General features: G+C 42.7%; 408 protein-coding genes and 9 pseudogenes (2 of these 417 running past the window's edge). 126 read left to right on the plus strand and 291 right to left on the minus strand.

What is annotated here, in order from left to right; genetic code table 11:
• Positions 1-1,771 carry the 5' portion of a preprotein translocase subunit SecA gene (secA, locus tag FED51_RS18345; protein ID WP_053430283.1) on the minus strand. It extends 746 nt beyond the left edge of the window, so 1,771 of the gene's 2,517 nt are visible here — the first part of the coding sequence; the start codon lies at positions 1,769-1,771; its stop codon lies beyond the left edge, outside the window.
• Positions 1,772-2,124: 353 nt separating this feature from the next.
• Between secA and FED51_RS18350 the strand changes: the two genes are divergently transcribed.
• Complete coding sequence (locus FED51_RS18350) at positions 2,125-2,376, plus strand: SunI/YnzG family protein (protein ID WP_053430282.1); 252 nt, start codon at positions 2,125-2,127, stop codon at positions 2,374-2,376.
• A gap of 144 nt (positions 2,377-2,520) precedes the next feature.
• On the opposite strand, the gene hpf is transcribed toward FED51_RS18350, so the two are convergent.
• A complete protein-coding gene (gene hpf / locus FED51_RS18355) occupies positions 2,521-3,084 on the minus strand; it encodes a ribosome hibernation-promoting factor, HPF/YfiA family (RefSeq protein ID WP_010899736.1) in 564 nt (187 codons plus the stop codon).
• A gap of 536 nt (positions 3,085-3,620) precedes the next feature.
• On the opposite strand from hpf, the pseudogene FED51_RS18360 reads away from it, so the two are divergent.
• A pseudogene (locus FED51_RS18360) lies at positions 3,621-3,878 on the plus strand (transposase); the annotation flags it as partial.
• Between the two features lie 174 nt (positions 3,879-4,052).
• Here FED51_RS18360 and FED51_RS18365 read toward each other — a convergent pair.
• Positions 4,053-4,250: a cold shock domain-containing protein gene (locus FED51_RS18365; RefSeq protein ID WP_010899738.1), complete on the minus strand. Its 198-nt coding sequence runs from the start codon at positions 4,248-4,250 to the stop codon at positions 4,053-4,055.
• Between the two features lie 802 nt (positions 4,251-5,052).
• Between FED51_RS18365 and FED51_RS18370 the strand changes: the two genes are divergently transcribed.
• Both FED51_RS18370 and FED51_RS18375 read left to right on the plus strand, forming a co-directional pair.
• Positions 5,053-5,988, plus strand: a complete 936-nt coding sequence (locus tag FED51_RS18370; RefSeq protein WP_053430280.1) for a DUF6612 family protein — start codon at positions 5,053-5,055, stop codon at positions 5,986-5,988.
• Between the two features lie 182 nt (positions 5,989-6,170).
• Positions 6,171-7,808 carry an IS1182 family transposase gene (locus FED51_RS18375; protein WP_138091072.1) on the plus strand — a complete coding sequence of 546 codons (1,638 nt, stop codon included), beginning with the start codon at positions 6,171-6,173 and terminating at the stop codon, positions 7,806-7,808.
• 25 nt (positions 7,809-7,833) lie between these two features.
• On the opposite strand, the gene fliT is transcribed toward FED51_RS18375, so the two are convergent.
• From fliT to FED51_RS18465, 18 genes are all read right to left on the minus strand, one after another.
• Positions 7,834-8,193 (minus strand): flagella biosynthesis regulatory protein FliT, encoded by a 360-nt coding sequence (gene fliT / locus FED51_RS18380; RefSeq protein ID WP_053430279.1) that lies wholly within the window; start codon positions 8,191-8,193, stop codon positions 7,834-7,836.
• On the minus strand, positions 8,193-8,594 hold the full coding sequence (fliS, locus tag FED51_RS18385; RefSeq protein WP_053430278.1) for a flagellar export chaperone FliS: 402 nt from the start codon (positions 8,592-8,594) through the stop codon (positions 8,193-8,195). Before fliS ends, fliT begins: the two co-directional genes overlap by 1 nt.
• A gap of 45 nt (positions 8,595-8,639) precedes the next feature.
• Entirely contained in the window at positions 8,640-10,238 is a 1,599-nt protein-coding gene (gene fliD / locus FED51_RS18390; protein WP_053430277.1) for a flagellar filament capping protein FliD, read from the minus strand.
• 19 nt (positions 10,239-10,257) lie between these two features.
• Positions 10,258-10,590, minus strand: a complete 333-nt coding sequence (flaG, locus tag FED51_RS18395) for a flagellar protein FlaG (RefSeq protein ID WP_053430276.1) — start codon at positions 10,588-10,590, stop codon at positions 10,258-10,260.
• Between the two features lie 145 nt (positions 10,591-10,735).
• On the minus strand, positions 10,736-11,545 hold the full coding sequence (locus FED51_RS18400; RefSeq protein WP_053430275.1) for a flagellin N-terminal helical domain-containing protein: 810 nt from the start codon (positions 11,543-11,545) through the stop codon (positions 10,736-10,738).
• Positions 11,546-11,803: 258 nt separating this feature from the next.
• Entirely contained in the window at positions 11,804-12,031 is a 228-nt protein-coding gene (gene csrA, locus FED51_RS18405) for a carbon storage regulator CsrA (RefSeq protein WP_053430274.1), read from the minus strand.
• Entirely contained in the window at positions 12,032-12,487 is a 456-nt protein-coding gene (gene fliW / locus FED51_RS18410) for a flagellar assembly protein FliW (protein WP_053430273.1), read from the minus strand.
• A gap of 74 nt (positions 12,488-12,561) precedes the next feature.
• Entirely contained in the window at positions 12,562-13,149 is a 588-nt protein-coding gene (locus FED51_RS18415) for a DUF6470 family protein (RefSeq protein WP_010899747.1), read from the minus strand.
• A 24-nt stretch (positions 13,150-13,173) separates the two neighbouring features.
• Positions 13,174-14,361 carry a flagellar hook-associated protein FlgL gene (gene flgL / locus FED51_RS18420; protein WP_010899748.1) on the minus strand — a complete coding sequence of 396 codons (1,188 nt, stop codon included), beginning with the start codon at positions 14,359-14,361 and terminating at the stop codon, positions 13,174-13,176.
• Between the two features lie 19 nt (positions 14,362-14,380).
• The gene (flgK, locus tag FED51_RS18425; RefSeq protein ID WP_053430272.1) at positions 14,381-16,051 is read right to left on the minus strand and encodes a flagellar hook-associated protein FlgK; all 1,671 of its coding nucleotides are present in this window, start codon (positions 16,049-16,051) and stop codon (positions 14,381-14,383) included.
• 32 nt (positions 16,052-16,083) lie between these two features.
• Entirely contained in the window at positions 16,084-16,581 is a 498-nt protein-coding gene (locus FED51_RS18430) for a flagellar protein FlgN (protein WP_053430271.1), read from the minus strand.
• 16 nt (positions 16,582-16,597) lie between these two features.
• Positions 16,598-16,858, minus strand: a complete 261-nt coding sequence (gene flgM, locus FED51_RS18435; protein ID WP_010899751.1) for a flagellar biosynthesis anti-sigma factor FlgM — start codon at positions 16,856-16,858, stop codon at positions 16,598-16,600.
• Positions 16,859-17,324: 466 nt separating this feature from the next.
• Positions 17,325-17,765 (minus strand): TIGR03826 family flagellar region protein, encoded by a 441-nt coding sequence (locus tag FED51_RS18440; protein WP_010899752.1) that lies wholly within the window; start codon positions 17,763-17,765, stop codon positions 17,325-17,327.
• Positions 17,766-17,824: 59 nt separating this feature from the next.
• Positions 17,825-18,511, minus strand: a complete 687-nt coding sequence (locus tag FED51_RS18445) for a ComFC family protein (protein ID WP_053430270.1) — start codon at positions 18,509-18,511, stop codon at positions 17,825-17,827.
• 1 nt (position 18,512) lies between these two features.
• Entirely contained in the window at positions 18,513-19,841 is a 1,329-nt protein-coding gene (locus FED51_RS18450; RefSeq protein WP_053430269.1) for an ATP-dependent helicase ComFA, read from the minus strand.
• A gap of 91 nt (positions 19,842-19,932) precedes the next feature.
• On the minus strand, positions 19,933-20,784 hold the full coding sequence (locus tag FED51_RS18455) for a DegV family protein (protein WP_053430268.1): 852 nt from the start codon (positions 20,782-20,784) through the stop codon (positions 19,933-19,935).
• A 130-nt stretch (positions 20,785-20,914) separates the two neighbouring features.
• Positions 20,915-21,625, minus strand: coding sequence for a response regulator (locus FED51_RS18460; protein WP_083445448.1), 711 nt, complete (start codon positions 21,623-21,625; stop codon positions 20,915-20,917).
• Positions 21,626-21,659: 34 nt separating this feature from the next.
• The gene (locus FED51_RS18465) at positions 21,660-22,793 is read right to left on the minus strand and encodes a sensor histidine kinase (RefSeq protein WP_010899757.1); all 1,134 of its coding nucleotides are present in this window, start codon (positions 22,791-22,793) and stop codon (positions 21,660-21,662) included.
• A 366-nt stretch (positions 22,794-23,159) separates the two neighbouring features.
• On the opposite strand from FED51_RS18465, the gene FED51_RS18470 reads away from it, so the two are divergent.
• Positions 23,160-23,801, plus strand: a complete 642-nt coding sequence (locus tag FED51_RS18470) for a YigZ family protein (protein WP_053430267.1) — start codon at positions 23,160-23,162, stop codon at positions 23,799-23,801.
• Between the two features lie 178 nt (positions 23,802-23,979).
• Here FED51_RS18470 and FED51_RS18475 read toward each other — a convergent pair whose 3' ends face one another.
• The 16 genes from FED51_RS18475 to FED51_RS18550 all read right to left on the minus strand — a co-directional run bounded on the left by FED51_RS18475 (position 23,980) and on the right by FED51_RS18550 (position 41,276).
• Complete coding sequence (locus FED51_RS18475; RefSeq protein ID WP_338035668.1) at positions 23,980-24,504, minus strand: pyroglutamyl-peptidase I; 525 nt, start codon at positions 24,502-24,504, stop codon at positions 23,980-23,982.
• 3 nt (positions 24,505-24,507) lie between these two features.
• Positions 24,508-25,464 (minus strand): RNA polymerase sigma factor, encoded by a 957-nt coding sequence (locus FED51_RS18480; protein WP_053430266.1) that lies wholly within the window; start codon positions 25,462-25,464, stop codon positions 24,508-24,510.
• A gap of 96 nt (positions 25,465-25,560) precedes the next feature.
• Entirely contained in the window at positions 25,561-26,040 is a 480-nt protein-coding gene (locus FED51_RS18485) for a GyrI-like domain-containing protein (RefSeq protein WP_053430265.1), read from the minus strand.
• 64 nt (positions 26,041-26,104) lie between these two features.
• Complete coding sequence (locus FED51_RS18490) at positions 26,105-27,007, minus strand: AraC family transcriptional regulator (protein WP_053430264.1); 903 nt, start codon at positions 27,005-27,007, stop codon at positions 26,105-26,107.
• 180 nt (positions 27,008-27,187) lie between these two features.
• Positions 27,188-28,405, minus strand: coding sequence for an ISL3-like element IS651 family transposase (locus FED51_RS18495; protein ID WP_138090941.1), 1,218 nt, complete (start codon positions 28,403-28,405; stop codon positions 27,188-27,190).
• A 187-nt stretch (positions 28,406-28,592) separates the two neighbouring features.
• Entirely contained in the window at positions 28,593-30,425 is a 1,833-nt protein-coding gene (opp4A, locus tag FED51_RS18500) for an oligopeptide ABC transporter substrate-binding protein (RefSeq protein WP_138090944.1), read from the minus strand.
• Positions 30,426-30,443: 18 nt separating this feature from the next.
• The gene (locus FED51_RS18505) at positions 30,444-31,352 is read right to left on the minus strand and encodes an ABC transporter permease (protein WP_053430262.1); all 909 of its coding nucleotides are present in this window, start codon (positions 31,350-31,352) and stop codon (positions 30,444-30,446) included.
• A gap of 22 nt (positions 31,353-31,374) precedes the next feature.
• The gene (opp4B, locus tag FED51_RS18510; protein ID WP_010899765.1) at positions 31,375-32,343 is read right to left on the minus strand and encodes an oligopeptide ABC transporter permease; all 969 of its coding nucleotides are present in this window, start codon (positions 32,341-32,343) and stop codon (positions 31,375-31,377) included.
• Between the two features lie 15 nt (positions 32,344-32,358).
• Positions 32,359-33,285: an ABC transporter ATP-binding protein gene (locus tag FED51_RS18515; RefSeq protein WP_053430261.1), complete on the minus strand. Its 927-nt coding sequence runs from the start codon at positions 33,283-33,285 to the stop codon at positions 32,359-32,361.
• Complete coding sequence (locus FED51_RS18520; RefSeq protein ID WP_053430260.1) at positions 33,272-34,294, minus strand: ABC transporter ATP-binding protein; 1,023 nt, start codon at positions 34,292-34,294, stop codon at positions 33,272-33,274. Before FED51_RS18520 ends, FED51_RS18515 begins: the two co-directional genes overlap by 14 nt.
• A 181-nt stretch (positions 34,295-34,475) precedes the next feature.
• The gene (locus tag FED51_RS18525; RefSeq protein WP_010899768.1) at positions 34,476-34,934 is read right to left on the minus strand and encodes an Lrp/AsnC family transcriptional regulator; all 459 of its coding nucleotides are present in this window, start codon (positions 34,932-34,934) and stop codon (positions 34,476-34,478) included.
• A gap of 665 nt (positions 34,935-35,599) precedes the next feature.
• Positions 35,600-36,520: an ABC transporter permease gene (locus FED51_RS18530; RefSeq protein ID WP_010899769.1), complete on the minus strand. Its 921-nt coding sequence runs from the start codon at positions 36,518-36,520 to the stop codon at positions 35,600-35,602.
• 13 nt (positions 36,521-36,533) lie between these two features.
• Positions 36,534-37,535 (minus strand): ABC transporter permease, encoded by a 1,002-nt coding sequence (locus tag FED51_RS18535; RefSeq protein ID WP_134230024.1) that lies wholly within the window; start codon positions 37,533-37,535, stop codon positions 36,534-36,536.
• A gap of 65 nt (positions 37,536-37,600) precedes the next feature.
• Positions 37,601-39,274 (minus strand): ABC transporter substrate-binding protein, encoded by a 1,674-nt coding sequence (locus tag FED51_RS18540; protein WP_053430259.1) that lies wholly within the window; start codon positions 39,272-39,274, stop codon positions 37,601-37,603.
• 51 nt (positions 39,275-39,325) lie between these two features.
• A complete protein-coding gene (locus FED51_RS18545; protein ID WP_053430258.1) occupies positions 39,326-40,294 on the minus strand; it encodes an ABC transporter ATP-binding protein in 969 nt (322 codons plus the stop codon).
• The gene (locus FED51_RS18550; protein WP_053430257.1) at positions 40,287-41,276 is read right to left on the minus strand and encodes an ABC transporter ATP-binding protein; all 990 of its coding nucleotides are present in this window, start codon (positions 41,274-41,276) and stop codon (positions 40,287-40,289) included. The genes FED51_RS18545 and FED51_RS18550 overlap by 8 nt, the downstream gene beginning before the upstream one ends.
• Before the next feature lie 250 nt (positions 41,277-41,526).
• Here FED51_RS18550 and FED51_RS18555 point away from each other — a divergent pair, with 250 nt between their 5' ends.
• Entirely contained in the window at positions 41,527-42,615 is a 1,089-nt protein-coding gene (locus tag FED51_RS18555; RefSeq protein ID WP_233422063.1) for an LCP family glycopolymer transferase, read from the plus strand.
• A gap of 41 nt (positions 42,616-42,656) precedes the next feature.
• On the opposite strand, the gene FED51_RS18560 is transcribed toward FED51_RS18555, so the two are convergent.
• From FED51_RS18560 to FED51_RS18635, 16 genes are all read right to left on the minus strand, one after another.
• Positions 42,657-45,983, minus strand: coding sequence for a peptidoglycan-binding protein (locus FED51_RS18560; RefSeq protein WP_053430256.1), 3,327 nt, complete (start codon positions 45,981-45,983; stop codon positions 42,657-42,659).
• A gap of 215 nt (positions 45,984-46,198) precedes the next feature.
• A complete protein-coding gene (locus FED51_RS18565; RefSeq protein ID WP_053430255.1) occupies positions 46,199-47,134 on the minus strand; it encodes an NAD-dependent epimerase/dehydratase family protein in 936 nt (311 codons plus the stop codon).
• Between the two features lie 29 nt (positions 47,135-47,163).
• Positions 47,164-48,546: a sugar transferase gene (locus tag FED51_RS18570; RefSeq protein WP_053430254.1), complete on the minus strand. Its 1,383-nt coding sequence runs from the start codon at positions 48,544-48,546 to the stop codon at positions 47,164-47,166.
• Between the two features lie 321 nt (positions 48,547-48,867).
• Positions 48,868-49,761: a UTP--glucose-1-phosphate uridylyltransferase GalU gene (gene galU, locus FED51_RS18575; RefSeq protein WP_053430253.1), complete on the minus strand. Its 894-nt coding sequence runs from the start codon at positions 49,759-49,761 to the stop codon at positions 48,868-48,870.
• Between the two features lie 199 nt (positions 49,762-49,960).
• Complete coding sequence (locus tag FED51_RS18580; RefSeq protein ID WP_053430252.1) at positions 49,961-51,631, minus strand: ATP-binding protein; 1,671 nt, start codon at positions 51,629-51,631, stop codon at positions 49,961-49,963.
• 83 nt (positions 51,632-51,714) lie between these two features.
• Positions 51,715-52,773, minus strand: coding sequence for a CapA family protein (locus FED51_RS18585; RefSeq protein ID WP_233443850.1), 1,059 nt, complete (start codon positions 52,771-52,773; stop codon positions 51,715-51,717).
• A 191-nt stretch (positions 52,774-52,964) separates the two neighbouring features.
• Positions 52,965-54,623 carry an acylphosphatase gene (locus FED51_RS18590; protein ID WP_053430250.1) on the minus strand — a complete coding sequence of 553 codons (1,659 nt, stop codon included), beginning with the start codon at positions 54,621-54,623 and terminating at the stop codon, positions 52,965-52,967.
• A 74-nt stretch (positions 54,624-54,697) separates the two neighbouring features.
• Positions 54,698-56,341 (minus strand): acylphosphatase, encoded by a 1,644-nt coding sequence (locus FED51_RS18595; protein ID WP_053430249.1) that lies wholly within the window; start codon positions 56,339-56,341, stop codon positions 54,698-54,700.
• 22 nt (positions 56,342-56,363) lie between these two features.
• A complete protein-coding gene (gene tupA, locus FED51_RS18600; protein WP_053430248.1) occupies positions 56,364-57,833 on the minus strand; it encodes a teichuronopeptide biosynthesis enzyme TupA in 1,470 nt (489 codons plus the stop codon).
• 22 nt (positions 57,834-57,855) lie between these two features.
• Positions 57,856-60,531: a glycosyltransferase gene (locus FED51_RS18605; protein WP_233443851.1), complete on the minus strand. Its 2,676-nt coding sequence runs from the start codon at positions 60,529-60,531 to the stop codon at positions 57,856-57,858.
• A complete protein-coding gene (locus tag FED51_RS18610) occupies positions 60,506-63,052 on the minus strand; it encodes a glycosyltransferase (RefSeq protein WP_053430247.1) in 2,547 nt (848 codons plus the stop codon). The genes FED51_RS18605 and FED51_RS18610 overlap by 26 nt, the downstream gene beginning before the upstream one ends.
• A gap of 16 nt (positions 63,053-63,068) precedes the next feature.
• Complete coding sequence (locus tag FED51_RS18615; protein ID WP_053430246.1) at positions 63,069-64,673, minus strand: ABC transporter ATP-binding protein; 1,605 nt, start codon at positions 64,671-64,673, stop codon at positions 63,069-63,071.
• A gap of 15 nt (positions 64,674-64,688) precedes the next feature.
• Positions 64,689-65,459: an ABC transporter permease gene (locus FED51_RS18620; protein WP_053430245.1), complete on the minus strand. Its 771-nt coding sequence runs from the start codon at positions 65,457-65,459 to the stop codon at positions 64,689-64,691.
• A 217-nt stretch (positions 65,460-65,676) separates the two neighbouring features.
• A complete protein-coding gene (locus tag FED51_RS18625) occupies positions 65,677-66,450 on the minus strand; it encodes a glycosyltransferase family 2 protein (RefSeq protein WP_053430244.1) in 774 nt (257 codons plus the stop codon).
• An 11-nt stretch (positions 66,451-66,461) separates the two neighbouring features.
• Positions 66,462-67,607, minus strand: a complete 1,146-nt coding sequence (locus FED51_RS18630; RefSeq protein ID WP_053430243.1) for a glycosyltransferase — start codon at positions 67,605-67,607, stop codon at positions 66,462-66,464.
• A gap of 31 nt (positions 67,608-67,638) precedes the next feature.
• Entirely contained in the window at positions 67,639-68,760 is a 1,122-nt protein-coding gene (locus FED51_RS18635) for a glycosyltransferase (RefSeq protein WP_053430242.1), read from the minus strand.
• A 230-nt stretch (positions 68,761-68,990) separates the two neighbouring features.
• On the opposite strand from FED51_RS18635, the gene FED51_RS18640 reads away from it, so the two are divergent.
• A complete protein-coding gene (locus tag FED51_RS18640) occupies positions 68,991-70,757 on the plus strand; it encodes an N-acetylmuramoyl-L-alanine amidase (RefSeq protein WP_053430241.1) in 1,767 nt (588 codons plus the stop codon).
• A 229-nt stretch (positions 70,758-70,986) separates the two neighbouring features.
• Entirely contained in the window at positions 70,987-71,784 is a 798-nt protein-coding gene (locus FED51_RS18645) for an SGNH/GDSL hydrolase family protein (protein WP_053430240.1), read from the plus strand.
• A 255-nt stretch (positions 71,785-72,039) separates the two neighbouring features.
• On the opposite strand, the gene FED51_RS21455 is transcribed toward FED51_RS18645, so the two are convergent.
• The 5 genes from FED51_RS21455 to FED51_RS18665 form a co-directional block, all read right to left on the minus strand.
• Positions 72,040-72,270, minus strand: coding sequence for a DUF4368 domain-containing protein (locus FED51_RS21455; protein WP_338035678.1), 231 nt, complete (start codon positions 72,268-72,270; stop codon positions 72,040-72,042).
• A gap of 6 nt (positions 72,271-72,276) precedes the next feature.
• Positions 72,277-73,692 carry a recombinase family protein gene (locus FED51_RS18650; RefSeq protein ID WP_233443853.1) on the minus strand — a complete coding sequence of 472 codons (1,416 nt, stop codon included), beginning with the start codon at positions 73,690-73,692 and terminating at the stop codon, positions 72,277-72,279.
• Positions 73,693-73,749: 57 nt separating this feature from the next.
• Positions 73,750-73,953, minus strand: coding sequence for a transposon-encoded TnpW family protein (locus FED51_RS18655; protein WP_053430239.1), 204 nt, complete (start codon positions 73,951-73,953; stop codon positions 73,750-73,752).
• 75 nt (positions 73,954-74,028) lie between these two features.
• Positions 74,029-74,928 (minus strand): phage major capsid protein, encoded by a 900-nt coding sequence (locus tag FED51_RS18660; protein WP_053430238.1) that lies wholly within the window; start codon positions 74,926-74,928, stop codon positions 74,029-74,031.
• 274 nt (positions 74,929-75,202) lie between these two features.
• Complete coding sequence (locus tag FED51_RS18665; protein ID WP_053430237.1) at positions 75,203-77,506, minus strand: phage/plasmid primase, P4 family; 2,304 nt, start codon at positions 77,504-77,506, stop codon at positions 75,203-75,205.
• An 821-nt stretch (positions 77,507-78,327) separates the two neighbouring features.
• Here FED51_RS18665 and FED51_RS18670 point away from each other — a divergent pair.
• The 5 genes from FED51_RS18670 (at position 78,328) to FED51_RS18690 (ending at position 85,381) form a co-directional block, all read left to right on the plus strand.
• A complete protein-coding gene (locus FED51_RS18670) occupies positions 78,328-78,528 on the plus strand; it encodes a type II toxin-antitoxin system prevent-host-death family antitoxin (protein ID WP_053430236.1) in 201 nt (66 codons plus the stop codon).
• Between the two features lie 76 nt (positions 78,529-78,604).
• Positions 78,605-80,164, plus strand: a complete 1,560-nt coding sequence (locus FED51_RS18675; RefSeq protein WP_053430235.1) for a type I restriction-modification system subunit M — start codon at positions 78,605-78,607, stop codon at positions 80,162-80,164.
• Positions 80,165-80,167: 3 nt separating this feature from the next.
• Positions 80,168-81,397: a restriction endonuclease subunit S gene (locus FED51_RS18680; RefSeq protein WP_053430234.1), complete on the plus strand. Its 1,230-nt coding sequence runs from the start codon at positions 80,168-80,170 to the stop codon at positions 81,395-81,397.
• A complete protein-coding gene (locus FED51_RS18685; RefSeq protein WP_053430233.1) occupies positions 81,394-82,284 on the plus strand; it encodes an FRG domain-containing protein in 891 nt (296 codons plus the stop codon). Before FED51_RS18680 ends, FED51_RS18685 begins: the two co-directional genes overlap by 4 nt.
• A gap of 1 nt (position 82,285) precedes the next feature.
• Positions 82,286-85,381, plus strand: coding sequence for a type I restriction endonuclease subunit R (locus FED51_RS18690; RefSeq protein ID WP_138090948.1), 3,096 nt, complete (start codon positions 82,286-82,288; stop codon positions 85,379-85,381).
• A 150-nt stretch (positions 85,382-85,531) separates the two neighbouring features.
• On the opposite strand, the gene FED51_RS18695 is transcribed toward FED51_RS18690, so the two are convergent.
• The 3 genes from FED51_RS18695 to FED51_RS18705 are packed head-to-tail and all read right to left on the minus strand — an operon-like array spanning position 85,532 to position 87,755.
• The gene (locus FED51_RS18695) at positions 85,532-86,299 is read right to left on the minus strand and encodes a tyrosine-protein phosphatase (protein WP_053430231.1); all 768 of its coding nucleotides are present in this window, start codon (positions 86,297-86,299) and stop codon (positions 85,532-85,534) included.
• 27 nt (positions 86,300-86,326) lie between these two features.
• Positions 86,327-87,034: a CpsD/CapB family tyrosine-protein kinase gene (locus tag FED51_RS18700; protein WP_053430230.1), complete on the minus strand. Its 708-nt coding sequence runs from the start codon at positions 87,032-87,034 to the stop codon at positions 86,327-86,329.
• A gap of 22 nt (positions 87,035-87,056) precedes the next feature.
• Positions 87,057-87,755 (minus strand): YveK family protein, encoded by a 699-nt coding sequence (locus FED51_RS18705; protein WP_053430229.1) that lies wholly within the window; start codon positions 87,753-87,755, stop codon positions 87,057-87,059.
• Positions 87,756-87,937: 182 nt separating this feature from the next.
• Between FED51_RS18705 and FED51_RS18710 the strand changes: the two genes are divergently transcribed.
• Positions 87,938-88,852, plus strand: a complete 915-nt coding sequence (locus FED51_RS18710) for an LCP family glycopolymer transferase (protein WP_053430228.1) — start codon at positions 87,938-87,940, stop codon at positions 88,850-88,852.
• A gap of 65 nt (positions 88,853-88,917) precedes the next feature.
• Here the strand turns inward: FED51_RS18710 and FED51_RS18715 are convergent, their stop codons facing one another.
• Both FED51_RS18715 and FED51_RS18720 read right to left on the minus strand, forming a co-directional pair.
• Positions 88,918-90,135: an ISL3-like element IS651 family transposase gene (locus tag FED51_RS18715; RefSeq protein WP_138090144.1), complete on the minus strand. Its 1,218-nt coding sequence runs from the start codon at positions 90,133-90,135 to the stop codon at positions 88,918-88,920.
• 205 nt (positions 90,136-90,340) lie between these two features.
• On the minus strand, positions 90,341-91,591 hold the full coding sequence (locus FED51_RS18720) for a C40 family peptidase (RefSeq protein WP_083445447.1): 1,251 nt from the start codon (positions 91,589-91,591) through the stop codon (positions 90,341-90,343).
• Between the two features lie 292 nt (positions 91,592-91,883).
• Between FED51_RS18720 and FED51_RS18725 the strand changes: the two genes are divergently transcribed.
• The 3 genes from FED51_RS18725 to FED51_RS18735 are packed head-to-tail and all read left to right on the plus strand — an operon-like array spanning position 91,884 to position 94,984.
• Entirely contained in the window at positions 91,884-93,083 is a 1,200-nt protein-coding gene (locus FED51_RS18725; protein ID WP_010899798.1) for an efflux RND transporter periplasmic adaptor subunit, read from the plus strand.
• On the plus strand, positions 93,067-93,750 hold the full coding sequence (locus tag FED51_RS18730) for an ABC transporter ATP-binding protein (RefSeq protein WP_083445607.1): 684 nt from the start codon (positions 93,067-93,069) through the stop codon (positions 93,748-93,750). The genes FED51_RS18725 and FED51_RS18730 overlap by 17 nt, the downstream gene beginning before the upstream one ends.
• Positions 93,743-94,984: an ABC transporter permease gene (locus FED51_RS18735; protein WP_053430226.1), complete on the plus strand. Its 1,242-nt coding sequence runs from the start codon at positions 93,743-93,745 to the stop codon at positions 94,982-94,984. Before FED51_RS18730 ends, FED51_RS18735 begins: the two co-directional genes overlap by 8 nt.
• A gap of 33 nt (positions 94,985-95,017) precedes the next feature.
• Here FED51_RS18735 and FED51_RS18740 read toward each other — a convergent pair whose 3' ends face one another.
• The 4 genes from FED51_RS18740 to FED51_RS18755 all read right to left on the minus strand — a co-directional run bounded on the left by FED51_RS18740 (position 95,018) and on the right by FED51_RS18755 (position 98,731).
• The gene (locus FED51_RS18740; RefSeq protein WP_053430225.1) at positions 95,018-95,776 is read right to left on the minus strand and encodes a TioE family transcriptional regulator; all 759 of its coding nucleotides are present in this window, start codon (positions 95,774-95,776) and stop codon (positions 95,018-95,020) included.
• 136 nt (positions 95,777-95,912) lie between these two features.
• Positions 95,913-96,527: a hypothetical protein gene (locus tag FED51_RS18745; protein WP_053430224.1), complete on the minus strand. Its 615-nt coding sequence runs from the start codon at positions 96,525-96,527 to the stop codon at positions 95,913-95,915.
• Positions 96,528-96,791, minus strand: coding sequence for an isopeptide-forming domain-containing fimbrial protein (locus FED51_RS18750; RefSeq protein ID WP_053430223.1), 264 nt, complete (start codon positions 96,789-96,791; stop codon positions 96,528-96,530).
• A 656-nt stretch (positions 96,792-97,447) separates the two neighbouring features.
• Positions 97,448-98,731 carry an IS110 family RNA-guided transposase gene (locus tag FED51_RS18755; protein WP_053430222.1) on the minus strand — a complete coding sequence of 428 codons (1,284 nt, stop codon included), beginning with the start codon at positions 98,729-98,731 and terminating at the stop codon, positions 97,448-97,450.
• Between the two features lie 473 nt (positions 98,732-99,204).
• Here FED51_RS18755 and FED51_RS18760 point away from each other — a divergent pair, with 473 nt between their 5' ends.
• From FED51_RS18760 to FED51_RS18820, 13 genes are all read left to right on the plus strand, one after another.
• A complete protein-coding gene (locus FED51_RS18760; RefSeq protein ID WP_053430221.1) occupies positions 99,205-100,257 on the plus strand; it encodes a flavin-containing monooxygenase in 1,053 nt (350 codons plus the stop codon).
• A 510-nt stretch (positions 100,258-100,767) separates the two neighbouring features.
• Positions 100,768-102,585, plus strand: a complete 1,818-nt coding sequence (locus FED51_RS18765; protein WP_053430220.1) for a cache domain-containing sensor histidine kinase — start codon at positions 100,768-100,770, stop codon at positions 102,583-102,585.
• Positions 102,554-103,327 carry a response regulator transcription factor gene (locus FED51_RS18770; protein WP_053430219.1) on the plus strand — a complete coding sequence of 258 codons (774 nt, stop codon included), beginning with the start codon at positions 102,554-102,556 and terminating at the stop codon, positions 103,325-103,327. The genes FED51_RS18765 and FED51_RS18770 overlap by 32 nt, the downstream gene beginning before the upstream one ends.
• A gap of 105 nt (positions 103,328-103,432) precedes the next feature.
• Positions 103,433-104,749 (plus strand): extracellular solute-binding protein, encoded by a 1,317-nt coding sequence (locus FED51_RS18775; protein WP_010899806.1) that lies wholly within the window; start codon positions 103,433-103,435, stop codon positions 104,747-104,749.
• Between the two features lie 74 nt (positions 104,750-104,823).
• Positions 104,824-105,705: a carbohydrate ABC transporter permease gene (locus FED51_RS18780; protein WP_010899807.1), complete on the plus strand. Its 882-nt coding sequence runs from the start codon at positions 104,824-104,826 to the stop codon at positions 105,703-105,705.
• A gap of 14 nt (positions 105,706-105,719) precedes the next feature.
• Entirely contained in the window at positions 105,720-106,601 is an 882-nt protein-coding gene (locus FED51_RS18785; protein WP_053430218.1) for a carbohydrate ABC transporter permease, read from the plus strand.
• Positions 106,602-106,626: 25 nt separating this feature from the next.
• Positions 106,627-108,213, plus strand: coding sequence for a glycoside hydrolase family 43 protein (locus FED51_RS18790; RefSeq protein ID WP_053430217.1), 1,587 nt, complete (start codon positions 106,627-106,629; stop codon positions 108,211-108,213).
• A gap of 28 nt (positions 108,214-108,241) precedes the next feature.
• Positions 108,242-108,865 (plus strand): YesL family protein, encoded by a 624-nt coding sequence (locus tag FED51_RS18795; protein ID WP_053430216.1) that lies wholly within the window; start codon positions 108,242-108,244, stop codon positions 108,863-108,865.
• Between the two features lie 266 nt (positions 108,866-109,131).
• Positions 109,132-109,647 (plus strand): DinB family protein, encoded by a 516-nt coding sequence (locus FED51_RS18800; protein WP_338035669.1) that lies wholly within the window; start codon positions 109,132-109,134, stop codon positions 109,645-109,647.
• A 63-nt stretch (positions 109,648-109,710) separates the two neighbouring features.
• Positions 109,711-110,199 (plus strand): GNAT family N-acetyltransferase, encoded by a 489-nt coding sequence (locus tag FED51_RS18805; RefSeq protein WP_053430214.1) that lies wholly within the window; start codon positions 109,711-109,713, stop codon positions 110,197-110,199.
• A 34-nt stretch (positions 110,200-110,233) separates the two neighbouring features.
• A complete protein-coding gene (locus tag FED51_RS18810; protein WP_053430213.1) occupies positions 110,234-110,800 on the plus strand; it encodes a hypothetical protein in 567 nt (188 codons plus the stop codon).
• Positions 110,801-110,888: 88 nt separating this feature from the next.
• Positions 110,889-111,479 carry a gluconokinase gene (locus FED51_RS18815; RefSeq protein WP_053430212.1) on the plus strand — a complete coding sequence of 197 codons (591 nt, stop codon included), beginning with the start codon at positions 110,889-110,891 and terminating at the stop codon, positions 111,477-111,479.
• Positions 111,454-111,822, plus strand: a complete 369-nt coding sequence (locus FED51_RS18820) for a hypothetical protein (protein ID WP_053430211.1) — start codon at positions 111,454-111,456, stop codon at positions 111,820-111,822. Before FED51_RS18815 ends, FED51_RS18820 begins: the two co-directional genes overlap by 26 nt.
• Positions 111,823-111,922: 100 nt before the next feature.
• Here FED51_RS18820 and FED51_RS18825 read toward each other — a convergent pair.
• The 4 genes and pseudogenes from FED51_RS18825 to FED51_RS18840 all read right to left on the minus strand — a co-directional run.
• A pseudogene (locus FED51_RS18825) lies at positions 111,923-112,186 on the minus strand (EamA family transporter); the annotation flags it as partial.
• A pseudogene (locus tag FED51_RS18830) lies at positions 112,135-113,769 on the minus strand (amylo-alpha-1,6-glucosidase); the annotation flags it as partial. The pseudogenes FED51_RS18830 and FED51_RS18825, both read right to left, overlap by 52 nt.
• Positions 113,770-113,940: 171 nt before the next feature.
• A complete protein-coding gene (locus FED51_RS18835) occupies positions 113,941-114,954 on the minus strand; it encodes a LacI family DNA-binding transcriptional regulator (RefSeq protein ID WP_053431912.1) in 1,014 nt (337 codons plus the stop codon).
• 506 nt (positions 114,955-115,460) lie between these two features.
• Positions 115,461-116,678, minus strand: a complete 1,218-nt coding sequence (locus FED51_RS18840) for a DUF418 domain-containing protein (RefSeq protein WP_053430209.1) — start codon at positions 116,676-116,678, stop codon at positions 115,461-115,463.
• 244 nt (positions 116,679-116,922) lie between these two features.
• Here FED51_RS18840 and FED51_RS18845 point away from each other — a divergent pair, with 244 nt between their 5' ends.
• Positions 116,923-117,102: a hypothetical protein gene (locus tag FED51_RS18845; RefSeq protein ID WP_010899820.1), complete on the plus strand. Its 180-nt coding sequence runs from the start codon at positions 116,923-116,925 to the stop codon at positions 117,100-117,102.
• A 494-nt stretch (positions 117,103-117,596) separates the two neighbouring features.
• On the opposite strand, the gene FED51_RS18850 is transcribed toward FED51_RS18845, so the two are convergent.
• Positions 117,597-118,712 carry a response regulator aspartate phosphatase gene (locus tag FED51_RS18850; RefSeq protein ID WP_233443854.1) on the minus strand — a complete coding sequence of 372 codons (1,116 nt, stop codon included), beginning with the start codon at positions 118,710-118,712 and terminating at the stop codon, positions 117,597-117,599.
• Between the two features lie 624 nt (positions 118,713-119,336).
• Between FED51_RS18850 and FED51_RS18855 the strand changes: the two genes are divergently transcribed.
• Complete coding sequence (locus FED51_RS18855) at positions 119,337-122,555, plus strand: pullulanase (protein WP_138090951.1); 3,219 nt, start codon at positions 119,337-119,339, stop codon at positions 122,553-122,555.
• A gap of 271 nt (positions 122,556-122,826) precedes the next feature.
• On the opposite strand, the gene FED51_RS18860 is transcribed toward FED51_RS18855, so the two are convergent.
• Positions 122,827-123,871 (minus strand): IS630 family transposase gene (locus FED51_RS18860; RefSeq protein ID WP_138090594.1). Its coding sequence is split into 2 segments (ribosomal slippage): positions 122,827-123,372 and positions 123,374-123,871, totalling 1,044 coding nucleotides; the frame shifts between segments, so codons are not numbered across the junction.
• A 105-nt stretch (positions 123,872-123,976) separates the two neighbouring features.
• Here FED51_RS18860 and FED51_RS18865 point away from each other — a divergent pair.
• Positions 123,977-125,212 carry an IS256 family transposase gene (locus tag FED51_RS18865; protein WP_053430206.1) on the plus strand — a complete coding sequence of 412 codons (1,236 nt, stop codon included), beginning with the start codon at positions 123,977-123,979 and terminating at the stop codon, positions 125,210-125,212.
• On the opposite strand, the gene FED51_RS18870 is transcribed toward FED51_RS18865, so the two are convergent.
• From FED51_RS18870 to FED51_RS18890, 5 genes are all read right to left on the minus strand, one after another.
• The gene (locus FED51_RS18870) at positions 125,209-125,427 is read right to left on the minus strand and encodes a DUF6366 family protein (RefSeq protein WP_053430205.1); all 219 of its coding nucleotides are present in this window, start codon (positions 125,425-125,427) and stop codon (positions 125,209-125,211) included. The genes FED51_RS18865 and FED51_RS18870 overlap by 4 nt on opposite strands.
• Before the next feature lie 36 nt (positions 125,428-125,463).
• The gene (locus FED51_RS18875; protein WP_053430204.1) at positions 125,464-125,904 is read right to left on the minus strand and encodes a hypothetical protein; all 441 of its coding nucleotides are present in this window, start codon (positions 125,902-125,904) and stop codon (positions 125,464-125,466) included.
• Positions 125,905-125,998: 94 nt separating this feature from the next.
• A complete protein-coding gene (locus FED51_RS18880; protein ID WP_053430203.1) occupies positions 125,999-126,271 on the minus strand; it encodes a hypothetical protein in 273 nt (90 codons plus the stop codon).
• An 80-nt stretch (positions 126,272-126,351) separates the two neighbouring features.
• Positions 126,352-127,206: a glycerophosphodiester phosphodiesterase gene (locus FED51_RS18885; protein ID WP_138090954.1), complete on the minus strand. Its 855-nt coding sequence runs from the start codon at positions 127,204-127,206 to the stop codon at positions 126,352-126,354.
• Positions 127,207-127,478: 272 nt separating this feature from the next.
• Positions 127,479-129,497, minus strand: coding sequence for a beta-galactosidase (locus FED51_RS18890; RefSeq protein ID WP_053430202.1), 2,019 nt, complete (start codon positions 129,495-129,497; stop codon positions 127,479-127,481).
• 134 nt (positions 129,498-129,631) lie between these two features.
• Between FED51_RS18890 and FED51_RS18895 the strand changes: the two genes are divergently transcribed.
• Positions 129,632-130,471 carry an AraC family transcriptional regulator gene (locus FED51_RS18895; protein WP_053430201.1) on the plus strand — a complete coding sequence of 280 codons (840 nt, stop codon included), beginning with the start codon at positions 129,632-129,634 and terminating at the stop codon, positions 130,469-130,471.
• 629 nt (positions 130,472-131,100) lie between these two features.
• Here the strand turns inward: FED51_RS18895 and FED51_RS18900 are convergent.
• The 5 genes from FED51_RS18900 to FED51_RS18915 form a co-directional block, all read right to left on the minus strand.
• Positions 131,101-132,318 carry an ISL3-like element IS651 family transposase gene (locus FED51_RS18900; protein WP_138090957.1) on the minus strand — a complete coding sequence of 406 codons (1,218 nt, stop codon included), beginning with the start codon at positions 132,316-132,318 and terminating at the stop codon, positions 131,101-131,103.
• A gap of 331 nt (positions 132,319-132,649) precedes the next feature.
• Positions 132,650-133,159 (minus strand): antitoxin YezG family protein, encoded by a 510-nt coding sequence (locus FED51_RS18905; RefSeq protein WP_010899829.1) that lies wholly within the window; start codon positions 133,157-133,159, stop codon positions 132,650-132,652.
• Between the two features lie 11 nt (positions 133,160-133,170).
• Positions 133,171-134,859 (minus strand): ribonuclease YeeF family protein, encoded by a 1,689-nt coding sequence (locus FED51_RS18910; protein ID WP_233443855.1) that lies wholly within the window; start codon positions 134,857-134,859, stop codon positions 133,171-133,173.
• A 735-nt stretch (positions 134,860-135,594) separates the two neighbouring features.
• Positions 135,595-135,729, minus strand: coding sequence for a hypothetical protein (locus FED51_RS21640; protein WP_276403785.1), 135 nt, complete (start codon positions 135,727-135,729; stop codon positions 135,595-135,597).
• A complete protein-coding gene (locus FED51_RS18915) occupies positions 135,726-136,841 on the minus strand; it encodes a response regulator aspartate phosphatase (RefSeq protein ID WP_053430199.1) in 1,116 nt (371 codons plus the stop codon). The genes FED51_RS21640 and FED51_RS18915 overlap by 4 nt, the downstream gene beginning before the upstream one ends.
• A 142-nt stretch (positions 136,842-136,983) precedes the next feature.
• On the opposite strand from FED51_RS18915, the gene istA (FED51_RS18920) reads away from it, so the two are divergent.
• Both istA (FED51_RS18920) and istB (FED51_RS18925) read left to right on the plus strand, forming a co-directional pair.
• A complete protein-coding gene (istA, locus tag FED51_RS18920; RefSeq protein ID WP_138090960.1) occupies positions 136,984-138,528 on the plus strand; it encodes an IS21-like element IS643 family transposase in 1,545 nt (514 codons plus the stop codon).
• Entirely contained in the window at positions 138,528-139,292 is a 765-nt protein-coding gene (gene istB, locus FED51_RS18925) for an IS21-like element IS643 family helper ATPase IstB (RefSeq protein WP_010900090.1), read from the plus strand. The genes istA (FED51_RS18920) and istB (FED51_RS18925) overlap by 1 nt, the downstream gene beginning before the upstream one ends.
• Before the next feature lie 359 nt (positions 139,293-139,651).
• Here the strand turns inward: istB (FED51_RS18925) and FED51_RS18930 are convergent, their stop codons facing one another.
• Positions 139,652-139,846, minus strand: a complete 195-nt coding sequence (locus tag FED51_RS18930; protein ID WP_175414360.1) for a VanZ family protein — start codon at positions 139,844-139,846, stop codon at positions 139,652-139,654.
• A 154-nt stretch (positions 139,847-140,000) separates the two neighbouring features.
• On the opposite strand from FED51_RS18930, the gene istA (FED51_RS18935) reads away from it, so the two are divergent.
• Both istA (FED51_RS18935) and istB (FED51_RS18940) read left to right on the plus strand, forming a co-directional pair.
• Positions 140,001-141,509 (plus strand): IS21 family transposase, encoded by a 1,509-nt coding sequence (istA, locus tag FED51_RS18935; protein ID WP_134230280.1) that lies wholly within the window; start codon positions 140,001-140,003, stop codon positions 141,507-141,509.
• Complete coding sequence (gene istB / locus FED51_RS18940; protein WP_134229558.1) at positions 141,509-142,234, plus strand: IS21-like element helper ATPase IstB; 726 nt, start codon at positions 141,509-141,511, stop codon at positions 142,232-142,234. Before istA (FED51_RS18935) ends, istB (FED51_RS18940) begins: the two co-directional genes overlap by 1 nt.
• Here the strand turns inward: istB (FED51_RS18940) and FED51_RS18945 are convergent.
• The 16 genes from FED51_RS18945 to FED51_RS19025 all read right to left on the minus strand — a co-directional run bounded on the left by FED51_RS18945 (position 142,211) and on the right by FED51_RS19025 (position 161,403).
• On the minus strand, positions 142,211-142,564 hold the full coding sequence (locus tag FED51_RS18945) for a VanZ family protein (protein WP_233443856.1): 354 nt from the start codon (positions 142,562-142,564) through the stop codon (positions 142,211-142,213). The genes istB (FED51_RS18940) and FED51_RS18945 overlap by 24 nt on opposite strands.
• 71 nt (positions 142,565-142,635) lie before the next feature.
• Positions 142,636-143,802 (minus strand): nucleotide sugar dehydrogenase, encoded by a 1,167-nt coding sequence (locus FED51_RS18950; protein ID WP_053430198.1) that lies wholly within the window; start codon positions 143,800-143,802, stop codon positions 142,636-142,638.
• Positions 143,803-144,137: 335 nt separating this feature from the next.
• The gene (locus tag FED51_RS18960) at positions 144,138-145,550 is read right to left on the minus strand and encodes a Coenzyme F420 hydrogenase/dehydrogenase, beta subunit C-terminal domain (RefSeq protein ID WP_053430197.1); all 1,413 of its coding nucleotides are present in this window, start codon (positions 145,548-145,550) and stop codon (positions 144,138-144,140) included.
• Between the two features lie 34 nt (positions 145,551-145,584).
• Positions 145,585-147,132 carry an oligosaccharide flippase family protein gene (locus FED51_RS18965; protein WP_053430196.1) on the minus strand — a complete coding sequence of 516 codons (1,548 nt, stop codon included), beginning with the start codon at positions 147,130-147,132 and terminating at the stop codon, positions 145,585-145,587.
• Positions 147,133-147,222: 90 nt separating this feature from the next.
• Positions 147,223-148,368: a polysaccharide pyruvyl transferase family protein gene (locus tag FED51_RS18970; protein ID WP_053430195.1), complete on the minus strand. Its 1,146-nt coding sequence runs from the start codon at positions 148,366-148,368 to the stop codon at positions 147,223-147,225.
• A gap of 31 nt (positions 148,369-148,399) precedes the next feature.
• Positions 148,400-149,734, minus strand: a complete 1,335-nt coding sequence (locus FED51_RS18975; RefSeq protein WP_053430194.1) for an O-antigen ligase family protein — start codon at positions 149,732-149,734, stop codon at positions 148,400-148,402.
• A gap of 163 nt (positions 149,735-149,897) precedes the next feature.
• Complete coding sequence (locus FED51_RS18980) at positions 149,898-150,971, minus strand: glycosyltransferase family 2 protein (protein WP_053430193.1); 1,074 nt, start codon at positions 150,969-150,971, stop codon at positions 149,898-149,900.
• A gap of 22 nt (positions 150,972-150,993) precedes the next feature.
• Positions 150,994-152,139, minus strand: coding sequence for a glycosyltransferase family 4 protein (locus FED51_RS18985; protein ID WP_053430192.1), 1,146 nt, complete (start codon positions 152,137-152,139; stop codon positions 150,994-150,996).
• Positions 152,140-152,157: 18 nt separating this feature from the next.
• A complete protein-coding gene (locus FED51_RS18990; RefSeq protein WP_053430191.1) occupies positions 152,158-153,090 on the minus strand; it encodes an NAD-dependent epimerase/dehydratase family protein in 933 nt (310 codons plus the stop codon).
• The gene (locus tag FED51_RS18995) at positions 153,084-154,379 is read right to left on the minus strand and encodes an ATP-binding protein (RefSeq protein WP_218973203.1); all 1,296 of its coding nucleotides are present in this window, start codon (positions 154,377-154,379) and stop codon (positions 153,084-153,086) included. The genes FED51_RS18990 and FED51_RS18995 overlap by 7 nt, the downstream gene beginning before the upstream one ends.
• 65 nt (positions 154,380-154,444) lie before the next feature.
• Complete coding sequence (locus FED51_RS19000; protein ID WP_053430189.1) at positions 154,445-155,431, minus strand: GNAT family N-acetyltransferase; 987 nt, start codon at positions 155,429-155,431, stop codon at positions 154,445-154,447.
• Positions 155,432-155,492: 61 nt separating this feature from the next.
• Positions 155,493-156,599 carry an aspartate aminotransferase family protein gene (locus FED51_RS19005; RefSeq protein ID WP_053430188.1) on the minus strand — a complete coding sequence of 369 codons (1,107 nt, stop codon included), beginning with the start codon at positions 156,597-156,599 and terminating at the stop codon, positions 155,493-155,495.
• A gap of 96 nt (positions 156,600-156,695) precedes the next feature.
• The gene (locus FED51_RS19010; protein WP_083445440.1) at positions 156,696-157,304 is read right to left on the minus strand and encodes a sugar transferase; all 609 of its coding nucleotides are present in this window, start codon (positions 157,302-157,304) and stop codon (positions 156,696-156,698) included.
• Positions 157,305-157,383: 79 nt separating this feature from the next.
• Positions 157,384-158,514 carry a DegT/DnrJ/EryC1/StrS family aminotransferase gene (locus tag FED51_RS19015; RefSeq protein WP_053430186.1) on the minus strand — a complete coding sequence of 377 codons (1,131 nt, stop codon included), beginning with the start codon at positions 158,512-158,514 and terminating at the stop codon, positions 157,384-157,386.
• 165 nt (positions 158,515-158,679) lie between these two features.
• A complete protein-coding gene (gene galU / locus FED51_RS19020; protein WP_053430185.1) occupies positions 158,680-159,561 on the minus strand; it encodes a UTP--glucose-1-phosphate uridylyltransferase GalU in 882 nt (293 codons plus the stop codon).
• Positions 159,562-159,576: 15 nt separating this feature from the next.
• Positions 159,577-161,403, minus strand: a complete 1,827-nt coding sequence (locus FED51_RS19025; RefSeq protein WP_053430184.1) for a polysaccharide biosynthesis protein — start codon at positions 161,401-161,403, stop codon at positions 159,577-159,579.
• 1,078 nt (positions 161,404-162,481) lie between these two features.
• Between FED51_RS19025 and FED51_RS19030 the strand changes: the two genes are divergently transcribed.
• The 3 genes from FED51_RS19030 to FED51_RS21235 all read left to right on the plus strand — a co-directional run bounded on the left by FED51_RS19030 (position 162,482) and on the right by FED51_RS21235 (position 163,943).
• Complete coding sequence (locus FED51_RS19030) at positions 162,482-162,751, plus strand: AbrB/MazE/SpoVT family DNA-binding domain-containing protein (RefSeq protein WP_041820955.1); 270 nt, start codon at positions 162,482-162,484, stop codon at positions 162,749-162,751.
• Positions 162,752-163,081: a type II toxin-antitoxin system PemK/MazF family toxin gene (locus FED51_RS19035; RefSeq protein ID WP_010899846.1), complete on the plus strand. Its 330-nt coding sequence runs from the start codon at positions 162,752-162,754 to the stop codon at positions 163,079-163,081.
• A gap of 721 nt (positions 163,082-163,802) precedes the next feature.
• Positions 163,803-163,943 carry a hypothetical protein gene (locus FED51_RS21235; RefSeq protein WP_010899847.1) on the plus strand — a complete coding sequence of 47 codons (141 nt, stop codon included), beginning with the start codon at positions 163,803-163,805 and terminating at the stop codon, positions 163,941-163,943.
• A gap of 253 nt (positions 163,944-164,196) precedes the next feature.
• Here FED51_RS21235 and FED51_RS19040 read toward each other — a convergent pair whose 3' ends face one another.
• From FED51_RS19040 to FED51_RS19055, 4 genes are all read right to left on the minus strand, one after another.
• Positions 164,197-164,841 carry a bifunctional 4-hydroxy-2-oxoglutarate aldolase/2-dehydro-3-deoxy-phosphogluconate aldolase gene (locus FED51_RS19040; protein ID WP_053430183.1) on the minus strand — a complete coding sequence of 215 codons (645 nt, stop codon included), beginning with the start codon at positions 164,839-164,841 and terminating at the stop codon, positions 164,197-164,199.
• 10 nt (positions 164,842-164,851) lie between these two features.
• A complete protein-coding gene (locus tag FED51_RS19045) occupies positions 164,852-165,805 on the minus strand; it encodes a sugar kinase (RefSeq protein WP_053430182.1) in 954 nt (317 codons plus the stop codon).
• 66 nt (positions 165,806-165,871) lie between these two features.
• Positions 165,872-166,627 (minus strand): IclR family transcriptional regulator, encoded by a 756-nt coding sequence (locus FED51_RS19050; protein WP_053430181.1) that lies wholly within the window; start codon positions 166,625-166,627, stop codon positions 165,872-165,874.
• Between the two features lie 256 nt (positions 166,628-166,883).
• Positions 166,884-167,342 carry an NUDIX hydrolase gene (locus FED51_RS19055; protein WP_053430180.1) on the minus strand — a complete coding sequence of 153 codons (459 nt, stop codon included), beginning with the start codon at positions 167,340-167,342 and terminating at the stop codon, positions 166,884-166,886.
• Between the two features lie 495 nt (positions 167,343-167,837).
• Here FED51_RS19055 and FED51_RS19060 point away from each other — a divergent pair, with 495 nt between their 5' ends.
• From FED51_RS19060 to rbsB, 6 genes are read left to right on the plus strand one after another with little or no spacing between them, the layout of a single operon-like run.
• Positions 167,838-168,833, plus strand: a complete 996-nt coding sequence (locus FED51_RS19060) for a LacI family DNA-binding transcriptional regulator (protein ID WP_010899852.1) — start codon at positions 167,838-167,840, stop codon at positions 168,831-168,833.
• Positions 168,820-169,704: a ribokinase gene (gene rbsK / locus FED51_RS19065; protein ID WP_053430179.1), complete on the plus strand. Its 885-nt coding sequence runs from the start codon at positions 168,820-168,822 to the stop codon at positions 169,702-169,704. The genes FED51_RS19060 and rbsK overlap by 14 nt, the downstream gene beginning before the upstream one ends.
• A gap of 1 nt (position 169,705) precedes the next feature.
• The gene (rbsD, locus tag FED51_RS19070; protein ID WP_053430178.1) at positions 169,706-170,095 is read left to right on the plus strand and encodes a D-ribose pyranase; all 390 of its coding nucleotides are present in this window, start codon (positions 169,706-169,708) and stop codon (positions 170,093-170,095) included.
• A 13-nt stretch (positions 170,096-170,108) separates the two neighbouring features.
• Positions 170,109-171,608 (plus strand): sugar ABC transporter ATP-binding protein, encoded by a 1,500-nt coding sequence (locus FED51_RS19075; protein ID WP_010899855.1) that lies wholly within the window; start codon positions 170,109-170,111, stop codon positions 171,606-171,608.
• A complete protein-coding gene (locus FED51_RS19080) occupies positions 171,595-172,539 on the plus strand; it encodes an ABC transporter permease subunit (protein ID WP_010899856.1) in 945 nt (314 codons plus the stop codon). Before FED51_RS19075 ends, FED51_RS19080 begins: the two co-directional genes overlap by 14 nt.
• 13 nt (positions 172,540-172,552) lie before the next feature.
• Complete coding sequence (gene rbsB, locus FED51_RS19085) at positions 172,553-173,488, plus strand: ribose ABC transporter substrate-binding protein RbsB (RefSeq protein ID WP_010899857.1); 936 nt, start codon at positions 172,553-172,555, stop codon at positions 173,486-173,488.
• Positions 173,489-173,798: 310 nt separating this feature from the next.
• On the opposite strand, the gene FED51_RS19090 is transcribed toward rbsB, so the two are convergent.
• The 42 genes from FED51_RS19090 to prfA form a co-directional block, all read right to left on the minus strand.
• The gene (locus FED51_RS19090) at positions 173,799-174,401 is read right to left on the minus strand and encodes a TetR/AcrR family transcriptional regulator (RefSeq protein ID WP_053430177.1); all 603 of its coding nucleotides are present in this window, start codon (positions 174,399-174,401) and stop codon (positions 173,799-173,801) included.
• Between the two features lie 171 nt (positions 174,402-174,572).
• Entirely contained in the window at positions 174,573-174,854 is a 282-nt protein-coding gene (locus FED51_RS19095; protein ID WP_053430176.1) for a hypothetical protein, read from the minus strand.
• A gap of 310 nt (positions 174,855-175,164) precedes the next feature.
• On the minus strand, positions 175,165-175,587 hold the full coding sequence (gene fabZ, locus FED51_RS19100) for a 3-hydroxyacyl-ACP dehydratase FabZ (protein ID WP_010899860.1): 423 nt from the start codon (positions 175,585-175,587) through the stop codon (positions 175,165-175,167).
• A gap of 110 nt (positions 175,588-175,697) precedes the next feature.
• The gene (locus FED51_RS19105; protein WP_010899861.1) at positions 175,698-176,000 is read right to left on the minus strand and encodes a DNA-directed RNA polymerase subunit beta; all 303 of its coding nucleotides are present in this window, start codon (positions 175,998-176,000) and stop codon (positions 175,698-175,700) included.
• 147 nt (positions 176,001-176,147) lie between these two features.
• Positions 176,148-176,990, minus strand: coding sequence for a flagellar hook-basal body protein (locus FED51_RS19110; RefSeq protein WP_053430175.1), 843 nt, complete (start codon positions 176,988-176,990; stop codon positions 176,148-176,150).
• A gap of 39 nt (positions 176,991-177,029) precedes the next feature.
• The gene (locus FED51_RS19115; RefSeq protein ID WP_053430174.1) at positions 177,030-177,854 is read right to left on the minus strand and encodes a flagellar hook-basal body protein; all 825 of its coding nucleotides are present in this window, start codon (positions 177,852-177,854) and stop codon (positions 177,030-177,032) included.
• A 77-nt stretch (positions 177,855-177,931) separates the two neighbouring features.
• Positions 177,932-178,936, minus strand: a complete 1,005-nt coding sequence (gene mreB, locus FED51_RS19120) for a rod shape-determining protein (RefSeq protein ID WP_010899864.1) — start codon at positions 178,934-178,936, stop codon at positions 177,932-177,934.
• Positions 178,937-179,043: 107 nt separating this feature from the next.
• The gene (gene spoIIID / locus FED51_RS19125; RefSeq protein WP_053430173.1) at positions 179,044-179,328 is read right to left on the minus strand and encodes a sporulation transcriptional regulator SpoIIID; all 285 of its coding nucleotides are present in this window, start codon (positions 179,326-179,328) and stop codon (positions 179,044-179,046) included.
• Between the two features lie 132 nt (positions 179,329-179,460).
• Positions 179,461-180,120, minus strand: coding sequence for a 3'-5' exonuclease (locus FED51_RS19130; protein WP_083445439.1), 660 nt, complete (start codon positions 180,118-180,120; stop codon positions 179,461-179,463).
• 37 nt (positions 180,121-180,157) lie between these two features.
• Positions 180,158-182,107, minus strand: coding sequence for a CBS domain-containing protein (locus FED51_RS19135; RefSeq protein ID WP_233443857.1), 1,950 nt, complete (start codon positions 182,105-182,107; stop codon positions 180,158-180,160).
• Positions 182,070-183,734: a sodium:solute symporter family protein gene (locus FED51_RS19140; RefSeq protein ID WP_053430170.1), complete on the minus strand. Its 1,665-nt coding sequence runs from the start codon at positions 183,732-183,734 to the stop codon at positions 182,070-182,072. Before FED51_RS19140 ends, FED51_RS19135 begins: the two co-directional genes overlap by 38 nt.
• Positions 183,735-183,797: 63 nt before the next feature.
• Positions 183,798-184,100: a DUF4212 domain-containing protein gene (locus FED51_RS19145; protein ID WP_010899869.1), complete on the minus strand. Its 303-nt coding sequence runs from the start codon at positions 184,098-184,100 to the stop codon at positions 183,798-183,800.
• 205 nt (positions 184,101-184,305) lie between these two features.
• Positions 184,306-184,482: a hypothetical protein gene (locus FED51_RS21240; protein WP_010899870.1), complete on the minus strand. Its 177-nt coding sequence runs from the start codon at positions 184,480-184,482 to the stop codon at positions 184,306-184,308.
• Positions 184,483-184,705: 223 nt separating this feature from the next.
• Positions 184,706-185,560 (minus strand): stage II sporulation protein SpoIIQ, encoded by an 855-nt coding sequence (locus tag FED51_RS19150; RefSeq protein WP_053430169.1) that lies wholly within the window; start codon positions 185,558-185,560, stop codon positions 184,706-184,708.
• 234 nt (positions 185,561-185,794) lie between these two features.
• Entirely contained in the window at positions 185,795-186,226 is a 432-nt protein-coding gene (locus FED51_RS19155; protein ID WP_053430168.1) for a hypothetical protein, read from the minus strand.
• A gap of 140 nt (positions 186,227-186,366) precedes the next feature.
• Complete coding sequence (gene spoIID / locus FED51_RS19160) at positions 186,367-187,377, minus strand: stage II sporulation protein D (protein WP_083445438.1); 1,011 nt, start codon at positions 187,375-187,377, stop codon at positions 186,367-186,369.
• A gap of 138 nt (positions 187,378-187,515) precedes the next feature.
• On the minus strand, positions 187,516-188,838 hold the full coding sequence (murA, locus tag FED51_RS19165) for a UDP-N-acetylglucosamine 1-carboxyvinyltransferase (protein ID WP_053430166.1): 1,323 nt from the start codon (positions 188,836-188,838) through the stop codon (positions 187,516-187,518).
• A 43-nt stretch (positions 188,839-188,881) separates the two neighbouring features.
• The gene (locus tag FED51_RS19170; RefSeq protein ID WP_053430165.1) at positions 188,882-189,631 is read right to left on the minus strand and encodes a YwmB family TATA-box binding protein; all 750 of its coding nucleotides are present in this window, start codon (positions 189,629-189,631) and stop codon (positions 188,882-188,884) included.
• A gap of 103 nt (positions 189,632-189,734) precedes the next feature.
• Positions 189,735-189,971: a DUF1146 family protein gene (locus FED51_RS19175; protein ID WP_050768998.1), complete on the minus strand. Its 237-nt coding sequence runs from the start codon at positions 189,969-189,971 to the stop codon at positions 189,735-189,737.
• A 609-nt stretch (positions 189,972-190,580) separates the two neighbouring features.
• The gene (locus FED51_RS19180; protein WP_010899878.1) at positions 190,581-190,982 is read right to left on the minus strand and encodes a F0F1 ATP synthase subunit epsilon; all 402 of its coding nucleotides are present in this window, start codon (positions 190,980-190,982) and stop codon (positions 190,581-190,583) included.
• Positions 190,983-191,195: 213 nt separating this feature from the next.
• The gene (gene atpD / locus FED51_RS19185; RefSeq protein ID WP_010899879.1) at positions 191,196-192,608 is read right to left on the minus strand and encodes a F0F1 ATP synthase subunit beta; all 1,413 of its coding nucleotides are present in this window, start codon (positions 192,606-192,608) and stop codon (positions 191,196-191,198) included.
• 116 nt (positions 192,609-192,724) lie between these two features.
• Entirely contained in the window at positions 192,725-193,582 is an 858-nt protein-coding gene (locus tag FED51_RS19190) for a F0F1 ATP synthase subunit gamma (protein WP_010899880.1), read from the minus strand.
• A 43-nt stretch (positions 193,583-193,625) separates the two neighbouring features.
• Positions 193,626-195,134, minus strand: a complete 1,509-nt coding sequence (gene atpA / locus FED51_RS19195; protein WP_010899881.1) for a F0F1 ATP synthase subunit alpha — start codon at positions 195,132-195,134, stop codon at positions 193,626-193,628.
• Positions 195,135-195,203: 69 nt separating this feature from the next.
• Positions 195,204-195,755, minus strand: a complete 552-nt coding sequence (locus tag FED51_RS19200) for a F0F1 ATP synthase subunit delta (protein ID WP_053430164.1) — start codon at positions 195,753-195,755, stop codon at positions 195,204-195,206.
• Positions 195,752-196,240 carry a F0F1 ATP synthase subunit B gene (atpF, locus tag FED51_RS19205; protein WP_010899883.1) on the minus strand — a complete coding sequence of 163 codons (489 nt, stop codon included), beginning with the start codon at positions 196,238-196,240 and terminating at the stop codon, positions 195,752-195,754. Before atpF ends, FED51_RS19200 begins: the two co-directional genes overlap by 4 nt.
• 201 nt (positions 196,241-196,441) lie before the next feature.
• A complete protein-coding gene (gene atpE, locus FED51_RS19210) occupies positions 196,442-196,654 on the minus strand; it encodes a F0F1 ATP synthase subunit C (protein WP_053430163.1) in 213 nt (70 codons plus the stop codon).
• Positions 196,655-196,722: 68 nt separating this feature from the next.
• Positions 196,723-197,436 carry a F0F1 ATP synthase subunit A gene (atpB, locus tag FED51_RS19215; RefSeq protein WP_053430162.1) on the minus strand — a complete coding sequence of 238 codons (714 nt, stop codon included), beginning with the start codon at positions 197,434-197,436 and terminating at the stop codon, positions 196,723-196,725.
• Between the two features lie 4 nt (positions 197,437-197,440).
• Positions 197,441-197,833, minus strand: coding sequence for an ATP synthase subunit I (locus tag FED51_RS19220; protein WP_053430161.1), 393 nt, complete (start codon positions 197,831-197,833; stop codon positions 197,441-197,443).
• On the minus strand, positions 197,830-198,057 hold the full coding sequence (locus FED51_RS19225; protein ID WP_010899887.1) for an AtpZ/AtpI family protein: 228 nt from the start codon (positions 198,055-198,057) through the stop codon (positions 197,830-197,832). Before FED51_RS19225 ends, FED51_RS19220 begins: the two co-directional genes overlap by 4 nt.
• A gap of 376 nt (positions 198,058-198,433) precedes the next feature.
• A complete protein-coding gene (locus FED51_RS21645; protein WP_010899888.1) occupies positions 198,434-200,707 on the minus strand; it encodes a S8 family serine peptidase in 2,274 nt (757 codons plus the stop codon).
• Positions 200,708-200,934: 227 nt separating this feature from the next.
• Positions 200,935-201,564, minus strand: a complete 630-nt coding sequence (gene upp, locus FED51_RS19235) for a uracil phosphoribosyltransferase (protein WP_053430160.1) — start codon at positions 201,562-201,564, stop codon at positions 200,935-200,937.
• A 426-nt stretch (positions 201,565-201,990) separates the two neighbouring features.
• Complete coding sequence (gene glyA / locus FED51_RS19240) at positions 201,991-203,232, minus strand: serine hydroxymethyltransferase (RefSeq protein WP_053430159.1); 1,242 nt, start codon at positions 203,230-203,232, stop codon at positions 201,991-201,993.
• A 106-nt stretch (positions 203,233-203,338) separates the two neighbouring features.
• On the minus strand, positions 203,339-203,917 hold the full coding sequence (locus FED51_RS19245; protein WP_053430158.1) for a TIGR01440 family protein: 579 nt from the start codon (positions 203,915-203,917) through the stop codon (positions 203,339-203,341).
• A 15-nt stretch (positions 203,918-203,932) separates the two neighbouring features.
• Complete coding sequence (rpiB, locus tag FED51_RS19250; protein WP_010899892.1) at positions 203,933-204,370, minus strand: ribose 5-phosphate isomerase B; 438 nt, start codon at positions 204,368-204,370, stop codon at positions 203,933-203,935.
• A 201-nt stretch (positions 204,371-204,571) separates the two neighbouring features.
• Complete coding sequence (locus FED51_RS19255; RefSeq protein ID WP_053430157.1) at positions 204,572-205,873, minus strand: methyl-accepting chemotaxis protein; 1,302 nt, start codon at positions 205,871-205,873, stop codon at positions 204,572-204,574.
• Entirely contained in the window at positions 205,860-206,345 is a 486-nt protein-coding gene (locus tag FED51_RS19260) for a low molecular weight protein arginine phosphatase (protein WP_053431910.1), read from the minus strand. Before FED51_RS19260 ends, FED51_RS19255 begins: the two co-directional genes overlap by 14 nt.
• A 157-nt stretch (positions 206,346-206,502) precedes the next feature.
• Positions 206,503-207,048, minus strand: coding sequence for a manganese efflux pump MntP (locus FED51_RS19265; protein ID WP_010899895.1), 546 nt, complete (start codon positions 207,046-207,048; stop codon positions 206,503-206,505).
• A gap of 109 nt (positions 207,049-207,157) precedes the next feature.
• Entirely contained in the window at positions 207,158-208,204 is a 1,047-nt protein-coding gene (locus FED51_RS19270) for an L-threonylcarbamoyladenylate synthase (RefSeq protein WP_010899896.1), read from the minus strand.
• A gap of 175 nt (positions 208,205-208,379) precedes the next feature.
• A complete protein-coding gene (locus tag FED51_RS19275; protein ID WP_010899897.1) occupies positions 208,380-208,817 on the minus strand; it encodes a GNAT family N-acetyltransferase in 438 nt (145 codons plus the stop codon).
• A gap of 54 nt (positions 208,818-208,871) precedes the next feature.
• On the minus strand, positions 208,872-209,504 hold the full coding sequence (spoIIR, locus tag FED51_RS19280) for a stage II sporulation protein R (protein ID WP_053430156.1): 633 nt from the start codon (positions 209,502-209,504) through the stop codon (positions 208,872-208,874).
• Positions 209,505-209,585: 81 nt separating this feature from the next.
• On the minus strand, positions 209,586-210,455 hold the full coding sequence (gene prmC, locus FED51_RS19285) for a peptide chain release factor N(5)-glutamine methyltransferase (RefSeq protein ID WP_053430155.1): 870 nt from the start codon (positions 210,453-210,455) through the stop codon (positions 209,586-209,588).
• Positions 210,456-210,459: 4 nt separating this feature from the next.
• A complete protein-coding gene (gene prfA / locus FED51_RS19290; RefSeq protein WP_010899900.1) occupies positions 210,460-211,530 on the minus strand; it encodes a peptide chain release factor 1 in 1,071 nt (356 codons plus the stop codon).
• A 137-nt stretch (positions 211,531-211,667) separates the two neighbouring features.
• Here prfA and FED51_RS19295 point away from each other — a divergent pair, with 137 nt between their 5' ends.
• Together FED51_RS19295 and FED51_RS19300 are read left to right on the plus strand one after the other, a co-directional pair.
• The gene (locus tag FED51_RS19295; protein WP_053430154.1) at positions 211,668-212,978 is read left to right on the plus strand and encodes an FAD-dependent oxidoreductase; all 1,311 of its coding nucleotides are present in this window, start codon (positions 211,668-211,670) and stop codon (positions 212,976-212,978) included.
• 203 nt (positions 212,979-213,181) lie between these two features.
• Positions 213,182-213,733 (plus strand): cysteine hydrolase family protein, encoded by a 552-nt coding sequence (locus FED51_RS19300; protein ID WP_053430153.1) that lies wholly within the window; start codon positions 213,182-213,184, stop codon positions 213,731-213,733.
• 192 nt (positions 213,734-213,925) lie between these two features.
• Here the strand turns inward: FED51_RS19300 and FED51_RS19305 are convergent, their stop codons facing one another.
• The 10 genes from FED51_RS19305 to FED51_RS19350 all read right to left on the minus strand — a co-directional run bounded on the left by FED51_RS19305 (position 213,926) and on the right by FED51_RS19350 (position 223,609).
• On the minus strand, positions 213,926-214,381 hold the full coding sequence (locus tag FED51_RS19305) for a hypothetical protein (protein ID WP_010899903.1): 456 nt from the start codon (positions 214,379-214,381) through the stop codon (positions 213,926-213,928).
• 80 nt (positions 214,382-214,461) lie between these two features.
• Complete coding sequence (locus FED51_RS19310; RefSeq protein WP_010899904.1) at positions 214,462-215,076, minus strand: thymidine kinase; 615 nt, start codon at positions 215,074-215,076, stop codon at positions 214,462-214,464.
• Between the two features lie 162 nt (positions 215,077-215,238).
• Entirely contained in the window at positions 215,239-215,484 is a 246-nt protein-coding gene (locus FED51_RS19315) for a type B 50S ribosomal protein L31 (RefSeq protein WP_010899905.1), read from the minus strand.
• A gap of 111 nt (positions 215,485-215,595) precedes the next feature.
• Positions 215,596-216,867 carry a transcription termination factor Rho gene (gene rho / locus FED51_RS19320; protein WP_010899906.1) on the minus strand — a complete coding sequence of 424 codons (1,272 nt, stop codon included), beginning with the start codon at positions 216,865-216,867 and terminating at the stop codon, positions 215,596-215,598.
• Between the two features lie 376 nt (positions 216,868-217,243).
• On the minus strand, positions 217,244-218,209 hold the full coding sequence (gene glpX / locus FED51_RS19325; RefSeq protein WP_010899908.1) for a class II fructose-bisphosphatase: 966 nt from the start codon (positions 218,207-218,209) through the stop codon (positions 217,244-217,246).
• 43 nt (positions 218,210-218,252) lie between these two features.
• The gene (locus FED51_RS19330) at positions 218,253-219,539 is read right to left on the minus strand and encodes a UDP-N-acetylglucosamine 1-carboxyvinyltransferase (protein ID WP_053430151.1); all 1,287 of its coding nucleotides are present in this window, start codon (positions 219,537-219,539) and stop codon (positions 218,253-218,255) included.
• 159 nt (positions 219,540-219,698) lie between these two features.
• The gene (gene fsa / locus FED51_RS19335; protein WP_053430150.1) at positions 219,699-220,337 is read right to left on the minus strand and encodes a fructose-6-phosphate aldolase; all 639 of its coding nucleotides are present in this window, start codon (positions 220,335-220,337) and stop codon (positions 219,699-219,701) included.
• 341 nt (positions 220,338-220,678) lie between these two features.
• On the minus strand, positions 220,679-221,896 hold the full coding sequence (locus FED51_RS19340) for an ISL3-like element IS651 family transposase (RefSeq protein WP_138090344.1): 1,218 nt from the start codon (positions 221,894-221,896) through the stop codon (positions 220,679-220,681).
• Between the two features lie 216 nt (positions 221,897-222,112).
• Entirely contained in the window at positions 222,113-222,976 is an 864-nt protein-coding gene (locus FED51_RS19345; RefSeq protein ID WP_010899911.1) for a class II fructose-bisphosphate aldolase, read from the minus strand.
• Positions 222,977-223,246: 270 nt separating this feature from the next.
• Positions 223,247-223,609: a response regulator gene (locus tag FED51_RS19350; RefSeq protein ID WP_010899912.1), complete on the minus strand. Its 363-nt coding sequence runs from the start codon at positions 223,607-223,609 to the stop codon at positions 223,247-223,249.
• 287 nt (positions 223,610-223,896) lie between these two features.
• Here FED51_RS19350 and FED51_RS19355 point away from each other — a divergent pair, with 287 nt between their 5' ends.
• Positions 223,897-224,433: a DUF2529 domain-containing protein gene (locus FED51_RS19355; protein ID WP_053430149.1), complete on the plus strand. Its 537-nt coding sequence runs from the start codon at positions 223,897-223,899 to the stop codon at positions 224,431-224,433.
• Positions 224,434-224,510: 77 nt separating this feature from the next.
• On the opposite strand, the gene FED51_RS19360 is transcribed toward FED51_RS19355, so the two are convergent.
• The 14 genes from FED51_RS19360 to FED51_RS19425 form a co-directional block, all read right to left on the minus strand.
• Positions 224,511-225,551 carry a FecCD family ABC transporter permease gene (locus tag FED51_RS19360; RefSeq protein ID WP_053430148.1) on the minus strand — a complete coding sequence of 347 codons (1,041 nt, stop codon included), beginning with the start codon at positions 225,549-225,551 and terminating at the stop codon, positions 224,511-224,513.
• On the minus strand, positions 225,548-226,561 hold the full coding sequence (locus tag FED51_RS19365) for a FecCD family ABC transporter permease (protein WP_053430147.1): 1,014 nt from the start codon (positions 226,559-226,561) through the stop codon (positions 225,548-225,550). Before FED51_RS19365 ends, FED51_RS19360 begins: the two co-directional genes overlap by 4 nt.
• A gap of 209 nt (positions 226,562-226,770) precedes the next feature.
• Complete coding sequence (locus FED51_RS19370) at positions 226,771-227,775, minus strand: ABC transporter substrate-binding protein (RefSeq protein ID WP_053430146.1); 1,005 nt, start codon at positions 227,773-227,775, stop codon at positions 226,771-226,773.
• Positions 227,776-228,038: 263 nt separating this feature from the next.
• Positions 228,039-228,290, minus strand: coding sequence for a hypothetical protein (locus FED51_RS19375; RefSeq protein WP_053430145.1), 252 nt, complete (start codon positions 228,288-228,290; stop codon positions 228,039-228,041).
• Positions 228,291-228,428: 138 nt separating this feature from the next.
• Complete coding sequence (locus FED51_RS19380; RefSeq protein ID WP_053430144.1) at positions 228,429-230,027, minus strand: CTP synthase; 1,599 nt, start codon at positions 230,025-230,027, stop codon at positions 228,429-228,431.
• 268 nt (positions 230,028-230,295) lie between these two features.
• A complete protein-coding gene (gene rpoE, locus FED51_RS19385; protein WP_053430143.1) occupies positions 230,296-230,790 on the minus strand; it encodes a DNA-directed RNA polymerase subunit delta in 495 nt (164 codons plus the stop codon).
• 149 nt (positions 230,791-230,939) lie between these two features.
• Positions 230,940-231,953, minus strand: coding sequence for an HD-GYP domain-containing protein (locus FED51_RS19390; RefSeq protein WP_053430142.1), 1,014 nt, complete (start codon positions 231,951-231,953; stop codon positions 230,940-230,942).
• A gap of 265 nt (positions 231,954-232,218) precedes the next feature.
• The gene (gene icmF, locus FED51_RS19395; protein ID WP_053430141.1) at positions 232,219-235,482 is read right to left on the minus strand and encodes a fused isobutyryl-CoA mutase/GTPase IcmF; all 3,264 of its coding nucleotides are present in this window, start codon (positions 235,480-235,482) and stop codon (positions 232,219-232,221) included.
• A 3-nt stretch (positions 235,483-235,485) separates the two neighbouring features.
• Positions 235,486-236,121 carry a TetR/AcrR family transcriptional regulator gene (locus tag FED51_RS19400; RefSeq protein ID WP_041820977.1) on the minus strand — a complete coding sequence of 212 codons (636 nt, stop codon included), beginning with the start codon at positions 236,119-236,121 and terminating at the stop codon, positions 235,486-235,488.
• 145 nt (positions 236,122-236,266) lie between these two features.
• On the minus strand, positions 236,267-237,409 hold the full coding sequence (locus tag FED51_RS19405) for an acyl-CoA dehydrogenase (RefSeq protein WP_053430140.1): 1,143 nt from the start codon (positions 237,407-237,409) through the stop codon (positions 236,267-236,269).
• Between the two features lie 21 nt (positions 237,410-237,430).
• Entirely contained in the window at positions 237,431-238,570 is a 1,140-nt protein-coding gene (locus tag FED51_RS19410) for an acyl-CoA dehydrogenase (protein WP_053431909.1), read from the minus strand.
• A gap of 39 nt (positions 238,571-238,609) precedes the next feature.
• Positions 238,610-239,464: a 3-hydroxybutyryl-CoA dehydrogenase gene (locus tag FED51_RS19415; RefSeq protein ID WP_053430139.1), complete on the minus strand. Its 855-nt coding sequence runs from the start codon at positions 239,462-239,464 to the stop codon at positions 238,610-238,612.
• A gap of 23 nt (positions 239,465-239,487) precedes the next feature.
• Positions 239,488-240,666, minus strand: coding sequence for an acetyl-CoA C-acetyltransferase (locus tag FED51_RS19420; RefSeq protein ID WP_053430138.1), 1,179 nt, complete (start codon positions 240,664-240,666; stop codon positions 239,488-239,490).
• 126 nt (positions 240,667-240,792) lie between these two features.
• Complete coding sequence (locus tag FED51_RS19425; protein WP_053430137.1) at positions 240,793-242,895, minus strand: (Fe-S)-binding protein; 2,103 nt, start codon at positions 242,893-242,895, stop codon at positions 240,793-240,795.
• Between the two features lie 203 nt (positions 242,896-243,098).
• On the opposite strand from FED51_RS19425, the gene cls reads away from it, so the two are divergent.
• The gene (gene cls, locus FED51_RS19430; RefSeq protein ID WP_053430136.1) at positions 243,099-244,295 is read left to right on the plus strand and encodes a cardiolipin synthase; all 1,197 of its coding nucleotides are present in this window, start codon (positions 243,099-243,101) and stop codon (positions 244,293-244,295) included.
• 192 nt (positions 244,296-244,487) lie between these two features.
• Here the strand turns inward: cls and FED51_RS19435 are convergent, their stop codons facing one another.
• The 8 genes from FED51_RS19435 to speE form a co-directional block, all read right to left on the minus strand.
• Positions 244,488-244,991: a GNAT family N-acetyltransferase gene (locus FED51_RS19435; protein ID WP_053430135.1), complete on the minus strand. Its 504-nt coding sequence runs from the start codon at positions 244,989-244,991 to the stop codon at positions 244,488-244,490.
• Between the two features lie 186 nt (positions 244,992-245,177).
• On the minus strand, positions 245,178-245,957 hold the full coding sequence (locus FED51_RS19440; RefSeq protein WP_053430134.1) for an alpha/beta fold hydrolase: 780 nt from the start codon (positions 245,955-245,957) through the stop codon (positions 245,178-245,180).
• Positions 245,958-245,991: 34 nt separating this feature from the next.
• Entirely contained in the window at positions 245,992-246,153 is a 162-nt protein-coding gene (locus FED51_RS19445) for a XapX domain-containing protein (protein ID WP_010899931.1), read from the minus strand.
• Between the two features lie 59 nt (positions 246,154-246,212).
• Entirely contained in the window at positions 246,213-246,692 is a 480-nt protein-coding gene (locus FED51_RS19450) for a DUF456 domain-containing protein (RefSeq protein WP_010899932.1), read from the minus strand.
• 205 nt (positions 246,693-246,897) lie between these two features.
• Positions 246,898-248,568, minus strand: a complete 1,671-nt coding sequence (gene argS / locus FED51_RS19455; RefSeq protein WP_053430133.1) for an arginine--tRNA ligase — start codon at positions 248,566-248,568, stop codon at positions 246,898-246,900.
• Positions 248,569-248,570: 2 nt separating this feature from the next.
• Entirely contained in the window at positions 248,571-249,005 is a 435-nt protein-coding gene (locus FED51_RS19460; RefSeq protein ID WP_053430132.1) for a YwiB family protein, read from the minus strand.
• Positions 249,006-249,116: 111 nt separating this feature from the next.
• Positions 249,117-249,986, minus strand: coding sequence for an agmatinase (gene speB / locus FED51_RS19465; RefSeq protein ID WP_053430131.1), 870 nt, complete (start codon positions 249,984-249,986; stop codon positions 249,117-249,119).
• Positions 249,987-249,998: 12 nt separating this feature from the next.
• Positions 249,999-250,826, minus strand: coding sequence for a polyamine aminopropyltransferase (gene speE, locus FED51_RS19470; protein WP_010899936.1), 828 nt, complete (start codon positions 250,824-250,826; stop codon positions 249,999-250,001).
• A gap of 233 nt (positions 250,827-251,059) precedes the next feature.
• Here speE and FED51_RS19475 point away from each other — a divergent pair, with 233 nt between their 5' ends.
• Positions 251,060-253,123 carry a penicillin-binding protein 1A gene (locus FED51_RS19475; protein ID WP_053430130.1) on the plus strand — a complete coding sequence of 688 codons (2,064 nt, stop codon included), beginning with the start codon at positions 251,060-251,062 and terminating at the stop codon, positions 253,121-253,123.
• A 182-nt stretch (positions 253,124-253,305) separates the two neighbouring features.
• On the opposite strand, the gene FED51_RS19480 is transcribed toward FED51_RS19475, so the two are convergent.
• The gene (locus FED51_RS19480; protein WP_010899938.1) at positions 253,306-253,845 is read right to left on the minus strand and encodes a YwhD family protein; all 540 of its coding nucleotides are present in this window, start codon (positions 253,843-253,845) and stop codon (positions 253,306-253,308) included.
• Positions 253,846-254,151: 306 nt separating this feature from the next.
• On the opposite strand from FED51_RS19480, the gene FED51_RS19485 reads away from it, so the two are divergent.
• The 3 genes from FED51_RS19485 (at position 254,152) to FED51_RS19495 (ending at position 258,343) form a co-directional block, all read left to right on the plus strand.
• Positions 254,152-254,337: a 2-hydroxymuconate tautomerase gene (locus tag FED51_RS19485; protein WP_010899939.1), complete on the plus strand. Its 186-nt coding sequence runs from the start codon at positions 254,152-254,154 to the stop codon at positions 254,335-254,337.
• A 35-nt stretch (positions 254,338-254,372) separates the two neighbouring features.
• A complete protein-coding gene (locus FED51_RS19490; protein WP_053430129.1) occupies positions 254,373-254,831 on the plus strand; it encodes a MarR family winged helix-turn-helix transcriptional regulator in 459 nt (152 codons plus the stop codon).
• A 230-nt stretch (positions 254,832-255,061) separates the two neighbouring features.
• Positions 255,062-258,343, plus strand: coding sequence for an efflux RND transporter permease subunit (locus FED51_RS19495; RefSeq protein WP_053430128.1), 3,282 nt, complete (start codon positions 255,062-255,064; stop codon positions 258,341-258,343).
• Between the two features lie 360 nt (positions 258,344-258,703).
• On the opposite strand, the gene FED51_RS19500 is transcribed toward FED51_RS19495, so the two are convergent.
• From FED51_RS19500 to FED51_RS19520, 5 genes are all read right to left on the minus strand, one after another.
• Entirely contained in the window at positions 258,704-259,204 is a 501-nt protein-coding gene (locus tag FED51_RS19500) for a YwgA family protein (protein WP_010899942.1), read from the minus strand.
• A 12-nt stretch (positions 259,205-259,216) separates the two neighbouring features.
• Positions 259,217-260,515, minus strand: coding sequence for an HD domain-containing protein (locus tag FED51_RS19505; protein WP_010899943.1), 1,299 nt, complete (start codon positions 260,513-260,515; stop codon positions 259,217-259,219).
• 160 nt (positions 260,516-260,675) lie between these two features.
• Positions 260,676-261,677: a pectate lyase family protein gene (locus FED51_RS19510; RefSeq protein ID WP_138090963.1), complete on the minus strand. Its 1,002-nt coding sequence runs from the start codon at positions 261,675-261,677 to the stop codon at positions 260,676-260,678.
• A gap of 455 nt (positions 261,678-262,132) precedes the next feature.
• Complete coding sequence (locus tag FED51_RS19515) at positions 262,133-263,374, minus strand: dicarboxylate/amino acid:cation symporter (RefSeq protein ID WP_053430127.1); 1,242 nt, start codon at positions 263,372-263,374, stop codon at positions 262,133-262,135.
• A gap of 422 nt (positions 263,375-263,796) precedes the next feature.
• Positions 263,797-264,021 (minus strand): YuzB family protein, encoded by a 225-nt coding sequence (locus tag FED51_RS19520; protein WP_010899946.1) that lies wholly within the window; start codon positions 264,019-264,021, stop codon positions 263,797-263,799.
• Between the two features lie 166 nt (positions 264,022-264,187).
• Between FED51_RS19520 and lipL the strand changes: the two genes are divergently transcribed.
• Entirely contained in the window at positions 264,188-265,024 is an 837-nt protein-coding gene (gene lipL / locus FED51_RS19525; protein WP_053430126.1) for an octanoyl-[GcvH]:protein N-octanoyltransferase, read from the plus strand.
• 127 nt (positions 265,025-265,151) lie between these two features.
• Here the strand turns inward: lipL and pta are convergent, their stop codons facing one another.
• A complete protein-coding gene (gene pta, locus FED51_RS19530) occupies positions 265,152-266,171 on the minus strand; it encodes a phosphate acetyltransferase (RefSeq protein ID WP_083445437.1) in 1,020 nt (339 codons plus the stop codon).
• A gap of 265 nt (positions 266,172-266,436) precedes the next feature.
• On the opposite strand from pta, the gene FED51_RS19535 reads away from it, so the two are divergent.
• From FED51_RS19535 to gerQ, 4 genes are all read left to right on the plus strand, one after another.
• On the plus strand, positions 266,437-267,177 hold the full coding sequence (locus FED51_RS19535; protein ID WP_010899949.1) for an enoyl-CoA hydratase/isomerase family protein: 741 nt from the start codon (positions 266,437-266,439) through the stop codon (positions 267,175-267,177).
• A gap of 115 nt (positions 267,178-267,292) precedes the next feature.
• Positions 267,293-268,042: a hydrogen peroxide-dependent heme synthase gene (gene hemQ / locus FED51_RS19540; RefSeq protein ID WP_053431907.1), complete on the plus strand. Its 750-nt coding sequence runs from the start codon at positions 267,293-267,295 to the stop codon at positions 268,040-268,042.
• Positions 268,043-268,237: 195 nt separating this feature from the next.
• Positions 268,238-268,669: a cell wall hydrolase gene (locus FED51_RS19545; RefSeq protein WP_010899951.1), complete on the plus strand. Its 432-nt coding sequence runs from the start codon at positions 268,238-268,240 to the stop codon at positions 268,667-268,669.
• A 46-nt stretch (positions 268,670-268,715) separates the two neighbouring features.
• Positions 268,716-269,312 (plus strand): spore coat protein GerQ, encoded by a 597-nt coding sequence (gene gerQ / locus FED51_RS19550; protein ID WP_053430124.1) that lies wholly within the window; start codon positions 268,716-268,718, stop codon positions 269,310-269,312.
• Positions 269,313-269,395: 83 nt separating this feature from the next.
• Here gerQ and FED51_RS19555 read toward each other — a convergent pair whose 3' ends face one another.
• The gene (locus tag FED51_RS19555) at positions 269,396-269,761 is read right to left on the minus strand and encodes a DUF423 domain-containing protein (RefSeq protein WP_010899953.1); all 366 of its coding nucleotides are present in this window, start codon (positions 269,759-269,761) and stop codon (positions 269,396-269,398) included.
• Positions 269,762-269,893: 132 nt separating this feature from the next.
• Here FED51_RS19555 and FED51_RS19560 point away from each other — a divergent pair, with 132 nt between their 5' ends.
• Positions 269,894-270,514, plus strand: coding sequence for a GNAT family N-acetyltransferase (locus tag FED51_RS19560; RefSeq protein WP_053430123.1), 621 nt, complete (start codon positions 269,894-269,896; stop codon positions 270,512-270,514).
• Positions 270,515-270,652: 138 nt separating this feature from the next.
• Here the strand turns inward: FED51_RS19560 and FED51_RS19565 are convergent, their stop codons facing one another.
• The 5 genes from FED51_RS19565 to FED51_RS19585 all read right to left on the minus strand — a co-directional run bounded on the left by FED51_RS19565 (position 270,653) and on the right by FED51_RS19585 (position 275,492).
• Positions 270,653-270,955 carry a YwdI family protein gene (locus tag FED51_RS19565; protein WP_053430122.1) on the minus strand — a complete coding sequence of 101 codons (303 nt, stop codon included), beginning with the start codon at positions 270,953-270,955 and terminating at the stop codon, positions 270,653-270,655.
• Positions 270,956-271,132: 177 nt separating this feature from the next.
• Entirely contained in the window at positions 271,133-272,188 is a 1,056-nt protein-coding gene (locus FED51_RS19570) for a M14 family zinc carboxypeptidase (RefSeq protein ID WP_010899956.1), read from the minus strand.
• Positions 272,189-272,485: 297 nt separating this feature from the next.
• Positions 272,486-273,217: a 3'-5' exonuclease gene (locus tag FED51_RS19575; RefSeq protein ID WP_233443858.1), complete on the minus strand. Its 732-nt coding sequence runs from the start codon at positions 273,215-273,217 to the stop codon at positions 272,486-272,488.
• Entirely contained in the window at positions 273,214-274,224 is a 1,011-nt protein-coding gene (locus tag FED51_RS19580; protein WP_010899958.1) for a DUF294 nucleotidyltransferase-like domain-containing protein, read from the minus strand. Before FED51_RS19580 ends, FED51_RS19575 begins: the two co-directional genes overlap by 4 nt.
• Before the next feature lie 2 nt (positions 274,225-274,226).
• Positions 274,227-275,492: an ammonium transporter gene (locus FED51_RS19585; protein WP_010899959.1), complete on the minus strand. Its 1,266-nt coding sequence runs from the start codon at positions 275,490-275,492 to the stop codon at positions 274,227-274,229.
• Positions 275,493-275,737: 245 nt separating this feature from the next.
• On the opposite strand from FED51_RS19585, the gene FED51_RS19590 reads away from it, so the two are divergent.
• On the plus strand, positions 275,738-276,079 hold the full coding sequence (locus FED51_RS19590) for a hypothetical protein (RefSeq protein ID WP_053430120.1): 342 nt from the start codon (positions 275,738-275,740) through the stop codon (positions 276,077-276,079).
• Between the two features lie 130 nt (positions 276,080-276,209).
• Positions 276,210-277,649: a 4-hydroxyphenylacetate 3-monooxygenase, oxygenase component gene (gene hpaB / locus FED51_RS19595; protein ID WP_053430119.1), complete on the plus strand. Its 1,440-nt coding sequence runs from the start codon at positions 276,210-276,212 to the stop codon at positions 277,647-277,649.
• A 25-nt stretch (positions 277,650-277,674) separates the two neighbouring features.
• Here the strand turns inward: hpaB and FED51_RS19600 are convergent, their stop codons facing one another.
• The 3 genes from FED51_RS19600 to FED51_RS19610 all read right to left on the minus strand — a co-directional run bounded on the left by FED51_RS19600 (position 277,675) and on the right by FED51_RS19610 (position 281,126).
• Positions 277,675-278,706: an AbrB family transcriptional regulator gene (locus FED51_RS19600; protein WP_053430118.1), complete on the minus strand. Its 1,032-nt coding sequence runs from the start codon at positions 278,704-278,706 to the stop codon at positions 277,675-277,677.
• 105 nt (positions 278,707-278,811) lie between these two features.
• Positions 278,812-279,504 (minus strand): response regulator, encoded by a 693-nt coding sequence (locus tag FED51_RS19605; RefSeq protein ID WP_053430117.1) that lies wholly within the window; start codon positions 279,502-279,504, stop codon positions 278,812-278,814.
• 5 nt (positions 279,505-279,509) lie between these two features.
• Positions 279,510-281,126: an ATP-binding protein gene (locus tag FED51_RS19610; protein ID WP_053430116.1), complete on the minus strand. Its 1,617-nt coding sequence runs from the start codon at positions 281,124-281,126 to the stop codon at positions 279,510-279,512.
• 321 nt (positions 281,127-281,447) lie between these two features.
• Between FED51_RS19610 and FED51_RS19615 the strand changes: the two genes are divergently transcribed.
• Genes FED51_RS19615 through FED51_RS19630 form a run of 4 tightly spaced genes read left to right on the plus strand, consistent with a single transcriptional unit; the run spans position 281,448 to position 286,467 of the window.
• Complete coding sequence (locus FED51_RS19615) at positions 281,448-282,446, plus strand: sugar-binding protein (protein ID WP_010899965.1); 999 nt, start codon at positions 281,448-281,450, stop codon at positions 282,444-282,446.
• Positions 282,443-283,888: a sensor histidine kinase gene (locus FED51_RS19620; RefSeq protein ID WP_053430115.1), complete on the plus strand. Its 1,446-nt coding sequence runs from the start codon at positions 282,443-282,445 to the stop codon at positions 283,886-283,888. Before FED51_RS19615 ends, FED51_RS19620 begins: the two co-directional genes overlap by 4 nt.
• The gene (locus tag FED51_RS19625; protein WP_053430114.1) at positions 283,881-285,473 is read left to right on the plus strand and encodes a response regulator transcription factor; all 1,593 of its coding nucleotides are present in this window, start codon (positions 283,881-283,883) and stop codon (positions 285,471-285,473) included. The genes FED51_RS19620 and FED51_RS19625 overlap by 8 nt, the downstream gene beginning before the upstream one ends.
• Positions 285,463-286,467 carry a Gfo/Idh/MocA family protein gene (locus FED51_RS19630; RefSeq protein ID WP_010899968.1) on the plus strand — a complete coding sequence of 335 codons (1,005 nt, stop codon included), beginning with the start codon at positions 285,463-285,465 and terminating at the stop codon, positions 286,465-286,467. Before FED51_RS19625 ends, FED51_RS19630 begins: the two co-directional genes overlap by 11 nt.
• Before the next feature lie 158 nt (positions 286,468-286,625).
• Here the strand turns inward: FED51_RS19630 and FED51_RS19635 are convergent, their stop codons facing one another.
• Positions 286,626-287,804: a hypothetical protein gene (locus FED51_RS19635; RefSeq protein WP_053430113.1), complete on the minus strand. Its 1,179-nt coding sequence runs from the start codon at positions 287,802-287,804 to the stop codon at positions 286,626-286,628.
• A gap of 295 nt (positions 287,805-288,099) precedes the next feature.
• On the opposite strand from FED51_RS19635, the gene FED51_RS19640 reads away from it, so the two are divergent.
• From FED51_RS19640 to FED51_RS19655, 4 genes are all read left to right on the plus strand, one after another.
• A complete protein-coding gene (locus FED51_RS19640; RefSeq protein WP_010899970.1) occupies positions 288,100-289,410 on the plus strand; it encodes an ABC transporter substrate-binding protein in 1,311 nt (436 codons plus the stop codon).
• Between the two features lie 67 nt (positions 289,411-289,477).
• A complete protein-coding gene (locus tag FED51_RS19645; protein WP_010899971.1) occupies positions 289,478-290,464 on the plus strand; it encodes a carbohydrate ABC transporter permease in 987 nt (328 codons plus the stop codon).
• Positions 290,461-291,282, plus strand: a complete 822-nt coding sequence (locus tag FED51_RS19650; protein ID WP_010899972.1) for a carbohydrate ABC transporter permease — start codon at positions 290,461-290,463, stop codon at positions 291,280-291,282. The genes FED51_RS19645 and FED51_RS19650 overlap by 4 nt, the downstream gene beginning before the upstream one ends.
• A gap of 127 nt (positions 291,283-291,409) precedes the next feature.
• Positions 291,410-291,865 carry a hypothetical protein gene (locus tag FED51_RS19655; protein WP_053430112.1) on the plus strand — a complete coding sequence of 152 codons (456 nt, stop codon included), beginning with the start codon at positions 291,410-291,412 and terminating at the stop codon, positions 291,863-291,865.
• 47 nt (positions 291,866-291,912) lie between these two features.
• On the opposite strand, the gene FED51_RS19660 is transcribed toward FED51_RS19655, so the two are convergent.
• From FED51_RS19660 to FED51_RS19690, 7 genes are all read right to left on the minus strand, one after another.
• Complete coding sequence (locus FED51_RS19660; protein ID WP_053430111.1) at positions 291,913-292,749, minus strand: aldo/keto reductase; 837 nt, start codon at positions 292,747-292,749, stop codon at positions 291,913-291,915.
• A 23-nt stretch (positions 292,750-292,772) separates the two neighbouring features.
• A complete protein-coding gene (locus tag FED51_RS19665; RefSeq protein WP_053431906.1) occupies positions 292,773-293,447 on the minus strand; it encodes a uracil-DNA glycosylase in 675 nt (224 codons plus the stop codon).
• Positions 293,448-293,657: 210 nt separating this feature from the next.
• Complete coding sequence (locus FED51_RS19670; protein ID WP_053431905.1) at positions 293,658-294,782, minus strand: mannitol-1-phosphate 5-dehydrogenase; 1,125 nt, start codon at positions 294,780-294,782, stop codon at positions 293,658-293,660.
• Positions 294,782-295,219 (minus strand): PTS mannitol transporter subunit IIA, encoded by a 438-nt coding sequence (locus tag FED51_RS19675; protein WP_010899977.1) that lies wholly within the window; start codon positions 295,217-295,219, stop codon positions 294,782-294,784. The genes FED51_RS19670 and FED51_RS19675 overlap by 1 nt, the downstream gene beginning before the upstream one ends.
• Before the next feature lie 13 nt (positions 295,220-295,232).
• On the minus strand, positions 295,233-297,335 hold the full coding sequence (locus FED51_RS19680) for a BglG family transcription antiterminator (protein WP_053430110.1): 2,103 nt from the start codon (positions 297,333-297,335) through the stop codon (positions 295,233-295,235).
• Positions 297,336-297,354: 19 nt separating this feature from the next.
• Positions 297,355-298,761 (minus strand): PTS mannitol transporter subunit IIBC, encoded by a 1,407-nt coding sequence (locus tag FED51_RS19685; RefSeq protein ID WP_053430109.1) that lies wholly within the window; start codon positions 298,759-298,761, stop codon positions 297,355-297,357.
• Positions 298,762-298,991: 230 nt separating this feature from the next.
• Positions 298,992-299,447, minus strand: coding sequence for a hypothetical protein (locus tag FED51_RS19690; protein ID WP_010899980.1), 456 nt, complete (start codon positions 299,445-299,447; stop codon positions 298,992-298,994).
• Positions 299,448-299,584: 137 nt separating this feature from the next.
• Here FED51_RS19690 and FED51_RS19695 point away from each other — a divergent pair, with 137 nt between their 5' ends.
• Entirely contained in the window at positions 299,585-300,229 is a 645-nt protein-coding gene (locus tag FED51_RS19695) for a pentapeptide repeat-containing protein (protein WP_053430108.1), read from the plus strand.
• Positions 300,230-300,337: 108 nt separating this feature from the next.
• Here FED51_RS19695 and FED51_RS19700 read toward each other — a convergent pair whose 3' ends face one another.
• Together FED51_RS19700 and FED51_RS19705 are read right to left on the minus strand one after the other, a co-directional pair.
• Positions 300,338-300,601 (minus strand): hypothetical protein, encoded by a 264-nt coding sequence (locus FED51_RS19700; RefSeq protein WP_010899982.1) that lies wholly within the window; start codon positions 300,599-300,601, stop codon positions 300,338-300,340.
• Between the two features lie 609 nt (positions 300,602-301,210).
• Positions 301,211-302,383, minus strand: a pseudogene (locus FED51_RS19705) (IS256-like element IS654 family transposase).
• Positions 302,384-302,444: 61 nt separating this feature from the next.
• Here FED51_RS19705 and FED51_RS21785 point away from each other — a divergent pair.
• Complete coding sequence (locus tag FED51_RS21785; protein ID WP_083445429.1) at positions 302,445-302,663, plus strand: VanZ family protein; 219 nt, start codon at positions 302,445-302,447, stop codon at positions 302,661-302,663.
• A 271-nt stretch (positions 302,664-302,934) separates the two neighbouring features.
• Here the strand turns inward: FED51_RS21785 and FED51_RS19715 are convergent, their stop codons facing one another.
• From FED51_RS19715 to FED51_RS19740, 6 genes are all read right to left on the minus strand, one after another.
• Complete coding sequence (locus FED51_RS19715; protein ID WP_010899985.1) at positions 302,935-303,561, minus strand: FMN-dependent NADH-azoreductase; 627 nt, start codon at positions 303,559-303,561, stop codon at positions 302,935-302,937.
• A gap of 397 nt (positions 303,562-303,958) precedes the next feature.
• Entirely contained in the window at positions 303,959-305,359 is a 1,401-nt protein-coding gene (locus FED51_RS19720; RefSeq protein ID WP_010899986.1) for a M28 family peptidase, read from the minus strand.
• Between the two features lie 179 nt (positions 305,360-305,538).
• Positions 305,539-307,218, minus strand: coding sequence for a methyl-accepting chemotaxis protein (locus tag FED51_RS19725; protein WP_053430020.1), 1,680 nt, complete (start codon positions 307,216-307,218; stop codon positions 305,539-305,541).
• Between the two features lie 137 nt (positions 307,219-307,355).
• Entirely contained in the window at positions 307,356-308,036 is a 681-nt protein-coding gene (gene pgmB / locus FED51_RS19730; protein WP_134230412.1) for a beta-phosphoglucomutase, read from the minus strand.
• Positions 308,037-308,216: 180 nt separating this feature from the next.
• Complete coding sequence (locus FED51_RS19735) at positions 308,217-310,013, minus strand: M14 family metallopeptidase (protein WP_138090966.1); 1,797 nt, start codon at positions 310,011-310,013, stop codon at positions 308,217-308,219.
• On the minus strand, positions 309,940-311,058 hold the full coding sequence (locus FED51_RS19740) for a M14 family zinc carboxypeptidase (RefSeq protein ID WP_138090969.1): 1,119 nt from the start codon (positions 311,056-311,058) through the stop codon (positions 309,940-309,942). The genes FED51_RS19735 and FED51_RS19740 overlap by 74 nt, the downstream gene beginning before the upstream one ends.
• Positions 311,059-311,313: 255 nt before the next feature.
• Here FED51_RS19740 and rarD point away from each other — a divergent pair, with 255 nt between their 5' ends.
• A complete protein-coding gene (gene rarD / locus FED51_RS19745; RefSeq protein ID WP_053430022.1) occupies positions 311,314-312,240 on the plus strand; it encodes an EamA family transporter RarD in 927 nt (308 codons plus the stop codon).
• A gap of 87 nt (positions 312,241-312,327) precedes the next feature.
• On the opposite strand, the gene FED51_RS19750 is transcribed toward rarD, so the two are convergent.
• From FED51_RS19750 to FED51_RS19770, 5 genes are all read right to left on the minus strand, one after another.
• The gene (locus tag FED51_RS19750; protein ID WP_138090972.1) at positions 312,328-313,545 is read right to left on the minus strand and encodes an ISL3-like element IS651 family transposase; all 1,218 of its coding nucleotides are present in this window, start codon (positions 313,543-313,545) and stop codon (positions 312,328-312,330) included.
• A 178-nt stretch (positions 313,546-313,723) separates the two neighbouring features.
• Positions 313,724-315,085 carry a type I glutamate--ammonia ligase gene (gene glnA, locus FED51_RS19755; protein ID WP_134230049.1) on the minus strand — a complete coding sequence of 454 codons (1,362 nt, stop codon included), beginning with the start codon at positions 315,083-315,085 and terminating at the stop codon, positions 313,724-313,726.
• 908 nt (positions 315,086-315,993) lie between these two features.
• Positions 315,994-317,655 (minus strand): glycoside hydrolase family 13 protein, encoded by a 1,662-nt coding sequence (locus FED51_RS19760; protein WP_053430023.1) that lies wholly within the window; start codon positions 317,653-317,655, stop codon positions 315,994-315,996.
• A 586-nt stretch (positions 317,656-318,241) separates the two neighbouring features.
• Entirely contained in the window at positions 318,242-319,255 is a 1,014-nt protein-coding gene (locus FED51_RS19765; protein WP_010899994.1) for a sodium-dependent bicarbonate transport family permease, read from the minus strand.
• 139 nt (positions 319,256-319,394) lie between these two features.
• Positions 319,395-319,760: a Na-translocating system protein MpsC family protein gene (locus tag FED51_RS19770; protein WP_010899995.1), complete on the minus strand. Its 366-nt coding sequence runs from the start codon at positions 319,758-319,760 to the stop codon at positions 319,395-319,397.
• A 347-nt stretch (positions 319,761-320,107) separates the two neighbouring features.
• On the opposite strand from FED51_RS19770, the gene FED51_RS19775 reads away from it, so the two are divergent.
• A complete protein-coding gene (locus FED51_RS19775; RefSeq protein WP_053430024.1) occupies positions 320,108-321,640 on the plus strand; it encodes an FAD-dependent oxidoreductase in 1,533 nt (510 codons plus the stop codon).
• A gap of 40 nt (positions 321,641-321,680) precedes the next feature.
• Here FED51_RS19775 and FED51_RS19780 read toward each other — a convergent pair whose 3' ends face one another.
• From FED51_RS19780 to FED51_RS19795, 4 genes are all read right to left on the minus strand, one after another.
• Positions 321,681-322,073, minus strand: coding sequence for a VOC family protein (locus tag FED51_RS19780; protein ID WP_010899997.1), 393 nt, complete (start codon positions 322,071-322,073; stop codon positions 321,681-321,683).
• 59 nt (positions 322,074-322,132) lie between these two features.
• Positions 322,133-323,764, minus strand: coding sequence for a thiamine pyrophosphate-binding protein (locus tag FED51_RS19785; RefSeq protein ID WP_053430025.1), 1,632 nt, complete (start codon positions 323,762-323,764; stop codon positions 322,133-322,135).
• A 321-nt stretch (positions 323,765-324,085) separates the two neighbouring features.
• Positions 324,086-324,364, minus strand: coding sequence for a thiamine-binding protein (locus FED51_RS19790; protein WP_010899999.1), 279 nt, complete (start codon positions 324,362-324,364; stop codon positions 324,086-324,088).
• A gap of 121 nt (positions 324,365-324,485) precedes the next feature.
• On the minus strand, positions 324,486-325,862 hold the full coding sequence (locus FED51_RS19795; protein ID WP_053431898.1) for a dipeptidase: 1,377 nt from the start codon (positions 325,860-325,862) through the stop codon (positions 324,486-324,488).
• A gap of 208 nt (positions 325,863-326,070) precedes the next feature.
• Here FED51_RS19795 and FED51_RS19800 point away from each other — a divergent pair, with 208 nt between their 5' ends.
• Complete coding sequence (locus FED51_RS19800) at positions 326,071-326,622, plus strand: YpiB family protein (RefSeq protein WP_010900001.1); 552 nt, start codon at positions 326,071-326,073, stop codon at positions 326,620-326,622.
• Between the two features lie 38 nt (positions 326,623-326,660).
• On the opposite strand, the gene FED51_RS19805 is transcribed toward FED51_RS19800, so the two are convergent.
• On the minus strand, positions 326,661-327,125 hold the full coding sequence (locus FED51_RS19805) for an Lrp/AsnC family transcriptional regulator (protein ID WP_010900002.1): 465 nt from the start codon (positions 327,123-327,125) through the stop codon (positions 326,661-326,663).
• Between the two features lie 173 nt (positions 327,126-327,298).
• Here FED51_RS19805 and FED51_RS19810 point away from each other — a divergent pair, with 173 nt between their 5' ends.
• On the plus strand, positions 327,299-327,934 hold the full coding sequence (locus FED51_RS19810; protein ID WP_010900003.1) for a YitT family protein: 636 nt from the start codon (positions 327,299-327,301) through the stop codon (positions 327,932-327,934).
• Positions 327,935-328,376: 442 nt separating this feature from the next.
• Here FED51_RS19810 and FED51_RS19820 read toward each other — a convergent pair whose 3' ends face one another.
• The 5 genes from FED51_RS19820 to FED51_RS19840 all read right to left on the minus strand — a co-directional run bounded on the left by FED51_RS19820 (position 328,377) and on the right by FED51_RS19840 (position 332,369).
• Positions 328,377-329,726 carry an MFS transporter gene (locus FED51_RS19820; RefSeq protein WP_053430026.1) on the minus strand — a complete coding sequence of 450 codons (1,350 nt, stop codon included), beginning with the start codon at positions 329,724-329,726 and terminating at the stop codon, positions 328,377-328,379.
• Positions 329,727-329,742: 16 nt separating this feature from the next.
• Positions 329,743-330,939, minus strand: coding sequence for a hypothetical protein (locus FED51_RS19825; protein ID WP_053430027.1), 1,197 nt, complete (start codon positions 330,937-330,939; stop codon positions 329,743-329,745).
• 1 nt (position 330,940) lies between these two features.
• Positions 330,941-331,405, minus strand: a complete 465-nt coding sequence (locus FED51_RS19830) for an RNA polymerase sigma factor (RefSeq protein WP_053430028.1) — start codon at positions 331,403-331,405, stop codon at positions 330,941-330,943.
• Positions 331,406-331,580: 175 nt separating this feature from the next.
• The gene (locus FED51_RS19835; protein ID WP_053430029.1) at positions 331,581-331,889 is read right to left on the minus strand and encodes an antibiotic biosynthesis monooxygenase family protein; all 309 of its coding nucleotides are present in this window, start codon (positions 331,887-331,889) and stop codon (positions 331,581-331,583) included.
• A 93-nt stretch (positions 331,890-331,982) separates the two neighbouring features.
• Positions 331,983-332,369 carry a winged helix-turn-helix transcriptional regulator gene (locus tag FED51_RS19840; RefSeq protein ID WP_053430030.1) on the minus strand — a complete coding sequence of 129 codons (387 nt, stop codon included), beginning with the start codon at positions 332,367-332,369 and terminating at the stop codon, positions 331,983-331,985.
• A 239-nt stretch (positions 332,370-332,608) separates the two neighbouring features.
• Between FED51_RS19840 and FED51_RS19845 the strand changes: the two genes are divergently transcribed.
• Entirely contained in the window at positions 332,609-333,187 is a 579-nt protein-coding gene (locus tag FED51_RS19845; protein ID WP_053431899.1) for an NAD(P)H oxidoreductase, read from the plus strand.
• Between the two features lie 47 nt (positions 333,188-333,234).
• On the opposite strand, the gene FED51_RS19850 is transcribed toward FED51_RS19845, so the two are convergent.
• From FED51_RS19850 to FED51_RS19860, 3 genes are all read right to left on the minus strand, one after another.
• Entirely contained in the window at positions 333,235-334,470 is a 1,236-nt protein-coding gene (locus FED51_RS19850; protein WP_053430031.1) for an MFS transporter, read from the minus strand.
• Positions 334,471-334,599: 129 nt separating this feature from the next.
• Positions 334,600-335,259, minus strand: coding sequence for a spore coat protein (locus tag FED51_RS19855; protein WP_083445605.1), 660 nt, complete (start codon positions 335,257-335,259; stop codon positions 334,600-334,602).
• A gap of 147 nt (positions 335,260-335,406) precedes the next feature.
• On the minus strand, positions 335,407-336,318 hold the full coding sequence (locus FED51_RS19860) for a TIGR01777 family oxidoreductase (protein WP_053430032.1): 912 nt from the start codon (positions 336,316-336,318) through the stop codon (positions 335,407-335,409).
• Between the two features lie 169 nt (positions 336,319-336,487).
• Here FED51_RS19860 and FED51_RS19865 point away from each other — a divergent pair, with 169 nt between their 5' ends.
• Positions 336,488-337,414 carry an iron-hydroxamate ABC transporter substrate-binding protein gene (locus FED51_RS19865; protein ID WP_053430033.1) on the plus strand — a complete coding sequence of 309 codons (927 nt, stop codon included), beginning with the start codon at positions 336,488-336,490 and terminating at the stop codon, positions 337,412-337,414.
• Between the two features lie 59 nt (positions 337,415-337,473).
• Here FED51_RS19865 and FED51_RS19870 read toward each other — a convergent pair.
• From FED51_RS19870 to FED51_RS19915, 10 genes and pseudogenes are all read right to left on the minus strand, one after another.
• A protein-coding gene (locus FED51_RS19870; RefSeq protein WP_138090975.1) for an IS3 family transposase occupies positions 337,474-338,621 on the minus strand; the annotation gives its coding sequence in 2 pieces (ribosomal slippage) (positions 337,474-338,363 and positions 338,363-338,621; 1,149 coding nt in all).
• 120 nt (positions 338,622-338,741) lie between these two features.
• Positions 338,742-340,475 carry an ABC transporter ATP-binding protein gene (locus FED51_RS19875; RefSeq protein ID WP_053430034.1) on the minus strand — a complete coding sequence of 578 codons (1,734 nt, stop codon included), beginning with the start codon at positions 340,473-340,475 and terminating at the stop codon, positions 338,742-338,744.
• Positions 340,476-340,709: 234 nt separating this feature from the next.
• Positions 340,710-341,420: an ABC transporter permease gene (locus FED51_RS19880; protein WP_010900017.1), complete on the minus strand. Its 711-nt coding sequence runs from the start codon at positions 341,418-341,420 to the stop codon at positions 340,710-340,712.
• A 1-nt stretch (position 341,421) separates the two neighbouring features.
• Positions 341,422-342,270, minus strand: coding sequence for an ABC transporter ATP-binding protein (locus FED51_RS19885; RefSeq protein ID WP_053430035.1), 849 nt, complete (start codon positions 342,268-342,270; stop codon positions 341,422-341,424).
• Between the two features lie 154 nt (positions 342,271-342,424).
• Positions 342,425-343,462: a LytTR family transcriptional regulator DNA-binding domain-containing protein gene (locus FED51_RS19890; protein WP_053430036.1), complete on the minus strand. Its 1,038-nt coding sequence runs from the start codon at positions 343,460-343,462 to the stop codon at positions 342,425-342,427.
• Positions 343,463-343,745: 283 nt separating this feature from the next.
• Positions 343,746-345,299, minus strand: a pseudogene (locus FED51_RS19895) (BCCT family transporter).
• Positions 345,300-345,442: 143 nt separating this feature from the next.
• On the minus strand, positions 345,443-346,183 hold the full coding sequence (gene fabG, locus FED51_RS19900; RefSeq protein ID WP_053430037.1) for a 3-oxoacyl-[acyl-carrier-protein] reductase: 741 nt from the start codon (positions 346,181-346,183) through the stop codon (positions 345,443-345,445).
• 25 nt (positions 346,184-346,208) lie between these two features.
• Positions 346,209-347,492: a GntP family permease gene (locus FED51_RS19905; protein ID WP_010900022.1), complete on the minus strand. Its 1,284-nt coding sequence runs from the start codon at positions 347,490-347,492 to the stop codon at positions 346,209-346,211.
• Between the two features lie 18 nt (positions 347,493-347,510).
• Complete coding sequence (locus tag FED51_RS19910; RefSeq protein WP_138090978.1) at positions 347,511-349,088, minus strand: acyl CoA:acetate/3-ketoacid CoA transferase; 1,578 nt, start codon at positions 349,086-349,088, stop codon at positions 347,511-347,513.
• Positions 349,089-349,386: 298 nt separating this feature from the next.
• Entirely contained in the window at positions 349,387-351,066 is a 1,680-nt protein-coding gene (locus tag FED51_RS19915) for a sigma-54 interaction domain-containing protein (RefSeq protein ID WP_083445430.1), read from the minus strand.
• 438 nt (positions 351,067-351,504) lie between these two features.
• Between FED51_RS19915 and FED51_RS19920 the strand changes: the two genes are divergently transcribed.
• Entirely contained in the window at positions 351,505-352,464 is a 960-nt protein-coding gene (locus FED51_RS19920; RefSeq protein ID WP_053430039.1) for a polysaccharide deacetylase family protein, read from the plus strand.
• Between the two features lie 344 nt (positions 352,465-352,808).
• On the opposite strand, the gene FED51_RS19925 is transcribed toward FED51_RS19920, so the two are convergent.
• Positions 352,809-354,896 (minus strand): methyl-accepting chemotaxis protein, encoded by a 2,088-nt coding sequence (locus tag FED51_RS19925; protein WP_010900028.1) that lies wholly within the window; start codon positions 354,894-354,896, stop codon positions 352,809-352,811.
• A 293-nt stretch (positions 354,897-355,189) separates the two neighbouring features.
• Here FED51_RS19925 and FED51_RS19930 point away from each other — a divergent pair, with 293 nt between their 5' ends.
• The 7 genes from FED51_RS19930 (at position 355,190) to FED51_RS19960 (ending at position 361,916) form a co-directional block, all read left to right on the plus strand.
• Positions 355,190-356,617 carry an alkaline phosphatase PhoX gene (locus FED51_RS19930; RefSeq protein ID WP_053430040.1) on the plus strand — a complete coding sequence of 476 codons (1,428 nt, stop codon included), beginning with the start codon at positions 355,190-355,192 and terminating at the stop codon, positions 356,615-356,617.
• Positions 356,618-356,649: 32 nt separating this feature from the next.
• Positions 356,650-356,856, plus strand: coding sequence for a twin-arginine translocase TatA/TatE family subunit (gene tatA / locus FED51_RS19935; RefSeq protein ID WP_053430041.1), 207 nt, complete (start codon positions 356,650-356,652; stop codon positions 356,854-356,856).
• 79 nt (positions 356,857-356,935) lie between these two features.
• On the plus strand, positions 356,936-357,661 hold the full coding sequence (gene tatC / locus FED51_RS19940; RefSeq protein WP_053430042.1) for a twin-arginine translocase subunit TatC: 726 nt from the start codon (positions 356,936-356,938) through the stop codon (positions 357,659-357,661).
• Between the two features lie 153 nt (positions 357,662-357,814).
• The gene (gene bioF, locus FED51_RS19945) at positions 357,815-359,002 is read left to right on the plus strand and encodes an 8-amino-7-oxononanoate synthase (RefSeq protein ID WP_053430043.1); all 1,188 of its coding nucleotides are present in this window, start codon (positions 357,815-357,817) and stop codon (positions 359,000-359,002) included.
• Positions 358,999-359,724, plus strand: a complete 726-nt coding sequence (locus tag FED51_RS19950; protein WP_053430044.1) for an alpha/beta fold hydrolase — start codon at positions 358,999-359,001, stop codon at positions 359,722-359,724. Before bioF ends, FED51_RS19950 begins: the two co-directional genes overlap by 4 nt.
• Positions 359,714-360,529 carry a malonyl-ACP O-methyltransferase BioC gene (bioC, locus tag FED51_RS19955; protein WP_053430045.1) on the plus strand — a complete coding sequence of 272 codons (816 nt, stop codon included), beginning with the start codon at positions 359,714-359,716 and terminating at the stop codon, positions 360,527-360,529. The genes FED51_RS19950 and bioC overlap by 11 nt, the downstream gene beginning before the upstream one ends.
• 169 nt (positions 360,530-360,698) lie before the next feature.
• Positions 360,699-361,916: an ISL3-like element IS651 family transposase gene (locus FED51_RS19960; protein WP_138090144.1), complete on the plus strand. Its 1,218-nt coding sequence runs from the start codon at positions 360,699-360,701 to the stop codon at positions 361,914-361,916.
• A 48-nt stretch (positions 361,917-361,964) separates the two neighbouring features.
• Here the strand turns inward: FED51_RS19960 and FED51_RS19965 are convergent, their stop codons facing one another.
• Positions 361,965-362,246 (minus strand): hypothetical protein, encoded by a 282-nt coding sequence (locus FED51_RS19965; RefSeq protein WP_053430046.1) that lies wholly within the window; start codon positions 362,244-362,246, stop codon positions 361,965-361,967.
• A 172-nt stretch (positions 362,247-362,418) separates the two neighbouring features.
• Here FED51_RS19965 and FED51_RS19970 point away from each other — a divergent pair, with 172 nt between their 5' ends.
• From FED51_RS19970 to FED51_RS19990, 5 genes are all read left to right on the plus strand, one after another.
• Positions 362,419-363,114, plus strand: a complete 696-nt coding sequence (locus FED51_RS19970; protein WP_053430047.1) for a response regulator transcription factor — start codon at positions 362,419-362,421, stop codon at positions 363,112-363,114.
• A complete protein-coding gene (locus tag FED51_RS19975) occupies positions 363,107-364,111 on the plus strand; it encodes a sensor histidine kinase (RefSeq protein WP_053430048.1) in 1,005 nt (334 codons plus the stop codon). The genes FED51_RS19970 and FED51_RS19975 overlap by 8 nt, the downstream gene beginning before the upstream one ends.
• 116 nt (positions 364,112-364,227) lie before the next feature.
• Positions 364,228-364,989, plus strand: a complete 762-nt coding sequence (locus FED51_RS19980) for an ABC transporter ATP-binding protein (protein ID WP_010900038.1) — start codon at positions 364,228-364,230, stop codon at positions 364,987-364,989.
• Positions 364,979-366,925, plus strand: a complete 1,947-nt coding sequence (locus FED51_RS19985) for an FtsX-like permease family protein (protein WP_053430049.1) — start codon at positions 364,979-364,981, stop codon at positions 366,923-366,925. The genes FED51_RS19980 and FED51_RS19985 overlap by 11 nt, the downstream gene beginning before the upstream one ends.
• Positions 366,926-367,555: 630 nt before the next feature.
• Entirely contained in the window at positions 367,556-369,559 is a 2,004-nt protein-coding gene (locus tag FED51_RS19990) for a methyl-accepting chemotaxis protein (RefSeq protein ID WP_138090981.1), read from the plus strand.
• 98 nt (positions 369,560-369,657) lie between these two features.
• On the opposite strand, the gene manA is transcribed toward FED51_RS19990, so the two are convergent.
• From manA to mmgD, 10 genes and pseudogenes are all read right to left on the minus strand, one after another.
• Positions 369,658-370,605 carry a mannose-6-phosphate isomerase, class I gene (gene manA, locus FED51_RS19995; protein WP_053430051.1) on the minus strand — a complete coding sequence of 316 codons (948 nt, stop codon included), beginning with the start codon at positions 370,603-370,605 and terminating at the stop codon, positions 369,658-369,660.
• A gap of 358 nt (positions 370,606-370,963) precedes the next feature.
• Complete coding sequence (locus tag FED51_RS20000; RefSeq protein ID WP_041821969.1) at positions 370,964-371,680, minus strand: GntR family transcriptional regulator; 717 nt, start codon at positions 371,678-371,680, stop codon at positions 370,964-370,966.
• Between the two features lie 72 nt (positions 371,681-371,752).
• Positions 371,753-373,150, minus strand: coding sequence for a glycoside hydrolase family 1 protein (locus tag FED51_RS20005; RefSeq protein WP_138090983.1), 1,398 nt, complete (start codon positions 373,148-373,150; stop codon positions 371,753-371,755).
• Between the two features lie 16 nt (positions 373,151-373,166).
• The gene (gene celB, locus FED51_RS20010; RefSeq protein WP_010900044.1) at positions 373,167-374,459 is read right to left on the minus strand and encodes a PTS cellobiose transporter subunit IIC; all 1,293 of its coding nucleotides are present in this window, start codon (positions 374,457-374,459) and stop codon (positions 373,167-373,169) included.
• A 25-nt stretch (positions 374,460-374,484) separates the two neighbouring features.
• The gene (locus tag FED51_RS20015) at positions 374,485-374,814 is read right to left on the minus strand and encodes a PTS sugar transporter subunit IIA (protein ID WP_010900045.1); all 330 of its coding nucleotides are present in this window, start codon (positions 374,812-374,814) and stop codon (positions 374,485-374,487) included.
• Positions 374,814-375,125 (minus strand): PTS sugar transporter subunit IIB, encoded by a 312-nt coding sequence (locus FED51_RS20020; RefSeq protein ID WP_010900046.1) that lies wholly within the window; start codon positions 375,123-375,125, stop codon positions 374,814-374,816. Before FED51_RS20020 ends, FED51_RS20015 begins: the two co-directional genes overlap by 1 nt.
• A 152-nt stretch (positions 375,126-375,277) precedes the next feature.
• A pseudogene (locus tag FED51_RS21465) lies at positions 375,278-375,414 on the minus strand (NUDIX hydrolase); the annotation flags it as partial.
• Between the two features lie 510 nt (positions 375,415-375,924).
• Positions 375,925-376,827 carry a methylisocitrate lyase gene (gene prpB / locus FED51_RS20025; protein ID WP_053430052.1) on the minus strand — a complete coding sequence of 301 codons (903 nt, stop codon included), beginning with the start codon at positions 376,825-376,827 and terminating at the stop codon, positions 375,925-375,927.
• 17 nt (positions 376,828-376,844) lie between these two features.
• The gene (locus FED51_RS20030) at positions 376,845-378,281 is read right to left on the minus strand and encodes a bifunctional 2-methylcitrate dehydratase/aconitate hydratase (RefSeq protein ID WP_053430053.1); all 1,437 of its coding nucleotides are present in this window, start codon (positions 378,279-378,281) and stop codon (positions 376,845-376,847) included.
• A 16-nt stretch (positions 378,282-378,297) separates the two neighbouring features.
• Complete coding sequence (gene mmgD / locus FED51_RS20035) at positions 378,298-379,404, minus strand: citrate synthase (protein ID WP_053430054.1); 1,107 nt, start codon at positions 379,402-379,404, stop codon at positions 378,298-378,300.
• Positions 379,405-379,529: 125 nt separating this feature from the next.
• Between mmgD and FED51_RS20040 the strand changes: the two genes are divergently transcribed.
• A complete protein-coding gene (locus FED51_RS20040) occupies positions 379,530-380,399 on the plus strand; it encodes a LysR family transcriptional regulator (protein WP_053430055.1) in 870 nt (289 codons plus the stop codon).
• 201 nt (positions 380,400-380,600) lie between these two features.
• On the opposite strand, the gene FED51_RS20045 is transcribed toward FED51_RS20040, so the two are convergent.
• Complete coding sequence (locus FED51_RS20045) at positions 380,601-382,028, minus strand: alanine/glycine:cation symporter family protein (RefSeq protein ID WP_053430056.1); 1,428 nt, start codon at positions 382,026-382,028, stop codon at positions 380,601-380,603.
• 324 nt (positions 382,029-382,352) lie between these two features.
• On the opposite strand from FED51_RS20045, the gene FED51_RS20050 reads away from it, so the two are divergent.
• Both FED51_RS20050 and FED51_RS20055 read left to right on the plus strand, forming a co-directional pair.
• On the plus strand, positions 382,353-383,270 hold the full coding sequence (locus FED51_RS20050) for an aldo/keto reductase (RefSeq protein WP_053430057.1): 918 nt from the start codon (positions 382,353-382,355) through the stop codon (positions 383,268-383,270).
• Positions 383,271-383,600: 330 nt separating this feature from the next.
• Positions 383,601-383,930 (plus strand): hypothetical protein, encoded by a 330-nt coding sequence (locus FED51_RS20055; RefSeq protein ID WP_233443859.1) that lies wholly within the window; start codon positions 383,601-383,603, stop codon positions 383,928-383,930.
• A 46-nt stretch (positions 383,931-383,976) separates the two neighbouring features.
• Here the strand turns inward: FED51_RS20055 and FED51_RS20060 are convergent, their stop codons facing one another.
• From FED51_RS20060 to FED51_RS20095, 8 genes are all read right to left on the minus strand, one after another.
• On the minus strand, positions 383,977-384,615 hold the full coding sequence (locus FED51_RS20060; protein WP_053430059.1) for a 4Fe-4S single cluster domain-containing protein: 639 nt from the start codon (positions 384,613-384,615) through the stop codon (positions 383,977-383,979).
• Positions 384,615-385,361: a ComEA family DNA-binding protein gene (locus FED51_RS20065; protein WP_053430060.1), complete on the minus strand. Its 747-nt coding sequence runs from the start codon at positions 385,359-385,361 to the stop codon at positions 384,615-384,617. Before FED51_RS20065 ends, FED51_RS20060 begins: the two co-directional genes overlap by 1 nt.
• 3 nt (positions 385,362-385,364) lie before the next feature.
• Positions 385,365-385,577, minus strand: a complete 213-nt coding sequence (locus FED51_RS20070; protein ID WP_053430061.1) for a DUF2997 domain-containing protein — start codon at positions 385,575-385,577, stop codon at positions 385,365-385,367.
• A gap of 13 nt (positions 385,578-385,590) precedes the next feature.
• A complete protein-coding gene (locus FED51_RS20075; protein ID WP_053430062.1) occupies positions 385,591-386,031 on the minus strand; it encodes a DUF1257 domain-containing protein in 441 nt (146 codons plus the stop codon).
• Between the two features lie 20 nt (positions 386,032-386,051).
• On the minus strand, positions 386,052-387,713 hold the full coding sequence (locus tag FED51_RS20080) for an AAA family ATPase (protein ID WP_233443860.1): 1,662 nt from the start codon (positions 387,711-387,713) through the stop codon (positions 386,052-386,054).
• A 361-nt stretch (positions 387,714-388,074) separates the two neighbouring features.
• Positions 388,075-388,935, minus strand: a complete 861-nt coding sequence (locus FED51_RS20085) for a GNAT family N-acetyltransferase (protein ID WP_053430063.1) — start codon at positions 388,933-388,935, stop codon at positions 388,075-388,077.
• Positions 388,936-388,967: 32 nt separating this feature from the next.
• Positions 388,968-390,800: a UbiD family decarboxylase gene (locus tag FED51_RS20090; RefSeq protein ID WP_053430064.1), complete on the minus strand. Its 1,833-nt coding sequence runs from the start codon at positions 390,798-390,800 to the stop codon at positions 388,968-388,970.
• A gap of 232 nt (positions 390,801-391,032) precedes the next feature.
• Positions 391,033-391,548, minus strand: coding sequence for a hypothetical protein (locus tag FED51_RS20095; protein ID WP_053430065.1), 516 nt, complete (start codon positions 391,546-391,548; stop codon positions 391,033-391,035).
• Positions 391,549-392,065: 517 nt separating this feature from the next.
• Between FED51_RS20095 and FED51_RS20100 the strand changes: the two genes are divergently transcribed.
• Positions 392,066-392,695, plus strand: a complete 630-nt coding sequence (locus FED51_RS20100) for a hypothetical protein (RefSeq protein ID WP_053430067.1) — start codon at positions 392,066-392,068, stop codon at positions 392,693-392,695.
• A 103-nt stretch (positions 392,696-392,798) separates the two neighbouring features.
• Here the strand turns inward: FED51_RS20100 and FED51_RS20105 are convergent, their stop codons facing one another.
• From FED51_RS20105 to FED51_RS21245, 4 genes are all read right to left on the minus strand, one after another.
• On the minus strand, positions 392,799-392,990 hold the full coding sequence (locus FED51_RS20105; RefSeq protein ID WP_041821002.1) for a hypothetical protein: 192 nt from the start codon (positions 392,988-392,990) through the stop codon (positions 392,799-392,801).
• 82 nt (positions 392,991-393,072) lie between these two features.
• Positions 393,073-393,261 (minus strand): alpha/beta fold hydrolase, encoded by a 189-nt coding sequence (locus FED51_RS20110; RefSeq protein ID WP_138090987.1) that lies wholly within the window; start codon positions 393,259-393,261, stop codon positions 393,073-393,075.
• A gap of 167 nt (positions 393,262-393,428) precedes the next feature.
• Complete coding sequence (locus FED51_RS20115) at positions 393,429-393,797, minus strand: alpha/beta fold hydrolase (RefSeq protein ID WP_175414341.1); 369 nt, start codon at positions 393,795-393,797, stop codon at positions 393,429-393,431.
• The gene (locus tag FED51_RS21245) at positions 393,763-393,930 is read right to left on the minus strand and encodes a hypothetical protein (RefSeq protein WP_175414342.1); all 168 of its coding nucleotides are present in this window, start codon (positions 393,928-393,930) and stop codon (positions 393,763-393,765) included. Before FED51_RS21245 ends, FED51_RS20115 begins: the two co-directional genes overlap by 35 nt.
• Positions 393,931-394,136: 206 nt before the next feature.
• Between FED51_RS21245 and FED51_RS20120 the strand changes: the two genes are divergently transcribed.
• Positions 394,137-394,613: a CarD family transcriptional regulator gene (locus FED51_RS20120; RefSeq protein WP_041821004.1), complete on the plus strand. Its 477-nt coding sequence runs from the start codon at positions 394,137-394,139 to the stop codon at positions 394,611-394,613.
• 376 nt (positions 394,614-394,989) lie between these two features.
• Here the strand turns inward: FED51_RS20120 and FED51_RS20125 are convergent, their stop codons facing one another.
• The 8 genes from FED51_RS20125 to FED51_RS20160 form a co-directional block, all read right to left on the minus strand.
• A complete protein-coding gene (locus FED51_RS20125; RefSeq protein WP_053430069.1) occupies positions 394,990-396,564 on the minus strand; it encodes an L-lactate permease in 1,575 nt (524 codons plus the stop codon).
• Positions 396,565-396,601: 37 nt separating this feature from the next.
• On the minus strand, positions 396,602-397,534 hold the full coding sequence (locus FED51_RS20130) for an L-lactate dehydrogenase (protein ID WP_053430070.1): 933 nt from the start codon (positions 397,532-397,534) through the stop codon (positions 396,602-396,604).
• 491 nt (positions 397,535-398,025) lie between these two features.
• Positions 398,026-398,316, minus strand: coding sequence for a hypothetical protein (locus FED51_RS20135; protein WP_010900063.1), 291 nt, complete (start codon positions 398,314-398,316; stop codon positions 398,026-398,028).
• Between the two features lie 367 nt (positions 398,317-398,683).
• Complete coding sequence (locus FED51_RS20140) at positions 398,684-400,162, minus strand: protein adenylyltransferase SelO (RefSeq protein WP_053430071.1); 1,479 nt, start codon at positions 400,160-400,162, stop codon at positions 398,684-398,686.
• Positions 400,163-400,306: 144 nt separating this feature from the next.
• On the minus strand, positions 400,307-401,854 hold the full coding sequence (gene pruA / locus FED51_RS20145) for an L-glutamate gamma-semialdehyde dehydrogenase (protein ID WP_010900065.1): 1,548 nt from the start codon (positions 401,852-401,854) through the stop codon (positions 400,307-400,309).
• 27 nt (positions 401,855-401,881) lie between these two features.
• Positions 401,882-402,133 (minus strand): biotin/lipoyl attachment domain-containing protein, encoded by a 252-nt coding sequence (locus tag FED51_RS20150; protein ID WP_053430072.1) that lies wholly within the window; start codon positions 402,131-402,133, stop codon positions 401,882-401,884.
• Positions 402,134-402,145: 12 nt separating this feature from the next.
• Entirely contained in the window at positions 402,146-403,408 is a 1,263-nt protein-coding gene (locus FED51_RS20155; protein ID WP_010900067.1) for a Glu/Leu/Phe/Val family dehydrogenase, read from the minus strand.
• A 13-nt stretch (positions 403,409-403,421) separates the two neighbouring features.
• On the minus strand, positions 403,422-404,624 hold the full coding sequence (locus tag FED51_RS20160) for an ornithine--oxo-acid transaminase (protein WP_053430073.1): 1,203 nt from the start codon (positions 404,622-404,624) through the stop codon (positions 403,422-403,424).
• Between the two features lie 271 nt (positions 404,625-404,895).
• Here FED51_RS20160 and FED51_RS20165 point away from each other — a divergent pair, with 271 nt between their 5' ends.
• On the plus strand, positions 404,896-406,335 hold the full coding sequence (locus FED51_RS20165; protein WP_053430074.1) for a sigma-54 interaction domain-containing protein: 1,440 nt from the start codon (positions 404,896-404,898) through the stop codon (positions 406,333-406,335).
• Positions 406,336-406,608: 273 nt separating this feature from the next.
• On the opposite strand, the gene nhaC is transcribed toward FED51_RS20165, so the two are convergent.
• From nhaC to rocF, 3 genes are all read right to left on the minus strand, one after another.
• Positions 406,609-408,030, minus strand: a complete 1,422-nt coding sequence (nhaC, locus tag FED51_RS20170) for a Na+/H+ antiporter NhaC (protein WP_053430075.1) — start codon at positions 408,028-408,030, stop codon at positions 406,609-406,611.
• Positions 408,031-408,110: 80 nt separating this feature from the next.
• Positions 408,111-409,493, minus strand: a complete 1,383-nt coding sequence (locus FED51_RS20175) for a YjiH family protein (RefSeq protein ID WP_053430076.1) — start codon at positions 409,491-409,493, stop codon at positions 408,111-408,113.
• 33 nt (positions 409,494-409,526) lie between these two features.
• Positions 409,527-410,432, minus strand: a complete 906-nt coding sequence (gene rocF / locus FED51_RS20180) for an arginase (protein WP_010900073.1) — start codon at positions 410,430-410,432, stop codon at positions 409,527-409,529.
• Between the two features lie 370 nt (positions 410,433-410,802).
• Here rocF and FED51_RS20185 point away from each other — a divergent pair, with 370 nt between their 5' ends.
• Positions 410,803-411,855: a 2,3-butanediol dehydrogenase gene (locus tag FED51_RS20185; RefSeq protein ID WP_053430077.1), complete on the plus strand. Its 1,053-nt coding sequence runs from the start codon at positions 410,803-410,805 to the stop codon at positions 411,853-411,855.
• 42 nt (positions 411,856-411,897) lie between these two features.
• Here FED51_RS20185 and FED51_RS20190 read toward each other — a convergent pair whose 3' ends face one another.
• A complete protein-coding gene (locus FED51_RS20190) occupies positions 411,898-412,737 on the minus strand; it encodes a hypothetical protein (protein WP_041821973.1) in 840 nt (279 codons plus the stop codon).
• A 99-nt stretch (positions 412,738-412,836) separates the two neighbouring features.
• On the opposite strand from FED51_RS20190, the gene FED51_RS20195 reads away from it, so the two are divergent.
• Both FED51_RS20195 and FED51_RS20200 read left to right on the plus strand, forming a co-directional pair.
• Positions 412,837-413,391: a PadR family transcriptional regulator gene (locus FED51_RS20195; RefSeq protein WP_053430078.1), complete on the plus strand. Its 555-nt coding sequence runs from the start codon at positions 412,837-412,839 to the stop codon at positions 413,389-413,391.
• A gap of 4 nt (positions 413,392-413,395) precedes the next feature.
• Positions 413,396-413,869: a DUF4188 domain-containing protein gene (locus FED51_RS20200; protein ID WP_053430079.1), complete on the plus strand. Its 474-nt coding sequence runs from the start codon at positions 413,396-413,398 to the stop codon at positions 413,867-413,869.
• Positions 413,870-414,390: 521 nt separating this feature from the next.
• On the opposite strand, the gene FED51_RS20205 is transcribed toward FED51_RS20200, so the two are convergent.
• The 4 genes and pseudogenes from FED51_RS20205 to FED51_RS21790 all read right to left on the minus strand — a co-directional run.
• Complete coding sequence (locus FED51_RS20205) at positions 414,391-415,017, minus strand: ATP-binding cassette domain-containing protein (protein ID WP_053430080.1); 627 nt, start codon at positions 415,015-415,017, stop codon at positions 414,391-414,393.
• 1 nt (position 415,018) lies between these two features.
• Positions 415,019-417,205 (minus strand): DUF1430 domain-containing protein, encoded by a 2,187-nt coding sequence (locus tag FED51_RS20210; protein WP_053430081.1) that lies wholly within the window; start codon positions 417,203-417,205, stop codon positions 415,019-415,021.
• A gap of 84 nt (positions 417,206-417,289) precedes the next feature.
• A complete protein-coding gene (locus tag FED51_RS20215; RefSeq protein ID WP_053430082.1) occupies positions 417,290-417,667 on the minus strand; it encodes a lactococcin 972 family bacteriocin in 378 nt (125 codons plus the stop codon).
• Between the two features lie 202 nt (positions 417,668-417,869).
• Positions 417,870-418,156: pseudogene (locus tag FED51_RS21790) on the minus strand (hypothetical protein); the annotation flags it as partial.
• 161 nt (positions 418,157-418,317) lie between these two features.
• Between FED51_RS21790 and FED51_RS20225 the strand changes: the two are divergent.
• The 4 genes and pseudogenes from FED51_RS20225 to FED51_RS20240 all read left to right on the plus strand — a co-directional run bounded on the left by FED51_RS20225 (position 418,318) and on the right by FED51_RS20240 (position 422,210).
• A pseudogene (locus FED51_RS20225) lies at positions 418,318-418,615 on the plus strand (VOC family protein).
• A gap of 812 nt (positions 418,616-419,427) precedes the next feature.
• Complete coding sequence (locus FED51_RS20230; protein ID WP_053430083.1) at positions 419,428-420,660, plus strand: saccharopine dehydrogenase family protein; 1,233 nt, start codon at positions 419,428-419,430, stop codon at positions 420,658-420,660.
• Position 420,661: 1 nt separating this feature from the next.
• Positions 420,662-421,789 carry a carboxynorspermidine decarboxylase gene (gene nspC, locus FED51_RS20235; RefSeq protein ID WP_041821978.1) on the plus strand — a complete coding sequence of 376 codons (1,128 nt, stop codon included), beginning with the start codon at positions 420,662-420,664 and terminating at the stop codon, positions 421,787-421,789.
• A 169-nt stretch (positions 421,790-421,958) separates the two neighbouring features.
• Positions 421,959-422,210, plus strand: coding sequence for a YpmP family protein (locus tag FED51_RS20240; protein ID WP_053430084.1), 252 nt, complete (start codon positions 421,959-421,961; stop codon positions 422,208-422,210).
• A 140-nt stretch (positions 422,211-422,350) separates the two neighbouring features.
• Here the strand turns inward: FED51_RS20240 and FED51_RS20245 are convergent, their stop codons facing one another.
• Positions 422,351-423,853, minus strand: coding sequence for a malate:quinone oxidoreductase (locus FED51_RS20245; protein WP_010900084.1), 1,503 nt, complete (start codon positions 423,851-423,853; stop codon positions 422,351-422,353).
• A gap of 403 nt (positions 423,854-424,256) precedes the next feature.
• On the opposite strand from FED51_RS20245, the gene FED51_RS20250 reads away from it, so the two are divergent.
• The gene (locus FED51_RS20250; RefSeq protein WP_233443861.1) at positions 424,257-425,153 is read left to right on the plus strand and encodes a ComEC/Rec2 family competence protein; all 897 of its coding nucleotides are present in this window, start codon (positions 424,257-424,259) and stop codon (positions 425,151-425,153) included.
• 13 nt (positions 425,154-425,166) lie between these two features.
• Positions 425,167-425,436, plus strand: a complete 270-nt coding sequence (locus FED51_RS20255) for a DUF3006 domain-containing protein (RefSeq protein ID WP_053430086.1) — start codon at positions 425,167-425,169, stop codon at positions 425,434-425,436.
• Between the two features lie 661 nt (positions 425,437-426,097).
• Here the strand turns inward: FED51_RS20255 and FED51_RS20260 are convergent.
• The gene (locus FED51_RS20260; RefSeq protein WP_138090991.1) at positions 426,098-427,228 is read right to left on the minus strand and encodes an OmpL47-type beta-barrel domain-containing protein; all 1,131 of its coding nucleotides are present in this window, start codon (positions 427,226-427,228) and stop codon (positions 426,098-426,100) included.
• A gap of 565 nt (positions 427,229-427,793) precedes the next feature.
• Here FED51_RS20260 and FED51_RS20265 point away from each other — a divergent pair.
• Positions 427,794-428,408: a hypothetical protein gene (locus FED51_RS20265; RefSeq protein ID WP_053430088.1), complete on the plus strand. Its 615-nt coding sequence runs from the start codon at positions 427,794-427,796 to the stop codon at positions 428,406-428,408.
• 57 nt (positions 428,409-428,465) lie between these two features.
• Here FED51_RS20265 and FED51_RS20270 read toward each other — a convergent pair whose 3' ends face one another.
• The 3 genes from FED51_RS20270 to FED51_RS20280 form a co-directional block, all read right to left on the minus strand.
• On the minus strand, positions 428,466-428,714 hold the full coding sequence (locus FED51_RS20270) for an AbrB family transcriptional regulator (RefSeq protein WP_233443862.1): 249 nt from the start codon (positions 428,712-428,714) through the stop codon (positions 428,466-428,468).
• Positions 428,715-429,292: 578 nt separating this feature from the next.
• On the minus strand, positions 429,293-429,550 hold the full coding sequence (locus tag FED51_RS21650) for a YjcZ family sporulation protein (protein WP_010900093.1): 258 nt from the start codon (positions 429,548-429,550) through the stop codon (positions 429,293-429,295).
• A gap of 129 nt (positions 429,551-429,679) precedes the next feature.
• Positions 429,680-430,522: a protein-glutamine gamma-glutamyltransferase gene (locus tag FED51_RS20280; protein ID WP_041821017.1), complete on the minus strand. Its 843-nt coding sequence runs from the start codon at positions 430,520-430,522 to the stop codon at positions 429,680-429,682.
• Between the two features lie 312 nt (positions 430,523-430,834).
• Here FED51_RS20280 and cydD point away from each other — a divergent pair, with 312 nt between their 5' ends.
• Both cydD and cydC read left to right on the plus strand, forming a co-directional pair.
• Positions 430,835-432,517, plus strand: coding sequence for a thiol reductant ABC exporter subunit CydD (cydD, locus tag FED51_RS20285; protein WP_276403786.1), 1,683 nt, complete (start codon positions 430,835-430,837; stop codon positions 432,515-432,517).
• Positions 432,514-434,241 (plus strand): thiol reductant ABC exporter subunit CydC, encoded by a 1,728-nt coding sequence (gene cydC, locus FED51_RS20290; RefSeq protein ID WP_053430090.1) that lies wholly within the window; start codon positions 432,514-432,516, stop codon positions 434,239-434,241. The genes cydD and cydC overlap by 4 nt, the downstream gene beginning before the upstream one ends.
• 28 nt (positions 434,242-434,269) lie before the next feature.
• On the opposite strand, the gene cydS is transcribed toward cydC, so the two are convergent.
• From cydS to FED51_RS20300, 3 genes are read right to left on the minus strand one after another with little or no spacing between them, the layout of a single operon-like run.
• Positions 434,270-434,371: a cytochrome bd oxidase small subunit CydS family protein gene (cydS, locus tag FED51_RS21795; protein WP_010900097.1), complete on the minus strand. Its 102-nt coding sequence runs from the start codon at positions 434,369-434,371 to the stop codon at positions 434,270-434,272.
• Positions 434,372-434,375: 4 nt separating this feature from the next.
• Positions 434,376-435,392: a cytochrome d ubiquinol oxidase subunit II gene (locus tag FED51_RS20295; RefSeq protein ID WP_010900098.1), complete on the minus strand. Its 1,017-nt coding sequence runs from the start codon at positions 435,390-435,392 to the stop codon at positions 434,376-434,378.
• Positions 435,383-436,729, minus strand: coding sequence for a cytochrome ubiquinol oxidase subunit I (locus FED51_RS20300; protein WP_138090994.1), 1,347 nt, complete (start codon positions 436,727-436,729; stop codon positions 435,383-435,385). The genes FED51_RS20295 and FED51_RS20300 overlap by 10 nt, the downstream gene beginning before the upstream one ends.
• 684 nt (positions 436,730-437,413) lie before the next feature.
• Between FED51_RS20300 and FED51_RS20305 the strand changes: the two genes are divergently transcribed.
• The 3 genes from FED51_RS20305 (at position 437,414) to rlmH (ending at position 439,899) form a co-directional block, all read left to right on the plus strand.
• A complete protein-coding gene (locus tag FED51_RS20305; protein ID WP_053432296.1) occupies positions 437,414-438,775 on the plus strand; it encodes an IS4 family transposase in 1,362 nt (453 codons plus the stop codon).
• Between the two features lie 418 nt (positions 438,776-439,193).
• Entirely contained in the window at positions 439,194-439,352 is a 159-nt protein-coding gene (locus FED51_RS20310) for a CxxH/CxxC protein (RefSeq protein ID WP_083445671.1), read from the plus strand.
• 67 nt (positions 439,353-439,419) lie between these two features.
• Positions 439,420-439,899, plus strand: coding sequence for a 23S rRNA (pseudouridine(1915)-N(3))-methyltransferase RlmH (rlmH, locus tag FED51_RS20315; RefSeq protein ID WP_053432383.1), 480 nt, complete (start codon positions 439,420-439,422; stop codon positions 439,897-439,899).
• A 648-nt stretch (positions 439,900-440,547) separates the two neighbouring features.
• Here the strand turns inward: rlmH and FED51_RS21475 are convergent.
• The 3 genes and pseudogenes from FED51_RS21475 to FED51_RS21250 all read right to left on the minus strand — a co-directional run.
• A pseudogene (locus FED51_RS21475) lies at positions 440,548-441,552 on the minus strand (recombinase family protein); the annotation flags it as partial.
• A gap of 70 nt (positions 441,553-441,622) precedes the next feature.
• A complete protein-coding gene (locus tag FED51_RS20325; RefSeq protein WP_138090997.1) occupies positions 441,623-443,095 on the minus strand; it encodes a recombinase family protein in 1,473 nt (490 codons plus the stop codon).
• Between the two features lie 7 nt (positions 443,096-443,102).
• On the minus strand, positions 443,103-443,276 hold the full coding sequence (locus FED51_RS21250) for a hypothetical protein (RefSeq protein WP_175414343.1): 174 nt from the start codon (positions 443,274-443,276) through the stop codon (positions 443,103-443,105).
• 468 nt (positions 443,277-443,744) lie between these two features.
• Here FED51_RS21250 and FED51_RS20330 point away from each other — a divergent pair, with 468 nt between their 5' ends.
• A complete protein-coding gene (locus tag FED51_RS20330; protein ID WP_138091000.1) occupies positions 443,745-444,170 on the plus strand; it encodes a helix-turn-helix domain-containing protein in 426 nt (141 codons plus the stop codon).
• 243 nt (positions 444,171-444,413) lie between these two features.
• Here FED51_RS20330 and FED51_RS20335 read toward each other — a convergent pair.
• A protein-coding gene (locus FED51_RS20335; protein WP_134228893.1) for an IS3-like element IS655 family transposase occupies positions 444,414-445,525 on the minus strand; the annotation gives its coding sequence in 2 pieces (ribosomal slippage) (positions 444,414-445,276 and positions 445,276-445,525; 1,113 coding nt in all).
• Here FED51_RS20335 and FED51_RS20340 point away from each other — a divergent pair.
• From FED51_RS20340 to istA (FED51_RS20395), 12 genes are all read left to right on the plus strand, one after another.
• Positions 445,524-446,951: an IS1182-like element IS662 family transposase gene (locus FED51_RS20340; RefSeq protein ID WP_233443864.1), complete on the plus strand. Its 1,428-nt coding sequence runs from the start codon at positions 445,524-445,526 to the stop codon at positions 446,949-446,951. The two genes, FED51_RS20335 and FED51_RS20340, sit on opposite strands and share 2 nt — an antisense overlap.
• A 183-nt stretch (positions 446,952-447,134) precedes the next feature.
• Positions 447,135-447,731, plus strand: a complete 597-nt coding sequence (locus tag FED51_RS20345) for a restriction endonuclease subunit S domain-containing protein (protein WP_138091003.1) — start codon at positions 447,135-447,137, stop codon at positions 447,729-447,731.
• Positions 447,728-449,257, plus strand: a complete 1,530-nt coding sequence (locus FED51_RS20350; protein ID WP_138091006.1) for a type I restriction-modification system subunit M — start codon at positions 447,728-447,730, stop codon at positions 449,255-449,257. The genes FED51_RS20345 and FED51_RS20350 overlap by 4 nt, the downstream gene beginning before the upstream one ends.
• A 197-nt stretch (positions 449,258-449,454) precedes the next feature.
• Positions 449,455-450,294 carry a DNA damage-inducible protein D gene (gene dinD, locus FED51_RS20355; protein WP_138091009.1) on the plus strand — a complete coding sequence of 280 codons (840 nt, stop codon included), beginning with the start codon at positions 449,455-449,457 and terminating at the stop codon, positions 450,292-450,294.
• 86 nt (positions 450,295-450,380) lie between these two features.
• Positions 450,381-451,475 (plus strand): restriction endonuclease subunit S, encoded by a 1,095-nt coding sequence (locus FED51_RS20360; RefSeq protein ID WP_138091012.1) that lies wholly within the window; start codon positions 450,381-450,383, stop codon positions 451,473-451,475.
• A 123-nt stretch (positions 451,476-451,598) separates the two neighbouring features.
• Positions 451,599-452,954 (plus strand): IS1182-like element IS656 family transposase, encoded by a 1,356-nt coding sequence (locus FED51_RS20365; RefSeq protein WP_010896456.1) that lies wholly within the window; start codon positions 451,599-451,601, stop codon positions 452,952-452,954.
• 227 nt (positions 452,955-453,181) lie between these two features.
• Positions 453,182-456,283, plus strand: coding sequence for a type I restriction endonuclease subunit R (locus tag FED51_RS20370; RefSeq protein WP_138091015.1), 3,102 nt, complete (start codon positions 453,182-453,184; stop codon positions 456,281-456,283).
• Between the two features lie 20 nt (positions 456,284-456,303).
• Positions 456,304-457,029, plus strand: coding sequence for a M48 family metallopeptidase (locus tag FED51_RS20375; protein ID WP_138091017.1), 726 nt, complete (start codon positions 456,304-456,306; stop codon positions 457,027-457,029).
• A 103-nt stretch (positions 457,030-457,132) separates the two neighbouring features.
• Positions 457,133-457,720 (plus strand): SLATT domain-containing protein, encoded by a 588-nt coding sequence (locus FED51_RS20380; protein ID WP_138091020.1) that lies wholly within the window; start codon positions 457,133-457,135, stop codon positions 457,718-457,720.
• Between the two features lie 10 nt (positions 457,721-457,730).
• Positions 457,731-459,080 (plus strand): nucleotide-binding domain-containing protein, encoded by a 1,350-nt coding sequence (locus tag FED51_RS20385; protein WP_138091023.1) that lies wholly within the window; start codon positions 457,731-457,733, stop codon positions 459,078-459,080.
• A 165-nt stretch (positions 459,081-459,245) separates the two neighbouring features.
• Complete coding sequence (locus FED51_RS20390; RefSeq protein WP_138091026.1) at positions 459,246-459,974, plus strand: hypothetical protein; 729 nt, start codon at positions 459,246-459,248, stop codon at positions 459,972-459,974.
• Between the two features lie 127 nt (positions 459,975-460,101).
• Positions 460,102-461,373 carry the 5' portion of an IS21-like element IS643 family transposase gene (gene istA / locus FED51_RS20395; RefSeq protein ID WP_138090185.1) on the plus strand. It continues 273 nt past the right edge of the window, so only the first 1,272 of its 1,545 coding nucleotides appear in the window; it begins with the start codon at positions 460,102-460,104; the stop codon falls past the right edge of the window.

Raw genomic sequence — 461,373 nt, forward strand, 5'->3', positions numbered from 1 at the left:
AGTTGTTTCCTTCCACTCGTTTTTGCGCTGTTTCGACCGCACGAGACACAAGCTTACTTTCAATCGGCTGATCTTCTTCCATTCCAAGCTTATCCATCATCGCCCGCATATTATCTGAGCCGAAGCGACGCATAAGTTCGTCTTCCATTGATAAATAAAATTGCGAAGACCCTGGATCTCCTTGACGACCAGAACGTCCACGAAGCTGGTTGTCAATTCGACGGCTTTCATGGCGCTCGGTTCCTAAGACGTGAAGACCGCCAAGCTCACGTACACCTTCGCCTAATTTAATATCGGTTCCCCGACCCGCCATGTTCGTCGCAATGGTCACAGCACCACGGTGCCCAGCATTTTCAATAATTTCTGCTTCCTTCTCGTGATTTTTCGCATTTAACACATGGTGAGGGATCCGACGCTTTTTCAGCAATGTAGAAACAAGCTCTGACGTTTCAACACTTACTGTACCTACGAGGACAGGCTGTCCCTTTTTATAAAGCTCTTCAATTTCGTTGACAACGGCTTTGAATTTTGCGTCCATTGTTTTGAAAATCAAATCTGGTCGGTCATCACGAATGACCGGCTTGTTTGTCGGAATCACCATAACATCCATGCCATAAATGTTACGGAATTCCTCTTCTTCTGTTTTTGCCGTACCAGTCATCCCTGCAAGCTTTTGATACATCCGGAAATAGTTTTGGAATGTAATCGAAGCAAGGGTCATGCTCTCACGCTGAATCTGCAAACCTTCTTTAGCCTCAATCGCCTGATGAAGACCATCACTATAGCGACGCCCTTTCATCAAACGTCCTGTAAACTGATCGACAATGACAATTTCTCCGTTTTCAACTACGTAGTCCGCATCACGATGCATGACTACATGGGCTTTTAATGCTTGGTTAATGTGATGAAGAAGTTGTACATGCCGTTGATCAAACAAGTTATCGATATTAAACGCACGCTCCGCCTTGTTCACACCTTCTTCTGTTAGCTGAACAGACTTTGTTTTTTCATCAAGCGTGTAGTCCTCTTCATTTTTCAATACACGTACGAATGAGTTCGCTTGTGAATATAGCTTTGTGGAACGCTCAACAGAACCAGAGATGATGAGCGGCGTACGCGCTTCGTCAATAAGAATGGAATCGACCTCATCAACAAGAGCGAAATTTAGGGACCGCTGCACCATTTGCTCCTTATAGAGCACCATGTTATCCCGCAAGTAATCGAACCCAAATTCATTGTTTGTTCCATACGTAATATCGGCCTGATAAGCCTCCTTTTTCTCTTCCTTGGAGAGCCCTGGCACGTTCAAACCTACCGTTAACCCAAGAAACTCGAACATCGCGCCCATTTGTTCGCTATCACGACGTGCCAAATAATCGTTGACCGTCACTACATGAACACCTTTACCGGCAAGGGCATTTAAATAAACAGGCATCGTCCCAACAAGCGTCTTACCTTCCCCAGTTTTCATCTCAGCGATATTTCCTTGGTGAAGGGCGATCGCTCCAAGAATTTGAACAGGATATGGAGTCATATTTAACACACGTGTTGCTGCCTCTCTTACAACAGCGTATGCTTCTGGAAGCAAGTCATCGAGAGATTCCCCGTTCTTATACCTCTTTTTAAATTCCTCTGTCTTTTGACGCAACCCATCATCGGAAAGTGACTTCATTTCGTCACTTAACGCTTCTACTTGGTCGGCGATTTTTTGATTTTTTTTCAACTGGCGCTGACTTGGATCGCCAACAACCTTTTTTAGTAACCCTAACATGACATTCGCCTCACTTTTCTTTTCTCCTTACAAAAACTTGGCCAGTCACCAAGTCCAAATGCGAAAGCCGCCGCTTTTCATTCGCGTTAACAATAAATTCATGTCTATCTTTCTTCGTTATTATTAAACGATGGATAATACAAACTTACCCTTCATTTTACCAACTCCTTGTCCTAATAACAAGACAAGGCTATAGGATCTTCCATTTTATGTACGTATGCTTCCTTACTTGTGTTTCACCCTGTTTACAATAGAAAATGTAAACTTTTATGAAGAAAAATGAAACAATTTTGTTCGTTTCTACGTATTGTGTAATAGAGAAAGACATTTGTCTCACTGGAAGGGGTAACGGTATGATTCAACCGAACATTCAACTCTTACATGATCACATCGTCATTCACTGGTGTATGGCAACGATCCGTATCCCAGTAGCCGATATTATTGAAATTGTTGATTTACATAACCCTACTTCACACGAAAAGCCTGTTATACGAATTGGAGATCCCAATGGCACAAAAGCGTATAGTTGCATCCGTACGAAAAAGGCTGATTACTTAATCTATTCGAATGATCAAACGTGGCGAACCGAGGTCTTATCATGCTAATACATCATTACGTCCCCTAACAAAGAGGTGTATTCAGCAAAAGGCTAGCCTACTAGCCATCCTTTTCGGGAGTGACAAAAATGCCATTGAACACTAGGAAGAGTGTAAAAAAGAGGGGCTTCAAGGCCCCTCCCAACAGTCGGCTTATTCAGGTTCAATTAGCCCGTATTTTCCGTCTTTGCGGCGATAAACTACATTCGTATCACCACTAATTGCGTTTGAAAAGACAAAGAAGTTATGGCCTAACATGTCCATTTGCAAAATCGCTTCTTCTGTATCCATCGGCTTCAAATTAAATCGTTTCTTACGTACGACTTGAAGATCATCTTCCTCCTCAAGCAATATCTCTTCGCGCATGCCGTCCATTGGCTCTAAATCATTTTTAAACATATATTTTAAACTGCCTTCTTGGCGAAATTTTCGATTCACCTTTGTTTTATGTTTGCGAATTTGTCTTTCAAGTTTTTCAATCACAAGGTCAATCGCTGCATACATGTCACTATGCTTTTCTTCCGCCCTTAGCAGCAACCTAGACATTGGAATCGTTACTTCAATGATGTGTAGATTATTCAGTACTTGCATTCTAACATTCACATCCGCAACTGGAGTCGTGTCAAAATATCGCTCAAGCTTCCCCACCTTTTTTTCGACATATTCTCTTAAAGCCGGAGTTACTTCCAAGTTTTCACCACGTACATTGAAGATCATATGACCAACTCCTTTCATACTCTATATATTCTACATACCCATTTGTAAATCCTTTTTAAACGTCTTTAATCAGAGGTAAATTTCGTTAAATTTTGTCGAAATATCGAACTTGCCGTCGTAACCTTCTTTTTCATTTGTTCTTTCCATTATATATGTTCGCTAACTTTTTCCTATTCTTATCAATAGGAGACTCATTTTAAAAGCCAAAGGCGGTTATAGTGAAGTTTCTTAAAGCACAGAAAACGGGTGGTCCCAAAAGTCTATCTTTTGAGGCAGCTTCTTTGCTTATTCGTTCGAAATGGCGACTTGGCGGACGCTTTCCACGGGCAACGCTCCTGCTTCCTCGAGAACCCCACTCTCGGTATCTTTCGCTGTTGCTTTTCTCGCTGGAGTCGCCGCCTGTCGCTCGTTCGAACCCCATTAACGCGCGAGTGAACATAAAAAAAATTGCCCGATCGTTTAAAAGTACCACTACCGAAATTCAAACGAAAGAAGGCGATTTTTTTGCGCAAACGGCTACTTATCAGCCGTATACCATGAATCAACTCGTGCTTCCTATCGATTTTTCCGATCTCATTCCAGAGAACCATGTGGCACGTGTGGTAATTGACATGGGCGAACCGTTGAATGATCAGCTATTAGACGAGGTGTCCAAAGGGGGCGGTCGTCCTGCGTATCACCCGAAGATGATGACGAAAATCCTATTGTAAGGGTACATCCAAAAGTGGTTTTCGTGTCGTGCGATCGCCAAGGCTTTGACCGAACACCTTTCGATGATGTGGCTCGTCGCACGAAGCAACCAACGAAAACACATCCACACAAAAATCGGGAGAACCGCATCAAACGGTTCTCCCGATTTTATGTTTTTAGGTACTTTTGGGACAGCCTCAGTACAAAAAAGCCCATCTCCTATAAGGAGAGGGCTTTGATCAAGCTATAATTACAAATCCTTAACCTAGGAATGTGAATTAAAGCTTAGTGACGTTCGCAGCTTGAGGTCCGCGAGCTCCTTCAACGATATCAAACTCAACAGATTGACCTTCGTCTAATGTTTTGAAACCGTCTGTGTTAATGGCAGAGAAATGAACAAATACATCGTCACCATCTTCGCGCTCGATAAAACCGAAACCTTTTTCTGCGTTAAACCATTTTACTTTTCCTTGCATACTTTCACATTCCCTTCGTAAGTTAAATCATGCGTGGATTAATTTCCACACTTTTACTATAACAGTGTCGATACACAAAGTCAAATATTGTTGTCCCCGATGTTTCGACCATTCTAGACATATTTTTGAAAGTTCCCCACGATTTTATTCATGCTGACCAAAAAAATTTCAAAAGAATAAGCCTTTATACCTGCACTCAACATCTATTTCTTTTTATTTTCAACAAAACCAATGGCTTTATTCGGGTCCTGCCCTATTCACTTTTTTGTTGCAGTAAGTACCAAAAAGCCCATCAATAACTGTAATTCAAAATAACCCATACCATCCAATTTAGAAAAGAATACCTTTATACAATATAATAGGGGCATCCATTTTATGAACGAATGCTCAATCATAAACATTTTAAACGACAGCGGGTAAGCCATTAGACCTAATTATGTTTACATAAAAATTATTGGACTTAATTGGGCGATCCATCAAGATGATGGTTAAGAAAGAAGGGGTTTTGCTGACGAGTAAACAATTAGTGTCCAAACCTATGAAATTGAGACAACTGTCGTTCCTGATGAGGTAAAAGAAGCAGCGATTTGCTTTCATAATGTTGCTCATCATTACTCGATAGGCAAACAATCGAATGGTTTGCTTCCTTCCTTTCTCCACCCGTTTGCACGAAGTTTCGCTTGAATAACGGAAAGCAATTTATGTATGTTTTTGGTTTTATTTCTTCCCACTATTCAAATCACCCAATTTGTAGTAAAATGGGAAACGTTCTGTACATTTTAGGGAGAAGGAGAAGATACAGATGAGAAAAAAAGCGTGGTTAGGCCTTTTGCTGTCTGGTGTCCTTTTGTTAGCTGCTTGTAATGAAGAAAGTAGCACGGAGGTACCGGAAGAAGGTACAGATGTGGAAGAAACAGAAGAACAGAATGAAGGGCAAAACGAAGAACATAACGAGGAATTAACAGCTGAGGACGTGTTGGCTCGTTCGACTGAAGCTATGAGTGAAGTTGAAAGTTTCACAACTGAGATGGAGCTACACCAAGTGATCAACCTTGACGACGAGGAAATGGAAACCCATAGCTCTATCAAAATGGACGCTACCTTAAACCCGCTCGCCTTTTATCAAGTTATGGATATGAACGTGCCAGAGGCTAATCAAACAGTTTCTACAGAATCTTACTACACAGAAGAAGGCATGTTTATGCAAGCCCCAGGTTATGAAGGATGGATTAAATACTCAGATGACTTCCAAGAGCTAGCGAATGCACAAGTAGCTCCAGAAGAGCAGCTTGAAATGTTAAAAGCATTCGGTGACGAGCTGTCCCTTGACGAAGACGGTGATCATTACGTATTAACCATTTCTGGCTCAGATCAAAATTTACAAAGTCTCATCGATTCCATCATGGGGATGACTGGTGGGACGATGGAAGGCATGGAAGAGTTATTTCAGATGATGTCATTATCAGATGTAGAATATACGGTCAACATTGACAAAGAAACGTTTTTACAGCAATCGATGTCAATGAAAATGACGATGACAATGGAAATGGAAGAGGAGTCCATGTCCATTCAGCAAACATCTACTGGAACGTTTTCTAATTTCAATGAGGTCGATCCAATTGAAATTCCAGCAGAGGTTGTTGAATCTGCCGAAGAATTTGACTTTGACCTTAGCGAAATGGAAGAAATTGAACTACCTGAATTAGAGGAAGAAGAAGCTGAAGACGATGCAGCTTAAATGAAACTCTGTATATAATTAAAGGGGCTGTCCCATAAGTCAAAATGATTGACTTATGGGCAGCCCTTTTGAATACAAAAAAATCGCCCCGTTCGTTATAATGTAAGTACCCACACAAACAAAATAAGAAAACGGAGGCGATTCTTTTGAGTAACTCTATAGCTACTTTCATTCATTATAACATGGACCAATTAGTCCTTCCAATGGATTTTAGCGATCTCATCGCCGAAGACCATGTGGCGCGTGTGGTGAATGACATGGTGGAAATGGTGGATGAAGATCTCTTCTACGCCCCATACAAAGGTGGCGGCCGGAGTGCCTACCACCCAAAGATGATGACGAAAATCATTTTGTATGCCTACACGCAAAAATTATATTCGTGTCGCGACATTGCCAAGTCCCTGCGTGAACATCTTCCGATGATGTGGTTGGCCGCTCGTCAAACACCAGATTTCCGCACCATTAATCGTTTTCGCTCGGAACGAATGAAAGACATCATTGAGCCATTGTTTACGTCCCTCATTCAGTTACTGCTCGACCAAAACTACATCACCATGGACAACTACTTTCTCGATGGAACCAAAATCGAGGCGAATGCCAATCGATATACGTTTGTTTGGAAAAAGTCCGTCCAGAAGTATAAGGAGCGGCTACAGGACAAGCTCGAAGAATTATTCGCCCACATTGAAGAGACGATTGATTCCGATAACCAGCAGGTAGAGAATGATCAAGGGGAAAACAAGCGTGTGACTTCTGAACAGTTACGTGAAGCTGTCACTCAAGTGGAAAAACAGGCGAATCAAGCGGAACAAGCCCTTCATGACGAACAAGATCCGGTTCTGAAAAAAGAGAAAAAAGCGGAAGCTCGTCACTGGCGCCAATTACATAAGAAGTTAAACACAGACTATCTGCCACGCTTAGAAAGATACGAAGATCAATTAGCGACATTCGGTGATCGAAATAGTTTCTCCAAAACCGATCGAGATGCCACATTTATGCGTATGAAGGAAGATCATATGAAAAACGGTCAACTGAAACCCGGATATAATGTACAGGCAGGGACCGAAAATCAATTCATTGTCGGTTATTCCATTCATCAACGCCCAACAGATACTCGTTGTTTGATTCCACACCTTCGTATGCTTGAAGAACGCCAACTCCCCTTTCCAAAGAAGCTAATCGCAGACGCTGGTTATGGAAGTGAGCCCAACTATTTATATATCGCTGAAAACGAATGGGATGCCCTCATCCCTTATCATACGATGAGAAAAGAAGAAAGCCGGGTCTATCGGAACGACCCATGGAAGGTACAGAACTGGACGTATTTGGAACATGATGATACCTATATATGCCCAAATAACCGGAGAGTGACTTTTCGATACTACCGCAAACGAACGGATGCCTACGGATACGAACGAGACTTCAAAATATATGAATGTGAAGACTGTACCGGGTGTCCATTCAAGACGGATTGTACAAAAGCGAAAGGCAATCGCCAGATTCACTATAATCCGGTATATGAAGAAGGAAAATCAAAAATGAAACGAGCCCTTGATACGGAAGAAGGCGCAAAGACCTATCGAAAACGGAAAACAGAGGTCGAAAGCGTGTTCGGTCATATCAAGGGCAATCGGTCGTTCCGTCGTTTTCACCTTCGTGGCCTTGACAAGGTGAACATTGAGTTTGGGCTGATCGCAATCGCCCACAACTTCCTGAAACAGGCGAAGACCATCCGCCTGTTTCAGGAAGAGATAAACCGATCATCGGAGACAAAAAGCCTGAAGCGACTTATAAATGTCACTTCAGGCTTTTCTTTTTAAGGGCTTTTGAGACAGCCCCTTTTCCTTATTCACGTTTGTCGAAAAACACACCTTCCACAGTTGGTCCATCATAAGGGAGATCATATTTTCGATTCATCTGTTTCTTTTGTTTAAATTGATTAATTTCCTGATGAATCAATCCACTCATCTCCGCTAACTTTTCCTGGATGGCCTGACTTTTTATCAAAATCTCGCGAACGATTTGCTTACTTTTTTGATCTTTTGGTCGCTCCAACCCCATTTCCATTACTAAAGCTCGTTCTTTTAGCAGCTGTTCTATGTTTTCCATCTGCTTCTCCCTTAGATCATGGTTAGAATCAAGAGGAGCATGGACTTTAGCATACAGATCGTTTGTTAGCTGTGACAACTGTTCCAGAGAGCTCATTATGCTTCTCCACCATTACCGTGTCTCTTTTTCCGATCAATTTGTAATGCTTCCTTCCAAGTATCGCGGAATTGCTTTACTAAGTCTTCCGCTTCCGAAAGTTTCGTTAGGTTGTTTTCCAGGTTCGCTTCAGTTAGACGATTTAAAATAAAATCATAGAGTGCTAGCATATTTTTCCCTAATTCCGTATCACCTTTTAATGTCACCATCAACTCACGAATAATGTTTTGTGCTTTTTGTAAATGGGTATTTTTTTCTTCAATTTCGTTATTCTCAATAGCATGCTGAGCTTGTGAAATAAATTTTAAGCAGCCATTGTACAACATTAACGTTAGTTCTGCTGGTGATGAAGTTTCAACCTTGTTCGTTTGATAAGTTTGATACGGGTTTTTCATGGCCATGTTGATTTACATCCTTTCCATTTACGAGGCTATGATCAAAATCCATTAAGTAACAAAAAATTGTTGGAGAGAAGCATATTGCGCGTTCGCCTGATTCACCATTTGTTCCATCCGCGAAAATTGCGCCCAATAACGATTTTCAATTTGAGTTAATCTTTGCTGAAAACGATCAATTTGTTTATCCACATCCAATATTTGTCTTCCGATAATGAATTGGTGCGCTGTTCTATTTTCATTCCCTGCACGAGCAACAATATCATTCATCGTTGACGATAAGGAGCTACGAATACGCCCCACTAGCCCTGTTTGACTATAAATCTCTGAGCGTTGTTGAGAGGTACGATCCTTCGCAGGAATAGACGTTAACGATGAGTTAGCTGTCCCGTTTAAAAGCTGGTGTACAGAATCTGGATCAGCCTCTAAGGCCGCTCGCAATTTATCTTCATCGACTTCAAGAAGGCCGCCCAATCGGTAATCACTGCTCGTCGTAATACCGATCTGTGTAATTAACGAAAACTGCCCATTTGTTTGCACAGGTGTATACAAATCTGCTCTCATTTGCGATAAAAGGGAATTCAACATCGAATCATTTCGCAACAAACCACTTTTTGCTTTTTCATCCCAAAGCTCTGCTTCTCGTTCGGAAAGCTCTCTTCTTTGTTCCTCTGTTAACGGTGGATAATCACGGTTTCTTGGTTCCGATAAAAGGGATCTTAATTCTGTAATTGTAGTATTGTACGTATCAACAAACTCCATAACTTTTTCGAAGGCTGCATCTGTGTTTGATGAGACGTTTAACGTTTCAAAACCTTCTGTCGTCCCGGTTAGGTTAAAGGTGATTCCACCAACCGTTATCCGGTTAGTACGAGAATCGCTTACGACAATCGGTTCACTGGACATGATTGGATCAATAAATTCCACTTCTGCATTTGTACCACTAACTTCATTCGCTTGATCCAGCTTTAACACATCATTTAAAAAGCCTGTGTCGCCACCGAATACGATTTGATAGTCATTTGATCCATCCGCCGCGTTAAAGGCTCCCGTTTCCGTACGCTCAATTATCACTTTATCATAGGTGGAATTGTAGGACATTCTTACACCAAGACCGGCAGAGTTAATGTCTTTAAATAAGCTATCAAGTGACTTGGACGTATCAATCGTAAACGACTTTTCTACAGCTGCTCCACTACTATTATAAGTAGTGATGGTAAACGTTTGTCCATGATAATCTTCAATGTTCACCCCGTCAGCGTATACATTTTGTTCATTTAACGCCCGTGTCGTACTTATTTTCGTACTGCCATTTGAAATCGCCTCTGAGCTTATATTTCTTGATTGGGTCGCAATTTGATTCACTTTCAACTGGTACGATCCATTACGCACCTGTGCATTTGGCTGAGCCGTAAAGGCTTTGCTTGTCGTTGAAGCTTCTTTCGTATTTAAAGAGGAACGTAAACGAATATTAGCGGCTGCATCATCTAGCTTTTTTAATAAAAGGTTTACTTCACGATAGGCATCTCGTTGCCATTCTAACGTGATCTTCCTCTGCGTAAATTTATTTAATGGGATTCTTTCAACTTGCATTAACTGTTTAATCATGCTTTCCGTATCAATTCCACTCGCAATGCCGCCGATTCTCATGTCTTAAGCCCACCTTTCGCTAAATTTTTTTATCAAAAAAGACGCTAATCGTTTCCTTCATCGCTGCATAAATATCCAATAACTTCTTAGGGGGAATCTCCTTAACCACTTCATTGGTTATTTTATCAACAATGGTTACGTAGTACTCATTCAAATCTTCATGTAAGGCAAATCGAACCCCTGTATTCAATGTTTCGATGACTTTATTGATGTCATCAATTTTATGTTGAACGTCACGCTTACTTGGCTCATACTCTTCTAATTGAACCGTCTCCTGTGCTTTAACAACTGTTTTAGCTACTTGAACTCCTGCTTGTCCTGCATACTGACTTTTTGATAAATTTATTTCCATTGGAGAACTCCCTTCCACGTAAAAGTTTTCATATCTATTATATCGGTATCTCATTCCTAAACTTTAACAACCTATCAACAAAGTAACGGTTGAGCGAAAAATAAAAAAGACCTGGAATAAATCCAGATCTTTAAATGAAAGCAAATTAACGAAGTAATTGTAATACAGCTTGTGGCTGTTGGTTTGCTTGAGCAAGCATCGCTTGAGACGCTTGGTTTAAGATGTTTGTTCTTGTGAACTCCATCATTTCTTTCGCCATGTCTACGTCACGGATACGAGACTCAGCAGCTTGTAGGTTTTCTGAAGCATTATCAAGGTTTTTAATTGTATGCTCTAGGCGGTTTTGCCAAGCACCTAATTGCGCTCTTGAAGTTGAAAGAGTATTAATTGCATCATTGATAGTATCAATTGCACCAGAAGCTCCACCTTGAGTGCTAATATCTACACCATCAACTCCTAAAGTAGCTGAGTCGATTGCATCAATAGCAACAACTAATGTTTCTGAAGTTGAATCCGGACCAATATGAAGAGTAAAGCTCTCTCCAAACATATCTTTATTATTGAACTTCGTATCTGTGTTGATTCGGTCAAGCTCAAGGATAAGTTCTTCAATCTCTAGTTGTAGTGCTGCGCGATCATTAGCATCATCATTTGTATCGTTTGCAGCTTGAACCGCTAGCTCACGCATACGTTGAAGGATTGCATGGCTTTCATTCATTGCTCCTTCAGCTGTTTGAATTAACGAGATACCGTCTTGAGCATTACGAGACGCTTGATCCAAACCACGGATTTGCGCACGCATTTTTTCAGAGATGGCAAGACCTGCAGCGTCATCCCCTGCACGGTTGATGCGAAGACCTGAAGAAAGCTTCTCCATCGCTTTTTGCCCTTCACCTAGGTTGATACCCATGTTACGATGCGCATTCATTGCTGGTAAATTGTGATTGATAATCATTAAAATTTCCTCCTTGAAATGTGTTTTCCGCCCACATCCTTGTGGTTGGTGTAAACTTAATCCGCGAAAAGGAACAAAGTCGGCCGCCTTTTCCTTTTCCGGTACACTAATAATATCGACACGATTTCACAGGAGTTTAGTCCTTTTTAAAATTTTTTATGATTTTTTTCTTGTAACCGGGGGACTCCAAAAGAAGCAATACGAACAACAGAAAGAGCGTAACGCGAGTGTAAACAAAAAAAGACCAGATCCGTCGATCTAGCCTTGTTGGTTCAATAATCCTTTTAATTGGGTTAATGGCACGGTTTTGGCCGCTTCGCTGTTCTCTTGTTGTATCGCCAAATACACTTCTTTTCGGTGAATATCAATATGACGCGGGGCGTTAATCCCTAGCTTTACTTGGTCACCGTCGATCGAAATAATGGAGATTTCAATGTTATCTCCGATTTGGATCGACTCGTTCGACTTCCGTGAGAGGACAAGCATTTACTTCGCCTCCTTTACCAGCACAAGCTCTTTTTGAAAAAGAGGTTGTTTCCGGTCGTAAGCTGTATCCCCAAGCACTAGCTGTTTTCCCATTTGTTTATTCGCATTGATCACGATCGGAGCTTGCAAATTTACCGTTGTTTCCGAGAAAGGCTCCTTAACTGTTAGCAACGAAAAAATGGCCACATCGTTCTCATTCGTTATGTTGAGCTGAGCAATCGTTGCCTCTGGCAATTTCACACGATACTCTGGAAAAAATGAAAATGGGTTCACGATGATAAACGCTAAATCCACTGTTTTTGTCGATTGAAGGGTATAGTATGGGGTTGCCTCTTCAAATGGCAGAAGGACAAACTCCTTTTCATCTTCAAACGCAGGAATTCCTTGATCAAAAGCAATGAGCCTATCCTCAGCCACTTCCAATTTACCGTTGTATTTGGTTTCAATTACTTTCATGTCAAATGTCACCACACTTTAATAAGTCTACAGTCATTTTATCATAGAAAGAGCAGCCGCAAAAAAGCAGCTGCTTATAGCTCTTTATTCACTGAAACTCCGACGGCTTGAAAGCGAATGCTTTCCTTTTGTTTGACATAAGCTTTCGTTTCCCAGCGTGGGATCGTAATTTCAGGTTCACGTCGGGTTACATGGATATCAATCGTATTAGATGGGACAGAGAAAGTTAACTCACCAGGTTCGTAGTGAAACTTGATGCTAAAGGCCGAACGGGGCATATTAACCGTCACAAGCTGTTTCGGAGGAGATTCACTGTTCACTTTAGCTAAATGAGACAGCACCTTACCCCCTCTACCATTTTCAATTTTCATCATTTGATCCCCTTGTTGCCGGCGTTTCGCTAAATGATCCATATATTTGCGCTTCGCTTCCGCCACGATTTCTCCCGTTAGGCGAAGGGGCGTTTGCAAATTAGACTCAGCAAAAGCCTGTTGCTGATCAATATATAACTTAGCCGCTCGCTGGCTAATGTGAATCAAATCAACATGCTGTTGATATATTTGTAAGTCTGGGGCATGTTGTTTAATTGTAAGAGGCGGGCGTTCAGAATGGCGTCCAGTTTTTGCATTCGTTGTCTGTATGTTAAGATATGGCAACTGCAAAATGCCCACCCTTTCTTTTACGTACTATCGTAAAAAGTCCATTAACGTTGGCTGCATAATGCGAGCTCCTACAGCTAATGCCGCTCGATGGACGCTTTCTTGGATCGTTAAATCGATAATGACCTTTTCTAAGTCCACATCCTCATTATCTGACATAATACGTTTGGCCGTTATTTCTTGTTGGAGGATGCGACTTTCTAGCATTTCGACCCGATTGACACGCGCTCCTAATTCTGCACGCTCTGCAGTCACTTGATCAATATGCTTGGTAAAATTATCGATGTACGCTGTGAGTTCAGCACCAGAGACGCTCGGGTCTTCAAGTGCTTTTTCCAAACGAAGAATATCACCAAATAATGCGTTGTTAAACACGTTGGTCGGGTTTGTGTTTACTGGAATTTTTACCCCTTTTAATAGCTCAATTTCAACACGTTGCGTGTTAAAGGAGACCGCTTCACGATCAGCCACAACGACATCATTCAAACGGACATTTTTTGTCTCAGCTGCCCCTGTATTTACGTTTGGCTGTGACGACGTAATACGGCCCAAATCTGGATCAATCACAAGTTGAAACGCCTTTTCATTAAATTCATCGCTATCCGTTTCATCAAATGGGAGACTGTTCATTTGTCTCACATCCTGAAACACGAGATGGCCATCGGCATTTTCTCCAACATAGTGATACGTTTGTCCGTCATACACAATTTCGACAGTCTGTAAGTCCGTTCCCGGTTCCAATAAATGGGCAAACCCTAGATCCATTCTTTCCGGAGCCACGATTGGTGGATTGGTCGTATTCGTTCCGTTAAAAATATATTTACCGCTGTTTTTCGTATTGGCGATAGATTGCAAATGCTCATAAAGCTGGCGAATTTCCTTTGCGATGTTCGCACGCTGTGTTTCTTCGTACGTATCGTTCGCCGCCTGAGTTGCCAACTCATGAATGCGGGCTAATGCATCTGTCGCTTCTCCAAGTGCTGCATCAGCCGTATCCATCCAGTTATAAACCTCACGAAGATTACGTTTAAATTGTTCAACCTCTGCCACTTGCGTCCGGTACCGTATCCCCTTCATCGCCACAACTGGATCTTGTGAAGCACGAGTAATCCGCTTCCCTGTGGATAGCTGGTCTTGCAACTCGCCTAGGCGCATATAACCTTGAGAAATATGGCGTAACGAATTGCCAGCAAGCATGCCTTGAGTCACTCTCATTCTAGATTTTCCTCCTCATTTAACGGCCAACGATGCCCATACCATTAATGATACGATCGAGCATTTCGTCAATTTGTGTAATATTTCGAGCTGCCGCATTGTACGCATGTTGGAATTGGATCATTAAGGTCATCTCTTCATCCAAGGACACTTGGCTGACAGAGTTCCGTTCGAATTGAACGTTATCACGTAAAACCTCATAGCTATCCCTCTTTGAAACAGCTTCGCTCGTCTCGACTGCTGCTCTTCCCATCACACCACGATAATAGTTACTGAACGTGGAAGCCGTGCCATTGAAATTCAGACGAATGTCCTTAATTTCTGATAAGAGCAAGGCGTTTTGACCGTCACCTGCAAAAGCACGCTTGGCTCCAGGTTTAAAGCTGTTTTCGTCTTCAAGCAACGTACGAATCGCTGCAAAATCTTTTGCCGCTAACAACGTTTGATATTGCTGTCTTGCATCGTCGGTTAAACCATCAAGGTTGACACGCGCCGCGGCAATGTTGTTTGCATTATTTAAAATATCGTCTGATACTTTTAACGTGCCAGCAGGCTTATTCTCATCGAATACGAAAAAGTCTCCGCCTAGACTCACTTCCCCTGTGAGCGGGTCTTCAAGTGTATACCCAATTCGGTGGGCACTATTCAAAGCTTCGACAAATGTTCTGACCATCACATTGAGCTCGGCCAGCATGTTAGGATAGAGGCCATTGACTTCACTGTTGTCAATGTCGGTTGGGTCTTGATAATAGCCAAATGCTTCAATTAAGCCCTTTAATCCACCTTGAGGCAGCTCTTGAACATTTAGGTTGACGGTATCCGTTCCATTTGAAATTGAGATCCCAGACACATATTCATCTCCAAGACTATTCTCAGTTTTTGCCACTTCAAATTGCTGCAACGCATTCTTGTCCGCTCCATTGACAAGCGTAATCCCCGTCCCTTTAAGCGTCACCGTAACTGCTCCTTCAGCGACTGGGTTTGGGTTCCCACCACTTTTCACACGCTGAACCTCAATCGGGATAATCGCCGAAATTTGATCAAGGAGACGATCTTGCTCATCGTATAAATCATTTGTCACGTAACCACTCGGCTCAACCTTGCGAATTTGTGCATTGATTTCATTTAGCTGTGAAAGTAGCGAGTTTAAATGGTCGGTAACGACACCTATTTCATTCCCATAATCGTCGCGAACTTGCTCTAGGAGCATATATTGCTCATTAAAAGAATCGGCTAACGATACAGCTTGCTCCCGTAATACGTAGCGAACAGCCGTATCCTCTGGGTCTGCACTTAAGTCTTGTAATTTGCTCCAAAACTGATCAATCTGGTTCGCCAACCCGTTCGAATCTAAATCGTTCAAAATTTCTTCCATTCGAATGAGAGCATCGGCACGGGCGTCCCAATACCCATTTTGCGTATTGTGCTGACGGTATTGCAAATCTAAAAATGCGTCACGAATCCTTTGAATGGAGCCTGCCATAACGCCTGTTCCTACTTGACCTGGAATGCTCGGTGCATTTCGACCGACACCAGGATACGCTTGAGTCTGTACGAAGTTTACCCGTTGTCTCGTGTAACCAGGTGTGTTTGCATTTGCTATATTGTGTCCGACAGTCCTTAACGCAGCTTGCTGGGTCATCATCCCGCGGCGTGCTGTTTCAAGCCCGTGAAAAGTGGATGTAGCCATGAATCGTGTTCCTCCGTTTCATTAAACAGTTGTTATGCTTTCGAATCAAAAGTGGAGTAGCCTTCTTCGTATCCATGTCGCTCCTTCTGTTGCGGTGGCTGATAACTCGTATGTTCTGCGCTTGGCAACAGCAAATCAAGAGACATGTTCACGAAGCTTAGGGATTCTTGGATTAATAACTGGTTTCGCTCATTCTCAACTTGTAATGCCATAATGGTGTCAATAAGGGCCGATTGCGTCCCTTCTAATTCCGCTTGCTCCTCTTTTGTTACGTGCGGAAGCATCGCCCGAACGGTTAATTCATCCGGAGCCTGACCGCATCGATCAAAAAAAGCAGCTACCTCTTTGCTACGAATTTTTTCTTGCACTTGCCCTTTATGAATCAATGCGGTTTCAGCGCGAACGAGCTTTTCGAGGGAGACCATGTCATTGTTCTTAATCGCTGCTGCTTTTTCTTTCGCACACGTTAGCAGCTCTTCATGGATGTGTAATAGCTCTGTCAATGAGCCTATCACTTGCTTAGCTGACATAAGGAGCCCCCTCTCATTACTTGTTCCAGAAGTCATAAAGCTTGTCGGCAACCGCCCGTGAGTCCACGCTGTACTCGCCTTTTTCAATCTTCTGTTTGATTTCTTCTATCTTCTTCTCTCGTTCTACTTCAATTGGAGAGCCTTTTTGCATTTCCTGCGCCTCTTTTGAAATTTCAAGTTGATCTCGTTTCTGTGGTTTTCCCTTAACGGTCTCGGCTTTTTCTACTTGTTGACGATAAAGCTGTTGGGAGATCGCTGTATACGGATTAACTTTCATTCATCTTCACCTCAATTTCTATCACACCATCATTTGTTCGCTATTGGTTACTCCTAATATCGGTCCATCCACGAAAATCGTTTAGCCTTTTTGCAATCCAAAAAAACGGTTAGGCTTAACAGTTACCTTACTCCTCAGCACGAACCACGTTCCTAAGCCACATAATTTTCTCCTTGAACGGCAGGTCTAAAGACACGCTTTAGTAAATAGAGAGAAAGAGAGCATCTTTTCGCAAACGTCATGATAGACACCAAAGGGGCCTTTTATTTAGTATACTATCGCTAAAGATCCCTTGAACTGGTAACGTTTTCTGCACAGGATAAAAAGGTGTGAATAGCAATTTTTATGACTATGTCGATTCGCTTCTTTTTTACTAATTTGTACTTCCTCCCCTCACTCTATCGGGAAAGATGAGTAGAAAAGACCTCACCCGTGAGAATACGTGAGGTCTGAACAATTCTGAACCTTAATCCCTTTTCAAGCGATCTTGGAGAGAGTGATACGTCAGATTTTTTTCTTTGGCTTTTTCATTTGCTTGCTTCCTTTGCTGGAACTGCTTTTCCTTTTCTCCTGCATCCAATCCTGCTTTTAAATTGTCTGCACACCCATGACATAGTCGCCCCTCCCGAATTGTTGCACCACACGATTCACACGGATACCCCAGGTTGGGAAACTGCTTTAATTGAATTCGTCCCTCGCGTATAAACTGTTCGATGTCTTGAATCGAAACTCCTGTTTTTTCATACACTTCTGTCACCGTTGCCATCCGATTGGATTTTTTTCGTAAAAAAGTAGATACCTTTTCATAATTCTCTTCTCTTTTTCGAAAGCATTTGTTACAAATTGGTCGAAGCGCTTTAACAAACAACTCTCCGCAAACTGGGCAATTAGCTAAATTGTTTTTCATGACTTTACCCCTCTCCATGATTCATTCTCATTGAACGAGAACATTGGCCCTTCATTGTCCTATCTAGCGATTGTCATCGAACGTACCCGTGCAGCACCGTGAGCTTGCAAAACAGTCGCAGCTTGACGAATGGTAGCTCCCGTTGTGTAAACGTCATCAACCAAAACAATGGAGCGACCTTTTACAACTTCAGCTTCTCCTTTTAACATAAACGGTGTGGTTCTTTGCTGAATTCGCTCGATTCGACTTTTTTTGCTCTGTTTTCTCCCTGGCTTTCTAGCGAGTACATCCTCGTACGTGCACCATTTTGCCAACAAAGCTTCCACTTGGTTAAACCCTCGCTCGATTAGACGGTCTTTACTTAATGGAATCGGCACAATGACATCAAATTTAAACTCTTTTTGATAAAGTTTTTTTAGCAATGGATGGAAAGCCTCTGCTAGCTTCACATCCCCACGGAATTTAAGTTGAGTTAAGACGTTTTTTAAAAAAGGATTGTACTCGAAAAGAGCGCGGTTTTTTTCGATTGTCTGCATCTCAGGGAGCCAGCGTTTGCAATCTAGACAATGATCTCCCTCAACTGTTTTTTTCATCGAGCGTCCACATATAGAGCAAATGGGTTTTGAAATAGGCTGAAATTTGCCTTCACATTCTTGACAAATAACGTCGGCTTCACCTGAAAAGAACATGGTTGACCAACTAACGTTTTCAAAAAACGGCTGATGGCAAATGAGACAGCGCGGCATGTTAAAACCCCTCCCGATTCATTTGTTGTAGCTGCTGTCTGCAACGCTTCATTGCCTTCGAGACACCGTAATGAAAAAAAGCAATATCGCCAGTGGGATGTTGATGACTGCGCCCCACTCGGCCACTGATTTGCACGAGCGCAGCTTCTGAAAAAACCGAATGCTCTGCTCCAAGTACAGCCACTTGAACACGCGGTACCGTAACACCACGTTCAAGAATCGTCGTCGTCACGAGAAGCTTGGTCACTCCATTACGAAAGCGAGTAACCTTTTCATGCCGATGTGGATCTTCCGCATGCACAGCATCATGAATGTAGCCAAGCTGTTTCAAGGCAACACTTACTTGTTCGAGAACTGGAATGGAAGGAACGAATAAAAACACAGGCTTACGGTGGTGCTTTTCAAGCCAAGCAACCAATTTAGATGGTAACTTCCGTCGCATAACCTTTTTTCGCCAATTTCCTACCCAAACAAAAGAGGGCAGTGGCAGTGGATGACCATGATATCGAGTCGATACTTTGGTGATTCTCCTATTTTTTTGCTCGAGCAAGGAGCGGGATGGGGTAGCGGAAAGATAAAGGATAGGAGCAAGAGGCCTGCGAGCTTCGTTCACACTTAGCTGAAGTGATTGATCACAAGAGAAAGGGAAAGCATCCACTTCGTCAACGATGACAAAATCAAAGGCTTTTTTAAAACGGAAGGTTTGATGGGTCGTGGCGATAACGAGCTGGGCGGGATGAAACACCGATGGACTATCACCATATAATGCGGTGATGGTTATAGATGGGAATGCTTGTTTGAACCTAGGATATAGCTCTTTTACGACGTCCACTCGCGGAGTCGCAAGTAAAATCCGTTCACCAGTAGCTAGCGATTGAGCCACTGCGTCAAACACAATTTCTGTCTTTCCAGATCCGCAAACAGCCCAGATAATGTGATCCTCTTTCTGTTTCCAGTACCGCACAGCTTGCAGTGAGGCGTGCCGCTGCCCATGCGAAAGCGTTCCTTTCCACTGCAAAACATTCGAATGCGAAGGAAATGCGTAAGGCTCCCCTTTCCAGCGAACGAGCTTTCGACAAGCGGTCACCCGACCGAGCATGAGACAGTTGCGGCAATAAATACAATGACTGTTCCCGCACCAAGCGCAAGGGGCGGTGGCAAATAACTCACGATGTTCGTTGCAACAGCGCCTGCAATGATAGCGTCCATTTTCTGTGATGATAGAAGGTTCCGTGATTACGTCTTTGTTTGTAAGGAATTCAGAGGGGACTTCTGATTCAAGAAGAAGGCGACCTGCGAGGAAAGCTTGCGGGGTGACTTGTTCAGTCAATCAAAATCCTCCTTTTTCTCATTGTAACGAATGGTGGAAAATAAAAAACACTCCCACCTTGTGTGATGACTGAGTGGGAGTGTTTTCTACGTTATTTTTCAATATACCAAGATAGCCCTATACTACCTTCACCGAGGTGGGTACCGATCACTGGTCCGAAATGGCTAATGCTTACATCTACATGGGTAAATTGACTTCTGATCTCATCCGCCAGCTTTTCTGCTCCGTCCAATCGATTCGCATGAATAACAGTCGCTTTAACTGATGAGGCAGAAGACGCTTCTTCAGCAAATAGTTCTTTCACTCTTGCCCATGCTTTTTTCTCAGTGCGTACTTTTTCTAGCGGCACGATAGAACCGTCTTCGAAGTGAAGAATTGGCTTGATTTTCAACAAGCTCCCAACAACAAGCTGGGCTGCATTTAATCGACCACCGCGATGAAGATGGCTTAAATCATGCACAACGAATAGCGCATTCGTCCGTTTCTTCACCTCATCTAAATGGTCGATGATCGTTTGTGGATCTGCTCCTTCTTTCACGAGCTTGGCTGCCTCTGCGACAAAATTGGCTTGAGGCTCGCAGCTGATACCAGAATCATAGCCGATAACCTCGATGCCTTCTACCATGCTTCCTGCCGTTAAAGCGGATTGATACGTTCCACTAATTTTACTGGAAAGATGAATCGAAATAACGACTTCAAACCCTTCTTTCGCCAGCCGTTCAAACGTCTCAACAAACAGACCGACAGCTGGTTGGGAAGTGGTTGGAAGCTTCTCCTCATGCTTCAGCTTTTCATAGAAGTCCGCGCTAGATAGCTCCACTTCCTCTTGGTAAGCTTCTTCACCAAAGACAACGCTAAGCGGAACGACCTTGACTCCTAATTCTTTTGCTCTTTTTGGGCCTAAATAGGCTGTACTATCCGTTACAATCGCTATTTTTGTCATCACGAATCCTCACTTTATCGATTCTCTGACCGCCCTACATAAAAATGTAGGGGGGCGATCTTGTCTTTTTTACTGTACCTTTAATTGAAAGACCTTTCAAGAGGGCGTAATGAAGCGATCGCTTTTTGGATTAACGTACTTTTACCCAACCGTTTTTGATCGATTCTACTACCGCTTGTGTTCGATCGTTTACATTCATCTTTTGCAAAATATTTGAAACATGATTTTTGACTGTTTTCTCACTAATGTATAGAGCTTCACCAATCATTCGGTTGCTATAACCGTCAGTCATGAGCTGTAGCACTTCACATTCACGACGAGTTAAAATGTGCAACGGCTTGCGATATTCGACTTCTTTAAAGCCGATTTCAGAGCTTTCTTGTTCATCTTCATTTACTAGACGACGGTATTCCTTGATGAGATTATGTGTCACCTTCGGATGAATGTACGCCCCGCCTTGCGCTACGACTTTTACTGCTTCAATTAGAGCGTCGGCGTCCATTTCTTTTAATAGATAACCGGAAGCTCCCGTTTTTAATACATGAGTGACATAGGACTCATCGTCGTGAATCGAGAGAACCAATACCTTTACGTCAGGGTACCTTTGAATTAAATCTCTTGTCGCTTCAACACCATTCACCTTTGGCATGTTAATATCCATAAGGATAACATCTGGATTATATTTTTCTACTAGTTCAACAGCGTTTTCGCCGTCTTCTCCATCAGCCACAACCTCAAATTCTGGCTCCATGGCTAGGATCCGTTTAACCCCTTCACGGAATAGTTGATGGTCATCAATGATGACAATTTGAATTTTGTTTTCGTTTACTTGCTCGTTCAATTAAATCACCCTCCAATTTTTGCACCTACGCAGTCTATTCTTCGGTTGTGATAGGAATGGAAATGATGATCGTTGTTCCATCGTTTGGCTTCGTTCGAATGACAAGCTGGCCTTTCAACATGTTGACCCTCTCTTTCATTCCAACTAAACCAAATGACCCTTCCTTTTTCTCGGTTTGATCGAATCCTTTTCCATTATCTTTTATCACGACAGTGAATTTCGTTTTCTGCTCTTCGATTTTCACATGGACATGTGAAGCTTTTGCATGCTTTCGTGTGTTTTGTAACGCTTCCTGAACAAGGCGAAATAGTGCGATCTCCACATGCTCTGGGAAGCGCTCTCCTTTTCCTATGTGTTTAAAATCAACAAATATTCCCGTATGTTCTTCAAAGGTTTTTACATACTTCTTCAATGTTGGAATGAGTCCAAGGTCATCAAGGGCCATCGGCCGTAAATCATAGATAATTCGCCGGACTTCAGCAAGAGAAGACTTCACCATCTTGCGCAAATCACGAATTTCCTTTAACGCTTCATCAATGCCTTTGTCGTGATAAATGCGCTCAACCAGTTCTGAGCGCAATAGAACATTCGCCATCATTTGAGCAGGTCCGTCATGAATTTCCCGGGAAAGCTTTCGACGTTCTTCCTCTTGAGCTTGAATAATTTGTAGACCAAACGCCTGCTTTTCCCTTGCATCCTCAAGTGCTTCTCCAACTTGACGAAGATCTCCTGTAAGAAAGTTGTAGACAACGGTCATCTGCCCAACTAATTCTTCCGCACGCTCGATGGTATCTTTTAGATTCAACAATCGGCGTTCAATTGCATCTCTTCGATCCCGAAGCTGCTGTTCTTCTTGCTGGAGCAATGCTAGCTTCACTTGGAGCTCATTGGCTTGCTCGTACACTTTACGTATCTCTTCATTTGAATATCTATGAAATTGCTTACTCACTTCAGCCAATCGATTGCGTGCAAATCGAGCGTGTACTTCCGCCCGGTCCGATTGGTCTATAATCTCTGCAACTTTCATGCGGACTTCTTGCAGTTCTTGTTCTAGAGAGACGTACTCATTTCTAGATTGCTCACTAATTTCAAAGATCTGTTCTCTACTTTTCCCTACAGTATCTAGCGTTTTATCAATAATCTTATCTAATGTTTGAGGATCAGCCACTTGAACCACCAACCTTTAAAAGGCATGGAGATGAAAAAGGCATTCGTTTTCCCATGTTATCTTTCGCGAGCAAGAAAAAAATTCCCTTCTTTTTTTCTCATTTTTATAAATGAATCCTTCGACATCCACGAATTTGCCTAAGCCTACGGATTTCGCTATCATTAAGTTTACACGAAAGACACGATAATAGGTAATGGTCACCATGCAAAATCGTCCACTTTTCTTATGGCGTCCCGCTTGCCTTTTAGTCACCTAAAGATAGTATAGTCTATTTACACTATCAAATGAACAGCTTCAGCTTATCACGACAATATTACACCATTATTTCTGCCATTTGTAAAACTGTGAAATTTGGAGGAGATTCTGATGCTAACATCTTATTATACAGTGAAGGAATCAGGAATACACGAAATTTCGATCCAAAAGTCTAGGTTTATCGCTCATCTTTCAAGAGCTACCTCTGAAGAGGAAGCCATCGAATTCATCGAACAAATTAAAAAAGAGCACTGGAATGCGACTCACAATTGCTCTGCTTATTTAATTGGTGAAAACGATCAAGTCCAAAAAGCAAACGATGATGGAGAACCGAGCGGTACAGCCGGAGTACCAATGCTAGAAGTATTAAAAAAGCGCCGGTTAAAAGATACGGTCGCTGTCGTCACACGTTATTTTGGCGGGGTTAAATTAGGGGCTGGTGGTCTCATTCGTGCATATGGTTCTGCAGTAAGTGAAGGTCTAAATGCCATTGGGGTCGTCGAGCGGAAACGAATGCAAGTAATCCATACGAGCATTGACTATCATTGGCTTGGAAAAGTTGAAAACGAGCTTAGACAATCTCACTATCTATTAAAAGAAATTAGTTACCTAGAAAATGTAGACGTTCAAACATATGTACTTGAAGCAGAGGTTGAATCCTATTGCGAATGGATGACGAACCTGACAAACGGACAGGCAGCATTTACCCATGGAGCGATTGAATATTTAGAGGAAGACGTCCCGAATCCTTAGAAAAACTTCACTTGTCGCCAACGGGGACTTATGGCTTATCTCTTACAATGATAAGAAAGGTTAAACAGGCTGATCACAATCGATGATCAGCCTGTTTCCTACAACTCTTTGATCATAAGTGTAACCGCACGAGTGAGCTCCTTTAGATCCATAGAAGGAAGCGAGTGGTGCTGTGCGGCTAATTCCTTGCTGGCCGGCACATGGACAAAGCCTGCAGCCATTGTTCGCTCCCTTTTTCATGCAAATAATCAAGCATTTGATACATGACATGGTTGCATACGTACGTCCCTGCTGAGTTGGAAATTTCCGCAGGGAAGCCCTCTTCATTTAATCGCTGAATAAGCCGACGAACTGGCAAGGTTGAAAAATAAGCAGCGGGGCCTCCCTGGCGGATCGGTTCATCGACAGGAGCGATCCCGTCGCGATCCTCGGGGCCACTATTAATGTTGATCGCTACCCGCTCTGGCGTGATCTTGCTTCGTCCAGCAGCCAATCCGAGCATGACCACTGCAGTCGGCTGTACGGTCTGAAAATGGTGCAGTAGCAAGTCCCCACTCTCCCGAAATGAGACAGGTAGGATGGCCCCTCTCACTTCGTATTCTCCAATTTTTCTTCCGTCCAATTCCTTCACAATGGCTTCTGTCGGATTGATAGAATAATCGAGAAATGGTTGAAAGCCTGTCAAAAGGATTATGTTACCCATCTATTATTCTCCCTCGTCTAAAGAATGGCGCCAATGCACAGCCGCTTTATCTAGCTGCACTTGAAGTTGCAGCTCCTTTGCTGCTTCTATAAGCAATTCCTTACAAAAATAGTAGCTCTTATGGTAGACAATTTTTCCGTTTTCAATCTCTTGAAACTGAATATCGTGAATGAGTGGGCCAGCTTCACGATCGACTAACACCACAAGGACTGGTTTTCCCCAAAGGAAAAAGGGCACAGCTCGGAAGCCTGGAAGGCCGTGCTGCATCGACCCTTTCTTCATTTCTTCCTTCGAATATTCTTGGAATCCAAGGGAAGCATCGATATGGACCTCATCACTCATCAAATCAAATAATTGGCTAAGATCCCCTGCATTAAATGCTTGCACATATTGTTGAATCACTTCGCTTTGCTCAGGCAATGGCCGCCCATTGGAAGAAAGCTCCTCTAGAGAGGAGGTTTCCTTTAATTTTTTTCGTACGCGACTTGATGTGGCGTATACTCCGTTCGGCGTGGACCGCACCATACTCGCCACTTCTTCCGCTGTAAATGCAAATACATCTTTTAATAGAAAAACAGCGACCTGCCTAGGGGGAAAGAGGGTGAAAAGCCGAGTAAATGCTTGCTCAAGCTCTAAATCGTACGAAAACTCCTCAACTGGGCCTTCCATCTCATCCACAGTACCGACAATCCGCTTCGCCTTGCGACACTGATCGATCCACGTATTGGTCGCAATTCGAAATAAATAGGCTTTCGGATTTGTTGGTTGCCACCGTTGATATAAGCTACCAAACGCCTTCACCAACGCCTCTTGATAAAGATCTTCCCCGTCCCATGGCGACCCAGTCAAATAACGACAAAACCGCCATAAATCAGATCCCACATCCTCTACAAGCTGTTGATACACTTCTTGTAGCTCTCTTGACTTTTCGATTAACTCACCCGTTTTCTCAAAACCCAATCGAACACCTCCTCACCGATTAGACCCGTTATAAAATAAGGATCATTCAATAAACGTATTAACCGTTAAAAACCTTACACACGAGTGGGAAAATTATCAGTTAGCTTTTAACGGAAAATAGATATCACACTCAGAATTGTCTAATTCCGGACTAAAGCGGTGATCGTCATATCCTTCAAGCCAGTAGTTATCCGAGTCTTTCTCATATCCCGACTCTTTCAGTGATTTCAGCGCGGCAACCACCGTTTCGCTAAACTTATTTTGTGGCCCTTTATGGGTGAACACTGCATAGCGGCAGGTCGGCAAAATAATCGTTGCCATCCCCTCTGGAACCTTTGTAAAGGAAGAGACTTCAACTGCTGCATAATACGTAAAATCACGCTCTCGGTCTTGAACGATTCCAAATGATAAATCGTCTTGCACAAGATGATCAATCTCAGACACTCGTTGATTGAACGTTTCCCATAGCATTCCAATCTCATTCATACGAGCGTAAGGGCCTTCCAACTTAAAACCTATCATTTTTCGTTCATTCTGTTCGACAATCGTAAAAGGCAAAAGCTCATTTGTGTTCATTGTAAATGCAACCTCCTCTTATCATCTACAATGACTCTACCTCCTTTTTCCTTGTTCGTTTTGATTATTTTTGCGATGATTGCTTGTCCCTCTTTTTGATGGGCGTCCAAATTTCAACTACCACTTCGTCATCCTCTTTAGGTTCCCGTTCATCGTACACTTCCATTTCTACGCCAAAATGAGACTGATACGGGCTAGAGGGTAGCCATGAACCGTAAATATAATTTGTCAAAGCCGAAAGCTGGTTCGCAGCCCCTTTATAGTGGAAGCTAGCATATGTCCCCCCTTTTATTTCTTTTTGTATAAAGCCTTGTGGAATGTTCACATCGCTGGCCTCGACTTCAACGCAAGCCATATAGGTAAAATGAGACCCATCGCTTGATGGAGAACTAATGCCATAACTGACAAATGGGTCGACTCTTCGTTCAATTTCATGAATGCGAGCTTCAAATTGATGCCACAAGGTAGGAATAGCCACCAGTGTCGATTGTTCACGGTCAGATCCTCCTGGTAAACTCAATCCTTCTAGCTGTAACCCCACAACTTGTAAAGGCTGTCGCGTCACAATATAAGGCTTGTGATTACTTGTGGCGTTAACTGGAAACGTCTTCACCGCCCAATAAGGGTCGATCAATTGGACGGGCGGACGGGCTTGACGATATTTCCCCGGCAAAACATTAAACCATTGCTTGAACGCACGGGTAAACGCCTCTTGACTCTCATATCCGTATTCAAATGCGATATCAATGATTGACGCTTTCGTCTCTAGCAAGGCATAGGCCGCCTTTGTTAACCGCCGACGTTTGATATACTCGCTCATCGTACAGCCAACAGTTGCCTTAAACAATCGGTGAAAATGAAAATAAGAATAAGATGCATGGGCCGCTACTTTCTCCAACGATATGGGCTCATGAAGGTGTGTTTCGATATAGTCAATTGCCCGTTGAACGGATTGTATGTATGACATTTTTCTCCCTCCTTTTTATATTTTCTAGAAAATGTTAACCTTTTCTATTAGCGATAAAGCTAGCTGCTGAATAGCCATACTATTTGGCTAAGTGATAGTAGTTTTCTTTAAACATGACCCTTTTCTAAAAATGTTGGTTCTTAGTCAAATGTTGGGGTGGCATAGGAGGGCGAGCCCCTCTTATCCTACCCCGAATGTCTGATGTTTGAATGGATGATGCAAGAGAATACGGTTTCGCAAGCGATCATAACGCCGAAAACCAAAGGCATTTCTCTTAATCACCTTCGTTTGATTATTCAGTCCTTCAATAAAACCATTGTTTAAGCCAAACGCGAGGCTATTCAAGATCTCGGTCTGCCAGTTCTTCAGCGTCTGAATGGCTCGGTGGAACTCCTTTAACGGGCTCGCCTCCACTCTTCGGTAAAAGGCGTAGAGCCCTTGTTTCACCTCGCTCATTCGTCCTTCCCTTCCTTGCATCTTCGCTTCTTGATACCACTGACGAAAATGTTCTTTTAGCTCATACGCTTCCCTTAAATCAGGGGATAGCTCTAAGTACCGCTCCACCTTCTTCTTTTCCTTATCATCCAGTCCTTCTCTCTCTTTCTGAAACAGATGTTTGATCCGTTTACATCGTTTTCGATGATACGGATGGAACGCTTTTTGCACTCGGCGGCGAACCCCTTCCAGAGCCCAGTAGATGTAACGACAGAAATGGAACGGATCCCCAATGATGAGCGGGTGGCCTAAGGCCTTTTGAACAGCCGACTTGAAGGTATAACTTAGATCCATCACGACTGTTTTCACATGATGACCCTTCTCTTGAAGATATCGTTTAAGCGTATCGGCTTTACGATCCGGTAAGATATCCAGTGGCTTCCGTGTATCTGCATCCGCAATGATCACTTGATATTTCCCCGCATTCGTATCCCCTTTGTAATCATCAATCGCAATCCGAGGAGGAAGGTGATCCACCTTCTTCACGAGGGGGGCCGCCAATTGATCAAACCGGCGCATGGCAGTTGTCACGGACGTTTGGAATTGATTCGCTGTGTCCGTAAAGTTCTTCCCTTGAATGAGCCGTAAGCGAAACGCTTGATTCCATTCCACTGTCTGACGCTGATATCGCTCTACAAAACAGGCTTTCTCCGCAAACCGCTTCCCGCATCTGCACGCGTACCGGCGCTTTCGATAGAATAGATACACCCACCGTTCAAAGAGCTTGAGATGTTGAACTTTTTGGATGCGGTCATCATGGATTCTCTCGGTTCTCTCCCCGCAGGATGGGCAACGATGAGGCGTTCGCGGCATTTCTACATGGAGCGCGATAAAGCCCTCTCGTTCCTCCATCTTTGTGACCTTCACACCTTTTAATCCGGGCAAATCCATGGTAAAATTCATCGTACACGCAGCTCCTATCCTTTCTTTGTTTCTCGACAATTCAAGGATAATGGATAAAGGAGCCTGCGTGCATTTTTTTTGCCCTCTTTTGTGCAAAAACCCCAACATTTATTGTAGAGCCAAAATGTTCAACACAAAACCCCTCTCTTCCTCTCATGGAGGGAAGAAAGGGGCCTTATCAAACATGTTACTCAGCGACAACCGGCTCTTCTTGCGTAATACCTAATTCATGGCGATACACACCGTGTCCATCGCCGATCGCCCAATTCACGATCCGTTTGTTCACTGGAACAATCTCAGAACGGTAAAGAGTTGGAATGACAGGGACTTCATCGACCATTAGCTGTTGCCACTCTTTGTAAATCTCTTGACGCTTTTCTACGTCAAATGCTTCTTCGGATAGAGCCTCCGCTAGAAGACGGTCGTTTTCTTCACTTGACCAACGAGTGTAGTTAAACGGTGCCCGGCGTCCATAAAGACCGCTCGGATCAACATCAATACCGACACCCCAAGCCGCCTGATAAATATCAATGTCTGGATCATCCTCTTCAATTCGATCGTAGAAAGCATTGAACTCATGAAGTCGTCCGTCAAGCAATTGAACTTTCAAACCGACTTGCTCCCACGCTTGAATGTAATATTGCGCTATTGGCTCGGCAATGTCTCCACCAGACATGGCTGCGAAGTTAATGACAAGCTCATTCCCCTCCAGATCTTCACGGAAGCCATCACCATTCACATCTTCATAACCAGCTTCATCTAACAATTGTTTCGCTAACTCTGGGTCATATGCGCGACCTGGATTCGTGTCATCGTGAAATTCTGGATGTGACGGCGGAATTAATGTCGTTCCGGCCCAACGTAAGCCATGATAGAAACGCTCACCTACCGCATCGTTGTCGATCGCATGCCACATCGCACGACGTAAGTTTACGTCCGCCATTTTTGCATCTGGATCTGTCTTCACTTCACCATCTTCCCACGTCCCAAGCTTAAAGCCAATGTACGTATACGCACGATCCACCACTCCGAGCCAATCTAAGTTCGACGTGTCGGCATTGTCTGGGAATTGGTCGGCTGGGAAGCTATGAACGAGATCAACTTCTCCGCTGCGAAGTGCCTGCATGACAACGTTCGGACTCACTATTTTTACGACAACTTCATCGAGATTTGGCTCCCCACGCCAATAATCTTCATTTTTTGAATAAACGACAGACTCTCCTGGGACAACGTTTTCTACTTTAAACGCGCCGAAGCCAATCGGGTTTTGACGAACCTCTGGAGAGGAAGAAATGTCTTCAATGTCCATATCACCAAAAATATGCTTTGCTAATGGATAGTACCAAACACCACCAGTCATGAGAGACGGCGTTGCTTCTTTGTACGTAATTTTCAACGTTTTTTCGTCAACCACTTCAATTCCGGAAATATGATCGGCTTCCCCGTTATGATACTCTTCAATTCCTTCTACGTTGCGAAGTGTATCATCAAAGCGGATACCGTCATAGTTCGGATGAGCAATGACTTCGTGAGCAAACGCCCAGTCTTCCGCCGTAACCGGCTCACCGTCATGCCAATTAACGTTATCACGAATCGTGAACGTGAACGTACGGCCGTCCTCGAAAATCTCATAGGTCGCTGCACCGTCCTGAGTCATAACATAGTTTTCATCCCAATCGATTAACGCATCATCAAACCACCGCAAAACTTGATAATCGGGATTGGATTGATAAAAGTTATAGTTTAAAATCCCTTCAAACGGTGAGTCTAACACGATCCCAAACGTGATCGAACCCCCATCTAAAATTTCTTCACCATCTGCCGCTTTTACATTTGTAAAATCATCAATCGAATAGAGACCGTCTTCACTACCTGCTGCTTCTCCATCGTCTGTTTCCACATCTTCTGTTTCACCATCTGCATCTGGCTCAGTCGTTGCATCATCGCTACTGCAAGCCGCCACGAGCGCTAGTAGAAATACGAGAAGCATTGCTAGTAGCGCTTTAGGAAATTTCCCCATCAGTATTACCTCCCTTTTTTATCCTCGTCTTTGTCTTGCGTCCGTCGCACGCTTAAGCGCTTGACCGACATTATTTATACTCAACATCAATACAAAAATGAGTATTGCTGCTGGTAACCAAATCCACCATCGATGCTCTAACGTTTGTGGGTTCGTCGCATAGCTGATCAACGTCCCTAAGCTTGGTGTGCTTTCAGGAAACCCGAACCCTAAAAATGAAAGACCTGATTCAATCCCAATGTTGGCTGCCAAATTAAGCGTCATCGTCACGATGATTAATGAACTTAAGTTAGGTAACACTTGGGTAAACATAATTTTTAAATCAGATGACCCTAACGTTTTCGAAGCTTGGACGTAATCGAGTTCCCGCTCTCTAAGTGCCTTTGAGCGGATCATCCTCGCAATCCCCATCCAGAGAAACAGCGTCATGATCAACGAGAAGGATACAATGCTATATTTCGGCACGAGGGCAACGAATACGATAATAATCATTAAGTTTGGCAAAATCATAAAGAAGTCAACCGCACGCATAAAAATGTTATCGATCGTTCCCCCGTAATAACCTGAAATAAGACCAATTAAGATGCCAATCGTTCCGCTCATCAATGTGACAAGAAGACCGATTGTGATCGAATTTCGCGTTCCAATAATTAACTGACCGAACACATCACGACCCCCATAATCTGTCCCGAGCCAAAAATCTGAGGAAGGTGGCTGATGGATCTCAAATAAATCAACCTTAACGATCTCGTTTTGATCGAGAAAGAGGGAAATGCCGTACACAAAAGCCATAATTAACCCAAGAAAGATGAGCGACCCTAATGCCACTTTATCCCGGACTAATTCCCGCCAAAGAATCGATAAGCCAGATGGGCTCTTTTCATAAGTTGGTTGTTGTTGCACGCCTTGTTCTGGTACATTTTGCACAGTTGTTCACCTCATTTCTGCCCTATTTGATCTTAATCCGTGGATCGACAATGCTTAGGATAATGTCAGATAAGAGCGCACCAAGAATTGAGGCCACCCCGAACAAGAGCACCATCGTCGTCACGACACTGTAATCACGCTGCATAATCGAAGACAAAAATAGCTGTCCCATCCCTGGATAACTGAAAATCATCTCTACAAAGATCGTTCCGCCAATTAACCCTGTCAGCTCATAGCCGAAAAACGCTGCGATCGGTAATAGCGAGTTTCGCGGCAAATGCTTCAAGTAAATTCGCCGCTCTGACGCTCCTCTTGCTCTAGCCGTTCGAACGTAATCACTCTGCTTTTGGTCAATTAATTCGCTGCGCAAATATTGGACCGTAGATACGGTTGTAATGATGGCAAGGGAAAAGGCAGGCAGCAGCATATGATTGATTTTACTTAACACATAACCAAACGTTCCCGGCTGTGCGTGTGGACTAACTGAACCACCAGTCGGAAACCAACCGAGCTGAAATCCGAAAAGAAAGAGCATTAATAATGATGTAATAAAAACGGGCGCAGCAAACCCGACGTATGTATATCCCGTAATGGCACGATCCAACAGTGTATCGTTATACCGTCCACTTAAAAGACCAAGCGGGATCGCGATCATATACGTCATAATCAACGTTAATAATGAGAGCCAAATCGTATTCCATATTCGGTTATCAATGACCTCTGTCACCGGAATCCGCTGCTGATACGAGTCACCAAAGTCTCCTTGCAGTGCATTTCCTACCCAACGTACGTATTGCACATACCACGGGTCATTCAACCCATACCGCTCCCGCTGGGCATCGATGACTTCTTGACTAATATTCGGATTCGATTGATAAAAACCAGTTAACGGATCCCCCGGCATCGCTTGTGCGATCATAAACACAATGACGCTGAGCAAAAACAACTGGGGAATCATGATAAAACATCTTCGAATAATTAATTTCCACATGTCTCTTCAACCTTTCTAAGGTAGGGCCACCTTGTGTGTATCGGAAATTGGCTTTAAGGCATATGCAAGACCTTCATCATCAAAATAGTTAGAGGCGTTCGACTGGAACTCTTCCTTAACCTCTGCCCGAAGCTGTGTGTGCTTATCGCGGTTTTTTGGATCCATGTCTGGAATGGCTGCGATCAACCGCTTCGTATAAATGTGCTGCGGTGATTCATAAATATCATCTCGTACGCCCTCTTCTACAAGACGTCCTCGATACATAATCCCAATGCGATCACACATATGGCGGATGATGCCTAGATCATGGCTGATAAATAAATACGTTAAATTAAACTCTTTCTGAATGTCCTTCATAAAGTTCAGAACCTGTGCTTGAACAGAAACATCAAGGGCTGACACAGGTTCATCAGCAATAATGAGCTTCGGCTTTAACGCAATCGCCCGCGCAATTCCAATTCTTTGCCGCTGTCCCCCAGAAAACTCATGCGGGTACTTGAAGATGCTTTCTCGGCTTAAGCCGACAATTTCAAGCAATTCTTCGACTCTTTTACGCTCCTCAAGTTTTGATAGGTTCTCAAAATTCCGGAGCGGCTCCGCGATAATATCGAGTACTCTCTTTTTTGGATTAAGTGAAGAATACGGATCTTGAAAAATCATTTGTATGTTGCGGCGAATGTCATTTTTCTTCTTTTTTAGCTGCTTCGTTATATCCTGGCCATCAAATAAAATGTGACCAGCCGTCAATTTATTCAGCCCAATGATCGCACGCCCCGTTGTCGTCTTCCCCGATCCCGACTCTCCTACTAAACCATAAGTCTGTCCTTCCTCTAACTCTAGAGAAACACCATCAACCGCTTTGTTGTAACCAACCGTATGCGGAATGACGCCTCCTTTGATCGGGAAGTGAACTTTTAAGTCTTCTACTTTAAGAAACCCCATTTACTTCCACCCCCTCTTCTGCCTTTGGGAAGTAAAAATGCTTATAACATGTACAACGAACGAAATGGCCTGGCTCAACTTCATGAAGCTCCGGATGATCCTCATGTACTGATTCACTTAGCCATGGAATTCGATCCTTAAAGCGGCAGCCTTTTCGCGGCAAGTTTTGCAAAGCTGGTACGATCCCTTGAATAACGTGAAGCTTTTCTTGATCGTTTGATTCTGATGGTACTGAATATAACAACGATCGTGTATACGGATGCAGCGGACGCTCGAACAGCGTGAAGACATCTGCAATTTCAACAATTTGACCCGCATACATGACTGCGACCCGATCCGCCATCTCGGCCACCACACCGAGGTCATGCGTAATTAAAATAATTCCAGCATGTATCTTTTCTTTCAAATCACGGATCAAGTCTAAAATCTGCGCCTGAATCGTGACATCCAATGCCGTTGTTGGTTCGTCGGCAATCAAAAATTCGGGCTCGCATGCAATCGCAGCAGCGATCATGACACGTTGTCGCATCCCTCCTGAAAGCTCATGGGGATATTGTTCATAAGTTGATTCAGGTCTAGGGATACCAACAAGATTTAATAGGTCAATGACTTTTTTCTTCCGTTCCGCTTTCGTAAGCGACCGATGAAGCAAAAGCGCCTCACCGATTTGCTCCCCAATAATCATCAGTGGGTTTAGAGCGGTAAGAGGATCTTGGAAAATCATGCTCAGTTTGTCGCCACGAATTTTATTCAACTTAGAAACCGGTAGTTTGACGAGGTTTTCACCTTTAAAGTTAATTTCGCCTTCAATTTTTGTTCGTTCAGGGTTATGTAAGCCCATGATCGTATTTGCTAACGCACTTTTTCCCGAACCTGATTCCCCAACAATCGCCAAGACTTCATTTTTATTCACATTTAATGTGACATTATCAACCGCTGCATAAAAGTCATCTTTAATTTGAAACGCAGTGGTTAAGTTGCGGATTTGCAACAATGCTTTTTTGCTCAACGTTCTCACCCTGCTTTTTTAAAAGTAGTAAAAATGTTAAACGGTATTTATGTTTTCCTTTGTCTCAATACGTTAACTTCGCTACGAGATTCGTTATTTCCTACGAGACCTTTTTCGCGATTTCGACTTCTTTTGCGCGATGGCTTTAAAGCCTTATCGGATTAGATCTTGCCACTGCCCACTATTCTTGGTTGTTAATATACGAGAAGGAATCCTTGTACTGTTTTAGTTCAATGCTCACATCGGCAGCAAGAATTCCATCAATTTTCGATAATTCTTTGTTAACAAAATTGACTAAATCTTCGTTATTTTTAAAATATGCTTGTAAAATAAGATCATGGCGACCGGAAAAGGCACCGACAAACCGTACTTCAGGATATTCATTTAACTTCGTTGCAATTGTCTCTTGTTTTCCTAATTGTGTTTTTATCCCGATAATCGCCTGCACGTTTAAGCCGATTTTGTTTGGATCCATATGAATGATGAACTCAAATACTCTTTCTTTAAGCATTCGATTAATTCGCGTCCGAACTGTCCCTTCACTAACATTGATCCTCTTAGCAATATCTGTATACGAACGTTTTCCGTTGTCTTGAAGAAGCTGTAAAATTGACATATCCACATCATCAAGTTTAACCATCTGCATTCCCCTTGTTTTGTAGAATCAACTAGGATATTTAATTTTTTTGACGTTTTAGCGTCATTTTCACATTATTTTTTGTAAAATTCGTAAATTGTTATCGCTATTATAAGCCATCCATTTTCCGATTTCAATATTCTTTCTTTTTAAAATAATTTTTCTTTGCTAAATTATCTCACATGTACAACCCAATAGTAAAGCGCTTACATTGTAGAATAAGGTCATATCATGTCAAAACTAACTTATTTTCGTTTAAATTGATTCATTTTTTTACGAAATAATTAATTATTTCGTATTACAATCAATTGATCATGTTAGAAAAAATACTTTTCTACTATATTTCTTTACCTCTTTGATGAGATGAAGGCTTTTTTAAATCAATCCCAAACTTCAACTAAGTCCTTAGGTCATATATTTAGGAACAAAAATGGAAGAATCAGAGAAACGTCTCTTTTTCATTCCGCTACATAATCCCCCACCACCCCATAGTCCTATTCCCTTCATATGTAGAAAGTCTATTTCTTTTACCTTTCATCTCCCCCAAAATCAAGTAGACTTGCCGTTTAACAAGTGTAAATTCCCATTTTCGTTCCATCTCGTTATTCTGTCCTAACAGGAAATTGAAACAAAAAGCCGTACCGAAGCGCGTTCGATACGACTATAAGCTAGTTTTTCATTTTTGGATCTAGCGCATCCCGTAATCCATCACCGATCATATTAAAGCCAAGGACGACAAGCATAATTGACATTCCAGGGAATATCGCTACCCATGGAGCGGTTTGAATGTAAGCTCTAGAATCTGCTAGCATTTTCCCCCATTCTGCTAAAGGTGCCTGTGCACCAAGTCCAAGAAACCCTAATGCAGCAGCTTCTAATATGGCTGTACCGAAACCGAGCGTCGCTTGAACGATAATCGGCGACAAACTATTCGGAAGAATGTGGTGAAATAAAATTCGGCTGTTTTTCATTCCTTGGGCTCGAGCCGCCATTATAAATTCTTCCGCCCGTAAGCTAATGACTTTTGAGCGAACAAGCCTGCCGAAAATCGGGATATTCACGATTGCTATGGCGACCATTGCGTTATGAAGGGATGGACCTAAAATGGCTACAATAGCAATGGCTAATAGGATACTAGGAAAAGCCAGCATGATATCAAAGATACGAGAGATAAGCATGTCAAGCCATCGTCCATAATATCCGGCAAGTACACCAAGCAGCGTCCCAACCAACAAGGCTCCGGCCACTGCGAAAAATCCTACTTGTAGCGACAGCTGTGCGCCATATGCAATTCTCGTAAACACGTCTCTCCCTAAATCATCGGTACCAAACCAATGTTCAGCAGAGGGAGACTGTAAGCGACTGGCTGCATCATATCCGTCAAAGGAATGCGTCGTGAGCAGAGGCGCAAACAAGGCAATGAAAAGAAAGAAGCAAACGATCACGATACCGGTCATAGCTAATTTGTTTTTTCTTAGCTGCCTAAAGGCATCACGCCAAGGAGATATAGCCTCCCCTTTCGCACTTTGCTCGTCTGGTGGTTTTTGAGAGGGTGTCATCGCTAAGCGAAGAGTGGTTTTTCGTTCCATAGTCACTCCCCCTTCAATATTTAATTCTCGGGTCAATATAGGAGTACAGTAAATCGACAATTAAGTTAATGACGACAAACATAATGGCCACGACTAAGATGCCTGATTGAATGACAGGATAATCGCGATACGTGATCGCTTCATAAATGTAACGTCCAATGCCCGGCCAACTGAAAATCGTTTCTGTTAAAATAGCCCCACCAAGCAAGACACCCGTTTGCAAGCCAGCAACAGTAAGCACAGGAATCATCGCATTTTTTAACGCATGCTTATAAATGACCACAAACTGACTTGACCCTTTCGCATGAACGGTCCGAATGTAGTCTGAACGAAGTACTTCTAGCATGCTAGACCTTGTCATTCGGGCAATGATTGCCATCGGAATCGTTCCGAGGGCGATGGCAGGCAGTACAAGGTGTTTTAATGCTACATGCACGTGATCCCACCGCCAATGAAGAATGGCATCCAGCACATATAGACCGGTAATCGATTGGATCGGATCACGGGGGTTGTCTCGACCAAAAGCAGGGAACCACCCGAGTTCCTGAGCAAAAATCCATTGTTGCATGAGCGCTAACCAGAAAATCGGCATCGACACCCCGAGCAGAGCAACGAGCATGCAGGCATAATCAAAAAATGAATGCTGTTTCCATGCGCTTATGATTCCTGCATTGACACCGACAACGACTGCGAAGAGCATGGCAAAAAACGTCAACTCCAACGTTGCCCCTAGATAAGGAACGATTTCCTCGGAAATTGGAGCCCGTGTCCTTAAAGATGTGCCAAGATCACCTGTTAGCAAATCCCGTACATAATACCCGTACTGCACGAGGTATGGCTCATTTAATCCAAGTCGTTCCTCCAGCTCTGCTACCGCTTGGGGACTTGCTTGCTCGCCTAATATCGTTTGCGCCGGATTTCCTGGAATCAAATGAACAATAGAGAACGTAATGATGGTCATGCCTATGAGTACAGGAATGAGCAACATCACCCTATGCAACACATACGTCCACACTAGATCAACCCCTTTCTTTCAGGAAAAAGGGTGTAGAGGAAATTCCCTCTACGCCCTCCGACACATTACTCGAGTAGCTGCACTTCATCCAACGTTTCGCTTGTAGATGGATGCGGAATGTAATTGACCACGCGAGAACTCCCTGCTAAAACAGGAATCGAGTGAACGAGCGGTACCATTACTGCATCCTCATGAATCATTTCTAATGCTTCAAAATAGAGTACTTCCCGCTCATTAGGATCTACCGTCTTTTTCGCCTGATTCAAAATCTCATTGACATCCCCTTCATCATAGAACGAACGATTTCCACCAGGAATGGCATCCCCGTGCAGTAAGTTTGATAAGAAGTAGTCAGGGTCACCATTCACTCCAGACCAACCGAGCATAAACATGTCATGCGCTCCTTTTTCCGTCTCCTCTAAATAGGTCGCCCAATCTCTCGTTTCGATTTTGGCTGTAATCCCTACATCGGCCAAATTTGATTGAATTGCTTCTGCTGCACGCTGCGGATCTGGCATGTACGGTCTAGCCACCGGCATTGTCCATAATTCGAATTCAAATCCTTCCTCATAGCCTGCTTCGGCTAATAGCTCACGGGCTCTCTCTGGATCATATGCATAAGGATCGATCGCCTCATTGTAGCCTAAGTAGCCAGGTGGAACTGGATTTTTTGCTGGCTCTGCTAACCCGTTATAAAGGGCTGTGATCAAAGAATCCTTGTCGATCGCATGATTAATCGCCTGCCTTACAAGCGGATCATCAAATGGTTCTTTTTCAACGTGAAAGCCTAAATAGCCAATATTGTTCGTCGCCCGCTCAAACAGAACAATTGAGTCGTCTCCCTCCACCTGTGCCACATCATCAGGATTGAGACCGTCCATAATATCGATTTGTCCTGATCGTAAGGCTGTAAGACGTGCAGAATTGTCAGGAATCACTTGAAATATGATTTTGTCTAGCTTCGGATGACCCTCTTTCCAGTACTCTTCGTTCTTCTCTAACACAATCGAATCATCCCTCGTCCAGCTAACGAACTTAAATGGCCCTGTACCGACTGGATTTTCATTTATGGCCGCACCATATTCTTCAAAAGCAGCTGGTGACGTCATCGCAAAATAGCTCATCCCCATGTTTTGTAAAAAGGACCCGAGAGGCTCGCTTAAAACAAACTCAATCTCATACTCATTGACAACATTGATTTCTTCAATGACATGACCTGGGTCGCCTTTAAACCCACCAAATTGAGTCCCATACACACTATAGTTGTAGCCTTCATCTACATAAGCGTACGGGTGGTCTGGATCTGCCCAACGTTCAAAGTTTACTTTTACTGCTTCTGCATTGAATGGCGTCCCATCATGGAAGGTGACTCCTTCCTCCAAATAAAACGTATAACGAAGACCGTCCTCCGACATATCCCAGCTATGAGCTAAACCTGGCCCAATTTCAAAAGAATCTCGTTCAAATTCAATCAACGTTTCAAAAATTTGCTTCGTGACGCGAGACGACTCCCCATCGGTTACACTTGCATAATCGAGACTGACCGAATCGCCTCCTCGTGCGAAAATCAACGTTTGATCTTCAGCAAGCCCTTGCTCAATCCCTTCCTCTGACATCTCCTCTTCATCCACTTGCCCCGGCTCCTCTTGAGAAGCGTCATCCTTGCTGCTGCACGCACTCACAACGACGAGTAATGACGCAATCATGACGAAGAGCCACCTTAAATGCATCCCTTTCATGAAAGATCCCCCTTTTTCTTAATGTTTCATGCCATCTGCCATAGCCCGACGCTATTCGTACAAATGGCAAGCAACATAATGACCTTTTTCCTTCTCGTGCAAGCTTGGTCGTTTTATCTTGCATACGTCCATACAGTCAGGACAGCGCGTATGGAAAGCACACCCCTCCGGCGGATTAGACGGGCTCGGTACATCTCCTTTTAAAAGGATTTTTTCTTTTGCTGTATCTGGATCAGGTACGGGAACCGCCGATAAAAGAGCACGTGTATACGGATGCTTTGGATTTTCAAATAATTGATCTTTCGTCGCCATCTCTACCATTCGACCGAGGTACATCACAGCCACACGGTCGCTTATATGCTTAACGACACTCAAATCATGGGCAATAAAAATGTATGTTAGTGCAAATGTCTCTTTGAGATCGGCCATTAAGTTTAAAATTTGCGATTGCACCGAGACATCAAGTGCAGAAACAGGCTCATCACAAATGACAAGCTTCGGATGAACGGCTAATGCACGGGCAATTCCAATTCGTTGTCTCTGTCCCCCGCTGAATTGATGGGGGTAACGAGTAGCGTGATCCGAGCTCAAGCCAACGGTTTCGAGAAGTTCTTCAACCCTTTCAAGTTGTTCTTTCTTCGTACCGATCTGATGAACGATCAACGGCTCACGAATGATTTTTTCAATGGTATGACGGGGGTTTAGCGAAGCGTAAGGATCTTGAAAAATGATTTGCATGTCACGGCGTCGTTTTCGCATGTCACCTTCAGATAAGGCAGTGATCTCCGTACCAGCAAAGTAAACCTCACCGCTCGATGGCTCAATCAATCGTAAAATGGCCTTCCCAGTCGTTGATTTTCCGCATCCCGATTCGCCAACAATGCCGAGCACTTCCCCTTCATATACAGAAAAGGAGAGATTATCAACAGCCCGTACCTCGCCCACTTTTCGGCTGAAAAAACCGCCATTGATATCAAAGGACTTCGTCAGGTTTTTCACTTCTAACAAAGGCTTACCCAACCTCATCCCCCCTCTCTTCATAAAGGAAGCAACGACATTGGTGACCTGTAGCTACTTGCTGCAGCTGCGGTGCAGTCGTCTTGCAGCGCTCAAAAGCCACTTCACAGCGCGCCGCAAACCGACAGCCGTGTCCGACGGTTCCAGGCTTAGGGACCACTCCAGGAATTGAGTAGAGTCGCTTCGACTGTTCATGAATTTTCGGTAATGACTTGAGCAACCCTTTTGTATATGGATGTTTAGGATGTTTTAAAATCATCCTGACATCCCCTTCTTCAACGACTTGTCCTGCATACATAACAACCACACGGTTGCATAACTCAGCCACTACCCCTAGGTCGTGTGTAATTAACAAGATGGCGGTATCATGCACTTCATTCAAATGGCGCATTAAATCAAGAATTTGCGCTTGAATGGTTACATCCAAAGCGGTCGTCGGTTCATCTGCAATAAGCACTTTTGGATCACAGCACATCGCCATCGCAATCATGACACGTTGCCGCATGCCGCCTGACAATTGGTGAGGATACTCCGAGGCAATCTCATCTGCTCTTGGGATACCGACCCGTTCGAGCATCGTCACGGCTTGTTTTCTTGCTTCCTGCTTGGTCATTTTACGGTGGTTGCGAATCGCTTCGATGAGCTGATTTCCGATTGTAAACAATGGATTCAATGAAGTCATCGGCTCTTGGAAAATCATCGCAATGTCATTTCCACGAATTTGTTTCATACGCTTCGGTGAAACTTGTACCAAGTCTTCTCCTTTAAAATAAACGTGACCCGACATAATTTTTCCTGGCGGATTCGGCACGAGTTGCATGATCGAGAGGGAGGTCACACTTTTCCCGCAGCCCGATTCACCAACGATTCCAATGATTTCCCCTTGATGCAGCCGCAAACTCACGCCATCTACTGCCGGTACTTCACCTTGATCTGTAAAAAAATGAGTCCGTAACTTGTCTAACTCTAAAACAACATCCGGCATCAATCATGCCCCCTCACCAACAAACGATTGTTGGACAAAAATTATTTTTGTTTCACATTATGATTCCTGAAACAAAATCAGAACTTTTTTCGTTCTATACTGGGGAGGTTCTAGATAAAAATATCAGTGTCAAGCCCCCAAGAAATTCCCATAAGATTGTCAAAGTTCGTCGATATGTCTTTACTTGAATGAGCTTGTTCGATAAAATCGAATGAGGAGAAATTTTATAGAAGAAACGGGGAACCTTTTAATGAAACAAATGCCTCCAAGCCGAAAGGTACAACGAAAAAAGAGAAAAGCTGTACGTTTTCTAAAAATATTCATGACCATGACCCTACTTGCCTTGCTCGCGTTTACATGCCTTGGCGTTTACGTTTACTTTAAAGTCTCAAGCGTTGCATCTGAATCAACAGTGGACTTAGAGCGCGGCGATAAATCTGAAAAGCGAATTGAAGCAGTCGACCCGAGCAAAGATAACTTTTCCGTTCTCCTTCTCGGAGACGACTCACGCCCTGGCGAAGCACGAGCAAGAACCGATGCCATGCTAGTTGCTACGTTCAATAAAGAAGATCAATCGATTATTTTGACAAGCATTCCACGTGATTCTCGCGTAGAAATCGTAGGCCGCGGACATTTGGATAAAATCAATCATGCCCACGCTTATGGCGGTATTGACATGACGATTGATACAGTGGAACACCTCCTTGATATTCCTATCGATTATTATGGAATTGTTCGTTTCCAAGGACTTATAGATATCGTAGATGCTTTAGGCGGAATTGAAGTTGAGGTGCCATTTGATTTTGAAGAAAAGGATACGAATAACGATTGGATTCAATTCCAAGAAGGGTTACACACCCTAGATGGAGAAGAAGCATTAGCATTCGCGCGGATGAGAAAGCACCCTCAAGGTGGAGGAGACTTAGGGCGTGGCCAACGGCAGCAGCAAGTGATTGAAGGCATCATTAAAAAAGCAGCAAGCTTTTCTTCCATTACTCGCTTTGACGATGTGTTAGACGCCCTGGGTGAAAACATTCAGATGAACTTCACGTTTAACAACTTGGTCGCCCTACATTCATATGCATCATCCATAAGCGAGATTGAAACCTTGCAGTTGCAAGGGACTGACTTAATGCTAAACGGCATTTATTATTATGAGCTCGATCAAGGTTCCCTTTTCGAAATTCAAACGCGCTTAAAGAAACATTTAGAGATCGATGGTCATACGAATGATGGACTGGATGAAGTCCAACCTGAACCAGATATGTGGAATCCTAATGAACAGCAGCAACCTGTTGAACAACCAAACGAGGAAAGTAATGAAGTGTTTTATAATTAATAAAAAACGGTTTTTCACCAATGGTGAAAAACCGTTTTCTGTTATTTAATAGTGTAGGTCATAATCCGAGACGGTGCACCGATATGTGAAGCAAACGCACTACCACTGTAAGTGACCGACCCTCGTTCAAAGATAACTTGAGCACTTATAATTCGTTCAGATCTGGCTTCAATTTTAAGATCTACGACTTTACCAAGCCCTCTATTCTTAAACTCTGAAATGTTCGATAAATCGTCTAACGTAAAAGTACCTGTCCAAGATACTTGAGTGTATTGCGAGTTATCGTAAGGATCTCGCTTTCCTTTTAGGTAGGCGATGTCGTTCCCCCATACATCTCTCGCATCGACAGTATGACCACTAGCAGAAGCTGAATACACCGCATCAATCAAACTGTTGTTATGGAGAATGACTTCCCCGCTTGTTTCATGAATCGCTTGATTCACTAGCGCATTATTACGATCCCCTTGTGGCACACCATGATAGACTTGAGACCTTGTGTCATCATACATATCAAAATGTCTTGTTGGAACTCGGTTTCTGAATGCATAGGTTCTGGCGGCTACCGCCTGTGCTTTAAAGGCATTCAATTGTGCCCAGCTTGGGATCATTTCGTAAGGAACAACACCTTCAAGATATGTGTCAATGTCAACGTGGTTAATTACATCCATAACAAAATTACTTTGCAAATTATTGATCCTTGACTTTGTTAGATGTAAAGCTCCTCGATAGTGTTGCCCTACCTGATTTTTATTGTTTCCAACATATCGAATGGTCGCACTATTGTTAGGAACGATTCGAACTTCCGATTGTGTGGTTCTTGTCGTTCCACCGTTTGTAATTCTAAACGTACCATCCCCTCCAGATCCATACGTTACTGTTGTATTTCCTGTCACGTTTGTAAATAAAAACTGACCGGTTGAAATGTTTTGGACGCTATATGTCCCCGTACTAGAGAATGTAGCTGAATTAATTTGCTCATCTCCAATCATAACGCGAACATTCGTATTACGATAACTACTTGAGCTACTTACCGTGACATTCGTGTAGTAATAAGTGAGGATTTGCCGATAAGTAAAGCCTTGCTGAGACATCCCATAGGCCCCCCATTGGGTCATACCGACTCCATGGCCGAATTGCCTTTTGCCTTGAAAAACGTATTGTACACCAATCGCCTGAACGACTTCTTTTAATTTATTCAACGTTTGTCGATCTGCGATACCAGTCGCGGGTAGGTTGTGGTCTGTTTGAAATTCTTTAAGTTTTGTTGTCGTTGTCGGTCCAAAATAATCATTAGGATTATTAGAAACGAAATAGCCTGCTTTCGCAAGATCCTTTTTCAGTTGGACAACATCAGGATGGTACATCCCTAACTGTAGTGGTCGAGTCGCAAGTGCCCTTAACTGATCGACTGTTTTTTGGTCCGCTATTCCCGTACTAGATAATCCATATTTTTGTTGGAACTGCCTTACTTGTTCTGTTGTTACTGCCCCATATAGTGTTGTCGGATTGTCTGAGACTCTAAAACCAAGAATTGCTAAATGCTCTTTTAATGTAATGATCCCTGAAGCTCTCATTCCTTCCATATAAACAATATCCTTCATAAACTTTAATTGTTCATCATTGACAACTCCGGTAACCGGAAGATTGGCGCGTCTTTGAAATTCTCTGACCATCTCCTCCGTCACAGAACCAAAATATGTAGTTGGACTGCTAGAAACAGACAGGCCAAGCCGCTCAAGTTCTAACTTTAATTCCACTACCTTCTCGTTTCTGACTCCAAAATATAATGTTTGATTTAACAGCTCTTGTATTTTCTTTAGAGTTAAGCTATCTGCTATTCCGTTAACTTGTAGACCGTGATCTTTTTGGAACTGTTTGACCGTTGCTTCCGTAGAAGGGCCATAATAGTTCGTTGGATTATTCGAGATGACATAGCCTAGCACAGCTAGCTGTTCTTTTAATGTAATAGCATCTTCACGGTACATTCCCATTTTTAAAGGACCTGTCGCCTGCTTTTCAAGTTCGGTTAACAGTTGTTTTGTCACAATACCGGTTTGTTGAAGTCCATTGTCATATTGGTATTCACGCACTTTAGCTTCAGTTACGCTACCGAAAAAGTCATTTGGAGTATTAGAAACACGGTAACCAAGGATGGCTAAATATTCTTTTAACTTTAGAACCTCTGGATGGTTCATCCCTGGGCGTAACACAAACCCTTCTTCGACCATTTTTTGGATAAATTCAAAAGTTGCTCGGTCAACAACACCCGTAACAGGACGTCCAAAATCGTTCTGAAATCTCTTTACTTGCTCTTCTGTAACAGGACCAAAATACGTAGTAGGATTATCTGAAACACCATAACCCAGATCCGCAAGCATTTTCTTTAAATCAATCACTTTTGAATCACGAACACCTAAAAAAAGCACCCCACTCAATGCTTCTTCTAACGCCTTTATTGTTGATGAACCAACAATCCCATCGGCAGTTAAGCCTTGCGATTGTTGAAAAGCACGAACTTGTCGATCAGTCGTTGGTCCAAAGTACGTATTAGGGTTTGAAGAAACAGGAAATCCTACTTTCTCCAAATTAATTTTTAGCTGGATTACATCTTCTCGATACATCCCCAATCTCAACGGCCCTGTTGCTCGTTGAGATAATAAGTTTCTCGTTTCTTGATCGACTTTTCCTGTAACAGGAAGCTGATATTGCGATTGGAATGCACGTACCATTTCTTCAGTCTGTATACCGTAATAAGAAGTCGGGTTATTGGAAACTTTAAATCCTAAAATTTCAAGGTGAAGCTTGATTGTAATAATCTCTGGATCACGGTCTCCAACTTGAAATAGGACACTTGAATCAGCGGTAGAATCTGAGGAGAATGTAGACATCGCAGAGAATGTTTCAGCTGTTTCATTGAGCTTCGTTTCATTCTCTTCTCTTTCTAAATCTTCTTCAGCCAATGAGACCTCTTCATTTTTTTCCTCTTCTGCAACATCCGTACTCTTTTGTTCATCTTCGTCTTGTTCTTCATTTGCCAATTGGACAAGTAACTCAAAAAAATCAAATGTTACTTCTCCCGATGGTTCAAATTGAAACATTTCCTGAAGATCGACAATTACTTGTTCTAGATCGGGATCAAAATAAGTTGTAAATGATTCTGGATCATCTGATTCCAAATACTCCAATGAATAGAGTACTTGTTTTAAAACTAGAACATTTTGATGATCGACTCCTAGTTTCAAAGTTTCAAACTCTTCTTGTTTTACTTCTGTCAAATCGATCGCTTGAGCATAAGTAGGAGCAATGGGGGATAAAACCATCATCGTTGCAGTCATACCACTTAAAACCGTATGCCTTTTTTTTGCCATAGTTAATTCTCCTTTAAAAATCTATTATGACTGTCTAATTATAGTATCGTAAGAAGCAACCAAAGGGTTTAGGGGATCATGATTTTTTAATTTTTTCACCAAAAATATCTATCATACAAACAGAGATAGAGGGAGTGGAAAGATTCAAGAGTTTATAATTTCACACTTAAAAATCCCGATGGAATATATAATTCACATCGGGATTTTAAAAAAATTCACTCCCGTGTTTGGTAATAAGCAATCGTTTTAGCTAAACCTTCATTGAGCGCAATTCGAGGATTCCATGTCAAATGTTTCTGTAGCTTTTGTTGATCCAAACAGCTATGCTTAATGTCTCCGGACCGTTCCTGTTCAAAGGCAGGTGCATAGGTTACATTTAATTGAGCGCACAACTCCTTTAATAGATCTTCCACGCTCGTTTGCAAACCTGTGCTAACATTATAAACTGGGTCTACCTCTTGATTCGTTTCTGCTTCTAAGCAGGAACGAATGGCATTCACGACATCCAATACGAAAATAAAGTCCCTCGTCTGCTTACCATCACCGAAAATAATCGGTTGCTCATTTTTCAACAGCTTTTCGATAAAAATCGAAATAACTCCGGCCTCTGTCTCAGCTGTTTGCCTCGGTCCATAAACGTTTGCAAATCGTAATACATGAACATTTAGTCCATACAGGCGCCCGTATGTTTTCACATAGGCTTCTGCCGCATATTTAGAGGTCCCATACGGAGATAGCGGTAGTGCTGGGAACTCCTCTCGAATCGGTAAAGTGTGAGACGGGCCGTAGATTGCTGCTGAGGATGCAAAAACAAATTGCTTCACTCCATATTTCCGGCTAAACTCTAACAAGCGGATCGTTCCTTGAATATTCACTTGTGCATCATAAGTAGGGTTAAGCACGGATGGACCTACCTTGCTTTGAGCGGCTAAGTGAACAATCCGATCAATATCAGGATGTTCCTGAAAAACATCCGCCACTCGCTCATCCAAAATATCTAATTTGAAAAGGTGACTAGAAGGATGAACATGTTTAAGGCTTCCCGAACTTAAATTGTCGACAATGACCACTTCTGTTCCTTCAGCGATTAAAAGATCAACTAAATGGGAGCCGATGAAGCCAGCTCCCCCTGTCACTAACACTTTTCCCATGGTTTAATCCTTTCTCTAAGACACAAAAATCAAGCCGTTACGTTACCATCTTTGTTTTTCGAGGCCCGTTTCCATTTTTTTTTTGAATCCGTTCCTTCTGCCTTTGTTTTATCAAGCAATACCGTAAATGTTTTCAACATAATCACGATATCAAGCCAAAACGTATAGTTGCGAATGTAATAAAGGTCAAACCGTAATTTATCTTCAGCTTCCGTGCTATACTTCCCCATAATTTGAGCATAACCTGTAATTCCTGGCTGAACCGTATTTCGATACGCATAGTCTAAGTGCTCTTTTGATAGCTGCTCAATAAAGAAGCTTCGCTCAGGTCGAGGGCCAACGAGAGACATATCTCCCTTCAACACATTAAAAAGCTGTGGCAGTTCGTCTAACCTCGTAGCTCGTATAAATTTTCCGACCTTTGTAATTCGATCATCGTTTTGTGTGGCTAAAACAGGACCTGTTTTCTTTTCGGCCCCTTCCACCATAGAACGGAATTTATAAATCATAAATGGCTTGTTATCTTTCCCAAGCCGCTCTTGCTTGTAAATAATACTTCCTTTCGGATCCTCAAGCTTAATTAAAATTGCAACTAATAGAAGCAGCGGCGAAGTACAGATGAGGGTAAATGCCGATGTGACCACATCAAACGCTCTCTTAATAAACGCTTGATCCCACGTAAGCCCAAACGGCTTAACCGACATTAACATCGTATCATCCAAAGGTGTGACCGATGAGCGTTGCAACAGTAATTCATAAAGGGTTGGTACCACATATACAAGCTTATTACATTCCATCGCATGATAAATAATCATTGATTTCTTTTCTTTTTGAATGCTTGTACATAAAATGATGTAATCTGCATGACGCATGTAGTGATTAATCTTATCCATCGGTATATTTGGATGGACTTGTTTAATGCTCGTTCCCTTTAACATCGGATGTTTGATTTTCGAAATCATTCGCTCTGTATTGTCATCATCACCGATAAACAATACTTTTCCTACTACGTTCCGCCGTGTTAGTTTTAAAAAGATATACTTCCACGTCGCTAAAAGGACTATTGTAAACACACTAGCAATGAATAAGATGGAACGTGGGAGTGCGAATTCCCGGAAAAAGTAGGAGGCCGCCATTGTAAGGAACGCCATAAACGTCACAGCTACAAAAATTTTAACCAAAATATCCCAAAGGGTATTCTTCCGATCCAGCGCATAAAGTTCATAAACAGAAATAAAGAATAAACCGATGAGCAATATCCACGGCAATAGTGAAACAAAGGACTCCCAGTTTTTCGCAGGAAACCCTTGATAGCGAATATAGAAAGCAGCGATGTAAGCAGCTAAAATACATAATAAATCCACAAGGATGATGAGAAATTTATGGTTTCTTAATTCATTAATATAAGGCATAGGAAATACCTCTCCCTTTTAAAATCAAAAACAGTTTACTTTGTAAAAATATCACCGTAGCCTTTCGACATGAAGCAACAATCACTACTTACTATACTAAAGATCGCTACTGTTGAAAACAAAAAAATTAATGACAATTTTCAACAAGGTCAAGAACATTAGGTGATTGCCGAGCTTTTAGACGACAGCAAAGCCGTAGTTGCCCTTATACTCAATTCTAGAGTGGTCTTTACTGCTAAACATTGATCCTTCTCTTAATGTATAAAAAACCCCTCTCTTGCTCATTATCTGCTTAAGAGAAGGGTTTTATCCAGACGTCATTTATTGCTTTAACTGACCCACTTGTTTTTCATAAATGTCCTTAATATACTGAGCTACATCTTCTGACAAATCATCCCGTTGCAATGCTAAATCTATCGTTGCTTTAATAAAGCCAAACTTGTCCCCCACGTCATAACGAACACCTTCAAAATTGTAGGCTAACACGACCTGAGATTCATTCAAGACCTTTATCGCATCGGTTAACTGAATTTCGCCGCCAGCACCTGGAGGTAGGTTCTCTAGAATATCAAAAATTTCCGGGCGAAGCACATACCTTCCCATAATCGCATAATTGGAAGGCGCCTCTTCTAGCTTTGGCTTTTCGACAAAGCCAGCGGCGTGAATAACGTTCGCTTCAATCTCTGACCCTTTCGGAGAAACAATACCATACTTGGAGACATCTTCATTAGGCACTTCCTGAACCCCAACAACCGACGAATGATAGCGGTCAAAAACATCAATTAGCTGCTTTAAGCACGGAACATCCGACTGGACAATATCGTCTCCTAGTAGAACGGCAAACGGTTCATTTCCTATAAATTTGCGAGCACACCAAATCGCATGCCCTAACCCATTGGCCTCTTTTTGACGGATGTAATGAATATTCGTCATGCTCGAGATCGCCTTTACTTCTTCTAGCAATTTAGACTTGTTTTTCTTTTCTAGTGTTTCTTCTAACTCAAAGGATTTATCGAAGTGATCTTCAATCGCACGCTTCCCTCTACCAGTCACAACGATAATATCTTCAATTCCCGATTCAATCGCTTCTTCGATAATATATTGAATCGTTGGCTTATCAACGATCGGTAACATTTCTTTCGGTTGCGCTTTCGTTGCTGGGAGAAATCTTGTCCCTAGACCTGCCGCAGGGATGATGGCTTTTTTTACATGCATTTGATTTTCTTCCCTTTCTTAATGTATTTATCCAGCACCCATTATAATATACGATAAAATCATTTTCTACTTATTAAAAGTATAGCTCTTCTCCTCCGCTAAAAAAATAGTGTGATCCTCATGAGATACACACTGTTTTCTATCAGCTTAATTGAATAAGAATGGGTCGATTGCTCCAAATTAAGGTGTTTAGAAAATACTACTTTCCACCTTTGAAAATACGCTTCATTAAGTTCGCCATTTTACGTAAAGGTTTCGTCACTTTCCATGACGTACTATTTATAACAGCATAATATTTCTTTTTATAATAGTTATCGTCTTTTACTTGTTTCTTATTCCTTTTTTTCACTTTAGTTGTTTTAGTTGCTGGCTGTTTTAAATGAACTGGATAATATCCGTCCTGTAATGCTCCTTTTTCATTCTTGTTAATTTTACTCCACCTACTTTCATCAGACTTAATTTCAAAACCTATTTTAACTGGTTTATTCCACTCTTTCTCATCTATCTTTATTATTACATAATTATCTGAATCAACATTTAATAAAATATCTTTTATTTTCTGAACTGCTTTTTCAGTTCCAGTGACAACAACCGAACTCTTTTCCTTGCCTATTCGTTCAATAAAACCACTTAATTTAAGATCTTTCGATTGTTTTCGCACCCATTTTTCAAAATTTAAATCTAAACCATCCCCATTGATTTCAAATTGCCTAGATATCATTTTACCTGTAGGTATATTGGGGATAGTAATTTCTTTTGCAATCCCAGCTTGAAACGTTTCATATACGTGCTTGAAATCAAAATTAAGCAATGGTTGATCTTTATCATAATCACTTTTTGTATTAGGGAAATAATAGTCAATGATAGCTTTAGGAATGTCTCTTGCTTGTCCCTCCATCGGAAAAAGATGCGCCGTTATATGGGGTCTAGAATTAATCTCTAGAATTACTGCTTTATTTCTTTCCTTGTCTACCATCATATCTACACCACACTGAATTAACCCCGGTATGGCTTTGGCTGCATTAATAGCTATTTCTTTTATTTCAGGCGTTAAATCTTCAGTAGCATCGATAGAATCTCCACCGGCTGATACATTATTTTTCGTTTTTAAGAAAACTCTTTCCCCTTTCTTGGGAACACTATCTAATGTATAGCCTTGTGTTTGAAGCATATTTTCCATCTCTTTATCAATCTTAATTTTCCGATTAAAAAGAGCTGGATTTTTATCCCGTTCCTTTTGGCGAACCTTTAATAGCTGTTGAATAGTATTCACACCGTCTCCGACAACATTAGGCGGAATTCTCGCAATCGCTCCAATCACCTTATCACCTATAACGTATACGCGATAATCTTGACCAGCAAAATATTTTTCTACAATTAATTCTGGATACTTTAGATCATACTTTACATAAGCTAGTGCCTCTCGGAATTCTCCCTCATTTTTTATGTTAGCAATAACGCCTCCCCCTCCAGTTCCATTCGAAGGTTTAACTACTAATGGATACCCTAAAGAATTAGCGTAGTTTACTATTTCTTCATCTGCTACATCCTCTTCAAATGCTTTACCTAAAGGAGTGGGAACACCAGCGTCTAATAGATACTTTTTAGTGGAAGGTTTATCGATGCAAATTCTTATCGCTTCTTTCGGGACAAGATCCCCACGAGATACTGAAAAGCGGTGCTCTTTATCTCTCCATTTTAGCGAAAAAATTATTTCTGATTTCCTTCTATTTTCATTAATAAATTTTAGTGTCATTCCTCGTCTCCAACCTTCTAACGCAACGCTATACAAACTTACTGTATAACCTTGAGCGTCTTCCGGTATTGATTCTTCTAAATGAGGTAACCAATTATTTTTCTTTTGATTCATTCATACCATCCTTTATAATAGTGAAAAATTCAAAGATTTTTATGAATCTCTACCCACTAAATGTTCCAATACAAAGAGACATGTTATGAAATATTTAAATCTGTGATCCACTTTCTCATATGTGTAATAATTCTGTCATACACTTCCTGAGATTTAAATACTCCCATATGAGTCTTAATAAACTCTTGATTCTTAACAACATCCTCCAATAAATGTAACTTATAAGTTCTCTTGTCACAGCTATCTACGTAGGTCAATTTTATCGTTGGATTATCTATTTTTAGTAATGCATTTTTATCAGGTGTAGGCTTTTCAATATCGATGGTCATGTAAGCCCCAATTTGCCGATAAATCCCTTTTTGTCCAGAAAAAAAGTTACCTAAAGAGTATATACAGAATGTCTCTTTTCCTCTGGAATTAAGTATATAAGCAGGAGGCTGTAATACATGGGGATGATGCCCTAAGATGATATCTGCACCCGCATCTGAGAGCGTGTTTGAAATTTCAATTTGGTCTGAAGTAGGGAGCAGATGATATTCTTTACCATAATGGATTGATAATACAATCACATCTGCTAGATCATTGCTTTTCACTTGTTGAATTCTTTTTTTAATTTTTCCCACATTTGCGTCTTCAAAGCTATCAACAAGATAATCTTTATTTTTAGGAATTTTCACTCCTGCCATTCTTTTAGTATAGGATAAGAAGCACACTCTTAGGCCATTTTTATGAAAGATTCTGAGTGTTTCCTGATCTTTTTTATTTTTATAAGCTCCCACATAAGGGATCCCGATTTTCTCCCAATTCTCGATCGATTTAAGGATCCCTTTTTCTCCTTTATCCAATACATGGTTATTTGCTAAATTGGCTATGTCCACGCCTAATTCTTTCAGTTTATAGCCAATTTCAACTGGGCTATTAAAATGTGGGAAGTCTGACAAACCTAATTCTTCACCAGCTATAATGGATTCTTGATTAACAATTTTTAAATCTCCTTTTTCAAATAAAGGCTCTGCATCCTTAAGGAGTTCATCAAAATTATAACCAGAACCATCTTTAATTTTCGCTTTTCTATATAACCGCTCATGTAATAACACATCACCAGTCGCCGCCAACGTTATTTTCCTGCTTTTATTAGCCAAATGAATACCCCCTAGAAACCTCATGGATTATATCCAATAAGTTTGTTTTTTTCACAACTGCATGTATCATTCTCGAAAAACCTCTAGCTACTTCCTTTTTATAATGGAATTATTGTTGTTGACACAGAAATATATCCTAATATCTGTTACTTCTTTTACTTTAACGGTGAAGGCCGATCGTAGAACGTGGCCTATCCATTTGCTTGTGGTTTTATTAAACTCTTTGCATAATTGCTTAATTTTCTAATCCACGCAGTTGATTTCCAGAAGCGGCTTTGCTGAATTTTTGACGTCTCTTTTTCTAATCGATTTTTTTCTTTTTCTAAGCGACGTAATTCTTTTTCCATTTTCTTTATTGCCGTTTCTACCGATCGTAAACTTGTCGGGTTGTAACCTTCACTTATATCGAAACCAACCTTTACAGGAGATTTCCAAGCCTCCTCCTTTATCTTTTTTACTTCGGCCTTATTAGGTGCAGCAGTAAAGATCTCCTTAAATGCATTAACCTCTTTTTTATCTGTTCCTGCAACTACAACGTCAATATCCCCATTAGAAAGGTTGTTAATGTAACCATTCAGTCCTCTTTCCAACGCTTGAATACGTAACCATTGATGGTAGCTTACTCTTTGCACAAAACCAGAAACTGTATATTTTTTCGCATATAACTTGCCAATGGGAGCTGGTGAGACTTCTACTTCTACAGATGAACGGCTAGATAATGGCTCTAGTACTGTATTAAAGTCAAAATATATTCTAGATTTTTTGTTTTGGCTCCCTTTCGTTTCTGGAAAGTAATAATCAATGATAGCAGAAGGAATGTCGCGTGCCTTCCCTTCCATTGGAAATAAAATTCCTCCAATTTGAGCAGTTGGATTTAACTCAATGACGACAGCTGTTGATATGGATTGGTTTAGATCAGCAATAATATCAACACCGCCGTGATGTAAGCCAGGAATTGCTTTAATAGCATCTATTGCAATCTGTTTGAGTTCATCAGGTAGCTCATCGGTCACATCGATTGGGTCTCCCCCTGCTGATACATTGGTTTTTTCCCTTAGCAAAATTTTCTCCCCTTTATTCGGGATACTTTCCAATGTATAGCCAGACGATTGGATAAAATCCAATACCTCGTTATCAATTTCAATTAAACAGCTAAACAAACGTGCATTTTTCTTCCGCTGCCGATTTTTTAAGTCAATTAATTCGGTAATTGTATGATAGCCATCCCCAATAATATTTGCTGGCAATCTGTTATAAGCCGCAATGACTTGATCTTCAACGACGTATACTCGGTATTCCTCCCCTGATACATAACGTTCTAATATAACTTCCGGATAATTTAAATCAGAGCGTACATAAATTAAAGCCTTTTGCAAAGATTTTACGTCCTTAATATTGGTTACGACACCGTTTCCTAAGCTAGCATTGGTTGGCTTTAAAACAAGTGGGAAGTTGATTTCCAATGCATATTGAATAATTTCCTCATCTGTTGAAGACGCCTCAAATTTTCGTCCTTCTGGTACAGGAACGCCAGCTTTAGCTAACCATACCTTTGTTTCATCTTTATCGGAACCAATTCTTACGGCTTCATTGGTTACTTTATCTCCTCTAGTCCTAAAAAAGTAGTGAGTCCTTTCTTTAGAACTTAGTGAAAATAATCGACCTGGAGGATTCACCCCAAAGGTAATCATTTCTTGATATTTCTCATGGTCAACAGTATGCCATTTTAACGTTAAGCCACGTCTCCACCCTTCCAGTGCTACAGAGTATGCACACAGCTTTGTTTTTCTTGCGCTGGTTACAATGTCATTGGTAAGGTGAGGGAGACAAATTGAAGGATTACTCTTCATTATAACGACCTCCCCTAATTTCCCTCAATGGTTTATATCTAAATCTTGATTTTGGAATCTTCCTACATCCGACCTTATTTTTCAAACAATCGACCGACCCATTTTACTATGTCCGCTATCTTTCGAAAGGGTAACGTAAGCTGCCAAGAAATGCTTCGACTATATGCTCGGTAACGCCGCTCTGCACGTCGTAACTCTTTCTGCACTGTCTCCAATTCAAGCTTCATCTTCTTTAATTGATCCACTTGCATTTTTAAATCTGCTTTAACTTCAAACCCGACCTTTACTGGCTCTTCCCATGACTCTTCAAAAACATCAACAACATCTGAACGCTCTGGATCTTCGAAGATAGCTTGTTTAAAGTCATTGACGCTTTCTGAATCAGTACCCATGACAATGACTTCGATGTTTCCATTTTCAAGGTTTTTTACAAAACCACTTAGCTTTCGTTCAAAGGCTTGTTTTCTCAAGCCTCGATGATAATCAATTCCTTGGACATCACCGGTTACTGTATATTTCTTGCCATAAACTTCACCTAAAGGAGCTGCAGATACCGTCGTCACTGAGGCTGTTTTTGTCACCAATGGTTCCAACACGTCTGAAAAATCAAAGTAAAACCTAGATTTTTGACCGTTCATCCCTTTTGTTTCTGGGAAGTAATAATCAATGATAGCCGCCGGGACATCTCGAGCGATGCCTTTCATCGGAAATACGAGCGAGCCAATTTGTGCCGTCGGATTTAACTCTAATACAACAGCCCCTTCTTCCACTGGTTGTTCGTCATCATAAAGGATATCGACGGCCCCATGAGGTAACTGCGGGACTGCCTGCAAGGCTTGTACCGCTAGCTGTTTGACCTCCTCAGGCAAGCTATCTAGTTGGTCAACAGGATCTCCACCGATTGAAATGTTGCTCTTATTTGTTAAAAAAACCATCTCGCCGTCTTCCGGGATCGTATCCAAACCGTACCCTTGAATGGCTAAGTGATTTTTCATCTCTTGATCTAGCTTAATGGGACAGCTAATCAACCGAGGGTTCTTTTGACGCTCTTCGTTTTTAGCCTCTATTAATTCTTGAATTGTCTGTTTTCCATTTCCAACAACATTGGCAGGAATGCGCTCTATAGCCGCTACAACCTTATCTCCAACAACGTACAACCGATAATCTTTTCCTGCCACATGACGCTCAACGATGACATCTTTATAATTGAGGACATGCCGAACGTGACGAAGCTGTTCAGCAAATGTTACTTCGTCTTCAATGTTTGTCACAACGCCTCGACCGAAGCTTCCATCTGTCGGTTTTACGACAAGCGGATAGCCGATCTCCGCTGCATATGAGATAATTTCATCGTCTTCAATCTCCGCTACAAAACGCCTTCCTTCTGGTATCGGAATGCCAGCCTTTGCGAGATATTCTTTTGTTTTCTCTTTATCGGCTCCAATCGCAACAGCTTCATTCGTTACTTTATCCCCACGAGTTCTAAAGAAATAATGGGTTTTCTCTTCTGATCGAAGAGAAAACAGCTTTCCTGGTCGATCAACGAACCACGTTTTGATCTCACGAAAAGCTTCAGAGTCCTTTGTATGCCACCGAAGGGTCAAGCCTCGTCGCCATCCTTCTAAGGCTACTAAATATGCATCAAATTCTGGCCCCCTTGCATCTTCAACGATTTCTTTCGACAGATGCGGTAACCATTGGTGATTAATTTGTTCCATAGAGAGTTTCCTCCAACACATGCTAATTAAGTCTTGCATCAAGTAAGTTTTTAAATGATTCAAATGACTTGCCATTTAATAAATCTGAAATTAAACGTTCTTCTGCTGCTAAAAATTCATCCCCAAGCCACCGATCCGTTTCACGATTAAATTCGTCATAATTCCCAGGCTTCGGGGTAAATTCACCAAATACAAGCCCTCGACTCGTTTTCAGAAAATCGATTCGAATGAAAGGTACAGGAATTTCAGAGCTAATAGAAGCCGCTAATTGGACTTCTTGTTCGGACGCTCCGTCACCTTTGAACAGGTCTCCATCATATTTTCCAGTCGTAATTTGTTTACCATCAGCTGTCCACCAACAGTACGAAAGCTCTGGAAATCGTTGCACCTCAAGAATGATAGCAACCTTCCCATAAAAGCAATAAAATTTCAAATCTCGTGCTGGTCGAAATGTGTCTTTATCTTCTAACAGGAGCTCCTCGATCATCCATGAGTCTTCCTTAACCGAACAAGAGTCCAGATCTTCTTTCATACTCTCTACAAGAGATTCCCAGCTATTTAAGGTTTTCGAGCGTTTGACATCAAGAATATTCCCCTCAGTAAACACAAGGTATACGCCGCGGGAACCCGCACCATCTTGAGGTTTGATCACAATCCGTTCCTTTTTAGGTATCGTTGAGATCGTGTACGTGTCATCAGAGACCCAAGGCCTATCAATATGAAGGGAATCCATGAAACGATAGGCAACTTTTTTTTGATCGAGTAGCCATTCTGGTAAGATGGTCCCGAATTGTTTCTTCCTTAATCTTATACTTAAATTCGCTCGAAAGGAAGCGATTGATTTTAGAGAAATCGTTTCTTTCTCATCTACTTCTCTTACAATAAATTCTGGTACTTCTTCAGCATGCAACCCAGACAAAGCTTCCCGAAAAATTGGCGCTTTCACATCTTGCTTCTCATTTTGATAGTGTCTCGCGGAAAGAAACAAAGCCTCACGATAAGCATTTTGTATTGAGGTCTTTGACTCGATCAAACGCCTCAAGTATTCCACCATTTGACCTTGCTCTTTCGCCCGTTTCACCGAGTGTAGGAGATGGTCACGATCCATCTTCCCTAGTGCAATCAGCCGATCATTCGCTTTGTGTGTTTCGTTTATTAGCTTTTGTTCGACATTCATTAATTGTTGACGAAGTTCCCTAAGTTCAAGATGAAGTTGCTCATTTTCTTGAATTAATTCTTGCTTGGCTTTTCCTAAAAAAGCCGTTTTGATACTTTTACAAACAGTTATTGTTTTCCGCCAAACAGCGGTATATTTCCATAACCGGCTTTGTTCAATTTTCTTTTGGTCCCTCCGCAGCTTTTTCTGCTCATTCTGTAACTCTCGCTTCTTCGCTTCATGCTTCATAAATAAGATTTGCAGCTCGTGTTCCCTTTCCTTTTCGTGCTGTAATTCACTCTGAATTCCTTCTTTTGACGGATACGTTTTGCTCAACGTGACCACCTCCTTCTGCTATTTATGAATGGTTTGTCCGATCAAAAATGAACGATTCAATTCTTGAAATGTGCTTTGTGTAACCGAAGTTTGCCTCTACATATGCTTGCGCTTTTTCTACTTGAGATTCGTAAAAATCCGGGTTGTCCATTAGTTGTACTATTGTTTCCTGAACATCATCTGGTTCAGCATAAAGTGCAGCATCGCCAAACAACTGCTCATAGATTGGTGGAATAACGACAGGTACCCCTACCGCCATCGCCTCGAAAATGACTCGCCCAAACGCTTCAATCCAATCGGGATGCGTATAGTAGACGAATACATCAAGTGTAGCTAGAAACTCCTTTGGATGCATTTCCCCAAATTCATAGACATACCAGTTTGCAGGTAACTCACCGACTACCTTCATTGGTGCTGCTGCACCGCCAAGAACATGGACTTCAAATGGGGCAGACTCTGGGTAAACTTTAAAAAGTTCCGTTCGATCGATAGGCCACTTCACATACTGGTCACGAGAATGCCGACCAATTTTGATCTTCTCTGATCGAAGCGGACGGGATGCCCTTTTCCATTCTTGTACATCGATAATATTGACCCAGTCCTCACTGGCTAAGGAAATCGGATGCAGTTCATGGCTATGATGTGTTAGCAAAGCTTCGCGGACAAGTGGCCCAATCGGATACCATGTACCTGTCGTCCCGAAATATTCCTTCATACGTTTCGCACAATCAGGAATCGTATACAATGTATTTCCTTTTTTGCTATAATCCCGCTTCGGCGGCTGATTTACGATGACATTCACACGCTTTGCTTTTACATTAGGTAAATATTTTTGCCACTCCTGTAAAACTGGGGGGTGACGGATAATCAATAAATCACAGCTAATTTCCTCACCATAGACAACCATTTGTACAAGATCCCCATCGAGAAGCTCGCGGATGTGAGGGTTCATTTCTTTACGTGATTGAAAGTCATACCGCGACATTTGCATAAGACCCGTCCGAAGCCCTTTTTGTTTCTGCGCCTTAATTTCTTCCACATTCGACATATTGGTCCCGCCTAGTAGGCGAAACTCGGAAGCAATGATTACATCAAAATGGCGCCGCCCATCAGCTGTTTTTTTCTCCCGCTGTGGCCACATAGGCTCCGGCACAGCAAATAAACGGGGTTCCTGCGGGAAATCATAGCGGAGGGACTCTGCCACTCGATGATAGTTCGAGTAACTGTCAAAATACTCTTTACGCACACCCATAAAATATCCGTGAAAGCCAAATACATGATTTCCGGTCAAAGATCCCTTGGTCTGTCTTTGAAAGGAATATGGGCCTGACGCTAAGTCAACAACAGCTTTTTCACCAAACACTTTTTTTAGGCGGCGTTTAAATTCACCATCAGCTCCAAACCGTACACTGTCCCAAAAACCAAGATTCTCCATAACAGGATTCTTGCGAAACATAAGTGAAGACATGTTTGCAAAAATATATTCTCCTGGCTTCCCTCTTCGAAAAAACGTTAGTTCTTCTGTCATCCTTGCTTGCTGAGAAGTGTTGGCAATCACCTGAGGATGTTCCAGCAAATGGTTAACTTGCGTTTCAATCTTTGCTGGGTGGGACCAATCATCAGCATCATTAATCGTGACAAACTCGCCTGCCGCTTGCTGTAATGCTATATTTCTTGCCACATAAGCACCGCTATTGATCTCCGTTTTCAAATACTTCACTCGATCATCGCTCGCTGCATAACGCTTGATCAAAGCAGTTGTACCGTCAGTGCTGCAGTCGTCAACAACCAAAATCTCTATATTTGTCCAAGTTTGCTGCAAGATCGACTCAATGGACGTAGCAATCCCATCCTCTGAATTGTACGCAGGGATGATCACCGTTACTTTCGGCTCCATATTAGGTTTAACGTTAGTTGCTTTTGCTGCCACATCAATCGAATCGTACGGTGTTCGTTCTTTTTCGCCCGTTTGCTTTAGCCTAATAGGGGCAATATTAAAATGTGCTAAAGCTTTATTAATCCATTTGACCCGATCTAAAGGGTGCTCTTCTAAGTTGGCTGCCGCTAAATACAAATCTGGATGTGGATACTCTTTTATTTTATCGGCTATTCGTTGCTTCCCTTTTTCAATCTCGTCAAGCAATTTATAGCACTCAGCCTCAATGATCGCTGCACGCCGTAGAAACGAACGCTCCGCTTTGCCTGCAGTTGCTTGTTGCAAATACGTTAAACATTCCCGAGCATCTGTGCGCGTATATTGATTTGCATGCCATAAAGCTAGCTCCCAAGCGGCAAGCTGCCTTAAGTAACGATTGTCCGTTTTCAGTAGTCCCCTTAAATCAGCCAAAGCTCTCTTGGTAAACCCTAGTTCATACAAGCTATATTTCAGTTTCTTTATCCGCTGCTGGGCTTTTTTCTTTTTCCACGATGAACTAAACAGCTGTCTCCAACTTTTTTTTCTCGTGACAAGTTGAACGATCATTTTAAGCAACTTTTTCACTTGTCTTAGAAAAGCAACTGGCCAGCTGTTTTTTATTCCATAGTAGTAAGTTTCGAGCGCTCGCAATTTGCGGCGCTCTCGTTCATTCTCTTTCTCCATATTAGAGATCTCTAGTTCTAGCTGCTGTATTTCCGAAAGCAGCTGTTCATTTTTTCTTTTTCTACCCTCTAATTCAAACTTCTGCTCGTTCATCTTCATGTAAAAACGTCTCCAATCTTGCAGCATGTTGAGAATAACCAAATTGGTTTTCAACATAGATGAGCGCTTTTTCTACCTGGTTTTGATAATATTCATCATCTGCCATGAGCTCCATTACTTTCTCTTGTACTTCATTGATTTCAGCATAAATGGCAGCCTCACCAAACAGCTTTTCGTATTCATGCGGCACAATGACTGGAACGCCAGCAGCCATTGCTTCAAATACAACTCGACCGAAAGCTTCAACCCAATCAGGGTGTGTAAAATAAACGAACACGTCCAATTCTGCTAAAAACTCACGCGGATGAACCTCACCAAATTCTCGGACATGCCAATTGGCTGGCAAAGACCCTAGAACCTTAGTAGGTGACTTAGCACCACCGAGTATATGAACTTCAAAAGGCTCCTTGTCCGGATAAATTTGCAGCATGGTTGCTCGATCCTTTGGCCATTTTACATATTGATCCCGAGAGTGGCGCCCGATTTTTATTTTCCCGTCCTTTTCTCGACGTGTAACTCTCTTCCATTCTTTCACATTAATAATATTGACCCAATCTTGATCTGAGAAAGGAATCGCTTGCAAATCCTTATGGTGGTGCTCGTATAAAGCTTCCCGTACATTCGGTCCAATCGGGTACCAAATGCCTTTTTTGCCAAAATAGGCTTGTAGGTGATCGATACAGCGAGGAAGCTCATATAAAACACTACCGTTGTCACCATAGTCTCGCTGTGGCGGTTGGTTCACAATCACGTGCACACTTTTTGCCTCTACATTTGGCACATAACGCTGCCATTCCTGCAGAATCGGAGGGTGGCGAACAATGAGCACATCACAACTTACCTGCTCTCCGTAGACGATCATTTGCACTTGATCGCCATCAATTAACTCCCGAACATTAGGATTGATCGCTTCAACCGAATTAAGATCATAGCGAGATAACTGAATTAAGCCTGTGCGGAGCCCCATCTCTCTTTGCGCTTTGATTTCTTCCACATTCGACATATTCGTCCCGCCTAACAAGCGGAACTCTGATGCTAAAATGACATCAAAATGCCGCCGCCCCGCCGATTTTGGCTGACGGTTGGGAAGCATCGGCTCCGGTACAGGAAATGGACGCTCTTTTTGTGGAAAGGAATATCGAAGCCCCTCTTGACTCGTTCTATGAAAATGATCATGCGCCTCCGCATACTCTCGGCGCGCCCCCATAAAATAACCCGGAAAACCAAAGGCAGAATGGCTCGTCAACGATTCCCCTGACTGACGTTGAAAAGATAATGGAGCTGTAGGTAGTTCAACCACAGCCTTTTCTCCAAATGCGAGCTTGATGCGTTTTACAAACTCTGAGTCTCCGGCAAAGCGGACACAATCCCAGTAGCCCAGCTTGTCCATCGCAGGCTTCCGACGAAACATGAACGATGACATGTTCGCAAAAATGTATAAGCCTGGCTTGCCGCGACGGTAAAATTTTAAATCATTGGTCGCACGTGCTTGCTGCGAAAAATTCCCAATGATATTCGGGTGCTTTAACAAGTGTCGCACTTGAATTTCAATTTTTCGCGAATGGGACCAATCGTCTGCATCATTAATCGTGACAAAATCCCCTGTTGCATGCTGTAATGCTATATTTCTTGCCACATAAGCACCACTGTTTGTTTCTGTTTTTAAATAATGGACTCGATGATCTTGCTCCGCATATTGATGGACAATCGATGCCGTTTCATCCGTACTACAGTCATCGACGACAAAAATTTCAAGGTTCGTCCATGTTTGTTTTTGCATGGATTCAATTGAGGTTTGAATCACACTCTCAGCATTAAAAGCCGGAATGATAACCGTTACCTTTGGTTGCTCATCATTCTCGCTGCTTTCATCAATACCATTAACTCCCAGTGCATCATACGGGCTTTTTTCGTCTGCCTGCTCGGTCAACTCCAACGGTTCCGTCCCATAGTGCGCAAAGACTTTGTTAATCCATTTCATTCGTTGTGCGACCGTTGTTTCAAGATTGGCTGCAGCTAAATAAAGATCAGGGTGGGGTTGAGTCTCGATCATTTGTTGCACTAGTTCTTTTCCTTGCTCTCTCTCTCCTAAAAGGTCATAGCACTCAGCCTTAACAATAGCTACAGCACGCAAATCATCACGATCTTTTACACCGGTAGTAGCAATGTCAAGATAACGGAGGCAAGCTTTTGCATCTTCCGTCGTATACTGGTTGGCATGCCATAACGCTAACTCCCAGGCAGCCAGACGCTTCAAGTAAGGCTCGCCGCTTTCACGACAAATGAGCTGGAGGTCCTCCAAAGCTCGATTAGTAAACCCTAGATTGTATAACCGATATTTCAACCGTTCAATTTTTCGCAACTGTGTCTGTTTCTTCCCAGGCTTAATAACACGTTTGATCGCTTGTTTTTGCTTTTCCGTTAGCAAGCTAGAAAGAAACTGTTTTTGACTTGTTTTTAAGGCTTTATATAAGAACCAATCTACAAGCCCAATCACACTCTTTTTTACTAATCGTAGCATTTGTACCACCGCCAACTTAATCGTTAATTGAATCCTCTGTCGCTGCCTTTTTCTTCGTCCTCACAACACGACGTTTTGTTTTCTTTTTTTCTTCTTTTTCAGGCCCCTTGTATAGCTTTACCGCTTCTTCTGGATCTCCGTCGAAACGAACCTGACCTTTTTCTAACCAAATGGCCCGGGTACACACTGACTCTACAAACTTCATACTATGGGAGACAATAATAACCGCCTTTGCCCGCTCCATCATTTCTTGAATCTTCTCACTCGCCTTTTGCTGGAAGGCTACATCTCCAGTGGAAAGAGCCTCATCAATAATAAAAATATCAGGTTGAAGCGTTGCAGCGATACTAAAGCCAAGCCGCGATTTCATCCCACTTGAGTATGATTTCACAGGCTTATCCATATGTTTCTCCAACTCTGAGAAAGCGACAATATTCGGGTACTCTTGTGCCACTCTTTCCTTTGGTATCCCTAATAACATACCGTTTAAATAAACATTGTCCTTACCCGATAATTGTGCATTAAATCCAGTACCATAACTAAGAAGGGACGTCGTTTCACCAGAAAGCTCGAGTTCGCCCTCATCAGGTGTCAGAATCTTCGTCAGTAGTTTACACAACGTGCTTTTTCCGGCTCCATTATGACCGATAATTGCGACGACCTCCCCTTCCTTAATATCAAAACTAACATTTTTAAGCGCCCAAAACGTTTCATTTTTAAAATTGAAAGACATCCCTATATTTTCAGCTTTAACCACCGTTCGCTCTTTCACGTTCGCCTCGGTCTTTTTTAATTCCAGACGTTTTCGAGGTCTTCGTACTTTCACTGGAATCGTTTCTTTGTATTTTTCGATGACCTCTGCCGGCTCACCAATCGCACGGATTTCACCTCGATCAAGCCAAAGGAGGCGATCACAATTTTTCCTCGCATAGCGTAAACTATGAGTCACGAGGATGACCATCTTTGCCTTTGAGACAAGCTCTTTCATTTTTGCCGCAGCTTTTTTACCGAAAGCTGCGTCCCCCGTATTTAACGCTTCATCGAGGATGAGGATTTCTGGTTCGAGAAACGCAGCTACGCTAAACCCTAGTCGGGCCTTCATCCCGCTCGAATAATATTTCATCGGTTGGTCAATAAATGAACCGAGACCAGAAAATTCATGAATTTCATCAATAAATTGGTCAATTTGATCTTTTTCAATTCCGAGCATCATTCCATTTAAATACGCGTTTTCTCGTCCTGTGAGTTCCTTTTTAAACCCCATTCCTAAAGAAAATAGAGCAGAAACACGCCCGTCCACATAAAGCTCTCCTTCATCAGGCTTCAATATCCCTGAGAGCATTTTACAAAGCGTTGTTTTCCCCGCACCATTTGAACCGATGATTCCAAGGATTTCACCTTTGTACCCAGTAAAATCAAGGTTGCGCAGCGGCCAAACGATTTTGCTTTCTTCTTGGCCCTCGTTTGTCTTGCTTTTTCGACTAAACCAATTAAAAATATGCGACTTATAGTCATCGGTACGGTAGCCTGAATGAAAAGAGACACCGAGGTTAGTCGCCTGAATCACGACTTCATTTGCTTCTTTTATTTGTTTGTCTTGATTCGTCATAGATAAAGTCATTAGAAAAACCTCTTTTTATAAAGCTTTAATGATTTTATGTTCGTTTCGACTGTAATAGCGAATAAGCAATATGATGGCAACGATCGATGTTATGGCAATAATGGACAGGCTGAAAAATGGTGGGCTTTCATGCCACAAGAGAACAGATCGATACGAATAGATAATAACGGCGACTGGGTTAATATCAAAGATCCAGCTATATTGCCCAAAGTCTCGATTAAAGATGATGGCAGATCCGTAAAAGAAAATCCGCAAAATATGACCTAATATGTTATCGATGTCGCGAACAAATACACAAATATAGGCAACGAACAAACTGATTGCGACTAAAAACAACAGCTGTACTAAAATAATAAGCGGCAAATAGACCACTTGCCAGCCAGGAGTGACTTGAAACACTAATAAAAAGATCGCAATGATAATAAGACCAAACAAAAAGTTAAAGGTTTGAGTCGCCGTCATCGCAAGAGGAAAAATGGACTTTGGTAAATAAACTTGATTAATGATCGATGAATATTTCGTAATCGACTTTGCTGATGTATTGACAGTTGTATTTATCCAGCGCCAACCAACTAATCCAATCACTAAGAAAACGGCAAAATCATCCCCACCACGACCTAGCAGCACGCCAATAAGGAAGTAATAGATCACTACGTTAAGGAGCGGATCTAATAACCACCAGAAGTACCCTAAGTAACTATTCCGATGCTCCGCTTTCAGCCCTGATTTTACAAGGTAAACTAAAAGATCTTTACGTTTTAATAATTCATTTATATATTCACGCATAAGTGTTTCTCCACCGCCATTCTTCATTCATCAACCTAAACAACTACACTAGAAAAACATTGTTCATGGAAGCTATCGTTTTTCTTATCCTTCCAACCTACTAAAGAGAGTAAATTTTCTTAAAGATGTAAGAAAGAACGGAAGATTTCCGTTCACCATACCCCATTATCACACACTGACAGCAGATGTCTAGGTAAAAGTTTTTGACAATCATTAATCATTTCGATAAATACTTTTTTAACGATCGCCAGACATAGTGCATGAAGTACCATCCACTCTTTACAAAGCTTAGCTTTTCATTTTCACGATACAGGCGCCAATTTTGCTTCGCCATTTTCCACTTATTATGTGAAACCGAATTGTGCACCACCCGATACTTCGCTAATACATCCTGTAAGCCATAGGCAATAAATCCTCGCTTGCATAAATGTAACCATAGCGCATAATCTTGCCGGGACCGCATATTCACCATTTGGACATGACCCGTTTTTTCTTGATCAAGCATGACCGTCAGGCAACCGATAACATTTTGCTTTAATAACTCATGGTAATCAACGTTTTCCGGTACGTTCACAACCTTACCCGTTTCAGATCCATCTTCTGTCATTGTCTTGTAACTTGTAAAAGAAAACGCCACATTTCGTTTTTGCATAAATTCAAGCTGCCGTTCGAGTTTTTCAGGTAGCCACTGATCATCACTATCTAAAAAAGCTAAATAACGGCCGCGCGCATGTTGAATCGCTGTATTTCTACTTACCGCAGGCCCGCTATTTTTTTCTAATTGAATCAACCTAATCCGTTCGTCTTGAGACGCATAACTCTCAACGATTTGAACGGTTCGATCGGTGGAACCATCGTCCACAATGACCATTTCCCAATTCGAAAATGTTTGGTTTAAAACAGATTCGATGGTGTCTCGAATAAACATCTCCGCATTATAGCAAGGGGTTATAATTGAAACGACTGGACCATCTACATTTATTCTTTCCATTTATATCACCATCAAGAAGTCTTCTCGTTTTTTCTCCATAGCGTGTCATACCATTCCACTAACTTCTGCTCTTCCACTTCCCAATTTAATGTTTCAAGAACAGCCCGCCGTCCGTTCTCTCCCATTTTTAATGCTTCCTGCTCATTGTTTCGTAAGTAATCAATGGCTGCTTTTATTTCCTGTTCATCTTCGGGATTGACCGCCATGCCACAGCGGTGCTTTTCGACAAATGCTTTCCAAGCAGGAAAGTCAGAACATAAGATAGGAATACCAGCACTCATGTACTCAAAAAACTTCGTTAATTCCTTCTTTTTAAAGTGATCTGATGGGGGAAATAAGGCGACTCCTGCTAGCCAGCGGTGCTTCACATAGGATTCATCGATATCTGTTTTCGGAATGTAGCGATCGACACCCTCCATGTGTAAGCGATCCTTCGCTTCTCCTGCTAAATGCTCCATTTGCTCCGCAAGGTTTCCTGGACATTGACCAATTAAATGAACGGAAATGTTTTCATCAACCAATGGAAGCTTCGCATGCTGAAAAGCCCCTCGATCAACCCTTACATTTCCAGTGTATAGTAATTTATCTTCGATTGGCTTATCTGTACGATTATGGTGAACAAGCTTTTCGTTTACTAAAGGGTAATTTAAAATACATTTTCCGTTCGGATATTTTTCTCGGTAATATTTTTCAGCTAAACAAAGCTCTAGCTTTCGTGAAAAAAGCCGTTCAACGAGCCGATACGCTTTGGCACAAAAACGCCTAACAGGCTTCGGTAAATATTCTCTTTCCATCATTGCGGTTTCGTAGTCTTCATGAATATCATAAATGACGACGTTGCTTTTCTTCTTAAGCAACCATGCGACTGGAAGTAACTCCGGGTCATGTATTTGATAAATATCGGCCTTTAATTTTCTTGCCTTCCAATAGGCTTCCAACGTAGAAATTCCGATTCGCAGTAAACGATTGTTTCGTCTGTTGATCGATTTTATATTGACAATGCTTGATGGGATGACCTTTTCCGCATCTGGAGCAAGCAAGGTGACATCGTACCCCGCACGTTGTAACGATTGGCATTGTTTATAATAAATCCTCGGATCTAACGGATGATGCACCGTCGTGATATGGACAACCGCCTTTTTTTCTTTCGAACACATAAAAGCTACAACTCCTCAATGAACGCTGCTTTTACGATCTTTTCAATGTGTGTAAAAATAATGTTTCGTACTGCTTTACGATCTGTTTTGCATCAAAGTCTTGAACGCGCTCTAGCCCCCGTTCAATCAAGGAAGCTCGTTGCTCCGGAGAGAGCGTAAGGACATGTTGAATCTTGCTCGCCATTTCGTCTACGTCTCCGACTTCACAAAGGAACCCATATTTCCCTTTGTCCAACACTTCCTCTGGACCAGATTTACAGTTTGTTGATACAACTGGAGTTCCTGTGGCTAATGCCTCCGCTATTACATGACTGAACCCTTCGTGAATGGAAGACAGGACAAATACGTCTGCATGTTTAAAATAAACATAAGGGTTGCTCTGAAAACCTAAAAAATGAACACGGTCCGCCACCTCTAACCTTGCAGCTTCCTGCTGTAATTCTTCCTTTAACGGGCCTTCTCCTAAAAGAATGAGCTTACTTTTCGTTTGCTCATTTACCTTAGCAAACGCCTGAAGCAATGTCCGCTGATCCTTTTGCGGCACTAATCGTCCAGCTGTAATGATCACCCTATCACCGGTATGAAACAGTTCCTCATGCTTTGGCTCCATTATCCCATGGTCCATCTTATCGGCTATTCGCTGTAAATCAACTGGGTTATAAATGACTTGAATCCGTGAGCCACGAATTTTATAACGGCGGACAAGGTTTTCTTTCACTCCTTCTGATAAGGAGACGATTTGATGAGCAAACTTGTAAACCACCCCGAATCCTAGAAGCTGGAGGTTTACGACAAAACTCCCCCCGAGATTATCCGCCTCTCGGACGACATTTTTCGCCTTCGAGAGTGACAATCTATTTGCCACGATGGCAATCGTATTCACTCTCGGAATTGTACTAAACACGAGATCAATGTTTTCTTGTTTAATGATCCTTGCTAATGAAAAAATAGACCGGCTCAGCCGTTTCGTTTGTAGCTTAATAAAACGGATATCCTTCTCCACTTCCCCCTCATAGGAACCATCAAAGTTAAGAGTGACAAGGGTAACAGAAAAGCGCTCTCGATCTAAATTGTTCATGATGTTTAATAAAGTGCGGGCTGCTCCCCCGCCCCCCATTTGATAAATAAAAAACAATACGTTTATTTTTCCCATTATGGACAGCCTTTCTTCACTTCAATTTAAACAAACCTTTATTTATACATCCTCCATAATAGTATCTCTAAAAAGAATATTATACAAAGGTTATCAAAAATCGTCTCTATCTCGAGTTTATTTTACTTTTTTCTACTTCTTCTAACATGATTCGATTTTCTCATTGTAGTAATTTATTGCTAATTATTATAGAATAGACTTGACTAACTTAGAGGAGGGATGAGGAGATTTTGAGATTTCACAAGTTCATAGTTTTTTGTATCGCTTTATTATTAAGCTGTGTGCTTTGGTCAAATGAAACCGCACAAGCCCAAGTGTTAAAGCTCGGTACATACGATACAGCTGTTATTCAGCTTAAGATTGACCTTGAAAAGGCTGGGTTTAAAGTATCGGATAATCCAACCACTTATTTCGGTCCTACGACCGAACAAAGGGTGAAAGAGTTTCAGCAAACTTATGGGCTCACCGTTGATGGAATTGCTGGCCCTGCTACACTTTCGAAGCTTGATGAGGTCGTAAGAGGAACGGTTAGACCCTCGACCCTTCGCTTTGGCGACCGACATCCGTATGTCATTCAGCTTAAAAAAGATTTAGCTGAAGCAGGGTTCCCTGTTTCCGATAGCCCGACACAGTACTTCGGATCAGTCACCGAATCCCAAGTCAAGGCTTTCCAACGGGCTTACGGGCTTACTGCAGATGGCATTGTCGGATCTGCTACTTACGCAAAGCTTGATGAGGTTTTAAACGGGAACTCCAGACCTGCCACGCTTCGCTTTGGCGACCGACATCCGTATGTCATTCAGCTTAAAAAAGATTTAGCTGAAGCAGGGTTCCCTGTTTCCGATAGCCCGACACAGTACTTCGGATCAGTCACCGAATCCCAAGTCAAGGCTTTCCAACGGGCTTACGGGCTTACTGCGGATGGCATCGTCGGTTCAGCCACTTACTCCAAGCTTGATGAGGTTTTAAACGGGAACTCTAGACCTGCCACGCTTCGCTTCGGCGACCGTCATCCTTACGTCATTCAGCTTAAAAAAGATTTAGCTGAAGCTGGGTTCCCGGTATCAGGTAGCCCGACCGAGTACTTCGGATCAGTCACTGAATCTCAAGTCAAGGCTTTCCAACGAGCTTATGGGCTTACTGTCGATGGTATCGTCGGTTCTGCTACTTACGCAAAGCTTGATGAAGTTTTAAAGAACGGAACTGGAAGACCTGCCACCCTTCGTTTTGGTGACAGACATCCGTATGTCATTCAGCTTAAAAAAGATTTAGCTGAAGTAGGGTTCCCGGTATCAGGTAGCCCGACGGAGTACTTCGGATCAGTCACCGAATCCCAAGTCAAGGCTTTTCAACGGGCTTACGGGCTTACTGCGGATGGCATCGTCGGTTCAGCCACTTACTCCAAGCTTGATGAAGTTTTGTTAAATGGGACAACCCTACCAAGCAATAAGGCTCTCTCAGGTAGAACAATCGTTGTTGACCCTGGGCACGGTGGTTCAGACCCTGGTGCCATAGCAAACGGTTTACAAGAAAAAGTAGTAGCACTGGATATTTCAAAGCGTTTAGAAACGAAGCTAAAAGCGCAAGGTGCAACTGTTATCATGACGCGCTCAACAGATGTATACCCATCCTTAACAGATCGAGTCAATATTGCAAATTCATCAGGCGCTGATGCTTTTATTAGTATCCACTTAAATGCTGCTACCTCTACATCTGCTAACGGAACTGAAACATACTGGAACTCAGCTCATGCGGCTACAAGTAGTCGTAGTTTAGCAACAAACATTCAACAAGAACTGGTTCGGGCCATTAACACAAATAACCGAGGTGTTAAAGAAGCGAATTTCCAAGTCATTCGCCACACGAGAATTCCTTCCGTACTGGTTGAGGTTGGTTTTTTAACAAATCCAACAGAAGCCAACCGAATGAAAAGTGCTAGTTTCTTAGATTCGGCTGCAGAAGGGATTTTGAACGGTACCATTAAACACTTTAATTAAAACGATGGGGTCTACTACCCATCGTTTTTTACTTTACATATTAATTTTCTCTGTTAAGTAATCTCCTTTTCCTGTTTTCTTCAAAAAACCTAATACCTTACCATGGTTCACATTTACATCACTTCTATCATTCGCTATAATATACAAGACTTATTTCGTGTCATTTCACAATTTTTCGCCATTATTCTATTTATTATTGGCTTTGTCTTTTTAGATTGGAGGAACACATGTGAAAAACTATTTATTTTTAATAGGGATGCTTGTTTGTATTGTCATATTATCTATCGGTTATGTGCATTACAACGCAAAATTAAAAACGATCGCAAATGATGCTCACGAACAAATTGAGGCCTCCCCCTTAACTAGCCATGGAGATCGTCACTCAGTGAATCGTAAGGAAGATGGCAACTCAACGCAACAGCCAGAAGCGGACGGACTCATTGGACAGCTGTTACAAGAGAAAGATTCAATTACAATTACGGCATTTGGCTCTACCTCATTAACGAGCAGCGTAGACTCTAATGATGAGGCATGGCCGAATGTCATGATCGATCAAATGAATGACCAATTTGGGACAGGTGCAGTCACCCTTTCCATCGTCGATGTTGGCCGAACCATATCGACCGATGTCATCCAAGGAGATTATGCGAACCAAGTGATCGACAGCAACCCTGATATATTGTTGATTGAGCCGTTTATGTTAAACGATAACGGACAAGTATTACCTGAAGATACACTCTATGTGTTGGAACAGTTATTAATTCAATTTGAAAGTGACTTACCAGATACTCACGTGATCCTCCTTCCTGCGAACCCAATTTACGGGGCAAGCTACTATTTAAGTCAAATCGAGATGTTGAAGGCTTTTGCGAACAATCACAACTTTTCGTATGCCGATCATTGGGAGGCATGGCCAAGCACGGAAGACGGGGGCCTTGAAGACTTTTTAGAGAGCGGTAGACCGAACAAAGATGGCCATCAAGTGTGGGCTGATTTTATGGTTGACTATTTAACGACAAATGAGTAAGCAATTACTAAAGCACCTCTCAATGTACAGTTACTCCAGTACAAAATTGGGGTGTTTTTTCAAGCAGGAATCTCCAATACAAGACTCTCTCTCCGCTTGTCATAGTTATGAGGGGCTCTAGCACTTCCACCAAATGAGAGCGTACCCTTTTGGGACGAGCAAAAAAGGAGCCACGTTAGGAGCGGTCAGATAGGGATTTATAATTCCTGAAAAATTCGGCATAGTCGTTGATTTGCGGCTATGCCGTTTTTTCGTTTAGTTTGGTAAGTCGATAGCGCCAATGCAGTTATAGAAAATTTGAATCCGCTGAGTTCTGCGGCCATCTACCTTTTCAGCCTTAAATACAATAATTTTGTCAATGAACTCTCGGATAATCTCTGCATCCAATTCTGTAATTTCTGTGTACTTTTTAACCAGTGCCAAAAAGCGGTCGGTATTGAGGGACTGTTCATTTACAGTATCAATGGTATGTTTTAATTTGGTTATCCTTTCTTACAGTGTCTTCTGCTCGGCTTCATATTCAGTCGACATCTTGTAAAAACGCTCTTCGGGAATTTTGCCCATCACATTGTCTTCATATAGCTTTCGAATGATTTTGTCTATGTCAGCAATACGAGCCTGTGCTTGTTCGTACTCCTTTTGACTTTGGCGGAGTTCTTTGGCAAGCTCCTTTTCTGAATTATTCATAACTATACGGATGAATTCCTGTTCATGGTCTTTGGCAAAGGAGGTTACACGTCTTAAGTCCTCCAGCAAAAGCTGTTCCACCACAACATTGCGTATCTGGTGTGAACTGCACATCCCCTTTTTCTTGCGGTAAGTAGCACAAACGAAGTATTCCTTATCGCGTGACCATCCCTTTCCTCTAACCTGATACAGCTTCGCCCCACAGTCGGCACAGAACATCATACCTGAAAGCATTCCCATTTCACCTAATCGTGATGGTCTTCGCTTGCCATCTCTGATTTTCTGCACTGTTTCCCAAGTGCCCTCATCGATAATTGCTTCATGGGTATTTTTGAAAACCATCCAATCTTCTGGATTGTTCAATATCTTGACTTTGCTCTTGTAGGATTTTTTAGAAGTCTTGAAATTCACCGTGTGACCTAGATATTCCATTTTAGCCAGAATATCTGCTACGGTACGAGCCGACCAAGCATATGGGTTTTCAGGTGGTCTTGCTGGAGTGTTAATACCCATTTTGCGTAGATGAACCGTAGGCGTATCAATGCATCGCTTTTCAAGTTGCTTTGCTATCTGCGTGGGTCCAAAGCCAGCCATGCACAGTCGGAAAATATCTCTGACCACTTCGGCGGCTTTCTCATCTATAATCCAGTGCAACTTGTCTTCAGGGTCTTTAATATAACCGTAAGGCGGATTGGTGCAGAGTGGCTTGCCTGACTGTCCCTTGGATTTGAACACAGCACGGATTTTCTTGCTAGTATCCTTAGCGTACCATTCATTAATAATGTTAAGAAACGGTGTAAAGTCACTGTCTGCTTGGTTTGCACTATCAATACCGTTGTTAATAGCAATAAATCGTACATCTGCTTCAGGAAACATAATCTCGGTATAATAACCTACTTTGAGGTAATCCCTGCCGAAGCGGGACATATCCTTGATGATAATCGTTCCGATTCTACCGGACTCTACATCTGCAATCATGCGGTTAAAGTCTGGTCTATCAAAAGTTGTACCGCTGACCCCATCATCCACATAAAATTCGATGTTACGAAAACCGTTGTCCTCAGCATATTTCTTTAGAATTGCCTTCTGGTTTACTATACTGTTGCTGTCCCCTGCAAGCTCATCATCACGGGAAAGCCTGCAGTAAAGAGCAGTAATTTTTGCTTCTTCAAATGCTAATGTTGATTTACGTATAGTGCTAAATGTTGACTGTCTATTCATTTTTATCCTCCATTTCCGACAGTCTTCAAGCGGTTTAGCACTATGTATATTACCGTACTACCTTGAAGAAGTCGAGTTGATTTCCGTGGATTTATTTGAACTATTTGATAACTTTGAAAGGTTTTTTGCGTTGACTGTAATCAGTCGTTTCAGCTTGGAATATGCACTTTCCTTTGCTGAATCACTTACTCGTGATTCCACCACATAGACCGTACCTCCGATATCGGATTTGGTTGTGCGGCTGTTACTTTGATTTTCCATATCGTGACCTCCTGTCCGATGTTTTGATGGAACTGGCACTGAGCCGAATTGATGACTCAGTGCCTAATCCATTATTTAAGCTTTTATTTGTAATATTTTCAGAGCATCTGGTTGAATTAGCTTGCCATCCAATCTTTCGTAAGCAGAAAATCCAATTTGCCCCTGCAATGCATATAACTCACTTAATTTCTTTATTGTTATTGGCTGACGCTCAATCAGCCAGTAATACGATAGATCTCCGAATACAATGCTTTTTGCTCCTGCTGATACTGTAGGCATATATGGAGAGGTAACTACAGGCTTTCCGAAGATGGTGTTATCTGAAGTATTCCATAGATAACTGCCATTTGTATCTTTAAGGGTTCTAAGAAGCATGGATGTATTATCGTGCATGATAAACACAGCGTTATTTCGGTATTCATCTTTTAATGAAAAATACAGAGAGATAATCTCGTCAAAAGAGATGGTACTATTGTCTGCTGTAGTTACATCTGCATCTGCTGTAAGGATACCTGTTGGCTGTGTTGTGCCATTTCCATTAAGCAATGCATTTTCCTCAGCCTTGCCAAAACGCTTCGCAAAATCACCCATCAGATATTTTTCAAGATTAAAGTTCATATCGGTGACAAATGAGCGGTTTAGCTTGACAAGAGATGCCAGCTTGTATGATTTCACCAGAAACTGTGTAAATGTATCGGCGCTTTCGGGGATTGGATCCCCGTCTTCAACCCAATCTGCTGTACCCGTTGAGGATACCGCTTGAATTTTACCTTCTGCAGAAGATAGATTGATAACAGTGGCAAATCTGCGGAATATATTCTCCTTTGCCAAAGCAGTGTTAAAACCTTCCCTGAACTCATCTGGTGCGACATATGCTCCGACATTATCGTACCCCTCGTTCAGATTCTGATAATTTTCGTCTTTTCCTTTCATAACGTTCCAAAACGCTCTATTATAAGTTGTTGATGTTGCCATAATCGTTTACCTCCTAAATTTAATTCGATTGTGGGGTATATACCCTGTTTGAAACCGCGTTTTTTTTACGCATTGCCCCACGCCCGTTACACAAATAAACAGATGTGGAGATTTGACCTGCCCCTAGGGGTAGGTATCAACACATGGAGTCATATCCAGTGTTTTAGTGGTTTTAAGCTTTGTAGCAAGATGTAGCAGGTAAAAACTAAACTCTCTATACGAGAGTGATTTTTTATATAACCTGTTTTTCTTGCTACAAGCTGCTACACTGTGTTTAAATAAGAAAAAACTCTTCTTCTGTCAGCTTATATCCGATAAGCATTGTGGTCATTCCACCACCAGAACGTGGTCGTTTCCTTTCTACACGGGCGATAGCTGTTAATGCCTGTTTGAAGTTTCTTGCATTCTCCGAATAACATCCATTGGCACTGCACCAACGCTGATACCGGGCATACACTTCGGATGTCCGCACCTCACTATTAGGACTTTCCTCCAAGGCATCCTCGAAAAATAATGCTATTTTGTCGCTGTCACGCTTATAAGCCTCCGTTGCTGTCTTAACAGAATCAGGTAAAGTCAAGCCTTCCTTCTTTAACAGCTGATAGCCTTCAATTAGCCAGTTGAGGATAGCACTCTGATTCTTCGGTTTGGCAAATTCACGTTTTAAGCTTTTATCCTGCTCGTTTTCATCAAAGTGTCGTTCAAAAGGGATAATTACCACTCTACCACTAGAAAACAACGTCATATCCGTAATGACTGGCAGATAATTGGTGTTGATATACAGCTTAAACTTTGGCGAAAAGTCAAAAGAATTCTCATGTAGAAACCTTGCGTTGATGGTGTCACCACCCGTCATGCTTTTTACCTGTGCAGCATTTAAGACAAGTCCTCTGCTAGGTTCGGAGATATTCACAAAGCGTACTCCTGCAAGCCGGGCAATATCTTCACTTGGACTTGAACTATTATTGTTCTTTTTCAGACTGATAGTCTCCGGCCTTGCGGTACAGCCATAACTGCCTAATACCTTAAGAACGCTCTCACATAGCGTACCTTTACCGTTTCGAGTTGTAGCACCATAGAGAACAAACAGGCATTCATACCGAGTGTCTCCGCTGATACTGTAGCCAAAGGCTTTTTGGAGGAATTTTGCCTTTTCCTCATCTCCGCTCATAATCTCATGAATAAATCTATCCCATCGCTCGCTTTTTGCTTCCGGGTCATATTTAACACCAGATATCTTAGTAAGTCTGTCCTCGCTGTTGTGGGGACAAAAATCCATGGATGTTAAAAACAATGTTCCATTGGCACAGTTGAGTACCTGCGGGTCTTGGTCGAATTCAGCCATTGATATGGGATATACGCTCTGTGCATCCTTAAGCACCGTTTCTCGGTATCTTCTTGACTGCCACTTTCGGCAATAGTCAATGTATGCCTTTCTTTGATGTTCATCCTGAATAGTCAAAGCATAGGTTAGCAGTTGGTTAGCCAATGATTTACACATTTCCATTACTTTTAGATTACCGACATCAGGAATCCAAATGCCATTCGCATAGCAAAACCACATTTTCCTTTCAGGAACATAGCGGGCAAAAAATTTATAATAATCAGCAAACAGCCTGCTTGCCCCAATATCCGTCCAAGGGTAGCGATCGTTACTCTCAGGCTTAAAATCAGCAAGGGAACATTCACCAAAATCTTCTGTAGCTGATGAATGTATACCACCTGGTTTATATATTTCAGTAGCATTTGCGATAGCTTTTTCTATGGTTATCATTCCATAAGTACTGCCGGACTGTGGTCTATTCCATTTATCTCGCATTAGGCCGCTCTGCCGGAAAAGTCTGTCCATCTGTCCAATATCCCTGCCACACCAAAATGCCAGCATACCGCAAAGTGCCAAATCAGCTTCACTGGCAGAAGCATAGCCTGATGTATCACCCTGCCATAATGCTTTGAACCTTTCTCCGTTTACTGATTTAGAAGCCTTCTCAATAACAGACTTGTCAGACAGATAGGATTGGCTTTCTGTATCCAGAATTTGCTTCACAGGGGTAGGACGCAACATATACTTGTCTAGTATCATCTGAAGCTCATTCGATTTCTCCGCTATATCACCATTTGCAAACATATTTCCCGTTACGGTAACAAAGCGGTTTGTTGCTCCAGCCACATAGACCTCAACTCCCAGCTTTCTGTTGTTGATATAGTATTTTGTTTTGTCAAAGTTAAAGCCTGTGGCCTTAAAGAAAATATGCAACCCTTTTCCAGACGGACTGTGTTCCATATAGCAACCCCTAAAAGCCTCTACAACATTTTGGGCAACAGGCTTAAGCTTACCGCTGCTATCAAAGCAATCATCTAAGTCGATAACACATATGTCATTACCCACCAAAAATCCGATACCGTCATAATCACTTATAGCAGCTACCGCCGAACTAAAATCTTTAAATGTACCACGTTGATTTGGTTTTGCCCTTTTTCCTGTTATCGGGTTATAGGGAACTTTGGTTTTTCTACCACTTCGCTCTTCATATTTCCAACAGCAAAACTGTGGCTTATCTTTAAGCTTCTGTGGCAAGTTATCATATTTTGTTTTCAGTTATTTCACCTCCTTGCCTTTTATAAATGACCCGAAACGCTACTGTTCCAGAGGGTTTGACTTGTTTGACACAACCTCGTTATCTTTCAAGGATTACGCTCGGAATTATCGTCATGGCATATTCTGCTTGAAGTATCTCTTGCATTTCGAGGTATTCAGTTGTCAAGGAGCAGTGAGAGAAAAACTATGCTTTCATTGATTGTCCATGAGAAAGGCAAATCCACAGAGTATTTTTAAGGCAATTTCCTCTCATCATGCACAAGACACAAGCCTGCAGTTTGAGTACAGGAACAAATATTTCTGTGAATTGCTTTCCTCTACTAATAGCCGAAATTATTAACCCCTTAGCTATGTGCCTCATTAATTTTTAACTTGGAAGCTAATGGGGATTATTTTTCCTCTCACCTTATAGCCTTGGTAGAATACATTAGTTGAGGATTTTCTAAAAATAATTTTCTTCCTCATCCATAAGCGAAGAATTCTATTGATTCGAACCTCTAAAATAAAAAACAGCCTGTCTTTTTTCCGATAAAGACGGCTGAAATGCTTATGCTTTTGCTCAAATTTGAGCGAAAGTGGTATTAAGTTTAAGGAGGCTGAATGCTGTAGTTTTGGATTTTTCAATTAGACTTTCCGACTTTTTTGTCTAAAAGTTTGATTCAGAGTCACCTATGCAAAATGAAATTTAAGAAATATATAACATATCAAAAGTCATTACTTTTATCTAGTCAAAGGTATTTACAATTATAATGATTAAATGATATAATTATTCAAAATGGCTGTCTTAAGGAGGTGTCCATGTGGTAAATGAAAAAGGAAATCCAATACCAGAATATCATTCTATTACTGAATTTTTAAAAGGACAGGCATCTCGAATATTCAGAGAGGTTAATGAAAAAGACAAGATAGTAATTGTTAACAAGCAGAATAAACCGCAGGCTGTTGTTATTTCATATGAAAGATATATAAGGTTAAAAGAGCAAGAAGGTGTCGACATATAATTGCTATCAGTTTGGTATGTAATTCATGAAAACCATGTTTAGCATTTAACATCATTAGTAATGGAGGAGTTTTATAATGGCTGAGTTAAGAAAAGAAGATTTATGGATAATGGCTGATAAACTTAGAAATAATATGGATTCTGCTGAATATAAACATATTTGTTTAGGACTTATATTTTTAAAATATATTTCTGACAGTTTTGTCAAAGCATATGCAGAAATTTCACAAGATGAGTATGCAGATCCTGAAGATAAAGATGAATATACTGCTAAGAATGTTTTCTGGGTGCCCCAAGAAGCCCGCTGGGATAATATTGTTGCAAGAGCTAAAACACCAGAAATTGGTCAAGTAATTGATAATGCAATGTATACAATTGAAAAAGAAAATCCATCATTAAGAGGAGTTCTTCCTAAAGATTTTGCTCGTGCTTCTCTAGACAAAACTGCCTTAGGTGAGCTTGTTGATTTACTTGCAAATATTGAAATTGGGAATGACCCAAACAAAGATACTCTCGGAACAGTTTACGAGTATTTTCTAGGTAAATTTGCTAGGGCTGAAGGTAAACTAGGAGGCGAATTCTATACTCCTAGAAGTGTTGTTGAACTAATCGTAAACATGATTGAGCCACATGATGGAAGAGTATATGACCCTTGCTGCGGCTCTGGAGGAATGTTTGTTCAAAGCGAAAAGTTTGTCAAAGACAGGCAAGGACGAATCGACGGTCAACTTGCAATTTATGGACAGGAGTCCAATTATAATACATGGAGACTTTGTAAAATGAATCTTGCCATTCGTGGTATAGATGCGAACTTAGGTCAGCAGAATGCCGATTCATTCCACAACGATCAACACAAAAATCTTAAAGCGGACTACATCATGGCAAATCCCCCATTTAATATAAGCGATTGGGGAGGCGAGCGTTTAATTGATGATCCACGATGGGGAAAATATGGAATTCCTCCTGCTGGCAACGCTAACTATGCTTGGATTCTACATATGTTATATCACTTGGCTCCAAGTGGTACAGCGGGATTTGTTCTTGCTAATGGTTCCCTATCATCTTCTACTATTAGTGAATATACAATTCGTAAAAATTTAATAGAAGATGACAAAATAGATTGTATTGTAACCTTGCCTGGTGGATTGTTCTCAACCACTTCTATTCCTGTATGCCTTTGGTTTATAACAAGAAACAAATTAAAAAATGGGCATCGTGACAGACATGGTGAAATACTCTTTATTGATGCACGCAATATGGAAACTGAACCACTAGAAGATAGTCGTACACAACGAAAATTAACAGACAAAACCATAGATGATATTACATCAATTTATCACGCTTTTCGAAATCATGATAAGAAAGCCACTAAGGCAGATGGTACAGAGATAACCTATGAAGATAAGCAGGGTTATTGGAAAATAGCTACTTTAAATGAAGTTAGAGATAAAGACTATAATCTTACTCCTGCTAGTTATGTAGGTGTTGCTCCAATTGAGGAAGATGGAGAGCCTTTCGAAAAGAAAATGGATAGATTGATAAATCAACTTTCTAAGGTTATGTCTGAGTCTCTAGAGTTGGATAAAGAAATAAAAAATCAACTTAGTAGCATAGGTTGGGCAATAGAGGAGGTATAATTCATGTTTGATATTGTACCTATTGAGAATACCTCAATAGAAATAATCGATGGAGATCGTGGTAAAAATTATCCAAAGCAGACCGATTTCTATGACAAGGGGTATTGTTTATTTTTGAATGCAAAAAATGTGACTGTTTCAGGATTTGATTTTCAAAATACTATTTTTATTACTCAAGAGCATGATGAGTTACTACGCAAAGGAAAGCTAACAAGGGGAGACATTGTTCTAACTACGAGAGGAACTGTGGGGAATGTTGCCATTTATGATGAAAATGTTCCTTATGATAATATTAGAATCAACTCAGGAATGGTTATTCTAAGAAACACTAAGAACGAGTATTGTAATGAATATTTATACTATTTATTACAATCTAAATTTGTTCAAAATCAGATTCATTCAATAAAAACTGGTAGTGCACAACCGCAACTACCAATAAAATTATTAAAAAAAATTGACTTAATAATACCACCACTTTCGGTTCAAAAGAATATTGCTAATAAAATTACATCTTTACAAAAAAAGATATCAAAGAATAAATATTACATTAGAATCCTTGAGGAATTAATACAGGCGATTTATAAGGATTGGTTTATTGACTTTAATTTTTCAAAGGATATTGATCAACATAGAGAAGGTATTCCTAATGGTTGGGTTTATTCTAATGTTTTTAATAATATCAATGAAATTCGCGAAAAAAATATTGATAATTTAAATTACCCGGTGCTTTCAGTTGTAAAAGAAGGTGAATTTAAACTTTCTGATGATGTTTTTACCAAACAGGTATACAGCAAAAAAACTACCAATTACAAAATTGTTAGACGAAATCAAGTGGCATACAATCCTGCTAGAGCAAATATTGGTTCCATTGCTATGCTGACTGATTTTGATGTTGGGTTAGTAAGCCCAATATATGTTGTCTTCGAATTGAAAGAAACCATAACCCCAACTTTTTTCTACTATTATATGAAACAGCCTATGTTTTTAGAAAATATCAAGCACCATGCTATAGGTACAACTCGCCAGAATTTTCCGTTTGAAGCATTTAAAATGTTTGATATAATCGTACCCCCAATGGAACTTCAGTTGCGATTTGAAGAAATAGCAAAACCTATAGAGCAGAAAATAGCAAAACTAAAAGAGGAAAATGATGTTTTGGCTGAAATAAGAGATACTCTTTTACCAAAGCTTATAAGCGGCGAATTACCAGTGGAAGTAGGTGAGGCACAATGACTGATTATGAAGAATATGTAGAAGAAGCATTCGAAGAGAAAACTACAGTTTTTAGTGTTGGACACTTATTCGACAAAATTTCAAGATACAATAGCACAATTATTGAAAATAACATAACAGGCACTTTGCTATTTAGAGGGCAAGCAAACATTGACTTTCCAATGGATGCTAGTATTTTTCGCAATAACATGATTAGTAAAGAGACAGCATTAATTAATGACTTGATTTTGCAAGAACCATATGAGTTTGGTAATCACATGACTGATTTTGAGCAGCTCGTGAAAATGCAGCATTATGGGCTTCCAACAAGGTTAATTGATGTTACAACAAATCCTCTTATAGCTTTATATTTTGCCTGCTCTGATAAAACTTGCGAAGATAAAGATGGCGAAATACTTATTCTTATAGAATCATTACAGCGTCCAACAGAAAAACAAGTACAGTATTTTGCTGCACTTGCTGAATATGATGGAAAAAGCATTGAAGCTTTTGTCGACTATTTTGTTCAAAAAGGTTTAATAAATAATGCTTTAGATTATAAAGAAAAGAATGAAAAACTTGAGAACATATTTAGAACAAAATATATTCCTGTTGTTGCCCCCAAAAATAACGAACGAATTAAAAGGCAAAATGGAGCTTTCTTACTACTGGGTATAGACATTGAAAAACCAGATTATTTTCTTAAGAACACATTTAATTTAAAGGATCAGCTTATTAAAGACTTTGGCGATGGCATTCCACGCTCATTGGTTATTCCGCAAGAGCACAAACAATCGATACTTAAAGAACTAGATATTATAGGTATTAATGAAGCTTTTGTGTATCCAGAGCTTGAACATCAGACTTCATACATAAAAAGCAAACATCACATAAAGGTAGGTGAGTGATATGTCAAATTTTATTGAATACCATCTTGAGCAAGCAGTAATGGAATGGTTTCAAGATTTAGGCTACCAAACAATTTATGGCCCAGATATCTCACCTGGCGGCAGTTTTTCTGAACGGGAGAGTTTTGGAGATGTTGTCTTGTATGATCGTCTGCACAGTGCCCTCAAGAGAGTTAACCGACAGTACCCTGATAAGGTAATTGATGATTTGGTAAAAAAAATAACGCGCCATCAAAGTATGTCTATCACACAGAACAATGTCGCATTTTTTAAAATGATAACTGACGGGATCGACGTAGAAATACGAAAAAAAGATGGAAATGTAAAAACTGAAAAAGCCTATATTTTCGATTTAACAGACATTGATAATAATGAATTTTTAGCTGTAAATCAGTATACAATTATCGAGAATGGTAAAGAACGTCGTCCCGATGTTGTTGTCTTTATAAACGGTATACCGCTTGCAATCATTGAATTGAAGAATGCGTCCAATGAAGATATTGGTATTGTTGAAGGCTTCAATCAATTACAAACATATAAAAAAGATATTCCTACTATTTTCAATTACAATGCCTTCTTAGTTACAAGTGATGGAATAAACGCAAAGGTAGGAACAATTTCTTCAGATTTTGATCGTTTTATGTTTTGGCGAACTGTTGATGGAAACGGTGAAGCACCAGAATCTTCGCCTCAATTGAAAGTAATGCTACAAGGAATGATGGACAAAAAACGTATTTTGGACATAATATCTAATTACACGTTTTTTGTTCATGAAGAGGATAAATCTTTTAAGATACTTGCTGGTTATCACCAGTATTTTGCAGTAAAAAAAGCATTATATAAAACACATATTGCTGCTGCAGAAAATGGAGATAGAAAAGTAGGTGTTATTTGGCATACACAAGGAAGTGGAAAAAGCTTTTCCATGCTAATGTATGCCCGACAATTAGTTCTTGAGCTAAGCAATCCTACGATAGTTATTATTACAGATAGAAACGATCTAGATGATCAGCTTTACGGAACATTTGCCAAAAGTGCTCACTACCTACGTCAAATTCCAAAGCAAGCAGAAAACCGAAAACAATTAAGAGATTTATTAAGTGTTGAATCTGGTGGAGTTATATTTACTACTATCCAGAAATTTCTGCCTGATGAAAGTGATCAAAGTAATGAAGCACTAACAAATCGTCGTAACGTAATAGTAATTGCAGATGAAGCACATCGTAGCCAATATGGACTAGAAGCAAAAGAGAAGGATGGCAAGGTATCTTTTGGATTTGCTAAATATATGCGCGATGCTTTACCAAATGCCTCTTTTATAGGTTTTACTGGTACTCCAGTAGAATTGAGTGACAAAAACACACCTGCATTATTTGGAGATTATATTGATATCTATGATTTAACGCAGGCAGTCAAAGATAGAACAACCGTTCCTATATATTATGAAAGCCGAATTGCTAAGCTTGATATTCCTCAGGAGTTCAAGCCTAAAATAGATATTGAATATGCAGAAATTGTAAAAGAACAAGAAGAAACATATGTAATCAATCAACAAAAAAAGTGGGCTAGACTTGAAGCTCTTGTAGGAACCGATACTCGTCTTGATGTTATTGCAAAGGATTTTTTACACCATTATGATCTGAGACAGAATGCACTCAGTGGCAAAGCTATGTTTGTAACAATGTCTAGAAACATAGCTGTTAAACTATACTCAAAAATTATTAAATATCGTCCAGAATGGCATAATTCTGAAGTGGATAAAGGAACAATCAAAGTTATTATGACATCTGCTGCGTCAGATCCACCAGAATTCCAGATGCACTCAACTACTTCTGCTCAGAAAAAAATTCTTGCAAAAAGGATGAAAGACCCGCATGATGAGTTAAAGGTTGTGATTGTTTGTGATATGTGGCTAACAGGTTTCGATGTTCCGTGTTTGCATACTATGTATATTGATAAACCTATGAGCGGGCATAACCTAATGCAAGCTATAGCGCGAGTCAATCGTGTGTTTAAAGATAAACCTGGTGGATTAGTTGTAGATTACATCGGTATAGCTGATAATCTTCGAAGTGCCCTTGCACAATATACCCCTTCTGATAGAAAAACAACTGGTATTGATCCTCAGGTTGCAGTAGATTTAATGATGGAAAAATATGAGCAAATAAAAGGTTTGTTATACGGATTCGATTATAGCTGTTACTTAGATGGTACAGCATCTCAAAGAATAGATTGTATAGTTAGATGTGTAGACTTCATTCTTGGAAAAAAAGAAGAAGAAAAAAAAGACTTTCTAAACTTTGTAGTTGAGATAGGAAAAGCATATGCTCTGTGCGCCACATCAGAAAAAGCACAAGAAATTAACCTTGAGATAAGTTTTTTTAAAGCGGTCAAAGCCGGAATAATAAAATTGTTACCCAAGGGTAAACCTAAGAAAACAAAAGATCAAGTTGAATATGAAATAGAACAACTAGTTTCAAAATCTGTTATTTCAGAAGAGATAGTAGATATTCTTGCAGCGGTAGGCTTAAATCTACCAGATATATCCATACTTTCTGATGAATTTTTAGAGGAAGTTAAAGGGCTTCCGCAAAAAAACTTAGCATTAGAACTATTACGAAGATTGCTTGATGGTAGAATTAAGGCGATTTCTAGAAAAAACGTTGTTCAAGCTAAAAAATTCTCAGAAATGCTAGAAGCATCAGTTAATAAGTATGCTAAACGGTCAATCGAAACTGCTGAAGTTATAAAGACGCTTATCGAAATGGCAAAAGATTTAAATAGTCTTCATAAAAGAGGTGAAGAACTAGGTTTATCTGATGATGAGTTAGCATTTTATGATGCTATATCTGAAAATGAATCCGCCAGAGAATTCTATGAAAATGATGTGCTGAAGCAAATTGCAAAAGAACTAACAATTAATATACGAAATAGCATGAAAGTTGACTGGGATGTACGTGAAAGTGTACGTGCTCAGATGCGCATTACCGTTAAGCGGCTTCTACGTAAATATAAGTATCCACCTGATAAACAAGCAGATGCAGTTAAATTAATTATTGAACAAGCAGAAAAAATGTCTGAAAATGAATTACAGTAAAATAACGGAAGACAAAGACCAGCCACTTCAAGTACATATGCTTGAGTATGGCTGGCCTTTTTGCCTCCGCTTGAAGCTGTTCAGTTAAGTTTTTCTTCAATCCCTAAGTGAACGCTTCTTTCAGCTCCTTTTCTTCACTTTCAATCCATGTTAAAAAATCCCTAGTAGCTTCTTCTTTACGATCGGCTGAGGCGGCGGCCCCATAACATGCTGATTCTTAATGAGAAGTTCCGCATTCTCTTGGAATTCATAGGCTTTACTAGAACCATAGTTTTTTTCGACTAGCGCAAACGCCTCACGAATCCGAAACGTTCGCTCCGTTACGTTATGTGCATCCGATGCCAAAAAATGCGTAAGGTCAGCTTCAATGATCTGCTCGGTAAATTTCTTAATTTTTTTGCCAAGATGACCTGTAAGGCTGGACGTAGTTATTTGTGTCAAAGCTCCCCCATTGACAAGATCGTACAAAAGCCCAGGGTTTTTTAAAAACTCGTGATTCCGTTCTGGATGAACGATGATCGGAATAATGTCCTGAGACAGCAATTGAAAGAACAGCTTGTCTGCATAACGAGAGACATGATTTGATGAAAACTCAACAAACAAATACTTCCCTTGATCAGCCAACGTCAAGATGTCGCCTGACAGAAGACCATCCATCACATCACCGGATATGCGAACCTCCTGCCCTGGTAGAATTTCAAGAGGAATGTTTTCCTTCTGAATAGCCTCATTTAATTTGCGTACTTTTTCTTTTACAACGGCCGCTTCATTGTGATAATTCGGATGTAAATGGTGCGGTGTTGCAATTATTTTCGTAATCCCTTCCTTGACTGCTTCCCGAGCCATGACGAGGCTTTCCTCCAGTGATGAGGGTCCATCATCAATCTCGGGCAAGATATGACAGTGGATATCGATCATCCAAACACACCACCTAAATATTGAGTGCTACCGGTCACTTTCCCCGTAGTAATAATACATGTTACTATTTCGTAATTCTTTGTTGTTTAATACAACACCGAGAAGGTTGGCATTCGATTTATCTAACAAATCTTTCGCTTTTAACGCTTCCTCTTTTTGCGTCTTCCCACTTGAAATGACGAGAACCGTTCCGTCGCATTTGCTGCTTAAAATTTGTGCATCGGTTACAGCATTTAAAGGAGGTGAGTCGATAATCACGATATCAAATCGATCTCTTACTTCTTTTATAATAAGCTCCATCATTTTAGAGTTAAGAAGTTCTGCGGGATTCGGAGGAATCGGTCCACTTGTAAGTAGGGACAAGTTTTCAACTTTTGTCTCTTGTATCGCTTCCTCTAGCGTTTCTTGTCTCATTAACACTCTCGTTAATCCACGAGTATTCACTGCTCGAAATGTATAATGAGCTGTTGGCTTCCGCAAATCCGCGTCAACAAACAATACGTTGTGACCGTTTTGAGCCATAACGACAGCGAGGTTGGCTGACGTTGTAGACTTACCCTCTCCTGGCCCAGAAGATGTAACAACGATTGTTTTTAGTTCTCGATCAACTGCGGCAAACTCAATGTTTGTCCGAATGGTTCGATATTGCTCGGAAATGGGCGAATTTTTTTTAATGTGAGTAATAAGCTCTCGTTGCTCACTTCCATTTTTTTGCTTAGATCCTTTTCCTAACAAGGTGTACACCCCTTTTATCTAACTAAACAATAAGTTTTTTTTCTTCTGATTTTTCAAAGTTCGGGATGACACCTAACACTGGTAATTCCAGTACATCCTCGACTTCTTTCTCATCCTTAATCGTCGTATCTAAATAATCTAATAAAAAGGCAATTCCAACTGCCCCCATTAGACCTACAACAAAAGCGATCGCCATGTTCAACATCGGGCTCGGACTAACTGGTGATGGCGAATCTCCTAGCTCTGCTGTAGAGAGGATGCTCACATTATCTACATTCATTATCTCAACGATTTCGTTTTGAAAAACGAGGGCGATTTCATTGGCAATGGCGACAGCCATTGCTGGCTCCTCATGCTTAACAGTAATGTTGACAACTTGAGAGTTATTTTCACTATTGATCTGTAAGCGTTCATTCAACTGGCTATATGTATCTTCCAATTGTAAATTATCAATAACTTTATCTAAAATGGCCGGGCTCTTTATAATGACACTGTACGTATTAATTAAATCAATATTTGTGCGGATATCTTGAGAGTTAAATGATTGATTATCATTTGAATGATTGACAAGAATTTGCGTAGAACTTTGATAGATTGGCGTCAACAAAAAAAAGCTGACGAACCCCGCAAGACAGACTGCAAGCACAGGTAAAGCGATGATAAGCTTGAGCCTTCTCATAATCGTATGGAACATTTCCTTTAAACTAATAGTTTCTTCCATTTATACTAATCCTCCTACAAGATTGTGACGCTCTCTTCACTAACTCTTCGATTATATCATATGATCAGAGCGGCTACTTACAAAAATTCGATTGTAAAAGTCCTCCATAAATCTTATAATAATTTCGTACACTTCTGCAAGATGTGACAATTTTTTACGCATATAGAGAGCGAGGATGACAAATGAAAAAGGCCTTGATTGCCATCGGACTGATTTTAGGAACGATTACTGTAGCAATTATCGGGTACGGTATTTACTTATATTCAAGTATTCAAAATACAGCTGGCGAAATGCATGAACCTCTAGACCGAGGAGATAAATCGGACAAACGCGATGCGGCATTTGATATAAGTGCTCAAGATCCGTTTTCGATCTTAATCGCTGGTGTAGATTCCAGAGAAGACACACACGCTGGGCGGTCGGATACGTTGATCGTTCTCACCGTTAACCCGAAGGAAGAATCGATTAAAATGTTAAGCATCCCTCGGGATACTCGAACGGAAATCGTTGGACGCGGGACTGATGACAAGATCAATCACGCGTATGCTTTTGGTGGCGCCCAAATGACCATTGATACCGTTGAGAACTTTTTAGACATTCCGATTGATCATTATGTAAGCATCAATATGGATGGATTTACTCAGCTGGTTGACGCACTAGGCGGTGTTTCCGTCGAAAACGCGTTTGCCTTTTCACAAAACGGTTACCAGTTCGAGGAAGGAGAAATTTTCCTTGAAACAGGTGACGAAGCACTTGCCTATGCACGGATGAGAAAACAGGACAATCGCGGTGATTTTGGTCGTAACGATCGCCAGCGTCAAATCGTTGAAGCTGTCATTAAGCAAGGCGCACAATTTTCTTCTATTACAAAAGCAGGTGCCATTTTAGATGCAGTCGGTGAATCGGTAAGAACAGACTTGCAGCTTGATGGCATGTGGGAACTTCAATCGAACTATCGAGGCGCTGCCAAAAATATCGAGCATCTCGAAATCACTGGTGAAGGGACAAGAATCAACAATATTTACTATTTGATCATCCCTCAGGAAGAGATCGCTCGAGTCCAAGGAGAATTAAAGTCCCATTTAGAATTGTCATAAGCCGCCTATGGCAAAAAGAAGGTTCTTAGTCAAATGTTGGGGTGGCATAGGAGGGCGAGCCCCTCTTATCCTACCCCGAATGTTTGATGTTTGAATTGATGATGCAAGAGAATACGGTTTCGCAAGCGATCATAACGCCGAAAACCAAAGGCATTTCTCTTAATCACCTTCGTTTGATTATTCAGTCCTTCAATAAAACCATTGTTTAAGCCAAACGCGAGGCTATTCAAGATCTCGGTCTGCCAGTTCTTCAGCGTCTGAATGGCTCGGTGGAACTCCTTTAACGGGCTCGCCTCCACTCTTCGGTAAAAGGCGTAGAGCCCTTGCTTCACCTCGCTCATTCGTCCTTCCCTTCCTTGCATCTTCGCTTCTTGATACCACTGACGAAAATGTTCTTTTAGCTCATACGCTTCCCTTAAATCAGGGGATAGCTCTAAGTACCGCTCCACCTTCTTCTTTTGCTTATCATCCAGTCCTTCTCTCTCTTTCTGAAACAGATGTTTGATCCGTTTACATCGTTTTCGATGATACGGATGGAACGCTTTTTGCACTCGGCGGCGAACCCCTTCCAGAGCCCAGTAGATGTAACGACAGAAATGGAACGGATCCCCAATGATGAGCGGGTGGCCTAAGGCCTTTTGAACAGCCGACTTGAAGGTATAACTGAGATCCATCACGACTGTTTTCACATGATGACCCTTCTCTTGAAGATATCGTTTAAGCGTATCGGCTTTACGATCCGGTAAGATATCCAGTGGCTTCCGTGTATCTGCATCCGCAATGATCACTTGATATTTCCCCGCATTCGTATCCCCTTTGTAATCATCAATCGCAATCCGAGGAGGAAGGTGATCCACCTTCTTCACGAGGGGGGCCGCCAATTGATCAAACCGGCGCATGGCAGTTGTCACGGACGTTTGGAATTGATTCGCTGTGTCCGTAAAGTTCTTCCCTTGAATGAGCCGTAAGCGAAACGCTTGATTCCATTCCACTGTCTGACGCTGATATCGCTCTACAAAACAGGCTTTCTCCGCAAACCGCTTCCCGCATCTGCACGCGTACCGGCGCTTTCGATAGAATAGATACACCCACCGTTCAAAGAGCTTGAGATGTTGAACTTTTTGGATGCGGTAATCATGGATTCTCTCGGTTCTCTCCCCGCAGGATGGGCAACGATGAGGCGTTCGCGGCATTTCTACATGGAGCGCGATAAAGTCCTCTCGTTCCTCCATCTTTGTGACCTTCACACCTTTTAATCCGGGCAAATCCATGGTAAAATTCATCGTACACGCAGCTCCTATCCTTTCTTTGTTTCTAGGCAATTCAAGGATAATGGATAAAGGAGCCTGCGTGCATTTTTTTTGCCCTCTTTTGTGCAAAAACCCCAACATTTATTGTAGAGCCAAAAAGAATGAGTCTCTTGAAGCAAGCAGCTTCTTGAGACTCTTTTTATTCCATCTATGTCTTTCATCACTAGCAGAAACATGATTAATAGAGTCGTTTAGCTCCAAGATAGCGAGATGCCCAATAACTATTATTCATGCTCGCAATGGTGACACCCGTTGAGGAACCGCTGTGGATGAACTGGTTGTTTCCAATATAAATACCGTTATGTGACGGTCCACCCGTCGTATCGAAAAAGACGATATCCCCCACGCTTGGTTGTGAAACAGAAGTCCCAGCATTCCACATTTGTGCGACGGTTCGAGGAATGGAAACGCCTTGTTGCGCAAACACATATTGAACAAAGCCGCTACAATCAAAGCCCCTCGGTGTCGTTCCTCCCCAAACATAAGGTGTCCCAATGAGCTCACTTGCATTGGCCACGATATTTGTAATGGTCGCCCCTCGATTTCCTGACGGCGCTGTATTGCCTCCAGATGAGGAAGACTGCCCATTGGATGTATTTGGCCTCGGATTGACATTTAACGCATTTAACGTTTGCGGCCCTGCAATTCCATCGACGGTCAACCCCATTTTTCGCTGAAACTCACGAACCGCTGTTGTCGTCCCTGCACCAAAAATACCATCAACAGACATCCTATAATAACCTAGATCTTTTAATGACCGCTGCAAGTCACGGACAGCATCACCTCTAGATCCTTGACGGAGAACGGTCGTTTGCTGTACCGGGGCATTGTACTGCGGGGCAGATGCAGCCGGTGCTTGATTCGTCAACGCAGCTAACGTCTGTGGCCCTGCAATTCCATCAACTGATAAACGATTCGCCCGTTGAAACTCTCTAACAGCCTCCGTTGTGATACGTCCATATTGACCCGTGATCGAGTGATTATAAAAGCCTTTCGCTTTCAGCTTTTCCTGCAAATCTCGAACCGCTTGTCCACTGGAGCCGAAACGTAGAATCGTAGAATTCGATGTGGAGCTAGGCGTAGAACTAGACGTTTGCTGTCCCCCATTATTCCCATTCATTTGGGAGAGCAACGCATTCAGTGTCTGTGGTCCCGCAATTCCATCAACCTGCAAGCCGTGCTTCATTTGAAATTCACGAACAGCGTCCTCTGTAATAGAACCAAAGTACCCAGTAGAAGTGTGATAGTTAAAAAAACCTTTCTTCTTCAAAGCCTCTTGCAGTTCTTTCACATCCGGATGAGATTGGCCTTTTCGAAGTGTTTGATCCCCTAACGCGGCATCAGCCGTGTCATATTGAGTCGCAAGAAAAAGACCCGTGGCAAAAGTCGATGAAATCACTACTTTTTTTAATGTGGATGATCCTTTCATGGAGTACCTCCTTAAGTTTTTCAATCATCGCTAATAATATCGGTCAAATTTCTTAAGACTTAAGGGCATTTCTTTGATTTTATGTTCCAATTTTTATGAAATATTAGAAAGATAGAGACAATAGGCTCCCATCCTTGGACTATCCTAGCCTTAATTCATTTAAAATAAGTATATTTTCCTATAAAAAAACCAACCAAAAATTTAAGATTAAATTAAGAATTTTTCTGTTGCTAGTTTAAGGAATTTACTTCATAATAATGACAGTAATAATTCGGAAGGGGTCAATTATCGAATGAAGAAAAAAGTTGTGCTTATTGTTTCAATCTCCCTTGTAGCCCTCATTGCAATTGGCTTTGTCGGCTACCGCTACCTGCTACCCGCTCAATTTGCGTCATCAGATTTCATGGATGACGGCGAGATTTTCGGAGAAAGAGTAGGAGATTTAATGATGGTTCAAGAGTCTCACGGACTTTTCTCAGGGAAAGTAGAACCGGAAAAGAATGAAAACATCTACTATGATCCCGAAAAAGGAGCAATAAAAGAAGTGTTCGTCGAGGAAGGCGATGAAATTGATGAGGAGACACCTCTTTTTGAATACGAATTAAACGAGGATATCGATGATGAGCGAGATCAACTCCAGCTCCAATTAGATCTAGCATACTTGCAAATCAACGAGTCAGAGAAAAAGAAACAGAAGCTAGACAAATCAATTAAAAATGCAGTGGATGATGAAGAAAAGGAAATGCTTGAAGAGGAGCGCGCACAGCTAGATTTTGAGTTACGCCAGCTTAATTTAGAAGCTGCGCAAACAAAGAAACAACTCGACCGTCTCGTGCCGGCTGAGGAAGAAGCGATCGTGATGAGTAAAAGCAGCGGGATCGTGCAGTCAATCAATCAAGATTTAGTTGAAGGGATGCAAGGTGAAGCGATGAATTCACCGTTTATTCAAGTCGTCTCAACGGGCTCTTATCTTGTAAAAAGCCAAGTTAATGAATTTATTCTTGATACACTCGAAGTGGACATGCCAGTAAAAATCACAAAGAAAACAGGTGGAGACGAGGAATGGGTCGGTGTGATTACCGATATCGGTAAAATTCCTGTTGGCAGTGATCAGGACGACATGGGGTACGACATGTACGATTCAAATCCTCAATCTTCAAATTATCCGTTCACTGTTCGAATCGATGAACATGAAGGGCTTGAAATTGGCTTTCATGTCAACATCGAACCAGTGCTTCATGATGAAGAGGGCGGAACGGTCGTCCTTTTTGAAGAATATGTACAGTTCGATGACGATGGACAAGCTTTTGTATGGGTAGCTGATGAAAACTTGTTAACCGCCAAACGATTTGTTGAAACAGGAGCTAGTGATCCTGAAAACTTTACAATTGAAATCGTTGACGGCTTAACGGAAGATGATATTATCGTAGGCCCTAGTCCTTCGCTCGAAGAAGGAAGAGAGGTTATGATGTATGATGATTTCCTTGAATAACATTTCAAAGTCGTACAAGCTAGGAAAAGAGGAAGTCCCAATTTTAAAAAACATCTCCCTATCGATTAAGGAAGGCGAGTTTGTCGCCATTATGGGCCCTTCTGGGTCTGGGAAATCGACACTCATGAACATTCTCGGCTGCCTCGATCGGCCTTCGACAGGTCATTACTTACTCGATGGGCAAGATTTATTAACGCGAAAAGACGGCTTACTTGCAGACATTCGCAACCGCTCGATCGGCTTTGTCTTTCAACAGTTCCACCTGTTACCTCGGCAAACGGCGCTACAAAATGTCGAATTGCCTCTTGTCTACGCAAAGGCGAAAAAACAAGAACGGCGTGAGCGAGCGCTAGACGCATTAAAAAAAGTAGGTCTTGAGGACCGGGTGCGCTTTAAGCCCACACAGCTTTCTGGAGGACAAAAACAACGCGTGGCTATCGCTCGTGCGTTAGTCACCAATCCTCGATTTATTTTAGCCGATGAGCCGACGGGCGCCTTAGACTCTCGGTCAAGCGAACAAGTATTAGAGCTATTTTCTTCTCTTCATCAAGAAGGAAAGACTGTCGTGATGATTACACATGACCACGACGTTGCAAAAAAGGCAGAGCGTACGATCTTCATTCGTGACGGCGAACTACTCACGGAGGAGGAGACTGCTCATGTTTGAACATATTCGCATATCGTTTCAATCGATCTTTGCTCATAAGCTTCGCTCCGCTCTTACGATGTTAGGAGTCATTATTGGGATCGCTGCCATTATTGCGATTGTGTCCATTATTGAAGGACAAAGTGAAGCATTGAAAAGTTCTATGATTGGTTTAGGGAACAATACGATTAATGTTGTTTATGAAAGTACGGACATGATCCGCGGCAGGGGTGAAGATCACTATTATTACGAAACGACCTCGTACATGGCAGCACCTCCAATTGAGGAGGAGACGGTCGAAGCGATTCGTTCCTATCCAATGGTGAATCAGATATCCCTTTACCATGAATCGTGGAATACACAGGCTTATCATATGACGAACTCATCCTACCCACAAATGTTCGGTGTGGACGAGACATTTTTAGAGCTTTTTCCGATCTATATGGTCGAAGGGCGGACGTTCAGACCAGGCGAGTTTGACTCGAAAAACCAAATCATCCTTATAAGTGAAGGCGCAAGAGATGAGCTATTCCCTAATGGAGACGCTGTGAATCAACTTGTCGATTTGTCTGGTATTCCATTTCGTGTCGTCGGTGTCTTCTCAGAACGAACGGAAGTTGACTGGCTTTACGGTGGTTGGTCACAGCCAAAGATTTATGTACCAAAAGGGGTTTGGCCATTACTTGAAGGTTTTGATAGCCCCACGCAAATCGCAGTGCAGGCCACCTCTTCCGATCATATTCAGGAAGCAGGAGAACTAGCGGCCATCCATTTAAACAGTGATTTAAGTCCATACGAAATGGAAGCCGCTCAGTATACAGTTGCAGACATGGAAGCTATTGCAGAAGAAATGGCCGAATTTAACCGAGCATTTGCATTGTTACTCGGTGGAATCGCCAGCATTTCCTTATTAGTTGGCGGCATCGGGGTGATGAACATTATGCTCGTGTCCGTCACAGAACGAACACGGGAAATCGGAATTAAAAAAGCGCTCGGAGCAAAACGACACGTTATTCTCCTTCAGTTTTTGACGGAAGCCGTTGTCCTTACAAGCTTAGGAGGAGCGCTCGGAATTTTGCTTGGGCTTGGCGGAGCGAAAGTGATTTCCTCCTTCATCGGTATGCCTTTTATTATTTCCCTTCCAGCTGTCATCGGTGGTTTATTGTTCTCGATGATCGTCGGAATCATCTTTGGCTTCTTGCCATCCTTTAAAGCATCGAATTTACAGCCAGTAGATGCATTACGTTATGAATAAACGAACAGCCGCGCCCATAAAGGTGTGGCTGTTTCACTTATGATTTTCATATTGATAAGGCAAATACAACAGAGACGGATCGTTATATTCCATCATACCTACTTCAATGCACAGCTCGATCATTTGATGAACCCCGTTAAATTGTTGACGATTGCGCTGGTGGATACTCACAAGTGCCTCTTCTGTAATCTTTTTTGCTTTTTCAATGCTTTGATGTTCAACCGCATCAACGACTTCCTTCAACTTATCTAGAAAGTAGACCGTTTTTCTTAACGTCCGAATCAATAAAATTTGTCGTATATGGACAGGTGTATATAATCTATACCCGTTCTCGAGATTCCGCTCTGGTGAGAGAAGGCCTTCCTTTTCCCAATGACGGATGGCTGACGTCTGGACATTAGTCAATTCCGCAGCCTCACCGATTGTCATTTTATTTTTAATACGCCTATTGTTCAAGGCGGTAACATCGGGTTCTTGCAGCATCGCCAACGTTTGATCCGCTAGCCGTTTTTCCTCATGCAATTTCGCTTGTTCCTCATTAACGAGCCAAAACGCCTCATTCATCTCTTTCTTTTGGATGTGTCGAAGCACGTCATAGGTCAGTTGATAGCCAAAGCCAGGAACCATGGATCGTAAACAACGAAAATAGGCAAGATGAACCTTCGTGTAGAGACGGTACCCATTCTCGGCACGCTCAGGTGCTGGGACAACTCCCCACGATTCATAGTGTCTTAATGCACTTGTACTAATATGTAGCTCATCGGCAATTTCCTTTGGCTTGAAATAGCGCATCCTCCCACCTCCCAATAAATTAGGTACTTTAGGTTAGCAAAAATGAAAGCAAAACACAAACCTTACTGAAGAACATTAAAGTATAAAGAGAAACGATCCTTCAACCTATTATGCTTTATTCCTTTCTATATTGCTCTTACATCATTGTTATACCAACGATTGTAGGCAATATACAGACGGGAAAAATGTTGCCATCTTGCGAAATGACTCCATTAGCAGCAACGCCGTCTAAATTTCCAACATACTCGGCTGATCCATCTGGCGTAATTCGATACAGTCCATGTGGGATTTCAGGTGATGCGCCATAAGCATAAAACGCATTTTCAGTCGGGTGGACAGCTAACCCGTTACTAACCAGCACATTCCCTGGAATTCCCGTAACCATTACAATTGCTTTAGGATCTGCATTAAAATTATTACCGTCAAATTGGCGAATTTGAGAAAGAGAGCCATCCAAAATATTAATAGAAATGCCATACGAATCTACATCATTTATTTCTAAGACATTATTGGCTTCAACATTGTTAATGCCAACAACAGTCTCTTCCTCTTCAGAGGCTTCCTCTTGTTGTTCTAGTTCAAGCTTAGACTCTGACTCAGCCTCCTCTTCTTCTACTTGTTGTTCTTCATCTCCCATAATCGTCACAGTGACGTTGTTTGACTCTACTAGAGAAGTTCCATCGCCAATCACTTCAGCAATATTCTCAATCTGCTCACCAGCTTCGACATCGTCATTCAGTTGTACCGTCACTTAAACGGTCACTGTTTTTCCAACTAGATTCTTGAGTTGATCCCCTAAAAATTCGACTGACACCTTCTGCCCGTCAAGGTCAGATGGAATCGATTCGACTTCATTATCAACCACGACTTTGACTTGTTGGATGGTTAAACGTGAATCTATCTCATCGATAACCGTTAGATTCTCAAATTCTTCGAGATCATCGGGAACCTTGAGATTGATATCATAGCTGAATTCTTCTTCTTTCCCAACTTCTTTACTCGTTTGCCCCTCCACCTCTTTGGATAGGATCCATTCGTCTTCCGATGGTTCCCCTCTGCGTAGAGAGGTGCAGGATACATTGGCAGTATGCCACTGCTAACAATTAAAAAGACCATGAAAAGCGTGAGATACTGTTTAAAAGTGTTGACTATGATCCTCTTCCTCAATGATTCTCCCTCCATTTTTTCAAAATGTATCCAGAATTCTCTCTCGAACGACTCCTTTCCACAACATATTCATTGTCCAATTACACAATTAGACAATATGTTACAAATTTTACTCTCCCTCTATAAATTAAGATTTTCTTCAAAATGCTTTAAATATCTTAGAATTTCATTGCCTTTTGTTATCCTCTGATTAGATGACACTTGCATTTCATGCATTTGTTGGAAATATGAATGCCATCCTGGTAGAGATCATGCTTTCTCGCTTTAAAAATATGATCGCACCAGTGGATCTCCACATTTCTCTGGGGGTTACCCTCCCATTTCTCTCAGGGTCTTTGCCCGCACATTCCTTCGTCCAACCTAACCAGAGGTGGAGGCCTGTAAAAGCTCCTTTGCAGGGTCTATGCCCGAATGGTGAAATTAATCAACAGGCTTCTCCGTGCTTCGCTTTTCAAGGATCTGCACACCTAGATATTTAAAGATATTTGTGTTTCTTCAACATGACTAAGCAGCATTCTGTATTTGTTGCAAGCGGATGTGTCCGAGACATTTTTCTCCATTGTAAGACACACGCTTGTGTCCTAAGCTAAATAACACGCGAATCAACTTACAGCACAACGCGATCATGGATTGTTGTTTTTTCAACGGATTCTCGGAGCGTGTCGTTAAGTACTCATGCATTTGCTTGAACTCCCGATTCTTCGCCACCATGGGGCGTATCGCTGCATACAACAGGGATCTCAGTTTGGGGCGTCCCCGCTTGGTAATGCGGGTTTGACCTCTGAACTTGCCTGAGGTATTTTCTCGCAGATTGAATCCTGCCAGTTTTTGAACCTGTCGTGGGTGCGTGTAGTTGGACAGATCGCCAACCTCAGCCAGGAAGCCAGCCACTGTCACTAGTCCCACGCCTGGAATACTCATCATGTAGGGCACAGCTGGAATCTGCTCTAGTAATGCTTCTACATCTTGCATGAGCTGTTCCATTTGTCCACACAAACACTGGTATTGTTCCATCAAGCTTTGGAGTTCTTGCCTAGCCATTGACAGACCTTCCGTAAGACCAACAGAACGCTTGGCGGCCGCCACAAGCGCATTGGCTCGCTTGATCCCTATGGCTCGTTTCACTTCTTGCTTCCAGTGTCTTAGGATCTTTTCCGCACCCAGATTGATGATTTCTTGCGGGAGAGGAAACGCCTCTAGCGTCATCAGTGCAGCCTTTCCTTCCCAAATCTTAAACACCTCATGAAATTCAGGGAAAAAGCGATCCAGCCAGTTGAGAATACGCCCCCGAACGCGTTGTAAGTCTTCTTGTAGACGGTCTCGCAGGTTCATCCCATTACGTAATTCAGCATATATGCCAGTGGGGACTTGGGGTTCAGAGTACCGTCCGTCTTTGACCAATTGAGCGATGACTCGGGCATCCTTTACATCATTTTTGGTGGGCGAATTGTCATCTAATTCCTTGCTCTTCTTCACATGCATCGGATTGACGACAACATACTTAATCCCTTCATGGCGCAGAAACTGGGCAAATGCCATCCAGTAATGCCCTGTGGGCTCAAAACCTACAATGACATCCGGTTTGGCATGTTCTCGCATGAGGCTCTTCATCCACAAACGAAATCGTTGAAATCCGGCTCTGCTGTTTTCAATGTTCATTGGCTTGCCAAATTCAATTCCTCTGGCATCTTGAGCTCTAGCCACATGGTTCTCCTTGGCGATATCCACGCCAATAACGAGTGTTGATTCGGTGATTTGCTTGATTTTGTGATTTTGGTTATACTTCATCTTGAGTCCTCCTTCGTACTAATTAAGGATCAGTAGCTACTGATACCTCGTATCGTACAGGAGGGCTCTTTCTGTTTCAAACCTCAAATTCTTTCATTACAGGAATGCTCTATATATAGATAAATCCTCCTAATTTTTATAATTAGGACCAGAAAATAAACAGAAGGTTCTAAATTTACATTTTTCCATATTTTTTTACGGATTTTATTAAGGATAAAACGACTAGTTATTTTATATAAATATTGATTAAATAATATTAAATAACTACAAATAATCAACGGTAAGTGAAATTAAATTTCATATCCAGTGAAATAATATCTTTCTCCCACTTTCAACAAAAAGTGGCGCTCAACATTTCTTCTTTCTCACCATCATCCAATTCGTGTCAGAGTAAACTTAATTCGTTTGTTGTCTCTTTTATATATAATAATATTCAAATGAATATTTGAATATTGTTCGAGAGGGGTTATAACATGGAATCTATTAAAGTGGTGATTGTCGGCGGAGGCCAAGCCGGAATAGCAATGGGATATTATCTCGTAAAAGAAAAGGTTCCGTTCATGATTCTAGATGCCAACGAGCAAGTGGGTGATTCGTGGAGAAACCGTTATGATTCCTTAGTTTTATTTACACCACGAACATATAGTCAGCTACCTGGCTTCCCAATGGATGGTGCCCCAAATGGATTTCCAACCAAAGATGAAATGGCATCCTATTTGCAACAATATGCAAGCCATTTCAACCTTCCCATGCGACATCACACAAAGGTCGATAAGGTCACTCGGCAACAAAATGGGCGGTTTCACCTAAAGACAAATAACGGATGGATAGAAGCAGAAAAAGTGGTCATCGCAACAGGGGCATTTCAAAAGCCATACCTCCCTCCAGTGCTGGATTCAGCAAACGACGAAATGAGTCAAGTTCATTCATCAGCGTATCGTAATCCTGCACAAATCCCCGGGAAATCCGTATTAGTTGTAGGAGGAGGAAACTCGGGAGCTCAAATAGCAGTAGAATTAGCAAAAGAGCAAAACGTAACGATGGCGATCAGTCATCCCTTTCGTTTTTTACCACTCAAGCTCTTAGGCAAAAGCATGTTTAGTTGGCTGGAATGGGGCGGATTGTTGTATGCAGGGGTTGATACCACAAGAGGACGATGGTTTAAAAAACAGAAAGATCCGATCTTCGGAAAAGAACTGAAATCATTGATCAAAAAAGACCAGATCCATCTAAAGCCTAGAGTCGTGAACGTTCAAGGGAAAGAAGTTGAATTTGCAGACCATAGCCGGCTGTCATTTGATCGCATCATCTGGTCCACTGGATTCTCTCCCTCGTACGAATGGATTGACATCGACGGCGTCATTGCAACCAACGGCTGGCCGATACACAACCGAGGGATCACAAACATACGCGGGCTTTATTTTTTAGGGTTGCCGTGGCAATATCAGCGTGGCTCCGCCCTCGTTTGTGGAGTTGGTCGAGATGCGGAATATCTCGTCCCTTTTATTAAACACGGGGATAAATAAAGAGAATCGATGGCTTTTAGTCACTGCCGTCGTAAGATAGAAACATTGCCAGGGTTACTTCATGGATTCCGATCATCCCATCATACTGTTCTGATGGGATGAGTGACGTTTATCAACACCCGACTCCCTTTCAGTCCATTCTGAGTGTAACCAACTGTCTTCGGCGGTTGTGGGTACGTGTAGAAAAAAACATGATCCTGATGATGGATGCGAAAACAATTCCCTTTCAAAACTGTTCTTGCCGTGATTCCTTATCTTCATTCGCTTTCCTCTATTGTCGTGAATGAAACCCTCCTTCATGTAAATTCCTATATGATAGCTTCGCCCCCTCTTTCCTTGCAATCAACTTTGTTTAATGGTAAAACAAAGTTAGTGCTTAAGGATACAGTTTTCCCGTATATAATGTTCATCTATATTGGAAATATCTTACCTTTTTGTTAGACAAACACGAAAAAATACCTATGACACCTCCTGTATGTTTGGTAGACTAATAAAGAACGAGCGAGCAACATGTCTATACATCTTTTTAATCGAGAGGTGTTTCATTTGCTAGGAAAACGAAAAAAGTGGAACACGTTGCGCAATCAAATTTTTATAAACTTTATTTCTGTGATGGTCGTCGTCCTTCTCTTCGTAGGCTTTATCACCTTCAATTTGGTCATGGATATTTTAAAAGGGAATGCGGAGAAACAAATGGAACAAACGGCCATCGAAACTCTCCATCGCGTCGATTCTCAATTTGAGGCCATTGAAATGATTATGAGTCAAATTGCGACGAACGGGTCTATCCAACAGCTTCTCTACAATGAAGCCAACGGCCACCCGACCACATTTGAGCAACGTCAATCGATGAATCAAGTGATTAATAGTTACCAGGCATACATTACGGGCATCACGTCCTTTGAGCTTTACTTTACAGATTATCGCCGGTTGTTTCCGCTCAATGAACTGCCGTTGCCATCAAGGATTCGCTATGAATGGATTGAGATGGCCCTAGAGGAAAATGGGCGAGTGGTCTGGTCAGGGATCGACCCTCTTGATGCCGACTCCTTTCTCACACTCAAAAAAGTAAACTTACTAGATCAAGACTTTTCACACGGTGGCTATTTAGTCAGCAAAGTCAATACAAACTACTTTGAACTTCGACAAGAAAATGGTCAACTTGACATGGACAACCAGTATGTTGCCCTCTTTGACCAACAAGGACAGTTCATTACGACAAATATGCCAGAAGAATGGCACGATCAGATTGCGCCAAAGACAGATAAACAAGTCGTCACGATGGATGGAACCGACTATGTACGTGTAGAAGCAGCTTCGAATAAAACCGGATGGTCTCTACTCATATATACGCCTGTCCACTCGCTCGCTCATGGGATTACCGGTATCGGAACCGCGATTCTTGTCGCTGGTGGGATTGGTTTGCTTATTTTTACGATCTCAACCTATTTCCTCTCATCATTAATCACAAATCCGATCCAGCGCCTCACACACGCGATGCGATTCGGAACACTCGGGGCATTAAAAGAGAGCCCTTCGATCGCTTCGACTGTTGAGCTAAATGAACTAAACGATACGTATAACCGAATGGTCGAGACGACGAACTATTTAATCAAAGTCGTATACGAGCAAGAGCTAACACAAAGTCGCGCCGAACTGAAAGCGCTTCAATCCCAAATCAACCCCCACTTCCTATTTAACACACTTGAGGCGCTGTACTGGTCACTTGAAGAAAAAGATGAAGAGCAAGCCGAGGTCGTCATTGCCTTAGCCGAGCTATTTCGTTACACGATCTCTGACGTCAAGGGAGACGACTGGGTTGCATTACACGAGGAATTTGATCATATCGAACGTTATTTACACATCATGAAGCTGCGCTATGATCACCGGTTAACCTGGGAAATTGAGCTTGACCCTTTACTGCGTGAGGTGCAAATCCCGAAGCTCCTCATTCAGCCTGTCGTTGAAAATGCGATCATCCACGGGATTGGCAACAAAGTGGACGGAGGAAAAGTACAAGTGAGTGCCTACACTAGCGTAAAACAAGGCTATGTCAACATCACTGTCCGAGATGATGGACAAGGAATGGATGAAAAGACGAAGCAGAAGCTTGAGCACTCCTTGGAAACACGGGTCGGCCATCCGGAAAAGCGGAGCGGGATTGCCCTCGTCAACATTAGGCAGCGATTGGATTTGTGCTATGCATCCGATCCTCACACGAGCATTGAGTTGACGAGTCGTCATGGGGTAGGAACAACAGTCACTTTTACCATTCCGAAAAAGGAGGCGCCTTCGGATGAAGCAACAAACGGTCCTGATCGTAGATGATGAACCTCGTTCGCGCAGGGGATTAAAACGGACGCTCGAAGCATGGTCTCCTAAGCTGTTAAACGTCCAAACAGCAGCAAGCGCGAAAGAGGCGATAACACGATTAAATGAAGAAACGATTGACCTGTTAATTACCGATATTCGCATGCCAGAAATGTCTGGATTGCATTTAGTCAAAGCCCTTCAGGAGCAAAATCCGAAACCGGTCTGCATCGTCATTTCCGCCTACTCAGAGTTCGAATATGCCCATACCGCCCTCGAATTAGGAGTGCGTCATTATTTGCTGAAACCTGTCAAAAAAGAAAAGCTGATCGAAGCAGTGGAAAGCGCCCTGCAAATGAAGAAAGAACAAGATCGCTTCGGTCAGGTGGAAAAAGTGTGGGACGAGAAAATCGATGCGATTGAAAAGGAACGACTTAGCTCCTCGGACTCGATCCATGAAGCGCTGCACTACATCGATGCCCATCTCGATCAAAAAATTGGCCTGAAGGATGTAGCGAAGAGCGTTCATTTAAACCCGAGCTATTTGAGCGCTCTTTTTAAAGAAAAAACAAACATGACGTTCAGTGAGTATCTCACGCGAAAACGGCTGCAGCACGCCAAGCACCTCCTCGTCTCAACCGACCGGCCCATTAGTGACATTGCGGAGAAATGCGGCTACCAAACGGCCAAATATTTCATCAAAATTTTCAAGGAACACGAAGGAATGACGCCAACTCAATATCGAAAAGGGACCGAATAGGAACACCTTAAAATAGTGGTATTTTGGACAATCATTGTGACCTTATCCCCTTCGTCCTCCGTTGCTATACTTAAGACAATGAATAAACAAAGGGGGAAACAAAAAGTGAAAAGGAAAACGCTTACAAGTTGGGTCGCGCTCGCTTTTGCTTCCGTCATGCTTCTTGCTGGCTGCGGCGGTGGAAATGACGAAGCAAGCGGGCCAGATACTTCTACTGAAGAGGACGTGACGATTAATTTCATGCATCTTTGGCCACAAGGAAGCTCTCCGGATCATAACCGAATCGTCAACCAAATCATTAGCGAATTTGAGGCGGACAATCCTCATATTACCGTCGAGCTAGAAGTGTTAGAAAACGAACAATATAAAAACAAGCTGCAAGTCATTTCATCCTCCAATCAACTTCCTGACGTTGGGATGACTTGGCCTGCCGGATTCCTAGAGCCTTATGTAAACGGGAAGTTGTTCACTCCGCTTGACGATATTCTTGAAGATGGGTTGCGAGAGCAATTTGTCGCAGGGACGGTCGAAGCCTATGAAATCGACGGTCAAGCCTACGCTCTTCCACTTGAATTAAACATCGCCCCTGTGTTTTACAACAAGGCGATTTTTGATGAGTATGGACTTGAAGCACCTGAAACGTACGAAGAATTTATACACGTTGTGGATACCCTTGTGGAAAACGGGGTGACCCCGATTGCTCTAGGAAACCGTGACCGCTGGACAGGGTCCCTATGGTATATGTACATGGCCGAACGGATCGGGGGCGCAGATGCGTTAAATTCTGCGATCGACCGAAGCGGGTCCTTTGAAGATGAGCGGCTAATCGACGCAGCGGCGCACATTCAAGAGTTAATTGATCGCGACGCATTCATCCGTGGATTCAACGGCTTATCTGATCAGGAAGCGAAAGCTGAATTTATGAATGGCGGGGCTGCCATGTATTTAATCGGCTCATGGGATTTGCCGAACTATACAACAAATGAGGAAGTACCACAAGAATTCCGTGACGGTATTAGCTTCTTTAAATTTCCGACCATTGACGGTGGAGAAGGAGACATTAACAGCTGGGTCGGTGGTCCTGGGGTTGGATTGTTTGTCGCTGAAAACTCCGATGTGAAAGAAGAAGCCAAACAATTTGTCAAATACTTTATCGAAGAGTGGGGTAAATATTCAGTCGAGGATGCAGGCGTTATTCCTGGTACCCAAGTCAATACCGATGAGGTGGATCTCCCTGATCTCTTTATCGACGTGCTCGATGAATTAAACCACGCCTCTGACATTACACTGTTTGCAGATGTGCAAATGAGTGCGAGCGTTGCAGAGACGCATTTGAATATGATTCAATCCCTTTTCGGTCATGAGGTCACACCAGAGGCATTCGCTGAGGAACACGAAAAAGCGCTCTCAGCAGAAGATTAAGTATGGAAAAGGGCGATCTTCCTCTGAAGATCCCCCCTTTCTTTTGACCTTTTACCTCGAAAGGAGAGTCACTCATGGACCGAATCATGTCAGACAAAAAAGTGATCGCTCTGTATGTCCTTCCCGCCCTCCTGTTAATTCTTGTCCTTATTTATATTCCGATTGTATTGACAGGCTACTACGGGCTAATGGATTGGGATGGCATCGGACCGATGACGTTTATCGGCTTAGAAAACTACGCAAATTTACTTGTGGATAAAATGTTTTGGAGCAGCGCCTATCATTCGCTGTTGTTAGCTATTTTCTCCGTGCTTAGTCTCGTCATTTATTTGGCGATCTCTCTCGTACTAACGGGAAATATTAAAGGAGCTGACCTTTTCCGGAAAATTTTCCTGATTCCTATGCTCCTTTCATCGGTTGCTATTGCTCAACTATGGATGAGAATCTATCATCCGACTAACGGTGTGTTTAATCGGTTTCTCACATCGCTCGGGATTGAGAATCCGCCATTATGGCTTTCCGACACAAATATCGTCTTGTTCGCTATCTTCATCCCGATTCTTTGGCAGTATGCGGGCTTTTACATTTTAATCTATTATGCTGCCTTGCGAAATGTACCGAATGAGTTAGTAGAAGCGGCGCAAATCGACGGTGCCACACCGCTGCAAATTGCTTACAAAGTAAAGCTGCCGTTAATTGCTGGTGTCATCAAAGTTACGGTCGTTCTCGCCGTCATCGGCTCACTGAAATATTTTGACTTGATCTATGTCATGACGGACGGTGGACCGAACGGGGCGAGTGAAGTGATGGCCTCTTACATGTACAAGCTTGCGTTTCGTACGAACGACTTCGGATACGGGAGCGCGATCGGCTTCTTCTTGCTCATCTTAATTTTAATCATCACTTATTTCATTCGAAAAGGGACCACTTCAAAAGAAGATGGCGTCCAATATTAAAGGGGGGAACGTTGATGAAGACAACCACACCTAATGCGAGCCCGGCTATCCTAGCGAACACACGGCCTCGCAAACTTTCAATCATCCGCATCCTTTTGTACATCGTGCTCATCGGGGTGGCCATCATTCAGCTTCTTCCTTTAGTATGGTTGCTCCTCTTCTCCTTAAAGGACAATCAAGAGGTGTTTAACCTCCCGCCGCTTGCCTTGCCGACCGACCCAAAATGGGAAAACTACGCCAAGGTTTGGACGGAAGGAAACATCGGCCTCTACTTTTTGAACAGCGTAATCGTGACCGGCTCTGCCGTCATTCTTACGGTTCTTTTAGCGAGCTTCGTCACATTCGCCCTGACGAGAATGCACTGGAAGCTGAGCAAGCTCGTTCTTGGCTTATTTATGGTCGGTTTGATGATCCCTGTCCACTCGACGCTCATTCCGTTGTTTAATTTCTTTTTAAACGTCGGGTTAATGGATCATCCCCTTGCGATCATTTTGACGTATACGGCGTTCAATCTACCACTGACGATCATGATTTTGCTCGGCTTTTATTACACGCTCCCACGAGAGCTAGAAGAGGCAGCAATCATGGACGGTTGCTCCATCCATCGGCTATTTTTCCAAATTATTTTGCCGATGACCGCCCCTGTTGTTGCGACAACGGCGATCATTAATATGATCTATAACTGGAATGAGTTTGTCTTTGTCAACACGTTTATTAGCTCTGACAAATATAAAACGTTAACCGTTGGTATTCAAAATTTTATCGGCCAATATTCGACGGATTGGGGGGCGATCGGTGCTACCCTTGTCATTAGCATCCTCCCGATTTTGCTTGCGTTTATTTTCTTAAGCAACCGGATTGTGGAAGGGATCACAGCCGGCTCTGTGAAAGGTTAATCAATAGAATCGAAGGAGTGATTTGATGGTCAATCGTATCCAAAATCCTATTTTGCCAGGGTTTCATCCAGACCCATCCATTGTCCGTGTTGGTGATGATTACTATATCGCCACCTCTACATTTGAATGGTTTCCTGGGGTGCGCATCCACCATTCTCGGGATTTAAAACATTGGCGCTTTGTATCTAGTCCGCTGACCCGCACTTCCCAACTAGACATGAAAGGGAATATGAACTCCGGCGGGATATGGGCGCCATGCCTAAGCTATCATGACGGAACCTTTTATTTGATCTATACCGATGTGAAGCAATGGCACGGTGCCTTCAAAGACGCGCACAACTATTTAGTGACGGCACAAAACATTGAAGGGCCGTGGTCGGACCCGATTTACTTAAACAGTAGCGGCTTTGACCCGTCCCTGTTTCACGATGACGATGGCCGAAAATGGCTCGTTAACATGATCTGGGACTACCGCAAAGGAAACCATCCTTTTGCCGGAATTATTTTGCAAGAATACTCAGAAGCAGAGCAAAAACTTGTTGGCCCTGTGAAAACCATCTATAAAGGGACCGACATTCAGCTAACGGAGGGACCGCACCTCTATAAGAAAGATGGTTATTATTATTTACTTGTCGCCGAAGGAGGGACGGAATACGAACACGCCGCGACCCTCGCCCGCTCACAGTCAATTGACGGACCCTATGAGACCGACCCGAATTATCCGCTCGTCACATCGACTGGCCAGCCGGAATTGGCGCTGCAAAAGGCCGGACACGGTAGCCTCGTAGAAACCCAGAACGGCGAATGGTATCTCGCTCACTTGTGCGGTCGCCCATTAAAAGGAAAGTACTGCACACTCGGCAGGGAAACAGCCATTCAAAAAGTAAACTGGACCGAGGATGGCTGGCTGCGCATCGAGGATGGCGGCAATCACCCGTTGCGTGAAGTGACGGCACCTGACCTGCCAGAGCACCCATTCGAAAAAGAACCCGAGCTCGATGATTTTGACGCCCCCCAGCTGCACCATCAATGGAACACGCTGCGCATCCCTGCCGACCCATCATGGTGCTCGCTCGAGGAACGTCCGGGCCATTTACGACTGCGCGGGATGGAGTCCCTCACTTCCGTCCACTCGCAAAGTTTAGTCGCCCGCAGGCAGCAGTCCTTCCACTGCGAAGTTGAGACAAAGCTAGAGTATCAGCCAGAATCGTTTCAACATATGGCTGGGCTTGTCATTTACTATGACACAGAAGATCATGTCTATTTGCACGTAACCTGGCACGAGGAAAAGGGTAAATGTCTACAAATCATACAGACAAAGGGCGGAAACTATGACGAATTGCTTGCGTCACCGATCCCACTGGCAGAAGAAAAGGCGGTTTATTTGAAGGGGCGCATTCACCGTGAAACGATGCACCTCTATTTCAAACAAGAGGGAGAAGCGGAATGGCAGCCTGTGGGGCCAACGATTGATGTGACCTACATGTCCGACGATTCAGCGAAGCAAGTTCGATTTACCGGCACATTTGTCGGCATGGCTACGCAAGACTTGAGCGGAACGAAAAAGCCAGCCGATTTTGATTACTTTCGCTATAAAGAACTAGATCAATAATCTAAGAGAGAAGATTGGAGGATTTCCGATGTCGCTTGCCTGGCTATCTAATGGTTTTTACAGAGCATGTGAATGGATCACGACACTCGCCTACTTGAACTTTTTGTGGGCGGTATTCACCCTTGCTGGCGGCATCGTGTTTGGGCTTTTCCCAGCGACCATCGCTATGTACGGGTACATCCGAATGTTGCTGCAGAAAAAAAGCCCTCCTCCTTTGTTTTCGTACTTCTGGAAAACATGGAAGCAGGCCTTTGTTCGCGGCAATCTGCTTTTCGCTATCTTTGCTGGCGCCGGCTGCATCATCGGGCTGAATCTTTTGACGATGCAGCAGCTTGAAGGCCCGCTTCACACCATCTCACTCGTCGGGACGACCATTGCCAGCATTCTGTTTGTCATCGCCTTCGTGTACATTTTTCCTGTCTACGTCCATTATGATTTATCCTTGAAGGCATCGATTTATGTGGCTGTGTTTTTACCGTTTTCCCACCCACTCACGTTGATCATAAGCGTCGCTGGATTTCTCGCAATCGCCTTACTTTTTTTCATGCTCCCGCCCATGCTGCCATTTTTCGCTGCAAGCTGCATCGCGTTTGTCATTATGATGGGAAGCATGTTCGCCTTTCGCGGTGTTCGCACCGTAAACGGAAGTTGAAAGCCGATTTTCCTTTTTGCTAAGGGGAATCGGTTTTTAAATTCATATTTTACCTTAAAATAACAGTATAGCATATTAAAGATAACTAATTTTAAAATTTTCCTATAAGTAAAATAATAGGAAATATACTATTGAAATGTTGTCGGAAAAGAGGGAGAAAGGAAGAAAAGTATGGAAATTCGGAGCGAGACATAGCGAAAAAGAGAAATGATAAAAGGAAATCAAAAAGTCAAACGCGAATCTAATAGGCAATGCCCAGAAAGTAGGTGGCTCATTTGAATGTAGTCGATTATCGTTGGATCCAGCAAACACGAAAAACCTTACTAGATGCTTGCGAGAAATTATCAGCTGATGAGTGGACGGTTCAAAACGGGTACGGGTTGCAAAGTGTCCGAGACACATTGGTACACATGGCCGATTGTTATCATGCTTGGCTCGGCTCCTTTCTATTATTTAAAACGAAGTCGCCCATTACCTCGAAGGAAGCTCGGCAAAAGATGACAATACATGATTGCATCGAACGATTCAACCAAGCGGATGTTTACGTGGAGGAAGTGTTCCGTCTACTTGGGGATCAATTAGACCAACCAATCGAGCGTACCATTCCTTGGAGAGAAGGCGGAGATCCCATCTCCATGACGCCGCGGAAATTACTTACCCATACGATGACCCATGAATTTCACCATAAAGGGCAAATTGTCGTGATGTTGCGCCAATTAGGACATGTACCGCCAAATACAGATGTATTAGGCACGAAAGATTCAACCGAAACCGAGACATAAAGGAAGTGTCATCCTTGCAACAAATGAAGTGAGCAACTTGACTACTTTTTAAGGAGTGAACGAATGCAAGAAATTCGCCTTGCACAAATAAAAGACGCTGAGCGATTGTTGATCATATTAAATGAAACGACGCTAGATCTTCACAAGAAAGGAATTTCTCAATGGAAATACCCTTGGAATGAGCATAGGCTTGTAAACCAAATCAAGAATAATACAGCCTATGCTTTCGTTATCCATGGAGACATCATCGGAACCTTTTGCTTAGAGACAATCGAATTGATTGGAGGGCAACCGGTAGAAGCAGGCAGTCTCTATTTATCGCAAATCGCCATTTTACCAAAGTATCAAGGGAAAAGCCTTGGCTCCGCGATTATTCACTTTGCCTCCTCCTTAGCAAGCAAAACAAACAAGCCTCTATATTTAGATTGTTGGTCCGGCAATGAGAGATTAGAGGACTTTTATGTACGTCACGGCTTCGAATCGATCGGCAACTTTCCCGAAGAAGACTATTTGATTCGTGTGTTTAAATATAAAGAAGTACAAAATGAATAAAACAATTGTCATAGAAAAGTGAGGAATCCTATTTGTGGATACAAAATATCGCAGTAAGCATGTACAATACTTCATGTCTCTCATTCTAGTCGCTTTACTTACTCTCTCTGGGTGTGAAGTAGAGCAGCAAGAAGACGCGATGAAAGAAGCCCTATCAACGGATTTATCCGATGAGCATATTGATGCTATAAAGCCAGGAATGGTTCTGAGCGATGCTGAGTTTATCCAAGAACACGGACATTTTACTGTTCACCCCGACAATGATGACGTTCCACCAGATGCCCCTAATGAGAACTATCAATTATACTGGAATAAACAAATCCTGTTGTGGGTTGATAAAGAAACGAAAGAAATTTTATCCATTAGCCCCCTTGAAGATAACAATCGTTCGGCCACTTCGAAAGGAATCACGATAGGCACCCCGATTGACGAAGTCTTTGCATCGTATGGGGAAGATTATTATACATATACAGATCGTGAACAGGACATTTACGAGATAGGTTATGTCGATCATGATCAGAACTTAAACATGTCATTTTATCACCTCCATGATAAAGTCGTACACATCCACTTTAGTTATGCCTTTGATCAACACAATTGATTAAATGAGACAGTTATTGAGGTCACGGAGATTATTTGAAGCTCCTCTATATAAGTAGCGATTGAAAACAAAACGGGAGTCGATTGCCATGAAAAAACTCTACATCATCACTGGACCCGCTGGGGTGGGAAAATCAACGACCTGCAAAAGATTAGCGGCCCAGCTAGACAACAGTGCTTACATTGAAGGGGATAACATTAATCATATGGTAGTTGGCGGATACCGTCCGCCATGGGAAAGCGATGAATTGTTAGCCTTAACGTGGAAAAACATCACCGACTTAACCGTTAATTTTCTTCTTGCTCAAAACGATGTCGTCCTTGATTACATCGCGTTTCCTGACGAAGTCGAAGCGCTCGCTCAAACCGTTCAAGCTAAAGTGGATGACGTTGAAATTCGCTATATTATTTTATGGACGAATCGCGAGGAATTATTAAGAAGAGATGCTTTAAGGAAAAAGGACGAACAGATGGGAGAGCGTTGCTTAGAATTGGTAGAAGAATTTGAAAGCAAAGGTATTGACGAGCGTTACTTCTACAACACCTCGCACCTTCAACCAACGAACCTAAACGACATCGTAAAAAATCTAAAAACGAATCCTCGGTTTATCTTTTGTAAACAGGGAAGGGTTCACAAGGAAGGACAGCACTCCCATGGAAAATGTATCAAATGCAAATAAATTGGAATCAATAAATTCTTTACAATCGACAAGCATTAAACTCGAAAATGCCCTGTCCCAGATGACTCAGAAAGGTGCAAATACTACCCTAGTAAAAAAACGACTCAACGCTATTTCTATCGGCTTAGCTATACTAGAAAACGACGTATGGAATCAAAGACCTCATCATTACACCAAGGAAGATTTAGCGGAAGCGCGCCATGTTCTTACTGGCTTATTACCATCCATTGAGAAAAGTTATGCTAATTCAAAGGCAGGTAGTCCTCAAAGAACCCTTTTAGAACGAAGAATAAAAGCATTGGAACTAGCTATTCAAGCGATTGATGATCTTTCTAATACATAACTTTCTAAGCTTTCGTAAAGTGATTTTAAGATCGAGAACACCTTTGTTATTCCCCCCTCCCCTATGGATCAAAGAATATTCATGGCTAAACCGAATATGCTTAGTTCCCAACTACTTTTTTTACATTCCCTTCCCTCAGGTTCTTTTTCTGATGAACATTTCTATTCACTAGATAGATTCCACTTATGATGAACAAGCCGCCCACGACAATTGAAAATGACAACATCTCATCTAAAAGGGCCCAGCCAGATAAGACACCGAAAAAAGGGGCTAAAAACAAAAAGGCACTCGTTTTCCCCGGGTCTCCTTTCTGTAAGAGATAATACCACGAGGCAAATTGAACAATCGATAACCAGAGAACAATTTATTCGATACGAGCTGGTCGCTTACTTGCTTCGCACGCTCTTTTGATAGCATGTTGGAGAACAACAAATGTCCTGGATTGGAGGTTATTGTCCCAACCTGCTTCTTTTCTTGATCGAGTGCAATGGCATAAAACCCTACATCCTCCATCCAAAACGCCTGTTCAAATCGTTCGCTTAATTGCTGAGCTTCTTCTGAAAGCTTGCGAGCAAGGTCTATTCGGTTTAAACCTTCATAAAGTTCAGCTAATCCCGTCTTCGCTTGATACACATAGCCTTGAACCTCCGCTAAGGCAATCGGTGTTTTGGCGTAGTCTCCATTTCGATGAACGATAGAATCCCCTGAATCCTTCCATCCTTGATTGGCAATCCCTTTGGCAGCCTCTTGATAGTATTCAACAAACCCGTCTCCATCTCGATCTCCGAATTCATCAATCCAGCGAAGAGCGGCCTCAATGGATGAGTCTAATTCTTCTAATAGAGCCGTATCTCCTGTCCACTTGACGTACTCCACAATGAGCATTAAATAGAGAGGCGTTGCATCAATCGTTCCATAGTAAGGACTGAATGGAACTTGCTTCGTGTTGGCGAGCTCCCCAGATCGGAGTTCATGCATGATTTTTCCTGGCTCTTCATCTCGCCATGGATCCCTTTTTGTCCCTTGATAGGCAGCCATCGTACGAATCGTTCCTTTTGCAACCTCGGGCTGGAATGGAAGCATTTGAAGGGCTGCGATTAAACTATCTCGTCCAAACGGAACCGCAAACCACGGTAATCCAGCTACTGGGAACGAACCATAACCAAGATCGGTTAACAAGACTCGTAGATCGGTAATCCCTTGATCGAGTAAGCGCTGAAGCCTCGGGTGATCCGTTTTGACTTTCGTCACCCCTTCATTCCAAGCGCGGTACGATTCTTTCACTTGCTCAAGGGCTACGTCAAACGGCAGGATGGTCGGTTCCTCTCCGTTTAGAATCGGTGCAATGGTGAGGACGATTTCCTGCGACTCTTCATGGCCTAATGTGCAAGTAAAGTCTAGATACCCTTCGTCTGAAACAGTTTGCGCCGTTTGGTCCCATGAGATTAAAGTTGTTCGTTGAATCTCATCTGCTCCTTCATAGTGAAAGCGCATTTCGTTATCGGTTACACTCTGACCTGTACGTTTTCCTACATCTCCATGCTGAAAACCACGGACGACAAACATATCTTGAAAATCGCAATCAAAGTGAAGATTGACGGTGAGCGTAACCGGTTTAGGAAAATAGTTTTTTGCTCGAATCTTTTCGTACACCACGTCATTGGCGATAAAACGTTTTCTCTCAAGCTCCACCGATTCTCTCCAAAGAATCAAATCTCCGTCCTTCTCCATATGAGGATTGGTTAACAGGATAGAGGCCATGTAAGCATTTTGGGCTTCTGATGAGAGCAAAATCGGCTCTTTACCGTTAATTCTTAAATCCAACTTGCTTAAAAAGCGCGTGTCTTTTGTGTATAAACCAGCTCCGTATGAGTGATTTTCCGGAATGTTTCCTTTCTCATCTGTTAGCAAAAACACATCGTTTTCTTTAATCACTCGATAATCCATAAAGCAACTTCCTCTCTGTATGTAATATCTGTTTCCATCCGAAACGTTTTGGATCTTTTGTTAAAAGAAACCCATTGGATCGAGTTTTTAGTCAATACGGAACTTAAAAACAATTTCTACGCTTCTCTTCTCGAATCCAAAACGTTTCGGTTTTTCGGTGTAAAGAGAAGTCTATGGCGCCTTCGCCACTGACTCTCTAATGATCAACTCATTGTCTAGCATGTGAAAAGGTGGTACCTCCTTCATCCTTAACCGGTCGATGAGTAGTCCAGCTGCGGCATACCCCATTTGGTATTTGTTTTGTGCAACCGTTGTCAAAGATGGCGATGTATATTGGGCAAGTAAAATATCATCGAATCCGATGACGGATAACTGCTCCGGTAAGCGAAGGTTTAGCTGCTTAGCCGCTTTCATAACCCCTAACGCCATCAAATCACTGGCACAGAAGAAAGCGGTTACGTCTGAATGCTGCTGAATAAATTGATACGCTTCTTTTTCAGCTACTTGTTCTGAAAACTCCCCATTAAGCACCCATTCTTCTTGAAAAGGGATGCCCGCTTCCTGTAACGCTTGCTCATAACCAAGCTTTCGTTTCCCACTCACATAAGCTCGCTCATGGCCATTCATCATCGCAATTTTCCTGTGACCAAAGTTAATGAGGGTCTGAACCGCTTTTTTGGCCCCATCCACATTGTCTGTCGTCACATAAGAGACACTTTCTCCAGTGATCGGAATGTCCACCATAACACATGGGACGTCGCTTTCAATAACTTCCTCCAAATATGGATCTTCTTTCTTAATCCCTTGCAGAATAACACCATCTACACATCGTTCTCGACAAAGCTGTGTGTAGCTTTTAAGCTTTTGTTTCGATGTATTTGTGTTAAACAAAATGATATCATAATCGGATTCGGACGCTCGGTCGTTAATTCCACACAACACTTCAAACGTAAAATTGTCTTTAGCCCCTTCACGACTGATTTCCGAAACGAGCAATCCAATGGTTTTGGAGCGATTCATCACGAGGCTTCGGGCCATAACGTTCGGACTGTACTTTAATTCATTTGCGATGTCTTTAATTTTTTTTCTTGTTTTTTCGTTTACATCACTGTACCCGTTTAATGCACGGGAAACCGTGGTGACAGATACACCAGCTACTTTGGCAATGTCTTTAATCGTCGTCAATGGGAGCCTCCAAAACGTTTCGGATAATGTTATCCATAGATTACATGAAAACGTTTTCGATTTCAAGGATTTTTTTGTCCCCTTTGTAAAGGTACGTTTTGGAAGGAATGAAGCGTACCCTTCCATGACAAGTAAATCGATAAAAAAGTACGATTCGTTTTTAAAAAGAAGTAGAGAAAGCATGATTGAACCGTTTCTCTAAGCTTAGAGTGCCATTAAAATTAAGAGCACTCTTTTTAAGGAATAAGCGTGTCACGGAGAAGACTGGCCAGTTGAGGGAAATCGGTAAATATTCCGTCCATGCCTTGCTGAAAAACGGCTCGCATGGCTTCCATACGAAAGTTTATACTTTCTCTTTTGAAAAAAAGACGCCCATAGCGCCTCTTCTCCCGTTGTGTTAACTTTTAAATTTAACGATAAAGAGCCAAATGCCCTCTGCAAAAAAGCCATGAGGGGCGCACCTAGGGGATGGACCTGCTGTCAGAACCCCTAGGTTATGCCGACAGTTATTTTTTCAACAGCGGCTGCCGCTTTCCATACGTTAGTGAACGCCATAGCCATTCGGCAGGGCCGAAGCGAAAGCGCCTGATCCATATATTGCTAAGGATCACTTGGCTAGTGAATAGGAATAGTGCGATCATGACCCACATAAGAGGCCCCACTTGACCAAAAAGGCCGAACCCATAGCTGTAAAAGATCGTCGTACATACGAGGGATTGCAGCAAATAATTACTTAACGCGAGTCGACCCACAGCCCTGAGCGGTGATAACATTTTTGCCCATACGTTGGATTGACACAGAAGTCCGATCGATGTGATATAAAACAAACAAAGCGCAGGTCCACCAAGCATGACGCCGATCCCATAAGCAAACATAGACAGAAGTAATTCTGACTGCGTACTACTATAAAAGAAAAGAAGATTAAATGGCAGCCCAATCGCAAGGCTTGTGAACCAAACTTTTTTTAGAAACGGCTTTTGCTGTTGAAGGTTGCGATACCGCTCCGTTTTCGCAACATAAACGCCAAGCAAAAACATAAATAAAATCGTTGGGATCATAAAGAGGTATCCTTGAAAAGCAAATGAATAATCGAGCGCGCGCTGCTGAAAGATTTCCAGCACCGTACCTGATCCGTAGACTGCTAGCGATTGCTCCATCATCTCATTGGCGAACTGTACTTCCTCTTGCCCATACATCATGCTCGCTTCATCCCCCAAGAGAAGCGCCATCATCCCTAGGAATAATAAAAAGGTAGGAACGAGTAAAATCGCAAACGCCCAACGAAGAATAGTCTTTCCTTTCCGATTGTAAAAAAGCAACAAAATCGGTGCAAGCAAAGCATAGATCAATAGAATATCCCCATACCAAATACCGAAAGCATGGATGATCCCGAACACAAACAAAAAGAAAATACGCCGAAGATAGAGTGAATACGGTCGATCCGAACGCTGCATAGCTCTCTGGAAAAAGACAACGAACCCAAGCCCAAACAAAAATGAAAACATCGGAAAAAACTTACCGCTAGCAAAGAAGGTGATGAACGAATAGGCTGCTTGATCTAATGCTCCCGCCCAAGACGGCGAACCTGCCATTTGTACATAGATACCTGGAGTTGCGAAGTACATCATATTCGCCAATAAAATCCCTACTAATGCAAACCCTCGTATGATATCAAGTTCGTGCACACGTTCTTTTGTTACCGGTTCAAGCTTGTAAGTATTCAACAACAGCACCTCGTTTTAGAATTTAATACCCAGTCATACACTGCTCTGCGTATGCTTACATCACTCTATGACCAAGCTCCTCTCTTTTACGGCAATTTTCGGTCCCCATGGTGAAAAGTCACTTATCATTGCATTTTTTATTTATGGTCAGCTCACGACCCTCCATTTTATGCTATTCTTTTTATTAGAATTCCTTTTTTAACAATTGGAAGGAAAACTCACACTCGCAAAGGTGGTTTATTGAATGTATTCAGCATTTGCTCTTTTACCTTTATTGCTTTGGTTAGCATTACTAGGATTTGGAATTTATTTCATGATAAATATCCTTCGCTTCATGCGCACGAAAAATGAGCATGATGCCCTCCTTATTCAAAAGGTGGATGAATTGGCAGCAAAGCTCGATCAAATTGAGCGAAAGGACTAACTATTTTCCAGCGATCCTTTAGTGCAAAGGATCGCTTGTTTATTTTTTAGCTCATCTACTTACAAAATCGTAAGGTTGGTTTAAGGTTTTTCGATGGTTCTTACTCTTTAGAAGTGTTGCAATAAAGGAAATGCTGTTAATGGAAAGGTGGAATCGATGTGAAAAAGATCACCGTCGCCCTCATTGCCGTCGGAGCTTTTGTGATTGGAAGCAGTCTGTCTCGCAAACGTCGCCACAGTCAAAGCAAATCATCATAACATAAGCTCGTCCCATCGTGAGACTGCTTTTATTGCACAAACAAAGGATTATCGAACCATGTGAAGAATGGTTTGTCATTCTGTGAAAGAGGGAGAAGGTCGGTAAGGTGCTTGGATGATGGAAGATAGCTACGAGCATGACCATGATTGGTCTCATCTGCTATCGAGCGAAAGGGAATTAAACTGTAAAACAACAAATTACAGGGGCGAGCAACCTCTCCCCCCTGTAAAAGCTTCTTAAGTTGAAGCTGCGTCCTCTTTCCACGCTTTGATTTGATCCTTTGCCACTAAGCCTTCGTCAAAATATTTAGCGGCTAACAAATACTCTTCTTTTTCTTGAAAGTGACGGGCAGCGTTGATCGCTAGCTCAAAAACATCGGACCACAGTTTGCCTTCCTTCAACACGCGTAGTCCATCATCGATTTCTAACTCATCTCGCTCCTTGTAAATCGAATGAATGGTCGAGAGCTTCGCCTGATAGGACGCATCTTTCATTTCATCTGCCAAAGCTTTCGCCTCCTCAAACCAGTGCATCCCTTCTTCGAGAATCCCTTGTTTGAACAAGACACGTGCCAGCATATATTTCGTTCCGACCATCACTCCTTGATACTGACTTTTCGGGAGATCCACGTAGAGAGCCGATTCAAAGCATTCCCGAGCCATATCAAGCTTATCTTGTCGATCATAACAAACACCTAAATTATAGTAGCCCATCCCTTTTACGAAAAAGTCCTGCACGTCAGAAGCAAGGTCGATTGCGTCCTTGTATAACGCTTCAGCCGATGCAAATTGATAGAGATCTAATTGATTGGCAGCGACGATCATTTGCGTGGTGGCAACTCTGTTCTTGTATTGGTCGTGTTGCAAATAAAGTTCTAACGCTTTTTCGGCATGGTCCATCGATACAAAGTGTTGATCGATCTCATAATAAGCGACAGCTAGCTGATAGTTGAACTCGGCTTGCTCAATTTCATCAGGAATGTCCTTTAGCAAACTTTCCGCCAACCGATAAAAATGGATGGCTTCTATGTACTGCTTTGTGTGGAATTCATAAAGACCATTAAAAAAATAATAATAATACCGAAGGAGCTTGTCCGTCTCATTCAATTCGACTTGACCTTTAAGACCTTTTAAGATAGCACCTGCATAGTCCCATTGATTAATTAATAGATGGTATCTTGAATCAATTAAATGGTAATACAGAAACACATTTCGATCTTGATCCATCCCATCGATGGCTTGCATTACTTCGTGTTTCATTGTTGTCGCTTCTGCAAGCTGGAGACGTTTTATCGCCTGATACCAAGCTTCGAGCTGATTGATCACTTCGCTGCTCGCAACATTTCCCACCACCGCACACCAACCTTTCTTGATCGTTAGAAAAGCGCTGGCTAGAAAACGAACGACTGGACCGAAGCAACGGAGATAAAGGAATCACGGTGAGCTTGCGAACCGATGATGACTTATCGTAGGGCGCTCCCTAAGCCGCCTCGTTTTTGGCGCTTTGTGCTAGACATCTCTGGTTATACTTTCTTTACTTATTAGAAAAATTTAGCTTCTCACCAAATGGCGGAAGCGATCGTTTTTTCTTGTACACTTTCTTTTCCAAAGGGCATTTATTAAAGTGGAACAAAAAGATAGAGTATCCTATTTTTATTTTACATGGTAGGAATCTTTATCATCAATCTTCAAAATTAGCTCAAATTGTAAGAATAAGTCGATTAGCTAGAGAAATCGCCCTTTTGCCGTGCCTATTCGCAATCATCGATTAAAATAGTTATATGCCCTATTATCGAAAAAGAGGGCAAAAATACCTATAACCGTCATGACAAATGACATTTGATTAACAAAAGAATTGCATTTACAATAAAATAAAGAAAGCGCTCCCATATCAGAAGCCCCTCACGTCTATGCTCTTTTTTATTTTTGTTTGTGCAAACGATTGCACAAAAATGATTGAAAAAAGGAGGAAGATGAATGCGAAAAAACAAAGCAAGCAAAGTGTCAGTTCTATTTATGATCGTTCTATTGGTCCTTAGTCTGTTTACACCGATCATGCCAATGCATGAGGCGAATGCAGATATCGAAGCGGACACCTTACGCATCCACTACCAGCGCAGCGATCAACAGTTTGAAAACTTAGGCCTATGGCTGTGGGGGGATGTCCGTTATCCGTCGGAAAATTGGCCATCTGGAGGGACCCCTTTCGAGCCAGAGAAGATGACCGATTACGGCGCTTATGTTGACATTGAACTAAAAGAAAACGCAGAAAACATCGGATTTCTTGTCTTAAATACCGCAACAGGGGATAAAGACGGGAACGACAAACACGTCCAGCTCCTCTCGCCCGAAATGAAGGAAATCTGGATAAAAGAAGGCTCCGATGACGTGTTTCTCTATGAGCCAGTCGATCTTCCTGACCATACCGTAAGAATTCATTATGAGCGCTCAGACCAGAGCTATCATCATTGGGGCTTATGGACATGGAAGGACGTAGCATCCCCCTCTGAACATTGGCCGTCTGGGGCAAACCCTTTTTCAGATGAGCAAACGAGTCGGTACGGTGCTTATCTCGATGTCGAATTGGCTGACGATGCGAACGAGATCGGATTTCTCGTGGTCAATCGAGAAAACGGGGATAAAGACGGAGATGATAAAACATTCGCTGATTTAGCCAACCATCCACAATTATTTATTCGCCAAGGGGACGATACAGTATATACGAACCCTTATTATCAAACCATTGAAGGTCTCGTGTCAGGAGAACTGATCTCCCTTACAGAAATGGAATTGCGCTTTACGTCTACCATCTGGCTTTCAGAGGACGATTTAGCCGAGCAGATTCACCTAACGGATACAAACGGGGCCTCTGTCGCTTTTGATCACGTGACGATTCACGACGAAAAAACGGTGATTCTTCATGGATCGTTCGACGCTGAGCTTGCTCCATACCATGTGGCGTTTGCTGACAAAACCGTCGTTGCCCGTGCCGGCTGGAGACTAATCGATGCATTGTACGGGTATGACGGAGAGCTAGGAGCCGTTCTCCACGAAGACGGTTCGAGCACGTTGACATTTTGGTCGCCCCTTGCAGACCATGTATCCGTCGTTTTATACGATAAGGACGATCAGTATCGCATAATCAAGGACGACATTGACATGACGAAGGACGATCAAGGGGTCTGGCAAGTCACCCTTCATTCAGAAAATACGGGGTTGGACAACCTGGCAGGCTACTATTATCACTATAAGATTGAAAGGGATGGAGACACGAAGCTCGGCCTCGATCCGTATGCGAAATCCATGGCCGCATGGAACAATGAAGGCAGTTACTCAATTGGGAAAGCAGCCATTGTTGACCCTTCTTCCATTGGCCCAGAACTAGATTTTGCAGAGATTGAAGGCTTTGAAAAACGAGAAGACGCGATTATTTACGAAGTACATGTGCGCGACTTTACGTCCGATCCGGGAATTGAAGAGGAATTAACCGCCCAGTTCGGGACCTTTGCTTCGTTCGTCGACAAATTGGATTATATTGAAGACCTAGGCGTGACCCACATTCAGCTCCTTCCGGTCATGAGCTACTATTGGGGCGATGAGCTCGCTAACCATGAGAGAGAGCTAGCGTATTCCTCGTCGGGAAACAACTACAACTGGGGGTATGATCCGCATAGTTACTTTTCGCTTTCCGGCATGTACTCTGAGAATCCGGAAGATCCGGAATTAAGGATTAAAGAATTTAAGCACCTCATTGATGAAATTCATCGCCGGGGCATGGGCGTGATTCTAGATGTCGTCTATAACCATACAGCAGCTGTTGAAATTTTTGAGGATCTCATGCCAAACTACTATCACTTCATGGATGCAGATGGCACACCGAGAACAAGCTTTGGTGGCGGAAGACTCGGTACAACCCATAAGATGTCACGGCGAATTCTCGTCGATTCGATCACCTACTGGGTGGAAGAATATAAGGTGGATGGCTTCCGGTTTGACATGATGGGAGATCACGATGCCGAAACGATCCAGATCGCTTACGACCGGGCAAAGGAACTAAATCCGAATATTGTCATGATCGGGGAAGGCTGGCGAACCTACGTCGGGGATGAGCACGGTGGTGACATCATGCCAGCCGACCAAGATTGGATGCAGCATACGGAAAGTGTCGGGGTGTTCTCTGACGAATTTCGCAATGAGTTAAAGTCTGGCTTCGGTAGCGAAGGACAGCCGAGATTCATTACAGGTGGAGCGCGAAATATCGAGCAAATTTTCGATAATCTAACGGCTCAGCCGCATAACTTCACAGCCACGAACCCAGGAGATGTGGTGCCTTATATCGAAGCCCACGACAATCTGACGCTCCATGATGTGATCGCCCAGTCTATCAGAAAAGATCCGGAGTACCATCAAGAAGAAATCCATAAGCGGATCCGGCTTGGAAATACAATGGTGTTAACCGCCCAAGGCACGGCCTTCCTCCATGCAGGCCAAGAGTTTGGTCGGACCAAACAATTTCGAGCCGACACCGGGGGGCAAGCTCCTTACAAGTCAACGTATATGACGGATGAAAACGGGAAGCCATTTGTTTACCCTTATTTTATCCATGATTCCTATGACTCCTCAGATGCGATCAATAAATTCGATTGGGGAAAAGCGACAAACAAGGAGAAATACCCGATTCACCATTTAACAAGGACGTACACCGCCGGCTTAATTGAGCTTCGCCGTTCGACAAATGCCTTCACCCATGGAACATTAGTGGATGTGCAGGCAAATGTCCGCTTGCTCGACATTCCTGAAATCAGTGAAACAGATTTAGTGATTGGCTATCGAGCCACATCCACTGACAACACGGGTACCTACTATGTATTTGTGAACGCAGATACGAAGGAACGCACGCTTTCGTTAACGGATGATCTGACGGAGGGAGTCGTGATTGTGGATAGCGATGAAGCTGGGATTGTAGCAGTATCAGATCCAAGCGGGTTTGATCTGACACCGAACGAGATCACGATCGACCCTTTAACCGCCGTCATCATCCGAGTAGGAGGAGATTTTCAAGAAAACCCTCATGATGGACACCCTGGGAAAGGTGGCGGAAAGGCAAAAGGGCGCCCTGACCACGCAGGACAACCGGGGCCACCGCCACATGCAGGCGAAAAAGGCAAACCTGATCATGCTAGTAAAAAAAAATAAATAGGAGTAGCTGACCGCTGGAGGTTCCGGCGGTTTTTTTGTTTAGTCTAAAATGACGAATCTACCGCCATCCCATAGGATCGTGCAGTCAGTTTGAAACGCGAAATCCTAACTTGCCCCATTAGTTAAAGAAAAAGGAAGCGATGATAACACCGATTACGATCAAAAAGGGGGTGTAATATAAACTGTGTAAGTAAGAGAGCGTACGGCTCTTACTTCGCAGTTTATTTTTTTATTGTTACACTATAACTATATAAGTTGAATTTATCTTTTACAATCGAATGCACAATCGATCAATAACTTTTCTAGGTGAGTCATTTAACTCACGAATAAAAGCTTGCACATTTCTTCGAATCTCTTTAACAGAGGAATAAAAAAGGTTATTAATTACGTCTGATTTGAGCCATTTCCATAACCCTTCAATGAGATTTAACTCAGGGCTGTAAGGTGGTAAAAAAACCAATTCTAAACGATGTTGGTGGTTACGCAAAAAAGGTTCAATCAGCTTCGCATGATGAATACGGGCATTATCTAACACCATGACAATCTTACCGGTCGGATAGTGTTTCAATACCTTTTGAAGAAAACGAAGAAACGCTTCGGCATCGTATCGTTCTTCTTCTACACAAAGCACATCTCCCGTTTCATAATTAAGTGTACCGATGAGTTTGACACCCTGGTGCTTTCCATAAGTCGGAATGATTCGTTGCTTGCCTTTTAAAAACCATGTGTATTGAAGAGCTTGGTAATCCCGAATCATCGACTCATCTTGAAAGAGAAGATGGTCAATCTCCTCATTTAAGAGTTTTTTTATAGGCAGGGAACGTCTCTTCCACAAACTCTTTTTGTTTCAACGGGTCAGCTTTTGCCAGCGTATAAGTCGGTTTGGTATAACTAAGGCCTAAATCGTGTAAAAGTCGAGAGACACCACGAAGAGTATACGGTTGGTTCCATTTTTTCTCGATAAATGAAGCAATGATCTTTAACGTCCAATTATACTTAGCTGGGAAGCCAACATCTACGGGAAGTTTGGTCGCAATCACTTGAGCCAATTCCTGTTCTTGTTCGGGTGTTAATTTGCGTGGCGCTCCAGGTGATTGTCCCATGGTTAAGCCATCTAGTCCCTTTTCTTTGTAGGCATTCACATAGTTATAGATAGTTTTTTCGGAACGCCCAATCATGGTTGTGATTTCTTTTTTAGAATAGCCTTGTAAATAAAAGTAAATCGCTTGATAACGTTCATACATTCGTTTATCTTTGGTCGTTTTCATCGCTGTAAGCAAGGTTTCGATTTCATGTTGACGTGAATGGGTCATCTCGTTCCTCTCCGTTCATTGGTAAGTGTTACCCTTATATTTCAACAGAGAGTAATTGTAATCCTTTAATTCAACTTATATATATAAATTGGGGAGTTGTTTATAATGGCGAAATCTAAGCGTGATCCAAAAGCAGTAGAGTTAGCTAATAGAATTATAGAACAATATCAACCAGAATCCGTACAAGACATGCAGAATGCACTAAAAGATATATTTGGTCCTATGTTTGAAACGATGTTAAAAGGAGAAATGAATCATCATTTGGGCTACAACTCCAATGATAAAGGGGAAAAGAACACAAATAATAGAAGAAATGGATATGGAAAGAAAACGCTAAATACTAGTGCTGGAGAAGTAGATATTGAGGTGCCAAGAGATCGTGATGGCTCTTTTGAACCGAAAATCATTCCTAAACGTAAAAAGGATGTTTCTGAAATAGAGGATAAGGTAATTGCCATGTATGCACGTGGTATGTCTCAACGAGACATTTCTTCTACAATTGAGGACATTTATGGCTTTTCTGTATCTCATGAAATGGTTTCTGATATCACAGATACTGTGCTGCCCGACTTAGAAGAATGGCAATCTCGTCCGTTAAATGACTGTTATCCGTTTGTTTTTGTGGACTGCATGTACACAACCATTCGCAATCAATATGAGACAAAGAAGTATGCAGTGTATACCATTTTGGGTTATACCATGGAAGGCAAAAAAGACATCCTAGGTCTGTGGCTAAATGAAACAGAAAGTAAGCATAAATGGATGCAAATCTTTGATGAAATAAAGGCTAGAGGAGTAGAAGACATCTTCTTTATTTCCATGGATGGCGTATCGGGTTTGGCGGAAGGTGCTCGCTCCATATTTCCTGACGTCATCGTTCAACGATGCATTGTACACTTAATTCGCAACTCCATTAAATACGTACCAAGCAAGGACTATAAGGCATTTACAGCCTCTTTAAGAAAGGTTTACGGAGCTCAAAGCCTTAAGGCTTGTCAAAGTACATTTGAATCCTTCAAACAACAATGGTCTGCCTACCCAGGAGCTATTGATGTTTGGGAACGCAATTTTGACCACGTGGAACAATTATATGACTTTGGTAGTGCAGTTCGCAGAATTATGTACACGACAAACGCAGTGGAAAGCATCCACTCTAGCTTTAGAAAAGTAACGAAAAAAGGAGCATTCCCCAACGAGAATGCCCTACTTAAAGTTCTTTATTTACGAGTTAAAGAATTAGAAACCAAATGGGAAGGTGGTCATGTCCGTAACTGGTCACTAGCCATGAACCAGCTATTAATGGATGACCGATTAAAGGATAGAGTTCTCAAATATATCTAAGTGTGTGATCCCAACTTACACACTTTATTTGACAAACCCATCAAAAAAATAAGAATCCCTGTTCCTTTCCATCCTAAACTCCCTACTAAATCCGTAAGACCCCCACTGCTGGCTCGATTAAAAGCATCATTCATACCGCCAGTTGGATTTCTTCTTAATTCCTCTTGTTTTAATCTTTCTCTTCGTCGCTCTGGAGTTTCTTTTTCTTCCCTCACTAGAACACCTTCTCTTCTCTTATACTCTTCTGCTTGCTATTTCTTTTCATTCGTTAGTTCAAATGACTCCTCAAAATCGTCCCATGTTACAACGACTTGTATGATCTCGTCTTCTTTTACTTTTGCACCTGTGCTACCACCACTCAACGTAAATGTAAGATCATTCGGCGGGGCATCGAATTCCCTAACACCACCACCGCTTCCAACACTAGTAACGTACGAAAATTCAAGCTTTTTTATTGACTCAATCTCGTCCAAGGACCCTTTGTACGTTAGTCTCATTTCATCGCTGTCTTCATTCGAATAAGTAGTCCGTCCGTCTTCTTTCTCCCTTGTTTCAGTCCCCTCATAGACGTATTCAGCTTGCCAATACGTCCCTTCTCCTGTAAACGTGTATTGATAGTTCATCACTTCTTCGTTGGAACACCCAATCAGGAGCACCATCATCACTACCATTAATGCCACCATTTTTTTCATGTTATCCCTCCCATAGCCATTGAATCGTTTTCTTATTACTTTAACACGTAATAACCATTTTTTGTATCCGTTCTGATTCTTTAAGGACATTCCCTCACCATTTTTTATAAATCCCATCTTCCCCATATGTATAGAGAAATGTCCCTCGCATAAACACAGGGCCTATAATGCGTTTGCCGTTTTCCATAACGAATTGTATTTCTTCCTTTCGTGAAATGGCCCTATTTTTTATTCGAAACCGGATGAATTTATTCCAACCTACTTGACCAATTAAACCGGTCTCATCAGACAGGAATTGTTGTAGTATGTCGTTACCTTCTATGCGATAGCGAATAGCCTCTTTCATCTCAGCATTCATGAATGACATGAAAAACCCCCTTTAGAGATAGTATCCAAAGGGGAACGGGAGTTCATTATTCACGCGGCCAACTTTTACTTTTTTAACTCCTATTGATTTTTCACAGGGTGAAAGTACACATGCTCTGGAAAATCCGTAATTATGCCATCGACTTTTAGTTCAAACAACCGGTTCGCTTGCTCTTGCGTTCTGGATGTGTAAGGGAAGATCTTCATGCCGACTGCGTGAATACGACTCACTAGCTCAGGTGTTACGATCGTCATGTTCGGATTAAAATAATCGGCATAGGTCGAAAATTCCTCCAGCTGTTCATCGGTCACATTCGCCCAGCTAGGTCCTGCTAACACTCCATGAGGAATGTGCGGCAAAAGCTCCTTCGATTTTTTCATCGATTCATGGTTGAAGGATTGAATAATCACTTTATGGTTACTACTCCGATCCATCTTGCGCTCCTTTAAGGCTTCCGCTACCTTCTCCTCCATACCCGGATACCGCTCAGGCGATTTTAACTCGATTAAAAGCCCCACCTTCCCGCGAAAAGCATCTAACGTTTCTTCAAATGAAGGCACCTTCTCCCCTGCAAAATCTTCATGAAACCAGCTTCCCGCATCAAGTTGGTTAATCTCGTCCAACGTCAGGTCACTTACATAGCCATGACCATTTGTCGTGCGATCAACCGTCAAGTCATGCATGAGAACAAGCTCGCCATCCTTTGTCATATGGACGTCAAATTCAATGTAGTCTGCCTTCATGTCAAACCCTTTTTGAAAGGCAGCCATGGTGTTCTCCGGGGCATGTCCGGAAGCTCCACGATGAGCAATGTTGATCATTTTTTGTTGATCTCCTTTAGAGTTGGGGTTCGTCTGGGCTGAGACTGTAGGGACAGTGAACATAGTGATGACCATTACTACGGCGACAAAAAAGGAAAGGGTTCGCTTCATCATAAAAGATCACTCCTTATCGTTTGTTCCTTTAGCGTACAGAACAGATATAAAGGTGATATTAAAGGAAGTTTAAAAACATCTAAAAAACCAATATTTCCACATTACATTGTAGAGGTCCCTTTTCATAAGGTGGGATAACACGTAGAAAAAAACACCGTCTTTTTGAAAGAGCTGCTTTCTTTGCATGATAAATAGAGAAGTTCAATGAAATAGAAATAGGGCCGTATGTCCAACATACGACCCCCGCTTTCTACATTAGGTTTTCGATTTGGCTACCGTTTTACGATCATGACTCCATAAGCCTCCAATGAGGTAGCCCCTGTTAATTCCTTCCCTGTTAACAGGTCAGTTCCTTCGCCTATTTCCAATTCTACTGTAGATGCATTGTGGTTCATGATAAAAAAGTAAGAAGCGCCGTCCTTTCGTCTCTCCGTCACTTCCACGCCTTTTGGAACATTCAATAATGGAGCGATTTCCTTTTCGGCACAAACCGTCTTCATGAAATCCGTTAAAAAGGCTTGATCAGGGCATGTTCCTACGTAATACGCTTTTCCTTTTCCATAAGCATGACGCGTAATGACGGGTGTACCTGCATAAAAATCAGAGCCATATTCAGCCAGCACGTCTGCACCCTCTGAATGAATAATATCAAATAACAACCGGCACTCATAGGTACCTGTTAGCCTACCGGTATCGTTTGTTATCACAATCTGATTTTTTACTTCAGGTGGCAGAGCATCGATTTCCTCTACCCATATTCCAAGGAGATCTCTTAGTTCGCCTGGATAACCGCCAAGAGTGACAAGATCATGCTCATTCACGATTCCACTAAAGAACGTTGTCACAAACGTTCCCCCATTTTGAACAAACTCTTTTACACGATCGGCATACCCTGATTTCACCATATACAATACAGGAGCAATGACAATTTCATACTTGCTTAAATCCTCATCGACTCCAATCATGTCGACCGGGATATTTTCATCAAATAAGGCGGCGTAATAGTTGTGAACTTCTTTTACATAATCCAATGCCTTGGATGGGCCGCTTGATAGCTCCGTCGCCCAGCGGTTTTCCCAGTCAAACACGATCGCCACCTTCGCTTGCACACGTGCATCGAGCAATGCATCGGAAAGGTTGCCCAACTCCTTGCCAAGTGCAGCTGTCTCTCGGAATACCCTTGTATTCTCATGACCCACATGCTCGATGACGGCTCCATGGTATTTTTCACAAGCTCCAACCGATCGCCTCAATTGAAAAAACATCACTGTATCTGCCCCACGGGCCACCGCTTGATAGCTCCATAAGCGCATCACACCCGGGCGTTTCAACGAATTATAAGGCTGCCAATTTTGCTGGCTTGGCGTCTGCTCCATCAGCATAAATGGCTGTCCGCTTTTTAAGCCTCTCATAAGATCGTGAGCCATCGCCGTAAAGCTTACAGGCGTATCATACGCAGGGTAGTTGTCCCATGACACGACATCCATTTCCTTACCCCATTTAAAATAATCCAGCTCTTTATACGTACCCATTAGATTTGTTGTTACTGGAAGGTTAGGCGTATGTTTTTTCAACGCGTCCCTCTCAAGTTTAAAGCACTCTAGTAAGCTATCGGACTGAAAAATGCGATAATCTAAAGAGATGCCTTGGAAATTCGTAGAATCGCCCTCCCATTCTTCACTTAACGCATTCGGAGGGACAATTTCATCCCAATCATAAAACGTATGCCCCCAAAAGCGAGTGTTCCATGCTTTATTGACATTTTGTAAAGTCCCGTACTTTTGCTGGAGCCATTTTCGAAAGCTGGCAGCACAGTTGTCACAATAACAATAGCCACCATATTCATTGGACACATGCCAAATTAATACGCCAGGATGATCCTTATATCTTTCACCTAATCGATCGGCCATCCGTTCTGCATACTTTCGATACGTTGGGCTGTTCGGGCAAGAATTGTGCCTGCCGCCAAATGCACGTTTTCTCCCTTGATAATCAACCCTTAGGACGTCTGGATACTTTTTTGCCATCCACGCAGGATGTGCCGCTGTACTCGTGGCCAAACAAGTATAAATTCCGTTTTCATACAACCGATCAATTTGCTCATCCAGCCAAGTAAAATCATAGGTTTCTTCATCAGGCTGATTTAACGCCCATGAAAAAACATTTAATGTGGCCACATCAATTCCTGCTAGTTTAAACATACGGATATCTTCGTCCCAGACCTCTTTCTCCCACTGCTCCGGATTATAATCTCCACCATACCAAATTTTTGGTAGCTTTTCGTTGATCATATCCTATCACCTTTTCCTTTGTATCATAATAATTACATTGTATGCGATTACAAAGCGGGATTATATATAATATAATAGAAAGAGATATAAAAATAAGGAACTCTTTATTGATTGCTTGGAGGGAAGGGGTCTCAATGAAAAAACACGTTCTCATCCCATTAAATGAAAATAAACTACCCCTTTTCGCTGAAACGATTGGGTTTAATCCTGTACAAGAATATGTCACACGGCCAAACGGCTACCCTTATTACCATTGGATTCAAACGGTGAGCGGACAAGGCTCCCTCACGTTTCAAAATAGACAGATCAACCTGACGACGAATAACGGTGTCCTCCTCCTGCCACATATCCCCCACTCGTATCAAAACGCGCAAAGTGATTCCACTCCATGGCAAACACTGTATGTAACCTTTAGCGGGACGATGGTGAAAGAGGTGTTGATTACACTGGAGCTGTATCAATCTGCTTTTTTTCACTGGGATCAAGAAGCACCGATACCCACATTCCTTGCGAAAGTATTGAAGCAAAGCGACGAAACAAGAGACAGCTTTAGCATCAGTGCCTCTTCTGCGGTCTATGAATTCCTTCTGCTTTTAAAAAAGTATGGAAAAACGAATAATAGCAACGCAAAAGAGACGAATCACTTAGTGCGGTTATATTCACTGATTGATTGGATGAAGACTCAACTTTCCAACCCAGATGTAGGCCTTGATGAAATGGCACGCTTTATTAATACGTCCAAACGCCATTTGAATTCGCTGTTTCAAAAGAACTTCCACTTGACGCCCTATGCCTATTTTGTTAATTTGCGAATCCAACAATCAAAAAAGCTCTTATTAGAAGACAACTGTGCCACCATCGGTGAGATTGCCAAGCAAGTGGGGTTTCGCTCGACAAGCCACTTTGTCGCCACTTTCAGGAAGATGGTCGGCATCCCTCCGGAAAAATACCGTCAGCTCAATGGAGGGGTTTGACTTTTGCAGCAAAGGAAAGGCCGATGGACCAACGCTTGAAGAGGGAGCTCAAAAAAGAAACGGCGAATCCCATCGTGCGGACTCGCCATCTAATTTACATGTACTTATCGAAGCCTATACGAGTTTTCAGCCGTATAGTATTTCCAATCCCAGAATATGTTCCCCTGTGCGAGAATGATAAGCTCTAACTTTTATCAAAAGAGGAGACATGAAGATGAAAAAAGAAAGTAAGTTTTTTAAAATTTACTGCTTGCAATGAAAGCGCAAACCCAGAAAGCATAATTAGGAATGCAAATTTACAAGAAGAAGGGCCTGGGGGAATTGATGCAGAGATAATACCTTTTGATTTAAACGATGCTCTTGAAGATGCAGATTTAATTGCTGAAGTTACTATTTTAGAAAAAAGTTGAAGAGGTTAAAATTGAGCCAGTACCATACACTGTTTTCAGAGCAGAAGTAACAGAGGCGTATATGACAGAAACGAATTCAAAAGAGATCACAATAAAACAACAAGGTGATAGCGAATGGATCTTTAACGACACAAAATTATTTGAAGTTGGGGAAACGTATTTTTTATTTCTAAAGGTTCTTAGTCAAATGTTGGGGTGGCATAGGAGGGCGAGCCCCTCTTATCCTACCCCGAATGTTTGATGTTTGAATGGATGATGCAAGAGAATACGGTTTCGCAAGCGATCATAACGCCGAAAACCAAAGGCATTTCTCTTAATCACCTTCGTTTGATTATTCAGTCCTTCAATAAAACCATTGTTTAAGCCAAACGCGAGGCTATTCAAGATCTCGGTCTGCCAGTTCTTCAGCGTCTGAATGGCTCGGTGGAACTCCTTTAACGGGCTCGCCTCCACTCTTCGGTAAAAGGCGTAGAGCCCTTGTTTCACCTCGCTCATTCGTCCTTCCCTTCCTTGCATCTTCGCTTCTTGATACCACTGACGAAAATGTTCTTTTAGCTCATACGCTTCCCTTAAATCAGGGGATAGCTCTAAGTACCGCTCCACCTTCTTCTTTTGCTTATCATCCAGTCCTTCTCTCTCTTTCTGAAACAGATGTTTGATCCGTTTACATCGTTTTCGATGATACGGATGGAACGCTTTTTGCACTCGGCGGCGAACCCCTTCCAGAGCCCAGTAGATGTAACGACAGAAATGGAACGGATCCCCAATGATGAGCGGGTGGCCTAAGGCCTTTTGAACAGCCGACTTGAAGGTATAACTGAGATCCATCACGACTGTTTTCACATGATGACCCTTCTCTTGAAGATATCGTTTAAGCGTATCGGCTTTACGATCCGGTAAGATATCCAACGGCTTCCGTGTATCTGCATCCGCAATGATCACTTGATATTTCCCCGCATTCGTATCCCCTTTGTAATCATCAATCGCAATCCGAGGAGGAAGGTGATCCACCTTCTTCACGAGGGGGGCCGCCAATTGATCAAACCGGCGCATGGCAGTTGTCACGGACGTTTGGAATTGATTCGCTGTGTCCGTAAAGTTCTTCCCTTGAATGAGCCGTAAGCGAAACGCTTGATTCCATTCCACTGTCTGACGCTGATATCGCTCTACAAAACAGGCTTTCTCCGCAAACCGCTTCCCGCATCTGCACGCGTACCGGCGCTTTCGATAGAATAGATACACCCACCGTTCAAAGAGCTTGAGATGTTGAACTTTTTGGATGCGGTAATCATGGATTCTCTCGGTTCTCTCCCCGCAGGATGGGCAACGATGAGGCGTTCGCGGCATTTCTACATGGAGCGCGATAAAGCCCTCTCGTTCCTCCATCTTTGTGACCTTCACACCTTTTAATCCGGGCAAATCCATGGTAAAATTCATCGTACACGCAGCTCCTATCCTTTCTTTGTTTCTCGACAATTCAAGGATAATGGATAAAGGAGCCTGCGTGCATTTTTTTTGCCCTCTTTTGTGCAAAAACCCCAACATTTATTGTAGAGCCTTTCTAAAAGAAACATCTCAGAGTAAAGCTGCTTATTGGATAATTGGAGAGGATACTGGTACTTTATATAAAACGCCTACCTCACATAAAAGAGACAGGCGTTTTTGTAAATACATAGGCTACTCTATAGCCTCGTTATTATAAAAGCCTTGCATAGGCTGACTTAAAATCAATGGAACCTCGTAAATAAATCAAGCAAAAGAACCTTCTTTATTCTTCCTTCAGAGGCTCTAGAAACGGATAGCGTTTGCCTTGTGCTTTTTCTTCGAGATATTCGTTAAGTGTCTCTTTATAAAAGGAGTCTTCAGGTATAGTTCCAAAGTGTTCATACTGCCAAGCAAGACGTGTAAGAAACGTATCAAAAGGATTTTTATCGTAATAGAAATCAATGTTGAACTTTCCACTTGCATAAAACGTCATTTGAAAACTCATCCATGGCTCTCCAAATGCTTCTGCGTAGTCTTTCCTAAAATCACTAATACAAAAGGAAAGTTCATTGTACTTTTCCATAAATTCGTCTTGCGGAACTTTAATAACATCCCGAATATCTATATCTTTTGTCCATTCGTCGCTAGATGCTGATAAATAGTGGAAAAAGAAGATTTTCCATCCGTCATGATCCTCTTGAGCATAAAACCTGACTTCAGCCCATTCTTCTGGAATCATATCAATAATTAATTGAGCTATTTCCTGGTAGTAAGATTCTATTTGTTTCTCCATATAAATTCCTCCTAAGGATTTGGTAAACGATCCAGAATCCATTCATTGTTACCGATTTTATATTCAACTTGAAATTCAGTTGGACGATGTGAATCGCCTCTATACACTGGCTGAATCTTCACTTTTACATCTTTAGGTGGTACCGCTTTTAGCGCTTGTTCCCATCGCCTTTCTAGGGCCCTATACTCCCCGTAACGATTCAGGTTTGCATTCATCGGCACAAGATTATCTATATCTCCTGATCCTTTGAAGATCGAGGCTATCAAGTGACCACCGTCATCCCCCGGATTCTTACCTTCCACATTTCTTTGTGCGTAATTGTTACGTTTCGCAGCCCCTAGCGACAAGTCACCTTCCACATGGGTGATCCGTCCATGCCCATCTGTCTTATACAAATAACCCTCTGGTGTCATGTACTCGACATTCGACTTTAACACTTTCTTCCGATCCACGCGCGTATAATGATCACCATATTCCACACGGTTGCTGATTCTTGTAGCCCCGGCGAAATTGTCAGACCCTTTTACTATGTTCTTGAGTGTTCGTCCCCCGACCTTGCCGATACCTCCAAGAAAAATACTAGCAGCTGCTATTCCCCGATCCCATTCGTCTAACTCCTGTCCCGTGATCAGATCGACTCCTAACGAAGCTTCTTGAGCCGCTTTGGCATTCCCAATGAATGGCGCAAAGTCAAGCAAAAACGAGAACGTTCGCAGCGGATCATGTGCCTCTTCTCTTTCCCTAATCTCTCGTATAGCTTCAGCTGCACGCTCCACTGTCTCTTTATCCCCTGAGTAATGAGCGTTTGCATAAGCCCAAATGCTTTGCTCTCGAACAGGGGACGCCCGTGCCACGTTAAACAAGCTCGTAAGCGGTAACGACTTGATCCTATCGGAGAACCAGTTCTGATGGTGAGATAGATCAAATACTTTCATTATACTATGCATGGTGTCATACTTAAAATGAAGCGGAAAGTTATTTGCGTACTGAATGAATGGATTTGGAGTTGAGAGTTTCACACTTACTTCCGGCGCTTTCTCATGCAAGGTCGCGTTGTTGGCGAAATACCCGCCTACCTCCATGATACTCACACCCTTCATCGTCACGCCACCAGTAACAGTCCAGTCTAGCACCTGTCGGATCGTCGCTTTTAATTCATCCATCTTCGTTCGTACCTGTGCCATTAATTCGACACCTGCTTGGTCGAGGTCATATAACCCTTCTAGCACCGTATCTGCGTGTTTGCGTGCACTATCGACGCTGTTGTATACATCGCCTGTCTGAAGCTTGCCAAGATGTAAGATGTGACTAACCTGGGCCGTTGCCTGATTAATCGCTGCCTCTCGTTCCTCTAACGTCTCTTCGTATCGATCGTACGCTTTTGGGAGCTTGTTTTTCCAAAAATTCTCCGATACAGAACCATTGGAAGCAGGCTCATACTCATTGATGTTCGCTTTCATTTTTTCGAGTGTGTCGCTAAAAGAAATCAAAAAGGCGCGAATCGAACGGATCGTTGGTAGCTGCATATGGGCATGATTATAGATGACTCCCTTTGCGCCCTCTCCTTTAAATGCTCCGTCCATGTTGATGACACGTGTGATTCTTGCTTCTGCTTCTTCGAAAACATCTCCATATGATTTTAACACTTTAATGTGTTCATCGAGTTCCGAGAGATGTTGGTTCACATCTAAGAACTTCATGTTGAAACCCCCTTGACCACTCAAAAAGATTCTGTCGATCATTATGGAATCAGATCAGTAGGTTATAGGAGGGAATGGAGGTCGTTCCTGTTATCATCCTTACTGGACTTATTCAAGTGCATATATAAGACGAATCGAATAACTTTCGGTTGATAGCAGATTCTCTCCTATTAGGCTACTATTTATCTCATGTTTTTACATAGAATAATGTACCATTTCCTATTTTATTTTCCACCAAGAAATGTTTCCTTCTACCTTGGATGTGTTATCGAAAAACAAGAAAATTACCCCGTGAATCTCACGAGGCCAACTAGGAATGTATCAAATTAAATGCCAGCGATGGGCTTCTCTTGTATAGTGAATCCGTCTCCTGAGCTACATTGACTTTGCAATTCTTGAGGGCTAGCAAAACTGAATAACAAACTTGCTGCAATGAGAGTTAAAAAGACACTTTTCATGCGCTCCCTACCTCCTCATATAAAGATGGAATTTTTTGTTGGGCGTTTAACCCTTCCTCGTAATATTTCGACGCCAATTGATGGAAGCCTTTTTTGAAATGCTGAATTTTATACAAATTTTACATGACTAAAAAGTCAAAATGAGATTAAGGTAAATGGTGGTCTTTCATCTGTTATTCAAATCGGAAACAAAAAAATACCCCGTGTATCTCACGGGGCTATCTAAGCTTGTACTAGTTGCTGATGCTTCCATTTTGACCAAGATGAAATACAATAATTAAAATCCACCTATTCTAGGCTTTTCAAGAGTGGTGAAGCCGTCTCCTGAGCTACATTGACTTTGCAGTTCTTGAGGGTTAGCAAAACTGAACAACAAACTTGCTGCAATGAGAGTTAAAAAGACACTTTTCATGCGCTCCCTACCTCCTCATATAAAGATGGAATTTTTTGTTGGGCATTTAGCCCTTCTTCGTAATATTTCGACGCCAATTGATAAAATCCTTCTTTTTTGTAAAAACGAGCCGCGTTAAATGCCAAATCTTCGACATCATGCCACAAACTTTGCTCTTTCAACACTTTTAGCCCTTCATCAATCGACAATTCTTTTTGGTCAAAATAAACAGCGTGAATAATTTCGAGCTTTACTTGATAGATTTTGTCGTTTGTTTCGTTTGCCAGTTGTACTGCATCCTCAAACCATTTTACTCCCTCTTGTAAGAATCCCATTTTAAATAAAACTCTGCCTAACATATATTTAATTCTTAAATAAGTTTCTTTTTTATTTTCTTGTGGAAAATCAAAATCAAGTGCCTTTTCAAAACAATCCCTAGCTAGTTCGAGTTTCTCTTGCACCTCATAACAGAGGCCTAAATTATAGTAACCGAGTAATTCGATAAATGTTTGATTAGAGTCTACTGCAATAAGAATCGCCTTTTTATACAACTTTTCAGCCGCAAGATATTGATTTAAATCTAATTTATTTGCCGCAATGATCATTTGAGTTAATGCGATTCTACTTACATAGTTCTCTTGCTTTAAATAAATATCTAATGCTTTTTCTGCATGGTTTATCGAAAAGAAATTTTGATCTATACTTTGATAGGCAACTGCAAGTTGAAAATGAAATTCAGCGTGTTCGATTTCGTCTGGAATCGTAGTGAGATGATTTTCTGCCTTATGATAAAGACGTATGGCATGGGTGAAGTTATTCATGTTGAATTCATAGAGGCCACTAAAAAAGTAGTAATAATACTGTAGAAGGTTGTCTGTATCTGCTCTCTCCGTCTGATCCTTAAGGCTTTCCAAAATGGTGCCCGATTCATCATATTGCTCGAGTAATAGCTTGTACCTTGAGTCAATCAAGTTGTAATACAGTAGGACATTTTGATCTTCCTCCATGTCATCCATGGCTTTCTGAAGATCGTGTTTCATGATCGCCGCTTTTTTTATGTCTTGACGCTTGATGGTGTCATACCATTCATTTAGCCTATTGGCTACTTCACTACTAGCAACTCTTTCAACCATCGGAACCCCTTGTAAACGCTAGAATGAAGTTGACAGTTTTTGCTCGATAAGATTTTACACTTTTGCTCAATCAACCTACTACTTTAGTAAAATAGATAGTAATGTTATTTTACTGGGGGTTAGGGTTTTGGAGGAGAAGTTAGTGTTATATGTAAAGATCCATGAATTACGTAAGAGAAAGTTTAAAGTAGCACAAATCGCTAAGGAGCTGAAAGTTTCAAGACCGACTGTCTATAAGTATTTAGACATGACATTTGATGAAGCAAAAGCATACACTGAACAACCTTTAGGGAAGAAGAGAAAACTAGATCCCTACAAAGACTGGATCCTTGCTTGGCTAGAAGAATACCCTCACCTAAGTAGTGCTCAAATTCATGATTGGCTTTTGGAGAGATACCCCGATCTTGTCGTCGGTGGAAGTACGGTGAGAACGTATGTGAAAGATATTCGTGAGGTTTATCAGATTGAGAAGAAGGCCATGGTCCGTCAATATGAAGCCGTTCCTGAACAACCAATGGGTAAACAACTTCAGGTAGACTGGGGTGAGACAAAACAGAAAACGACAGACAACAAAGAAATCAAGCTCTATTTCATTGCCTTTGTCCTCGCTCATTCCAGGCAGAAATATATGGAATGGCAGGCGCGTCCTTTTACGACAAGAGACGCGATTCGTTGTCATGAACATGCCTTTCAGTTCTATGGAGGACGAACAGAAGAAATTGTTTATGATCAGGATCACTTAATCGCAGTGAGTGAGAATGCTGGACAACTGCTTTTAACAACGGAGTTCCAACATTATGTGAATGAACGTGAGTTTAACGTTCACTTGTGCCGAAAAGCCGATCCGGAATCTAAGGGCATGATTGAGAATGTAGTGAAATACATAAAGGGCAACTTCGCAGACAGTCGAGTGTTTAGCGATATAGAAGATTGGAATAGTCGAGCACTACAATGGCTTCAGCGTACCGGGAATCATCAGGTTCATCAAACAACGAAAAAAAGACCAGCAGAAGTGTTTCTCCTCGAAAAGCAACACTTACAGCCAGTCTCTTCGTTACTTTCATATGAAAGTACCCATAACCAAAGTATAACAAGAAATGTAAGCAAGGACAACACCATCCGGTACAAGTCAAACCGTTATTCTGTCCCCCTAGGGACGTATCAAACAATGGGGGAGAATCTTGTCTGGATTGAAGTGAAAGACGAAGGTCAAAAGATGCTCGTCATTCGCAGAGAAGCAAAAGGTGAAGTCATTGCCGAGCATCTTGTGAGCTCAGAAAAAGGGAAACTCATTCAAAATCGCCACCACACTCGAGATCGCTCCAAAGGGGTTGAAGAGCTTAAGCAACGCCTCGTCTCTTGCTTTGAAGATCAAGGTCAGGCAGCTGCTTATTTAGATGAGATCAGCCAAAGATACCCGAGGTATCGTCGAGATCAATTTGCGATCCTCTATAAGATCATTCAACAGTATCCAGCATTCATTGATACTGTTTTGACAAAGTGCATGGCAGAGAAACTATATCATGCGAATGATTTTCGTGATATTGCTCATCACCTTCATACATTGCGAGATGAACCGATTGAAGAGGGACAACCCTTTTATACTAGCTCACCAAAGCATTCTCATATCAAAGCATCTACCCGTTCTCTACTTGCCTATACCAGCATTTTAGGAGGTAGAGCATGATGAACAAGACTGTGCATGAATTACAAGATCAATTTCGTCAGTTACGTTTAGCAGAGACGGCGGAGGAGCTGCCACAGCTTCTTCGCGAAGCTGAAAAAGCATCATGGACCTACCTGGAATTTTTAGAATCGATCACTCGATATGAATTAGCAAAACGTGAAGCAAAAAGCCTCGAGAAAAGAATGAAATGGGCGCGCTTCCCTTTCGTGAAGTCGTTAGATGAGTTTGAACTGAAAGGACAAAACGTTCTGACGGCTCGTCAGCTTTCTCAACTCCGAGAATTAAGCTGGCTAGAGCAGCAGTACAATTTAATCCTTCTGGGTCCCCCTGGTATAGGTAAAACACATATCGCCATTGGATTAGGACTTGAAGCTGTGTATAGAGGATTCCATGTTTACTTCGCTACAATGGGTGAGCTTGTGCAGCTTTTAAAGTCAGAAGAATACCTGAATAAATCTAAAGTTCAGCTTAAAAGAATTAGAAATGCCGACCTTGTGATTATCGATGATTTAATGTATATGGCGATGGATCAGAGAGAAGCAAACTTGTTTTTTCATTTGATTAACCATTTATACGAACGAAGTTCGATCATCCTGACTTCAAATAAGAGTCCAGAAGAATGGGGTCATTTAATTGGAGATCAAGGAATCACAACAGCTATTTTAGATCGCTTACTTCACCGTGTGGAAGTCATCCATGGTGGAGAGAATGAGGAAAGTCATCGCATGAAAAACCGGAAAAGCATTTTTTCAGCAGAAGTGTAAAAAGGAAACGAGCAAAAAGTGTAAAATTCGACTTGACGTCTACACCCCTCCCTTTATTGGATGTCGCGAAGCATAGATTTACCTACTTTCATCTTAAAGATAGGTATCTTTTACATCAATCATCAAAATTAGCGCACAATGTAAATAATTGAGAGGTTAGAGACGAAAAATGCCAAGTTGTGACCTTTTACGCCCTTGTCCATTAAAATACTTATATCTTTGGTTGTGTCCGATTATTAATAATATCGACAAAATATGGAGCTTTTTACAGCTGTGGAATTTAACAAATGTTTTAACAACAAAGGGAGAAAAAAGAGGAAAGAAAGAAAGCCTCACACTTTGCCCAAAATGTGAGGGAATTAGAAGGTTCGTCGTTTGTTTCCCAGTCTATGTTTCATGCGGTAGATGAAAATACCGACGAATGCGCCTACAGTATCAATGAGCACATCACGGATTTCCCCGGATCGCCCAGGAATAAAGAGCTGGTGCACTTCATCGGAAATGGCATACAGCATGCAAATAAGCAAAGCTAAGCCACTATTCTTTTGATTCAGGTGTTTATGGCAGAATAAAAATGTAGGTTATGGCATTCCTTTTATGCAGGCCCCCCGCGGGGGGCCTGCATAAAAAAAGCCACTTGCTAACACCCCAAAAATTCAATACACTTCCTGTTGGACCCAATAATCTGGCAGGAGGTAGTTTTAGGAGATGTTACAAGTGGACGAAATTAAGTATATCAGAAATGAAGTTAACTCAAAAGGGTATTCGTACTCAGATGTTGCGAGAAGAACAAACACGGATTTCCGCACAGTCAAAAAGTATGCCGATATGGACAATTTCCAACCGGAAAAGAAGAAGAAGAAAGCTCAGCCGGCTCCAGTAATGGATCCAGTCAAAGACATAGTTGATCAATGGTTGAGAGAGGATATGAAGAAGAAAAAGAAGTATCGAAGGACTGCCAAACGTATTTGGCAATTACTTAAAGATGAAGTAAGTTTCAAAGGTTCAGAGCGAACTGTACGCGGGTATGTCTCCAAACGGAAAAAGGAGTTATTGGAAGAAAGCGATGACGCTGCTCTTCCGTTGGAATCCAAGCCAGGAGACGCTCAAGTAGATTTTGGGGAAGCCCCTTTTAAAGTAAAGGGAAAGGTTATAGACCTGCCGTATTTGGTGCTTTCTTTTCCATACAGTAACGCATTCTTAGTTCAGGTGTTTGAAGCTGAAAATCAGGAATGTTTCCTGGAGGGCTTAAAACGGTTCTTCCATCATCTGCAAGGAGTGCCAAAAAGGATTCGTTTTGATAATTTATCCCCCGCAGTAAAAAAGGTTTTACCACAAGGAAAACGCGAGCTTACTGAGGGTTTCAAGCGCTTCGCTTTGCACTACGGGTTTGAGTATGAATTTTGTAATCCGGGTGCCGGCAATGAAAAAGGACATGTAGAAGCGATGGTTAAATATGCGAGGAATAATTTCTTCCTTCCGGAACGAACGGTATATCAGCTGGATAATTTGAATGATCGGTTATGGGAGGAGGCAGAAAAGGATCGAAACCGTCCTCATTATGAAAAGAAACAAGAAATTGCCAGGCTGTTTGAAGAGGACAAAGAAGCGTTAATGTATTTACCGCCGGAAGAATACTCTTGTGTACGCTATGAAACTCTCAAAGCAGACAAGTACGGCTATATCTTAGTAGATACGAAAAGGTATTCTACTTCCCCGCGCTTTGCCAATCAAAAGGTATTGGCTGGCATCACTTATAACAGGATAGATATCCTTTCGGACAACTATGAAGTGATTGTGAGCCATGAACGACTGTATGGAGAAGAATCAAAGTCGATGAAATGGCAGCCTTATCTGTACCTAATGGCTAAAAGGCCGACGGCGCTAAAATATACAACTTTCTATGATCAACTGCCCTTTAAATGGCAAACTTATCTGGAGGAATGTACTCTGGAAGAAAAGAAAAAGGCGCTTCAGTTACTCTCAGACCTTCTTAAAGACCATAGTCTGGAGACAGCTACAGAGGCCCTGGAAATTGCATCCGAGCGATGTCATCCATCCACAGAAACAATAAAGCAAGTCTTTCATCAGCTCATTCATGGCAGAGGCTCCAGAGAGACAGTAAGGCTAAAAAGTACAGTTCCAGTAATGCCAATAGCTGAACGAGGTATGAATCAATACGATGTCTTCTTCCAGCAGGAAAGGAGGAAGGCCTAATGCAGGAACAGATCCAAGAATATGCCAAGCGCTTAAAGCTAAGCTGGATTCGAGAGAACTACCGAGAGGTAGAAGCGGCGAACACAGAAGAATATTTACTGAAGCTCTTTGAAAAAGAAATAGAACAGCGTGAAGAACGAAAAATTAATCTTTTGTTCAAGGCGGCAACCCTGCCGAACGTATCCGGCAAACCTTTTGACTGGAAGGATATTCAGCTGGGGCAGGGGTTAAGTCAACAATCTCTCCTGGACGGTGAATTTATTGAATCAAAAGAAAACATGGTGTTTTATGGCGGCGTTGGTGCAGGAAAAACCTACCTTTCCACCCTCATTGGCATGAATGCGATACAAAAATATGGGAAACGAGTAAAGTTTTATACCATTGCTTCTCTAGCCAATGAGTTATTAGAGGCGAATGACAAAGGAAATCTCAATAAGCTGTTTAAGAAAATCGAGAAGCTTGATCTTTTAATTCTGGATGAGCTGGGATATATACCGCTTCACAAACATGGGGCCGAGCTACTCTTCCAGGTCATCTCCTTGTGTTATGAAAAGCGGAGTATTATCATCACTACAAATCTGCAGTTTGGGCAATGGAATCATGTATTTGGCGACCCTATTTTAACGGAAGCCGTGGTAGATCGCCTGATTCACCACTCTCATTTAGTGATTTTCGGAGGAGATAGTAACCGAATGAAAGAGTCATTCCTTTTGAACAATATGTAAGGAATAAGTGTTATTAAGTGGCTGCAAAAAGGCTTGCCGTTTTATGCATTTTTCTCTTGCCAAATACAGATTCAGGCGGGTTTGTCTTAAAGCATGAAACACGAGTAATCCGAGGGTAAAATAACTGAAAAAATGAGCGAGTTTACGGATAATCGTATGAAATTGCTCAAGGTCCAGCTGGACATGTGGGAGAAGTTGTTGAATCGCAGCAAAGAGAAACTCCGTAACCCCTGAGCTTAGTTTTGCTGAATCAGTGGCTGGTTGATGAGAAAAGGAAAAGATCAAGGTCATCCATAGAATGACAGCAAGCCAAGAGAAACGTTTATGCATATCGGTAGTCCTTTGCTTCTAAAATCGAATAGGAAAGAGGCCAAGCCAACTGGCTTAACCTCTAATTCGGCTTAATCACGGGTGTACAAGTCACGTGTATAAACTTTTTCCGCTACTTCTTTTAAATCGTCTGATAAACGGTTAGCTACAATGACATCAGACATCTTCTTAAACTCAGCAAAGTCTTCGATGACTTTTGAACCGTCAAATTCAGTTGCATCCAAGGCTGGTTCATAAACGACAACTTCCACACCTTTGTCTTTTAGCCGAGTCATCACATCTAGAATCGCGGACTGTCTAAAATTGTCGGAGCCCGTTTTCATCGTCAGACGATAGATTCCGACGATTTTCGGTTCCCGCTTCAAGATCATATTGGCAACATGATCTTTTCGCGTGTCGTTCGCATCTACAATCGCCCCAATAATGTCATTCGGCACATTCTCGAAGTTCGCGAGTAGTTGCTTCGTATCTTTTGGTAGACAGTAGCCGCCATAGCCGAACGAAGGGTTGTTGTAGTGCGTACCGATTCGCGGATCAAGCCCAACCCCATCGATGATTTGCTTCGCATCAAGCCCTTTTAATTCCGCATACGAATCAAGCTCATTAAAAAACGCCACTCGCATCGCCAAGTACGTATTGGCAAACAGCTTGATCGCCTCAGCCTCGGTCGAATCAGTAAACAATACGTCGATGTTCTCTTTAACTGCCCCTTGCACGAGCAGAGCCGCAAATATTTTCGCCCGTTGCGTCCGCTCCCCGACGACAATACGAGACGGGTGTAAATTATCATATAAGGCTGAACCTTCCCGTAAAAACTCTGGAGAGAAAATAATATTTTTCGTATTGAATCGCTCGTTCACTTCCCGCGTATATCCGACAGGAATCGTCGATTTGATCACCATCACTGCATTTGGATTAATCGACAACACGTCAGAAATAACCGCTTCTACAGACGATGTATCAAAGTAATTTTTTTCTGGATCATAGTTTGTTGGTGTCGAGATTACGACAAATTGAGCGTCTTTAAACGCTTCTTCTTTATCCGTCGTTGCTGTTAAATTTAACTCTTTCGTCGCAAGAAACTCCTCAATTTCACGATCGACAATCGGAGACTTACGATTATTAATCATATCCACTTTTTCTTTCACAATATCATAGGCAATCACGTCATTATGCTGCGCCAATAACACAGCATTGGAAAGCCCGACATAGCCAGTTCCTGCGATAGTGATATTCATTCGTTCCTACACATCCTTATGGTCTCGATCTCTTTTTTCCTGTCAGCCAACAGGATTTAAGGAAAAGCCGAAAAGAAAGTGCCCTATTTCTGGATAAGGACACCCGCTTCTACATTGTAATATGTTTTAAACCAGTCGACAAACTTTTTTAAGCCTTCGTCAATGGAGGGTGGGACAAATGAGGATATCCTTCTTTAGATGACTGACTTAAAATAATACGAACAAATCTTAGAAGTATTAACGAAGGGGTAATAGAAGTGTCTTACAAACCGAAAATTGAACAAAATAAGTCAAAAATCCACCTAGGCTCTAAGAATCATCCCCAGATATCCTTATTAATTTTTAAACAAATTACTAAGTTTTCTTTTGAGTTTTCTTATAGCCCTCACAGGGATAGGAGGTGCTACCATTTTGTTATAATCTTTAATAATCGGATCCATATGATTTTTAAAAACATTAAAGTCTTCAGCTTCTTCAGCGACTTTATAGGCTTTGAAACTTTCTTGTGATAACAGCATTCTTTTTTCATATATACGTTTTCTCTTATTACTCATTCTACTATTAGCCTCGACTCTTTTTTTAGGTCTCCATTGCTTATTTATATCTTTTAAATGTAGTCGGTATGCTAACCCATTCCTTCTGTGACGGAACCCACCAGCTTGAGATTGATAAACCTTCCTTGGACTTATTTCTTCGATATGAATATTATTTTTATTTTTTTCTAATAAGTTTTGTATAACTGGATTTCTTACTGTAATGATATTTGTACCTAGGCTATCTTTTGAGTATTCTGGTAACCATGCATCCCCTACAGTTACATCTGCAGTTTCTGCTAATACATCATCGCAAAATTCACACGCCTTATATTTAAATAGCCCATGCCCCCAATTAGTAGTGTATAGCTCTTTGGTCGGCGAACTTAAAACTACTTTTTCACCATTCTTTTTACCACATACTTCTACACCGTAATTATTTGCGGTTCTACCTTCCAATTTTTTTCTGAAATCAATTCTATATAAGTCATCTGGTTTGATTCCTAGTTCCCAAGCCATAGACTTTGCAAACATATCACTTTTTAAGTGACCACATACTAATCCAATATAGTATTTAATTCGCTCTTTAATTATATTATCTTGTTCTGACAATAGTCGAATAGATTTTATAAAACAAGGCAAACCAATTAAAGCATATCTGCCCTTACTTTCTCTTACTAATTGAATTACCTTAGACATTTCTATAGGATAATATTTTGATTTAGCCCCTTTGGATAGTTCTTCTAAACTGTTAGAAATTTGATACTCAAATAATATATTATTTTTACCATCTTTTGGTTTTACGTGTATAATTCCATCCACTAAGTTATTCTTTAGAAGTTGGGCAGCGATCCAATTCCCCATTCCACCAGAACTACCTTTTTTTCTAAAATCTCCTTCCTTTACATAGCCAGCATAATTTTTTATATAGAATCCTGTATGCTCATTAAAGCTAACATTATTAAACTCGCCAAAAACTTTCCTTCCTATTTCTGTTTCATTATTACTACTATTTGAAAATGGACACACTGATAAGACATCAGCTTCCATATTATCAGACTGAATAATATTCTTATTCATATAAGGTTTGTATGTACCATATTCATTTAATTGCATAGCTAATGGAGAATTATTTATGCTAGCACAAGTTCCGCACCCAATACAATAATCATTTTGAACAACAGTATTCATTAGTTCTTTTAAGTTATCATCCATAAACACACTTCCTTAATAAAAGTAACATTTTTATTTATAATTTTTCCTCTTTATTTTTATTCATAAGCAAGGCTATTTTACTTTTAAAACTTTTTATTATGGATACTAGTAAACTTTTTTCATAATCATTTAATGCAAAGTACCACATGATTACAAAATAAATCACTGAAAAAATTAATATTTTAAAAGACAAGAAAAGTATACTGTTTTCAGTAATGAAATAATTAATACTCCCCCCGATAAATAAAACTATTATAACTGGTACAGACACAAGCAAAATGTTTTTCCAGAAAAGGGGTATATTAATTCCGATCTTACGATTATAATAAATGTTCATTACAATAATGTTCCCTACTACTAATGAGACCGCCGTAGCAATTGCAGCACCAATTCCTCCATAATATTTTGCTAGTGGGATGGTAATAATAACATTAAAAAATGCAATTAGGATTAATACCACAGATCTAAAACCTTGTAAATTTTTCGCATACAATATTGAAATACCTATATTTTGTATTAGCGGGATAGATAACGGTACCATGACTATCATTACTATATAATAAGCTTTATTATAGTGGGTGCCTGCCCACAAATTAATAAATGGTTCTCCAAACAAAACAAATCCACTTAATATAAAAGCCATAATTACAAATTGAATTCTTCCATATTTGATCATTATATTAGTTAGTTCTTTAGCAGTAGCTTTATTTGCAACCATCATAGATACTTTGGGTAAAAATAAACCACTAAGCGATGTTGAAAATTGTATATAAAGTTTAATAAATAACATCGCTATTGCATATACTGCAACTGGCACAGTCCCCGCGACTACACCTAAAATAAATTGATCAGTATTCCAATATATTTGGTCTACAATTACACCTAAAAAAACAAAAAAAGAATAGCCTATAATTTCTTTTAGTAATTTATAATCTATTTTTTCAAAACAGAAATTTACTTTTAATTTTTTGATACTATATAAAGCATTAAATAACAAACACAAAATATTAACAACTGTAGTAATAACAACCATAGCAATAGAACCGTAACCAATAAATAATATTGGCAGAGTTATAACTGGTATTAAGAGCGAGCGAGTAATGGATACAAGTTTAATAACTACAAACTTCTCATATGCCTGCATAATAGAACCAAAGACTGTAAGAGGAAAAGATAGAGCAAAATTTATCATTAAGATTATCACCATTATTTTAGCCTTTTCTAATTCTGAGTCATTTAAGCTGGAGCCAAATATATTATCTATTTTAGTTATAAATAGTAAACCAATGATGACAGCTAATAATCCTAAAATAGAGAATAATATTAAAAATAGTCCATTTAACTTTGACTCTTCTTCTTCATTACCAATTGCTCTATTTCTGGCAGTAAATCTGACAATTGCATTATTCAAGCCCATATCCATAATATTAAAGTATGCTGCTATAGAACCTATAAGGGCATAAAGTCCGTACTCAGATTGACCTAATAGCCTGATCATTACAGGTGTATATAACAGCGCAATTAATATGCTAACAATTAATGATAGATAAGATAATATAGCTCCCGCTCTCATTTGACTCATTAAAAACAACTTCTTTCTTTACAGGTTACAGCTCTATTGAGATTAGAATCCCTTATTCATTATCCGCAAATCTAAGAATCGAAGTAAAGGTTAATTCTTACCGCCTAATGCCTTTGAAAGATAGGTCAATGTTTTATTTCTCTCGTATTCTAAAATCTCAGGTATATGTGAGAAGTCAATATTAAAGATTTCTTCATTCGTAATAATATTACTTGCTTTTCTAGAGTTTAAATCAAAGGTATTTAATAAGGTGTCAATTCTAGAATACATTGAAGGCGAATTGCCTTTTCTCTGAAATACTATAAATGGCGTCTCCAATAAAATAGAAAATACTGCCCCATGAAATGAATCAGTACAAAATACACTTGCAGAGTTTATATACTGTATAAACTCGCTCGGGCCTGTTTGATACGTTTCGCTGTCTTTTATATTGGCTAAATTAATAATTTCTAGATTATTATCTTTCACTATTTTATTAATTTCATCTCTATACTCTCTCGGTACTCCGCCTAGAAAATAAGTAAGTAAATATTTTGTGCTTCCCACATTTTTAGGCCTACTAGAAATAGATAGCCATTTTTCCTTGGTTAGCATCATAGTTGGATCTAGGAGGACTTTAGCGTCTTTACCTGTTAAATCCTTTATAATTTTAGCGCCAGCATCTTCCCTTACAGAAAGATGCTCTATCTCTCTTATCCATTTCTTATAATTCGATTGATATTTAAAAGGGATTTCAGAAACTCCAAAACTTGGAGAAAAAGCGATTCGCTTTTCTTTAGGTGCAAACGTTAAAAAGTAAATTGATGATCCCGACATATAATCAGGATTCCAAACTTGATCACTTCCAGTTACAAAATACTCATAATCATCTGCTAAATTACTAGGAATATTATTTTCATTTATACGAAAATCAGTCTCATTAATAAAATCCTTAGTGAATTTCTTAAATATTTCTGTTCTATTTAGCCTAGCCTTTTCAATATTTTTTTTATTAATTGACAACCAAATCTTTTTATTAATTTTATCCATAATTTCTACAAACGATCTTTCTTTAATACTATTATTTTTTTTAAATAGCGATCTATTCTTATCTTTTTCCTGATTTTTGTTAATATCAACTATTAACGTTTCAACATAGTAGCCAAATAATTTTAACACTTCTTGTACAGCATAATTTTGTAACCTGTTACCATAATTAAAATATCCATTTAGTGTTATAATACCTATCTTTTTCATATGATACCTCTCTTATTTCAAAAAAATATTTTTACTTTATAGCTAAATAAGATCTCTTATAAGATCCTCTTTTTATTAACTTTCGAAAAGAGAAAATCATTCCACAAGCTATTAAATACATTACAAAGAAACTATTATCATATAGTGGGTTTCCAGTTAATCCATATAACAAGAAAAAGGTTTGTATATATAATGAAAATATAACTCCAAATATCCAAGTACATGAATAACTGTCTTTCCTCTGACTGACCATCCGCGTTATTCTAATTGTGTATAAAAATGTCAAAAGAAACGGCATTAATATGAAAAAGGTACCGACAATTCCAGTTTCACTTAACAATTGCAGATATATATTATGGGTCTCCATCTCAGTTCGAACTGTTATATTACCTACAACAGTATCACTAAATTTTCCCCACCCTATTCCGAATAAAGGATTTTGCAAAAATATATCCCATGCATGTGAATATAGTAATGTTCGACTACTTGTTATATCCTCTCCAGCCATAAAGCCTTCAAAAGTCTGAATTATTCGTAAGAATAGAACCTGCCCGACATTAGCTAATTTTGCAAAAGCCATCACAAAAACAGCTACTAATACAGAGAAAAACGCAACTTTAAAGATTTTTTTGATTTTTTGATAATAGAAACGCGAGTATTGAATATAAACAAAAGATAATGAAAAAAACATGAATAATAAGTGAGCTCTTTTTTGAGTTAACAATAATCCTATCAATAAAAGGATAAATAACAATATTCCTTTTCTAAATCTCGTTTCTTTACTAACAATCCAACTACAACAAATTACACCCATTGCAAAAACAATAAACCCAGCTGTAAAAGCGACTTGGCTATTAAAGCCTGTATAGAGCCCTTTTTCCATTGTCTGCAAAATTCTTTCAACAATATTAGGGCGTAAATAAGTTAAAAACAGGCGATAATATAGGTTAGGGAACAAAAACGAAAAAATTACAGATAGTGCGTAAAAAACCCCCCCCCACTTAATAATGCTTATTGAACATTTATAATTTTCTATGTCTCCTCGAATTAGTAATGAAATAATAATTAATGAACTAAAAATTATCGGCCCTGCAATTTCTTCTGTAGTAAATGTACTGTTATGCAAGCCACCTAAAGCAACAAAAATAGCTAATATAAATAGTATATCAGTTTTATTAAAAGTATATTTTTCTTTTCTAGCTAATGCATTAATTACTAGGATACTTAAAAGTAAAACTGTTACAAACATTTGAAGCGAAAGACTATTAAATACAGAAATATATATATATTCAAATAACATATATATAGTTAACAATGTGATCCCAAAAGATTTTAAATTAATGAAAATTTCCCCATTAGTCCTCATTATTAGGGTCTCCTTCTAAGTCCGGGTTGAAATTCTTCACACCCTTCTGCACCTTATGTCTTATTAGATTTGGTTTTTTTAATTGACAAGAACAGTACGCAATCAATTAGCAGAGAAAAGCTGGAACGGTAATTAGCAGGAATTTCTTTTTATAGTAAATAATTCAATTTATTACCTTGTTTCTATATTTATTTTTCAGTAAGATATAATAATAAAATGCAGTGTACCATCTAATTTTTAATAGACTAAAACCAATTTTATGAGATAAACTGCTTTTATCCCAAAATAACTTTAAACGGATGTTTTTTATAGACGACAAATATGGCTCTGAGTTACAAAGTTTTTGAATACTCCTTATCTTTTCTAAGGTTGATAGCGTATTATTACTATTACAATAAAATTGATTGCATATTACAAATATGTTTAATATTGTTCTAAAATAAAGTGCTATATAAAATTTTCCCTTTTTATCAAACTCTATCAAACAACTTTCTAACGCTTTTAATCCTTTAGTATAATCAACTTCTGCATTTTCTCTATAGCGATGTGTTGCTGAATCACTATGCTTCCTATAATGATATAAAAAATGGTTCACATAGAAGACTTTATTCGCTTTTTCTAATGCTTGAAAAGCGAATACTCCGTCCTCACATACCGATAAGCTCGTATTATACTTCAAATTATTTTCTTTTAGGAAAGTTCTTTTGTATAATTTACATACAGCTACTCCAACCATATTGTGGGGGGGACTATAATAAGATATGGACTTATGAAGCAACTGAACTTGAAGTTCCTCTCTATCGCCTTTTTCGAGGGCAGAATAGTTAGTACCCCAAAAAGGATTTTCCAGTTCCTTATTAGTTTGATTAACTTTTAAGGAAAAAATAAAGAAATCTATATCCGCACCTTCCTTTCTGATTACATTCTTTAATATTTCACATGTATTCAGCTCAATCCAATCATCAGCATCAACAAAAGTAACCCAGTCACCAGTTGCTGCTTCAATTCCACTATTACGTGCTGATGATACACCTTGATTATTCTGATGAATTACTCTAATCCTTTTATCATTTTGTGCATATTCATCACAAATATCTCCTCCATTATCCGGTGTACCATCATCTACTAATATAATTTCTATATCGTTAAATGTTTGATTTTTTAGGCTATCAATACAGTCTCTTAAATACTCTTCTTTTACTTTATATACAGGTACAATAATGCTAATTAATGGCATTGCAATCCTCCAAAAATATTAACTATTGCGGAGCTATACAATCGTAAAAAATTTTATTCAACTGTTTAGCAACAGCCTCTTCACTAAACAACTGTTTCGCGTCTTCTGATATTTTCTTCCCATCATACAACTCTCTATTCTCATAAAGCTTTATCATTGATTCAGCAAGATTGTTTATTTTACCGGATTGAAAAAGTAATCCATTCGTTTCGTTTATATACCTATCTATCGGCCCATTTTCAATTCCTATAACAGGCTTTCCACAAGCCATTGCTTCAATAAAAGGGACACCAAAAGTTTCTAATACACTACCTGATACAAACGCATCGCTCTTCCTTAATACATCAGCTGTTTCTTCTCTAGACAAAAATCCAAGCATCGATATTTTATCATTCATACCTGAATCGTCAATCTGCTTCTTCAACTGATCGTAAAATGGCCCACCACCAACAATAGTCAGTCGTACTTTGGGATTATTTGCAAAGGCTTTAGTGAAAGCATCAATTACTAGATCAAACCTTTTAACTTCTACTAACCTACCTATAGCAACAAACTCAAAGAAATCTTTTTTTAAGTGCTGTTCTTCATAATAAAACTGTGGTGCCACCATGTTTGGAATAACTTTTATTTCTCTGTTGGTATTAGTTAACTCCATTACACTATTCCTAAGTAAATCTCCAACACAAATAAAAGAATCGGCTTCACTTACTATTCTTTTCAAAAGCTTTAAATAATGAGGTGCAATGTCTTTGATTTGAACCTTAGTCCAATGTTCCGTCACAACAATTGGCCTTTTTAACTTTTTTAATTCTGACCAAATTTCTTGATTCAACGTTAGCAACGGAAAATGCACATGAATGATGTCTGGTACACCAAAATCATTAATGATCGATGTTAGAGCTTTTTTATAATGCCACTTTTTGATTTTATCGAATATTCTCCGTGGTGCACCACCTATTGGAAGGTGATAGCCATATACAGGTACCTCATTACTTTTAGTGCGAGAATATCCAACATGACGTAGTCTTTTAACTGATCTGGTATCACAAAACAAATAAATTGTGTTAAATCCGTTATTATTCAACGCTTGAGCTTGCTCAAACTCAAATATTCCCATCATGCCAGTTCTCTGTTCTGGGAAGGATCGTCCTACTACTAAAGCATACATCACATGGGGCCTCCCACTTTAATTGTTTCTTTCTTTATAATGCTCAAATAATTCATTTACCATCATAGGAATTGTATATTCAGGCTTCCAGTTGAAGTCACTATAAAACAACGCACTGTTAACTAAATTATTAAAATTATCATCTCCATCCCGAACTTGTAAATTAACCTCTGATACTGAAAACTTTTTTGCTATATCTTTTACCGTTTCTGCTAATTCTAACAACGTGCAGCTATAATAATTACCTAAGTTATATACTTTCTTCCATCCGCTCACATCAGCTTTAATCATTGCAATTAGTGCCGCCGCCGCATCTCTAACATCTAAATATGAAATTCTTTGTCGTCCACCATTTATTACAATTGGTTGCCCCTGCAAAGCTTGTTTTACAAATCTATTTGTCATTCTAATTTCAAAACTAAGCCCAGTTAAGCTTGCTAGCCTAATATTAGAGTATGTAATATTGTTAGCAGAATTCTCACACATCGCTGCAATAATTCTCTCTGATGCATATTTTGTCATCCCATAAAAAGATTCCGGAATAACTGGAGCATTCTCATCTGTAGACATTTTTTCTTTTTGACTATATACACTTTGTGAGGAGATGTTTATAATTTTTTTTACATTTAACTCGATCGAATCTTTTATTAAATTTTCTGTGAAAAGAAGACCTTTTGCCAACTGCTCAGGTTCTGACGTTCGAGGAAATGCGCAATTTATTAAAACATCTAGGTTTAGATTCTTCCCTACTTCTTGTTTCCAATTATTAATATCAACTGTAAGTAAATTAGGATGGCTGCAAAACTCTTCTGCAACCAGCTCTTTTTTTGATGACATAGCAATAACCGAGAAACTTCCACGTTCTAGTAATTGTTTTACTAGCTCTCGACCTAAAAAACCACCAGCCCCACTTACTACTACAATAGGTAGATTCCCTTTCATCTTTAACATAAAGCCCCCCTTATCTCCTCAGTATCAAACCCTTCGAGCAACATATTTTCTCCTTCAGAAGATAAGACTGTAAGCTTGTTATAAATTGTGTCCAAAAGCTTTTCTAGTTCGTTTTCACTTTGAGTTTTCGCAAACACTCTCAATACGATCTGTCTCAAAGTTCCTTTTGCTGAGTCTGGTAACTCATCCCCCTCTGTGTGAGCTAATACCGCATCGATGACTCCTGGTATCTCTAAGATTTCATCTATTCCTTTGATTTCTTCAATAGTACCAGGCTTTATAAGAAAAGACACATTACACCCGTATTCGTCCCATTGTGGTGTTACCTTTTCTTTTAACGGAAATTTAGCCATTTGTCCCGTTAATGCAAATCTAATAAGCATCTCTAAAGGATTATAGCCGCACACTGCGTCTAACAATTTATATTCTAATGTACCGGTAAGTCTATAACCAATGTCATAAACTAGACATTGATCCTCTTTAACAATGCACTGCATAAAAACCATGCCATTTTTCATATTCAAAGATTCAAACATTTTTTTGACATTAGGTTCTATATTCTTTTGATATTCAATCAAATGCTTTGATGGAAAAGTATAAGCTACTGGCAGAGCAATCGTATCACTTTGGTTATGCTTGATATGCCTATTCGCCATAGCTGTTAAGTATGTATTTCCGTCCTGCAAAATATAAAAAGCAGTAACTTCTTTACCTGTGATATATCTCTCTATAAGTATTTCTTTACTCTCTGAAAAAGAAAGTGCTTTTTTATAAGCAGTAATTAATTCTTGCTCGTTATTACAAATGGAGATTCCCCGCCCCCCACTATTATCTGCTGGTTTCACTAAAACCGGATACTTAATCCCCTTTAAGTCAGCGGTATCGATATTTTCATTAATAAAATATTCATCGATCACTGGCACTCCAAAGTCCCTACATAACTTTTTGTACACTCTTTTATTTGTTAAGGTTTCAAATTGCTCTTTGGTACCGTAACATGGTAATCCTGCCTGCTGACAAATTTGAGCATAATATGCCAGTGTAGAATCTGTAAAACCGGTTATTACCCCATCTACATTTTCTTTTTTAATAAGGTCAACAACTGCACTAACATCAGCTGTACTAGTCATAAAAGCTTTATCAGCTAATTTTTTTGCAGGAGATCTCTCTTCTGAATACCAATCCGTTACCAAAGTATAAATCCCCATGTCTTTGGCCTTTTTAACGATTTCACAAGAAATTCTAGAACCACCTAGTATTAATAATTTCTTTGCTTTTAAATCAGACATTATTTATTTCCACCCCACGCGAATTCCGAATTTTTCGTTACTTTGTAAAGCCATTTCTATTTCGATCAAAGATCACTTCTATAAGCAGGAAAGTAATCTATATCCGAATCAATACTATTTTCTGCGCATATCCTGTTATAAATATTCAAATCCCATATTTTTTTCCCAATATAAAAATCAAATTCAGTATTCTTTCCAAACTGTTTCTTAAATTTATATAGGGTATCGTTTATATCATTCGTTCTACCACCACCGTGATGTATCATTTCATAGCCGTTTTCTTTTCCCCACAAAGTGACAGCATACCTTAAAATATAGGCTGGAGAGAGATATAAATATTTAGTTAAAGTACCAGATAGGTGAATATGAATTACATTTTTATATATAAAATACAGGCCCATTGCAATGGGCTGATCCTCATAAATAGCTTCAACTAATAGCAAATTCTCTTTAAAAAAATGAGTGCAGTTATCAAAGTAGTTATCATCAAAATAATAATAATCGGTAGCGTTATTTCTATCCATTGTTGAATAATATATCTTTTTAAATGCACTTATATCATCCGGTTTCTCAGTAACCCTATATGTAACGCCTTCCTTCAAGGCTTTTCTAATATTTTTTCTGCATGATTTTGAAAATTCGGACCGAAACGGATCGTCAAAATACGATAGATTGGTACCTACAGTTTTTCTGTTTAAGGATATCTCGTAAACATCTTTAAAATCCTTAAAATTATCAATCATAGGGTGGAATCGAACAAATTCACTAATAATATTATTCTTCTTACAGTAATCATTAAATTCTCGCTTAAATTCTCTAAGTAACTGATCTTTTCTTTCTTCCTGATGATTTGTAATCAATGGCCCCCCATATCCATAAGGAGTGACGATATCAAAGTATATGTTATCGTCAACTTGAAAAGGGATTTGCCTTTTTATAAAAACATGATGAATATTTCCTAAATCACATTTATAATTAAAAACTTCACATGTACCATTTTCTATCTTCTCGTACAATTTACCATAGTTAGGTTCAAAATAAATATCAATCATAGTGTTTAATAGACTCTCCTAAAATGGCGAAATTTTTTAGTAGGCATAATCTAAAATTAAATTAAGCATATCTGTTAACAACCATAGGATGCCACTTTTCAATGAGTGTTAAGATAAATTCCATGTCTTTTTCCGTATATCGCTGATCACAAATAAGTGACAGTTCATTCTCCTGTATGCCTGTTTTTGATCCAGTGCTGTCAGGCCAATGAACTGGACAATACACTTTATTTTCGATTAAATACTTACATAACTCATCTCTCTTTCCATCAGTGACCATGATAGGAACAAAGAGCGGGCAACCATTTTCAATATCTGGCTTGGGTATTAATGGCTCAACAAATTTAAAGTTATTTAACCCTTCGTATAAAATCTTCGCATTTTTACGCCTGCGTAAACGAACATCATTTATATCCATGTTTAAAATCATTTCGTGTGACAAACGGTCAATTTTGTAGTTATAATTCAATCCTTTAAAAATTGACTCAAATTCAGAAAATTTCTCCATAAAGGTTTGTTTTAATATCTCTTCACCTTGTAAAAACGCATTTTTTTCACGCATTGCTTCTACTTTTTTATTTATTAAATCGTCACTGTCCAGATCAGGTTTCGCAAAGAGGACACCTTCATGCTTAAGAATAAAGCCACCTGAAGGGATTGGAAACCATTTTCGTATACTAGCGACACTGTAATCAGCCATACTTGAATAAGGGATAATAGAAAGTAAGCAATGTGTAATATCTTCAATAATTGGAATACCTCTTTTGGAAAATTCTCTACACACATTATCTAGCTTAAATAATTCAATCCCAAAATAGCTCATTGCGAAAAAAATGTCACAATCTATAGTCGTATCGACTTCATAGATGATTCCTTCATCACTTTTAAATTTAACATCATAATATCTAACATCTACTCCATTGTTAATAAAAGGTTGTACCATAGAAGAGCAACAGTACGAAGGCATATATACTACATTTACATCTCGACTTCTCATAATATCCTTAATAGCATACTCAATAGCAGCTCTTCCTGAGAAAGTAAAAGAGTCATCTCCATTTTTCGAAGATAACCAACTTTCATTCTTACCTCGCTGAAAAGGTACTTCATTTAAATCAAGATCAAAATGACTACCAATTTCATATCTTTCATTATTATTACATAACATTACAAAGCGTCCTCCGATCAATAGAAACCACTAAATGTTAAAATCATAGAAATTTATTTTCTATTTAGAAAAAGCCCTCAGAAGTTAAAGCTATTATTAAACCTGTTTCCTTGATCCTGAGCCCATAAATTTGCCTCTATCACTACTTATATTTTTTCTTTTTACAACAGCAATAATTGTTTTCAAAATAATTTTACAATCCATAAGAAAGTTAACGTTATCAACATAATAGACATCCATCGCAAGAGTCTCATCCCACGATAAGCTAGCACGGCCATTTGCGGCTGATAAACTTGTTAACCCAGGTCTCACGTCATGACGCCTTTTTTGTTCTTCATTATAACGTTCTAAATATTCCGGAAGTAATGGTCTTGGACCAATTAGGCTCATATCACCTTTCAGAATATTATATAACTCAGGGAGCTCATCTAAACTAGTAGAACGCAATAACTTACCAAATTTCGTTAATCTCACTTTGTTAGGTAATAATTCGCCATTTTCATCGACTGCATTGGTCATACTCCTAAACTTGTATAAAGTAAATATTTCACCATTTAGACCGGGTCTTTCTTGTTTAAATATTACCGGACTTCCGAGGTTCACTTTTACAAGTAGAGCGACGATTAACATAATAGGTGATAAAATAATCAATCCAATAAATGAGACAACAAGATCTATTAATCTTTTAAAATATTTTTTATACATTAGAAAATCCTCCATAACTCTGTTACATCAAATGGGTCGCCTAAAGAGATTGCAATAAATTAGACTTACACTATAATCGTTAGTATGTAATTAGGTTACAAGTAAATAACCCCTTAATGACCTCCACAACTCTATTTAGATCATCTTCTGTCATTTTTGTATCAGATGGGAGACATATTCCATTTTCAAATAAGTTCTCTGACACATTTGATCCGATATAATCATATTTTTCAAAGAAAGGTTGAATATGCATCGGCTTCCAAACCGGTCTTGATTCTATATTTTCTTTTTCTAAAGCTTCGATCACGTCTATTGGCCTGATTTTCCCAGTTAATGTGATTGCACTTAGCCAATAATTAGGTTTGTCCCATTCATTTTCAGGCATAAATTCAATACCGTCTAGCTCACTTAATGCTTTTTTGTAATACTTATAAATGTATCTCTTTTTATCTACCCTTTCATCTAATATCTTCAATTGTCCTCTACCGATTCCAGCAACAACGTTACTCATACGGTAATTAAATCCGAGTTCGCTATGTTCATAATGCCTTGCTTGATCTCTACTTTGTGTAGCCCAAAATCTTGCCTTTTCAATTCTTTCTTCTTGATCGGAAACCAACATACCGCCACCAGAGGTAGTGATAATTTTATTGCCATTAAATGAAAAAATTCCGTAGTCTCCGAATGTCCCTGTATGTTTTCCTTTATAATAAGTGCCCAACGATTCTGCTGCATCCTCAATCAGGGCAACATTATGTTTTTTACATAATTCTACAATTGAATCTATATCTGCTGATAATCCATAGAGATGCACCACAATAACTGCCTTAACTTCGGGATACTTTTCAAATGCCTCTTCTAATGCTTTCGGGCACATATTCCATGTTTTATAGTTACTATCTATAAAGACCGGAATTGCATTTTGATAGATAATCGGGTTTGCTGTAGCTGAAAAGGTTAATGTGGAACAAAAGACAACATCTCCATCCCTTACACCTGCTGCCTTTAAAGCTAAATGGATCGCTGCTGTACCTGAGGATAATGCAGCGCCAGCTTTTGCTCCGACTTTTTCAGCTAGTTCTTTTTCGAACATATTGACATTGTTACCGAGTGGTGCAATCCAGTTTGTATCAAAAGCTTCTTTTACATACGCCATTTCATAACCTTCATCACTCATATGTGGTGATGATAGGAATATTCTCTCTCCCATTGATAAGACTTCCTCCTAGTAGATGATCAGCGATTAATCTAATGTTGTCTCTCAATAAAGCCGTTTGTATTATAAAGTAAACTAGGGAGAACGACAAATGCAGCCTATACGTTTGTACAAGCTGCATGATTCATTTGTTTTTCCTCTACCCGTTCATTCCCTCTGTTAAAAGTTAACCTTCTTCTGTTCGAGGATTGCTTCTAGAAAGCCGGCAAACTCGTCCTTGATCGCCTCATCGTTTAAGGCGAATTCGACGGTTGTTTTCACAAATCCAATCTTCTCACCAACGTCGTAGCGTTTGCCTTCGAAGTCATAGGCGTACACATGTTGGATTTCGTTGAGGCGCTCGATGGCATCGGTTAGTTGAATTTCTCCGCCTGCCCCTGTTTCATGGCGCTCCAAAAATGTGAAGATTTCTGGCGTTAACACGTAGCGTCCCATGATTGCTAAGTTGGATGGGGCGGTTCCCGGCTTTGGCTTCTCGACAAACTGCTTGACTGTATACGTTCGTCCCTTTTGGTCGATCGGGTCGACAATGCCGTAGCGATGGGTTTCATGGTCAGCGACGGTCTGTACACCGATGACCGATGACTCTGTTTGTTTGTATTGATCGATCAGTTGTTTTAAGCACGGGGTTTCCGCTTGAACGATATCGTCACCTAATAAGACGGCAAACGGCTCGTCTCCGATAAATTTCCGTGCACACCAAACGGCATGTCCGAGTCCTTTTGGCTCTTTTTGCCGAATGTAATGGATGTCGACCTTTGTCGACTCGTTCACTTTTTCTAGTAAATCGTATTTTTCCTTTTCTGCGAGCGTTTGTTCTAGCTCAAAGGAATGATCGAAATGATCTTCAATCGCTCGCTTGCCTTTTCCGGTGACGATTATAATGTCTTCAATGCCTGATGAGATCGCTTCTTCGACAATGTATTGAATCGTCGGCTTGTCTACGATTGGGAGCATTTCTTTTGGCATCGCTTTGGTGGCAGGGAGAAATCGCGTCCCGAGCCCTGCTGCTGGAATAATCGCTTTTCTGATTTTCTTCACGTTTCCACTCCTCTATTATGCTGAACCGACGGTTGGGTTGCTTAGACCTAATGCCTCCACTCTAAAGTTGGCAATGTCGAGCAACTCTTCCCGTAATGCATCTTTCTCTTTCTTTGCAAATTCGTCGGTCAATTGATAGATGACGTTAATTTCAACTGGCGGTGTCTTCCCGCGGTAAATCTTCGGATAGACTTGCTCGCTGTGGACTTCATTTTCCCCGAGCAATTCTTCAAATAGTTTTTCGCCTGGTCGCATGCCGGTAAAGACAATCGGAATCTCGTCCTCCGTATAGCCTGACAGACGAATGAGATTGCGCGCCAGGTCGACAATTTTCACAGGCTCCCCCATATCGAGGACAAACACCTCGCCTCCGTCAGCAAGCGCTCCCGCTTGGAGAACGAGACGGGAAGCTTCTGGAATGGTCATGAAATAGCGGACCATTTCTGGATCCGTGACGGTCACAGGGCCACCTTTTTGGATCTGCTTCTTAAATAAAGGGATGACGCTGCCGCGACTACCGAGGACGTTTCCGAAACGTACAGCGACGAAGCGGGTGTCACTAATCATGTCCATGTGTTGAATGATCATTTCCGCGATTCGTTTCGTAGCTCCCATTACGCTTGTCGGGTTGACTGCTTTATCGGTCGAGATCATCACAAAGGTGTTGACGTTCGCCGCACTTGCCGCCTCCGCAGTGTTCTTCGTGCCGAGCACATTGTTTTTCACTGCCTCCTCAGGATTTCGTTCCATGAGCGGAACATGCTTGTGTGCTGCTGCATGGAAGACAACGTGGGGCTTCCGATCGTCCATGATTGAAAACATTTTCTCACGATCCTGAATATCTGCGATCTCGGTGACGATATTGATGTTAGGGAGCTTGTCCCGTAATTCCATTTCAATGGAGTATATGCTGTTTTCGCCATGACCGAGAAGGACGAGTGTCTCCGGTTGGAAACAAGCGATTTGCCGACAAATTTCTGACCCGATGGAACCGCCCGCCCCAGTGACGAGCACCGTTCGATTTGTAATGTATTGAGCAATCCCATTGATATCGAGCTCGACAGGATCTCTACCTAGTAAATCCTCTACTTCTACATCACGGAACTGAGCAACCTCCACTCTTCCCATCATGATATCTTCAATTTTCGGGAGAATTTGCGTTTTTATTTTTGTTTTCGAGCAGACGTGAAAAATATCATTCAGCTCCACCCGGCTCAACGATGGAATGGCAATTATAATATGTTCAATGCTATGTTCTGCAACAATCCCTTCCATGTCCTTAACGGCGCCTAAAACAGGAATGCCCATGATCTCTAGATTGTGCTTACTAATATCATCATCCACGAAAGCCACTGGGCGCAGCTCCGCTTCTTGGTTTTGTAACAACTGACGAGCAACCATCGACCCAGCCGAACCTGCTCCGATGATCAGTGTCTTCGTTTTATTAAGCTTTGGCTTCATATATGTATCTCTGTAAAGTCGCCAAGAAAAGCGCGATCCCCCGATCAGTAGCATGTGCATCATCCACGTCGTAAAGAGCGTCCGGACATATACCGTTTGGAAAAATAATAGTTGAACGATAGCTACTGTCACGATGGAGAATGTAACGGCCATGATGATCGCTTTTAATTCGTTCATGCTTGCATACTGCCATACTCGCTTGTAGAGCTTTAGTTTTTGCGCAAAGAAATGATGGCTGGCTAGCAGCGTAACAGAGCTAACAAACAATATACTCGAGAATGTGCCACTTGAAAACATAAGAAAATTGCAGACATAAATCGAAAACATCACAATCACCGAGTCATTTGTCGCGAGCAAAGCAATCCTTTTTTTATATGACATGAACGCACCTCCTATCCTTTTGTTCAGAAAAACTTGGACTATGGCCAGGTCCAATAGCAAAAGCCAAGTTTTTCTTACCCTCAATCTTTTTTTATAGAAATTAAACTTTCTCAGAGTGTAAAAAGCACTAAGCAACTACTTAATCGCATTAAGGAGTTGATTAATGCTTTTTTCTTTCTCTCTATGAAAATAAAATAAACATGAGGCATTGAACCTCACCTCACACCACATCAATGACAACGGACGCGTCTAAGGTCATCGCTGATTGACGACCCACAACATGGCCGAGTGCCTCCGTCGATAAAGGTAAGGAGACATTACCTTCGTACACTTAAAACCTATAATAGTAGATTAATCGGCTAATTTGGGAGAAAAGTGAAGGGAACTTGCAGACAGATAGAAAATTTCTCTTTAAAAAAGACCCTTTCTACTTCACTGCGTTAAATTGTCGATGGTTATATGTAAATTCTGAAGATTTTCCCGACCTCTGTCGTACATTGCAATAATAACAATTTTCAATAGGGAAATAAAGATGAAAAATATAGATTATTCATAACCGTCCCATTTTTTTGGAACGGTATTTATCATCTTCTCCTAATGACGCTGTTTTTGTCAAATATACAAACGTTTCTAAAAAGAAACATTACTAATATCTTATACGAATTGTACAGCTTTTGTACAGAATTGATCGGAAATTCCTATTCATTGCCAATTTGTAATCTCTTTCATATAGTTGAATGACCAATGGCTTAAGGAAGATAGGCACTTTCATATCGGTTTAATCTTTTTTAAAAAAAGCGCACATACTGGGCACATCATGAAAATACTCAGAGTAGACGTTACTTAATCTTTTCGATTATCACACGTTTCTTACGATTAAAATGAGGATAATCAAATGAAGAGGAATGCGTACCATAAAAAAGACCGTGGTGTTCCAGCAACAGCGACCTAGGAATAAAAGGTTCCTAAGCAATAAATAGGGTATGCCAAAAACGATATATCCTTTTAAATTTCTTAGTATCATTTCCTCCTACAGTGTATATACTATGTATATACAATAATAAAATGAGGTGTTATAATGAATGTAGATGAAAATAAAGGAGTGACACTCATGACTACTATACAAAAGTGGGGAAATAGTTTAGCTGTTCGTATTCCGAACCATTATGCTAAACATATTAACGTTACGCAAGGATCTGAAATTGAACTAAGCTTAGGGAGTGATCAAACGATTATTTTAAAGCCTAAAAAAAGAAAGCCAACATTAGAGGAATTAGTGGCAAAAATCACTCCTGAAAACAGACATAACGAAATTGATTTCGGGAGAACAGGAAAGGAATTGTTGTAAATGCCAGTACCGGATAGAGGGAATCTTGTTTATGTAGACTTTAACCCACAATCGGGTCATGACCAAGCCGGGACACGACCGGCTATTGTTTTGTCCCCTAAATTATTTAATAAAAACACAGGTTTTGCGGTGGTTTGTCCAATTACCAGACAACAAAAAGGTTATCCTTTTGAAATAGAAATACCACCGGGGTTACCTATTGAAGGGGTTATTCTTACTGACCAAGTAAAAAGTCTGGATTGGAGAGCAAGAAACTTTCACATTAAAGGACAAGCACCAGAGGAAACTGTTACTGATTGTTTACAACTTATTCATACATTTTTATCTTAAACACTCAACCAGGAGAGACTTTTCCCTTTGCGGACCATTTATTTTGTCGTAGTACAAGGTAAAAAAAGTCAGCAAAATCATACAGCAGCCCCCCTCTCATAAAAAATGGGAGCATATCACCTTCCTTTGCGACCCCTAATCTATTGCCTATCTATTAAAAATAGGCTTGATTTAGTAAAATGATTCATTTTGTTTTTAAATTGATGAACTTTATATTGAATATGAACTCCCTCGTATTTCTGAGCCTATGGTGGTCATGATTGACTGGACTGCTCACAACAATAAGCTCGTTTCACCAGCCACCGATTCTTTCTCCGGTGGTCGATTTGCTCGTAGAATCCCCTTACACAATGCAAAACGCGTGTTCGACCTGATTTGACATTGGCTTTCCCCCATGATCGGACAATGGTTGATAAAATTCGCTATAACGAATAGGTTGTTCGTTTTATAAAATTCGAGATTTTTCGTTCTACCTTGACTTTTTTGATCATACATTGCTTAAGACAGTGGACAACGTCAACATTGGCAAAGATAAATATATTAATGCGTCATGTAGATTTTGCTCGAATTTCTTCGATTTATCTGCTTAAAGTCTTCCATTCCTTTGCAAATCGCATATGTCGAAAGACCTAAAGGGCGCTTATAATAAAAGAGTGTCGCAAATGATTGGTTTAGTAATGCTTTAGGATATGTTTAGTCATATGAAAAGGAGATGATATCCGTGGCAATGGAACTGCATCAAATTCAGGACGAGCTACAATCATTTTTTGTCGAACGTTTAAATCGTGATCTTACGGAAAAAGAAATCAAGTTTATTCAATGGATGGCATGCAAAGTTGAAGAGGAAGAAAAGATCAAATGAGCGACGATGATCTCGAGACATTCCCTTGTCCCTTTTTCCGGTTGTCTCATCATAGAAACGATCATCAGTGGGAGATAGATGTTTTACTAGGACCAACAGGGCGCTACACAGATCGATTTCTTTCTATAATTTAATACATTCCGTTTTATTTGTCGTAAGATTTTCTGATCATGCGTCCTGTATTTTCCCATAAACGATTCAACACATTAAAAAAGTGCTGCCTCCCGTAACTGGAAACAGCATCTTTCTTCTCCTATTTCATTCTTCCTTTCTCCACCTCTTTTACGTATGTTTCTGCTAGTGCCGTTAGCTCTCCCCACTGTTCGTTTTCAATGAACGCCTGTTTGAGTAAAGATCCGCCCACTCCGCATGCCACTGCACCTGCTTTGACAAACGCAGCGATGTTCGTCTCATCGATTCCACCTGTTGGCATGATCGAGACGTGGGAAAGTGGACCTGCCACATTTTTAATATAGCCTGGACCAACAACATTCGCGGGGAACACTTTGACAACATCCGCCCCCCATTCATAGGCCGTCTGAATTTCGGTCGGGGTGAAGGTGCCAGGAATGACCAACTGCCCGTAACGACGTGCTGTTTCAATCGTCTCCCGCTTTAAAGTCGGAGTAAAAATGAAATCAGCGTCTGCCGCGATGGCTTGATACGCCGCATGCCCGTCTAGCACGGTGCCTGCACCAACGGCCGCTCGCTCGCCGAACTCTTGTTTCGCTTCTTTTATAAGTTCATATGCCCCGTCCGATTCTACTGTGATTTCAATTCCTGTTACGCCACCTCTTACAAGAGCCTCAATCGCCGGCATTGCTTTCTCTTTTGGCAGCTTACGCACGACCGCCACTACACCTGATTCGAGTAATTTGTTAAACACCTTCTGTTTCATGACATCCCCCTTATCGTAAAACGTCGGAACGGGCTTGCGAAAATGCTTCCAGCTGCTCTCGCTCCGGTAGTCCTTCCATGTCACCTTTTGCCATGACGACGAGCGCACCAATTTGTGTTCCGACCGAGACGGCTTCTTCCATTGACTTCCCTTCGAGTAAACTGGCAAGGACACCAGCAGCAAACCCGTCACCAGCCCCAACGGGATCAACGACCTTATCCACTGGGCAGCTCGGTACAAATTGTGGCTCTTTACCTTCTTCCATGAAGTGAGCCCCTTTGGCCCCATCTTTAATCACGACCCTTGTCGTCCGACCGGTCAAGAGCCTTGAAAACATTTGCGCTAGCTCATCGGTATCAAATAGAAACGCTGCTTCATCACGGCCTGGCATGACCAGATCTGCCTTACTTGCTAACGCCAGCAGCCTCTCCTTCCCATCTGGAACATTTGCGAGCAGCTTCATTCGCAGGTTCGGATCGAATGAAGCGAAAATCCCATTCTCTTTGGCAAAGTCTAGCACAGCATGGCACAGTTCATAGCAAGAATCACTCAATAATGGCGTGATTCCAGTGATATGGATGATTTTCGCCTGCTTCATGTACGCCCAGTTAATGTCCTCTACGCCTAAACGACTCGCGGCCGATCCTGCCCGATAATAATAAACTCGATTGAAATCGTCACGAAGCTTTTCTTTTAAGTAGAGGCCAGTTGGTGCCCCGTCATCCAACACGACTTGAGATGTATCAACCCCTTCCCCGCGAATCGCGGAAATCACATATTTACCAAGCTCATCGTTCCCGACTCTGCTAATCCAGCCGACCGAATGGCCTAGCTTGGCGACACCAATGGCAACATTGGATTCCGCACCACCGACCCCTTTTTTAAAGCGGTCCACATAGCGTAAGGCGCCCATCTCCATCGGTTCGAATACGACCATTGTTTCCCCAAACGTGACAACATCCATTTTGTTCGCCTCCCCATTGTTCCGTAATAAAGAACGGCGTTCCTGTTACTATTTAAATAAAAAGGGCTACTTACGGTAGCCAATGTTTTGCGAAATGGCAGCAGCCGCCTGCTTTAGCCTTGGAATCAACGTTTGTAGTCGGGCATCTGTCATGCGAGCAAGTGGCCCTGTAATCGAAATCGCATAGGGTACTTGGCCCAGGTGGTTAAAAATGGGCGCCCCGATGCAGCGAATGCCTTCCTCGTGCTCTTCATTGTCCTCGGCATAACCGTCGGTGAGAACCTTTTGTAACGCTGCTTTAAAAGCTTTTGGTTCACTTATCGTATGACGCGTCAATGGCTGAAACGCCGCTTGCTCCACGTACTCTTGCAGCAAGGACTCATCAAAATGAGCTGCAATCGCCTTCCCGACCGCCGTGCAATAAATCGGGGCACGCTTTCCTGTTCGTGAGTAAATGCGAATCGTTGACACGGCACTCTCCACTTTGTCAATATAGACGACATCAAAGTGGTCGCGCATGACGAGATGGCTAATTTCGCCACATTCTTCGGTGAGCGCTTCAAGAATCGGATGAGCTACAGCAACAATGTCCATGTTCTCCATGACCACTTGCTGCATTTCAAGAAACTTTAACCCTAGCGAGTAGCGGCTTGTTTCCCTGTCTTGTGTAACGTAGTCATACGTCTCCAATGTAGAAACGAGCCGATGGGCGGTGCTTTTCGCTACATTCAGCTCATGAGCCAATTCCGTGATCCCCAGCCCCTTCGGATGTTGTTTCAGGATGTCAAGAATCATTAATGCACGGTCTACAGATTGTACCATCGTTTCACTCTTTTCCACTATACGGAACATTGTTCTTTATTATGATTTAATTATAGGTGTCAATTGAAAGCGATGTCAATAAAAACGTGCAAAGGGCACGCTCAAAACGTAGCAACGAGACCCAAAGAAAGCAGGGTGGGCTTACAGCCGTTGATAACTGGCCGTTGTGCCGCTCCGTGTTTGGCGCCCTGCGCTAGAACAACCGGTTATACTTTCTTCTACCTACTAAAGAACCGTCCCGTTTGAAGACGGTTCTTTACTCAGGTTGGTTGTTAACGATGTGCTCGATTTGCTGCGGTAAGCCATGTTGACACGCCTTTAATCGGGAGGGCAAACATTCGGGCAAAATCGTGATTTCCTCTAGCTGCTCTAGCGGTTGCCAGATAAACAATAGTGGTTCATCCCCTTCATGCTCATAGCCTTGGATCTCTGATTGTTTATAAATCTCGGCATGCTGAGGGAAAGACAGCTCGTAATAAAATTCAATGCTTTGCTCCAGCTCCCCTTCGTAGTCGAAAAAATTCTCAACGATCCAAAGAAGTCGTCCCACACGCGCAGGTAATCCGAGTTCTTCGCTACATTCTCTCACTAATGCATCGGCTGATGATTCCCGTTCAACTTCTCCGCCTGGCAAAACCCAAAAATCTAGGCAGCGGTGTAGCAAAATACAATCGTTATGAATGGCCACCCCTGCCGCTCGAATTCGCGTCCGCATGGTACCTACCTCCTTCCTTCTCTTGAACCAGTATGCTCGTTTTTGTCGCGATCTACAAGGAGAACCGTAGAGAAGGGGACAATGTTTTTATCTGCCAGCCAAATCAAACCGAAGATATGATTGTTACTAGCTTCAAATTGAAGAGTAATCCTTGGTAAATTTCATTCCTTCAAATGCTTCTTTTATTTACAGCCCTTAAGGGAACCATTCTATTGGCGTCTTCCACGAATTCTTCAAGCGATCATCACTTTTGAGATCATATGGTCAAGGGAGAAGTGGTCGAGACTTTTGAAGTACCCATTATAGGCTCATGGCGAACAATGAATTTGAAATGCTTTCATTCGTTTTCCTCACTCATGGCATGTTTCTTTTGATTATTCTACACAAATATCACACTCTTCTTCCATTTCACTTCCTATTAAAAACAACTATTGACAAAGACTCGGTTTCATTTTATGATATCTGTAACCGGTTACACATATAGGCGGGATGAACATGACAACCATACGAGATGTAGCAAAGCATGCAAAGGTTTCAGTCGCCACTGTTTCCAGAGTCCTTAATAAAAAAGGCTATGTGAGCAAGGAAGCAGAAGAAGCCGTTTTACAGGCGATAAAAGAATTGAACTATCAACCGAGTTCCGTTGCACGGTCGCTCTACCATAAGACGTCTGGAATGATCGGACTGCTGATTCCGGACATTTCCAACCCTTTTTTCCCTGAGCTAGCTCGTGCAGTGGAGGATGTAGCCTCGACTTATGGCTATACGGTCGTTCTTTGCAATACAGATGAAGAAATCGAAAAAGAGCGCAAGTACTTGCAAGCCCTCAAGCAAAAATATGTGGATGGGGTCATTTTGACGACGAGCTTTCTCCCGTATAAGGAATATGAACAGCTCAACATCCCAATGGTCGCCCTTGACCGGTATGTAAACGAAAACATCCCCCTCGTCGCATCGCAAAATAAGGCGGGGGCGAGATTGGCGACAGAACATTTACTTGAACAAGGCTGCCAATTTATCGCTCATATTCGTGGACCAAAAGGGGTTACTCCTGCGGAGGATCGCTATGAAGGCTTTAAAGAAGTCGTTGAGGAACAAGAAGTAGCCAATATTGTCGTAAGCGCTGACTTTCATATCGATGAAGCTCAGAAGGTAACGAGGGCCCTGCTTGAAACACACCCGACCATTGATGGTATTTTTGCTAGTAGTGACGTTGTGGCTGCAGGCGCTATGAAGGCTGCTCATATGATGGGCAAGCGAATTCCTGATGATTTACAAATTGTTGGCTTTGACGGCATTCCGTTAGGGAACATGCTCGTGCCATCATTAACAACGGTTGAACAGCCGATTTATGATCTAGGCGCTGTCTCGACGCGTTTGCTCATTAAACAAATCGAAAAGAAACCACTTGATACGTATCGATACGAAATTCCAACAAAATTAGTCGTCCGCGAAACGACAAAAGGGGGCGAAAATAGTGAAAACGCCTAACATTACTGTTGTCGGTAGCATCAATATGGATATGGTCACCATAACGGATGTTGTACCGGTTCAAGGAGAAACGGTCCTCGGTAAAGATTTCCGCACCGTTCCAGGCGGAAAGGGGGCCAACCAGGCGGTAGCAGCCGCACGACTTGGCGCCAATGTGCGTATGATCGGGCGTGTGGGGGACGATCCGTTTGGCCATGTCCTCACAGAGAACTTGGCCAAGGAAGGGATTATCACCGACAGTGTGAAACCGGTTACAGATTGCACCTCTGGTGTTGCCACCATCCTATTATCGGACCGGGATAACCGAATCATTGTCACAAAAGGGGCAAACGAGCATGTCACCCCGGATTATGTGGCAGCCTTTGAGCAGGAGTTAGCCGCTAGTGATGTCGTTCTTTTGCAGCTTGAAATACCACTCGAGACCGTCGCCTATGTGCTTGAATTTTGTGCGAAACATCACGTGACGACGGTTCTTAATCCAGCGCCCGCTCAGAAGCTACAGGATGCGACTTGGACGGATGCAACGTATATAACGCCGAATGAAAATGAGTGCTTGCAGCTGTTTGGCGATGAGCCAGACGCTAACCTTCGTCAAAAATTGATCATGACCAAAGGGGCAGATGGCGTTCAGTTTTATGAAAACGATGAACAGGTTCAGGTGGAGAGCTTTCGCGTAGAACCTGTCGATACGACAGGTGCGGGAGATACATTTAATGGCGCCTTCGCCGTTGCGCTAGGTGGGGGCACGGTAAAAGAAGCTGTTCGATTCGCCAATGCAGCGGCGGCACTGTCCGTGCAGTCGTTCGGTGCACAAGGCGGCATGCCAACAAAGGCGCAAGTCCAATCGTTTTTGCAACAGCAAGGAGGATAATATGAAAAAGCATGGTGTTTTAAATCGAGATATTGCTAGGGTTCTAGCTTCGTTAGGACATACAGATCAAATTGTTATCGCCGACTGCGGCTTACCGATTCCCGAGGATGTGGAATGTATTGACGTTTCGTTAAAGCAAGGTGTTCCGAGCTTTGTGGAAGTGCTTGCAGAGATTTTAGCCGATATGGAAGTGGAAGGGTTGATTGCGGCAGAAGAAGTAAAGGAGCAAAACCCCGCCGTACATCGCGCCTTAACCGGAACGAACATTCCGATCCATTACCTACCTCATGAACAGTTTAAAGGTACGACATGCAAGGCGAAAGCGGTGATCCGCACAGGAGAGGTTACACCGTATGCGAATGTGATCCTACGATCTGGCGTGATTTTTTAAGGGGGTGACACCTTTGATCGTTGAAATGACTGGCATCCATAAATCATTTAGTGGCAACCCAGTGTTAAAGGATGTCTCATTCACCCTAGAAAAAGGGGAAATCCACGCCCTTATGGGTGAAAATGGCGCTGGAAAGTCCACGTTAATGAAGATCTTAACCGGCATTTATGAACGAGACAGCGGAACGGTAAAAATTAAAGGACGTGAGGTCCATTACAAGCACCCGAAAGAAGCGGAAGCGGACGGGCTTGCGGTTATCCACCAAGAGCTAAACATTCTTCCCGAGCTAACGGTTGCTGAAAATCTGTTTGTCGGCAAAGAACGTACCTACGGAAAAACGGGCTGGATTAAGTCGAAAGAAATGAATCGGCTCGCAGAAGAGAAATTGGCTGAGCTCGGATTAAAGGTGAAAGGCACTGAGCGCGCAGGGAATCTGTCGGTCGGAAAACAACAGCTCATTGAAATTGCAAAAGCATTGATGACGAATGCCGATATTATTATCATGGATGAACCGACTGCGGCGCTTACCGATCGGGAAATTGACACCCTTTTTGCCACCGTTCGCGAGTTGCAAAAAAAAGGTGTAACGTTCGTCTACATTTCCCACCGGATGGAGGAAATCTTCTCTCTCTGTCAACGGATTACGGTGCTTCGTGATGGTGAATATGTTGGGACAAAAGTCATTGCCGAGACGAGCTTCGATGAAATCGTGAAAATGATGGTCGGCCGCGCATTAGGTAATCGCTTCCCTGAACATACACTCACGCCAGGTGACGTCAAGCTTGAAATTAAACATTTGACTCGTGCTGGCGAATTTGAAAACGTTTCCCTTTCCGTCAGGGCCGGTGAAATTCTCGGCATTTCCGGGCTCATGGGGGCTGGACGCTCTGAGCTTGTGGAAACGATTTTCGGCTATCGGAAGGCTGACAGCGGGGAAGTGTGGATCGATGGAAAGCAAGCGGCGATTAAAGGACCGGATCAAGCGATCGCCCAAGGCATCGGCTTTGTTTCGGAAGATCGCAAGTCAAAAGGGTTAATCGTTGATTTTTCCATTCGAGACAACATTAGCTTAACGAATCTATCACGCATTTCGACCTCAAGCTGGATCTCCAGTGAAAAGGAACGTTCACTCTACGAAGAGCTCGCGAAAAAGCTCCACGTGAAGGCGTCTGGCCCTTCGCAACAAGCAAAGTCACTAAGTGGTGGCAATCAGCAAAAGATCGTCATTGCCAAGTGGCTTGGGATCGAGCCGAAAATTTTAATTTTGGATGAGCCTACCCGCGGAGTGGATGTTGGTGCGAAAAAAGAAATTTACACGATTATGAATGAACTCGCTAAACAAGGAGTGGCCATTATCATGGTCTCTTCCGAATTGCCAGAAGTCATTGGCCTAAGTACACGAGTGGCTGTCATGTTTGAAGGAAAGCTGATGCACATCCTTGAGCGGGACGAGCTCTCAGAGGAGACGATCATGCATTACGCCACAGGAGGGGATAAACATGTCCGACAATAAACAAATAAAGTCGCTGCTTACTACTATTGGACCGTTTATAGGATTGTTTTTTATCGTTTTAATTATTAGTTTCTTAAACCCTGATTTCCTCTCATTATCAAATATTATGAACGTCTTACGGCAAGTGTCGATCAACGCCTTAATTGCCTTCGGGATGACCTTTGTTATTTTAACAGGCGGGATTGATTTATCCGTTGGGGCCATTCTCGCTCTGTCCAGTGCTGTCACAGCATGGTTAATGGTCAACAGCGTCGATCCGATCTTAGCCGTTCTGATCGGTCTATTGGCCGGTACTCTCTTTGGTGCGATTAACGGATTGGTGATTTCCAAAGGGAAGGTAGCCCCTTTTATTGCCACATTGGCGACGATGACGATTTATCGAGGTCTCACACTCGTGTTTACCGATGGTCGTCCGATTTCAGGATTTGAGTCGTCGACGATGTTTGAAATGCTCGGCAGAGGATATTTCTTCGGAATTCCGGTTCCTGCCGTGACAATGATCATTAGCTTCATCATTCTTTACCTCATTTTAAAGAAAACGACGTTCGGTCGTCGCGTGTATGCTGTTGGTGGTAACCAAGAAGCGGCGATCTTATCAGGGATTAAAGTAGACCGAATCAAAATTTATGTCTACTCATTAACCGGCTTTTTATCGGCCCTTGCCGGTATGATTTTAACCTCCCGTTTATATTCGGCTCAGCCTACTGCTGGAAGCATGTATGAGCTTGATGCGATTGCTGCCGTTGTCCTTGGTGGGACGAGCTTAACGGGAGGCCGAGGTTGGATCGTCGGTACCTTAATCGGTGCCTTGATCATAGGAGTCCTAAACAATGGACTGAACTTGTTGGGCGTAAGCTCATTTTTCCAGCAAGTTGTCAAAGGGAGTGTCATTTTACTCGCGGTCTTATTGGATCGTAGAAAATCAGCGTAAAGGAGAGGTTGAAATGAAAAAAGGATTACTTTGGATGATGCTAGTAGCACTTGCGGCATTCATGGTCGCGTGCTCGACCGAGTCCCCAGTGGATGAAGGAAATGCTGAAGGAGGTACAAGTGAAGGAGGGGACGGCGACTTCACGGTTGGTCTTTCCATCTCTACACTTAATAATCCATTCTTCGTAACCCTTCAAGAGGGAGCAGAAGCGAAAGCTGAGGAACTTGGAGTTGATCTAATTACAGTTGATGCACAAGATGACGATGCAAAGCAAATTAGTGACGTGGAAGACTTAATCCAACGCGGGGTTGACCTAATTTTAATCAACCCTACCGATTCTACTTCCGTTACGTCTGCCATCGCGGCTGCGAATGCGGCGGGAATCCCTGTTATTACCGTTGACCGTGGCGCAGAAGGCGGAGAAGTCGTATCCCATATTGCCTCTGACAACGTCGCTGGTGGTGAAATGGCTGGAGAGCTTCTAAAAGAGCTTGTAGGCGAAGGTGCCGAAGTAGCTGAGCTTGAAGGAATTCCTGGCTCCTCTGCTGCTCGTGAGCGCGGAGAAGGCTTCCACAACGTTGCAGAAGGTAGCCTTGAAGTGGCAGCAAAACAAACAGCCAACTTTAACCGTGCCGAAGGACTAACCGTCATGGAAAACATTTTGCAAAGCAACCCTGAGATTACAGGTGTATTTGCTCACAATGACGAAATGGCACTAGGTGCCCTTGAAGCGATCGATGCTGCTGGTCGTGATGACATTGTCATTGTCGGCTTTGATGCAACAGACGACGCAGTAGCTGCTGTGGAAGCTGGTCGTTTAGCGGGTACGGTCGCTCAACAACCAACGCTTATTGGTGAGACTGCGGTTGCAACAGCATTCTCTGTTCTTAGCGGAGACGATGTTGAAGAGTTTATCCCCGTTGATCTTGAGCTTGTAACAAACGAATAAAGAGAAAAATCGAGGCTGTCTCAAAAGTCTATCTTTTGAGGCAGCTTTTCTGATTCGTTTTAGAAATCGCAACTTGGCTAAAGCTCACACCACAGGCACAAGTGCAACATCGACTCACGCACCCTTTGTTTGCATTCGTCGTGTTTTCTTTGCGGCAGGCAAATCTCCAGCTTCCTCGAGGCCCCCACTCTCGGCGATCTTCCGCTTTTTGCTTTTCACGCAGGAGTCGCCGCCTGTCGTTCCCCTGCTCATCAAGTGGAGTAGGAGATTTTCCCTCTATATTTAATGCGCGGAGACGATGAATGACTTGTCATGACTGTATTGCCCCTTTCAAGAAAACATGGACGGTCTGCTCGACAATCGGCAGAACTCGCCTTTCGATCGAACGAATCGATTCATCTGAATCTTTATACGTCATGATCATCCCGTGTAATGCGTAGTACAGCATCCTGCTTAGTGAAACGACCCGCTCCTCATTCCATGGTTGATGATTTAATGCAACCGCCTTCTTTAGCATGTCAAACAACTGCATGCGAATGTCGTTAAGCTCCCAAAGTGTTGTCGGAATATCAACACGTGTCGCTTCTGCATGAAGAAAGGCTTCATATAAATTGCGGTGAACCAAACCGAAATGAACAAACCGTTTGGCAAGGCCAACAAGCCGATCCGATGGTGTCACCGATGACTTGGTGAGAATTTGCCTCACATCCTCTCGTAACTCGTTGAGCGGCTTTTTTGCCAACAACTCAAGCAGTTTACGCTTCTCTCCATAATAAACATAAATGCTCGTATGGGAACACCCAGCTTTACGAGCAATTTCACGAACAGTTACTTGATGGTACCCCTTCACTTGAAATAGTTCTTCTGCTGCTTTTAAGATCCTTTCTTTGGCTTGCCCATCCTTTGTACTCATCTCTTTCTCCCTTTCTTATAACCATTGGTTACTAATATGCTACATTCTATTTCGTTTCAAGGCTCTCCTAAGAAGATAGCATATTTTTAACATAAGAAAAAGGAGACAGTCCGATTTAACGGTCCATCTCCCTTTCCAAAAAGGTGCATGTTAGGTGCTGCGTTTTTTTAATTATTGGCCAGCTTCTTCGTCTTCGTCAGCTTCTTCTTCAAGCTCAAGCTCTTGGTCAAGATCATCTGCTGGTTCTTCTTCAAGGTCAGCTGCTGGATCTTCTTCAAGATCGGCTGCTGGATCCTCTTCAAGATCAGCTGCTGGATCCTCTACACCTGCTGGATCTTCTACACCTGCTGGATCTTCTTGCATATCGCCTTCTTCAACTGGTTCTCCACACGCAGCAAGTACGCCTAATGCTAATACTGCAGAAGCAGTAGTCATCAATACTTTCTTTTTCATTTTAAAAAACCCCCTGATACAGTAATTGACTAACTTGATGTTGCTTTGCTGTTAGTCTGTGTGTATCTTAGCAAGGATATTCGTCTACGTCTATGAAATGCGTGGTTTTTCGGAATTCTCTTCCTAACTTTTCACTGTCTCTCACAGTTTCCCATAAATCCGTACTCAAAAAAACACAGCTAGTCCTTGTTATCACAAGGGTTGCCGTGTTTTTAGCATGTTATTGATATGTATGGCGACGAAGTGCCCTAACCTCATTGAGCGTGGCCATAATGTCTCAATTTCACTAAAATAAAAGACCAGAAGGGGATTATTTAATGGCGAACATTAAATCCGTTTCCGCCACTGTTTTCCCATTTACAGACGCAACGCCACGTCCTTTACCGACCGGACCTTTCATACGTACAATCTCCACTTCCAAACGAAGCTGATCACCTGGCTTCACTTGTTCCTTGAAGCGGCAATTATCGATTCCGGCAAAAAAGGCAAGCTTGCCTTTATTTTCTTCTACGTTTAAGATCGCGCATGCTCCTACTTGTGCCAACGCTTCCACAATTAAAACCCCAGGCATCACAGGATAATCTGGAAAATGACCGTTAAAAAAGTCTTCGTTTACCGTTACATTTTTAATCCCTACCGCTCGCTTTCCGTCTTCTAATTCCTCTAAACGGTCAATGAGTAAAAACGGGTAGCGATGTGGAATAATTTTTTTAATGTCTTCAATGGTAAGCATAGAGAACCACCTTTCGAATCGATTTATTTCGTTATTATACCACGACCACGTTATCAAGTCCTACTTGCGACGTGTCGTTACCGTGTATACGGGCAAACGAAAAAGGGAGTTTATTCTACTCCCTCAATAATATCAAGAATATGACGCCATGTATCAGGACTCAGTGCATCTAATGGGGCGCCTCCACCTATGACTCCGTACCCAAATATTAGACCGAGAACTGCACTTGCGGCGATGAGGAATAGAACGACAATCAGGCGGAGCCAAATCGGAAATGCACGAATGCGAGCTTTGCGGTTCCCGACTTTTCGTTTTGATGTTTTCTCTTGCCGTTTGGCCTTACGCTTTTCAATCCGACTCGCTTTTTTCCCATTTTTAGTTGGCGCGGCTTTCGTTTCAGTTTGATCAATCATGACGTGAATCTCCCTTAATTATTAGAAAATACAAAAGCGCAAGGCACCTATTTTTTAGGTGACAAGCGCTGTCCAGCTCTTAAACATGTTGTGCCTAATCCTACCCGCTGAGCCAGAAGGAACAGCTTTCGATGAGTCGCTCTGTGATTAACGACGTAGTCCGTTCACAAGCCCCATCATTTGATCGGCCATGCTCACAGAGCGGGCATTAAACTGATAATTCCGTTGTGTCTCAATCAAATCTGTCATCTCTCGGCCAATATCAACGTTTGAACCTTCAAGTGTGCCCTGCACCACTGCACCGCCACCTGCACCGACCGCTGCGTAGACCTCATTCTCTGCAAAGCCTAACGCCGCTAAGTCAGGAAGTTGAAACATATTTCCGCCGACAGCCTCAAGAAGTTGTGGCTTCATCACTTGAATGAGCTGCAACTGTGCCGCTTGAACGGTCGCACCATTCGGCATGGTCACTTGGAGCGTCCCTTGATCGGTTAACGTAATCTCTTCAAATGTAGCCGGAATGTTAATGCGATTCCCGGCACTATCTAACAAATAATCGCCGTTTTGCGTAACAAGCTGAAGCAAGTTGTCATTGTTAGGGTTAGCCGTTAAGTAAAAAGCTCCATCTCGAGTCAGACGTGTAACGGGATTTCCGTCCACAACCGTCTCAATTTCAAAAAAAGAGGACGGATTGGCAATGGCAAAGTCAAGAGCACGGTCGGTTGTCGTGAGTGTCCCTTGCTCCATGCGTAGAGCTGTCTGGCTTACTTTCGCTCCTGAACCGACACGAATACCGTTTGGGGTCAATCGACCCGTTTCATATTGGGTTGCTTTATTCGTATTCACCTGTTGGAATAACAAGTCAGAAAATGATGCTTCTCGCCGTTTATAGCCTGTCGTATTCGAGTTTGCGATATTATGTGATAGTGTATCAAGCTTTTTTTGAAGCTCTCCCATTGTGACAGATGCTGAAATCATCGATAAATTCATGTTTGTGAACTCCTTATTTCAAGCAAGTAATTTCCTTTTCTACCCAATACGTCCCACTTCATTTACGGCTTTTCCGAGGCTCTCATCGTACGCACGAAGGACCTGTTGATTTGCTTCGAACGTGCGATAGGCTTGCATCATGTCCGTCATCGTTTGAGCCGCATCTACATTTGAACGTTCAATAAAGCCTTGTTGCAATTGGTAATTAACAGCCGCGTTACCGACCCCTGTTGGCAACTCTCCGTCTCCTTCAAAGCGAAGAAGGCCATTTCCTTCTTTTACGAGTTGCATCGGATCTTCAGCCACGACGACGTTAATCTGTCCGATGGCGGCACCTGCCTCATCGGTAATCATCCCATCGCCATCTACATTGAACCATTCATTGTTTACTTGCAATGGGTTTCCATCTGTTCCGAGAACATAAAAGCCATCGCCCGTTGTTAAAAAGCCGTCCCCGTCCACAGTGAAGTTTCCATTACGAGTGTAGCGAACCTCGCCGTTCTCATTCTGCACAGTGTAGAAGAGCGCCCAAGGCTGACCGTTTTCTTCATTCGTTGGCATAACCCCTTGCAATAGTGCAACATCCGTATTATTTTGCGTTTCTACTAAATCACCTTGGCGAAAGTTGGGCATTCGCTCTTGCAAGTACACTCCAGTCGTTAACTCCCCAATGACGGGAGCAACCCCTTTCGGAACATTCCCCGTGTTCATTGCGGCAATTAACATATTCGGAAATGCACGTATCGCTGCCTGATCCGCTTTATACCCAGGTGTGTTCACATTGGCTAAATTATTTGTTAACATCTCTTGACGTTGTTGCTGCGTAATCATCCCGGCAGCTGCACCCCATAGTCCACGAAGCATGTTCCAATCCTCCCATTCATTAGGAACGAACTGAGCGATCTACAATCGTCGTTCCATCTAGACAAATTTCGCCATGATTATATACGAACTTTCTTACTTGACATCCGATCCAAGTTTTCAAGAATAATGCCTGTCCCTTTCGCTACACAATCCATCGGGTCTTCTGCCACAAGGACAGGAACTCTTAATTCTTCCGATAAGAGTTGATCGATTCCGTGGAGTAATGCGCCACCACCAGTTAAGATAACACCGCGATCAATAATGTCCGCAGAGAGCTCTGGAGGCGTTTGCTCGAGCACTTGCTTTGAAGCCTGAACTATGTATGACACTGCTTCCGCTAATGCTTCTTGTATCTCCTTTGAGTTTACCGTAATCGTTCTTGGAAGTCCACTCACCATATCGCGACCGCGAATGTCAATTTCTTCATAACGAGCATCAGGAAATACTGTTGCAACTTCTTTTTTGATGTTTTCTGCCGTCCGTTCCCCGATCAACAGCTTGTACTCTTTTTTCACATAATTTAAAATTTCCGAATCCATCCGGTCTCCCGCCACTTTGATGGAGGAGGCGGTGACGATATCTCCCATGGATAAAACAGCCACATCGGTTGTACCACCACCAATGTCTACGACCATGTTCCCGCTTGGTTGGAAAATATCCATCCCCGCTCCAATCGCTGCTACTTTTGGTTCTTCCTCCAAATAGACGTTCTTTCCTCCGCTTTTTTCTGCTGCTTGCCGTATCGCTTTCTGTTCGACAGACGTAATGTTCGTCGGGCAGCAAATTAAAATACGGGGTTTAGAGAATGCGCTTTTCACTTTCATTTTATTCAAAAAGTGTTTAAGCATAGATTCCGTCAGTTCAAAGTTGGCGATAACCCCATCCTTCAAAGGACGTACGGCAACAATATTTCCTGGTGTTCGTCCGACCATGCGGAACGCTTCATCTCCGACTGCCAATACGCGGTTTGTCGATGTCTCTACAGCAACGACAGACGGCTCATTCAAGACGATGCCTTTCCCCTTTACGTAGATCAAAACATTTGCGGTGCCTAAATCAATCCCTATATCCCTTCCAAACATGATGTGATCCTCCCTATTAACTAAACCTTTTGTTCTAAATCATTCTTCATACCTAATTCATCATTTTAACATAATTTGTTCATACAGGGATTGATTTTTTTGAAATTTTAAAAACGAGTTTTAACAGCCTCTCCTTCCGACACTTTTGCCTTCTTATATTTCACTTTTGTTGCTTCACCACCCCGAAGATGGCGAATGGACTTATGGTACTCAAGGATATCCTTTACTTCGTTTGCTAGCTCTGGATTAATTTCGGGCAAACGTTCAGTGAGGTCCTTGTGTACGGTACTTTTCGAAACGCCAAATTCCTTTGCGATTGTTCGCACGGTTTTTCTCGTTTCGACAATATACCTGCCTATCTTGATGGTCCGCTCTTTGATGTAATCGTGCACACCGCTCGCCTCCCTAAAATCTGTGTTAGTGATTGGTACAGTTTATTAGGGAGAGAGGGCATATATACCATCTTTTCAAGGGACAAGATTAATTTGCTCCTGTGCATGCGAAGCGTAGCTAATCGCAGGACGTTAAAACAATAACGCTCGGTTCGTCATACTGCTAATATCAATGAGATCGGCCAAAGTTGTTTTCCCTCGTGCTTCCAAATGACGTAAGAGCTCACAAAAAAGGTGTGCCGTTGTTAAAGCATCGCCTAGGGCTTGATGCCGTTCATAAATATACGTTCCAAATTGCTTAGCGTAAACCTCCAGATCCCGCATATCTTTTGACGGACTAATGTAACCAATCAAATCTAACGTATCAAAAAGCAAAGGGACATTGAACGAAAACTGATAGCGTTGAAGCTCTTTTTTTAAGACCGTCACATCAAAAGAAGCATAATGTCCAACCCATGCAGCACTTCCTGATTGCTCGACAAACCGAAAAAAGGACTCAATCGCAGGTAAAGACGCTGGGGCATTTTTTACTTTATCTTCAGAAATTCCTGTTAATTCTTCAATCTCTGCTGGAATGTTGCGCTCCGGGTTGACATAAGTCTGAAACGTGAAATCTGTTACCTCTAACCCTTCGACATGAACCGCAGCCACCTCAATTAAACGATCCCCTGCTCCGACAGCAAAGCCCGTTGTTTCTGTATCAAAAACGGTGAAGGCCAACTGACAGATTGGTGTGTTAAGCGGTGGATCTACTGCTAACCCATGTGGCAGCTTTTTTCGTTTCCAAAACAAGAGGATTCACTCCTTTCCCCGACCGATCATGGCATATTCAGAACATCCCAAAAGAGGCCAGTGTTTGCTGCTGAAGCGTGCGAATCGTCTTTATGGCATGGATTAATTGTTCCTTTTCTCGGGTACGTAAATGGCGGACGTGCACTTCGCTCGTAGGCCCTTCACGATTGTCTTTAGAACGTTCCAATCCTTGCTTCACTCGTATCGATAAAATGACTTCATAAGCATCGAATAGTTCTTCGTTCATTTCCTCGGAAATAACGTCAGCCTTCGACAATTCTTTCACGAACTGGAGGGGAAGACGGCCAACAATTCCTTGTTGTGCCCCTAATAGCTGCAAGCAATGGTGGAATGGAAAAAGAGCATGTTTTTTCAGGTCTACCTTGTCACGCTTCACGCGAAACAAGGCGCGGATCGGATGGTCAAGTACAGGGACCGGTATTTCCTTTTCATGCTCTGCCATCCGGTACAAATAAATTCGTGACCGCTCCAAATGGTCTTTTACCAGATGCTGAAATTGGTTGTGCAACGCTTCATCGCCAGCGACATAACGAAACGAGAGAAAATTATGACCTAGTAAAATATGATCATTCGTTGCCCTGAGCCCCCAACGACGGAGACGATCTCGCCACATGGAAAGACTTCCGCACCAGTTCGGGGAGCTTGCCATCATGTCCCCAGGACACCGCCGGTAGCCGGCTTTTTCCAGTGTTTCAACGAGAGCCTCAGTAAACCGTTTAAAATAATCAGCGACCTTCGCGCCCTCTTCTTTTTCCGTATCTTGATAGACGAGAAAATGATCTTGGTCGGTCGGCATAAATTGCTCCCCTCGTCCACTGCTCCCCATCATATACCACGTAAACGGAACTGGAGGAGCTCCTAAGCCTTCCTTCTCAAACGAATCAATCGTCAGCTGCAAACAATGCTGAACGAGTCGATCATAAAGCTTCGTAATCATTTCGAGCATATGGATCGTTGGCACACCGTCCCGCAGTAACGTGGAAAGAATGTCATGGATCGCTTCTTTCACATTTCCGATCGATGTAATGGTTGATTCTTCAATGGTTTGAATCACTTCAAGAGTGCCTCGGTTTTTCTTTTGCAATAAATCAGACAATGTCACCATGCCGAGCGGCCTTCCTGCCTCTTCAACTGGCAAGTGTTTAATTTTATTCATGAGAAACATGGACATTGCTTCATAATAATACGCGTGACGACTAATGGTATATGGATTTTTTGTCATAACCTCATATGCTTTTTGTGTCTTGCTTTGTCCAGAGGCAATCACGCGGCCCACAAGGTCTTTTTCAGTAATAATCCCTGATAGTTTGTTTTCATCATTTAACACGATCACAGAACTCGTTCCTTCGTCCATTATCTTTCGAGCCACCTCTTGGACAAGAGCTTGTTCTTGGACGGTCACCGCTGGTTCTGTCATCATATCCTGAATGCGGCGGATAAAAGGCTCACTTTCACCCCATTTATTCGCAAGCTGTACTTGCTCGGCTAAGGAATGATAAATGTCGCGAAGCCTAGTGGCTGCCTGTCTGAGCATAAAATCCTGTACAGTATCCTCATGCCAACGCCTCTCCATAACGGAATATGGAATGTGAAGACAGACGGAAGGTTCGACTGTTCGTACTTCCACATTGTGGATGACAGCATGCTCCGGCTGTTCACCTAAAAAGTCGGCCAAGCTCGAAAAACCGATCATGTCCCCTACCTCTAGAACTTCCAAGACCTCCTGTTGGTGTTCGTCGCTTCCCGCAACAAAGACTTCTGCTACACCTTTGAGGATGAGCAGAAGTCCATGACGGGGCGAGTTCGAGTAAAGGACTTTTTCTGATTTTTCGTAGTTTTTAAGCGCACAAGCATCCATCAGAGCAGCAAATTCTTCATCTGTTGTTCCACTGAATAACGGATGCCTGTGAACTTGTTGAAACAATGAATCATTTTCCGGAAGATTCATCCATCCATACCTCGCCATCCTTATACGTCATTTGCTCAGGATAACGGAGGTCTACCACTTCATCTTGAAGCTTTTGTGATGGAGCTGCGGTCATGAGTGACACGACAATGGTTACGAATAAGTTAACCGGAACCCCGATTAAACCTGCTCCAGTATCTTGAATGCCAAAGAGAGTAAACGTACCCGTGCGCGCAAGGAAAATATACACGAGCGTTACCGCAAGGCCCGAAAGCATACCAGCAATGGCTCCTTTGGCGTTCGCACGCTTCCACCAAACACCGAGTAGTAGAACTGGGAAGAATGTCCCTCCGGCTAAACCAAAGGCCCAAGCCACAATTTGAGTAATAACTCCTGGAGGATCAAGGGCGACCACACCTGCGACAATTGTTGCTAGGACGATCGCAATTCGCCCAGCCAATAAGCGCTTCTGATCACTCGCTTTTGGATTCATTAAACGGTAGTAAATGTCATGGGCGAAGGAGGAGGAAATCGTAATCAAGAGCCCTCCTGCTGTCGACAAAGCGGCCGCCATTGCTCCGGCAGCGACAAGGCCGATGACAAACATGCCAAGGTTCGCGATTTCCGGAGTTGCCATCACGACAATATCATTGCTAATTCTTAGCTCTTCCCATTGCAGAATCCCATCTCCGTTGGCGTCAGCCATCTCAAGTAACCCTGTATTAATCCAAGCCTCCGTCCATGCTGGAAGCTGATCGATTGGCTGATTTGCCACTTGTGTCATTAAAATAAACCGAGAAAACGCTGCGTATGCCGGGGCTGATAAATAGAGAAGGGCAATAAAAATCAACGCCCAAGCCCCGCTCCAACGGGCCGCCTTCATCGTTGCGACTGTGTAAAAGCGAACGATGACGTGAGGAAGGGCAGCCGTACCGACCATTAACGTAAACATGAGAGCAATAAACTGAGATTTGTCACTTTCCATAAATGGTTGAAGAATTTGCGACAGCCCCAGTTCTCGATCAAGGTTATCGAGCTGTGAAATGAAATTACCGTACGTCAGCCACGGAAAAGGGTTTCCCGATAATTGAAGCGACATAAAGACAATCGGAATAATGTAAGCGACAATTAAAATGATGTATTGCGCCACCTGTGTCCATGTGATCCCTTTCATTCCCCCGAGTGTGGCATAAATCGCAATGACGACAACCCCAATCATCGTGCCATACATAGCCGGAATGTTTAAAATTCTCCCAATCACAACGCCCGACCCTGACAGTTGTCCTATAATATAGGTAAAGCTAATAATAATCGTTGCAATCGCTGCAATCAGACGTGCTGTGTTGCTCCCATAACGGTCGCCAATAAATTCTGGTACGGTATAACGACCATATTTGCGAAGCTGAGGTGCAAGTAAAAACGTTAAAAACAGATAGCCCCCAGTCCACCCCATTATGTAGGCAAGGCCATCATAGCCAAGAATCATCACGGTTCCAGCCATTCCGATAAAGGAGGCTGCACTCATCCAGTCGCCACCAATGGCCATCCCGTTCCAAAATGGTGGCACCCCGCGGCTGGCAACATAGAAATCGGATGTGGCTCGAGCCCGATTATAGATTGAGATCCCAATGTATAAACCGAATGTTGCAAGAATCATTAATATCGAGACAATCGACTGTTGATCCACTGCATTCCCTCCAAACGTGTGAAGTCACTTCTCTCTCCTTTTTATAAAAACAGCCAACTCTTGTTAGTGATCCAAGGCTTTTCCTGAGCTAACAGCCTCATTTTGCTTCTCATCAATTCCGAATTTTTCGTCTATTTTATCGCTCACATAAGCATTCACAAACAAGAGGACAACAAAGGTAACGACCGATCCTTGTGCGCCCATATAATAGTGGGCAGGCATTCCTAAAATCGTGAAGGTTGAAAAGGCTTCAGCAAAAGCTACAACCGCAAAGGAAACGAGCCCACCGATTAATAAGCAAATAACAACTAAGGTTGTTCGGGCTCGGAAGTAAGCATCAGCTATCGACTTATCCACTTTTTTCATCACGTTCACCCCTCTTTTTTAGATGATGGAATAGCGATCCACAAATCAGTGGTGTCTTATTGGCATCCCTCCCTTTTATAATGAACTGGTTTGAAGATGTCTTTGCTGCGTTCTTGTGATAAAGTCTTGAAGTGTCATAGTTGATGATGTCTATCGAATAACTGAGGTTTGTAAACATTGAGAAGCTGTGAGGACATGATGAACATTACCGTAAACTAAAAATGAAGCGAATCGTCTCAAAGAAGCCCATCGGCACCATGGCAATTTGTACAATCATCACTAGAAGTATGCCTGCGAATGGCACAGTTAAAAAGAGCGGCCGTTTATAACGGATACAGGCAAATATTGAGGCCACGATAAGCAATAAAAATAAGTAGATCATTGGCGATCCCCCTATTCATTTTTGTAAGCGCTATCAAATGTATATGTATTGTAACACAGTTGAAAATATAATCACTGTTATAGTCCACATTATTTCAAATTTTCTGATAGCTGTCAAGGACAATATCTCCCTTCTGAATAGGAAAATTCGCTATAGGATATAGGCTTCCAAAGTACAAATTGAAAAACGCCTCGTGCGATTATCTTCGCACGAGGCGCATTCATTACGCGTCTTCGTTCGTATCCTCTTTTACATCATCATTCTGTTCTTCGCGATCTGACTCGTCTTCACCTTCACCTTCGCCGTCTCTTGCATCCTCTGACTCTTTCTCATCCTCACCTTCAGTAGCCTCTTCAGAAGCACCTTCTAAATCCTCAAGGAACGAAACAGGTTGCTGTAAAGCGTCTTCTGGATTGATGGCGATTCCGTCTTTGCGAATTTCAAAATGAACATGGACACCTGCATTTTCGTTATACAAGTTACGTCCAGCAGATCCGAGAATATCGCCTTGTCGGACCGTATCCCCTTGCTCTACATTTAGCTCACCAAGACTATGGTAATGTGTCACAATTCCATTGTCATGATCCACTTCTACGACATAGCCGAGCAATGAATCTTGTTCAGCTTTTACGACTGTACCGCTGAGAGCTGCAGTGACATCAAAGCTTTCTTCCCCGTCTTTTGCAAGATCAATGCCTTTATTCTGGTAGTAGTAATTATTGTAATAGACGAGAGCTGCTTGCTGTTCTTCGGCTGTTCCATTGACATCGTAAAAAGTCCCAACGATTTCAACTTCATTTTCGTCACTGATTGGAAGCTTTACTACTTCACCGTCTGTTGTAACCGGAACTGCGTCTTCACCGTGCATGCCTGTTGGTCCATTTGGATTTTCTTCAACGTCAATTGGATCATCAGGATTAGCAATTTGTCCATTTTGACTTTGCATGAAGAAGAAGGCACTTAGTAACAAAGCAGCAACAGCAAGATAGATTGCTGGTAAAGCCCAACGCTTCTTCAGAAAACGTTGTAGGTTGAATGTCTCTTCTTTTTTAGAAGATTGTTTGTTTTCATCTTTCATTATCATCACCTCAGCAACCATTCTGATCAGGTTGCGCTAAAACTATACATATTGTCAAAAAACTTTTTCATTTATTTTTCGACAAATGCATCCGTTTTATGTAGTGATTAAAAAAAGTGGGACAGAACCGAAGCAACCGACCGATGATGGATGATTGACTGTAGAAGCCTGCCTGAACGCTAGCCACCTCTGGGGATACCCCTCTATTCATGCTCTGATTAAAAACCGTGAGTCCTACTCAATAACGTGCGGTCGGGGCATGTCCAGCTTTATCCCTTTCCCTTCGTCTGTATGGATGTAAATGGTGTATGTTCCGGCTTGATCTAGCTCGATCGCCCCGCTCTTCTCGGAATCGATCTCCTCTTCCCAAACGACATTTCCAGCACGTTCCACATATAAAGTTAGTGTTCCTTCATCAACCGTCATCTCATATGGAAGGCTTATACGTTCTCCATCCGGAACAGACATTGAATTCACTTCAAATGTACCCCGTAACGTGCCGATTGAGATTTGCACATGGCCGTTAATATTCGATGACTTTGAATTAATGACCAGCTGATCACCATGCTTTAGTAAGAGGACAAGACTTAAAGCAAGAGCCAGCATGAGGACGACGCCAGTCGCAACTGCAAAGATAATCCAAAATTTTGTGTTTGTTTTTTTCATTATTTTTTCTCTCCACTCCATTTTCTTGTTCAAAGATAAAAACTAGTCTACCACCGTTTTAAGGTGAAAGCCATCGTTTTCCCTTATACTAGAATTCTTTTAAAGGGTAAAAAAGAAGCCCCCCAAACGAAGGGCCTCTCCTAGTCTCCTCGTGCCATCAGTTGTTGTTCATAAGGTCCTACAGACTCGATTTCAACTCCTTGATAGTAATGGCTAATAATTTCTTGATACGTAGAACCATTTAGAGCCATCCCATTGGCTCCGTATTGGCTCATCCCCACACCATGGCCCCAGCCTTTTGTTTCAATGACAATGTTGTCTCCTTGCCTTTTCCATTGAAAATCAGCCGAGTTGAGTTCAAGCTCTTCACGGACAACCCGCCCCGATATTTCTGTTCCGTTAATGTTCACTTTTGCTACCCGACCGCCTTCCGTTCTGGCCACGATCGACCCAATCGAGCCATCATCAGGCAATGTAACACCTAGACGCTCTTGAAATTCTTCGACAGATAGAACTTTTTCGCCAATGAAGCGCGGAGAATGTTGTTGATCCCAAGGGCTTTCCACACTTCGCAAATACGGGATCTCACTTTTCCAATAGTCCTCCGAGTTTTCCGTATATCCGTTACTTGTTGAAAAAAAAGCAGCTGTAATCGGGGTCCCGTCATACGTAAGAACTTGTCCCGCTGTTTCCGATACCGCTTGCTTAATGCGAGCGATTTTCCAATGGTAATCCTTTCCCCACCGCTCTTTTAACTCCGCTTCGCTTTGATAGACTTGATGCATTTCCGTATCTGTGATCATTGCACCTTCCGGAAGTTCGATATCATTCGGTTCAAGCAGCTGTTTCAGGAGGAATGTGCGGGCGGTTAGAGATTGGGCTTTTAATGCTTCTAGTTCAAATTCTGCTGGCATTTCGGATGCGACGACACCTACAACGTATTCTTCCAGTGGCACGGATTCAACGGATTCAGTCTGACTGCGAAACACATGTACGGCAAGTTCACTCTCAGGCAAATCCACCGCCTCAATCGGAGCCATTTGCGTCTCCTCAGTGACCATTTGGGGCTGACTCGAAAACATGACGAGGAGCGCAGGTAAAAGAAGAATGACGCTGCAAAGTACAATTCCTATGACTATGAGTCGTTTCAATCTCAAACCTCCCATCTAACAATGTTGGCACTCGTCTCTTCTCTACATTGTATGAAGGCTTGGGCTTGTCTAGAACCTTAATTTATTCAAAATAGTCATTTAAGAGCCAAATAAAAAAGCCCTCAGCAGAGGGGCTTCTTAGACTAAATTTGTGTTTAGCTTTAATGGTGCTGGAGCATCGAGATTTTCCAATTCACGCTCAGTCTCCACCACACGTTCAATATCAGCACCTAGACGCGCAAGCTTACCGGCTAGATCAACATATCCGCGGTCTACATGTTTTAATTCAACTACTCGCGTATGACCATCTGCGACAAGGCCAGCGAGTACGAGAGCAGCACCTGCTCGTAGATCGGTCGCGGTTACTTCAGCACCTTGAAGTTGGCACGGCCCAGAGATTATGGCTGAGCGTCCTTCGATTTTAATATTGCCGTTCATTCGACGGAACTCTTCAACGTGCATAAAGCGATTCTCAAACACCGTTTCTGTGATGACACTCGTTCCGTTCGCCCGAAGAAGCAATGCCATCATTTGCGATTGCATATCTGTTGGAAACCCTGGGTGCGGCATGGTTTTAATGTCTACTGGTTTTAATTCATCTGGGCCAATGACGCGAATGCCGTTATCCTCTTCAATCGTTTTTACTCCCATTTCATGCATTTTTGCAATTAATGGACGCAGATGTTCTGCAACGGCACCTTCGATGAAAACATCGCCGCCGGTAATGGCAGCAGCTACCATAAATGTACCAGCTTCAATACGATCCGAGATCACCGTGTGCTCCGCTCCTACTAGTTCATCAACACCTTCAATGCGGATAACACCTGTTCCTGCACCGCGTACTTTTGCTCCCATGGCATTTAAATAGTTAGCCAAACAAACGATCTCTGGCTCTTCAGCAGCGTTTTCAAGGATCGTCATTCCTTCTGCCATGGCTGCTGCCATCATAATGTTTTCAGTAGCCCCTACGCTTGGGAAGTCAAGATAAATCTTCGTTCCCTGCAGTCGACCTTCAACCTTCGCTTCAATAAAACCATTTCCAATCTCTACTGTCGCTCCCATGGCTTCAAACCCTTTTAAATGCTGGTCAATTGGACGCGAGCCGATCGCACACCCTCCTGGAAGTGCAATCCGTGCATGACCAACTCGGGCAAGAAGGGGACCCATGACTAAGAAAGAGGCGCGCATTTTTCGTACATATTCGAAAGGCGCTTCTGTCTTTAAGGGGTTTGTTGCATTCACAACGAACTCGCCATTTTCATATTCAACGTTTATATTAAGATTGCGTAAAACTTCTTTCATCGTGTATACATCGGCTAATTTTGGCACATCATATATTTTGCTCGTGCCGCGGCTAGCTAGAATTGATGCTGCGATAACAGGCAAGACGGCATTCTTTGCCCCTTCTACCTTGACAGATCCGCTAAGCTGCCTGCCACCTCGGACAATTATTTTTTCCAACGTATTCCCCTCCGCGTCTCGTTATTAGGTCTTTTCTATATCATTAATATTCAGTCGTAATTATAGGCGTGCCAAACGTAACGGTTGTTTGTTCGCCCAAACTCTTCTGTCTTAAGGCAATTTGCAGGTTCATGTCTTGGGTTCCTAGTTCAATGGATGGTTGCCACTTTGAATGAAAAGCGGAAATGGACAAAAAAGAATCTTCAACAAGAGCTTCCACCTTTTTTGCACCGAACGACTCGAGCATCTCCACTGCAAGCGTTTCTAATGGGCGATCGAGTGATGGGACAGTTCCACGCATGGAAATGAAGGTAGCCGCTTCCCCTAAGCCAATATCCTGTTGTCGTTCAGACACCATATCCATTTTCCAATTCAAATCATCCAGTGACTGGCTTTGAACGTGGTACATCATATGTACCTGATCACGATCCCCTTCTCCAGAGTATCGAAGGATGGTGATGGTTTCGGTTAGAGGCCATTGAGGGTCATTGCGTGAGGCTGTTATCTTCTGATGAGGATCGCCTTGCATTGCTTCCGTCACGTACCAACTTTCCCCTAATGAAGCAATAAAAGATTGGGCAAACTGTTGATACGCTGACTTTGTATCGACATCAGCAATTGTGTCTCGCGCTAAAAATGTCCACTCTTCTACCCCAACATCAAAGCCGTCCATCTGTTCTGCAAACGTTACGAGAAGATCTAGGTTTGACTTGTTTGTTTCCCCAAACGCCTGAAAATGTACAATCAAGAGTGCAAAAAGAATGAGCCCTCCAAACACCTTCTGCTTGTTCATTGTGATTTCCCCTCTCCGAATCAATGTGATTACTCACATTTTTTCCAAGAGGCAAAGTCGCATACATGGAAGTTGTAGTCAACCTTCGACATCTTTAGGTTGGTTATTGCCAAATGTAACGTAGCATAAGTGATGATTCTAAATACTGTAGAAAAAAACTGCTGACAAGATAAGCAAGAGCAATGGTGACAAAGATCATGAGTAACATCGCTTGGGGACTTTTCGGATTTTTGACAAATAAGTCAAACTTGAATGACTGCAAAGCCCACCACACGGCAGCGAGAAACATAACATGCACAACAATATGTATGAGTGCCTGTTGTCCAAAGTCTTGCATCATGTCCTCATTTCTCCTTCATAGCCTGTTCAATTACTTATCAACAAAGCTTTACCAACTTATGAAGATCATTGTTACCTTCGACTCTTACTCGTAAAGAGAAAAAGCCGACTTTTTTAATATAAGCTAGACTGTTTTCAAAAAAAAGGGTCTAAATCCCCATATCATTTAAAACAATCCATTCTACATAATACAAGAGATTACGTCATAAATCTACACCTTTTTTTAAAAAATTGTGAAGATGTACGAACATCGGGAAAAACGGACTCATTTCGCCAATACAACCTCCAATTACTCATACGTAAGCTACATGTTATCTTCCCTGTTTTCGTTTGATTAAACGTTGTCGACCAATGTAAAAATGTCTCTTATGATGAAAAAGTGAACGATCATGATGAAAAAAGTACGATTTTTTTGAAAAAATGGTTTCGTTTAATGGGGCGGAACAACTAAATGTTCCGATATTGGATAGGAAGGTATGTCTTTGCCCTAATCTGAACTTGTTTTTTCGCCAAGTGTTAGGGCATAGGAACGTTGTACATTCTTCAACTGCAAAAAAGAACCTCCCCATCGGAGAGATCCTTTTCTTTGTTTATCCCGTGAAGTTTCACGTTATCGTCCTGCAACATCCAGACGGTTGGTCGCACGACGAAGAGATAGCTCTGCTCGCTTAAAATCAATGTTCTCTTGCTTCGCTTGTTGCAATCGCTTTTCCGCCCGTTCTTTAGCAGAACGAGCACGCTCAACGTCGATATCTGAAGGCAGTTCCGCGGCTTCAGCCAATATCGTCACTTGATCGGGGCGTACTTCCACAAAGCCCCCACTTACTGCAACGAGATCAACAGTGGACCCCTTTTTTAAACGCACCGCACCAACTGTGAGCGGCGCGACGAGAGGGATGTGACGCGGAAGGATTCCAAGTTCCCCTTCCACTGTTTTCACACTCACCATATCCACATCGCCTTCGTATACTTTGCCATCAGGAGTGACAACGTTGACATGTAATGTTGGCATTGTACTCCCTCCTTGTCTAGCTCCAGGTCTTTCCTATTGTTAGTTACAATAGGTAAATCACTCATGCCCTTCCTCTGCGACCCGCTTCGGACAGCATTTGTATGAAACGGCACCTGGGCAGTCATATTCCGCATTCCTAGTTCTTGCGAAAACGTAGGTCTTGTTCATTAAGAGAGGGCGGAGCGAGAGAGCTCCGCATTTCTCTAAACGCACTTAGACCATTTGTTTCGCTCTCTCAACAACCTCTTCAATCCGGCCAACGAGACGGAATGCATCCTCTGGAAGGTCATCATATTTACCTTCAAGGATCTCTTTAAATCCTTTAATGGTTTCTTTTACAGGTACATACGAACCTGGTTGTCCTGTAAACTGTTCAGCCACGTGGAAGTTTTGTGACAAGAAGAACTGAATCCGGCGTGCACGCGCGACAATTAACTTGTCTTCCTCAGAAAGCTCATCCATACCAAGGATGGCAATAATATCTTGTAATTCTTTATATTTTTGCAATGTTTGCTGTACTTGACGAGCGACATTGTAATGCTCTTCCCCAACAATCTCCGGCGAGAGGGCACGAGATGTAGACGCTAGTGGGTCTACGGCAGGGTAAATCCCCATCTCTGAAAGCTTACGCTCAAGGTTGGTCGTCGCATCTAAGTGGGCAAACGTAGTTGCTGGTGCTGGGTCAGTGTAGTCATCCGCTGGTACGTAAATCGCTTGGATAGAAGTAACCGAACCGACCTTCGTTGATGTGATCCGCTCTTGAAGCTGTCCCATCTCCGTTGCAAGTGTTGGCTGGTAACCTACCGCTGATGGCATGCGCCCAAGCAATGCGGATACCTCAGAACCTGCTTGTGTAAAGCGGAAAATATTATCGATAAACAGAAGAACGTCTTGTCCTTGTTTGTCACGGAAATATTCCGCCATTGTCAAACCAGAAAGGGCTACACGCATACGGGCACCAGGCGGCTCGTTCATTTGTCCAAACACCATCGCGGTCTTTTTGATAACGCCCGAGTCGGACATTTCGTGGTAGAGGTCATTTCCTTCACGTGTACGCTCACCTACTCCGGCAAATACAGAAATACCGCCGTGCTCTTGCGCGATGTTGTTGATTAATTCTTGAATTAAAACGGTTTTCCCTACGCCGGCACCACCGAAGAGACCGATTTTTCCACCTTTGATGTAAGGGGCAAGCAAGTCAACAACTTTAATTCCTGTTTCGAGAATTTCCGTTTTTGTTGAGAGCTCTTCAAACTTTGGTGCTTCACGGTGAATCGGCGAACGCTCAGCATCAGCTGGAATCGGCTCGTCAAGGTCAATGGATTCACCGAGTACGTTGAACACACGACCGAGCGTAACTTCCCCTACAGGGACAGAAATAGCTGCACCTGTGTCAACAACCTCAGTTCCGCGAACGAGACCATCCGTTGAGCCCATCGCGATTGTGCGTACCGTATCATCTCCTAAGTGCAAAGCCACTTCTAAGGTTACGTTCACATCAACCGCATTTTGATCCGCCCCTTTTTGTTCGACACGTAATGCGTTGTTTAGCTCGGGTAGTTGGCCGCTTTGAAAACGAACGTCAACAACTGGACCCATAACCTGAGTAATGTGACCTGTATTCATTGTCTTTCCCTCCTAATGGCCTTTCTGCCACAGTTTTGTCTATCAAATCACCGCCACACTACTTATGGCGCTATGTGCATAGAAGAGAGACCATCCAAAATAGATGGCTCTCCATATTATTCTAAGGCTGCCGCTCCACCGACAATTTCGGTGATTTCCTGAGTGATGGCCGCTTGTCGTGCCCGGTTGTACGATAGCGTCAACTCATCAATTAGATTTGTGGCGTTATCAGTCGCTGCACTCATCGCTGTCATCCGTGCGGCAAACTCACTGGCTTTCGCATCGAGCAACGCCCCATAAACTAGGCTTTCCGCATATTGCGGTAAAAGCGCTTCTAAGATGACTTGCTCATTTGGCTCATACTCATACGTTGTCGACACTTTCGTATCCGACAAGTCCGTAAGAGGGAGCACCTTTTTTTCTGTTACATCTTGTTTGATCGGGCTTACAAAGTGGTTATACCAAATGTAAAGCTCATCGAACACCTCATCGGCAAACATGTCGACGGTTTGCTTGGCAATATCTTTAATATCATTAAAGGTTGGTTGGTCAGACAACCCCGTCATTTCTGAGATGATCGGCAACTGGCGCTTTTTCAGTAAATCTCGGCCCGTTCGACCAATGGCAAAAATTCCATACTCGTCTTTCGACTTGTGTCGCTTATTAATTGTATAGAGCAACCCACGAATCAAATTACTGTTGTACGCTCCAGCCAGACCACGATCGGATGTAATGACAATATATCCTGTCTTTTTCACTGGGCGCTCTTCCAGCATGGGATGGGAAACGTCCGTATCGCTTGCAGCAATGCTTGCTACCACTTCCCGGATTTTATCAGTATATGGCAAGAACGATTGCGCCTTCTCCTGAGATCGGTTGAGCTTTGCTGCCGAAACCATCTCCATTGCCTTTGTGATTTGTTTCGTTTTTTTCGTTGAGTTAATACGCTGCTTTATGTCCCGTAATGAAGCCATCCTATTCACCACCTTTTTTCGCCAAAACTCATTCAGATAAGACTTATTTTGTCGTTACGAAACCTTGCTTAAACTCAGTAATTGCAGCTTTAAACTCGCTATCATCAGGCAGGTTTCCTGTTGTGCGAATATGATCAAGCAATTCTTTTTTGTTATGGTCAAGGAATGTGAATAGTTCTGACTCAAAACGGCGGACATCTCCAACTGGAATGTCATCAAGGAAGCCGTTAATAAGAGCGTAAATAATTGCCACTTGCTTCTCAACTGGAAGCGGCTCATGAAGTCCTTGCTTCAACACTTCAACCGTACGTTGACCACGATTTAGCTTCGCTTGTGTTGCTTTATCTAGATCTGAACCGAACTGGGCAAATGCTTCAAGCTCACGGTATGCTGCTAAGTCAAGACGCAACGTACCAGATACCTTTTTCATCGCTTTGATTTGTGCTGAACCTCCGACGCGGGATACAGAGAGTCCGGCGTTTACCGCAGGGCGCACACCTGAGTAGAAAAGATCTGATTGCAAGAAGATTTGTCCATCCGTAATTGAGATTACGTTTGTTGGGATATAGGCAGACACGTCACCAGCTTGTGTTTCAATGAACGGTAAAGCCGTGATTGAACCGCCGCCTTTTGCATCACTAAGCTTCGCTGCGCGCTCTAGCAAGCGTGAATGCAAGTAGAAAACATCCCCAGGATACGCTTCACGGCCTGGAGGACGACGAAGCAAAAGTGATAATTCACGGTAAGCTGCCGCTTGTTTTGTTAAATCATCGTAAACGACAAGAACGTGCTTCCCGTTATACATGAACTCTTCTCCCATTGATACCCCTGCATATGGCGCAAGGAACAAGAGAGGAGCTGGCTCAGACGCACTTGCTGAAACGACGATCGTGTAATCAAGGGCACCGTGTTGACGAAGCGTTTCCACAACGCCAGCTACCGTTGATTCTTTCTGACCGATCGCAACATAGATACAAATCATATCTTGGTCTTTTTGGTTAATGATTGTGTCAATGGCGATCGACGTTTTCCCTGTTTGACGGTCACCGATAATCAATTCACGCTGCCCTCGACCGACTGGAATCATGGAGTCAATCGACTTGATCCCTGTTTGAAGTGGCTCATGTACAGATTTACGATCCATAACCCCAGGAGCTGGGCTCTCGATTGGACGCGTTTTTGACGTTTCAATTGGACCTCTACCATCAATTGGTTGGCCTAGTGGGTTTACGACACGACCTAAAAGTTCCTCTCCTACAGGAACTTCCATGATCCGGCCTGTCCGCTTCACTTCGTCGCCTTCACGAATCTCGCTATATGGACCTAAAATAATAATCCCGACGTTGTTCTCTTCGAGGTTTTGAGCCATACCCATAACCCCGTTTGAGAATTCAAGTAGCTCACCGGCCATGACACTTTCAAGGCCATGAGCAAGGGCGATCCCGTCCCCGACACGGATAACGGTCCCTACATCTTGAACTTGAACATCAGACTGAAAATTTTCAATCTGCTGTTTAATGAGAGAGCTAATTTCCTCTGGTTTGATGCTCATATTTTTCACCCCTATCTTCTAATCTGTTCAGCTAATTACCCGAGCTAAGCTGAACATCGTTAAATTCATTTATGAACGCGGACCGCTTACAAGCTCCCGATGAAGCACATCAAGCTGCCCTTTAATGCTACCGTCATAGATCCGATCGCCAATGCGGATTTTCAAGCCGCCAATGACTGATGGATCCACAATATTTTCAATCAAAAGCTTGGCCTTTCCTACCTTTTTCGCAAATAGTACAGACAGTTGATCCTTTTCTGCCTCCGATAGTGGTTTGGCAGAATAAACGAACGCCTCTGCGATCTTTTGCGCATCATACGAAAGGGATTTAAATTTTTGAACGACTGGAATGATAAGGTCGATCCGTTTACGCTCAACAAGTACGACTAATGTGTTGAAAATGGTATCGTTCACTTTTCCTTTAAACGTCTTTTCCAATAGTTCACGCTTTTGCGTTAGCTCTGTCTTCGGATGAGTCAAAAATTGCATGAGCTCAGGTGTATCTTGAAATACAGCCTTAATCAACTCTAACTCTGAAACAAACGATTCATGCAGTCCTTTTTCTTGAGCCAACTCAAAAAGAGCAACAGCATAACGATTCGCTACCGCATGGTTGCTCATAGCTCTTCGCCTACCTCTTTGAGATATTCTGCAATCAACTTCTCCTGCTCTTTTTCATCTAGCTCTTTCTCAATCACTTTTGTTGCGATTAGAACAGAAAGGGACGCAACTTGTTCACGAAGAGACGCAACAGCTTGCTCTTTTTCTCGTTGGATTTCGGCAAGAGCCGCTTCTTTCAAGCGCTCTCCTTCTGCACGTGCTGCTTCAACGATTTCCTGCCCTTGTTGCTCACTGAGCTTTTTCGCTTTTTGAACAATTTCCTGTGCTTCTTCCCTCGCTTTTTCAACAGCAAGGCGTTGTTGTTCTAAATATTCTTGTGCCGCTTTACGGTCTTTATCCGCCTGATCAATTTGGTCGTTGATCATTTGCTCCCGCTTCTCCATGACACCCATTAACGGTTTAAGGGCAAACTTGCTTAGAAGCCAAAGAAGCACGCAAAAAGCAATCAATTGATAGATGATCGAACCCCAGTTTATATCAAACACGAGCGCGCAACTCCTTTCTTTGACGATACATAAGGAATGGCGAAGGTTCCCCCAAAGGAACATCATCGCCATTTCCACTTACTAAAAGAAGACTGGTTGAAAAAGACGAAGTTAGACGTCTTTTCCAAACCTGAGGCTTGCTAAAGTGTGCAGTCCCCTGTAATGAACAGGCTTAGACAAAGCCCTTCTAGAGTTGTTCTATTAAGTAAATAAAAGGATGAATGATACGACAATCGCCATGATCGGAACCGCCTCGGCAAGGGGTACCCCGATGAACATAAGCGTTTGTAATGATCCGCGAAGTTCTGGTTGACGTGTGACTCCCTCAAGAGTTGCTTTTACGATAATGGCAACGGCGATCGCACCACCGATCGCTGCTAGACCTGCTGCAATACCAGCTGCTAATAAAGACATAATGTAGTCCTCCTTGTTTTTACTAAAGTTTTATTAAATATAGTTAAACGCTCAAATACGAGCATTCATTAATGATGACTTTCCACCTTATGAGCCATGTAAACCATTGCAAGCATGGCAAAGATGTACGCCTGAAGCGTCCCGATAAAAATTCCAAACGCTTGCCAGACCATCGTTGGTACGAAGGCAAAAACGCCCCATAAGACACCAGATGTCCCCAATCCAACAAGCAATACCATTAAAATTTCTTTCGCAAAGACGTTCCCGAATAAACGCATGCCTAGCGTTAATGTATTGGCAAATTCCTCAATAATTTTAAATGGGAATAACACCGGCACCGGACGGAAATAGTCCCTTGCATATTCGCCAAAACCTTTAATCCTTATACCATAAATGTGTGTAAGAATGATCACAAAGGCTGCCAATGAAAGCGTAAGCGCCGGATCAGATGTTGGCGACTTCCACCAAACCTCATAGGTTTCCTTATGATAGATTTCAAATGGAATCCCTAGCATGTTGGCAACGAATACGAAAAAGAGTAGGGTGAAGGCTAGTGCCGTAAAACGACCACCTGTCTTCCAGTCCATATTCGATTTAATGATGCCGCGAACGAAGTCAACGACCCATTCGAGGAAGTTTTGCAAACCGGATGGCCTCATCGATAGACGTCGTGTTCCGATAAAGCAAATGAGGAACACGATCACACATGTAACCGTCGTCATCAAGACTGTGGACATGTTGAACGTTAAGCCCCCGATTGTCCATATCGGCATATCGTGCATAGTCTCACCTCTTTCGCACAGTTTGTAAGATCAAATCAAATAGAATAATGACATATATCAGGGAAAACCCTGCAATTACTGAGAACAGATGAATCGCTTTTGGAAAATGCAATGCCAAAGCGACAGCCGCTAAAGCAAACGCGATTCGAATGGCCATGCTAACCCCTGCGAGGGTATACGAAAGGAAGGATCGTTTCGTCGAAGTAGCGGGACGGATTTTCCCAATCACTAACGCTTTTTGATAGGTTGTCCAAAGATTTAGAAAACCGAAAAACAAACCGACGAAAAATCCAAGGAAATAAGATGGGTAGGGTGTTGCAAAGTAGCCGAGGAGAGACATAGTCGCCATGGATGCAGTAACCAGGCTATAGCCTTTCATTTTTTCATGCACCGTCATGAGTCATCGTCTCCTAAATACGGTTGAACCACCTTAAAAACACCGTAAAAGCCTGAGCCAAGCCCTAACAAAAGGAATAAAATCAAGAGTATTGGTTCGGTCCCTAGCATGTTGTCAAGAAATCTACCAATCAACATACCAGTAACAACTCCACCAACTATGTAAGAGGAAATGACCGAAACTAGTCCAATCGCTCGCCAAGGACTTTTGCTTCTTGGTGGCATCTGTCGCCACTCCTTCTTTAACTGGCTTTAAAGCGGTTTACTTAAGATGTTCAAAAAGTCGGAATTCAAAGCTAAACTTGTACCCATCTACACCTCGTACGATGACATAAGCATAAATGACTTCGCTTTGAATATCCTTGAAGGTTTCTTCATATTTAACGTGTAAACCCTCTCATTATACCCTTTGTAATCGTACAATAGGGTTATGTTCATGTCAATGTATTTTCCAAACAAAAATTGCCCAGCAACGTTTAATGTTCGTCTGTTCACAATTTAGACAAAAACTTTCCTTTAAGGATTTGGAAAGGTAAGGGGTACTTTCTAACCACCATTTGTAACCCCTTACCTTTAATTTTTTCGCTGTCATTTTTGGATATTATTTACTTTCTTCATCTTCTTGCGCTTTTGGTGGCAACAATTCTTCACCGATCATGATAAACGTTTCGATCGTATCTTGATGCCCATCTTGTATTGCGGTCACAAGAACGCGATAAATGCCATCTTTCAAGTCTAGCTCTTCAAACTCATTTTGTAGCATCCCGCGAGGCACCTCCACTTTTTTATCGAGAGTCGCCACAAATTCGAACGTATCAGGATCGTAAAAATCAATCGATAGCTCTTCAGCACCACCTGGTAAGTATAGCTCGTAACGATAGGAATTAGGTTTATCACCGTGTTCAAAATGGAACGCCATCACACGTGGATAGTCCGGCTCCTCAATAAAGAACACGTAAGGTACAACGATGTCTTCTTTTCCTCCTTGCACAACGATCTCACCTTGATGGATTCCTGCTGCTAACACCGATGGCATCAAATCCATTTCAACCGTTACCTCTTTCGCCTCTCCCGGTTTTAACGTAATCGCGAAGGGCACTGCCCATTCAACTCCATCAGGCACATCAAAAGGAGGGGAGATATGGTATGTTCGCTTAACCGTATCATGATTCTCAATAGTCAGTGTAACCGGCCGTTTTTCACGCAAATCATCTTTCGACCATTTTCCGAACGATAGGGCGCCAGGATAAACAAGACTCGTTGCAGCAACAGCCTTATCCACTTGTATTCTTCCAGCTCCTTGTTCATGAATCTCATGGGGGACTCCCTCTTGATCAACGAGCTTTTTTGCCGTATTCATAAGCGCAGCTTTCACTTGCTCAGGTGTCCACTCTGGATGGGCTTGCTTTATTAGGGCCGCTGCCCCCGCAACATGTGGTGCTGCCATACTCGTTCCATTTAATCCTAAGTATCCATTGTTCGGAATGGTGCTATCGATGGATACACCTGGTGCAACCACATCAGGCTTCACATCCCACGTATGAGTGACAGGACCTCTTGAGCTAAAAAGAGCCACGAAGTCCTCTTCTTTTCGGTAGATCGTTCGAAGGGTGAGCTCTTTATTTTTTTGGAGTTCGAGCTGTTCCAGTAAAAACTCACCGTCCTCGCGTGTAATACTGACAACAGGGATGTTAACCCCTCCCTCAATCATACCGGTGAAAGGACCTGGGGTATTATTGTAAATAATCACGCCTCTTGCTTTGGCGGCTACGGCATGCATGACCTTTTCGGTAAATGGCACCATGCCTCGTTTAATGAGAACAACCTTGCCCTCCGCATCTACACCTTCCCACTCTTTTTCTGTACCGTATCCAACGTCAATCATCGGTAAATCTCGTTTAAACGCCCACGGAAGCCCGCCACTGAACGGGTATAAGCTAATTTCATTCTCTTCCCCAAAGGCCGTTAAATAAGGAGTATTTAATGGAGGCGCAGAAGCCCCAACAGATATCGCCTTTTTCGAAGTCCCTGGGGAACCTACAGTCCACATGTTTGGGCCACTATTGCCATTTGATGTTACCGCGACAACTCCTTCTTCTACTGCCGCATCTAACGCAAGGCTTGTCGGCCAATCTGGACCATTCACCGTATTCCCAAGCGACAAGTTAATCACATCGACGCCATCTTCCACGGCTTTCTCAATGGCCGCAATCACCTGTTCTGTCGTTCCTTGTCCACCAGGACCTAGAGCACGGTAAGCATATATTTCCGCTTCTGGCGCTACTCCTTTCACTTGTCCATTTGCGGCAATGATTCCGGATACATGGGTACCATGGAGGGTAGGAGGTCCTTGAGAGGCAATCGTCTCCATCGGATCATCATCGTAATCAACGAAATCGTAGCCTCCTTTGTAGCTGCTCTGTAAATCAGGGTGAGTGTAGTCGATGCCAGTATCAATAACCGCTACTTTTACCCCTTTACCTGTCAAATGAACACCTTCTTCATCAAGCATTCCGCGAACCTGTTCTGCACCAATAAAAGGAGCACTCTCGTTAATCGTTGCTTCATACGTCATGACATGGTCAACGCGTTCTACTCCACTTACTGTTGTTAACTTTTCCACTTCTTCTTCTGGCAGTTGAAAAGAAAAACCGTTAAGCAATCGAAACGTCATCCGTAATTCTCCCGACGGTATTGATCGCTCCACATCTTTGATCGTTGTTTCTAAATCACGATTTGTCAGTACAATAACAACTGTTTCATCTTCCGCTAGCTGCCTCGGCTTTTCCACTGCAAGCGCATATGGGTTCGGTAAGCATACGACAAACAAAACTAGGGTCATCCCTAAAAGAAAGGCAGTTCGTAAGCTATTCATGAAGGACACCCTTTCACAGAAAAAAAGTCTGTTTTTAGTATGGAGAAATTCCCTCATGATCATGTATGTAACTTGTAGATGATTACTTCCCTTGCAGCGGATTTCATTAGAAAAGCTTCGATTGAGGAGGGCTTTAAAGGTCGAATGATGTCCACTTGCTTAAACGTCAACTTTATGGATGTGAAAAAAGACAGCTCATAGTCCAGAGCCGCCTTTTACTTTCTTATTTATTTTGTTCCAAATAGTCGATCTCCTGCATCGCCTAAGCCAGGAACAATATACCCTTTTTCGTTTAGTTTCTCGTCGAGAGCTGCCAAATAAATGTCCACATCCGGATGAGCTTCTTTGACCACTTCCACCCCTTCTGGTGCGGCAATTAAGCACATGAGCTTAATGCTCGTAGCGCCTCGTTTCTTCAGGCAGTTGATCGCCTCCACTGCAGAACCACCTGTTGCAAGCATCGGGTCGATCACAATCAATTCACGTTCTTCCACATCGGTTGGGAGCTTCACATAATATTCGACCGGCTGCAATGTCTCTGGGTCGCGGTAAAGCCCCACATGCCCTACTTTGGCTGCTGGAATCATGCGCAAAATTCCATCGACCATGCCAAGCCCTGCTCGTAAAATCGGAACAAGTCCAAGTTTTTTTCCTGCAATCTTTTTCGAGATTGCTGGCCCTACTGGAGTTTCAACCGTTACTTCTTGTAATGGGAGATCGCGGGTAATTTCAAACGCCATTAGCGCTGCTACTTCATCGACAAGCTCGCGAAACTCTTTTGTTCCAGTAGATTTATCACGTATGTACGTAAGCTTATGCTGAATTAAGGGATGATCGAACACATAAACTTTGCTCATCTTCCTTACTTCCTTTCCGTTAATATCGAGGGTGCGATCCTTCAAAGAATCATCTGACAAACATTGACCCTTTGAACGATTCTACTTGAAAATCAGATGAGGTTCAAGGTGAATCATGCAAAAGTTTTTACTAAAATAGCAATTCTCCCCCGTTTATACAGGCAGGAATTTTGATTTAAAGATTAACGACGAGTGGAAATCGCTTACGCGGACACTTTCCACCGGCAACGTTTCAGCCTTTCCAAGCTTACACAGTACCTTTTCAGGTCTTCGGCTGTGCTTTTCCCGCAGGATTGATCGCCTGCCCACACACAATCAGATCCTAATTGAAAAAAGGGGTTTTTCCGTCATCACAAAGTGCACGAAAGAAGACAAACAACACACAAATCGGGTGAACCACCTTAACGGTTCACCCGATTATCTGCTTTAAAGATTTGGATACATTGGGAACTTCGCAGTTAAAGCGTCCACTCGCTCTCTCGCTTCATTCATCTTCTCTTCGTTATCAACATTTTTCAAGGTTAATGCGATAATCGCGCCAATTTCATCCATTGCTTCTTCATCAAGGCCACGAGATGTCACAGCAGCTGTTCCGATTCGAATCCCACTTGTCACAAATGGACTTTCAGGGTCGAATGGAATCGTGTTCTTGTTCGTTGTGATCCCCACATCGTCAAGAGCTTTCTCCGCTACTTTACCTGTTAGCCCAAGGCTGCGCAAGTCAAGGAGAAGAAGATGATTGTCTGTTCCACCAGACACAAGGTCAATACCTTCCGATGTCAGCTTTTCACCTAGGCGTTTGGCATTGCGAATGATCGCCTCACCGTAACTTTTGAACTCAGGCTGAAGCGCCTCACCGAAGGCTACCGCCTTAGCTGCAATCACGTGCATGAGCGGTCCACCTTGAATACCAGGGAAAATCGATTTATCGATTTGCTTAGCAAATTCTTCGTTGCAAATAATCATACCACCACGTGGGCCACGTAAGGTTTTGTGTGTCGTTGTCGTCACGAAATGACTATGAGGCACTGGATTTTGATGAAGACCAGCTGCTACAAGGCCAGCGATGTGGGCCATGTCCACCATGAGGTAAGCGCCAACTTCATCGGCAATTTCACGAAACTTCGCAAAATCGATTTCGCGCGGATACGCACTGGCACCTGCTACGATCATTTTTGGTTGATGCTCCTTCGCCAAACGACGCACTTCTTCGTAATCGATACGTTGGGACTCCTTGTCCACACCGTACTCCACAAAGTTGTATTGAATACCACTGAAATTTACAGGGCTTCCATGGGTCAAATGACCACCATGGGACAAGTTCATACCAAGAACAGTATCACCATGCTCTAAAATGGTAAAATAGACAGCCATGTTCGCCTGTGCACCTGAGTGAGGCTGGACATTGACATGCTCGCCACCAAATATCTCTTTTGCTCGATCCCGTGCCAAATCTTCGACAATATCCACATATTCACAACCACCATAATAACGTCGACCCGGATAGCCTTCCGCATATTTGTTCGTTAAGACAGAGCCTTGTGTTTCCATAACGGCTTCGCTGACAAAGTTCTCGGATGCGATTAACTCAATTTTGTCGCGTTGGCGACCTAGCTCCTGCTGCACAGCTTCAAATACTTTTGGATCTTTAGACTGTAACGTACTCATCTCGTTCTCCTCTCCTCTGTATGAAATATTCGGCTTTTCACTCTCTCCCACCGATTCAACCACATCATAACATGAAAAAGTAGTTCATTTCCGCATAATTTTGAAATTAACAGCGAAAACTTTCATGTTCTTCTGTTCGTTCATAATTGGCGCGCACACCGCCAATCAGTTTCGGTCGAGAGTAAGCCATGGTTACATGGGCGTCTCCAATGGCTGAAATGGAGCTACGAACCGGAACGGCAACCTGTTTTAAGTGCATGCCGATAAATGTATCACCAATATCAATGCCTGCATCCGCCCTGATTTGTTCCACAATGACAGGGTCACGGAATTGTGTGAAAGCATAAGTCGCCATCGCTCCCCCTGCTTTTCGAACAGGAATCACAGCCACTTCTTCATATCCGCGGGCCTCTGCTTCGTCACGCTCCATCACTAGCGCCCGGTTTAAATGCTCGCAACACTGAAACGCTAGGGCTACACCTGTTTTTTGTTGATATGAAAAGAGGGCTGCATACAGCGCTGCAGCCACATCTTTTGAGCTATTCGTTCCAATCTGCTTCCCGGCTACTTCACTTGTACTCACACCGATGACAAGCAAATGTTTGCTAGACAATGGCTTCGCTTTCTGAAGGTCACCAAGCACGGTTTCAAGTTGTTGCTGGATCGTCATCAAGCTACCGCTCATATGCTGCGCCTCCTTTTAGCCTTCGTACTCTGCAATTTTTCCGATGCGCCGAGCATGCCGGCCACCTTCAAATTCCGTCGTTAGCCACGTTTGTGCAATTTCACGAGCAAGTCCAGGCCCAATGACTCGCTCCCCCATCGCAAGCACGTTGCTGTCATTATGTTCGCGAGTCGCCTTTGCACTGAACACATCATGACATAGGGCGCAGCGAATGCCTTTTACTTTGTTGGCAGCAATGGACATACCAATCCCTGTGCCACAAATTAAGATCCCCCGGTCGAATTCACCGGCTGCCACTTTCTCTGCAACAGGGATCGCATAATCCGAATAATCAACAGAAGTTGTGCAATCACAACCGAAATCCTCATATTGCATGCCGAGCTCTTCCATCAATTGAATGATTTCGTTTTTAATGTTGACGCCCCCATGATCGGAGCCAATCGCTACTTTCATCCACATTCCCTCACTTTCGTCTTTCCTGTTCCATCGCCATTTAACTGGCGCTAAGACTCCCTTTCAAGGCTTGAGAGATACAAGAAGTTACGCGCCAGTAACAATCCGGTTGGTCTCACTAACGTTCAGTGGAGATAACCCCCTGATTGAAGTTCCACTTTATCATACCATAGCTTGTCGTCCTGAAAAATCTGCTATTCCCTATTCGATAATAAATTTTTCGATTGTTTGCTTTAGCTTCTTTGCTTGCTTGGAAAGGATGTTGGCGGTAGTTGACATTTCTTGTACGGCGTTCGTTTGCTGGTCAGTCACTGCTGCAACTTGCTGTGCTCCAGCTGACGTTTCTTCTGCAATCGCGGCCACTTCTTGGGTCTGCTTTGCCGTTTCACGAATCGCCTTCGTTTGTGTTTTCATCATTTCTGATATTTCTTCAATCACATTCGCCACTTCACGTACAGACGTCTCCACTTCTTGAATCGCACGGTTAGTCGCGGTACCTTTTTCTGACTCGGTTTTAGCTTTTTCAACCTGGGTGCCGATTTGAGTGACTACATGCTTTACTTCCTCTTGAATGTTGCGGACTAAATTAGAAATACCTTGAACCGCTTTGCCGCTTTCATCTGCTAGCTTCCGAACTTCATCGGCAACAACGGCAAAACCTTTACCGTGTTCTCCTGCTCGGGCCGCTTCAATCGATGCATTAAGCGCAAGTAGATTTGTTTGTTCAGCAATATCGCCGACAAGGGAAATAATCTCGTCCACTTCCTTTGCCTGCTCTTCCAAACGCCCAACAGAATCTAACGACTTTTCATTATCTTCAGCTAACTGCTTAATCCCGAGGACAAGGGAGTCTATCACTTTTCGACTATCCGCCAATGTTTTCACCATTTCATTGGAGGATTGACGGGATTTTTCCATCCGTTCCTGCACTTGCTCCGCAATTTGGTTCACTTGATCCATCGCTTCGGCTGTCTGTTGAACCGATTCTGCTGAATTCTCTGCCCCTTTGGAAATTTCGCTCATCGTCATCGCAATTTGCTCTGCTCGATCGGAGGATTGCTGGGCAGCTGTATTCATCTCCTTTACTTTCGCATCCGTTTCAACAAAATTGGCATTGATTTCATTTACCATGCTGCGAAGACTTGCAAGCATTTCATTGTAAGCAAGTCCAAGTGAGCGAATCTCATCATCCGATTTTGAAACAGCTACGTCGTTATGTATATCACCTTCAGCCGCCTTACGTGCAGATCGTTCTAATGCGGAAAGAGGTTTCGCAATAAAAAACGAGGAGGCGACATATCCTAGAATTCCGTTCCAGATGACTCCTAAAATAAGTACAATTGCAATATAAGCGCCTCCACTTACGCCCGTTAAATCTCCAAAAAATTCGTCAAACAGTAAAATGAGCAGTGCACTTATTCCAAACGTGATCATCGAAACCGATACTGTGCTAAGGGCAATCTTTTTTCCTATACTCATTCTGTACTTTTTAGTTGCCGTCATCCGCTTCATCTCCTCTTTGTTCTTCCCTTGTCTTTTCTAGCAATGCCTCCACACACATCTCTACTTCATGGGCCATTTGCCGATATTCCTCTAAAGAACCACCAAATGGGTCGATAATATCAAGGCTACCGGAATCTCCTAACGCAAATTCTTTCAAGGTAAACACCTTTTCTCCATTCGCTTCATCATCAAGAGCGATCACTTGTTGCTTATGGTTTTCTGTCATCGTTAGTACGAGATCAGCCCACTGAACCAGTTCTTTCGTCAGAGGCGTTGATGTATGCTCAAAGGAAATTCCCCGTTCCTTTAAGACGGCAGTCGTTCCTTCTGATGCTTTGCCTCCAGAAAAAGCAAACAGACCAGCAGATTTTACCTCAACGCTTCCCTTTGATTTTTGCCGAAAAAGGGCTTCAGCCATCGGGCTTCGGCACGTATTCCCAGTGCAAACGAACAGTACCTTATTCCATTCCATGAGTGAGTCTCCACCTCCTTCAGCCAACAAGGTCAAAAGTCTTAAAAAAAATTCAAATAAAAAAGGGACGATCATCCCTATCTTTTTCTAACTATTTGTATTATAACGCACAAGTAAACCGGTATTCTATATTTGCGTGTGTAAAATGGAGATTTTTTTAGTAGGGGAGAAGCAATTTTACGCCAAATCCGCATAAAATGAAACCGCCAAGAAGCTCACTGTAAGGGCCCACATAACGTTGGAAGCGCATGCCGATAAAGAGGCCAAGCCATGAAAGTACAGTGCTCATAACTCCCATCGCCACAACTGCTAAAGCCATTTTCGCCCCTACCATGCCGAGGCTTAAGCCTGCTGATAAGCTATCAAGACTTACGCTTAACGCAAACACAAATAAGCCAATACCCGACGGATCGACAAAGGTTCGTTCCTTCTCTTGAAACGGTGAGACGATCATCACGAGGCCGAGCCATAGTAATAGACCTGCCCCTAACCAGTTTGCAAATAACCCTAAATGGGCAGATAGTAGCTTCCCTGCCACCATACCCATGAGGGGCATAATCACATGAAACACACCAATCGTGAGCCCCACCTTAAACATTTGACTGAACCGGAGACCAAGCGTCCCCATACCTAGAGCAATGGAAAAGGCGTCCATCCCGAGGGCACTAGCCATGATCAATAACGCAATTAGCTCTTCAACCATTTCATCACTCCTCGTTCATGGCACTCGCACCTTCATGATTGAACGCATGGAGGCACTACTTTATCATATGCATGTCCGAGGAGATTTACGACAGCTTGTATGAAACGAATTACCTTTGAATAATCCTTCCACCGGCAGCTTTTTCTAGCCGATTCATGATCGCCACCCCTATGCCTTCTCGAGGAAACGTTTCGCCTATAATGACATCCACCTTTTGTTCATCAAATTGGCGGAGCACGTGATATAAATTGTGCGCCACCTCTGCTAGATCGTTCCTACTACCGACCGAGAGGATGACATCGGCATCGTAATCTTGTTTGTGTTCATCCGTTGCCATAATCCCCACTTTGAATTGCTTCTCTCGCCACTTATCCACAAACGTTTGAATCGCCGCTTGATTTTCAACAAGGGTCAATTCCCCTTCTGGTGCATAATGGGTATATTTCATGCCTGGAGATTTTGGTTGCTCGTCCTTCCCTAAAAGGGCTGGATCGATTCGAATCGGCCCGAGTACCGCTTCTAGCTGCTCCCTAGTCACCCCGCCTGGGCGATACAATATCGGCGGTGTCGTCGTACAATCAATCACAGTCGATTCCACCCCTTCTGCTGTCGGTCCTCCATCGACAACACCCGCGATTTTGCCTCGTAAATCAGCAAGAACATGAGTGGCTGACGTCGGACTCGGCTTACCTGATCGGTTTGCACTCGGCGCAGCGATTGGTACATTTGCGGCTTCAATAAGCGCTTGTGCAACAGGATGACTCGGCATTCGAACTGCAACCGTGTCGAGTCCAGCTGTAACAACGGTTGATACTTCCTCTCCTTTCGGGAATATGATCGTCAGCGGACCTGGCCAAAAAGCATTTATCAACAGATTGGCCGAATCGGGGATATGCGAAACTAAACGTAGCAACTGTTCTTTCCTTGAAATGTGGACAATAAGTGGATTATCGCTCGGACGCCCTTTCGCTATGAAGATTTTCTGTACCGCTTCATCAGACAAAGCATTCGCCCCTAGTCCATAAACGGTCTCTGTTGGTAAAGCCACAAGCTCACCTTTTTTTATCCACAACGCTGCTTCCTTGATTTCGTTACTGTTTTTATTGATATGTTGATTATTATCCACAATCCAGTGGTTCGTCTGTTTATAACTCATCTTTTTTTCACTCCTATCTTTCCATTTTGCGTTTTCCCCTGGCCATTGTCAATGAAGAGAATTTCTGCAGCGATTACCTTGTTTTCATTCTATTTTTTTCACAACAAAAAGATAGTTATCCACCCTATGTGAACAAGCTGTGGATAACTATCTCTATTTTACTTTCGTCTATTAGTTATAATTGGCATGAGAAGACAGCAATCTCTTTTGCAGCTGTTTGGCGGAAATGGCTTGAGGTTTTAATCGATTCAGGCAATTGATCTTGGTCCATTTGCTTAAATCCTAGGATCGCAAAGAGCTCACTTGCTTGCTTCGCGCAAAGATATACAGTCTCTACACCTTTTTCCTTCGCATGGGCAAGAGCAACTTGGAGAAATTCCAGACTCCTATAGCTTGTCCAATTGGGAGCGTCAATGACGAGCGATCGAAGCAGCCCTTCCTTTCCGAAACACTCCACCCCTACCGTGCCAATTACTTGGTGATTCTCGTTCTCTACGACGAGAAAATCCTTGAGATGATCTTCCATCGCCCCTTCTTGCAATCCTGCTTTTGCGAGCAGACGCTGAATCGGTAGCAAGTCTTTTTCCGATGCTTTGCGAATCACAAAACTCACCGGCAACACCCTTTCTCTAGCCTATTGCTACCATTCTATGTGGTAAAGGGATAATTATGACGCTGTCCCAAAGATTCGTTCAATGATAGAAGAAAAGAGTTCAACGATAAAGAGCGAGACAACGACATCATCTTGTTCCTCTTCCACCTCTTCCTCTACTGTCTCTTCTTCATCAGATGCATCCACGGCGTCTCCGCTAGCCATATCAAGAAAACATAACGGCGGAAATAGTACACACCACCAGTTTTCACCGTTTCCTTCCCCTAACGTAATCAAAACAGTATCGTAAATACCTGCTTGATAAACAATATTACCATATAGTTTTGTCGGAAACTGCGCTTGCGTAAAGGATACTGTGTAATCTTGTTCTAGCCCGAGGGCCGCTAATTCGGACTCTACCATTCGATCAATTTCCGGTAGATTTTCTCGGATCATTTGTTTTGCGTCATCCAAATCATCTAGCCCTGTTACCCATTCTGTGATTTGCCCGTTCACAACATCACGGATATTTCGCTTTACCATTTGGTCTTTAATCGCATCGCTGTTGGCAAGAATCCGTAAGCGTATTGCTTCTTCTTCCCCTACTTCTTGATGGTGGGCCAAAGCGGCATGGTAGCTTTGCGACTCGTATGATAACACTAACACAAAAAGAGAGAATAATAGATAGATAACAACCTTATGATTCATCTGAAAAACCACCTTTCGTCTTGTTCACAAGTCTCGACGAAGGTGGTTCTTTTTAAACGTGAATTGTTTCGACAAATTCGACTAGTATGATGTCTCGTTCCAATAGGCGAGGACGATTCGATCTTTGCCGTTTAGATCGTACAGAACGTCTACTACCGCTTTCGGATAGGCTGTTTGCATAAGCTTTTTTACATCCATCCCTTGCCCAGTCCCAATTTCTAAAGCGACCATTCCTTTTTCCTCTTTCGTTAGGGACGGAAGTTGACTCATGAGCCGCCTGTAAACATCAAGACCATCCACCCCACCAAACAAGGCTAAGGCTGGTTCGTGGTCTCGGACATGGACCGCTAGCGTTTCCTTCTCCACCGTTGGGATGTAAGGTGGATTTGAAACGATGACATCAAAGCGCTCCCCTGTCTTTAGAAATGGCTCTCCTAAATCGCCATGAATCAATTGGACGTTGGCTCCGAGCCTGCGCGCGTTATCAGCGGCCACTTGCAATGCATCGCGAGAAATATCAACTGCTGTCACATTGGTCCGTTCTTCTTCCAATGCTAATGTTACCGCGATCGCACCGCTTCCTGTACCAATATCTAGAATAGTGATCTCTTCCTCTTTCTTGAACTGACGACGAATCTCCTTCAACACTGCAAGCACTAACTCTTCTGTTTCCGGCCGAGGAATGAGTACGTGCCGATCCACTTGAAACTGTCGCCCGTAAAAAGATTCCACCCCTATAAGATGCTGGACTGGAACGCCTGAGGCATGAGCAACTAAGTCCTCTTCTAGACGCTGAAAAAGCTCACCGTCAAGCTCTTCATGGAAGCTCGCCAAAAAGCGGGCGCGATCCATTTGTAAATAGTGTCGAAGCAACATCTCAGCGACTGGTTCTTCTAGTTGACGCTCCCGCAAAAAAGAAAAAGCCCAGTGGAGGGCTTCATGGACTCGCATCGCCTTAATCTTCCTGCTGTTTCATGAGCTCTGCTTGCTCATGAACGATAAGCGATTCAATGATTTCATCGAGCTTTCCTTGAAGGATTTGCTCTAGCTTTTGCAGCGTCAAACCGATGCGGTGGTCGGTTACGCGGCTTTGCGGGAAGTTATAAGTCCGAATCCGTTCTGAACGATCTCCGGTCCCAACGGCCGATTTTCGCGTTTGGTCGTATTCCGCTTGCGCCTCCTGTTGAAACTTATCGTAAATACGAGCGCGAAGAACTTTCATCGCTTTTTCTTTATTTTTGATTTGTGACTTCTCGTCTTGACATGAAACCACGATCCCTGTCGGTAAGTGGGTCAAGCGGACGGCAGACATTGTCGTATTAACACTTTGGCCTCCTGGACCACTGGAAGCGAATGTGTCCACACGAATGTCTTTTTCATGGATGTCTACTTCCACTTCCTCTGCCTCAGGTAACACGGCCACCGTCGCAGTCGATGTATGAATCCGGCCACCCGACTCCGTCTGTGGTACACGCTGAACGCGATGAGCTCCATTTTCATATTTTAATTTTGAATAAGCCCCTTTCCCATTGACAGAGAAGATAATCTCTTTGTAGCCACCGAGCTCAGTTGAAGAAGCTTCGATCACTTCGATTTTCCATCCTTGGGCTTCGGCATAGCGAGCGTACATTTTGTACAGGTCTGCCGCGAACAACTGGGCTTCATCGCCACCTGCTGCCCCGCGAACTTCGACGATTACGTTTTTATCATCGTTCGGATCTTTCGGAAGCAAGAGGACTTTTAATTTGGCTTCTAGGTCCTCTTTCCGTGTTGCAAGCTCATCAATTTCTTCTTTCACCATCGCGTACATCTCATCATCAAGCTTATCTTCGAGCATCTCTTTCGCATCTTGATATTGATCCATGACCGTTTTATACTCACGGTACACTTGGACCGTTTCTTCCATATCTGCTTGCTCTTTCGAATACTCACGTAGCTTATTCGAATCGCTAATGACCTCTGGGTCACTTAACAATTCATTTAATCGTTCATAACGCTCATCTAATGATTGCAAACGTTCAAACACGCCAATTCACCTCATTTTCATAACATTGTCATTATAGTATACGGGAAGTTCTCGGTCAATCAGGCGTTCCCCTCGTTTCTTCTCGGCTTCATTAGGGTATAGTACAAGTAATGTTCTGTAAACAAGAGGTGAAAGCGATGAAGTATGTTATCATTGGCGGCGATGCGGCAGGGATGAGTGCCGCGATGGAAATCGTTCGTAACGAGGAAGCAGCAAACATTACAACCTTGGAAATGGGCTCCATTTATTCATATGCCCAGTGCGGGTTACCTTATGTCGTTGGAGGGGTCATCCCTCAGACAGAAAAACTAATTGCCCGCACGATTAAAACATTTCGTAACAAATATGGAATCGATGCCAGAACCAATCATGAAGTGACAAAGATTGATCCTGATACAAAGCATGTGTACGGAGCTAACTTCGAGATTCCTTATGATAAGCTGCTGATCGCCACAGGTGCCCGCCCCCTTGTTCCCAACTGGCCTGGTAGGACACTTGCCGGAATCCATACGATTAAAACGATCCCTGATACAGAAGCCTTACTCGCTGATTTAAAGGGAGAAATAAAAAATGTCGTCATCGTAGGCGGCGGGTATATCGGATTAGAAATGGCAGAGAATCTAGCCCTTACCGGTAAAAACGTAACCATAGTAGAAGCAAACGCTCAATTGGCGGCGATTTTTGACCAGGAAATGGGGGAAATCATCCATCAGGAAGCTGAAAGAAAAGGAGTAACGCTCCGCCTTAAGGAAGAGGTAAAAGGGTTTGAAGGGACAGATCGTGTACAAGCCGTTGTTACAAGTAGCGCAACCGTTCCAGCAGAGCTCGTCATCATTGCTATTGGCGTCGTACCCAATACAACGTTCCTTGAGGGCCAACCTTTCCATCGCCACGAAAACAGCGCCCTGAAAATAAATGCCTACATGGAGACAAACCTCCCAGACATTTATGCAGCAGGAGACTGTGCGACTCAGTATCATCGTATTAAAAAGATGGATGACTACATACCGTTAGGAACGCATGCAAATAAACAAGGACGGCTTGCCGGTTTAAATATGGTTGGGAAAAGGCGAGCCTTTGCTGGTGTAGTCGGAACCTCGATCATTAAATTTTTCGACTTATCCCTAGGGCGTACGGGACTTTCAGAGAAGGAGACGAGAGATGCTCGGCTTCCAGCATCGTCGATTACCTTTGACGGGCGTGACATCGCCGGATACTACCCAGGAGCCGAACCTTTAAAAATCAAGCTCGTTTACCATTCAGAAACGAACCAACTTCTAGGAGGCCAAGTGATTGGTACGAACGGTGTGGCCAAACGGGTCGATGTCCTCGCGACAGCCCTTTATCAACAGCTAACCTTAGAGGAGTTGCTCGACCTTGATCTTTCCTATGCCCCTCCTTTTAACGGCGTATGGGACCCGATCCAACAAGCAGCCCGTCGAGCGTAAAGAGAGCTTTTCTTCCTTAAACTAAGCAAAGGCGCCGACTCTTAAGAGTAAGCGGTCAATGAACACGAACATAGGCTACCATTCAGTGGGAGATGGGAGACAACACCTTACCGAATGGAGTTTCATTTATTTGCAGGTCAAAAGAAGGATTTTCTCCTATCCATCGCGAACCTATGAACAGCTTACATAGAGGAGGACTACAAGTGTCAAAAGCATTGATTGTCATTGATTACACTAATGATTTTATTGCTGATGACGGAGCGCTCACGTGTGGTGAACCTGGTCAGGCAATCGAACCTTATATCGCTCAACTCATCCACACATTCGTTGCTGAACAGCATTATGTTGTATATGCCACTGACATCCATCATGCCGATGATGTCCACCACCCAGAAATGAAGCTGTTTCCGCCCCACAATTTGGAGGGCAGCGAGGGTCGCCACTTATACGGATCGTTACAAGAACAATTCGAGAGCATCCGAGAGCTACCATTTGTGAACTGGATCGATAAGACTCGGTACTCTGCGTTTGCCGGCACCGATCTAGAACTTCGTTTACGGGAACGAGGCATCCGTGAACTCCACCTCGTCGGTGTTTGTACCGACATTTGTGTCCTCCATACAGCTGTCGACGCATATAACAAAGGGTTTTCTCTTGTGATCCATGAAAGAGGGGTCGCCAGCTTTAACGAAGTAGGTCACAAGTGGGCTCTCGGTCACTTTAAGAGCTCGCTAGGTGCAGACGTTCGCTCATGAGGAACAAAGGGGATAACACCTGAACACATCTCTTCTAAAGAAGACTTCGTGAGAGTCCCGTTCCTTTTATACTCGATCGCTATAAAACCTTGACTTATCCGAAGTCTTCATGGCAGAAGCGACCGTTTCTCTTCCATGCATCAATAAACAGTAACTCCCTAAACTTAAAAAGAGGATGACGCAAAAAAAGCGTCACCCACCTTTTTGAGATAAATGGACTTGGTACCGAGGAATCTGACGCTGCATGTCTTCGCGCAGGTCGTTCATGATTTTATTTCTTTGCTCTTTCTTCATGTTACGTGGAAATTCCACATTCACCCACGCGTGGCTCCCTGCTGTCATAACCATGCTCGAGCGCAAGCCGTGCTCGTCTTGGATAATGCTGCGAATCGTTTCAATATCCGTTGCAATCGTCGGCCTCGTTTCGTATGCCGTTCGGAAACTCGGACCCGAATTTTGCTCACGCGCATCTGGGGCAATGGACCGCTTATAAATGTTGTCGTAGTTAGCAGGCCCCGGCCCTAATAAGCCATACGTTACTTGACCGGCTGGGCGCTCGTTTAGCCCTTGCGCTTGTGGGCGTTCCATTTCTCTACAGCCTACAAGGCATGTAAGGGCCACCATGCAAGCAATCCATCCTTTTCTCATAAAAAGGGCACCTCCATTATGCAGAATGTAAAGCTCTGCATGCTTAGGGTACCCGTTGACAGCTATGATTGTGTTCGTTACTATTCGCCAGAAGAAGCGGTTTCTGGTAATTTGCTCGGCTTATTCGTTACTTGATGACAATGACGACAGCGTGGCTCATAGGCTTCTGCTGCTCCGACTAAAATGATTGGATCATGATAAGAGGCCGGCTTACCATCAATGAGCCGTTGTGTTCGGCTTGCTGGCGAGCCACATACTGGGCAAATGGCTTGAAGCTTGGTTACATACTCAGCCATAGCCATTAATGTACGCGTCGGCTCAAAAGGCTCTCCGCGAAAGTCCTGATCCAATCCAGCACAAATGACACGAACCCCGTGATCTGCTAAATAATCGACAACACCGATGACGTCTTCATCAAAAAACTGTACTTCATCAATGGCAACAATATCTGTATCTTCACTCCACTGCTCAAGAATGGACATCGCCCGTTCAACTGGTATGGCACACACTTTGTTTCCGTTATGCGAAACGACTTCCTGTTCACTATACCGATTGTCAATCGCTGGCTTAAACACTTGCACTTTTAGTCGGCCGTAAGTCGCACGACGAACCCGACGGATAAGCTCTTCCGATTTCCCAGAAAACATGCTTCCACAGATGACCTCGATCCAGCCTTCTTTATGTATCATTTGCATCGTTGTCCCCACCTTACCGAAACAATTTTTTCTATTTGTGAAGGAAAAACGAGTGCATCGCCTCTCCCTATTCCTTATGTCATCATCAACCGATCCGTTCCTTTTTCCTTTCATGAAGAAAAAAACAGGCACCGAATTGCGCGTGCCTGTTGGTTGTACGGTTTACTTAAGGTTGTATTTTTTCTTAAAGCGGTCAACACGGCCACCAGCGTCAGCAAGTTTTTGCTTGCCAGTGTAGAATGGGTGGGAGTCAGAGCTAATCTCGACTTTGATTAATGGATAAGTGTTTCCATCTTCCCACTCAATGGTTTCGTTTGACGTTTTCGTCGAACCGCTTAGAAATTTAAAACCTGTGCTCGTATCCATAAATACAACTTTCTTGTAATCTGGATGGATTCCTGGTTTCATCCTTTTCAACTCCTTTATGCCCTGATTCTTTCGAAACAGAGTTTTCTCAATCACACATGACGAAATTATATCAAGCCTGCGAAGGGATTGCAACCGAATTTTTTAGGTAGCCTACTTTTTTCGAGTGCCATTCGTCATATCTTTTTCCATCGCTTCGAAAAATTCGTCGTTCGTTTTTGTTTCTTTCACACGGCGAATAAAATGATCGACAAATTCCGGTGAATCGTTCATTGTCTTTCTCACCGCCCAAAGCTTTTCTAAATGTTCTTTTGGCATGAGGAGTTCCTCTTTCCGCGTGCTTGAACGGCGAATATCGATTGCAGGGAAAATCCGACGCTCCGATAGCTTCCGATCTAAGTGAAGCTCCATATTCCCTGTACCTTTAAATTCTTCATAAATGACGTCATCCATCCGTGACCCTGTTTCCACAAGCGCGGTCGCCAAAATCGTTAAGCTTCCACCTTCTTCAATGTTCCGCGCCGCTCCAAAAAATCGCTTCGGACGGTGGAATGCCGCTGGATCAATTCCTCCAGACAACGTTCGTCCACTCGGTGGAATGACTAAGTTGTAGGCACGGGCGAGTCGGGTAATGCTATCCATTAGGATGATGACATCTTTTTTGTGCTCTACAAGACGCATCGCTCGCTCTAACACGAGCTCGGCCACTTTAATATGATTCTCTGGTACCTCATCGAATGTCGAGCTGACCACGTCAGCATCTACGGAGCGCTCAATGTCTGTAACTTCTTCTGGACGCTCATCAATGAGGAGGACGATTAGTTCTACATCCGGGTGGTTGTGGACAATGCTGTTAGCAATCTCTTTCAACAAGGATGTCTTCCCTGCCTTTGGCGGCGCTACAATTAAGCCACGCTGACCAAATCCAACGGGTGAGATCATATCGATAATCCGCGAAGAAATTCGTCCAGGCGTTGTTTCTAAATTAAGCTTTCTCTCAGGGTATAATGGCGTAAGAGCTGGAAAGTGCGGCCGCTCTTTGGACGTATCGGGATCTTCTCCGTTAACCGCTTCCACATGCAAAAGGCCATGATAACGCTCATTTTCTTTAGGTGGCCTTACTTTACCCGATACCTTGTCTCCATTTCGCAAATCAAAACGGCGAATTTGTGAGGCAGAAATGTAAATGTCTTCAGAGCTTGGCATGTAATTAATTGGTCTTAAGAAACCAAACCCTTCCGACTGGATAATTTCGAGGACCCCTTCCATGAACATAAGTCCGTCTTCCTCTGCTTGTCCTTTTAAAATCGCAAAAATAAGTTCTTTTTTTGTCAGTTTACTATAGTAGGAAATTTTATATTTCCGTGCGAGTTCATAGAGTTCTCGCAATTTCATATTTTCCAGTTCAGATAAATGAACTCCCATGTTGACACCACTTTTCGTTTAAAATATGTATACGATTTAGTAGACAATGGTTCTTAAAAGTTATGAATGTATGATAGCTAACCTGTACAATTATGGTCAATCGCACACCTATGATAATCAAAAAAATGAATCACAGATACTTTTTCGGAATAAATGAGTGGGAAGCAATCAAAATAACGGAAGAAGTGGAGATGGTTGAAGAACATTTTTGTCTATCTTTACGTACACCCTCTATTTTAACCATAATTCATGGGATTATTCAATATGTCGTAAACTTCAATTTTTTCGAAGGAGCTTTATCTGAAAGAGTCTTAGGGGAAATTGGTAACCATAAAGTACAGGCGTCCGTTCTTGAAGAACAGGCGCCTGATCGTCTTTACTTAATGACAAGGTCCGGTTTTTTCTTCATGCTATGCTTTCCGTCGACAAAGCGCACCGTACCAGATTTTGCGCGCATGACAAGGGATTGAGTCGTTGCGGTTGAACCTTTATAATGAACGCCTTTCAACAATTCACCGTCGGTTACACCTGTTGCTGCAAAGATGCAGTCATCTCCTTTTACGAGCTCGTCGAGGGAGAAGACTTTGTTGACATCTTCAATTCCCATTGCCTTACAACGAGCCAATTCTTCATCTGTCTGTGGAAGGAGCTTTCCTTGAAGCTCACCACCTAGACACTTTAACCCGACTGCTGCGAGAACGCCTTCAGGAGCGCCACCTGATCCTAACAAAAGATCCACACCTGTATCGTCAAAAGCTGTGTTGATCGCCGCCGCCACGTCACCATCAGGAATTAACTTGATTCTAGCTCCCGCTTGGCGAATCTCATCAATTAATTTATCATGGCGCTTCCGATTTAACGTTACGACAACTAGATCTTCTACATCCTTATTTTTTGCTTTCGCTACCGCGCGTAAATTATCGATCACAGGAGCGTCGATGTCCACGGTCCCAACCGCTTCTGGACCGACAGCAATTTTCTCCATGTACATATCCGGCGCATGAAGGAGGTTACCATGGTCTGCAACCGCAATGACGGCTAACGCATTCCATAAGCCAGAGGCCACGATGTTCGTCCCTTCTAATGGATCAACAGCCACATCCACTCGTGGACCATACCCGTTTCCTAGCTTTTCGCCAATGTAAAGCATCGGCGCTTCATCCATTTCACCTTCGCCGATTACTACGGTTCCTTTCATCGGAATCGTATCAAATACATCACGCATGGCTTCCGTGGCCGCTCGATCGGCCTCTTCCTTGTTTCCGCGCCCCATCCAACGAGCAGAGGCAAGTGCTGCAGCTTCCGTCACACGTACAAGTTCCATGGAAAGGCTTCGTTCCATTGTCTCTCTCCTCCGTGTTTATTTAATTTCCAGTGCCGTCTCGTTATGAGCTTTTCACTTGCTCTTCTTCTTGATCCGACATTTGCTCTCGCCAAATTTTTGCACCAAGCCCGATCAGCTTTTGCTCTAAGTCTTCATAGCCACGATCAATGTGTTCGACACCTGAAAGCTCTGTAATTCCTTCTGCTGTCAAGCCAGCAATGACAAGGGAGGCTCCTGCTCGTAGGTCACTTGCACGTACCTTCGCGCCCTGTAGTTTTGTTTTTCCGTTAATGATGGCAGAACGTCCTTCTACCTTTATATCGGCCCCCATGCGTCGCAATTCATCGATATGCTTGAAACGAGCATTGTAAATCGTATCGGTAACAATGCTTGTTCCATGAGCCTGTGTTAAAAGAGTCGTAGCTGGCTGTTGGAGATCCGTAGGAAAACCGGGATAGACAAGCGTCTTAATATCAACGCCTTTCTTCTCCTGATGGTTACGTATACGAACTTGATCATCCAATACTTCAACATCGACGCCCATCTCCCGCAACTTAGCAATGAGAGACTCCACATGCAATGGAATAATGTTATCAATGAGCACATTTTGTCCGATCGCAGCAGCCAAAATCATATATGTACCGGCTTCAATCCGATCAGGAATAATCGAATGGCGACATCCGTGCAACGACTCCACACCGTCAATGCGAATGACATTTGTACCAGCACCTTTGATTCGAGCCCCCATGCTTGTTAACAATGTGGCCACATCAATAATTTCTGGCTCCTTCGCCGCATTTTCAATGATTGTGCGCCCTTTCGCAAGAACAGCTGCAAGCATAATGTTAATGGTCGCTCCTACGCTCACAACGTCTAAGTAAATCCGCGCACCTTTTAGTTCGTCTGCTCGAAGGTAAATCGCCCCTTGTTCGTTCGTCACCTTTGCCCCTAGTGCTTCAAAGCCTTTGATGTGCTGATCAATAGGACGCGGGCCAAGGTTGCACCCACCTGGTAAACCGATCACTGCTTTTTTGAATTTACCGAGCATGGCCCCCATTAAATAATAGGAAGCCCGCAATTTTTTGACACATCCATTTGGCAGTGGCATCGCAAACATCTCGGACGGGTCAATCACCATTTTCTGATCTGCTAGCTCTACTTCACCGCCAATTTCTTTTAACAACTCTCCGAGGAGACGGACATCTGAAATATCAGGTAAGTTATCGATTGTGACCGTCGAATCTGCAAGAATGGCCGCAGGGATTAAAGCAACTGCACTGTTTTTCGCTCCACTGATTTGAACTGTCCCTTCAAGGGGAGTTCCACCTTCAATCATCAACTTTTCCATAATCTCTTCCCTTCCATCGATGCATTCGTGCATTCCGCTACCGTAGTTCCTTCCTATCCATTATAACCAAATTGAAGAGAATATAAAAAGGAGAAAAGCGGCACTTACAATTCGAACAAGCTAGAAAACAAGAGAAAAACGGTGAATGGTACCTTGTTGTTAGCGATTGTTCCAATCCTTTAGAAATTGCTCAATCCCTTTATCCGTCAGGGGATGTTTTGAGAGTTGACTAATCACTTTAAATGGGATGGTCGCAATGTGTGCTCCTCGTAATGCCGCTTCTGTAACATGTTGTGGATGACGAATCGAAGCCGCAATGATTTGTGTATCCAAGTCATGTACATGAAAAATTTCCGCGATTTGCGAGATCAAATCTAATCCATCATGACCAATATCATCCAGTCTCCCAAGGAATGGGGAAACGTAAGTAGCGCCGGCCCGTGCCGCAAGGAGTGCTTGAACAGCTGAAAAAACAAGCGTTACATTCGTCGTAATCCCTTCTTGATGGAAGGCATGAACAGCTTTAAGACCTTCGGTAGTCATCGGAACCTTTACTGTAATATTAGGCGCAATAGCTGCTAATTCCTTCCCTTCCTTAATCATTCCTTCCGCATCAAGGGCAACGACCTCAGCGCTTACTGATCCTTTTACAAGCGAAGTGATTTCGCGAAGACGTTCGTGAAAATCGACACCCTCTTTTGCCACAAGTGATGGGTTCGTCGTGACACCAGCAAGAATCCCGAGATCATTAGCTTCACGAATTTCATTAATATTAGCTGTATCAATAAAAAATTTCATTCTCACTCACCTCATATGATTATTTATCCCGTTCCCTGACGCTAAGACGTCTACGCCAAGGCATTGGGATACTAGAAAAACTAGCTAAACGTTGAATGACCCCAAACTAAGAACGTCAGTCCTGTGACATCGCCGGCGTAACTCCAAGTCACGTAGGCATAGGCTAACATTCAAGGGTCATGAAAGAAACCTCCATTGAAATAAAATTTCTCTTTATTTGTGTTATAAGGAGTGCAGTTCGCCTAAAAATCACCCGAACGATAAAGCGGTTACTTGACAGAGTTGTCTGAAAAAAAGGTTCTTAGTCAAATGTTGGGGTGGCATAGGAGGGCGAGCCCCTCTTATCCTACCCCGAATGTTTGATGTTTGAATTGATGATGCAAGAGAATACGGTTTCGCAAGCGATCATAACGCCGAAAACCAAAGGCATTTCTCTTAATCACCTTCGTTTGATTATTCAGTCCTTCAATAAAACCATTGTTTAAGCCAAACGCGAGGCTATTCAAGATCTCGGTCTGCCAGTTCTTCAGCGTCTGAATGGCTCGGTGGAACTCCTTTAACGGGCTCGCCTCCACTCTTCGGTAAAAGGCGTAGAGCCCTTGCTTCACCTCGCTCATTCGTCCTTCCCTTCCTTGCATCTTCGCTTCTTGATACCACTGACGAAAATGTTCTTTTAGCTCATACGCTTCCCTTAAATCAGGGGATAGCTCTAAGTACCGCTCCACCTTCTTCTTTTGCTTATCATCCAGTCGTTCTCTCTCTTTCTGAAACAGATGTTTGATCCGTTTACATCGTTTTCGATGATACGGATGGAACGCTTTTTGCACTCGGCGGCGAACCCCTTCCAGAGCCCAGTAGATGTAACGACAGAAATGGAACGGATCCCCAATGATGAGCGGGTGGCCTAAGGCCTTTTGAACAGCCGACTTGAAGGTATAACTGAGATCCATCACGACTGTTTTCACATGATGACCCTTCTCTTGAAGATATCGTTTAAGCGTATCGGCTTTACGATCCGGTAAGATATCCAGTGGCTTCCGTGTATCTGCATCCGCAATGATCACTTGATATTTCCCCGCATTCGTATCCCCTTTGTAATCATCAATCGCAATCCGAGGAGGAAGGTGATCCACCTTCTTCACGAGGGGGGCCGCCAATTGATCAAACCGGCGCATGGCAGTTGTCACGGACGTTTGGAATTGATTCGCTGTGTCCGTAAAGTTCTTCCCTTGAATGAGCCGTAAGCGAAACGCTTGATTCCATTCCACTGTCTGACGCTGATATCGCTCTACAAAACAGGCTTTCTCCGCAAACCGCTTCCCGCATCTGCACGCGTACCGGCGCTTTCGATAGAATAGATACACCCACCGTTCAAAGAGCTTGAGATGTTGAACTTTTTGGATGCGGTAATCATGGATTCTCTCGGTTCTCTCCCCGCAGGATGGGCAACGATGAGGCGTTCGCGGCATTTCTACATGGAGCGCGATAAAGTCCTCTCGTTCCTCCATCTTTGTGACCTTCACACCTTTTAATCCGGGCAAATCCATGGTAAAATTCATCGTACACGCAGCTCCTATCCTTTCTTTGTTTCTAGGCAATTCAAGGATAATGGATAAAGGAGCCTGCGTGCATTTTTTTTGCCCTCTTTTGTGCAAAAACCCCAACATTTATTGTAGAGCCGAAAAAAACGAAAAAAAGAGAAGAGTTAAAGACGAATTGAGAACAATTCCAACCTCTAACTCTTTTTTTGATCAGTCAATCACTCGTCTTATGACTTACGCTTTATTTGAAGAGCCAAACTCACGCATTTTACCTTTTACTGTATCTTTAATGGCTTCACGTGCAGGGCCTAAATATTTTCGCGGATCATAAAGCTCAGGCTTTTCCTCTAACACTTGGCGCACTGCCTTAGCAGAAGAAATTTGGCTTTCTGTATTCACGTTAATCTTCGCATGTCCTAAAGAGATGGCTTTTTGAATATCCTTTGTCGGGATTCCAGTTCCACCATGAAGAACTAGTGGAATGCCTACAAGCTCATTGATTTCCTTCATGCGGTCAAAACCGAGGTTTGGTTCACCTTTGTAAGGGCCATGAACAGATCCTAGAGCCGGCGCAAAGCAGTCAACACCTGTCGCTTCGACTAACTCTTTACACTCAGACGGAATCGCGTAAGCTGCTTCTGCTTCGTCAACGACCAAATCGTCTTCTTGTCCACCAATGCGACCTAGCTCTGCTTCAACAGAAACCCCAAGAGCGTGAGCAACATCAACGACACGTTTTGTCAAAGCAATGTTTTCCTCTAATGGATGGTGAGAGCCGTCAATCATAACCGATGTAAAACCAGCATGAATGGCCTCGACACATTTCTCAAAGCTAGAACCATGATCAAGGTGAATCGCAACTGGAACCGTCACATTGTACTCTTGCATGAGGTTTTTAACCATACCTACCACTGTTTTAAAGCCGCCCATGTAGCGAGCCGCCCCTTCAGAAACACCACAAATCACTGGGGACTTTTCCTCTTCCGCTGCTTGTAAAATCGCTTGCGTGAACTCTAGGTTATTCAAGTTGAACTGCCCAACTGCGTAACCTTCAGCCTTCGCTTTGTTCAACATCTCTGTCATAGAAACTAAAGGCATCCTGCTTCCTCCTTCTGTTAGCCAATCTAAAATTTTGAGCGCCTTTTGCATCAGAGCATTCTACTATTAGTTCAACATTCCCGAAATTCGCAATGAATATGTAGACTCGAGATATGGTCATAAAAAAATGCTCATAACAAAAACAATCCGCCCCAATCGTTTGAACGAATCTATTATAGCATACTCCAATTAGATTTCACCCTAGATTGGTGAGATCTTTTCAACATTTCAAGATGGAAGCGATAACATTTATGATCATATCCCTATCGGTCATGAGGACTTCATGTTTTCGGCAATGACTGCTCGAACGTCATCAATATCGAATGGTTTCGCGAAGTGAGTAACTGCGCCAAGCTGCATCGCCTCATTAATCATGTTTAACTCGCCATAGGCGGTCATCATAATTACTTCAATATTCGGGTTCATGTCCTTGATGCGACGTAAAATTTCCAACCCATCCATTCCTGGAATTTTCATATCGAGCAACACTAAATCAGGTGTTTCCTCTTCAACGATGGCAAGCGCTTGAATGCCGTTAGCTGCCTGAAACATTTGATAGCCATCCTTTTGTAAAATTTCATTTAACAATACACGTATTCCGTATTGATCATCTACTACGAGAATTTTATTCACCCTTTTCACTCCTTTTACGAACAAGCCATTGTCCTATGCTAGATTTTCTTTTGCTGCTTCCTTTGATCGCGACTTGCGGTAGGTGTTGCTGCGAATGTTTTTCCCGAATATCAAAAAACGATATAAACCCCTCCTCTAAAAGAGTTTCGAGAAGAAGCAAAAAATTCCTTCTTTTTCTGTCGAATCCATGGAAAAATGTTTTCACAGCTCGCCAAGTTGCCCATTTTCATAAAAAGAGGATATACTTCTGAGTACATAGATTAGACGTGTTGGAGGATAACGAGCTCATGATCCAAATTTTCACTACACAATTGACAGGCTTACTAAAGCAATTGAAAGAAAAGGAAGAGAGCTTCGAGGATGGGGGACGACTCCTAGCCCAAGCACTTATTGGTGAAGGGACGATTTACATTCATGGGTTTCATGAAATGACCGCCGTTCAATCAGAAGCGCTTCTTGGTGTAGAAACATTTTCTTCCGTTGCTCCCCTCGTTCTTTCTAACGGTAAGATAGCAGAGGTCACAGTAGCAGACCGTGTCATGTTGTTCACTCGATATAGTGACGACGCAGAGGCCGTAACGGTGGCGAAAACCCTCGCTGACCAAGGGGTAGAGATGGTCGGCATTTCAACCGTAAAAGAATGTGAAGGAACTTCTCTCACTTCCGTTGTTGATGTCCATATTGATTTAGGAGCTACGCTCAGCCTTGTACCAGGAGAAGATGGCAACCGCTACGGATATCCCGGAACCCTTCTCGCTTTATTTGCCTATCAATGCCTCTATTTATCCACACTCGATATTTTAACAGAGTACGATCTTTATTAGAAGAAAGAGCGGGCCCCTCATTCTTTTATTGAGGAGCCCGTTCAGCGTTCTTCCGATCCATTCCCCTCTGCAAACCACTACATGTTTCGATTTCGATATAACAAGTAAATAAAGTACGGTGCGCCGATCGCGGCAGTAAATACACCGGCAGGGATATCGAGAGGTAAAAATGCAGTCCTCGCCACAATATCAGCCATGACGACAATGATTCCACCAATGAACGATGAAACAATTACTAAGCTGGTATACGAGCGACCAACGAGCATCCGACTAATATGGGGGGCAATGAGCCCGACAAATTGAATACCTCCTGCAAAGGCAACCGCAGACCCAGCGAGGGCAACGCTCGTAAATAATAGAGCGAACCTGTACATTTGTACTTTAACACCAAGTCCTTGGGCAATGTCATCTCCTAATTCTTTCACCCCTAAGGTTTGCGCCATGAGCATCGTGAGCGGAATGGATATCGCCACCCATGGGAGCATTGCATATACATCTTGCCAGTGCGCGCCATACAGACTCCCAGTTAACCACAAATACGCTTTCGTCGTCACCGCCATATCGCTAAGAACGAGCATCATCGTCACAAAAGCCTTCATGGCCGCCGTTACGCCTATTCCAATTAAGATAAGGCGAATCGGGGTGACTCCTTTATTCCAAGCTAACAAATAGATCACAATGGATACGAGACCTGCGCCTATTATGGCAGCAAAGGGAAGCCATGTAATGCTAACGACACCCATAAAGTAGACTATAAAGATCATCGCTCCGACCGAGCCACCGCTCGTAATCCCGATAATATCAGGGGCGGCTAACGGATTACGTACAATCCCTTGAAGAATGAGACCTGCCACCCCAAGGGCTGCCCCGACCATAAAGGCAAGTAACACACGGGGGAGCCTTAGCGTATTAATCGTAAAGTCATACTCTCCTGTCCCGTAACCGAATAATTGTTTGATCACATCGTGTGGAGGGATAAAGGTGCTCCCTACCGATAAGCTTCCGATAAAAAGAAGCAATGAAACGAGGAGAAGTAACCCGAAGACAACGACCGTCCTTCTTTCCACTTGAAAGGAGATTGACCCTGATTTAGTGCGTACGGTAAGTAGTTTACTCATTTTTTCGCCAACCCCCTACGCGCAATATAGATAAAGAATGGAACGCCCATAAAAGCTGTCATGACACCGATTGGCATATCTTGTGGCATAATGATGAACCGTGCACCAATGTCGGCAACGATCATGAGGGTAGCGCCAAGCAATGCACTGTAAGGAATGACCCAACGATAATCTGAGCCAACAAGCCCTCGGGCCATATGAGGGACTATTAACCCAATGAATCCAATAGAGCCAGCGACGGCTACTGAACCTCCTGCTAAAAAGACGACCATGATCCCCATTAGCACCTTGAAGACGACCGTTTTCTGACCTAGTCCTTTCGCTACATCATCCCCGAGGAGAAGAATATTGATCCCCTTTCCTAAAAAGAGCGTTAGAACGATCGCCCCTGCGATAAACGGCAATACTGGAAGGAGCATGTCCATGTTTCGCCCGGCAACAGAGCCAGCCAACCAGAACAATACGGTTTGAATTTTTTGTTCATCAATGACGAGCAGCCCTTGTGCAAACGAAATAAAGAGTGCACTAATCGCCGCACCGGCGAGGACAATCTTAACTGGCGACAAGCCATCCTTTCCGAGAGACCCGAGAAAATAGACAAGCATTGCTGCCACCCCTGCACCTACAAAGGCGATCCACATATAACCGACCATGGAATTTACATTAAAAAAGGTGACAGCTACAACGATAAAAAATAACGCCCCAGCATTAATCCCAAAAATATCAGGAGCGGCGAGCGGATTTCGCGTTAACGCTTGCATCAGAGCTCCAGCAAGCGCAAGACTACAGCCAATAACCGCAGCAATGACCGTTCGAGTGAGTCGTGATGTTCTCACAATAACGTGCTCTGTCATAGACTCATCAAAATGGAAAAATGCATCATAGGTTGTTTGTAGCGATATCGCCGTTTTTCCGAGGGCAATGCTTGCAATAAAAAAACCGACGAAGAGAAGCATACTAAAAATAAGCCCGATTAGTTTCAACGACGTTCGTGAAAGCAAATATCTCATACAAATCCTCCAATAGAGAAGCTTGACTTACCGCCTTATCCCTTTTTACTGACACTAAGACTTAGACTGAGAGCATCATCTTTTGAACCATGTCTCGTGACCAGCAGCGCATGAATGTAAGCTATCATTTAGCGGCCAATAGAAAAAAAACGATTGAATGAAAAATAAGAGAGGGACCCAGTCCCCCTCCAATCCACTCATTGTAAGACTTATTTTTCTAACTCAAAACGATCGTAAATATCATCAAGCATTAAGTTGGCTGCGTTAATACCGCCACCCATGTTCCAAGCGATCTCATCAACCATGTACACTTGATCAGCTTTTACCGCATCGAGATTCTCCCACAACGGATGGGATGTCCACTCTTCATACGTTTTTTGTACCGTCTCGTCATCGCTCATGAACATATAAAACACATCTGCGTTCATTTCCGGAATGCTCTCCATATCGGTTAGCATGAAAATTTCATCGGAATTTTTCTGGTTCTCTGGAAACTCAAAGCCGAGATCCTCTAAAATAATCGCAGAAAAGCCTGTGGCATAAATACGAGCATGGTCTTCTCTAAAGTTCAAAACAGAAACTTCAACTGGCCATTCGTCACCCATTTTTTCGACGACCTTTGTTTTAAAGTCTTCCACGCGCTCGTCCCAAGCAGCAAGAATGTCAGCCGCTTTTTCTTCTTCATCCATCGCTTCACCCATTAGTTCAACGGTCTCTTTAAACTCAAATACCGTTTCATGGACTACCGTTGGAGCAATTTCTGATAACTGGTCATAGACCTCTTCATGACGCAGCTGTGAAGCAATGATTAGATCCGGCTGTAGCTTTGCAATCTCTTCTAAGTTCGGCTGCGTTTCTTGACCAACAAACTCAACGCCCTCTAAATCGTCTCGTAAATATTCATACATTGGTGGCTCTAACCAAGACTCCACGACTCCAACTGGTGTCATTCCGAAAGCAACTGCTGCATCTGTCGCCCCTTGATACAATGTCACGATTCGTTCAGGCTTTCCTTCAATTGTCGTTACACCCATTGCATGAGACACTTCACGAACGCCGCTCTCTTCAGTTGTTTCTGTAGCTTCGGGCTGCTCTTCTCCCTCACCTTCAGTTGCTTCACTTCCGCAAGCGGCTAAAAGGGCTAGTAGTAACGCTGAAAGTAACAGAACCGCCTTCGAGTTCACTCGCTGTCGCAAATATGTAGTAAATGCCATTGTTATTCCCCCTACTTGAAAATGATAATTATTATCAATACAAAAGAATTATATAGGAAAGTTTAACAAAAAAGCAATACAATTTTTGAAAATATTCAAGGACATTTTGTTATTTTATAAAAAAATGCTGCAAAAGCTTCTCGAATGCAAAAAGAAAGAGGCTAGGACACAACTAGCCAAAAGTAAAAAAAGTTCTGGGCACCAAAATAAATTGATCAGTATGCATGGAATCGTCTTGTTGTTTGATTGGCGTTTATGGCTCTTTATGATCGGTATTGTACTGAGTAGGGTGTGCGCTTTCTATTCTCAGTACGTCCTAGTCTTTTCCTCATTGTCATGCCATATCCAGCACTTGCGACAATGTCGTCTGGAAGTTCAAAGAATTGATGTTTAATCTTATCAAGGAATAGGCGCAACGTATCCTTTTTGTGTTTACGCATAACTAGACGGACGTTTTCAAGTTGATTGTCAAAATCACGAGACGCCTGCGGGAAAAGCAAGAGCTGAAGATCCATGGGGCGCTTTCCCCCGATTAGCTGAAGCCTTTCCCGCGGCAAGCGAATGGTTTTTGAAACAATCAACTCCCTATAAAATAAGAGTGGCACTCACCGGAGGTGAAAGTGCCACTCTTATTAACTGTGTTTTGTCCAGCCTCATTTTCGTAAGGAAGCTTGGATAAATTCTCGGAATAACGGCTGAGGCCGTGTTGGTCGTGAAACGAACTCCGGATGGAACTGAGAGGCGATAAAAAACGGATGATCACCTAGCTCAACAATTTCCACGAGCCGTCCATCAGGACTCGTCCCAGAGAACATAAAGCCTTTGGCTTCCATTTGCTCACGGTATTCATTATTAAATTCATATCGATGACGGTGACGCTCATAAATCACTTGGTCATTGTAAGCTGATTGGGCAAGTGTTCCGTTCTTCAGCTTGCAAGGATAAAGGCCTAAGCGGAGCGTTCCTCCCATATCTTCTACATCTTTTTGTTCTGGCAACAAATCGATAATTGGATGCGGCGTATCTGGATTAATTTCCGCAGAATGAGCGCCTTCCAACCCAAGGACATTGCGAGCAAACTCAATTGAAGCTAATTGCATCCCCAAGCAAATCCCTAAAAACGGTATTTTTTGCTCACGCGCATAGCGGATTGCTTCGATCTTGCCTTCGATTCCTCGATCACCAAAGCCTCCGGGAACGAGAATACCATCCACTCCCTGCAATTGTTCGGCAACGTTTTCTGCCGTTACATCTTCCGAATCAACCCATTTAATGTTAATATCTGCATCAAAAGCATAGCCGGCATGACGCAAAGCCTCGGCTACAGATAAGTAAGCATCTGGTAATGCCACATATTTGCCGACAAGGGCGATTTTCACAAGGCCTGATAGATTTTTCACCTTCTCGACGAGTGATTTCCACTCTGTCATATCCGCTTCTTGGCAAGAAAGGTTTAAATGATCACAAACGATTTGATCGAGATTTTGCGCTTGTAAGTCTAATGGCACTTCATAAAGCGTATCTGCATCGCGCGCCTCAATAACAGAGTCTACACGAATATCACAAAATAGCGCAATTTTTTCCTTCATTTCTTCAGGAACTGGCTTTTCTGTTCGTACGACAATCACGTTCGGCTGGATTCCAAGGCTACGGAGCTCTTTAACACTATGCTGGGTCGGCTTTGATTTCATCTCACCTGCTGCAGCTAAATAAGGAATAAGCGTACAGTGGATGTACATGACATTATCAACACCGATGTCACTCTTAATTTGGCGAATCGCTTCTAAAAATGGCAAGCTTTCAATATCGCCAACTGTTCCACCAATCTCGGTAATGACCACATCCGCATTGGTCTCACGCCCTGCACGAAACACCCTCTCTTTAATCTCGTTCGTAACGTGGGGGATGACTTGGACTGTTCCGCCAAGGTAATCGCCACGACGCTCCTTCTTAAGTACAGAGGAGTAAATTTTCCCTGTCGTCACATTGCTGTTTTTATTCAAATTAATATCAATAAAACGTTCATAGTGCCCGAGATCCAAATCGGTTTCAGCGCCATCATCTGTGACAAATACTTCCCCGTGCTGATAAGGACTCATCGTCCCAGGATCAACATTGATGTACGGATCGAACTTTTGGATCGTCACCTTCATCCCGCGATTCTTTAACAATCGACCGAGGGATGCCGCGGTAATTCCTTTTCCTAATGAGGATACAACCCCACCTGTCACAAAAATGTACTTTGTCGTCATCTAACCGTCTCCTTTTCAAAAATTGCCCAAGAGCTACGTACTTGCTGAAAATGGGAGGCTTTTCTTTACGAGACACGGTCAACGTTAGTCGTGTTTCATTCTCTTAGCATGAATCATTATTTCCGAACTAAAACAAAAAAACAAAAGTGACACTTTTCCCTGTTCAACAGGGGGCCACTTTTGCTTTTTATTTTTTTAGAAGTATTGATTTCTTTAGCCCAAAAATGATTCTACCGAGTTCTTTATGAGAAGTCAAGCGATGATTTACTTATAGATCATCGTCTGACTCTTCGAATTCGTCATCGAGTTCGTCAATGTCGTCCCCTTCATCGAACTCTTCATCTTCCTCATCCGCATCTTCGCTCTCTGCCAGTTCATCGAGCTCGTCTTCTAAATCCTCAAACTCATCATCGAACACTTCGATATTCTCATCAAGCTCATCTACTTCTTCTTCAGCCTTCGCCTTCGCTTTTTTCTTCGTCGGTCCCGTGATTTCTTCCTCTACTTGCTCTAATGGGTACCAGCTTCTTAAGCCCCAACGATTGTCACCTAAAGTAACAAAGCGACCGTCGATGTTTAGATCCGTATACAGATAACCGATGCGATCAAGCATTTGCTCTTCAGACATTCCTTTTAATTCTGCCACTTTTTTAAGTAAATCCTGATAGTTAAAAGGCTCTTTTGTTTCCTTCATCACTAAGTACGCAACTTCCACCATGGAAAGTTCTTGAATTTCTTCTTTCGATAGCTCTGCTAATTTCACGGCGAGCACTTCCTTTCATGAATCATCTATCATTCTTAAAGTTTACGCACGTATTTTATTTAGAAATCATACGTTTCATTATAAACACATTTCCCAAGTTTATGCTAGTTCGTTTAATCAGAACGATGGATTGATTACGTGTACACTTGCTAAACCTTGACCGTTACAGGGATTAGCTCCTGAATATAGAGGGGAGACATTCGTAAGTCAATATAGCTTGTCCCCTGTTTGACTATCGGACAAATAGGGTTTTCATACGGAATAAAGACGATCTCTACTCTTGAACCATCGTTTAAACGAGCTTTGCTTCCAATGCATTGTTCCATAAAGCGGCGGACAAAAAAATCAGTAATTCTCGGCTCTAGCTTTCCGAACCGATCTTGCCTCATTTGTAGCAAAACGTCATACAAGGCCATGCCCTTACGGTAGATGCGGTCGGATGTCATCGCATGGAATACATCGGCTACCGCTAGAATTTTTGATAGAAGATGAATCTCATTTCTCGTTTTTTGATAGGGGTACCCTGTACCATCCTCCCGCTCGTGATGTTCGAGAGCCATGAGCGCGACCGTATCTGAATAGATTCCTGATTCTTGAATAATGCGGTAGCCTTTCACCGTGTGATCTTGGATGATTCGATACTCATCCTTCGTCAATGCACCTGGTTTATTTAAAATAGCATCAGGAATCTCGACCTTCCCAATATCATGGAGAACCGCTCCTAGGGTAAGCTCTTTCAAAATGACTTCATCTAACTTCAGCCACGTTCCGATCAGCCTTGAAAGGATGGATACTCCCACGGTATGCCTGTATGTATAGTCATCCTTTGCTTTAATGACATGCAATAGCTTCGCCAAATCTTTTTCGGCCGTCATTTGCTCGACTTGTGGAACGATAGAGGTTTCAACCTCTTGGATAATTTGGTTGTTTGTATGAATCTGTGTGAATATTTTCTCAAGCTCTGCCATCGTCTCTTTCATCGCTCGCTCTCTTTGAACAAAAAGCCAGTCATCCTCATTGATACGTCCCAAGTCTAGATCGCTTTCAAGCAACCGTTTGATTAATTCTGGTGTAAGCAGTGTCCCTTCACGAACTAAAAGATCCCCTTGTTTGCTGAAAAGATCTTTCGTCATTCTATCTCCGACTTTCCAATCCAAATCCATTGAGAAACCACCCTACGCAACATGTTCATATTCAGTTACATTTTACCACTGTTTTCATTATAATCTATTTTAAATGCGGAAAAACCTTCTAAATTGCAAAGGAAACGGTCTTCATTTCTAGAAGAGTCGTTATAAGTATTTTCGGTAAAAATAATAAGATTATGAAGGGCCTCATTCTCAAAGGATAGAAAAAGCCGCCTATAACAGGCGGTTTAGACTAAAGACATAACGTTGCAATGAGTCGAGACATGGAAATATCATTCCATTACATATTTCTCCGGTATTGCCCTCCAACTTGATACAATGCTCTCGTAATTTGTCCCAAGCTTGCAACTTTTACCGTTTCCATAAGCTCAGCGAAGATGTTCCCACCATTTACAGCAGTCTCTTGTAGCGCCTTCAATGCCTCTGGCGCTATCTCCTTATGCCGTTCTTGAAATGCCTTTAGATTAGCAATCTGTTGCTCTTTTTCTTCCTTTGTTGCCCGTGCCAGTTCCAAATCAAACGTTTCTTCATCCTGTTCGTTCGGATTTATATACGTGTTCACACCGATGATTGGAAGTTCCCCACTATGCTTCTTCATCTCATAGTGCATGGATTCCTCTTGAATTTTACTGCGCTGATATTGGGTCTCCATTGCCCCAAGCACACCGCCACGGTCATTGATTTGTTCGAGTTCGGCAAGGACCGCCTCTTCCACTAACTCGGTGAGCTCTTCGATAATAAACGAGCCTTGCAGCGAGTTTTCATTTTTGGCTAGCCCTAGCTCCTTCGTAATGATCATTTGGATCGCCATTGCCCGTCGAACCGATTGCTCCGTGGGCGTCGTGATGGCCTCGTCGTACGCATTCGTATGGAGCGAGTTGCAATGGTCATAAATGGCCATAAGCGCTTGAAGCGTCGTACGGATGTCATTGAAGTCGATTTCTTGGGCGTGGAGAGAGCGACCGGAAGTCTGGATATGATATTTTAGTTTTTGACTACGCTCATTTGCTCCGTACTTATGCTTCATCACGGTTGACCAAATGCGCCGAGCGACGCGGCCAATGACCGTATATTCTGGATCAAGCCCATTGCTAAAGAAGAACGACAGATTTGGAGCAAAGTCATTAATATCCATGCCACGGCTTAAATAGTATTCAACGTACGTAAAGCCATTGGCAAGCGTAAAAGCGAGCTGGCTGATCGGATTCGCTCCTGCCTCGGCAATGTGATACCCCGAAATGGAAACCGAGTAGTAGTTTCTTACGTGATGATCGATAAAATATTGTTGAATGTCTCCCATCATCCGCAAAGCAAATTCCGTCGAGAAAATACACGTGTTCTGCCCCTGATCCTCTTTTAAAATGTCGGCCTGAACGGTTCCCCTAACCGTTGCAAGCGTGCGCGCCTTAATATCAGCAAGCTCCTCTTCACTTGGTACTCGGTCATTCTCACGTTGAAATGCTTCCACCTGCTGATCAATCGCCGTATTCAAAAACATCGCCAATATGATTGGGGCAGGACCGTTGATCGTCATTGATACAGACGTGGATGGCGCACATAGGTCAAACCCTGCATAGAGTTTTTTCATGTCATCGAGCGTACAAATGCTGACGCCACTTTCGCCAACTTTGCCGTAAATATCTGGACGATAATCCGGATCCTCTCCGTATAGCGTAACCGAATCAAACGCTGTACTGAGGCGCTTCGCTTCATCGTCTTTCGATAAATAGTGAAAGCGACGGTTCGTCCGCTCAGGTGTCCCTTCTCCTGCAAATTGACGTTTCGGGTCCTCGCCTTTACGCTTGAACGGAAACACGCCTGCTGTAAATGGGAAGGACCCAGGCACATTTTCCAGCATAGACCAACGTAAGATTTCGCCCCAATCTGCAAATTTCGGTAGCGCCACTTTCGGAATTTTCAAACCCGCTAAGCTTTCCGTCGTCAATTCAGTCTCAATTTCCTTGCCGCGAATGTTCATCACGAACGTATCACCTGAATAGGCTGCTTTTTTCGCCTCCCATTGATCAAGGATTGCCTTGCATTCAGGATGAAGTTTTTGTTCGTACATGGCCTTTGTTGCTTCGAGCTGCTGTAAGGCTTCCTCTGTATCCTGACCATGTTCCTTTAAAGCAGCAATCGTTCCTTCGATTTGATAGAGCTTACGGGCAATCTGAACCTGCTCTTCTGTATGTTGTTTATATTGCTTAACGGTTTGCACGATATCACGCAAATATTGCGTTCGTTCTGGTGGAATGATGATATTTTGTTTCATGACTTCCTTACTTGTCTCGATTGATGTGTCCCAGCTTGTTTTGCATTTTTTATTTAAGATGTCGATAACCGCAGCAAATAACGTGTTCGTACCTATGTCGTTAAACTGACTTGCAATCGTCCCGTAAACCGGCATCGCCTCTAGCGGCTCGTCAAAGCGTTGGTGAGAGCGCTGATACTGTTTACGAACATGGCGTAACGCATCCTCCGAGCCTTTTCGGTCAAACTTGTTAATCGCGATCACATCGGCAAAGTCAATCATATCGATCTTCTCTAATTGGGAAGGTGCCCCGTACTCACTTGTCATCACATACATGGAGATATCGGCAATTTCGGTAATCTCCGCATCCCCTTGACCAATTCCGCTCGTCTCCACAATGACAAGGTCATAGGCTGCAGCTTTTACGACTGCGATCGCGTCACGAATGCTTTCGGAGATCTCTGTGCGGGAGCCCCGTGTGGCTAAGCTTCGCATAAAGACCCGCGGCGAGTGGATCGCATTCATTCGAATACGGTCACCTAGGAGCGCTCCTCCTGTTTTTTGCTTCGTCGGATCAATGGAAAGGATCGCCACTGTTTTATCGGTAAACTCATTTAAAAAACGGCGCACCAATTCGTCGGTTAGTGAGCTTTTCCCTGCTCCCCCCGTTCCCGTAATCCCGAGTACTGGAGGACTAGGTTGGTTCAGCTTCTTTAAGCTGACCAACTTATCGTCAAGCGTTACAGCCGCTTCTTTTGTTTTTGCTTGCTCTTCTGCCATCGTAATGAGCCGCGCAACCGCACGGACATTTTTTTCCTTTAGTTGTTCAAATTCATTTTCGATGTCTTTCACAGTTGGAAAATCACATTCTTCAAGCATTTGATTGATCATGCCTTGCAGGCCGTGCTTCCGGCCATCATCAGGGGAAAAAATGCGAGAAATTCCGTATTCATGTAGCTCGCGAATCTCAGGTGGCGTAATGACACCGCCTCCACCGCCATAGATGCGAATGTGACCGGCACCTTTTTCTTGAAGCAGGTCATAACAATATTTGAAAAACTCCACATGTCCCCCCTGATAGGATGAAATCGCAATTCCTTGCACGTCCTCTTGTATGGCAGCGCTTACAATTTCCTCAACGGAGCGGTTGTGGCCAAGGTGAATCACCTCAGCCCCGCTCGACTGGAGGATGCGCCGCATAATGTTAATGGAGGCATCATGACCATCAAATAAGCTGGACGCAGTAACAAAACGAACATGGTGCTTCGGTCGGTACGTCTCAACCGTTCCCATTCGTTAGACCTCCTTTATAGGCTCTGTAACTCCTTTTAACAACTGCTTGATTTGTAGATTCGTATACTCTTCAAGAGTGTACAATTTTTGAATGGCCCACCGTCTAAACGTCCACATATGAGCAGAGACGAGAATATTATGAGCGAGCAGCTTGATTTCCTGCTCTTCTAGTTCAAGACCTCCCCCATCGACACATTCTTGAATGATGCGCTCCATGAGTTCGGTCATATCCATTTCCTTTTGCAATACGTAAGGTAATGCTTCTTTAGGCAACGATTTTGCCTCTTGGTACATGACGAGTACCTCTTCCTGCATTTCGTCAATCACATGGAACAACGCAGCAATCGCTTTTTTCAACCGCTCGACTCCAGACCCCTTCGTGTCAAGCTGCTGCCTTAGTCGGTCGCTTACTTCTTCATAAATCGCGTCACATACTAAGTAAAGCACATCTTCTTTGGAGCCAATATATTCGTAAAGCGTACCAATACTAAAGCCTGATTGCTTCGCAATTTCACGGGTAGTCGTTCGATGAAATCCTTTTTCGATAAAAAGGGACACCGCTCCTTTAATCATTTGTTCACGACGTTTTTTAATAAGCTGTTGGTCTTTCACCATGGAAGGTACTTGTTTTTTCTTCACAGGGGACAACCTCTTTCTTGTACATTAGAATGGATTTTTGCTGGCCAGAGCCAACAAATCAACGTCAATCAAAACCGGTGACTCCACTAACTACTACTTGAGGGACGAGCCACAGGTTCCACATTACATCCATTGTACCGAATTTTTAGTCCGCCAACAGCATTTTTGAGATAACTAATCGTTGAATTTCGTTCGTTCCTTCGTAAATTTGTGTAATTTTCGCATCACGCATGTAGCGCTCCACCGGATATTCTTTCGTGTAGCCGTACCCGCCGAACACTTGAACCGCCTCCACCGTGACATCCATGGCCGTATCTCCAGCAAACAGCTTCGACATCGCTGACTCTTTACCGTAGGAAAGGCCTTCGCTTTCTCTCCATGCGGCTTGATAGGTGAGAAGCCGGCTCGCTTCTACCTTTGTCGCCATGTCTGCGAGTTTGAAAGCGATCCCTTGCTGCTGACCAATCGGCTTGCCAAACTGCTTTCGCTCATTCGCATAGGCAACTGCAGCATCGAGCGCCCCTTGAGCGATGCCGACCGCTTGTGCGGCGATCCCGTTACGCCCACCGTCCAAGGTCATCATCGCAATTTTGAAGCCGTCGCCTTCTTTCCCTAGCAAATTTTCCTTCGGCACCCGGCAATCTTCAAATATGATTTCCGTCGTCGGTGAGGAGCGAATCCCCAGTTTCTTTTCTTTTTTGCCGACGGAAAAGCCAGGTGTATCCGCTTCAACAATAAAGGCAGACACTCCTTTGTGACGCTTTTCTGGCTCGGTCACGGCAAACACGATATAAATATCGGCAATCCCGCCGTTTGTAATGAAAATTTTTGAGCCGTTTAAAATGTAGTCATCGCCTTCTAAAACAGCTGTCGTTTTCATGTTCGCCGCATCCGATCCTGATCCAGGCTCGGTTAACCCGTAGGCGCCAATTTTCTTTCCTTCTGCCATTGGCCGTAGAAATTTCTGCTTCTGCTCTTCTGTGCCAAATTTGTATACCGGCCAGCTCGCTAACGAAAGGTGGGCAGAAAGGGTCACACCGGTAGAGGCGCAGACTCTTGAGAGCTCTTCCACGGCAATGACATAGCTAACATAGTCAGCCCCGATCCCTCCGTACTCTTCAGGCCAAGGAATACCCGTGAGGCCGAGCTCCGCCATCTGATCAAAAATCTCACGGTCAAACCGCTCTTCTTCATCCCGTTCCTCGGCTGTGGGCGCAACTTCATTCTCTGCAAAATCTCGAACCATTTTTTTAATCATCTGCTGTTCATCTGTTAGCAAAAAGTTCATCTCCAGCCCTCCTTCTCCTATTCATTCGCTAATATGTTTGTGGATGACAATTCGCTGAATCTCACTCGTTCCTTCGTAGATCTCGCACACCTTTGCATCACGGAAGTAGCGCTCGACTGGATATTCCTTCGTGTAGCCGTATCCCCCGAAAATTTGCACTGCTTCTATCGCCGCCTTCATCGCGATTTTAGACGCAAATAGTTTAGCCATCGAAGACTCCTTTGCACATGAAACACCTTGCTGCTTTAATTGTGCAGCACGATAGGTTAATAGTTTGGCAGCCTCTACTTGTGTCACCATGTCAGCGAGTTTAAAAGCAATCGCTTGCTGCTGACCAATCGATTTGCCAAATTGCTTTCGTTCCTTCGCATATGACGTTGCTGCTTCTAAAGCAGCTTCGGCAATTCCTAAAGACTGTGCGGCTATCCCAATCCGTCCAGCCTCCAAGTTCGCCATCGCAATCTTGTATCCGTCCCCTTCTACACCTAAAAGATTTTCTTTCGGAACAAGGGCATCTTCAAAAATAAGCTCTGTCGTATTGGAGCCGTGGAGCCCCATTTTTTTCTCTTTTTTACCGACCGTAAAGCCTGGCGTCTCTTTCTCGACTATAAATGCGGAAATCCCTTTTCGACCAGCACTTGGATTGGTTGAGGCAAACACGACATACGTATCGGCTGCGCCCCCATTCGTAATAAACACTTTTGAGCCATTCAACCGATAATGGTCCCCTTTTTTAGAGGCCGTTGTTTTTAAATTGGCTGCATCCGACCCCGCGCTCGGTTCCGTAAGCCCGAAAGCCCCTAAATATTCGCCCTTAGCAAGCTTCGGAATAAATCGCGCTTTCTGTTCCTCTGTGCCAAAAAAAAGAATCGGATTCGTCCCTACCGAGGTATGAACGGAAAGGATCACCCCCACCGTAGCGCTTACCTTAGACAGCTCGTGGATAGCGATAATGTACGACGTAAAATCCATCTCGGCCCCGCCGTATGCTTCAGGAATCGGGATTCCCATTAACCCAAGCTCCCCCATTTCTTTCACAATGTGCATCGGGAACGTGTCGTTCGTTTCCATTTCTTCCACGAACGGAGCAATGCGTTCTTGAGCAAAATCCCGAACCATCTTCCGCATCATCTCTTGTTCGTCTGTCCATCGTAGATTCATCCCATCACCTTCTTCATGAAGCTTTTCCTCTCTCAACGATCACTTGTGATAGACGTAAAACCCTCTACCTGTTTTCTTACCGAGCCAACCGGCCTTTACATATTTTCTTAGTAGCGGGCACGGACGATATTTGTCATCACCAAACCCCTCATGGAGGGTCTCCATAATGTATAAGCATGTGTCCAGCCCGATAAAGTCTGCAAGTGTAAGGGGGCCCATTGGATGGTTCATCCCTAGTTTCATCACCTCATCCACCGCTTCAGGAGTTGCAACCCCTTCGTACACAGTATAGATCGCCTCATTGATCATCGGCATGAGCACGCGGTTGGAGACAAAACCTGGGAAATCATTGACTTCTACTGGTGTTTTGTTCAGCTTTTTCGTTAGTGCCTCTACGGTTTCGTACACGTCATCGGCTGTTGCTAGTCCGCGGATAATTTCCACGAGCTTCATAACAGGCACAGGGTTCATAAAGTGCATGCCAATGACTTTTTCTGGACGGTTGGTAGCAGCAGCGATTTCTGTGATCGGAAGTGATGACGTATTCGTAGCAAGAATCGTGTCAGCAGGAGCAAGGTCATCAAGCTTAGCAAAAAGGTTCGTTTTCACCTCCATATTCTCCACGACGGCCTCAACGATAAAGTCCGCTTTTTTGGCGTCCTGTAACTCAGTCGACTGGTGAATACGGCTAAGGGTGATGTCCATTTCCCTCTCTGTCATACGTCCTTTCTCCACTTGGCGCTGCAACTGCTTCGTAATCGTTTGAATTCCTTTCTCTATTGAAGCCTGATCAAGGTCATACAACATGACCTCGAAGCCGGCCAAAGCGTGAACGTGAGCAATACCAGATCCCATTTGTCCTGCACCAATGACCATTACTTGCTTAATGTCCATCCTCGTTCTCCTCTCTTATTCATTTACGGTACGCGAATAAGTACAGCATCCCCTTGACCTCCGCCACTGCAGATCGCTGCAATGCCTAGTCCCCCGCCTCGACGGCGCAATTCGTAGGCAAGTGTAAGGATGATGCGTGCACCACTTGCACCAATCGGATGACCTAACGCAACGGCTCCACCGTTGACATTTACTTTTTCAGGGTCAATCTCGGCGATTTGCTGACTGGCAAGGGCAACGGCGGCAAAAGCCTCATTAATTTCGAACAAATCGATCTCAGCAGGCGTTTTCCCAGTGTCCTGTAATAGCTTTTGGATGACAAGGCCCGGTGTTTTCGGGAAATCCTTCGGCTCGGTCGCTAGCGCAGTATGCCCTTCAATGATGGCTAATGGGGCCATGCCAGCGCTCTTCGCCTCCTCCTCAGACATGAGCAACATCGCGGCAGCACCATCATTCACTCCAGGAGCATTTCCGGCTGTAATCGTCCCTTCTTTGCCAAACACCGGTCGAAGGTTTTTCAGTGACTCCATTGACGTATCCTTTCGCGGCGCTTCATCACATGCGACGAGCAATGGTTCCCCTTTTCGCTGCGGCACTTCCACCGGAACGATCTCTTCTTCGAGCCGCCCTGCTCCGATGGCCGCAATGGCACGCTGATGACTACGGTACGCCCATTCATCCTGGGCTTCTCGGCTGATCGCTAACTCATGTGCGGTCCCATTTCCGTACGTTCCCATATGAACACCTGTGAAGGCACATGTTAGTCCGTCAAATACCATGCCATCGATCATTTCCACATGGCCCATTCTTGCGCCCCAACGCGCCTTTGGTACATAGTAAGGCGCTTGACTCATCGATTCCATTCCCCCAGCTACAACGACTTTTGAGCTCCCCGAGCGGATTAACTGGTCCGCCAATGTCACGCTACGCATCCCGCTCGCGCACACTTTATTGATCGTCTCCGTACGGACGCTCCACGGTAAGCCGGCTTCTTTTAATGCTTGCCTTGACGGAAGCTGTCCTTGCCCCCCTTGCAACACATTCCCCATGATCAGATCGTCGACTCGTTCCCCACGCCAATTTGCCCTTTTTAACGTTTCACGAATTGCATGTCCCCCTAGCTGAGCAGCTGTTAGTGTCGATAGACTCCCGCCAAATTTCCCGAAAGGTGTTCTCACGCCGCTAATGATGGCTGTTTTCAAGTCTAATTCCCCCTCCAATTCTGAGCGAACGCTCAGTCGATAATCATATATTTAAGCGCTTACATTAAAAGAAGAGGGCAGGAAAGCGGTCGACCGCTTTCCGCCTCAAATACCCATGATTTACTTCTAGCTTACTTCTGATGGCTCCTGTTTGACAAGAGATTTTTCTAAAATTTCAACAATATCAAGCGTTTGTACATCGTCCTCCACCTCTTTTGCTTTCGTTCCATCACTCAACATCGTTAAACAGTATGGACAGCCACTACCGATGACCGAAGGAGAAACTTCAAGCGCTTGCTCCGTACGAGCGACATTCACACGCTGGCCCGCATCCTCTTCCATCCACATCATGCCTCCGCCAGCACCACAGCACATACCATCCTGGCGATTTCGCTCCATCTCCACAAGCTCAACACCAGGAATCGCTTGCAAAATTTCACGTGGTGGGTCGTATACGTCGTTGTAACGACCTAAATAACAAGAATCGTGATAAACCACTTTTTCGTTTACCGGGTATTGTGGTTTGACTTTTCCTTCTTTGATTAACTTCGCCAGTAGCTCCGTGTGGTGGAACACTTCGACCCCTTCCAGTCCAAATTCAGGATACTCGTTCTTAAAGGTGTTGTAAGCATGAGGGTCGATCGTAACAATTTTCTTTACGTTATGCTTTTTGAATAATTCAATGTTGGCGGTCGCAAGCTCTTGGAACAAAAACTCATTCCCTAGACGGCGCGGGGTATCACCAGAGTTTTTCTCCTTGTTTCCAATGATCGCAAACGTCACCCCTGCTTCATTTAACACTTTCGCAAACGATTGAGCGATTTTTTGACTCCGTTTATCATATGAGCCCATCGAGCCAGCAAAGAACAAATACTCGAATTCTTCGCCCGCTTTTTCCATTTCCTTAACGGTCGGAACGTGAATATCGTCCCTGCCTTCACGCCATTTCTCCCGCTCTTTTCGGTTAATGCCCCAAGGGTTTCCTTGCCGCTCGATATTGGTTAGCGCACGCTGAGCATCGGCATCCATCTTCCCTTCCGTCAGTACGAGGTACCGACGCATATCGATAATTTTGTCGACGTGTTCGTTCATGACCGGGCATTGATCCTCACAGTTCCGGCACGTCGTACAGGCCCAAATCTCTTCTTCTGTAATAACGTCCCCAATTAGGCTTACATCGTACGAAGCAGCAGCCTCTGCTCCTCCTGCTCCTTGCATCGCCAGTTGATTCGCTTTCGTATTAGAGAATGCATAACTTGGTAACCAAGCGGACTTGGACGTAACGGCCGCTCCTTTTTCCGTTAAATGATCGCGCATTTTTACGATTAAATCCATTGGCGATAGCATCTTGCCCGTTCCGGTAGCTGGACACATATTCGTACAACGCCCGCACTCCACACAGGCATATAAATCGAGCAATTGTTTTTGATTGAAATCTTCAATTTTGTTGACGCCAAACACTTCTTGCTCCTCGTCCTCAAAGTTTATCGAAGACAGCTGCCCTACTTTGTGGGTGCGACCTAAAAAGACATTCGCCGGACCTGCAATCAAATGTGCGTGCTTCGATTGTGGTACGTACACGAGGAATGTAAGTAAAAATAAGAGGTGCATCCACCAAAAGACAAAGAACAACGCCCCTGCTGCAGTTGGCCCGATCCAACTTGTCGCAGCGGCAATACCAGAGGCAACAGGTTCAAATCCAGTAAGTGGCTTCCCGAGCCAAATGATCTCCATTCCTTTTGCGATCATTTTTGATGTCATTAGTCCACCGATAAAGATTAAGACGAGTCCTGATTTCCAGCCCCGTTTAAGGCGAACCAATTTCTCAATGTAACGACGATGGAACGCCCATACGACCGCAATAATGATCATGAGCACGACAAACTCTTGGAAAAAAGTGAAATACGGATAGAGCGGTCCAAGCGGTATATGGGACCCAGGGGCTAGCCCTTTCCAAATCAGGTCAATCGCACCGATCTGCACGAGTAAAAATCCGTAGAAGAACATGAGGTGGATGATTCCACTTTTTTTGTCCTTCATGAGCTTCTTTTGCCCGAAAACATTGACCCAGATTTCGCGCAGACGCTCCTGCATTGAGTGGTCAAATTCGGCCTTTTTCCCAAGCTTAATGTAGGCAATTCTCGTCCGAACGAGCGTTGCAAACAGATAGACGGCATAACCCGTTACTAAAAGAAAGGCAATCCAGTTCACCCATGTTAACGCTTCCATAAATGTAACCTCCCCCTTACAGGCCGATACGATTACGGCCATGACAGACAAAAAGTTTGAAAATAGACAATTTTTGTTTGCTGTTATTATAACATACCTTTTTATGAATGAGTATTCACTCATAAAAGTTTTTTAAATTAATTTTTAGTAGGTCGGAAAAAGGGCAAGCTACAACTAACGTTGAATTCAGGAGGAGGTACGATATGATCGGAGTCGTACTTTTATTTCTTATCGTTGCGATTATTTTGTGGTTACGCTTTGATTACACCCAAGGGTTAAAGAAACAACGGGGGAAAGCCGTTAGACGAAACCAACCAATCCGCCACGGGACAGTTCGACTATTGCCAACTGGCGATGAGTTTATCGGTTCCCTCATTCATGACATAAAAGCTGCTGAACACCACATTCACATTTTATTTTATATCTTTCGGGACGATCACATCGGGAAAAAAATTCTTCAGCACCTTGAACAAAAAGCAAAGGAAGGGGTGGCTGTCCGGTTGCTCGTCGATCGATTCGGCGCCGATGTAAAAAATCGTTCCATTCAGAGCCTTAAGCAAGCAGGGGCGCAATTTGAGTACGCTCATCGGATCAGCTTTCCGTACTGGTTCTTCTCTTTAAATCGCCGTAATCATCGGAAAATCACTGTCATTGACGGAAAGGTGGGCTACATTGGTGGCTATAACATCGGGGATGAGTATTTAGGGCGTGATCCGAAGTTCGGTTTTTGGCGTGACTACCATCTTCGACTGACAGGGGATGGCGTTCAAGATTTACAGGATCAATTTATTCAAGACTGGGAGCGAGAGTCCCGACTCCCTGTCACAAGAGATCGCTGGCTGTATCCGCCATTGGCAAAAGGACCCCATGAACTACGGATCATTCCAACGAACGGCTCTTTTTTAGAAGACAGCTTTCTTCAACTCGTCGAACAAGCGGAGGAAACGATTACGATCGGAACCCCTTACTTCATTCCTGGGGAAAAATTGCACCATGCCCTTTTGGATGCAGCCGCTAGAGGGGTGGCTGTTCGTCTACTCGTACCGAAAAAAGGCGATCACCCACTCGTGAAGGAAGCAGCGTTCCCTTACTTTAAGGAGCTCCTTGAAGGGGGCATCAACATTTATCGTTACTATCGCGGCTTTTTTCATGGAAAGGCAATCGTAATCGATAATAAGCTGGCCGATGTAGGAACAGCCAATTTTGATAAGCGCAGCTTTCGGTTGAATTATGAAATCAACTGTATTTTATATGACAAAGAGATGATTCAGCTCGTTCGCGAAGAATTGGATTATGATTTTTCCATATCGGAACGGCTTCAAATGGAGGACCTCGCGAACCGCTCCTTCTTCCATCGTACGAAAGAACAAGTAGCTACCCTGTTCTCTGGTTTTTTTTAGCTGGCAAGCCTGAGTCCGTTCGACTCAGGCTTTTCTGTTTTTATTTCAAAACACGTGACGTATCCCCATTCCCATTTTAAACGAATGATTTTATGTTATTATCCACGCTGTGGCAAGTGCCCTTTTTCGTTTTCATTCTTTGATCCCTGCGTGGAAGCTTTCAAAGGGGGCGTAAAAGGGCATCCTTTCAATTTATAACTTTTTGTCCTCCATAGTACTGATTTTAAGCAAATCATAATGAAGAATCCGCTGCGGCCCTATAGGTCCTACCCGGCGTAGCCCACGGTCCTCAAAGCCTACCCGAGTGTACAATTGCTTAGCCGCTGCATTACGCTCATTAACGACGAGAAACAGTTCGCGAATGTTTGGCCAATGGACAGTAACGAAAGCCGGGAGAAGGAGCATCGCTTTTTTTCCATATCCTTTCCCTTGTTGCTTTTCGTCAATCGCCAAGCTACGAATGAGTAGCAACCCCTCTTCCTCTATGTACGCCTTCGTTGCCTCCCCTTCATGGAGGACGAAAAAGCCTACAGGCTCTTGGTCAGCCAAAATGACGATGGGCGTTCGTGTAGGATCTTCCTCACATGCTCGGAGTGCATCCACCGGCAATCTTGTAAATGGTAGCTGTTCTGGCGGCAATGAAAAGTTGCCCAGCACCGATAAATGTTGTTGTTCGACAAAAGACAAAGTGATCATTCAAATCCCTCCAGAGAAGCAAACATGCGTTCTCTATATTATACCATAGTTATCTCCCGTGTTAAAAAGGAAACAAGTGAATAAGGTCGGTGCTCTTTAACACTAAGCATTCCCAAATAAAAGGGCGGCAAGGCCACAGCTCTAATCATGTAAAAAAGAGTACCTTTCAAAGGCACTCCTTCAATTTTAAGGAAATAATCCTTTCCGCTTCGCCCATGAGCGAATGATTCCGTTCAACTCAGCAGGATGGTGCGTTGGTATTTGATGTGTCGAACCATCAATGTAGACAAGTTCAAGGTCTTTCACATGATCGATAAAAGGCCTCTTCGTCGAATGAATGTAATAATCATGATCCCCGTATAAAACAAGTAACGGAACGGTTAACCGGTGAAGCGCTCTTGTCACATTTCCCTGTTTTCCAACAGCGTACTGCTGTTCAATCATATGAGGGTCGGACTTTTTAATTTCTTTCTGGATTTCTTTTCTTACCTTCTTGTCTTGAAAATGGGCAATGGCTAATACCCATGCAAAGAAGTCAAGATGCTCGCTTCCTGTGACAGAAACGCCTAGGTCGTATTGCTTTTTTAACAAAAGGGGACTCACCTCAGAAAACCCGCTAATGCTTACAACTCCTAGACATCTGTCTGGATACATTAGAGCAAACAACTGGGCAATTAACGCCCCGTTAGAATACCCGCACACAATGGACTGCTCTACACCAAGATCGTCTAGAATCGCTTTCACATCTTCCGCCATCTGCTCAAGAGTGATTGGTTCATCCGTTGTCTCACTCCGGCCATTCCCCCGCAAATCATAGGTAATCACTTGAAAACAACTCGTGAGCCCGCGCACCTGTTCGTGAAAGGTGAGGTGCCCCATGGCTGGCGGAGGAATAAAAAGAATGGCGGTCCCTTCGCCACTTACTTCATAATAAAGCTTCGGCCGATGTGCTGTGAAAGCTTGCATCTGTCATTCCCTCCTTGTCTTATCTTCCATCGATTCATATGGGCCAGATCCATTGGTATAGCTTGTATCCTACATAAATACCTACAATCCCTAATATCCCTGCCAATGCAGGAGGAGCAGGGATCGGTAGCTTAATCAAAGCGAACAAAAAACCTACCGCTAATCCTGCCACGAAGGCCAATAATAACTCTTGCATCGATTCCCCTGCCTTTCTAAGTGGAAACTTGGAGGATTGTCAAGCAACCCTTGTACTTACTATAACCAGACTTCGAGAAAAAACCAGCCGATCATAAAAAGTTGAATCACGAGCTTTGCAATTGAGCTACTTAAAAACGCAAATAATGATGCCGTCCCAATTTGGAATGCCAACGGAACATCGCGCTTGATGATCCACTCGGTGATAAAAACTGCTAGGAAAGGAACAATGAATATGCCGAATGGCGGAATAATAAATGCCCCCACAATAACACCTATAATCGCAGCCCATCCTCCTGCCCTTGAGCCACCGTAACGTTTGACAAAATAACTGTTGGCGACCGCATCTGCGGCAAAAATAAGCACGGTGAACAAGGCCATCCCAATCCAAAACATCGTGCTTAATGACCCACCAATTCCCCATATGTATAAAAGAAATCCAGCCCAAATGAGCAAAATCGAGGGGAGGATGGGAAAGATTAATCCGACAAAGCCAAGGATAAATAAAAGGACGATCACCGTCCAAAGGATAACATCCATGTTTATACCTCCTCTTAAGATTTAACAAAGCAACAAAAGGAGCTTGTGGGCGCCTTTCGCTAAACATCTCCGTTTATACTTACGGATTGAAAGCCTTCAGGTGACAGTATATTTAACATCTTAATAAATGCAGGATGGTTTCGATTCTTTTTCATATGAGTGTATGAAAACTCCCTCTCAACATTGAGAGGGAGTTAAAAATCATTTACATCCGTTCTGGTGCCTCAACCCCAACAAGGGAAAGGGCATTTTTGAGCGTTACTTGCGTTGCTTTCATTAATGCGAGGCGCGCTTTGCTTTGCTCGTCGTTCTCTGGATTAATCACCTGCTCGGCATTGTAAAAACTATGGAGGGTGGACGCAAGCTCATGCACATAATTGGTGATCCGATGTGGCATTTGCTTTTGTGCTGCTTCGGCGACCACTTCTGGGAACTCACCAATCTTCTTCAGCAAGTCGTATTCTTTTTCGCTAGCAATCGGTGACAAATCGGTGGATTCATCAAAGGATAGACCGAGTTCTTTCCCTTTGCGTAACATGCTACATACTCGTGCATGGGCATATTGTACGTAATAGACTGGGTTTTCATTCGATTTTGATACGGCTAAGTCCATATCAAAGTCTAAGTGGGAATCGGCACTGCGCATCGCAAAGAAATAACGGGTCGCATCAATCCCTACTTCCTCCATAAGATCACGAAGGGTGACGGCTTTTCCTGTCCGCTTGCTCATTTTTACTTTTTCGCCGTTTTGGAACAGGCTGACCATTTGAATAATTTGAACATCTAACTGATCTTTTTCATAACCGAGCGCTTGGATCGCCGCCTTCATCCGTGGGATGTAGCCATGATGGTCGGCCCCCCAAATGTTGATCAGCTTTTCAAAGCCTCGTAAAAATTTGTCTTCATGGTACGAAATGTCCGGTGTTAAATACGTATAACTTCCATCATTCTTCACAAGTACCCGGTCTTTATCATCACCGTATTCTGTTGAACGGAACCAAAGGGCTCCGTCTTGCTCGTACGTCTTCCCTTTTTCCTTAAGGACATTCAGTGTTTTTTCCACTTTACCCGTTGTGTAAAGAGACGTTTCCGAATACCAGTTGTCAAACGGGACGCGGAATTCCTCTAAGTCAGACTTAATTTTCTCTAATTCTCGCTTTAAGCCGTACTCTCGGAAAAATGCAAGCCGCTTTTCAGACGACTCATGAACGAACTTATCTCCATGCGTCTCTGCAAGGTCTTTTCCAAATTGAATAATGTCTTCCCCATGGTACCCATCTTCAGGCATGTCTTTCTCCATGCCAAGTGCTTGGAAATAGCGCGCCTCTAATGACAATGCGAGATTGTTTATTTGATTACCAGCATCGTTAATGTAATACTCACGTGATACATCATATCCTGCTTTAGCAAGAATGTTGCATAATGCGTCACCCACCGCCGCACCACGGGCATGCCCCAAATGAAGATTTCCCGTCGGATTGGCAGAGACAAACTCAACCTGTACCTTCTTTCCTTTTCCTACATTCGTTTCGCCGTATGCGCTCTCAGCGCGCAAAACGATCGGAATCATTTCGCGTAAATAGGAATTATCGAGAAAGAAGTTAATAAAGCCTGGTCCTGCGATCTCTATTTTTTCGATCGCTGCCCGCTTACGGTCTAGCTTAGCTGTCAGCTCTTCTGCAATAAGACGCGGGGCTTTCTTAGCGACTCTCGCAAGCTGCATTGCCATGTTCGTGGCAAAGTCGCCATGGGCTTTCTCCTTTGGGGTTTCAAGAATTACTTCCGGTATCGTTTCATCGGTCGCCAACCCTGCTGCTTTTACCGCTACGACAATTTCTTCTCTCAATTGCTGCTTCATCTGCTCCATTTTGTTCATGCTTATTCCTCCTCCAACGTCAAACGCACATCATGGGTTCCTGTGTCTTGCCCTTGCAAAGAAAAATGATAACGAAGGTGAATGACACCTTTTTGTTTTCCTTGCGGCCATCGAACAATTACGCTCTCCGTCGTCGCCACTGATTCCCACGAAATTTGTGGTGTCACATACCGCCCAGATGTTTGTATCCCGCGTAAAAATGATTGACGCATCAAAACATCACCTTGGCGAATCAAGACGAGCTCACGTCCATCCCACTTCAATGTTGTTTGCACATTTTCTTGATCTGACAGCACTTCCTGAAAACGAAGATAATCTTGTGTACCTTTATGATAAAGTTCCCCTTTTGTCGTGAACTCATAGTCTTCTATTTCTCCGTGACGGTCAATTTTCGTTTGAAACAAAATTCGCACATGGCGTTTCTCTTGTTTTTTCACTGCACGCACACCTTTCTTTTACAAGTGTAGCGACTTTACATAACGGTTGCAAGATCCTTAAAAACGACGAGGCCCGATTCACCGGACGTTGTGAATCAGACCTCAAATAGATTACACCCAACCTAGCAACATTTCACGAACGAACTTACTTGCGGCTATCGGCGTTTTCTCAGAGGGATCATACGCTGGTGCGACCTCGACTAAATCCGCTCCGATGACGTTCACATCGGAATGGGCAATCGCAACAATCGCCTCTAGAAGCTCCTTCGATGAGATCCCACCTGCTTCGGCCGTACCTGTCCCTGGGGCAAACGCCGGGTCAAGCACATCAATGTCGATTGTCACATAGACATTCCGTCCCGCTAACTTTGGCAACACTTCCTTTAGCGGCGTTGCCACCTCGAATTTGGCCATGTACATACCGGAATCTTTCGCATATTGGAACTCTTCCCGCATCCCTGAACGAATGCCAAACGAATACACATTCTCAGGGCCAATTAACGAACACGCTTTACGGATCGGTGTTGAATGGGACAACGGCTCCCCTTCATACTCCTCACGAAGATCGGCGTGGGCATCGATATGAATGATCGCCATGTCTGGATAAATCTTATGCATCGCTTTAAAAATCGGCCATGACACAAGGTGCTCACCGCCTAGACCGATCGGCATCTTTTGATCAGCGAGCAGCTTGTCCACATAGGATTCAATCATCTCTAAGCTACGTTGCGGATTCCCGAACGGAAGGAGCATATCCCCTGCATCAAAATACGCTACCTCTTCCAAGTGCTTATCCATATAAGGACTGTATTCCTCTAGCCCGAGAGAAGCTTCACGGATACGGTTTGGACCGAAACGCGAGCCTGGGCGGAACGACACCGTCCAGTCCATCGGCATTCCAAAAATAACCGCCTTGCTTTCCTCATAGTTTGAACGACTCATAATGAAAACTTTACCTGAATAGGCTTCATCAAATCTCATGCTGCACCTTCCTTACTTGATCAAATCATCCACAAATCGCGGCAAAGCAAAGGCGGCTTTATGGAGATCCTTTGTGAAGTACTTTGTCTCAATATCATAAAAACGGCTCGGCTCCACATGTAGTGGATCGTACGTTTTCGACCCAATTGTAAATGTCCAGAGTCCGCTCGGATAGGTTGGAATATTCGCTGTATACAAACGGGTGATTGGAAAAATTTCTTGCACATCAGCATAGACTTTGCGGATCAGTTCACCATGGAACCACGGGTTATCGGTTTGCGCAACAAAAATCCCGTCTTCTTTTAAGGCTTTCGCAATTCCTTGATAAAACCCTTTTTCAAAAAGTTTAACCGCAGGCCCTACTGGCTCTGTAGAATCGACCATAATGACATCATAAGCACTTTCAGCCTTGGCAATATGCAAAAAGCCATCATCGACTTGAACATCGACACGCGGGTCATTAAGCGCCGTCGCAATGGAAGGTAAATACTTTTTCGAGTACTCAATGACCTTTCCGTCGATTTCTACAAGAGTCGCTTTTTCCACTGATGGGTGCTTCAACACTTCACGGATAACCCCCCCATCACCACCGCCTACGACAAGGACATGTTTCGGGTTCGGATGGGTAAAGAGCGGAACATGAGCCACCATTTCATGATAAACGAACTCATCCTTTTCCGTAGTCATGACCATTCCATCGAGAACGAGCATGTTCCCGAACTCTTCTGTCTCAATGACATCGAGCTGCTGAAAGTCGGTCTTTTCTGTATGTAGCGTCCGTTTAATTTTGGCCGTAATACCAAAATGTTCGGTCTGCTTTTCCGTATACCATAATTCCATTTATTGTCACCTCGATTTTTCGTAGCGTTTCTATCATTAGTCTTACCTGAACATTCGTTCATACACATTGAAAGGATAACAATTGAAGTATATAAGAACAGCACAAAAAAGCAAGCGAAATTTCACCGTCATTTTACATACTTCTTTTTTTCGTCCTCACGTTTAAAAGTCGCCGATTCTACCAATCCTAAACGTATCTATGAATTTATTTTTTCCTATTCGAGGTGACTCATATGGAAGTCGTCATTCAACGAAAAGCAAGAAAACGGTGGCGGTTGTTCAGACTTTGGCTCCGACTTTTGCTCATCGTTCTTGTCCTTGGGGCTGGAAGTGCTGTCTCTCTATTATCATACATTAAAATGCAAGGTCCTCCGCCACTCCAAGTATCACAAACGACCGTTTTATATGGACATGATATGTCTGTGATCGGGGAGCATCACCAAGGCCAACAACGATATTGGGTCGCCTTGGACGAGATTTCTCCTTATTTAAAAGAGGCTACGATCTCCATCGAGGATCGAAAGTTTTACCAGCATCATGGATTTGATCTTACTCGTATCGGCGGAGCTGTTGTTGCGAACCTACGCGCTGGCTCAATGGCTCAAGGAGCAAGCACGATTACGCAGCAATACGCACGGAACTTATACCTTGGTCATGATAAAACGTGGAATCGTAAAGCACAAGAAGCCCTTTATGCCCTACGTCTAGAAATGCATTACACGAAAGATGATATTTTAGAAGGCTATTTAAATACAATCTACTACGGGCACGGCGCTTATGGTATCGAAGCTGCTGCTCAACATTTTTTCGGAAAAAAAGCAGCCGACTTGACGTTAGCCGAAGCTAGCATGCTAGCCGGTGTCCCTAAAGGGCCGAGCTACTACTCTCCGCTCGTAGACGAAGAGCGGGCAAAGGCACGGCAAGAGATCATCCTCCAATCCATGGTCGAGAACGGATATATTACGGCTCAAGAAGCAGAAGAGGCGATAAATGAAGCGCTCGATTACGTGACAGATGGTGGCATGCGCTCAGAAACGATCGGGCCTTATTTTCAAGATGTGGTCGAGGAACAGTTAGTGGAAGAGGTAGGGCTGGATCCAGCATTATTAGAATCAGGCGGGTTGCACATTTACACCACACTCGACCCGCATATGCAGGAAGAAGCGGAACGTTGGGTGGAAGTGGAGATGCCAGATTCCGATTTACAGGTAGCTCTCGTAGCCATTGATCCAAGCACAGGTGACGTTCGCGCCCTCGTTGGCGGGAAAAATTACGGGGAAAGCTCGTTTAACCGAGCAACGAAAGCTCGACGCTCCCCTGGTTCTTCCTTTAAGCCATTTCTATATTATGCTGCCCTGGAGCAAGGATTTACGCCTGCATCGACGCTCATTAGTGAACCGACAACGTTCTCATACGATCAAGGGCGTTCTACCTATTCGCCCCGAAACTTTCAAGACCGGTACAAGGACGATTTTGTGACATTGCTGCAAGCTCTCGCCTTTTCCGATAATATTTTTGCCGTGAAAACCCATATGTTTTTAGGAACAGATGAGCTCGTGGAGACCGCTAGACGCTTTGGCATTGAGAGCCCGCTTCGCGACATCCCATCGCTCGCACTCGGAACCTTGCCCGTCGGTGTCCTTGAACTGACCAAAAGCTACGTTCCTTTCGCGAACAATGGGTTTACGGTCGAACCACGCTTCATTACAAAAGTAGTTGATCGAGACGGGAATGTTCTTTATGAGCAAATGCCGGAAACAGAGCAAACGTTAGATCCTAGACTAACCTTTATTATGGCAGACTTAATGACCGCTATGTTCGATCCATCCCTTAACGACTATATGTCGGTAACGGGTAGCTCCGTCAACCATCTTGTCAACCGCCCTGTTGCCGGTAAATCTGGATCTACATCGACCGATAGTTGGATGGTCGGGTTTACGCCTCAGCTCGTAACAGGGGTATGGATCGGTTATGACCAAAGTGAAACCCTTAACCACGGAACAGAAGGCCAAGTGGCTAAACGGATTTGGGCCAACTTCACTGAACATGCATTAGAGAACGAGCTGATGCTACAATTTCGACAACCGCCAGGCGTCGTCTCTGTTAACATGAACCCATCTAACGGCTTTCTAGCAAATGATGTGTGCCCTAATGGCAGAAAAACCTTTTTCGTCGAAGGGACAGAGCCGACGGAAGGCTGCCCAGAAGAAGCGAGGGACAATGAAACCGATGCGATCGATGAAGAAAACCATGAAAAAGAGCGTTTTCTAGACCGCTTTATTCGCTGGTTCCATTGAATAGACAGCAAAAAACCGTGAGGAAAAGCTCCTCACGGTTTTTTGTGTCCTAGTATAAAGTGTCTTTATACTATTGATAAGTGTATATCGTTTTACACCTTAGCTCAATAGGCCATCATAGTTTTCATAAATCGTTCAAAACTAACCGATATTTACTCTTTACAAACCGCTAAAGCTTTGATCTACTTTTCGCCAAGCAATTTTTCCCGCAACTCTGGCTCGGACCGTTTCCACATGTCTTCATTAAAGGATTTTAAATACTCGCCGAGAATACGTTTCGACCTTTCATCCATATCATCGACGACAATTTTCCCTTTGATCGACTTATCCATTTTATTCACATGCTCTGGCATGCTTTTATAGCCTCGGCGGATTTCACGGTCAACCGTCATTTCACATCCGGCAACGCCAGCGTAGTACGGACCTTCTTTTTTCGAATCAATGGTCACCCACACGAGCCAATACAATTTACCGTTTGGCACTTCTTCTTTATTTGGTAAAAATTTAATTCGCTTTTCGACCTCAGATCGAGCGTGAAGGGCCCCCAGATCCACAAACGCCCGCTCCTCTTCAGGGTCGACGAAAACAGGTGTCACATTATCTAAGCTTAAAACACCTGCCCCATACCCTCCGTGACCGTCAGTTGAATCCCCACTTAGAATCGTAAAGCCGCTTGTTTTTTTCTTAAGGTTGTCATTATTTAAAAGATCCACTTCGATCATCCCTTCTTTTCCTAAAATCCCTATACGTAAAGTGTACACAATGAGGAAGTTGTATTTCCACCATCAAGTGAACATTTTTCATCTTCCGTTGCTCCTCTTTCTCATTTCGTTATAAATCGTGTAAACTAGAAACGAATAAAGTGAAACTTCATTCTATGAGGGCTTTACTTCATCTTCACTAATTGTTAGCCTAAGCTCACGCGATATGAACACACCGACTTGGGCGTGACGTTCTTTGTCTATGTTTATTTAACATCAAGGGTAAGTCTTAGCGCCAGTTAAACAGAATAAAGCGAGGTGATTTCCATGCCAATTGTCACAGTGAAATTTTTAGAAGGTCGATCGGATGAACAGAAGCGTGCACTTGTGGAGCGCGTCACCGAGGCGGTTGCCGAAACCATTCAAGCAAACCCCGAAAAGATTCACGTCGTATTAGAAGAAATGCGCAAAGATCATTATGGAGTGGCAGGAAAGCGGATCAGCGATCAGTAATTTACATTCTGACATACACGGAGGGAGGGTATCCATTGGAAGATTACAGACAACTATTGCGGGAATTACAATTTACTTTAGATGATATTTCGAGATTGTTTGCCCAAGAGTTAGCGATGGTCGAAAACCTCCCTCTCAACAAACGACAATTTCGGATCCTACTCCATATCATCTTTCGTGAAAACGTAACAACATCAGAAATTGCTGTCCATTTTGGAATAACGAAAAGCGCTGTCAGTCAAGCGCTTTCTGTTTTGGAACAACATCAGTTTATCATCCGCTCCATCAATGAAGAGAACAGGCGCGAAAATAGATTAGAGCTCGGACCCCAAGGAGAGCTTATTAAACAAAAGATAGAGGAAGCAGAGACAGTTTTAATTGAGCGTTACATAAGCAAACTCCCTTTTCAAGATATTGTCCACGTAAAAAACGTCTTAGAGCAATTTCGCGACATTATTCTTGATTTCAATCAACGAGGAGCAAAGCATAAATAATCCAATTGAAAAAGCGCACCCTAAAAGGAGGCGCTTGCTTTTTTCATGTGCCTGATCGGTTCAAAAACTTCGGATGATCAGAAGACCGATAAACCTAGGTTTTCATCAATTTCTTGAACTCAGGGGGAATTGATTGACTTCTCCGCTTTCCCACATTAGGATAATTGATAGTTCATTTTATAAACAGTTAAATTATTTACCTATGGATTGATAGAGAGGAGTAGCCTTAGATGACCCAGTTTTCCATTAGGCGACCGGTCTTTACGATCGTCGGAATGATCATTTTCCTTCTCGTAGGAGGAATTTCATACGTAAACCTACCATTGCAGTTAACTCCTGATTTAAACCCACCCATTGGAGCAGTGACCGCTTCCTACCCTGGAGCTAGTGCCGAAGAGGTGTCCGAAAATGTCACGAGGATATTAGAGGACGAGCTTTCAACCACATCAGGCTTGAATAAAATAACCTCCCAGTCGATGGAGGGTAGCGCGATCATCATTTTAGAATTTGGGTGGACGACAAACATTGATGATGTGGAAAACGACATTATTTCTACGATCAATCGCGCTGATCTCCCTGATGGAGCTAGCAACCCTAGCTTCTTAAAATTTGATCCTTCAGCTTTCCCGATCATGGAGCTTGTCGTCACATCAGATACTGAGGCCATTTCCGATATTAGCGAGGCCCTTGACGAACTCGAACGGGAAATTGGACGAGTTGAAGGCGTTGCTAGTGTTTCTTCCCACGGACGTTTAATGGAACGAGTAGAGGTTACCATTGATGACGAAGCACTTGAAGAGGCTAATCTTACCCAACAGGATGTCGTCGATGTCATCGAGGCAAACGATATTTCATTGCCAGGGGGAACGATTAGTGATGGGGATCGCTCGTTAACGACGCGCACCATTCGGACGCTCGACGCAGTTGAAACGATTGAAGATCTCGTCCTTACCATCGATCCTCAGACTGGTGATGATGTGTTACTTTCTGACGTTGCGGACGTATCGATTTCATTAGAAGATGAAACAGTGATTACACGGGCGAACAATGACCCCGCCGTGCAATTTAGCATTATGAAAGAAGATGCGGCCAATTCCGTCGATGTTTCTGTGGCTATTACAGAACGGTTGGACGAACTATTAGAGCAGGATCGCTTTGATAACGTTTCCGCTTTCGTTCTCTATGATGAGGGAGACTTCATTTTAGAGGCGATTAACAACGTTCTTGTCGCCCTCATCGCCGGTGCGACCATGGCCATGGTTGTCTTATTTTTGTTTTTACGAAACTTTAAAACCCCTTTAATTATCGGAATCGCTATCCCATTTTCTGTCATCGTGACGTTTGCCTTTCTTTATTTTACGAATGTTAGTTTGAACATTTTGAGCTTAGGTGGACTTGCATTAGGAATTGGAATGCTTGTGGACAACTCCATCGTTGTTATTGAAAATATTTATCGTCACCTTTCCATGGGAAAAGAGCCAAAGCAAGCGGCGCTTGAAGGAACGAGAGAGGTTCGCGGTGCGATTACGGCGTCCACATTAACGACAATTTCCGTCTTTGTCCCGATATTGTTTTTAACTGGACTCGTTGGTGAGCTGTTTATCCAGTTTGCTCTCACCGTTTCCCTAAGCCTATTTGCATCACTCCTTGTGGCGATTACGCTCGTCCCATTGATGGCGAGCCGCTTATTACGAAAGTTCCAACAAAATGAAGAAGCCAAACGCCAGCAATCTCGTTTTATCCTAACGATCGAACGAAGCATTAAATGGGCACTTCGCCACCGTGCCATGGTGCTTATCGCTACACTGCTTTTGTTCGTTGGTGGACTCTACGGTCTTTCCACAGTTGGAGTGGATTTCCTTGAGGATATGGACGAAGGATTGATGGTCGTCGAGATTGAGCATGAACCGGGAACGAGCCTCGAACGGACACGTGAGACGGTAGAAGCAATAGAACAAAAGCTTGAAGATTATAGTGAAATTGAGAACTTTGTTAGCACATCCGGCGCTAGAGGCACGAATGTTGGCAGAAGGGATGGCAATAGCTATGAAGGACAAGTCCAAGCAACACTTGTGCCTAGTAGCGACCGTGACCTTACAACGTTAGAATTTGTCGAATCGATTAAACGCGATGTAGAACGCGTTGACTCGGATGCAGAAATTAACGTATCGCCGCTCTCCCTCCAAGGATCGGAGCCAAACACACTAACCTTTTACTTGAGTGATTCGGATCCAGATCGTTTAGAGGAAGCGACAGAGGCACTCGAAGAAGAATTGCTTGAACGAAATGAAGTCACAAACCTAGAGCTGAGCATTGATGTCACAACGCCTGAATATCAACTCTTGATTGATGAAGAAGCCGCAAGAGAAAATGGTCTTGTTCCAGCACAAGTCGCCCAGTTTGTTTATGATGTCACCCTTGGGCAAACCGTTACAACTCTTGAAATCGACAATGACTTGTATGATCTATTTGTCCGTTACCATCCTGACGTACTCGATAGTCTTGAAACGATGGAAGAGTTAACGATTCGAAACAACGAAGGGGTCTATGTACCTCTTGGCGATGTTGTGACAATTGAAGAAGGAGAAGGGCCAGCCACCATCAACCGAATCGAGCAGCGAGATGCGGTTGAGTTTACGGTTACGTATGATTCCTCTCTCTCCCTTGGCGACATCTCATCCATTGTGTTAGACATTGTTGACGAGCAAAACTTCGAGGATACAACGGAGTTCGCCTTTACAGGAGATCAGGAAGCGCTTGAGACGGCCATGGCTGATTTGACAGGAGCGTTCATGCTAGCGGTCGTATTCGTCTTCCTTGTCATGGCAGCGCAATTTGAATCGTTCCGCTTCCCATTTGTCGTCATGTTCAGCTTACCCCTTGTCATGATCGGTGTTTCCCTTGCCTTACTCGTGACAGGGACGAGCTTCAGTGTCATGGCTGGCATCGGAATGATCATCTTAGCTGGAATTGTCGTCAACAACGCGATCGTCATTGTGGATTACATGAACCAATTGAAAGCGTCTGGTGCGACAAGCTATGAAGCGATCGTAGAAGCCGTTAAACAGCGGACACGGCCAGTCCTGATGACGGCCCTTACAACCATTCTTGGTGTTCTCCCACTGGCATTAGCCCTCGGGGAAGGAACCGAGATGCAGCGCCCAATCGGGTTAACCGTCATTGGCGGTCTCATTAGCGGAACGTTCTTAACCTTGTTCGTCATCCCGGTCATCTACAGCTTGTTTGACAAAGATACACGGCGATTAAATAAAACTTATATTACGCCAGACGGTGAGTTGATCCCAGCGCGATTGCTTCAAGAGCGCAAACAGCTTGAAGCTCCCGAACCGGAAGGAGAAGAAGTCTCTCAAGAACAACAAGAGTCCGTTAACGAAGCACCCGAGAACCAAAAGGAGTCAAAATCGGAAGACGGGCTCTCAAAGGACGAACTCGTGTCATTGCTTGAACAACTGATCGAGCAGACAAAAGGAAGATCAAATAAAAAAGACTAGACATTGGCCGAGACTTGGACAAAACGAGCCAAACGTAATCAAAAAGGTTCGGGTCATTTTATTTTGATGATCCGGCCTTTTTTCTGTTGATTCATGGGATCTGGTTTGATTTTTCGCTCAGGTCCCCACTGTAGTTCTCAATCGATTTTCGCCAAACGAATGTGTGAACTTGCCCTTTAGTCCCATCAATAATGATCAATCATCTTCTCTTCAGCGGAATTGAACGAAGCACTCACGAAGGCCTTGAAACTTTCCCCCCTGTGTTTTGTCCTAGCCTCTCTATCATGAAGCCTTTTTAGAGACATGATAAAAAACCAGTGCATCCTGCGGAAGGAAACACTGGCTCTAGGTTTTGCTCAGTTAATGCTCCATACGGATTCGCTTAATAAACGAAGAAGCTTCTTCTATATCCTCATCTGTATAATTTTGCTTCGGTTTTAACGTCTTCACTTTTTCCTTCACTTCTTCTGGTGATAGGTCCTCAAAATAAAGCAAGGTCGACACAAGTTCAAGAAACCGTGAACTCTGCTCATTCATTTGTTCGATAATTCTTTTTCCTTCAAGGACGTCCGCTTCGTGGAGTTCCAGAAATTTTTTCCCTTCCTCCGATAAGGAGTACCGGTATTGATAGTAGTTCCCCTTGTCCTCTTTTAATTCCGTTACAAAGCCAAGATTGCAAAGCTCCTCCACCCGCAACGTTAGTTCCTCAGAATAGGGCCCGTACATATGGAACTTGTAGCGCTCGGAAAAAGGCATTTCTACCTTTTTTGCGATGTATACCATTTTCTGTAGTTTCTTTCGCCCAACGATTTCACCAGCATGCAGGAGCATGGCCATTAATTTTGCGTGATCTTTTAACACCCCAGTTCCCCCTTACTTAAATAACAACGACAAAATTTCTTGCTTAATCTCTTTATGGTCAGACTGGTCTGTCAGACAATCCATCGGGAAGTAAAGCTTATGATCCGTTCGTTTCTTTCCTGAAATCGCTTCGACAACATCCGATTCTCGTGAAAGCTCTCGTAGTTTTCCGTTTGGCATAATCAAATGAATCGGTAACCGTTCTTCCTCTTCACCAGGGCGGTAAAAATCATACGGTAAATCGGACGATGAATCCACGACTAAATAATATTCAGGATCGATTTCAGCTTGAGCAAAAAGCTGCTGGAGCCGAGGCCAATCGTTCATTTGCAAGTTCGGGTTAAACTCTATGTATTTAAAGAGCTGCCTATTAATGAATCTTACACAAAGATCCGATAAAATTCGATCCTCTTCTTCCTGCCAAATTTGAAAATAATACATCGTTATCGACTCATCAAGCCGCAAATAATCGTCCAAGCTCATGTTTCCTTCAAATAGAGAATAAAAATGCTTCGGTTCCTGTTTAAATTTGTAGCCTTGCTCATATAAGTCCTTTACCCGCTTAAACACTTTACTTAAAATGACTTCCGCACTTCGGGTGACTGGATGGAAATAGACTTGCCAATACATTTGGTAGCGGCTCATAATGTAATCTTCTACTGCATGCATCCCGCTCTGTTTAATGACGACTTGATCCTCCATAGGTCTCATGACACGTAAAATTCGCTCCATGTCGAAATGACCGTAGCTCACCCCGGTGTAGTAGGCATCCCTCTGCAAATAATCCATGCGATCAGCATCAATTTGGCTTGAGATGATGCTAGTCACTAATTTGTTCGGGTACGTTTTTTCAATGACATCGGCCACTTTCTGTGGAAAATCATCCCCCATTTTTAGCAACACATTGTGGATTTCCGTATCTCCTACGATCATCCGCCGCGTCCATTCCTCATGATCGGTATCAAATACTTTTTCGAACGAGTGGGAAAACGGTCCATGTCCGATGTCATGAAGAAGGGCAGCACATAACGTGAGGAGTCGCTCCTCCTCGTTCCAATAAGGACGGCCTTGAAACACTTCAATAATCCGCCGTGTAATTTCATAAACGCCTAACGAGTGATTAAATCGGGTGTGTTCTGCACCGTGAAACGTTAAGAACGTCGTCCCTAATTGCCGAACACGCCGAAGCCGTTGAAATTCCTTCGTGCCGATCAATGCCCAGATCAATTCATCCCGAACGTGAATATACCGATGCACAGGATCTTTGAACACCTTCTCTTCGTCTAACAAACCGTAGTAGGATTCGCTCATTCGCTTAACTCTCCATTCATACCATTCATACAGCTATTATAGCGAACTTGTCTGCTCGTTTCTAACGTTGTTTTCGTCATTTCACTAAAGGATTGGTAAAAACCGTTCCATGTTTTTATGCAAAAAGCCACCAGAGCAATCGCTCGGATGGCTTTCTTGCTTACGGCTGGATGACACCAACTCCCGCATAACGTGTGACAACCGATTTCACATCACCAACTGGTGTGACCGTATAGGGATAAGGAGGTCGATAATTGGTCGTGGAAGTGGTCGGCATGCTACCCGTGCTATTGATATAGCGGTTATTGGCAACATTCCAATAACCTGTTCGACTGCTATGCCAGAATCCTAACGGGTTGGTGGCATTCTCAAAAACGTTATGTTCAACGAGCATTTCCGCTCCCATCCGTGAATTAATGCCTGTTTCTAAAATGTTCTCAAAGTAATTGCTAAACAAGTGCGCCTTTCCAAAACGGTACGCAGGTACGCGAGAGTTTAAGTTTTTGAAGTAGTTATGGTGGAATGTTATGTTTCGGTCGTAGTTATCACTATCAGAGTTCCCCATGAGCATCGCTTTCCAGCCATCATGGACATAATTCCAAGAGAAGGTAATATTGTAAGCATCGCGCTTTACGTCAAACAAGCCGTCATAGTGGTCTTTATGAACGTTCAAGCTGGCATAAAGCTCGTTATGGTCAATCCAAATGTTCCGAGAGGGCCCTTCAATGCTAATCGCATCTTTATCACCTGTATGGACTTCATGGATCGTCAAGTTGCGAATGATGATATTATTCGCTCGCCATACTTTAATACCGATCCCATTTAATCGTCCATTTGTACCAACCCCTAAAATCGATACATTGGAAACATCCTTAATATCGATCTTACTATCAGACGTATTACTAGGTGTTATCGTACCGTTTACATAAATTGTTAACGGACGATTAGGGTTTTTGGACTTCAAAGCGTTTATGAATTCATTCCCTGTACGAACCGTCACTACATCTCCACCTGCACCACCAGTTGTTCCCCCATTTAACGTGGCAAAGCCTTGTAAGTTGAAATTTGGCGTATTCGCTTCTGCCGTTTGAAAGGATACACCGAGCCATAACATAACCACAACACTGAAAGCAACTAGCTTGACGATGCTTGATCTCATCATACTCTCACTTCCTTTTTCAATATAGAGTTTGTCCTACCATGACCACAAAATGGATCGCTAGCGAAAACAATCCGAGACCTGCCCCCTCCTTTCCTTTCACATGAGTGAATCCTACCATAGAAAGGAGGGAAAATAAGTATCACCAGCCCACTATTTTGAATTTTATAAATATTGTGAAAATACCCTGCGGTTTTTTATTTTTTCTTAGCTATTTTATCTATATAGCTATAGTGAAGCGCTTACATTATAAGTCATATCTAAGCAAGTGATTATGTTTATAAAAAAACGCGGAGTAGGCTACTGGTCTAAAGAGGGATACGACTAGGACTGGCTATATATTGCTTCGCATGTAAAGTAGGTCCATTGCACCCTACTATAAAATATGCAATTAAACTCTCTTAAATGGAAAAAAGCCTACCATTCCGTATAGGAATCGTAGGCTTGTAGTGTATACCTTAGGCGCTTGCTGACGTAGAGGCTGCTTTCGCTTTGCTTCTTTTCTCTGACTCATTAATTACAACAGCGCATGTAGCGTCTCCAGTAATGTTAATGGCTGTACGGGACATATCCAAGATTCGATCAACCGCAAGGACAAGGGCAATTCCCTCCACTGGTAAACCGATGGACTGCAAGACCATGGCTAGCATGATTAACCCAACGCCAGGAACGCCAGCTGTACCAATACTAGCGAGTGTTGCTGTTAAAACAACCGTGAGCAAATCACCCATCGAAAGCTGCTGAGCATAAACTTGAGCAATAAATACCGTCGCAACAGCTTGCATGATCGCCGTACCGTCCATGTTAATAGTGGCCCCTAACGGCTGAACAAAGCTAGAAACAGGCTTAGAAACACCGAGCTTTTCTTGTGCTGTTTTCATGGAGACAGGAAGGACAGCACTACTGCTTGATGTTCCGAAGGCTAACACCATCGCTGGGAAGAAGTTTCGCAAAAATTCGAGCGGGTTTCGCTTCGCAACAAATGCGAGAAAGCCACCATAGGTAATGACTGCATGCAGCAGCAACGCAAGTAACACGGCTATGACATACATGGCCATTGATCCTAATGCATCAAATCCTAGCTTACCGAGAGCTGAGGCGATTAAGCCAAATGCGCCGTATGGAGCTAACTTCATCGCAAGGCTCACAAGGTACATCATCACTTCGTTCCCCTGCTCCACGAGTTTTAAAATCCCGCTCGTCTTCTCTCCAAGTCTACCAAGGGCGAGACCGACTAACACAGCAAACGCAATAATTTGTAGCATTTGTCCTGAAGCTAACGCCTCAATTGGGTTTCTCGGAATAATGTTGAGGATCGTCTCCATGACAGGTGGTGCTTCCGTCGCTTCAAACTCCTCTTCGACTGTCCCCATTAGTCCAGGCTCTCCAGGTTGTAATACATAGGCAATCGATAGGCCGATGACGAGAGCAATCATCGTCGTTAGCAAGTAAAAGCCGACGGTTTTCGACCCAAGTTTCCCTAATTTTTTCGGATCTCCTAGCCCTGCAGTTCCGAGAATAATCGAAAACAAAACAAGGGGAACGACGAGCATCATAATTAATCTAAGAAATAATTGCCCCACCGGTGTAAAGACGTACGTATCAATAGGTACAAATAAATCTGGTGCAAATTTATTCATACCAAGCCCAACTAGAATCCCTAACACGAGGGCAATAATAATCTTCTTCGTTAAACTCATATCATCATCTCCTCTCACAACTGTACACTTTGCTGCACTACTGTATTAATGCAATAAATATGATAACACATGTTACATTTTATCTTTATTTATTAATAAATAAAGAGGCTTGTTAGATATTATGACATAAAATTTTTGATAAAGAGTAGATTCATTGGATCGATATTGGCGAAAACCCTCTTCCTCTGCAATGTAAGCCTTGTCAAATAGGCTAACACGCGGGAATGATCGCGTCAACGACGCTTTTTTCAAAAAATACCCGATATCTCCTCAAACCCCATCTTTCTCCTTATTTACCAATGGTATTTCAGATAAATAACGTGTTGCCTAGTCTAAGGTGGAAGCGTTCGTTTTCTTATCCTCCCACTCCTTGATAGAAGGTAGCCTTCCCTAAAGTATAAAAAAGTGACCAATTAGGCCACTTATTTCTTCAGCTTTTTCTTTATTTTTTCGATCAGTTGATCTTCATCTGGCGCAGCAACGGGGCGGTTGTTCACAAATGTGAATGACTTTTTACGACCTGGACCGCAATAGGATTGGCAGCGTATATCAATGGTTGCATTTGGGTCTAATTTTTTCAGTTTTGGGATTAGTGTCTTGATGTTTGTCGCTTGACACTCATCACAAATACGAAATTCATTTGCCAACGCTCCCCACTCCTTTCCCTTCAACCTATTTATTGTAAAAACGAACTTGTAGATGATAAAAGCACTAACTTACAGTATAACACGTTTTTACTGGAAGGCAATCGTCAAATTCGCAAGAAAAACTATGCTATAATGAAGCGACGGTATCAAAGGGAGACTGACAATTATGAGTTTATTGCTACAGCAACATTTATCTCAACCATGGCGATTCTTAGACCACACATCGTTTGGTCCGACATTTCAGGCGCTGCAATCATTTGCTTATGATGACACCCTTTGCACATCGATTGGAAAGAGTCAATCCCCACCAACTCTTAGAGCGTGGGTTCACCATAACACGGTCGTGCTTGGCATTCAGGACAGTCGCCTGCCTCAAATAAAAGCAGGTATTGAAGCACTAAAAGGCTTCCAACACCATGTGATCGTTCGTAACTCTGGTGGTCTAGCGGTCGTACTCGATTCTGGTATTCTAAACCTCTCTCTCGTTCTTAAAGAGGAGAAGGGGTTCTCCATCGATGACGGATACGAATTAATGTATGAGCTTATCTGTTCCATGTTCCAGGATCATAGAGATCAAATCGAAGCGAGAGAAATCGTTGGTTCTTATTGCCCTGGAAGCTACGACTTAAGCATTGACGGTAAAAAATTCGCTGGTATCTCGCAGCGCCGAATTCGTGGCGGTGTGGCAGTGCAAATTTATTTATGTGTAAGCGGTAGCGGGGCAGAGCGCGCAAAAATGATCCGAACCTTTTATGACAAAGCAGTGGCCGGACAGCCGACTAAATTTGTCTATCCTAGAATCAAACCGGAAACGATGGCCTCTTTATCCGAACTATTGGGCCAACCACACAACGTTTCAGATGTTTTGCTGAAGGCTCTAATGACACTGCAACAACATGGAGCTTCGCTGATGACAGAATCTTTATCCGCTGACGAATGGCTGTTATATGAGCAGCATTTCGCGCGGATTAGCGAACGAAATGAGAAGTTGCTTGCGGAATAAGCTAAAAGGAGGACCGATCACTGGTTCCTCTCTTTTTAACGACTGACTCCCCTCATCAAAACACAAAAAACCCTGAAGTGATTTCCTCACTACAGGGTTCCCTCTACAGCGCTCGATTACTACGCTCCTAGTTATTGTCGCCTTTTTGGTTAATGGCTTGTAACGCAGTAATTAAAGACAGCTTGTAAACATCGGATGCGTTGCAACCACGGGACAAGTCATTCACCGGTTGGTTCAAGCCTTGCAAAATTGGACCAATTGCTTCGTAACCACCTAATCGTTGTGCAATTTTATAGCCGATGTTTCCTGACTCTAAGCTTGGGAATACAAAGACATTAGCCTCCCCTTTCAATGGAGATTCAGGTGCTTTTTTTTGCGCCACAGCTGGAACGAAAGCAGCATCAAATTGAAATTCGCCATCAATGACTAAATCTGGGCGAGCTTCTTGGGCAAGCTTTGTTGCCTCTGCCACTTTCTCTGTCTCGGGTGAGACGGCAGAGCCTTTTGTCGAGAAACTAAGCATAGCCACTTTAGGATCAATGTCGAACACTTTCGCTGTCTCAGCCGTAGCAACTGCAATTTCTGCTAAATCTTCGGCAGTTGGGGCAATGTTGATCGCACAATCAGCAAAGACGAGCTTTTGATCTTCCTTCACCATAATGAAAACACCAGATGTTCGTTTAATTCCTGGCTGTGTTTTAATGATTTGCAATGCTGGGCGGACCGTATCTCCGGTCGAATGGGCAGCCCCGCTTACAAGGCCGTCTGCTACACCTGTATATACGAGCATTGTTCCAAAATAGTTAACATCTACTAGCTTTTCACGGGCTGTCTCTTCAGTTTCCTTCCCTTTCCGACGCTCCACGAACGCATGTACCATATCGTCAAATGCCTCATACGATTTAGGGTCGATAATCTCAACAGATCCAAGGTCAATATTTAACTCAGATGCACGTGCCTGAATATCTGCAACATTCCCCACAAGAATCGGCTTCACCACTTCATCTTTTGCTAAATTTGCTGCCGCCTCTAAAATCCGCTCATCCGTACCTTCAGGCAGCACAATAGTCGGTTGGTGACGCTTCACTTGTTCTTGAATGTTACGAAAGAGATCACTCACTTTACGATTCCTCCTAGGTTTGTTCAATTCCTCACAATAAAAAGCATACTCCTCTTTTTATAAAAAATAAACCGTTCGGTTAAAGTTCTTTAAAGTTTTATTTTTTATAAAATTCTGATCTAAAGCGCTTACAGATCAATGTTTTTTACAAAATTTCATCATTAAAACATTCCATCTAATTAAAGCGTTTCCAAAGGAATTTCGGAATATGTGGCGAACTTGTTTACAATCATTGGTTTACACTTTAATCTAGACAGTACGTGTGCAAAAACAAAAGGAGCGTGTATGAAGTATGACAAAATCATCTGTGCTATATGAAGTTACAAATGATGTGGCAACCATTACGTTAAATCGACCGGAAGTAAAAAATGCGATAAATAAAGAGATGCATCAAGAGCTCTTTTCTGCTTTTCAACAAGCCGATGGAGATGAAAACGTAAAAGTCATTGTCCTTCAAGGAAATGGTGATGCTTTTTGTGCCGGTGCAGATCTAAAAAGCATTCCGCTAGAAGAACTTGAAGATTTTGATCACGGTACGTATTTGCGAGATACATACAATCGACTCATTTTGCTTATTGACTCCATTCAAAAGCCAACCGTTGCCTATATTAACGGAACTGCTGTTGGGGCAGGGCTTAGCATCGCCCTTGCCTGTGATTTACGTGTGGCTACCTATAATGCAAAGCTTGGACTCGGCTTTTTGAAGATTGGCTTAGTTCCTGATGCTGGCGCCTCTTACTTCTTGCCTCGGCTCGTTGGCTATGGTAAAGCCTTAGAGCTAGCCCTTGGGAACCCTATTTCAGCTGAAGAAGCTTATCGCATCAATTTAATTCATCAAATCGGAGAGCCGGACAAATTAATCGAACAATTGCGGCATACATCAATTACTGCATTCGGCCTTATGAAACAAACGTTCAAGGCTAGCTTTGAACAAACGCTCCCTTCCATTCTGGAGCAGGAAGTATTTGCCCAAAGCGAAGCGGGTCAAACACGTGAACACCGACAAGCGATTCAACAATTTTTGCAACGATAACCCACATATCCACAAGTTGTTCACATAACTGCCTAAGTCTCGTCATTTTGGCACCCTTTTAAAATGTGGTATGATATCGATGGGATTCGTGATTTTAAAAGGAGTGAATCATGCCATGAATGAAGCAGCAAAAACGTTAGACGGCTGGTATTGTTTACATGATTTCCGCACGATTAATTGGGCGGAGCTAAAAACTTTATCAACAGAAGAACGTCAACAAATCATCAACGAATTTTTAGATCTTATGGAAAAATGGAATGATACAGAGGCTCAAGGTGAAGGAAGCCATGCAGTTTATACGATCGTCGGTCAAAAGGCTGACGTGATGCTCATGATCTTGCGTCCGTCGATGGAAGAGTTAAATGAAATAGAAACTGCATTTAATAAATCACGCTTTGCTGAATTTACCGTTCCTGCCTATTCATATGTCTCTGTTGTCGAACTGAGCAATTATATGGCCGGAGATAGCGATGATGATCCGTATCAAAACCCGCACGTTCGGGCAAGACTCTACCCGCAATTACCGAAGGCAAAGCACGTTTGCTTCTATCCGATGGACAAGCGTCGTCAAGGTGATGACAACTGGTACATGCTTCCGATGGATCAGCGTCGCGAATTAATGAAAAGTCACGGCATGATCGGTCGTAGCTATGCAGGAAAGGTGAAGCAAATCATCACTGGATCTGTCGGCTTTGATGACTGGGAATGGGGCGTTACCCTTTTTTCAGATGACGTGCTTCAATTTAAAAAGCTTGTCTATGAAATGCGCTTTGACGAAGTCTCCGCCCGTTACGGCGAATTTGGCTCGTTTTTTGTTGGTAACCTTCTTACAGCAGAAGGTATCCCCTCTTATTTTTATGTTTAATTTTATGCGTCTGTTGGTTGGTTTTTCCCTGCCACAGACGCTTTTTATTTTGTCTCATTTGCTCGTCCACCGTCAAAATCTGTTTTGTTTTGTCATAGGGCTCGTGCCTCGCACATATAGATTGGAGTAGCACCGTGCGTGTAGATCACTTTCGATGCATCGCACCGATATGGCAAGTTAAGAGGAGGTGAGAATTTGGCCGTCATTCGAACAACATCACGGGATATCGATCTGTTGGCACGCTTAATGAGAGCCGAGGCGGAAGGCGAAGGAGATCTCGGAATGTTAATGGCCGGGAATGTCATGGTCAATCGTGTCCGTGTCGGCTGTCTTGACTTTGCAGACATTAATACGGTCGAACGGATGGTCTTTCAGTCTCCTGGCGGATTTGAGGCGACACAAAAAGGGTACTTCTACCAACGGGCACGGGAGAAAGAACGTCGGCTCGCACAACGAATTGTAAACGGGGAACGCACCCATCCTGCCGAGTTTTCGCTTTGGTTTTTCCGTCCAGATGGTCCTTGTCCTGAGCAATGGTACGGACAATGGAATTCCGGTCGGTATAAAGCCCATTGCTTCTTTAACCCAACTTCGGCAGATTGTCCAGAAGTGTATGGTGTTTTTTAGTTTGTTACAAATTTTAGGAGAATGAACTATGAAGGGGTGATTCATCGTGAGTCAAGACAACAAGCAAACCGGGCAAGAGTCAGCCGCCGAATACGGAGCGAACGAGACGCCGTACTACCCGTCATCCATTCCTTATCAATATTCATTTTCGCCTAATCAAGGATATCGACATAATCCTCAACAAACGGGAGCTGGACAATTCGGCTCACAGCAAGCGTTCCCAGGAATGTACGGCCAACAAACACCGCAAGGACAGCAACCTGGTTATTTTTCAGCCCAGCAATACCAATTCCAGCCTCCAGGCTTTACACAGCAGCAAGTCCCCCAACAGCAACAACCGATGATGCAGCCAATGACACCGCCCGATACTTTGCCATTAGAGCAATCGTACATTGAAAACATTCTTCGTTTAAATCGCGGAAAACAAGTAAGCGTCTATATGACGTTTGAAAACAACCAGCAATGGAACGCAATGATTTTTAATGGCCGTATTGAAGAAGCCGGACGTGATCACATCATTTTAAGCGATCCAGAGACTGGCCTCTATTATTTACTGCTCATGGTTTATCTTGATTACATTACGTTTGAAGAACCGATCGAATATAGGCCACTTTTTGGTCTCGCTACTTACGCTCCACGTTAAGCATTGACCATCAAAAGAGAAAGATCTTCTTTTGTCTATTAAAAAAGAAGCAGGGATGCCTGCTTCTTTTTTTCATTCCTTTTCTACCGGACAACAGCAATCCCTAATAAAATCCATCCAGCAATGAACGCTAGCCCACCAATAGGGGTGATCGCTCCGAGTTTGGTAACACCGGTTAACGCCATCGCATAGAGACTTCCTGAGAACAACAGAATGCCGACAAAAAAGCTCCAACCTGCTGCTGATAATAAAGCAGAAGGCAACATCTTGAGCCCTACAAGACCGACAACAAGGATCCCAATTCCGTGAATCATCTGATATTGCACGCCCGTTTGATAGTTTTTCATCATTCGTTCGCTTAAACGCGGCTCAAGGCCATGGGCTCCAAATGCACCAATGATGACTGAAAGCCCCATAACGATACTACCAAGTAACAAAAACAATTTCATGTCATTACCTCCCTAAAAACTTCGGCATATCTCACCGATCTGTATCACTGATCTGATGGAACAAAATCTAGACCTTACGTTGCAGAAATATGTATACTTAGGTCAAACAAACGGAAAAGGAGTGAAAACGAATTGGACGAACTGATCGTACGCCCTTATACTCTTGCTGATTTCAACGGCTTATTAGAGGTGCAAAAAGAAGCATTTCCCCCGCCATTCCCGGAAGAACTATGGTGGAACCGTGCACAAATTGCTGCCCATGTAGAGTCCTTCCCCGAAGGAGCGATGGTAGCGGTTATCCGAGACAAAATTGTTGGCTCCGCTACTTCGCTATTGATTAAGTACGACGGTAAGCCTCATACGTGGGAAGAGGTGGCCGATAACGGATACATCCAAAGCAGTCATCAGCCTGATGGCGATAGCTTGTACGGGATCGATTTGTGTGTTCGCCCAAGCTTTCGCGGAAAAGGCGTTGCCAGAGCGTTATATGAAGCTCGGAAACAACTCATCCGTGAACTTGGCCTCACTCGCTTTGTCGCGGGCTGCCGAATCCCTGGCTACCACCAAGTCGCTTCTCAAATGACAGTCGAAGATTACGTTCAAGCTGTTGTGGATGGAAAGCGCCACGACCTAGTTCTTACCTTTATGCTAAAACAAGGATTGCGGCCGTTGCAAATCCTCCCAAACTATTTAGAAGATGACGAATCTCTTCATTATGCCGTTCTCGTCGAATGGAAAAACCCTGACCTTTAGAAAAGCGTAATGCACCCGCTTAAAAAAACGTAGCACCTTATCCGTAGGGAGCCCTCGGGAAGGCCTTAAAGCTAAACTTGTTTTTGCCAAACTCTATCGCGAAGGCGATGTTTACAAAAGCCCTCCGTTGTGTAAATTCTAAAAATCAAGCAAGTTTCCTTTCTCTTCGTCTTGACGTTGATCCGAATCTACTGTTTGAAAGGGTGTAGCTGCTTTTGACACAATTTGTTGCCCATGAATCGGTTGTTTGACAGAGACTGATGCAGGGATGCGCGGCGCTGATACACCCTTTTCTACTCCTTCAAGAAATAAATCACAGTACCCTTTTAAAACGGCAGCGTGCTCCGTGAGCGCATTTTTCTGGTCAGCTTGAGCTGCTGCCTTTAGTTGCTCTAATTGTTTTTCCATTAGCGTTAATACTTTTGTTGTGGATATTTCCATCCGTACCACTCCTTTGTTTCTACCAATATCATATCATAGCTCGATTGCGATTCGCACATCGCTTCCCCTTAAAAATGCCATAAAGGAATCGAGCGTTTAACTTTCTCCTCTTTTTAGAAAGATAAACTTCATTAAAGGGGAAAAAAGCACCCGACCAGTGTCGGATGCTTCCGTCGATTATTCTCCTTCTTCCTCTCCGATCGGGCGTTGAAGGGGCAGTTCATCCCAAAAAGAAGTATCCGCCTCCAGAATCGAACCATCAGCAATGGCTTCCATCGCCGCAGTCATGGCAATCTCTGCCTGCTTAATTAAGTAACCATTGCTCTTCTGTCCGAGAACCGCTTCCTCTCGTGAATGATCAGTCATTCCCCGCATTTCAAAAAGGAGTGTAGAAAACCCATACGTTGACGCTAACCCATTTCGGGCAATCGTATTCGCTGTGCCACCATTATATCTTCCGATTAAGCCAAAGCCTCGCGCTTCCACTGCATCGTACACAACTTTTCCTAACTGTTTCGAACCTTCGACCACCTCGGGAGTGACACTTGAATTGGTCGGGTAAAGCATCGACCCTGACACATAACGGCCATCAATCGCTTGTGATGTGCCTTGGTGATGAAAATCAATCAAATAATCAATGTCATACTTTTGCAATACATTTTCGTGTAAAGCCCTCGTTTCCGGTTGGGTTAAATCCGTATGATCACGATTTAAGTCGACTCCGTTGGCATTCGTTCGTGTCGAAAGCCCACCACCCACGTAATCTTCTAACTCAAAAAGCACGTCTGCCTCTGCCCCATCAGGATTTAAGCGAGGGACAAACAAAACGTTGACGCTATCTGCCAACTCGCGTACTTGGCGACTATTCGTGCTTAAATTTTTTATGACGTTTAAGGCCCCTTCTGTGACCATCTCTTCATTTCCATGCTGCTGGGTTAGAAAAACAATCGTTGGATTATCAGGGTTCGTACCAAACGTGACGAGAAACAAGTCCCGCCCCATAACCGATTGACCAATTGTCTCTAGCTCTAGCAAATCAGAGCGAGATGTCACATGTTCTAGAAAGGAGACCATTTCTTCATAGTTCTTGACTCGCTCCTTCTTAATCGTCTCGTTCCCATTATAGTTTGGGCCATTACCTACAGCAAACGCTTGCTGTATTCCACTTGGAACGACAAACAGACTGAGAATAAGAAAAAGACCACTAATTGCCTTCATCCATGCTTTCGCCACCGTCCATTCCTCCCTTGGTTTATGGTATATGAACGGTTACGACGTAAGAAGGAGAAACCCTTTGCCCTTCTTGAAAATTAAGTGAAAGGTACTAGCCTAACATATAGAACGGCGTACCATCCTACCTGCACCTCTGTCATTTATTTGAATATGCGATTGGCTCGATCTAATGTTCCACTTTTGATCAACCCTGGTGAAAAAGCGAAAAATAACACGTCCCAGACCGAACGTAAACATAGGATTGATCTTTTTTGAACGTGCAAAATCGTCCTTGATGGCAGATGCCTTCAAGGACGATTATTTACGCTGATGAGCCAAATGGACATAAATGTCTCTTAGCGTTTCAAAACCTGCCTCTCTCGCAGCAGCGATGGCAGCTATCCATAGCTTCGCTGTCATAAGAGAGTCTTCAAGAGCATGATGACGATTTTGTACAGGAATGGAATAATAGGCACAGCAATCATCAAGGGTGACCAGCTCTTGCGGTGCCACTATTTTCGTTAAAAACGATGTATCAATCACTCGGTGCTCAAAAGGAAGCTTCATCGTTTGCCAAGTGACATGGGACATAAACGCTTTTTCATGACTGGCATGGTGGGCCACGAGCGTCGAATGACGAATGAACGCATAAAACGATTCAAGCACGCTCGTTAATGGAGGAGCAGCCTCCAGTTCTTCCACGCTCAAACCTGTTAATTCGAGGATGTTTTCAGGGGGAACTGTATCGGTATGGACGACAGAATAAAATGTTTCCTCCTCCTGAATCGTTAATCCAACAACTTTGACAGCACCAATCGACAAAATCCGATCCCCTTGGTCTGGATAAAAGCCGCTTGTCTCCAAATCAAAAACGACGACGGGCAGCTTTTCTAACGGGAGATCCAATACGTCAGATCGCCTTATCTCCCGTTGCAGCTGTCTGACGTAAGACCATTGTTGAGCAGAGGAAGGTGCCTGAGCCGATGTATAGACATTCGGGCTCAATTTCGAGGATAACTGCTTCATTAGCTGTACCATTTGATTCATCATAACGACCATTCCCTTTTCACAGCTTCCTCGACTGAACGGTATAATTTGTGCCCTGTGACCGTCCATGCTTTTAACTCATTCCGTTCGTCTTTCGTTAACTGTGTGAGATCAAGATAATGAATTCGCTCATAATTGGGTACATCTTGCTGCCACTCCAATCGTTTGGACAGCAATTGCTCAAACATTCGCTTTGTTTCATAGACGTCCGAATAACGATCTCGAATCGCTTCATATCTGGCGACTGTTGGAGCCGCTGTAATCTGCTCTTTTAAGGCTAATAGCCGTAGTGCGTTCACATACGGAAACAACGTTACTTGCTTAATATCGAACAGTCCTCTAGCTGTACCCTTTGATTCAACGAGCAACTGTCCGAACAGACCGATCCCCTTTTTTAGTCGTTCGGTGTTTTGCATAAATCGTTTTAACAGCTGACGATTCGTTTCGATGCGCTGTAGCAAGTTCACCTTGACGTCTTCCATTAAATTGGCATCCCCAACGAGAGGGCGCCCATCGAAAAACGTTAACAAATGGCGATAGGCTTCCCACGTGTTTTCTTTCATCCATCGTTGCTGCTGATCATGCCAAGCCGCTTGACTGCAACACCAGCGCGGATGTGAAGCCATGACCAGCCCATCACACCGTTCATAGCCGACTTTGGCTAGCCCCTCCTCAATTTCACGGCCTAGAGCTAAAAAATAAGCTTGATTGTCATCATGCTCCTCTAAGTAAAGAAGACCGTGATCTTGATCGCTCCAAATTGACTGTTCCATTCGGCCGGCACTGCCCATCACAAAGAACACAAAGTGAGTAGGAGGTGCCCCCCACTCACTTTCGATTCGTTGTAGTGCTAGTGCAACGACTTGTTTGATGATCTCATCATGACAATGGTTTAACGTCTGATGATCCTTTTTTGTAGAGCTAATCAAGGTCAGCCGATGTTGCAAAAGTTCACCATAACTGTCCGCTGCACGGATAATGCTCAGATCATCCGACCTTTTCTGAGCCATCTTTATGCTCCTGATTTTTCGGAACCTGGCATGCTTTCAGGATATCCGTAGCTTCCATGCTCACTTAAGTCAAGACCAATGATTTCTTCTTCTTCTGTTACACGAAGACCACCGAGTACAGACTTACATACAAGGAGTAGTACGTATGAAGCGATAAAAGCGAACACACCACAAGCGACAACGCTCAACGTTTGAACACCTAATTGTGCAAAACCACCGCCGTAGAACAAGCCCGCTTGACCACCGTTCATCTCTGCAAGCTCAGGAGTGGCAAAGAACCCTGTAGAAAGTGTCCCCCACACCCCGGCCACACCATGGACCGAGAGAGCAAAGATTGGGTCATCAATTTTCGCTTTATCGAAAAATTTCATGCTGAAGTAAACGATAAGTCCACCAACAATTCCGATGACAACTGCGGCCCACGGCGCAACGAACGCACATGACGCTGTGATCGCAACAAGACCAGCTAATGCTCCATTTAAGGTTGTCGGTACATCTGCTTTTCCTGATAGAGCCCATGCAATGAACATGGCAGCGACTGCACCTGCAGCGGCAGCAAGCTGAGTATTTAACGCAACATAACCGAAGAATGCGTCGGCCACTTCTAGCGTACTACCTGCGTTGAAGCCGAACCAACCGACCCAAAGAAGCAATACACCCAATGCTGTATACACTTGGTTGTGACCTTGAATATCGTTCATCGAGCCATCTTTGTTGTATTTGCCTAAACGCGGCTTTAATAAGATCGTAGCTGCTAGAGCCCCCATCGCACCCGTTAAGTGAACGACGGTCGATCCTGCAAAGTCTTGTTTTCCTAAGTCAGCAAGCCAGCCATCTCCCCAAATCCAGTGAGCGACAATTGGATAAACGAATGCAGAAAACAAAACCGCAAACAGGATATAGACTGATAGCTTCGCACGCTCCGCAAATCCACCAAACGCAATCGTGAGCGCAATGGCAGCGAACATTAATTGGAAAAAGAAATCGACCGAGCCGACTAGTCCCTCTTCAGCCGTTGAGTAATCGCCGAAGAAGAAATCAGAAAGACCGATAAAGGCGTTCCCCTCTCCGTAAGTGAACCCCCAGCCTACTGCCCAATAAACGAGGGATGCAATCCCAACTGTGAAAATCGTTTTTCCGGCAATATGACCAGCGTTCTTCATTCTTGTTGAGCCAGCTTCAAGTAAAATAAATCCACCTTGCATTAACAAAACAAGAACGGCACATAGCATAATCCACACGTTATCCATTAAAGCAATTGAATCCATATAGCCTCTCCTCCCCTTTGTTACTGTAAGTTTTTCTAATATGAACAGTTGATGTACTCCTTATTATAAGGTCTAAATATTCTGAATCTACAACCATGTCAGATAATCAGACATGGTATTTTGTGCCTATATCTGACATTAAGCGCTTACAGTTTGATTGTGACAGTCATTGACGTACCAATTGTTTTCAGTCGAAAAAAATGGACAAACAAGCTAAAATAGAGGAGGAGAGGGAGTGAAAAACAATGTTCATTGATGTCTTTGTCCCTTATTCATTCGTGTTGCGGATACGTCAACAGCACTCCACCGAGATGGCAAGCGTTTCGTTAACGCTAATCGAGCGAACATTTGGCAAGAAAAATGGCCGCTGGACACAAACGACGACATCCCTTGTCTCAACGGGAAAAGCATTCTCAATCGACGAGCTAGATCTTCCACAAAGCTGGCAGCTAGAGCTAGCATCAAACGAAGGAAGATTCGAAATAGATCAGCCGATTCGACGAGATTGGTTTGACGAATATAAGTACGCTTCACCAGAACGACTTTGGGAACTTTGTAAGAAGCTCTATCCAGCCCTTAGCCTGTAAGACAGTTGCCCTTGTTTGGGGTAGCTGTTTTTTGTTTCATTCGAGTTAAACTCTAGCGATGGGCGTATGGCACCTCCCATAACGAAGCGCATATATTGAAAGAGACTCTTACATCAAGGATGGAGATACTATGGCGATCATTAAGGGAAGTGACTATCTCGAGAGAATTAATAAGCTCCAGAATGAAGTATGGATTGGCGGAGAAAAAGTGACAGGGGCCATTTCAGAGCATCCTGCCTTTAAAGGCATTATGAAAAGCAAAGCTGCCTTGTATGACCTCTATCACCATTCGGATAAAAAGGATTTGCTCACATGTTGGGATGAAAAAACAAACGAGTATCATTCTTTTTCCTATTCTCAACCAAAAACAAAAGAGCAGCTTCGCAATCGCCGACAAGCGACACAACTTCTCGCACGAGAGAGCGGTGGAACAATGGGGCGATCTCCCGATTACATTAATACAGCCATCATGTCTCTCGGTAGTGGAGGAGTTGGAATGCCCAAACCTTACGGAGACAACGCGCGAAAAATATTTGAAGAAGCAAGGGAAAAAGACTTCTCCTTTACCCACACGTTTATTAATCCTCAAGTGAATCGCTCTAAGCACTACGTGGAGTATTCTAATGAAAAAATTATAGGTGCAAAGGTGATTGACGAAACGGAAGAAGGCGCCATCATCCATGGGGCACGACTCTTAGCGACCCAAGGGGGAATTACCGATCAACTCCTCGTCCTGCCTGCCGGGGGGAATTTTATCGAGCCTTCGTTTGTGTATGGATTTGCTATTCCTTCCAACACTCCTGGCTTAAAGTTTCTTTGTCGCGAATCGTACGCACACGGTAAAACAAGCAGCTATGATTACCCATTAACGAGTCATTTTGAAGAAGGGGACGCCGTTGTTGTGTTCGATCATGTTCTCGTTCCTTGGGAGCGAATATTCATCTACAGCGACCCGTCCCAAGTTCAGACGATGTATGATGAAACGAACATGAACGTATTACTGCTCTATCAAGCAGTCAGCCGACAAGCGGTTAAGTCTGAATGGCTTCTTGGACTAAGCGAATGGATGGTGCGAACGATAAATGTTGTTGAACACCAACACATTCATGAAAAAATGAGCGAAATGATTATAAGTCTTGAGATCATGAATTCCCTTCTGATTGCAGCAGAAGAAGAGGCTCAGCCAAATAAGCACGGGACGATGATTCCAGACATTCGCAAATTGGGGGCCGCCTGCAGCTATTATCAAAAAACGTATCCTCGCCTCGTCGATGCACTGCAACAAATCGGTGCTAGCGGGTTTATCTCCTTACCGTCTGAAGCCGATTTCCATTCATCCATTAAGGAAGATCTCCATCAATATTTGCAAGCAGCCAATGAAGATGCCTATGAGCGGGTGCGCATGTTTCGCCTTGCGTGGGATTTAACAATGAGCCCGTTTGGATCGAGACAAACGCAATACGAACGTTTTTTCTTCGGTGATCAAGTTCGACTATCTAGTTCTCTTTATATGAACTATCCAAAAGAACCATTCGTACAGCAAGTGCAATCGTTTTTAAAAAAACGTTGAGGAGACGTCTCTGACATCTCCTCGTTCACACTCCATTGTTATCTTGCTTTGAAAACCACTTAATCAGAAATGGTAGGCAAAGGAAAAGGGCAAGCACTCGCGCCATCTGTAAGGTCGCTACCATCGCTGGCTCCATTTGCAAGGCCGTAGCCGTTGAAGCCATTTCCGCTGCTCCAGCCGGGACAATGCTAAGTAAACTCATGTACCATTCTAGTGGTGTCATCCACGTAAATAAACCTGCCAATCCAAGACTCATAATGAAATATAGCAACAACGTAATGGCGCTAATAAACCCCATTCGCTTCAATTCACCAAAGGTTTCTCGATCAAATCGAGCACCGATTACCGCTCCCATCACTCCTTGAGCCACACCTTGCACATAGCCCGGAAGAATGATCTGAGGAAACAGTGTGTGGACAAGAAAGCCAAGACCGATCGCAAAGAAGAGGGATGCTCCTGGGAACGTCACATGCTTGCTCAGAAAAATGGTCAACACAACGACTGCCATTAATGCCCCAAGCGCTAAAAGCGTCTCATCTAGTGGGAGAAACATTGTACCCAGTCCCGTCCGCCCCGTCACATTTAAGCCAACAAATAGAGGGATGACAAAAACAAAAAATGTAATCCTTGTCGTATGAAAAGCGGCTACAATCCGTTGATCAGCCCCATAGTCTTTACTGAGCGCAATAACCTCCGAGGCTCCTCCTGGCATGCAGCAAAAGAACGCCGTATTGTGATTCACGTTTGAGAACCGTTTTAAAAACTTCCCGAGTAAAATCCCGCCGCATAATGTCAAAACAAGAGTAACGACAAAAGGACCGAGCAAGGAGTGGTATTGCAAAAATTGCTCAGGCCTTAACATGAAGCCGATGTTGCCACCAATCACAGCCAATGTCCATTTAAACAATCGATCAGGTAGCATGATTTTCTTTATCCATAATGTACAGACCATTCCTGACAAAAGTGAGCCTAATAGCCATCCTGCAGGCACTTGAAAAGCGGTAAACAGCGCGCCAACCGCTACTGTCACCGCGAGAAATACCCCTTTACTGAGCATCGTATCGCCTTCTTTTGCAAATTCAACCCTTCTATCTTATTATGACGGAAAAACGGCTAATACGAAAATCATCTGACTGAACAGATGGAAATCACACCCTTACTTTTAACATAAAAAGTAGCGACGTTCAGGGCGGCCCACATCTCCATAATTCACTTCGGCCTTTGCCTTTTTTGTATGGATCAAATATTCAAAATAGCGGCGAACCGTTGAACGACTTGCCCCAATGAGCCGGGCACCTTCCATCGCCGTAAGCCCTTGAGTTTCCGCCTCCTCTAACGCCTTTACCACCTTTTCAAGCGTTAGACGATCAATTCCTTTAGGCAATGGAGTCTCCCCTACCTGGACTTGGACTTGAACTTGACGCAATTGGTCAAGCTCTTCTTGACTGACCTGTCGCCTCTCTCCGAACAACTCCCGCTTTTGTACATACGCGTCTAACCGTTGATGAAGGACTTCTTTTTGGACTGGCTTTAATAAATAATCAATAATTCCGCCCCGTAGTGCTTCTTGCACCGTAGCCACTTCCTTGGCTGCGGTCACCATCATAATGTCCACACCTCGGAACTTTTCTCGAATCGCCCATAACAGTTCAAGACCTTTAACATCAGGGATATAGACATCCAAAAGAATCAAATCAAGAGCAGCAGCCTTTTCGCTCAAATAATCGAGCGCTTCAGCCCCAGTCCGACACGTAGAGATCACATGAAAATTGGGATGATCGTTCACCATTTGCTCTTGTATTTGAGCGACGCGAAAATCATCTTCTATGATAAGTACTTTGTACGGTTTCGTCATGATACTCAACCCTCCTTTGCTTCATGTTTTGGGATCGTTAATACGAAACAAGCTCCGCCTAACTCACCTTCCTCTAAGAAAATAGCTCCCCCCAGCTCGTGAACCGCCTTTTTAACAAGGGCTAGGCCAAACCCGCGATGCGTCCCTTCCTTCGTCGAAAATCCCTCTTCAAAGATCGATTCCATTAATTGCGGCGGAATGCCCGGTCCGTTATCTTCCACTTCAAAGATAAAATCATCGCCCATGTCTGTGAATGAGATGTAAATCTTTTTATTCTCTATCCCACTTGCTAACAACGCATCAAATGCATTTTCTAACAGATTACCGATCATCGTGACGAGCAGTTCCTGCTGTCGTTCATGTAGCGGTGTCAATAGTTGGCTGGACGGGTCAATATCCACATCGATTCCAAGTTCCTGGGCCTGACTAATTTTTCCTAATAGAACAGCGCTTACCGTCGGATCGTTCACACGTTCAATAAAAAAGTGAATCCATTCTTGCTGAATTTTTCTTTCTTTATGAATAAAGTCAACGGCCTCATCTATCTTTCCTAGCTGAAGGAAGCCTGAGATCGTGTTCAATTTATTAGAAAACTCATGAGTTTGCGCTCGTAAAGCGTCGGCATAATTTTTCACGTTCGTTAACTCTTCTGAAAGCTTTTTTATTTCATTTCGATCGCGAAACGTAGCAACCGCTCCGACAATCTCATGATCGTAGTAAATCGGCACCCGATTGACAACGGCCTGCTTATCCCCAATGCGAAGTTCCTGATCATACTGGCCCTTTCCTACTTGAAGCACTTCAGGCAAACGCGTATGTTTGACAAGATCGGTTACGTGCCGGCCTAATACATCCTCCTTGTCAAGTCCCGGGTCTACATACTTCATAGCAGCCTGATTAAACAACGTGACCTTCCCTTCTTTATTGACTGCGATAACCCCTTCATGAATCGACTGTAGGATCGCCTCTTTTTGTTGAAATTGCTGACCAATCTCCTCTGGTTCTAGCCCTAATGTCGCTTTTTTCACCGTGTTTGCTACGAGCCATGTACCCATTAGACCGAGAATCATGATAACAACGACAATTTGCCACATGGCGATTAACCGTTCCCCGATCACTTGCTGAATATCCTCCATTAAAAATCCAACTGAAACAATCCCGATGATTTTTCCATTGTCATCAAAGACCGGTACCTTGCCGCGAATCGATGGACCGAGCGACCCAACAGCTTTTGATACGTATGATTCCCCGTGTACAAGTGCCCGTTCATTATCACCGCCCACCATCCGCTGACCGATCCGTTCAGGAAGAGGATGGGCATAGCGGATCAAGTCCGTATTCCCAACAACAATAAACTCAGCCCCTGTTTCGACCCGAATGCTCTCAGCAATCGGTTGGATGATTTCGTCTGGCCGTTCCGCTGAAAAAGCCTCGCGAAGTTCCGGGATGAGGGCGACCGCCTGTGCCACACTTAGCGCTCGCTCCCCCATTTGTTCCTCGAGTGTGCGAGCATATTGCTCATTTAAGAAAACCCCGAGCAACACAAACATGGCAATGATTAATAAAGCGATAAAGCCCATCATTTTTGCGGAAAATGTAAGTGGAAAGAGTCGTCGTTTCATGGCCCGCTCTCCTGCTCTCTTAAAGTAATAAACGCTTTCATTTGTTAATGATAGCGAATTCTCGGTCACTTTTCACGGATGGGATGAAAACGGTCACAGTATCCACCCATAATAACCCATATATAGAATCAGTTTATTTGAAATTTTATCATTCTTTTCTATCATTTTTCGAAAATTCTTAGTAAAATGATAAAAAAGCGTCAAGTGCCCACTAAACATCACGGTTTATCGAAAAACGGGCACAGTGGCAAGCCAAAGAGGCTTGCCGTTTAAAAGCATACACTAGCATCGATAACAGATACATGAAAGGGGGAGGTTCTGTTGAAGCGCCACCTTTTTTTTGTGGTTGGTTTTATGATTTGTATTAGTGCTCTCGCAACGTCTATTTATTCGTTCGTCCAAGTCACTAGAGTGGAGACGAATGTCCCTTCATCCACATCTATTTCGCTTCCCTCCTCTCATTTTGTATTAATCGCAGAGGAAGAAAACAATTCTTATTGGCGCCTCGTTGAAAAGGGAGCACGAGAGGCAGAAAATCAGTTTGACGTCCTTGTAGAATATAAAGCACCGAAGCGCTCCAATCCGGAAGAACAATTAAAACTAATTGACATGGCAATTTCAGCAAAAGTGGACGGGATCATCGTGCAAGCTGTAAACGAAGAAATGTTTACACCGCTCATCAATAAGGCGGTAGACGCTGGCATCCCGGTTATTACAATTGATACCGATGCACCTCGAAGCAATCGTGTCGCATACATCGGCACCGATAACTACTATTCTGGGACGATTGCCGGTAAGGCGATGCTAGACGACATGGAAGGTGACATTCACGTCGCTGTCATCACAGGTAGTCTAGAATCTTCCCATCAAAAGCTGCGCGTCCAAGGATTTATCGATATGATTTCAAATGAGCCCCGCGTGACGCTTGTTGAGGTGGAAGCATCCAACATTTCTCGTTTAGAAGCGGAACTAAAAGCGCATCAACTAATGGAGGAGCATCCACACATTAATGCATTTTACGGAACGAGTGCCCTCGACGGTATCGGGATTGTGGCAGCAGCCGAAAAACTGGGCCTAGACGACTTGTATGTGATTGCGTTCGATACGTTACCAGAAAACCTATCGTTACTAGAGCAAGAAAAAATCGATGCTATTGTCGTACAGGAGCCTTTCGAAATGGGATTGAAAAGCGTCGAGCTCCTTTTGGATATTCGTGAAGGTCAACCCTATTCAATGACAAACCATACGCACACATCGATCATTCGGAAACCAGATCTTTCTTTACTTCAAGAACATCAACGGTTAGGTGATAAACAATGATCCGAATTCGCACAAAACTGTTAGCCTACTTTCTCGTCTTACTCGTTATTTTGATAGCGGTTTCATACTTTTTGTACGCAAGCAATCAACGAACACTCTACCAGTATAATGAAAGTTTTGAACGTTTTTTAGTATTAAATGACATTTCGCAAACGACCAACCAAATTTATGAAACCTTAAACCAATATGTCACGGAAGAAACACCAGACTTATTCGAAGAGTACAGCGAACAACGCAGCAAGCTGATTACCATTCAACAGCAAATGGAGAAGCTTATTCGCAATGAACGCAATGCCGTCCATTTAAAGAACTATGACCATATGGTGACGAGCTTTTTAGAAAAAACCGAGCAAGCGGCCGAAGGATTTGACGAGCAACGGATCGATGCCTACCCGTTCTATTTGGATGAATCCCAGCAAATTGCCCAATATATTCGGGAAATGACCTTAACGCTGATCGATGATGAGCTGACGAACTACCAACAGTTTTATAACAGCATGCTGCAAAAGCATTCGTACACGACACAGCTTGCGATTTCGATCTTCGTATCCATCCTTGTGTTAAGTTCTTTTTTTGCCATCTGGCTTTCGGACGGGATTACTAAACCGATTTCTCGGCTGACGAATGCAGCATATGAAATTTCTAGCGGCCAGCTGGACGGCAAAGATGTGAAGGTTTCCTCCAATGATGAGCTGGCCTTTTTAACGGAAACCTTTAACGACATGAGACAGAACATTTCCGGACTCGTAAAAGAAATGGAGGAAACGTCCCGCTTAAACCAATTGTTAAAGGAGATGGAATTGCGGAGCTTACAAAGTCAAATTAACCCTCATTTCCTGTTTAATACGCTGAATGTGATTTTGAAAATGTCTTATATCGAGCAGGCGGAGAAAACGGGAAAATTAATTGCTTCCGTCTCCTCCTTGTTGCGCTACAATTTAGGCTCGCTTGATCGTACGACAACGGTCGCCGACGAAGCCAACATGCTTCAAGAATACTTTCATATTCTTAAGGCCCGTTTCGGAGATTGGATTTCCCTGTCCTTGAACGTGGATGATGAGGCTCGGCCTTACCTCATCCCGTGCTTGACGCTGCAACCTCTCGTAGAGAACGCCTTTATTCATGGGGTTGAACAGATGGAATCAGGAGCAGCCATTGACGTAACGATTCAAAAGGTGGGAGACTCTCTAACCATTTCAATTTCCGACAATGGAGCAGGAATGGACGAAGCGACGAGGAAAGAGTTGTTATCATCAAAAGAAGAAGACCAGACCGAGAAGCGAGCAAGTGGAGGTCACTCCACAGGAATCGGCATGAGAAATGTCATGAGACGACTGGAGATTTTTTATCAGAAAACGGAGTTACTGACGATTGAATCTAGCTTAGGAGAAGGAACAACCGTCTCCTTGCTGCTTCCAACAAAGGAGGTTTGCGATGATTAACGTACTCATTGTCGACGATGAACAAATCGAACGAGAAGGCTTGAAGCTTTTTTTAAAAGACCGACCCAACATACACATCGTCGGTGAAGCGAGCAATGGCCGCCAAGCGATCGAAAAAGCGCTCGAAACCCAGCCTGACCTAATGATGATGGATATTAAAATGCCGGGAGTGGACGGTGTCCAAGCAGTAAAAGAAATTAAACAACAGTTACCTGAAACCGAGTTTATTATGGTTTCGGCCTTTGATACGTTTGAATACGCTCGTGAAGTGATGCGATATGGAGTAAAAGAGTATTTATTAAAGCCGACAACGAAGGAAGATGTTCTTACAGCCCTTGACCGGATCGTGGGTGAAATTGAACAAGCTCGTGAGGAAAAAAACGACCAGTACGAGTTACAACAACGGTTAGAGCAGATCTCTTCCTTTGTGCAAACCGAATCGATTCTTTATTTACTAATGGACCATATCCAAGACTATGAATGGATGGAATGGAATGAGTGGCTACGAACAGAGCAGGAAGGTTATGCCGTCGTCTTCTCTTTCCATCAACAAGGAAAAGAGATTCGCAAAACGGAAAAACAGCAATGGCATGCACGGATAAAAAAAGAGATCGGGTTACAGTTGCCAAAATCGACGGTTGGTCCGTTTATCGGCCATCATTTACCGATTTTAATGCTCACAGAAAACGAAAATGGTATGACGAAACAAGAACGCGAACAAGTGGTGATCCAGCTTTTGCATAAGGTGAAACAGGCCGTACAACCTGCAAAAGTAAAGACAGGGGTTGGCGGAATTTACCGATTACACTCTTTTTCTACTTCCTATCGCGAGGCTCTTCTTGCCCTTGATATTATTTATGATCACAAGCAAGCATCGTACTATTTTTATGATAAAAATGTTAAAATTAGGGCAGACGAACAACTTCCCATTGAACGGGAAAACAAGCTCATTGAAGCCATTAAAAGTGGGGACGGAGAAAAAGCCCTTCAAGCATTCGACCACTACGTCCAAGCAATCTTGCGTTGTTCTAAGCACCCGCTGCATGACATGCGTAAACACTTGCAGCAGCTCTTTATTATACTCGGTCGCCTGTTGAACGAGATGGGGCTTCACTGGGAGACGGCACAGGATTTCGCTCGTTTCTCCACGGTGCATCAAGTAACCGAACACGGCAAAAGCGAAATTCTCCACATCGTTCGTACACTGCAAGAATGGCGGACAACCGATGCGCAGTCGCTGATGCTCCTTGCCCGTGACTATGTGCACGATCATTTTCGTGAACCGCTCACCCTCGATGACTTAGCGAAGCACATTGGACTTAGCCCTTACTATGTAAGCAAGCTTTTTAAAGAGCGGTTTGACTTGACGTTTTCCGAGTATGTGACACAGTTGCGCGTGGAGCATGCGAAGCAGCTGCTGTCGTTGACCCAAAAGAGCTTAAAAGAAATAACGTATGAGATTGGCTACAAGGACCCGAATTATTTTAGCCGAGTGTTTAAAAAATTAACTGGCAAAAGTCCGAGCGACTATCGAAAATCGATAAATGGTCTCGGCCCAAGGGAGGATACACTAAATGGGGAATAACGTACGATGGGGCATTTTAGGAACGGCTGGAATTGCGAAAAAACAACTGATCCCAGCCATCAAGCGAGCGTCTAATGCTGAAGTGGTAGCGGTCAGCTCTCGAAATGATATGGAAAAGGCCAATTGCTATGCCGACGAATGTGACATTCCAAAGCGATATGCTCGTTATGAAGACTTGCTTAACGATCCTGACATTGATGCTGTCTATATCCCACTGCCGAACCATTTGCACCTCACATGGGCGAAAAAAGCGGCTGAACACGGAAAACACGTGTTATGTGAAAAGCCTGCTGCACTCACAGCAGCTGAGGCAAAAGAAATGGTGGACGCTTGCGCAGCACACGGCGTCGTCTTTATGGAAGCGTTCATGTATCAATTCCATCCGCAGCATGGAGAAGTGAAACGTCTAATCGACAGCGGAAAAATTGGCGAGGTTCGTCTCATCCGCTCAAACTTTTCCTTCCAACTGCCATTAGAAGCAAACAACATTCGCCTTAATCGAGAAATGGGCGGTGGCAGCCTTTACGATGTCGGTTGCTATTGCATTCACTTAACCCGTTACCTTACAGGGAAAGAACCTGTCCATGCGTACGGCACAGGCTATCTTCATCCCGAGCTTGGCGTCGACACATCGTTCACCGGTGTTTTACAAATGGAGGGCGGCGTAACATCTGTCTTCACCTCAAGCTTTGAGCAACCTGCCGACGACTCGTATGAAGTGGTTGGCACAGAAGGCACGATAATCGTTCCATATGCGTTCCGTCCTGACAAGCACCAAGACGGAACTGGAGTCATTATCGTCCGTACAAGCGATGGCCGTGAGGAAACATTGTCCGTTCAGGGAGACCAGTACCGGCTACAAGTGGAACACGTCTCCGATGCCATTTTAAACGGAACCCCGCTCCTCTACCCTGGGGAAGAAACGGTCAACAATATGAGTGTGGTTGAGGCTTGCCTTCACTCCTTGCAAGAAAAACACGCACGTGTAAAGTAGAACAAAAACCGGCTAACAGCGTCAATGTTGGCCGGTTTGTTCTTGCTCGTTTTGATTGAAATCTATAACTCTCGTATCGACCTCTATATTATTGGTATTCACCCTAAAATATCGAAATTGTCATTCAAAGAAGATACTATTGTTTTGAATTCGTCCATTTAGTTAATGATCTCAAAATCCTGAATATAACGAGTTTGAAATCCTTTCTTTTCCACTTTTTGCAGCTCAGGAACGTCATAAGTAGCCGTCCGTTCTCCACCCAATGAGTAAACATCGATTACATGTACATCTTTCTGCTCATGAAACCTTATAAAATAGAGTTGATCATCGTTAAACGTAATATGCTCATCTATATCCCATTCACCTCTAGTGTAGTCTTCCAACGTAAACAGTGTCTTTACTGCTCTGTTCTGTAAATCCATCTGCTGAACCTCGCCGTAGCCTGTCACAAAGTAAAGCTCCTTTTCGGTCACATGAAAAGCATCTTGATTGAAGGGAAAAAAGTATGGATCCTCCTCTGCTGGATACGTTCCTACTAGGAAGTCGTCTTCCAATTCTAATGTTTCTTTGTTCACCTTCAGCACCCGTAGTTCTTCTTCATCCCTAGAATCCTCTTCCCATAAGTACATCACGTACAAATGAGTTGAGTTGCTAACAATATTGGATAAACTTAATTCGAGAGTGTCCTCACGTAATGTCGCTTCTTTTATTTGGAACTCATTCCCTTTAGGCGTGTATTGTAAAATGTTTAGTTCTCCAAACTCCCCATCACCGATCATCTTAGTTGTCATCATAAAGATGCTTTCCTCGTCTGAACCGTCAGCTACTAAATAATGAGGAACGTCTGTACACTCGTGCTGTTTTTCATTTCCCCATCTTATAACAGAACGGTAGTTACTCGCATTTTCATCATAGTCTTCAAATCCGTGATTGAAAAGCTCATAATATATTCCTGACGTCTTCAGATAACCGGATGAATTTTGATAGCCACTATGTACAGAACATTCACTTTTAACCGTATGAACGTTTCCAGTCCCCTTGTCAACTAAGGTGATGTGATCTTGACCATTTAAAACAATGTCATCAGCTGTGTTTATAACGGTCCCCCATTCGATGTTATCTCTCGTCATCTGTTGAATCGTCCCATCCTCTTGTATAAAAGCGGTTACGCCTTTACTATTTTCCGAAAGAGCAGACGTTCCAACATAAACAGCTGCGAACACATCCTCTAATGTCACCGTGTTTTTATTTGCATACGTTGAATAAAACACGATACCAACGCCAATAGCGATCGCTAATACTACTCCTAAAATCACGTATCGATTAAGCTTCCCCATCAATGCGCCTCCTAAACGTTAATCAAGTGCCTCTCTTTGTTAAGAGGCACTTTGAACCCCTATGTATACAAAATTAGAATAAATGACTTCGTGCAAAATGATCTTACATCCATATTTATCAATAATCAAGAATTATTTTACATTTCATATTATTTCTTCACTTCCCTCTCTATCCAATGACAAAAAAGTGCAGAGAGAGCACAAAATCGTCTAGATGAAAGCGATTTCTTTTCTGAAAATTCGTGTTACGTTTAAAGAGTCATCACTGACAACCATAGATAAGGGGGAGTTTTGCATGGTGAAAAAATGGTTCGCTCTAATGATAGCGCTTTCTGTTCTTGTGATTGGACTGGTCGCTTGCGGTTCTTCAGAAGATAGCTCTAATGAGCCAAGCGAAGAGCCAGAGACGAGTGATTCTGAAGAAGCTACTGGTGAAGCTAGTGGCACGCTCGAAATCTTCAGTTGGTGGACAGGTGCTGGAGAGGAAGATGGATTGCTTGCATTGATTGAGTTATTCGAAGAGAAGCACCCGGAAATTGAAGTGGACAATGCAGCGGTCGCAGGTGGTGCCGGAACAAACGCTAAAGCTGTTCTCACAAGCCGCATGCAAGGAAATGATCCACCGGGGACGTTCCAAGTTCATGGCGGTGCAGAGCTAAACGATAGCTGGGTCGCTGCTGGACAAATGGATCCGTTAAATGACCTCTTTGAAGCGGAAGGCTGGGCTGACAAATTCCCAGAGGAGTTAATCGAACTTGTCAGTAAAGATGGAAACATCTATTCCGTCCCTGTAAACATCCATCGTGGAAATGTTCTTTGGTACAATACAGAAATCTTTGAAGAGCATGGACTTGAAGTACCAACAACATTTGAAGAGTTTTTTGATGTAGCTGATGCTTTGCAAGAAGCGGGTGTCACACCTCTAGCACTTGGAGATCGTGAGCCGTGGGCGGCCACTCATTTGTTTGAAACCGTTCTTCTCGGCACACTTGGTGCTGACGACTATAACAAGCTATGGTCTGGTGAAGTAGGAATGGACGACCCTCGCGTAGAAGAAGCGGCTGAAATCTTCATTCGTATGCTTGATTACGTAAATGAAGATCACAGCTCCCGTAACTGGCAAGACGCTTCACAGTTAGTTGCTCAAGGTGAAGCTGCGATGAACGTAATGGGTGACTGGGCGAAAGGATACTTCGTTAACGATTTGAATCTAGCCGTAAAAGAAGACTTTGGTTGGGCAGCTACTCCTGGAACAGAGGGAACGTTCATGGTTATTACCGATACGTTCGGTCTACCAACAGGTGTTGAAAACCCTGAAGTCGTGAAGAGCTTCTTAGCTGTACTAGGTTCTCAAGAAGGACAAGACGCATTCAACCCATTAAAAGGCTCTATCCCTGCTCGTGTCGATGCCGATGTATCGAAATACGACGAGTATGGACAAGAAACAATTGAAGACTTCAAATCGGCAGAGCTTTCTCCAAGCTTGGCCCATGGTTCTGCAGCAAATGAAGGCTTCCTTACACAAGTAAACCAAGCGATTAATATTTTCGTGACACAAAAAGATGTCGATAGCTTCGTTGATTCATTGAAGCAATATCAGCCATAAACAAAGATGACCTTGAGCAGAGAATCTTCTCTGCTCAAGGCGTCTGTTTTACAAAGGGGGCACATTTATGGAAACAACACAGAGCAAACAGCAACCCTTAACGGCACCGGCCACAAAAGAGGAACAAGCTCCGCAACAGAAGCGGAGGCGCAATAAAGATCAATGGTACGCCATTCTCTTTCTTGCGCCATCCATTCTTTTAATCGGTGTGTTTATTTATGGATTTATTGGGTGGACAGGTTATGTATCCTTAAGTAATTGGAACTCGCTTGTACCCGATTTTTCGTTTGCTGGGTTGAAGAACTATCTCTTTTTATTTCAAGATTTTCGCTTCCAAGCGGATTTACGGAACACGCTCTTTTTCACCATCTTATTTATCGGTGCGGTCATCGTTTTAGGTCAAGGGATTGCGATTTTATTAGATCAAAAAATACGGCAAGAGTCGCTGTTTCGCAATATTTTCTTCTTTCCTATGGCCCTGTCCTTTGTCGTTACAGGGGTTGTGTGGCAATGGCTATTAAATCCATCTACCGGCGTGAACTTGTTTCTAGAGCGATTTGGCCTTGATTCTCGTTGGTATACTGATACGACGATCGTCCCTGCGATTTCACTCGGAAAAATTGAGTTTGGACTTCCCGTTGCGATGATTGCTGTCGTCATCGCTGCCGTTTGGCAGATGACCGGGTTTGCTGTCGCTATGTATTTAGCGGGCTTACGCGGCATTCCAGATGATGTCCGAGAAGCGGCGCGCATGGATGGAGCAAACGAATTCCAAGTGTATTGGAAAGTCATTTTACCACTTTTACGCCCAATTACGATGAGTGTCATTATCATCATGGCTCACATCTCATTAAAGATCTTTGATCTCATCTTTGCAATGACCGGTCCAGGAGCAAACTTTGTCACCGATGTTCCTGGGGTGTACATGTTTGAGACAACGTTCCGCGGGAACTTCTACGGCCAAGGGTCGGCGATTGCCATCATTATGTTAGTTTCTGTCGCGATCTTTATCGTTCCTTATTTAATTTCCAGTCGAAAGGGGGAATCCTCATGACATTGCAACGAATGACGCGCCCTTTACTTTACCTCTTCTTAATCGGACTTAGCTTGTTTTTTCTCATGCCTGTCTATGTCATGCTCATTACGAGTGTGAAGCCGATTGATGAAGTGACGTTAGATCAAATGTGGGCCCTCCCTACCTCCATCGACTGGAGTAGCTACAGCCAAGCGTTTTCTCGGTTGGCGCCCAACTTGCTCAATACATTGTATTTAGTCATCCCCGCAACGATATTATCGGCGTTGCTCGGATCTCTTAACGGATATGTTCTTTCTAAGTGGAAGTTTAAAGGGGCCGATTGGATTTTTACAGCGATTTTGTTCGGGATGTTCATCCCGTATCAAAGCATTCTCATTCCGCTCATCCAATTTTTGCGCGAGGTGAACCTTTACAATACAATTCCTGGGCTCATTCTCGTCCATGTTGTGTACGGGATTCCAATTACGACGTTAATGTTCCGTAACTTTTACGCGAACATTCCTAAGGAAATGCTCGAATCGGCTCAAGTGGACGGGGCTGGATTCTTTCGGATCTATCGTCACATTATGTTTCCCCTTTCCATCACTGGATTTGTCGTCGTCGGGATTTGGCAGTTTACGAACATTTGGAACGAGTTCCTATTCGCGGTTTCGATTACGACAACCTCGCAGCAGCCGGTTATGGTCGCACTGCAAAACTTGTCCGGGAGTCAGATCGTGCAATGGAACGTGCAAATGGCGGGTGCGTTACTCGCAGCATTGCCTACCTTGCTCGTCTATATCATTCTCGGAAAATACTTTGTCCGTGGTCTTCTAGCAGGCTCCGTGAAAGGATAAGCTTGAATCTTTGAAGAATTGGTTCGTATAATGGAATAACAGAGCACAATCAATAGCCAAGGGTGACCTCCTTTGGCTATTTCACTATTTTTACCCTGAAAGCAGTCCTGAAGAGGAGGATTAATTGTTGCCTAAACGGAAAACGCTCATCGTTTTATCGCTCATTGTTTTAATTGGGGTTGGCGTTGTTTTGTATCAATTGGCAGCGAGAACGACCTTTGGGAATGTACTAGACGAAACCATTCCCAGTCAAGAGGACATCACGCACATTACCGTAGAAGCGTATTCAGAAGAACTTGGGGAAACTTTGTGGGCAACCATTGATGATGTGGAAATTATTGACCATTTACTAACAGAACATAAAGAGATTGCTCTGAAAAAACAAAGGACCAAACATACTAAAATCCTAGACTATATGATGACGATCAGCACACCAACGAAAAGTGATTCGTTTCATTTTGACGAAACTCATTTTGTTGCAAGTGGAACCGACTATAAAATGTTAAACGGTCATTTGGTTGATTCGATCGATAGGCTGGACGTAGAGTGGCAAACAACCGATGAGTTCCTTGGGATTGAATAAAGAACCGCCGTGACCCGGCGGTTCTTGAACACTTTCGTTTAACCTTTCTAAAAATCAAAGGAGAAGGAGTCTGGATTTTGTCCGAGGCGGCGGTCTTCATTTAATCCATCGAGAGCTTCGACATCCTCTGGTGACAGGTGGAAATCGAAAATGTTTGCGTTTTCCTGAATCCGCTCCTCTCGCACCGACTTGGGAATCGTCACGACCCGATGCTCTAAATTCCAGCGCAACACAATTTGAGCTGGCGTCTTCCCGTACTTTTTCGCAAGTGCTTGCACGACAGGGTGTGTAAAGATCTCCCCTTTCGTTAGCGGCCGCCACGCCTCCAGTTGAATGTCGTGCTCCTTGCAAAATGTAAGCAATGGCTTTTGCGTCAAAAACGGATGAAATTCCACTTGGTTGACCATCGGATTAATATCGGAAATGTTCATCACCGCCTCTAGATGATGAATGTTAAAGTTGCTCACCCCGATGGCTCGTACCTTCCTCTCTTTATAGAGCGTCTCTAGCGCCCGCCAAGTATCGAGAAACTTCTCCCTCACCGGCCAATGGATTAAATACAAATCGATGACCTCAAGTCCTAAACGCTTTCGGCTGCGCTCAAAAGCGGCGAGTGTTTCGTCATATCCTTGTTCAGTATTCCATACTTTTGTTGTGACAAAAATCTCATCTCGCGGAATTCCGCTCTCGCGAATCGCTTGGCCGACCCCTTCCTCATTTTGATAAAGACTCGCCGTATCAATGCTTCGGTATCCAGCTTTTAATGCTGCTTGAACAGCCCCTATCACTTCTTCTCCTTCGGCTGCTTTATATACACCAAGGCCAACCCATGGCATTTCAACACCATTGGCTAGTTTGACACGATCTTGTATCGACTGTATCATGCAATCACTCCTTGTATTCATCATCAAAGATTTGGAATTTCCCAATTGATCGGGCTTTCCCCTTGTTCTTGGAGAATACGGTTGATCGTTGAAAAGGGGCGACTACCGAAAAAGCCCCGATTAGCCGAAAATGGACTCGGGTGGGGTGCTGTGAGGATGTAATGCCGATCATTCGTAATCAGCGCTTGCTTTTCTTGCGCGTGACGTCCCCACAAAACAAAGATTACAGGCTTCTCCCGTTCATTTAAGCAGGCAATCACCCGATCGGTAAAGCTCTCCCACCCTTTTCCACGGTGAGAGGCTGCCTGCCCTTTCCTTACGGTTAATACTGTGTTTAAGAGCAGTACCCCTTGCTCTGCCCATGGTGTTAGGTGACCGTTGTTTGGAATGGGGCAGCCGAGATCCTCCCGCAGCTCCTTAAAGATATTTTGCAGCGATGGCGGTAGTGGTACCCCTGGCTTCACGGAAAAACTTAAACCGTGGGCTTGATTCGGACCGTGATAAGGATCTTGTCCTAAAATCACCACTTTTGCTTTTGCAAGTGGCGTGTAATGCAAAGCATTGAAAATATCGTACATCGACGGATAAATCGTTTGCGTGCTGTACTCTTGTTTAAGAAATTCACGCAATTGCACGTAATATGGCTTTTGAAACTCCGCTTCCAATACATCTGCCCAATCGTTATGTAAAATTGACATAGGCTCCGCTCCCACACTTCTTTTCTTTATCCATTTCATTGTAACATTAACGAATTTGATTCTCATCCATCGTACTTCCCGTTGAACGAGCTTCTTTCCCATTTTTAATGAAAGCCTAGTGATAGCGGAGCCGTAGTTGTCCCTATCGTTTTTTACTACCCAAAAAAGATGGTCTACTTCTTAGTAAACCACCTTCTCTACACACGTTATTCAGTTATTACCTACAATCATTTGCACTAATGGATGGGCAGCCGGCAATCCCGTCACTTCCACTACCGTCTGTTCTAGTCCTTGCACTTGTCGTTTTTCCTGTAGCTCCATGCTTTCCTGATCGTCCTCGACAAAAAAGGCGAAAGCAGCTTGAATCCCTGCCAGTAAAGCAGTCGGCTGATGTCCAAGGTCAAGTAACTGGCGTGCAGGCTTCACGAGTCGTTCATTGTATCCTAGCTTACGAATCGGATTTCGACCGACCCGCTCGACTCGATCAGACAAATACGGATTGTTGTAACGCTTGAAAATTTTCTCGATGTACTCATCATGGGCTTCAGGAGAGAAGTTGTACTTATGAACGAGCAGCCCTTTTGTTTCCGCTAACGCTTGCCGTGTTTTTTCGGCAATGGTTTGATCGGAAATCGCTTCTTTTATCGTCATGAGTCCTTTTTGAAACCCGAGATAGGCAACCATCGCATGACCTGTGTTGACGGTAAATAACTTTCGCTCGATGTAAGGAGTTAAGTCTTCCACGTAAGTGACTCCGTCAATCGTTGGCGGCTCTCCTTTCATCGACTTCGTCTCGATCACCCACTCATAAAATGGTTCGACGGAAATGGTTAACGGATCGGCGTGATCTTGGGCAGGAACGATGCGGTCGACCGTCGCGTTCGGAAATCCTGTGACCCTATCGACTTTGCTCCATTCCTCTTCAGAAAGAGAAGCCTTCGTATATTCTTGAAGCATGGAAGAGGCACCGATTGCATTTTCACATGCGATGACCTGGATCGGCGCACCGTTTCTTTGCAAGAGTCCTTGCCCGATTGGATGGGCTAAATGGGGCAAAACGGACGGGCCAACAGCCGTCGTCACAAGGTCGGCCGTAGCAATTTCGGCAATCACCTGCTCCATCTGTGTGCGACTGTTTAGTCCTCTTACGTTGTGGATCACGTTTTCCTCATTGTCTTCATCAGCCGTCAAGACCGTATAGGATCGTTGCTCGTTCAAGCGGTCGATCACTTGGGCGTTCACATCGACAAATACGACTTCATAGTTTGCCTTGGATAACAACGCGCCGATAAACCCCCGTCCAATGTTTCCTGCGCCAAAATGGATGGCCTTCATCATTCGTTCACCTCACCTAAAAAGGCAAGCACCTCTTGTGCCGATTCAAGGGAAAGTAACCGTTCAACGTTCTCCTCTTCAGAAAACGTGATCGCAATTTTGGACAGAATGTCTAAATGCTCCGTTCCTTTGCCAGCAATCCCGATCACCACGCGAACCTCTTGCCCATCCCAATCAACTGGATCGTCAAATACCAGTACCGACATTCCTGAATGAATCACTTGTTCTTTCGCCTCTTCGGTTCCATGGGGAATGGCAAGGTAGTTCCCTAAATACGTTGAGGTAACGGTTTCCCGCTCAAACATTTTATCCACATAGTTCGGCTCAACATAGCCCTTCTCTACAAGAAGAGTTCCTGCTGCCTTAATTGCTTCCTCCTTCGACCTTGCCTCTGCTTTTACTTTGATTGTCTCTGTTGATAAAATTGTTTGACTCATAACACTCCACTCCTTATCCGTCTTTGTTTATTTTTTCTTGAACGAATGCTTGCGAGGATTCATAGATTCTTGCAAAAACGGCCTGCTCGGATGCTCGTTCAAATAAGCGCATCGTTTCTTCACTTTCAATGATTAACGTGCTTAAATAGCTTAAATATTCTAAGCGAACTTCTTCAAGATCTTGCGGAGCAAGCATGAGAACGACTCGCTCGACAAGGATTAGACTGTTGTCCATTCCTTTTCGCAGCGAAGGGGTCCCCCACTCGTACATGGCAAAATAGGGAATGGTTACGTCCCTTGATCTTGTATGGAAAAGGGCCAAGGACGTGTTTGGAATCGCTACACCCCCTGCACGCTCCCGTTCAATCAAAGCTTGAGCCACACCGCCTCCATTGGTGAGAATTCCTTTTTGCTCTAGTGATCGACAAATACGCTCGATCTCTTCCTCGATTGAGATCCCTCGCTCCACTTGGATTAACTGAAAATGGCTCAGCACTTGATAGATGTCTTGATTCAACTTGGCAAAGTGGGCAAAGCGTTCAATTGCTAAAACATTCGATCCGCCTTCCGCCACCTGTAGACTGGCCTGACCCGTTTCAGTAACAGCTGATGGCTCCCTTAGCTTTTCATCCAAATAAGCACGAATTTGCTTAACTTCGTGGGGAGGTAAAAACGGCTGAACGACAAAGTGCTTCACATCGGTATGGAGCGGGATGGTAGAAAGAAATAGATCATAGTCGTGTAAGTTTTTCTCTCCTAGTTCAAAAAAGGACGCTTGCTCAATCGAAGTAATTTCGGGAAACTCTTTTTCGATTCGGCTGGCCAAAAATTTTGACGACCCGATCCCACTGGAACAGACGACAAGTACTTTTAACGTCCGCTTGCGCTTCAGTCTTTCAAGCGCAGATCCGAAATGCATGACGAGAAATCCTGCTTCTTCCTCTGGGATCGTAATCGGTTCAAACACCTTATTTCCTTTGACTTGAACGACGTGAAAAAGTTCCTCGTAATCCTGTTTAATTTTTTCAAGCAGCGGGTTGTAAATTTTCATTTTTTCGCGAATTCGATATAACGCCGGCTTTAAATGGGCAACTAAGCCTTGGAACAATGAAGGATCTTGGAATTGAACGTGGAGACTTTTTTCCACCTCGTGAATGAGCGCTTTGACGCGGACACCTAACTGAAAGTTCGACTCTTCCAAGAGCGACTCCGTCTCTACGTGCGCTTTTGCTCCTCGGATATGCATAGTCATATAGCCAACTTCCGCTTCTGGGATGTTCATTCCCAGCTTTTGCTCCAAGCGTCTCGCTAAATCGGCCGCAAGCTCAAACTCTTTATCCATCTTTAATTTGCTTAAATAAGACGGGTCAATCTCAATCTTTTCCCCTTGGCGAATCCGCTCAATTGCTAACGTCAAATGGACAATGAGCCCGATATATGCTCGATCGGCCATTGGCTCTACCATTTGCTTTCGAAAATCAGCAAGGACTTCTTGGATATTTCTCACTAACTCAAGATTAATAAGATGAAGCAACCGCTCGGAAATCGCATCCGTTTGCTCCCAATCGTCTAATGGCTCAGAAAGCATCCGGTACATTTTCGATTCGGTCAAATGCTCTGCCAGCAGCTGACTGATAGCCCGACGAATGTCAGATTCGCGTCCAATAATTTGCACACCATACCCTCGCTTTCGAACGAGCTCGAGACGAAAGCCGTTCAGCCACGCTTCGGCTCTCGTTAAATCATTGCTAATCGTCGCAACCGTCACGTTTAACTCGTCGGCAAGGGTAAAAAGCTTCAACGGTTCCCGGTGCTGCAATAAGATAGCTAAGAGGAGCATTTGCCGCTCCTCTGGTGTAAATTCATTTAACTCAAGGGTCTGGAGAAAACCGAGTAGCTTCTCCTGCTCAGAGGGCCCGCCACTAATGACGAGACCGGCTGAACTTTTGTTTAGTTTTAGGCCATATTCAGCCAAAATATCTTCTATTCCTTTTAAATCCCGTTGGATGGTACGCGTACTTACATCTAGCAGTTGTGCAAGTTTCGGTATGGTTAACCCGTCTTTATGCTGCAATAATTGATGCAAAATATTACGTTCCCGTGCTGAAATGTACACGTCCATCCCTCCATTTCGTTTAGGATTTTAATCGGTTTAACAACTCATCATATTTTGGACTACTTAAAAAGTTTTCCACTGAAATGTGCTCGGCATGTGGATTTTTCGCTTTCGCCCGGTCCGTTAAATCTTTATGGGTGATAATAATGTCCACATCGTCAGGCAATTGATTGATCGACGTATTCGCCACATCAATCGAAAGCCCCGCTTTTTTCACTTTATCTCGTAGGATCGAAGCCCCCATAGCGCTCGAACCCATTCCAGCGTCGCAAGCAAAAATAATCTTGTTTACTTTAGTTGCCTGAGGTTGCTCGTCGTCAGTAATTAACGCTTCTTTGACGGAGCTTTCCTTCCCTTTTAGGCCTTCCATTTTTGAAGTCGCTTCTGTCAAATCTTCAGCTGTTGCTTTGCTTGTTTTTAAAATAATCGAAGCAATCACAAACGAAACGACCGTAGCTATAATAACACCGGCAAGAACTCCTGCGTACTCTCCTCTAGGTGTCATCGCCAATAAGGCAAAAATGCTTCCAGGAGACGGCACCGCAACAAGTCCTGCATTAAAGAGAACGAATGTAAACACACCGCTCATACCACCGGCAATGACGGCAAGAATAAGGGTCGGCTTCATTAAAATGTACGGGAAATAAATTTCGTGAATCCCCCCAGCAAAGTGGATGACGGCTGCCCCTGGAGCTGATTGCTTTGCCATTCCTTTACCGAACACCATGAAGGCGAGCAAGACTCCAAGCCCAGGTCCTGGGTTCGTCTCAAGTAAGAACAAAATGGACTTTCCAGCTGAAGCCGCTTGATCAATCCCAATGGGACTTAAAATACCGTGATTGATCGCGTTATTAAGGAAGAGCACTTTTGCAGGTTCAATGAAAATGCTTGCTAACGGTAGCAATCCTGCGCCAATGATCACTTCCACGCCCGACGCTAATACGTTACTAAAGGATACGACAACTGGACCAATACCTAAGAAGGCCACGATCGCCAAAATCGCCGCAAGAATCCCTGCTGAGAAGTTATTGACGAGCATTTCAAATCCGGAGCGAACTTTTGGCTGAAGAACTTGGTCTACTTTTTTGATCAAAAATCCGCCAAGTGGCCCCATGATCATTGCTCCGATAAACATCGGAATGTCAGCACCAACGACAACACCCATGGTCGCGGCTGCACCGACAACACCGCCTCTTACGTCATAGATCATCTTTCCACCTGTATATCCAATTAAAAGCGGAAGCAAGTAGGTAATCATTGGTCCGACAAGCTCTGCTAATTGCTCATTCGGCCACCAACCAGTTGGAATAAATAATGCTGTAATAAGTCCCCATGCAATAAAAGCACCGATGTTCGGCATAATCATTCCACTTAAAAAGCTACCGAACTTTTGCACTCTTGCCCGAAATGATGGTTGATTGTTCATGTTCTTTCCCCCTTTACGTTCATAATAAAGCGCTCTCATCTTGTAAACAACGAAATCAAAACACACTTTCGTCATTCTGAAGGGTGACAAAGTTTAAATTACTCGATAAGCCTAGTGATAGGCTTCCCTTCTCTCTAGAGTCCATAAAGGTGAGTGTCCTTATACTTTAGTAATGTAATGAGTTAAACATTTTAACATGAAAAAGACTCCCTTTAGTAAAAGGAGCCTAATTATTGATCTGAATTTTTTTGCTGGCGACGTTGATAAAAAATCGTCGGACTCCAGTAACAATACACAATGACGGCAACCGTAAATGCAGCAAAGGTCACAAGCTGGGAAACACCCCATTCATTTAAAAACAAGTAAATGAAGCCGACAAGGAGCAACCCATAATGAAGGAAAAGGGACACGCGAAACGACAGATCTTCGTTGATTCGCCCTTTTTTCAAGAGAAAGGCCACGATTCCGTCCGCTATAATAGAGACAATGATCGTAAAGAGAACCCAGAGTGAAAGAACAGAAAACGCAAGGTATAAAAACGTATCAATCAAAAAATCAGTATCGTAACTGCCGCGAATTAAGTCAATCACCGCAAGTCCAAGGGTAGTCACAGTAGCAAACACAAGCAGGGAACCAAAAGCAGCTAACCCTTTTAAAGCCATTCGTTCAAAAGCATTCCTCGACATGTTGTCATCCTCCTATCCTTGCCAAAAGGAGCCTGATTAGAAAGAGCGTTTCTATTTTACCACGAAATAGGATCAGGAAGGAAAACACACATAAAGCACGAACTATTATTGGACACCCATCATGGAGGCGAAAGCATTTGAAACAAAAAATCAAAGCACCTCAACTTCCATCATCGCTTACGTCGGCTACCATTCTACAGCTTGAAGAAGGCGATGACCAAATCGGTAGCATTCAATTAATCGGTGACGAGACCAATGGTCTGATTTGCCCAGATCATTTGGAAATCCGTCAATCGTCCTTTAAGCAAGTCACTTTACTAAATAGCTCCTTTTCCCGTTCCGACCTATCCGATGTTGTTTTTGAGAAATGTGATCTTTCCAACGTCCAGTTTCAAGATGCCATTATTCACAAAGCGGAATTTCGTCGCTGCCGTATGACTGGATTCAACGGCTCAGGCGCTTCTTTCCGCCATGTCCGCTTTATCGATTGCCTTCTTGATTACAGTGCATTCGGATTCTCCAACATAAAGAATGTTGCTTTCAGTCACTGCTCCTTACAAGAAGCCGACTTTTATCAATCAGTGCTGAAGCATACAGAGATACAAGATTGCCAATTGCACGGGGCTAATTTTGCGCAAACCGATTTATCGGACATGGACCTGCGCACCTGTTCATTCCAACAACTCACCGTCTCGTTTGACAAGCTGCAAGGCTGCACAGTCACGTCTGAGCAAGCGATCGGTTTTGCGAAAATTCTTGGGTTGAACATTGAAGATCATTAACGGTTTGAATGAAGAGAGCTCAGCGTCTTTAGAACCATAGTTCCACTTAGCACCTACAATAATAAAAATTAAAGGAGATGCGTCGTCTCGCACCTCCCTCATCTGTTTTCAATAATGCGGTGTAAAGGCAGTAATGATCGCGCCCACCATAGCACCAGCCCCTGCAAGCGTAAGTAAAACATTGGCCACCACTCGTCCGCCTTTTATCCGGTAAACAAGGGCCCAAATCAAATAATAGAACACAAGGGCTCCTGCCCAGAACAATGCGGCTTGTATCGTGGCTTCCCGCGAATAACTATGTGTAGGCAACACGAAGGCCAACAGACTGAGGCCAAATAGGCCCACACCGATCCATGCCATAAGCTTTTGCATTTTTTCCACCCGCTTTCCTGCTAAACATTCTCTTCTTAAGGGTAACAAATTTTAAGGGATTTTAGTACCAGAACGTATAAAGAGAATGTTTCAGAAATAAATAAAGAAAAATCTGAGGTGGGACAACCGCTTTGAACTTTATATACTACATTTGATTATACTGTAAATTTTATGAATGCTGATGATTTTTTGTTTACATATTTAACCATTAAGTGGTAGTATTTAATGGAAGATTTTCTTTCCTTTACAAAAAGAATACGAGGAGAAACTTACATGAATCAATTATAAGTAAGTTAAGTAGATCTTACTTTTACGTCTTCCATTGATGATTTTAAATTCTTATTAACCAAAACATATTGGTGTAACGTGTCCATAGTTTGTCTCTTTTTAAGTGGGGTTGGCTGAGTTGTCGCCTAATCCTATTCACTATATAAAAGGACTTTCCCTATGCAAATTAATATTAATATTAATATCTTTATTATATTACGCATAATGAAGGTACTGTCAATAAGTTTGTGTAACGGTCTTAGGGTACTCCTCGAATAGGGTTTCTAGCTTATGACTGTCCCTCTGCAGAGGGACAGTCATAAGCTGCTCGTCGCTCCTTGATTATGGCCCGGAGTAGCGTTGCTTGAACATTTCTTGTAAAGCTTCGTAGGCCTCACCAAAACCACGAAGCCTACGTGTCGCCCAGCGTTCGTTATAGTCAATCGCTTGGAGATACACGATCTTCTCCGCCGCTTTCTCATTGGGTAAGCTGTTCATCGTTTTCGTACGTTTCTTTATTTCTTTCATTGTTCGTTCGATAATATTCGTCGTGTAGATCATGGGCCTGATCGTAGAAGGATACGACAAGAACGTCAAAAGGACATCTAAGTCCTTCTCCCAAGTAGCCACCACTTTTGGATAACGCTTTTGCCAATTTTCTTTAAACTCCTTAAAGCGGTTTTTCGCTTCCTCATACGTATTGGCTTGATAAATCGGCTTGAAGTCCTGGGCAACGGCTGGTTGATCTTTCTTCCGAACAGCGTGTAAGGCATTTCGCACCTTATGAACCACACACCGCTGGACATCTGCCTTTGGATAGACGGCCTTCATCGCTTCTTCTAGCCCAGCTAAGCCATCAAATACACCAAGGAGGACTTCTTCTAAGCCGCGGCTATAGAGATCGAGAAGAATGTTTCGCCATCCATTCGCACTTTCTTGACCCCCTACATAAAAACCTAGGATTTCTCGGTAGCCTTCTTCTGTTACGCCAACGACAAGGTACACCACTTCATTCGCCACATCCTCTCGGCGTAGCTTGAGGTAGGTCCCATCTAGATAGAGCACGGAATAACGCTTTTTTAGGGGCCGCTGTTGCCACTGAGTGATATCTTCTGTCACAACATCTGTCACTTGACTGATCGTTGATGCTGAGTATGAGTGACCCAGAATCTTTTCAATAAAGTGACCGATCTCACGTGTGCTAACCCCTTTTTGATACATGGTGATGATGGCTTCTCCTAGCCACTCTTCTCGACGTTGGTATGGAGAAAATAGCTCGGTTTGAAAGGCATTTTGGCGATCTCGTGGAACGCGTAGATTCTCCAGTCGGCCATATCTTGTATCCAACTGGCGAGTGTAAAAGCCATTCTTTTGGTTTTTTCATTCTGGATGTTCATGCGTAAAGAAACTTTCCATTTCTTCTTTCATGATGGTTTCGAGCTTCTCTTTTACAAATTCACGAACCATAGAATCTAATTGATTTTCAAATGTACTTTGTCCTATACTAGTACTCATAGGTAGGGCCTCTCCTCTCAGTTGGTTTAGCGGTTAACTAGAGGGTACCCTACCTCTTTTTTTGATTCAACGCCTTTACACAAACTATCGTACATCATCTTATCTAGTTGGCTTAATAGTAATGGCTGCGTCAATAATAATTGAATTCTTACAATTTCTTTTTGGGGTAGGTATACCTAATATAGACGATATATTGCTAAATACAGCAGGTGGAGTAATTGGTTATGGTGGATATAAGTTAATAACATTTTCAAAAGCTCCAATCTCTCTTCGGAGCTAACCACAAACAATCTCCCGGCTATACTTTAGGATGAACACGATGTAGTTTCTTACTGTTGTCACTCATTGGTAAGATCTCCTTTCGTTACGACCAAGCTCTATCTTTAACGATTTGAGATTTTTTCCATCACAAGATACTCTTGAAGTTTTATTTTTCATGTGCAGAGAACATGCTATCAAACTCATATTAATCAAACACAAAAACAGGTAACCATCAAAAAGAATGGTCACCTGTTTTTTATGTTTAGACCTATTTCGTCTTTTAAAAACGTTTAGAAGCTTTGTGCTACTTTTTTCACTTCTTCTAGCCCTTTGTTGATAATTTCTTCCGCTTGATCAGGAACCGCATTATGGCCTTCGATCACAACAGTGACTGGATCTTGAACGCCAAAGAACCCTACCATTGTTTTCATGTAATTTAAAGACATTTCAAGTTGTGCAGCAGGTCCTTCTGAATAGTAACCGCCACGTGCATTTAGCAAGGCTACCTTTTTATCACCCATGAGGCCAACTGGGCCTTCTGCTGTATAATTGAACGTGACTCCCGCACGGGCAAGGTAGTCCATGTACGTATGAAGAGCGGCAGGAATCGTAAAGTTCCATAACGGGAAGGCGAATACTACTTTGTCTGCCTCTACAAACTGCGTTAAATAGCGATCCGCGACTTTGCGCGCCTCTTCTTCCTCAGCTGTTAACTCCAACTGCTGGCCTGCCTTAAAGATCCCGGCTAACATCGTAGAATCCAAGTATGGAAGCTGTTCGTTATAAATATCAAGCTCGATCACTTCGTCATTAGGATTCGCTTCTTTGTATGTGTCAACAAACGTTTGATACATTTTCACACTTACAGACTCATCAACAGAGCGAGGATTACCTTTTACAAATAATACCTTAGACATTAAAAATTTCCTCCTATTCCTTTTAAACTACTTTTTATCGTTTTGTGTTTAATAAGTTTACTTTTAAAAGTATAGTTACATCTTATTTGTTTGTCAATTAAAAAACGTCAAAAAGACAAAAAGGGACTTTTGATCTAATCGAAAGAGGGAGAAAAAAGAAAGGTTTTGTCGAAGAGCCAAAAAGAATGTCCAACAGAATAAAAAAACGTAGCAACTGGAGGGATGAAGGAATCACGATGAACTTGTGAGCCGATCATGACTGGTTGTAGAGCGAACTTGGGAAATCGCCCCGTGTTTCGGTAGACAAAAAAGAAAAGCCTTGGCACAGACAGAGCGCCAAGGACGATTTATTAAAAGAGGGGGAAAGGGAGAGGGGACTTATGCAAACGGTTCATGGTTACTGTAAGGAGGAGTAAATGTCTGTCGGTTGAATGGATTGTGCTTTGTTTTGCTTATTTTTTCGGTTTGTCTCTTTACGCACGAGCTCATACACAGAGGCACCAACGATTTCACCAGCTTCTTGAAGCCGCTCCACACTGATGTTTTCAACTGTATCAAACGGTGTATGATACCAAGGCTCAAGAGCACCTGTCCCAGGTTCACGACGGATGAAATTAGCCGATTCGATCCCCACTTCATGGAAGGCGACATGGTCAGATGACCCGCCTTGATTTAATAAAAGAGGTTCATGCCCTAGTCGTTCTGCCACTTTTGAGCTTATTTGCCACACAATGTTCGGTGAGCCGTCTGTTACGTTGACAAAAAGCTTAGAAGCAGGCTCCCAGCTTGTCCCGACCATATCCATGTTAAAGTTAGCAACACTACGCTCAATCTCATCACTAGACAGCTGAGCGACATAATAGCGGGCACCGACTAGACCAATTTCCTCTGCGCCAAATCCGATAAAGCGTAGCTCCTTATCGAGGGGATAGCTTTTTAACACACGTGCTAGTTCAAGCATCACACCTGTTCCTGACGCATTATCGTTTGCCCCAGGTGCTAAAGGCACACTGTCATAATGTGCAGTGACGTACACGATTTCAGGATTTTTGATCTTTTTGTGTGGCTTTCTCACGGCGATGACATTCTGTGAGGTCTGATTGGTCAGCGCTTGAAGCTCTAACGTTACTTCCTCTTGCTCTAACAAATAGGCGCCACTTTCCTTGCTCGTACCAACGACAGGAACAGAAATTGTCGACCCGCCTAAGCTTGGGGTGAGAGGGACTAAGCTCTCCACATTGTTGTAGATAATGACAGCGACCGCCCCTGCGTCTACCGCATTTTGAGCTTTTTCAGCAAACGTAAACCCACCACGAGAAATGAGGGCCACCTTCCCCTCTGCCTCCTCAGTGAAGTCTTCTGGATATCCTAGTCCCGCATCATAAAGTGGAGCTGTGAGTCCACCTTCAGGCGTTGGTGAAGAACCCGTAGATGGGCGGATTGGAATGTCTTCCCCGTTCACCGTTAATGAGCCGAAGAGGCGATCCGGAATGGAGAAGGTTTGGACATCTACATCATATCCGAGCTGCGAAAACTCGGCTTGTAAATAAGCAGCCCCTTCCTTTTCTTCTTGACTACCGGCTACCCTTGGTCCGATCGTTTCACTCAAATGATAAATATGGTCATAGGCGTTGTCAGCATTAAACCGTTTCACGATCTTTTGATCAAATGGCGCATGATTCTTTTCAGCTGCCATCACAGTTTTAGCCGTTGAAAATGGAGAAGCCGCCCCTGGAATAAACACACTCCCCGCCACGATAACTGCTGACATTGCAGCAACAAGTATCTGTTTTCTCATCGTCATAACCCTCCTATTAATCTCGCATATGTATATACGAGAAATTCCATAGACCGATGAGCAAACCCTTTCATATGGTGTAAAATGATCCTAATTTACTGTAAAATGATAATTTTTGTTAATAGATAATTCATGATAAAACCCCCTTTGGCCGTTCTGCACCGAAAGGGGGTTATCTCCTACAATTTGAATCGATTGATTTCTTCTTGAAGACCAGCTGCTAGGTTGCTAAGTTGTTCGGCCGAATAGGCGATTTCCTCCATGGAAGACAACTGTTCCTCTGTACTTGCCGCAACAGTTTGCGAGTGATCGGCATTTTGCATCGAGGCTTGCTCCATGTTTTGAATCGAGTCGCTTAACTCGATTGTGTTTCGAGCAATTTGTTGTGTTGCTGTGGAAACGTCCAGCATTTGCTCATTCACCGCAGCAATGGACGCAGTAATTTTTGCAAAGGTAGCTCCAGCGTCGCCAACAACTTTTGTTCCTTTTTCCACTTCAACTTGGCCTTTGTCCATTTCTTGAATCGCTTTCTCCGTATCTTGCTGAATCGTGGCTAACATTTTGCTAATTTGGTTAGCCGACCGTCCCGACTCTTCCGCAAGCTTCCTTACTTCGTCGGCGACAACTGCAAATCCCTTTCCATGCTCACCAGCACGGGCCGCTTCGATTGCTGCATTTAATGCAAGAAGGTTTGTTTGCTCAGCAATGGAGTGAATTAATTCTAGAATGGAGCCGATCTCTGATGAGCGTTCCCCTAGTTGTTTAATAAAGGTTGCCGACTGTTGAACCGAGTGCTGGGCCGTATCCATTTGCTCTATCGCTCGTTCAATCGATCGCTCACCATCTTCCGCATGGGAGGCGGCCTCATCGGCTTTTATACTAACGTCAGCCGTGGCGAACGTTATCCGCTCGACACCTGCGCTCATTTCTTTTGCAGCGATCACGCTTGCTTTCGCCCGATCAACCGTATCCATCGATTGCTCCGATACATCCTGAATTGTAGTCGCCACTTGATTCGTTACGGTCACGGATTCTTGCGAGCTCGCTGACAGTTCTTGAGCGGTTGCCGTTACTTGATCGGACATTTCTTTCGTTTTACCGATGAGAGATCGTAAATGACTTTTCATCTCATCAAATGCTTTTGCCAATTGGCCAATCTCATCTTTGCTTTTCACATTAATATCCTCACCAGATAAATCCCCTTTGGCAATTTGACTTACTTGGCCTAAAAGGGAATGGATCGGTTTGGTGATAATTCTAGCAATCATGAGGGCGACCATCACGCTTCCAAGCATTGTCACAAGGGTGGCGACAATCACTGAACGCTGTAACTCGAGCCCTAAATTTTGGGCTTCCTTTAATTGACTCCCCATCGTCTCTCGCTCTTGACTCGCTGTATCTTGCAAATATGTAATTAACGACATGGCCATTGGCGTTCCTTGGGAGCTCATGATCCGACTTGCCTGGCTAATTTCTCCATCTACATAAGAAGGGAAGACCTCATCTACAATAAGTGCCGACCAGTTTTCGTTTATTTTCAAATATTCATCTAGTACGGGATCCTCAGAAAGAGTGGCTAACTGCTCTTCGATCTCTTGACTTGCTTCAGTCAATTCTTCAAATGTACGAGCATAGTTTTGATTCCCTGTTAGCAAGTAACCTTGCGCCAAAGATAACCTTTCCTGAACATTAGATACCAATTCTCCTTTGACTACGACTAAAGGGAATCGCTCCTCTGTAACCCGTTCAATATTTTGAGTTGTTTTTTGAATATTAAAATAACTATATGCAGAATACACGATGAAAAGGAGGACAACGATCGAAAAACCGAGCAGGACCTTGCCACGAATACTTTTCATGATTGACACCTCTTCTCCCAGCCTTGAACGCTATTATATGTTAGCACCCTGAAACATGGCATCGTTTTCATTTTGATCCATTTCATAGAGCTGCTATTATTATAGCATTTGCAGAAGAATAGGACAATCGTCCAATATCAAAAATCCTTTTTTCTCTTCATCCTAACAGCATTTATAAGACTTTTTAAGGATAACTCCTCAGTTGATGCTACTTGCCAGTGGGCTTTTTTCATTGCTAAATGGGTTCCTACTCCTACAGCGAACATTTCGGTTTGCAAAATACCGGTTAGGCCTGCTTCCCCGTCTTCAATTGCGACACAACGATTGGATGACACACCTAGTAATTGGGCTGCCGTTAAAAAGATCTCCGGGTCAGGCTTCCCTCTCCTTACCTTTTGAACATCGACGATCACATCGAACGCATCGATCAATTGCAACCTACTTAATACTCGAGGGGCGTTCGTACTTGCCGACGCAAGTGCGATTGAAACTTTTTTTTCTTTCAATTCACGAATGAATGAGTAAATGCCTGGGAGAGCGTCGGCTGGTGTTAACTCGGCTATTAAGCGCTGATACTGTTCATTTCGCAACTCTGACAGCTGTTTCACCTGCTCGTCGCTGACCTCCTCACCTGTCAAATCACAAATGGCACGAACGGTTTTCTCACGGCTTAGCCCTTGAAGCGATTGATTCATTTCTTCTGAGAACGTAACGCTCAATTTTTTTGCAATATGTTGATTGGCTTCATAGTGCAATCCGACGGTATCCGCAATTACCCCATCCATATCAAAAATAACAGCTTCAAAAGGACAATCCATTAACTACACTCCCCATGAAAAAACTGCTGACTCAGCAGCAGTGCTTTTCTTTATTATACCAAGTCCCCTGTTATTCTCATAGGTAAAGTACCGGTGATTGCCGAGCCTCTGCCGACTTATGCTTTTTCTTCTATAAAGTAAAAAAACGCCCACTTCCAAACAGAAAGTAGGGCGTACTTATTAATCACTAACCGGAACGAGCGGCTTCAGCTTCTTCGGCTTTGTTGAACATCCTCCGAGTTGTTTTTCTCCTTTCGTGTCAGACTGTGTCACCTCAAAGGGACGCATGCGAAGCAACGGTGCCGTACAGCTCTCCTTTGCTGCAAACAGGCTATTAGCTAACAGCCGATAACTGTGCTGCGGATGGGCTCGAAACGTCAAATCATTCGCAAACAAAACGTAATCAGTTTCGTTCATCTCAATGGAAGCTGCAATCACTTGTCCTCGCGCTTTTTCATGCTCTGGCCACCATCCAGAGATCAAAAAGTCATCGCGATCAGCCACAGTCGCTAAGATTGTAGCCTTATCGGGAAGCTCAGCGATCCACGAACCTGTTGTGACATATAAAGCTTCTTCCTTTTCATAGCCCGCTGTGTAACGATTTTTTTCCATGACTGCTTCCAGTAGTCCTTCATGATTCAATGCCGTGCTCCCTGTAGCAAAACCTTTCAGGACGTTCGCTTCTTCAATCGCTTGCAAGGAGCGGCCCCCAATCCCTACATACATTTTTCCACTCGCTTCTTTGCGATTAAAGTTCCCCAGATCATCTACGATCACATCCGCCTCATCTGTAGAGACGATAGGAAACCCGAGCTGTTCGATTACGTACCTAGTTTGTGCAGAGCCGACGACCGCTACTTTCGGCTGTGAAAGGCGCTTCACGTGTACAGAGGACTTGTTGTGTAGCGGAGTCGCATCTACGTAGAAATCTTCGATATGAGCTTGTAACTCTCTTGACCTAACGATAAAGTCACCCTCTTGAACTGTTCTATGCGATTTTGCTGCGACATAGACAGGTTTACCCGCCTTTAGCAATTGATTCACGAGTTGGATGGCTTCGTTGTTAGAATTGGCGACAACGTAATAGCTGTTTTTCCCATGTACAGCTAGTGAAGTCCATTCTACCTCTTGGACAGGCTCCGCTTCACCTTTAAAAGCATCTTTTTGCCTTACCTCAACCACATCAAATCCCCGTAATGCTGGGAAGTTTACAACCACCGAATCATACATGGCGGTCCAGTCCGAAAGATCCGCTCCAGAGTAGAGCATCGCGTTAACAAATCCCCGCTTTGCTTGCGCCATCGGTATAACGTACGTTCCTTGCTCATACGTCACACCATTGACTGCAACTGGACTGGTTGTTTGCTCTACTTGAATGCCATTTCGAAGAAAATACTCAACCATTCGCTTCGCTTCCAACTCGTTTTTTTGAGCAGCTCCGATTGGCAATACATAATAATCAGGAAAGAATGAATCATGTGCACCCCGTTGACGTCCAATCACGTCACCCTCTTGATTAACAAACCACTCATCCACACTTCGATGATCCTCACCGCGGACCCCTCGGGCAAAAAGCTCGAGCTGATGTTGAAAGAGGGCATCTTTATTTGTTAGAACATAGTCGATGGCACCATAACTTAAACCGACCATGGCACGGTAAGAATTTTGACTTAACGTTGGCACCTCCACTGTATGAGCGATCGCACCGTGAAGCATAGCGAACATGGCCGTATACGCTGGGCTCATATCATCCCAGCCATTCTCCCAATCGAGCAGGGGAATGAAATAGGAATCTAGCGTAGAGCTTCCAATTCCTGCCCTGCCCATTGCATGCGCTTGACCGATCATTGAATCCACGAGCAAATCGTATTCAAAGTTCGGATTATGAGGGGGTGTCGCTGGCTCAATAAGGAATCCTTCCACAATACCCGTGTAGGTCAATGAATGACAGCGGCGTCCATTTTCCGATATGTTCATTGACTTGAATCGTTTCGGGCTGCGTCTGGTAGGCATTGTCACGATTTAGATCAAAACCATTTGCATTTTCCCTCGTGTTAGCCACCCGTCCATCAGGATTATGGGTAAAATGAAACAGGAAAATAACATGGTTTAACGCGTCCTCCACATCAAAAGTGACCTCTTTTCTGTGACCATCTTCATCCTCGGTATGAAACGTGACTTGATCCTCCAACGCTAACGTTCGAAAAACCTCCATCTGAGCGTCAATTCCTTCTACTTCATCAGGATGTATGTTATTAAACCAGATCGGTACTTGATAGTCTTCAAGTGTCCCATCCTCTAATGTTTCTAGTAAACGTTCCGGTTGTTCGAGCGCTGTAGGAAGCGTCTCATTCAAATAGCGATGAACAGCCTCTTCATCCTTGGCAAGAACGACAAAATGAAGATCCCTTCCTTCCACAGACTTCCCGAGAGACTGATACTCCAAATAGCGATCCTCCGGTGCATCTTGAAGTACTTCATCGATGGCCGGTTTGATCTCCTCATAGGTGAGAAACTCGTCATATACTTTGAGTGACATGCTTTGGGAAAGCGAAAATCCCGACGAAGGATGTGTCACAGCAAGATCATACTCACCCATTAATTCAGGATAACGAACGCGGATCGTTCGTGGCGACAAATCATCGGTTCCGAACGGCAAACTGAAATGGAGCGTGGCATGCACATCGTTTGTTTTCCGATCGATCGTAGGTTCTTTCGTAAACGTAATAAAAGAGTCTCCAGAAAAATCTCTTGATTCCCCATCCCAACTCTTCCAATCTTCTAATGCCTTGCCACCAAACGCCCAAACAAAATCATCCAACTCGAGATGATCAGGTATCGAAAATGAAACCTTCACCTCTCGTTCCTCCGTAAGCGAGAGTAGCGTCCGGTCTACCTGAAGTTCCTGCTCTTGGTCAGCGACCTCTGTCTGCTGCTTCGCTTCGGTCACATACGTTACCTGTGGCAACGCGATGAAAAATAAGATCAATAGGAGCCAAAGCGTCCATCGATGAGTTCTCATGTTTTCCTCCCTGACAGTTTTTGAGCTTTATAGATACACTTTAGCATAATTCGACCTGTCCCTCACAGTGAGGAATGAATGAAAAACCACTGGACAGATTCTAACCGATGTCATACCGTCCCACCATCCTCTGCCTTTATCCATCAAACGAAAGTCATTCGCCACTCGAAACAAAATAATTGAAATACGCCCGATAAATCTCTAAACTAGATCTATCCATTGTTATTGAATTTTCAGAAGATGAGGGGAACAGCCATGAAAAATCAACAAAAAACCGGTGTCATCGCGGCCATTAGCGCCTATCTTATCTGGGGATTTTTACCCCTTTATTGGAAGCTGGTGGATGAAGTGCCAGCAAGTGAAATGCTCGCCCATCGTATCGTTTGGTCTCTTGGGTTCATGGTCATTTTGTTAGCTGTCATGAAGAAAAATCGCCAAGTGATGAGAGAAATCTTGGATACCTTAGCAAATAAAAAGACAGCCTTTGGCATAACGATGGCTGCCATTCTCATCAGCATGAACTGGTTTATTTTTATTTATGCGGTCTCAAGTGACAAGGTCATCGAAGCCAGTCTCGGCTATTATATTAACCCGTTAATTAACGTCTTGCTAGCGATTGTTTTTTTACGGGAGAGCTTATCGAAATGGGAAGTAGCTTCTTTCCTTTTAGCGGCTGCTGGTGTATTGAACATCACGCTTCATTATGGGTCCTTCCCTTGGGTCGCCTTCGCCCTAGCCATTTCCTTTGGCGTGTATGGCCTGATAAAAAAAGTCGTTTCCCTTAGCGCATGGGCTAGTTTAACAATTGAAACATTGATCATGACTCCATTCGCTTTGCTGTTCCTTCTCTACATTCCGCTCTCAGGAGGAGCAAGTGCCTTTAGCCTGAACCATTTGTCTACTGCGTGGCTGATCATCGCATCTGGAGCCGCAACAGCGTTACCTTTGCTACTGTTCGCAACGGGAGCCAAGCGAATCTCTTTTTCGCTAATTGGTTTTTTGCAATACTTAGCCCCAACGATCATGCTCATGCTCGGAGTTTTTCTCTTTCAAGAACCCTTTAGCCGTGTACAGTTCGTCTCCTTCTTGCTCATCTGGACTGGCTTGATTATCTTCACCATCTCACGTTCGCGAACCGCTGGTCGATTGAAAAAAGAAGCCTTAGCAAAAGCAAGTGCATGAGGTAGCGATCCCGAAGTTAGATTTTCATTCTACTATTAAAAAGGTTCTTAGTCAAATGTTGGGGTGGCATAGGAGGGCGAGCCCCTCTTATCCTACCCCGAATGTCTGATGTTTGAATTGATGATGTAATAGAATACGGTTTCGTAGGCGATCATAACGCCGAAAGCCAAAGGCGTTTCTCTTAATCACCTTCGTTTGATTATTCAGTCCTTCAATAAAACCATTGTTTAAGCCAAACGCGAAGCTATTCAAGATCTCGGTCTGCCAGTTCTTCAGCGTCTGAATGGCTCGGTGGAACTCCTTTAACGGGCTCGCCTCCACTCTTCGGTAAAAGGCGTAGAGCCCTTGCTTCACCTCGCTCATTCGTCCTTCCCTTCCTTGCATCTTCGCTTCTTGATACCACCGACGAAAATGTTCTTTTAGCTCATACGCTTCCCTTAAATCAGGGGATAGCTCTAAGTACCGCTCCACCTTCTTCTTTTGCTTATCATCCAGTCTTTCTCTCTCTTTCTGAAACAGATGTTTGATCCGTTTACATCGTTTTCGATGATACGGATGGAACGCTTTTTGCACTCGGCGGCGAACCCCTTCCAGAGCCCAGTAGATGTAACGACAGAAATGGAACGGATCCCCAATGATGAGCGGGTGGCCTAAGGCCTTTTGAACAGCCGACTTGAAGGTATAACTTAGATCCATCACGACTGTTTTTACATGATGACCCTTCTCTTGAAGATATCGTTTAAGCGTATCGGCTTTACGATCCGGTAAGATATCCAGTGGCTTCCGTGTATCTGCATCCGCAATGATCACTTGATATTTCCCCGCTTTCGTATCCCCTTTGTAATCATCAATCGCAATCCGAGGAGGAAGGTGATCCACCTTCTTCACGAGGGGGGCCGCCAATTGATCAAACCGGCGCATGGCAGTTGTCACGGACGTTTGGAATTGATTCGCTGTGTCCGTAAAGTTCTTCCCTTGAATGAGCCGTAAGCGAAACGCTTGATTCCATTCCACTGTCTGACGCTGATATCGCTCTACAAAACAGGCTTTCTCCGCAAACCGCTTCCCGCATCTGCACGCGTACCGGCGCTTTCGATAGAATAGATACACCCACCGTTCAAAGAGCTTGAGATGTTGAACTTTTTGGATGCGGTAATCATGGATTCTCTCGGTTCTCTCCCCGCAGGATGGGCAACGATGAGGCGTTCGCGGCATTTCTACATGGAGCGCGATAAAGCCCTCTCGTTCCTCCATCTTTGTGACCTTCACACCTTTTAATCCGGGCAAATCCATGGTAAAATTCATCGTACACGCAGCTCCTATCCTTTCTTTGTTTCTCGACAATTCAAGGATAATGGATAAAGGAGCCTGCGTGCATTTTTTTTGCCCTCTTTTGTGCAAAAACCCCAACATTTATTGTAGAGCCATTAAAAAAGCACCTGTCGCCTCTGTTAAAGAGACGGCAAGTGCTTCATTCCAATGATTAGAATTTACCTTGGTAAGCTGCTACTTCCCAATCGTGAACCGTTGTACGGAATTCATCCCACTCTCCACGTTTCAACGCTACATACTCGCCGAAAGCGTGCTCACCGAATGTTTTCTTACCAATTTCCCCTTCTTCAAAGCGATTAATTGCTTCTTCAAGGCTTGTAGGTAAGTTTTCAATTCCGCGCTCAGCAATTTCCTCTGCGCTCATGTGGAAGATATCAGCATCAACAGAAGCTGGTGCTGTAAGCTCTTGTTCCACTCCGTCCAAACCAGCAGAAGCGACAACAGCGAATGCTAAATAAGGGTTAGCAGCTGGGTCTGGGCAACGGATTTCCACACGTGTTCCAGCTCCGCGTGTTGCTGGAATACGGATTAGTGCCGAACGGTTGGAAGCAGACCATGCGATGTAGCAAGGTGCTTCATATCCTGGCACAAGGCGCTTATAAGAGTTTACAAGCGGGTTCGTTACCGCAACGAAATCTTTTACATTTTCAATTAAACCAGCAATAAATTGATAAGCTGTTTTTGAGAGTCCTAGTTTGTCACTTTCATCATAGAATGCATTTTCTTGCTTCTCATCATCAAACAATGAGATGTTTGTATGCATTCCGCTACCGTTTGCACCACCAAGTGGCTTCGGCATAAATGTTGCGTGAAGCCCGAATTGCTTCGCAACGGTTTTAACGACCCATTTATACGTTGTCGCTGCATCAGCAGATCCTAAAGCATCAGCATATTTAAAGTTGATCTCATGCTGGCCCTCAGCTACCTCGTGGTGAGACGCCTCAATGGTAAAGCCCATGGCCTTTAACGTACGATAAATTTCAAGGCGAACTTTTTCACCGTTATCTTTTGGAGATGGTTCGAAGTATCCACCGATGTCTTGTGTCTGCTTTGTAGGAAGTCCATACTCATCTGTTTCAAAAAGGAAGAATTCTAATTCGGGTCCAACACTGATGGAATACCCTTTTTCTTTTGCACGTTCTACCGTTTTCTTTAAGATGTTACGCGGATCTCCTTCAAAGTCAGACCCATCTGGCTTTTTTACGCTACAGAGAAAACGCCCTTCTGAATAGCCCTCTTCTTCCGTCCAAGGCAATACAGCAAATGTTGTTAGGTCAGGCTGCAAGTATAAATCTGACTGGTTGATCGGTGTGAAACCAGTAATGGATGAACCATCGAACATAATTTTTCCATCAACCACGCTATCGATTTGTTCCGCAGTAACAGTTACATGCTTTAAAATTCCTTCAATATCTACGAACTGTAGGTGTAGAAGTTCAACGTTTTTCGTTTTGATTGTCTCTTTAATTTCCTCGATCAAACTCTCACGCGTCGGCACTGAAACGGTCGTCATCTTCATACACACTTCCTTTTCTTGTAATGTAATGTGACATCTTTAATTGTTATCATTACTGTATAGGAACAGAAAGTGCCTCGCAATGGGTTTGTTAGATTATCTGACAAACACTTTGATAAGGAGATTTTTCCCATAATCGAATAAAGCTTATAACGAAGGGATAGGAAACGCTTACAAAAATCTGAAAAATCAGATTTATGATTCATTAGAACTACGGATCTTATGTAAACTGAAAAGGTCAGAAATACGTGGCTGCCGTCTAGTGTTTATGGCGAAAGCGATCTTTTCTTACCCTTTAATCTTAACGAAGGTAATCTACAATAGAATAAAAAAAGAGTGAATGTCTATCCATTCACTCCAAATAAAGGGGGGTATTTCGATGAAAAAAACTCTTGCAATGATGGGTTCGTCTATACCGTAACAATTTTTTCTACACAGAACAACCGCTTGCGACAATTCTTCACAAGAATCATACAACCTTAACAAGGTTTTTACGCAACAATTACATAGATCGTGTCAGAAAGTGTACTTTTCCTCATTTTTCTTACGACCTCTCCGCTTAGTCGGATCGTTATATGCTAAGTCCTTTAACAAAGACATTGATTACAAACAAAAGATTTAAACTGAAGCTGGGACAAAACACAGTAATAAGAGTGTTTATTTTATATGGGGTTTATGGTTTCAAGAACACTCGCTTCCCGCGGGCAAGGCTTCAGCTAATCGGGGAATGGGCCCCGATGGATCTTCAGCTCTTGCTTTTCCCCTAGGCGTCGCGAATTTTGACCATTAACTTGGAAACGGCCGTAGTTATCCGTATAAAGAAAAAGGTTCGGATCATTTTAATTTGATGATCTGAACCTTTTTAATTACGTCTGGCTAGTTCTATCCCTGCCTCTGTTCCATCGTTAAGATTGCCAGCGATATACCCTTGCTTCATACGGACGTAGCTTATCTTTCGCCCCTTGTGTTTTGTAGTTACCAAGCACACGTTCCTTCTCCCCAATTAACTTGAGTGGGAATTGGAACGATACCTCATCAGCAAACATATTCACCAGAATGAGCGCGCTCTCTTTCTCTAGTGTACGCGTATAGGCAAAAATCTGTTTATGCTCAGGCAAGACAAGATCGTAACTGCCATAAACAAAAAGGTCCGATGACTTCCTTAATTCAATCATCTTCTTATAATAAGAAAGAACAGAATCCTCTTCTTTTAGCTGCTTCTCTACATTGATTTGTTTATAATTTGGGTTGACCCCCATCCATGTTTCCGTTGCTGTTGAGAAGCCTGCATGCTTTTGATCGTTCCATTGCATCGGCGTACGGGAATTATCTCTCCCCTTTTGCCAAATGATCTCCATAATTTCTTCATGGGAGCGTCCTTTTTCTGTTTCAATTCGATAAAAGTTTTTCATCCCTACATCATCGTAGTCCTCTATTGAAGGAAAACGGACATTCGTCATCCCAATCTCCTGCCCTTGGTAAATAAACGGAGTACCCTGCATAAAGAAGAAAAGCGTCCCCAATGCTTTTGCACTTTCTTTCCAATATTCCTTATCATTTCCCCATGTGGATACGCTTCTTGGTTGGTCATGATTTTCAAGAAATAACGCATTCCACCCTTTTCCTTCAAGTCCTTTCTGCCATGTCGTAAAGATACTCTTGAGTTCAGCAAGGTCAACCGTGCCATTTACTCCTTTATCCCACAATCCTAAATGTTCAAACTGAAAGATCATATTAAAGGCACCATGATCTTCTCCAACCCAATCGTCCGCTTGTTCCACAGTTACCCCATTTGCTTCGCCTACGGTCATAATATTAAAGTGATCGAACGTCTCCCGTTTCAACTCTTGCAAGTATTCATGAATACCTTCACGGTTCATATGCCCCTCAAAAGAAGGAACATAATCGAGCCCTTTTGGATTCGGTAAATCTGGTAACCCTTTTACTTTTTTAATATGAGAAATGGCATCCACACGAAATCCGTCGATTCCCTTTTCGAGCCACCAATTGATCATTTGATATAACGCTTTACGCACGTCCCTGTTTTCCCAATTTAAATCAGGTTGTTTTCTCGAGAAAATATGCATGTAATATTGGCCTGTAGCCTGATCATACTCCCAAGCGGAACCGTTGAAAATAGACTCCCAGTTATTTGGTTCAGAACCGTCCTCTTTCGGGTCACGCCATATATACCAATCCCTTTTCGGGTTATCCTTGGACGATCTTGATTCAATAAACCACGGATGTTCATCCGATGTATGGTTAATGACAAGGTCGATAATGAGCTTCATACCTCGGCGATGAACCTCATGTAATAATTGATCAAAATCTTCCATTGTCCCAAACTCATCCATAATATCTTGATAGTCGCTAATATCGTAACCGTTATCATCATTTGGTGATCGATACATCGGACAGATCCAAATCACATCGATCCCTAGGCCTTTTACATAATCTAATTTTTCAATAACTCCTTGGAGATCACCAATTCCGTCCCCGTTAGAGTCACAAAAACTTCTCGGGTAAATTTGGTAAGCAACCGCTTCCTTCCACCATTGTCTGTTCAAGATAAATCGCCCCCTCCACCTTATGGCAAACGTTTGCACATGCTCCTTTATTATATTTGCTTTTTGTAAAGAATACAATTGTTTCTTGTCAATTTCAACTCAATTGCGCAAACGATTTCTCTTATTTAAATCCCGTTTATTGTATAAGATAGAAATTTAATCATTTAATATGTTTCACGTGATACATTAATTCGAGTAAGTATAGATTTAACATACTTTTGTAAAATGTTCATATAGAGATTAACTCGTCGTTCTTATCCCAGACTCATTTTATAAAGCGAGCGACAGTGTCGTTAGTGTTACTTTTGAACAAGCTACATAAAACTTTAGCTATCGTCAGGTACGGTTGTTTAAACGTTCGACCCATCAAAGTGAATAAAAATTTTAGTAGTATGTTAGTAAACTCAGTGTTTCCTATCCCCTTTAAACGGCAGCAAGATTCATAGTCTCTTTCCACCCTCCCTCTCGAATGACTTTGCTTATAAAAGTTTTATACTTTTTTACGGCAAAAAAGTAAAAGTCGGATAAACCGATACAAAACGGTTCACCCGACTTTTTTGTTTTAAGGTTTACTCCCCTCTCTTCTCTAATGAAGCAACTTCGCAAATTCAAAATAAAGAGGAATACCGAAGATAAGATTGAACGGGAAAGTGACCCCTAGTGATAGCCCTAAATAAATCGATGGATTTGCCTCTGGTACAGACGTTCGCAATGCAGCAGGAGCCGCAATATAGGAGGCGCTCCCTGCTAAAATCCCCATCAATGTTGCTCCCCCAACTGATAAACCGGCAAGTGTTCCTACGAGAACACCCAACGCCCCAAGCAAAATCGGGGTCAGTACACCGAACAGGATGAGTTTGATTCCGTGCTTTTTAACTTCAGGTAAACGTTCGCCAACGGTTAACCCCATATACAAAAGGAAAAGAATCAGAACGCTTTGATACAAGTCGATAAAAAGAGGTTGAACCATCGGAATCGCTCGTTCACCTACTACAAGGCCAATAATTAGGCTTCCTAGAAGTAATATAATGCTTTTTCCAAAAAAGCTTTCCTTCAGTACTTCTTTATCAATCAGTCCCTGATGCCCTGAGACAATTCCCACTCGTTTAGAAGATAAAGTTGTTGGAACAGCCTGTTGCCTTTCAATGATGCTTAATAACAATAAGGATACTAAAATTGCAGGACTTTCCTTTAACACAACCATCGCATTCATAAATCCTTCATAGGTCGTGCCACTTTTCTCAAGAAACGATACAGCCGCACCATAAGTTACTATACTCGTCGATCCATAAGTGGCAGCAAGCGCAATTGAGTTCTTTAAGTCCACTTTCATAAACAAGCGTGTAATCATAAGAACGATAACCGGGATCAACATGCCTAAAAATATCGTCCCAATAACTGGCCCAATTACCGCTTCGAGATGATAGTGTGAAAGTTCAATCCCTCCCTTTATTCCGATCGCAATCAAAAGGTACATACTTAACGCTTCTGTCAATCCTTTTGGAAACTGCAAATCAGATTTAAAGGTCGCAGCAATAATACCTAATAGAAAAAACAAGACTACAGGTGATATCAAGTTTTGTATGATGATTTCACTCACTTTTTATTCCTCCCTCTAACGAAAATATGCAATAAAAAAACCGACAATTTAAGAATAGATGGTCTTATCACCATACATTCAAAAAATTGTCGGTTTATCTTCAACAAACATTATGTTCTTCGAAGATCTCCCTGTTATGTTATGAAAAATTTTTTTCAACATCATTCTCTAATTTAAACACAATGATCCGTTCTCCTGTACGTGTGCTTAAATCAGTATGAATGCTTAGCACCTGCTCCCCTATGATCGAGCGAATGATTTCTTTCAAATCTTTTTCTCCCGATTCAACCAAGTCAGCGCGAGTTCGTTTAATTGAAATTCTTCCTTCTTGGGTTTCACACAAGGCATATTCTGCAGGGGTTAAGATCCCTCGCAATGTGACAATGATCATATTTCGCAAAAGGTCTGTTTTCACTGAGACAGATCCTCGTCCGAGATAATCTTTTTCCCATTGCGTAAGAGCTTTACTAATTTCTGATTCAACCATTCCTTTTGTTTTATTCATTGTCCCTCATCAATTTCCTATCGAAATCTTACAGAATAATACTAGGCTTTCAATCCTCTTACAGCTTTTTCAGATAGCCAATCGCATGATTAAACTATATGCTAAAGCCTTGCTAAAGGATTTACTATGGTCAGCTTATACATTTTAGTTTAAAGTTTATCCACTATGAAGTCAACATTTAATTAGGAAGAAGTTCGCCCTGTCATCCTACAGAAGCGCTTTCATACTCTATCCATCAATGTTTCACGTGAAACAATTTAGAAACTTCCCAAGAAAAGATGCACGTATATACATTATTTCCTAGGGATTGGTAACAATGATAAAAAAAGATACGTATATGAAGGAGGATGGCCGTGAGCGAGCAATACAAACAGCCAAATACACCTGAGCCTTACTGGAGACAATCCACTCCCCTACCTGACTTTAAGCCACTGCAAAATGATTTACGAGTTGATGTCGTCATTGTTGGAGGGGGAATCACTGGAATAACCACCGCCTACCTGCTACAAAAAAGAGGTAAGAAAGTGGTCATTCTTGAAGCAGATCGATTATTCAATGGAACGACAGGGCACACAACAGCCAAAATCACTGCCCAACACGGATTGATCTATGATGAATTTATTCAACATTTTGGCGAGGATAAAGCAAAGCAATATTACGATGCGCAGATGGAAGCTAAGACTTTCATTAAAAACACCGTTCAAGACTTATCAATTGATTGTGATTTCCAAGAGCATGACGCCTACATCTACACAAATGCTAACCGGTATCTAGCGAAATTAGAACGAGAAATGCGCGCCTATGAAAAACTACAAATTAATGGATCACTGATTGACTCGATGCCTCTACAAGTCCCAATAAAAAAAGCGATTGTCATGAAAGGTCAGGCACAGTTTCATCCAATTGCCTACTTAATGAAGCTCGTTCAAGATTTTATAGACCGTGGCGGCCTCATTTTTGAGCACACGGTTGCGACAGATGTTGATAAAGGCGAGCACCGAACGGTTCTTACGAGAGATGGTCATAAAGTAACGTGTGATTATGTCGTTGAAAGCTCCCACTTCCCTTTCTTTGATCGCGGCTTTTACTTTTCTCGTATGTACGCCGATCGCTCTTATGTTCTTGGCCTAAAAGTAAAAGAGCCATATCCTGGTGGCATGTACCTCTCAGCTGAGGACCCGCCACGATCGATTCGCCATGCGTCTTACCAAGGAGAAGACCTCTGGCTCATTAGTGGAGAAACACATAAAACAGGACAAGGGATGGATACCGACTACCATTATGAAGCACTAGAATCTTTTAGCCGTGAGATGTTTAATGTGACTGACATTTCTTACCGTTGGTCTGCACAAGATTTAGTTACCCTCGATCGGATGCCTTATATCGGACCAGCCACAAGCAATGATCCTCATATACTTGTTGTCACAGGTTTTCGAAAATGGGGCATGACCAATGGTACAATCGCAGCTCATCTAATCACAGATCTGATTATCGGCCAAGTAAACGCCTATCAAAAGCTGTTTGCTCCACAGCGATTTGTCGCTGATCCAAGCCTTCGTAAATTTTTCTCATATAATGTCGACGTAGCTAAACACCTCATTGACGGTAAAACAGAAAAAGGTTCACGAACCCCTGAATCGTTGCAAAAGGATGAAGGAGACGTGGTAAACGTAAACGGTAAGCGTGCAGGTGGCTATCGTGATACGGATGGAGCCCTGCATCTCGTGGACACTACGTGTACCCATATGGGATGTGAAGTAAGTTGGAACCATGGAGATCGTACCTGGGATTGCCCTTGTCACGGATCGCGCTTTTCGTATGACGGAGAAGTTGTTGAAGGTCCTGCAAAAAAACCATTGAAAAAAATCGATCATACCTAACGACCATTAAAACGAAAAAGGACTGCTATGGTCATTTCCATTAGCGGTCCTTTTTTTGTTCTACATGTAATTCGATTTGATTTCCATCGGGATCTAAGCAAAATATTTGCGCAAACCCGCTTCTACTTGTGCGATTTTCTCGATAGGCTACGTTATGCTTTTGAAGCCATGAAAGTGTTTCCTCATAATCTTGTACGCGAAGAGCAAAATGTGCTTCCTTAGTATCAATCGTTGGTTGCTCCCTCAACATCTCCGTTTGATCATAAACAATGAGATGGATTTGTTGCTCTCCTACCCCGAACCATGCACCATCAAAGTCAAAATCAGGACGCTCCAAAGGTGCTAAACAGAGAACATCTCGGTAAAAAGTGACCGCTTTATTTAAATCAGTAACAGGGAGGCTTACATGATGTAAACATTCATATGAAATCATCAAACGACAGCTCCTTCCATGCTCGTAAATAATAGATGCCTCCCCTCTATCATACATCGTTACTTCCCGAACGACGACAAAAATTTCACACGGTCCCCCATTGGTGGTATTTGTGAATCAACTATTGCAAGCTCTAGTATGGCAGGTCCATCCGTTGGTAGCAACGAGCTGATGCGCTCCTCTTTGAGATCTGCCAATGATTCGATTCGAGCCGTCGGTATTCCGACTGACTCCAATAGCTTTGAGAGATTGACTGGCGCTTGTTCAAAACGAGGATGGGTTCTTTGATATTGCAAAGCATGGCCATGATAGACCATCCCTAGCCTTGCATTATTTACAATCACAAACAAAATCGGGAGCCCGTATTCCTTAGCCGTTAATACCTCCATTCCATGCATAAAAAAGCAACCATCTCCCGTAATGCAAACTGTAGGACGTTTTCGATCGACCATAGCCGCACCAATGGCAGAACCTATCGCTGTTCCCATCGCACCGAAATGTACATTGATATTAAACGTATCCGGTTCATAAACGTCCATGTAATGAATCACATAGGACATAAATTCTCCTATGTCTATATGGTAACGTGCTGTTGGTGGAAGAGCTTGCTGAATGCTTAGTAACAAGTGCTGGGTCGTGTATTCTTTATTCACTTTGTTTTCTACTCGTGCAATTGGTTGTGGTTGATGATCTCGCCCTAGCCGCTCCAACTCTAGATTCAGCTCAGTCAACGTTATTTTTACATCTCCAACTATCGGAAAATCGATTTTATATTTTCTATTAAACACGGTTTTATCGTGATCTAACTGAATAACATAACGTCCATCCGTTAGCTTTTTGTTGTAGTTATTTGTCGCTGTTTCCCCCAAGCTTGATCCGATAATAAAGAGCCCATCTCCCTCTTCTCCATTGAGTAAGTCAGAGGCAGTAGTATGTCCAGCAAATCCGAATACTCCTTTATAAAGGGGATGACCTGAAGGAATGTATCCCTTCGCTTGAGGTGTTGTAACGATTGGCCAACGTAACCGTTCTGCCATCTCAATTGCTTCGCGCACCGCTCGTCGAACACCTTGGCCAATAAAAACAATTCCGTTCTTTAACTCTGTTAATTCTCGTGCGGCTTGTTTTACTGACTGATTTGAAGGCATGGTGCGTGGTTGTGTCGGATAAGAAGGTAGATCGGGTGGTTCGATCGTCTCAAGCTGAACATCAATTGGCATGGCTACATGGACAGGGCCGGGAACAGGCGAAAGGGCGATCGTCACCGCTTTCTCTACTTCCGAAAGCAAATCGCTCCCTTTTCGAACCGTCACACTATATTTAGTAACCGGTGCATACAGCGGCTGAACATCCAACTCTTGTGAAGCGTTCAACCCCTCTGTATTAGTCGGTACAGCTCCGGTAAGAAACAGAATCGGGAGCTGTTCTCGCATCGCGTTCGCTGCTCCAGTAAGAAGATTAGTGCTGCCTGGTCCACTACAACCAATGGCAACCGCTAGCTGGCCAGAGTATTTCGCATATGCTGCCGCCATATACGAAGCGGCTCCTTCGTGTTTGGCAATAACCGGCGTCATTTGTGGCATTGAATACAGCTCATCAAAAAAAGCATTTACAGATCCTGCTGGAATTCCGAAAACCGTATCAACCCCGCCCTTTGCTAAATAATCTAAAACACTGCGCACTGCTTTCATCAAATCAACTCCCCAACTTAAATATAAGGTTGATTCTTTCTTTCGCTCGTGCCATGCTGTCATCATTTTGAAAATTTACATCATATAACAAATTTCGTTTAAGAAAGCATTTTTCCTGCCACAACTCAAAGATTGTTGGTATAAAAGTAATATAAAGGATTTGTAAAGAACGGCTTATTGGCTCAGCTTTTGTCCCCCTTTGTACACAGACAAGTTCATCTGCAAAACGAAATTTCTGGGCTTCTCCTGTTTTTTTGCCGTCTTTTCGCTAAGATGCCTCGAACGAATAAAAAAGCTCGGGAGCAAAACCCCGAGCGACGTTTATTTGCTTTTGTTTTCAATGGACACACCTTCTGGACGATAGTGAATTTTGACGTTCGTCATGACTTCAGAAGCTCCCGCGTCGATGCCCACTTGCTGCGCTTGCTTAATGAGTGAAAACACATCATCAAGCTTGCCTTCAACCACTGTCTCCATTGGCCCTACCTCATATTTGAGTCCAGATTCTTTCACGACCTCTACAATTTCCGGGATGACCCCATGTGTGTCCATATCTTTACCATTTGGCATAACTTGAAAGCCAACTGTAACTTCTGCCATTACACCCATCCTCCTTTCATTTTCTCGTTTCTGAATAGTTTACCGTTCTGTCCTGTTTTTAAACATAAGTTAAACCATGAAAAAACAACACGTGCGGTGTACATGCCGCACGTGTTGGACTTCAATTTTCCTCTATGTTGGCTAGCTCATGCCAATAGTGACATAAAGTAACGAGGCCTTTATCAAAATTTTCAAGGTGGAAATGTTCATTCGGCGCATGAAAATTTTCGCTTGGCAGTCCAAATCCCATCAGGACGATCGGTAGCTTCATTAAGCGATGAAATGTTTCAACGACTGGGATCGATCCTCCCATCCGTGTAAATACAGCTGGCTCTCCATATATGGCTTCATAAGAACGTGCGGCTGCTTGAATCGCAGGGTGATCAACCGAGGCCGCAAAAGGGCGCCCCGTGTCAAATCGAGTCGTCGTCACCTTTACCCCTGGTGGTGTATGGGCTTCAATGTGCTTTTCGATGAGAGACGCAATTTGATCCGGGTCCTGATCTGGGACGAGACGGCACGTGATTTTTGCATGGGCTTCAGAAGGGATGACTGTTTTTACCCCTTCTCCTTGGAAGCCTCCGTAGATTCCGTTGATTTCTAACGTCGGACGAATCCATGTCCTCTCAAGAGTAGAGAAGCCTTCTTCACCAAACAATTCTGTTACCCCTAGTTCATCCTTCATTTCATCATCGTGGTGATCAAGTCTTGCAAAGCTCTCCCGTTCTTCTGGAGAGGCGTCCACCACATCGTCATAAAATCCTTCAACCATAACCTGTCCTTTTTCATTTCTCATCGAATCAAGAAGTTGGACGAGCGCGTGGACGGAGTTTTGCACAGCACCTCCGTATAAACCTGAATGGAGATCCCCTTTTGTTCCTTTGACGTCGATTTGTAAGCTACAAAGCCCGCGTAATCCTGTACAAATGGCCGGTTTTCCTTTTCCGAGCATCGGCGTATCAGAGATCACGAGGACATCTGCTTGAAGCTTATTTTGCTCCTGTTCAACGAATGGATCTAAGTTTGGGCTACCGATCTCCTCCTCCCCTTCAATAATCAATTTGACGTTTACAGGGAGTGTGCCTTCCGTTTTTAATAGGGCCTCCAATGCTTTTATATGCATGAATGTTTGCCCTTTATCGTCGGTCGCTCCACGTGCAAAAATTTTCCCTTCGCGAATCGATGGCTCAAAAGGAGGTGTTTCCCATAAATTGATAGGATCGACAGGCTGGACGTCATAGTGGCCGTAAATGAGCACAGTCGGCTTTCCCTTCGCATGGAGCCAATCAGCATACACAAGGGGATGTCCCTTTGTCTCGATCATTTCCACATGTTCTAACCCTGCCTTTTGCAGTGTGTCTACGAACCAAGCAGCTGCTTTTCGCACATCTTCCTTATGCTCTGATAAAGCGCTCACACTCGGTATGGCGAGAAGCTGTTTCAATTCGTCTAGGTGCTCCTCGCGTTTTTGCTCTAAATATGTACGTACATCATTCATGTGCCATGCTCCTTTCCCTTCCATATAGTTCGCTAAGCGAAGTAATTCCCTTTGCCTCCATCGTAGCACAGAAGGCTAAAAAAGTTGAGCAAAGCGGTTCTATTGATCCGTTTGTTCCGAAAAGAGTGTCAGATTTTTTCACATAGATGAAAAGGATCATCTTATCTATGGTACACTGGTAGAAAAGGCTTTTAAGGGTGATCGTCTTATGGGCAAGTGGGTATCCGTTGCAGAAAAACGTCAATTCCTTAAATGGTTCCTCACACAACAATTAAAACGAAAAGATGCGAAGCGGATACTTGAATACCTTTTACAACATTATCATTTGCTCGAACAAGTGATGTTTACTGAAGAAATTCGCGGCCGTGAACGAACGCTCGTCATTTCTACCTTGCAGTCAGATGAGCCAGGGTTTGCTTTTTATTTATACCGAAGGAAAATTGAAGATCCGATTCGAGCACTCGGTGAACTTCAAGCGAACCCCGCTGACCCGATCTACTTAATTTTGCATTTCCACGGAAAAGCGCAAAATCACCAATACTTACAAATGCTCGATTCCGAATCCCGCGAATACATTAAACGTTTCAAGCAGTTTCAAGCATATAAAGAGGAAACCGACTCACTCATCGAAGCTGTTCTTATCGAAAATGAGAAAAAGATGTTGCTTCAGCAAATTGATGAAGCTCTTGATCTCAAGGATGAACGGCGCTTTAAAGATCTCGTGAAGAAGCTACAAGAGCTAGATAGACGGTCTTCCTAACCTACTATTGAACTTCTCGTCCCCTCGGAAGTTCTTTTTCACGTGCCATCACTTTGCTCTTCGTCTTTTTCGACCGGCAAGATATACCGGTATGGAACAGGAGAACCAATCACCGTAGACGTGTTAATGTTTCCATACGGGATAAGCTTATCAATTAAGATCCTCATGCTGTTCATGTTCGGGACAGCCGCCTTCAACATATAGCTAACCTCTCCTGTCACCCGATGACATTCAATAATCATCTCTTCCGATTTCACCATGTCTTCAAAGTCTTTTAACGGTACACGCAGTCCGCTCACTAGAATAATTAATAGCATGTCTCGTCCGACCCCTGCTAAGGAAATGCGAGCACTATATTCTTCAATCACACCACTTTCTTGAAGCCGTTGCAACCGTTCAGAAACGCTCGGGCGGCTCAAGGCTAACTCTTTTGAAAGCTCGCTTATCGTCGTCCGTGCATTTTTTTGCAGCAGCTCAAGCAATTTTATATCAAGCTTATCCATATCCACCCTCCTGTTTTACCATATTGAAGCCATCCTATAAAAAATACATTCAAAATGGAGTCAATACTCACCTTTTTCATTCATTATACTATGCCCTATTTCCATTTAACATTCTAAAATTAAAAGTAGAGCATATGTTGCGCGGAATTTTTAACAACGTAGGTGGGTTGCACATGAAGAAATGGCTGTGGATTTTTTTAGGCATTGTGATTACGAGCTGTGGCGTTATTTTATTACGTCATGCTAACCTTGTTACTGGAGGGACAGCTGGGCTTTCCTTAGGCATGACGTATCTTTTCAATCTTCCGTTTGCGTTAACCTTTTTTCTCGTGAACGTTCCGTTTTACCTTTTTTCCTTGCTACGAATGGGTTGGAGCTTTACACGATCCACGATCATTTCTGTATCCTTGCTTTCCTTGGTGACGAGCTTAGACGTTTGGCTGCCTTCTTTCAACGTCCCTGTTTGGCTCGGTGCCGTATTCGGCGGCGGTTTGATTGGCCTTGGTCTATCGCTCATTTTTATGAATGGCTCGTCTTTAGGAGGGGCGAACATTTTGGCCCTCTACTTACAAAAACGATTGGCGATCGATCCAGGGAAAACAAACTTCTTGTTTGACGTTTCTGTTGTTCTTCTTAGCATGGTGTCCGTTGGCGTCATCCGCGGTCTTCTGTCGATCCTATCGATTGCGGTCACCTCTCGTATTATTAGCTACTTCAAAAAAGAGATCGCTAGCCGCCAGTTGGCTGAAAAACCGAAGTCCTCTTCTATGGCATCAACGCCAAAGTCACGGATTCCAGTGGCAGAGTAAAGGGGCATTCGTCTTTTCCGATAGAAAAGCCTGTATCGTCGATTACTAAGTAATCTTGATACAGGCTTTTTCAAAAAACCATTCGTTCAATTAGTCCTTAGCCTTGTTCTTTTCATTAGATAAAAGACGGCTGCGAGCATGATGGGGATGACAGGGGTGTAAATAACCCAAGGAAACGGTGGATGCATGCTCACAAACCAAGCATTAGGGTAAAGTAAAATGGCACATACCACCATCCCAACCCATGAACGTTTCACAAAGGCATAGCCAAACAAAAGAACGGATGCAATGAGCAATGGATAAACAAACTGAGAGCACCAAATAAGAAACTCATGACACCTTCCACAACCAGCCCTCCCCACTGTCACAAAGTTTGATCATAAACATGATCTTTTCCTATGTTTTTCTATATTATAAAAGGATTTCCGAAAACGTTCTAGCTTTATTCTTTCGCTATTAGGAGTTTTGTTCCTGCCTCTTTTGTTCCCTGCTTCGTCGTAAACAGAATCGGATGAAGGCATAAGGCCATTCCTCCGATGATGAGAAGCACAGCTCCGACAATCTGAAAGAGCAAAATGATGCCGATGAGATGAATAAGCCATGCCCCTAGAAGTGGTGGTAAAAGGATGGCCATGCTGATCAAAGACTGATAGATTCCTGCCACCTGACTTACTTCCTGCTCCCTCGGCTCCGTCTGGATAATGTAATTGGAGACGACCATGGACGTACCTGTACCTAGCCCCGTGATCAATCCAAGCCCGATCGGAATCATCATGAGGAAGCCCTCCTGCAGCATCCCTATTCCCAAAAACGCAATCCCGATACAGATCATGGCCCCAGCCAACCACATCCCTACGTTACGCAGCTTCTTCATTCTGCCGAGAAAGGCCATCATGGCAATCGCACCAGTCCCGATCGCCGCCATGATCCACGCCACCATTTGGGGCTGAGCGGCTGCAATTTGCCGAAATAAGACTGGGAACTGAATATCGACCATTTGAATTACCGACATTCCTAACAAAGCAATGGCGAAGGAAAAGTAAATGACCTTTCGCTTAAAAACGACTTGCCAGCCTGCTTTCCAACTTGCCCAGAACGATGACTGATTTTCCAAAGAAGTGTCCTTTTCTACTACTTTCACGTTACGAAACAAGGTCGTTAAGAGAAGCGCTGATAATAAAAAAGCAATGCCATTTAAGAGAATGAGCGTGTGAGGTGAGAACGCCGTTAGTAACGCTCCACCCCCCATAGGCCCAATGATTTTCGCCGCTTGAGAGACGGCGCCATTCCACGTAATCGCCTGCAATCGTAAATCGTCTCGTATAAGCTGCCTAAGCAAGCTTTGTTGGGCAGGGTAATGGACAACGTTGACAGTCGCTCGCAATGAGATGATTCCTAACACAACGAGAGGATGACCAGTGAACAAAAGCGAGATTGTGAGTAAAGACGTTACCCCATCCGCTACAGCCATAACCTTCACTTTGTGATACTTTTTAACAAATACACCAGCAAATTGGCCGAACAACATTTGCGGTAATGCAAAGGCAATTGGAATGAACGCTAACAATAGCGGATCAGCGTTCCATACGTAGCCGAATAATACAAGAAGGGCGACAAGATCGAGCCACTGCCCAACCATTGAAATGCTATAAGAAGTAAAGAGCTTTTTGTAACCTGGTTGCTGCCAAAGAGTCTCTCGTTTTTTCGTGGTCTTCACAAGAACCTTTTGTTTATGTGCTTCTTCCCATTCATTTAAACGATCTTCCACGATCGCCTCTCGACACGGGTCCATTTTAGCCGCCTACTTTCTATAAGGACAATGTCCCGATGTTTTCAACTTGAACTTCTTCTCTCACTTCACTAGCTACTGTCAAGATTCCGCTTATAAGGCGTCCCTTTCTCTGAATTAGCGCTTTTTGCGTAGCATGCTGAACAATTACTTCGCCAAGGATATCCATTTCGCCAATCCGTTCGTTCAACAACGATTCTTCAATGTCCTCAGAAAGTGTTAAGATCCCATCAACAATGACCTCCGTCCCCTTTTCTAACCCAAGAAGGTCGCTAGCCGTCCAATCCTCCTCTTTTCCTACGTAACGCAATTGATTGGCAAAGGTGAGAACATCGGTTTCCAATCGTTCTAATCGTTCATAGATAAGATCTTCAATGTCTTCATGACAGACGATGAAAGAGGTGGAATGAATCGACGAAATGGCCTGTTCGAAAGCCTCTCGCGAAATTCCAGCTTCAAAGATAATCGGAGATTCCGTATAGATGGACTGCTGGCGAAAGCGCCGGATCGAGCGAGCATTGATTCGAAGGGAGGACGAAATCGGTTCAAACCCTTCAGGAATGACAGTTGCGACTCCTGTTACTTGACCTTTTTGGTAAAACGCTGCTTGTTGGTTACTGTAGACCTTCACCTTCCCATTCACTTCAATCGCCCAAATTTTCTCGTGAAAGAGCTCAAGATCAAGATCCGCCGCTAACGTTAATTGTCCATTGACGATCAGATGCGTGTTCGTTTGCAACCCTTGTAAATAACCGTTCGTCATCATAACGACTCCTACTTCCAATCGTGGTGGCGCTCCTTCATATACTTTCACTTGTCCCGTTCCTTCCTTCAAAATGAGCCCAATTGCTCCCTTCAACTGAGGTGGAACAAAAATGTTTCCTGTCACTTTTAATTGACAGGCCGTTCGTTTGATATGCTCGACCGTTACATCATGATCTACGACTACGATTCCGGTCACAAGGAGCGTCATCGGTTCATCCACCGCTTCTAAATAGGCGGCATCCAACGTACAGACACCCGTGACAAACCGTGCATCCCCTGGAACCTCCAAGGTGGCACCTATATTTCCAATCGCTAGTTTCGTTAAAAGGTGGGCGTTTTCTTTTCGATATAGCACCGTACCAACATTCTTAATCGAATCCACTTCTTTAATGCTATCTTCCGTCGCCTCTAACAAATTTAAAACTCCGATATTGCCAAACGTGCGGCCCATACTATCCTTCCTCCTTCATGTACTCTCGTAACTTTTTCACCGCAAGTCGAATGCGGTAACGCACCGTAGAAGCCGGTACGCCTACTTTTTCACTTATTTCTTGACTGGTTAGCCCAAGCCAAAAATGCTTGAACACAAGATCACTTAACGATGCTGGCAGCTTAGACAAAAGATCGACCATTTCTACGTAAGATGTTCCTGCTGTTGTAAAGGGCGGGATCACACTGTCATCCCAATCTGTTTCCCGCTTTTCCTTTCGCCTAATATCGATGAGCTGATTTTTCATCACCCGATAAAACCAAGCCTTTTGCTTATGCCTCGGCCAATCCAGTAATTCCGTACACCTTAACGACTTTTCGATCGCGTCTTGTATTAAATCGTTCGCCTCTTGCTCGTTACGGCTAATGGTACGAGTAAATCGACATAGATCCTGTTTCAGCTCCTCATATAGCTCACTCACCTTCACATACGTCACTCACCTTTTCGGCTTTTTCTTTTTCACTTAGATAACGAATGAAACCGAGAAATTGATAACATGAAAGGAAAAAAATTTTTTTGGCAATCGGGGGATCGTCCGGCTAGGGGGACCAGCATCATTGGGAAGGATGAAAATCCCCCTATCGATGATAGGGGGCGACTCGTTATTTTTTCGCTAACACTTCATAAACGTCTTGACGGCCATCCAATATGTATGAAGGCTTTGGTTTCCCACGATTTTCCCGATGTCCAGCTAGATGGGCGTCACTTTTCTCCCAAGCTTTCCATGCTTCTTCCGATTCCCAGCGAATGATGACCACCACTTCCTCATCTCCACGGCGCTGTTTTTTTCGCAGGACGTTCATATCAATAAACCCCGGTTGTTCTTCAATGAGTCCTTTACTAGCAAATTTTTCGACGATTTTATCGCTATGTCCCTCTTCTACACGTAGTGTTTTCACTTGAAAAAACATGAGATCATTCCTCCTTTCCTCCAATTATATTTGATATTGATTATCATTATCAAATATAAAGTGTCTGCCTCGGAGCTACCAAAGTGTTCAAATTTATTCTTTACAGCTTTGAAATTCTTCCAAAACTTTGGATTTGTCGCCATAAACCTTTTCTAGGTGATCCTCTCCCCAATAGCATAAAAGGTCTAGCGCAGGTTTTAATCCCCATCCATAGGGCGTTAACTCATACTCCACTTTAGGAGGGACCTCGTTATAAACCTTGCGTGTAATGATCTCATCCTTTTCCAAACCCCTGAGCTGAGTGGTTAGCATTTTTTGAGTAATGGCTGGCATTAACCGACGGAGCTCAGACGTTCGCTTTCGACCTGTCATTAAATGGTATATAATTAAAGACTTCCATTTTCCTCCCATTACTTCTAAAGCCGCTTCCACTCCAACTTGATACTTCTTTTGACCGCCATTTTTCCTCTGTTCCGTCATCTCCTAACCCTCCGTTACAAGGCTGTGTTTGCTTAGAACAACCAGTCCCCTCAACCCGTTACTCAGATTCGTTTTTAGGGGCTCTGCCTAGGGAACTTCCATGTTCCTATGGCACCTGGATCATCCTATAGAACTTAAAAGTACCTACTTCCAGATAATTTCCTTACTGTTTATAATAGCATCAGCCATTGATCAAGGCGAGAAATTAGTTGCTAAAGAAAGGTAGTGAAGATACAAACATGAAAGTATTAACCGTTGTTTCACACCCGAGAAAAGATTCCTTGACCTTTGAGGTAGCCGAGCATTTCGTAAAAGGCCTTACCGAGTCTGGTCACGAGTATGAAATATTGGATTTGCATGAGATTGGTTTTGATCCTGTTTTAAAAGGGGTAGATGAACCGGATTGGTCAGTTGCGGAACAGCCATTTTCCCCTGAAGTAGAAATGGAAATAAGGCGGATGAAGGAGCATGATGCCTTGGCACTTATTTTTCCACTTTGGTGGTGGCATTTGCCGGCTATGCTAAAAGGGTATATTGACCGAGTATGGAATAACGGGTTTGCGTACGGTGCAAATCACCTTCATCATCAGCAAGTCTTGTGGATTGGTTTGGCCGGTGTTTCGAAAGAACAGATGAAAAAGCGTAACTATGATGAAATGATTACTCATCTGCTCAATGTGGGAATTGCAGATTATTGCGGTGTTTCCAATTCCAAGGTTGAATTCTTATATGAGACACTGGATTCCCATCCCAATCATTACGAAATGCTGCTGAACGAAGCTTATCGCTTAGGATTGAACTATGACAAGGATCATTAATATTAAAGAGCTCCGTTTTATGCAAAATGCTCAATATAACAAAACACTTACGCTCTCTGGGTGGTTTCCTCGGAACCAACAGGCTGATGATTCAGTTGATAAAATACGTTCATCCTCCATGCAAGCAATGTAGAGACGAGCATAAGCCCGCCAAGAATGAGAAATAACACTTGAAATCGGTACGCCTCTGCTAGGAGACCTCCTACTCCGGCTCCTAATGGAATCGCTGATTGGGCGAGCAAGGCCCGTACAGTAAACACACGGCCACGCAGATGTTCTGGTACCCGCCGCTGGTAAAAGGTCGTATTGTTAATCGTAAACGCCATTGCGAAGAAGCCTTGTATGGTCGCAATCCCAAGGGCAACCCAGATGCTTGTAATGAAGCCAAGAGCCATCATGAGAAAGGAAGAGACGGTCAAGCAGCCGAGCATCACACGTCGCAAATTTTTTGGTGGTGGGTACAATCCGCACAAAAATGAGCCAAGGACCATTCCTAAAGAATAGACTGACATAAACAAGCCGTACTGAAATTCCGTCCCATGTAAATGCTCAAGGACGTAGGGCAAAAACATAGGCAAAGCAGCACCACTGCTAAAATTAATCATCATCATTAGCAAACCAACCGAAAACAACACTGGATATACTTTGTAAAAGGACATCCCTTCTTTGAACATTGTCAGCCATGAGGCTCGATCATTCGTTTTCGCGCGATGTACACGATCCAGCATTAAAAGCAAAAAGCCTGATACCGTTAAGGCGATCACAATAAAAACGAGCAGTGGCAATGGACCGACTAAGACGATGAGTCCTCCGCCTAGAGCGGGACCGATAAGCATGACGATTTGCATTGTTCCTTCGAGGATCGAATTGCCTCGCTGTAGATGTTTTTCCGGTAAAATATGAGCCACATAAGCCATCCCAGCAGGGCGAAACAGCGGTTCCGCAATCCCGGTGAGCACGGCTGCCATAATCAAGACGGGAGCCGTTAACATATTTCCTACCAACAAAACAGTCGGCACGAAAAAGGCGATGGCGCGAAGCCACTCGGACGCAACCATTACCACTTTATATTGAAACCGATCTAGATACGGACCTGCGACTATATTGGTTAGCAGCTTTGGAATCATAAAGGCAATCCAAACCCCGCTCATCGCGACAAGGGAGTCGGTCAATTGGTACATGAGCCAACTGACTGTAAACGTAGTGAAGGTACCTCCAAGGGCGGAAACGCTTTGTGCGATCCACAAAACGACGAAAGGCCGTTTTAAAAATGGCTGATCCATTGGTCACACGCTCCCTTCAATGAGGGATAATAATCGTTCCTCGAACTGTATAAGTCCTTCTCTGCGGGAAAAACGCAACTAATGAAAAAAGCGCCAGGGGTATAGACATCCCTAGCGCTTTTCGTTCGGTTAGTTTTGATACATTTGGCCTGCCTGTGGCATTTGTGGCTGACCGTTAGCCGGTGCGAAGCCAGACATCATTTTTTGCATATCTTGCTGTGCCAATTGTGGTACTTGATAATAGGCATGTTGGTTTTGGTAAAGGAAAAGCTCATACGCCATTTCGACCACATTCGGTACACTGTCAGCAAGCACACGGCGAACGACAGGATTGGTTGCCTCTAAGGAAGCCGTTGTTAGCATGGTTGCCTGTGATTTCATTAATCCAAGCATATGACCGGAAATTCCTTGGTCAGAAACTTCGTTGATCGATTGCATTGGTTTCTTCGGCTGGCTTGGTTTAAAGCCATAGGTGACATTATTGCTAAGCTGCATGTTGTACACCTTTGTTCCGTGGGAAGGCTTGCTTCCTGTATTGAAACACTCACACAGAATGTTGTATTGATCGGTCAAAAACGAATACTGACGATCCAAAATGTTCAATAACTGCTGATCTTTCACGAAGGTGCGGAACATCATATATTGGTCTAGAACGCCGATGGTACTCGTCAAGACTTCCTGAACATCAAACACCTCATGACCGCCATGGCTCAAGTTACTAGGCATTTGAGTTGAATTCATCTGTTGTCCTGGCGCCGGCATTTGTTGCTGATTCATTTGTTGGTTCATCTGCTGATTGAATTGAGTGTTCACAGGTGAAAACCTCCATTGATCTTAGTGGTGTTACGCCATTTAGTATGCGCGTGCACACGCCTACTTTACCTCACTTTTTTTGCCAACGATCTGCATGGATGGTCACCCTGCAAACACCATATTCTATAGGTAGGAAGCTGATTTGGACTGTACTAAAATTTCGCTAAGGGCGTCATCGATCGTTTCGTATTGGAACGTAAAACCTGCCTGAAGCAAGCGTTCTGGTAAGACCCACCGGCTTTTTAAAATGAGCTCAGACTCTGTTCGCAATAAAAAGGTACCGATTTCGAGCATCCATGCGGTTGCAGGCAAGCCAATTTTCATATTCATGGCACGCCGGATAGCTGTCGTTAACACTTTATTGGAAACGGGGTGCGGGCTTGTACAATTAATTACTCCTTCAAGCGCTTCTTGTTCTTCAATAAAGCGAATCACACGGAATACGTCCTCTACGTGGATCCAACTGACCATTTGCTTTCCTGAACCTTGTTTGCCGCCAAGGCCGAATTTCGTCAAATAGCGATACGGTGTCAGCGCTCCTCCATCACCGCCTAAAACAATGGAAATTCGCAATGCCGTTTGCCTTGTGTCCGGCAATTGAAAGGAGAAGAATGCCTCTTCCCAAGCTTTTGCCACATTTTCCGAAAAGCCAGATCCGAGTTCACCATTTGCTTCGGTCATTGGTCGATCTTCAGCGTGGCGATAAATGGTCGCCGTACTTGAATTAAGCCAAAGCTTTGGTGGCCGCTCGCAAGCTAACACCGCTTCACCTAGTTTGTTAGTCGTGTCAATCCTCGACTGCAAAATCGCTTTTTTATTTTGTTCATTGTAGCGGCAGTTCACCGACTTTCCTGCTAAATTGACGAGCATGTCCGCCCCCTCTAACGCTTCACGAACAGCCTCTGAATCATCCCATGAAACGTGTGGAGCCCTTCTCGAAATAATTACGACTTCATCGCCGTTCTCCACAAAGCGTTGTTGCAAGTATTGACCGATAAATCCTGTCCCACCAGCTAACACTATTTTTTTCGTCATCTAATCCCTCAATTCTTGGCAAATAGTTCTTACCTCTAGCTTAGCAAATGAATCCACTTTTTCCGACAGTTAAAACAAACTTTTATGTTGACTTTCTTCATCCGTTTTTTTATAGTAAAGATTGTGAACGATATTGATAATCATTTTCACTTATAAAGGAGCACAAACAATGAAACAACGGAAACACTTATTACTTCTCACCATGTTGCTTTTCGCTTTGCTTGTAGTCGCTGCTTGTGGAAGCAATACAGATGCACAACAAGCTGACGAACTAGAATCCAAAGATGGAATGATCACATACGAGTCAGAAGCGGGTCCCATCGAAGTCCCTGCCAACCCTCAGCGTGTAGTCGCCTTAGGCTTTACTGGCAATATCCTTGCCCTTGATGTAAATGTTGTTGGTGTTGACACTTGGTCAAAGAACAATCCTAACTACGAACAATTGCTTCAAGACGTAACGGAGGTATCCGAGGAGAACCTAGAACAAATTATGGAGCTAGATCCTGATTTAATTATTGCTTACTCTACTGTACAAAACGCGGAACAGCTTCAAGAAATTGCACCAACCGTATTGTACACTTACAATAACCTCGACTACTTAGAACAGCATGTTGAAATAGGCAAGCTATTAAACAAAGAAGAGGAAGCTCAAGCATGGGTTGATGACTTCAAAGCTCGTGCAGAGCAAGCTGGAGAAGAGATCAAAGAAAAAATTGGGGAAGATGCAACTGTTTCCGTGATTGAAACATTTGAAGATCAACTGTACGTGTTCGGTAACAACTGGGGACGCGGCACCGAAATTCTTTATCAAACGATGGGCTTAGCGATGCCGGAAAAGGTGGAAGAAATGGCACTTGCCGACGGTTATTATGCCCTATCGTTTGAAGCGTTACCAGAGTTTGCTGGAGATTACATCATCTTAAGCAAAAATGACGAAGCTGACAATTCATTCCAAGAAACGAACACGTATCAAAGCATTCCAGCGGTGCAAAATGGCCAAGTATTTGAAGCCAACGCAAAAGAATTTTACTTTAATGATCCACTTTCCCTCGAGCTTCAACTTGAATTTTTTAAAGAACACTTTTTATCTGAATAATAAAGAGAGAAGCTGTCTGCACATAACCCTGTCAAGTAGACAATGAAAAAAAGAGTATCTTAAGCTGCGGCCTTTTCTCGGTATTCAATCGGGGAAAGGCCTTTAAATTTCTCTTGAAAACGTCCGTTGTTATAGTAGTTGATATACTCCTGAATCGCCCATTGAGCTTGTTCAACGGTTTTTGGACGTATTAAATATAACTTCTCCACTTTCAAATGTGAAAAGAAGCTTTCTATACAAGCATTATCATAGCAATTGCCACGGCGAGAGTGGCTTCCTTGAACGCCTAATCCCTCTAATTGCTTTTCATAAGTCTTAGTTGTATATTGAAATCCTTGATCAGAATGAATGAGCGCATTCTTGGCAAAGGACTTACCTGTTAACTGTTTCAACGTATCTACGACTAAATCAAGATAGTTTCTTTCAGATAATTGCCAAGCAACAATTAAATCTAAAACGGCTGATAAATACACAAATTTGTCTCCGATTCGTACATATGTAATATCGGTTACTAGCTTTTCATACTGCTTTTCTGAATAAAATTCTCTGTTCAGTACGTTAGGAAATACAATAGAACCTCTACGCCCGTAGAAAGGTCTTTTCTTACGTATGACTGATTTTATTCCTAATTCCCTCATTAAACGCCGCACACGTTTATGATTTATAACCATTCCTTCTCTGGATAAAGCCCTCGTCATTCGTTTATACCCAAAGTATGGATGTCGTTTGTGAAGAGCTAAGATATGTTCCTTTAACAGAATATCCTCTTCCCTGCGAATTGCTTGTTTCGAACGACTATTCCGCCATTTGTAGTATCCAGCTTTTGAAACTTCACCAATCTTAAGAAGCCACATAAGTGGATGCTTTCTCCTTAATTTATCAATCATTTGAAACCTTTGTGCTTTTAAGACCACTCCTTCCCGTGTAGATTTGGATTGCGCTTTTTTAGATAATCTACCTGCGCCTTCAAATAAGCATTCTCTTCTTCTAGACTGTTAAAATGCTTCTTATGCCACTTACCACGTTGGTCATCAAATGATATCTCATTTTGAACTTTCTTTACCCATTCAGCAATTTGAGCATCACTCTTAATCCCGAATCGCTCACGAAGGCGACGATAGGACCAGCCCTCCTCTAACTTTAAACGAACTACTTCTCGTTTTAATTCTTCTGTATATGTAGTATAGGTTTGTCCTTTTTTTGCCATAGAAAAATCCCCTCGCAGGTAGACTATTTAAGAACATCATATCATGTTCTCTTTTTTTGATGTCTACCTGTAGGGGATAATACCAGTCCAGTCCCCCCGGTCAGCTTCTCTCTTTTTGCCTTATACTTGTGCTCGAACAAGGAATTCTCCAAATTGGGCGCGGTGCAAACGAGCATAAATTCCACCTGTTTGTAGCAATTGCTCATGGCTTCCTTGCTCTGCAATACCTTCTTTCGTGACCACGATGATTCGATCAGCATTTTTAATCGTTGCCAGACGGTGTGCAATGACGAGCGTCGTTCTGCCTTTGCTTAATTCTGATAGCGACTGCTGAATCGCGAGCTCCGTCTCTGTATCAAGGGCGGAAGTAGCTTCATCTAAAATTAAAATAGGTGGATTTTTTAGGAACATTCGAGCAATCGATAGCCGCTGTTTCTGTCCCCCTGATAGTTTGACTCCTCGCTCACCGATGACCGTTTCCAGACCATCTGGCTGGCTTAGGATAAAATCATCCAACTTCGCCTTGCGAGCAGCCTCCATAATTTCATCATCCGTTGCTTGAAGGTTGCCATAGGCAATGTTCTCTTTCACCGTTCCTGAAAATAAGAAGACATCTTGCTGCACAATCCCAATTTGATTGCGCAAACTCTCGAGTTTCATTTCACGAATGTCGAGCCCATCAACTACAATCCTTCCGTCCTTCACCTCATAAAAACGAGGCAGCAAGCTACATAGCGTCGTTTTCCCAGCTCCAGAAGGGCCGACAAACGCTACTGTTTCACCTGCACGAATGGTAAGATCAATATTTTTTAGCACATCGTCCATCCCGTCATAACCAAACGTGACCCCTTCATATTGGATGTTCCCCTGAATGTTCCATTCTTTCGCTCCAGGAGCATCTTCAATATCCGGTTCGGTATCGAGAATTTCTGTATATCGCTTAAATCCAGCAATCCCTTTAGGATAACTTTCAATGACGGCATTAATTTTTTGGACCGGCTGAATCAGAATGTTCGATAATAAAATAAAGGCGACAAACTCTCCATATGTCAAGCTTCCAGAGATGACAAACCACGTTCCGACTAGCAGAGTGAGCAGCGTAATCGAGCGCATCAACACATAGTTCGCCATTACGTTTTGCGCCATAATTTTATAGGATGCGAGCTTTGTTTTCCGATAACGCTGATTGTTTTTCGCAAATTGAGCCTGTTCATAGCGCTCATTCGCAAAAGCTTGAACGACCCTAATTCCCCCAATGCTATCCTCGACCCGTGCATTAATATCGCCTACATCTTGAAACATACGGCGAAAAGTTGTCGTCATTTTTTTATTAAAGTAAACCGCAAAAATGATAATGAAAGGTACAACGCAGAAAAGAGCGACCGCCAGCTGCCAATGAATCGACAGCATAATCGCAAAGGCACCAACGAGTGTCATAATCGCGACGAACACGTCTTCGGGACCGTGGTGAGCCACCTCGCCAATCTCCTCCAAATCCTTTGTAAGTCTCGAAATGGAATGACCTGTCTTATTGTTGTCATAATAGCCAAATGATAGCTTTTGCATGTGCTCAAACAGCTTTTTTCTCATATCAGACTCAATGTTGATCCCTAGCTTATGCCCCCAATAAGTAACGACATATTGCATAACCGTGTTTAGCAAATACACAAAAAGCAAACCGACACACGCCCAAAAAATAATCTGCCAGTTCCCTTCTGGTAACAGACGATCGATCACTTGATTGACTGCTAACGGAAATGCCAGCTCTAAGATTCCAACAAATACCGCACAAAAGAAATCAAGAAAAAACAAACCTTTATATGGTTTGTAGTAAGAAAAAAATCGAGCGATCAAAGCACTTCCCCCTAACCTTTTACTAAAACCCTCATTGATATTCATTCTCAATTATAGAGTTAATAGTAAAAGTTTACAAGCAAATGAGCTTACTGCTAGCGGAAGATTATGTTTTCAACGGTAGAAATCGCGACAAGCCAGGGGATTCAGAATCATGTTCTACAAGTTCAAATGACAGCAAAAAAGAAAAAAAGCCGCTCTACTTTTGTAAAAATAGAGAGACCTCGAGCTCGTTTAATCAAACCGACGTTTTCCATAAATATAAACAGTGACAACAATCGAAACGATCATCCACACGAGCAGAATAAAAAAGTGAGAGCTGATTGCCGAGAAAGGTACGCCTTCTTCTAAACCAGTGGTAATTTGTATAAGTGACTCATTCGGAAGATACTCTATGACCCTCGATAAAACTGGGAGGTCTATTGCTTGCTTTATCATGGTACCCATTCCAAACAAAATGAGCACTGGCATCCCAACGACGGATGTTTCAATGACCGTACGCGATAACAGCCCTAAAATGGTTCCAATCGCCACATATATCATTAAGCTAATAAGAATGGCTAAGAAAAATAGCGGCAAAGACGGTGGAAGAGAAAAACCACTAAGGTAAATAACGACAACCACAATCCCAATGGTCAAAAGGGATGACAGCAAGCTTTTAGCTATAAAGATTTCAGTTGTACTTACAGGGGTTAACAGCAAATTTCGTAAGGTGTTCTTTTCTTTTTCTTCAGCAATGGTCCCTGCTTGCAAAAAGGAGCCTGCAACGACGAACGCCAGAGTAATCGGCCAAATCATAATTTCAATACTGCCATCGCCTGCCCTTTTAATCCATGCCGCCGTTAGGAGGGGCAACAGTGCCGTAAACAACATATATTGATTCTTCAAAAAATCTTGCCAATCCTTAATAAAGATTGCTTGAATTCTCCTGATCGATCCAGTCATGCTACATAAGCTCCTTTCCCGTTACCCGCAAGAAAACATCGCCTAAAGTGGGTTCATTGGAATGAATGGAGAGCAATTCCCCATTTTTCATCACCTGTGAAATGGTGTTCGCCCCGTCTAGATTGTTCTCTACAATCTCCCGACGCCCCCCTTTTAGCAGAAGCGTAATGGTTGAATCAGCGTAGGTTAATCGCAGCTGCTCTGGAGTATCCATGACTCGAATCTTTCCTTGGTCGAGGAACGCTACCCTATCACAGATTTTTTCCGCTTCCAGCATATCATGCGTCGTTAAAAAGATCGTCGTTCCCTCACGGTTCAAACGGCGCAAGCTATCGTGAATCATATGAGAACTTGCTGGATCTAAGGCGGAGGTCGGCTCATCTAAAAATAGTAAATCTGGTTTATGGAGCATCGCTCGCGCTAAAATGACACGTTGCTTCATTCCTTTCGACAGCTTGCTGACGATTTTTGTTCTCTCATCACGTAAACCGACCTCGGCTAAAACATCATGGATTCGTCGTTCAGGTACGGAATAGAGCTTGCAATACATGGAGAGGTTATCTTGAACTGTTAGCCGCTCATAAAGGCCACTATTATCTGTTAAAACCCCAATTTGATTCATAAATGTTTTCCGTTTGAGTCTGTGCACGGGCTTGCCGAACAAAGCAACCTCTCCATCGAAGGAGTGGACCTGACCTGTTAAAATTTTTATCGTTGTCGTTTTTCCAGCGCCACTCGTTCCTAAAAAGCCAAACGTCTCCCCTCTTTTAATTGAAAATGAGACATCTTTTAATGCTTCTTTACCATCAAACGTTTTTCTCAAGTGCTTTACTTCAATGACATGTTCCATCCTCAGTCTCCTTTCCCTTCTTGCTCCTTCAGTGTAGCTAGAGCGCGACGAAGGTGCAGTATTTTCAAGGTAAAAGGAGAGAGAACTCGGTTGAATAAAGCTTTTTATCTGATCAATGGAGAACAGAAAAAACAACAATTTCCGAGGAAATAATTCATGAAATTCCGATCAATTGCTTTAATTCTGCTAACCTCCCCTTTGACAACGGAATCGAATCGTGCTGAGCTGTGTCAAGAATTAAACTATAACTGTTTCGCGACCAGGTCATCACTTCACGTACCTTTTGTAAATTCACAAGGTAGGAACGGTGACACCGAAAAAAACCGAACGGCTTTAGTCTTCCATCAAGTTCATTTAACGTCATTGTACATAGGAAAACCTGTCCTTTTACATGCAAGTTTGCGAAGCCTTCATGGCTTTCAATATAATCAATTTCAGTCGGATCAAATAGAATCATTTTTTCATTGACTTTTGCTGGAATACGCTCCAGCTGGAAAGGCCTTGTCACATCCGTTGGATCAACGGAAGTCTCATTTTGAGTTTGATTCCTCCCGTCGATTACTTCTACTAGTTTGAGGCCATTTTCATTTAATCGATAAACATAGTCGGTCATTGAAATCGCACTTTCCAAGTTGCTCGTAATGACTAAAACCGATCGATTGGCTTCAACCAATGACCGAATCCACTTTGATAAAATTCGTTTACTTTCTAAATCGATGTTTTGGTCAGGCTCCTCTAAAATTACGAGCTCAGGATCATGGACAATGGCTTTTGCAAAGGCAAGTCTTCTCTTTTCTGAGTATGATAGCTTTTTTATTTTCACCTTTTGTTTATCAAGTAAATGAACCTGTCGGAGCAGCTCGGTCACGTCAGCTTCCTTTCCGTACAAACGTTGAAAAAATTGAAGATAAGCTGACGGGGTTAGCCTTTCATAAGGTGGATCATCTAAAAACACAACGCCCATTCGATTACGCACCTTGGCCCATTCTCCGTTGAATGACTGTCCGAAGTAGTCAATCTCTCCATTAGTTGCTGCCGTCTGCCCAATCAAAATCGAAAGAACATACGTTCCGATATCCCGTTCACAATGAATGGCTTTTGCCTCTCCAGGCTGTAATTCCAAATCAATTGATGTAAACCACACCTTATTTTGCTCCGCCTTTTCTAAGCGGCGAATCGTTAAGACTTTCACCAGCTTCCCCCCTCATAACATTCCTCCCTCACATTATGGCACATTGTGCTGTCTTATTGGATGCTTGCCCACTTAAAAACATAGTGACTCTACAGAACAACTGCTTGAGAACTCGGCTATCGGAAGTCGCCTCGTACTCGGTGCCCTGCACTAGACATGTCTGGTTATACGGTCTTTACTAAGTAGAAGAACTGGGATTGTCGCCAAGCTTCGATGCCGGAGTCTTATTAATTAGTTAAATGAAAAGTAAAGCAAGCCAGCACTAACGACACGTTGGTACTGGCTATTTCTCCTTTTTGTTAGCAGCTTTCTCTAAACGGCGAAAACGTTTTAAGTCGGCCTTACGGATTGGGAGAGGCTCTTGACGGAGCAGCTTCACGATCGCATAAAGGAGAATGAGCAAAATGATCGTAAACGGTAACGCAGCTACGAGCGAAGCCGTTTGTAACGCGTCTAATCCGCCTGCATAAAGAAGTGCTGCGGCAATGGCTGACATGAGCACCCCCCATGTCATCTTTGCTAGGCGTGGTGGATTCGTCCTTCCAAAGGAGCTCATACTCGCTAAAATGAAGGTGGCCGAGTCTGCCGACGTCACTAAAAAGGTCACGATAAGAAAAAGGGACACAATTGAAGCGACCGTCGTCAATGGTAAAAACTCATACGTTTGAAACAAAGCTAACGTCAAGTCTTCATTTACAACATCAGCAATTCCTGCTTGTACATTTAAATCGCTCCACTAAGCTGTTCCGCCAAAAGTAGCAATCCAAAGGCACGCAATCAATGGAGGAACGATCATCACACCAATAATGAACTCGCGAATCGTTCGTCCTCGGGACACTCTTGCCACGAAGGCACCTACATACGGAGACCAAGCAATCGCCCAAGCCCAGTAGAAAATGGTCCAGTCTCTCACCCATGTTCCGCCAACATATGGCTCCATTCGCAAACTGTATTGAATAAAATTAGAAATGTAATCGCCTATGGCCAAGGTAAACGATTCTAATATAAAGCGGGTCGGTCCTAGAAACAAAGCAAACAAAAGCAACAAAAGAGCAAGACCTAAATTCAAATTACTTAAATAACGAATTCCTTTATTAAGTCCAGTCGTTGAAGAAAGCATGTAAGCAACAAAAATGACGCCAATGATCACCATTTGTATCCAAGTGGCGTTACCTACTCCAAAAACAGCGTGAAGGCCACCATTTACTTGAAGAATTCCGAGTCCTAGTGATGTGGCAATCCCTAAAACTGTGGCAATGATAGCAAGACAATCGATAGTATGTCTAACAGCAGGTCTTTGCCCAACAGCAGGTGCTAAGGCAGTAGAAACAAGCCCATCCTTATTCTTACGAAATTGCAAAAACGCGATCACTAATCCGACGATCGCAAAGACCGACCATTGACTAATGCCCCAATGGAAAAAAGAATAGCCCATCGCCACACGTGCCGCCGCTTCTGTCTGACCGTCCACCGTCTGAAAAGGCGGGGTAAAAAAATGACTCATCGGCTCAGCTACGCCCCAAAACACGAGTCCGACTCCGAATCCTGCTGAAAACAGCATACCAATCCATGTGAAAAACGGAAATTCTGGTCGTTCGTCCTCGCCGCCAAGCCGGATCAAACCATATTTGCTTACAGCCAAAAAGAGCAAAAACACAATAAGGATAAAAACAGAAAATAAATAAAACCAGCCGAAGTTGATAGCGGTTAAATCAAACAGGGCACTCGCTGCCGCACCGAAACGACTCGGCATCGTGACTCCTAATAGGACCAAGAGCAAGATAAAGGATGCCGACAAATAAAAGACAGGATTTTTCCAAAGCTCCTTTGATTCCATAAAGACCTCCCACTTCAGGCGGTATGTCCATTGCCTTTTTTACTTCTTTATTAGCATGAGTTCAATGGTCTTCCATTATGCGCTTGTTCATGGGCAATCGTAAAAACCCGCAGGATACCATAATCCAACGGGTTCCATTCAACCTATATAACGACACCGCCATCGATGGCCAAAATCGTTCCTGTAATAAACGACGCTTCATCGGATGCAAGAAAGGCATAGCCGTTCGCCACTTCCTCTACTGTGCCTAGTCGGTTGAGTACCGCTTTTTCTTCCATCACCTTTAATACTTTTTCTGGCATCTTTTCTGTCATCGGTGTGAGAATGAATCCTGGTGCCACAGCATTGACACGAATGTTATAACGGCCGAGCTCTTTCGCCCACGTTTTCGTCATCCCATTCACTCCCCATTTGGAAGCGGCATAATTCGTCTGGCCAAAGTTTCCGTAAGAGCCTACAACGGATGAGGCGTTTAAAATGACCCCTCGTTTCTGCTCTTTCATAATGGTCGTCACCTCTTGTGTAACAATAAACACCCCTTTTAAGTTAACATCGATCACATCGTCCCACTGAGCATCAGTCATGTTCGATAACTGGGCATCGGCTGTGATTCCCGCATTGTTCACGACCACATCTAGCGTCTCAAATCGCTCAATCACTTGATTTATAACGTTTTTCACATCCTTGCGTTGCGTAACATCAACGACCGATCCTAACGCCTCACCACCTCCGTCTTGAATTTCGGCCACCGTCTTTGCCACCTCTTCTTCCCGCACATCACAAACGATCACTTTTGCCCCTTCTCTAGCAAATTTTTTAGCCGTTGCTGCCCCTATCCCTCGGCCAGCTCCTGTAATCATTGCTACCTTTCCGTTAAGTCGCATATCCTATTCCTCCTTCAACAAAAAGCTAAATCAATCCGATCGTGCCTAATACAATCGCAAACGCTACGCTCACAATCGGGATCACGCATCCGACAACAAAAATATCTTTGTACGATTCTTTGTGTGAAAGCCCCGTAATGGCGAGAAGTGTAAGGACCGCCCCATTGTGTGGGAGTGTATCCAATCCACCAGATGCAATGGAGGCCACTCGGTGGAATGCTTCTGGACTCATCCCTGTCTCCATCGCTAGCTGCATGTAGCGATCGCCAAGAGCTTCAAGGGCAATCCCCATCCCTCCAGATGCCGAGCCAGTCGCCCCTGCTAATACGTTAATCGCCACTGCTTGCGAGATGAGCGGACTTCCTTGAATGCCGAGCAATAATTCCGTTAATCGTTCAAAACCAGGTACAGCACGTACAACTGAACCAAAACCGACTGCAGCACTTGTGTTAATAATCGCTAAAACAGAGCCGCCTGCCCCTTGGTTCATCGATTGAATAAATCCTTTTACCTTCCCGACATTTAAGAGCATGATGAGGACAATACCGGAAATTAAGGCAAGGACGATATCCCATTGTAGGAGATTGAGCGTCACAATGACGGAAACGAGAGGCAAGAAGGATAACCATGGATTCGGCACTTTCTCCCCTTCCTCTTCTTTTTCTCCATTTTTCGGTTCAGTAAAAAACTCCCCAGCCTCTTTCAGCTTTTTCTCTCGCCAAACAAGGTACGTATAGCCACCAATTCCCATAATTAAGGCAGCGATGACTCCCATCATTGGTGCTGCCATAGCGTTCGTTCCATAATAGCTTGTTGGAATTAAGTTTTGAATTTGCGGGGTTCCTGGAACGGCTGTCATCGTAAAGGTGAAGGCACCGAGAGCGATCGTTCCTGGAATCAGCCTTCTTGAAATATTGGCTTCACGAAACAGAGCTAGAGCCAGCGGATACATGGCAAACACAACGACAAACAAGCTAATCCCACCATAGGTGAGCACTGCACACCCAAGCATGACCCCTAGAATAGCTCGTTTCGTCCCGATGAGCTTCGTGATTGCTGAAGCCACGGAACGGGCGGCACCCGTATCCTCCATCAATTTTCCGAAAATCGCACCAAGCATAAATACCGGAAACCACTGTTTTGCAAAGTTCACAAACCCCTCCATGTACGTATCTGTGTACGCAGGTAACAGATCAAGTCCGCCGAACAAGGCAACAACCCCTGCAGCAATCGGAGCGACCCAAATAATCGACCAGCCTCGATAAGCAAGAACCATTAAGATCACAAGACCTAAAACAATACCGAGCATATTCTCTCCCCCTCCCGATTATTGAGCGACGAGTGCGCCTCCGCTTGCAAATGTAAGACCCATGGCCCCAAGCCTAAAAATACGTTGATCCATTGGCTTTAACGGGCTTGCGATGATCGGCTCAAACCCCATTTGATCTAAAATATCCTTTTGTACATCAATACCAGGAGCAATTTCTATAAGCGCGATACCATTTTCCGTCAATTCAAAAACCGCCCGTTCGGTAATGTAAAGAACCGTTTGTTTGCTTTCCGATGCGAATGGACCGCTAAATGTAATTTGCTCTACATCACGAACGAATTTTTGAACTCGTCCTTCTTGTTTTATGGAGAGAGTTCCATCCGTAATGTCCACCTCAAGCCCTCCAGCGGTAAATGTTCCACAAAAGACCACCTTCTTGGCATTTTGTGTGATGTTAATAAATCCACCAGCTCCAACGATTTTCGTACCAAACTTACTGACGTTCACGTTTCCGAAACGATCGAGCTGGGCTAGGCCAAGAAAAGCGACATCCAACCCTCCGCCATCATAAAAGTCAAACTGATACGGTTGATCAATAATCGCTTCTGGATTTGTGGCAGCTCCGAAGCTCAAACCCCCAGCAGGGATACCACCGATCGGACCTGATTCAACCGTAAGATGGATTTTAGCCCCTATTCCTTCCTCGTTGGCAATCATGGAAACACCCTCTGGCATGCCGATCCCTAAATTAGTTACGGCATAAGGCTTTAGTTCCATGGCGGAACGTCTGGCAATGATTTTTCGTTCATCCATTGGCAAGACGCCGAGCTCCTTGACGACTGCACGGATCTCACCGCTATACGCAGGGTTATATTGCTCGGAGAACGTTTGCATATGTTGCTCTGGGGTAGCGACGACAATCGCGTCTACAAGAATCCCAGGAACCTTGACAAGACGTGGATCAAGACTCCCTGTTTCCACGATTCGTTCCACTTGCACAATGACAATTCCTCCTGAATTTTTTGCAGCTTGCGCGATGGAGAGAATCTCAAGGGTTCCCGCTTCTTTTTCGAGGGTGACATTGCCCAGCTCATCAGCAAACGTACCACGAATCAATGCTACATGAATCGGAAACGTGTGATAGAAAAGATACTCTACGCCTTTTATTGTCATCACTTCCACAAGATCTTCCGTCGTAGCAGCGTTCAGCTTACCTCCTTGAATACGTGGGTCTACGAATGTTTTTAAACCGACTCGTGAAATCGTACCAGGCTTTCCCGCTGCAATATCACGGAAGAGATGAGAGATCACTCCTTGAGGGAAATTATAGGCTTTGATTTTATTAGCGATCGCCAGCTGTTGAAGCTTAGGCGCTAATCCCCAGTGGCCACCAATGACTCGCGAGACAAGCCCTTCATGACCTAAATGATTTAAGCCACGCATTTTCCCATCTCCTTGACCTGCCGCATAAACAACGGTTACGTCTCTCGGATGCCTCTCCTCGATAAACCGCTCCTCCACGGCCGCAGTTAATGCTTCCGGATGGCCATTCCCAACAAACCCACCGGTCGCAATCGTCGCTCCATCTGGAATCATCTGAATGGCGTCATAGGCTGACATGACTTTTGATTTCATCGTACTCCCCCTTACTTTTAATGCGCTTTCATAAATCCCCTTCACTTTTTTTCTTTGCAAGCTTCATGCCAAGTTTATCCCCCTTTTCCTTTCTAGGGTTTGTGCTACAAAGCTAGCTTTGAACGTAACCAATTGTAAGGATTTTCGAACAGCATCCATGGTCAAACATCATGTGTTCGGGTTTCCGAACACATTCTCCGAAAACAAGCGCACAAAATGTAAGGGATTTCATACAATCAATAACATAACGAAAAACCACACAGAAGAGAGCACTCTTTGCGTGGCCAAAAGTGAGCTGTTAGGACAGCCTATGCTTTTTCATTTTTTCGTAGAGAGACGTTCGACTAATTTGCAAAAGGTTCGCTGCCTTCGTCCGATTGTTATTTGTCACCCGTAGCGCATTTAAGATGGCTTCCTTCTCAGTCTCTTCCATTACTTGTTCTAATGGTCTTACACCTGACCTGAACTGTACCCCTGTTATTTTTTCTGGCAGGTGGCAACGTCTGATCATCTTTTCATTTTCTGCTACGTTCACCGCCCGTTCGATCACGTTTTCTAACTCACGAATGTTACCAGGCCACTCATATTGTTCAAGTGCAAGTATGGCCTCTGGATGAATGTCCCGAGCCACCATATTCATACGCTCGCGGTACTTCTCTAAAAAATAGCGGGCAAGTCGGGGAATGTCCCCCTTGCGATCCCGTAGCGAAGGAACGGTAATCGGCATAACGTTTAGCCGATAGTAGAGATCCAAACGAAATTCACCGGCTTGAACCATCTTCTCCAAGTCACGGTTTGTTGCGGCAATGACGCGCACATCCACTGACTTACCTGTGGATGACCCGATTTTTTCCACTTCCTTTTCCTGTAGCACACGCAAAAATTTCACCTGCATATGTAGCGGCAGTTCTCCGATTTCATCTAAAAAAATCGTTCCCCCATCTGCGGCCTCAAATTTCCCTTTCTTTCCTCCTTTTATCGCCCCAGTAAATGACCCTTCCTCATAGCCAAATAACTCCGACTCTAATAAATCCGCTGGAATTGCCGCACAGTTTACTTTCACAAAGGAGCCAAACGCTCGCCGGCTTTCGTTATGGATCGAATGGGCAAATAGCTCTTTACCGGTCCCACTCTCACCTAGAAGTAACACATTGGAGTCGCTCTTTGCTGCTTTTTTCGCTTCTTTTTTGGCTTGAACGAGCAACGGACTGCTTCCAATAATGTTACTGAATTGATAGGCGGCTTTGTTGAGCTCCTTCATTTCTCCCTTGTACCGTTTCAGTTCTTTTTCCATGGAATTCACTCGTTTATAAAGGGAATTGAAACCGCCTACATTTTTGAACAATACTTTACCTACAGCACCTGTCACTTGACCGTTTTTAATAATCGGAACCCTAGTGGCAATCATGTAGTCTCCGCGAATTTTTTGTAGCTCAGCCACTTCTGTTTTACCGCTTTTGGCAACAATGTGCATTCTCGTATTCTCAATTACTTCTGTTACGTGTTTGCCGATGGCCTCTTCTTGATTAACTCCTAGAAACGAGGCATAATCGGTAGATAACGCGGTAATATAACCTTCTCGATCAACCATCACAAGCCCATCGAAAGCAAATTCCATCATCGCTTCTAATAGCTCTACTTGATGGTAATTGACATGTAAAAACTCATCCGTCTCCCCTTCAAGAGTTAGTAAGTACAGATCAACCTCGTCACCCGATAGCATGATTTGATCTTTCCACACGAGCAACCGTTTTCCTTTTACTGTGATGTTTACTTTTGCTCCTGGCATAATTCGCTCAAGGAGAGTGGGGTCTAATAACTCTGTCACGTTACGTCCGATCACATGGAATGAAGTCATCGTTAGCAGCTTACGAACAGGCTCATTACAATACGTAACGACCCCATCAGCAACCACCATCACTCCAACTGGCAGCTGATCCAATACCTTTTCTAGCTTTAGATCCTTTGGTAATAGCACGACAAATGATCCCCTTCCAATCGATTACCCATTGATTCTTTTATGATAGCATGTTTCGTTTGAGTCGCGTTTTTTGAATGGAGAATAGAAAATAAGCAACAACCCAAAAGATCGATAGAATTCTTTTAAAGACATTTCCTTCGAACTTAGTGGCCAAAGCCACGATTCGAACAGGACTTCCAGTTAGAATTCATCTATTACCAAAAGGGAAATTCTCTTAACGTGTCAAACTACGTGGTTGATTCCGCATATTACCTATTTACGGAAATTCACTTTTCTTTTAAGATACTTAATAGAGTCATTCTAGTTAAGTGAAACGTCTTCGTTACAGAATTGTGTCATTTTAACTATTTTGTAACGATTTCTTCTTGCGTTTCCGCTATAGTAAGAGACAGAATGAAGTGACCGTTTAGCAGAAACGTAGAAGGGTGAAATCAAGTGGAGAGTCGGACAGAAACTAATCGTGCTAGAAGAAAAAAGAACAAACGAAAGCTCGCGGTTGTGATGTTGATCTTGCTAGTAGCTACGATTATTAGTTTTGATCGAATGATCACGAGAGAAGCAGCTTCAAGTGACCTCATTCCTGATGCAACTGCACAGGAACCGAAAGTAAAATCAGAGACAGCTCTTGCGGAACAAAAAGACAAAGAGCAAGAGTCAGCACAAACAGAGTCGACTGAGGAAGGGACTGACTCCAATGAAGTAAAGTCGAAGCCAAAGGAAAACGAGGAAGTACAGGGCTCTCCAACAGATGCTGAGCCTGAAAGCAACGCCGGAGAGCAGGACGGAACCAATGATAAGAAAATTGTGTACTTAACCTTTGATGATGGGCCAACACCTGCTACGAAGAAACTCTTAACCTTGTTGAATGAATACGAGATGAAAGCGACTTTTTTTACCCTGTCTCCGAAAGTGAAGCAATATCCTGATATTGCGAATCAAATCGTTGCCGATGGACATGCCATCGCCCTTCATGGGGTAACTCATCAGCGTGAGCGATTTTACGCCTCGGCGCAAAGTCCGTTAAACGAAATGGTAGAAAATCAACAAACAGTTGAATCTGTTACAGGCGTGAAAACAAATTTAATTCGCACTCCTTATGGGAGCTACCCGCATCTAACGACGGAGCAACGGAACATCTTAAAAGAGCATGGGTTTAAATTGTGGGATTGGAACGTGGACAGTTATGATTGGAAGCTTCGTAACGAGCGCTTCGTTGAAACGACCATTGAGCAGCTTGAAAACCAAGCACATGAAGCGTCCCACGTCATTTTGTTCCATGACACAGAAACAACAATTCGGCACATCGACAAACTACTAGACTACCTTGTAGAACAAGGATATGAGACTCGTCTTTTAACAGAGGATATGGAACCTATCCATTTCGGCACCTATTAAACGAGCCACGCTACCCTTTGAAGATTAAGGGTAGCGTTTTTTAGTAAGGGGAGCTTTTCTATCCTTCTTTCATAATGCGCTTAACGTTATTGAGCAACACGATTAAGAGACCGAAAATAAAAAAGACTGTCCCTTAATAAAGTCAAAATTAACCCCGTAGCGACCGGATCGAACCAACGGGGATAAAGGAATCACGGTAAGCTTGCGAACCGATCATGCTCGATCGTAGGGCACTCTCCAGAAGTACTCGTGGTTGGCGGGTTTGCGCTAGACATCGCTGATTATCCTTAAAAAAGGCTGTCTCTACGCCGTTTTTCTGACGTTGGAGACAGCCTTTTCGTCCTCTATAATTTAAATTTTGAAACCTCTTCGTTCAACTCTTCTGCCATGTGTGCTAAATTCGTAGAGCTATTTGTGATTTCTTCCACCGTTGCCGATTGCTCTTCAGCACCGGCAGCTACTTCTTCAGCCGAGGCAGCGGATTGTTCAATAATACTCGAAATTTCTTCGATCGACGAGAGCACCGTTTCGGCATGATTTAAGACTTGTGTTAAGACACTGTTCATGTCTTGACTTTGCTCCTTTGTCCCTTCCGTATGATGAACAATCTCACGCAATGAACGTCCGACCTCTTGAATATACTCCATCTGTCTTTGAACGGAGACTAAGTTTTGTTCAATCAGCTGAACGATTTCTTTCGTTTCTCCTTGAATGCCCCCTACGAGCTGCGTAATCTTATCAGCCGATTCTGCAGATTGGGCTGCTAGCTTCCGAACCTCTTCTGCTACTACAGCAAAGCCTTTGCCATGCTCCCCTGCTCGTGCAGCTTCAATCGCTGCATTCAACGCTAACAAGTTCGTTTGGTCGGCAATGCTGGAAATGTCGGTGACGATGCTGCCGATCTCCTCTGATCGTTCACCAAGGCTTTTTACAGATTCCACCGATGTTCTTACTTGTGCGTTCACTTCTTGTAAATGTTCAACCGTAGTCCTTGTCACCTGCTCTCCTTTAAGAGCGGATTGATTCGATTGGTTCGCTAACTCCAATGCGTGAATCGAGGCTTGTTGACCTTTTTGAGCTTCAAGAACCGTTGTCTTCATCCGTTCTAAAATGGAAGCGGCATGTTCCGATTGCCCGGTCGCCCCTTCAGCAATTTCGTTAATTGTGACAGCAATTTGATTGGACGTTTGTTTCGTTTCTTCCGCACTGGTCGCTAGCTCTTGTGAAGCTGCTGCCGCTTGTTCTGCATGCTTTAATACATTGTGAATCATAGCTGAGAGACTTTGCTTCATTGAGTTGAAGCTCCTCGCAATATCCCCTACCTCATCAGGACGCTGTAAATAAGCTTCCGGGATATCTTTTGTAAAATCCCCTTGAGCAAGATGATTGCCAACGTCAATTGTCGCTTTGATCGGCTTAATGATATTATTTGCGATCAATACAATGATAATCGTGATCAAAATTAAACCGGCTGATACAGCGCCAATTAAAAGAAACAGAAGATGTCTCGACTCTGCCATCACTTCCTTTTGTGGGACGATGACCATGACAGACCAAGGGGTGTCCGTCTGTCCTAGGCGTACAGGAGACATGTCATAGATAAGAGAATCTACAGTAAATGAGGCATCTTCACCTTGTTTTAACCGCTCCATGACTCGCTGCACCATCGAAGCTGGTAAGAGCGTTGATATGTCTCCTCCTACATTCTCTGCTTGAGGATGGGAAACGACCTGTCCTTCATTTGATATAAGGAGACCATAGCCCGTGTCGAAAAACGTATAGTCATTGATAAAATCTTGAATGTAATCTAATGAGAGATCGATTCCAACAACCCCAACAGTTTCCCCACTATCGATGACGGGCACAGCCACGGAAAGAAACATGATCAATTCCCCGTTCATTTCATACAAATAGGGCTCAAGCACAACTTCCTTTCCCGCTTCTTTTGGAACTAAATAATAATCCCCATCCCCCGGAACGTCATAATCACGGGACGGTTCACTTAACACTTGTCCATTATCCCCTCTATAAAAGTAAGGAATATATCGACCAGTAGCGTCATGTAAATCGGTCCCGGCAAACTCCTCATCTTTTCCATCGAATGCGTCAGGCTCCCAAATCGTCCAAGTTCCGATAAACGTTGGATTTTCACGAAGAACAGCGGTGAGCATGGCGTTTACTTCGTCTCTACTGGCCGTATCATTTTCCTTTAGACCTTGCAATCCGTGGGCTAGAGCTCTCGCACTGTCCAAAGCTAACTCTACCTCCAGCTGCACCTCCAAGGCGAGACGATCATTTTCAGACTCCATCAACTCACTCGTCATATGTACACTAATCTGGTTCGTCTTATACATACTGTAGGCGGAAACAGCCCCAAAAATAATAAAAACAGAACCCAAGATTAATACAAGCATTTTCGTTCGTAATGTCAATGGTTTTCCTCCCTTCCTATATCTTTTATCCTATCGAATCTTTAGGCGAAAAGATAGAACTGAAAGTTGGAAAATACCGCATATAACCAATCAAATCTGTGATTTTATGTAAAAATCTATAGGACCTACAGGTAAAGGATACTCAATTTTCTTAATCTTAATAATATTTATCTTCCTGTCATAAACTTCACACGATCATCATTCTCTGTTCATCGTTCATTAAAACTCATTTGATAGATTATCCATGACGGCTTCAATGTTTTCACTTCACTAAAAACGAAGGAGGAATATTGATGGGTAAAGGTGCGATGAATAGACGAGACTTTTTAAAAGTAGGCGGAATGAGTACACTCGCATTAACATTAGGCTCGACAGGACTTTTTTCTTTAGAAGGACAAGCAAAAAACTCTTCCAATCCAACGAGTGGGTTTGGGGGGTTCGGGCCTCTCGTAAAAGACCCGAACGGAATTCTCGATCTACCAAAGGGATTCAAATACAAAATCCTCTCAAGAACAGGAGACCGAATGACCAACGGTGACCTTGTCCCTTCCATGCACGATGGAATGGCGGCGTTCCAAGGGCCGAGAAACACGACGATTCTCGTTCGTAATCATGAAAATGGGACAAACGCCGACTATCCGGTCAACGGAAAAAATCCGTGGAGCAAGGGCGCCGCGGGAGGAACGACAGCACTCGTAGTCGGTCCAAATCGGGAAGTTATTCGTGAATATGTGACGAACTCTGGGAACATTCGAAATTGTGCCGGCGGTCCATCCACTTGGGGAACTTGGTTAACCTGTGAAGAAACACGGGACATGGGTCACGGCTTCGTGTTCGAAGTAAACCCTCATGAACCTGAAAATGAAATGTCGAAAACACCGATTCGGGACATGGGTTACTTTTCCCATGAAGCCTGTAATGTGGACCCCTCGACAGGAATCTGGTACTTAACTGAAGATAACAGCCCGAGCTTCTTTTATCGATTTACCCCTCACGATCGTAGCCAAACACTCGGTTCCTTACAAAAAGGTGGAATCTTAGAAGCGGCAGCAATTGATGAATTGCCTCACAACCAAGCGAGCAACTTTACGAGCGGCCAAAAAATCGGCATCGTTTGGAAAAAAGTGAACCCTGAGCGCGCAAAGGAAGATGCTCGTGATCTAGGCTGCATTCGATTTAGTCGTTTAGAGGGATCTTGGTTCGCAGGCGGTGCTTTCTGGTTCGATGATACCAATGCAGGTGAAAATAAATTAGGGCGCATTTATCGCTATTTCCCAGCAACGAATACGTTAGAGCTATTCTATGAATCTTCTGATCATAACGATTTAGAAATGCCAGATAATATTACGATTACGCCATGGGGCGATCTTTGGATTGCAGAGGACGGCAACATTGGCCGTGATCGGATGATTGGTTTGACGCCTGAAGGAAATGTGTATACGTTTGCTGAGAACAGGCTGAACAACTCAGAGTTTGCCGGACCTGCATTCTCACCTGATGGAAAAACGTTCTACCTCAACATGCAAACACCTGGCATTACCTTTGCGATTTGGGGGCCGTTCGCACGAAGAAATGCAGCGCGTCAAGTGGCCATGAGCCATGCTGCCCCACCACCTGGATATGGACCACAAGTATCCGATAAGTTGGCGGACTATGCAGAAAGGCATGGAATGTCTCCGTTAGCCGCAGCGGCATTGGAGCGCCACGGCTTCATCGTGTAATCGGTTTTCAATCTGAATTGGAGGGATCTATATTGTTTCAGAACATCGGTATCCCAGGATTAATTCTTATTTTGGTCATCGCTCTCATCATTTTCGGGCCATCCAAACTTCCGGAAATCGGACGAGCGTTCGGAACAACCCTTAAAGAATTTAAGCGGGCCACATCCGACCTCGTGAGCGGAGATAGCTCTTCCCGCGAAGGAACAAAGGAATCAAAAGAGACAAAGCTAGAACCATAACTTTTTGCACACACATTCGATCACGATGGGAAGATGTAGACATCTGTCTGCATCTTTTCCCTTAAGAGGAGCTGATTCGATGGATAAACAAGAACGACCATTTATCGATCATTTAGCCGAACTGCGGAAACGAATCATTGTCACCATGCTAACCTTTATAGTCGCTCTGATTAGCACCCTTATCTTTGTTAAAGACGTTTATCTTTATCTAGTGAAGGATCTAGACGGCAAATTAGCCCTCCTTGGTCCTGGCGACATCTTGTGGGTCTATATGACAATTGCGGCGGTATTGGCTACCGCGGCGACGATTCCCATTGCGGCCTATCAAGTGTGGAAGTTTGTCCAACCTGGATTAACAAAGGGAGAACGGCAAGCGACATTAATCTTCATCCCAGGGCTATTCTTCTTTTTTATTGCCGGCATTGCGTTTGGCTATTTTGTTCTTTTCCCTCTCGTTCTTACGTTTTTATCAAATTTAGCCGGCGACCAATTCGAAACTATGTTTACGGCAGAGAAGTATTTTCAATTCATGCTCCATCTCACGTTGCCATTTGGCTTTTTGTTTGAAATGCCAGCAGTGATTATGTTCCTTACAAAGCTAGGCGTACTCACCCCTGAAAAACTATCGAAAGGAAGAAAGTATGCCTATTTTCTTTTAATCATCCTCTCCGTCGTCATCACACCACCTGACTTTTTATCTGATGTGCTCGTCATCGTTCCTTTGTTTATCCTCTATGAAATTAGTGTCTCTCTTAGTAAATTGATCTACCGAAAAAAAGAGTCGAGCGAATTATCGGTGGCTTGACGATGAAAGATCCCTTATAACAGGGGTCTTTTCTTTCACATGAAGAAGCTCTTAAATTGACCACTTGATTTGCTAGACGATCCGCTATTATGTTAACCTTTAATTAAAAATAGTTAACAATAGAGACTTCCCCACGGATTGGAGGAACATAAGTTGAATACGGATTGGTTACATACGTTAGAGGAAAAGCTCACGAGATTAAAAGAGCGGGGCTCGTTTCGCCAACTTGTGCCAACATCCGAGGCAGCACTCCCTTGGTTAACACGAGAGAACAGCAGGCTCCTTAATTTGGCGTCCAATAATTATTTAGGAATTGCCGGTTCAAACGAATTCATCGAAAGAACCGAACAACTCGCTTCAGCTTGTGCTATCGGCTCGACTGCTTCCCGTTTCATTATCGGCAACCACCCTCTTTATGAGGAAGCCGAATACGAATTGTCAAAGTGGAAAAAAACTGAAGCTGCTCTGATTTTTGGTAGTGGTTATATGGCGAATGTCGGTATTATTTCCTCGATTGTAGGGCGCGGGGATGCCGTATTTAGTGATAAGTTAAACCATGCCTCCATTGTTGATGGCTGTCAGCTGAGCAGGGCCGACCATCTTCGCTTCCGGCATAACGATATGGATCACCTTGAAACCCTGCTACAAAAGTCACCCCATAAACAGAAGCTTATCGTTGTAGACGCCCTCTTTAGCATGGACGGCGACCACGCAAACCTTCATGATCTTGTCACACTAAAAGAGCGATACGGAGCCATTTTAATGGTTGATGAAGCTCACAGTGGCGGTGTGTACGGGGCAACAGGCGGCGGACTTGTGGAGGAGCTGGGCTTAAACGATCGCGTGGACATTCAAATGGGAACGTTTAGTAAGGCTCTAGGTAGCTATGGTGGATACGTTGCTGGGGCTAAACCGTTCATCGAGTATCTTCTCAACCATGCACGCAGCCTTATTTTTACGACGGCCCTCCCCCCTTACATCGTCGCATCCCATCTAGCAGCTTTGCAAATCGTTCAGGAGCAGCCGTGGAGGCGGGAAAAAGTTCAGGTGCTGGGAGAGCGCCTACGCAACGGACTTGAGCAGCTTGGATTCTCGTTATGCGGTAGTGAATCCTATATCGTGCCTGTCCTCATTGGCGACAACCATGACCTCCTCCTTGTGAGTGAATCGTTACAAGCAGCAGGAATAGCAGCGATTCCGGTGCGGCCCCCTACCGTTCCTCGCGGTGAAGGTCGCATTCGCTTAACAGTGACCGCCTCCCACACGGAGGAAGATATTGACTGGGCGATTGAACAGTTTCAGAGATTGCCACTCGTAGGACGAAGGGAGTTAACACCATGAATGTATTATGGATACCGGGTTGGAGCATTCCGTTCGATCGTTGGAAGGAGCTTTGTCGTCCTTTTCAAAAAGCTGAGCTTGAGGAAATGTTCATCGATTTTCGTGCATGCCAGAGGCGCGAAGACTTTCTGCAGCTCGTTCTCGATACAATCGATGGTCACCAAGGAGAGTGGATTTTAGCTGGTTGGTCGATGGGGAGCATGATGGCCGTCGAAGCGGCTACCCTGAGAAAAGCGCGGGTAAAAGGATTGTTTCTCCTTTCAAGTGCATTGCAGTTTTCTCAATCAGATCATCACCCCGGCGGAATCCCGTTAGCGGTTATTCGCCACATGTCGCGTCAACTTAAACGGAATCGGACCGAGACGTTGACGTCCTTTTACGAGCAAATGTTTTCGGATTCGGAAAAATCGCTAGGGCTCGATCAGGCTTTTTTACAAACACTAGAGGCTGGCGACCCTTTCTATCATTGGCAGAATGAAAGTTTAATAGCTGGACTCGACTACTTAGCAAATGTCCAATTGCTTCAGGGTTGGCCTACCGTTTCAGTGCCGATCACATGGATTCATGGGAGTGATGATACGATCTGTCCTTCTCCTGCTTCCGGGTTATTTTCGCCATCGAAGCGGCTCATCATCGTTGAGGGGGCAGGACATGTTCCCTTCTATACTCAAGATTCCGTTGTCATCAGCGCATGGGAGGAGTTGCTAGGTAATGTTTATTGATAAACAAACGGTCGAGCGTCATTTTAGTAAAAGCGCTCACCTCTATGATGGCGTGAATCACGTTCAGCGCAAAATGGCTCATCGGCTCGTACAGCTTTTAGACGAAAAGCGACGCGATGCAAAAGACGAGCCCCGTGCAATTCTTGACATCGGCTGTGGCACCGGCTGGTTAACACGTGAATGCTTAAAATCCTTTCCTCAGGCAACGATCGATGCGGTCGACCTTTCGAAGCAAATGCTCGAGGTAGCAGAGAAAAACGTCTCCTTTCATCCAAACGTCCAGTTCATCCAAGGGGACATTGAGAAGATGGTACGAGAAAAGCCTTCAGCTAAGACGTATGATGTTATCGTCGCTAACGCCGTTTTCCAATGGTTAGATAAACCGACCGAGACGGTGGCGCAACTTCGTTCTTGGCTAAAACCAACTGGCCTCCTCCTATTTTCTACCTTCGGACCTGATACGTTTTATGAACTCCACGATTCGTTCCTGCTTGCAGCTAAACAGCTCGGAATCATCGACGAACGACGGGGGCTCGATTATCTCTCAAAAAGCGAATGGAAACGCACATTGGAGAGACTTTTTGCCGAGTTGACCATCCACGAGGAAAAAGCAATTGAATCCTATTCAACGGTTGAACAATTTTTGCACACGGTTAAGAAAATGGGCGCGACCTATTCCCAATCCTCCCGCCCTTTATCGAAACGGTACTATCAACTCATGAAGGAGATCTACGAACAGCGCTATCGAACAGAGGACAGTATCCCTGCCACGTACGATTGCCTTTATGTGTTGTGCCAAGCCTAAGTGCAAAGGAGTCCTCCTCAGTCAAACGAGGAAGACTCCTTTTTTAATGGCTCTACAATAAATGTTGGGGTTTTTGCACAAAAGAGGGCAAAAAAAATGCACGCAGGCTCCTTTATCCATTATCCTTGAATTGCCGAGAAACAAAGAAAGGATAGGAGCTGCGTGTACGATGAATTTTACCATGGATTTGCCCGGATTAAAAGGTGTGAAGGTCACAAAGATGGAGGAACGAGAGGACTTTATCGCGCTCCATGTAGAAATGCCGCGAACGCCTCATCGTTGCCCATCCTGCGGGGAGAGAACCGAGAGAATCCATGATTACCGCATCCAAAAAGTTCAACATCTCAAGCTCTTTGAACGGTGGGTGTATCTATTCTATCGAAAGCGCCGGTACGCGTGCAGATGCGGGAAGCGGTTTGCGGAGAAAGCCTGTTTTGTAGAGCGATATCAGCGTCAGACAGTAGAATGGAATCAAGCGTTTCGCTTACGGCTCATTCAAGGGAAGAACTTTACGGACACAGCGAATCAATTCCAAACGTCCGTGACAACTGCCATGCGCCGGTTTGATCAATTGGCGGCCCCCCTCGTGAAGAAGGTGGATCACCTTCCTCCTCGGATTGCGATTGATGATTACAAAGGGGATACGAATGCGGGGAAATATCAAGTGATCATTGCGGATGCAGATACACGGAAGCCACTGGATATCTTACCGGATCGTAAAGCCGATACGCTTAAACGATATCTTCAAGAGAAGGGTCATCATGTGAAAACAGTCGTGATGGATCTCAGTTATACCTTCAAGTCGGCTGTTCAAAAGGCCTTAGGCCACCCGCTCATCATTGGGGATCCGTTCCATTTCTGTCGTTACATCTACTGGGCTCTGGAAGGGGTTCGCCGCCGAGTGCAAAAAGCGTTCCATCCGTATCATCGAAAACGATGTAAACGGATCAAACATCTGTTTCAGAAAGAGAGAGAAGGACTGGATGATAAGCAAAAGAAGAAGGTGGAGCGGTACTTAGAGCTATCCCCTGATTTAAGGGAAGCGTATGAGCTAAAAGAACATTTTCGTCAGTGGTATCAAGAAGCGAAGATGCAAGGAAGGGAAGGACGAATGAGCGAGGTGAAACAAGGTCTCTACGCCTTTTACCGAAGAGTGGAGGCGAGCCCGTTAAAGGAGTTCCACCGAGCCATTCAGACGCTGAAGAACTGGCAGACCGAGATCTTGAATAGCCTCGCGTTTGGCTTAAACAATGGTTTTATTGAAGGACTGAATAATCAAACGAAGGTGATTAAGAGAAATGCCTTTGGTTTTCGGCGTTATGATCGCTTGCGAAACCGTATTCTCTTGCATCATCAATTCAAACATCAGACATTCGGGGTAGGATAAGAGGGGCTCGCCCTCCTATGCCACCCCAACATTTGACTAAGAACCTTTTTAATAGTTATCAAGCGGATCGTACGAGACGATGACGGGAAAAAAGCTTGGCGTCACAAGAAAGCCTTGATGACTCCCTTCCCGATCCTTAAGCACGACGGAATAATCCCCAAATCCTTTCGCATATTCTACGGAAACATACGTTAAATCATGATCATGATAGTTCAATGTCGTATAGATTTTAACCGTCGTAATGGCTAACGATTTTGGCGAAATCATGGCCCACCCTGCGCAAACGCTGACGAGAACCGCTCCTATCATCAAAACCATTTTTCTCTTCATACAGCACTTCCCTCTCTCTAGCCAACCCGTTAAACATGATTCCTTGTTTAATTATAAGGTGGATTTCAGGAGTCTGACATCATTTTTTTCCAAAGTCGCTTCCTATATAGCTAATCCCCATTTTTTACTATACAATGAAAAAAGAATGAGCGCGTAAGTGTGGTGAACGAAAATGTTTAAAATTATGGTAATTGAAGATGACCATACATTGTTTAGTGAAATAAAGGAACGCCTTTCCCAATGGTCTTACGATGTCCATGGAGTGAGTAACTTTGAAAAGGTGATCGAGGAGTTTACGAGCCATAAGCCAGATTTGGTGATCATCGACATTCAGTTGCCGAAGTTTGACGGCTTTCATTGGTGTCGCATAATTCGCCAACACTCCAATGTCCCGATCATCTTTTTATCTTCACGCGATCATCCAACCGATATGGTCATGTCGATGCAGCTTGGCGCCGATGACTTTATTCAAAAACCGTTCCACTTTGATGTCCTCGTTGCAAAAATCCAAGCGATCCTTCGCCGAGTCCATAATTACACGAGCGAACAAACACAGCTAAAAACATGGTGCGGCGCGACCGTTGATTACGAAAGCAATACAGTTAGCAACCATGTCGGATCGATCGAACTATCAAAAAACGAGTTTTTTATTTTAAAGCGGCTCATTGAACGTAAAAACAAAATTGTCACCCGTGATGATTTGATTCGTAGCTTATGGGAGGATGAGCGTTTTATTAGTGATAATACCCTTACCGTTAATGTCAATCGATTGAGAAAGCGATTGGACGAGCTCGGATTAGGTGCTTACATTGAAACAAAGGTCGGTCAAGGATATATGGCAAAGGAAGATGGGAACACCCATGATTAAAACCTTTTTAAAAGAACGAGGAAGCTGGATTCTGATCATTATCTTCCTCCAATGCTTCACTGTTTTTATAGCATATCTCGATTCAGCGATCCCGTTAGCACCTGTCTTCTATAGTGTGTTTTTATCATCGATGATCTTCTTCTTTTTTCTAGCCGTGCGATATAAAAAAGAAACAACATTTTACCGAAAGCTTGAGGAATGGGACAAAGATTTGGACGTAACCAATTTAGCTGCCGCCGAAAGCCCGTTTGAACGTATCATTGAGCAGACGATTGTTAAACAAACCGGCTACTTGCAAGAGAAAGCCCATCGACATGAGACCGTGTTGGAACAGGAAAAGGATGACTTACTCGCATGGATTCATGAAATCAAAACACCGCTCACGGCGATGCATTTAATTATCGACCGTCTCGAAGACAGAACCATTAAAGGCCAGCTCACGTATGAATGGATGCGAATCCACCTACTGCTCGATCAGCAGCTCCATCAAAAACGAATTCCCTTTATGGAAAACGACCTTTACGTGGAAAAGGTAAACCTTGAGAGTGTACTCCATCAAGAAATCAAGACACTGCAATCGTGGTGCATCCAAAAAGGGATCGGCTTCGACTTACAGTTAGAAGTGACAGACGTGTTGACAGACGCTAAATGGCTATCGTTCATTTTACGGCAACTTCTCTCCAATGCGGTCAAGTATAGTGAAGCGTCTGACATTATCATTAAAAGCGATGTGGTTTCTGGGAAAACCGTCGTTGAAGTGACAGACTTCGGTCGAGGGATCGAGCCGAAAGACCTTCCTCGTATTTTTGAGAAAGGTTTTACTTCAACGAAAACCGATCAAACAAATGGGGCAACGGGGATGGGGCTATACTTAGCCAAAAGAGTCGCCGAACCATTATTGATTGACCTAGCCGTAAGCTCAACAGTAGGTGAAGGCACAACATTCACCTTGACCTTCCCGAAAGAAAATGAGTTTGTCCGGACGCTCGGCATGTGACAAAAGTGTCACATGCTTTTATCTGTTTGTTCGTTTAATCGAAGGAAAAAAACATGGAACCCTTTTACGATAAAGATGGCTTCACCATTTCTAGACATGACAAGGAGTGAAAATACATGGCAATACTTGAAGCGACAAACATTCATAAAAGCTATGGTACTAAGCTAAATAAACAAGAGGTCTTAAAAGGAATCGATATCCGTGTGGAAAAAGGGGAATTCGTCAGCATTATGGGGGCCTCAGGTTCAGGAAAAACAACGCTCCTGAATGTCCTGTCTTCCATCGACAAGCTAAGTAACGGCTCAATAAAAATTGAAGGTAGCGAAATGACACGGTTGAAAGAAAAGGAGCTTGCCCAATTTCGTAAAAAGCACTTAGGCTTTATTTTTCAGGAGTACAACCTGCTCGACACGTTGACCGTAAAGGAAAACATTTTGCTTCCGTTATCGATTACAAAAATTCCGAGAAAAGCAGCAGATGAAAAATTCAAACAGGTTGCAACAGAATTGGGAATTTATGAGATTAAAGATAAATATCCAAACGAGATTTCCGGTGGACAAAAGCAGCGGGCTTCAGCAGCACGAGCGTTCATTCATGAACCGAGTATTATATTTGCCGATGAACCAACAGGTGCGCTTGATTCTAAGTCCGCCTCCGATCTATTAGGTAAGTTACAGCAATTAAACGAGAAGCTGAGAGCGACGATTGTGATGGTCACACATGATCCTGTCGCTGCAAGCTATTGCAGCCGGGTGATCTTTATTAAAGACGGGCAAATTTATACGCAGCTTCATAAAGGGGACGAATCGCGACAAACCTTCTTTAAAGACATCATGAAAACACAAGGTGTGTTAGGTGGGGTGCAAAATGACCATTAATCACCTCATTCTTCAAAACTTGAAGAAAAATTTGAAGAACTATTACCTGTACGTATTTGCCCTTATGTTTAGCGTCGCCCTTTACTTTGCGTTCGTCACCTTGCAATATGACCCAGCGATGGATGACGTTCAGGAAGGCATTAAAGGGGCTGCCGCCATGAAAACCGCTTCGGTGCTGCTTGTTGTAATTGTGACTACATTTTTGCTTTATGCAAACAACATTTTTATCAAACGTCGAAGTAAGGAAATCGGCTTGTTTCAAATGATCGGAATGACGAAAGGGAAAGTATTCCGGATCTTAAGTGCAGAGAACTTGATCCTTTATTTTGGCTCACTGGCAGGTGGGGTGTTTATCGGATTTGCCATCTCCAAAGTTGTGACGATGATCCTGTTTAAGCTGACCGGATTGGACCGAATCGCAACCCTTTCCTTTTCAGTACCTGCACTCGTCCAGACAATGATTGTATTTACTTTGATCTACGGGCTCATTTTGCTCGCAAACTATCTCTTTGTGAAACGACAAACGATATTGTCTCTGTTTCGCGTTACTTCATCATCAGAGGACCAAGTGAGAAGAGTATCGTTGATTGAAGTCATCATTGGAATCCTCGGGATTGTTTCCATCCTTGTCGGCTACTTTGTATCATCGATATTGTTCGGGGGCACCTTTACCTCAATGGAGACACTCTTTATAGCAATGATCTTCATTCTCGGATCGGTCATTATCGGGACGTACTTTTTCTATAAAGGCTCCGTTACGTTTCTTTTTAATTTGATCCGAAAAAAGAAAAACGGCCATTTAGCTGTGCGAGATGTCCTATCGTTATCGTCGATCATGTTTCGCATGAAATCGAATGCGCTCATACTGACGATCATTACAACCATCTCAGGGCTCGCTATTGGCTTACTGTCGCTAAGCTACATTTCCTATTATTCAGCGGAAAAAACAGCGGAACATTATGTGCCCTCTGACTTTACATTAACAGATATGGAAGATGCAGCATATTTCAAGGAGGCACTAGATGCGCATGGCATCGCCTATGATGAAACGGTGATTGATGTTCTAATAGCGGAAGTTTATGTTAAAGACATTTTGGAAGAGCCTCTAGACGGTGTTAATTTTGACTCAGATATTATGATCCTCCCCGTCATACGTGATACTGCAGTCGAAAGTGTGAACGTGGCGCCAGAAGAAGCCGCCTTTACCGGTTATAACGATATGATGCAACAATTTATGTCGTTAAAAGATTCGGGATCCATTGAACTAAGGGGAAAACAAAAGGTTATCCCGCAAAACTATATCGGGTTACACAGTGAATATCTCGTTTCTACTTATTTTTCAAGTGGTGGTTTGCCTTTAGCTATCGTGAACGAAACGACGTTTTCCCAATTACAAGATGACATTAATCCGGAGATTCAGCTCGATTCGTCGGTTCATATCGGCATTGATATTAAAGATGCACGCCAGCTACAAGAAGCGGTAGTTCTATTTCATGAAACTCCTTTTACGAGTGAAACACCTCAATATGCTCAAGTTGAAATGAGCCAAAGTCAGAAGCAAACTTTTGGACTGGCCATGTTCATCGTCGGCTTTTTAGGGCTCACCTTCCTAATTACGTCAGGATGCATCCTCTATTTTAAACAAATGGACGAAAGTGAAGAGGAAAAAGGGAGCTACACAATATTACGAAAGCTTGGCTTTACCCAAGGAGATTTGCTGAAAGGAATACGAGTAAAGCAAGTGTTTAACTTCGGAATCCCGCTTTTGCTCGGCCTTAGCCATAGCTATTTTGCGGTCAAATCAGGTTGGTTTTTCTTTGGCAACGAATTGTGGACACCGATGATCATGGTCATGTTACTCTATACAGCTCTCTATTCCATCTTCGCCATTCTATCGGTTCTCTATTATAAAAAAGTGATTAAAGACGCCCTGTAATCAACGAACCAAAGCTCCCTTCTCTCTGGGGCTTTGGTTTCTTTTACTATATCATCGCTTACAAGTTATCGGTTAATTGGGAAGCTCCTCACTTGCCTTGGACATCTCTTCCACCCGTTGCCGCTGCTCTTCACTTAAAGCGACCCCTTGGTTACGAAAAAGAGGCTACCTCCACGATCGCAGAAAGGCTCATAATAGAATGTCTTCTTGGATCTGTCTTCGTCCTGCTACGTCCGGCTTTTTCGCACTAGCTGACGGTTGATTTTCTCATTCATAAGTCACCAACTCCACTCCCCCCGTACCTAAACCCTTTTTATTAAACAATGTACAATCTTAAAGAATTTTAAATTCCTTCAAGAAAATGAATGATTCAATTTTTAAACATTTCAACACGATCGATATATAGATATAATAGTAGTTCTCCCATCACTGGCTTAAATTATAACCTACTATTCATTTAGATGGATTTTATAGCAACTTTTGTTCCCTTCCTATTAGATGAAATTTTTATAAAATAATAATTAGGTAAAATATTACTATAAACTACAAAAATATTCCGTTTTTCTCTGAAATTATTCATGATATGATAGTTTTGCACTCCATATGAACTAGGTAGAAAGGATTGATCAAGTGATTAGCAAGCTCTCATTTTTCAGAAAATCCATCAATTTGAAGTTTATTGTTTATTTTTTACTCGTTGGATTGATTCCTCTCATCATTATGTCCTACATGATGTATCAATCGAGCTCAAACGAGATTGTCGCCAAAGAGCGTGAAGCAATGGAGAGCCAGACCGTTAGTACCGTTGACGGAATGGAACAATGGCTTGAAAAGCGTCTAGACGAAATTAAAATTGTCGCCAGCTCTGAAGCGCTTCAATCTGACCGATTAGAAAGCAAGCTACAATTAATGAATGTAATCAAAAACCAAGACGATAGTTATGAAACTGTCGTTTTTACAGGGGCAGATGGAATTGTTCAAGCCCATACAAATGAGGAGCATATTGGCGTCCTTGATCTATCCGATCGGGAATATTTTCAAAATGGGATGGCCGGACAGGACACCATTTCTAGTGTCCTTATTTCAAATGCAACCGGGAATCGCATTGTCGTTGTTGCCACCCCTGTTCTCTCTTCTTCTGGAGAGACACTAGGGGTTATGTCCGCATCGATCAATTTTGAGCAACTGATTGAGCAATATTTACATGGAGACCAATTTAACCAGCATGAAGTGATCTTTATCGATGATCAAAATACCATCCAAGCTCATCCGAACGATGAACTCATCGGGATTACCGTGGAGGAGTCTGGAATTGAAAGTGATTTAGTCTCTTTATTTGCAACAGGAAAAGAAGAGTCCGGTACGTCTATCACTCGTGTGGATGGCGAGGAGATGGTGATTAGTTACGCGCCGATTGAAAAAGCAGGATACGGCATTTATCTCCTTACTCCCCTTTCTTCCGTTTTAGCCGCAACAGACCATATTCAAATGATTACGATCATGATTATGGCTGTTTTTACTGTCATCATTGTTCTTTTTGCCATTTGGATTGCGAGAAGTATGAGCCGGCCCATTCGCCTCATTACAAGTCACGTCCAAACGATCGCCAGTGGAGACTTAACAAGTTCTGATTTACAGATTAAAAGACAGGACGAAATCGGGATTTTGGCTCACAATGTGAATCAAATGGCTACCAATTTAAAGGAAGTGATTCATCAAGTAGGAGATAGTGCTGATCGCGTAGCCGCTTCTTCGCAACAGCTTTCGGCAAGCTCTGAGGAAGTAAGTCGTTCCAGTGAGCAAATTTCTGAATCAATCCAACAAGTAGCCAGTGGCTCAGAGAAACAATCAAGCGGGGTAAATGAAAGCACTCTTTCCCTTGAAGAAGTCTCGTCCAGTGTTCAACAAATTGCTGAAGCGTCGGTACAAATTACTGAATCGGCCAATTCAACGATTGAAAAAGCAAAAGAAGGCGGACAGTCGGTTGAAAACAACGTCGAAACGATGAACAAAATCCATGAGTCTGTCACCGATTCTGTTCAAATTACGAAGATGCTCGCTGAACGCTCTAAAGAGATTAACAACATCTTAGATGTCATCACATCGATTGCTGAGCAAACGAACTTACTCGCTTTAAATGCAGCGATTGAAGCGGCTCGCGCAGGTGAGCACGGAAAAGGCTTTGCCGTCGTGGCAGACGAAGTGAGAAAGCTAGCGGAAAGCTCTCAACATTCATCACAGCAAATTTCTGAAATTGTCGTAGAAATTCAGAAGGAGATGGATCGGACAAGTACGGCAATGAATGGGGTCATGGAAGAAGTGAAAGATGGCCTAACCGTTGCCAACGAGACGAAAACCCATTTCCAAGAAATTATTCAATCAACTAACCAAGTGGCGGAGCAAATTGAGTCAATGGCTGCTACTTCTGAGGAAATTTCCGCAGAGGTCGAGCAAGTTTCTGCTTCCTTCAATGAAATTGCCGTCATCGCGGAAAATACATCTGATAGCGCCCAAGATGTAGCTGCCGCATCTGAAGAACAGCTGGCAACCATGGAAGAGGTAACCTCTTCTGCTCAATATTTAAGCCAAATGGCTACCGATTTGCGTGAACTCCTTAGCAAATTTAAAGTGTAACTAGTGATAAAGCAAGCCCCTCGACGTGCATTTTAGCACAACCGAAGGGCTTTTTTGTTTAGACTTGCGTATATGGGCAACGACAGCTCTGCTGCCCTTTAAGGATGGGAAACGATCAATTGACATTGGCCTTCAATGTTAAAATCATTAAACCCTACTGGGATTAGGAGGTGGACCCCTTTTTCAAAAGAGTATCTCTCCCCTTGATACGTAAGCCTACCTGTTCCTTCAATGATACTTACTAGTAAATAACGATCCTCACTAGAGAACGAAGCCTGTCCGTGAATGTCCCATTTATGGACGGAAAAGAACTCCGTTTCTACAAACGTCGTCACAACGGCTTGGTCTTTTATCGTCACTTTTGGACAGACGTCTGGATCTTGATGGGGCACTGTCGTTACGTCAATCGCCTTCTCTAAATGAAGCTCCCGTAAATTTCCCGCTTCATCTCGGCGGTCGTAGTCATACACGCGATACGTCGTATCCGAGCTTTGCTGAGTTTCTAAGACGAGCGTTCCCTCGCATAGTGCGTGGATCGTCCCACTCGGCACATAAAAAAAATCTCCCGGCTTGATCTTTACCTTTCGCAATAAATCATCCCATGCCCCATCTTCAATACATTTCTCTAATTCTTCTCTCGTTTTTGCATGGTGACCTAATATCATCTCTGCATCTTTCTTACAATCAAGGATGTACCAGCATTCCGTCTTTCCTAATTCCCCATTTTCATGGCTGTTGGCATATGAGTCATCGGGGTGAACCTGCACGGATAAATCCATATTGGCGTCTAAAATTTTCGTTAATAACGGAAACACGTCTGATGAAGGATTTCCAAATAGTTGCGGCTGCTCCTTCCAAAGCTCTGCTAATGATTTTCCAATAAATTCGCCATTAGCAACAATAGAGGAGCCGTTCGGATGAGCAGAAATGGCCCAGCACTCTCCCGTTTTATCGGATGGAATATTGTAGCCAAACTCCTGCTTAAGCAGAGTCCCTCCCCAAATACGCTCCTTAAACACAGGTGTTAAAAAAATCGGTTGCAACATACAGTCTCCCCCATTCGGTTCATGTTTTTTCTTCCTGTAATGTATGATTTGCAAATAGTAACGTGCCTGTAATGCCCGCCGACCCCATCAGCTTGAGCTGACAATAGACGATAAAAACTCAGGTAACACACATCATCGTTTAACTGTTCTGACAAATGATTATACACTATGGACCAAAGGGCAGATTCTATGGCTTCAAGTTCATACGCTAAGAATAACCGAATCATTTCGCCAACTGTTTCACGTGGAACAGTGGTAGGAATTTGAATTGCATCTGAAATTTATCCTTTCTCCACCCTACTTGCACTACAAATTTCGTCCACAAGCTTCAATCCTAGCTAACATGTCCACGCCTTCACTAGGACCGTTTCATATTGATGGTCGTCACCTCAAATTTATCGTACCGATGACGAGAAAAGGAATATTCGAACGGCACACCATTATTTAAGAAACCTACATGTTCCACTTCCAAAATCGGATCATCCGCTTCACAATGCAAATGTTCTATCTCTAACGCCTCTGCTTTACAGGCACGAATTTTCCGGTGAGATCCGGCTATCGTTAACCCTAACTTGTCAATCAGATAAGAATAGATCGAGCCGTGCAACACCTCATCATTAATCCCTGGAATGAGCGGGGTCGGCATGTACGTTTTCTCTATCACATAAGGCTCACCGTCGACGAGCCGTAAGCGGATAATATGATAGACTGGCGTTTTTTGGTCAATGGCTAAATGGGCTGCCACTTCTTCCGCTGGAAACTCCACATTAAATTGGATTACTTTACTCGTTACCTGTTTATCCTTTAACAAATTGGACAACCCTTTAACTTCATTGGTCAGTACATTGACACGGCTCGTATGGATGGCCGATTGAACAATAAACGTCCCATGCCCTCGCTTTCGATAAAGAAGCCCTTCCATAACCAAAATGTCCAGCGCTCTTTTCATCGTCATCCGGCTACAGCCAAACTCTTTTGAAAGGGAGATTTCATCTGGTATCGGTTGATCTACAGGATAGTCGTTTTCTTTTATTCTCTTTTTTATTTCCATTGAAATGGCCTCGTACTTTTTCATCGCATCCCCACCCACCTTTTGCAAAAGACTTTGATTGATCCGTAAAAAAAGATGGTCAGGGTCGACCATCTTTTAAAATCCATTATTCTCCGAAAGGGTCTTATACCATTTTCCGCTCTTTTTAATTGTCCGTTCCCCATTCTTGTCTAAATTGACAGACACCAACCCATAGCGGTTTTTATAGGCATTCGCCCAGGACCAGTTATCCATAAACGTCCATAGGTGATACCCCTTAACGTTAGAGCCTTCCTGAATCGCCCGATGCACCCATTTTAAATGATCTTGGATGAATTCGATTCGGTAGTCATCATGGATCACACCATTTTCATCACGAAACTTCTCTTCTCCTTCAACCCCCATTCCATTTTCGGAAATAAAGCATTCAATGTTTCCGTAATGTTCCTTCAGGTTGATGAGAATATCATAAATTCCTTTTTCGTAGATTTCCCATCCACGGTGAACGTTCATTTTCCGACCAGGCATCGCGTAGTGATCAAAATAGCGCTCTGGCATAAAAGGTGCATCCGGATTTGGGAGGGTCTCTTTTGCCTTCACACGTCTCGGTTGATAATAATTCACACCTAACAGATCCACCGTATGTTGGCGAATAATCTCTAAGTCTTCTTCTATAATAGGCATAAAGCCTTCTTCTTTCAAGATTTGAACGAGCTCTTCTGGGAACTCCCCTTTAACCGACGGGTCTAAAAAGGAGCGGTTAAAAAAAGCATCTGCGATCTTTGCTGCTTTTAAGTCCGCAGGGTGATTACTTCGCGGATAGGAAGGAGTCAAATTTAAAATGATCCCGATTTTGCCACCCTGATTCAATTGTTTGTAAGCCCTAATCGCTTTTGCACTTGATAACACCGTATGATAACCTACCTGAATCGCCTTTTCAAAGTCTACTTCGTTCGGGTAATGGAAGTCGTACAAGTATCCTCCCTCTACCGGAACGATCGGCTCGTTATGCGTAAACCATTTTTTTACGCGATCCCCAAATCGTTCAAAGCATGTTTTCGCATAAGCTTCATATGCATCGACAACTTCGCGATTTGCCCAGCCGCCAATCTTTTGAAGTTCCATCGGCATGTCAAAATGAAAGAGGTTAACAAAAGGTTCAATCCCTTGACCTAGCAGTTCGTCAATGACATTGTTATAAAACTCTACTCCTTTAGGGTTCACTTCCCCTCGTCCATCGGGAATAAGCCTTGACCATGAGATGGAAAAACGAAATGAGTTGTGCCCGACCTCTTTCATTAATTGAATATCTTCTTTATACCGCTCGTAAAATTGAGACGTGTCTTGTGGGCCGACACCTTGAAAAAAGCGACTCGGCTCAACTTCGTACCAATGATCCCAAATATTTTTTCCTTTCCCATCACGATGAGTCGCTCCTTCTGTTTGCGTTGCGGAGGTAGCAGACCCCCACCAAAACCCTTCTGGAAAGCGATAAGTAACAGTATCTTTTGTCATACAAGGCATCTCCCCTTTAAGCAGCGCTTTTTTCTTCTTGTTCTTTCTTTAGATTAAATCGGTCCATCGATTTTAAGAACGGATACCAAATCATAAACACAATCATTAGATTAACAAGTTGCAGTAGCCCCCCCGCAATCGAATTGGTTGCCATAATCCCATTTATGAAAAACGGGACGGTCCAAGGAACAGCAACACCTGTCGGTGGAGGAACAAGCCCTGAGGCCATTGAAAAGTAAGTAACTAACGTCACGATCATGGGCGACAAAATCCACGGAACGATGATGAGCGGATTCATCACAATCGGGAGCCCGAAAATAATTGGTTCGTTTACGTTAAATAATCCCGGTCCGATCCCAAGCTTTCCGACCTGCTTCAACTGCTGGCTTTTCATGAACAGAAGGATGGCAAACACAACGGCTAGTGTCATCCCTGTTCCACCCATTCCAACCGTAAAAATCTCGATAAATGGCTTGGAAATTATATTCGGGACGGGTTCCCCGTTCGTATACGCTTCCAAATTTTCAATCATGAGTGTGTTCCAGATAGGGTCCATGACCGAGTTTATAATGACCTGGCCATGCAAGCCGAAAAACCAAAGAATCTGAATAAAGAATATGGCGATTAACGTCGGGATAATTCCGCTTCCGAGCCCTACTAACGGCGCTTGTACCGCTTGATAGATCACATCGTGCATGTTCGTATGGAACAGCTGGGAAACGAAAACATTAATCGCTAGAAAAACGGTTAAGGTCAATACAGCAGGGATCAACGCAGCAAAGGACTTCGCAACAGCTGGCGGAACCCCCGGAGGCATTTTAATGGTAATGTTCCGTTGAACGATGCGCCGGTAAATTTCCGCCGAAAGAAAAGCGGTCATCATCGCAAGAAACATCCCCTTAGCTCCCAACCGATCTAACGGAATAACACCTTGAACCACTTCGCCAGCTTCCGTTTCCACCATAAAAGGAGTTAAAATGAAAAACGAGACAAGGGCGATGGCCCCACCGAAGATCGCTTCCACATTGTAACTCTTCGATAAATAATACCCGATTCCGAAAGCCACAAACACAGACATCATTCCCATCGTGGCAGAAGAAGCAATGCTAAAACTTTCTCGAAATGTAGCAAGAGCTCCTTCATTCATGAGCTGGTCAAGGAATGGTAAATTCGTTAAAACGACAAAAATAGAACCAAAAATCGTCAATGGGAATGCTAACATAAATGCGTCTCGCAACACGGTTAAATACCGATTGTTGTTCAATTTACCGGCGAGGGGTACCAAATAACGGCTTAGTTTTTCAAACATGGGACGTTCGCTCCAATTCAAATGATTACTTTTTCATTTTGAAAATCTCTAACAACTCTTTCACTAAATCTTTCATTGTTAACGTAGACATTAGATGATCCTCTGCATGCATGAGCAACAAGGACAGCTCCGTTTTTTCTCCAGTAGCCTCTTGTTGTACGAGCTTAAAGTGAATTTCGTGAGCTACATTCAAATCCTTTTCCGCCTCCACGAGAAGGTCGTTTGCTTCCGCTTCCTTCCCTTCACGATACTCCCGCAATGCTTGCAGTATTTTGCTTCTCCCGTTTCCGCTATGGAGAATAATCATAAACGGAATTTGATCACTCGATAATTGGTCAAAATCAATCGCTTCCATTAACGTCCTCCTATGAGGGACAAGGCTTGCTCATATGCTTTTTTGCCATCTGCCATCCCGTATGCCATCATGTCAATGACATCCACTTGAATGCCATATTGCTCCGCTTCTTTTTGAAATTCCCCTTTTAAAAAGCTCATTTGTGGCCCGATCAGTACTACATCGGCGTTCGCCATTTCCCGCTTCGCCTGATCCTGTCCAACTGCCCAAATCTTAACCTCATCTCCGATGGATGCTGCGTACTCTTCCATTTTTGTCACTAAAAGACTTGTTGACATTCCCGAACTGCAAGCCAATAAAATCTTTTTCATTACAATCAGCTCCTTTTTTATGATAAGCGCTTTCACTCTCCTATAATTATAATCAATTAATTTTAAATGTCTATACTTTTATTTAATAATGTTTGTATCTTTTGCATCCTAACATCATGAGAATAGGAGTTGTTTGACGATATAATATGAACTAGTTTATCAATCGAAGGGACATCAGCTGGTGCCCACTCCAAGGTTTTCAATTTATGTGGAGAACGCCATTTATTTCATCGTGCTCGGTAAGTCTCGGTGTTCCGCTAACTAATTTGCATAAAAAGGTTGTTAAATGCCCCAGCGACCGCCAAAAGCCCAATAGACGTGAACATGCTAAGAATGAATAATATGATGACGAACTATATTCGAAGAGAGCCATAAGCAAAAATCTCCTGCCAAAGTTGTCTTGTTAAACTTAAACCTTAATTTTATGTTGAGGCTCCTGGTGGTTTTACAGTAGAAGTAATGTGTTGATTTTAGAGTAAATACTCAAAATTAAACAAGCGGCCATTTTGAACAAAGTGGCCGCTTGTTTCCTGAACTTTATTGAAAAGAAAGATACGGAGACAAAAGGAAGGAGAGAAGCTTCAGCAATATGGTTTGTCGATACTTTTCTAGCACCTAACTCGTTGAACAGCTCAATTGCTTTATACAATATACGCGTCTTTGTGTTCACAATATCAACCCCTGTTCGACTTCCCTTCCGTCTACAGAGACTCTCTAATTGACTGTCAATGCAGATACATTATATCGTTAAAAAAGACTACACAAGAGAGCCTCCTCTTCTCCGTGTAGTCCTAAAATTTTATTCTCCTAATACTGTTTTGGCGATGTTTTTGTCCAGTGCTTCAAAATCATCATACGAAATCGTTTCATACAGTTCTTTTCTTGTTTGCATATCTTCTATACCGGCTTCCTGAGTTCCTTCATCTTTTATTAACTGAAAGATTCGTTCATAGGCTTTGGCAGCCACTCGCAATGACGTAACTGGATAGATCACCATTTGAAAGCCTGCATTTTGTAATCCTCCTGCGGTCATCAAAGGAGTTTTCCCGAATTCCGTCATATTTGCAAGCAATGGCGCAGATACATTTTCCGCCACGAGGCGAAATTCTTCGGCCGATTGTAATGCTTCTGGGAAAATAGCATCCGCTCCAGCCTCAATATAGACGTTTGCCCGTTCTATCGCCCCATTTAGCCCTTCATTTGCTCGAGCATCGGTTCTAGCCACAATCACTAATGTGGGTGCCACCTTTTTAATCGCTTGAATTTTTTGCTCCATTTCTTCTTTGGAAACGAGCTGCTTCCCATTTAAATGGCCACATTTCTTCGGTAGCTGTTGATCTTCTATTTGAACAGCGGCCACATTTGCTTCTAACATCTCCTGTGCAGTACGAGCTACGTTTAAAACACCGCCAAATCCAGTATCAATATCTACAAGGACCGGTAAATTGGTTGCCCGCACAAGATCTTTTGCCCGATCAGCAACCTCCGTAGACGTCACAATCCCTAAGTCCGGTAAGCCCCTACTCGCGGTATAGGCGCCACCCGATAAATAGAGGGCCGAGAAGCCAGCCTTTTTAGCAACGAGTGCAGCCATCGCATCATGGGCACCAGGGATTTGTAAAATGGCTTCTTCTTTCATTAGCTGCCTAAACCGGTCAGCTAATTCCTTCTGTGATTTCGGTTGCTCGACGATCCACGCCATTTTCGTGTCCTCCTTATTTACTTCACAAATAACTCTATAAATTCATTGACATTCATTGCTGCTAACCGATCATAATCATAGCTAACCGCTTCAATTTGCTCTAGTTGTTTTTTTGCATAGTGCGTTCCTAAATTCGCTGCATATTTTTCCACTATTTTTGGAACAGCTTCTTCTCTCCGAAAGCGGTGGCCTAACGGATACTGGCGTTCAATGTTAGCTGTTGAAGTTCCATCTTTAAAATGAACTTGGACTGCATTGGCAATAGATCGTTTTTTCGGGTCTAAGTAATCTTTCGTATAGTCTTTGTTTTCTGTAACGACCATTTTATCCCGAAGTCGATCGATCCGAGGATCTGCTGCGGCCTCATCCTCATAATCCTCCGCCACAATTGCTCCTTTTAATAATCCCACTGCTGTTATATATTGCAGACAATGATCCCGATCAGCAGGGTTATATAATGGACCCCTCTTATCAATAATCCGAATGGCAGACTCATGAGTTGAAATCGTAATATGGTCAATCTCATCGAGACGGCCTTTAACTTCAGGATGTAGCTCTATTGCAGCCTCTGCTGCCGTTTGCGCATGAAACTCAGCTGGAAACGACACTTTAAATAACACATTTTCCATCACATAGCTATCAAGCGGCTGATTCAATACGAGTTTTTGTTTATTAAATAACACATCTTGAAAGCCCCAGCCCGGTGCACTTAAAGCTGTTTGATAGCCCATCTCTCCTTTTATCGCCATCATCGCTAAACGAACGGCACGGCTTGTGGCATCACCAGCAGCCCATGATTTACGTGAGCCCGTGTTAGGCGCTTGACGATACGTACGTAAGCTCGAGTTATCGATCCATGCGTTCGATAATGCATTGATGATTTCTTGCCTATCTCCTCCAAGCATTTTCGTTACGACGGCTGTCGTGGCAATTTTTACAAACAATACATGATCCAGCCCTACACGATTTAAACTGTTTTCTAAAGCTAGTACTCCTTGAATCTCGTGGGCCTTAATCATCATTTCCAAGACGTCTTTGACCTTTAATGGTTCCTTGCCTTTTGAAAGGTTCTCTTGACTGATAAAATCGGCAACGGCTAATATCCCGCCCAAATTGTCCGATGGGTGGCCCCACTCAGCAGCAAGCCACGTATCGTTATAATCTAACCAGCGAATCATTGTGCCAATGTTAAACGCTCCTTGGACAGGGTCCAACACGTAAGAAGTCCCTGGCACCCTTGTTCCTCTTGGGACGATCGTTCCTGGAACAATTGGTCCGAGATGCTTCGTGCACTCGGGATAGTTTAATGCTAGAATTCCGCACCCAATCGTGTCGATTAATACGTAATGAGCAGTCGAAAAAGCCTCCTCACTTGTAATCTCATGATGAAGGACGTAATCTGCGATCTGCTCTAACAAAATATCTGTCGTTCTCTCATCTTTTACTTGTACCATGTTGATCCCCCTTTGCTTAGTAGCTTTCCCCGATATAACTTACTCGCGGACGGAAAATACGATTATTCTGATGCTGTTCCATGACATGTGCGGCCAAACCAGCTGTTCGGGCTGTAAAGAATATGGGTGTATATAATTCAATTGGAATCCCTAACATCCAATAGACAGGTGCTGCATAGTAATCTAGGTTCGGATACAATCCTTTTTCCTCAAGCATCGTTTTTTCTCCAGCCTCACATCTATCTAACAGAGAATAATCTCCTTTTTTCTCACACAGCTGCTTTAAGGATTCCTTCATTTCTAGTGCACGCGGGTCCATTTTCTTCATATAAACTCTGTGACCAAAGCCCATTACTTTTTCTTTATTGACTAGCTTCTTCTGGATTAATTGCTGGAACTCAGCAGCTGAATCAACCGACTGTAACATATACATCACGGCTTCATTGGCACCACCATGAAGATTCCCTTTCAATGAAGCGACTCCCCCTGTTAATGCTCCATAAAGATCAGAATGGGTTGAAGCAATGACCCTAGCCGTAAACGTTGAGTTAGGCATTTCATGTTCACTATATAAAAGTAAAGACCGGTCAAAAATCTTCACTTCAAATGGCTTTGGCTCTTTCCCGGTGATCATGTAAAGAAAATTGGCGCTATATGAAAGAGTCGGATCAGGCTGTACCGTTTTTAGACCGTTTATAAGCCGGTAGCTATTTACCGTAATAGCTGGCAATTTCCCTAACAGTTTATAAGCCCGTGCTTTGTTTGCTTCAGTGGAGCGACTCTCGATCTCTTTGTCAACCGAAGAAAGCGCTGACAATCCTGTGCGTAAGCCGTCCATTGGATGTGTTGTCTCCGGTAACAAACTCAATATTTCCATGACATATGAAGGGATGTCGTAATGTTTCTTCAGCGTGTCTTCCAATGCGGATTTTTCTGAGGCATTTGGCAATGTTCCGTCTAATAATAAATGAACGACGTCTAGATAATCGTTGCTTACGGATAAATCAATTAAGTCATGACCTCTAATAATAATCTTTTCTCGTTCTGTATCAAGAAAAGATATCGCGGTCTCTGCTGCAATCACGCGATCTAAACCAGGAACGAACGGCTGTTTTATGCTCATGAACACCCTCCTTATTTCATCCAATCATTTCTATATACCTATTATAAAATTGAAACCAAGATTGGAAAAATATATAATTTTAATGAATAACCATAAATTTTTCCAATAACAAAGGGGTGTGTTCCATGAGAATGCAAGATTGGGAAATGTTATCGACCTTGTATGACACCACAAATATTACGAAAGCGGCTCAGCGCCTTTTTTTATCGCAGCCCACCATAACGTCTCGATTGCAAAAATTAGAAAGCTACTACGGTGTGCAGCTTATTATTCGTAAGCAAAGGGGAGTAACGTTTACACCTGAAGGCGAAAAGTTAGCGTTACACGCAAAAAAAATGCTACTTGAACAACGAAAGATAGAAGAACAATTGCATAATATGAGCGAAGAAGTATCTGGATCGATTCGGGTGGGCGTGTCCAATTTTTTCGCTCTTAATAAAATGCCAAAATTGCTTCGCCTTTTTAAACAAACGTATCCGAATGTCGAATTTCAAGTGGTCACTGGTTGGAGCAGCGAAATGCACCGGCTTATTCTCAACCATGATGTGCACATTGCCTTTATAAAAGGGGATTACCTTTGGAATGAAACGAAGCATTTGCTTTACGAGGAAGAAATCTGCATTGCAGCGCCGTGGGAATTCACTTGGGAAGATCTCCCCACACTCCCTCGGATTGATTATCATACAGATGAAAAAATGAAGAGCATCGTCGATCAGTGGTGGTACAACCAGTATAAACAAAAGCCAAACGTTACGATCCAAGTAAATCAAGTCGAAACGTGCAAAGAAATGGTCATTCATGGCTTGGGCTACGCCATTATCGCTAACCTTGTTGTCCGTCCGTACCCTGAGCTTATCATTAAACCGCTACACCACCCTTCAGGAAAGCCAATTACTCGCAAAACATGGATGTATTATCATAACGACATGTTGCAGTTAAACATCGTGAAAGCATTTGTACAGTTTATTCAATCAATCGATGTAAAAGCACTATAGCGGAATTGAATGGCAATGAATAACCACTTGTGAAGTGATGGCTAAGTTCATGTGACTTATCACAATCGTCCTTATTTATTTCTTTTTTTAGTACCTATAGCCATCATCAGGACACCTCCTTCGTTCAATAATAGGCGTGGTGGTGCCTTTAAATTACAAGAAGCCCCGCCTTAGGCAGAGCTTCTCTATCGGGTATATTATTTATTGATTGATTGGTTTTCCTGCCGATCGTGCCAGCTCCGCCTCTCGGTAAAAGTTCGTAAAATAATCATTCGTCTCGTTTACAATCACTTTCCAGAGAAGCAATAGGCCGATTAAGTTTGGAATCATCATAAGAGCATTTGCCATATCCGCGAATGCCCAAACAGTGCTAAGATTAGCAACCGTTCCAATTCCGCAAGCCGCAATGTACACAAGGCGGTAACTTGCAATCCCTTTTGAGCCCACTAAGTATTCAAAGCACTTTTCTCCGTACACATACCAACCGACAATCGTCGAGAAGCCGAAGAAAATGACAGAGAACGACACAATGTATTCACCGACAATACCGAGAACCGATCCAAAGGCCGCACTCGTAAGGGCTCCGCCTTCCAGTGTGGCATCATGAGCAACCCCGGAAAGTAGCCCGCCCGACGGATCCCAAAAACCTGTGATCAGAAGGGTTAAGCCTGTCATCGTACAAACGATGATCGTCACGATGAACGTACCGGTCATTGCGACAAGCGCCTGTTTCACAGGGTGGTCGGCCCTAGCATTGCCAGCAATTAAAGCCGCAGTTCCTAAACCAGCCTCATTTGAAAAAATGCCGCGCGCCACTCCATTACGGATGGCCTCTGAGACGACGATTCCGAGGAATCCACCGGCTGCGGCAACCGGGTTAAACGCATAGTAAAAAATAAGCCCAAACGCTGGAAGGATCATGTCGTAATTTAAAATTAATATGAGCGTAGCTCCTCCCATGTAAAGAAACGCCATAATCGGAACAAAGAAGCTGGCTACCGTACTAATTCGTTGAATTCCACCGAACACGATTACACTGACTAAGGCCACCAATAGAACCCCTGTCAGCCAATGGGGCATCGAAAAGCTATTTTTCGTTACATCCGCAATCGTATTTGATTGGACGCTGTTCCCAATCCCTAACGCGGCAAATGCACCAAAGAACGCAAAGGCAATTGCCAGCCATTTAAACTTCTGACCGAGCCCTCGTTCAATATAATACATCGGACCACTTGAATACTCACCTTTTGCGTTCTTTACCCGGTACTTGACAGCTAAAAGAGCCTCTGCATACTTTGTCGCCATTCCGAGTAAGCCGACAATCCACATCCAAAAGATCGCTCCAGGTCCACCGAGTGTAATAGCGGTAGCCACTCCAGCGATGTTCCCGTTTCCGATCGTAGCCGCAAGCGCTGTCATTAATGCTTTAAAATGACTGACATCTCCTTCAGCTGCAGCATCCTTGCTATCTTCTTTACCAAATCCGATCTTAAAAGCATAGAGAAGTCGGCGAAATTGCAATCCTCTTAAGACAATCGTTAAAAATAAGCCTGTCCCAAACAACAATATTAAGCTAGGTGGTCCCCATAACACACCATTGATTTGCTCTAACATCTTCAAAACATCCATCGTTGTTCACTCCCGCTGAAATAACACCTGATCATGAAGTACACGAGTGTTATTTTACCACAATCACGATGTTGTTGATTTGTAGTTAACAACAAAAATGAAAGCGCTTTATTTGTAGGTTGTAAACAAATCACTAGAATGACTCGGACCAATTGGATTAAAAAAATGAAGCGAAAAGAAGGAATCTTCTTGTTTTCTAGCGAATATTAACAAACTCTGCAAACAAACACTCACCACTTTTCGCCGGGTCTCCGTTTTGAAAGCGCTTCGTTTAACGGGATGTCATCTACAATTAGAAATTTGAAGGAGGCTTTTGATTCAATCATGAGAACGATTAAACTAGGAAGCAGTTCATTAGAAGTACCTGTTGTCGCAGTCGGTTGCATGCGGATAAACGCCATCAGCAAAAAAGAGGCTGAACGCTTTGTCCAAACGGCGCTCGAACAAGGAGCAAATTTTTTTGATCATGCCGATATATACGGTGGCGGGGAATGTGAGGAAATTTTCGCAGATGCGATTCAAATGAACGAGGCCGTTAGGGAAAAGATCATTCTTCAATCCAAGTGCGGCATTCGTGAAGGACGATTCGATTTTTCAAAAGATTACATTTTACAATCAGTGGATGGAATCCTTCAACGGTTAAAGACCGATTATTTAGATGTTTTATTGCTACACCGACCAGATGCTTTAGTCGAGCCGGAAGAGGTAGCAGAAGCGTTCGATCTTCTAGAAAGCTCAGGTAAAGTGCGGCACTTCGGGGTCTCGAACCAAAACCCGATGCAAATCGAATTGCTAAAAAAGTTTGTGAGGCAACCGATAGTAGCTAACCAGCTTCAATTAAGTATCACTAACGCGACCATGATCTCTAGCGGAATCAATGTAAACATGGAAAACGAGTCTGCGATTAACCGAGATGGTAGTGTGCTTGATTATTGTCGTCTACACGACGTGACGATACAGCCTTGGTCCCCGTTCCAATACGGCTTTTTTGAAGGAGTCTTCCTCGGGAATGATTCGTTCCCAGAGCTGAACAAAAAGATTGATGAACTAGCAGAAAAGTATGAGGTGAGCAATACAACCATTGCGATTGCCTGGCTGCTTCGTCACCCAGCCAACATGCAGCCAGTGATCGGCACGATGAACCTTAAGCGCTTAAAGGATTGCTGCAAGGCTAGCGAGATCCGACTCACACGCGAAGAATGGTACGAAATTTATCGCGCAGCTGGTAATATTCTTCCATAGGATCAGTTCAGCCGAGCACAGAGCCCCTGAACGAGCAAGCTTCAAACCGATGATAACGGATGCAGAACGCTCTCGGAAAGTCTTCTAATTTCATTCTGATGGGCTTCTATCCTTCGAAAAATGAGAAAAAGATAGTGTACTCACGGATGTCGGTAGACTATCTTTTTCTATGTTTAATTGGGCATAAAGAAAATCAGCGTCATTGGCTCCCCATTTACCGGACCATTTCAGACAATTGATTATGTCTATTACCCGCACAAAGACAATGACGTAGATTCGTCCCCTGTTACAACTCTTCAGGTCCATTCGACCATCCAGCAGCCGCTCCATATGGATATCCTCGATACTGGCACTCACACTATTAGGGGAATTGCATGGACTGGCGCAGGTTCGATCACCTCCGTTAAAGTCAGCACAGATCAAGGTCACACGTGGAGGGAAGCCTCGATGGAAAGCCACGATCCGAAAGGCTATGCTTGGATTCCGTGGTCAATCGAATGGAACGTATCAAGTAAAAGGGGAATACACCATCATGTCGAAGGCGACCGACTCGGCGGGACGCACGCAGCCGGCAGCACCCTTCTGGAACCGAAAAGGCTATGGCTACCACGCAATCGATCAAGTGAAAGGAAAGGTGGAGTAGAAGAACGTCATAAATAAAGGAAGGACAGACGCCCGTTCGTCTGTCCTTTGAGATGAGCTGCTGCTAGCCTTGTTCTTTAAACTTCGTTGGACTTAATTTTTTAAATTCCGTTTTATGAAATAATTCTTCTAACGTTTGTTGAGTTGCCATCCCATTAACAGAGACCAATCCATCTTCAAGTATACGAATTTCAATCTTGTTGCTGATGGACGCTATTTGCTGTTCTAGATGTTTATACTTATCCGTTAAAAAATGATAGCGCTGGTTTGATGATCCAGTCCAAGGCCTGCTTAAATCCAGCTTCTCTTTTACAAAGGGGCCATCAATTAGTAGATCGATAGCTGAAAGGAACAGCTGACAGTCCTCCCTTTGTTTAAGATCCTCATACATGTAACCTGAGAAAGACATAACCGTCAGCCCTAAGCTTTTTACCTTTTGTGCAAGCTCTCCTAGCGCCTCGGGTTGGTCAAAGGGCTCCCCGCCCAGAAAGGTAACGCCCTCAATATCGTGGTTCTCTTTGCTTTCCTTAATCTCATGAAAAAGCTGGTCAATGCTTATGACTTTTCCATTGTCTACTGACCATGTCCATGGGACTGCACACCCTTCACACCGAATCGAGCATCCTTGAACCCAGAGGCAAAAACGTTTCCCTGGGCCCTCCACTGAGGTTAAAGGTAAATACCGATGAATACGTAAATCCATTAGAAATCCAAGACTCTCCCCGCTGGCGCCTTGTTCGGTTCACGAGTTCCTTCTCCTTCGTTGAGCTTTCCGTTACTAGGAAACGACAGATGAGGCCTAATCTTTTCTGCAAGGTGTGGCTTAATCGAAAGAACCTCAACAAAATGATCAAAAGACTTGAAAGAGCCCACATCATTTCGAGCGGAGATGATTCGGCGCGCATACAAGCTGCCAATAGCAGGAATTCTTGCAAGTTCCGCTTCCGACGCGATGTTAATATTTACAGAAGAACGCTCATTCAAACGTTCCTCAACCTCACCTTTCTCTATAGGTGCGTTGGCTTTCATATTTGGTCGAGGTGATTCTACTTGGTTAATCGCGTGATGTGCCGTAAGCTTTTGTTTCGTTTCTGTAGCTACCCTTTTCTTTAAGTGGTCATATTTTGACGACCCCATGGCTTCCAATCGAATTAAGTACTCTGGGCGAATTATGAACGCATGGACAATTGAGACGATCCAAGCAATGATGTGAATAGTTGACACAACGTTATAAATTGGGTGGTCTGAATGGAAAATGTCATAAGAAACCATAGTGATAATAAATAGTGCTGCATAAATTAGTGCGGCAATCGTCCACTTTCTTTGCTTCACTTTATAACCAGCGTAAAAAAATGAAATATAACTTAACATACCTAACGGAAAAGTCCACATGATCCAAATTGAGTTTCTTATTTCCCAACCCTTCCCTTTACTTGTGATATTCGCCACACGTTATTCCTCCTTTATCGTTTGTTTATTTTGCTTGTGTGTTACAATTTCAGATTCATAATATTCATGCGTAAAATTGGAATCGACTGTTTCAGCGTCAAGCAATTCCTCTAATAACTGAATGTATTCAAGGCACTCTTTTCCCTTGATACCTAATGTCTCAGCAAAGATCTCTCCATCTTCTGTTATGCGGATTTGTAGCTTTTTTTTATCCATTTCATCCACCACCTTACGACTGTACTTCAAAGGTTAATAAAATCGAACGGTCTTTTTGAATAGCTTCCGATTCAAGCTCCAACCCATTTTTCTTTGCACGCTCCACTAGCCTTGTGTAAGTTTCTTGCTGAATAAGATATTTGTACTCAGTATGCAAATTCTCGATGAACTCTAATGCATGCTCTTGTTCTACACTTTCATCAAAAATGGCTTCAAAAACCCCTTCTTCATTTTGGTAGAAGCCGATCTTGATATCACCAACTTCGGTTTGATAGTTTGTCTCGTCGCCTTGAACACTACAGCCATATTGTTCGATTGCCTTCTTTAACAGATGCTCCTTTTTCATGACCGTTTGAATCGTGTAAGCTTTATTTTCATTTCTCTTATCAATTAATGTAGCTACTTTTTGACCAACAGCAATGCCAATTGGAATTAAAATTAGTTCTATACTCATATCGTTCTCCCTTCTACTCATTAAAAATCAATCGTTCGACCACCGCGTGAAGAATGAATGTCCTCTGGCTCTGAATCCATTGGGTTCGCAGAGACTTCTATTGTCGGGCTCTCTGCATATTCCTCGCGATCCTTTCTCGGAGTAGCAGCAACCGCTCTAACATTCGCCCAGTCTCTGATCTGTTTAATTTGTTCGGCTTGTGTGACTGATAATGGGATAAACTGATTACAAATTTTTTCAAAGTCTGCTAACGTGACACTTCTCTCTTCATAAAACGCTTCAAACAATCCACTAATGACCACTTGCTCAATTTCAGCACCAACAAAGCCCTCTGTCAGCCTTGCAAGTCTCTCCAAATTGGATTCTGAAATCTGAAAGTCCCCAATGACACCAGGGTCCTTTAATCGTTTGTCTAAATGTACTTTAAAAATATCCATTCGCTCACGAAGTGTAGGTAAATCTACAAAAAAGATTTCATCAAATCGGCCTTTACGCATCATTTCAGGTGGTAGCCCGGAAATATTATTTGCGGTAGCAATGACGAAGACAGGCTTCTCCTTTTCTTGCATCCACGTTAGAAAGTTCGCAAAAATTCTGGAAGATGTTCCACTATCCCCAGCGCCATTAACTCCACCAAACCCTTTTTCTATTTCATCGATCCACAAGATGGAAGGGGCGATAGCTTCTGCTGTTTGAATGGCCGAGCGCATCCGTTCTTCACTGCTCCCGACTATCCCACTATAAATCTTCCCAATATCGAGCCTTAACAATGGAAGCTTCCACATATCACTGATTGCCTTGCTAATTAAACTTTTCCCACAACCTGGAACTCCAGTAATCATCACACCTTTAGGGGAAGGCAAGCAATATTTTTGCGCTGAATCTAACCATGATTTGTTTCGCTTTTCCAGCCAACGCTTTAAATTTTCAAGTCCACCTACATCTTCAATATTGAGGTCACTCGTAACAAATTCTAAAATACCTGTTTTTTTAATAATTTGTTCTTTCTCTTGTAGAATAATCGGTACGTCATTAATCGAGAGGTTGCCATCTTCAACCATTGCTCTAGCAAATGCATTTTCCGCCTCAGCTAACGTTAACCCTAAGCTTGCCTTAACTAATTTTTCTTTTTCTTCTTCCGTAATTTGAAAGTCTAAGCTTGTTTTTTGATTGACTGCTATCATTTCATCTAAACTTTGCTTAATTTCTTCAAAAGTAGGCAATCCAAAATCAAATATCGTAATATCTTTTTCCAAATCATCCGGTAAAACAAGCTTTGGTGAGATGAATACGATGTTTTTCGGGTTTGGGCTTTGCTTGAGACTAGAAACAAGGTCCCTAAGCTTTCGAATAATCTGTTGGTCTGGAACTCGTCCGTCTTCCCCGAAAAACACATGAAAATCAAAAAGGATAAAAATGGCAGGTCCCTGATAATTTTCAATATGTTCTAATGCTTTCATCGCTGACCGTGTATCACCTTTACTGGTTTGGTCCCCGCAAATGCCCGTTGTGATCTTCCAAGTGATAACCTTTCTTGGTGTTTTAATTAACTCTTGATTAGCTGCGACTGATTCGACCAAAGCACGTGCCCGATCCTCTTCCCAAGTAGAAATATAAAGGAATGGAAACCGCGCCCTAAATAGATTTGCCATTAATCTTTGTTTCTTTTGTCTAACATCCACCTACCGCATCCTCCTCATTTAAACATCTGTACGACCAAATGTAAGCCATGCATATAGACCTATGAACATGAAAAGTGACACACCGACATGATATGAATAGCCCTTTACCAAACGACTACACAGCCCCTTAATTGCCATCATTTAACTACTCCTTATAGTCTATATACTATATTTCTACTATTGTAATGTCCACATTTTCTCATGTTTTTTTGTACCTTAACAAGATTCAATATCTCTAGCCACTTTTCTCCCTTTATCTGAACTGAGTCACTTACAATCCAAATCGTAATTCATGACCGAAAACGCAGGAAAACGGAAATAAAGCCGGACAGCAATAAGAGCTATCCGGCTATCTTCTACTTCACGCTTGCGATATTTTTGGAAATCGAGCGAGCGGAGGAAACCCTTTCGTCGTCGTCCGAACCATCCAGCTACTAGTCGAATCAATTTTCGCTGTTAGCTGCTTCACCGAATGATCAGGGGTGAAATGACAGACGACCGTTTTTGTTGCGCGCGGCGCAATTTGTTCTACCAGTTGTTCCACATTCACTTTTGCTGGTGAGAAAATGTCGTACAAGTGGAGCACGTCCCCTTCTAGTTGAAACATCACATGAACGTCTTTATTGACTTGGTAGATAAAGTCACGAAAGCCTGCCGTATAATAAAACATAAGGATATGCTCGTCCCCTTGGGCAGATAAAACCGTCGATAAAGGGCAAGATCCCTTCTTTACTTCCACCATGGCTTCAGGTGAAACGTCCGCCCGTCTCAACGGTTTATCCAAAAGAGTATAGCCTGCCATATCGATTTCATAACAATTCTCTTCAATCAATTGAAAGCCACATGTTTCGTAGAGAGGAATCGCCTCTTGATTAGCTGCTAAAAAATACAAATCATAGGCTGAATCATAATCGTCCAATGCTTTTTGCAGCAATTGCTTGGCTAATCCTTGACGCCGATACTCCGGAGCGGTCATGACAGTGCCGATTTGAATCGCCTTCTGTTTTGCCCCGTTGATGATCAGCTCCATTTTATTCACAGAAACATTGGCGATTACTTCATGTTTATCCACATAGCTATAGCAAATATAGTTGTCATTCCAAAAACCTTGCTCGTACCACGGTGCAAAGTCAATATTAAAAATCCTTTTTGCTAGCTGGATAAAGGACTTTCGATAAGGATCATGTGCTTTGTAATCTTTTATAAACTGATACGCTTCCATTTTCTCACCTCACCGGTGGATCGGTAGTCTTTTTAAGGGAGTCTCACATCTTCCAAGCTTCCACCTTTTTCGAATAAGCGTCGAATGTTGGCTTCAACCGTTGGGTCTGGAATGAGTGGCGGCGCATGATGTGGTTTCGTTCGCACATCAATGATCATGTTGTCACAGCCCCAATGCTTGTTTTCATAAAAACTATTCACCCCGTACATATCATGGGAAGGATTGCTACGAGTGAACGTTACCCAAACGAAATTGTTGATGTTTTTGCTAATGAATTCACTATCGTCACAGACAACAATCATTGGACATGACGGCAGCTCCCCATTTTGCGTGATCGTTTCACTGAATGCACGAAACTCCTCTTGTGCCCTTTCGTATGAAGTAAATGATGGGCCTTCGAGCGCTACAACCCCAGGCATAACGAGTCGAGGGTTTTGAAATGTCTGTAATCCCTTAAACAGCTCAGGCACCTCTTGGCACAGCTCTCGCTTTTTATCTCCATAAGCGGCAATAACGACCTTGCTCCCTGTATTCAATCCCGTTCCCGAATAATCGAGCGTATCAATCGTCGTATTCGTTTGAAAATGAATATCTCGGTGGAGGTCGATCCGCTCTAATAGATACGTTAAAAACTCTTCTTCTTTGTGTGTGTTTAACGGCTTATCCTGTTCAGCAGTAATGAATAAATATTTAGCAAGACTTAGCTGGCCTGTCCCTAATATGCGATTCGCAATCGTTAACAGTTCCGCTGGCTGTTTTACTTTTTGGTAAGGGGTATAACGCTCACTTCCGATCGCAAACAGGAGTGGATGGACACCGGCTGCGTCGACAGCATGCACTTCCTTCACACCAGGGATCTCTTGCTTCACCGCATCTCCTGTTAACTCGTGAATAAGCGCCCCAAATGACGTATCTTCCTGTGGCGGGCGACCAACGACCGTAAACGGCCAAATCGCTCCTTGCTTTGCATACACTTTATGAACCTTCATAACCGGGAAGTCATGGATTAAGCTGTAGTAACCTAAATGATCACCAAACGGCCCCTCTGGCTTCGTGTCGCCGGGATGAATTTCTCCTGTAATCACAAAGTCAGCGTCATGACTAATGCAATAGCCGTCCACATAGCTGTAGCGGAACCGCCGGCCTGATAGGAGACCAGCAAATGTCATTTCGCTTAACCCTTCAGGAAGGGGCATAACAGCCGAAAGGGTATGGGCAGGTGGACCGCCTACAAAAATGCTAACCTTGAGTGGCTCTCCCTTTTGATTCGCTTTTGTCTGATGGACACCAATGCCGCGATGAATCTGATAGTGGAGCCCAACCTCTTGATCAAGCTCATACTCATTGCCAGTAAGCTGAACGCGATACATGCCTAAATTCGCATTCATGATCCCCGGTTTGTCAGGATCTTCGCTATACACTTGAGGGAGTGTAATAAACGCCCCACCGTCGTCTGGCCAATGCTGAATCAACGGTAAATCGGAAATGGTAATTTCCTCAAAGCCTGCGGGTAGCCGAGATTTTTTAAGCGGCAGCGCTTTGGAAGCAGCTAGGGCGGTTCGTGCATGAGCAAACGGATGTTTCAACGCACTCATCGGATCGTTCCGAAGCGCGACGACATTTTCAGCCGACTGCCACGTTTGGCGAAAAATAAACTTGCTACGCTCCATTGTGCCAAACAAATTGGAGACGGCTTGATAGTTGGAACCTTTTACATTCTCAAATAACAGCGCGGGTCCGCCCGCTTCGTACACTTTTAAATGAATCGCCGCCATCTCAAGGTACGGGTCGACCTCCTCACGAATGCGGATAAGGTGACCGTGCTTCTCTAAATCGTTAATGCATTCTTGTAAATTTTGATACATCGTCAATTCGCTCCTAGTTTTTTAGCATTTTGCCCGATAACGTTTTCTTACTTAAGTGTAACAGGTTCTCGCCCCTGTTCGCTAACGACAAAATGATGAATATGAAAAAGAGGACGTTCTTAATAAGTAAAGGGTATTCGTAAAAAATGGTTCCTGTTCTCACAATAGTGGATATCAATCCCTACTTTAAACATTAAGGACGCAAAAGCCCTCCATCGGATGGAATTTCACTTTACGGACTTTCGACCACGGTTACAACCTTTCCGTTCTGATCGGTAAACTCGAGCGAATAAACAGCGGTCACATCGTTTTCAAGTCGATCTAGCACAATGAACTCATCCTCTAAAAAGAGACTTTCACCTAACTTCTGGTGTTGTTTATCGTAATAGGAGACAGCGGCCACAAGCTGGCGAAACTCCTTACTCACGAGAATCCCCACATATTGACCGTCGTTTCCTTCTAACGTGACAATCGTATAATCACCATCAATACGTGCCTCTGCGCTCGCCTGCGTCTCTTCCCCAAATTCAGCGATACCCATTTGATCATCCGGTGTGACATAGAGCGCTAATAAGGATGGTTCAAGGGGCTGAGGGGTTGTTTGGCGTAGAACGTCCAACTGGTTCTCTTTCACATATTCAGAGAATCGAGCGGACATTTTCTCTGCTGGTGTTTTTTGCGTAGCTCCAATTATCACAATAACGGTTACTAAGAAAAGAGCGAATACAATCTTACCTTTATGCTTCATGATTTTTCTCCTTTTTCCAATCAATAGCTTTACTATAGAAGATCATGGGGGGATGCGCAATGACTAGCAAACTTGGTTTGTCCTCAAGTTTATGGCGAAGCCCTCAGACAGGGGCCAATATCCATCAAAGGCTTCTTCATTTTTGGCTAGTTCACCTAAGGTGGTTGCAAAATAGTATATACCTATTTCACACAAGCGATTTTTGCTTTTATTGGGCAATAGATGCAGGGATCCCTTCGAGAAGAGAGAATAGGAAAAGTAGCTTTTTAGGAAAGGAGAACATTAATGAATGAGCCAACAGCGGAAAGAAAGCGAACCTTCGGACAGGCGATCCAGTTTGATTCGAGTAGTCTAGGTTCAGTTCATGAGATATAATTTTCATTTTTTTCAAATTTAAGTTGATTAAAACTTGAATAGTATATATAACAAAAATAGTACACATTAGGTAATATATTCCTTATATGTGGCGCTGCATTTGCGAGTACAAAGATTCTTTTTCGAAATAGGAGGAGCGTTTATGAGCAAAACTAGAAAACTTTTATTCAGTGGTTTATTATCAGCTACAGTCGCTGTCGCAGTCTTCGGTACTGTTTCAGCACATGTAGACAAACCCGAAGTAGAAAACGAACTTGTAACAAAGACGGAAGCTCCATCTGAAGTGTCAATAAACAACTATGATACTTCCGATTATGTAGTTGAAATAACAGAAGAAGAGTTAAAAAGAGACTCATCTTCCTTACGAACACACGATTTTGAAACTGAAGAACCAGAAGTTGAAGATTTGAGTCAAATTGATGAAAGTGAGATTATCTACCTAGATGAACTCTCAGACGAAGTATCAACAGACGATATTAGTATAGCAGCTGTCATGAATATCAGCCAAAGAATTTCGGGTGGTTCAAGGGTTGTTTTCAATACACAGGTTAGAAAAATCGAGAATAGCTCAGTATCATGGAATCTAGTTTGGGATAGCAGAGGAGATGCTAGAATTGGTGTTGTAGGTGCGGACAAAAAATTCTATTATCTCAATGACAGCAACGGTTCGAGCGTACGTACCATGAGAATTACAAAAACTCAAAGCTATCGCTTTGCTATCAGAAATATGTCTTCATCAAGCGCTACGTTTAGTGGATGGAGAGATATGTAAAAGGCCTGAAAATATAGCATCGTCTTAGGGGCGATGCGCAAAGCCGAAGCAACAGCAAATAAACGATGAGACCAAGACCCTTTAAATAGGATCTTGGTCTCGTTCATTTAACAAGAGCGTTCATTCGTATCAATCTCACAACGTTGTATAAACTAGTGCAAGTAATAATGAGTGCAATGACAATGTAAAGAGCGGCTCTTTCAATGAACTCATACGCGATGATGGAAGAACTGAGGATTCCTAAGGCAATCAATGCAAGAAAGCTGTAATACAACACTTTCAACTTATGACCCATTTTAATTCATCCACGCTCCTCTTTTTTAAAATGACATCTATAGTTTACCACCAATTGTCACGTTTCGGAACCTTCTTCCCCTTTATTTTACACCCTTTATAAACGTATGCACCGCTTGAGCATATAATGCTGGCTGATCTTTATGGACTAGATGACCGGCCATCGGAATGATTGAAAGGTGGATGCTTGGGTTCAACGTTCGATACGTGATGGCTGCTGAAACCTCTAACTCCTGCATGTCTCCGACGATACGTAGTGCTGGAACGTTCAAATCGGATACATCACCAGTTTGATGAAAGGGGTAAAGTGAAACTTCATTCACTGGGGCTTTCTTTCGTCAGTGAATGTTAGTTGAACGAATCGGGTTGTTACTGGCGCTTATCTCCCATTATCTTTTTTTGTTGCCTCCAAACCTTGAGATGGGAGTCTTAGCGCCAGTTAAACGGGGTAGAAATCATCGTCACAAAAACGGACGAGCAACGATGTCCAATCGTTTTTGCCATGAATCTTATCCATAAATGAAACCACTTCATCGCTGTCAAACAACTGCCGGTAGCGTTCTAACTCTTGTCTCATTTGTTCATCCCAATCATCTGGTTTCACAGGAAAAATGCTAGAGAACGATAACGACTTCACCATTTCAGGAAACTCTTTAGCAAAAAGCAGCCCGACAATCCCTCCAAGTGATACCCCCGCCAAATGACATTGGGTGACGTTCAAGGCCTTTAACGTATCAGCCAAATCTTTCACGCAATGGCCGAAGTAATCTCCATCAATCGTCCCTACTGACTTCCCGTGACCACGCAAATCGGGGCGAATGACCAGAACGTTTTATAAAGAAATCACGTTGTTCTTCATATTCCGTCGCCCCTGTCATTCCCCCTGAATGGAGAAAAACGAACGGATCCCCTTCACCAGTAACATAGGTATGTAAAATCACCCGTGACCCTCCTTTTTAAATCTTGTTCCCACTTCTAGATCACAATCTCACGTTCATTTGTTTCGTTATAGCACCTGTAAAACCCTTTTACAGTTAGGCTTATGAAATTTTTCGGCTTTTTTATTGACGATAAAATCCAACGTATGATATTATATTTAATTTGATTAAAAAACCCACTTATGTTAACCTAAAGAAGGTTACCTTATATGGAGGTGGGTTATTTGTTTCAAATTGGCGATCACGTCGTTTATCCAATGCATGGAGCAGGTATCATTAAAGCCATAGAAGAAAAAGAAATAGCAGGAGAAAGAAAGCAATATTTTGTGATAAAAATGTCGATTAATAATATGGACGTTATGATTCCAGCGGATAAAATTTCGAGTACAAATATCCGTCCTGTAACGGACCTAACGGCATTAAAACAAATTATACACATCTTTCAGCACGGAGAGTCAGAGCAGTTACTTCCGTGGAAGGAAAGGTATAAAATGAACGCAGATAAAATGAAAACGGGCCATATTCAAGAAGGTGCTGAAGTTGTACGCGATTTAATGCGTATAAAAAAAGAAAAAGCACTTAATCCAAGTGAAAAGAAAATGTTGGATGACGCACGTGAATTTTTAAATAGTGAATTAGGGTTAATCGAAGGCATCACTGAAAATCATATTAAAAGCTTTAGTTAGTTGGTCAACTGCTTTTTAGACACTCTCATCCATTTCCCGCTTACGTTCAATAAATGATCCTCTTTTTTCTACACTTTCATCCTTATGATCGTACACATTTCTTCTACGAATTTTAACGTTACATCAACTTTCTCGATTCAAATAGTTACTTAATGTTTACAAATCTGATTCACACTGGCGCGGTCAAGGAGCCGTAAGGATGGAAGAGAGGTAGGGCTTTCATTGTTTCAGGTAATACTAAGTCATTATGTTCAAGAAAATAAGATAACTCACTCTCCATTCATAAAAGAAAAAATATTCACCATTGAAACGATGCCCAAAAAGGATTAGAGCGACAATTGCTCTAATCCTTTTTCCAATTTGTTTTAACGTATCTTTAAAAGAGTAGAGATAAAATATACGTCCATACCGAGACAAACACGAGTAATCCAAAGCTATATTTCAACGTCATTTTTGTTAAGGCTGCTTCATTGCCGGTTTCTCCAACCGCTGCCGTTGCAATAGCGATCGATTGCGGTGACACTAGCTTAGCCATGACGCCACCAGCTGTATTTGCAGCAACTAGTAATGAAGGATTGGTCCCGATAATCGAGCCTGCTGTCGTTTGAATCGGGGCAAATAATGTATTATTGTTCACGACTGAACCTGTCATAAATACGCCAATCCACCCTAAGATTGGTGAAAGGAAGGGGAAGAACGCCCCTGTGGTGGCAACTGCCTCCCCTAAAGCCATCGTTAGACCCCCATAGGTCATTAATTTTGCGATTCCAATAATGGCACAGATCATCATGATCGGAATGGAGAAGTCGACGATCACTTTTTTAAGAAGGCTAATACTCTCCTTCATGCGAATCGTTTTCGTAGTGGTTACGGTTGTAACTGCTGCTAATAGAATCGCGGTTCCTGTTGCTCCGATAAAATCAACCCCTACCTCAATCGATGATCCAGGGACAACAAATGCCCACTTTGAAAACTCAAGTGCTCCCCCTTCAGCAAACAATCCTTTAAAGGCTGGTAAGCTCCAAAGAAAAACAAACATCGTTAACAAGTAAAACGGAGACCATGCCTTGATGACATCCTTTAATGAAGCATGTTCGGACTCACAACCGTTTCCGTTGAGTAAGAAGATGTTCCGCGGCTGCCATCTTTTAAGAAACAACGCCAGTAAGCCCATGGTTAAGAGTGATGGTATAATATCGGCCAACTCTGGACCTATAAAGATTGTAATAAGGGCTTGTGACACAGTGTAAACGGAAGATGTGACGAGAATGGCTGGGAGGATTTCCTTGATCCCTTTCCAACCGTCCATTAACCCAATAAGTAAAAATGGAATGGTAAAATTAATCATCGGCAGCGTCAAAGCTGTCATCATCGACACGTCCATTGACGTGACTTGACCTTCTAATCCAAGCGTATCAATAATACCAACCGGGATTCCAATCGCTCCAAATGCACCGGAAGCACCGTTTGCAATCAAACAAAGCATGGCTGCCTGCAATGGCTTAAAGCCTAATGATACTAAGAGAACCGCACAGATCGCAATCGGTACCCCGAAGCCCGCAGCCCCCTCAAGGAACGCATTAAAACAAAATCCGATGAGTAATAACTGAATTCGCTGATCTCTTGATATACCTATAATGCTTCCTCGTAACACAGCAAATTTTCCAGATGCAACCGCAATTTTATATAACCAAACGGCCATCACAATAATGTAACCGATCGGCCACAGTCCTTGCACAACCCCTTGTACAATACTGCCTATGGACTCGCCGAAAGGTAAATGAAATACGAGCCCAGCAATAAAAAACGTCACGAGTAAAGTCAAAAGAGCTGCTTGAATTCCTTGCATTTTGAAAACAGTCAAGCATAAAAGGAGTAACAGGATCGGAATCGCTGCAACGAATGCTGATACGGCTAAATGTTGAAATGGATCGTATGTTTCAACTAACATAGTAACGGCTCCCTTGCCTTAGATGTTGATCGATTGTCTACGACCAAATGGCTGCTTGAATGTCTTTTAACGTTTCAACAGAGCGAGCAAATTTTTCTTTTTCCTCGTCGTTTAGGGAAAGCTCGACCACTTGTCTAACGCCTTCACGATTAATGATCGCTGGTACGCCAATATAGACATCGTCATGACCATTTTCTCCTTCTAACAACGTACCGACAGGGAGAACAACATTTTCGTTTTTTAAAATCGCTCGCGTAATTCTTGCTAACCCTGTGGCGATACCATAATACGTTGCCCCTTTCGCCTCAATGATTTTGTAGGCGGCATCGCGCACATTTTCAGCCATTTCTTGCTTTTTCTCGTCGGTTAATCTAGGAGCAATTGGCGTTCCCGCAATGGTAGCAGAGCTCCAGACCGGCAGCTGTGAATCCCCATGCTCGCCAATAATGTAGCCATGAACACTTGTGGGCGCAGCGTTCATTTCTTCTCCAAGCAAATAGCGAAATCTCGCCGTATCTAACACGGTTCCTGAGCCAATGACACGCTCCTTCGGCAAGCCTGAGAATTTCCAAGTGGCGTACGCTAAAATATCGACAGGATTTGTCGCAACTAGAAAGATGCCATTAAAGCCGGACTTCATGATGTTCCCTACAATCGAATCGAAAATGCCCACATTTTTATGAACTAAATCTAATCTCGTCTCCCCAGGTTTTTGCGCAGCCCCGGCACAGATGACAACAAGTGCTGCATCCTTGCAATCCTCATATGAACCGAACTTAATTTCCATTGGGCTAGGTGCGTACACAATGCTATGATTTAAGTCCAATACGTCCCCTTTCGCCTTCTCCTCATTTAAGTCAACTAGGATGAGCTCGTCACTGATCCCTTGATTCATTAACGCATACGCATAACTTGAACCAACCGCACCTGTACCAACTAAGACAATTTTGTTTCCTTTAGTAATAGCCATAAGAAATCCCTCCAAGTTACTTTGTTTGTGAATATTTTCACATGATTTTTTTAAAGTAAACTCGGCGATTGCCGAGCCTTCTGCTACAGGAGCGCATGCCATAGTTGTACATGCAACTCTAACCTGCCTCCACTTACAGTCTGTCCATTTCCCAAAATGAACATTCTTCTTGATGACCCATACCACTACTGAATTTCATTATGTGAAGTATTTCACATGAAAAGAGATAAAAACAAGTTTGATAGCTCAATTCTTAATTTGTGAACTATTTCACATTTAAATTGTACTACAGCTTTTAGAAAACCGCAATATCATTTGTCGTACTAAATTTGTCTAAAAAATGAAGAAGAACATACGTACTATGACAGGAAACACAATCAATAGTTTCCGTTTCAGTTGTCTTCCCCTTAGTTCGTGATTATTAAAAATTGCCTTCGAGCCAGTTGAATTTTATTTCAAGAGGTCATATTAGAACAAAAAATAAACAATAATTAAAGCTGCTTTCGTTTGTAATAGTACGCATAACATAGAATGAGCGTCATGATAAACGTAGCTGCAACAATATAGACACCGTCCCAATCATTGGAGCTTCCAGTTAGGACCCACACTTCAAAAGGGATGAGAATTAGACATCCCAGCAGTAGAAGGCCCCATGGCATCATATGAAGTGTTTGTTTGATTTCCTTTCCCATCGATGAAGGCTTCTTTTTTTCAATGGAAATGATGTTATTAAGAACAACGATCATTGTAATGACAGCACTGACAAGTAATACAACATTCATGGTTTCCACTCCTTAAGGTACGATTTAAGATTCCCTTACTTTGATGACACGTTCTTTTTTTTAACTTGTCACCGATCTCCTCCGTTTTCTCGGTACGGTAATCCGTGGTGAAAAATGAGCAACCGGCCCCTTCCGAGCATGATCTTTTATAAGTACGAGATAAACAGATCAGAAGATTCAGATGAATAGAATAAAATTCCTATCCTCATATAAAAATCTGCTCATGATAGGGTCATTGATTTTCGTTTGTGTCCTATCATGATCATACTACCTATTCTGGTTTTTTTCACCAATAAATGAGGGAAACTTAATGACAGCTGCTCAAATAATGCAAAAAACCCGCCAATTGGCGAGTTTCGCACTGGTCTTACGTTCCGCAATAAGTGCGGTACGGAATGGCGCAAGGAGCAGGAAGTTTGGCGTACGCCTTTTGTTCAGGAGAATGGGCAAATGGATTGGCCAGCACTTTTAGGAGCCGTTCCATCACTTGATAGTCTTCTTGTTCAACCGCGGCCTCCAAAGCCTCTTCTACCCGATGGTTCCGAGGAATCACCGCTGGATTACTCATTTTCATCAAGTTATGAGAATCATCTTTCGTTTGTTCCTGTCTCCCTAATCGAGCCTGCCATCGCTCATGCCATTCCGTGAATTCGAGTTTGTCGTGCAAGCCCGTCTCTTCCTGTTCATCGAACGTGAGCGCGCGGAACGTATTCGTAAAGTCTGCCTTATGCTTGTGCATTACTTCGAGCAGATCTTTTATGAGGGACAGGTCCTCGGATTCTTCGTTGAACAAACCGAGCTTAGCTCTCATTCCATTCAGCCAATGGTGCTCAAACTGCTCCGCGTAATTGGAAATTTCCGCCTCGGCCAGCTTGATCGCTTCGTCCTGATCATCGGCCAACAGCGGCAAAAGAGCCTCTGCAAAACGGGCAAGGTTCCACGCCCCGATCCGCGGTTGATTGCCATACGCATAACGACCACGCGTATCAATCGAGCTGAAAACCGTTTCCGGATCGTACACATCCATGAAAGCACAAGGGCCATAGTCAATCGTTTCCCCGCTAATCGTCATGTTGTCTGTGTTCATCACACCATGAATAAAGCCGACGAGCTGCCATTTGGCGATCAGTTCAGCCTGACGCTTGATCACTTCCTGTAGCAAGGCGAGATAACGGTTTTCGCGATCGGCTTCAACTTCTGGGAAATGCCGCGCCAACGTGTAATCAGCCAGTGCTTTAAGCTCTTCCTCCGACCCTGCATTGGCAGCGAATTGGAACGTGCCGACCCGTATATGACTAGCGGCCACCCGGGTAAGAATCGCCCCCGGAAGCACCGTTTCCCGGAATACGGATTCACCGGTTGTCACAACTGCCAGGCTACGCGTTGTCGGAATTCCCAAGGCGTGCATCGCTTCACTTATGATGTACTCTCGCAGCATCGGTCCAAGAGCCGCTCGGCCATCTCCTTGCCTTGAATAAGGCGTACGCCCCGATCCTTTTAGCTGAATATCAAATCGCTCTCCATTTGGCGTAATCTGTTCCCCGAGAAGGATCGCTCGGCCGTCCCCTAACATCGTAAAATGGCCAAATTGATGGCCAGCGTATGCTTGCGCAAGAGGAGCAGCACCCTTCGGCACCTCGTTGCCAGCAAGCACGGCGATACTGTTTTGATGTTGCAGCGCAACTGGATCCAATCCGAGTGATTGAGCTAGACTATCGTTCAGAATGACCAGCTTCGGCGCCTCCACAGGCTCTGGTTCAACATTTGAAAACATCATGGATGGCAGATCGGTATAGCGAGTATCGAAACTCCAACCTACTTCCGGCGTTCCTTTATTTTCAGTCATCCGTATCTCCTTTCGTTTACATCTTTCCTCAGCGCTTTTTTAGCGTGTACGTCTATAGGGTCATTATACCACTGGACGAGCATTACTATTGATAAATTGAAAAAAGCCAAACTCCTCATTTTGAGGAACTTGGCTTATGACTCCTTAATACATTTCGGAGACGGTTTTTGCTTGCATATGAAGGGCCAAATAATCAGGTCCTCCAGCTTTTGAATCGGTGCCTGACATTTTAAAGCCGCCGAATGGGTGGTAGCCGACAATCGCGCCTGTGCAATTCCGGTTAAAGTATAGATTTCCTACATGGAAGTCTCGCTTCGCTTTTTCGATATGGTGACGGTTCGTTGTAATGACAGCTCCTGTCAGACCGTACTCGGTATTATTGGCGATTTCTAGCGCATGATCAAAATCCCTTGCCTTACTGAAGGCAACGACTGGACCGAAAATCTCTTCCTGCATGATTCGCGCATGGGGATCTACGTCAGCAAAGATCGTCGGTTGAATGAAGAAGCCTTTTGAATCATCTCCTTCACCTCCGACCATCAGTCGGCCTTCCTCTTTCCCCACTTCGATATAGCTCATAATTTTCGAAAAAGCTCCTTGATCGACGACAGGTCCCATATAGACGTCAGGTGCCGTCGGTTCGCCTACTGAGAGTTGTTTCGTGAGGGCCACGGCCTTCTCTAACACAACATCATAGACGTCTTGATGGATGACAGCTCTCGAACCTGCAGAACATTTTTGTCCAGAAAAGCCGAAGGCCGAGGTCACGATCGATTGAGCAGCTAAATCGAGATCGGCATCCTTATCGACAACAACGGTGTCTTTTCCTCCCATCTCTACAATGACGCGCTTCAAATGCTGTTGACCTGGATGAACAACCGCTGCCCTTTCATAAAGCCGAACTCCCACGTCACGCGAACCGGTAAATGTGATCAAGCTTGTTTTTGGATGATCGATCAAGTAGTCACCGATATCTGTTCCACTTCCCGGGACGAAGTTGACCACACCCTTTGGCAAACCTGCTTCTTCAAGAACTTCTACGAACTTTGCGGCGACAACAGGGGTCGTGCTAGCTGGTTTCAGTAAGACAGTGTTCCCTGTTACAATTGGCGCTACCGTCGTTCCAGCCATAATCGCCAAGGCGAAATTCCAAGGCGAGATTGTGACACATACCCCGATCGGTGTATAGAAGTAGCGATTATGCTCACCCTCGCGACTATTGACTGGCTTTCCATCCTTTAGCGTAATCATTTGCCGGGCGTAGTACTCTAAAAAGTCGATCGCTTCCGCTGTATCTGCATCGGCTTCTTTCCAAGGCTTACCCGCTTCTTTCACGAGCCATGCCGAAAACTCATGCTTTCTCCGGCGAATGATCGCGGCCGCTCTGATTAAGATGTTCGCTCGCTCTTCAGGATTGACGTTTTTCCACGTATGAAATGCCGTCTCTGCCGATTTAAATGCATCATCTACTATCTCGCGACTTGCTTTTGAGACGACGCCGATCACTTGCTCTTTCATGGCAGGATTCACGGAAACGATTTTATCATCGGTCGTCACACGTTCCCCATTGATCACTAACGGGTAGTCTTTCCCTAATTCCCCTTCAACGTTCTTTAAGGCAGCCTCAAACGCGCTGCGGTTTTCTTCTACACTAAAATCTGTAAACGGTTCATGCTTATAAGGTGTTAACATTCTCTTGCCTCCATTACTGATAATTGATCAATCACAAGGAGCAGGTTTCCGATCTTCTTCGACGATGGCGAGTGTCATATCTGAGATCACTTGATCTCCAGGTGCCACCTTGACGGTAGAAATGAAGCCTCTAACCCCTAGTTCGACCTTTTTCATCGCACCACCATTTGTCTCTATGAGAAATAGTGGCTCCCATTCGTGTACATAATCGCCTTCACGGACTAAGACTTTCTGAACGACACCGGTAGAATCACTTGCAATCGCACGATAACTTGTCATGACCTGCGCCTCCTAAATCCAGCCCCGGAATCTTGAAGCTTCTGCTGTTTTTCGTACGCCAACCATATAGGCCGCCAAACGAGGGTCAACGTTGTAACGCGTCGCTGTTTCCACTACTTGATGAAACGCCTCAACGATTTTACTTCTAAGTTTCTCGGACACTTCTTCTTCCGACCAATAATAACCTAAATTGTTCTGTACCCATTCAAAATACGAAACGGTGACACCACCAGAGCTTGCAAGCACGTCAGGCACAATTAAGACACCGCGCTCGGTTAAAATATTTGTTGCTTCAGTCGTTGTTGGGCCATTCGCCGCCTCTACAATGATCGAAGCTTTGATTTCGCGAGCATTTGCCTCTGTAATTTGGTTAGCAATCGCTGCTGGAACGAGAATGTCGCACTTTTTTTCTAATAGCTCTTCGTTTGTTATGGTGTTTTTAAATAACGTCGTCACGGTGCCAAATGAATCGCGGCGATCAAGCAAATACTCAATATCTAAGCCTGTTTCATCATAGAGCGCCCCATACGCATCGGAAATGCCAATGATTTTCGCCCCGCGATCGCTCAAGATTTTGGCTAAGTAGCCTCCTGCATTACCAAAGCCTTGGATAATAACGGTGGCCTCCCGTAAATCCAGCTGTTTCAGCTTGGCTGCCTCTTCAATGCAAATTGTGACCCCCATGGCTGTTGCTGTTTCCCGTCCGTGGGAGCCGCCGAGCACGATCGGCTTACCTGTAATGAACCCAGGTGAATCAAACTCTCGAATCCGGCTATACTCATCCACCATCCACGCCATAATTTGCGAGTTCGTAAATACGTCAGGTGCCGGAATGTCCTTAGATGGCCCGACGATTTGACTGATCGCTCTTACGTACCCTCTGCTTAACCGCTCGATTTCGGGAAATGACATCGTTCGCGGATCACATACGATCCCGCCTTTCCCACCACCGTACGGAATGTTAACGATTCCGCATTTTAACGTCATCCATAACGAGAGCGCCTTCACTTCATCGGCTGTCACTTCCGGATGGAAGCGAACGCCCCCTTTTGTCGGCCCAACCGCATCATTGTGTTGCGCGCGATAGCCAGTAAACACTTTGACGGTCCCGTCGTCCATCCGCACAGGGATTCGAACCGTTAGCATTCGCACCGGCTCCTTGAGCAACTCGAACATTCCCTCTTCATAGCCTAGCTTCCCTAACGCTTGTTGAATCACATCTTGCGTTGACGATAGAATGCTAGACTCTTTTCCTTTTTCTGCAATGGCCCCCATTTGTCTGTTCACCTCATGGTTTTAACACGTGATAAATTTTTTCAATCGCCCAATCTAGATCTTCTTTACTGATCACTAATGGTGGAGCGAAGCGAATGACAGTTTCATGTGTCTCTTTACATAAAAGTCCTTCTTCTTTCAACTGTTCACAATATTTACGCGCAGGCTCGTGTAACTCGACACCGATAAATAAACCTCTCCCACGGACGTCTTTAATGATCGGGTTATCAATCTCTTTTAATTTCGTTAACAAGTAATTTCCATACTCATAGGAACGCTCGACTAGCTTTTCCTCTTCAAGAACCTCTAGAGCAGCAATTGACACAGCACAAGCGAGCGGATTCCCACCAAACGTGGAACCGTGAGATCCAGGCTCAAAGACACCGAGAATGTCGCGATCGGCACATACGACGGAAATTGGGAATACCCCGCCACCGAGTGCTTTCCCTAAAATATACATGTCTGGCTTCACATCTTCCCAGTCACACGCGAACCATTTCCCAGAACGTCCAAGCCCTGATTGAATTTCGTCGGCAATAAACAAGACGTTTTCTCGCTTACATAATGCATACGCTTCCTTTAAGAAGCCTTCCTGAGGAATTCGAATGCCCGCTTCCCCTTGAATCGGCTCGACTAAAAACGCAGCCGTGTGACTAGTGATCGCCGCTTTTAGCGCTTCTAAATCGCCGTAAGGGATCACTTTAATCCCTGGAAGCATTGGGCCGAATCCTCGCTTGTACTCGTCATTTGAAGAAAGGGAGACGGCCGTCATCGTCCGCCCATGAAAATTGTCTTCACAAACGATGATTTCGGCTTGATTATCAGGCACACCCTTCACATCGTAAGCCCAACGACGCGCTGCTTTTACAGCTGTTTCGACAGCCTCCGCACCTGTGTTCATCGGCAAAAGCATGTTTTTCCCCGTTAGCTTAGATACCTTCTCATAAAAAGGTGCAAGTTGATCGTTATGAAATGCTCTCGAGGTTAATGTAATTTTATCGGCTTGATCTTTTAATGCTTGGATAATTTTCGGGTGGCAATGCCCTTGATTCACAGCAGAATACGCACTTAACATATCAAGGTATTTTCTCCCTTCAGGGTCTTTCACCCAAACTCCTTTTGCTTCTGAAATAACAATTGGAAGCGGGTGATAATTTTTTGCCCCGTACTTTTCCGTCTTCTCAATGACAGCAGATGTTGACGATTGCATTTTCATGTTCAATCTCCCCCTTAAATCAGATGACTTCTACTAATAATCAATGCAAATCCTGTGCCAACTTTATAAACCACGATGTTTCACGTGGAACGAAAAAGAAATGTTCTTTTGCTCATTATTTTGGCGATATGAGCGAAAAACTTTTTGGCAGTCTTCGAAAAATTATTTTTCTTTATTTCTTAATCATAACCTATAAAACGAAAAAATAATTTGCACCTTTTCCCTCCCTCGTTTAAAATGAGGGCAAAATCGTTTACTTGGAGGACAAACAATGGAACGAATCGGAAACCTCCCTCTGTCGCAGCAACGAATTATCTACGAAACGATCATGAATGAAATCGACGTTGGCATTCATGTGATTGATACGTTCGGACAGACGATCATTTATAATAAAAAGATGATGGAAATTGAATCGCTGACAAAAGAGGATGTAGAGAACAAAGATTTTTTAGACATCTTCATGTTTGAGGAAGGACAAGGTAGCACCTTATTAGAAGCACTCTACAAAAAGAAGCACTCTAAAGATGTAAAGCAAACGTATTTTAATAATAAAGGGAAAGAGATTACGACCATTAATAACACCTTCCCTCTCTATGAAAATGGCCAGGTGATCGGGGCGATCGAAATTTCGAAGGACGTTACGAAATTAGAGCGGCTCATTCGAAAAAACATGGAGAGTAAAGGCAATACCCGCTATACCTTTGACAGCATTATTGGAGAAAGCACGGCTATCCGTGAAGTAATTGAAAATACAAAGCGAGCGACACGGACTGCTTCTTCCGTCCTCATCGTCGGCGAAACAGGGACGGGAAAAGAATTATTTGCCCAAAGCATTCACAATGGAAGCGATCGTTCCAAAGGGCCATTCATTTCACAAAACTGTGCCGCCATGCCGGAAACGTTAATAGAAAGCTTGTTATTCGGGACGAAAAAAGGCGCCTATACTGGGGCAATTGAACGTCCCGGCTTATTTGAGGAAGCTGAGGGGGGCACATTGTTGCTTGATGAAATTAACTCTCTTACCCCACCCCTACAAGCAAAGCTGTTACGGGCGATTCAAGAAAAGCAAATTCGTCGTGTTGGGGACACGGTTGATCGCAAAGTGAACGTTCGGATTCTTTCCACGATTAACGAAGATCCAATTGAAGCAATCGCAAGCGGGCGTCTGCGAAAAGACTTGTATTACCGGCTAGGCGTGGTCACCCTCTTCATTCCTCCTTTGCGGGAACGGAAAGAGGACATTCTCCCTCTCGTTGACCATTTTATCGCAAAATACAATGAGCGGTTTCAAATGGAAGTGAAGGGGCTTAGCGATGAAGTCACACAATTACTCCTACAGTACGATTGGCCTGGAAACGTTCGCGAACTGGAGCACATCATTGAGGGCGCGATGAACCTGATGATCGGTGAGGACCTAATTGATGTGCGACATTTACCGTTCCACTTTCGCCAAAAATCACTTTCGGCTCCCCTCTCCTCGCAAATCACAAGCGTCTACGAAACAGGTACCTCTGACGCCATAGAGCACTCAGTTGAGGAACAACAGCCGTTACGAGACTTGAAAGATTATTTACTTGAAGCCGAAAAAATGTATATTAAAAAAGCGCTCGAACGAAACAAATACCATGTGACGAAGACCGCCGAAAAGCTAGGCTTAAGCCGGCAAAGCTTACAATATCGGATGAAGCGGTTAGGCATTAGCGCAAAGTAAAAGGGACTGTCTCAAAAGTATATCTTTTTAAGGCAGCTTCTTTTCTCATTCTTTATAAATGGCGACTTGGCGGACGCTTTCACCACAGGCACAAGTGCAACATCGACTCACGCACACTTTGTTTGCATTCGTCGTGTTTTCTTTGCCGCGGTCAACCTGCGTATCACCCGAAAATGATGACGAAAACCCTATTGTACGGGTGGTTTTCTCGTCGTACGATCGCCAAGGCTTTTGACCAAACACCTTCCAAGCTTGAGACGAACTCAAGCTTTTTTACATGGCCTTTGCTTTTTCCTTCCATTGTTCCACCTCTTGATCGGTTAGTTTCACGATGGAAAATCCAGTCCAAGCAAACAAAAGTGAAATAAACGGAACAATTAAATTAAATATCGCATAAGGACCGTATTCAAACGGGTGAACAGATAGGGTAGCAAAGATAAATATGGCGCACGTATTCCAAGGAACAAAAACCGATGTGAGCGTCCCCCCATCCTCTACCGCACGCGATAAATTTTTCGGATGAAGTCTCTTTTCTCTAAAACTTTCCACATACATTCTTCCCGGAATAACAATGGAAATATATTGCTCGGCTGCTGTAATGTTCGTGAAAAACGCAGAACTGATAGCCGTCGTCAGCAATCCTTTTGCCGTCTTTGCGAGCATGAGAATTTTTGCTACGATCACCTTTAACATTCCTGTATTCTCTAGAACGCCCCCAAAGGTCATGGCCACTATCGTGAGGGAGACGGTATACATCATCGCCTCAATTCCACCACGATTAAAAAGCGTATCAATCATCTCATTCCCTGTTAGAATCACAAACCCGTCACTTAACGTATTTACCGCATCTCCAACCGTTCCACCTTGAACGAAGATTTGCGATAAAAACCCGAGCAGGACGCCCGCTGTTAAGGCTGGCAAAGCAGGAACCTTTTTAATGACGAGAAAAATGACACATGCAGGGATCAATAGCAACCATGGGGAAATGACAAAGCTTTCTTGCAACAGATTCATCACCTCTAAAATGCCTTGTTGCTCGACTGAATCTGCGCGAAAGCTTCTCCCTAGCACGGCATAGAAGACGAGCGCAATGACAAACCCAGGAATCGTCGTATAAAGCATATGTTTAATATGCTCAAATAAATCAACACCTGTAATCCCAGCAGCAAGGTTGGTCGAGTCAGACAGGGGCGACATTTTATCGCCGAAGTAAGCGCCTGAGATGATGGCACCTGCGACCATCGGAGCAGGGATTCCCATACTGATACCAATCCCCATTCCCGCCACACCAATCGTTCCCATCGTCGACCATGAACTTCCGATAGCAAGGGAGACAATCGCTGTAATGACCGTAATTGATACTAAGAACAATGGTGGTGAGATCAGCTTAAGACCGTAATAGACCATTGTCGCAATGATCCCACCCCCGATCCACGCGCCAATAATGACACCGACCATGATAATGATCACGATCGCCGGGAGCGCTAGACGGATCCCTTTGTAAAGTCCAGCCTCAATTTCCTTCCACGTAAAGCCCGCGCGCCAAGCAATAAAAGCTGCGACAACCGTCCCGACAATGAGCGGAATATGGGGGCTGCCTTCAAATACAATAATCGTAAAACCCATGGAGACAAACATGACGAGCAATGGAATGACAGATAGTCCGAATGAAATGTGTTTTTGATCAGTCTTCATTTGCTTTCCCCTTTTACATGTTTTCGATCATGATCGACCCCGAACGGAAAAGAGCTTGAGTCCTCCTCAAGCTCAGAACGTTAAAAAATCAGGTGGGCCATTCCTACAATAATTGGTAACGTGATGATTGTTCGCAATAAGAAAATCAGGACAAGATCAATAAATTTAACGGGTAATTTTGAGGCGATAATCAGTCCGCCGACCTCAGACATATAAATCAATTGCGTAACTGACACGCAGGCAATGACAAATCTCGTCAAATCACTTTCAATGCCGCTCCCAATAATAGCTGGCAGGAACATGTCAGCAAAGCCGACGACCATTGTTTGCGCAGCTGCATGGGCTTCAGGCACTTGAAGCAGCTGTAGAATCGGTACAAACGGAGCACCCACGATTTTAAACAGGGACGTATACTCTGCGAAAATGACGGCCACCGTTCCGATCGCCATAATGACAGGGATGACGGCAAACCACATATCAAATACATTTTTCATTCCGCCTTGAAGCAAGTTCTTCACACTACGATTTTGCCTAGCTCTCTCTAACGCTTTTGTCATTCCATAGGCAAACATCCCCCGCCCCTTTGAAGCGCTTTCATCAAATCGATCAGGATTTTCTACCAAATACGTATCCCGCTTTCGTGACAAAGGCGGTATTCTCGGGAGAATGATCGCCGCTGCAAGGCCTGCAAGCACAATCGTCAAATAGTACGGAAGAAAGAGATGCTCTAAGTCCATATACGCTAAGACGACAATGCTGAACGTAATCGAGACAACAGAAAATGTCGTACTAATAACAGCTGCTTCTCGTTGTGTGTAAAAGCCTTCTTCGTATTGTTTGTTCGTCAGCAAGACACCAATCGTCCCGTCCCCCATCCACGAAGCCAAACAATCAATCGAAGAACGCCCTGGCAGCGTAAAGACCGGACGCATAAATTTATTTAATAACACGCCGAACAGCTCGAGTAATCCGAAGTTTAATAGGAACGGAAGAAAGAGTCCAGCAAATAAAAAGATTGTGAACAACAGCGGCAAAAGATCGTACAACAACAATGCACCCGTTCCTTCAGACCATACCGCTTCCGGCCCGAGTTGGAGCAACGTCATGAACGCAAAAATGAAACCGAGCACCCGGACAACTAACCACATCGGATGGATGACGAATAAACTTTTCAAAAGTCCGTTTTTCATAAACAAATTTGGCTTGAATAGTGTGGCCACACAGGACAACACGACGACGATGGCAAGCATGATCGTAAGGATAGCCGGCAAATGATCGTCCAGTGCTCCTTGCAGCTGTTTCGCTAAAAACGCGACAGGAATCGTAATTGCGTTGTCTTTTTGGATTGGTACCATAAATAGACCTACACCAATGATCGACGGAATGAGAAACCATAAATAGTCCTTCAAACCTTTGCCTCGATTTTCTACAGTTTCTTTCCGTTGTACTTCTTCAACCCCCATAAAATCTCCCCCTTTTTTCCCGCTAATCGAACGTTAGAGTAGCTTCTTTCCTAAAAGCGAGGTCACTAACGCAACCGCCACGTTTGCCGTTTGGTTTTTGTTATCGAGAATTGGATTAATCTCCACGAATTCAGCTGACGTAATCAATTCCGATTCCGCGAGCATTTCCAGGGCTAAATGACTCTCCCGATACGAAATCCCCCCTAATACCGGTGTGCCTACCCCTGGTGCATCGACTGGATCAATCCCATCCAAATCAAAGCTTAAATGGACGCCATCGGTGCGGGCAGAAAGATAGTCAATCGTCTCTTCAATCACTCTCGTCATGCCCATTCGATCAACTTCGTGCATCGTATAAACTTTAATGCCTTGTTCCCTAATGAGTTGCCGTTCTCCCTCATCGATCGAGCGAGCCCCGATAATGACAATATGTTCAGGTTTCACTTTCGGAGTAATGCCCCCTATGTTCATTAACCGCTCATGCCCGATGCCAAGATTAACCGCCAACGGCATCCCATGAATATTTCCAGATGGTGATGTCTCTTCTGTATTTAAATCCGGATGGGCATCATACCAAATGACCCCAAGGTTATTGTAGCTTTTTCTGATACCTGCAATCGAACCGATGCTAATGCTATGGTCGCCGCCTAAAATGAGAGGGAAGCTATGCTCTGCTTCGATTGCCGCAACCCCTTTGCACAACTCCTCACTCACCTTTACAACTTCATCCAGATTTCTGAGCGGCCCCTCCTGAGTCTCACTCGTTGCTGGGCGATTGATCGGAATATCCCCATAATCTTTTACTTCAAACCCAAGGGCCTCAATCTCTTCAATTAACCCGGCATATCGCATCGCGCTCGGTCCCATATCAACCCCTCGACGCTTCTGTCCTAAATCCATTGGCACTCCAATAATCGAAACTTTTTGAAATTTGTTCATCCTATGACTCCTCTCTAGATCGCAAACATGTATGTCTATCTCCTTCATTTGCAAAAACTGTGCCAATTAATAATAGACAAAACAGATAGAAAAATAGATTAAACCCACGATACAATCTTTTCGTTTAGCCAAATTTTCTGTCACTTCCAACGAAAAAATTTATTGCGTTGTTATGAAAGAAGTCCTTTATTAATAAAATATTCGAGAAAGAAGGGCCCTTATGATGGTACGCGCTCTAGTAAACGGTAAATCAACTTATATGCCTTACCATCTGCTCTAGTCTACATTGACAACATTATCCATCTATGACACTATGATAATGAAAGCGCTTCAATTAATGCAATAAATTTCTTTAAAGGGGGTCCTTTATTTGCAGGCTTTAAGATGGCATGGAGTAAAAGACGTAAGAGTTGACGACATCGCAGAACCTGCAACGCTTAAAGGGAAAGTAAAGATTAAAGTGAAATGGTGTGGCATTTGTGGAAGTGATCTTCATGAGTATGCGGCCGGTCCAATCTTTATTCCACAAAATAGCCCTCATTCTCTAACGGAAGAAAAAGCTCCGATTGTGATGGGCCATGAGTTTTCTGGACAAGTGGTGGAAGTAGGCGATGGTGTGACCAAATGTGAAGAGGGCGACCGTGTAGTGGTCGAGCCGATTTTTGCTTGTGGTACTTGTACCGCCTGCAAGCAAGGAAAGTATAATCTTTGCGAGCAATTAGGGTTCCTCGGTTTAGCTGGAGGTGGAGGTGGTTTCTCGGAATATGTGACAGTAGACGAGCACATGGTTCACAAAATTCCGGACACTGTATCCTTCGAGCAAGGGGCCTTAGTCGAGCCCGCCGCCGTTGCCTTATATGCGGTCCGCCAGAGCCAGTTTAATGTCGGTGACCAAGCGGTTGTATTCGGTACAGGCCCAATCGGATTATTGGTTATTGAAGCGCTTAAAGCTTCGGGGGCCTCAAAGATTTACGCAGTAGAACTCTCAACCGAACGGAGACAGAGAGCAGAACAATTAGGTGCCATTGCCCTGAACCCAGCGGAAGTAAATGTAGTGGAAGAAATTCAGCGTCTAACCGATGGCGGTGCTGATGTGTCCTTTGAAGTAACCGGTGTCCCTATTGTCTTAACACAGGCGATCGAGTCCACCAAGCTAAACGGGCAAACGATGATTGTGAGCATCTTTGAAAAAGAAGCCTCTTTTCAACCAAACCTAGTTGTCATGCGAGAACGAAACATTGCAGGGATTATTGGCTACCGCGACATTTTCCCAGCGGTCATCAGCTTGATGAATCAAGGCTACTTTTCCGCTGAGACGTTAGTCACCAAGCGGATCGGCCTACATGACATTGTAGAGCAAGGCTTCGAGGCTTTAATGAAAGAAAAAAGTCAGGTGAAAATATTGGTTTCCCCTGATCGCTAATCCAAAACATGATGAAAGAGCCTGACACCCTAGCAGGCTCTTTCATCGTTTAAACCACCGCTCTACCTCTTCTCGAAAACGCCCCTCTTTCCAAGCAGTAATCGCATTCCGCTCACCTTTTGTTTTGGTGAAATGCTGAAATAACAAATCCCCGACCAAATAGCCTAGCCGATTATAACCAAACCGCTTTCCGCCATTAATCGAAAACCATTCCTGAAACATGGATTGGCTCGTTTCCTGAACATAATCATGAGCAAATGCGCTTTTGACCGCATGGGTATTTTCCTTAAAAAAACGTAACCACTCCTCCCCTTCAGCATCAAAGGAAAAGTACATTGCAGGTGGAAGTTGAGGCGCTATTTGCCGTGAAAAGTGTATCGCAGCTCCTTCTTGATATAGCCAAATTAGCGGGCTATCCCACTGCACTTTTCCCCAGTCCATACCGGCTTCAGACGAAAGGATGTTATGCGCAACATGACCAAAATCATGGGCGACGATCGCCTGCAAATGCTCAACCTTCGGAGACAGCCTTTCTAAAGCAAACGTAACGTCAGGGATAATTTGCCGATGTGTATACGCATTCGAGCCATAGCCACCAACGATCAGATTTACTTCAGTCGGAAACGTCACCTGATAGAGTCGACCGTATTCCTCCACTACCTCCTCAATTATCGGGATGATCGCTCTGCGCACCTGCTGAATAGCTAACAACGACTCGGGATATTTTGCAAGTGATTGGTCATGCCTCTCCTCCGTATCTTTGCAGTGGTAGGCAAAATATTCGTTAAAAATTTTAGGATATTGACTGTAATAGTGTTTTAAAAAAGCTAGCGAAGACTCGTAGTATTTAAGGAAGAAGGGAACCGTATCGATAATCTTCAAAAGAACACCTCCGCTCATTTTTTTAATGATTGCTTTAATGAAACTCATACCGTATAATATATCTAAATGATATATATCTAAAAGATATGGTGAGGACAGTTGAAAAAATATAATCATACCACCTACGCGATTCTTGGCATTTTGACGACCGATTGTAAGTCAGGCTATGCCATTAAACAACTGATTGATCAAAGCTTAAATCACTTCTGGAAAATAAGTTATGGGCAAATCTATCCGACTTTAAAAAAAATCGTTGAAGATGGATTAGCGGAAGTGCGAACGTCGGCAACCGAAGGAAAACCAGATCGAAATGAGTATTTCCTCACACCTAAAGGAATCGAAACATTGAAACGCTGGCTCGAACAACCTGTAGAGCAACTTCCTGTAGAGCGAAATGAAGTTTTACTTAAATTGTTTTTTGGCCGTTATCAATCAAAGCAAAGTACAACAAGAGTGTTAGAGGATTACAAACAAAAGCTAGAAGAACGTTACCAAACATATGTAAACGTCGAACAAGCGATTAAAAGCCATGACGCAAATCAAGAAGACGCCTGGTATTGGCTCTGCACATTAGACTACGGGAAACGTGCCACACTGGCAGCCATCGATTGGTGCACAGCTTCTCTTGAAACGTTCAAGCGAAAGGAGAACTAAGGTTATGAGCAAATCGATTTTCACCGGCCGATATACAACGGAAAATGACAACGATGTTGTCGTTTTCATCATTGGGATGAGGGTAAACAAACGGTGGGCACTGCGTAAATGGCTGCCTGTGTTCATGGCCATGCCCGGAATGCTCAAAGAGCTCCATGAAAATAAGGAAGAATTAGGATTTTTATCAATGGAAAGCTACTTTGGTTTGCGGACGGTAGCCTTGATACAATACTGGCGATCAACGGATGACTTGACAGCCTATGCAAGAAACGAGAAACATTTAACCGCATGGAAAAACTTTAATCAAAAGGTTGGAGACAATGACGCTGTCGGCATCTATCATGAAACGTACCGGCTAAAAGCGGGGCAGTATGAATCGGTTTATGGCAACATGCCCTTATATGGTTTAGGAAAAGCGTTGCCTCATATTCCTATTACGGCCGACATTAATTCGGCGCAAAAGCGACTAAGAGGGTAGATTCGAAGCTTACGAAGTTTTTTCTACGCCTTTCGCTCTGCCAAATATAAAATAATGACTATAGGATGTAACTACATGGTTGGAATAACAAGGCTAATTAATGGTAAACAAACTATAAAAATCATAATAGATTTAACTCAAGAATTTTTCATGCACATTTTCAAGACGAGTACCCTTGTTTTAACAACGATTAGACAGTTTTAATGGCCTAGTACGGGTGTTTTTGCCCATCCCCCAGAAAAGGTGAATTAAGGAATTTTTCAAAAAAAAACAAATATCCGTTAAATAATGAATAAGCTCTTCTTTATTGGGGTATTACCAACAAAAAGCGCCTTATTTACAATCTATGCTAAGAAATAATCGTCTAATTGTCATCAATTTATACCATTTTTATAAGCCATTAATAACAAGGAAATGGATATTTATATTAGAAGAAAGTCACTTACTTACCAAACAATCTAGTCATAAAATGACGGGATGATGCGAGATCTGTTTAAATAGTTTAATAGCAAGGTAAAATGCTATAAATTTACAACTCTTTGGCAACGTTCCATCACAAAAGGATCATGAGACACGATTACGATTGTTTTTCCATCGTGATTTAACTGAGATAAAATATCCAAAACTGTATTTCTATTGGTTTGATCCAAAGATCCAGTTGGCTCATCTGCAAGGATAAAATCACAATCCTTAATTATTAATCTTGCTAAGGCAAGTCGCTGCTGCTCCCCACCGGATAAATGATAGACCTTTTTATTTAACGGAACATCTAATTGTAATTTCTCCAACAATTGTGTTTTGTTATTATTATCCCACCGTTTTTTACCCACACATGCGAGGTCAAGGTTGTAATTAACTGATTTATCATCAATTAATGCGAAGTTCTGAAATAAGAAACCTATTTTATGCCGTAGCAATTTTTGAGCGGTGTGCGTATTGGGTTTAACATTTTGTTTTTCAAATACATTTATCGTCCCAGAATCAGGGTATTCTAACAGACCCATCATATTCAATAATGTTGATTTTCCCGTTCCACTATTACCGGCTATACAAAGGAAATCACCTTGGTTTATACGAATATAAAAATTTTCAAAAATTATTTTATCTCCAAACTTTTTATGGATATTTTGCAATTCGCAAATCACCACATTAAACACCCTCTTTCAGTACCTGTACTGTGTTTTTTCTTTCAAAGTAGATAATTAGTAAAATCACTAACCCCAGTTCAATTAATACTTTTACAATAAATATAATGAAAAAACTAGAATCAATTAAAAACATTCCACCTATAAATTCAAGTAGATTGGTAAGTAGTAGAAGTAATAATACCTTTTTATACTTCCCAACAAATGTATGGCCAAATGTCTTTTTTAAAAAGAACTCAAACTTATTCCGCTCAAATTGTAAATAGATGTTTTGAAACAAAAGCATTATTAGTATTAAAAACATGAATAATAAAATGTAACCTATTGTCTTGGCTTCCGAGTTTAAGTCATTAATTTCACTTAGGATTACCTCATTTGATTGAACAAGATACGGAAAGTTATCGTCCAATTTATATTCCTGTAGCTTTGGAAGCAATTGCTTATAGGTTAGTTCAGAATCATTGTTTATTAATTTGATAAAAAGTGTTTGATTACTGCTAGAGGTATAATGGATATCTGGTACTAAAGCATTTCCCTCTGTCATAACTTGGATAATTGGATCAACAATATTATTATTATTATTTGGCATGACATCGGGATTCATTGAAAATATTTTTTGACCAGATTTCATGTATATAAAATCAATCTTTTTACTTTTGGCTTTATCTGTTTGATTATAAAAATCCCGATGTAATTTATATCTATCCTCTCTAACCGAGGTAAAATAATCAAGGTTAAAATCTTCTTTTTTCTTGTATTGCTCTGGGACAAGAAAAACGGCATGCTCATTTTCTTCATTAATATCAATCTTATTTCCTTCTGTATCAAAAATCGGATACTTGTCTAAATAATTGGGATTCACCGTGATATATCTGATGATATTATTACCTGCGTTTATTTCTAAACTATCTTCCGTATATATATCGGAATCAATATATATAGCCTGAAACTTCTGATTAAGATAGGAATACAATTTATATGTCGGAATATCAAGTGGATATTTACCTTCCCTGATGACACTGGAATCATTTCCAGTCTTTACTGGATAAAATACTCCATAGTTATGAAACTCAGACCAATTATTAAGACTGTTTTGTTTTTGATTAATTTGTGTTAAGTTCTGAAGTAAGTTGACAGCAATTATTAAAATAATAATTGAAACTACTACCTTAAATATACCGTTTAAAATTGCAACTATACCAATTGGTTTTTTCCCTTTAATAGAACTAGCTATTCGAATGTTCTTGGCATAAAGAAAACATAAACTGGTCAATACAACAATCAGTATTACATATATAATAAAATTTGTTATGTAGACCTTATTGACAAACCCATAGCTATTATCTTCAATAAAAAACATCCATGGAATAATTATAAGACTGCTAACTAAAAATACCTTCGTAAAAAATTGAACAAAAATCCTCGAGCAAATGGATTTAATCGTATAACCATTAAGTTTCATTACCGATATTTCTTTTGTTCGGGCTATCAAATAAAATAAAAAGGTAAAGATCATGATTGTTACAAAAAAGATGCCTATTATCTCTGTATCAATAACATTGTTCAATTCCATCTTTGTTGATCTAGTTATATTTGTATACATTTCCGGACTGAAATTTTCACCTGTTGCATCATTCACATAACTTACGTAATCATTAATGAATTCATCATATTGTTCTTTTGATGTGGTCTCTACTCTGTAAAGACCCGAGTATTTATAATTGGCTATTACATTATCCAATACATGTATTGAGTAGGTGTTTTTTCCTCCAAAGTTGCTTATAACCCCTACTTGGTCTTTCGATGCGGTTTCATCAGTAGAAATAAACCTATCAAGGTTCATCATATCTTCTATTGTTAAACCACGACCCTTTACAACATTCATTTTTTCAAATAAGTGTGTATTTGTTGACAAAAATAAATAAGCCTCGGTGTATGTTTTTTCTTTTTTATCGTCGTAATAAGACACGGTGCGAATAATATTTACTTTATTCTTTTTTGCGGCTTTTTTTAATAATGTTAGTCGCTTCGGATCCGCATTCAAAGTATCTTCTGGTATCTCAAAGTTATAAGTGTAGTCCCCCGATGGATCAACTAATTTTTGATAACTTTCTGCCTGATAAGAATAATAATTTGATAGAGCTAGTATTAAAAACATGATAAAACTAAATATTACTAAGAGACGTTTCAAACTATATCCTCCTCTCAAATAAGCCCATATGGTAAAAGAGAAGTCACTTATATGAGAGTGACTCCTCTTTTACTTTTAATTTAACTATTTTACGTCCCAATTAGCGTAACCTACCGAGTTTCTAGGGCCAATTGAACTAGCCTTGGATGTAGTACGTTTTGGTACCCATCCACTATCATCGTAGTTACCGTCAATTTCAGTGCTAGAGCGATGTGTTTTAGTGTTATGATCAAGGTTAGACCAAACTTTTTTCTTCAATGTGACTGTCAGGCGTGTCCCATAATCCCAACGTCCATTACCACTATCAACTTCCTTGATTGCATATGGTGTAACTGTTGGTGGTTCGCCTTCCAGTGCAACCGTACCACCTTTTTCTGGGCTATCAGTTTGTGCAAAAGCAGGAACAGCCGCCATCATTAAAACCAATGCGCTACCTACTACTGTTATTCCAATTTTCTTCACTAGATTTCCCTCCTCTCCATATAAACTCCGCTAAGTGCTACAAATAGTTTTGTGCGTTCCTCTTGTTGAATTGCCATTAGGATACCATAAAATTTAGAGCTTGTAAATAAATTATTCCAATTTTAACAAAAATAATACTAATATCACATTTTTATTTTCCTGTGCCTTTTTTTGGTTTTAATATAGATGATATGTGATGAATTTAATACTTGGTTTTTATATACATCTGCCATTTTTTCAACCTTATTTTAATCTCATTCTTATATGCGGAACTTATTCTCTGATAATCCTGTGAGTATATTTCCTTTAAAGGAATTCTTTTATAGTGATAACTAGCCAACTGATGTTGCGGAACGCGGTCGATTAAATTCGGGCGCTTTTGCAACAAGGTTTTGAAACGTTCATCAGGCGATGAGCCGATAAATGCAGCAAAGTCTTCTTGACTTTACCGAAAGCGTTCTCTACCATCTGACGTGTCATAGATGCTAGGAGAATCCCGAAAGCAATTGACAAGAAAATCAGAAATCGCATCCTCTCGATAAAAAACATTTAGTGCATCAAAACTATTCATAGCTCCCCCCATTGAGAACATCCTTTTTCTATGGAAATTAACCACATCCTATTTCCATTATTATGTATAATAGAATCATATGAAAGTCAAATGCATGGAGTCGGATCAAGAAACACTCGGGCTCTCGCTTCTGTTTCGCATGGACAGCATGGCGTTTTTTGAGTGTAACGGACTTCGCCTTCTCTTAAGCCTTCCTGAAAAAGAGGCATACGCCCATTCGAGTTCGGTTGTCTATTTTCAAGTGGAGAGTATAAAGGAGATCTATGAAAAGCTAACCGATGAGGGGGTAAAGTTTATCGATGAGCCTCACGTTGTGGCAAACGGAAACATGGATGCCCTTTTTTCACGATACATTCATGAGCGAGGTTTCTGTCTAGAACATGAAAAAAGGCTGGCTAGCGGAGCGACAGAAAGAAAGGAATCACAGTGAGTTTTTGAAAAGGTGATGACGGATCGTAGAGGTGTCTTTCAGGATGCCCCTTTGTGTTGCCCCCCTTGGCTAGACTTTCTCTGAAAAAAGGTTACCTTTTAGGCACCCCCTTATCTTGGATTTGAATCGTCTGACAAAAGCGGTTGTTCCCTACTAAACCGAAGACATTTTACCAGTTGTGTTCTTGAAATTTTTTTACCTGAACTAATTGCTATTTTTCGAACATGCTGATAAGATAGAGGCATGAATTGGGAAGCTAATATTCAAATATACTTGAGAGTCTTTCCAAGCAGATAATTTTTGACCACTTCCTTTGGGAAGTTAAGGCAACGGTACGCCGGGTCAAATGCCGATTGGCAACTTTAGTTGCCTTATTGATTGAGTTAAAAGCTCAAATTTTATAAGTTGGTTACTTTACAACCAGTGCATACGCACGCAACTTGTGAAACGGTCAATAAGAGTGGTAAAAGTAATTATTTGCTATTAGACTCTGAACCTAAAAGATATATTTAAATATTAATAAGCTTTCTACTATAGTGCTCCCAAAGCTTAAGGTAGATGTATCCATACAGCCTTTTTATGGGTACATTTATGCTTTTTTAATATTGAATATATGAAGCAAGTGTTGTGCGTGTTGATGCGCTATGCACTTGCTTTTTTGTTGCCCACTGGCTCGTGTTTTAACAATCTTTTTATTCGGCAGATTGTCATGGATTTCCTCTTTTTACTTTTAAAAATTTTATGTTAGGAGATATGCAAATGGGAAAAGCACTTATTATCGGTTGTGGTGGTGTAGCATCGGTCGCGGTCCACAAGTGTGTTCAAAACAGTGAAGTCTTTGAAGAGATTTGTATTGCGAGCCGGACAAAATCAAAATGTGATGCGTTAAAGGCAAAACTGGATGGCGGCAAAACAAAGATCACAACGGCACAAGTAGATGCTAACAATGTGGATGAGCTAATTGCTCTTATCGAAGAAGTGAAGCCTGACGTTGTCATGAACTTGGCATTACCGTATCAAGATTTAACGATCATGGATGCGTGTCTTGCCACAAAAACCAACTATTTGGATACGGCAAACTACGAACCAGAAGATACGGCTAAATTCGAATATAAATGGCAATGGGATTATCGTGAGCGCTTTGAAAAGGCGGGCATTACCGCACTTTTAGGTAGCGGATTTGACCCAGGGGTGACCGGTGTATTTTCTGCTTATGCGCTAAAGCATCATTTTGATGAAATTGAATATATCGACATTCTCGACTGTAACGCAGGGGATCATGGGTATCCTTTTGCGACGAACTTCAATCCTGAAATCAACATCCGTGAAGTGTCAGCGAACGGACGTTATTGGGAAAATGGCGAATGGGTCGAGACGAAACCAATGGAAATTAAACGTGTATACAACTTCCCTGAAGTTGGCGAGAAAGATATGTACTTGCTTTACCATGAAGAGCTTGAATCTCTTGCAGTCAACATTCCAGGAATCAAACGGATTCGTTTCTTTATGACCTTTAGCGAAAGCTATCTAACGCACTTAAAATGCCTTGAAAATGTGGGCATGACGTCCATTGAGCCAATTGAATTTGAAGGGAAGGAAATCATTCCACTTCAATTTCTGAAAGCTGTCTTACCTGACCCTGCTTCTCTTGGCCCGCGCACAAAAGGGAAAACGAACATTGGTTGTATCTTTAAAGGGAAAAAAGACGGTAAAGATAAAACGTACTATCTATACAACGTTTGTGATCATGAGGAATGCTATAAAGAAGTGGGCTCCCAAGCCGTTTCTTACACAACTGGCGTTCCAGCCATGATCGGTGCGATGATGCTTATGACTGGAAAATGGAATAAGCCAGGAGTATATAACATTGAAGAGTTTGATCCAGATCCATTCATGGAAGCGTTGAACAAGTGGGGACTTCCTTGGAAAGAAGACCACAATCCTCAGCTTGTCGACTCTGATCCGATTAAAGAGACGGAGCTTGTTCGTTAAAATGCGTTTTGAAGAATTACCGACGCCATGTTACGTAGTGGATGAAGCGCTCGTGGAGAAAAACGTAAAAATCCTAAACGGCATCATGAAGCGCACAGGAGCAAAAATTGTGTTGGCGCAAAAAGCTTTTTCCATGTCGACCATGTACCCGCTCATCGGAAAGTACTTAACGGGTACAACGGCAAGCGGCTTGTACGAGGCACGATTAGGTCATGAGGAGATGGGCAAAGAAAATCATATCTTTGCCCCCGCCTATCGTGAAGATGAAATCGATGAAATCGTCTCGATTTGCGACCATATCATCTTTAATTCCTTCTCTCAGCTTGAGAAGTTTAAACAGAGAGCTCTTGATGCTGGGAGTAAAGTGGGCTTACGCATCAACCCTGAATGCTCCACCCAAGTGGGCCATGAGATTTATGATCCTTGTTCACCAGGCTCTAGATTCGGTGTTAAACAGGAAGATGTTCGTCAGGAGCTGCTTGACGGGGTGTCAGGACTTCACTTCCACACACTTTGTCAGCAAAACTCTGACGATTTAGAAACAACGCTTGATGCAGTAGAAGAAAAGTTTGGCCAGTGGCTACCGCAAATGGAATGGATCAACTTTGGTGGCGGTCACCATATCACAAGGGATGATTACGATATCCCGAGATTGGAAGCTTGCATTAAGAGAATGCAGGACAAATACGGTTTGGAAGTCTACCTTGAACCGGGCGAAGCGATCGCGCTTAACGCGGGCTATCTCGTCACGACAGTCCTTGACCTCCATAAAAACGGAATCGACATTGCGATTTTGGACACGTCCGCCACTTGTCATATGCCTGACGTCCTCGAAATGCCTTACCGCCCCCCTCTTTTCGGATCAGGGGAACCAGGCGAAAAGCCGTTCACCTATCGACTCGGAGGCCCGACCTGCCTGACAGGTGACGTCATCGGTGACTATTCGTTTGACCAGCCATTAAAAAGCGGCGACCGATTAGTTTTTGGGGATATGGCGATTTACTCCATGGTGAAAACGAACACGTTCAACGGCATGCCACTTCCAGCTATTGCCACCAAACATCAAGATGGCGATTGTCAGGTTGTACGCCAATTTGGCTATCAAGACTTTAAAACACGACTAGCGTAAAAGAAAAAACCAGATCCTGAACTAGGATTCTGGTTTTTCTTTTGTACGTAAAGACCGCAACGTCGATAGAAATCTCCATCATGGATATGTCGAAATATTTTAATATTTCATACTTGCCCGATAGAAATTAGGTATAATAGAAAGAAACGTCTAAAAAGAGGTCGATATTTTGATTTACAAGCGTCTTGAATTCAAAAACATGGCTGGACAAAAAGTGAAAATCACAGAGATCCCCGTGCTAGACTCGAGGAACCCTCATTATTTTTTGGTTCACGCTCGTTTACAAGCCCTTGCAGCATTCATTTACAATAACCCTGACTCAAAAACAAGCTATTCTTTTCACGATTATTTGAAACGAAAAATGAAATGGTCTGATTTCATTCAGTTATATCGCACTGAACAATATAGCCATAACGCTTAAAACCAGTAGCATGTGCCACTGGTTTTTTCAAGACTCAGCAAAACATAAAAAAGCTCCTCCTTATAATAAACAGTTTAAACTGAATACCACAAGGGGAGCCTATGAGGAATAAAGATTCCCTCTATTATTACCGAGAAAGATTAACTATGCACCAATTCCTTTTCGCTCAGGCCAAGCGCCTCCGCAGTGGACTGGTGAATCTCTTGGAACAGCTCACGGTTTTCCGCAAGTGACACGCCATACGAAGGAATCATTTCTTTGATTTTCGGCTGCCACTCTAGCATATGGTGCGGGAAGCATTTTTCTAATACTTCAAGCATGACGTGGACAGCAGTTGAAGCTCCCGGAGATGCCCCAAGCAATGCAGCAATCGAACCATCCGCGCTACTGACAACTTCCGTACCAAATTGAAGGGTTCCTTTTCCACCTGCTTCTGTATCTTTAATGACTTGCACCCGTTGGCCTGCGACGACGATATCCCAATCCTCGCTCTTGGCGTTTGGCATGAACTCCCGCAGTTCGGCCATACGCTTTTCCTTTGACAACATCACTTGCTGAATCAAGTATTTGGTTAAGGACATCTCTTTTGCACCTGCCGCCAGCATCGTGAAAACATTATACGGCTTTACAGAACCGATCAAGTCAAAATTGGAGCCCGTTTTTAAGAACTTTGGTGAGAACCCGGCAAATGGCCCAAACAGCAATGATTTTTTGTTATCAATATATCTTGTATCAAGATGCGGTACAGACATAGGTGGGGCGCCTACCTTCGCTTTTCCGTACACCTTCGCATGATGCTGCTCGACCACTTCCGGGTTATTACAGACCATAAAGAGCCCACTTACCGGGAAGCCGCCGATATTTTTTGATTCAGGAATACCTGTTTTTTGGAGTAAAGGCAGACTTCCACCCCCTCCGCCAATAAAAACAAAATTGGCCGTATGGTATTCGATCGTACCGCTTTCAATTTCCTGAACTTTCACACTCCACGAGCCGTCACTCGTACGTTTAATGTCCTTTACACTATGCTTGTAGTGGACTTCTACATTTTGCTCCTTTAAGTGCTCAAACAACATGCGTGTCAAAGCGCCAAAGTTGACATCGGTCCCCGAGTCAATTTTCGTGGCGGCGATTGGCTCATTGGACGTACGACCTTCCATAACAAGTGGAATCCATTCCTTCAGTTTTTCAGGGTCATTCGAAAATTCCATCCCTTCAAACAATGGAATGTTTGATAGCGCTTTAAATCTCTTTTTCAGATAAGCAACGTTGTCTTCCCCTTGCACTAAGCTCATATGAGGAATAGGCATAATAAAATCTTGCGGATTGGAGATTAAATTTTGGCTTACGAGATAAGCCCAAAACTGTCTTGAAATTTGAAACTGCTCATTAATTTTAACCGCCTTGCTAATATCAATGGTTCCGTCCGATTTTTCTGCTGTATAATTAAGTTCGCACAGCGCAGCATGCCCTGTACCCGCATTATTCCATTCATTCGAGCTCTCTTCCCCTGCGTTCGCGAGTTTCTCAAACACTTTGATTTCCCATTCGGGTTTTAACTCTTTCAACAATGATCCCAAAGTCGCACTCATAATTCCGGCACCAATCAAGATAACGTCTGTTTTGTTCTGTATGCTGCTCATAGATAACCTTCCTTATCCCCTAGATTTGCAAATAGAATTGTAGACGCTCCTGCTTAGGTGTCACAAATAGCAGGGCGGCCAGCTAGGAACACTTCTTTTTTGTCTCACTACAATCATACCACAGTCTATTATAAATTTTTATTGTTTATAATTTCTACTATTATCTGATAACGATTACCTTTTTGGCTTGTAGGCGTGAAGGCAATTTTCATTAAGTAGCTAGCTAAGGTATCACTGGTAAACATAACATTATAAATGGAAAACTGATGGGAGCTTTGCACAACCTTAGGCTCCCTTTTTAACTTCTATTAATGCTAGAGCCACAATTAAAATCTTCTTTAAACGATCTGATTTTTATAATTATAAAATGATATAATCATTATTCGTAGACTAATAGAACGAGGTGCTTTTTTTGAAACGATTTCTTTTTTCTTTCTTGTTTGGACTGGTTCTCTTATCTGGCTGTGATTTTGAGCACGAAATCATCGAGATTCTTGATATGATTGTATCAGAAGATCAAAGCACAGACGTAGTTGCCCCTCCTATTAGTGGAGAAGCGACAATTACCTTTTTCGATGTAGGCCAAGGGGATAGCACGCTTATTCGCAGTGAAAACTATACGGTACTCGTCGATACAGGACGACACGATAGCGACGCGATCTTCACTCACTTAGAAAAACAACAAATCGATCAGATCGACCTTTTGATTTTAACTCACCCACATGCCGACCATATCGGGAATGCGGATGAGATTGTCCGCCTCTACTCACCTGAAGAAGTGTGGATTGACGGTAACGAGGCGACCTCAAAAACATTTGAGAACGTGATTGACGCTTTATTAGATTCTGAGGCTGAGGTAGTCGAGCCACGAGCTGGGGATGTGTACGAGCGCGGTGATTTTCTTTTTGAAATTGTAAACCCTACGAAGTTGACGGGAGATTTAAATAATGATTCCATCGCCTTCCGCTTGACCTATGGAGATGTCCGAGTCGTCATGACAGGAGATGCAGAAGAAGCGGCTGAACAGGAGATGGTCGCCTCAGGCACCGACCTTGAAGCCGATATTTTTAAAGTGGCACACCATGGCTCCAGCACTTCCAACCAGCCATTCTTTCTTGATGAAATAGAGCCAACAGTGGCCATCTACTCTGCAGGTGAGGACAACTCGTACGGCCACCCGCACCGTGAAGTAACATCGCTTTTAAACGAAAGAGGCATCGATGTATTTGGGACTGATATTCACGGAACTGTACTTATCACCACGGACGGTCATACGTACTCGATTCAAACGGAGCATTAAGGAGGGACAAGTCATGCTTTATGACGGTGAACACCGAGCGGTTTTAGATCGCATTGCCGAAGATCAACAAGCGATTCTTTTAGTTGGGGAGCAGGAAAAAGAGCTCGTGATTCCTAAAGAAGCGCTACCGCCTGCAGCAAAAGAAGGCGATCACCTCCTGATCGTTATCGAAAACGACCAGGTTACCTCTGTCAGCATTGATGACGAAGGGACCGCTCAGGCTAAAAGACGAATCAAAGAAAAGATGGCGCGCCTACGAAATAAGAAGAAGCGAGAACGTTAGCCTAAGGCATTTGTGTTTTGGGCTATTTTTTTAGCAGTTTTATGCTAACGATGGTCATGACTCGTCAAAAGTTTTTAGCCTTCACCTTGGTTTAGCTAGGATCTTACCACAACGTTTAATCAGAGTAGATTCAATGAGCCTTCATAACAAAAAAGCCGGCATACAACCGGCTAAATCCGAACGCTGGGAAAAGGAATGATCAACCATCGTTAATACGATTCTTCTAACATTTCCCTCGCTTTTGGTGGAATGTCGCTTAACTCTACTTCGTCATACGACGTTACTTCATTCCCATTTTTCAGATAGAGTTAAGGAGTAATCCTCTTTCATCTACACGAACAGAAATAGCCCAAGCGCTATATGGCTTTTCATTCATTTAGAATATGGCCCGAACTCCTGACCCCTGAGCAATAGCCCTTTTGGAGTTCGTGTTCACGAGAAGTTACGGACGACTGTCTAATTTAGAGACCGCGTCGGTACCGTGGCTGATCGGGAGGGGCGGAATTTGACTTATCATATTCGCGTTTTTTCGCCAGCTTCTACCTTTAGACTCTGATCCTCCTTGTTTTCTCTAACCGCATCTGCTGCCTTTGCGGTTCAGAGCTTGAACTCCCACGTCTGACTAAATCCCCAAGCAAACATACTACTTGGGGATTAAAGATTATTTCATTGATACTTTCGCTAAATCAATAAGAATTTCCGCGTGCTCGCTAGAAAATGCTTTTCCCGATTGACTATTTACTTGATTCACAAAAGCCTTTAGCTGGTTGTCGCGTGCTCGCGTGTTTCCTTTTTCATTCGCATTCTTTGCTGCTACCAGTTTGCTCTGCAACCCTTCAACAATATGAGCTTCACCATTATGAAGCTCGACAAATTGTTGACTTAATGATGCGAGACTATCAAAGTCCACTTCAATGATGATCTCCATGGTTTTTTTTATGTGATTTCCTGCTTTATCCGTTGCTGCTGCGGTAAACATATGAGTCCCTACACCGAGCTCATAGGCGAATTTCGTTGTATCTTCACATGTGAACGAATCGACACCTGATAACTGATCCTCTATTGCACATGTGAGGTGTACTTCTTGATCAACCGTAAAGACCGTATTAGGTTCAATAGAAAAGGTAATCGTTGGAGCGGTTTTATCGATCGAAACCTCAACCTGATTTTTTTCTTCTATATTTCCTGAATGGTCCATACTCCAGTAAGAGACGTGATAGATGCCTTCTTCTTCAAGTACGATTAGTTGTCCAGACTGTTGTTCACCGTTATTTACAGTATAGAAAGTGTCTGTCACACCCGAATCCGCATCCGTTGGTTCAAGTTCGATCATCACAGTGCTGTTATACCAGCCATTTCTTAGTTCCTGGCCAATGTGATGAGTCGTCGTGGGTGGCGTAGTATCAGGTTGTGATTCGCCGATCATTTCAACCGTTACTGGGAGAGAGGCTATCGATTCGGTCCCTGCGTTATCAACGGTTGTGATCATGTAATCATATACGTTGCCTAAGTCAACCGTCGTGTCAGTAAAGGCTGTTTCTTTCACATGATCAATCAACTCTACTTGTTCAGATCCAGACGTTTGACGATAGATGTTATACGAGTGAGCCCCTATCGCCTCGTCCCAAGAGAGTGTGACAGACGGGTTGTTCGCATCTACCGATTGATCCGTTACAGCAATGTTTGAAGGAGAGACGAGAATCGGCGTAAGTTCGACTCCGTTGACAATTCCCGTTGATCCGCTAAAATGAAAATTCATTTGCCCATCTGTAATTTCAACATTTGGAATCACCCATTCCGTGTAACCTCGACTAGGTGCATTGACTGCACCGTAGTCTATCCCCTCGATTGCTAAGTTTGTGCGTGCACTTCCGAGGAAATCACCAACATATAGTTTGACTGCATAAAGGCCGTTTGGAACATCTACGTTAAAATGCCAGCCAATATTGAAATAACCGAGCCAATCACGGAAAAGCTGAGGGGTTCTCTCAAAAAAAATGACTAGCTAGACCAAGGATTGATTGTTATTTATCAGATATTTCTGAATATAATAAAAAGGTGCGGAGAGTTATTTTATTCCATTCCGCACCTCATTTGTTTTCAAAGAATTAATTACTTCTTTTTTTCTTTTCTTTTAGACACTCTCATAAAAATTAAAGTTCCAATTACGAGAGCACTTACAATACTTGTAACTAGCTCGTCGAAGAGTCTAGCTGATACTGAAATCAACAAAAGACCTATTATTCCAGTGATAGTAAAAATTCTCTTGGAAATCATATTATTCCTCCTTGTATATATATATCTCTATATTTGGTAATATATTATTATTCTATTATTCTATTTAGGAGGTTGCAAATATGAAGAAAAAATTGATTAGTTTTTTAGTTGCAGTAATGATGTTTAATGTAGCTGCTGCTCCATTAGCCAGTGCAAATGACACAAGCGAGGAACATTTAGACTCCGATGTAGACCAGGATGTACTGGAAGAGTTTGAACTTGAAAGTGAAGCTGATTTTGAAGTGATGAGCGATATCTTACTAGCCATTGAAGAACTGCCTTATGAAATAATTGACGAAGGTCCTGATGCTGTAGTTGAATGGCTTTCAAATTATAGTGAAGAGTACTTTGTTACTATTGATGACGAAGGATTACTACAATTCCATGAAGCTGGATTTCAAGCTCAATTTTCTGTTCCCGGTTGCATTGGGGCTGTTGGAGCTGCTTTATTATTAAATGGTATACCTTTTGCTAAGATTACAAAAGTTAAAAAAGCTCTAGATGCGTTAGGTGGTACAGCTAAGGCTGTAAAGGAAATTAAGAAATGGTACGATAAATACCGTTATGGTGGATTTTCGAGAACAAAAGCTTTAAATAAAGCTGTCAATAAAGTCTCATCGAGTCTCTCTAGTTCTTTAAAAACGGCCCTTCTAGACTTCTTCAACATAAACATCATTATTGCAAACTGCACATAACAAAAAGCATGCAGGGCATCATGCCCTGCTTTTTTCTTGTGACTCATTGATCTCATTTCATTTTTCATTCAAAAAGGGATATTTCACCGATAAGGAATCTTCGAGTTCCTTCATCAACCTTTCTGCACCTTCCAAGCTGAGCACTAGTTTTCCATCAAGAAGTGAGAAATTCTCTGGGGCTACTTCACCCGTAACAACGCATTCTTGAGCTGCTTTGTATTTTTGAAGGACAATTTTCTCACCATCCACAAAAATTTCAACAGGATCGTATATTTTTAGTTGTTGTTTTTTTAATTTTATTTTCACGATTGTATGGACGCAATAATTGGTTTGTATGCCGCATAGCACCAAACCTTTAATCCATTGCGCCCTTTAATACAGCCCCTTCTCTCCGTCATCCTTCCATACAGAAAAAAGAGCACGCACGCTTGTGGGGCTATCCATTAAATTCAGTTTTTTTCATACTTTTTCGTTAAAATGGTAGCAATATAGATTAATACAAGTGCAGTAATTCCTTCCCACATTCCTCCAAAAAAAGTCCAGCGATGGCGCCAATAGCAATATAAACACTAAGTGCCATTAAGATCACACTCCCACAAATTATCCATTACAAGAACTATCATAACATTTAAATCTCTAGTACAAGTAATAACTTTAATGCTAGATTTTTGAAGTTTCCTCTTAGGACTTGATACTGTTAAAGAAACAGCCTAAGGTTGTTGTAGCAAGGAAAGAATTTTACTGATCCTTACGCTTCAGGCAGCGTGGGAGAATCGCACAGCCTCATAAAAGACGGCTCCCGCACTAATTTCAGCAGAAATAGAAAAAGGCCGGTACTCGATTCACCAATTGATCGAGAGAAACCGGCCTCTTGGAGACTGCTATTAGCATTTAGGGAAACTAGAGCCTACAATGATTAATAGAATAAACAACACTACTATTAATACAAAGCCGTGGCCATGCTTACGAGGAGCAGGCATTCCGTATCCGAAAGCAGGAGCCGCATAATAGGGCATAGGTTCCTCCATTACGCCAGCCACCATAGGAGGAGGGACATTTGCTCCTGCCATCATCGTAGGATGGACGTTTGGCGGTACATTTGCTCCTGCCATCATAGGAGATACATTTGCGTTAGGATACATATTCTAAGCACTTCCTTTTGGGTTAGTATATTTTCACTACAGTATACTCACCTAGTTAGAATATGAACCTGTCTACTGACTAAATGGGTGAATGTCACTGTTTTATACAACAACAATCATTAGCAAGAATTAGCCGTTGAGGGATAACAAATAATACTGATAATCCATGCTGGAGATGGAACAAAGATTATGATGTATGACCGCTTTTGAATAATGATAGGTCGTGCGATCACTTTGTAGCGTTAAAAGATTTCGAATCGTTAGAGGAGAAATTCTTGTGATTAAATTGGCTAAATATGCGGGTTGCATACTCCCCGGAAATCGATACGAATTTAACGATTGTATCATCTGCTCCGCCGTCATGATACCAAATCCGTGGCCAAAAAACGTTCCATCGCTCAACACAACGGCGTTTTCCCCGCGAAACCATGGTGTGTCTGGATGAAAATCTGGGTTATTAAAATACACAACATCCCCAGGCAAAAAACGATCTGCATGGAAAGTGTGCAACTCTAATCCAGGATGGGTATGCCAGCTGTATAAATAGAGGTGTTGGAAAATAGAATCAAAACGAAGTTGGCCAATGCTTTTTAAAATCGCCTGATAATAGATAATGATAATGGCAGTCGCGCATTCAAATCCATAAAGGGTGCCGTTCCGATAAATGTCTAGAATGGCATCAGAAGGGCGCACATCGGACCTTACCAAAAATCCTCCAGTACTTGTCAACGTCCAATATTCAGGGTTACAACTCGCATGTTCAAAGATGGTAAACGTCACCTGACTCGCATTCATCTCTTTCGCGCTTTCCATAATGTTGATTCTTACGTTCAATTCGAACCGAAGTTCATTCATGGAAGAATAAGAAAACCATTCAGAAGAATCAAGCATTTGTTGAAGGATGGCTCTTTCTACCCTTCCGAAGTCCGTCGTGCTTTCTAAAGAGAACGGCCTTCCAGCTACCTGTATCATGTCATTCCCCATTTCATTTATTCTTTAGAGTTTTATCTAAATTTATATGAGCAATAGGGCAAATTCTTGCTACGGGGTTTTTCTTTCGTATCCTTGATCGGACAGCCTTTCTCTGATTGTTTCATTTAGAAGCACCATGCTCAAAGCGATTATGACAATCACGTTATCAAATTGTGTCTGAATACGGAAAGATGGTCCAACGCCCTTTCTTGCGTTTGTAAAACCATCAATCGAACCTTTAAAATGAAAGAAAGACCACCATGAGGAGGGCTTCCTATTAAAGAGATCCTCGCCCCATATCGCTCAAATCTTTTGGCCATGATGTTGCTCACCTTCTTGACTGGTGCAGCGATTATTATACAAGCGTACTTGATCGTCTCCATTATCGATCAGCTGTTTTTGCAATCGGCTATGTTTCAAGACGTGGTTCCATTGTTAATCGGGTTAATCGCCGCGTTATTCGCGCGAACCTTTAGCCGGCTAATCATCGATCGTATCGGAAATCGTATTGCAACAGATGCAAAAATTCATATGCGCGCTAAGCTATTGCGTCATTTCACCAAAAAATCACTCACGTCTTCGTCAAAAACACGTACCGGAGAAACAACGAGCTACTTTCTCGATACCGTTGATGAAACCGGGCCGTATTTTAATCAATACGTACCACAGATGATTCAATCGCTTATCATTCCCATCCTCCTTCTAATTGTGATTTTTTGGGAGCATTGGGCTTCTGGCGTCATCATTCTCGTGACTGCGCCGTTTCTTTTCGTTTATATGATCATTATCGGGATGCGTACGGGAGACAAATCGAAAGAACAGATGGAGAAAATGGCCGACTTTTCTGGCATCTTTTTAGATACGCTGCAAGGATTAAATACGATCAAATTTTTCGGTCAGACAAGGCAGCAACGCTCACGAATAAAGGAAAAAAGCCTTGAATTTCGTGAGGCGACGATGAACGTCTTGAAAATCGCCTTTAGTAACTCTTTGGCGTTGGAATTCATTTCGATGCTTAGCATTGGAATCATTGCGCTCGAAGTGGCCATCCGTATGATAATCGTGCAGGACACTATATTTGCTTCAGGCTTCTTAATGCTCGTCTTAGCACCGGAACTGTATACAAAGTTAAAAGAGCTCGGCTCCGCCTTTCACTCAGGGAAAGCAAGCAAAGGCGCCCTTGAGAAGGTGAACGCTCTTCTCAAAGAGCCGGTCGAAGACATTCCGTGGGGCCATACCGTCCTCTCCGAGCAAGAACCGCCTTTGCTTCAAATGAAAAACGTTCATTTTCAATATGGTGAAGGCTTTGCCTTAGCATCTATTGACTTTATCGCTCGACCTTACGAAAAAATCGCGATCATCGGGGCCACCGGTTCAGGGAAATCAACTTTGCTTCATTTGCTTGCCGGTCTGAACGCGCCAGACTCTGGTGAATACGATCTAAACGGCCACCCACGCGTTACTGTCGACAAGGCGTCATGGTTCAAGCAAATGAGCCTCATTTCTCAAGATGGCTATCTCTTTGCCGGTACGATCGGTGACAATATTGTCCTCGGTACCGATAAACCGAGAAACGAGGAAAGCATCATTCAAGCGGCAAAAGAAGCTGGTGTGTATGAATGGATTCAAGGATTACCTGAAGGACTGGATACAGTGATCGGCGAAGGTGGACGAGGATTGTCCGGTGGTGAGCGCCAACGGGTGCTTATGGCACGGGCATTTTACAAAAAGCCAAACGTCGTTCTATTTGATGAACCGACGGCCGGACTGGATCTAGAAACCGAGACCATTCTTCAAACATCACTTGAAAAACTCAACCAACAGTCAACCGTAATCATCGTCGCCCACCGCCTGTATACGATTCGCAAAGCCGATGTCATTGTTTTACTCGAGAACGGGCGCGTGCGAGCTACCGGCAACCACGAAACGCTTTGGGAGAACGATTCACTTTATCGACAAATGATTACGACACAGCAAGGAGGGAGACGGGCATGAAGGTTTTAATGCCGTATGTAAAGATGATGTTCGTAGAGAAAAAAGACATCTTTCTTTCGATTTTTGCAGGGTTTATGGCAGGCATTACCGCCGTCGGGTTGTTTTCTGCGAGCGGGTATTTAATCTCACAGGCCGCACTCACTCCCCCGATTGCCACACTCATGGTCATCGTCGCTATCGTGAAACTGCTCGGGATTACTTCTGCCATCAGTCGTTACGGCGAACGGTACTTCTCCCACCGAGCGACATTTACGCTCCTAAGCAACATTCGCTTACGAGTGTATGAAAAGCTTGAGCCCGTCGCCTCAAAGATCTTACACCATTATCGGAGCGGTGACTTGCTTTCTCGTATTGTTGGGGATGTGGATTCCTTACAAAACCTATTGCTTCGAGTCGTCTATCCACCGGTCGTGATGGTTTCCGTTTTTCTTGCGACTATTGCGTTTACGTCGATCTTCTCAGTCGGTACCGCTGTTCTATTGTTTATCGGTCTTTTGGCAACGCTCCTCATCATTCCGACCGCTTTCTATGTCGGTCACCGCGCGATGAATCACCACATCCGTGAAACGAGAGGAAACCTGTCATCTACCTTTACGGAATATGTGTACGGCTTTCGAGAATTAACGATTCACCAAGCGACGGACGAACGTCAAGAACAGGTGCTCGCAGACATTCGGACGTATGAAAAGCAAAAGCAACAATCTCAAGCGATTCATATGTGGAGCGATGCAACCGTTCATTTCTTCTCGCTTTTCGTCTCCGTTGCCGTTCTTGCGTACGCTGGCCTTCAAGTGGTAGACGGCAACCTAGCAGGCATTTTACTCGCCATGCTTCTCATGATCTCGCTCACCGTCTTTGAACAAGTCACGCCGATGGCATTACTCCCGTATCATTTGCAAGAAAGTGCCCATTCGGCCAAACGCCTCGAAGCTATAACGGCAGAGCCGATGGAACAACCAGAGCATGTGGACTACAACGGTCAAACCGCTCCCGACCTTTCGTTGCAACGTGTCACCTTTACGTTTGATGGAGAGCAACGCCCTGCGCTTCAAGACGTGTCATTTTACGTGAAGCCAGGCAGTAAAACCGCGATCATCGGGGCGAGTGGCTCTGGCAAATCGACGATCGCCCACTTGATCTTGAAGTCGTTCCCGTACAGCAAAGGCTCGATTACAGTGAACGGCACCGAACTCAAACACATCGATGAAAAAAAGTGGTGGAAAACGATAAACATGTCCCTACAATCCAACCATTTTTTCGTCGGGACACTTGAAGAAAACCTTCGCACCGCAAATGAGAACGCGAGTGTAGAGGAAATGGCGCGCGCCCTACAGCAAGTTGAACTGTCCCACCTCCAGTTAGGTGATCGTGTAGACGAGAAAGGCGCCAACTTATCGGGTGGTGAAAAGCAACGTCTCGCCATAGCAAGATTACTTCTTCGCCGTCATGCCACCCTTTGGATTCTCGATGAGCCGACCTCTTCTCTCGATGCATTGACTGAAGAGCGCATGCTACAATTACTATTCAACCAAGCAAAGGACGCCACAGTGCTCTTCATCAGTCACCGCTTAACCGGACTGGAAGACATGGATCAGATTCTCGTGGTCGATCAAGGAAAAATCATCGAAACCGGAACGTATGAACAACTTATGGAGCAGAACGGATATTTTAGAAGAATGAAAGAGCTCGAGCGTGAGTTATTTGCAATCGAAAAAAGCACCTAGCAGAGAAAATCCTGCTGGGTGCTTCTGTTTACTCGGTTTTATCTTTACTCGCAACATAAAACGCCATCACAATGGCTCCGACAATGACAATAAACGGGGCGACAAAAATCAGAAAATCATCAAATGACATCTGCTCACTCCCTTTTTCCTTTTACGTATTTTTTATCAAATAAGAAGAGACGAAGGAGCAAATAGAGGGACGGCAACAAAAGAAGCATCCCAAGAATGAATACGACAATGAGTGAGATGGCCATCGCCTCGTTCGTAAACCCGTCATAAATCGTCAAGTGCGGGTATAGCAAGTACGGATAATGGGAAATGCCGTAACCAAAAAAGGCGAACATAAATTGAAAAATCATTAGCCAAACCGCTGCACCGAAATGTCGCTTCAACCAAATCAGCCTAAGCGTGAGCGCCCAAAGCACAAAAGATATAGCAAACATCCACCATAGCTGCATGATGCTCTCAAAATGATCGATGTTATGGTTACGAAGCTCAAAAATAATGCCACCAGCCGCCACAATGAGGGGCACAGACCAGATGATCGCATATTTTCGCATGAGTGCCGTTGCTTTCATGTCACCAGTCTTATGAGCATACCAAGTGAGAAAGACGGATGAAATGTAAAGGACGGCCACAAGGCTTAAGACGACGATCGACCATGTGAGTGGACTCGTCAACAATGCCGTGTAGTCAAGAACTGGGACCCCATTTTCAAAGGAAACAAAGCCGCCCTCTGAAATCGTTAAAACGACGGAGAGCGAGGCAGGAATAAAGATGCCCGTTGCTCCATACATGAACGCGTACCCTTTATGACCTTTTGCGCCATAAGACTCGAACGCATAGTAAGAGCCTCGTAACGCAAGCAAAATGATCGAGACACTTGCCGGAATGAGTAAAATTGATCCGAAGTAAAAGGCACTATCTGGGAAGAAGCCGATGATCCCGACTACAAAAAACACGAAAAAGACATTCGTCACTTCCCAGACCGGTGAAAGATACCGTTGAATCACTTTACTTAAAATGTGCTGCTTATTTGTAAGAATGCTATGGGCGTTAAACACACCCGCTCCATAGTCGATCGACCCGACAATCACATAGAGAAAGAGAAAAAGCCATAACACTGTAATGCCAATTAATTCTAAGCCCATCGCTCATCCCCTCCCGAATAATACGCAAGATCTTCCTCGATCGATCGCTTCCGGAACATGCGCCGGAGCACTACGATTGTCCCGATACCGAGAATGAGATAGAGAAGGACAAAGCCGATAAACACAACATCTACGTACGCAGCCGTCGTCGCCGCTTCATCAACCGTCATGATGCCACGTAAAATCCAAGGCTGGCGTCCGACCTCGGCCATCCACCACCCGGCTTGAATCGCAAGAAAGGACAAGGGTGCCCCCATCACAATCAGCCATCTATACCCGTTTTTATCCACGAACGACCAGTTTCTCCATCTTGCCACTAAAAAGACAAACGACAACGCTAGCATGAACATTCCGATCGTAATCATCATGTCAAAGAAATAATGAATGATGAGCGGCGGCTGATACTCCTCGGGAAACTCGTTAAGCCCAATCACTTCTGCGTTTGGGTCACTATGGGCCAAAATACTTAACGCATAAGGAATCTCAATCCCGTACTTCACTTCATGGTCCTCACCGAGAATCCCCCAAAGGATGAGCGGGGCCCGTTCTTCGGTTTCAAAGTGCCACTCCGCTGCTGCTAATTTTTCCGGCTGATGTTCAGCCAAATACTTACCCGAGAAGTCCCCAATGATCGCCGAGGCAATCGCAAAGATAAAACCGATCTTCATGCTCACGTTAAGTGATTTTTTATAGTACGACGTCTCGCTCCCTTTCATTAGACGAAACGCGGCAATGGCTGCAAGCGTAAAGGCGACCGTCATATACGCTGTTGCCAAGACGTGCGTCACCTTCGTCGGCATCGACACCGTCAACATTGCCAGTAACGGATTCATGTTGGCTAGCTCGCCATTGACCAATTCAATACCACTTGGAGAATTCATAAAGGCGTTCACGACCGTAATGAAAAACGCTGACAAAGCCCCTCCAACCGCAACCGGAATCAGCAACAACAAATGTTTTTTCTGATTGTCAAAACGATCCCACGTATATAAATAAATTCCGAGGAAGATTGCTTCGAAAAAGAACGCGAAAACTTCCATAAAGAGCGGAAGCGCAATAATATGTCCTGCAAGCTGCATAAAATTCGGCCACAATAGAGCAAGCTGCAGCCCGATCGCCGTACCGGTCACAACCCCGACGGCCACGGTCACAACAAAGCCTTTGGCCAGTCTCCGCGCCATCAGAATGTAGTGTAGATCATTTTTCTTAATTCCAAGCCAATGAAAAATAATAATCATGAATGGCAATCCTACACCGATCGTTGCATAAAAAATGTGAAAGGAAAGCGTAAGAATGGTTAATAATCGACTCATTAAGACAGGATCGTCAAAAAACATACCTTTCCCCCCTACTTTATTTCTCAACGCAAAAACTTTGCTCATATCTTCACAATGTTCCTTATGTCATTATACCGATTGTCACAATAAAGTGTATCGAGCGTATGTTAAATTTTCATGAAGTCTAGGGAACTTTCATTTTTATGACACATTTCGTCCAAGGATTGTCAGGAGGTTGAACGTGTCCTAAATTCGAGCCTACAGAAAATCCATTCAGCGTATCATTTCTATTACATTAGAAGTTCATAAAATGGATCACATACTTTCTTTGTTATCTTAGAATCAGCGTCATGCTATTTTTAATCCTCTACTTTCTTGTTACAAAGGAAATTTAGTGCTGATACCAAAAGAGAAGGGTTTATCCAAGGAAGGATCGGCGCTTTTTTTGTTGAAGATATAGTACTACAAGGCAGCTTTCACTAAGTTAAAATAAGTTAATGTCAGTTAAGGTTTACAACAGGTCTGGAGTTTCTTCTTAGTAAGAAAGAGTGGGAGACAGCAATTGTTTAATTAGTAACTCAAACTTCGCACCTAAATAATTAGGTACAGCCATTGGTTTTGTTTGGTTCTTTTATCTTTAAATACGATCCTTGACACGATGCTTAATCAATACAAAAAACACCTCATTCTTGGTATAGTGAGATTGTCTAGAAATCACTACCACACAGAAGAGGTGTCTCCTATATGATAGAGCAAAATAACCAAAACAATCAACTATCAAAAGAATTAAAATCCGTATTTAGCGAATTAGAAATTTTTAAGCATCTTAGAAAAGCTAGAATAACAAAGAAGTTTGGCTTCACAGCTTCCTATTTGTTTCAACTAATTTTCTGCTTAATCTTTCATCATAAGAGTTGGTATACCCTATTAAAATCAAAGAAGGGTGACAGTTATCCAGCTAAGGACGCCGTTTATCGCTTTATGAATCATTCTAAGTTTGCTTGGCGCCGTTTTCTAACGTTTTTAAGTGCTCATGCGGTTCAAAAAGTCGATGGGCTTACAGATGAAAAACGTCCAAAAGCATTAATTATCGACGATTCTATGTTTGATCGCAACCGTAGTAAAAAGGTTGAGCTTCTTGCTCGTTGTATGGACCATTCTTCATTGAAGAAGCGTTTCTATAAAGGGTTTCGTATGCTTACGCTTGGTTGGTCTGATGGGTTTACCTTTATGCCCTTAGACTTTACTTTGTTAAGCTCAAAAAACGCCCAAATTAACGGAATATCCGAGAACATTGATAAACGCAGTTCTGGATATAAACGGCGAATAGAAGCATTAGAATCAGCTCCTTCCATCATTCCAAGCATGGTTAAGAGAGCACTGGATGCAGGTATTTCAGCAAACTATGTGTTAATGGATACATGGTTTACTCAGCAGCCCCTCATCAAATCCATCGTTGACATCGGTCTTGATGTCATTGGAATGGTCAAGGCAACCAATCAACGCTATTTGGTGAACAATCAAAAGCTATCTTTGAAAGAATTGTACAGGGTTGCCACACCTGTCTCAAAACAGAAAGGCATTTTGCGATCCATTCATACAACGATGGCAAATGGCATTCCAGTGAAAGTAGTATTTGTACAAAATCGTAATAAAAAGAGCGAATGGCTGGCCATTCTCAGCACCGATTGTACGCTGTCTGAACAAGAAATCGTACGTATTTATGGAATGCGTTGGGATATCGAGGTCTTCTTTAAGACGACTAAATCGCTATTAAAGCTTCAAAAAGAATTTCAAGGAATGTCCTATGATCTACTTGTCAGTCATACAACGATGGTGTTTTCACGGTATATTGTCTTGTCCTGGCAAAATCGTTGTAACACAGATCAACGTACAATAGGTGGACTCTTCTATGAACTTTGCGATGAAGTAAACGATCTTGATTGGGCTGTCGCATTACAGCAATTAATCGAGCTTCTTGAAGATACCCTAACAAAGTCAAATAAAATGATTCAAAAATTAATCAAAAGTCAACTTCAGCAATGGATTGATGGTCTGCCTAACCATATCAAGGCTTATTTATCGATCTCAGTCTGCGAAGTTTGAGTTAATTATATGTATGCTCAAAAATTGTAAATTCATACTAATTAGTAGTCAAGAGATGATTAACATGGACGAGATTATTCAAGAATTAGCTCAGTCCAAAGCTATAATAGAAGCAGTAACCCACGCCTCATTCGAGTCACATTAGGAATAAAAGTATCTTTTAAACCAATAAAGTTCTAAGAGGTACTTCTTAATGTACCTTTTGGAGGGATTGGGCAAAAAATTCCTTCTTTATCTCTCCTTTTTGATCCATCGTGGATTGCCCTCAAACGTACCATGGTATAAAAAATCCACAGCCAAAATGTTAAAAAGAACGACATCCACACAACACGAGCATCCAGTCAAAAAACAAACTTATCCACAGCACGTTAACAGGGTATGCTATAATAAACACGTGACGAAAAGGAGCGGAGAAGACATGTACAACACTTGCCTTGAACACGTAGAACTCGCAATGGAAATCATCATCGACGAAAAAGAAACAGCCCCAATCATCAATCAATTAACAGAAGACGAGCAATTATTCACAACATGCGCCTTCTGTAAAAACAACGCCATTTATAGCATATCTGAATAACTTACACATCCACATGTTGATATGTGGATAACTCCTGTGGAAAACTGTGCAAAAGAGGTTATACACTGTGAATATTTCGATTATTTCAGTTGGAAAATTAAAAGAAAAATACTTAAAGCAAGGAATCGCCGAATACACGAAACGCCTCGGCGCCTACGCCAAGATCGAGCTCATCGAAGTCCCCGACGAAAAAGCCCCCGAGCAGCTCAGCAACACCGAAATGGAACACGTCAAACAAAAAGAAGGCGAGCGCATCCTCGCCAAACTCCACCCCGACACCCATGTGATTGCCCTAGCCATCGAAGGAAGCATGAAAAGTTCAGAAGAATTAGCCGATACAATGGATAGACTCGCCACTTATGGAAAGAGCAAGGTAGCCTTCGTCATCGGCGGCTCCCTCGGCCTCAGCGACGCCGTCCTCAAGCGAGCGGACGAAAAGCTCTCCTTTTCGAAGATGACCTTCCCTCATCAGCTCATGCGGTTGATCTTGTTGGAGCAGGTGTATCGGGCGTTTCGGATTAATAGGGGGGAACCGTACCACAAATAGAGGCAAAAAAAGTTGAAGATAAGGTGGTACTTTGTTATCGGAAGCGGGTAATGTTTGTGAATAATCATTATTCGTTTTATAGTTCAACATGTGGATAAGTGTAAATGTCTTCGTTTGATTGTAAACAGAAAAGTCAAATTCAATTTTAATCGTATCTATAGTACGTGATCGACTATCTGTACGTTGCTTAATTTGAATTTCTGCTAATAGTAGCTGAAGCAGTTGCTTTTTCTTTTCTCTTGTTGAACTTTTATAGCAATCAAGAAATTGTTCTAATAAGATTCGCACCAATTCAGGTTGGATCACTTTAGAATCCGATGAATTTAGTTTTGTGCTAAGTTCATTTTTCTTTTGCTCTAATTTTGCTTTATCATTTGCAACCTTTTGTAGTCGTTCTTGTAGGATAGTGGCAGGAAATAGATTTTGTTCAAATGCTTCTAAATATTTTTCTTGCAACTTATTTGTTTCATTTAGCTCATATTCAACCTTGTCTAATTCTGTTCTTAGATTATTTAATGATTCAATCGAATAAGAGTTTATCTTTTGGATTGCTTGAATGAAGCCATCATGATTATTGATAAAACCTTCTATCCGTTTTATAACAGTATCCTCAGCATCAAAAGCTTTGATCGAGTTGGCTTTACAAGCTGATGATCCTTTGTTATGAAAATTAGAGCAAACGTAGTAACGGTGCTTTACTTTTGTACCGTTTTTACGTGTAGATGTTGTAATCGAAGGAACCATTCCTTGACCGCAAGAAGGGCATCTAAGGATACTACTTAATAAGAAAGGCTCATGTGATTGTCGTTGTTTAAATGATCGGCTTTTTCTTCTGTTTTGAACAATATTCCATAGTTCCTCTGAAATAATAGCTTCATGATTGCCATCGGTAAGAATGTAGTTTGGATTCTTGCCTTTTCTACGCTTTTTATCCCAATTTTCAACCTGAAGCCAACGGATTTTCCCCCTATACAGGGGATTATCTAAGATGGTTGCAATACCATTGATAGAGAAATGCTTACCACGTTTAGTTCTATATCCAGCCTTGTTTAAATAGTTTGTTACTGCTTTTAATCCCTTACCTTCAGCATAGAGCTTGAAAATTAGCTGGACTACATTCGCCTCATCTTCATTAACAATCAGTTCTTTGTCGTTAGAGTCATAACCGTATACAATTCCACCGTTCCAGCTACCTTCTAATGCCCTTTGCTTCATACCCAATTTGACATTTTCCGATAGTGTGTTTCTTTCCATTTCAGCGATAGAAGCCATCAATTGTACAACGAGTCTACCGATGGGGGTGCTGGTGTCAAAATTCTCAGAGTACGAGACAAACTTGATATTATGATTTTCAAATTTATCTAATAGTACAAGAGTGTCCAACATGTTGCGTGATAGGCGAGAAATTTTCCAAACGAGAACGATGTCAAACAATTCTTTCTCTGCATCAGCAATTAGTCGTTGCAACGCAGGTCTGCCTTGAATATTTTTCCCACTCAGTCCTTCATCAACATATTCGTTTACAATCTCATATTCATATAAGCTTGCATATTGTCTTAGTGTACGTAGCTGTGCTGTAATACTATAACCTTCTGTTGCTTGTTCTTCTGTACTCACTCTGACATAAATTGCTACACGTAATACTTCTTTCATTTAAAATTCCTCCTTTCAACTCATTATTTTACAATGCAAACAAAAAAAGAGAAAGGGTGTTCCCGTTCTCTTAGATTACTTGGCTTAAATATTCTAAATCGAAAGCATAAATGATTTCTTTAATAGTTCTATCTTTCGTCTTCTCTCCAGGGTTAACATGAATTTCCTTTATAAGCGAGCGTAGTATTTTCTTTTTATCTTCGTCCTCAATTAGGTCAAAAAAGGTTTTAAAATCTTGAAATGAATTTTTAATGATACTTGAAAGGTGAGTTTTGTCTCTAAGTCGGATTTGTTGCTGTAAATTATCAATGTGTTTAAGAGTTAAATTTTCCTGGATTTGAATATCGTGCATTTCTTCTTTTAATATAACTTCGGTAATTATATCTTTCAGTTTCCAACTGATAAGCTCTTTTCTTTTCTCCTTTAACTGACGTAACTCTAATTGATATGCTTTTATTTTTTCTTCAAGCGGTTCAATTTCACTCATAGCAAAAGAATGAAGCATTTTGAGTAAAGGTTCTACAATGTTGATTGATTTAAGAGAGTAAAACACTTGCTCGTAAACATAATGTTCAGCATACTCTTTTTTAACGAGATTAGATGAACAAGCCTTTTTACCGCTGTTTTTATTTTTAGAGCATTGGTAATATTTATACTTTGGACTACTGTTACCTTGTACCATAGGTGCTCCACATTCAGGACATTTAATTAGTCCAGATAGCGGATAATTACCAGGATGAACTTTTTCTTGAATGTGGCTATTCACCTTTAACATCTTTTGTGTTTGTTCCCATAACTCCATATCGATAATGGCTGAATGTTTGCCTTTGCGATATTCGTTTCTCCATTTAATATCACCAATGTAAATTCGATTTGTTAATATCGTTTTTACAGCAGTAATAGACCAATGTTTATTATTTTTCGTAGTTTTACCTAAAACGTTTAAGTGTGAAGCGATTTTTCTATATCCCCATTGGTCTATGGCATACTTTTTAAAGATAAATTTTACAACTTTTGCTTCTTCTGGAACGACTTTAAGTTCCTTATTTTTAGTGGTGTATCCAAATACTTTTCCACCATTATGCTTACCTTCTGTTGCTCTTCTTTCCATCCCAGATGTTGTCCTTAATTTAATCATATCTCTTTCTAATTCAGACACTAATGACATGATTTGATATAGAAGTTTTGCTTTCGGATCCCTTGTATCAATGTTGTCTGCCAAACATATGAGGTGCTTTTTAGCTTGTGTTAACCGTTTGAAAATATAAAGCGATTCTAAATTGTCACGAGAAATACGATCAGCCTTGAATACGATAACATAGTCAATATTACTTTCTTTATCAAGGACATCCGCATACATTTGTTTAAAAACTGAACGATAACGAATATTTTCAGCAGATTTTGCTCCTTCGTTATAGATTTGAACAAGTGTTAATCCCTCTCTCTCACAATATTTTTCAATTTCCTCTATTTGTTTCTCTATGGACGTATTATCCAACTGTTTATCTGTGCTAACTCGAACATATCCAACTGCTTTTGGCATAAATCAATCACGCTCCTATTTTATTATTATCAAATTTTTCATAAATAGTAGGTTCATATTTAACAACCATGTCAGATAGTAGGTTAAGGAACTTTTTTGCATTGTACTTTTCAAGCTCTTTTCCAATTAGTAATTGCTCTTCGATTTCTTGATTAAAGTCATGAATAGGGGTTACTTTCATTGAGGATCTTCCTTTCGTAGAAAAATGGGGATTTGGTTAATGACGAGGAAAAAGTGTCACTAACCTAAGTAAAAGAACGAATGTAAGAATATGTGAAAAGAAGTCCATATGATTGATGAAGAGCAACAAAAAAAGACTGTTTTACTTAGACGAACAATTAGAAAATATAGGCAATCGGTCAAGAGGACATACTTCACCCCCTCGATACAGATGTACCTATTCTATTGTTCAAAAATCTAAGTAAAACAGTCTAACTTCTATCAAAAAATATGTGCTATATAAAAAATACAAGATTATAGTAAATAATTTTTTGCCTATTGTCAATATCTTTTATGAAGTATAAAACATGGTAGGCAAAAAATAAAAGTATAGCAGAAGTGTAGTTATAAACCGCTTTATCGAATCTAAAATAAAGAGAACGAAATAAACAGGATTCCTTAATGGAAATTGCAGAAAGGGTTGAGGGATATGAAGGAAAGAAAATTGAATAGTTTTGGGGCAAAGCTAAAAAAATTACGATTAGAAAAGGGATATTCGTTGCAACAGTTAGCAAAATTATCAAATGTGAATGCCTCGTATATTCACCGCTTAGAGCAGGGAAATAGAAATAGACCAAGTTTCACGATCATAATGCAATTGGCAGAAGCTTTAAAAGTTGATGTGATTGAGTTAATAGGTAATGAATTAAAAAAGAATAAACAGAGTGTGACAATGGAAGAGTTGTTCTATTCAAATGAAATTATATACAAAGGTAAGACGTTAACATCGGATGCTAAGGAAGTTCTTCTTCTTATATTAGAGGAAATTTTGGATTCCGAATGGACAAGCCATACCATGCTTGAGGAATTAAAACAAGTTGGAGAGGCGATAACGGAGTTAAAAGAGGTTATATAATAATCTTAATATAGTTCATATAAGGTAAGGTAAAGGCTTCAATTATATTTGAAGTCTTTTTTATTTGAGTAAATTTCATAATTTGAACCCTTAGTCTCGTAAGGCTTTTAAGACACGAAAAAAGGAGTACCTCCCCAAAAGTCGAATTAGTAAGTTACCACACAAAACTAACGACTGGAGGAAGACTCCCTTATGACTATTATACGACAAGGATGGAATGTCAACACTAAATCGGACAATTATTTAAAGGTTCATTAACTTGTATTCAGTCGGTGTTAAGTAATCTAATGATCCATGAATTCGAATAGTATTGAACCAGTGAACGTAGTCAAAAAGTTCAAGGTCAAGTTCCTGTTGGCTAGAAAAAACCGCACCACGAACGAACTCTGTTTTGATCGTCTTAAATGTGGCTTCTGCGACGGCGTTATCATAGGGCGTTCCTTTCTCACTCAATGAACGCTCAATGCCAAAGGTTTCTAATGCCTGATCGATAAGTTTGTTCTTAAACTCACTTCCTCTGTCCGTGTGGAATAATTCGAGGCGCTGAAGATTGTATTTAACCGATGCAAAGGCACGTTGAACTAACTCAGCACTTTTATGAGGACCTGCGCTGTAGCCAATAATTTCACGATTATATAAATCTACTAATACACAAATATAATGCCATTTCTGTTGAACACGTACGTAGGTTAGATCACTGACAACGACTTTCAGTTCTTGCTCCTGATTAAACTCCCGGTTTAGTGTATTCCCAATTTCTGATTCATTACAGCTTGTTTTTGCTGGTTTAAACTGAGCTACTGTATATTTGGAAACCAGGCCCTGCTCCTTCATAATCCGCCCAATACGGCGTCTTGATACAGTCCAGCCTTTCTTTCTTAGCTCAATTTTAATCTTTCTTTGGCCGTAGTTATCACGGCTGTTCTTAAAAATATCAACGATCAGTTCCGACAACTCTTCATCCTGGTCGTCTCGAATTTTTGCTTCATAATAGTACGTACTTCGGGCCATTTGCAGGACATCGCACATTGCTGATACCGAGTATTTGTGGCGGTTGTTCCGAATCACATCTACTTTCGTCCCATGATCAGCGCGGCTTGCTTTAAAATATCATTCTCCATGGCAAGCTTTTGATTCTCTTTCCGCAGCCGAATCAACTCTTCCTGTTCGGGTGTACGGTTGTCTTTTTCTTCAAAGGATCCACTGTTCTGGTGCTGCCGAACCCACTTATCAAAGGCAGAAGGCGTCAGCTCGTATTCTTTGATAATTTCTGCACGGGGCTTGCCAGAAACATGAAGTTGAACGATTTGATCCTTAAATTCTTTTGTATAGCTTCTTCTCGGACGCTTGGTCATGTTTGATTCTCCTCAGAGTTTATTTGAATCAAGTGTATATGACCTTAACGAAACTGTCCAACTAAGTGTAACCTATTCAGGAAGCCTATTTGCCCTGCAAGATTTATATGAGTTAGAACCTACCCACCGTTTTGAAGCGGTATTTTCGACAATTGAGGTTGATCCGATTCTAGCTGTTGTATCGAAAAAAACCCTTTATGGTGCTCCTGTTCAGCTAAACTACGCAGCGATGATTTACTCACTTACAGCTAGAATTCTTGAACGAATTCCTACGATTAAAGATCTTATTAAACGTTTAAAGAATGACTACATGTTCCGTTTAGATTGTGGATTCCTTCTTTCTGATGCGATTCCATCTGAAGCATCTTATTCAAGAATGCTCACAAAATTAGAAGAATCAGATGTTTTAGAACGTGTTCAAGAAACGCAGATTCTTCAAGCCATCATTGAAGGATTTGTCATGGACGACACCATTGCCATCGATGCGACTCATATTGAAGCTCGTGATCAAGCGCCAGCGAAAGTAGAAAAAGCGAAACCAGAACCCAAAAAACGTGGGCGTAAATCAAAAGAAGAACAAGAGAAATGGGTTCAAGAACAGGCTGAACGCGAAGCAGCTCTGTCAGTTTTTGAGAAACCCATTGAAGCTCAGCTTGATACGCCTTTAAATGAATTACGATCGTCCGTTCCAACTGATCCTAAATGGGGCATTAAGAAAAATAGTGAAGGAAAGAATGCTTATTGGTTTGGATATAAAGGACATTTAGCCGTTGGAACCAAAAGTCAGTACATTCTTCAATCTCTATTCTCATCTGGTAATCTAAATGATGGAAAAGCGGCAATCCCTTTATTAAAAGGCATTCATGAGCGTCTTTCTATCCTTCCGATCTCTTACAGTACACTGGATGCAGGTTACGATTATCCCGCTATTTATGAACAAATCTATCGGATCCGTGCCCAGTCCATTATTGCTTATAACAAGAAGAATGAATCAGAACCAGTAGGCTTTGATAAGTATTTTGCCCCTACCTGTGTTCGCGAACATTCATATCGGTATGATAGTTATGACCCAACTTACGAGACACTAAAGTATACACGTCCAAAAGAGTGTAAAGACTGTCCGCTAGCAGAAGATACGCTCTGTCAGAAAGTCTATAAAGTGAAAATCACGACGGATCTACGTCGCTATACAGCGCCAGCCCGTGGTTCAAAAGCTTGGAAAAATCTTTACAAGCAAAGAAGTGCAGTCGAACGCGTCATCGCTTATCTTAAAGAATTCTTCCAATTAAATAATGTTCGTTACCGTACAGGAAAACGAGCAAAAGTACATTTTGATTTGACACAATTAGTCTATAACGGTTCGAAACTCGCGTGTGATCGCATAGCTAAAGTACTCTCCGAAAAGGAGATGATTCAAGCAGCTTAAATCCATTTTTAAAATCAATAAAACGAAAATTGGATTCTTGTCTGATTCAAGAGATAGGCTTTATGAAATTGATTCATTTAGGAAAATTTTCTAATAGTTATTGACCACATTACCCAAATTGTTATATATTATATTTAACAATAAAGTTAAATTAAATATTTGACAAAATGGAGGTGAGTTAGGGTGCAACTTGAGCATATTGCAGAAATCAAAACAGGTATAGTATTAACGAGGAAAAAGGCTGATGTTGATTTGAATGTTAAAGCAAAGTATCGTTTGCTTACGTTAAAAAATATCAATGATGACGGTACGTTTAATAATGAGGAATTTGAACTGTTTGAAAGCAACGATATTTTAAGTCCTCATTATTTTACAGAAGAAGGAGATGTCATTATCCGATTAAGTCATCCCAATACAGCTATTTATATTGATGAATCACATTCAGGACTGTTAGTACCATCATACTTTGCTATTATAAAAGTAGACAAAATAAGATGTTTGCCAGCGTATTTAGCTTGGTACTTAAATACAGAAGCTGTAAAGAAAGAATTGGAGCGTTCACAAGCGGGTTCACGAATACCGACAACAAACAAAAATACGCTAAAGGCAATAACAATTCATGACATTCCAATTCAGAGACAAGAGGCACTAATTCAATTACTATTGTTGCATCAGAAAGAGAAGCAACTTTATCAAAAGTTAATAGAAGAAAAGGAAAAGTGGTTTAAATCAATTACAGATAAAATCATTCAAGGAGAAATCAAGGAGGAAGTAAAGTGAGTGAAAAAGTGACGAAAGATCAAATTAACAGTGTACTATGGCAAGCGGCCGATACATTTAGAGGAAAGGTAGATTCCAGTACATATAAAGATTATATACTGACAATGCTGTTCGTCAAGTATCTGAGTGATGCGTATAAGGAGCATTTAGAAGAATATACAAAGCGTTATGATGGTGATGAACAACGCATTCAGCGTGCGTTATCAAGAGAGCGATTTGTGTTAGATGAACAGTCTACATTTGATTACTTGTATAGCAAACGTAATGATGCTGAGATTGGTGAAATCATCAACAAAGCATTGGAGCGGCTTGAGAACGAAAATACAGGCAAACTTCGTGGCGTGTTCCGTAATATTGACTTTAACAGTGAAGCGATTCTTGGGAAAGCAAAAGAACGAAATGCAATGCTCCGTTCTTTATTAGAGGATTTTAATAAGCTTACATTAAAGCCGTCTGTTGTTGGAAATGAAGATGTCATTGGTGATGCTTACCAATACATGATTGAACGTTTTGCAAGTGACGCAGGCAAGAAGGGCGGAGAATTTTACACGCCGTCAATGGCTTCAGAATTGTTAGCACGCCTTGTCAAACCTCAAGAAAATGATCGTATTTATGACCCTACCTGCGGATCTGGCTCTCTTCTTATACGTGTCGCAAACCAAGTGCCGAATAAGAAAGTGGCTATCTATGGTCAAGAACGCAACGGGGCAACACATTCATTAGCATTGATGAATATGTATTTGCATGGGATTGATGATGCAAAAATTGAGTGGGGTGATACATTAGCAAATCCACTTCATTTAGAGGATGGAAAGTTGATGAAATTCCAAGCAATCGTAGCAAATCCGCCATTTTCATTAGATAAGTGGGCAATGGGCTTTGCAGGTGAAGGCAATACGGACAGTAAATTTAAAATGGATGCAAGTTTAGATCCGCATAGACGTTTTGAATGGGGTGTTCCACCAAGTTCTAAAGGGGACTATGCATTTGTTCAACACATGCTTTATTCGTTGGCGGAAAATGGCAGAATGGCAACGATTCTACCGCATGGTGTTCTTTTCCGAGGTGCAAGTGAAGGGAAAATTCGCAAACAAATTATTGAGATGAACTTACTGGATGCTGTAATCGGACTACCAGAAGGGTTGTTTTATGGGACTGGAATCCCTGCTTGTATCCTCGTGTTCAAAAAGAACCGTACTCGCAAAGAAGTGCTTTTTATTGATGCATCAGCGGAAGGCAATTATGAAAAAGGAAAGAACCAAAACCAATTAAGAGAACAGGATATTGCTAAAATTGTAAAAACATATGACAACTGGGAAACAATTGATAAATACTCTTACGTCGCTACAATAGATGAAATTAAGGAAAATGACTATAACTTGAATATTCCTCGCTATGTGGACACATTTGAGGAGGAAGAACCTGTTGATATGGCACAAGTGAAAGAGAATATCGCAAACATCAAACAAGAGCTACAAGAAGTGGAAGCGGAGATGGAGAAATATTTGAAGGAATTAGGGCTGTAATTGCAGAACCCAGTTGTTAAGTATTACTTGACAACTGACGTATTTCATTTTTAACAATTTGTAAAAATAAGAATGTTCAAAATAAAATGACACACAGTCAACTATTCGGTTTTTCCGAATGGTTCAAACTAAAATGCATTGGTATCAACCAACTTGTAAGATTTACTTACAAGTTGGTCAGTAAAGGAGAATGAAAAATGGCTGAAATTGATAAATATAGTGAGAAAACATTTGAACAATACAAACATGTGAATGAGTTTGGAGAGGATTTTTGGTATGCGAGGGATCTTCAACATGTTTTAGACTATGAACAATGGCGAAATTTCTTAAAAGTAATTGAAAAGGCACAAGAGGCTTGTAAGAATAGTGATCAATTGGTTTCAGACCATTTTGCTGAGGTCAGCAAAATGGTAGAGCTTGGTTCAGGTGCAATGAGAAGTATAGATGATTTTGAACTTTCTCGTTATGCATGTTATTTAATTGTACAAAACGCTGATCCCAAAAAAGAAGTTGTAGCATTGGGACAGACGTATTTTGCAGTCCAAACACGTAAACAAGAATTGCAAGAGCGGTTTGAGTCTTTAGATGAAGATAAGAAGCGATTAGCTATTCGTAATGAATTAAAAGAACATAATAAGTCTTTACAAGAAGCGGCCATGCTTGCGGGTGTTGAAACAAATATTGATTATGCAACCTTTCAGAACCATGGGTACAGAGGGTTGTATGGTGGATTGGATGCAAAAGCAATCCACGCTCGAAAAGGGTTGAAAAAGAGTCATAAAATCTTAGATTATATGGGAAGTACAGAACTTGCGGCCAATCTGTTCCGAGCAACACAGACGGATGAAAAATTGCGTAGAGAGAACATTCAAGGAAAGTCGAACGCAAACCGTACCCACTTTGAAGTTGGGGCAAAAGTGAGACAAACCATACAAGAACTGGGTGGGACTATGCCTGAAGATTTACCGACACCTGAGAAAAGTATTAAGCAGATTGAGAAGCACGCACAAAAAAAGAGATTGAAAAGTGAGGAATAAATAGTATGAATAGGGAAGATGCAGGGCAAGAACCAAAATTTATTGAACAATTTCTAAAACAGCTTTAACTTGAGGTGGTGGTAACAATGTATGAAACTGTAGAAGATTATAAAAAAACAAAGTTCGGGTTAATTCCTAATGACTGGATAATAAAAAAGGGTGAAGGTTTATCAACAAAAATAACTAAAGGTGCTTCACCAAAATGGCAAGGTTTTGATTATCAAGACAATGGAATCTTATTTGTTACAAGTGAAAATGTAAGAGAAGGTGTTCTTGATGTTACACAACCAAAGTTCTTGCCAATAGAATTCGGAGAAAAACAAAAAAATAGTAAACTGAAAAAAGGTGATATATTAATAAATATTGTTGGGGCTTCCATAGGGCGTTCTTGTGAATATGACATAGATGTTGAAGCAAATATTAACCAAGCTGTATGTTTATTTAGAACAAAATCTGAAGCAGACAAAAGTTTTATAAAATATTATTTACAAAGTAATAGTGTTAAAAAAAGATTACTTGGTACACAAACAGAATCAGCAAGACCCAATCTATCTTTAACAGACATCAGAGAGTTTGAATTTGTGTTACCAAAAAATGACAAAGAAAAATTAAAAATCGCCTCCATCCTTTCCACTTGGGACAAGGCAATTGAGCTAAAAGAAAAGCTAATCGAGCAGAAAAAAGAACAGAAAAAAGGGTTAATGCAGAAGTTGCTGTCGGGTGAAGTGAGATTGCCTGGGTTTGATGGAGAGTGGAAGGAAGTTCAATTGGGTGCTATAGCGGAAATTTATCAACCTAAAACAATATCGCAAAGTGAAATGATGGAAAGTGGATATCCTGTTTATGGTGCAAATGGACTGATAGGCTATTATGATAAGTTTAACCATGATCAATGGCAAATCATGATTACTTGTCGTGGTTCGACATGTGGCACTGTGAATAGAACCAGTGGAAAAGCATGGATTACAGGAAATGCAATGGTTGTAAATGTAGATAATTCGCCTAATGTAGATAAAGATTTTATGTTCTATCTTTGCTATATACAAAAATATGACCGAATTATTGGCGGTTCTGGACAACCACAAATTACAAAAAAACCTTTAGAAGATTTTCTTGTAACTATTCCTTCGAATATAAACGAACAAAAAGCAATAGCAGAAATTTGTTTATTAGTAGAGTAAATTTCATAAATCTCAGACCTTTTGTTTCAAGGGTTCCTAGGCACAAAAAAGGAAGTACCTCCCCAAATCCAGTATAATGGTAGTCGACGAAAACATCCCAAAAAGACTGGAGGAGTACTTCCTATGACCATTATACGACAAATGAGTTTATTTAGCATGCAAGAATTATATGAGATGGAACCTACCCAACGTTATGACGCGATTTTTTCCGCTATTGATCTGTCTTCCATTGTCCACGAGGTGACGAAAAAATCTCACCTTGGGGCACCAGAAGCATTGAATTATCCAGCGATGGTTATTTCTATATTGATCCGTCTTGTCGAAGGAATTCCAACGATGAAGCACCTAATTAAGCGTTTGAACGAAGACCTAGCCTTTAAGAGAAATTGTGGTTTTCTTGTATCCGATTCAGTTCCATCTGAAGCATCCTATTCTCGACTTTTAACGAAGCTTGAGAACTCTAACATTTTAGCTGAAGTTCAGGAAAAAGTGATCCTCCAAGCGATCGCTGAAGGGTTTATTACCGATGACACGGTAGCGATTGATGCCACACATTTTGAAGCGCGTGATCAGGCTCCACCAAAGGAAGAAAAACCAAAAGAAGAACCTCAAAAACGTGGTCGTAAAACAAAGAAAGAACGTGAACAATGGCTCATCGAACAGGCAGAAAAAGAAGCGAATCTCCCGTTATTCGAAAAGAAAATCGAAGCACAATTAGAAGTCTCATTAGCCCAATTACGTCGGGAGATCCCGCAAGATCCTAAATGGGGTATAAAAAAGAACAGCGAAGGAAAGAACGTCTTCTGGTATGGCTACAAGGGCCATTTAGCCGTTGGAACCTCGAGCCAATATATTCTCCAATCGCTTTTTTCATCGGGAAACTTAAACGATGGCAAAGCCGCGATTCCTCTATTAAAAGGAATCCATGAACGACTACCTTTGAACTCTCTTCGTTATCAAACGATGGATGCTGGTTATGATTTTGAACCCATTTATGAACAGGTCTATCGTATGGGACAACAGTCCGTCATTGCCTACAATAAGCGTAATGAGAGAGAAAGAGTTGGTTTTGACGAGCATTTCGCGCCGACCTGTGTCAGGGAACATTCTTATCGGTACGATAGCTTTGACCCCAAGTACGAAACGTTAAAATATACACGACCGAAAGAGTGTCACGACTGTCCTTTAGCCAATGATGGACTCTGTCAAAAGGTATATAAAGTCAAAATCACGACCGACCTTCGCAAATACACAGCACCTGCGAGAGGTTCAAATGTTTGGAAATCCATCTTTAAACAACGCACCGCAGTTGAACGAGTTAATGCTTATTTAAAAGAGCTTTTTCAACTGAACAATGTTCGACATCGCTCAGGGAAACGAGCCAAAGTTCACTTTGATCTCGTCACCTTAGTTTACAATGCTTCTAAACTCGCTGTTGATCGTATTCGTACTAGCCATCAGCAACAACAAGCTGCTTAAATTTTTAAAAATGAAATTTTATAAATTCTGCCCGTCTCAAAATTTATAAATTAAGCAATTATGAAATTGATTCAGTAGATAAGGAAATCTTACTTATAAAAAAAGAATTAGGCAAAATAAAAAACCAAAAACAAGGTCTCATGCAACTTCTTCTAACTGGAAAAGTCCGAGTGAAGGTATAATTCCTTTACTCCTTTTCCTTTATTCTCAACAATGGAGGTGGAGAAATGTCGATTCCGCAAAATTATGATGAACGTTATATTAGCCAACAACCTGCGATAGAGGTATTGCAAGGCTTAGGGTATGAGTACATAGATGCTGAACGTGCAGAGACAATGCGTGAAAATCTCTATACTGTTTTGCTGAAAACGGTACTGGAAGAGAAACTGAAAGAGTTAAACTCCTATCAGTATAAAGGTGTCACCTACAAGTTTAGCTATACAAATATCCAACAAGCGATACGTGATTTAGACGAGCCGTTGACGAACGGTCTTGTGAAAGCGAATGAAAGCATTTATGAAACGTTGATGTTAGGGAGAACTTATACGGAATTACTACCAGACGGCTCAAAAAAGTCATTTACCATTCAATATATTGATTGGGAGAATGTTGAAAATAATGTATTTCACATTGTAGAAGAATTTTCTGTAGAACGTGTAGACGGCAGGGGTACTGTTCGCCCTGATATTGTGTTATTTGTTAATGGGATTCCTTTTGCTGTCATTGAATGCAAGAAGGCTTCCATTTCAATGGAACAAGGGATTAGCCAAATGATTCGAAATCAAAAAAATGACTACGTTCCTCAACTGTTTAAGTATGTGCAGATGGTGATGGCTACAAATAAAAATGAAACAAAATATGCAACTTGTGCAACACCGAAGAAATTTTGGTCAGTGTGGAAAGAAGAGCATGAGGAATGGTTAGATCATTGGTTAGATCAAACCGTTGCGAACCGTTTGCCAACGATGCAAGACAAAAACATCATTTCCTTATTCCACCCTGAACGACTACTTGAATTGACGTGTTTCTTTACACTGTTTGATAAAGATGTAAAAAAGGTGACACGTTATCAGCAGTATTTTGCGATAAAAGAGATATTAAGTACAATTCAAGATCGAGATGAAAACGGCAATCGACAGAGCGGGGTCATCTGGCACACCCAAGGGTCAGGTAAATCACTCACAATGGTCATGCTTGCTCGTTATATTTTGTCGGAATTAAATGACTACCATCCTAAAATTATTGTCGTAACAGACAGGGTAGAACTGGATAAGCAAATTCACAAAACGTTTAATCACACAAGGTTAAAAGCAAGTAGAGCAACATCTGGAAGCCACTTAGTCTCACTGATTAAAGATGGGAATGCTGATATTGTCACGACATTAGTGCATAAATTTGATACTGCTTCTACTAAACAACAGCCAATTGACTCAAAAGATATCTTTGTACTTGTCGATGAGTCGCACAGAACCCAATATGGAGAATTGCACATTAAAATGAAGAAAGTGTTCCCGAATGCCTGCTACTTAGGATTTACAGGAACACCACTAATGAAAAAAGAGAAAAGCACGATGATCAAATTCGGTAAACTCATCCATAAGTATACAATTGCCGATGGCGTAAAAGATCGTGCAATCGTTCCGTTGTTGTATGAAGGGAAAATGGTTGATCAAACGGTTAACAAAGTAGCGATTGATAACCGATTGTCGATGATTACTCGTCATTTGAATGATAAGCAGAAAGACGAAGTAATGAAAAAATGGAGCCATTTTGAACGAATTGCTTCATCCGATCAACGCATTAGTATGATTGCGTTTGATATTAATGAACATTTTTATCGCAATTACAAAACACAAGGTTCACAGTTTAAAGCAATGCTTGCAACGAACAGCAAAATGGAAGCCATTCGTTATTTGGAAGCTTTTGAAGAGTTGGGCGATTTAAACTGTGCTGTCGTTATCTCTCCACCAGACCAACGAGAAGGTCATGATGCGATAGATGAAGAATCGAATGATAAGATCCAACGCTTTTGGCAACGAATGATGAATCGTTATGGAACGGCTGAAGACTATGAAGATGCCATTAAAGATGAGTTTATTCATGGTGATGATATTGATTTACTTATTGTAGTAGACAAACTACTGACAGGTTTTGATGCTCCAAGGGCTTCGATTTTATATATTGATAAGCCAATGAAAGAACATACGCTACTGCAGGCGATTGCCAGGGTGAATCGTCTGTATGAAGGCAAAGACTACGGTTTAATCATTGATTACCGAGGGCTTTTATCTAAGTTGGATGAAGCTTTACAAATGTATTCAGGAGCAGGCTTAGAAAACTTCGATCCATCTGATTTAAAAGGTGCAATCCATGATGTTATTACTGTGATTGGTTCACTTCGTCAACATCATTCCGACTTACTGCAACTCTTTTCTTCTATTAGAAATAAACAAGATGTAGAAGAGTATGAGGTATTGTTAGAAGACGAGGAAAAAAGAGAAACGTTTTATGATACACTAAGCCAGTTTGGCCGCAACCTTGGTATCGCATTGGAATCTGAACGAATTTATAATGCATTACAACCAGAGGAACTTGCCACATATAAAAAGGACTTGAAGTTTTTCCAAGAACTACGAAAAAGCGTAAAGTTGCGTTATTCGGATACGATTGATCATAAGGAATATGAAGCGAAAATGCAAAAACTAATGGATCAATATATTTCTGCTGAACAAATCATACGTATAACAAACCCAGTTGATATTCTCAATGAAAAGCAGTTTGAAGAGGAACTGGAGCGTTTGGAATCGAAACGGGCTAAAGCAGATGCAATCCGCACCCGTTTAACGAAAAGTGTTCATGCAAAATGGGATGAAAACCCCGCTTATTATAAGAAGTTTTCTGAGCGGATTCAGGAAGTGATCCAGGAGTATAAGGATAAGCGGATTTCCGAGGCTGAATATCTAAATACAATGAAAGATATCATGAACGAATATAGAAAAGGAGAGCCTGTTGATGATTTTCCATCTGTTATTAAAGAGAATAGAGCGGCCCAAGCGTTTTATGGGGTAACAAAAGAGATTATGAATGAAGTAAAAGAGAACACTGTACCTTATGATACGTTAGGAAGTTTGGCATTGAAAATGGATGAAATCATTAGAGAATATACAAAAGTGGATTGGCACGATAACATCCAAGTACACAATAAAATAGCACAAGAATTAGATGATCTATTATATGATTTCTCTAAGGATAATCATATTGATTTGAGCTTGGATCAAGCAGATAAAATCATTGAGCAAATCAAAACGGTAGCATTAAGACGTTATTAGAGTTAGGTTGTGAACACCCCATGGAAAAACATCAAATCAAATACGGGGATAAGTTAATTTCATTTGAGTTAGAAAGAAAAAATGTAAAAAATGTCAATCTAAATATTAAACCAGATATGACGATAACCGTATCAGCAAGTGAAAAAGTACCACTTGACTTTATATATGGTTTTGTTAAAGGAAAAGGAGCTTGGATAACAAAGAATATAAAAGATTTCGAAAGTGTCCAGCCTTATAAGCAAAGTGAAAGGGAATATGTAAGTGGAGAGTCGTATAAATATCTTGGCAAACAATATCGTCTTCGAGTGAGAACCGTAGAGCAGAAGGAAGAGGTAAAATACTTTCGAGGGTTTCTTTATTTATATGTGAAAGCCCAAGATAATTATAGTCGCAAAGCAAAATTGATGGAAGAATGGTATCGAACAAAAGTCAAAAATACTTTTGAAAAGTCGTTAGTAAAAATGTATCCACTTGTAGAGAAATACGGGGTAGCAAAACCTGGTGTAGAATTACGAACGATGAAAGCACGTTGGGGATCGGCTTTAGTAGATACAAATACCATTCTTCTTAATACAGAACTAATTAAAGCACCAAAGCATTGCATTGATTATGTCGTACTTCACGAACTTATTCACTTTAAATATAACGACCATAGCGATAGCTTTTATAAAATGCTGTACTCGCTAATGCCAGATTGGGAGAAACGGAAAGCGATATTGGATGAGGAGATTGTGAGAGAGTTATAATTTACACTTCAATTAAATATCACATACAACTAAGGCGGTTCCTAAAAAATTAATACTTATTTTAGGGACTGCTTTTTTTCTAAAATAAGAGGGGAGGAAGATTGTGAATAAAGAGTATTTGCTACGTAGTTTGGCTGAAAATGGATACAACGTTTTATTTGGTGCAAAAAAGCATTTCGCAACTTATGACATTGTTCAGAAAACACCAGGTCGTTTAGCTTTTTTAACACTATCAGTAGGTATATGGCAAATATATTATCCTGATTTTATTTTTAGTAAGGAACTCTCTGTATTTCTTATAATTCTTGGTATTACTGCTCTAACAATTAGTCAATATAATTCTGAAAAAGAGCAATATAAGGAGCGGGGGAACGAGCTTATTCAAATGCATAATCAATTACGAAATATATATTACTGTATAAAAAGTGATGAAGATGGAAATGTCAATTTATCTGATCAAGAAAGGCAGATGAATGAGATTATGGGCAATTTTTATGACCAAAACATTACCAAACAAATTTTTTTAAGTGATTGGTACGCTCATTATAAGTTTTTTTATCAAAGCCAATATGAATGGATAAATGAACAAAAGCAATTTTCATGGAGAGATAAGTTTCCTGTTTCTTTCAGGTTTGTTGCATTCCTGGTAATCGTATGGATTGTTTTATCAGTATTAAGATATTTTAATTAGGGGGAAAGTAATGTTCTCAGATAAAATCGAGGAATTTATTGATAGCTTACAAATTGAAGATCTGGATGAAGAAACTAAAAGAGTAAAAGAAATAACTAAAAGATTAAATAAATCCTATTATGAAGGTTCTGATAGCGAAGAAGATCACTGTTATATTGTTGGTTCATTAGGGAGAGATACGGCAGTAAAAAGCTTTAGTGATATAGATATGTTGTTTGTATTACCAAAAGAATTAAAAACTAAGTATAGTAATCATCAAGGAAATGGTCAGTCTAAGTTATTGCAAGATGTTAAAAAAGAAATCAAAAAGAAGTATCCTAAGACTGTGGTAAGAGGAGATGGACAAGTAGTCGTAGTTAGTTTTACAAGTTTGAATAAAATAGTTGAGGTTTGCCCTGCTTTTGAAAGAAGTGATGGTGCATTCGATTATCCTGATTCAAACAACGGGGGATCATGGAAAAAAACAGATCCTTTGCCAGAGATTGATGAAAGTTTGGACACAATCACAGAAACAAATCAAAACTTCAAATATATATGTAATTTAGTTAGAGCATGGAAGAATAACGAAGGGTTTAAATTTGGAGGGCTTCTGATTGATACCTTAGTGTATAAATTTTTACAAGAAAATGAGAGTTATAAATCTGCTGGATTTACTGATTACTTACAGTTACTAAAGGATTTATTCAAATATTTAAAGAGTAGGGATAAAAATCAGAAATATTGGTTTGCTTTAGGAAGTAGTCAAAAAGTATATAACAAAAAAGGAACATTTGTTTCAAAAGCTAAAAAAGTATATGAAAAAATTGAGGATTTAACAGAAGAGAGTGAAAACATTTATGATGTAATGAGGGAAATCTTTGGTTCTAATTTCCCTGTTCCAGAGGAGATACAGGAGGCCGCTAATATAGAGAAAAGTGCATTGTATAATAGAAATGTTAGGCAGACAGAGGAGTTTATTGACCAAAAGTTTAATATTGATATACGGTATAACCTTAAAATAGAATGCAACGTTAAACAGAATGGGTTTAGAGATATGTTATTAAGAACAATGCTTGCAAAAGGGACTTATTTAAGTGTCAGTAAACGGTTGGAATTTTTTATAGTTGAAAATGAGTTTGATAGTTTAATACAGGATAGCGAATACAAACTTCATTATGAAGTGTATTGGAAAGTTTTAAATCGAGGAGAAGAAGCAATACGAAGGGATTGTATAAGAGGACAAATTGTTCGGGATGAAGGGAGACATAAAAAAATAGAAACCACTAATTTTAGAGGCGAACATTATGTTGAGTGTTATGTAATCTATAGAAACATTTGTGTTGCAAAAGATCGAATTGAGGTTCCAATTTCGAACAATTAAAGTAATTTAAGAAGGGATCGGTGTGATTGCACTGATCCCTTCATATTTATATTTCAGTAAATAGCAGTTGTAAAAAGCTCAAACACCCTCGAACCGAAATTGCATTTTCAAAGTGTTGACAAGCTGGTATAACTATAATGAGCAATTTTGAAAGGAGGTAATTTTATGTACGAAAACGTACCATTAGAGCTCAAACAAATGAAACAATGGGTTTGCTATCGAGCAATCCAAAAAGGTGAAAGGGTGGCAAAAGTTCCTGTTCATCCTTCAGATGGCAAGGCAATGGATATAAATAATAAGGAAAATTGGTTTACTTTTGCTGAAGTAGTCCAAGAGATCATAAATGGAAATGAGCATGTATCAGGCATTGGGTTTGTTTTTTCCGAATCAGATCCTTATGTTGGCATTGACTTAGATTATTGTGCTGATGAGAAAGGTAACCTCTCCTCACTTGCACAAGATGTCATTTCAATGTTTGAAGGTAAGGCATATATCGAGTTTTCACCGAGCGGAAAAGGAATTCATGTCATTACAAAAGGAAGGAAACCAGATGGTTCCTCTAAAAACTCAGAATTAGGAGTTGAAATGTATGATAAGAAACGCTATTTTACAGTCACAGGTAATCAAATCAGCTCTGCTGCAATTCTTTTTGATTGCCAAAAAGAATTGCAGGCTATTTATGAAAAATATCTAATAAAAAAGGAGGATGATACACGTATGACAACAATGACAAAAAATAAAAAAGCAAGCCACACACTGACAGAAGATCAATTATTAGACATCATGTTTTCAAGAAAAGGTGGTGATCGATTAAGAAGCATATTTGATGGCAATTGGGAAAGTTACTATTCATCTCAAAGTGAAGCAGATTTAGCCTTGTGTAATGCCTTGTAAACGCTAGAATGAAGTTGACAGTTTTTGCTCGATAAGATTTTACACTTTTGCTCAATCAACCTACTACTTTAGTAAAATAGATAGTAATGTTATTTTACTGGGGGTTAGGGTTTTGGAGGAGAAGTTAGTGTTATATGTAAAGATCCATGAATTACGTAAGAGAAAGTTTAAAGTAGCACAAATCGCTAAGGAGCTGAAAGTTTCAAGACCGACTGTCTATAAGTATTTAGACATGACATTTGATGAAGCAAAAGCATACACTGAACACCCTTTGGGGAAGAAGAGAAAACTAGATCCCTACAAAGACTGGATACTTGCTTGGCTAGAAGAATACCCTCATCTAAGTAGTGCTCAAATTCATGATTGGCTTTTGGAGAGATACCCCGATCTTGTCGTCGGTGGAAGTACGGTGAGAACGTATGTGAAAGATATTCGTGAGGTTTATCAGATTGAGAAGAAGGCCATGGTCCGTCAATATGAAGCCGTTCCTGAACAACCAATGGGTAAACAACTTCAGGTAGACTGGGGTGAGACAAAACAGAAAACGACAGACAACAAAGAAATCAAGCTCTATTTCATTGCCTTTGTCCTCGCTCATTCCAGGCAGAAATATATGGAATGGCAGGCGCGTCCTTTTACGACAAGAGACGCGATTCGTTGTCATGAACATGCCTTTCAGTTCTATGGAGGACGAACAGAAGAAATTGTTTATGATCAGGATCACTTAATCGCAGTGAGTGAGAATGCTGGACAACTGCTTTTAACAACGGAGTTCCAACATTATGTGAATGAACGTGAGTTTAACGTTCACTTGTGCCGAAAAGCCGATCCGGAATCTAAGGGCATGATTGAGAATGTAGTGAAATACATAAAGGGCAACTTCGCAGACAGTCGAGTGTTTAGCGATATAGAAGATTGGAATAGTCGAGCACTACAATGGCTTCAGCGTACCGGGAATCATCAGGTTCATCAAACAACGAAAAAAAGACCAGCAGAAGTGTTTCTCCTTGAAAAGCAACACTTACTGCCAGTCTCTTCGTTACTTTCATATGAAAGTACCCATAACCAAAGTATAACAAGAATTGTAAGCAAGGACAACACCATCCGGTACAAGTCAAACCGTTATTCTGTTCCCCTAGGGACGTATCAAACAATGAGTGAGAATCTTGTCTGGATTGAAGTGAAAGACGAAGGTCAAAAGACGCTCGTCATTCGCAGAGAAGCAAAAGGTGAAGTCATTGCCGAGCATCTTGTGAGCTCAGAAAAAGGAAAACTCATTCAAAATCGCCATCACACTCGAGATCGCTCCAAAGGGGTTGAAGAGCTTAAGCAACGCCTCGTCTCTTGCTTTGAAGATCAAGGTCAGGCAGCTGCTTATTTAGATGAGATCAGCCAAAGA

The organism is Halalkalibacterium halodurans, assembly GCF_005671335.1.
GTDB lineage: Bacteria > Bacillota > Bacilli > Bacillales > Bacillaceae_D > Halalkalibacterium > Halalkalibacterium halodurans.

What these genes read in the sequence shown, in the direction of transcription:
- fliD (WP_053430277.1), bottom strand. Translation starts at nt 10,238, where the DNA reads ATGAGAATCGGCGGCATTGCGAGTGGAATTGATACGGAAAGCATGATT.
- FED51_RS19965 (WP_053430046.1), bottom strand. Translation starts at nt 362,246, where the DNA reads ATGAAGAGAAAAATGGTTTTGATGATAGGAGCGGTTCTCGTCAGCGTT.
- atpA (WP_010899881.1), bottom strand. Translation starts at nt 195,134, where the DNA reads ATGAGCATCAAACCAGAGGAAATTAGCTCTCTCATTAAACAGCAGATT.
- FED51_RS18990 (WP_053430191.1), bottom strand. Translation starts at nt 153,090, where the DNA reads ATGTTAAAGATGAAAGGGAATCTACCTATTGTAGTAGTAAGTGGGGCT.
- FED51_RS19220 (WP_053430161.1), bottom strand. Translation starts at nt 197,833, where the DNA reads ATGACGGTGCATGAAAAAATGAAAGGCTATAGCCTGGTTACTGCATCC.
- FED51_RS18605 (WP_233443851.1), bottom strand. Translation starts at nt 60,531, where the DNA reads ATGAAGATGAACGAGCAGAAGTTTGAATTAGAGGGTAGAAAAAGAAAA.
- FED51_RS19885 (WP_053430035.1), bottom strand. Translation starts at nt 342,270, where the DNA reads ATGGAACATGTCATTGAAGTAAAGCACTTGAGAAAAACGTTTGATGGT.
- FED51_RS19805 (WP_010900002.1), bottom strand. Translation starts at nt 327,125, where the DNA reads ATGGATAAGCTTGATATAAAATTGCTTGAGCTGCTGCAAAAAAATGCA.
- speE (WP_010899936.1), bottom strand. Translation starts at nt 250,826, where the DNA reads ATGGAATTATGGTATACGGAAAAGCAGACCGAACATTTTGGTATTACG.
- FED51_RS19850 (WP_053430031.1), bottom strand. Translation starts at nt 334,470, where the DNA reads ATGGATCAGCCATTTTTAAAACGGCCTTTCGTCGTTTTGTGGATCGCA.
- FED51_RS19315 (WP_010899905.1), bottom strand. Translation starts at nt 215,484, where the DNA reads ATGAAACCAGGAATCCATCCAGATTACAAGAAAGTTGTATTTATGGAT.
- FED51_RS19795 (WP_053431898.1), bottom strand. Translation starts at nt 325,862, where the DNA reads ATGAATGATGTACGTACATATTTAGAGCAAAAACGCGAGGAGCACCTA.
- fabZ (WP_010899860.1), bottom strand. Translation starts at nt 175,587, where the DNA reads ATGCTTACCATTGAAGACATTAAAAAAATTATTCCACATCGCTACCCG.
- FED51_RS19905 (WP_010900022.1), bottom strand. Translation starts at nt 347,492, where the DNA reads ATGCTCGGTATTGTTTTAGGTCTTGTGATCTTAATGGTTCTTGCTTAT.
- FED51_RS19345 (WP_010899911.1), bottom strand. Translation starts at nt 222,976, where the DNA reads ATGCCTTTAGTTTCTATGACAGAGATGTTGAACAAAGCGAAGGCTGAA.
- flgK (WP_053430272.1), bottom strand. Translation starts at nt 16,051, where the DNA reads ATGGCTACATCCACTTTTCACGGGCTTGAAACAGCACGCCGCGGGATG.
- FED51_RS21250 (WP_175414343.1), bottom strand. Translation starts at nt 443,276, where the DNA reads ATGAAAGTAACCCCTATTCATGACTTTAATCAAGAAATCGAAGAGCAA.
- FED51_RS19005 (WP_053430188.1), bottom strand. Translation starts at nt 156,599, where the DNA reads ATGTTATGTAATAATAATGAAAGATATGAAATTGGTAGTCATTTTGAT.
- rocF (WP_010900073.1), bottom strand. Translation starts at nt 410,432, where the DNA reads ATGAACAAATTTCAAAAAGTTTCGATTATTGGAGTGCCAATGGATTTA.
- prmC (WP_053430155.1), bottom strand. Translation starts at nt 210,455, where the DNA reads ATGCGAGTCCATGAAGCCCTCCACTGGGCTTTTTCTTTTTTGCGGGAG.
- FED51_RS18705 (WP_053430229.1), bottom strand. Translation starts at nt 87,755, where the DNA reads ATGGAAGAAACTATTAGTTTAAAGGAAATGTTCCATACGATTATGAGA.
- FED51_RS20280 (WP_041821017.1), bottom strand. Translation starts at nt 430,522, where the DNA reads ATGATACAGGTAGCTGGAAGGCCGTTCTCTTTAGAAAGCACGACGGAC.
- FED51_RS18650 (WP_233443853.1), bottom strand. Translation starts at nt 73,692, where the DNA reads ATGAATAGACAGTCAACATTTAGCACTATACGTAAATCAACATTAGCA.
- FED51_RS18915 (WP_053430199.1), bottom strand. Translation starts at nt 136,841, where the DNA reads ATGGTTGAAAGAGTTGCTAGTAGTGAAGTAGCCAATAGGCTAAATGAA.
- cls (WP_053430136.1), top strand. Translation starts at nt 243,099, where the DNA reads ATGATCGGAGTCGTACTTTTATTTCTTATCGTTGCGATTATTTTGTGG.
- FED51_RS18855 (WP_138090951.1), top strand. Translation starts at nt 119,337, where the DNA reads ATGCGAAAAAACAAAGCAAGCAAAGTGTCAGTTCTATTTATGATCGTT.
- FED51_RS18470 (WP_053430267.1), top strand. Translation starts at nt 23,160, where the DNA reads ATGCTAACATCTTATTATACAGTGAAGGAATCAGGAATACACGAAATT.
- galU (WP_053430253.1), bottom strand. Translation starts at nt 49,761, where the DNA reads ATGCATGTAAAAAAAGCCATCATCCCTGCGGCAGGTCTAGGGACAAGA.
- FED51_RS20230 (WP_053430083.1), top strand. Translation starts at nt 419,428, where the DNA reads ATGGGAAAAGCACTTATTATCGGTTGTGGTGGTGTAGCATCGGTCGCG.
- FED51_RS19260 (WP_053431910.1), bottom strand. Translation starts at nt 206,345, where the DNA reads ATGGAATGGAATAAGGTACTGTTCGTTTGCACTGGGAATACGTGCCGA.
- FED51_RS20015 (WP_010900045.1), bottom strand. Translation starts at nt 374,814, where the DNA reads ATGGAAGCGATTGATTTTGACCAATTATCGAGTGATCAAATTCCGTTT.
- FED51_RS19200 (WP_053430164.1), bottom strand. Translation starts at nt 195,755, where the DNA reads ATGAGCAACCATGCGGTAGCGAATCGTTATGCTGTTGCTCTTTTTGAG.
- FED51_RS19770 (WP_010899995.1), bottom strand. Translation starts at nt 319,760, where the DNA reads ATGAATAAAACAAAAGGAATGGTTGAATCAGAAATTAGTAAAGCTCTT.
- FED51_RS20325 (WP_138090997.1), bottom strand. Translation starts at nt 443,095, where the DNA reads ATGCCAAAAGCAGTTGGATATGTTCGAGTTAGCACAGATAAACAGTTG.
- rbsB (WP_010899857.1), top strand. Translation starts at nt 172,553, where the DNA reads ATGAAAAAAGGATTACTTTGGATGATGCTAGTAGCACTTGCGGCATTC.
- FED51_RS20360 (WP_138091012.1), top strand. Translation starts at nt 450,381, where the DNA reads ATGTATGAAACTGTAGAAGATTATAAAAAAACAAAGTTCGGGTTAATT.
- FED51_RS19110 (WP_053430175.1), bottom strand. Translation starts at nt 176,990, where the DNA reads ATGAATTTATCGATGATTTCAGCATCTGTCACAATGGGAGAGCTTCAA.
- istB (WP_134229558.1), top strand. Translation starts at nt 141,509, where the DNA reads ATGCAGGAACAGATCCAAGAATATGCCAAGCGCTTAAAGCTAAGCTGG.
- atpE (WP_053430163.1), bottom strand. Translation starts at nt 196,654, where the DNA reads ATGTCTTTATTAGCAGCTGGTATTGCAGCAGGTCTAGCAGCGATCGGT.
- FED51_RS20295 (WP_010900098.1), bottom strand. Translation starts at nt 435,392, where the DNA reads ATGGGCTTAGAATTAATTGGCATTACAGTGTTATGGCTTTTTCTCTTT.
- FED51_RS18485 (WP_053430265.1), bottom strand. Translation starts at nt 26,040, where the DNA reads ATGAACACAAATGAGCTTTTGCCTTTTACGATTGTCGAACAGAATGAA.
- FED51_RS18895 (WP_053430201.1), top strand. Translation starts at nt 129,632, where the DNA reads ATGAAAAAACACGTTCTCATCCCATTAAATGAAAATAAACTACCCCTT.
- FED51_RS21645 (WP_010899888.1), bottom strand. Translation starts at nt 200,707, where the DNA reads ATGAATAGCTTACGAACTGCCTTTCTTTTAGGGATGACCCTAGTTTTG.
- FED51_RS19015 (WP_053430186.1), bottom strand. Translation starts at nt 158,514, where the DNA reads ATGGGAGAGAGAATATTCCTATCATCACCACATATGAGTGATGAAGGT.
- celB (WP_010900044.1), bottom strand. Translation starts at nt 374,459, where the DNA reads ATGTTTGAAAAACTAAGCCGTTATTTGGTACCCCTCGCCGGTAAATTG.
- FED51_RS20385 (WP_138091023.1), top strand. Translation starts at nt 457,731, where the DNA reads ATGTTCTCAGATAAAATCGAGGAATTTATTGATAGCTTACAAATTGAA.
- FED51_RS18375 (WP_138091072.1), top strand. Translation starts at nt 6,171, where the DNA reads ATGGACCAATTAGTCCTTCCAATGGATTTTAGCGATCTCATCGCCGAA.
- FED51_RS20265 (WP_053430088.1), top strand. Translation starts at nt 427,794, where the DNA reads ATGAAGAAAAAATTGATTAGTTTTTTAGTTGCAGTAATGATGTTTAAT.
- FED51_RS18880 (WP_053430203.1), bottom strand. Translation starts at nt 126,271, where the DNA reads ATGTCATTCATGAATGCTGAGATGAAAGAGGCTATTCGCTATCGCATA.
- FED51_RS18795 (WP_053430216.1), top strand. Translation starts at nt 108,242, where the DNA reads ATGTCGCTTGCCTGGCTATCTAATGGTTTTTACAGAGCATGTGAATGG.
- FED51_RS19225 (WP_010899887.1), bottom strand. Translation starts at nt 198,057, where the DNA reads ATGCCACCAAGAAGCAAAAGTCCTTGGCGAGCGATTGGACTAGTTTCG.
- FED51_RS18790 (WP_053430217.1), top strand. Translation starts at nt 106,627, where the DNA reads ATGGTCAATCGTATCCAAAATCCTATTTTGCCAGGGTTTCATCCAGAC.
- FED51_RS20090 (WP_053430064.1), bottom strand. Translation starts at nt 390,800, where the DNA reads ATGTATCAAAATTTACAAGAATGCATTAACGATTTAGAGAAGCACGGT.
- FED51_RS20375 (WP_138091017.1), top strand. Translation starts at nt 456,304, where the DNA reads ATGGAAAAACATCAAATCAAATACGGGGATAAGTTAATTTCATTTGAG.
- FED51_RS19010 (WP_083445440.1), bottom strand. Translation starts at nt 157,304, where the DNA reads ATGTATAAAAAATATTTTAAAAGATTAATAGATCTTGTTGTCTCATTT.
- FED51_RS18945 (WP_233443856.1), bottom strand. Translation starts at nt 142,564, where the DNA reads ATGCATAAACGTTTCTCTTGGCTTGCTGTCATTCTATGGATGACCTTG.
- FED51_RS18565 (WP_053430255.1), bottom strand. Translation starts at nt 47,134, where the DNA reads ATGGGAAAAGTGTTAGTGACAGGGGGAGCTGGCTTCATCGGCTCCCAT.
- FED51_RS18805 (WP_053430214.1), top strand. Translation starts at nt 109,711, where the DNA reads ATGCAAGAAATTCGCCTTGCACAAATAAAAGACGCTGAGCGATTGTTG.
- FED51_RS19365 (WP_053430147.1), bottom strand. Translation starts at nt 226,561, where the DNA reads ATGAGATATTTGCTTTCACGAACGTCGTTGAAACTAATCGGGCTTATT.
- rpiB (WP_010899892.1), bottom strand. Translation starts at nt 204,370, where the DNA reads ATGAAAGTAGCGATTGGCTCCGATCATGGGGGCGTCAACATTAAAAAC.
- FED51_RS20050 (WP_053430057.1), top strand. Translation starts at nt 382,353, where the DNA reads ATGAGAACGATTAAACTAGGAAGCAGTTCATTAGAAGTACCTGTTGTC.
- rho (WP_010899906.1), bottom strand. Translation starts at nt 216,867, where the DNA reads ATGGGAGTTCATTTATCTGAACTGGAAAATATGAAATTGCGAGAACTC.
- FED51_RS18720 (WP_083445447.1), bottom strand. Translation starts at nt 91,591, where the DNA reads ATGAAAGGATCATCCACATTAAAAAAAGTAGTGATTTCATCGACTTTT.
- fabG (WP_053430037.1), bottom strand. Translation starts at nt 346,183, where the DNA reads ATGCGACTTAACGGAAAGGTAGCAATGATTACAGGAGCTGGCCGAGGG.
- mmgD (WP_053430054.1), bottom strand. Translation starts at nt 379,404, where the DNA reads ATGAGCATAAAACAGCCGTTCGTTCCTGGTTTAGATCGCGTGATTGCA.
- FED51_RS18430 (WP_053430271.1), bottom strand. Translation starts at nt 16,581, where the DNA reads ATGTCAGCTAAGCAAGTGATAGGCTCATTGACAGAGCTATTACACATC.
- FED51_RS19330 (WP_053430151.1), bottom strand. Translation starts at nt 219,539, where the DNA reads ATGGAAAAGTTGATGATTGAAGGTGGAACTCCCCTTGAAGGGACAGTT.
- FED51_RS19665 (WP_053431906.1), bottom strand. Translation starts at nt 293,447, where the DNA reads ATGTCAATTTTACATAACGATTGGGCAGATGTATTGGAAGCGGAGTTT.
- FED51_RS19810 (WP_010900003.1), top strand. Translation starts at nt 327,299, where the DNA reads ATGAAGAAATGGCTGTGGATTTTTTTAGGCATTGTGATTACGAGCTGT.
- FED51_RS19700 (WP_010899982.1), bottom strand. Translation starts at nt 300,601, where the DNA reads ATGCAAAAGCTTATGGCATGGATCGGTGTGGGCCTATTTGGCCTCAGT.
- FED51_RS18885 (WP_138090954.1), bottom strand. Translation starts at nt 127,206, where the DNA reads ATGATGAAGCGAACCCTTTCCTTTTTTGTCGCCGTAGTAATGGTCATC.
- FED51_RS18370 (WP_053430280.1), top strand. Translation starts at nt 5,053, where the DNA reads ATGAGAAAAAAAGCGTGGTTAGGCCTTTTGCTGTCTGGTGTCCTTTTG.
- FED51_RS19080 (WP_010899856.1), top strand. Translation starts at nt 171,595, where the DNA reads ATGTCCGACAATAAACAAATAAAGTCGCTGCTTACTACTATTGGACCG.
- FED51_RS19865 (WP_053430033.1), top strand. Translation starts at nt 336,488, where the DNA reads ATGAAACAACGGAAACACTTATTACTTCTCACCATGTTGCTTTTCGCT.
- atpB (WP_053430162.1), bottom strand. Translation starts at nt 197,436, where the DNA reads ATGCACGATATGCCGATATGGACAATCGGGGGCTTAACGTTCAACATG.
- FED51_RS19860 (WP_053430032.1), bottom strand. Translation starts at nt 336,318, where the DNA reads ATGACGAAAAAAATAGTGTTAGCTGGTGGGACAGGATTTATCGGTCAA.
- hpaB (WP_053430119.1), top strand. Translation starts at nt 276,210, where the DNA reads ATGGCGATCATTAAGGGAAGTGACTATCTCGAGAGAATTAATAAGCTC.
- FED51_RS18970 (WP_053430195.1), bottom strand. Translation starts at nt 148,368, where the DNA reads ATGAAAAAGATAGGTATTATAACACTAAATGGATATTTTAATTATGGT.
- FED51_RS19035 (WP_010899846.1), top strand. Translation starts at nt 162,752, where the DNA reads ATGCCAGTACCGGATAGAGGGAATCTTGTTTATGTAGACTTTAACCCA.
- FED51_RS20085 (WP_053430063.1), bottom strand. Translation starts at nt 388,935, where the DNA reads ATGGAAGCGTATCAGTTTATAAAAGATTACAAAGCACATGATCCTTAT.
- FED51_RS19025 (WP_053430184.1), bottom strand. Translation starts at nt 161,403, where the DNA reads ATGTCATATAAAAAAAGGATTGCTTTGCTCGCGACAAATGACTCGGTG.
- FED51_RS19950 (WP_053430044.1), top strand. Translation starts at nt 358,999, where the DNA reads ATGAATGTATTATGGATACCGGGTTGGAGCATTCCGTTCGATCGTTGG.
- FED51_RS19255 (WP_053430157.1), bottom strand. Translation starts at nt 205,873, where the DNA reads ATGACGGCAACTAAAAAGTACAGAATGAGTATAGGAAAAAAGATTGCC.
- FED51_RS18985 (WP_053430192.1), bottom strand. Translation starts at nt 152,139, where the DNA reads ATGTATGCTTTAGTAGTAGGACGATCCTTCCCAGAACAGAGAACTGGC.
- FED51_RS19155 (WP_053430168.1), bottom strand. Translation starts at nt 186,226, where the DNA reads ATGAAAAAAACAAACACAAAATTTTGGATTATCTTTGCAGTTGCGACT.
- FED51_RS19780 (WP_010899997.1), bottom strand. Translation starts at nt 322,073, where the DNA reads ATGATTTCATATGAATGTTTACATCATGTAAGCCTCCCTGTTACTGAT.
- FED51_RS18960 (WP_053430197.1), bottom strand. Translation starts at nt 145,550, where the DNA reads ATGGATGATAACTTAAAAGAACTAATGAATACTGTTGTTCAAAATGAT.
- FED51_RS18685 (WP_053430233.1), top strand. Translation starts at nt 81,394, where the DNA reads ATGACTGATTATGAAGAATATGTAGAAGAAGCATTCGAAGAGAAAACT.
- FED51_RS18530 (WP_010899769.1), bottom strand. Translation starts at nt 36,520, where the DNA reads ATGGAACGAAAAACCACTCTTCGCTTAGCGATGACACCCTCTCAAAAA.
- FED51_RS19585 (WP_010899959.1), bottom strand. Translation starts at nt 275,492, where the DNA reads ATGGATTCAATTGCTTTAATGGATAACGTGTGGATTATGCTATGTGCC.
- FED51_RS20300 (WP_138090994.1), bottom strand. Translation starts at nt 436,729, where the DNA reads ATGTTTTTTGACGATCCTGTCTTAATGAGTCGATTATTAACCATTCTT.
- FED51_RS19175 (WP_050768998.1), bottom strand. Translation starts at nt 189,971, where the DNA reads ATGATGCAAGACTTTGGACAACAGGCACTCATACATATTGTTGTGCAT.
- FED51_RS19750 (WP_138090972.1), bottom strand. Translation starts at nt 313,545, where the DNA reads ATGAATTTTACCATGGATTTGCCCGGATTAAAAGGTGTGAAGGTCACA.
- pgmB (WP_134230412.1), bottom strand. Translation starts at nt 308,036, where the DNA reads ATGGATTGTCCTTTTGAAGCTGTTATTTTTGATATGGATGGGGTAATT.
- FED51_RS20020 (WP_010900046.1), bottom strand. Translation starts at nt 375,125, where the DNA reads ATGAAAAAGATTTTATTGGCTTGCAGTTCGGGAATGTCAACAAGTCTT.
- FED51_RS19405 (WP_053430140.1), bottom strand. Translation starts at nt 237,409, where the DNA reads ATGAACTTTTTGCTAACAGATGAACAGCAGATGATTAAAAAAATGGTT.
- FED51_RS19425 (WP_053430137.1), bottom strand. Translation starts at nt 242,895, where the DNA reads ATGGAAGCGTTAACATGGGTGAACTGGATTGCCTTTCTTTTAGTAACG.
- bioC (WP_053430045.1), top strand. Translation starts at nt 359,714, where the DNA reads ATGTTTATTGATAAACAAACGGTCGAGCGTCATTTTAGTAAAAGCGCT.
- FED51_RS19170 (WP_053430165.1), bottom strand. Translation starts at nt 189,631, where the DNA reads ATGAACAAGCAGAAGGTGTTTGGAGGGCTCATTCTTTTTGCACTCTTG.
- FED51_RS18580 (WP_053430252.1), bottom strand. Translation starts at nt 51,631, where the DNA reads ATGAATCAAAAGAAAAATAATTGGTTACCTCATTTAGAAGAATCAATA.
- FED51_RS19415 (WP_053430139.1), bottom strand. Translation starts at nt 239,464, where the DNA reads ATGGACATTAAGCAAGTAATGGTCATTGGTGCAGGACAAATGGGATCT.
- FED51_RS19445 (WP_010899931.1), bottom strand. Translation starts at nt 246,153, where the DNA reads ATGCAAGAGTTATTATTGGCCTTCGTGGCAGGATTAGCGGTAGGTTTT.
- FED51_RS18630 (WP_053430243.1), bottom strand. Translation starts at nt 67,607, where the DNA reads ATGTGTTCGAAAGAAAAAAAGGCGGTTGTCCATATCACGACGGTGCAT.
- FED51_RS18760 (WP_053430221.1), top strand. Translation starts at nt 99,205, where the DNA reads ATGGAATCTATTAAAGTGGTGATTGTCGGCGGAGGCCAAGCCGGAATA.
- csrA (WP_053430274.1), bottom strand. Translation starts at nt 12,031, where the DNA reads ATGCTTGTCCTCTCACGGAAGTCGAACGAGTCGATCCAAATCGGAGAT.
- FED51_RS20095 (WP_053430065.1), bottom strand. Translation starts at nt 391,548, where the DNA reads ATGAAGCATAAAGGTAAGATTGTATTCGCTCTTTTCTTAGTAACCGTT.
- FED51_RS20390 (WP_138091026.1), top strand. Translation starts at nt 459,246, where the DNA reads ATGTACGAAAACGTACCATTAGAGCTCAAACAAATGAAACAATGGGTT.
- FED51_RS19270 (WP_010899896.1), bottom strand. Translation starts at nt 208,204, where the DNA reads ATGAGTTATAAACAGACGAACCACTGGATTGTGGATAATAATCAACAT.
- FED51_RS18615 (WP_053430246.1), bottom strand. Translation starts at nt 64,673, where the DNA reads ATGACTTTATCTATGACGAATCAAGACAAACAAATAAAAGAAGCAAAT.
- FED51_RS20055 (WP_233443859.1), top strand. Translation starts at nt 383,601, where the DNA reads ATGGATATCCTCGATACTGGCACTCACACTATTAGGGGAATTGCATGG.
- FED51_RS19565 (WP_053430122.1), bottom strand. Translation starts at nt 270,955, where the DNA reads ATGGAAATATCCACAACAAAAGTATTAACGCTAATGGAAAAACAATTA.
- FED51_RS19980 (WP_010900038.1), top strand. Translation starts at nt 364,228, where the DNA reads ATGGCAATACTTGAAGCGACAAACATTCATAAAAGCTATGGTACTAAG.
- icmF (WP_053430141.1), bottom strand. Translation starts at nt 235,482, where the DNA reads ATGGGAACGGTTGAGACGTACCGACCGAAGCACCATGTTCGTTTTGTT.
- FED51_RS20005 (WP_138090983.1), bottom strand. Translation starts at nt 373,150, where the DNA reads ATGACAAAAGATACTGTTACTTATCGCTTTCCAGAAGGGTTTTGGTGG.
- FED51_RS20120 (WP_041821004.1), top strand. Translation starts at nt 394,137, where the DNA reads ATGGAGGTGGGTTATTTGTTTCAAATTGGCGATCACGTCGTTTATCCA.
- FED51_RS19835 (WP_053430029.1), bottom strand. Translation starts at nt 331,889, where the DNA reads ATGTTTTTTCAAGTGAAAACACTACGTGTAGAAGAGGGACATAGCGAT.
- FED51_RS18590 (WP_053430250.1), bottom strand. Translation starts at nt 54,623, where the DNA reads ATGAAGAGTAATCCTTCAATTTGTCTCCCTCACCTTACCAATGACATT.
- rbsD (WP_053430178.1), top strand. Translation starts at nt 169,706, where the DNA reads ATGAAAAAGCATGGTGTTTTAAATCGAGATATTGCTAGGGTTCTAGCT.
- FED51_RS19645 (WP_010899971.1), top strand. Translation starts at nt 289,478, where the DNA reads ATGGAAACAACACAGAGCAAACAGCAACCCTTAACGGCACCGGCCACA.
- fliS (WP_053430278.1), bottom strand. Translation starts at nt 8,594, where the DNA reads ATGGCCATGAAAAACCCGTATCAAACTTATCAAACGAACAAGGTTGAA.
- FED51_RS19450 (WP_010899932.1), bottom strand. Translation starts at nt 246,692, where the DNA reads ATGGATGTTATCCTTTGGACGGTGATCGTCCTTTTATTTATCCTTGGC.
- FED51_RS21650 (WP_010900093.1), bottom strand. Translation starts at nt 429,550, where the DNA reads ATGTATCCTAACGCAAATGTATCTCCTATGATGGCAGGAGCAAATGTA.
- FED51_RS20155 (WP_010900067.1), bottom strand. Translation starts at nt 403,408, where the DNA reads ATGGGGGCCATTGCAGAAAAAGGAAAAGAGTCTAGCATTCTATCGTCA.
- FED51_RS20330 (WP_138091000.1), top strand. Translation starts at nt 443,745, where the DNA reads ATGAAGGAAAGAAAATTGAATAGTTTTGGGGCAAAGCTAAAAAAATTA.
- FED51_RS19910 (WP_138090978.1), bottom strand. Translation starts at nt 349,088, where the DNA reads ATGAAATCAAAAGTCATGTCAGCCTATGACGCCATTCAGATGATTCCA.
- cydC (WP_053430090.1), top strand. Translation starts at nt 432,514, where the DNA reads ATGAAGGTTTTAATGCCGTATGTAAAGATGATGTTCGTAGAGAAAAAA.
- FED51_RS19510 (WP_138090963.1), bottom strand. Translation starts at nt 261,677, where the DNA reads ATGATGAGATCAAGCATCGTCAAGCTAGTTGCTTTCAGTGTTGTGGTT.
- hpf (WP_010899736.1), bottom strand. Translation starts at nt 3,084, where the DNA reads ATGATCTTCAATGTACGTGGTGAAAACTTGGAAGTAACTCCGGCTTTA.
- FED51_RS18495 (WP_138090941.1), bottom strand. Translation starts at nt 28,405, where the DNA reads ATGAATTTTACCATGGATTTGCCCGGATTAAAAGGTGTGAAGGTCACA.
- FED51_RS19970 (WP_053430047.1), top strand. Translation starts at nt 362,419, where the DNA reads ATGTTTAAAATTATGGTAATTGAAGATGACCATACATTGTTTAGTGAA.
- FED51_RS19295 (WP_053430154.1), top strand. Translation starts at nt 211,668, where the DNA reads ATGAAGTATGTTATCATTGGCGGCGATGCGGCAGGGATGAGTGCCGCG.
- FED51_RS19355 (WP_053430149.1), top strand. Translation starts at nt 223,897, where the DNA reads ATGATCCAAATTTTCACTACACAATTGACAGGCTTACTAAAGCAATTG.
- FED51_RS20340 (WP_233443864.1), top strand. Translation starts at nt 445,524, where the DNA reads ATGTTTGATTCTCCTCAGAGTTTATTTGAATCAAGTGTATATGACCTT.
- FED51_RS19505 (WP_010899943.1), bottom strand. Translation starts at nt 260,515, where the DNA reads ATGAGCGAATCCTACTACGGTTTGTTAGACGAAGAGAAGGTGTTCAAA.
- FED51_RS19825 (WP_053430027.1), bottom strand. Translation starts at nt 330,939, where the DNA reads ATGGGCCGCACGTTTGGCAATATCGGAGTTTTAAATTTGTTAGAGGCG.
- istB (WP_010900090.1), top strand. Translation starts at nt 138,528, where the DNA reads ATGAACAAGACTGTGCATGAATTACAAGATCAATTTCGTCAGTTACGT.
- FED51_RS20305 (WP_053432296.1), top strand. Translation starts at nt 437,414, where the DNA reads ATGATAGAGCAAAATAACCAAAACAATCAACTATCAAAAGAATTAAAA.
- FED51_RS18875 (WP_053430204.1), bottom strand. Translation starts at nt 125,904, where the DNA reads ATGAAAAAAATGGTGGCATTAATGGTAGTGATGATGGTGCTCCTGATT.
- FED51_RS19800 (WP_010900001.1), top strand. Translation starts at nt 326,071, where the DNA reads ATGGGCAAGTGGGTATCCGTTGCAGAAAAACGTCAATTCCTTAAATGG.
- FED51_RS19050 (WP_053430181.1), bottom strand. Translation starts at nt 166,627, where the DNA reads ATGGTACAATCTGTAGACCGTGCATTAATGATTCTTGACATCCTGAAA.
- FED51_RS19720 (WP_010899986.1), bottom strand. Translation starts at nt 305,359, where the DNA reads ATGAGAAAACAGATACTTGTTGCTGCAATGTCAGCAGTTATCGTGGCG.
- FED51_RS19495 (WP_053430128.1), top strand. Translation starts at nt 255,062, where the DNA reads ATGACCCAGTTTTCCATTAGGCGACCGGTCTTTACGATCGTCGGAATG.
- FED51_RS19535 (WP_010899949.1), top strand. Translation starts at nt 266,437, where the DNA reads ATGACAAAATCATCTGTGCTATATGAAGTTACAAATGATGTGGCAACC.
- FED51_RS18780 (WP_010899807.1), top strand. Translation starts at nt 104,824, where the DNA reads ATGGACCGAATCATGTCAGACAAAAAAGTGATCGCTCTGTATGTCCTT.
- FED51_RS18440 (WP_010899752.1), bottom strand. Translation starts at nt 17,765, where the DNA reads ATGAAAAACAATTTAGCTAATTGCCCAGTTTGCGGAGAGTTGTTTGTT.
- FED51_RS19555 (WP_010899953.1), bottom strand. Translation starts at nt 269,761, where the DNA reads ATGAAATTGTTTTTGTTACTTGGTAGTATCGTTATGGGGCTTTCAGTC.
- lipL (WP_053430126.1), top strand. Translation starts at nt 264,188, where the DNA reads ATGAGTTTATTGCTACAGCAACATTTATCTCAACCATGGCGATTCTTA.
- FED51_RS18365 (WP_010899738.1), bottom strand. Translation starts at nt 4,250, where the DNA reads ATGCAAGGAAAAGTAAAATGGTTTAACGCAGAAAAAGGTTTCGGTTTT.
- manA (WP_053430051.1), bottom strand. Translation starts at nt 370,605, where the DNA reads ATGTTGCAACCGATTTTTTTAACACCTGTGTTTAAGGAGCGTATTTGG.
- istA (WP_134230280.1), top strand. Translation starts at nt 140,001, where the DNA reads ATGTTACAAGTGGACGAAATTAAGTATATCAGAAATGAAGTTAACTCA.
- FED51_RS19960 (WP_138090144.1), top strand. Translation starts at nt 360,699, where the DNA reads ATGAATTTTACCATGGATTTGCCCGGATTAAAAGGTGTGAAGGTCACA.
- FED51_RS19030 (WP_041820955.1), top strand. Translation starts at nt 162,482, where the DNA reads ATGAATGTAGATGAAAATAAAGGAGTGACACTCATGACTACTATACAA.
- FED51_RS20040 (WP_053430055.1), top strand. Translation starts at nt 379,530, where the DNA reads ATGAGAATGCAAGATTGGGAAATGTTATCGACCTTGTATGACACCACA.
- atpD (WP_010899879.1), bottom strand. Translation starts at nt 192,608, where the DNA reads ATGAATACAGGTCACATTACTCAGGTTATGGGTCCAGTTGTTGACGTT.
- opp4B (WP_010899765.1), bottom strand. Translation starts at nt 32,343, where the DNA reads ATGTGGAAATTAATTATTCGAAGATGTTTTATCATGATTCCCCAGTTG.
- FED51_RS18815 (WP_053430212.1), top strand. Translation starts at nt 110,889, where the DNA reads ATGAAAAAACTCTACATCATCACTGGACCCGCTGGGGTGGGAAAATCA.
- argS (WP_053430133.1), bottom strand. Translation starts at nt 248,568, where the DNA reads ATGAACAAAATGGAGCAGATGAAGCAGCAATTGAGAGAAGAAATTGTC.
- FED51_RS18785 (WP_053430218.1), top strand. Translation starts at nt 105,720, where the DNA reads ATGAAGACAACCACACCTAATGCGAGCCCGGCTATCCTAGCGAACACA.
- FED51_RS18715 (WP_138090144.1), bottom strand. Translation starts at nt 90,135, where the DNA reads ATGAATTTTACCATGGATTTGCCCGGATTAAAAGGTGTGAAGGTCACA.
- FED51_RS19690 (WP_010899980.1), bottom strand. Translation starts at nt 299,447, where the DNA reads ATGTCGAGGAATGCTTTTGAACGAATGGCTTTAAAAGGGTTAGCTGCT.
- FED51_RS19775 (WP_053430024.1), top strand. Translation starts at nt 320,108, where the DNA reads ATGGCCGTGAGCGAGCAATACAAACAGCCAAATACACCTGAGCCTTAC.
- FED51_RS20100 (WP_053430067.1), top strand. Translation starts at nt 392,066, where the DNA reads ATGAGCAAAACTAGAAAACTTTTATTCAGTGGTTTATTATCAGCTACA.
- FED51_RS19000 (WP_053430189.1), bottom strand. Translation starts at nt 155,431, where the DNA reads ATGATTGATATTTATTTTGAACCTAACTATGGTAAATTGTACGAGAAG.
- FED51_RS18680 (WP_053430234.1), top strand. Translation starts at nt 80,168, where the DNA reads ATGTTTGATATTGTACCTATTGAGAATACCTCAATAGAAATAATCGAT.
- rarD (WP_053430022.1), top strand. Translation starts at nt 311,314, where the DNA reads ATGAAAAATCAACAAAAAACCGGTGTCATCGCGGCCATTAGCGCCTAT.
- FED51_RS21640 (WP_276403785.1), bottom strand. Translation starts at nt 135,729, where the DNA reads ATGAAAAGTGTCTTTTTAACTCTCATTGCAGCAAGTTTGTTGTTCAGT.
- FED51_RS18695 (WP_053430231.1), bottom strand. Translation starts at nt 86,299, where the DNA reads ATGATCGATATCCACTGTCATATCTTGCCCGAGATTGATGATGGACCC.
- FED51_RS18900 (WP_138090957.1), bottom strand. Translation starts at nt 132,318, where the DNA reads ATGAATTTTACCATGGATTTGCCCGGATTAAAAGGTGTGAAGGTCACA.
- hemQ (WP_053431907.1), top strand. Translation starts at nt 267,293, where the DNA reads ATGAATGAAGCAGCAAAAACGTTAGACGGCTGGTATTGTTTACATGAT.
- tatC (WP_053430042.1), top strand. Translation starts at nt 356,936, where the DNA reads ATGGATAAACAAGAACGACCATTTATCGATCATTTAGCCGAACTGCGG.
- FED51_RS20150 (WP_053430072.1), bottom strand. Translation starts at nt 402,133, where the DNA reads ATGACAAGTTATCGTGCGATTGCAAGTGATTCTACCGGTGTCGTTCAG.
- FED51_RS19340 (WP_138090344.1), bottom strand. Translation starts at nt 221,896, where the DNA reads ATGAATTTTACCATGGATTTGCCCGGATTAAAAGGTGTGAAGGTCACA.
- FED51_RS18525 (WP_010899768.1), bottom strand. Translation starts at nt 34,934, where the DNA reads ATGGTTAAACTTGATGATGTGGATATGTCAATTTTACAGCTTCTTCAA.
- FED51_RS19440 (WP_053430134.1), bottom strand. Translation starts at nt 245,957, where the DNA reads ATGCAAGCTTTCACAGCACATCGGCCGAAGCTTTATTATGAAGTAAGT.
- FED51_RS19575 (WP_233443858.1), bottom strand. Translation starts at nt 273,217, where the DNA reads ATGATGAATCAAATGGTACAGCTAATGAAGCAGTTATCCTCGAAATTG.
- FED51_RS18635 (WP_053430242.1), bottom strand. Translation starts at nt 68,760, where the DNA reads ATGGGAAAAATAAACGTATTGTTTTTTATTTATCAAATGGGGGGCGGG.
- FED51_RS19975 (WP_053430048.1), top strand. Translation starts at nt 363,107, where the DNA reads ATGATTAAAACCTTTTTAAAAGAACGAGGAAGCTGGATTCTGATCATT.
- FED51_RS19105 (WP_010899861.1), bottom strand. Translation starts at nt 176,000, where the DNA reads ATGATTGATCAAACTGAAACGAAAGCCGCGCCAACTAAAAATGGGAAA.
- pruA (WP_010900065.1), bottom strand. Translation starts at nt 401,854, where the DNA reads ATGTTAACACCTTATAAGCATGAACCGTTTACAGATTTTAGTGTAGAA.
- FED51_RS19845 (WP_053431899.1), top strand. Translation starts at nt 332,609, where the DNA reads ATGAAAGTATTAACCGTTGTTTCACACCCGAGAAAAGATTCCTTGACC.
- FED51_RS19435 (WP_053430135.1), bottom strand. Translation starts at nt 244,991, where the DNA reads ATGATCACTTTGTCTTTTGTCGAACAACAACATTTATCGGTGCTGGGC.
- FED51_RS19245 (WP_053430158.1), bottom strand. Translation starts at nt 203,917, where the DNA reads ATGAGCGGTAGCTTGATGACGATCCAGCAACAACTTGAAACCGTGCTT.
- FED51_RS19620 (WP_053430115.1), top strand. Translation starts at nt 282,443, where the DNA reads ATGATCCGAATTCGCACAAAACTGTTAGCCTACTTTCTCGTCTTACTC.
- FED51_RS20255 (WP_053430086.1), top strand. Translation starts at nt 425,167, where the DNA reads ATGCTTTATGACGGTGAACACCGAGCGGTTTTAGATCGCATTGCCGAA.
- FED51_RS19735 (WP_138090966.1), bottom strand. Translation starts at nt 310,013, where the DNA reads ATGAACATATCGGAAAATGGACGCCGCTGTCATTCATTGACCTACACG.
- FED51_RS18950 (WP_053430198.1), bottom strand. Translation starts at nt 143,802, where the DNA reads ATGAATATCACTATCGCAGGAACTGGCTATGTCGGGCTTTCCAATGCT.
- flgL (WP_010899748.1), bottom strand. Translation starts at nt 14,361, where the DNA reads ATGAGAGTGACTCAAGGCATGCTTGCTGGCAATTCGTTACGCCATATT.
- FED51_RS20200 (WP_053430079.1), top strand. Translation starts at nt 413,396, where the DNA reads ATGAGCAAATCGATTTTCACCGGCCGATATACAACGGAAAATGACAAC.
- FED51_RS19785 (WP_053430025.1), bottom strand. Translation starts at nt 323,764, where the DNA reads ATGAAAGCAGTGCGCAGTGTTTTAGATTATTTAGCAAAGGGCGGGGTT.
- FED51_RS19675 (WP_010899977.1), bottom strand. Translation starts at nt 295,219, where the DNA reads ATGAGTCAAACAATTTTATCAACAGAGACAATCAAAGTAAAAGCAGAG.
- FED51_RS19985 (WP_053430049.1), top strand. Translation starts at nt 364,979, where the DNA reads ATGACCATTAATCACCTCATTCTTCAAAACTTGAAGAAAAATTTGAAG.
- FED51_RS19310 (WP_010899904.1), bottom strand. Translation starts at nt 215,076, where the DNA reads ATGCAAATGATACATAAAGAAGGCTGGATCGAGGTCATCTGTGGAAGC.
- FED51_RS18725 (WP_010899798.1), top strand. Translation starts at nt 91,884, where the DNA reads ATGAAGAAAAAAGTTGTGCTTATTGTTTCAATCTCCCTTGTAGCCCTC.
- FED51_RS18770 (WP_053430219.1), top strand. Translation starts at nt 102,554, where the DNA reads ATGAAGCAACAAACGGTCCTGATCGTAGATGATGAACCTCGTTCGCGC.
- FED51_RS18625 (WP_053430244.1), bottom strand. Translation starts at nt 66,450, where the DNA reads ATGGAAAGAATAAATGTAGATGGTCCAGTCGTTTCAATTATAACCCCT.
- FED51_RS19390 (WP_053430142.1), bottom strand. Translation starts at nt 231,953, where the DNA reads ATGGATTTGGATTGGAAAGTCGGAGATAGAATGACGAAAGATCTTTTC.
- fliW (WP_053430273.1), bottom strand. Translation starts at nt 12,487, where the DNA reads ATGAAAGTAATTGAAACCAAATACAACGGTAAATTGGAAGTGGCTGAG.
- FED51_RS19635 (WP_053430113.1), bottom strand. Translation starts at nt 287,804, where the DNA reads ATGGGGAAGCTTAATCGATACGTGATTTTAGGAGTAGTATTAGCGATC.
- FED51_RS20130 (WP_053430070.1), bottom strand. Translation starts at nt 397,534, where the DNA reads ATGGCTATTACTAAAGGAAACAAAATTGTCTTAGTTGGTACAGGTGCG.
- FED51_RS19610 (WP_053430116.1), bottom strand. Translation starts at nt 281,126, where the DNA reads ATGAAACGACGACTCTTTCCACTTACATTTTCCGCAAAAATGATGGGC.
- FED51_RS19640 (WP_010899970.1), top strand. Translation starts at nt 288,100, where the DNA reads ATGGTGAAAAAATGGTTCGCTCTAATGATAGCGCTTTCTGTTCTTGTG.
- glyA (WP_053430159.1), bottom strand. Translation starts at nt 203,232, where the DNA reads ATGAGTACGTTACAGTCTAAAGATCCAAAAGTATTTGAAGCTGTGCAG.
- FED51_RS20000 (WP_041821969.1), bottom strand. Translation starts at nt 371,680, where the DNA reads ATGAAAAAGTACGAGGCCATTTCAATGGAAATAAAAAAGAGAATAAAA.
- FED51_RS18515 (WP_053430261.1), bottom strand. Translation starts at nt 33,285, where the DNA reads ATGGGGTTTCTTAAAGTAGAAGACTTAAAAGTTCACTTCCCGATCAAA.
- FED51_RS19410 (WP_053431909.1), bottom strand. Translation starts at nt 238,570, where the DNA reads ATGAATCTACGATGGACAGACGAACAAGAGATGATGCGGAAGATGGTT.
- FED51_RS20060 (WP_053430059.1), bottom strand. Translation starts at nt 384,615, where the DNA reads ATGGATTTACGTATTCATCGGTATTTACCTTTAACCTCAGTGGAGGGC.
- FED51_RS18550 (WP_053430257.1), bottom strand. Translation starts at nt 41,276, where the DNA reads ATGCCGGATGTTGTTTTAGAGTTAGACAAGTTACGGACTCATTTTTTT.
- FED51_RS19650 (WP_010899972.1), top strand. Translation starts at nt 290,461, where the DNA reads ATGACATTGCAACGAATGACGCGCCCTTTACTTTACCTCTTCTTAATC.
- FED51_RS19590 (WP_053430120.1), top strand. Translation starts at nt 275,738, where the DNA reads ATGTTCATTGATGTCTTTGTCCCTTATTCATTCGTGTTGCGGATACGT.
- FED51_RS18995 (WP_218973203.1), bottom strand. Translation starts at nt 154,379, where the DNA reads ATGTCTGATTTAAAAGCAAAGAAATTATTAATACTAGGTGGTTCTAGA.
- FED51_RS18660 (WP_053430238.1), bottom strand. Translation starts at nt 74,928, where the DNA reads ATGGCAACATCAACAACTTATAATAGAGCGTTTTGGAACGTTATGAAA.
- FED51_RS19040 (WP_053430183.1), bottom strand. Translation starts at nt 164,841, where the DNA reads ATGAAACAGAAGGTGTTTAACAAATTACTCGAATCAGGTGTAGTGGCG.
- mreB (WP_010899864.1), bottom strand. Translation starts at nt 178,936, where the DNA reads ATGTTTGGAAGGGATATAGGGATTGATTTAGGCACCGCAAATGTTTTG.
- FED51_RS18890 (WP_053430202.1), bottom strand. Translation starts at nt 129,497, where the DNA reads ATGATCAACGAAAAGCTACCAAAAATTTGGTATGGTGGAGATTATAAT.
- nspC (WP_041821978.1), top strand. Translation starts at nt 420,662, where the DNA reads ATGCGTTTTGAAGAATTACCGACGCCATGTTACGTAGTGGATGAAGCG.
- glnA (WP_134230049.1), bottom strand. Translation starts at nt 315,085, where the DNA reads ATGACGACCGTTTCAGTGCCGACGCGTGAGAGTTTGATCGAGGAAATT.
- FED51_RS19375 (WP_053430145.1), bottom strand. Translation starts at nt 228,290, where the DNA reads ATGGATCTTCAGCTCTTGCTTTTCCCGCAGGCGTCTCGTGATTTTGAC.
- FED51_RS20135 (WP_010900063.1), bottom strand. Translation starts at nt 398,316, where the DNA reads ATGAATGTTGTATTACTTGTCAGTGCTGTCATTACAATGATCGTTGTT.
- FED51_RS19580 (WP_010899958.1), bottom strand. Translation starts at nt 274,224, where the DNA reads ATGGCTCAGAAAAGGTCGGATGATCTGAGCATTATCCGTGCAGCGGAC.
- FED51_RS20030 (WP_053430053.1), bottom strand. Translation starts at nt 378,281, where the DNA reads ATGGTACAAGTAAAAGATGAGAGAACGACAGATATTTTGTTAGAGCAG.
- flgM (WP_010899751.1), bottom strand. Translation starts at nt 16,858, where the DNA reads ATGAAAGTTAATCCGTATACAGCGATCTCCCAACAGCTTTATCGTCAA.
- FED51_RS20075 (WP_053430062.1), bottom strand. Translation starts at nt 386,031, where the DNA reads ATGAGTATAGAACTAATTTTAATTCCAATTGGCATTGCTGTTGGTCAA.
- FED51_RS20105 (WP_041821002.1), bottom strand. Translation starts at nt 392,990, where the DNA reads ATGGGTCATAAGTTGAAAGTGTTGTATTACAGCTTTCTTGCATTGATT.
- FED51_RS18490 (WP_053430264.1), bottom strand. Translation starts at nt 27,007, where the DNA reads ATGTCATACATACAATCCGTTCAACGGGCAATTGACTATATCGAAACA.
- FED51_RS18570 (WP_053430254.1), bottom strand. Translation starts at nt 48,546, where the DNA reads ATGCCTTATATTAATGAATTAAGAAACCATAAATTTCTCATCATCCTT.
- FED51_RS20125 (WP_053430069.1), bottom strand. Translation starts at nt 396,564, where the DNA reads ATGTTAGTTGAAACATACGATCCATTTCAACATTTAGCCGTATCAGCA.
- FED51_RS18610 (WP_053430247.1), bottom strand. Translation starts at nt 63,052, where the DNA reads ATGCTACGATTAGTAAAAAAGAGTGTGATTGGGCTTGTAGATTGGTTC.
- FED51_RS18740 (WP_053430225.1), bottom strand. Translation starts at nt 95,776, where the DNA reads ATGCGCTATTTCAAGCCAAAGGAAATTGCCGATGAGCTACATATTAGT.
- FED51_RS19045 (WP_053430182.1), bottom strand. Translation starts at nt 165,805, where the DNA reads ATGGATGTTGTCACGTTTGGGGAAACAATGGTCGTATTCGAACCGATG.
- FED51_RS19820 (WP_053430026.1), bottom strand. Translation starts at nt 329,726, where the DNA reads ATGGACCCGTGTCGAGAGGCGATCGTGGAAGATCGTTTAAATGAATGG.
- speB (WP_053430131.1), bottom strand. Translation starts at nt 249,986, where the DNA reads ATGAGATTTGATGAAGCCTATTCAGGTAAAGTTTTCATTATGAGTCGT.
- FED51_RS18595 (WP_053430249.1), bottom strand. Translation starts at nt 56,341, where the DNA reads ATGGAACAAATTAATCACCAATGGTTACCGCATCTGTCGAAAGAAATC.
- FED51_RS19790 (WP_010899999.1), bottom strand. Translation starts at nt 324,364, where the DNA reads ATGGCAGAAGTTACAGTTGGCTTTCAAGTTATGCCAAATGGTAAAGAT.
- upp (WP_053430160.1), bottom strand. Translation starts at nt 201,564, where the DNA reads ATGAGCAAAGTTTATGTGTTCGATCATCCCTTAATTCAGCATAAGCTT.
- FED51_RS18980 (WP_053430193.1), bottom strand. Translation starts at nt 150,971, where the DNA reads ATGCCATTAATTAGCATTATTGTACCTGTATATAAAGTAAAAGAAGAG.
- FED51_RS19115 (WP_053430174.1), bottom strand. Translation starts at nt 177,854, where the DNA reads ATGCTTCGTGGACTATGGGGTGCAGCTGCCGGGATGATTACGCAGCAA.
- FED51_RS18475 (WP_338035668.1), bottom strand. Translation starts at nt 24,504, where the DNA reads ATGGGTAACATAATCCTTTTGACAGGCTTTCAACCATTTCTCGATTAT.
- FED51_RS19485 (WP_010899939.1), top strand. Translation starts at nt 254,152, where the DNA reads ATGCCAATTGTCACAGTGAAATTTTTAGAAGGTCGATCGGATGAACAG.
- FED51_RS20070 (WP_053430061.1), bottom strand. Translation starts at nt 385,577, where the DNA reads ATGGATAAAAAAAAGCTACAAATCCGCATAACAGAAGATGGAGAGATC.
- FED51_RS20140 (WP_053430071.1), bottom strand. Translation starts at nt 400,162, where the DNA reads ATGACTGAAAATAAAGGAACGCCGGAAGTAGGTTGGAGTTTCGATACT.
- FED51_RS18765 (WP_053430220.1), top strand. Translation starts at nt 100,768, where the DNA reads ATGTCTATACATCTTTTTAATCGAGAGGTGTTTCATTTGCTAGGAAAA.
- FED51_RS18730 (WP_083445607.1), top strand. Translation starts at nt 93,067, where the DNA reads ATGATTTCCTTGAATAACATTTCAAAGTCGTACAAGCTAGGAAAAGAG.
- FED51_RS18540 (WP_053430259.1), bottom strand. Translation starts at nt 39,274, where the DNA reads ATGAAAGGGATGCATTTAAGGTGGCTCTTCGTCATGATTGCGTCATTA.
- FED51_RS18865 (WP_053430206.1), top strand. Translation starts at nt 123,977, where the DNA reads ATGGCGAAATCTAAGCGTGATCCAAAAGCAGTAGAGTTAGCTAATAGA.
- FED51_RS19370 (WP_053430146.1), bottom strand. Translation starts at nt 227,775, where the DNA reads ATGGCATTTACTACATATTTGCGACAGCGAGTGAACTCGAAGGCGGTT.
- FED51_RS18975 (WP_053430194.1), bottom strand. Translation starts at nt 149,734, where the DNA reads ATGAGGACTAATGGGGAAATTTTCATTAATTTAAAATCTTTTGGGATC.
- FED51_RS18965 (WP_053430196.1), bottom strand. Translation starts at nt 147,132, where the DNA reads ATGAGTCAAATGAGAGCGGGAGCTATATTATCTTATCTATCATTAATT.
- FED51_RS18735 (WP_053430226.1), top strand. Translation starts at nt 93,743, where the DNA reads ATGTTTGAACATATTCGCATATCGTTTCAATCGATCTTTGCTCATAAG.
- FED51_RS19715 (WP_010899985.1), bottom strand. Translation starts at nt 303,561, where the DNA reads ATGTCTAAGGTATTATTTGTAAAAGGTAATCCTCGCTCTGTTGATGAG.
- FED51_RS19135 (WP_233443857.1), bottom strand. Translation starts at nt 182,107, where the DNA reads ATGGCGAGGTATGGATGGATGAATCTTCCGGAAAATGATTCATTGTTT.
- FED51_RS19740 (WP_138090969.1), bottom strand. Translation starts at nt 311,058, where the DNA reads ATGAGAACTCATCGATGGACGCTTTGGCTCCTATTGATCTTATTTTTC.
- FED51_RS19880 (WP_010900017.1), bottom strand. Translation starts at nt 341,420, where the DNA reads ATGACTGGATCGATCAGGAGAATTCAAGCAATCTTTATTAAGGATTGG.
- FED51_RS18675 (WP_053430235.1), top strand. Translation starts at nt 78,605, where the DNA reads ATGGCTGAGTTAAGAAAAGAAGATTTATGGATAATGGCTGATAAACTT.
- FED51_RS20310 (WP_083445671.1), top strand. Translation starts at nt 439,194, where the DNA reads ATGTACAACACTTGCCTTGAACACGTAGAACTCGCAATGGAAATCATC.
- FED51_RS18905 (WP_010899829.1), bottom strand. Translation starts at nt 133,159, where the DNA reads ATGGAGAAACAAATAGAATCTTACTACCAGGAAATAGCTCAATTAATT.
- FED51_RS19855 (WP_083445605.1), bottom strand. Translation starts at nt 335,259, where the DNA reads ATGAACCAACAAATGAATCAGCAACAAATGCCGGCGCCAGGACAACAG.
- FED51_RS18820 (WP_053430211.1), top strand. Translation starts at nt 111,454, where the DNA reads ATGGAAAATGTATCAAATGCAAATAAATTGGAATCAATAAATTCTTTA.
- FED51_RS20045 (WP_053430056.1), bottom strand. Translation starts at nt 382,028, where the DNA reads ATGGATGTTTTGAAGATGTTAGAGCAAATCAATGGTGTGTTATGGGGA.
- FED51_RS20245 (WP_010900084.1), bottom strand. Translation starts at nt 423,853, where the DNA reads ATGAGCAGCATACAGAACAAAACAGACGTTATCTTGATTGGTGCCGGA.
- opp4A (WP_138090944.1), bottom strand. Translation starts at nt 30,425, where the DNA reads ATGGGGAAATTTCCTAAAGCGCTACTAGCAATGCTTCTCGTATTTCTA.
- FED51_RS19725 (WP_053430020.1), bottom strand. Translation starts at nt 307,218, where the DNA reads ATGAAAAGTATTCGTGGCAAGGTCCTGCTCGGTTTTTCGATCGTTGTC.
- FED51_RS18910 (WP_233443855.1), bottom strand. Translation starts at nt 134,859, where the DNA reads ATGAAGTTCTTAGATGTGAACCAACATCTCTCGGAACTCGATGAACAC.
- FED51_RS19605 (WP_053430117.1), bottom strand. Translation starts at nt 279,504, where the DNA reads ATGACGAAACCGTACAAAGTACTTATCATAGAAGATGATTTTCGCGTC.
- glpX (WP_010899908.1), bottom strand. Translation starts at nt 218,209, where the DNA reads ATGGAACGAAGCCTTTCCATGGAACTTGTACGTGTGACGGAAGCTGCA.
- FED51_RS20370 (WP_138091015.1), top strand. Translation starts at nt 453,182, where the DNA reads ATGTCGATTCCGCAAAATTATGATGAACGTTATATTAGCCAACAACCT.
- FED51_RS18620 (WP_053430245.1), bottom strand. Translation starts at nt 65,459, where the DNA reads ATGCGTGAATATATAAATGAATTATTAAAACGTAAAGATCTTTTAGTT.
- FED51_RS19360 (WP_053430148.1), bottom strand. Translation starts at nt 225,551, where the DNA reads ATGAGTAAACTACTTACCGTACGCACTAAATCAGGGTCAATCTCCTTT.
- spoIIR (WP_053430156.1), bottom strand. Translation starts at nt 209,504, where the DNA reads ATGAATCATAAGGTTGTTATCTATCTATTATTCTCTCTTTTTGTGTTA.
- FED51_RS19380 (WP_053430144.1), bottom strand. Translation starts at nt 230,027, where the DNA reads ATGACGACAAAGTACATTTTTGTGACAGGTGGGGTTGTATCCTCATTA.
- dinD (WP_138091009.1), top strand. Translation starts at nt 449,455, where the DNA reads ATGGCTGAAATTGATAAATATAGTGAGAAAACATTTGAACAATACAAA.
- FED51_RS18710 (WP_053430228.1), top strand. Translation starts at nt 87,938, where the DNA reads ATGAAAAAGGCCTTGATTGCCATCGGACTGATTTTAGGAACGATTACT.
- FED51_RS19190 (WP_010899880.1), bottom strand. Translation starts at nt 193,582, where the DNA reads ATGGCTTCATTACGGGACATAAAGCAGCGTATTAACTCAACGAAAAAA.
- FED51_RS18455 (WP_053430268.1), bottom strand. Translation starts at nt 20,784, where the DNA reads ATGACAAAAATAGCGATTGTAACGGATAGTACAGCCTATTTAGGCCCA.
- FED51_RS19685 (WP_053430109.1), bottom strand. Translation starts at nt 298,761, where the DNA reads ATGAACAATCAACCATCATTTCGGGCAAGAGTGCAAAAGTTCGGTAGC.
- FED51_RS18445 (WP_053430270.1), bottom strand. Translation starts at nt 18,511, where the DNA reads ATGCCGCGCTGTCTCATTTGCCATCAGCCGTTTTTTGAAAACGTTAGT.
- FED51_RS19180 (WP_010899878.1), bottom strand. Translation starts at nt 190,982, where the DNA reads ATGCCAACATTACATGTCAACGTTGTCACTCCTGATGGCAAAGTATAC.
- FED51_RS18400 (WP_053430275.1), bottom strand. Translation starts at nt 11,545, where the DNA reads ATGATTATCAATCACAATTTACCAGCAATGAATGCGCATCGTAACATG.
- FED51_RS19660 (WP_053430111.1), bottom strand. Translation starts at nt 292,749, where the DNA reads ATGATACAGTCGATACAAGATCGTGTCAAACTAGCCAATGGTGTTGAA.
- FED51_RS18755 (WP_053430222.1), bottom strand. Translation starts at nt 98,731, where the DNA reads ATGAAGTATAACCAAAATCACAAAATCAAGCAAATCACCGAATCAACA.
- fliT (WP_053430279.1), bottom strand. Translation starts at nt 8,193, where the DNA reads ATGAGCTCTCTGGAACAGTTGTCACAGCTAACAAACGATCTGTATGCT.
- FED51_RS18555 (WP_233422063.1), top strand. Translation starts at nt 41,527, where the DNA reads ATGAAACAAATGCCTCCAAGCCGAAAGGTACAACGAAAAAAGAGAAAA.
- fsa (WP_053430150.1), bottom strand. Translation starts at nt 220,337, where the DNA reads ATGAAATTTTTTATTGATACAGCTAATATTAATGAAATTCGTGAAGCT.
- FED51_RS18845 (WP_010899820.1), top strand. Translation starts at nt 116,923, where the DNA reads ATGTATTCAGCATTTGCTCTTTTACCTTTATTGCTTTGGTTAGCATTA.
- FED51_RS20175 (WP_053430076.1), bottom strand. Translation starts at nt 409,493, where the DNA reads ATGGGGGTTGAAGAAGTACAACGGAAAGAAACTGTAGAAAATCGAGGC.
- FED51_RS19840 (WP_053430030.1), bottom strand. Translation starts at nt 332,369, where the DNA reads ATGACGGAACAGAGGAAAAATGGCGGTCAAAAGAAGTATCAAGTTGGA.
- FED51_RS19305 (WP_010899903.1), bottom strand. Translation starts at nt 214,381, where the DNA reads ATGAGAAAAGGATGGATTGCTTGCATGGTGGCCCTTACATGCCTTGTA.
- FED51_RS20365 (WP_010896456.1), top strand. Translation starts at nt 451,599, where the DNA reads ATGACCATTATACGACAAATGAGTTTATTTAGCATGCAAGAATTATAT.
- FED51_RS19630 (WP_010899968.1), top strand. Translation starts at nt 285,463, where the DNA reads ATGGGGAATAACGTACGATGGGGCATTTTAGGAACGGCTGGAATTGCG.
- FED51_RS19265 (WP_010899895.1), bottom strand. Translation starts at nt 207,048, where the DNA reads ATGGTTGAAGAGCTAATTGCGTTATTGATCATGGCTAGTGCCCTCGGG.
- FED51_RS18350 (WP_053430282.1), top strand. Translation starts at nt 2,125, where the DNA reads ATGATTCAACCGAACATTCAACTCTTACATGATCACATCGTCATTCAC.
- nhaC (WP_053430075.1), bottom strand. Translation starts at nt 408,030, where the DNA reads ATGAAGACTGATCAAAAACACATTTCATTCGGACTATCTGTCATTCCA.
- FED51_RS19670 (WP_053431905.1), bottom strand. Translation starts at nt 294,782, where the DNA reads ATGAAGGCCATCCATTTTGGCGCAGGAAACATTGGACGGGGGTTTATC.
- FED51_RS19930 (WP_053430040.1), top strand. Translation starts at nt 355,190, where the DNA reads ATGGGTAAAGGTGCGATGAATAGACGAGACTTTTTAAAAGTAGGCGGA.
- FED51_RS19060 (WP_010899852.1), top strand. Translation starts at nt 167,838, where the DNA reads ATGACAACCATACGAGATGTAGCAAAGCATGCAAAGGTTTCAGTCGCC.
- FED51_RS20165 (WP_053430074.1), top strand. Translation starts at nt 404,896, where the DNA reads ATGGAACGAATCGGAAACCTCCCTCTGTCGCAGCAACGAATTATCTAC.
- FED51_RS19480 (WP_010899938.1), bottom strand. Translation starts at nt 253,845, where the DNA reads ATGATCGAAGTGGATCTTTTAAATAATGACAACCTTAAGAAAAAAACA.
- FED51_RS18690 (WP_138090948.1), top strand. Translation starts at nt 82,286, where the DNA reads ATGTCAAATTTTATTGAATACCATCTTGAGCAAGCAGTAATGGAATGG.
- flaG (WP_053430276.1), bottom strand. Translation starts at nt 10,590, where the DNA reads ATGGAAATAAATTTATCAAAAAGTCAGTATGCAGGACAAGCAGGAGTT.
- FED51_RS19515 (WP_053430127.1), bottom strand. Translation starts at nt 263,374, where the DNA reads ATGAGTTTAACGAAGAAGATTATTATTGCCCTCGTGTTAGGGATTCTA.
- FED51_RS20160 (WP_053430073.1), bottom strand. Translation starts at nt 404,624, where the DNA reads ATGAAAATGCAATCGTCAACATCTGCTGTCATTGAGAAGACGGAAAAG.
- FED51_RS19095 (WP_053430176.1), bottom strand. Translation starts at nt 174,854, where the DNA reads ATGAAAAAGAAAGTATTGATGACTACTGCTTCTGCAGTATTAGCATTA.
- FED51_RS19625 (WP_053430114.1), top strand. Translation starts at nt 283,881, where the DNA reads ATGATTAACGTACTCATTGTCGACGATGAACAAATCGAACGAGAAGGC.
- prpB (WP_053430052.1), bottom strand. Translation starts at nt 376,827, where the DNA reads ATGGCGTGGATCGTCGAGCAACCGAAATCACAGAAGGAATTAGCTGAC.
- FED51_RS21240 (WP_010899870.1), bottom strand. Translation starts at nt 184,482, where the DNA reads ATGATCTACTTATTTTTATTGCTTATCGTGGCCTCAATATTTGCCTGT.
- cydS (WP_010900097.1), bottom strand. Translation starts at nt 434,371, where the DNA reads ATGTCATTTGATGATTTTCTGATTTTTGTCGCCCCGTTTATTGTCATT.
- FED51_RS19150 (WP_053430169.1), bottom strand. Translation starts at nt 185,560, where the DNA reads ATGAAAGATGAAAACAAACAATCTTCTAAAAAAGAAGAGACATTCAAC.
- FED51_RS19600 (WP_053430118.1), bottom strand. Translation starts at nt 278,706, where the DNA reads ATGCTCAGTAAAGGGGTATTTCTCGCGGTGACAGTAGCGGTTGGCGCG.
- FED51_RS19475 (WP_053430130.1), top strand. Translation starts at nt 251,060, where the DNA reads ATGGAAGTCGTCATTCAACGAAAAGCAAGAAAACGGTGGCGGTTGTTC.
- FED51_RS19055 (WP_053430180.1), bottom strand. Translation starts at nt 167,342, where the DNA reads ATGCGGACGCGAATTCGAGCGGCAGGGGTGGCCATTCATAACGATTGT.
- FED51_RS18560 (WP_053430256.1), bottom strand. Translation starts at nt 45,983, where the DNA reads ATGGCAAAAAAAAGGCATACGGTTTTAAGTGGTATGACTGCAACGATG.
- FED51_RS19145 (WP_010899869.1), bottom strand. Translation starts at nt 184,100, where the DNA reads ATGAAAAAAGTGGATAAGTCGATAGCTGATGCTTACTTCCGAGCCCGA.
- FED51_RS18655 (WP_053430239.1), bottom strand. Translation starts at nt 73,953, where the DNA reads ATGGAAAATCAAAGTAACAGCCGCACAACCAAATCCGATATCGGAGGT.
- FED51_RS19090 (WP_053430177.1), bottom strand. Translation starts at nt 174,401, where the DNA reads ATGAGTACAAAGGATGGGCAAGCCAAAGAAAGGATCTTAAAAGCAGCA.